At 68.9% G+C, this 392,316-nt stretch carries 355 protein-coding genes, 1 tRNA gene and 3 pseudogenes (1 of these 359 only partly in view); 216 read left to right on the top strand and 143 right to left on the bottom strand.

Annotated elements, in window-relative coordinates:
- Positions 1–316 precede the first annotated feature (316 nt).
- The 11 genes and pseudogenes from rpmH (at position 317) to ABRP18_RS18320 (ending at position 9,248) form a co-directional block, all read left to right on the top strand.
- Positions 317–454, top strand: a complete 138-nt coding sequence (gene rpmH / locus ABRP18_RS18370) for a 50S ribosomal protein L34 (protein ID WP_013584598.1) — start codon at positions 317–319, stop codon at positions 452–454.
- Between the two features lie 6 nt (positions 455–460).
- Complete coding sequence (gene rnpA / locus ABRP18_RS18365; RefSeq protein ID WP_349885209.1) at positions 461–817, top strand: ribonuclease P protein component; 357 nt, start codon at positions 461–463, stop codon at positions 815–817.
- Positions 814–1,164 carry a membrane protein insertion efficiency factor YidD gene (yidD, locus tag ABRP18_RS18360; RefSeq protein ID WP_046747966.1) on the top strand — a complete coding sequence of 117 codons (351 nt, stop codon included), beginning with the start codon at positions 814–816 and terminating at the stop codon, positions 1,162–1,164. The genes rnpA and yidD overlap by 4 nt, the downstream gene beginning before the upstream one ends.
- A 3-nt stretch (positions 1,165–1,167) precedes the next feature.
- On the top strand, positions 1,168–2,238 hold the full coding sequence (yidC, locus tag ABRP18_RS18355; RefSeq protein ID WP_058630955.1) for a membrane protein insertase YidC: 1,071 nt from the start codon (positions 1,168–1,170) through the stop codon (positions 2,236–2,238).
- Entirely contained in the window at positions 2,235–2,726 is a 492-nt protein-coding gene (locus ABRP18_RS18350) for a R3H domain-containing nucleic acid-binding protein (protein ID WP_113680663.1), read from the top strand. Before yidC ends, ABRP18_RS18350 begins: the two co-directional genes overlap by 4 nt.
- Positions 2,692–3,386 (top strand): annotated as a pseudogene (rsmG, locus tag ABRP18_RS18345) (16S rRNA (guanine(527)-N(7))-methyltransferase RsmG). Before ABRP18_RS18350 ends, rsmG begins: the two are co-directional and overlap by 35 nt.
- 1,629 nt (positions 3,387–5,015) lie before the next feature.
- Positions 5,016–5,891, top strand: a complete 876-nt coding sequence (locus ABRP18_RS18340; RefSeq protein WP_227751222.1) for a ParA family protein — start codon at positions 5,016–5,018, stop codon at positions 5,889–5,891.
- Positions 5,891–6,862 (top strand): ParB/RepB/Spo0J family partition protein, encoded by a 972-nt coding sequence (locus tag ABRP18_RS18335; protein ID WP_174799742.1) that lies wholly within the window; start codon positions 5,891–5,893, stop codon positions 6,860–6,862. The genes ABRP18_RS18340 and ABRP18_RS18335 overlap by 1 nt, the downstream gene beginning before the upstream one ends.
- 60 nt (positions 6,863–6,922) lie before the next feature.
- Entirely contained in the window at positions 6,923–8,371 is a 1,449-nt protein-coding gene (locus ABRP18_RS18330) for a sugar porter family MFS transporter (protein WP_349885208.1), read from the top strand.
- Between the two features lie 9 nt (positions 8,372–8,380).
- Positions 8,381–8,716: a hypothetical protein gene (locus tag ABRP18_RS18325; RefSeq protein WP_046747959.1), complete on the top strand. Its 336-nt coding sequence runs from the start codon at positions 8,381–8,383 to the stop codon at positions 8,714–8,716.
- Between the two features lies 1 nt (position 8,717).
- On the top strand, positions 8,718–9,248 hold the full coding sequence (locus ABRP18_RS18320) for a GrpB family protein (protein WP_374168955.1): 531 nt from the start codon (positions 8,718–8,720) through the stop codon (positions 9,246–9,248).
- An 85-nt stretch (positions 9,249–9,333) separates the two neighbouring features.
- On the opposite strand, the gene trxA is transcribed toward ABRP18_RS18320, so the two are convergent.
- The 4 genes from trxA to ABRP18_RS18300 all read right to left on the bottom strand — a co-directional run bounded on the left by trxA (position 9,334) and on the right by ABRP18_RS18300 (position 14,654).
- Positions 9,334–9,657, bottom strand: coding sequence for a thioredoxin (trxA, locus tag ABRP18_RS18315; RefSeq protein WP_021201395.1), 324 nt, complete (start codon positions 9,655–9,657; stop codon positions 9,334–9,336).
- A gap of 65 nt (positions 9,658–9,722) precedes the next feature.
- Positions 9,723–10,703: a thioredoxin-disulfide reductase gene (trxB, locus tag ABRP18_RS18310; protein ID WP_349885206.1), complete on the bottom strand. Its 981-nt coding sequence runs from the start codon at positions 10,701–10,703 to the stop codon at positions 9,723–9,725.
- A gap of 119 nt (positions 10,704–10,822) precedes the next feature.
- Positions 10,823–12,439, bottom strand: coding sequence for a murein biosynthesis integral membrane protein MurJ (murJ, locus tag ABRP18_RS18305; RefSeq protein WP_046747957.1), 1,617 nt, complete (start codon positions 12,437–12,439; stop codon positions 10,823–10,825).
- Complete coding sequence (locus tag ABRP18_RS18300; protein ID WP_349885205.1) at positions 12,432–14,654, bottom strand: DUF6049 family protein; 2,223 nt, start codon at positions 14,652–14,654, stop codon at positions 12,432–12,434. The genes murJ and ABRP18_RS18300 overlap by 8 nt, the downstream gene beginning before the upstream one ends.
- Positions 14,655–14,751: 97 nt before the next feature.
- Between ABRP18_RS18300 and ABRP18_RS18295 the strand changes: the two genes are divergently transcribed.
- The 5 genes from ABRP18_RS18295 to ABRP18_RS18275 all read left to right on the top strand — a co-directional run bounded on the left by ABRP18_RS18295 (position 14,752) and on the right by ABRP18_RS18275 (position 20,564).
- A complete protein-coding gene (locus tag ABRP18_RS18295; protein WP_349885204.1) occupies positions 14,752–16,263 on the top strand; it encodes a methyltransferase in 1,512 nt (503 codons plus the stop codon).
- A 28-nt stretch (positions 16,264–16,291) separates the two neighbouring features.
- Positions 16,292–17,347, top strand: a complete 1,056-nt coding sequence (locus ABRP18_RS18290) for an LLM class flavin-dependent oxidoreductase (protein WP_046747955.1) — start codon at positions 16,292–16,294, stop codon at positions 17,345–17,347.
- A gap of 111 nt (positions 17,348–17,458) precedes the next feature.
- Positions 17,459–18,109, top strand: coding sequence for a dihydrofolate reductase family protein (locus ABRP18_RS18285; RefSeq protein WP_349885203.1), 651 nt, complete (start codon positions 17,459–17,461; stop codon positions 18,107–18,109).
- A 35-nt stretch (positions 18,110–18,144) separates the two neighbouring features.
- Entirely contained in the window at positions 18,145–18,567 is a 423-nt protein-coding gene (locus ABRP18_RS18280) for a GNAT family acetyltransferase (RefSeq protein WP_349885202.1), read from the top strand.
- 50 nt (positions 18,568–18,617) lie between these two features.
- Positions 18,618–20,564: a carboxypeptidase regulatory-like domain-containing protein gene (locus ABRP18_RS18275; RefSeq protein ID WP_349885201.1), complete on the top strand. Its 1,947-nt coding sequence runs from the start codon at positions 18,618–18,620 to the stop codon at positions 20,562–20,564.
- Between the two features lie 20 nt (positions 20,565–20,584).
- On the opposite strand, the gene ABRP18_RS18270 is transcribed toward ABRP18_RS18275, so the two are convergent.
- From ABRP18_RS18270 to ABRP18_RS18225, 10 genes are all read right to left on the bottom strand, one after another.
- Positions 20,585–22,351 (bottom strand): alkaline phosphatase family protein, encoded by a 1,767-nt coding sequence (locus tag ABRP18_RS18270; protein ID WP_349885200.1) that lies wholly within the window; start codon positions 22,349–22,351, stop codon positions 20,585–20,587.
- A 41-nt stretch (positions 22,352–22,392) separates the two neighbouring features.
- On the bottom strand, positions 22,393–23,436 hold the full coding sequence (locus ABRP18_RS18265; protein WP_349885199.1) for an ABC transporter ATP-binding protein: 1,044 nt from the start codon (positions 23,434–23,436) through the stop codon (positions 22,393–22,395).
- Complete coding sequence (locus ABRP18_RS18260) at positions 23,436–24,236, bottom strand: ABC transporter permease (protein ID WP_218867878.1); 801 nt, start codon at positions 24,234–24,236, stop codon at positions 23,436–23,438. The genes ABRP18_RS18265 and ABRP18_RS18260 overlap by 1 nt, the downstream gene beginning before the upstream one ends.
- Before the next feature lie 2 nt (positions 24,237–24,238).
- Positions 24,239–25,066 (bottom strand): ABC transporter permease, encoded by an 828-nt coding sequence (locus tag ABRP18_RS18255; RefSeq protein WP_046748493.1) that lies wholly within the window; start codon positions 25,064–25,066, stop codon positions 24,239–24,241.
- A complete protein-coding gene (locus tag ABRP18_RS18250; protein ID WP_349885198.1) occupies positions 25,063–26,145 on the bottom strand; it encodes an extracellular solute-binding protein in 1,083 nt (360 codons plus the stop codon). The genes ABRP18_RS18255 and ABRP18_RS18250 overlap by 4 nt, the downstream gene beginning before the upstream one ends.
- A 41-nt stretch (positions 26,146–26,186) precedes the next feature.
- Positions 26,187–26,657, bottom strand: coding sequence for a DUF3830 family protein (locus ABRP18_RS18245; protein WP_017829890.1), 471 nt, complete (start codon positions 26,655–26,657; stop codon positions 26,187–26,189).
- Positions 26,654–27,412: a gamma-glutamyl-gamma-aminobutyrate hydrolase family protein gene (locus tag ABRP18_RS18240; RefSeq protein ID WP_058630969.1), complete on the bottom strand. Its 759-nt coding sequence runs from the start codon at positions 27,410–27,412 to the stop codon at positions 26,654–26,656. The genes ABRP18_RS18245 and ABRP18_RS18240 overlap by 4 nt, the downstream gene beginning before the upstream one ends.
- Positions 27,409–28,899, bottom strand: a complete 1,491-nt coding sequence (locus tag ABRP18_RS18235) for an aldehyde dehydrogenase family protein (RefSeq protein ID WP_349885197.1) — start codon at positions 28,897–28,899, stop codon at positions 27,409–27,411. Before ABRP18_RS18235 ends, ABRP18_RS18240 begins: the two co-directional genes overlap by 4 nt.
- A gap of 115 nt (positions 28,900–29,014) precedes the next feature.
- Positions 29,015–30,040, bottom strand: coding sequence for an Lrp/AsnC family transcriptional regulator (locus ABRP18_RS18230; protein ID WP_046748496.1), 1,026 nt, complete (start codon positions 30,038–30,040; stop codon positions 29,015–29,017).
- 239 nt (positions 30,041–30,279) lie between these two features.
- Positions 30,280–32,862 carry a fibronectin type III domain-containing protein gene (locus ABRP18_RS18225; RefSeq protein WP_349885196.1) on the bottom strand — a complete coding sequence of 861 codons (2,583 nt, stop codon included), beginning with the start codon at positions 32,860–32,862 and terminating at the stop codon, positions 30,280–30,282.
- A gap of 261 nt (positions 32,863–33,123) precedes the next feature.
- Here ABRP18_RS18225 and ABRP18_RS18220 point away from each other — a divergent pair, with 261 nt between their 5' ends.
- Complete coding sequence (locus ABRP18_RS18220) at positions 33,124–34,551, top strand: CCA tRNA nucleotidyltransferase (protein WP_113680724.1); 1,428 nt, start codon at positions 33,124–33,126, stop codon at positions 34,549–34,551.
- A gap of 81 nt (positions 34,552–34,632) precedes the next feature.
- Here the strand turns inward: ABRP18_RS18220 and treZ are convergent, their stop codons facing one another.
- The 5 genes from treZ to ABRP18_RS18195 form a co-directional block, all read right to left on the bottom strand.
- Positions 34,633–36,384, bottom strand: a complete 1,752-nt coding sequence (gene treZ / locus ABRP18_RS18215) for a malto-oligosyltrehalose trehalohydrolase (RefSeq protein ID WP_349885195.1) — start codon at positions 36,382–36,384, stop codon at positions 34,633–34,635.
- A gap of 78 nt (positions 36,385–36,462) precedes the next feature.
- Positions 36,463–38,811, bottom strand: coding sequence for a malto-oligosyltrehalose synthase (gene treY, locus ABRP18_RS18210; RefSeq protein ID WP_349885194.1), 2,349 nt, complete (start codon positions 38,809–38,811; stop codon positions 36,463–36,465).
- Complete coding sequence (gene glgX, locus ABRP18_RS18205) at positions 38,808–40,982, bottom strand: glycogen debranching protein GlgX (protein ID WP_141368149.1); 2,175 nt, start codon at positions 40,980–40,982, stop codon at positions 38,808–38,810. The genes treY and glgX overlap by 4 nt, the downstream gene beginning before the upstream one ends.
- Entirely contained in the window at positions 40,979–41,281 is a 303-nt protein-coding gene (locus ABRP18_RS18200) for a hypothetical protein (RefSeq protein ID WP_046748502.1), read from the bottom strand. Before ABRP18_RS18200 ends, glgX begins: the two co-directional genes overlap by 4 nt.
- A gap of 135 nt (positions 41,282–41,416) precedes the next feature.
- Entirely contained in the window at positions 41,417–41,989 is a 573-nt protein-coding gene (locus tag ABRP18_RS18195) for a dihydrofolate reductase family protein (protein ID WP_058631916.1), read from the bottom strand.
- Positions 41,990–42,059: 70 nt separating this feature from the next.
- Between ABRP18_RS18195 and ABRP18_RS18190 the strand changes: the two genes are divergently transcribed.
- From ABRP18_RS18190 to ABRP18_RS18175, 4 genes are all read left to right on the top strand, one after another.
- Entirely contained in the window at positions 42,060–42,626 is a 567-nt protein-coding gene (locus tag ABRP18_RS18190) for a TetR/AcrR family transcriptional regulator (protein WP_349885193.1), read from the top strand.
- Between the two features lie 76 nt (positions 42,627–42,702).
- The gene (locus ABRP18_RS18185; protein ID WP_113680730.1) at positions 42,703–44,031 is read left to right on the top strand and encodes a transcriptional regulator; all 1,329 of its coding nucleotides are present in this window, start codon (positions 42,703–42,705) and stop codon (positions 44,029–44,031) included.
- A gap of 110 nt (positions 44,032–44,141) precedes the next feature.
- Positions 44,142–45,707 (top strand): aldehyde dehydrogenase family protein, encoded by a 1,566-nt coding sequence (locus ABRP18_RS18180; protein WP_061017535.1) that lies wholly within the window; start codon positions 44,142–44,144, stop codon positions 45,705–45,707.
- A gap of 62 nt (positions 45,708–45,769) precedes the next feature.
- Positions 45,770–46,126 carry a DUF779 domain-containing protein gene (locus ABRP18_RS18175; protein WP_231728823.1) on the top strand — a complete coding sequence of 119 codons (357 nt, stop codon included), beginning with the start codon at positions 45,770–45,772 and terminating at the stop codon, positions 46,124–46,126.
- A gap of 68 nt (positions 46,127–46,194) precedes the next feature.
- Here the strand turns inward: ABRP18_RS18175 and ABRP18_RS18170 are convergent, their stop codons facing one another.
- From ABRP18_RS18170 to ABRP18_RS18145, 6 genes are read right to left on the bottom strand one after another with little or no spacing between them, the layout of a single operon-like run.
- A complete protein-coding gene (locus tag ABRP18_RS18170; RefSeq protein ID WP_349885192.1) occupies positions 46,195–46,950 on the bottom strand; it encodes an ABC transporter ATP-binding protein in 756 nt (251 codons plus the stop codon).
- Positions 46,947–47,744, bottom strand: coding sequence for an ABC transporter ATP-binding protein (locus ABRP18_RS18165; protein ID WP_349885191.1), 798 nt, complete (start codon positions 47,742–47,744; stop codon positions 46,947–46,949). Before ABRP18_RS18165 ends, ABRP18_RS18170 begins: the two co-directional genes overlap by 4 nt.
- On the bottom strand, positions 47,741–48,601 hold the full coding sequence (locus ABRP18_RS18160; RefSeq protein ID WP_058631921.1) for an ABC transporter permease: 861 nt from the start codon (positions 48,599–48,601) through the stop codon (positions 47,741–47,743). The genes ABRP18_RS18165 and ABRP18_RS18160 overlap by 4 nt, the downstream gene beginning before the upstream one ends.
- Entirely contained in the window at positions 48,598–49,560 is a 963-nt protein-coding gene (locus ABRP18_RS18155) for an ABC transporter permease (protein ID WP_046748510.1), read from the bottom strand. Before ABRP18_RS18155 ends, ABRP18_RS18160 begins: the two co-directional genes overlap by 4 nt.
- Before the next feature lie 52 nt (positions 49,561–49,612).
- Positions 49,613–51,109 carry an ABC transporter substrate-binding protein gene (locus ABRP18_RS18150; RefSeq protein ID WP_349885190.1) on the bottom strand — a complete coding sequence of 499 codons (1,497 nt, stop codon included), beginning with the start codon at positions 51,107–51,109 and terminating at the stop codon, positions 49,613–49,615.
- A 28-nt stretch (positions 51,110–51,137) separates the two neighbouring features.
- Positions 51,138–51,833: a DUF1684 domain-containing protein gene (locus ABRP18_RS18145; RefSeq protein ID WP_349885189.1), complete on the bottom strand. Its 696-nt coding sequence runs from the start codon at positions 51,831–51,833 to the stop codon at positions 51,138–51,140.
- Between the two features lie 115 nt (positions 51,834–51,948).
- Here ABRP18_RS18145 and ABRP18_RS18140 point away from each other — a divergent pair, with 115 nt between their 5' ends.
- Entirely contained in the window at positions 51,949–52,233 is a 285-nt protein-coding gene (locus tag ABRP18_RS18140) for a DUF1778 domain-containing protein (protein WP_113680745.1), read from the top strand.
- Positions 52,226–52,729, top strand: coding sequence for a GNAT family N-acetyltransferase (locus ABRP18_RS18135; RefSeq protein ID WP_374168954.1), 504 nt, complete (start codon positions 52,226–52,228; stop codon positions 52,727–52,729). The genes ABRP18_RS18140 and ABRP18_RS18135 overlap by 8 nt, the downstream gene beginning before the upstream one ends.
- 16 nt (positions 52,730–52,745) lie before the next feature.
- On the opposite strand, the gene ABRP18_RS18130 is transcribed toward ABRP18_RS18135, so the two are convergent.
- Together ABRP18_RS18130 and ABRP18_RS18125 are read right to left on the bottom strand one after the other, a co-directional pair.
- Complete coding sequence (locus ABRP18_RS18130; protein WP_193762083.1) at positions 52,746–53,027, bottom strand: DUF1905 domain-containing protein; 282 nt, start codon at positions 53,025–53,027, stop codon at positions 52,746–52,748.
- Positions 53,028–53,044: 17 nt separating this feature from the next.
- The gene (locus ABRP18_RS18125; RefSeq protein ID WP_193762082.1) at positions 53,045–53,425 is read right to left on the bottom strand and encodes a DUF1761 family protein; all 381 of its coding nucleotides are present in this window, start codon (positions 53,423–53,425) and stop codon (positions 53,045–53,047) included.
- A gap of 75 nt (positions 53,426–53,500) precedes the next feature.
- On the opposite strand from ABRP18_RS18125, the gene ABRP18_RS18120 reads away from it, so the two are divergent.
- On the top strand, positions 53,501–54,118 hold the full coding sequence (locus tag ABRP18_RS18120) for a TetR/AcrR family transcriptional regulator (protein ID WP_349885187.1): 618 nt from the start codon (positions 53,501–53,503) through the stop codon (positions 54,116–54,118).
- A gap of 243 nt (positions 54,119–54,361) precedes the next feature.
- Here ABRP18_RS18120 and ABRP18_RS18115 read toward each other — a convergent pair whose 3' ends face one another.
- Both ABRP18_RS18115 and ABRP18_RS18110 read right to left on the bottom strand, forming a co-directional pair.
- Entirely contained in the window at positions 54,362–55,441 is a 1,080-nt protein-coding gene (locus ABRP18_RS18115; protein ID WP_349885186.1) for a hypothetical protein, read from the bottom strand.
- Positions 55,442–55,451: 10 nt separating this feature from the next.
- On the bottom strand, positions 55,452–56,420 hold the full coding sequence (locus tag ABRP18_RS18110; protein ID WP_349885185.1) for a hypothetical protein: 969 nt from the start codon (positions 56,418–56,420) through the stop codon (positions 55,452–55,454).
- 135 nt (positions 56,421–56,555) lie between these two features.
- Here ABRP18_RS18110 and ABRP18_RS18105 point away from each other — a divergent pair, with 135 nt between their 5' ends.
- Both ABRP18_RS18105 and ABRP18_RS18100 read left to right on the top strand, forming a co-directional pair.
- A complete protein-coding gene (locus tag ABRP18_RS18105) occupies positions 56,556–57,569 on the top strand; it encodes a hypothetical protein (RefSeq protein WP_193762078.1) in 1,014 nt (337 codons plus the stop codon).
- Positions 57,566–58,153: a GNAT family N-acetyltransferase gene (locus ABRP18_RS18100; RefSeq protein ID WP_193762076.1), complete on the top strand. Its 588-nt coding sequence runs from the start codon at positions 57,566–57,568 to the stop codon at positions 58,151–58,153. Before ABRP18_RS18105 ends, ABRP18_RS18100 begins: the two co-directional genes overlap by 4 nt.
- 50 nt (positions 58,154–58,203) lie before the next feature.
- Here the strand turns inward: ABRP18_RS18100 and ABRP18_RS18095 are convergent, their stop codons facing one another.
- Positions 58,204–60,555: an arylsulfatase gene (locus tag ABRP18_RS18095; RefSeq protein WP_349885184.1), complete on the bottom strand. Its 2,352-nt coding sequence runs from the start codon at positions 60,553–60,555 to the stop codon at positions 58,204–58,206.
- A 128-nt stretch (positions 60,556–60,683) separates the two neighbouring features.
- Between ABRP18_RS18095 and ABRP18_RS18090 the strand changes: the two genes are divergently transcribed.
- Positions 60,684–61,040 (top strand): hypothetical protein, encoded by a 357-nt coding sequence (locus ABRP18_RS18090; protein ID WP_349885183.1) that lies wholly within the window; start codon positions 60,684–60,686, stop codon positions 61,038–61,040.
- Between the two features lie 25 nt (positions 61,041–61,065).
- On the opposite strand, the gene ABRP18_RS18085 is transcribed toward ABRP18_RS18090, so the two are convergent.
- Entirely contained in the window at positions 61,066–61,656 is a 591-nt protein-coding gene (locus ABRP18_RS18085) for an Lrp/AsnC family transcriptional regulator (RefSeq protein WP_257022274.1), read from the bottom strand.
- Between the two features lie 150 nt (positions 61,657–61,806).
- Here ABRP18_RS18085 and ABRP18_RS18080 point away from each other — a divergent pair, with 150 nt between their 5' ends.
- From ABRP18_RS18080 to ABRP18_RS18060, 5 genes are read left to right on the top strand one after another with little or no spacing between them, the layout of a single operon-like run.
- The gene (locus ABRP18_RS18080; protein WP_046748521.1) at positions 61,807–63,390 is read left to right on the top strand and encodes an ABC transporter substrate-binding protein; all 1,584 of its coding nucleotides are present in this window, start codon (positions 61,807–61,809) and stop codon (positions 63,388–63,390) included.
- Positions 63,391–63,401: 11 nt separating this feature from the next.
- Positions 63,402–64,463, top strand: coding sequence for an ABC transporter permease (locus tag ABRP18_RS18075; protein ID WP_058631931.1), 1,062 nt, complete (start codon positions 63,402–63,404; stop codon positions 64,461–64,463).
- Positions 64,460–65,371, top strand: coding sequence for an ABC transporter permease (locus tag ABRP18_RS18070; protein ID WP_017203805.1), 912 nt, complete (start codon positions 64,460–64,462; stop codon positions 65,369–65,371). The genes ABRP18_RS18075 and ABRP18_RS18070 overlap by 4 nt, the downstream gene beginning before the upstream one ends.
- A complete protein-coding gene (locus ABRP18_RS18065; RefSeq protein WP_193762074.1) occupies positions 65,368–66,189 on the top strand; it encodes an ABC transporter ATP-binding protein in 822 nt (273 codons plus the stop codon). Before ABRP18_RS18070 ends, ABRP18_RS18065 begins: the two co-directional genes overlap by 4 nt.
- On the top strand, positions 66,182–67,021 hold the full coding sequence (locus ABRP18_RS18060; RefSeq protein WP_058631932.1) for an ABC transporter ATP-binding protein: 840 nt from the start codon (positions 66,182–66,184) through the stop codon (positions 67,019–67,021). Before ABRP18_RS18065 ends, ABRP18_RS18060 begins: the two co-directional genes overlap by 8 nt.
- A gap of 145 nt (positions 67,022–67,166) precedes the next feature.
- Here the strand turns inward: ABRP18_RS18060 and ABRP18_RS18055 are convergent, their stop codons facing one another.
- Positions 67,167–67,871 carry a hypothetical protein gene (locus ABRP18_RS18055; RefSeq protein ID WP_227751218.1) on the bottom strand — a complete coding sequence of 235 codons (705 nt, stop codon included), beginning with the start codon at positions 67,869–67,871 and terminating at the stop codon, positions 67,167–67,169.
- A 255-nt stretch (positions 67,872–68,126) separates the two neighbouring features.
- Between ABRP18_RS18055 and rpsF the strand changes: the two genes are divergently transcribed.
- The 4 genes from rpsF (at position 68,127) to rplI (ending at position 69,809) form a co-directional block, all read left to right on the top strand.
- Entirely contained in the window at positions 68,127–68,495 is a 369-nt protein-coding gene (gene rpsF, locus ABRP18_RS18050; RefSeq protein WP_021201450.1) for a 30S ribosomal protein S6, read from the top strand.
- A 5-nt stretch (positions 68,496–68,500) separates the two neighbouring features.
- Entirely contained in the window at positions 68,501–69,013 is a 513-nt protein-coding gene (locus ABRP18_RS18045) for a single-stranded DNA-binding protein (protein WP_045262453.1), read from the top strand.
- 77 nt (positions 69,014–69,090) lie between these two features.
- Complete coding sequence (gene rpsR, locus ABRP18_RS18040) at positions 69,091–69,345, top strand: 30S ribosomal protein S18 (protein ID WP_017829850.1); 255 nt, start codon at positions 69,091–69,093, stop codon at positions 69,343–69,345.
- 11 nt (positions 69,346–69,356) lie between these two features.
- A complete protein-coding gene (gene rplI, locus ABRP18_RS18035; protein ID WP_045262454.1) occupies positions 69,357–69,809 on the top strand; it encodes a 50S ribosomal protein L9 in 453 nt (150 codons plus the stop codon).
- A 71-nt stretch (positions 69,810–69,880) separates the two neighbouring features.
- Here rplI and ABRP18_RS18030 read toward each other — a convergent pair whose 3' ends face one another.
- The gene (locus tag ABRP18_RS18030; RefSeq protein WP_349885182.1) at positions 69,881–70,579 is read right to left on the bottom strand and encodes a WYL domain-containing protein; all 699 of its coding nucleotides are present in this window, start codon (positions 70,577–70,579) and stop codon (positions 69,881–69,883) included.
- A 73-nt stretch (positions 70,580–70,652) separates the two neighbouring features.
- On the opposite strand from ABRP18_RS18030, the gene ABRP18_RS18025 reads away from it, so the two are divergent.
- Entirely contained in the window at positions 70,653–71,393 is a 741-nt protein-coding gene (locus tag ABRP18_RS18025) for an alpha/beta fold hydrolase (RefSeq protein ID WP_349885181.1), read from the top strand.
- 13 nt (positions 71,394–71,406) lie between these two features.
- Here ABRP18_RS18025 and ABRP18_RS18020 read toward each other — a convergent pair whose 3' ends face one another.
- Entirely contained in the window at positions 71,407–75,090 is a 3,684-nt protein-coding gene (locus ABRP18_RS18020) for an efflux RND transporter permease subunit (RefSeq protein WP_349885180.1), read from the bottom strand.
- A 370-nt stretch (positions 75,091–75,460) separates the two neighbouring features.
- Between ABRP18_RS18020 and ABRP18_RS18015 the strand changes: the two genes are divergently transcribed.
- Together ABRP18_RS18015 and ABRP18_RS18010 are read left to right on the top strand one after the other, a co-directional pair.
- Positions 75,461–77,596: a CapA family protein gene (locus tag ABRP18_RS18015; RefSeq protein WP_349885179.1), complete on the top strand. Its 2,136-nt coding sequence runs from the start codon at positions 75,461–75,463 to the stop codon at positions 77,594–77,596.
- A gap of 177 nt (positions 77,597–77,773) precedes the next feature.
- Positions 77,774–78,181 (top strand): hypothetical protein, encoded by a 408-nt coding sequence (locus tag ABRP18_RS18010; protein WP_058631937.1) that lies wholly within the window; start codon positions 77,774–77,776, stop codon positions 78,179–78,181.
- A gap of 252 nt (positions 78,182–78,433) precedes the next feature.
- Here ABRP18_RS18010 and ABRP18_RS18005 read toward each other — a convergent pair whose 3' ends face one another.
- Both ABRP18_RS18005 and ABRP18_RS18000 read right to left on the bottom strand, forming a co-directional pair.
- On the bottom strand, positions 78,434–79,993 hold the full coding sequence (locus ABRP18_RS18005; protein WP_349885178.1) for a hypothetical protein: 1,560 nt from the start codon (positions 79,991–79,993) through the stop codon (positions 78,434–78,436).
- A 104-nt stretch (positions 79,994–80,097) separates the two neighbouring features.
- Positions 80,098–81,114 (bottom strand): hypothetical protein, encoded by a 1,017-nt coding sequence (locus ABRP18_RS18000; protein WP_349885177.1) that lies wholly within the window; start codon positions 81,112–81,114, stop codon positions 80,098–80,100.
- A gap of 557 nt (positions 81,115–81,671) precedes the next feature.
- On the opposite strand from ABRP18_RS18000, the gene dnaB reads away from it, so the two are divergent.
- Positions 81,672–83,063, top strand: coding sequence for a replicative DNA helicase (gene dnaB, locus ABRP18_RS17995; RefSeq protein ID WP_374168953.1), 1,392 nt, complete (start codon positions 81,672–81,674; stop codon positions 83,061–83,063).
- 70 nt (positions 83,064–83,133) lie between these two features.
- Complete coding sequence (locus ABRP18_RS17990; RefSeq protein WP_292860559.1) at positions 83,134–86,718, top strand: P-loop NTPase fold protein; 3,585 nt, start codon at positions 83,134–83,136, stop codon at positions 86,716–86,718.
- Between the two features lies 1 nt (position 86,719).
- Here the strand turns inward: ABRP18_RS17990 and ABRP18_RS17985 are convergent, their stop codons facing one another.
- Positions 86,720–87,037 carry a hypothetical protein gene (locus ABRP18_RS17985; protein ID WP_215486953.1) on the bottom strand — a complete coding sequence of 106 codons (318 nt, stop codon included), beginning with the start codon at positions 87,035–87,037 and terminating at the stop codon, positions 86,720–86,722.
- A 263-nt stretch (positions 87,038–87,300) separates the two neighbouring features.
- On the opposite strand from ABRP18_RS17985, the gene ABRP18_RS17980 reads away from it, so the two are divergent.
- From ABRP18_RS17980 to ABRP18_RS17955, 6 genes are read left to right on the top strand one after another with little or no spacing between them, the layout of a single operon-like run.
- Positions 87,301–88,059 carry a TnsA-like heteromeric transposase endonuclease subunit gene (locus tag ABRP18_RS17980; protein ID WP_215486952.1) on the top strand — a complete coding sequence of 253 codons (759 nt, stop codon included), beginning with the start codon at positions 87,301–87,303 and terminating at the stop codon, positions 88,057–88,059.
- Positions 88,060–88,093: 34 nt separating this feature from the next.
- Positions 88,094–90,244, top strand: a complete 2,151-nt coding sequence (locus ABRP18_RS17975; RefSeq protein WP_349885175.1) for an integrase — start codon at positions 88,094–88,096, stop codon at positions 90,242–90,244.
- Positions 90,241–91,419 (top strand): AAA family ATPase, encoded by a 1,179-nt coding sequence (locus ABRP18_RS17970; RefSeq protein ID WP_101305227.1) that lies wholly within the window; start codon positions 90,241–90,243, stop codon positions 91,417–91,419. Before ABRP18_RS17975 ends, ABRP18_RS17970 begins: the two co-directional genes overlap by 4 nt.
- Positions 91,419–93,836 carry a TniQ family protein gene (locus ABRP18_RS17965; protein ID WP_349885174.1) on the top strand — a complete coding sequence of 806 codons (2,418 nt, stop codon included), beginning with the start codon at positions 91,419–91,421 and terminating at the stop codon, positions 93,834–93,836. Before ABRP18_RS17970 ends, ABRP18_RS17965 begins: the two co-directional genes overlap by 1 nt.
- Complete coding sequence (locus tag ABRP18_RS17960) at positions 93,833–94,027, top strand: hypothetical protein (protein WP_101305229.1); 195 nt, start codon at positions 93,833–93,835, stop codon at positions 94,025–94,027. The genes ABRP18_RS17965 and ABRP18_RS17960 overlap by 4 nt, the downstream gene beginning before the upstream one ends.
- Positions 94,024–94,479: a hypothetical protein gene (locus ABRP18_RS17955; protein WP_147251391.1), complete on the top strand. Its 456-nt coding sequence runs from the start codon at positions 94,024–94,026 to the stop codon at positions 94,477–94,479. The genes ABRP18_RS17960 and ABRP18_RS17955 overlap by 4 nt, the downstream gene beginning before the upstream one ends.
- On the opposite strand, the gene ABRP18_RS17950 is transcribed toward ABRP18_RS17955, so the two are convergent.
- The 4 genes from ABRP18_RS17950 to ABRP18_RS17935 form a co-directional block, all read right to left on the bottom strand.
- Complete coding sequence (locus ABRP18_RS17950) at positions 94,424–95,209, bottom strand: hypothetical protein (protein WP_101305230.1); 786 nt, start codon at positions 95,207–95,209, stop codon at positions 94,424–94,426. The genes ABRP18_RS17955 and ABRP18_RS17950 overlap by 56 nt on opposite strands.
- Positions 95,210–95,286: 77 nt before the next feature.
- Entirely contained in the window at positions 95,287–95,727 is a 441-nt protein-coding gene (locus tag ABRP18_RS17945; RefSeq protein ID WP_336633376.1) for a zinc ABC transporter ATPase, read from the bottom strand.
- 105 nt (positions 95,728–95,832) lie between these two features.
- Positions 95,833–95,919 carry a hypothetical protein gene (locus ABRP18_RS17940; protein WP_349885370.1) on the bottom strand — a complete coding sequence of 29 codons (87 nt, stop codon included), beginning with the start codon at positions 95,917–95,919 and terminating at the stop codon, positions 95,833–95,835.
- Positions 95,916–96,233 carry a LuxR C-terminal-related transcriptional regulator gene (locus tag ABRP18_RS17935; protein WP_336633377.1) on the bottom strand — a complete coding sequence of 106 codons (318 nt, stop codon included), beginning with the start codon at positions 96,231–96,233 and terminating at the stop codon, positions 95,916–95,918. Before ABRP18_RS17935 ends, ABRP18_RS17940 begins: the two co-directional genes overlap by 4 nt.
- A gap of 26 nt (positions 96,234–96,259) precedes the next feature.
- Between ABRP18_RS17935 and ABRP18_RS17930 the strand changes: the two genes are divergently transcribed.
- From ABRP18_RS17930 to ABRP18_RS17920, 3 genes are all read left to right on the top strand, one after another.
- Positions 96,260–96,586, top strand: coding sequence for a tyrosine-type recombinase/integrase (locus ABRP18_RS17930; RefSeq protein ID WP_275587390.1), 327 nt, complete (start codon positions 96,260–96,262; stop codon positions 96,584–96,586).
- Positions 96,576–96,911 (top strand): helix-turn-helix transcriptional regulator, encoded by a 336-nt coding sequence (locus ABRP18_RS17925; protein WP_349885173.1) that lies wholly within the window; start codon positions 96,576–96,578, stop codon positions 96,909–96,911. Before ABRP18_RS17930 ends, ABRP18_RS17925 begins: the two co-directional genes overlap by 11 nt.
- A gap of 732 nt (positions 96,912–97,643) precedes the next feature.
- Positions 97,644–98,873 (top strand): hypothetical protein, encoded by a 1,230-nt coding sequence (locus tag ABRP18_RS17920; RefSeq protein WP_349885369.1) that lies wholly within the window; start codon positions 97,644–97,646, stop codon positions 98,871–98,873.
- A gap of 74 nt (positions 98,874–98,947) precedes the next feature.
- Here ABRP18_RS17920 and ABRP18_RS17915 read toward each other — a convergent pair whose 3' ends face one another.
- Complete coding sequence (locus tag ABRP18_RS17915) at positions 98,948–99,337, bottom strand: heavy metal-responsive transcriptional regulator (RefSeq protein ID WP_017828519.1); 390 nt, start codon at positions 99,335–99,337, stop codon at positions 98,948–98,950.
- 115 nt (positions 99,338–99,452) lie between these two features.
- Between ABRP18_RS17915 and merA the strand changes: the two genes are divergently transcribed.
- Entirely contained in the window at positions 99,453–100,877 is a 1,425-nt protein-coding gene (gene merA, locus ABRP18_RS17910; RefSeq protein WP_349885172.1) for a mercury(II) reductase, read from the top strand.
- Positions 100,787–101,284, top strand: a complete 498-nt coding sequence (gene merB / locus ABRP18_RS17905) for an organomercurial lyase (RefSeq protein ID WP_082829205.1) — start codon at positions 100,787–100,789, stop codon at positions 101,282–101,284. Before merA ends, merB begins: the two co-directional genes overlap by 91 nt.
- 503 nt (positions 101,285–101,787) lie before the next feature.
- On the opposite strand, the gene ABRP18_RS17900 is transcribed toward merB, so the two are convergent.
- From ABRP18_RS17900 to ABRP18_RS17880, 5 genes and pseudogenes are all read right to left on the bottom strand, one after another.
- Positions 101,788–103,701 carry a cation-translocating P-type ATPase gene (locus tag ABRP18_RS17900; protein ID WP_349885171.1) on the bottom strand — a complete coding sequence of 638 codons (1,914 nt, stop codon included), beginning with the start codon at positions 103,699–103,701 and terminating at the stop codon, positions 101,788–101,790.
- Positions 103,698–104,057, bottom strand: coding sequence for a helix-turn-helix transcriptional regulator (locus ABRP18_RS17895; RefSeq protein WP_060960787.1), 360 nt, complete (start codon positions 104,055–104,057; stop codon positions 103,698–103,700). The genes ABRP18_RS17900 and ABRP18_RS17895 overlap by 4 nt, the downstream gene beginning before the upstream one ends.
- A gap of 77 nt (positions 104,058–104,134) precedes the next feature.
- A pseudogene (locus ABRP18_RS17890) lies at positions 104,135–104,626 on the bottom strand (type II glyceraldehyde-3-phosphate dehydrogenase); the annotation flags it as partial.
- A gap of 39 nt (positions 104,627–104,665) precedes the next feature.
- Complete coding sequence (locus ABRP18_RS17885; protein ID WP_349885170.1) at positions 104,666–106,321, bottom strand: AarF/ABC1/UbiB kinase family protein; 1,656 nt, start codon at positions 106,319–106,321, stop codon at positions 104,666–104,668.
- Positions 106,321–106,908: an ATP-binding protein gene (locus ABRP18_RS17880; protein WP_349885169.1), complete on the bottom strand. Its 588-nt coding sequence runs from the start codon at positions 106,906–106,908 to the stop codon at positions 106,321–106,323. Before ABRP18_RS17880 ends, ABRP18_RS17885 begins: the two co-directional genes overlap by 1 nt.
- Before the next feature lie 60 nt (positions 106,909–106,968).
- Between ABRP18_RS17880 and ABRP18_RS17875 the strand changes: the two genes are divergently transcribed.
- The 6 genes from ABRP18_RS17875 to ABRP18_RS17850 all read left to right on the top strand — a co-directional run bounded on the left by ABRP18_RS17875 (position 106,969) and on the right by ABRP18_RS17850 (position 111,780).
- The gene (locus ABRP18_RS17875) at positions 106,969–107,253 is read left to right on the top strand and encodes a metal-sensitive transcriptional regulator (protein WP_005049572.1); all 285 of its coding nucleotides are present in this window, start codon (positions 106,969–106,971) and stop codon (positions 107,251–107,253) included.
- Between the two features lie 46 nt (positions 107,254–107,299).
- On the top strand, positions 107,300–107,659 hold the full coding sequence (locus ABRP18_RS17870; RefSeq protein ID WP_051498747.1) for a heavy-metal-associated domain-containing protein: 360 nt from the start codon (positions 107,300–107,302) through the stop codon (positions 107,657–107,659).
- Positions 107,656–109,935, top strand: a complete 2,280-nt coding sequence (locus ABRP18_RS17865) for a cation-translocating P-type ATPase (protein ID WP_067165091.1) — start codon at positions 107,656–107,658, stop codon at positions 109,933–109,935. Before ABRP18_RS17870 ends, ABRP18_RS17865 begins: the two co-directional genes overlap by 4 nt.
- Before the next feature lie 25 nt (positions 109,936–109,960).
- Entirely contained in the window at positions 109,961–110,239 is a 279-nt protein-coding gene (locus ABRP18_RS17860; RefSeq protein WP_005049577.1) for a YHS domain-containing protein, read from the top strand.
- 30 nt (positions 110,240–110,269) lie between these two features.
- Positions 110,270–110,887: a hypothetical protein gene (locus tag ABRP18_RS17855; protein ID WP_067165095.1), complete on the top strand. Its 618-nt coding sequence runs from the start codon at positions 110,270–110,272 to the stop codon at positions 110,885–110,887.
- 272 nt (positions 110,888–111,159) lie between these two features.
- Positions 111,160–111,780, top strand: a complete 621-nt coding sequence (locus ABRP18_RS17850; RefSeq protein ID WP_349885168.1) for an alpha/beta hydrolase — start codon at positions 111,160–111,162, stop codon at positions 111,778–111,780.
- A 28-nt stretch (positions 111,781–111,808) separates the two neighbouring features.
- On the opposite strand, the gene lnt is transcribed toward ABRP18_RS17850, so the two are convergent.
- From lnt to ABRP18_RS17835, 3 genes are all read right to left on the bottom strand, one after another.
- Positions 111,809–113,416 (bottom strand): apolipoprotein N-acyltransferase, encoded by a 1,608-nt coding sequence (lnt, locus tag ABRP18_RS17845; protein WP_157532490.1) that lies wholly within the window; start codon positions 113,414–113,416, stop codon positions 111,809–111,811.
- Positions 113,413–114,432: an NAD(P)-binding domain-containing protein gene (locus tag ABRP18_RS17840; protein WP_349885167.1), complete on the bottom strand. Its 1,020-nt coding sequence runs from the start codon at positions 114,430–114,432 to the stop codon at positions 113,413–113,415. Before ABRP18_RS17840 ends, lnt begins: the two co-directional genes overlap by 4 nt.
- Before the next feature lie 268 nt (positions 114,433–114,700).
- Positions 114,701–115,147, bottom strand: coding sequence for a hypothetical protein (locus ABRP18_RS17835; RefSeq protein ID WP_349885166.1), 447 nt, complete (start codon positions 115,145–115,147; stop codon positions 114,701–114,703).
- Positions 115,148–115,571: 424 nt separating this feature from the next.
- On the opposite strand from ABRP18_RS17835, the gene ABRP18_RS17830 reads away from it, so the two are divergent.
- Positions 115,572–117,485 carry a DUF4396 domain-containing protein gene (locus ABRP18_RS17830; protein ID WP_349885165.1) on the top strand — a complete coding sequence of 638 codons (1,914 nt, stop codon included), beginning with the start codon at positions 115,572–115,574 and terminating at the stop codon, positions 117,483–117,485.
- Positions 117,486–117,668: 183 nt separating this feature from the next.
- On the opposite strand, the gene ABRP18_RS17825 is transcribed toward ABRP18_RS17830, so the two are convergent.
- The 9 genes from ABRP18_RS17825 to ABRP18_RS17785 all read right to left on the bottom strand — a co-directional run bounded on the left by ABRP18_RS17825 (position 117,669) and on the right by ABRP18_RS17785 (position 125,968).
- A complete protein-coding gene (locus ABRP18_RS17825; protein ID WP_349885164.1) occupies positions 117,669–118,952 on the bottom strand; it encodes a hypothetical protein in 1,284 nt (427 codons plus the stop codon).
- Positions 118,953–119,278: 326 nt separating this feature from the next.
- Positions 119,279–120,007, bottom strand: coding sequence for a cytochrome c biogenesis CcdA family protein (locus tag ABRP18_RS17820; RefSeq protein ID WP_045245724.1), 729 nt, complete (start codon positions 120,005–120,007; stop codon positions 119,279–119,281).
- On the bottom strand, positions 120,007–120,636 hold the full coding sequence (locus ABRP18_RS17815; RefSeq protein WP_067165107.1) for a TlpA disulfide reductase family protein: 630 nt from the start codon (positions 120,634–120,636) through the stop codon (positions 120,007–120,009). The genes ABRP18_RS17820 and ABRP18_RS17815 overlap by 1 nt, the downstream gene beginning before the upstream one ends.
- Positions 120,637–120,656: 20 nt before the next feature.
- The gene (locus ABRP18_RS17810; protein WP_067165110.1) at positions 120,657–120,932 is read right to left on the bottom strand and encodes a hypothetical protein; all 276 of its coding nucleotides are present in this window, start codon (positions 120,930–120,932) and stop codon (positions 120,657–120,659) included.
- Between the two features lie 27 nt (positions 120,933–120,959).
- A complete protein-coding gene (gene ccsB / locus ABRP18_RS17805) occupies positions 120,960–121,955 on the bottom strand; it encodes a c-type cytochrome biogenesis protein CcsB (protein ID WP_349885163.1) in 996 nt (331 codons plus the stop codon).
- The gene (locus ABRP18_RS17800) at positions 121,939–123,585 is read right to left on the bottom strand and encodes a cytochrome c biogenesis protein ResB (protein WP_349885162.1); all 1,647 of its coding nucleotides are present in this window, start codon (positions 123,583–123,585) and stop codon (positions 121,939–121,941) included. Before ABRP18_RS17800 ends, ccsB begins: the two co-directional genes overlap by 17 nt.
- A complete protein-coding gene (lgt, locus tag ABRP18_RS17795) occupies positions 123,563–124,447 on the bottom strand; it encodes a prolipoprotein diacylglyceryl transferase (RefSeq protein ID WP_067165969.1) in 885 nt (294 codons plus the stop codon). The genes ABRP18_RS17800 and lgt overlap by 23 nt, the downstream gene beginning before the upstream one ends.
- A complete protein-coding gene (locus ABRP18_RS17790; protein ID WP_349885161.1) occupies positions 124,447–125,289 on the bottom strand; it encodes a M23 family metallopeptidase in 843 nt (280 codons plus the stop codon). Before ABRP18_RS17790 ends, lgt begins: the two co-directional genes overlap by 1 nt.
- Positions 125,290–125,512: 223 nt before the next feature.
- The gene (locus tag ABRP18_RS17785) at positions 125,513–125,968 is read right to left on the bottom strand and encodes a DUF6153 family protein (RefSeq protein ID WP_056207388.1); all 456 of its coding nucleotides are present in this window, start codon (positions 125,966–125,968) and stop codon (positions 125,513–125,515) included.
- 164 nt (positions 125,969–126,132) lie between these two features.
- Between ABRP18_RS17785 and ABRP18_RS17780 the strand changes: the two genes are divergently transcribed.
- The 10 genes from ABRP18_RS17780 (at position 126,133) to ABRP18_RS17735 (ending at position 139,754) form a co-directional block, all read left to right on the top strand.
- Positions 126,133–126,603 (top strand): DUF6153 family protein, encoded by a 471-nt coding sequence (locus ABRP18_RS17780; RefSeq protein ID WP_349885160.1) that lies wholly within the window; start codon positions 126,133–126,135, stop codon positions 126,601–126,603.
- Between the two features lie 100 nt (positions 126,604–126,703).
- On the top strand, positions 126,704–127,318 hold the full coding sequence (locus ABRP18_RS17775) for a DUF305 domain-containing protein (RefSeq protein WP_056207384.1): 615 nt from the start codon (positions 126,704–126,706) through the stop codon (positions 127,316–127,318).
- A gap of 117 nt (positions 127,319–127,435) precedes the next feature.
- The gene (locus tag ABRP18_RS17770) at positions 127,436–128,296 is read left to right on the top strand and encodes a F510_1955 family glycosylhydrolase (protein ID WP_060959933.1); all 861 of its coding nucleotides are present in this window, start codon (positions 127,436–127,438) and stop codon (positions 128,294–128,296) included.
- A 58-nt stretch (positions 128,297–128,354) separates the two neighbouring features.
- Positions 128,355–130,808 carry a phosphoketolase gene (locus ABRP18_RS17765; protein ID WP_191009304.1) on the top strand — a complete coding sequence of 818 codons (2,454 nt, stop codon included), beginning with the start codon at positions 128,355–128,357 and terminating at the stop codon, positions 130,806–130,808.
- Positions 130,805–133,426 (top strand): heavy metal translocating P-type ATPase, encoded by a 2,622-nt coding sequence (locus ABRP18_RS17760; RefSeq protein WP_067165129.1) that lies wholly within the window; start codon positions 130,805–130,807, stop codon positions 133,424–133,426. The genes ABRP18_RS17765 and ABRP18_RS17760 overlap by 4 nt, the downstream gene beginning before the upstream one ends.
- Positions 133,419–134,948: a multicopper oxidase family protein gene (locus ABRP18_RS17755; protein ID WP_151487482.1), complete on the top strand. Its 1,530-nt coding sequence runs from the start codon at positions 133,419–133,421 to the stop codon at positions 134,946–134,948. The genes ABRP18_RS17760 and ABRP18_RS17755 overlap by 8 nt, the downstream gene beginning before the upstream one ends.
- A gap of 271 nt (positions 134,949–135,219) precedes the next feature.
- Positions 135,220–137,004, top strand: coding sequence for a P-loop NTPase fold protein (locus tag ABRP18_RS17750; protein WP_218867875.1), 1,785 nt, complete (start codon positions 135,220–135,222; stop codon positions 137,002–137,004).
- A complete protein-coding gene (locus tag ABRP18_RS17745) occupies positions 137,004–137,759 on the top strand; it encodes a hypothetical protein (protein ID WP_113680077.1) in 756 nt (251 codons plus the stop codon). The genes ABRP18_RS17750 and ABRP18_RS17745 overlap by 1 nt, the downstream gene beginning before the upstream one ends.
- A complete protein-coding gene (locus tag ABRP18_RS17740; RefSeq protein WP_113680078.1) occupies positions 137,756–139,021 on the top strand; it encodes a queuosine biosynthesis protein queC in 1,266 nt (421 codons plus the stop codon). Before ABRP18_RS17745 ends, ABRP18_RS17740 begins: the two co-directional genes overlap by 4 nt.
- Entirely contained in the window at positions 138,999–139,754 is a 756-nt protein-coding gene (locus ABRP18_RS17735) for a TatD family hydrolase (protein ID WP_113680079.1), read from the top strand. Before ABRP18_RS17740 ends, ABRP18_RS17735 begins: the two co-directional genes overlap by 23 nt.
- Positions 139,755–139,793: 39 nt before the next feature.
- Here the strand turns inward: ABRP18_RS17735 and ABRP18_RS17730 are convergent, their stop codons facing one another.
- Positions 139,794–140,237, bottom strand: a complete 444-nt coding sequence (locus ABRP18_RS17730) for a helix-turn-helix transcriptional regulator (RefSeq protein WP_258546182.1) — start codon at positions 140,235–140,237, stop codon at positions 139,794–139,796.
- Between the two features lie 74 nt (positions 140,238–140,311).
- Here ABRP18_RS17730 and ABRP18_RS17725 point away from each other — a divergent pair, with 74 nt between their 5' ends.
- The 5 genes from ABRP18_RS17725 (at position 140,312) to ABRP18_RS17705 (ending at position 145,196) form a co-directional block, all read left to right on the top strand.
- A complete protein-coding gene (locus tag ABRP18_RS17725) occupies positions 140,312–140,734 on the top strand; it encodes a hypothetical protein (RefSeq protein ID WP_113680080.1) in 423 nt (140 codons plus the stop codon).
- A gap of 1,649 nt (positions 140,735–142,383) precedes the next feature.
- Entirely contained in the window at positions 142,384–142,833 is a 450-nt protein-coding gene (locus ABRP18_RS17720; protein WP_147251141.1) for a hypothetical protein, read from the top strand.
- Positions 142,830–143,867, top strand: a complete 1,038-nt coding sequence (locus ABRP18_RS17715; RefSeq protein ID WP_218867966.1) for a hypothetical protein — start codon at positions 142,830–142,832, stop codon at positions 143,865–143,867. The genes ABRP18_RS17720 and ABRP18_RS17715 overlap by 4 nt, the downstream gene beginning before the upstream one ends.
- Before the next feature lie 388 nt (positions 143,868–144,255).
- Positions 144,256–144,714 carry a VanZ family protein gene (locus tag ABRP18_RS17710; protein ID WP_349885159.1) on the top strand — a complete coding sequence of 153 codons (459 nt, stop codon included), beginning with the start codon at positions 144,256–144,258 and terminating at the stop codon, positions 144,712–144,714.
- A gap of 182 nt (positions 144,715–144,896) precedes the next feature.
- Entirely contained in the window at positions 144,897–145,196 is a 300-nt protein-coding gene (locus tag ABRP18_RS17705; RefSeq protein ID WP_046748534.1) for a DUF1330 domain-containing protein, read from the top strand.
- A gap of 62 nt (positions 145,197–145,258) precedes the next feature.
- Here ABRP18_RS17705 and ABRP18_RS17700 read toward each other — a convergent pair whose 3' ends face one another.
- The 4 genes from ABRP18_RS17700 to ABRP18_RS17685 form a co-directional block, all read right to left on the bottom strand.
- Complete coding sequence (locus tag ABRP18_RS17700; protein WP_058631943.1) at positions 145,259–146,380, bottom strand: hypothetical protein; 1,122 nt, start codon at positions 146,378–146,380, stop codon at positions 145,259–145,261.
- Positions 146,367–146,990, bottom strand: coding sequence for an RNA polymerase sigma factor (locus tag ABRP18_RS17695; RefSeq protein WP_170224083.1), 624 nt, complete (start codon positions 146,988–146,990; stop codon positions 146,367–146,369). Before ABRP18_RS17695 ends, ABRP18_RS17700 begins: the two co-directional genes overlap by 14 nt.
- A gap of 66 nt (positions 146,991–147,056) precedes the next feature.
- Positions 147,057–148,256, bottom strand: a complete 1,200-nt coding sequence (locus ABRP18_RS17690; protein ID WP_113680566.1) for an MFS transporter — start codon at positions 148,254–148,256, stop codon at positions 147,057–147,059.
- Complete coding sequence (locus tag ABRP18_RS17685) at positions 148,253–148,789, bottom strand: Chromate resistance protein ChrB (protein ID WP_258546275.1); 537 nt, start codon at positions 148,787–148,789, stop codon at positions 148,253–148,255. Before ABRP18_RS17685 ends, ABRP18_RS17690 begins: the two co-directional genes overlap by 4 nt.
- Positions 148,790–148,875: 86 nt before the next feature.
- On the opposite strand from ABRP18_RS17685, the gene ABRP18_RS17680 reads away from it, so the two are divergent.
- On the top strand, positions 148,876–149,490 hold the full coding sequence (locus ABRP18_RS17680) for a trans-aconitate 2-methyltransferase (RefSeq protein WP_113680564.1): 615 nt from the start codon (positions 148,876–148,878) through the stop codon (positions 149,488–149,490).
- A gap of 25 nt (positions 149,491–149,515) precedes the next feature.
- Here the strand turns inward: ABRP18_RS17680 and ABRP18_RS17675 are convergent, their stop codons facing one another.
- Positions 149,516–150,652 carry an epoxide hydrolase family protein gene (locus ABRP18_RS17675; protein WP_349885158.1) on the bottom strand — a complete coding sequence of 379 codons (1,137 nt, stop codon included), beginning with the start codon at positions 150,650–150,652 and terminating at the stop codon, positions 149,516–149,518.
- 61 nt (positions 150,653–150,713) lie between these two features.
- Here ABRP18_RS17675 and ABRP18_RS17670 point away from each other — a divergent pair, with 61 nt between their 5' ends.
- Positions 150,714–151,424 carry a YafY family protein gene (locus ABRP18_RS17670; protein WP_208644282.1) on the top strand — a complete coding sequence of 237 codons (711 nt, stop codon included), beginning with the start codon at positions 150,714–150,716 and terminating at the stop codon, positions 151,422–151,424.
- Here the strand turns inward: ABRP18_RS17670 and uxaC are convergent.
- Together uxaC and ABRP18_RS17660 are read right to left on the bottom strand one after the other, a co-directional pair.
- Complete coding sequence (gene uxaC / locus ABRP18_RS17665; RefSeq protein WP_179515691.1) at positions 151,419–152,846, bottom strand: glucuronate isomerase; 1,428 nt, start codon at positions 152,844–152,846, stop codon at positions 151,419–151,421. The genes ABRP18_RS17670 and uxaC overlap by 6 nt on opposite strands.
- Positions 152,843–153,889: a LacI family DNA-binding transcriptional regulator gene (locus tag ABRP18_RS17660; protein ID WP_349885157.1), complete on the bottom strand. Its 1,047-nt coding sequence runs from the start codon at positions 153,887–153,889 to the stop codon at positions 152,843–152,845. Before ABRP18_RS17660 ends, uxaC begins: the two co-directional genes overlap by 4 nt.
- Before the next feature lie 116 nt (positions 153,890–154,005).
- On the opposite strand from ABRP18_RS17660, the gene ABRP18_RS17655 reads away from it, so the two are divergent.
- From ABRP18_RS17655 to ABRP18_RS17615, 9 genes are read left to right on the top strand one after another with little or no spacing between them, the layout of a single operon-like run.
- Positions 154,006–155,364 carry an extracellular solute-binding protein gene (locus ABRP18_RS17655; protein ID WP_113680563.1) on the top strand — a complete coding sequence of 453 codons (1,359 nt, stop codon included), beginning with the start codon at positions 154,006–154,008 and terminating at the stop codon, positions 155,362–155,364.
- An 18-nt stretch (positions 155,365–155,382) separates the two neighbouring features.
- A complete protein-coding gene (locus ABRP18_RS17650; protein ID WP_046748543.1) occupies positions 155,383–156,312 on the top strand; it encodes a carbohydrate ABC transporter permease in 930 nt (309 codons plus the stop codon).
- The gene (locus ABRP18_RS17645; RefSeq protein WP_113680562.1) at positions 156,309–157,220 is read left to right on the top strand and encodes a carbohydrate ABC transporter permease; all 912 of its coding nucleotides are present in this window, start codon (positions 156,309–156,311) and stop codon (positions 157,218–157,220) included. The genes ABRP18_RS17650 and ABRP18_RS17645 overlap by 4 nt, the downstream gene beginning before the upstream one ends.
- Entirely contained in the window at positions 157,217–158,050 is an 834-nt protein-coding gene (locus tag ABRP18_RS17640) for a TIM barrel protein (RefSeq protein WP_349885154.1), read from the top strand. Before ABRP18_RS17645 ends, ABRP18_RS17640 begins: the two co-directional genes overlap by 4 nt.
- Positions 158,047–159,165 carry a Gfo/Idh/MocA family oxidoreductase gene (locus tag ABRP18_RS17635; RefSeq protein ID WP_349885153.1) on the top strand — a complete coding sequence of 373 codons (1,119 nt, stop codon included), beginning with the start codon at positions 158,047–158,049 and terminating at the stop codon, positions 159,163–159,165. Before ABRP18_RS17640 ends, ABRP18_RS17635 begins: the two co-directional genes overlap by 4 nt.
- The gene (locus tag ABRP18_RS17630; RefSeq protein ID WP_349885151.1) at positions 159,162–160,022 is read left to right on the top strand and encodes a sugar phosphate isomerase/epimerase family protein; all 861 of its coding nucleotides are present in this window, start codon (positions 159,162–159,164) and stop codon (positions 160,020–160,022) included. Before ABRP18_RS17635 ends, ABRP18_RS17630 begins: the two co-directional genes overlap by 4 nt.
- Positions 160,019–161,245, top strand: a complete 1,227-nt coding sequence (locus ABRP18_RS17625) for a mannitol dehydrogenase family protein (RefSeq protein ID WP_349885149.1) — start codon at positions 160,019–160,021, stop codon at positions 161,243–161,245. Before ABRP18_RS17630 ends, ABRP18_RS17625 begins: the two co-directional genes overlap by 4 nt.
- On the top strand, positions 161,242–162,480 hold the full coding sequence (gene manD / locus ABRP18_RS17620) for a D-mannonate dehydratase ManD (protein ID WP_349885148.1): 1,239 nt from the start codon (positions 161,242–161,244) through the stop codon (positions 162,478–162,480). The genes ABRP18_RS17625 and manD overlap by 4 nt, the downstream gene beginning before the upstream one ends.
- Positions 162,477–162,971: a gluconokinase gene (locus tag ABRP18_RS17615; protein WP_349885146.1), complete on the top strand. Its 495-nt coding sequence runs from the start codon at positions 162,477–162,479 to the stop codon at positions 162,969–162,971. The genes manD and ABRP18_RS17615 overlap by 4 nt, the downstream gene beginning before the upstream one ends.
- A 26-nt stretch (positions 162,972–162,997) precedes the next feature.
- Here the strand turns inward: ABRP18_RS17615 and ABRP18_RS17610 are convergent, their stop codons facing one another.
- Positions 162,998–163,453 carry an Lrp/AsnC family transcriptional regulator gene (locus ABRP18_RS17610; RefSeq protein ID WP_061018488.1) on the bottom strand — a complete coding sequence of 152 codons (456 nt, stop codon included), beginning with the start codon at positions 163,451–163,453 and terminating at the stop codon, positions 162,998–163,000.
- 98 nt (positions 163,454–163,551) lie between these two features.
- Between ABRP18_RS17610 and ABRP18_RS17605 the strand changes: the two genes are divergently transcribed.
- Positions 163,552–164,175 carry a LysE family translocator gene (locus tag ABRP18_RS17605; protein ID WP_349885144.1) on the top strand — a complete coding sequence of 208 codons (624 nt, stop codon included), beginning with the start codon at positions 163,552–163,554 and terminating at the stop codon, positions 164,173–164,175.
- Between the two features lie 133 nt (positions 164,176–164,308).
- Complete coding sequence (locus tag ABRP18_RS17600; RefSeq protein WP_349885143.1) at positions 164,309–164,776, top strand: hypothetical protein; 468 nt, start codon at positions 164,309–164,311, stop codon at positions 164,774–164,776.
- A gap of 363 nt (positions 164,777–165,139) precedes the next feature.
- Here the strand turns inward: ABRP18_RS17600 and ABRP18_RS17595 are convergent, their stop codons facing one another.
- The 6 genes from ABRP18_RS17595 to ABRP18_RS17570 all read right to left on the bottom strand — a co-directional run bounded on the left by ABRP18_RS17595 (position 165,140) and on the right by ABRP18_RS17570 (position 169,499).
- Positions 165,140–165,367, bottom strand: a complete 228-nt coding sequence (locus ABRP18_RS17595) for an RNA-binding S4 domain-containing protein (protein WP_017829834.1) — start codon at positions 165,365–165,367, stop codon at positions 165,140–165,142.
- A 138-nt stretch (positions 165,368–165,505) separates the two neighbouring features.
- Complete coding sequence (locus tag ABRP18_RS17590; RefSeq protein WP_349885142.1) at positions 165,506–166,363, bottom strand: hypothetical protein; 858 nt, start codon at positions 166,361–166,363, stop codon at positions 165,506–165,508.
- A gap of 71 nt (positions 166,364–166,434) precedes the next feature.
- Positions 166,435–167,751 (bottom strand): HAMP domain-containing sensor histidine kinase, encoded by a 1,317-nt coding sequence (locus ABRP18_RS17585; RefSeq protein WP_349885141.1) that lies wholly within the window; start codon positions 167,749–167,751, stop codon positions 166,435–166,437.
- Entirely contained in the window at positions 167,744–168,421 is a 678-nt protein-coding gene (locus ABRP18_RS17580) for a response regulator transcription factor (RefSeq protein ID WP_141368180.1), read from the bottom strand. The genes ABRP18_RS17585 and ABRP18_RS17580 overlap by 8 nt, the downstream gene beginning before the upstream one ends.
- Positions 168,422–168,471: 50 nt before the next feature.
- Complete coding sequence (locus ABRP18_RS17575; RefSeq protein ID WP_349885140.1) at positions 168,472–169,035, bottom strand: putative immunity protein; 564 nt, start codon at positions 169,033–169,035, stop codon at positions 168,472–168,474.
- 5 nt (positions 169,036–169,040) lie between these two features.
- Positions 169,041–169,499: a DUF6194 family protein gene (locus ABRP18_RS17570; protein WP_113680810.1), complete on the bottom strand. Its 459-nt coding sequence runs from the start codon at positions 169,497–169,499 to the stop codon at positions 169,041–169,043.
- 85 nt (positions 169,500–169,584) lie between these two features.
- On the opposite strand from ABRP18_RS17570, the gene ABRP18_RS17565 reads away from it, so the two are divergent.
- Together ABRP18_RS17565 and ABRP18_RS17560 are read left to right on the top strand one after the other, a co-directional pair.
- A complete protein-coding gene (locus ABRP18_RS17565) occupies positions 169,585–170,316 on the top strand; it encodes a MerR family transcriptional regulator (RefSeq protein ID WP_349885139.1) in 732 nt (243 codons plus the stop codon).
- A 1,543-nt stretch (positions 170,317–171,859) separates the two neighbouring features.
- Positions 171,860–172,642, top strand: a complete 783-nt coding sequence (locus ABRP18_RS17560; RefSeq protein ID WP_349885138.1) for a MerR family transcriptional regulator — start codon at positions 171,860–171,862, stop codon at positions 172,640–172,642.
- Here the strand turns inward: ABRP18_RS17560 and ABRP18_RS17555 are convergent.
- Positions 172,575–173,324, bottom strand: coding sequence for a DeoR/GlpR family DNA-binding transcription regulator (locus ABRP18_RS17555; RefSeq protein ID WP_349885137.1), 750 nt, complete (start codon positions 173,322–173,324; stop codon positions 172,575–172,577). The two genes, ABRP18_RS17560 and ABRP18_RS17555, sit on opposite strands and share 68 nt — an antisense overlap.
- Positions 173,325–173,378: 54 nt before the next feature.
- Between ABRP18_RS17555 and ABRP18_RS17550 the strand changes: the two genes are divergently transcribed.
- On the top strand, positions 173,379–173,744 hold the full coding sequence (locus tag ABRP18_RS17550; protein WP_046748559.1) for an NUDIX hydrolase: 366 nt from the start codon (positions 173,379–173,381) through the stop codon (positions 173,742–173,744).
- A 9-nt stretch (positions 173,745–173,753) separates the two neighbouring features.
- A complete protein-coding gene (locus tag ABRP18_RS17545) occupies positions 173,754–173,930 on the top strand; it encodes a hypothetical protein (RefSeq protein WP_046748560.1) in 177 nt (58 codons plus the stop codon).
- A gap of 7 nt (positions 173,931–173,937) precedes the next feature.
- On the opposite strand, the gene ABRP18_RS17540 is transcribed toward ABRP18_RS17545, so the two are convergent.
- The gene (locus ABRP18_RS17540) at positions 173,938–174,879 is read right to left on the bottom strand and encodes an SDR family oxidoreductase (protein ID WP_349885136.1); all 942 of its coding nucleotides are present in this window, start codon (positions 174,877–174,879) and stop codon (positions 173,938–173,940) included.
- 121 nt (positions 174,880–175,000) lie between these two features.
- Here ABRP18_RS17540 and ABRP18_RS17535 point away from each other — a divergent pair, with 121 nt between their 5' ends.
- Complete coding sequence (locus ABRP18_RS17535; protein WP_349885135.1) at positions 175,001–175,843, top strand: helix-turn-helix transcriptional regulator; 843 nt, start codon at positions 175,001–175,003, stop codon at positions 175,841–175,843.
- Between the two features lie 74 nt (positions 175,844–175,917).
- On the opposite strand, the gene ABRP18_RS17530 is transcribed toward ABRP18_RS17535, so the two are convergent.
- Positions 175,918–177,300 (bottom strand): LLM class flavin-dependent oxidoreductase, encoded by a 1,383-nt coding sequence (locus ABRP18_RS17530; RefSeq protein ID WP_349885134.1) that lies wholly within the window; start codon positions 177,298–177,300, stop codon positions 175,918–175,920.
- A gap of 121 nt (positions 177,301–177,421) precedes the next feature.
- On the opposite strand from ABRP18_RS17530, the gene ABRP18_RS17525 reads away from it, so the two are divergent.
- The 7 genes from ABRP18_RS17525 to ABRP18_RS17495 all read left to right on the top strand — a co-directional run bounded on the left by ABRP18_RS17525 (position 177,422) and on the right by ABRP18_RS17495 (position 184,614).
- Entirely contained in the window at positions 177,422–178,879 is a 1,458-nt protein-coding gene (locus ABRP18_RS17525; RefSeq protein WP_349885133.1) for an adenosylhomocysteinase, read from the top strand.
- A complete protein-coding gene (locus tag ABRP18_RS17520) occupies positions 178,876–180,171 on the top strand; it encodes an amidohydrolase family protein (protein ID WP_058631959.1) in 1,296 nt (431 codons plus the stop codon). Before ABRP18_RS17525 ends, ABRP18_RS17520 begins: the two co-directional genes overlap by 4 nt.
- Positions 180,168–180,596 (top strand): cupin domain-containing protein, encoded by a 429-nt coding sequence (locus tag ABRP18_RS17515; RefSeq protein ID WP_046748566.1) that lies wholly within the window; start codon positions 180,168–180,170, stop codon positions 180,594–180,596. Before ABRP18_RS17520 ends, ABRP18_RS17515 begins: the two co-directional genes overlap by 4 nt.
- Before the next feature lie 79 nt (positions 180,597–180,675).
- Positions 180,676–181,527 (top strand): ABC transporter substrate-binding protein, encoded by an 852-nt coding sequence (locus tag ABRP18_RS17510; RefSeq protein WP_349885132.1) that lies wholly within the window; start codon positions 180,676–180,678, stop codon positions 181,525–181,527.
- On the top strand, positions 181,524–182,390 hold the full coding sequence (locus ABRP18_RS17505; RefSeq protein WP_282846813.1) for an amino acid ABC transporter permease: 867 nt from the start codon (positions 181,524–181,526) through the stop codon (positions 182,388–182,390). The genes ABRP18_RS17510 and ABRP18_RS17505 overlap by 4 nt, the downstream gene beginning before the upstream one ends.
- Positions 182,387–183,124, top strand: a complete 738-nt coding sequence (locus ABRP18_RS17500) for an amino acid ABC transporter ATP-binding protein (RefSeq protein WP_349885131.1) — start codon at positions 182,387–182,389, stop codon at positions 183,122–183,124. The genes ABRP18_RS17505 and ABRP18_RS17500 overlap by 4 nt, the downstream gene beginning before the upstream one ends.
- 251 nt (positions 183,125–183,375) lie before the next feature.
- A complete protein-coding gene (locus ABRP18_RS17495) occupies positions 183,376–184,614 on the top strand; it encodes a heparan-alpha-glucosaminide N-acetyltransferase domain-containing protein (RefSeq protein ID WP_349885130.1) in 1,239 nt (412 codons plus the stop codon).
- Between the two features lie 60 nt (positions 184,615–184,674).
- On the opposite strand, the gene pnuC is transcribed toward ABRP18_RS17495, so the two are convergent.
- Both pnuC and ABRP18_RS17485 read right to left on the bottom strand, forming a co-directional pair.
- Positions 184,675–185,388: a nicotinamide riboside transporter PnuC gene (gene pnuC, locus ABRP18_RS17490; RefSeq protein ID WP_349885129.1), complete on the bottom strand. Its 714-nt coding sequence runs from the start codon at positions 185,386–185,388 to the stop codon at positions 184,675–184,677.
- 2 nt (positions 185,389–185,390) lie between these two features.
- Positions 185,391–185,942, bottom strand: a complete 552-nt coding sequence (locus tag ABRP18_RS17485; protein ID WP_349885128.1) for an N-acetyltransferase family protein — start codon at positions 185,940–185,942, stop codon at positions 185,391–185,393.
- 561 nt (positions 185,943–186,503) lie between these two features.
- Here ABRP18_RS17485 and ABRP18_RS17480 point away from each other — a divergent pair.
- Together ABRP18_RS17480 and ABRP18_RS17475 are read left to right on the top strand one after the other, a co-directional pair.
- Positions 186,504–187,442 (top strand): hypothetical protein, encoded by a 939-nt coding sequence (locus ABRP18_RS17480; RefSeq protein WP_349885127.1) that lies wholly within the window; start codon positions 186,504–186,506, stop codon positions 187,440–187,442.
- Positions 187,439–189,382 carry an ATP-binding cassette domain-containing protein gene (locus tag ABRP18_RS17475; RefSeq protein WP_349885126.1) on the top strand — a complete coding sequence of 648 codons (1,944 nt, stop codon included), beginning with the start codon at positions 187,439–187,441 and terminating at the stop codon, positions 189,380–189,382. The genes ABRP18_RS17480 and ABRP18_RS17475 overlap by 4 nt, the downstream gene beginning before the upstream one ends.
- Positions 189,383–189,424: 42 nt before the next feature.
- Here ABRP18_RS17475 and ABRP18_RS17470 read toward each other — a convergent pair whose 3' ends face one another.
- Complete coding sequence (locus ABRP18_RS17470) at positions 189,425–190,639, bottom strand: hypothetical protein (RefSeq protein ID WP_046748576.1); 1,215 nt, start codon at positions 190,637–190,639, stop codon at positions 189,425–189,427.
- Positions 190,640–190,720: 81 nt separating this feature from the next.
- Here ABRP18_RS17470 and ABRP18_RS17465 point away from each other — a divergent pair, with 81 nt between their 5' ends.
- Complete coding sequence (locus tag ABRP18_RS17465; protein WP_349885125.1) at positions 190,721–192,070, top strand: DUF222 domain-containing protein; 1,350 nt, start codon at positions 190,721–190,723, stop codon at positions 192,068–192,070.
- Between the two features lie 131 nt (positions 192,071–192,201).
- On the opposite strand, the gene ABRP18_RS17460 is transcribed toward ABRP18_RS17465, so the two are convergent.
- Both ABRP18_RS17460 and ABRP18_RS17455 read right to left on the bottom strand, forming a co-directional pair.
- Positions 192,202–193,119: a DUF808 domain-containing protein gene (locus tag ABRP18_RS17460; RefSeq protein ID WP_113681313.1), complete on the bottom strand. Its 918-nt coding sequence runs from the start codon at positions 193,117–193,119 to the stop codon at positions 192,202–192,204.
- Between the two features lie 36 nt (positions 193,120–193,155).
- Positions 193,156–194,103, bottom strand: coding sequence for an AraC family transcriptional regulator (locus ABRP18_RS17455; protein WP_349885124.1), 948 nt, complete (start codon positions 194,101–194,103; stop codon positions 193,156–193,158).
- 96 nt (positions 194,104–194,199) lie between these two features.
- Here ABRP18_RS17455 and ABRP18_RS17450 point away from each other — a divergent pair, with 96 nt between their 5' ends.
- From ABRP18_RS17450 to ABRP18_RS17370, 17 genes are all read left to right on the top strand, one after another.
- Positions 194,200–195,300, top strand: a complete 1,101-nt coding sequence (locus ABRP18_RS17450) for an iron ABC transporter permease (protein WP_349885123.1) — start codon at positions 194,200–194,202, stop codon at positions 195,298–195,300.
- Positions 195,297–196,382, top strand: coding sequence for an iron ABC transporter permease (locus ABRP18_RS17445; RefSeq protein WP_349885122.1), 1,086 nt, complete (start codon positions 195,297–195,299; stop codon positions 196,380–196,382). The genes ABRP18_RS17450 and ABRP18_RS17445 overlap by 4 nt, the downstream gene beginning before the upstream one ends.
- The gene (locus ABRP18_RS17440; protein WP_058631971.1) at positions 196,382–197,218 is read left to right on the top strand and encodes an ABC transporter ATP-binding protein; all 837 of its coding nucleotides are present in this window, start codon (positions 196,382–196,384) and stop codon (positions 197,216–197,218) included. The genes ABRP18_RS17445 and ABRP18_RS17440 overlap by 1 nt, the downstream gene beginning before the upstream one ends.
- Positions 197,219–197,294: 76 nt before the next feature.
- On the top strand, positions 197,295–198,314 hold the full coding sequence (locus tag ABRP18_RS17435; protein ID WP_349885121.1) for an ABC transporter substrate-binding protein: 1,020 nt from the start codon (positions 197,295–197,297) through the stop codon (positions 198,312–198,314).
- Position 198,315: 1 nt separating this feature from the next.
- Positions 198,316–198,972, top strand: coding sequence for an isochorismatase family protein (locus ABRP18_RS17430; RefSeq protein WP_141385682.1), 657 nt, complete (start codon positions 198,316–198,318; stop codon positions 198,970–198,972).
- Positions 198,969–199,706, top strand: coding sequence for an SDR family oxidoreductase (locus tag ABRP18_RS17425; protein WP_349885120.1), 738 nt, complete (start codon positions 198,969–198,971; stop codon positions 199,704–199,706). The genes ABRP18_RS17430 and ABRP18_RS17425 overlap by 4 nt, the downstream gene beginning before the upstream one ends.
- A 59-nt stretch (positions 199,707–199,765) precedes the next feature.
- A complete protein-coding gene (locus ABRP18_RS17420; protein ID WP_193761106.1) occupies positions 199,766–200,935 on the top strand; it encodes an isochorismate synthase MenF in 1,170 nt (389 codons plus the stop codon).
- Positions 200,932–202,578 (top strand): (2,3-dihydroxybenzoyl)adenylate synthase, encoded by a 1,647-nt coding sequence (locus ABRP18_RS17415; protein ID WP_179515700.1) that lies wholly within the window; start codon positions 200,932–200,934, stop codon positions 202,576–202,578. The genes ABRP18_RS17420 and ABRP18_RS17415 overlap by 4 nt, the downstream gene beginning before the upstream one ends.
- The gene (locus ABRP18_RS17410; protein WP_058631977.1) at positions 202,575–203,939 is read left to right on the top strand and encodes a lysine N(6)-hydroxylase/L-ornithine N(5)-oxygenase family protein; all 1,365 of its coding nucleotides are present in this window, start codon (positions 202,575–202,577) and stop codon (positions 203,937–203,939) included. The genes ABRP18_RS17415 and ABRP18_RS17410 overlap by 4 nt, the downstream gene beginning before the upstream one ends.
- Positions 203,926–204,183 (top strand): phosphopantetheine-binding protein, encoded by a 258-nt coding sequence (locus ABRP18_RS17405; protein WP_113681471.1) that lies wholly within the window; start codon positions 203,926–203,928, stop codon positions 204,181–204,183. Before ABRP18_RS17410 ends, ABRP18_RS17405 begins: the two co-directional genes overlap by 14 nt.
- Positions 204,180–204,404 carry an MbtH family protein gene (locus ABRP18_RS17400; protein ID WP_058631979.1) on the top strand — a complete coding sequence of 75 codons (225 nt, stop codon included), beginning with the start codon at positions 204,180–204,182 and terminating at the stop codon, positions 204,402–204,404. Before ABRP18_RS17405 ends, ABRP18_RS17400 begins: the two co-directional genes overlap by 4 nt.
- Positions 204,401–205,240: a siderophore-interacting protein gene (locus ABRP18_RS17395; protein ID WP_141385686.1), complete on the top strand. Its 840-nt coding sequence runs from the start codon at positions 204,401–204,403 to the stop codon at positions 205,238–205,240. The genes ABRP18_RS17400 and ABRP18_RS17395 overlap by 4 nt, the downstream gene beginning before the upstream one ends.
- 72 nt (positions 205,241–205,312) lie before the next feature.
- Positions 205,313–216,214, top strand: a complete 10,902-nt coding sequence (locus ABRP18_RS17390; protein WP_349885119.1) for an amino acid adenylation domain-containing protein — start codon at positions 205,313–205,315, stop codon at positions 216,212–216,214.
- Entirely contained in the window at positions 216,211–223,620 is a 7,410-nt protein-coding gene (locus ABRP18_RS17385; protein ID WP_349885117.1) for an amino acid adenylation domain-containing protein, read from the top strand. Before ABRP18_RS17390 ends, ABRP18_RS17385 begins: the two co-directional genes overlap by 4 nt.
- Entirely contained in the window at positions 223,617–225,269 is a 1,653-nt protein-coding gene (locus ABRP18_RS17380; RefSeq protein ID WP_349885116.1) for an ABC transporter ATP-binding protein, read from the top strand. The genes ABRP18_RS17385 and ABRP18_RS17380 overlap by 4 nt, the downstream gene beginning before the upstream one ends.
- A complete protein-coding gene (locus ABRP18_RS17375) occupies positions 225,266–227,101 on the top strand; it encodes an ABC transporter ATP-binding protein (protein ID WP_349885115.1) in 1,836 nt (611 codons plus the stop codon). The genes ABRP18_RS17380 and ABRP18_RS17375 overlap by 4 nt, the downstream gene beginning before the upstream one ends.
- Positions 227,098–227,895, top strand: coding sequence for a 4'-phosphopantetheinyl transferase superfamily protein (locus ABRP18_RS17370; protein ID WP_113680635.1), 798 nt, complete (start codon positions 227,098–227,100; stop codon positions 227,893–227,895). Before ABRP18_RS17375 ends, ABRP18_RS17370 begins: the two co-directional genes overlap by 4 nt.
- On the opposite strand, the gene ABRP18_RS17365 is transcribed toward ABRP18_RS17370, so the two are convergent.
- Positions 227,886–228,611 carry a FadR/GntR family transcriptional regulator gene (locus tag ABRP18_RS17365; protein WP_046748580.1) on the bottom strand — a complete coding sequence of 242 codons (726 nt, stop codon included), beginning with the start codon at positions 228,609–228,611 and terminating at the stop codon, positions 227,886–227,888. The genes ABRP18_RS17370 and ABRP18_RS17365 overlap by 10 nt on opposite strands.
- Positions 228,612–228,740: 129 nt before the next feature.
- On the opposite strand from ABRP18_RS17365, the gene ABRP18_RS17360 reads away from it, so the two are divergent.
- From ABRP18_RS17360 to msrA, 11 genes are all read left to right on the top strand, one after another.
- On the top strand, positions 228,741–230,339 hold the full coding sequence (locus tag ABRP18_RS17360) for an ABC transporter substrate-binding protein (RefSeq protein ID WP_193761112.1): 1,599 nt from the start codon (positions 228,741–228,743) through the stop codon (positions 230,337–230,339).
- Positions 230,340–230,429: 90 nt separating this feature from the next.
- Positions 230,430–231,386, top strand: a complete 957-nt coding sequence (locus ABRP18_RS17355; RefSeq protein WP_045262486.1) for an ABC transporter permease — start codon at positions 230,430–230,432, stop codon at positions 231,384–231,386.
- A 1-nt stretch (position 231,387) separates the two neighbouring features.
- Positions 231,388–233,439, top strand: a complete 2,052-nt coding sequence (locus ABRP18_RS17350) for a dipeptide/oligopeptide/nickel ABC transporter permease/ATP-binding protein (RefSeq protein WP_349885114.1) — start codon at positions 231,388–231,390, stop codon at positions 233,437–233,439.
- Complete coding sequence (locus ABRP18_RS17345) at positions 233,436–234,236, top strand: ABC transporter ATP-binding protein (RefSeq protein ID WP_046748582.1); 801 nt, start codon at positions 233,436–233,438, stop codon at positions 234,234–234,236. The genes ABRP18_RS17350 and ABRP18_RS17345 overlap by 4 nt, the downstream gene beginning before the upstream one ends.
- 16 nt (positions 234,237–234,252) lie before the next feature.
- A complete protein-coding gene (locus tag ABRP18_RS17340) occupies positions 234,253–235,200 on the top strand; it encodes a dihydrodipicolinate synthase family protein (protein WP_349885113.1) in 948 nt (315 codons plus the stop codon).
- Complete coding sequence (locus ABRP18_RS17335) at positions 235,200–236,135, top strand: ROK family protein (protein ID WP_349885112.1); 936 nt, start codon at positions 235,200–235,202, stop codon at positions 236,133–236,135. Before ABRP18_RS17340 ends, ABRP18_RS17335 begins: the two co-directional genes overlap by 1 nt.
- Complete coding sequence (locus ABRP18_RS17330) at positions 236,132–236,818, top strand: N-acetylmannosamine-6-phosphate 2-epimerase (protein ID WP_046748585.1); 687 nt, start codon at positions 236,132–236,134, stop codon at positions 236,816–236,818. Before ABRP18_RS17335 ends, ABRP18_RS17330 begins: the two co-directional genes overlap by 4 nt.
- Complete coding sequence (locus ABRP18_RS17325; RefSeq protein WP_349885111.1) at positions 236,815–237,744, top strand: DUF4862 family protein; 930 nt, start codon at positions 236,815–236,817, stop codon at positions 237,742–237,744. Before ABRP18_RS17330 ends, ABRP18_RS17325 begins: the two co-directional genes overlap by 4 nt.
- Before the next feature lie 69 nt (positions 237,745–237,813).
- Entirely contained in the window at positions 237,814–240,768 is a 2,955-nt protein-coding gene (locus ABRP18_RS17320; RefSeq protein WP_349885110.1) for an exo-alpha-sialidase, read from the top strand.
- A 140-nt stretch (positions 240,769–240,908) separates the two neighbouring features.
- The gene (msrB, locus tag ABRP18_RS17315) at positions 240,909–241,397 is read left to right on the top strand and encodes a peptide-methionine (R)-S-oxide reductase MsrB (RefSeq protein WP_046748587.1); all 489 of its coding nucleotides are present in this window, start codon (positions 240,909–240,911) and stop codon (positions 241,395–241,397) included.
- Positions 241,394–241,939 (top strand): peptide-methionine (S)-S-oxide reductase MsrA, encoded by a 546-nt coding sequence (gene msrA / locus ABRP18_RS17310; RefSeq protein ID WP_058632294.1) that lies wholly within the window; start codon positions 241,394–241,396, stop codon positions 241,937–241,939. The genes msrB and msrA overlap by 4 nt, the downstream gene beginning before the upstream one ends.
- An 84-nt stretch (positions 241,940–242,023) precedes the next feature.
- Here the strand turns inward: msrA and ABRP18_RS17305 are convergent, their stop codons facing one another.
- From ABRP18_RS17305 to ABRP18_RS17295, 3 genes are all read right to left on the bottom strand, one after another.
- Complete coding sequence (locus tag ABRP18_RS17305; protein WP_171011042.1) at positions 242,024–242,824, bottom strand: alpha/beta fold hydrolase; 801 nt, start codon at positions 242,822–242,824, stop codon at positions 242,024–242,026.
- A 156-nt stretch (positions 242,825–242,980) separates the two neighbouring features.
- Positions 242,981–244,432: a catalase gene (locus ABRP18_RS17300; protein ID WP_046748589.1), complete on the bottom strand. Its 1,452-nt coding sequence runs from the start codon at positions 244,430–244,432 to the stop codon at positions 242,981–242,983.
- Between the two features lie 67 nt (positions 244,433–244,499).
- Complete coding sequence (locus ABRP18_RS17295) at positions 244,500–244,922, bottom strand: Fur family transcriptional regulator (protein WP_058632292.1); 423 nt, start codon at positions 244,920–244,922, stop codon at positions 244,500–244,502.
- A 200-nt stretch (positions 244,923–245,122) separates the two neighbouring features.
- Here ABRP18_RS17295 and ABRP18_RS17290 point away from each other — a divergent pair, with 200 nt between their 5' ends.
- The gene (locus tag ABRP18_RS17290) at positions 245,123–248,677 is read left to right on the top strand and encodes a GEVED domain-containing protein (protein ID WP_349885109.1); all 3,555 of its coding nucleotides are present in this window, start codon (positions 245,123–245,125) and stop codon (positions 248,675–248,677) included.
- A 24-nt stretch (positions 248,678–248,701) separates the two neighbouring features.
- Here ABRP18_RS17290 and ABRP18_RS17285 read toward each other — a convergent pair whose 3' ends face one another.
- From ABRP18_RS17285 to ABRP18_RS17240, 10 genes are all read right to left on the bottom strand, one after another.
- Complete coding sequence (locus ABRP18_RS17285) at positions 248,702–249,667, bottom strand: squalene cyclase (RefSeq protein WP_113680089.1); 966 nt, start codon at positions 249,665–249,667, stop codon at positions 248,702–248,704.
- A gap of 42 nt (positions 249,668–249,709) precedes the next feature.
- Entirely contained in the window at positions 249,710–251,746 is a 2,037-nt protein-coding gene (locus ABRP18_RS17280; RefSeq protein WP_349885107.1) for a hypothetical protein, read from the bottom strand.
- 4 nt (positions 251,747–251,750) lie between these two features.
- Positions 251,751–252,734 (bottom strand): glycoside hydrolase family 130 protein, encoded by a 984-nt coding sequence (locus ABRP18_RS17275; RefSeq protein WP_349885105.1) that lies wholly within the window; start codon positions 252,732–252,734, stop codon positions 251,751–251,753.
- Between the two features lie 29 nt (positions 252,735–252,763).
- Positions 252,764–253,606 (bottom strand): carbohydrate ABC transporter permease, encoded by an 843-nt coding sequence (locus ABRP18_RS17270; protein WP_141368207.1) that lies wholly within the window; start codon positions 253,604–253,606, stop codon positions 252,764–252,766.
- Positions 253,603–254,499 (bottom strand): carbohydrate ABC transporter permease, encoded by an 897-nt coding sequence (locus ABRP18_RS17265; RefSeq protein WP_141368208.1) that lies wholly within the window; start codon positions 254,497–254,499, stop codon positions 253,603–253,605. The genes ABRP18_RS17270 and ABRP18_RS17265 overlap by 4 nt, the downstream gene beginning before the upstream one ends.
- A gap of 4 nt (positions 254,500–254,503) precedes the next feature.
- Positions 254,504–255,763: an extracellular solute-binding protein gene (locus ABRP18_RS17260; RefSeq protein WP_349885104.1), complete on the bottom strand. Its 1,260-nt coding sequence runs from the start codon at positions 255,761–255,763 to the stop codon at positions 254,504–254,506.
- A 67-nt stretch (positions 255,764–255,830) separates the two neighbouring features.
- Positions 255,831–256,820 (bottom strand): LacI family DNA-binding transcriptional regulator, encoded by a 990-nt coding sequence (locus tag ABRP18_RS17255; protein ID WP_179515709.1) that lies wholly within the window; start codon positions 256,818–256,820, stop codon positions 255,831–255,833.
- Positions 256,821–256,950: 130 nt separating this feature from the next.
- Positions 256,951–257,892: a J domain-containing protein gene (locus ABRP18_RS17250; protein ID WP_349885103.1), complete on the bottom strand. Its 942-nt coding sequence runs from the start codon at positions 257,890–257,892 to the stop codon at positions 256,951–256,953.
- A 70-nt stretch (positions 257,893–257,962) separates the two neighbouring features.
- A complete protein-coding gene (locus tag ABRP18_RS17245; protein ID WP_349885102.1) occupies positions 257,963–258,616 on the bottom strand; it encodes a YigZ family protein in 654 nt (217 codons plus the stop codon).
- Between the two features lie 30 nt (positions 258,617–258,646).
- Positions 258,647–259,633 (bottom strand): aldo/keto reductase, encoded by a 987-nt coding sequence (locus ABRP18_RS17240; RefSeq protein ID WP_349885101.1) that lies wholly within the window; start codon positions 259,631–259,633, stop codon positions 258,647–258,649.
- A gap of 203 nt (positions 259,634–259,836) precedes the next feature.
- Between ABRP18_RS17240 and ABRP18_RS17235 the strand changes: the two genes are divergently transcribed.
- The 4 genes from ABRP18_RS17235 (at position 259,837) to ABRP18_RS17220 (ending at position 264,449) form a co-directional block, all read left to right on the top strand.
- A complete protein-coding gene (locus ABRP18_RS17235; protein ID WP_349885100.1) occupies positions 259,837–261,960 on the top strand; it encodes an MMPL family transporter in 2,124 nt (707 codons plus the stop codon).
- Positions 261,961–262,033: 73 nt separating this feature from the next.
- The gene (locus tag ABRP18_RS17230) at positions 262,034–263,257 is read left to right on the top strand and encodes a sensor histidine kinase (RefSeq protein ID WP_349885099.1); all 1,224 of its coding nucleotides are present in this window, start codon (positions 262,034–262,036) and stop codon (positions 263,255–263,257) included.
- Positions 263,254–263,877, top strand: coding sequence for a response regulator transcription factor (locus ABRP18_RS17225; RefSeq protein ID WP_046748595.1), 624 nt, complete (start codon positions 263,254–263,256; stop codon positions 263,875–263,877). The genes ABRP18_RS17230 and ABRP18_RS17225 overlap by 4 nt, the downstream gene beginning before the upstream one ends.
- Positions 263,878–264,023: 146 nt before the next feature.
- A complete protein-coding gene (locus ABRP18_RS17220; RefSeq protein WP_349885098.1) occupies positions 264,024–264,449 on the top strand; it encodes a DUF2871 domain-containing protein in 426 nt (141 codons plus the stop codon).
- A gap of 17 nt (positions 264,450–264,466) precedes the next feature.
- On the opposite strand, the gene cycA is transcribed toward ABRP18_RS17220, so the two are convergent.
- The gene (gene cycA, locus ABRP18_RS17215) at positions 264,467–265,936 is read right to left on the bottom strand and encodes a D-serine/D-alanine/glycine transporter (RefSeq protein ID WP_349885097.1); all 1,470 of its coding nucleotides are present in this window, start codon (positions 265,934–265,936) and stop codon (positions 264,467–264,469) included.
- A gap of 154 nt (positions 265,937–266,090) precedes the next feature.
- Between cycA and ABRP18_RS17210 the strand changes: the two genes are divergently transcribed.
- A complete protein-coding gene (locus ABRP18_RS17210; protein WP_349885096.1) occupies positions 266,091–267,563 on the top strand; it encodes an MATE family efflux transporter in 1,473 nt (490 codons plus the stop codon).
- Between the two features lie 134 nt (positions 267,564–267,697).
- On the top strand, positions 267,698–268,120 hold the full coding sequence (locus tag ABRP18_RS17205; RefSeq protein ID WP_349885095.1) for a hypothetical protein: 423 nt from the start codon (positions 267,698–267,700) through the stop codon (positions 268,118–268,120).
- A 4-nt stretch (positions 268,121–268,124) separates the two neighbouring features.
- Here the strand turns inward: ABRP18_RS17205 and ABRP18_RS17200 are convergent, their stop codons facing one another.
- On the bottom strand, positions 268,125–269,834 hold the full coding sequence (locus ABRP18_RS17200; RefSeq protein ID WP_061015885.1) for an AMP-binding protein: 1,710 nt from the start codon (positions 269,832–269,834) through the stop codon (positions 268,125–268,127).
- An 83-nt stretch (positions 269,835–269,917) separates the two neighbouring features.
- A complete protein-coding gene (locus tag ABRP18_RS17195; RefSeq protein ID WP_052748772.1) occupies positions 269,918–270,385 on the bottom strand; it encodes an Lrp/AsnC family transcriptional regulator in 468 nt (155 codons plus the stop codon).
- Positions 270,386–270,497: 112 nt separating this feature from the next.
- Here ABRP18_RS17195 and ABRP18_RS17190 point away from each other — a divergent pair, with 112 nt between their 5' ends.
- Positions 270,498–271,748, top strand: coding sequence for a PLP-dependent aspartate aminotransferase family protein (locus ABRP18_RS17190; protein ID WP_061015883.1), 1,251 nt, complete (start codon positions 270,498–270,500; stop codon positions 271,746–271,748).
- Between the two features lie 54 nt (positions 271,749–271,802).
- Here ABRP18_RS17190 and ABRP18_RS17185 read toward each other — a convergent pair whose 3' ends face one another.
- Positions 271,803–272,276 carry a hotdog domain-containing protein gene (locus ABRP18_RS17185; RefSeq protein ID WP_349885093.1) on the bottom strand — a complete coding sequence of 158 codons (474 nt, stop codon included), beginning with the start codon at positions 272,274–272,276 and terminating at the stop codon, positions 271,803–271,805.
- Positions 272,277–272,491: 215 nt separating this feature from the next.
- Between ABRP18_RS17185 and ABRP18_RS17180 the strand changes: the two genes are divergently transcribed.
- The 3 genes from ABRP18_RS17180 (at position 272,492) to ABRP18_RS17170 (ending at position 275,283) form a co-directional block, all read left to right on the top strand.
- The gene (locus ABRP18_RS17180) at positions 272,492–273,919 is read left to right on the top strand and encodes a hypothetical protein (RefSeq protein ID WP_349885092.1); all 1,428 of its coding nucleotides are present in this window, start codon (positions 272,492–272,494) and stop codon (positions 273,917–273,919) included.
- Positions 273,920–274,081: 162 nt separating this feature from the next.
- Positions 274,082–274,696 carry a ClpP family protease gene (locus tag ABRP18_RS17175; RefSeq protein WP_046748605.1) on the top strand — a complete coding sequence of 205 codons (615 nt, stop codon included), beginning with the start codon at positions 274,082–274,084 and terminating at the stop codon, positions 274,694–274,696.
- The gene (locus ABRP18_RS17170; RefSeq protein ID WP_046748606.1) at positions 274,693–275,283 is read left to right on the top strand and encodes a ClpP family protease; all 591 of its coding nucleotides are present in this window, start codon (positions 274,693–274,695) and stop codon (positions 275,281–275,283) included. The genes ABRP18_RS17175 and ABRP18_RS17170 overlap by 4 nt, the downstream gene beginning before the upstream one ends.
- A gap of 104 nt (positions 275,284–275,387) precedes the next feature.
- Here ABRP18_RS17170 and ABRP18_RS17165 read toward each other — a convergent pair whose 3' ends face one another.
- From ABRP18_RS17165 to ribA, 4 genes are all read right to left on the bottom strand, one after another.
- Entirely contained in the window at positions 275,388–275,717 is a 330-nt protein-coding gene (locus ABRP18_RS17165) for a helix-turn-helix transcriptional regulator (protein ID WP_349885091.1), read from the bottom strand.
- A gap of 66 nt (positions 275,718–275,783) precedes the next feature.
- On the bottom strand, positions 275,784–276,701 hold the full coding sequence (locus ABRP18_RS17160) for a helix-turn-helix transcriptional regulator (RefSeq protein ID WP_349885090.1): 918 nt from the start codon (positions 276,699–276,701) through the stop codon (positions 275,784–275,786).
- A gap of 69 nt (positions 276,702–276,770) precedes the next feature.
- The gene (locus ABRP18_RS17155; protein ID WP_349885089.1) at positions 276,771–277,259 is read right to left on the bottom strand and encodes a MarR family transcriptional regulator; all 489 of its coding nucleotides are present in this window, start codon (positions 277,257–277,259) and stop codon (positions 276,771–276,773) included.
- Between the two features lie 29 nt (positions 277,260–277,288).
- On the bottom strand, positions 277,289–277,948 hold the full coding sequence (gene ribA, locus ABRP18_RS17150) for a GTP cyclohydrolase II (RefSeq protein WP_349885088.1): 660 nt from the start codon (positions 277,946–277,948) through the stop codon (positions 277,289–277,291).
- A gap of 128 nt (positions 277,949–278,076) precedes the next feature.
- On the opposite strand from ribA, the gene ABRP18_RS17145 reads away from it, so the two are divergent.
- Positions 278,077–279,096, top strand: coding sequence for a zinc-dependent alcohol dehydrogenase family protein (locus tag ABRP18_RS17145; protein WP_349885087.1), 1,020 nt, complete (start codon positions 278,077–278,079; stop codon positions 279,094–279,096).
- On the opposite strand, the gene ABRP18_RS17140 is transcribed toward ABRP18_RS17145, so the two are convergent.
- On the bottom strand, positions 279,086–280,009 hold the full coding sequence (locus tag ABRP18_RS17140; protein ID WP_349885086.1) for a DMT family transporter: 924 nt from the start codon (positions 280,007–280,009) through the stop codon (positions 279,086–279,088). The genes ABRP18_RS17145 and ABRP18_RS17140 overlap by 11 nt on opposite strands.
- Positions 280,010–280,179: 170 nt before the next feature.
- Here ABRP18_RS17140 and ABRP18_RS17135 point away from each other — a divergent pair, with 170 nt between their 5' ends.
- Complete coding sequence (locus ABRP18_RS17135) at positions 280,180–281,019, top strand: sulfurtransferase (RefSeq protein ID WP_058632828.1); 840 nt, start codon at positions 280,180–280,182, stop codon at positions 281,017–281,019.
- Here the strand turns inward: ABRP18_RS17135 and ABRP18_RS17130 are convergent.
- On the bottom strand, positions 281,007–281,930 hold the full coding sequence (locus ABRP18_RS17130; protein ID WP_193761130.1) for a hypothetical protein: 924 nt from the start codon (positions 281,928–281,930) through the stop codon (positions 281,007–281,009). The genes ABRP18_RS17135 and ABRP18_RS17130 overlap by 13 nt on opposite strands.
- 305 nt (positions 281,931–282,235) lie before the next feature.
- On the opposite strand from ABRP18_RS17130, the gene ABRP18_RS17125 reads away from it, so the two are divergent.
- The 4 genes from ABRP18_RS17125 (at position 282,236) to ABRP18_RS17110 (ending at position 288,170) form a co-directional block, all read left to right on the top strand.
- Positions 282,236–282,886, top strand: coding sequence for an acyl-CoA synthetase (locus ABRP18_RS17125; RefSeq protein ID WP_349885085.1), 651 nt, complete (start codon positions 282,236–282,238; stop codon positions 282,884–282,886).
- Positions 282,883–283,239, top strand: a complete 357-nt coding sequence (locus tag ABRP18_RS17120) for a hypothetical protein (protein ID WP_046748615.1) — start codon at positions 282,883–282,885, stop codon at positions 283,237–283,239. The genes ABRP18_RS17125 and ABRP18_RS17120 overlap by 4 nt, the downstream gene beginning before the upstream one ends.
- 227 nt (positions 283,240–283,466) lie before the next feature.
- Positions 283,467–286,670 (top strand): glycoside hydrolase N-terminal domain-containing protein, encoded by a 3,204-nt coding sequence (locus ABRP18_RS17115; RefSeq protein WP_349885084.1) that lies wholly within the window; start codon positions 283,467–283,469, stop codon positions 286,668–286,670.
- A 66-nt stretch (positions 286,671–286,736) separates the two neighbouring features.
- Positions 286,737–288,170 (top strand): MFS transporter, encoded by a 1,434-nt coding sequence (locus ABRP18_RS17110; RefSeq protein WP_058632831.1) that lies wholly within the window; start codon positions 286,737–286,739, stop codon positions 288,168–288,170.
- Between the two features lie 12 nt (positions 288,171–288,182).
- Here ABRP18_RS17110 and purB read toward each other — a convergent pair whose 3' ends face one another.
- Together purB and ABRP18_RS17100 are read right to left on the bottom strand one after the other, a co-directional pair.
- Positions 288,183–289,565: an adenylosuccinate lyase gene (gene purB, locus ABRP18_RS17105; protein ID WP_113680382.1), complete on the bottom strand. Its 1,383-nt coding sequence runs from the start codon at positions 289,563–289,565 to the stop codon at positions 288,183–288,185.
- Between the two features lie 23 nt (positions 289,566–289,588).
- Positions 289,589–290,038, bottom strand: coding sequence for a low molecular weight protein-tyrosine-phosphatase (locus ABRP18_RS17100; protein ID WP_230977858.1), 450 nt, complete (start codon positions 290,036–290,038; stop codon positions 289,589–289,591).
- A gap of 235 nt (positions 290,039–290,273) precedes the next feature.
- Between ABRP18_RS17100 and ABRP18_RS17095 the strand changes: the two genes are divergently transcribed.
- Entirely contained in the window at positions 290,274–290,510 is a 237-nt protein-coding gene (locus ABRP18_RS17095; RefSeq protein ID WP_349885083.1) for a hypothetical protein, read from the top strand.
- Positions 290,507–291,853 (top strand): hypothetical protein, encoded by a 1,347-nt coding sequence (locus ABRP18_RS17090; protein ID WP_349885082.1) that lies wholly within the window; start codon positions 290,507–290,509, stop codon positions 291,851–291,853. The genes ABRP18_RS17095 and ABRP18_RS17090 overlap by 4 nt, the downstream gene beginning before the upstream one ends.
- Before the next feature lie 57 nt (positions 291,854–291,910).
- On the opposite strand, the gene ABRP18_RS17085 is transcribed toward ABRP18_RS17090, so the two are convergent.
- Genes ABRP18_RS17085 through ABRP18_RS17075 form a run of 3 tightly spaced genes read right to left on the bottom strand, consistent with a single transcriptional unit; the run spans position 291,911 to position 292,935 of the window.
- Complete coding sequence (locus ABRP18_RS17085; RefSeq protein WP_046748621.1) at positions 291,911–292,312, bottom strand: phage holin family protein; 402 nt, start codon at positions 292,310–292,312, stop codon at positions 291,911–291,913.
- A gap of 57 nt (positions 292,313–292,369) precedes the next feature.
- Positions 292,370–292,732 carry a type II toxin-antitoxin system death-on-curing family toxin gene (locus ABRP18_RS17080; protein ID WP_061016345.1) on the bottom strand — a complete coding sequence of 121 codons (363 nt, stop codon included), beginning with the start codon at positions 292,730–292,732 and terminating at the stop codon, positions 292,370–292,372.
- Positions 292,729–292,935 carry a ribbon-helix-helix protein, CopG family gene (locus tag ABRP18_RS17075; RefSeq protein ID WP_061016347.1) on the bottom strand — a complete coding sequence of 69 codons (207 nt, stop codon included), beginning with the start codon at positions 292,933–292,935 and terminating at the stop codon, positions 292,729–292,731. Before ABRP18_RS17075 ends, ABRP18_RS17080 begins: the two co-directional genes overlap by 4 nt.
- A gap of 99 nt (positions 292,936–293,034) precedes the next feature.
- On the opposite strand from ABRP18_RS17075, the gene ABRP18_RS17070 reads away from it, so the two are divergent.
- The 4 genes from ABRP18_RS17070 (at position 293,035) to ABRP18_RS17055 (ending at position 297,688) form a co-directional block, all read left to right on the top strand.
- A complete protein-coding gene (locus ABRP18_RS17070) occupies positions 293,035–294,102 on the top strand; it encodes a histidinol-phosphate transaminase (RefSeq protein WP_061016369.1) in 1,068 nt (355 codons plus the stop codon).
- Positions 294,103–294,208: 106 nt separating this feature from the next.
- Positions 294,209–295,336, top strand: coding sequence for a pyruvate dehydrogenase (acetyl-transferring) E1 component subunit alpha (gene pdhA, locus ABRP18_RS17065; RefSeq protein WP_046748623.1), 1,128 nt, complete (start codon positions 294,209–294,211; stop codon positions 295,334–295,336).
- A gap of 11 nt (positions 295,337–295,347) precedes the next feature.
- Positions 295,348–296,313: an alpha-ketoacid dehydrogenase subunit beta gene (locus ABRP18_RS17060; RefSeq protein WP_058633009.1), complete on the top strand. Its 966-nt coding sequence runs from the start codon at positions 295,348–295,350 to the stop codon at positions 296,311–296,313.
- 28 nt (positions 296,314–296,341) lie between these two features.
- Entirely contained in the window at positions 296,342–297,688 is a 1,347-nt protein-coding gene (locus ABRP18_RS17055; protein WP_058632980.1) for a dihydrolipoamide acetyltransferase family protein, read from the top strand.
- Positions 297,689–297,714: 26 nt separating this feature from the next.
- On the opposite strand, the gene ABRP18_RS17050 is transcribed toward ABRP18_RS17055, so the two are convergent.
- Positions 297,715–298,935, bottom strand: coding sequence for an ROK family protein (locus ABRP18_RS17050; protein WP_046748625.1), 1,221 nt, complete (start codon positions 298,933–298,935; stop codon positions 297,715–297,717).
- Positions 298,936–299,035: 100 nt separating this feature from the next.
- On the opposite strand from ABRP18_RS17050, the gene ABRP18_RS17045 reads away from it, so the two are divergent.
- The 17 genes from ABRP18_RS17045 (at position 299,036) to ABRP18_RS16965 (ending at position 315,401) form a co-directional block, all read left to right on the top strand.
- On the top strand, positions 299,036–300,355 hold the full coding sequence (locus tag ABRP18_RS17045) for an ABC transporter substrate-binding protein (protein ID WP_046748626.1): 1,320 nt from the start codon (positions 299,036–299,038) through the stop codon (positions 300,353–300,355).
- Positions 300,352–301,290, top strand: coding sequence for a sugar ABC transporter permease (locus ABRP18_RS17040; protein WP_349885081.1), 939 nt, complete (start codon positions 300,352–300,354; stop codon positions 301,288–301,290). The genes ABRP18_RS17045 and ABRP18_RS17040 overlap by 4 nt, the downstream gene beginning before the upstream one ends.
- Positions 301,290–302,168, top strand: a complete 879-nt coding sequence (locus ABRP18_RS17035; protein ID WP_046748628.1) for a carbohydrate ABC transporter permease — start codon at positions 301,290–301,292, stop codon at positions 302,166–302,168. The genes ABRP18_RS17040 and ABRP18_RS17035 overlap by 1 nt, the downstream gene beginning before the upstream one ends.
- A gap of 40 nt (positions 302,169–302,208) precedes the next feature.
- A complete protein-coding gene (locus ABRP18_RS17030; protein WP_141368232.1) occupies positions 302,209–303,897 on the top strand; it encodes a glycoside hydrolase family 13 protein in 1,689 nt (562 codons plus the stop codon).
- Positions 303,898–304,057: 160 nt separating this feature from the next.
- Positions 304,058–305,068 carry a metal ABC transporter solute-binding protein, Zn/Mn family gene (locus tag ABRP18_RS17025; protein WP_349885080.1) on the top strand — a complete coding sequence of 337 codons (1,011 nt, stop codon included), beginning with the start codon at positions 304,058–304,060 and terminating at the stop codon, positions 305,066–305,068.
- Entirely contained in the window at positions 305,065–305,898 is an 834-nt protein-coding gene (locus ABRP18_RS17020; RefSeq protein WP_058632986.1) for a metal ABC transporter ATP-binding protein, read from the top strand. Before ABRP18_RS17025 ends, ABRP18_RS17020 begins: the two co-directional genes overlap by 4 nt.
- Positions 305,895–306,773, top strand: coding sequence for a metal ABC transporter permease (locus tag ABRP18_RS17015; RefSeq protein WP_371861830.1), 879 nt, complete (start codon positions 305,895–305,897; stop codon positions 306,771–306,773). The genes ABRP18_RS17020 and ABRP18_RS17015 overlap by 4 nt, the downstream gene beginning before the upstream one ends.
- Before the next feature lie 46 nt (positions 306,774–306,819).
- Positions 306,820–307,236 (top strand): Fur family transcriptional regulator, encoded by a 417-nt coding sequence (locus ABRP18_RS17010; protein WP_045263847.1) that lies wholly within the window; start codon positions 306,820–306,822, stop codon positions 307,234–307,236.
- Positions 307,233–308,273 carry a permease gene (locus ABRP18_RS17005; protein ID WP_349885079.1) on the top strand — a complete coding sequence of 347 codons (1,041 nt, stop codon included), beginning with the start codon at positions 307,233–307,235 and terminating at the stop codon, positions 308,271–308,273. Before ABRP18_RS17010 ends, ABRP18_RS17005 begins: the two co-directional genes overlap by 4 nt.
- 4 nt (positions 308,274–308,277) lie before the next feature.
- Entirely contained in the window at positions 308,278–309,168 is an 891-nt protein-coding gene (locus ABRP18_RS17000; RefSeq protein WP_308472266.1) for a DUF1980 domain-containing protein, read from the top strand.
- Positions 309,158–311,047: a hypothetical protein gene (locus tag ABRP18_RS16995; protein ID WP_349885078.1), complete on the top strand. Its 1,890-nt coding sequence runs from the start codon at positions 309,158–309,160 to the stop codon at positions 311,045–311,047. Before ABRP18_RS17000 ends, ABRP18_RS16995 begins: the two co-directional genes overlap by 11 nt.
- A gap of 1 nt (position 311,048) precedes the next feature.
- Positions 311,049–311,807 (top strand): DNA-3-methyladenine glycosylase, encoded by a 759-nt coding sequence (locus ABRP18_RS16990; protein ID WP_141368235.1) that lies wholly within the window; start codon positions 311,049–311,051, stop codon positions 311,805–311,807.
- 190 nt (positions 311,808–311,997) lie between these two features.
- Positions 311,998–312,234: a 50S ribosomal protein L28 gene (rpmB, locus tag ABRP18_RS16985; RefSeq protein ID WP_017203559.1), complete on the top strand. Its 237-nt coding sequence runs from the start codon at positions 311,998–312,000 to the stop codon at positions 312,232–312,234.
- Positions 312,234–312,404 (top strand): 50S ribosomal protein L33, encoded by a 171-nt coding sequence (rpmG, locus tag ABRP18_RS16980; protein ID WP_017203558.1) that lies wholly within the window; start codon positions 312,234–312,236, stop codon positions 312,402–312,404. Before rpmB ends, rpmG begins: the two co-directional genes overlap by 1 nt.
- A gap of 3 nt (positions 312,405–312,407) precedes the next feature.
- Positions 312,408–312,713 (top strand): 30S ribosomal protein S14, encoded by a 306-nt coding sequence (gene rpsN, locus ABRP18_RS16975; protein ID WP_017203557.1) that lies wholly within the window; start codon positions 312,408–312,410, stop codon positions 312,711–312,713.
- Positions 312,714–313,024: 311 nt separating this feature from the next.
- Positions 313,025–313,312 carry an HU family DNA-binding protein gene (locus ABRP18_RS16970; RefSeq protein ID WP_017203554.1) on the top strand — a complete coding sequence of 96 codons (288 nt, stop codon included), beginning with the start codon at positions 313,025–313,027 and terminating at the stop codon, positions 313,310–313,312.
- A gap of 88 nt (positions 313,313–313,400) precedes the next feature.
- The gene (locus ABRP18_RS16965) at positions 313,401–315,401 is read left to right on the top strand and encodes a cytochrome c oxidase assembly protein (protein ID WP_349885077.1); all 2,001 of its coding nucleotides are present in this window, start codon (positions 313,401–313,403) and stop codon (positions 315,399–315,401) included.
- Positions 315,402–315,419: 18 nt separating this feature from the next.
- Here the strand turns inward: ABRP18_RS16965 and ABRP18_RS16960 are convergent, their stop codons facing one another.
- Positions 315,420–316,490 (bottom strand): hypothetical protein, encoded by a 1,071-nt coding sequence (locus ABRP18_RS16960; RefSeq protein WP_046748633.1) that lies wholly within the window; start codon positions 316,488–316,490, stop codon positions 315,420–315,422.
- 113 nt (positions 316,491–316,603) lie between these two features.
- Between ABRP18_RS16960 and ABRP18_RS16955 the strand changes: the two genes are divergently transcribed.
- Positions 316,604–317,998 carry an ATP-dependent RecD-like DNA helicase gene (locus ABRP18_RS16955; RefSeq protein WP_179516076.1) on the top strand — a complete coding sequence of 465 codons (1,395 nt, stop codon included), beginning with the start codon at positions 316,604–316,606 and terminating at the stop codon, positions 317,996–317,998.
- Between the two features lie 7 nt (positions 317,999–318,005).
- On the opposite strand, the gene ABRP18_RS16950 is transcribed toward ABRP18_RS16955, so the two are convergent.
- Together ABRP18_RS16950 and ABRP18_RS16945 are read right to left on the bottom strand one after the other, a co-directional pair.
- The gene (locus tag ABRP18_RS16950) at positions 318,006–318,653 is read right to left on the bottom strand and encodes a heme oxygenase (biliverdin-producing) (RefSeq protein ID WP_046748635.1); all 648 of its coding nucleotides are present in this window, start codon (positions 318,651–318,653) and stop codon (positions 318,006–318,008) included.
- 62 nt (positions 318,654–318,715) lie between these two features.
- Positions 318,716–319,030, bottom strand: a complete 315-nt coding sequence (locus ABRP18_RS16945) for a DUF2470 domain-containing protein (protein WP_113680122.1) — start codon at positions 319,028–319,030, stop codon at positions 318,716–318,718.
- 96 nt (positions 319,031–319,126) lie between these two features.
- On the opposite strand from ABRP18_RS16945, the gene ABRP18_RS16940 reads away from it, so the two are divergent.
- From ABRP18_RS16940 to ABRP18_RS16930, 3 genes are all read left to right on the top strand, one after another.
- Entirely contained in the window at positions 319,127–320,419 is a 1,293-nt protein-coding gene (locus ABRP18_RS16940) for a serine hydrolase (protein ID WP_058632990.1), read from the top strand.
- 35 nt (positions 320,420–320,454) lie between these two features.
- A complete protein-coding gene (gene corA / locus ABRP18_RS16935; RefSeq protein ID WP_113680123.1) occupies positions 320,455–321,471 on the top strand; it encodes a magnesium/cobalt transporter CorA in 1,017 nt (338 codons plus the stop codon).
- Positions 321,472–321,564: 93 nt separating this feature from the next.
- Complete coding sequence (locus tag ABRP18_RS16930) at positions 321,565–322,158, top strand: isochorismatase family protein (RefSeq protein ID WP_061015135.1); 594 nt, start codon at positions 321,565–321,567, stop codon at positions 322,156–322,158.
- A gap of 16 nt (positions 322,159–322,174) precedes the next feature.
- On the opposite strand, the gene ABRP18_RS16925 is transcribed toward ABRP18_RS16930, so the two are convergent.
- Both ABRP18_RS16925 and ABRP18_RS16920 read right to left on the bottom strand, forming a co-directional pair.
- Positions 322,175–322,390, bottom strand: coding sequence for a hypothetical protein (locus ABRP18_RS16925; protein WP_058632992.1), 216 nt, complete (start codon positions 322,388–322,390; stop codon positions 322,175–322,177).
- Positions 322,377–323,763: pseudogene (locus ABRP18_RS16920) on the bottom strand (APC family permease). Before ABRP18_RS16920 ends, ABRP18_RS16925 begins: the two are co-directional and overlap by 14 nt.
- A gap of 240 nt (positions 323,764–324,003) precedes the next feature.
- On the opposite strand from ABRP18_RS16920, the gene ABRP18_RS16915 reads away from it, so the two are divergent.
- A complete protein-coding gene (locus ABRP18_RS16915) occupies positions 324,004–324,654 on the top strand; it encodes an MIP/aquaporin family protein (RefSeq protein ID WP_046748641.1) in 651 nt (216 codons plus the stop codon).
- A gap of 76 nt (positions 324,655–324,730) precedes the next feature.
- Here the strand turns inward: ABRP18_RS16915 and ABRP18_RS16910 are convergent, their stop codons facing one another.
- On the bottom strand, positions 324,731–325,741 hold the full coding sequence (locus ABRP18_RS16910) for an NADP-dependent oxidoreductase (RefSeq protein ID WP_349885076.1): 1,011 nt from the start codon (positions 325,739–325,741) through the stop codon (positions 324,731–324,733).
- 38 nt (positions 325,742–325,779) lie between these two features.
- Entirely contained in the window at positions 325,780–326,976 is a 1,197-nt protein-coding gene (locus ABRP18_RS16905) for an MFS transporter (protein WP_061015131.1), read from the bottom strand.
- Positions 326,977–327,091: 115 nt separating this feature from the next.
- Between ABRP18_RS16905 and ABRP18_RS16900 the strand changes: the two genes are divergently transcribed.
- The 9 genes from ABRP18_RS16900 to ABRP18_RS16860 all read left to right on the top strand — a co-directional run bounded on the left by ABRP18_RS16900 (position 327,092) and on the right by ABRP18_RS16860 (position 331,732).
- Positions 327,092–327,553: a MarR family winged helix-turn-helix transcriptional regulator gene (locus ABRP18_RS16900; protein ID WP_046748644.1), complete on the top strand. Its 462-nt coding sequence runs from the start codon at positions 327,092–327,094 to the stop codon at positions 327,551–327,553.
- 10 nt (positions 327,554–327,563) lie between these two features.
- Complete coding sequence (locus ABRP18_RS16895) at positions 327,564–328,379, top strand: sugar nucleotide-binding protein (protein WP_058632998.1); 816 nt, start codon at positions 327,564–327,566, stop codon at positions 328,377–328,379.
- A 44-nt stretch (positions 328,380–328,423) separates the two neighbouring features.
- On the top strand, positions 328,424–329,059 hold the full coding sequence (locus ABRP18_RS16890) for a DUF1684 domain-containing protein (RefSeq protein ID WP_349885075.1): 636 nt from the start codon (positions 328,424–328,426) through the stop codon (positions 329,057–329,059).
- A gap of 153 nt (positions 329,060–329,212) precedes the next feature.
- The gene (locus ABRP18_RS16885) at positions 329,213–329,731 is read left to right on the top strand and encodes an Asp23/Gls24 family envelope stress response protein (RefSeq protein WP_046748647.1); all 519 of its coding nucleotides are present in this window, start codon (positions 329,213–329,215) and stop codon (positions 329,729–329,731) included.
- The gene (locus ABRP18_RS16880; protein ID WP_046748648.1) at positions 329,728–329,916 is read left to right on the top strand and encodes a DUF2273 domain-containing protein; all 189 of its coding nucleotides are present in this window, start codon (positions 329,728–329,730) and stop codon (positions 329,914–329,916) included. The genes ABRP18_RS16885 and ABRP18_RS16880 overlap by 4 nt, the downstream gene beginning before the upstream one ends.
- Positions 329,916–330,308 carry a hypothetical protein gene (locus tag ABRP18_RS16875; RefSeq protein ID WP_058632999.1) on the top strand — a complete coding sequence of 131 codons (393 nt, stop codon included), beginning with the start codon at positions 329,916–329,918 and terminating at the stop codon, positions 330,306–330,308. The genes ABRP18_RS16880 and ABRP18_RS16875 overlap by 1 nt, the downstream gene beginning before the upstream one ends.
- Positions 330,305–330,889, top strand: coding sequence for a DUF6286 domain-containing protein (locus ABRP18_RS16870; protein ID WP_058633000.1), 585 nt, complete (start codon positions 330,305–330,307; stop codon positions 330,887–330,889). The genes ABRP18_RS16875 and ABRP18_RS16870 overlap by 4 nt, the downstream gene beginning before the upstream one ends.
- Entirely contained in the window at positions 330,886–331,500 is a 615-nt protein-coding gene (locus tag ABRP18_RS16865; protein ID WP_046748651.1) for a hypothetical protein, read from the top strand. The genes ABRP18_RS16870 and ABRP18_RS16865 overlap by 4 nt, the downstream gene beginning before the upstream one ends.
- Before the next feature lie 37 nt (positions 331,501–331,537).
- Positions 331,538–331,732 carry a hypothetical protein gene (locus tag ABRP18_RS16860; protein WP_349885074.1) on the top strand — a complete coding sequence of 65 codons (195 nt, stop codon included), beginning with the start codon at positions 331,538–331,540 and terminating at the stop codon, positions 331,730–331,732.
- A gap of 43 nt (positions 331,733–331,775) precedes the next feature.
- On the opposite strand, the gene ABRP18_RS16855 is transcribed toward ABRP18_RS16860, so the two are convergent.
- Positions 331,776–332,780 carry a LacI family DNA-binding transcriptional regulator gene (locus ABRP18_RS16855; RefSeq protein WP_046748653.1) on the bottom strand — a complete coding sequence of 335 codons (1,005 nt, stop codon included), beginning with the start codon at positions 332,778–332,780 and terminating at the stop codon, positions 331,776–331,778.
- 162 nt (positions 332,781–332,942) lie between these two features.
- Between ABRP18_RS16855 and ABRP18_RS16850 the strand changes: the two genes are divergently transcribed.
- Genes ABRP18_RS16850 through rhaI form a run of 6 tightly spaced genes read left to right on the top strand, consistent with a single transcriptional unit; the run spans position 332,943 to position 339,196 of the window.
- Positions 332,943–334,469 carry a sugar ABC transporter ATP-binding protein gene (locus ABRP18_RS16850; protein WP_046748654.1) on the top strand — a complete coding sequence of 509 codons (1,527 nt, stop codon included), beginning with the start codon at positions 332,943–332,945 and terminating at the stop codon, positions 334,467–334,469.
- 23 nt (positions 334,470–334,492) lie between these two features.
- Positions 334,493–335,485, top strand: a complete 993-nt coding sequence (locus tag ABRP18_RS16845) for an ABC transporter permease (protein WP_113680124.1) — start codon at positions 334,493–334,495, stop codon at positions 335,483–335,485.
- Entirely contained in the window at positions 335,482–336,534 is a 1,053-nt protein-coding gene (locus ABRP18_RS16840; RefSeq protein WP_046748656.1) for an ABC transporter permease, read from the top strand. Before ABRP18_RS16845 ends, ABRP18_RS16840 begins: the two co-directional genes overlap by 4 nt.
- 46 nt (positions 336,535–336,580) lie before the next feature.
- Positions 336,581–337,612, top strand: a complete 1,032-nt coding sequence (gene rhaS / locus ABRP18_RS16835; RefSeq protein ID WP_046748657.1) for a rhamnose ABC transporter substrate-binding protein — start codon at positions 336,581–336,583, stop codon at positions 337,610–337,612.
- A gap of 58 nt (positions 337,613–337,670) precedes the next feature.
- Positions 337,671–338,033, top strand: a complete 363-nt coding sequence (locus tag ABRP18_RS16830) for an L-rhamnose mutarotase (RefSeq protein ID WP_058633004.1) — start codon at positions 337,671–337,673, stop codon at positions 338,031–338,033.
- On the top strand, positions 338,030–339,196 hold the full coding sequence (rhaI, locus tag ABRP18_RS16825) for an L-rhamnose isomerase (RefSeq protein WP_061015125.1): 1,167 nt from the start codon (positions 338,030–338,032) through the stop codon (positions 339,194–339,196). The genes ABRP18_RS16830 and rhaI overlap by 4 nt, the downstream gene beginning before the upstream one ends.
- 2 nt (positions 339,197–339,198) lie before the next feature.
- Here rhaI and xylB read toward each other — a convergent pair whose 3' ends face one another.
- From xylB to ABRP18_RS16800, 5 genes are all read right to left on the bottom strand, one after another.
- Positions 339,199–340,596 (bottom strand): xylulokinase, encoded by a 1,398-nt coding sequence (xylB, locus tag ABRP18_RS16820; RefSeq protein ID WP_061015124.1) that lies wholly within the window; start codon positions 340,594–340,596, stop codon positions 339,199–339,201.
- 88 nt (positions 340,597–340,684) lie between these two features.
- On the bottom strand, positions 340,685–341,701 hold the full coding sequence (locus tag ABRP18_RS16815; RefSeq protein ID WP_171011038.1) for a substrate-binding domain-containing protein: 1,017 nt from the start codon (positions 341,699–341,701) through the stop codon (positions 340,685–340,687).
- Between the two features lie 125 nt (positions 341,702–341,826).
- Positions 341,827–342,834, bottom strand: coding sequence for an ABC transporter permease (locus tag ABRP18_RS16810; RefSeq protein ID WP_349885073.1), 1,008 nt, complete (start codon positions 342,832–342,834; stop codon positions 341,827–341,829).
- Positions 342,831–344,423 carry a sugar ABC transporter ATP-binding protein gene (locus ABRP18_RS16805; protein ID WP_179515723.1) on the bottom strand — a complete coding sequence of 531 codons (1,593 nt, stop codon included), beginning with the start codon at positions 344,421–344,423 and terminating at the stop codon, positions 342,831–342,833. Before ABRP18_RS16805 ends, ABRP18_RS16810 begins: the two co-directional genes overlap by 4 nt.
- The gene (locus tag ABRP18_RS16800; RefSeq protein ID WP_179515724.1) at positions 344,420–345,466 is read right to left on the bottom strand and encodes an NAD(P)-dependent alcohol dehydrogenase; all 1,047 of its coding nucleotides are present in this window, start codon (positions 345,464–345,466) and stop codon (positions 344,420–344,422) included. Before ABRP18_RS16800 ends, ABRP18_RS16805 begins: the two co-directional genes overlap by 4 nt.
- A gap of 156 nt (positions 345,467–345,622) precedes the next feature.
- Here ABRP18_RS16800 and ABRP18_RS16795 point away from each other — a divergent pair, with 156 nt between their 5' ends.
- Positions 345,623–346,555 (top strand): sugar-binding transcriptional regulator, encoded by a 933-nt coding sequence (locus ABRP18_RS16795; protein WP_046748663.1) that lies wholly within the window; start codon positions 345,623–345,625, stop codon positions 346,553–346,555.
- A 19-nt stretch (positions 346,556–346,574) separates the two neighbouring features.
- On the opposite strand, the gene ABRP18_RS16790 is transcribed toward ABRP18_RS16795, so the two are convergent.
- Together ABRP18_RS16790 and ABRP18_RS16785 are read right to left on the bottom strand one after the other, a co-directional pair.
- Positions 346,575–348,023 (bottom strand): rhamnulokinase family protein, encoded by a 1,449-nt coding sequence (locus ABRP18_RS16790; protein ID WP_193761151.1) that lies wholly within the window; start codon positions 348,021–348,023, stop codon positions 346,575–346,577.
- A 53-nt stretch (positions 348,024–348,076) separates the two neighbouring features.
- Complete coding sequence (locus tag ABRP18_RS16785; RefSeq protein ID WP_349885072.1) at positions 348,077–348,862, bottom strand: SDR family oxidoreductase; 786 nt, start codon at positions 348,860–348,862, stop codon at positions 348,077–348,079.
- Positions 348,863–348,979: 117 nt separating this feature from the next.
- On the opposite strand from ABRP18_RS16785, the gene ABRP18_RS16780 reads away from it, so the two are divergent.
- From ABRP18_RS16780 to ABRP18_RS16770, 3 genes are all read left to right on the top strand, one after another.
- Positions 348,980–349,741, top strand: coding sequence for a DeoR/GlpR family DNA-binding transcription regulator (locus ABRP18_RS16780; RefSeq protein WP_349885071.1), 762 nt, complete (start codon positions 348,980–348,982; stop codon positions 349,739–349,741).
- A gap of 102 nt (positions 349,742–349,843) precedes the next feature.
- Positions 349,844–351,880, top strand: a complete 2,037-nt coding sequence (locus ABRP18_RS16775; protein WP_349885070.1) for a bifunctional aldolase/short-chain dehydrogenase — start codon at positions 349,844–349,846, stop codon at positions 351,878–351,880.
- A complete protein-coding gene (locus ABRP18_RS16770) occupies positions 351,877–353,286 on the top strand; it encodes a rhamnulokinase family protein (protein WP_179515727.1) in 1,410 nt (469 codons plus the stop codon). The genes ABRP18_RS16775 and ABRP18_RS16770 overlap by 4 nt, the downstream gene beginning before the upstream one ends.
- A gap of 75 nt (positions 353,287–353,361) precedes the next feature.
- Here the strand turns inward: ABRP18_RS16770 and ABRP18_RS16765 are convergent, their stop codons facing one another.
- The 3 genes from ABRP18_RS16765 to ABRP18_RS16755 form a co-directional block, all read right to left on the bottom strand.
- Positions 353,362–354,903, bottom strand: a complete 1,542-nt coding sequence (locus ABRP18_RS16765) for a serine hydrolase domain-containing protein (RefSeq protein WP_349885069.1) — start codon at positions 354,901–354,903, stop codon at positions 353,362–353,364.
- 163 nt (positions 354,904–355,066) lie between these two features.
- Positions 355,067–355,990 (bottom strand): DUF1295 domain-containing protein, encoded by a 924-nt coding sequence (locus ABRP18_RS16760; protein WP_061017700.1) that lies wholly within the window; start codon positions 355,988–355,990, stop codon positions 355,067–355,069.
- Between the two features lie 17 nt (positions 355,991–356,007).
- Positions 356,008–357,846 (bottom strand): AMP-dependent synthetase/ligase, encoded by a 1,839-nt coding sequence (locus tag ABRP18_RS16755; RefSeq protein WP_349885068.1) that lies wholly within the window; start codon positions 357,844–357,846, stop codon positions 356,008–356,010.
- A 150-nt stretch (positions 357,847–357,996) separates the two neighbouring features.
- On the opposite strand from ABRP18_RS16755, the gene ABRP18_RS16750 reads away from it, so the two are divergent.
- A complete protein-coding gene (locus tag ABRP18_RS16750) occupies positions 357,997–358,677 on the top strand; it encodes a hypothetical protein (protein WP_349885067.1) in 681 nt (226 codons plus the stop codon).
- A gap of 50 nt (positions 358,678–358,727) precedes the next feature.
- On the opposite strand, the gene ABRP18_RS16745 is transcribed toward ABRP18_RS16750, so the two are convergent.
- A tRNA-Gly gene (locus tag ABRP18_RS16745) sits at positions 358,728–358,801 on the bottom strand.
- Positions 358,802–358,903: 102 nt separating this feature from the next.
- On the opposite strand from ABRP18_RS16745, the gene dcd reads away from it, so the two are divergent.
- Both dcd and ABRP18_RS16735 read left to right on the top strand, forming a co-directional pair.
- Positions 358,904–359,509: a dCTP deaminase gene (dcd, locus tag ABRP18_RS16740; protein ID WP_045263886.1), complete on the top strand. Its 606-nt coding sequence runs from the start codon at positions 358,904–358,906 to the stop codon at positions 359,507–359,509.
- 1 nt (position 359,510) lies between these two features.
- Positions 359,511–360,020, top strand: a complete 510-nt coding sequence (locus ABRP18_RS16735) for a hypothetical protein (RefSeq protein WP_179515729.1) — start codon at positions 359,511–359,513, stop codon at positions 360,018–360,020.
- Between the two features lie 10 nt (positions 360,021–360,030).
- On the opposite strand, the gene ABRP18_RS16730 is transcribed toward ABRP18_RS16735, so the two are convergent.
- Positions 360,031–361,062 carry an FUSC family protein gene (locus ABRP18_RS16730; RefSeq protein WP_058630803.1) on the bottom strand — a complete coding sequence of 344 codons (1,032 nt, stop codon included), beginning with the start codon at positions 361,060–361,062 and terminating at the stop codon, positions 360,031–360,033.
- 43 nt (positions 361,063–361,105) lie between these two features.
- Positions 361,106–361,510: a hypothetical protein gene (locus ABRP18_RS16725; RefSeq protein ID WP_113681502.1), complete on the bottom strand. Its 405-nt coding sequence runs from the start codon at positions 361,508–361,510 to the stop codon at positions 361,106–361,108.
- 70 nt (positions 361,511–361,580) lie between these two features.
- Here ABRP18_RS16725 and ABRP18_RS16720 point away from each other — a divergent pair, with 70 nt between their 5' ends.
- A complete protein-coding gene (locus ABRP18_RS16720) occupies positions 361,581–362,003 on the top strand; it encodes a MarR family winged helix-turn-helix transcriptional regulator (protein ID WP_046748676.1) in 423 nt (140 codons plus the stop codon).
- Positions 362,004–362,018: 15 nt separating this feature from the next.
- On the opposite strand, the gene ABRP18_RS16715 is transcribed toward ABRP18_RS16720, so the two are convergent.
- Both ABRP18_RS16715 and ABRP18_RS16710 read right to left on the bottom strand, forming a co-directional pair.
- Entirely contained in the window at positions 362,019–362,789 is a 771-nt protein-coding gene (locus ABRP18_RS16715; protein ID WP_349885066.1) for a hypothetical protein, read from the bottom strand.
- 59 nt (positions 362,790–362,848) lie between these two features.
- The gene (locus ABRP18_RS16710) at positions 362,849–363,757 is read right to left on the bottom strand and encodes an Lrp/AsnC family transcriptional regulator (RefSeq protein ID WP_227750885.1); all 909 of its coding nucleotides are present in this window, start codon (positions 363,755–363,757) and stop codon (positions 362,849–362,851) included.
- 210 nt (positions 363,758–363,967) lie between these two features.
- Between ABRP18_RS16710 and ABRP18_RS16705 the strand changes: the two genes are divergently transcribed.
- Genes ABRP18_RS16705 through speB form a run of 4 tightly spaced genes read left to right on the top strand, consistent with a single transcriptional unit; the run spans position 363,968 to position 369,634 of the window.
- A complete protein-coding gene (locus ABRP18_RS16705) occupies positions 363,968–365,305 on the top strand; it encodes an MFS transporter (RefSeq protein WP_058630812.1) in 1,338 nt (445 codons plus the stop codon).
- 52 nt (positions 365,306–365,357) lie between these two features.
- Positions 365,358–367,025: an amidohydrolase gene (locus ABRP18_RS16700; protein ID WP_349885065.1), complete on the top strand. Its 1,668-nt coding sequence runs from the start codon at positions 365,358–365,360 to the stop codon at positions 367,023–367,025.
- Between the two features lie 10 nt (positions 367,026–367,035).
- Entirely contained in the window at positions 367,036–368,652 is a 1,617-nt protein-coding gene (locus tag ABRP18_RS16695) for a thiamine pyrophosphate-binding protein (RefSeq protein WP_179515734.1), read from the top strand.
- Positions 368,653–368,686: 34 nt separating this feature from the next.
- Complete coding sequence (speB, locus tag ABRP18_RS16690) at positions 368,687–369,634, top strand: agmatinase (protein WP_113681039.1); 948 nt, start codon at positions 368,687–368,689, stop codon at positions 369,632–369,634.
- 106 nt (positions 369,635–369,740) lie between these two features.
- Here the strand turns inward: speB and ABRP18_RS16685 are convergent, their stop codons facing one another.
- Positions 369,741–370,637, bottom strand: a complete 897-nt coding sequence (locus tag ABRP18_RS16685; RefSeq protein ID WP_113681040.1) for a serine protein kinase RIO — start codon at positions 370,635–370,637, stop codon at positions 369,741–369,743.
- Between the two features lie 189 nt (positions 370,638–370,826).
- On the bottom strand, positions 370,827–371,954 hold the full coding sequence (locus tag ABRP18_RS16680) for a hypothetical protein (RefSeq protein WP_349885064.1): 1,128 nt from the start codon (positions 371,952–371,954) through the stop codon (positions 370,827–370,829).
- A gap of 134 nt (positions 371,955–372,088) precedes the next feature.
- On the opposite strand from ABRP18_RS16680, the gene ABRP18_RS16675 reads away from it, so the two are divergent.
- Entirely contained in the window at positions 372,089–373,285 is a 1,197-nt protein-coding gene (locus ABRP18_RS16675) for an MFS transporter (protein WP_058632341.1), read from the top strand.
- A gap of 13 nt (positions 373,286–373,298) precedes the next feature.
- Here the strand turns inward: ABRP18_RS16675 and ABRP18_RS16670 are convergent, their stop codons facing one another.
- Positions 373,299–374,231 carry a helix-turn-helix domain-containing protein gene (locus ABRP18_RS16670; RefSeq protein WP_058632340.1) on the bottom strand — a complete coding sequence of 311 codons (933 nt, stop codon included), beginning with the start codon at positions 374,229–374,231 and terminating at the stop codon, positions 373,299–373,301.
- A 169-nt stretch (positions 374,232–374,400) separates the two neighbouring features.
- Between ABRP18_RS16670 and ABRP18_RS16665 the strand changes: the two genes are divergently transcribed.
- Complete coding sequence (locus ABRP18_RS16665) at positions 374,401–374,862, top strand: DUF3817 domain-containing protein (RefSeq protein ID WP_349885063.1); 462 nt, start codon at positions 374,401–374,403, stop codon at positions 374,860–374,862.
- A gap of 25 nt (positions 374,863–374,887) precedes the next feature.
- On the opposite strand, the gene ABRP18_RS16660 is transcribed toward ABRP18_RS16665, so the two are convergent.
- The 3 genes from ABRP18_RS16660 to ABRP18_RS16650 form a co-directional block, all read right to left on the bottom strand.
- Positions 374,888–375,547 (bottom strand): hypothetical protein, encoded by a 660-nt coding sequence (locus ABRP18_RS16660; RefSeq protein WP_058632338.1) that lies wholly within the window; start codon positions 375,545–375,547, stop codon positions 374,888–374,890.
- 48 nt (positions 375,548–375,595) lie between these two features.
- Entirely contained in the window at positions 375,596–376,546 is a 951-nt protein-coding gene (locus ABRP18_RS16655; RefSeq protein ID WP_227750886.1) for an NAD(P)/FAD-dependent oxidoreductase, read from the bottom strand.
- A 129-nt stretch (positions 376,547–376,675) separates the two neighbouring features.
- Positions 376,676–377,476, bottom strand: a complete 801-nt coding sequence (locus tag ABRP18_RS16650) for a MerR family transcriptional regulator (RefSeq protein ID WP_058632336.1) — start codon at positions 377,474–377,476, stop codon at positions 376,676–376,678.
- Between the two features lie 158 nt (positions 377,477–377,634).
- Between ABRP18_RS16650 and ABRP18_RS16645 the strand changes: the two genes are divergently transcribed.
- From ABRP18_RS16645 to ABRP18_RS16620, 6 genes are all read left to right on the top strand, one after another.
- Positions 377,635–378,342 carry a phosphotransferase gene (locus ABRP18_RS16645; RefSeq protein ID WP_349885062.1) on the top strand — a complete coding sequence of 236 codons (708 nt, stop codon included), beginning with the start codon at positions 377,635–377,637 and terminating at the stop codon, positions 378,340–378,342.
- 109 nt (positions 378,343–378,451) lie between these two features.
- A complete protein-coding gene (locus ABRP18_RS16640; protein ID WP_349885061.1) occupies positions 378,452–379,789 on the top strand; it encodes a DUF222 domain-containing protein in 1,338 nt (445 codons plus the stop codon).
- A 162-nt stretch (positions 379,790–379,951) separates the two neighbouring features.
- Positions 379,952–381,817, top strand: coding sequence for a molecular chaperone DnaK (gene dnaK, locus ABRP18_RS16635; protein WP_045263917.1), 1,866 nt, complete (start codon positions 379,952–379,954; stop codon positions 381,815–381,817).
- Positions 381,818–381,819: 2 nt separating this feature from the next.
- Complete coding sequence (locus ABRP18_RS16630) at positions 381,820–382,476, top strand: nucleotide exchange factor GrpE (RefSeq protein WP_349885060.1); 657 nt, start codon at positions 381,820–381,822, stop codon at positions 382,474–382,476.
- A 7-nt stretch (positions 382,477–382,483) separates the two neighbouring features.
- A complete protein-coding gene (locus ABRP18_RS16625) occupies positions 382,484–383,467 on the top strand; it encodes a DnaJ C-terminal domain-containing protein (RefSeq protein WP_046748699.1) in 984 nt (327 codons plus the stop codon).
- A gap of 142 nt (positions 383,468–383,609) precedes the next feature.
- A complete protein-coding gene (locus tag ABRP18_RS16620; RefSeq protein WP_046748771.1) occupies positions 383,610–384,023 on the top strand; it encodes a heat shock protein transcriptional repressor HspR in 414 nt (137 codons plus the stop codon).
- Positions 384,024–384,037: 14 nt separating this feature from the next.
- Here the strand turns inward: ABRP18_RS16620 and ABRP18_RS16615 are convergent, their stop codons facing one another.
- The gene (locus ABRP18_RS16615) at positions 384,038–384,970 is read right to left on the bottom strand and encodes a hypothetical protein (RefSeq protein WP_233437342.1); all 933 of its coding nucleotides are present in this window, start codon (positions 384,968–384,970) and stop codon (positions 384,038–384,040) included.
- Positions 384,971–385,038: 68 nt separating this feature from the next.
- Here ABRP18_RS16615 and ABRP18_RS16610 point away from each other — a divergent pair, with 68 nt between their 5' ends.
- The 6 genes from ABRP18_RS16610 to ABRP18_RS16585 all read left to right on the top strand — a co-directional run bounded on the left by ABRP18_RS16610 (position 385,039) and on the right by ABRP18_RS16585 (position 391,321).
- On the top strand, positions 385,039–386,199 hold the full coding sequence (locus tag ABRP18_RS16610; protein ID WP_113681046.1) for a DUF4185 domain-containing protein: 1,161 nt from the start codon (positions 385,039–385,041) through the stop codon (positions 386,197–386,199).
- Positions 386,200–386,354: 155 nt separating this feature from the next.
- A complete protein-coding gene (locus tag ABRP18_RS16605) occupies positions 386,355–387,722 on the top strand; it encodes an ABC transporter substrate-binding protein (RefSeq protein ID WP_046748702.1) in 1,368 nt (455 codons plus the stop codon).
- A gap of 71 nt (positions 387,723–387,793) precedes the next feature.
- Entirely contained in the window at positions 387,794–388,720 is a 927-nt protein-coding gene (locus tag ABRP18_RS16600) for a carbohydrate ABC transporter permease (protein WP_046748703.1), read from the top strand.
- The gene (locus ABRP18_RS16595; RefSeq protein WP_046748704.1) at positions 388,720–389,613 is read left to right on the top strand and encodes a carbohydrate ABC transporter permease; all 894 of its coding nucleotides are present in this window, start codon (positions 388,720–388,722) and stop codon (positions 389,611–389,613) included. The genes ABRP18_RS16600 and ABRP18_RS16595 overlap by 1 nt, the downstream gene beginning before the upstream one ends.
- A 57-nt stretch (positions 389,614–389,670) precedes the next feature.
- Positions 389,671–390,771, top strand: a complete 1,101-nt coding sequence (locus ABRP18_RS16590) for a DUF4185 domain-containing protein (RefSeq protein WP_058632329.1) — start codon at positions 389,671–389,673, stop codon at positions 390,769–390,771.
- Positions 390,772–390,880: 109 nt separating this feature from the next.
- A complete protein-coding gene (locus ABRP18_RS16585) occupies positions 390,881–391,321 on the top strand; it encodes a DoxX family protein (RefSeq protein WP_058632328.1) in 441 nt (146 codons plus the stop codon).
- A 12-nt stretch (positions 391,322–391,333) separates the two neighbouring features.
- Here the strand turns inward: ABRP18_RS16585 and ABRP18_RS16580 are convergent, their stop codons facing one another.
- A protein-coding gene (locus ABRP18_RS16580) for a glycoside hydrolase family 172 protein (RefSeq protein WP_046748706.1) crosses the window boundary here: on the bottom strand, positions 391,334–392,316 show its 3' portion. 151 nt of this gene lie beyond the right edge of the window; the window shows 983 of its 1,134 coding nt (coding positions 152–1,134); its start codon lies off the right edge, out of view; the stop codon is at positions 391,334–391,336.

Here is a 392,316-nt window from a genome sequence, read left to right as displayed (position 1 = left end):
GACGCTCCGGACGGGTGATCGAGGCGGGGTCTACGTGCCGTGTCCCCTGTGGATAACTTAGGATGCCACGGTAGTCATCCCGGCTGTGAACGGCAACCTGCCCTTGGAATCACGCGGGCGTGTTGCGTCGACGCGAGGTCCGGAGGTTGTGGATAATGGCTGTGCACCCGGTACCGCGCGACGGCTCTGTGAGAGCCCAGATTTGCTCTGTGCGCCGGTAAGACGTACCCTTACTTGGTTGACTTATGCCATTTTTGGCAGTACCCCATGTCTCCGGTCGAAGTGAACCCGGTGGCAGCATTCCCGGAGTGATTCCATGAGCAAGCGCACCTTCCAGCCCAACAACCGTCGTCGCGCCAAGAAGCACGGCTTCCGCGCCCGCATGCGTACGCGTGCCGGCCGTGGCATCCTCGCCGCCCGCCGCGCGAAGGGCCGCACCGAGCTCTCTGCGTAGTCCGCTGTGCTCGCCCGCCCGTATCGGCTGACTCGCGGGAGCGACTATCGTCTGGTCGTTCGTCGCGGATCCCGTTGTGGCGGGGCGCGTGTCATCACCTCGGTGTTGACCACGGGCGAGAACAGAGCCGCGAGGTTCGGATTCATCATCAGCAAGCAGGTGGGCACCGCAGTGGTGCGCAACTCCGTGCGTCGTCGGCTCAAGGCCGTGTGCGCGGAGGCGCTTCCACGGGTTCCTGAGGGCACGGATGTCGTCATCCGTGCCCTTCCTGCGTCTGCGACCGCCTCTTACGCGGAGCTCCGAGCCGATGTCGATCGGTGCCTCCGCCGCCTGGATCCGGCGGCTTCCGCGGTGTCGGCATGACCGCCCTTCCGGCGTCGTCCGTCGGGACCGCACATCTGCATGCGCAGGACCTGGTGCGGAGCATTCCGGTGATCCCGCGGAATCTCGTGCTGGGGTTCCTCACCGCCTACCGCAAGGTCATCTCGCCGATGTATGGAGATGTCTGTGCGTACTACCCCAGCTGTTCCGCCTACGCTGTAGGTGCGGTGCAGCAGCACGGCGCAGTGAAGGGGGCGGCGCTCTCCGCATGGCGCATCCTCCGCTGCAACCCCTGGACCACCGGCGGCGTCGATGACGTCCGTCCGCACGAACACTTCCGTTACGACCTGACCGCACACGGTTTCGTCGTCCCTTCCCGAAAGGACTGATCGGTGGGTCTTGACCTTCTGCTCGCCAGCGCGACTCCCAGCCCTCAACCGGCGGGGGGTGGCTTCGATCTGATCGGCACCATCCTGTGGCCGCTCAAGTGGGTGGTCGAGCTGATCCTCGTTGCCTGGCACTGGCTGCTGACGGCTGTCGGTCTGCCCGCGGCCTCCGGCATCACCTGGGTGCTGTCGATCGTCGGGCTCGTGATCGTCGTCCGTGCTGCTCTCATCCCGCTGTTCGTCAAGCAGATCAAGAGCCAGCGCAAGATGATGGAAATCGCTCCTGAACTGCGAAAAGTTCAGGAGAAGTACCGCGGCAAGAAGGATCAGCTCTCTCGTGAGGCCATGAGCCGCGAGACCATGGCGCTGTACAAGAAGCACGGTACGACACCGATGTCGAGCTGTCTGCCGCTTCTGGTGCAGATGCCGATCTTCTTCTCGCTCTACAGCGTGCTGAGCGATGTCAGCAAGCACGCTCGAGACAACATCGGTGGTGTCGGTCTCCTCAGCCCGGAGCTGACGAAGGAGTTCTACGACGCGAAGCTGTTCGGTGTGGCGTCGCTGCACGAGACGCTGGGTAACGCGATCGATGCGCAGAACACGACGGCCATCATCATCCTGGTCACGCTCGTGGTGCTCATGATCGGGTCGCAGTTCTTCACGCAGCTGCAGATCATCTCCAAGAACCTGTCGCCCGAGGCCAAGACCGGCCAGGCGTACCAGATGCAGAAGATCATGCTGTACGTGTTGCCGCTGGGCTTCATCTTCTCGGGTGTCTTCTTCCCGCTCGGCGTCGTCGTGTACTGGTTCATCTCGAACCTCTGGACCATGGGTCAGCAGTTCCTCGTCATCCGCGAGATGCCCACTCCCGGTTCCGAAGCTGCCAAGGCACGCGAGGAGCGTCTTGCACGCAAGGGCAAGGCGATCGATTCCTCCGGCAAGGTCGTTCCGATGGCTGCCTACGAGGCTGAGCAGCAGCGTCTGCTCGAAGAGGCCGAGAAGGCGAAGGCAGAAGCACCGAAGCGTCAGCAGCCGGTCGGAAAGAAGCGTGCGAAGAAGAAGGGGAGCGGTTCATGAGCGAGACCATGACCGACAACACCGAGCCGACTGTGGCCCAGCTCGAGAACGAGGGAGACGTCGCGGCGGACTACCTCGAGGAGCTTCTCGACATCGCGGACATCGATGGTGATCTGAACCTGGATGTGCGGCAGGGTCGGGCATACGTCTCCGTCGAGGCTGAGGGCGATGCGCTGGCGTTGCTCTCCGCTCCGGACACCGTACAGGCTCTGCAGGAGCTGACTCGTCTCGCGGTGCAGAGCAAGACCGGTTCCTTCTCAAGACTGATCCTCGACATCGCAGGCTCGCGCGACACGCGTCGTCGCCAGCTGGAGACCCTGGTCGACGCCGCGGCCGCCAAACTCGACGAGGGTTCCTCCCAGGCATCTCTGCCCTCGATGTCGAGCTATGAGCGCAAGCTCGTCCATGACATCGCCGCCGAGCGGGGCCTGGTCTCCGAGTCCTACGGCGAGGGTGCTGACCGTCACACGGTCCTGCGCCGACGCTGACGTTTCACGTGAAACATCGGTCGAACGGGGACGCTCATGAGTGATCTCGAGCAGGAGCCCTCCTCCGCTGCCAGCCTCTTCGGGGATCGTATCGACGTGGCGCGTGCCTTCACGGCTGCTCTTTCCCGCGAGGGGGAGGAGCGCGGCCTCATCGGTCCCCTCGAGCTCCCGCGCCTGTGGACGAGACACATCCTCAACAGTGCGATCGCCGCTCCGCTGTTCCACGGTTCGGTGGCGGATATCGGTTCGGGGGCGGGCCTACCGGGGCTCGTGCTCGCGATCGCGCGTCCTGATGTGCAGTGGACGCTGATCGAGCCGATGGAACGACGGGTCATCTGGCTCAACGAGCAGGTGGAGGCGCTGGATCTGTCCAACGTCGTGGTGCTGCGAGCTCGCGCGGAGGACGTACGTCCTCCGGAGGGCTTCGATGTGGTCACTGCTCGTGCGGTGAGTGCGCTCCGTACCTTGATTCCGCTGACCGCACCGCTGGTTCGTGACGGTGGCGAGCTCACTCTGCTCAAAGGCATGAATGCAGCGAACGAGATCGATGCCGCACAGAAGCAGATCAAGAAGTTCCGCCTCTCGGACGTTCGCGTCGAGGTGCTGGGTGAGGGAGTCATCCCCGAGACGACTCGGGTGATTCGCGCGCGCGTCCGCTAGTCACGTCTTCATCGAAGGCGGATGTTTCACGTGAAACATCCCCCTTTGTGTTCATCGGCAGGGTCTCATCGCTCGGGCATCACCGTCTCCGTGCTTTGGCGCCCGTAATGCCTGCGACCAACCAGGGCTATCACGACTTCGACGAGACCGACTGCCCATCTGAAAGCGGATTCGCGCGCCGCACGCAGCGCGATGTTCGCCGGGAGAGGAGGCCCTATCGCCGCAGCTCCCCAGTTAGGACACCTCACCATCGCCATCGCCATCGGCATCATGTCGCTCGAATGGTTCTGCATCGCTGGGAGAAGCTCGGAATCGTTGTGCACTACGTCTCGTGAGCACCACTAGCCAGGCATCCTCGTGCGCTGCGTCGTGATGGCTCTGGTGCCGTCCGCGTACGCGGTGTTTCACGTGAAACGGGAACGCCAAAGAGGTGGCGTTCCGGGCGCGTGCCGATCTGGGAGGAGGGTTGTCGACTCGGACATCCGGCGTATAGCCCCGTGACATCCGTGGCGCGACATTCGAGGTACAACACCCCTGACGTGAAGCTCTGGCATAGACCCGGGGCGTTCGTGTTGCGCCAGCCCCGCATGATGGGGCGGTCCACCGTGAGAGATCGGTGGCCGGGAATCGTCCTGCCTAGGTTCAAGCGACTCTCGACATCGAAGGGTGGCGGCTTCATAATGTTGCTCTTCTACCGTGTTTCACGTGAAACATGCAGATCGGACCGCTGATGAAGCCCTCTCCGTCGAGGAGGGGGCTTGCTCTGCGCGGTAGAGAACAGATCTGTCGCGCGCCCAAGTCCCTGAGACTAGACGGAGTGTCGCAGGCAGCCGGCGGTGAGAAGCTCCTGGTGGCTGCTCGGTGGATGGCCTACGACGGCTTCATGGTCTTGCCTCTCGACGGTGTTTCACGTGAAACATCCAGACCAGACCGCGTGTGACGGCCCTTTGGTCGAAGAGAGTGGGCTGAGTCATCCTCTGTGCGGTAGAGAACAGATCTCGACGTGCGCCGGAAGCGCCTGAGGATAGACGGAGTGTCACAGGCACCCGGGGGATAGAAGTTGTTGGTGCTGCGAGTCGGACGGCGCCCGCCGGCTCTGCTGACACAGGGACGTCTGAAACCACATGCGTGGCGCAGCGCAGGGGGGAGTTCCTCGCCGTGGCCGGCCAGAGGCGTGAGGACCACCCCCGTCTGGGTCAGTGGGTGGTGACACCGAAACATGACCGGCGTGGCGGTGCCGAGCGCAGCGAAGCTCGTCACTCTGTCGGCGATTCCATCTGACGGCCCCGGCACACTCCGTCTACTGTGGAGACTCCTGCAAGTGGGGTGCGCTGTACCCGCCAGCACCGGGAGAGGGCAGCCCGGCAGGCTAGCTGTCGTCATCATCGCCACAGTGCGCACTGTTTCACGTGAAACATCCGCCAAGCGATGCGGGGAGCGGAGCGCGAGAAGCCGGTCTGGCGGAGACTGGCCGCGGGAACGAGGACCCCGACGTGCTTCGCTCGAGCTGCGACAGTGCTCTCGTCATCGAACGTCTCTGCTTGCGATTAGAGTGGAACGCGGCCCCGAAAGGAGTGGATGTTTCACGTGAAACCATCCGAGAAGACATCCTCGAGCGAATCGTTCGGGATGGACACGCCGCTTGCGCGGGAACTCGCTGACCTCTCCGCCCGCAGGCGCGCACTCGAAGGGGTTGCCGTGGAGTTCACCGGCGAAACCCGCGTTCTCACGGTGTCGAACCAGAAGGGTGGCGTGGGAAAGACCACCACCGCCGTGAACATCGCTTCCGCACTGGCGGGGATGGGCGGGAAGGTGCTGGTCATCGACCTCGACCCGCAGGGAAACGCATCCACAGCCCTGGGAGTACCCCACAGTGCTGAGGTCTCCAGTGTCTACGACGTGCTGATCGACGAGCTTCCGCTGGCAGACATCGTGCAGCAGAGCCCGGAGGATCCCAACCTCTTCTGCGCACCGAGCACGATCCACCTCGCGGGGGCGGAGATCGAGCTGGTCGCGCAGGTCGCTCGAGAGCATCGTCTTCGTCGCGCGCTCGACGTGTACCTCGCAGAGCACCCGATGGACTTCGTCATCATCGACTGCCCACCCTCCCTGGGCCTGCTCACGATCAACGCCTTCACCGCCGCGACAGAGGTTTTCATCCCCATCCAGTGCGAGTACTACGCACTGGAAGGATTGAGCCAACTGCTCGGCAGCATTCAGATGATCCAGAAGCACCTGAACCCGGTGCTCCACCTCTCGACGATCCTGCTGACGATGTTTGATGGGCGTACCCGTCTGGCACAACAGGTCGCGGAGGAAGTGCGGACGCATTTCCCCGAGCAGGTGCTGGAGACCGTGATCCCTCGATCCGTACGGGTATCCGAGGCCCCGAGTTTCGGCCAGACCGTGATCGCCTACGACGCCCAATCCGCCGGCGCGATCGCATACCGTGAGGCCGCTGTTGAGATCGCGTCGCGCAGAGCGACGCAGAGCAAGGAGAAATGATGGCGAAGCGCACTGGACTGGGCCGGGGCATCGGTGCCCTCATCCCCACGGCGGATCAGTCGGAACGTCCCGTCGATGTCTTCTTCCCGGGCGCGAGCCTGCGACAGACGAGCACCGAGGCGGCTCCCGTGGCCGATGCCGAGGCGCCGGAGCTCGAGAATGTCCCCGGCATTCATCTGGTCCAGGTCGACCCGAACAGCATCGTCGCGAATCCGCGTCAGCCTCGGACGCACTTCGACCCCGAGGATCTCGCAGAGCTGGTGCACAGCGTCCGCGAGTTCGGGGTGCTGCAGCCCGTCGTGGTTCGAAAGAACGCCGATGGCGAGTACGAGCTCATCATGGGGGAGCGCCGCACGCGCGCCGCGCGCGAGGCCGGCCTCGACGTCATCCCCGCGATCGTCCGTGACACCGCAGACGAGGATCTGCTGCGCGACGCCCTGCTGGAGAACCTCCACCGTTCAGAGCTGAACCCGCTCGAAGAGGCCTCTGCATACCAGCAGCTGCTCGACGACTTCGGAATCACCCAGGAGGAACTGGCCACGCGCATCGGCCGTTCCCGCCCGCAGATCAGCAACACGATTCGACTGCTGAAGCTCCCCGTCCCGGTGCAGCAGCGGGTGGCTGCCGGAGTGCTCACTGCCGGGCACGCGCGAGCGATCCTGAGTCTCGAGACACCGGAGTCGATGCAGCGCCTTGCGGACAAGGTCGTGAATGAAGACCTCTCGGTGCGCGCGACGGAGGAAGCGGCGAAGGCACAGCCCCGTGCCGGGTCGTCCGCGAAGCCGACCCCGGGTGCGCGACGCGCGTATCTGGATGAGGTGGCCGGCAAGCTCGGCGACCGTCTCAACACGCGTGTGAAGATCGCACTGGGAGCGCGAAAAGGGCAGGTCACTATCGATTTCGCTTCCATCCAGGATCTCAATCGGATTCTCGAGGAGCTCGGAGAAGGCGGTTACGGCTCGTCGAAGTGAGGTCCCGCCAGCGGCAGCGCTAGCCTAGACTCGCGTCATCGTGACGACGAGGGGGATGTCATGTCAAGAACAGCCGGTCCAGCAGCCATCAAACGCCGTGTGATCGCGGTCAGCATCGCCGCCGCGTTAGGTGGATTCCTCTTCGGATTCGACACGGCTGTGATCAACGGCGCGGTCGACGCGCTCGCGGGCGATGTGTCCGGATTCGACCTCGGTACTGCGCTCAAGGGCTTCGCCGTGTCGTCAGCCCTCATCGGATGTGCCGTGGGCGCCTGGTTCGCCGGCCCCGTCTCCAACAAGTACGGACGCATCCCCGTGATGGTGGTCGCAGCCACCATGTTCTTCATCTCGGCGATCGGATCCGGTCTCGCCTTCAGCGTCGTCGACCTCATCATCTGGCGGGTGATCGGGGGACTGGGTGTCGGAGCCGCCTCCGTGATCGCGCCGGCGTACATCGCCGAGGTGTCACCCGCAGCGATCAGAGGTCGCCTGGGCTCGCTGCAGCAGCTGGCGATCGTCACCGGTATCTTCGCCGCGCTGCTCTCCGATGCGCTGCTCGCAGGCATCGCCGGCGCGGCGGACCAGCCGCTGTGGGGACTCACCGCCTGGCGCTGGATGTTCATGGTCGCCGCGATCCCTGCGCTGGTCTACGGACTGGTCTCGCTGCGACTCCCGGAATCTCCGCGCTATCTGGTGCGCAAGGGCGAGCTGAAACGGGCGGCAGACGTGCTGGAGACCGTCACCGGCACGGTCGATGTCCAGGGCAAGATCGAGGAGATCACCGGCACGATCAACACGGAGCGCTCGGAATCGTTGCGTGATCTGCGTGGTAATCGCCTTGGGCTGAAGCCCATCGTCTGGATCGGCATCCTGCTGTCCGTTTTCCAGCAGTTCGTCGGTATCAACGTCATCTTCTACTACTCGACGACGCTCTGGCAGTCGGTGGGCTTCGATGAGTCCAGTGCTCTCCTGACCTCCGTCATCACCTCGGTCACGAACATCGTGGTCACGATCGTGGCGATCCTGCTCGTCGACAAGGTCGGTCGCCGGATCATGCTGCTGGTGGGCTCGGTCGGCATGACCGTGACGCTCGTCCTCATGGCAGTGGCCTTCTCGTTCGGCACACTGGATGCGCAGGGGACGGCGACGCTCCCCGACCCGTGGGCCACGATCGCCCTGGTCTGTGCGAACGGATTCGTGGTGTTCTTCGGTGCGAGCTGGGGGCCGCTGGTCTGGGTTCTGCTCGGCGAGATCTTCCCGAACTCCATCAGAGCCGGAGCCCTCGCGGTGGCCGCAGCGGCACAGTGGGTCGCCAACTTCTTCATCTCCACCACCTTCCCGGCCTTCGCCGAGATCGGCCTCACGTTCGCCTACGGGTTCTACGCGTTCTTCGCGCTCCTGTCGTTCTTCTTCGTGTTCTTCAAGGTGCCGGAGACCAAGGGCAAGGAGCTCGAGGACATGACGGAGAACATGAAGGTGGAGCGCCGGCGGGGTCCGCAGCCGACGTAGGCTGGGAGTATGACCGAGTCCGTACAGCGCCGCGCCAGCCTGGAAGTGTTGCGCGCCGAAGCATCGGACGAACTCGCGGTCCTCATCCAGGAGCGGCTTCTCGGCGGAGAGGATCCGTGGGAGTTCATGGAGGAGCTCCCGAGCGTCGACGAACTCGTCGTCTACCTGCTGCGCGCCGACAACATCAATGCGAACGACGGTGTGCGCCCCAACGCGGCCAGGCACTACCGGGTGCTGCGGCAGATCGCCCTGGAGTACCCGGAGCTGACCTCGGCCGTCTGGGGCCTCCTCGACGAGAAGCAGCGCCATCGCCGCTGGGACCCGACCGTCGCCGACGCCTCCTGACGTGGAGGTCGTGCTCGTTCCGCATGACCCGACGTGGTCGGAGACCTTCGCACGTGTCGCGGCGGAACTGCGCAGGCATGGGAATCCGGACTGGCGCGTCGAACACGTCGGATCCACGGCGATCCCCGGGATGAGCGCCAAGCCGATCATCGACGTCGCGGTGCGCATCGCCGATGACGAAGACCTCGAGCTGCATCGACCTGGGCTCGAGGCCGCAGGATGGGCGGTCGGGAGCAGTGTGCGAAGCCATCGGGTGATGATCATCGAAGAGAACGGTGTACGCACGCGAATCGCCCACTTCTTCGAAGCCGCCGATTGGGATCAGGTGAACCAGCGCATCCTTCGCGACTGGCTGTTGCAGAATCCGGAGGATGCCCGGCTCTACGAGCGGGCGAAGCACGCTGCGGTTGACGCCTCGCGCAGGGGAGACGAGTCGTACAACGTGGGAAAGACCGCGGTGGTTCAGCTCCTCGTCGACCGTGCACGTGCTGCTCGCGGGCTGCCGTCGGTCTCCGTGTACGACAAAGACTGACCAGAGCGGTCCGCGGGACGACTCGGGGCGGACACGAGAAAGGGCCGCACCTCCCCGGGAGGTGCGGCCCTTCGTCTCGGGGGACTCAGCCGATGAACGCGGCCAGGTCCTTCTCCAGCGCGAACTTGGGCTTCGCGCCGATGATGGTCGTCTTGACCTCACCGCCGTGGAAGACCTTCATCGCCGGGATCGACGTGATCTGGTACTTCATCGCCAGCTCAGGGTTCTCGTCGACGTTGAGCTTGAGGATGGTGATCTTGTCGGGGTTGTCCGCCTGGATCTCGTCCAGGACCGGTGCGACCATACGACACGGACCACACCACTCGGCCCAGAAGTCCACCAGCACGGGACCGTCGGCCTGCAGAACGTCCTGCTCCCAGGTCGCCTGGCTCGTAGCCTTTGCACTCATCAGAGTTCTCCTTGATTCGAGGTTCGCCTGCTACAACAGCGGGCGAGGGAAAAGTGTTCCCGCCCCTACGCGGTGGCGGTGAGGATCTCCGCGGCCTCGGCGGCCGGAACCTCCACGGAAGGGTCTTCGAGGTCGGCCAGGAAGTGCTCCGCGTCGAGAGCAGCGACCGTGCCGGAGCCGGCCGCCGTGATGGCCTGACGGTAGGTGGGGTCGATCACGTCACCGGCAGCGAAGACTCCCGGAACCGACGTCTTCGACGAGCGGCCGTCGACCCAGATGGTGCCTTCCGGCGTGAGCTCGAGCTTGTCGTGCACGAGGTGCGTGCGCGGGTCGTTGCCGATCGCGATGAAGAGCCCGTCGAGCGGGAGGTCGCTGAGCGTGCCGTCGACCGTGGAACGCAGCTGCACACCGGTCACGGAGTCGCCTCCGAGGACCTCGGCGACCTCGCTGTTCCACACGAACTCGATCTTCTCGTTCGCGAAGGCGCGCTCCTGCATGATCTTCGAGGCCCGCAGGGTGTCCTTGCGGTGGATCACGTAGACCTTGTCTGCGAAGCGGGTGAGGAACGTGGCCTCTTCCATGGCGGAGTCGCCACCGCCGACGACGGCGATCGTCTTCTCGCGGAAGAAGAATCCGTCGCACGTGGCGCACCAGGAGACGCCGTAGCCGGAGAGGCGCTCTTCGCCGGCGATGTCGAGCTTGCGGTACGCCGAGCCGGTCGCGTAGATGAGGGACTGCGTCTCGTGCTCCGTACCGCTGCCGAGGATGACCTTCTTGACGGGCCCCTCGAGCTGGAGTTCGGTGACATCGTCGTAGACGACCTCGGTGCCGAACTTCTCCGCCTGCTCCTGGAACTTGGCCATGAGCTCAGGTCCCTGAATCCCCTCGGGGAAGCCGGGGTAGTTCTCGACCTCGGTGGTGTTCATCAGCTCTCCGCCGACCTCGACGGAGCTCGCGATGAGCAGCGGCTTGAGGTTCGCCCTGGCCGCGTAGATGGCAGCCGTGAATCCGGCGGGGCCGGAGCCGATGATGATGACCTGACGCATGTGATCTCCGTCTTAGAAACTGCAGTCGAATGACCTTCGAATGCTTCAACCCATGGTAACCGCGAGGCATTCCCTGCGCAGTGTGGGGCGCAGGCCGCGGAGCGGGCTGGGTGGGTGGATCAGCGCCCGGGGAGGAACCGGCGGACGAGAGCAGTGCCGGCCTTGAGCTCGGGGGCGCGCATCACGGCGAGGATCGCGACGTAGACGACCACCACGACGAGGCCGATGATCGCGGTACCTACGGCGCCCTGGATCTTGTCGACCATCATCCATCCTGAGGTACCGCCGAGCAGGACGAATGCTCCCCAGCCGGCCAGCCCCGCCGGGATGCCGGCGATCGCGAACCGGCCGATGGCCGACATCCAGGAAGCCACCTGAAGGCCACCGATCTTTCGATGCAGCAACCAGGTGGCGAGGATCGTCTGCAGGATGCTCGCGATCGACTGTCCGAGCGCGACCGCAGCGGCGAGCGACGTCAGAGGGATGATCCCCGCCTCTCGCATGCCGAGGGCGACGAGAGCGGTGACGACGATGAGGACGCACTGGATGATCGTGAACCAGAACGGGGTCCGGGTGTCGTCGTAGGCGTAGAAGGTTCGCTGCACGATGAAGAGGATCGTGAGGGGGATGAGTCCGACGAGGTAGGCGATGAGCACCAGAGCAGCCGCCTGAGCGTCGTCGGCGGAGTCAGTGAATACACGGGATGCGGGGATGGCGGCAGCGGCGACGGCGGCGGCCGCTGCCACGATGAAGAACAACAGGGTTCGAATGCTTCGTGCGATGTCGGCCCGGACCTCATCATCGCGTCCGGCGGCGGCGTGGCCGCTGATCTGGGTGAAGTACGGAGTCCCGATCGACAGCACGATCACCGAGTACGGCAGCATGAAGATCAGCCAGGCGTTCGCTGTCACCGTGGCGGAGGCGCCGAGACCGGCCACCTCACTGACGATGTACCCCTGAAGAACCCCGGCGGAGAGGCTCGCGAAGGCCATGAGGAACGTCCAGCCCGCCAGGCGACCGACGTTGCCGAGCCCCACCCCCCGCCAGTGGAAGTCGGGTTTCAGCGCGAGGCCGGTGCGACGCCAGAAGACGAGGAGGACGACCGCCTGGAGCGCGATGCCGAGGGTGGCAGTGGCGCCGAGCAGGGTGATCATCTCCGGCGTCCAGTCGGAGGCCTTCGTGGACACGGGACCGAACAGTGCTCCGAGCGCGAGGAAGCCTGCGATGGACACGATGTTGTTGACGACAGGAGCCCAGGTGAACGGACCGAAGATCTTTCGTGCGTTGAGTGCCTCGCCCAACATGGCGTAGAGGCCGTAGAGGAGGATCTGCGGCAGGCACCAGTAGGCGAGTGCCGTGGCGAGGGCGAGAGTGGACTCGTTCGCCTTGCCGGCGACCAGATGCACCAGCCATGGAGCTGCTGCCGTCGCGAGTCCCGTCACCACGACCAGAACGACCGTGCCCAGGGTGAACAACTTGGAGATGAAGGCGTTGCCGCCGTCGGCGTCCGCCGTCGCCTTGACGATCTGCGGGACGATCACGGCCGTGAGGATCCCCACGGAAATCAGGGAGAACACGCTGTTCGGAAGCTGGTTCGCGTAGGTGAACGCGTCGGCCGCTTCGGATGCGACAGATCCGAGCACACCGACGAGGACGATGCTGCGCAGGAGCCCGGTGACGCGTGAGACGAGGGTGCCGGCGCCGATGATGGCGCTCGCCCGGCCGAGGCTACTCATTCGTATCCGGGGTCGAGGACGTGTCGTGGGCCGATGACGTGCCGTTGCTCGGTGTCCCATCCGGTCGGGCGTTCACGGCGTCCTCTTCCAATGACTCGATCTCTGCTTCCACAGCCGCCTCCTCGGCGGCCTCGCGGCGCTTGCGTCGGACGGTGCGGATCACGCCGAGCACGATGAGGAGTGCGGCGAGGCCCCCGAAGACGATGAGGCCGATGGTCTCCCACTCCGCTCGTACAGCCACCCTGATCTTCTGCTGATCCTGGATCTGCACGCCGGTGGGGCTGTAGAGGCTGAGGCGCAGGTCGACCTCGCCGCTGCCGACCCGTGCGGACACCGGGACCTTGACGCGCTTGGTGGAGTTCGCCTCGACGACCGTCTCCGTCACCGGCTTCACCTCGAGTCGAGGGTCGGTGGGGGAGACGAACAACTGCACCGTCACCGGCCACGGCAGGTCGTTGCGCACGGCGATCGGCAGATCAGCGTTGGCGGTGAGCAGTTGGATCGTGCTCGACGGGGGGATGCTCACGGCGGCGAGCGTCTCCGAGGTGCGCTTCTGGTGCTCCTCGACCTTCTTCGCGAAAGCCTTCGCCGACGATCCGACGGACAGCGTCCGGAGGATCCTGATGCGTTCAGGGCTCAGCAGTACCTGCGGGTCAGCGAGGATCGACGAGAAGGCGGTGAGCGTTCCTTCGTCGGCCAGGAGGGTCGTCACCGCTGCCGCACGCGCGGGATCGGCTTCCGATGTGAGCGCGGCCGATGCGGGCGGGGTGGCGCGCAGTGCCGAGAGTTCGAATCCGATCGAATCGGCCGTCGAGATCGCGTCGCGCAGCGCGTCCGCATTGCGGTTCTCGTCGCGGTCGAGCCCGATCAGCAACGGGGCACCCGCGACGCGGCTCTCAGCCAGTGTCAGGAGCGCGGCGGCTTCGGCTAAGAGCCGTTGACGATCGACGGAGTCGGCCTCCGCGGCGACCTGGGAAAGAGTCTGCGACAGGCCGCTGTCGGTGACCAGGAGGTCGTGCCCGCCGACGGTGGCGTGCGCGGCGCTCTGTCCGCCCAGCGCTGCGGAGGAGACGATGGTGCTCGTCCCCTCACCCAGGTAGCTCGCGAAGGTGTCGAGATCCTCTTCTCGCAGCTCGTCGTCCGGCCACAGGATCTGAGGGAGCGCGCCATCGATCGCCGTGAGCTCCGCGTCGTCGGGCAGCTGAGGAGTGCCGGTCGGGCTGGGCGTCGGGCCCGGTGTCGCGGTCGAGTCCGCCGTCGGCGACGACGTGGCAGACGTCTGCGGAAAGTCGGCGGGGTTCAGGAACGTCGCCAACGTCGTCGGCTGCAGCAGAGCGGGTAGACCCGCCTGCGCTTGCGCCGTCGCATCCGCATCGCCGAACTGCAGCGCGAACCGCGTGTTCGGCAGAGCTTCGAGTCGGTCGAGCCACTCCCGGGCGGTCTCCGGAGCCGCGGAACCGAGAGCGCGGATCGCGGCGAGAATGGCGGGATCGACGGCGAGCACCGCAGTGGTGCCGGCCACACCGTCGAGCTGAGCGGTCAGGGCCCCCTCGGGTCCGGTGAGAGTACTGAGTTCCTCCGCGCTCAACAGCACGCCGTTGTCGGGGGTCGCCGTGAGCGGAACCATCACGCCGACCTGAGCGGTCTGGGAATCGGCGACGACGAGCACGCTGGTCGCCGTGGCCTCGACCGTCGCCGTACGATCCTCAGGTGTGTTCACCGTCTTGGCACCCGTGAGCTCCGCCCGCAGCGGGTAGACACCGGGGGCGAGGGCGCCGAGGGTCTCGGCAGGGACGAAGACCGTGGTCATGCCGGAGGCACCGGCATCGAGCGCGGCCGTCGTGTCTGAGCCGATCGTGTCGAAATCGCCCGGTGCCTCGCCCTCATCGAGCCAGTTCGTGACGGAGGCTTCGTCCGTCAGGGGAGTTCTGCTGAGCTCCACCTGCACCTGACCGCTCGACAGCTTCGATTCCGTCTCGTTCTGCACCGTGAGCATCGCCGTGGTGGAGGAGCCGGGGGCGACGAGGCCGCGCAGACCTGCGGAGACATGGAAGGCGACGCTCGCTTCCTCGTCGGAAGCGGACCCGCCGGCGGCGACGGCCGTGCTCGGTGCGACGGCCGCGCAGGCGCCCAGCACGATAGCGAGGACGGCGGTCCTGCCTGCGAGCCTTCGCAGGCGCGCACGGAGGCCGTGCTCGGGGGTGATGGCGGTCATGAGGGTCTTCCTCGAACGCCCGGAACGGGGCTGCTCGTGAGTACTGACCTCCTGATTCTAGGAGGCACAGGGAAGGAGAACCCTGAAGACGCGTAGAGTGACGGCCGTGTCCGACACCCCCGCACCTCACCCAGACCCTCTTCGCACCTCCGCGCTGGCCGCTGATCTCGATGCCGCCGACTTCCGGTCCGCACCTCTCCGTCGCCTGTGGGGCGAGGAGGCGGACGACGCCCTCGCCAGGGGGATGCGCGAGCCGATCCTGCGGGCCATCGCCGAGGACTCCGGAGTCCTGGCCACCCTCGGCCGTCTGCTGGTACTCGGCATGAGTCAGCCGCGTGCGGCGGTCGCCGCCGCGCTGCCGAACCTCGGAGTGGACGGACTCCAGGCGCTCGGACTCGCCACCGCGGATGCCGAGACGGTGACCCCGACGGCCCTGTTGCGTCCGCAGTCCTTCGTGGATGCCGAGGGTGTCGGCGAGTGGTGGATCGCCAGCGACCTCGACGAGGTCGCCCTCGACGGCCCTCTCCCCGCCGATCATGTGCTCGGCGTCGGTGGAGCCTCGCGCACCCTCGCCGAGACGATCGTGCCCATCCAGGTCGATCGCGCTCTCGACCTCGGCACCGGGTGCGGGATCCAGGCGCTCCTCGTCGCCCGTCGTGCCGGCACGGTGGTCGCGACCGACATCTCGGTCAGGGCACTGGCGTTCGCCGAGCTCAACGCGCGGGTCAACGGGGTGACCAACATCGAGTTCCGTCACGGCAGCATGTTCGACCCCGTCGCGGGCGAAGCGTTCGATCTGATCGTCTCCAATCCGCCGTTCGTCATCACACCGCGGGTGGAGGGCGTCCCCGCGTATGAGTACCGCGACGGCGGACTGGTGGGCGATGCCCTCGTCGAGCAGTTCGTGCGGAGCGCTCCGGCGCATCTGACGCGGAACGGAATCGCGCAGCTGCTCGGCAACTGGGAGTCGCGGGCAGGGGTCACCGGTCTCGCCCGTCTGGAGGCCTGGGTGCCGAGCGAGCTCGACCTCTGGGTCGTCGAACGGGAGGAGCTGTCGCCGTTGGGGTATGCCGAGCTGTGGATCCGCGACGGGGGCACCACCCCGCGTGACCCGGCATTCACTCCGTTGCTGACCGCCTGGCTCGATGATTTCGCCGCCCGCGGCGTGACCTCGATCGGCTTCGGCTACGTGCTGATGCGTCGAGGTCTGTCGTCCCCTCCACTCCGGCGCACGGAGCGGCTCTCCCAGCAGGTGTCGAACGTCGGTGCCGCGCTCGGAACCGGGCTTGTCGCGCATGACGCGCTCGCCGAGGGGATCCCCTCGACACTGCTGACGGCGCCCGATGTCACCGAGGCCCGCCACCTGCTGCCGGGCAACGACGACCCCAGCGTCATCGAACTGCGACAGGGTGGCGGTTTCGCGCGCACCGTGAACGTGGACCCTGCGCTCGCCGGGTTCGTCGGGGCCTGCGACGGCGACCTCACCGTGGTGCAGATCGTCTCGGCCCTGGCCGACCTCTTCGAGGTTCCCCTCGCAGACCTGTGGGCCGAACTCGAGCCCCGCATCAGATCGCTCGTGCTGGACGGCATCCTCGTACCGGGGGAATAGCTGAGGGATACATGCGTTGGAATAGATCATGAAGGCTTTCGGATTCCTCTCCTTCGGGCACTATGCAGACGTGCCCGGCTCAGCCACCCGCACCGCGGGCGACATGCTGAAGCAGACCATCGAGATCGCCGAGGGCGCAGACGAGATCGGTGTGAACGGCGCCTACGTGCGCGTGCACCACTGGGCGCGTCAGGCCGCCTCGCCGATGCCCCTGCTGAGCGCCATGGCCGCGCGCACGAAGCGCATCGAGGTCGGGACGGGCGTGATCGACATGCGCTACGAGAACCCGTTCCAGTTCGCCGAGGAGGCCGCCGCCCTCGACCTGATCTCCGACGGCCGCATCGCCCTGGGCGTGAGCCGCGGTTCACCCGAGACGGCTCTGCGCGGCTATGAGACCTTCGGATACGTCGACGAGGAGGACACCGAGCGGGGCAGCGTGATCGCTCGGGAGAAGTTCGACCTGTTCCTCCGTGCGATCGACGGCGAAGGCATCGCCCCCGGAGATCCCCGCATGGTGGGTGCCGGCCGCTACCTCGCGATCGAGCCGCAATCCCCGACCCTGCGCGACCACATCTGGTGGGGATCAGGTTCGCGTCCGACGGCGATCGAGACCGGCCGCAAGGGACTCAACATGATGAGTTCGACCCTGGTGACCGAGGCCACAGGGCAGCCTTTCCACGAGTTGCAGCGCGAGCAGATCGACCTCTTCCGCTCGGCCTACAAGGAAGCAGGGCACACGGGCACGCCGCGCGTCTCCGTCAGCCGCAGCGTGTTCCCCCTGGTGTCCGACATGGACCGCGCCTACTTCGGACTTCGCAGCGAGGAGAACGCCGATCAGATCGGCATCATCGACGGATTCCGTTCCACGTTCGGCAAGACCTACGCGGCAGAACCCGACGTGCTGATCGAGCAGCTCCGACAGGACGAGGCGGTGATGGCGGCCGACACGCTGATGCTGACCATCCCGAACCAGCTCGGACCCGAGTACAACCTGCACGTGCTGGAGTCGTTCGCGAAGCATGTGGCTCCGGCGCTCGGGTGGAAGCCGAACACGGAGGGTCCCGTCCAGGGCGATCCGGTCTGAGCGGGATCGCCGCTCTTGACACGAGTTGCTTGACACGGAGCGTTGGAGCACCGACGCTGGGGAGGCTGCGCCGATCGACGCAGCCTCCCTTCATGCCTTCGGAGGCAGACCATGACCCGTGTTCGCGTCGATCTCAACATCTCGCTCGACGGCTTCGCCACGACGACGGACCAGACCCCCGAGAACCCCTTCGGTGAGGACTGGGGCCGGCTGACGGCGGCGTACACGGCCACGCGCACGTTCCACGAGCGTGTCTTCCTCGACACCAGCGGGACGGGAACGACAGGCGTCGACGAGAAGTACGCCGCGCACTACTTCGAGAACATCGGCGCCGAGATCATGGGCGCCGGGATGTTCGGGCTCCACGCCAACCCGCACGACCCGGACTGGCGCGGCTGGTGGGGCGAGGAGCCGCCGTTCCACGCCCCGGTGTTCGTGCTGACCCACACCCCGCGGCCTTCGATCGAGTTCGCCAACGGCACGAGCTTCCACTTCCTCTCTGCTTCTCCCGAGGAGGCGCTGCAGAAAGCGGTCGAGGCGGCCGCCGGAGCGGACGTGCGGATCGGTGGAGGACCCACGACCGTGCGCGAGTATCTGCGCGCGGGGCTGGTCGACGACCTGCACGTCGGCATCACCCCGATCCTCATCGGCAGCGGAATCCGACTCTGGGACGACTTGCGCGGACTCGAGTCCGGTTACCGCGTCACCTCGGAGGTCGCAGAATCGGGCGTCACGCACATCACCTTCTCCCGAGAGGATTGACGCTCGCGGCAGGGCGGATCTGGGAGGCTGGACCAGTGCGCATCCGACCCTTCCACCCTGAAGACACCGATGCCGTCATCGCCCTGTGGGAGGCGGCGGGGCTCACGCGGCCGTGGAACGATCCTCGGAAGGACATCGCCCGGAAGCTGACGGTGCAGCCCGAGCTGTTCGTCGTGGCGGAGGACGAGACGGGGCGCATCCTCGGCTCGGTCATGGCGGGCTACGACGGGCATCGCGGGTGGATGAACTACCTCGCCACGCAGCTCGACGCGCGAGGACTCGGAGTGGGCAGGGAGCTCGTGGCCCACGTCGAGGCCCGTCTGCGCGACCTGGGATGCCCGAAGGTGAACCTGCAGGTGCGTTCCGGCAACGCGCAGGTGGTCGACTTCTACCGCAGGCTCGGCTACGAGATCGATGACACGGTCGACCTGGGCAAGAGGCTCATCCCCGACGTGTGATCGCGGAGAATTCCCTTCTCGACGATCCGGTATACCAGTACTCTGACCGCATGCGTCTGCGTCGTAGGGGGATCATCGCCGGAGTCATCGGGCTCGTCGCCGTGCTCGTCGGCGCCATCCCCGCTGTTGCCGCCACCACGTCATGGGCCACTTGGCAACCGCTCGCGGGCACTGGAGGTGCCTTCACGACAACAGTCCAGGTGGCACCCCACCCTGCACTCACCGCCACCATGACCAGCGATTCGCGCGCAGGCCAGGTCGGCGTGATCACCGGTGCATCCACGTGGCTGGCCGAAGGGACCCCCATCGGAGCCGAGTACGGATCCAGCAGGGATCAGCCGTACCTGAACTTGCGGCCCAGGGCCGACAACGCCACGAGCCCGTCGACGACGACCTATTCGTTCGCCGCGCCGACCCCGACGTCGGGCTGGGCCTTCGCGTTGGGTGACATCGACTCCGACAGCGTGCGGATCCATGCGGTCGCTCCTGACGGGCACGTGCTCACAGCGGCGGAGATCGGCCTCAGGGACCTCTTCAACTACTGCGCTCCCGGGGTCGTGGGAAAGCCCGCGTGCACCGGCGCGGTCGGCGACGTGCCGACATGGGATGCCGCGACCCTCACCCTCACCGGGAACGCGGCAGCTGCCGACACCAACGGATCCGCGGCGTGGTTCGAGCCGTCGACTCCGATCCGCTCCCTCAGCTTCATCTTCACCCGGCGATCCGGTCTTCCCGTCTACCAGACGTGGTTCGTCTCGGCTGCGAATGACATCCGAGGATCGGTCGTCGACGTGGACACCGGGGCGCTGGGCGGTGTCGCCCTCGCACTCACCGACGGCAACGGCACGATCGTGGGCAGGACGACCACCGCGCCGGACGGCACCTACTCGTTCCCCGGGTTCATCGCCACGGACGGCTACCGGGTGAGTGTGACGGCACCGCAGGGCAAGATCGCGGTCGGTGAGACGACGACGTCGGTGAACCTCAGCAGCGGCAATGCGGAAGATGTCGACTTCACGGTGCGCGACATCGTGCCGTCCCCCGTCACCGGGCGCGTGGTGGACACGGAGGGAAACCCCATCGCCGGCGTCGTCGTGACGATCGACGCACAGACCAGGACCACCGACGCCGACGGCAGATATTTGTTCGACATGGTCCTCGATGGGCTGCAGGAGGTGACCATCGCCGTTCCAGCCGGGTACGCCGTCGACACGGCGCCGCCGGGCTTCGTGGTCCCGGCGGACAACGAGGATCTGATCACACTCACCGACTTCGTCCTCGAGGCGAACCCGAGCCTGAGCGGGGTCGTCCGATGGAACGGCGGCGGTGTGCCAGGCGTCACAGTCACGGCCGTGCAGCAAGGGGGCGGCACCCTCACCACGGTGACAGGCGCGGATGGAGGCTACACGTTCCCCCGCCTTCCGGCCGGCAACTACACGGTCACGATGACGACGCCCGATGGCTACGCCGCGACATCTCCGCTCAGCCGCACAGCACCGGTCGCGGAGATGGACGTCACAGGCGTGGACTTCGACCTCGCCCGGCTGGGGGCGCTCGACGGCACGGTGCGCACCGACGGCGGTGAACCCGTCGGAGGTGTGGTGATCGATGTCTCCGGTCCCGTCTCGGCACAGCTCACGACGGGTGCCGACGGCACCTACAGTCTCGGCAGCCTCCCTCCGGGCAACTATGAGCTGATCGTGCGCGCGCCCGAGGGCACCACGATCGTCGGGGCGGGAACCCGCAGCGTCATGATCTCCGATGTCGGCGAGTCCGTCGAAGGACAGGACTTCACCCTCGCCGCGGCCGTCGTCCCACCGTCACCGTCGCCGTCACCCGAGCCGTCGACCGGGAGCTCGAACAGCAACGGCAGTGGTCGCCTTCCGGCGACCGGCCTCGGTGCCGAGACGTTCGCCTGGGCGGCAGGTGGTGCCGCGGTGATCCTGCTCGGGGCGACTCTTCTGGTCGTCGCCCGCCGTCGCGCCGGCCGGAAGTAACGCGGCGCCCGCTTTCGTGGTCAACTGCCCTCGGGCGGTCCGAACAGCTCTTCGCCGTGCTCGTGGAGGAGCTTGTAGGCGTCGGCGAAGGTCTCCGGTTCCGGCTCACCAGGTTTCCCGTAGCGCGCGAGGAGCAGGCCGAGCAGTCCGCGTGCGGGCGGAGTGAGCGGCTTCAGCTGATCCTTCTCACCGGGCTGGGGTGCCGTGTCCTCCGGATTCGGAGCCGTGTACGCGGGCGTGGTCACCGGCCAGTCGGACGGGTGCCGGGGTTTGTCGAGATTCACGACGTTCAGGAGCGTGTTCGCCGACGCGTCGCGGTCGTTGAGCGGCTTGAGTCCGTGCAGGCGCGAGAGGGTGGCGGTCACCGAGCCGTGATGCATCTCGTCGTGGATGATGCTGCCCCGCTTCGTGTAGGCCGACACCGCGATGGCCGGGACACGGCAGCCCAGTCGATCGAACGTGAAGCCCATCTCGCCCGGCCCGGTATCGGGGGTGGGCTTCGTCACGGCGGGCGGCGGCACGTGGTCGTAGCAGCCGCCGTGCTCGTCGAACGTGATGAGCAGCAGAGTGTTGACGGCGTTCGACCCCTTCGGCGAGGCACTCGTGCGCACCGCCTCGTAGATGTCGTGGATGAGCCTGTCGCCCGCCCGCACATCCGAGATCGCGCTGTCGAACACGGGCTCGCCGTCGACCTCGCTCTCACGCGGCGACCCGAAGGGCGGATGGAAGTCGTTGTGGTCGTAGACCATCCGCGGCTCGATGAAGGCGTAGGCGGGGAGGGTGCCGGCCTTCGCCTCGGCGTAGAAGTCCTCCATCGTGCCGAAATGGTCGGTACGCCAGTACTTCTCCAGCACCGCGGCATGCAGCATCCCCGTGAACGAGACGAGCTGGAGCTTGTCGATGTAGATCTTCCAGCTCACCTTCTCGTCCTCGAGCCGGTTGAACACCGTCGGCGCGGCCGGTGCATCCAGCCATTTCCGGTAGCCGCCGCCGGCCTGATTGGTCACGAAGCCGTGAGACGTGGAGGCGTGGAAGAACGAGCGGTTGCAGAACGTCTGCGATGGCACTCCGGCATACCAGTGGTCGAACACCGCGAACTCCGCGGCAAGCGTGGACAGGACGGGCAGCATCTCGGGCGAGAACGAGCCCATGATGTGCGCCGCCTCTTCGGGCTTTGGGTCGACGCCCTTGCGTAGTCGCCGGAAGTTGATGATGTAGTCCTCGAGAAACCCCGACATCGTCGCCTTCTCGCCGTGGGTTGGGGCGTTGAAGGGGGCGGTCATCTCGTCGACGAAGAGGTCGGCGTTGGTCTTCGGGTCGACCGTGCCGAAGATCTGCGTGTTGACGTGCGGATACTCCTCGCCCGGATCCGGGTCGGGGAGGCTCATGATCCGGTCGGTGTCACCGGTGTACACGTGTGCATCGACGACCGTGCCATCGGACGAGGTGTTGCTGTACGAGCCGAAGTCGAGCCCCTCGAACGTCTCACCCTGCGGCAGGGTCTGCTTCGAGTAGAGGTAGCCGAGCAGGTTGTCGAACGAGCGGTTCTCGCCCATCACGACCACGAGATGGTCGAACCCCGGCTCGCTGCGCGGAGTGAGGGCGGCGAAGGGGTCGGCGTCGGCCGCGAAGCCGTCACGTGCATTGCCGGCGATCGACGCGCCGATCGCTGCCCCACCCACGCCGCCGACGACCGCGCCCGCGAGAGCTGCTCCGCCGACCTTGAAGAATCCCCGGCGGGAAGCATCGCGGGGAGCATCGGGGGAGGGGGACTCTTCTTCGGCCATGTCGCGATCCTACGACCGCGGGACGGTTGCCGTAGGGAGGACTAGGCGGCGGCGATCCAGAGCACGGCGCCGTCGCGCCAGCCCAGACCGGCCCTACCCTCAGGGATCGGCTCCTCGTGCCGCGGGCGGACGACGCGCATCCGCTTACCCGCAAGCTCCACGATGTAGACGATGTCGGCGCCGCGGTAGACGTGCGCGACGACCTCGACGCTCACCGGGGCATCCGCACCCACGACGGGGGAGAGGCGCAGGTCCTCCTGGCGGAGCACCACTTCTCCCGCTCCATCGGGACCGGCGCCGGCCATCGGCACCTGGATCGTGGTGCCGTCGAGGGTGGCCACCGCTCCGGAACGGGTCGCCGGAAGCAGGTTCGCCGCGCCGATGAAGTCCGCGGCGAAGGGGGTGCGGGGAGCACCGTAGAGCTCGGCGGGTGCGCCCTCCTGCTCGATCACGCCCGCGTTCATGAGCACGATGCGGTCGGAGAGGCTCATCGCCTCCTCCTGGTCGTGCGTGACGAACACGGTCGTGAGCCCGAGCGTGCGGTGCAGTTCCTTCAGCTCGACCTGCATGTCCTCACGCAGACGGGCGTCGAGGTTCGACAGCGGCTCGTCGAGCAGCAGTACGCGGGGCTCGAACGCGATGGCACGGGCCAGAGCCACGCGCTGCTGCTGTCCGCCCGAGAGCCGCGCAGGCATCCGATCGGCGAGGTGGCCCATCTGCACGCGCTCCAGCGCCCGCACGGCGAGCTCCTTCTGCTCGGCCTTCGACTTCTCGCCGGACATCCGCAGGCCGAAGCGCACGTTCTCGGCGACGCTCATGTGCGGGAAGAGCGCATAGCTCTGGAACATCATGCCGAGGTGCCGCTTCTCGGGCGGGAGCTTGGTCACATCCTGCCCCGCGATCTCGATCGTGCCGCTCGTCGGCGACTCGAGGCCCGCGATGCAACGCAGCAGCGTCGTCTTCCCGCACCCCGAGGGGCCGAGCAGGGAAACGAACTCTCCGGACTGCATGGAGAGATCGATGCCCTTGAGCACCGAGGTCCCCTTGAAGTCCTTGGTGAGTGAGGTGATGGTGAGTGTTGTCATCAGACGAACAACCTTCCCAGGCCGATGATGCGTTCGAGCACGATCATGAGGACGACGGTGAGCAGGACCATCAGGGTCGAGACGGCCGCCACGGTGGGCGACGTGCTGAACTCCAGCTGGCCGTAGATGGCGATGGGCAGCGTCTCCAGCTGCGGGGTGCGCAGGAAGAGGGCGATGACCGCATCGTCGAACGAGATGTTGAAGGCGAAGAAGGCGCCGGCCGCGATACCGGGACGGGCGATGGGGAGCACGACCAGGCGATAGCGATTCCAGGTGCTGGCGCCGAGGGTGCGCGCCGCCTCTTCCGTGAAGTGGTCGGCGCGGGTCATCACCCCGGTCACGGTGCGCATGACGTAGGGGATGGCGATCACCACATGGATCGCGATCAGCACACCCACGTTCGGCGCCCCGATCGTGAGGGACGAGATGGACAGCGCCCCGATCGCGAGGATGATCGTGGGGATCGTCAGCGGCGACATCAGCAGACCCTGGATGGCGGCACCGCCGGGAACCTTGAAGCGCGTGAGCGCGAGCGCAGCCGCGGTGCCGATGGAGGCGGCGACGATCGCGACCGTGACGCCGACCAGCAGGCTCAATCGGAACGGCTCGAGGTAGGTGTCGGAGGTGAGCGCCTCGACGTACCAGTCGAGGGTGAAGCCCTGACCGGGGAATGTCAGGAAGCGGTTCTCTCCGATGGAGGCACCGGCGACCACCATGAGCGGCACGAGCATGTAGAGCGTCACGACGACGCCGAGGATGATGGCGAGGACCCTGCCGAGGATCGGAACGGAACGGACCATGGTCACACCTTCTGCTTCCCGAGTCGGGACGTGGCCGCGAGCACGAGCATGACCCCGGCGAACAGCAGCACGGCCTGCGCGGCCGCGAACGACCAGTCGAGGTTGGTGGTCGCATCGATGTAGATCGTCTGGGCGAACACCGGGATCTGCGCTCCGCCGATGAAGCGCGGGGTGATGAACGAGCTCACCGAGAGGACGAACACGAGCGAGGCGCCGGCCACGATGCCGGGGATCGCGAGGGGGAGGACGACGTGCCACAGCGTGCGCCAGAACCCGGCGCCGAGGGTGCGTGCGGCTTCTTCGAGCTGCGGGCGGATACCCGAGATCACGCCGAGGATGCTGAGCACCGCGAACGGCAGGAGCACCTGGACCATCGCGATCACGACGCCGGTCTCGGTGCCGAGGAAGCCCTGTGTGCCCCCCACGAGGAACTCGGCCCCGGGGATCTTCATCAGCAGCCCTGACGGGCCCATCAGGACCACCCAGCCGAACGTGCGGACCACGACGCTGGTCATGAGGGGCAGGATGACGACGATCAGCAGGAAGGAGCGCACCTTCGAGCCGGCGCGTGCCATGACGTAGGACAGCGGGATGGCGATGATCAGCGTGATCACCGTCTGGATCACCCCCAGGCGGAGCGAACGGAGCGCCGCCTGGAGGTGATATTCACTCGTGAACAACCGGGTGAAGTTGTCGAGGGTGAACCCGCCTGCCGACGACTGCACGCTCATGAGGAGCATGCCGGCCACCGGGGTGACGAAGGCGAGCGCGAGCAGCACGATCGCCGGCAGGAGCAGGAGCCAGGGCTCCCTACGGGTTCGCACACTCATTTGGTGATCAGCGCATTCCACTCATCGGTCCAGGCCGGTCGCGAAGCCGCGACGTCGCCGGGAGCGTAGACGACGACCGTCTCGAGCTCGTCGCCCGTCAGCACGTCGTCAGCGGCTTCGTCGGAGAGCTCGGTCTTGGTGTTGACCGGCGAGTACCGCATGTTCTCCGCGAAGACGGCCTGCGCTTCGGGGCGCAGTTCGAAATCGATGAAGAGCTTCGCGAGGTCGGGGTTGTCCCGGCCTTCGACCACGTTCGCCGTGATGAGAGAGGCGGTGACGCCCTCTTCCGGGACGATGAACTCCACCGGAAGGCCCGCGTCCTGCAGCGTGCCGGCGTAGTCCATCGCGTACGGTGCGAGCCACGTGTCGCGCTGTGCGAACGCGGTCTGCAGATCGGGCGAGGTCGGGACGACGATCGCGTCACCCGACGACGCCAGCGCACCCAGGTCGGTGATCGCCTGCGAGGTGTCGTCGATCCCGCCGCCGAGGGCGTCCGCGACACGGAGCATCGAGAGCACGCCGTACGTGTTCGAGAAGTCCGTGAGTGCGACGTGACCGGCGTAGGCCTCGTCGAACAGGTCGAGCCACGAGGTGGGCGCAGGAGCGTCGGCCTCGGTGTTGTAGACGAGTCCGATCGGTGCGAGCTGGATGACCGGGCCTTCACCGCGCTCGAGCCCGGCGGTCGCCAGGTCGATCAGGTCGCCGGTCTCGGAGAGGTCATCCGCGGCGATCGGGGCGATGAGCCCCTGCTCCGCAGCGGTGAATTCCTGCCCGCCGGAGAAGTGCACGACATCGATCTGCGGGCTCGCCTTCTGGGCGGTGACCTGCGCGAGGGCGTCGGCGCTGTACAGCGTGATCAGCTCGACCTTGGCGTCGGTCTCCTCCTCGAAGGGATCGACGACGGCCTCGATGAAGGCCTTCTCCCAGTCGCCGCCGAACGACGTGACCACGATCGTCTCGCCGGCGAACTCCTTGTCGCCGCCTGACGCTGCGGTGTCGTCACCGGTCGAGCATCCGGCGAGGACGAGGGCACCGGTGGCGACGAGCGCTCCGGCGGTGAGGATTCTTCGGGTATTCATGCACTGCTCCTTCGGGATGGGTCCAGCACTGAGTGAAAGCCTTAGACCAGGCGTCCGATGGTGAGCTGCTTCGCTCCGTCGATGCGGATGGCCGCGCTCTCCTTGGCGAACTCGGCGAGTCCTTCGGTGATGCCGCCCCAGATGTTGACGGGTGTCCATCCGAGCGGGCCGAGAGTACGGGCACCACGATCGTAGAAGACGCCGATCTCGTACCACTCGAACGGCAGGCCGCCCATCTGCATGGGACGCTGCCAGTACCACTGCAGGTCACCCGGCGCCGGCACGACCTGCTGGTTCTCGAACGGTACCTTCTCGGGGTCGAAGTTCTGCGCCTCCTCGGGAAGGCCGACCATGACCTCGGGGCCCGCGTACATGGCGTGCATCGCCTGCATGGTGACCGGCTTCTCCAGCGCACCCCACATGGCCTCGCACGTGCGAGGGGCGAGGTCCTCGAACAGGGTGGCGACGGCGCGGACGCCGTTCTCGTACTCGAGGAAGACCTGCTTGGTCATCGTGTTCCTTTCTCTGCCGCGGGGTGTTCCGCTGCTCTTTCACGGGCGGCCGAGACGAACGCCGCGAACAGCGGCATCTCCTCTGCGGCCTCATCGGGGGCGATCATCTTCTCGGGGTGCCACTGCACAGCCCAGAACGGCCAGTCGCCGTCGGCCTCCACTGCTTCGACGATCCCGTCCGGTGCCCAGGCGACCGGGCGGAGGCCGGGTGCGGGGGCGTCGATCGACTGGTGGTGGATGGTGTTCACGGTCCGCTGTCGGGTGCCGTAGAGCGAGGCGAGGCGACTGTCCTCGGCGAGGAGGACCGGGTGCCGCGCCGCGAGCTGCTGGTCGGCGCCGCGCACCGGCTCGTGGTGCTCGGTGGCCGGGATGTCGACGAGGAGTGTGCCCCCGAAGGCGATGTTGCTCACCTGGAGCCCGCGGCAGATCGCCAGGACGGGGATCCCCCGGCGCCGAGCACCGAGTGCGAGCGCGATCTCATAGCCGTCGCGGGAGGGGTCGTAGTTCTTCCCCTCCTGCGGCTCGGCACCGTAGCGGGAGGGGTGCACGTCCTCGCCGCCGGAGAGCACGAGCCCGTCGAGGCGGTCGAGCACCTCGTCGACCCCCGCCGTGGGAGGCAGCAGCACGACCGCACCGCCGGCCGCCTCGACGGGAGAGGCGTACTCGGTGCCGAGGGTGTGCGCCGGGCGACCGCTGCCCAGGTCGGTGTCGATGGAACGGCGCCAGGTGGTGATGCCGATGAACGGGCGGGTCACGAGAGCTCGATCCACGTGGTCTTCAGGTCGGTGAACTTCTCGAGGGCGTGCAGGCTCTTGTCCCGTCCGAAGCCCGACCCCTTGACGCCGCCGAAGGGGATCGTCATGTCGCCCTCCTCGAAGCAGTTGACCCAGACCACGCCAGCCCGGAGCCGCCGAGAGAGGGTGTGGACGGCGTTCAGATCGTTGCTCCAGAGCGCCGCGGCGAGGCCGTACTCGGTGCCGTTGGCGATGGCGAGCGCGTCTTCCACGTCGTCGTAGGCGATGACCGAGAGCACGGGTCCGAAGACCTCGCGCCGGGCCACCTCGTGCGCGGGCGTGACGCCGAGCACGACGGGGGCGAAGTAGCTGCCGCCGTCGACGGCCTGGAATCGCTCGGCGCTGCCGGCGGCCAGCTCCGCGCCCTCGGCCTGGGCGCGCTCGACGAAGCCCGCGATGCCCGCGAGCTGCTTCTCGCTCACGATCGCCCCCATCGAGGTGGACACGTCGAACGGGTCGGCGGGAAGGCTCGTGCGGGCGACCTCGGCGGCGATCTCCAGGGCGCGGTCGCGCTGGGAACGCGGTACGAGCAGCCGAGAGGATGCCGTGCACATCTGGCCCTGGTTGTAGAAGCAGCCGTCCGCGGTGGCGCGGACAGCACGCTCGAGATCGGCGTCCGGCAGCACCAGGCTCGCGGTCTTGCCGCCGAGCTCGGGCCAGACGCGCTTGCCGTTCGACGCGGCCGAGTAGCCGAGGAACATGCGGCCGACCTCGGGCGAGCCGGTGAAGGTGACGACGTCGACGTCGTGGTGCTCGCCGAGTGCGCGACCGGCGACCTGCCCGGTGCCCGGTGTGACGTTGAGCACACCGGCGGGGATGCCGGCCTCGTGGGCGAGCTCGGCCAACCGGAGTGCGGAGAAGGTCGTGTGCTCCGCAGGCTTGAGCACCACGCTGTTGCCGACCGCGAGTGCCGGGGCGAGCTTCCAGGCTGTCATGGTCAGGGGGAAGTTCCATGGCACGACGGCCGCGACGACGCCGGCCGGTTCGCGGGTGACGAGCGCGAGGCTGTTCGGGGCGGTGACGGGCAGCTCGTCGAGCACCTTGTCTGCCGCCTCGCCGTACCAGCGGAAGCAGTTGACGACGGCGCGGAGCTCGGTCTGCAGCGCCTCGCGCACGGGCTTGCCCATCTCGAGGGAGATCGTGAGGGCGAGTTCTTCGGCGTTGTCGTGGATCTTCTGCGCGAAGGCGATCAGCAGCTGGCCACGCTCCCTGGGGGCGATGCGCGACCAGGCGCCCGAGTCGAAGGCCGTGCGAGCCGACCGGACGGCGCGGTCGACGTCGGCGACGGATGCGGTGCTGATCGGCGGAAGGGCACGACCGTCACGGGGGCTCACCGGGATGAGGGGTGCAGCCGAGCCCTCCTCCCACACGCCGTCGATGAACATGCGCGTGCGCAGGGGCAGGGTCGCGACGCGATCCGCCCAATCGTCTCCAGTAGCCGTGAACACGGTGATCCTCTCCAGGGGTGATGGCCCTGGAGAGGATACTTGCTCTATTTCGCCACTAGGTCAAGCTGTTAAGAACGATCTCGCCATTTCGTTACATGTCAGTAACAGAATCAGACTACAAGCGGATCGCGCCGGTCGGCATATCGTTGGCCAGCGCCTCGGGTGCCTCATCGACGATCAGCGATCCGCGCAGCACCGGAGTGATGACCACCAGCGACTCCACGACTTCGAGGCCCTCGTGACCGGCCACCGCCGGGCCCGTGAGGAAGTCGTAGAACTCATCGGCGTCCTTCACGAGCACGTTCGCGAGCAGCTGTGAAGTGCCCGTGGTGGCGGCGATGAACTTGACCTCGGGCGCGGCCGCCAGAGCCGTGCCGACCTTCTCGAGGCGCGCCATCGGCACCCGAAGCCACACGAGCGCCTCGAGGCCCAGTCCGAACAGACTCGGCACGACCTCGGTGCGCGGATGCATGAGGCCTCGACGGCTCAAGGACTCCATGCGACGCCGCGTGGTCGTCACGTTCAGACCCAGGGAGCGGGCGAGCTGAGCCACCGGCATCCGCCCGTCCTTGAGCAGCAGTCGGATGAGGGCCTCCTCGTCCTCACTCAGGGAGTCGGCGGGATCGACCTCGGAGCCGGAGGACTCGTCGAGCATGCGGGCCTGCTCGTCGCTGAGAACCCCTGCACGCCAGTCGTGCCCCGACCGGAAGAACTTCAGCACCGTCGTGACATTGATCGAGTCGATGCCCTCGAGCTCGGGGAAGTCGGTGAACAGCAGCTCGCGGATCGAGGCGTCATCGTGAGGGAGCAGCATCCCGGCGATGTCGCTGCTGCCCTCGAGCACCGAGACCGAGGAGGCATCCGCGCGCCGGGCCAGGGTGCGCGCGACCTGCCACAGCGCGTGGGGTTCCGTCGTGATGCGGAAGAGCACTGCGCGGGCATGGAGCACTCGGGCGGGATCGACGTATGTGGAGACCCGCACCAGTCCGCGGTCGAGCAGCCGTTGCCCTCGCCGGGCGACCGTGCGCTCGGGCAGGTCGACCACGCGGGCGATCTCACCCCACGACGCGCGGCCGTTCACCTGCAGAGCCGCGGCGACGATCCGATCGGTCTCGTCGGCCATCACATCGTTCGCGGGCACGTGCTCTCCTTCACCGGGGACTCGGTGGAAGGTTATCTCAGTCGGCGGTGCTGTCGCGTGGCGGGGAGGGCTGGGTGGCTGGGGCGGCTGGGGCGGAAACGGAGACGATCCGAGCAGCGCAGGGCGTGTCGCGGAGCGACGCGCCGGGTGCAAGCCCATGGATCTGGGTTCTCGCCGGCTTCAGCGGCTGGGAGAGGGGCGCCGCCCGGGCTCGAGGCCCGGGCGACGCCCCTCTCGGACTACTCCGCCTCGGTCGTGTCTACCGTGGCGTGCCGGCGACGGCGGCGCATCGCGAACAGGCCGAGGCCCGCCGCGAGGAGCACGACGGCAGCGGCGATGTAGGGAAGGCTGTCGGCTCCCGTGGTGGCGAGGTCGCCGCCTGCGGAGCCGCCGTTGCCCGCGGAACCGCCGTTACCTGCGGAGCCGCCGTTGCCCGGTGTCGTCGCTCCGCCACCGGACGCGGCCGTGACGCTCAGAGCTGCAGTGACCTCGGTGCCGTCGGGCTGGATCACGGCGAGCGTGTGCGCACCGGCCGGAGTGTTCGCCGGGACGGTCACCGTGCGCTGGAACGAGCCGTCCGCATCGGCGGTGGCCGTGCCCAGCTGCACCGGGTCGGAACGCAGCTCGAGCCGCAGCTGAGCGCCCTCTGCGAAGCCGCTGCCCGTCACCGTGACCGTGCCACCGGCCTGCACGGATGCCGCGCCGAGTTCGACCTTCGCCGGAGCCTCGGGCTCGGGGGTGACCGGAGGTGTGACGCCGGCCTCGGTCACCCACTTCTCGCCCGCATCCGACTTGGTCACCGTGAACGTGTCGTAGACGGCACCGACGGGGAGGTCCGTCGTGGCGTCCGGCTGCTTCTCGGCCAGGTACGACCGGTAGACCAGCTGATTCTTCGAGACGTCGATCACCTGGTAGGTCGTCACGCCCTGACCGCGCAGCACCTGGGTGGCGCCGTTGTTGGTCCAGACGTTCTTCTCCGGCGTCTCCAGGTCGTAGTGCTTCGCGCCCGAGTTCGAGACGACGTAGACCGGGCCCGTGGTGAGGCCGGGGGTCTCGGTCGCGTCGGTGTTCACGTATCCGCGGGCGTACGTGTGGTCGTGTCCCATGAGAACCAGGTCGATGTCGTTGCGCTGGAAGACCGGCAGCCACTCGGCGCGGAGGATGGGCTCATCGCGCCCGGCCGAGGCCGAGAACACGGGCTGGTGGAACGTGACGACGTTCCACTTCGACGGGCTGTTCTGCAGCAGCAGGTCGAGCCATGCACCCTGGAAGCGCGTCCACAGGGTGCCGATCTGCGACGAGGGGCACTCCGCCCCCGTGCACGACGGGAGGCCGGCCGGGGTGAGGAACGTCGTGTCGCGAGTGGCGTTCAGGGTGATGAAACGCACGCCCTGGTAGTCGGTGTAGTACGCGGTCTCTGCGGCGAACGAGCTCCAGTGGTCGAAGAACGCGCGGTACTGCTGCGCGACCTCGGAGTCGCCCTTCGCCAGGTTCGCCAGTTCGCCGATGGAGCTGGTCGACGGGTTGTTGCGCGGGTACTCGAACGCCGCCTTCCACGCCGTGAGCAGCTTGTCGCCGGAGTACTCGTGGTTGCCGGGGGCGGCCATCACGTTCGTACGGACGGCCGAATCCTTCATGCCCTTGAACCAGTTGACCCACTCGTTCTCGTTGCTCGACGTGTTGATCAGGTCACCCGCGTGCACGGAGCCGATCGAGCGGGGAGCCTGCGCCTCGGCCTGCTTCACGACGCTCGGCCACGTGGTGTCCAGACCGATCTGGGCGTCGCCGTAGTAGATGAACTGGAAGTCGGTCGCGGACGGATCCGCGGTGCGGAAGGTGAACCAGTCGCTCCAGCTTCCGGGCAGGCCGACGCGGTAGCGGTACTCGATGGCAGCGGTGAGACCCGTCACCGTCGCCGAGAAGTGCTTGTTCGGGTTGCCGTTCACGACACCAGCGTCGTACGCGTCGACCGTGCGGGTCTCTCCGCCGGCGGACGGGGCGATCTCGACCTGTCCGACCGTGTGCGAGGCGTCGCCTGCGAGCCAGGAGAACGACTGCGAGACGGCCGGCTGTTCGGTCGGGGTGAGGATGACGCGCGTCGGCGGCGCGACGACGGGGGTGCCCGGTGCGGAGGCCTTCACGAGGGTCAACGCGGACATGTCGAAGAAGATGTCGGAGCTGGTCGCGCGGTCCTGGAACAGCGACACCGCGATCGTGTTGGTGCCGTCGTGCAGCAGGGTTCCCTCGGCGCTGAACGTGCTCGTGAGCGGGTCGCCGTTGCCATCGCCCGCGTACTCGACGTTGGTGGTGTCGGTGATCCTGCCGTCGACGTAGCGGGCCACCTCCTGGCCGTTGAGCCAGACGATGAGGGCGTCGTCGTAGGTGACGGTGCTCTGCAGGGCGGCGACCTGCTCCGCGACACCGGCCTCCAGCTCGAACGTCGTGCGGAAGAAGTAGGTCGGCACGGTCGGGGCCGCCGTGCCATCGAGGTAGTGGTTCAGCAGGGTCTTGGGCGTCTGAGGCCCGACCGGGGCGAGCTTCCCGCCCTTGGCGCCGAACGAGCCCGGAGCCGTCTTCCACGCGCTGTCGTCGTAGGCGGGCAGTGTCCAGTCGCGGAGCGCTGCGGGTGCGGGAGACGGGTCGGATCCGTCGTCGAGGTAGTGCCAGGCGGTGTCGCCGGTGATCAGCGAGCCCGTCGGCACTTCGGGGTCGGGGGCGGCGAGGGCCGCGGGGGCGACGACGGCGCCGCCGAGCAGGGCGAGGAGCGCGACGGATGTCAGTCCGCGGCGCCGCCACCGCACCGCAGGGGTGGGGGAGGTCATGTCAGTCCTTCGAGGTGGGGTTTCCGTGCTCAGCCGCACGGGGCGCCTCCACCCCATCGAAGCGGGATGACCGGGCGCTGACCTCCTGGCGACAGCAAGGTGAACTCCGTTCACGATGTCGCCCGGCCGAAACGGAGACCAACTGTGCGGGGAGCGGCGTGTCGAGGGGCGGCGCGCCGGCGCGCGGGCGGTTGGTCTGGGTTTTGGCCGGGGCGGTTGGCAGCCCCGGCACGGACGGCTCGCCCCGGTACGCTGGAACCCATGCTCAACATGGCTGACGGCCTCGCTCGTCTCGGTGCGCTCGCCGAGAATCCGGTCGTCCGCACCCTCGCGACGGCGTTCGAGGAGGCGGGCTTCGACCTCGCGGTCGTCGGCGGTCCGGTGCGTGATGCCCTGCTCGGCCGTGACACGCACGATCTCGATTTCACGACGAACGCGTCCCCCGACGACATCCTGGCCATCGTCACGCCCATCTCCACCGCGCAGTGGGACATCGGTCGCGCGTTCGGCACGATCGGCGCGCGCGTGCAGCGTGAACAGGTCGAGATCACGACCTATCGCGCGGACAGCTACGACGGCGTGACCCGCAAGCCCACCGTGGAGTTCGGCGACACCATCGACGGCGACCTCGTGCGCCGCGACTTCACCGTGAACGCCATGGCGCTGCAGGTGCCGTCCGTGAAGCTCGTCGACCCGACCGGCGGGGTGGAAGACCTCATCGCCGGCGTCCTGCGCACGCCGGCGGATCCTCGGGTGTCGTTCGGCGACGACCCGCTCCGGATGCTGCGCGCCGCTCGCTTCAGCGCCCAGCTCGGCTTCCAGGTCGAGGAGGCGACGGCCGCGGCGATCACCGAGCTGCGCGAGACGCTGAAGATCGTCAGCCCCGAGCGCGTCCAGTCCGAGCTGGTGCGCCTCATGCAGACCGACGACCCGGTGCGCGGCATCCGCGTGCTGGTGGACACCGGGCTGATCGACGAGTTCCTCCCCGAAGTGACCGAGCTGCGCCTCGAAGTCGACGAGCACCACCACCACAAGGATGTCTACGAGCACTCGCTGACCGTGCTCGCCCAGGCCATCGAGCTCGAGCACTCCCGTCATCCCGGAGCCGTACCGGATGTGCCGCTGCGCATCGCTGCGCTGCTGCACGACATCGGCAAGCCGCGCACGCGCAAGCTCGAGGCCGGGGGCGTCGTCACGTTCCACCACCACGACGTCGTGGGTGCGCGGATGGCGCGCAAGCGGCTGCAGGCGTTGCGTTTCGACACCGAGACCACGAACGCCGTCGCCACGCTCATCGAGCTGCACCTGCGCTTCTTCGGCTACGCCGAGGGGGCGTGGACGGACGCAGCCGTGCGCCGCTACGTGCGCGACGCCGGCGACCTGCTGGAACGCCTGCACATCCTCACCCGTGCCGACGTGACCACACGGAACAAGCGCAAGGCCGGCCGTCTCGCGAGCGCGTACGACGACATCGAGTCGCGCATCGCCGCGCTCCGCGAGCAGGAGGAGCTCGACGCCATCCGCCCGGAGCTCGACGGCAACCGCATCCAGCAGGTGCTCGGGATCGGACCGGGCCGCGAGGTCGGTGAGGCCTATCGGTTCCTGCTCGACCTGCGCCTGGACGAGGGTGTGCTCGGTGCGGACGTCGCCGAGCAGCGACTGCGCGAGTGGTGGGCTGCGCGGGACTGACCGCGCACAGTGACCACGCACAGTGACCGCGCTCGGTGGCCGCACTCGGTGGCCGCGCTGTGGTGGCCGAACTGTGGCGGCTCAGACCAGGGGCGAGGTCACGATCGCTGCACTGTCGGGCGGCAGCGTCACGAGCGAGTCCTCCCGACGGAACCCCGACGTGGAAAGCAGCACCCTGGTGCGGGCTCCCACGTCGAACGCCTGCGACGTCGATGCGAGGTTGACCACCACGGAGAGGTCTCCACGGTCGATGCGGTAGACCCGCCGTTCGGGCGTGCCGTCGGTCTCTCGGACCTCCACCGCGGTGTGCGTGGAGTCGGGGTCGGTGAGGGCGGGCCACTCCCTTCGCAGCGTCACGAGGTCGCGGTACAGGGTGAGCATCCGCGCGTGCTCCGGATCGTCGAGCTCGCTCCAGTCGAGGTGGGAGCGGGCGAACGTGTCGGGGTCCTGTGGGTCGGGCACCGCATCCGGATCCCACCCCATGCGGGCGAACTCGGCGGTCCGCCCCTCGGCGACGGCGCGGCCGAGCTCGGGTTCGGGGTGCGAGGTGAAGAACTGCCAGGGGGTGGATGCACCCCACTCCTCGCCCATGAAGAGCATCGGAGTGCCGGGGGCGGTGAGGGTCAGGACCGCAGCGACGGCCAGGCGATCCGGAGAGAGGGTGGCGGAGAGGCGGTCGCCTGCCGCGCGGTTGCCCACCTGATCGTGGTCCTGCGCGAAGGTCACGAGTCGCCACGTCGGCACTTCGGGTGGGATCGGCGCGCCGTGGGGACGTCCGCGGAAGGACGAGAACGTGCCGTCATGGAAGAACCCGTGCTCGGTCACCTTCGCCAGGCCATTCTCCGCGGCGAAGTCGGCGTAGTAGCCGCCGGTCTCCCCCGTGAGGGCCACATGGACGGCGTGGTGCCAGTCGTCTGACCACTGCGCGGTCAGGCCGTAGCCACCGGCCTCACGGGGCAGGATGAGCGTCGGATCGTTGAGGTCGGACTCGGCGATCAGGGCGAGCGGACGATCGAGCTGCACCGACAGCGCGTCGACGCGTTCGGCGAGTTCGCGGAGGATGTGCACAGGGCTCTGATCGTGCAGAGCATGCACCGCATCGAGACGCAGCCCGTCGACATGGAAGTCCTGCAACCACATCAGGGCGTTGTCGATGATGTAGTCGCGCACGGCCGGTTCGTCGAGGTTGACCGAGTCGCCCCACGCCGTGCTCTCGCCCTCGCGCAGGTAGGGGCCGAACAGGGGCAGGTAGTTGCCGCTCGGACCGAGGTGGTTGTAGACCACGTCCTGCACCACGGCGAGCCCGTGCCCGTGCGCGGCATCCACGAACCGCTGGTACGCGGCAGGGCCCCCGTACGCCTCGTGCACCGCGTACCAGAGCACTCCGTCGTAGCCCCAGTTCCAGCGCCCGTTGAAGGCGTTGACCGGAAGCAGCTCGACGTGCGTCACCCCCAGCTGCACCAGGTGAGGCAGGCGCGTGATCGCGGCGTCGAGCGTCCCCTCCGGCGTGAACGTGCCGAGGTGCAGTTCGTAGACCAGGCCTCCGGCGAGCTGCCGTCCCGCCCATCCCGCATCGCTCCAGGCGAAGTCGCCGACGTCGAACGCCGCGGATGCCGCGTGCACACCGTCGGGCTGTCGGCGAGAGCGCGGATCCGGCCGCAGCTCGGGATCGTCGTCGAGGAGGAATCCGTAGCGCTCGCCGGTTTCGAGCTCGTCGCCGGCTCGCCACCATCCGCCTGACGCCGGATCGAGATCGGTCTGCGTCGTGCTGCCGTGTCGAGAGGTTCGTCTCAGCCGCACCCTGCTCGCCTTCGGTGCCCAGACCTCGATCATCGATACCCCGCCGTCATCGACACCCCGCCGTCATCGATACCCGCCGTCACCGTCGTGCCGTCATCGAGCACACGGATTTCATCGGGCGAGCTCGAGCAGAGCCACCGGATACGTGTCCAGCAGCTCGGCCAGCCGGACCGGCCCCGGTCCGATGCGTCGGCCGGTCAGCAGATCGGTGGCGGGGAGGTCGGGGCGCATCATGACAGTGTCGCCCCATCCTCCGCGGCGCGCCAGCCCCATCGGAAGACGGGTGGCCACGACGGTGATCCCTCCGCGATGAGCCGCGACAGCGTGGTCGGCTGCCGCGCCCTCGACGACAGCGGGACGGTAGAACCGGAACAGCTCGGGGTTGTCTCGACGGGCGCGCAGTGCTCGCGACGTGACGAGCAGCTTCGCCCGCGCAGAGTCGTCGACGGCGGGGAGGATGCCCCGCGCGACCTCCGCGTCGAGCTCCGCGAGCATCCGCCTCCGCAGCTCGAAGTCGACCGGTCGACGGTTGTCGGGGTCGACGAGGGAGAGGTCCCACAGCTCCGTGCCCTGATACACGTCGGGGACGCCGGGCGCGGTGAGCTGCAGCAGCTTCGCGGAGAGCGAGTTGGAGCGGCCGGCCGCCAGGATCTCGTCCACGAAGCGTTCCAGGATCGGGGCGGCTTTGCCCTCGAGCGCCTGCGCGATCGTCGCGAGGCCCTCCTCGAACCGCGCATCCGGATGCTGCCAGGTCGTGGCCTCCGCGGCCTCGCGTGCCGCCTTGGTCGCATAGGCGAGGAAACGCTCGGAGGAGAGGGGCCACGCACCGACCGCCGCCTGCCAGAGGAGGGCATCCAGCGGACCGTGGCCGGTGGTCGCGATGGTGCGGAGCTCACCCAGCACCTCGGCCCAGCGCTCGGGGATCTCGGAGAGGACCGACAGTCGGGCGCGCACATCCTCCGAGCGCTTCGTGTCGTGCGTCGACAGCGTGGTCATCGAGTGGGGCCAGGCGCCGAGCCTGGCGTTCTGCCGCCGATGGAAGTCGTCGACCGTCACGGCGGGGATCGCGGGGTCGGCGCCCACCTCAGTGAGCGTTCCCAGTCGGGTCAAGCGGTAGAACGCGGTGTCCTCGACGCCCTTCGCCATCACCGCTCCAGTTACCTGAGGGAAGCGCTGCGCGACCTCGAGTCGGGGGTCGGACAGCAGCGGCTCGAGCTCGGCGAAGGCCGCCGAGAGGTCGGGGCGGCGTCGACGGGCCTCGGTGAACGCGACGCGCAGATGCTCGCGCCCCTCGGGGAGGTACGAGCGATAGACCGGGAAGCACGCCACGAGTTCAGCCAGGGCGTCATCGGCGTGCACGATCCCGTGGGGCAGAGTGCGCACGAGCCGGCGCACCTCCGCCTGCAGCAGCCCGTCGGCGATCATGCGCTTGGTGTCGTGGATCAGGTCAGGCCACGCGGGGGCGGCCGGGAGCCCGGTCTCCGCACGCACCCTCTCGTCGAGACTGCCGAGAGCGTCGACTCCCGCACGGTCGACGAAGAGCCGATCGATGTCGGCGAGAGCGTCGTATCCGGTCGTTCCATCGGTGCGCCACCACGCGGGCAGGGCTTCGCCCGGTTCGAGGATCTTCTCGACCAGCGTGTACGCCCGCCCCGTCGCGTCAGCCAGGCGCTCCAGATATCCGGTCGGATCGACGAGCCCGTCGGGGTGATCGACACGCAATCCGTCCGCGAGCCCGCTGCGGATCCATCGGATGATCTCGCGATGCGACTCCGCGAAGACGTCCGGCAGCTCGACTCGGAGGCCGGCGAGCTCGGAGACGGCGAAGAACCGTCTGTAGTTGAGATCGGTGTTCTGCTCCTCCCAGTAGCGGAGGTCGTAATGCTGGGCGGCGAGCAGTGCGGGAAGGTCATCGGCCAACTGCGCCGTGCCGGGGGCGAGCGGCAGCACGTGCTCGAAGTACGTCAGCATCCCGTCGGGCGCGTCGGGTGCCGGGGTCGTGTCGACGGCGAAGAGGCGCTCGGTGATCGCCTGTTCCGGTGATGAGCCCAGGATCGGCAGGATCAGACGCCCACCGCCGGCCGCCCAGTCGATGTCGAAGGCCGCCGCGACACGGGTCTCCCTCCCCAGACGCAGCACCTCCCACCACCAGGCGTTCTGGCGTGGGGCACCGACTCCCATGTGGTTGGGCACGATGTCGGCGAGGATCCCGAGCCCTGCGGCCCGAGCGGCGGCGGCGAAGCGCTCGAGTCCTTCCTCGCCTCCGCGCTCGGGGTCGACGCGTCCGTGGTCGACCACGTCGTAACCGTGGTTCGAGCCGCTGACCGCCGCGAGCACGGGGGAGAGGTACGCCCAGGAGACGCCGAGGTCGGCGAGGTAATCGGTCACCCCTGCCGCGGAGTCGAGGGGGAAATCGGCGGTGATCTGCAATCGGTAGGTGGAGAGCGGACGCAGGGTCACGACGCCGCCTGCCCGCTCTGGGCGCGGAGGGAGGCGTCGACCGAGTCGTCGGCGGCCTCCGGCACTCCGTCGATCTCCTGCAGCACCAGGGTCGCCTTGCCGTCGAGCGGGATGCCGTCCCCGGGCTCCAGCGCGCGATCCGCGGCCAGTTCGCCTGCGGTGTCGACGACGATCCGCCATTGCGCACCGTGGCGCTCGTCGGGGATGACGAGGTCGATCGGCTCGTCGCCGCTGTTGAAGTAGACGAGGAAGTTCACGTCGGTGACGGGGCGCCCTCGCGAATCGTTCTCGCGGATGCCCTGTCCGTTGAGGAACATCCCCACGGAGCGCCCGAATCCGGAATCCCAGTCCTCCGGGGCCATCGGTCGGCCATCGGGGCGCAGCCAGACGACGTCGGGGATGCGGTCGTCGTCGGACCGGCCGGGGCGACCGTCGAAGAAGCGGCTGCGGCGGAAGGTGGGATGCTCACGGCGGAGTCGGGCCACGGCGGCGGTGAACTCGACGAGGGGCAGGTCGGCCGCCTCCCAGTCGATCCAGGTGAGCTCGTTGTCCTGCGCGTAGCCGTTGTTGTTGCCGTGCTGCGTGCGGCCGAGCTCGTCGCCGTGGGAGATCATCGGCACGCCCTGCGAGAGCAGCAGCGTGGCGAGGAAGTTCCGCTGCTGACGCGCGCGGCGCCGGTTGATGTCGATGTCGTCGGTCGGTCCCTCCGCGCCCATGTTGTCGGAGCGGTTGTGGGATTCGCCGTCGTTGTTGTCCTCGCCGTTCGCCTCGTTGTGCTTCTCGTTGTACGAGACGAGGTCGCGCAGGGTGAAGCCGTCGTGCGCAGTGACGAAGTTGATCGAGGCGACGGGTCGTCGGCCGGAGTGCTCGTACAGGTCGGCGGACCCGGTGAGGCGGGAGGCGAACTCGCCGAGTGCCTGCGGCTCACCGCGCCAGAAATCGCGCACGGTGTCTCGGTACTTGCCGTTCCACTCCGTCCACTGCGGCGGGAAGTTGCCCACCTGGTAGCCCCCGGGGCCGATGTCCCACGGCTCGGCGATGAGCTTCACCTGCGAGACGATCGGGTCCTGCTGCACGAGCTCGAAGAACGCCGCGAGGCGGTCGACGTCGTAGAACTCGCGGGCGAGGGTCGCCGCGAGGTCGAAGCGGAACCCGTCGACGTGCATCTCGGTCACCCAGTAGCGCAGCGAGTCCATCAGCAGCTGCAGGGCATGCGGGTTGCCCGCGTTCAGACTGTTGCCCGTGCCGGTGTAGTCCGTGTAGTAGCGCTTGTCCTCTTCGAGTCGGTAGTACGCCTCGTTGTCGATACCGCGCATCGAGAGCGTCGGGCCGAGGTGGTTGCCCTCCGCGGTGTGGTTGTAGACCACGTCGAGGATGACCTCGATCCCGGCCTCGTGCAGGGTGCGCACCATCGCCCGGAACTCCTGCACCTGCTGGCCGTGCTCGCCCGTCGCGGAGTAGGTGTTGTGCGGGGCGAAGAACCCCAGGGTGTTGTAGCCCCAGTAGTTCGACAGCCCCTTCTCCTCGAGCACGGAGTCGTCGACGAACTGGTGCACGGGCATGAGCTCCAGCGCCGTGATGCCGAGGCGCTGAAGGTGCTCGACCACGGCGGGGTGGGCGATGCCGGCGTAGGTGCCTCGGAGCTCTTCGGGGATGTCGGGATGCCGCTGGGTGAGCCCCTTCACGTGCGCCTCGTAGATCACGGTCTCGGCATAGGGGGTCTTCAGCGGTCGATCACCCGCCCATTCGAAGAAGGGATTGACCACGACGCTCTTGACCATCGCGGCCGCGGAGTCGTCGTCGTTGCGCGAGTCGGGATCGCCGAAGTCGTAGCCAAAGAGGGGCTGGCCCCAGTCCATCCGCCCGGCGACGGCCTTGGCGTACGGGTCGAGCAGCAGCTTGTTCGCGTTGAAGCGCTGCCCCTGGGCGGGGTCGTACGGTCCGTGCACGCGGTAGCCGTAGAGCTGCCCCGGCTGCACCGTGGGAAGGTAGCCGTGCCAGACGAACGCGTCCACCTCGGTGAGGGGCACGCGGGTCTCCGTGCCGTCCTCATCGAACAGGCACAGCTCGACGCGCTCGGCGCCTTCGCTGAAGAGGGCGAAGTTCGTCCCCTGACCGTCGAAGGTCGCCCCGAGCGGATATGCGGTTCCGGGCCAGATCTCGCCGCTCATCCGGCGACGGTGTGGTTGCGGGTGCCGGCTGCCATGGCATCGACGATACTCACTGCACGCTCGAAATCGTAGACCTGCGCGACCTCCACCGAGCGGGGATACGGGTGGCCCAGATAGCAGACGAAAAGCGGTGGCACGACGTCGATGTAGCCGACGGGACGATCGTGGCTGACGACGTAGCGGTCGAAGCCGACGCGCTCGCACACGGCTTCGACCGCGGGCCGGTGAGCCGGGCTGTCGGCGGGGTGCGCGGAGGCGTGGCGGGCAGAGCCAGTGGGGGTGGGGGTTCGGACGTTCATGGCGCCTCCTGACTCGTGGGGTGCTCCCACGCTAGGAACCAGACCGCCCTTCGGGAACACCGTTGCCAGGGCGGCGAGGAGGAGGTATGGCGCGTCGTCCTCCTCGCCGTCCGGGCGTCAGGTCTCGTCGGGATGTCAGCTCTCGTGGGGGCGGCGTTGCAGTTCCGTGACGACGACGCCCGAGTCGTAGGCGACCGTCTGCACCGCATCGAACCGCTCGGGACGGTAAGAGCGCTCACGGAAGAGCGGGATGCCCGCCCCGAAGAGCAGCGGCTGCCGCTTCAGCACGAGTCGATCGATCTCGTCTGCGAGGGTTGCCGCGAGTGCGCCGCCGCCGCACAGCCAGATCGCTGCTCCCTCCTCCTGCTTCAGGCGTCGCACCACCGACACCGGGTGCTCCGCTGTCACTTCGAGGTTCTCGCCGTCCGCTGTCCTCGTACTGCTGAACACGATCTGGCGGAGGTGTCGATAGGGACTCGACAGCCCGCCCACGGCGTAGGTGTTCCACCCCATGAGGACGGTGTCGAACATCTCGCGCCGCTGCGGAACCCCGAGGGCTTCGGCGGCGACGGTCGGCAGCGTGTCGGCGAAGCGGGCATTGATGCCGTCCATGTGGTCGCCCTCGATGAGGAACGCGTCGAATTCACCGTTCGGACCGGCGATGTACCCGTCGAGGCTGACGGCGGCGTAGTACACGAGCTCTCGCATGGTTCTCCAATCACTACATCTGTAGCGGTTACAGTACAACAGGCGTAGTGATTGCGCTAGGGTTCCTTCCATGGTGAAGAACGACTCGCGACGACGGGCCATCGCGGATGCGGGACTCGCCGTGCTCGCACGCGAAGGATCACGGGGGCTCACGCACCGAGCCGTCGACGTCGCCGCTCAGGTCCCGATCGGCACGACGTCGAACTACTTCCGCAGCAGGGACGCCCTGATCGAAGGACTGGTCGAGCGGATCGGGGAGCGTCTCGCACCGAGCGCCGATGATCTCGAACGCCGGTCGAAGGCTGCCCCGGGACCCGCGCTCTTCGCCGACTACCTCCGCGACATCGTGCGACGCCTGACCGACGATCGGGACGTGACGCTCGCGCTGTTCGAGCTGCGGCTCGAGGGCGGTCGGCGGCCCGAGGTCGCAGCCGTCCTCGGTGCGTGGCAGCGCGCCGGGTTCGACGCCGACGTGGCTTTCAACACCGCGGCGGGACTCCCGGGAGGACGCCGCGAGATCGCCCTGTTCCACTATGCGATCGATGGACTCCTGCTCGACAGGCTCACGACGCCCATCGATCAGGAGACCTCCACCGACGACGTCATCGACGACCTGGTCGCCGGGCTCATCCGCTGACCCGGCGGGGTGTTCCCTCGGGGGCGCGCTGCTCGTACACTGAGGCAACGCACGCTCTCGACGATCGGAGACCGCTGTGTCTGCGCCGTGGCAGGTATCCCGCGAGTCGCTTCCCCCGACATCGCGACTTCTCATCGAGCGTGCGCACGAGGAGCTGCTCGCCGGGAACCTCGAAGACCGGCGTCTTCAGGAGGTGCGGCCACTCGTCCGGGAGTCGTGGGAGCGGGCATGGCGCAGTCGCGTCGGCCCCGAGGGCGCTCCTCCTCTCGATCTCGTGAGCGACGAGCTGGACGCCTATCGGCTGGCGCATCCGCTCGCCTCCGTCATGGACATGATCCGTGCCCTCCTGCTGCCCGGCGAGGCCCAGGATGCCGGCGTCGTCATCGCCGTCGGCGACCAGGCGGGCCGTCTGCTGTGGATCGAGGGCGACAGGCAGCTGCGGTCGCTCACCGACGACATGGGCTTCGTCGCGGGAGCGAACTGGTCGGAGGATGCCGTCGGCACCAGCGCACCCGGAACCGCTCTGGTGCTCGGACAGTCCGTGCAGATCCGCGGCGCGGAGCACTACAACCGTCTCGTGCACCCCTGGTCCTGCACCGCGGCTCCCGTCCGCGACCCGGAGACGCACCGCGTGCTCGGGGTCATCGACATCACCGGGGGAGCGGAGGTCGTCTCGCTGCAGGCACGGCTGCTCGTGGATGCGACAGCCCGCGCCGTGGAGTCGGAGCTGATGGTGGCGCGTCTGCGGGCGCGCAGTGAGGCGCACCGGCCTCGTGCGTCGGCTGCGAAGTCCCGAGTGCCGGCAACGGCGCGGGCGACACTTCACGTGCTCGGACGCGATCGGGCCCGATTGGAGACGGAGTCGGACCACGAAGAGTCCGTGATCGAGCTCAGCGCCCGTCATGCCGCGATCCTGCTGATGCTCGGCGTGCACCGACAGGGACTCTCGGCCGAGCGCCTGTGCGAGCTCGTGTACGGACCGGGCGTCTCGCCCGACACGCTCCGCCCCGAGATGGTCCGGCTGCGGAAGGTGCTCGAGCGCACGGCTCCCGACCTCGTGCCGGAGTCGCGACCGTACCGCCTTCCCGTCACCCTCGACACCGATGCGCACGACGTTCTGTCGCTGCTGGACCGAGGTGCCCACAGGGTGGCGCTCACCGCCTACCGAGGACCGGTGCTGCCCGAGTCGACGTCGCCGGGTGTGGAGGAATTCCGCGAGTCGGTGCGCGCGGCGCTGCGGGAGGCGATGCTGTCCGAGGCGAGTCTCGACGTGCTGCTCTCCTATGCGGAGATCCCCGAGGGCCAGGGTGACGCCGAAGCCCTCCGCCTCGCGCTGGAGATGCTCCCCGCCCGGTCGCCGAAGCGCGCGGGACTGGTCGCGCGGATCGAGCGTCTCGAGGCCTGAGCCTCTGCAACCGGTCGCAACGTTGCGCATCGGGTCGCAACGTCGGTCGACCTAGCTTCGGGGAAGAGCCGCAGCACCGAAGCGCGGCGCACCCGTCGAAGGAGACCCCCATGACCATCGTCGAAGAAGACGTGTCCGTCGCCCCATCGTCCACCGCATACGCCGCCCCCGGGCAGCCCGGAGCCGTCGCGAACTATCGGGCGCGCTACGGCCACTACATCGGTGGCGAGTTCGTGGAACCCGTCAAGGGCCAGTACTTCGAGAACGTCAGCCCCGTCAACGGCAAGCCCTTCACCGAGGTCGGGCGCGGCACCAGCGAAGACATCGACCGGGCGGTCGAGGTCGCCTGGCAGGCATTCGCCGGCTGGGGCAAGACGAGCCCAGCCGAGCGGTCGGTGATCCTCAACCGCATCGCCGACCGCATCGAGCAGCACCTGGAGGAGATCGCGGTCGCCGAGACGTGGGAGAACGGCAAGCCCGTGCGGGAGACGCTCGCGGCCGACATCCCTCTCGCGGTCGATCACTTCCGCTACTTCGCCGGAGTGCTTCGGGCTCAGGAGGGCGGCATCAGCCAGCTCGACGAGAACACCGTGGCGTACCACTTCCATGAGCCGCTCGGCGTGGTCGGACAGATCATCCCGTGGAACTTCCCGATCCTGATGGCGGTGTGGAAGCTGGCGCCCGCGCTCGCCGCAGGCAACTGCGTGGTGATCAAGCCGGCCGAACAGACCCCGGCCTCACTGCTGTTCCTGTTCGACATCATCGGCGACCTTCTGCCCGCCGGCGTCGTCAACATCGTCAACGGGTTCGGCATCGAGGCGGGCGCTCCGCTCGCGCAGCACAAGCGCATCCGCAAGGTCGCCTTCACCGGAGAGACGACGACCGGGCGACTGATCATGCAGTACGCATCGCAGAACCTCATCCCGGTGACGCTCGAACTCGGAGGCAAGAGCCCGAACGTGTTCTTCGAAGATGTCGCCCGCTCGACGAAAGACCCGTTCTACGACAAGGCGCTCGAGGGGTTCACGATGTTCGCGCTCAATCAGGGCGAGGTCTGCACCTGCCCGTCTCGCGCCCTCATCCAGCGCTCGATCTACGACGGCTTCCTCGCCGACGGCCTGGAGCGGGTGGGCAAGGTCGTGCAGGGCAACCCGCTCGACCCCGCCACCATGATCGGAGCTCAGGCGTCGAACGACCAGCTGGAGAAGATCCTCAGCTACATCGACATCGGGAAGCAGGGCGGTGCGCGGCTGCTGACCGGTGGCGAGCGCGTCGACCTCGGCGGCGATCTCAGCGAGGGCTACTACGTGGCTCCGACCGTGTTCGAGGGCACGAACGACATGCGCATCTTCCAGGAGGAGATCTTCGGCCCGGTGCTGTCGGTCACCTCGTTCGACGGCTTCGACGACGCGATCTCGATCGCCAACGACACCCTGTACGGACTGGGCGCCGGGGTGTGGAGCCGCAGCGGCGACACGGCCTACCGCGCGGGACGGGCGATCGAGGCCGGACGGGTGTGGACCAACACGTATCACCAGTACCCGGCGCATGCGGCATTCGGCGGATACAAGCAGTCCGGCGTCGGACGGGAGAACCACAAGATGATGCTCGACCACTACCAGCAGACGAAGAACCTCCTGGTCTCGTACGCCGAAGGCCCGATGGGCTTCTTCTGAGTCACCTCTCCGGGCGGGCGCACGAGCGTCCGCCCGGACATATTCTCTGAAGGGAATGAACCGTGATCGGCGACGAGACCGTGGAACGCGTGGCCGTGACGGAAGCAGCGGCATCGCTCGTGCGCGACCTCACGGCCCAGCATGGACCCCTCATGTTCCACCAGTCCGGCGGCTGCTGCGACGGCTCATCACCCATGTGCTACCCGGTCGGCATGTTCATCACCGGGCAGGGCGACGTACTTCTCGGGGCGCTCGACGTCGGCCTGGACCGGCCCGTCGAGGTGTACATGTCGGAATCGCAGTTCGAGTACTGGAAGTACACGCACCTGACGATCGACGTCGTGCCCGGCCGCGGTGCGGGTTTCAGCGTCGAGGGCCCCACCGGCATGCGATTCCTGATCCGCTCCCGGATGCTCTGACCTACTCCGGTCGCGATATGACAGCCGAATCGGCGAATCCAGCTGTCATATCGCGACGGGAGCGGCACTCAGCGCGGCAGCCGCGGAACAGCGTCGACGAGCGCCCGCGTGTAGGGGTCCTGTGGAGCGTGCAGCACGTCGGACGTGGCGCCCTGCTCCACCACGCGGCCGTCCTTCAAGACCACCGTCCGGTCGCAGGCCGAGGCGATCGCGGTGAGGTCGTGCGACACCATCACGAGCGAGAGGCCGTTCTCGCGGCGCAGTCGATCGAGCAGTTCGAGCACCTGCACGCGAGTGGTCACATCGAGCGCGCTGACCGGTTCGTCGGCGAGCAGTACCCGGGGGCGGGAGACCACGGCTCGGGCGATCGCGATGCGCTGACGCTGTCCACCGGAGAACTCATGCGGGTATCGGCGTGCGGTGTCGGCAGGAAGCCCGACCGCGTCGAGGGCCTCAGTGATGCGGCGCTGGGCATCCGCACCGGACGCCAGCCCCAGCGACCGCAGCGGTTCGCCGACGATGCGGTCGATGCGCTGTCGGGGGTCGAGCGAGGAGTACGGGTCCTGGAAGATCGGTTGCACGCTCGCGCGGAAGCGACGCACCTGGGCGCGGTCGCGCGGGCTCAGGGCGGTGCCCTCGAACAGCACCTGCCCGCCGAGCGGGGTGGCGAGCCCGAGCAGCAGTCGTAGGATCGTGGACTTTCCCGCACCCGACTCACCGACCAGGCCGAGCGAGTCGCCTTCATCGATGCTCAGAGAGACGTCGTCGAGCACGCGACGGGATCCGTAGGCGAAGCCGGCGCCGTGCAGTTCGAGGAGCGTCATCGTCCGCCCTCCTTGGCGTCGAGGAATGCGTCCAGAGCCCGGGCGCTGTCGACCAGCATCCGCGTGTACGGCTCGGCCGGCTCGTGCAGTACCTGCGCGACCGTACCCGATTCGACCACGAGGCCGTCGCGCAGCACGACGATGCGTTCGACCATGCGCGACACCACGGCCAGATCGTGGCTGATGAAAAGCAGCGCCATGCCGCGCTCGTCGACGAGGCGTTCGAGCAGCGTGAGCACGCCGTCCTGCACGGTCACATCCAGCGCGGTGGTCGGCTCGTCGGCGATGAGCAGCTGCGGGCGCGCGGCCAGGGCGATGGCGATGGCCACACGCTGACGCTGACCGCCGGAGAGCTCGTGCGGGTAGGAGCGGGCGATGCGGGTGTCGGTCAGGGCGACCTCGCCGAGCGCGGTGGCGACGGCCTTCGCGAGCTCACCGCCACGCAGCCCGAGATGGCGTCGCAGGGGCTCCGCGATCTGACGCCCCACCTGCATCAGCGGATCGAGCGCGGTGAGGGGCTCCTGGAACACGATCTGAGCGACGGGACCGCGCAGCGGACGCAGCTCCGCATCCCGCGCGCCGACGACCTGGTGCCCGCCGAGCAGCACCGAGCCCGATGCGCTGAGGGCGTCAGGGAGCAGGCCGGTCACCGCGAGCGAGGTCAGCGACTTGCCCGAGCCGGACTCGCCGATCAGCCCCAGGCGCTCACCCGCCGCGAGGGAGAACGAGACATCGCGCACCAGCGGCCCGGAAGCAGCGCGGACTGTGAGGCCCGTGACGTCGAGAATGCTCATCGGCTCCTCCGGCGGGTCGGGTCGGCGAGGTCGCGCAGACCGTCGGCGAGGAAGTTCACACCGAGCACCAGCGCGATGATCGCGATACCGGGAGCGATGGCACCCACCGGGGCGACGAGGACGGTGCCCTGCGCTTCTTGCAGCATCCGTCCCCACGATGCGTTGGGCGGCGGGGCACCGAGGCCCAGGTACGACAGGCTCGCCTCGGCGAGCACCGCGGCGCCGAACTGCAGCGCGAGACTCACGGCGAGGGTGGGGGCGATGTTCGGCAGCACGTGCTGGAACACGATGCCGAGCACCCCGGTACCGCTCGTGCGCGCGGCGGTGATGTACTGCTCCTGCAGCACGCGGCGCGCCAGGATGCGGGTGAGGCGGGCGACGACCGCCGACATCGCGAGTCCGATCGCGAGCACCGCCGACCACAGCGACGCGCCCTGCACGGCGACGACCAGCATCGCGAGCAGCAGCACGGGGAAGGCGATCACGACGTCGAGTCCCGCCGAGAGCGTGTCGTCGACCCAGGGGCGGGCGAAGGCGGCGATCAGCCCGATGATCGTGCCGAGGAGTGCGGCGATCGCGACGGCACAGGTGCCGACGATGAGGGCGATGCGTGCGCCCCACATCAGCTGCGAGAACAGGTCGCGTCCGAGCCGGTCGGTGCCGAGCAGGTGCAGCGCGCTGGGCCCTTCGAGGCGGCCGCCACTGGTGTCGGCGAGCGGATAGGGCAGCCAGAACAGCGACACCAGAGCGATCAGCACGATGAGACCCGTGAGCACGATGCCGATCAGCAGCGTCGCCTTCGGACGTCGCCGCACGGGTACGGATGCGGTGACCAGCTGTTCGGCGACGCGGCTCATCGGTTCCCCGAGACGCTCGTGCGCAGGCGCGGGTCGATCAGGCGCTGCAGGATGTCGGCGGCGAACCCGACCAGCAGCACGAAGAGGGTGCTGACGACGAGGACACCCTGGATCACCTGGAAGTCATGCTGCTCGATGGCCGACAGCAGCAGGCTTCCGAGTCCGGGCAGCGTGAAGACGCTCTCGACGACCACCGCGCCCAGCAGGGTGGTGGACAGCTCGATGCCGAGCACCGCGACGACCGGCACCGCGCCGTTGCGCACGCCGTGACGCAGCAGCGCCTCGCCCATGCCGGAACCTCCGGCTCGGGCGGTGCGCAGGTAGTCGCTGCCGAGCACATCGAGGGTGGCCGAGCGCACGTAGCGGCTGAGGGATGCACTCATGACGATCACGATCGTGATCACCGGCAGCGCGAGTGAGCGCAACGCGTCGGCCGGGTCCTCCCAGTCCTTGCGGGGAAAGCCGCCGGAGGGCAGCACGCCCAGTCCGAGCGCGAACACCCAGACCAGCACCACGCCGACCCAGAACACCGGAACCGCGACGCCGAGCTGCGCGAACCCCGACAGCACGATGCCGTACCAGCGGTCGGACTTCACCGCGGCGGTGATGCCGATCACGAGCGAGACGAGCAGTGCGATCGCGAAGGCGATGAGCGTGAGCGGAAGGGTCACGGCAAGGCGATCGGCGATGTCCGGTCCGACCGGACGCGAGCTGAGGAAGGACTCGCCGAGATCGAAGCGCAGCAGTTGGCCCGCCCACGTCGTGAACTGCTGGAGCAGCGGCTGGTCGGAGCCGACCTGGGCTCGCGCGGCCGCGATCTGTTCGGGGGTCGCATTGACCGAGAGCAGGGCATTCGCAGGGTCACCGGGGAGCAGGCGCAGCAACACGAAGATCGCGATCATCGCGACGACGAGCGAGATCGCGAGGAACGCGAGGCGGCGCAGCAGATAGGCGAGCATGGCTTCTCAGGATGACGTGGGGGATGCCGACGCGCGGCATCCCCCACGCACGTCAGGACTTGACGATGTCGTAGGCGAAGAACTGCGAGTTCAGGCCGTTGACGGGGTAGCCGCTGAGGTCGCTGGAGGCGACCACGATCTGCGGGTACAGGTACAACCATACGCTCGCGGCATCAGCGGCGATCTTCTCGTTGACCTGCTTGAGCAGGGCGGTCTGCTCATCGGTCGTGGCTGCCTGCTCGGCGTCGGCGACCCACTTCTGCACGTCGGCGTCGTTGTAGCCCCAGTAGAAGTCGGGGTTGCCGTACCAGACCACATCGCGGTCGTTCACGTGCTCCTGCAGCGTCGCCTGGAAGTCCTGCTCCTTGAAGACCTTCGTGTACCACTCGTCGGCGCTGATCGTGTTGATCTCGACCGTGATGCCGACCTCGGCGAGCTGCGACTGCAGGAACTCCGCGACGGCGGAGTGCGGGTCGTAGCTCGGGGTGTCGAGGGTGAAGGTGAACCCGTCGGCGTAGCCCGCCTCCGCGAGGAGCTTCTTCGAGAGGTCGACGTCGTACGGGTTGACCTGCGTGAGGTCCTCGTACCAGGGGTCGGTGGGCGGCACCATCGAGCCGATCAGCGTGCCGTAGTCGCCCCAGATCGACTCGAGGAGCTTCTTCGTGTCGATCGCGGAGTAGATGGCCTTGCGCACGAGAGTGTTGTCGAAGGGAGCGACGCGGTCGTTGAAGGCGAGCAGCTCCTTGGTCGTGGACGTGCCCTCGCTGACGACGTAGTCGTCGGAGTCGAACTGCGTGAGCGAATCGGGACTCTGCACGCTGGTGATGACGTCGATCTCGCCGGTGACGAGGGCGTTGTTCTCGGCCGTCGCGTCGGTGAAGTACGTGTAGACGACCTCCGCGTTCTTGGCCGGGTCGCCCCAGTAGTCGTCCCAGCGCTCGAGCGTGAGGGTCGAACCCTTCTTCCACTCGTCGAGCGTGTAGGGGCCGGTGCCGTCTTCGGTGCTCGTGATGTCGCCGGCCTCGTCGTTCACGATCCAGACGTAGCTGAGGTTGTACAGGAACGAGATCGATCGCTGCGAGAGCGTGAACACGACCGTCTTGTCATCGGGGGTCGTGATGTCGGAGATCGTCTTGAAGCTCGACTTGCGGGCGGAGACCGAGTCCTCGGCGGTGACGGCCTCGATGCTCGACTTCACGTCTGCGGAGGTGAGCGGGTCGCCGGAGTGGAAGGTCACGTCGTCGCGCAGCGTGATCGTGTACGTCAGGCCGTCGTCGGACACCTGGGCATCTTCGGCGAGGAGCGGCTCGACCTCGCCGTCGTCGGTCAGCCGGTACAGGCCTTCGTAGACGTTTCCGGTCAGCGCTTCGGTCACACCCTGGCCGCCGCCCTGGGTGTTGCTGAGGTTGGTGGGCTCGTACAGCGAACCGATGAAGATCGTGGCGTCTTCGCTCGCGGTGCCGTCGTCGTTCGCGCCGGACGCGCAGCCGGCCACGAGGGCGAGCGTGGCGACGGCGCCGAGCGCGCCGAGGATGCGGGTTCTTCTCATGAGTACTCCAGGGTGAGCGGGTGCGGCGTCACGCCGCGTAGATGTCGAAGCCGTCGCGGAAAACGACGTTCTTCTCGCCTGCTCGGATAGGCAGGGGGAAGCGGTTGGATGCCGGCGGGAGCGGGCAGTTGTACTGGGCGCTGAAGCCGCAGGGAGGCACGAAAGCGCGGTTGAAGTCGAGGACGACGGAGCCTTCGTCGTCACGCAGCTCGACGAACAGGAAGCGCCCGGATCCGTAGGTCTCCGATCCGTTCGTCTGGTCGCCGAACACGAGCAGCAGCGTGCCGCCGTCGTCGAAGGCGGCGAGGGTGTACTCGTGGCCGTCGAGCTCGAGGCGGATGTCGCCGGGGACGACCAGGTCGCGCGTGCCGCCGTTGTCGCGGATGTGCTCGAACGACACCCTGCGTTCGTCGGAGACCGGGGTGAAGTGTCCTTCGAGCACCCATGCCGGGTCGTACTCGTAGGTGTCGATGCGGTCGAAGGCGCGGATGGCGGGGGATTCGGCGTCCCAGACGCGCAGACCGTGCTCGGCCGCGCCGGTCTCGATGTTCGTGCGCTCGATCGGCGTCACGGTGACCGTGTCGGCCGCGGCGCGCTGTTCGGCGTCGAAGTCGGGGCGCTCCCCGGTCCAACGGGTCTCGACCAGGGCGAGGTTGCCGGTCGCGGACGTGACGGCGGTGCGGCGCTCGGCCTGCCAGTGGGTGTGATCTTCGCGTTCAGACATCACTTTCAATTCTCTTGCATGCAGAACGCGGTGGGGTCGGGCGCGTCACTCGGGGTAACGCGGGTGTGGTCGCGGGAGATGACCAGTGTACGGAGATCTGCCGTACACTGATCCCATGACCGCATCTGCATCTCCGCTCAAGAGCGCCCGGCTGGAATTCCGCGTCACGGCGGATCAGAAAGCGGCGATCGAGGAAGCGGCCGCGATCGAGGGTCGCACGGTGACGGACTTCTCCGCGTCTGCGCTCGTGGAGCGCGCGCAGGAGGTCATCGAGCGCGAACGCCGATCGCAGGTCGACGCTGTACGGTTCGAGGCCTTCATCGAAGTCATGGAGCGTCCTGCGCGTTCCATCGATGGTCTGCGCGAACTGCTGCGACGCGAAACCGTCTTCGTTGACTGACTTCCTGACTCCGCGACCGCTCGCTGCCGGTGACCGGCTGTCGGAATTCCGTAGCGGCGAGGAGAGCCTCGATATCTGGCTGCGGGGCCGGGCGCGCTCGAACGAGAAGCGCGGGGCATCGCGCACAATGGTCTCCGCCACGCGGGAAGGGAGAGTGGCTGGCTACTACTGCCTGTCTTCCAGTGCCATCCACCGCGCAGACGGACCGCCGCCACTCGCCGCAGGTATGCCCGCGTCGATCCCCATCGTGCTGCTCGGGCGTCTGGCGGTAGACCTCGAGTATGCGGGCCGCGGGCTCGGCTCCTCGCTTCTGCAACACGCGACCATGCGGGCGCTCGAGGCCGCGGAGGCGATCGGCGTCCGGGCGATCCTCGTGCACGCGATCAACGACGAGATCGTGCCGTTCTACGAGAGATTCGGCTTCACGACATTCCCGGAGGCCCGGCGCACGCTCTTCCTCCTTGTCAAGGACGCGCGCGCGACCCTCGCCATCTGAGGCGAGTGGAGAGACCTCACCCGTTGAGGCGCTCGGTGAGATGCACCGTCACCTCGTCGCCGTCGCTCTTGCCGATGCGCTTGCGGATCGCGGCCGCGATCGGGAGCTTGTGCGTCCCGTCGCCGAGCGCCATGAAAGCTCCCCGGAAAGGCTCGCCGTCGACGGTGCCGGCGACCTTCACGAGTCCGCGCGTGCCAAAGATCGTCGCGGAGTCGCCGAGTTGCACGCAGGTCCAGGTATCGCCTTCGCGCACCTTTCCGAGGGTGGCGGTGAACGTGATGTCGAGTGGCGTGAGCATGGCAGTCTCCTTCTGGATCAGAGGAACGATCCGACGATCGCCCCGATGATGACGAGTTTGAGGGTCCAATCGAGCAGGTGGATGCCCGCCGCAGAGGGTGCGGTGCCCTCGTGTACGACACCGCCCATGAGCAGGGTGAGGGGGAGCGCGCTCAAAGCCAGCCCGAGGAGGGCCCCGGTGCCGATGCCGTGCCACCCGGCCGCGAGCATCAGACCGGCCACGAGGCACGAGGCGATGAGGCTGCAAAGCACGACGGATGCCATCTGCGCGACGACCGGAAGGCCCGGTCGGGGTGTGCTCGTCCGTGAGATGACGGCCGAGACCGGGGGCAAGGCGTACAGCGCGGCGCTCGCGATGAACGATGCCAGCGTGGCGAGGGCGACGGCCAGAATGATCATGTCGACTCCTTTAGTACTTGCTGGTACTCAAAGTAGATCCGCAGCGCGGAACTGTCAAGTACTAAACTCTCAGGCGTGACTACGACGCCTCGAACCCCAGGGCGCCCCGCCGGTCTCACCGGTGATGCCCTGCTCGACACCGCCCGCGATGTCTTCCTCGAATTCGGGTACGCCGGGGCGTCCATGGACGAGGTGGCGAGGCGAGCGCGCATCTCGAAGGCGTCGCTGTACCGGGAGCACGACTCGAAGTCCGCTCTGTACGCGGCTGTCGTACGACACTGGGCGCTCGCGGGGCGAGACGCCATGCGACCCGCTCTCGAAGCGCTGAAGGCGAACCCCGACATCCGGGCGGGGCTCGTGACGCTCGGTGAGACCATGCGCGCCGGAATGCTGAGCGCTCCGGTCATGGCGATGCGTCGCCTCGTGGTCGCTGAGGCCGCCGCTCATCCCGAGGTCGCGCGAGATTACCTGGCGCAGAGCTGGGACACCAACATCCGCAATCTCGCTGAGGCGATGACCGAACTCTCCGATACGCACGGACTGGTCGTCGACGATGCGGAAGCCCTCGCGAGCGAGTTCACCTGGCTGGTCGTCGGTGCGCCGCTGAACGCCGGGCTTCTCGGTGGGGAGGGCGCTGCGCAGCCGGTGACCAGGGCCGTCGACCTGTTCTTGACCGCCTACGATCGTCGCTAGCTCGGAGCCAGGTACGTCGAGTCTCAGTCGCAACATATTGCAACCTCTGCCGGTATACCATTTGGGCATACGCCCAGCAGCGTCAGTCCCCAGCTGACCGTGGGCGGGGCGGCTCAGCCGTCATGCGGAGGGAGAGCGGATCTCTTTTCGATCCCGAGGGGGGATGGGGTGGGAGCTCGGTCCCCAGCCGGCACCCACCCCCACACTCGGGCTCTCCGCCACCGCCGCTCCGGCGCGATCAGCTCAGTTCAGTCTGCTCAGGATCCAGAACCCGACGATCGCGAACAGGACGATGACAGGTATCCACGTCCCACCCCGCTTCAGGCGACGACCCTGCGGTGCGACGCCCGGTGGTGGGATGAGCATGCCCGCGGGTGGGGCGAACGGGAGTGCGGGCGTCGACGGCAGCGCCGTGGCCGCTGTCTCGGCCGCGAGGCGTTCGTCGCGCCACCGCGCCCACTGATCGAACTTCGTCAGCAGTGCTCCGACGGTGCCGAACAACCAGGCCCAGGTGGCGGGGTCGAGGGTCGCGACCTTGCGCTGCGTGTACAGGAACAGCCAGTCGTCGACGATCTCCACGTCGAGCTCTGCGGCGTTGTCGATGAACCGCGCCATGATGTCGGGCGTGAACAGGTACAGCGCATCGCGTTCGTATCCGCGGGGGCAGTAGAGCGTGAAGTGCTCGTCGAAGTCGCCTTCGAGCGACAGCCGTTGGCTCTTCTGGAACGACGCCGGCAGATTCGATCCGAATCCGTTGTTGCCCTTGGCGTCGAGCACGATGTTGGGCAGCGGCACATCGAGCTTCACGGCCACGTACCCCCAGCGATAGGTCGTGGAGTTCTTCCCCGACTGCACCGTGTACTGGTAGTTGCCGAACTCGACGAATCGCGGCCTGGCGCCCCTGATCAGATCGGTCGCCTGCCGTGCGCGCCCCAGGTGGAAGATCATGCCGGGCAGTGGCGGGTCGGCGACCTTCGGCTCATAGGTCATGCCGTTCGCCTCGGCGAAGCCGTGCAGCCGGTACCGCCGCACCCGCGCGTTGCGGACGCTCATCCAGATCATCACCCCGACCGCGGCCAGGAGCAGCGCGATCAGCACGAGGGGGATCGCCGCGGCGGCGGGAGACTCGCCGAACGACGCCAGGCTCAGCACCACGCCAACGAGGGTCGGGATCAGGACGACCGCGGCGATCGCGATGGCGACGATCCCGATGATCGTGGAGGCCGAGGGTCCCCCGGTGGGCCGTGAACGGAGCTCGGCCGCGAAGGCACGCACCTTCGCGGGATCGACGGGGTCGGTGAGGGGGCGGGCGTCGAAGCTCATCGGCGGGCGCTCAGCTGTTCACCGTGTCGGCGCCCCAGGTGAGGTCGGCGCCTTCCGGGATGGGGAGGGCTTCCAGCCGCTCGTCTGCGCAGAGCGCCTCGACCAGTGCGGGGGAGCCGGCCACGATCGTGGAGTCGAAGTCGACCTCGCTGACCATGACCCAGGAGCGGTCCTCCGGCCACAGCAGGCTCGGGCTCTGCGCCGAGGGCGGGAACCCGTGCTCCTCGGCAGGGCGATCACGCCACGGCACCTGCAGCACCCACTCCGGATCGGCGAAAGCGCGAGGGGGTGCGGAGAACAGCACGTGGTCGCGGCCGGGCAGTGCGAACCTCGGGCCTTCGGAGATCTCCCTCGACAGGATGCCCTCCTGCCAGGTGGGCCTGCGGAAGACGTTGTTGAACGGGTCGCGTGCGCTGCGGTCGAGCATCGCCTGATGGTTCGGGTCGTCCGAGAACGCCAGGAAGGATCGTGAGGGGGTGATCCCGAAGAAACCGAGCAGTCCCCCTCGTCCCTCCCACAGCGCGGCGAACCCGGAGTCGGGGGTCTTGGTGTGGTCCACGAGGTGAGCGGCGATGGTCGCCAGGAGGTGCGGATCGAGTTCTCCCTCCATCGGGGCCGTGAACTCGCGACCGTCGGGAGCGATCCGCGCGCCCCAATCCTCCTCGGGCGGGGTGCGCACGATCCGCTGCCACTGCGCGAGCGGATGCAGGACCGTGCCGAAGACCGCGGCGGTCTGCGCCCAGGAGACCGGCTCGTCGACGAACTCAGCCATGAGTGCGCGCTGCGCGGGCTCGGGCATGCGCACCAGCTCGTCGGCCGTCGGGATCGTCCGACCGCGCAGCGACCGGGCGATGGCCGGATGGAAGATGCGTGCGTACGCGGGGAATCCGCGGGGCACCGTCCCGTGCATGGTCTCGTAGTCTGCGTCGAGCCGCTCGCGCAGCCACGCTCCCGCCGAGGGATTGGACATCCACTCCATGCCCCCACGCTACCCGCCACATCGTTCTACGCGCGGTCGGCGGACGCTGCGCAGATCTGACGCTGTGCTCTCCAGGGCCGGGCACTACGGTAGGAACCGCGTCACGCGAGCCGACGGTGGTGGGGGAGGGTCCGAATGCTGAATCAGGCCGAAGCGGTGCCCGGTGAGCGGGTCTTCCATCGGAATCCGCTCCGCTCGGCAGTGGGAGCGGTCGTGCTCTCGGCAGTGCTCTCCGCGGCGACGCTCTTCCTGCTCCCGAGGTTCCTGCCGGGCACCATGAAGATCTCGACCCGCGGCGTCGTGGTGCTCGTGGTCGCGATCGCGCTGACCGTGGCCGTGTTCGCCGGATTCTTCTGGTTCCGCAACATCCGGATCGTGGTGCGCCCCCATGAGGTCGAGATCGGCAAGCCCGGCAGCCGTGAGACGTTCGCGAGGGCGACGACGGCCTTCCGCTCGAAGATCACAGAGCACCGCACGAACGGACTGCCCAGCGGAACGACGCGTGCCCTGGTCGTGCACACCGGTGACCGCGAGATCACGATCGAGCTGCCCGGCTACACGCGGCCGCTTTTCAACGAGCTGATGGCGACGCTCAACCCGATCGCGCAGCCGGTGTTCGATGACCCTGTCGCGGCCGCGAGGGCCGGAGCGCAGCTTCCGACGCAGTTCACGGTCGACGCCACGGGGGAGCGGCGCCTGGCTTCGCGCATCACGATCGCCGCGGTCGTGTTCCTCGTCATCGCCGTCGGCGTCGGACTGCTCGTGCTGGTGCCGGGCTTCGTCGAGGGCGAGCTCTCGGCGCTGATCCTGCTCGCACCGTTCGCCGCGGTCGCGGCCATCGCATTCGGAATCGGGGCTGTGCAGCGCCGACGCCTCGTGCGGTCGATCCCCGCCCTCGTGTCGATCGACACCCACGGCATCCGCATCGATGGCGTGGACAACCCGTACACGCAGCTCAGCCGCATCTGGCTGACCCCGCCGGCCTATCCGGTCAAGCGCCTGCGACTCGCACGCGCCGGAGGCAAGACGACCACCCACCTGCTCGCCTCCTCTCGTGTGGGGATCACACCCGACTACGGCGACCTCCTGCTCGCCGTACGTGCGAGGACGGCGCACCTGCCGGGCCTCCTCTCCCTGGATCTCGAATGACAAGGCAGGGAGGGCACGACCCCGAGTACCCGATCGGCACGGAACGACTGCTCCTGCGTCCGATCGCCGCCTCCGATGCCGTCGCGATGCACCTCTACAAGTCGGATCCGGATGCCGTGCGGTACGTGCCGTATGCACCGTTGACGCTCGCCGATGTCGAGCAGCGCATCGCGACGACCTGGTCGAACACGCACTTCGCGAAGGAGGGCGACGCCGTGTCCCTCGCCGTCGAAGAGCGCGGGTCCGGTGCCCTGGTCGGCGACGTCGTGCTGTTCTGGCGCAGCGAGACCGACCGATCCGGCGAGGTCGGGTACATCTTCGACCCGCGGGTCGGCGGCCGTGGTTATGCGACGGAGGCCGTCGAGGCACTGCTCGCGCTCGGATTCGACGGACTGGGTCTGCACCGGATCGTCGCGCGAATCGACGAGCGCAACACGTCATCGGCTCGCGTCGCCGAGAGGCTCGGCTTCCGGCGTGAGGCGCGGCTGGTCGAGAGCGAGTGGTTCAAGGACGAATGGACGACGCTGCTGGTCTATGCGCTCCTCGAGGACGAGTGGCGCTCGCGCAGCGCACCCCTGAGGTGATCGAGGGCGGCGGGGATCGGTGATCGCACGCCGCCCTGGATCAGGTTCGGCTACTGCTTGAGCATCGCCACGGCGAGCTTGTGCTTGTCGTCGATCAGGTGGGAGTGGTCGTCGTCTCCGAGGTCGATGCGCACCCAGTGCAGGGTTCCGGTGAAAGCGTTGCCCACCGCCTGGTAGTCGGGCGATACCGGTGAAGCCAGGTCGCAGCCGACGTCGACGGTCTCGTCGAAGGTGAATTGGAACGGGATCGTCTTGTGCACGCGACCCTCGCCGATCTTGTCGTCGCCGACGTAGAGCGAGACCGTGCCGCCCTTGGCGAGACCACCGCCGTCGTAAGCGAAGTGGGCCCGTACCTCCTGCTCACCGACCGGAATCTCGGTGTCGGAGCGAATGATGTCGACGTCGATGCCGAGCAGGTTGTAGGCGAACGCGAGGCGTCCGTCCTTCGTGTAGAACGACCAGCCGCCGTACGCCCCTCCCTGCGCGATGAGCACGCCGTCCACACCGGAATCGGGCACCGACACCTGTGCGGTCACCGTCCAGGACTTGTTCTTGATGTTGATGGTGGTGTTCTCGCTGAGTCGCTTCATGCCGGGGTAGAACTTCTGGGTGCTGCTGAGCGAGACGACCGGCCGGCCAGCGAGGTCGGGGTTGAACCGCTCGGCGGTGCGGATGTCGAGGGGAAGCACGTTGAACCGGGCTGCCTGGATGAGGAACAGCTGTTGCAGGTGGGCGAGCTTCTCCGGCTCCTGCTCGGCGAGGTCGTGGGACTGGGTCCAATCCTCGTCGACGTTGTAGAGCTCCCAGCGATCGTCGTCGAGACCGTGGTCGGAGCCGAGCCAGGGATCCTTGTGCTTCGCGACCGCCGTCCAGCCCTTGTGATAGATCGCGCGATTTCCGACCATCTCGAAGTACTGCGTCACGTGGCGTTCCTCTGCCGTGGCATCCGTGAAGGTGTAGTTCATCGCCGTGCCCTCGTAGGGGCGCTGGGTCACCCCGTTGACGCTCGTCGGCTCGGGGATGCCGGCGGCCTCGAGCACGGTCGGTGCGACATCGATGACGTGCGAGAACTGATTGCGGATGCCGCCCTTCTCCACACCTCCGTTCGGCCAACTGACGATAGTGCCGTTGCGGGTGCCGCCCCAGTGGCTCGCGACCTGCTTGGTCCACTGGTACGGCGTGTCCATGGCGTGCGCCCAACCCACCGCGTAGTGGTTGTACGAGCTCGGGGTGCCGATGTCGTCGATGTGGTCGGCCACGTACTGCTCGGTCTCGACGTCGTTCATGTGGTTGATCGTGAAGCCCTCGTTCGTCGTGCCGTGCATCGACCCCTCGGCACTCGCGCCGTTGTCGCCGATGATCACGTAGACGAGGGTGTCGTCGAGGATGCCGAGCTCTTCGTAGGCGTCGAGCAGACGGCCGACATGGTGGTCGGCGTAGGCGAGGAACCCGGCGTAGACCTCCATCTGACGTGCGAGAGCGGGCTTGATGAGGTCGCTCATCTCGTCCCATGAGGGGATGCCGGGGCTCCGCTCGGTGAGCACGGCATCGGGCGGGATCACGCCGAGCTCGAGCTGGCGGGCGAAGGTCTCCTTGCGGATCTCGTCCCATCCCTGGTCGAACTGCCCCTTGTACTTGTCCGCCCACTCGGCGGGCACATGGTGCGGGGCGTGCGTCGCGCCCGGTGCGAAGTAGGTGAAGGCGGGCACGTCGGGGGCGAGCATCTTCTGCTCCCGCGTCCAGGCGATCGCCTTGTCGGTCATGTCACCCATGAAGTGATAGCCCTGCTCGGGTGTGCCCCACGGCTCGACGGGTGTCGTGTTCTCGTAGATCGCCGGGTACCACTGGTTGGTCTCGCCGCCGATGAAACCGTAGAAGTACTCGAAGCCGTTGCCGGGGGTGGGCCATCCGTCGAACGGACCGATCGCGCTCGCCTGCCACACCGGGACCTCGTGGCACTTGCCGAACTGGGCGGTGTTGTAACCGTTGAGCTTGAGCGTCTCGGCGAGCGGAGCGCAGCTGTTCGGACGCAGCGAGTTGTACCCGGGGGCCGACGTCGCGATCTCGGTGATGCCGCCCATGCCGACCGTGTGGTGGTTGCGTCCGCTGAGCAGAGCTGCACGGGTCGGCGAGCACAGGGCCGTGGTGTGGAAGCGGGTGTACTTCAGCCCTGCAGCCGCCACGCGCTCGAAGTTCGGGGTGTGGATCGGGCCGCCGAAAGCGCTGGATGCGCCGAAGCCGACGTCGTCGATCAGCACGACGAGCACGTTCGGGGCATCTTTCGGCGGGCGCACGGGCGTGATCGGCGGGAAGGACGTGTCCGGGTCGGTCGCGTCGTAGGTGACCGTGCCCGTGTAGGCCAGATCGGGGATCGGAAGACTGGAACGCTGGGGCTCGGACATGCTCACTCCTACGGCTCTCAGCGAGCAGAGCAGCCCGCTTCGCGCTCAGCCTAAGCAGGGCGGTGCGGGGTGTCACCACCCGGGGCGGGTGACTTTGCGGGTGAGTTCCGACGGGCATAATCGAGGATGTGACTGCGACTGCAACCCTTCCCTCCCTCGACGGCCGCCGATTCCGGATGGTGTCGTCCACGACCTCGGCGGTCGACCCGGAATCCCCGAGCATCTTCGAGTACTTCGAACGCGACGGCGCGATCTGGGGCGGGTACGAGGGCGACACGGTCACCTTCGGCAAGTTCGTCGGCACCCGCACGGGCGACACGATCTGGGTGTCGTTCGTCCATGTGCTCAAGAGCGACGGCACGGTCGTGACCGGCGACGGCGAGAGCGAACTGGAGCTGACCGACGACGGCGGCATCCGTCTCGTGGAGCACTATGAGATGCACGGACTCCCGCAGCTCAGCGTGTGCGAGGAGCTCTCCGCCTGAGGAGATCCGGCGACCGATACGAAGCTCAGCGCGGCGGTAGTGCGTCGCGACCAGGGGAAGCCGGCGTCCACCGTGTCATCCCGAGCGGTGCGGTGACGCTGCTCCGTTCCGGAAGGTCGCCCGGCAGCAGGTAGGGGCGGCGGATCACCTCGTCGAGCACGACGACGCTGACCACCGTACGCACCTCGGGCAGCTGGGCGATCACCCCGGTGGAGAACTCGTGCACGCCGCTGACATCGACGGCCCGGATGAGGAGCATCGCATCGTGCTCGCCCGTCGTGATGGCGCACCATTCGACGTCCGGCATCTCCGTCACGCGTTCGCGGAACGACGCCCAGGCCTGCGGCATCACCGTGACGAACACGAGCGCCCCGATCGACAGCCCGGCCTTCGCCTGATCCACGCGGGCACTGAAGCCGGTGATCACCCCGTCGTGCACGAGCGACTCGACGCGGGTGTAGGCGTTCGCGCGAGAGATGCCGACCTTGTCGGCGAGGGCGGCGATCGAGACACGACCGTTATCACGGAGCACTTCGAGGATTCTGTACGCCGTCTCGTCCAAGGGCGCGGCACTTCGTCCAGAATGCTTCGACTCTTCCGCATTCTTGCTGGACATATTGTTACCCACAATCGAGGTTCTGGACAGAGCGTGCCGAGGTGACCCGCTCTTGCTGGACACATCGTCGCATATGATGCGAATCTGATCCACGGTCGTCCACATCGGTGGCGGCTCACCCGAATGTACTCCTCGCCCTTGGAGGCCCTCATGTCGTCACGCCGTATCACGCCGGTCATCGCGCTCGGAGCCGTCGCGCTCCTCGCGCTCGCAGGTTGCTCGGGAGGGAACTCGGCGAACAACGGCGGGTCTTCCGGGAGCTCCGACTCCCTCGTCATCGACACCGCGTTCTCGATCGAGACGACCGACCCGGGTCACACCTACGACCCGACCGGCAACATGATCGCCAAGGCGCTCTACGAGACCCTCGTCGACTTCGAGGGCTCCGACGTCTCCACCCCGGTTCCGGGCCTCGCGTCGTGGGAGCAGAACGACGAGGCGACCGAGTTCACCTTCACCCTCGAAGGTGACCGCGTCTTCTCCGACGGCTCGCCCATCGAGGCGAAGGACGTCGTGTTCTCGCTGCAGCGCATCCAGGGCATGGAAGACGCCAAGCCCAACTTCCTCCTCGGCGGCCTGACCATCACCGAGGTCGACGACAAGACGATCCAGTTCACGTCCGAGACCCCGCTGCTGCAGCTGCCCGCGATCCTCGCGAACCCGGCACTCGGCATCGTCAACTCCGATGTCGTGATCGAGAACGGCGGCGCGACCGACGGCACCGACTCGGCGCAGAAGTTCCTCGACGGCGCATCCGCCGGCTCCGGACCGTTCGTGCTCGACACCCTCGACCTCAGCTCGCAGGTCGTGCTCACCAAGAACGACGAGTACAACGGCGACGAGGCGACGGACTACAAGCGCGTCGTCGTGCGCAACGTCTCCGAGAGCGCGACGCAGCTCGCCAACCTCAAGGGCGGCGACTCGATGGTCGCTATGGACCTGAACGGCGACCAGGTCGCCGGTCTCGGCGACGACATCACCGTCGACTCGGTTCCTTCCGGTCAGACCATCTTCCTGCTGCTGAACCAGGGTGCCGCCGGCGGCGACCTGGCGAACGTCAAGATCGCCGAGGCGATCCGCTACGCACTCGACTACGACGCACTGCTGGAGCTGGCCGGTGCCGGCTCCGTCCAGGCGACCGGCGTCATCCCTCCCGGGTTCGAGGGCGCGCTCGACAGCGGTGTGAAGCAGGACCTCACCAAGGCCAAGGCCGCACTCGCCGAGGCCGGATACACGGGGCAGACGCTCAAGCTGCAGTTCCCGAACGACTACCCGGTCGGCGGCGTGGAGTTCACCCCCCTCGCCGAGCGCGTGCAGGCCCAGCTCGAAGACGCCGGCATCACGGTCGACCTCGCCCCCGCGCCGTTCGCGACCGAGCTCGACGCCTACGTCAACGGCACCGAGGGCTTCGGCCTGTGGTTCTGGGGCCCGGACTACGCCGACTCGGCGAACTTCCTGCCCTTCGCTCCGGGTCTGAAGGTCGGCCTCCGTGCCGGCTGGGCGGCCGAGGCCAACCCGGAGATCGCGGGCATCGCCGCCGGTGCTGCCGCAGCGACCGACTCCGAGCAGCGCACGTCCGCGTTCACCGCGTTCGCCGAGGCGATGCAGGCCGAGGGTCCCTTCGTCCCGCTCATCGTCCCCGGTCGCAACATCTCGTCTGCCGACAGCGTGAAGGGCGCCGTGTACAACTCCGTGTGGGAGATGGACATCGCCGAGATCACGCCCGCCGGCTGATCGGACGACTCATGACGACAGTGGCCGTGCAGAGGCAGGCGCAGCGGCGCCGCTCGCCTCTCGTCGGGTACCTGCTGCGGCGGGCCGGCACCTCCCTGCTCCTGCTGGTGGGCGTGACGATCGTCACCTTCGCGCTCACCAACCTGGTGCCGGGAGACCCGGTCTCGGCAGCGCTCGGTGAGGGCGCGTCGCAGAACCCCGCGACGCGCGAGGCGTTCATCAAGGCGAACGGACTCGACCAGCCACTGTTCGTGCAGTACTTCATCTATATGGGGAACCTCCTGCGCGGAGACCTCGGCACGTCGCTGGTGACCGGACGCCCGGTCACCAGCGACCTCGCCACCGCCGTTCCCGCGACGATCGAGATCGCGATCGGGGCGATCATCGTCAGCCTCGCGGTCAGCATCGTGCTCGGCACGCTTGCGGCCTACCGCCGCGGACTCGTCACCGACCAGGTCATCCGCGTCGTGACGCTCGTCGGCCTGAGCGTGCCGACCTTCTGGCTGGCACTGGTCAGCTTCTATGTGTTCTTCCTCGAGCTGCGCATCGCGCCGGGCTCCGGCCGCATCTCGCCGTCGATCACGCCACCCCCGCGCGTGACCGGGCTCTACACCGTCGACTACCTCTTGAACGGCGACGCGGTCGGCTTCTTCGACGCTCTCGCGCACCTCGCCCTCCCGGTCATGGTGCTCTCACTCGTGACCATCGGCCTGCTGACCCGCTTCATCCGCACCTCGGTGCTCGAGGTGCTCGGCAGCGACTACGTGCGAGCCGCCCGCGCCAAGGGACTCCCGGCCATGCGCGTCATCCTCGACTACGTGCTGCGCGGAGCCTCGCTGCCGATCCTCACGGTGGTCGGCGTCGCATTCGGTGCCCTGCTCTCCGGCACGGTGCTCGTCGAGTCGGTCTTCGCGTGGCCGGGTCTGGGAACCTACGCCTACAACTCCGCCGCGAACCTCGACCTGCCCGGCATCATGGGCGTCGGTCTCGTGGTCGGCGTCATCTACCTCCTCATCAACTTCATCGTCGACCTGCTCTACGGCGTGCTCGACCCGAGAGTGAGGATCGCATGAGCCGCATCGCCGCAGCGACCCCTGCCGGACGCTTCCGTTTCCGCTGGCCGCGTGCCTGGCGCACCCCGCTCGGCATCATCGGCACCGTGATCGCCGGTGCGTGGATCATCGTCGCCTTCACCGCGCAGTGGTGGGTGCCGTACCCGCCGAACGCGCAGGTGCTCCCTCGACTACAGGCGCCGGGCATCGACACGCTCCTCGGCACCGACGGCAACGGCCGCGACATCTTCTCGCGTCTGATGACCGGCGCCACCGTGAGCCTTCCGCTCGCGCTCATGCTCGTGATCGCGGCCATGATCATCGGCACGCTCATCGGCGCGCTCGCCGGATACTTCGGCGGCTGGGTCGACGAGACCCTCATGCGCATCACCGATCTGTTCATGGCGTTCCCGACCGTGATCCTCGCGATGGTGGTGGCCGCCTCCCTCGGGCCGTCGCTGTTCAACGCCGTGATCGCGGCGATCGTGGTGTCGTGGCCGCAGTACTCCCGCGTCACCCGCAGCATCGTGCTGGGCCTGCGCGGGCAGAACTACGTGATCGCCGGTCGCCTGCTCGGCCACTCGCCGGCTCGCACGCTGTTCGTCGACATCCTCCCGAACATCGCCGGTCCGGTTCTGGTGCTCGCGACGCTCGACATCGGTGCGGCGATCCTGCTCCTCTCGGGACTCTCCTTCCTGGGCCTCGGCGCCCAGCCGCCGACGGCCGAATGGGGCTCGATGATCTCCGGAGCGATGCAGAACTTCGACGCCTGGTGGCTCGGAGTCTTCCCCGGTCTCGCGATCCTCACGGTGGTGCTGGCGTTCAACTTCCTCGGAGATGCGATGCGCGACGTGCTCGACCCGACCGCCGAGATCACGCACGAGAAGGCGGCGGAGCACAAGGCGTCGGCGACGGGAGTGGCCGCATGACCTCGGCGCAGGGAAACTCGTCCCTCAGCATCCGTGATCTGACCATCGACATCGGGCGCCCGCTCGTGAAGGGCGTCTCGCTCGAGCTCGAGGCCGGCCGCATCCACGGCCTCGCCGGGGAGTCCGGTTCCGGCAAGACCCTCACCTCGCTCGCCGTGCTCGGGCTGCTGCCGCGTCAGGCGCGCGTCGGGGGATCGATCCTGCTCGCGGGGGAGGAGCTGGTGGGCCTGAAGCGCCGCTCCCTCAACACGGTGCGTGGCAAGCGGATCGCCATGGTGTTTCAGGATCCGTCGGCGTCGCTGCACCCCCAGCTGCCCGTCGGTCGTCAACTCACCGACCACATGCGCGTGCATCTCGGGCTCAAGGGTGCGGCGGCGCGGGCACGCGCCGTCGAACTGCTCGAGACCGTGCAGGTGCCCAATCCGACGGAGGCGCTGAAGCGGTATCCGCACCAGTTCTCCGGCGGCCAGCGTCAGCGCATCGCGATCGCCTGCGCCCTCGCCTGTGACCCCGAGGTGCTGCTGGCGGATGAGCCCACCACCGCGCTCGACGTGACCGTGCAGGCGGGGATCCTCCAGCTGCTGCGAGACCTCGCCGTGGAGCGGAACCTGGCAGTGCTCCTCGTGACGCACGACCTCGGCGTGATGAGCGCGATCGCCGACAGGGTGGCCGTGATGAAGGACGGCCGGATCGTGGAGCTCGCCGATCGCGAGACCCTGTTCCGCGATCCGCAGCACGAGTACACGCGCATGCTGCTCGCGGCCCTCCCGGGTTCGCGCATCGATGAGGCACCGGAAGGGCAGGCCGCAGATGAGTGAGGTCGCAGTCCTCGACGCGCAGGACGTGGTCGTGCGCTACCCGGGCAACCCGCCGGTGATCGCCGTGAACGGCGTGTCGATCCGGGTGGCTGCGGGGGAGACCGTCGCCCTCGTCGGTGAGTCCGGCAGCGGCAAGTCCAGCCTCGCCCGTGCCGTGGTCGGCATCGAGAAGATCGCCGCGGGGACCGTGCTCTTCCGGGATGCTCCGGTCGCCCCGCTCGGCATCCGGCGGCGGGGGCTCGCGCTCACCGGCATCCAGATGGTGTTCCAGGACCCGGCGACCTCGCTGAACCCCCGGCGCCGGGTCGGTGACCAGATCGCCGACGGGATCGCCACCGCCAAGGCGCGGGGTGCCGAAGGGTCCACGGTCGAGGAGTGGCTCGAGCGCGTCGGGCTGCCGACGAATGTGAGCACCCGCTTCCCGCACCAGTTCTCGGGCGGGCAGAAGCAGCGCATCGCGATCGCGAGGGCGCTGGCGGCTCGGCCTTCGCTGCTCGTGGCCGATGAGCCGATCTCGGCGCTCGACGCGTCGACCCAGACGAGTGTCGCCGGCCTGATGCGCGACCTGGTGGCCGAGTCCGGCGCGGGCATGCTGTTCATCTCGCACGACCTCGCCGTGGTGCGCCGCATCGCCGACCGCACGTTCGTGATGTTCGGCGGTCGCGTGCTCGAGTCGGGTCCGACGGATCAGCTCTGGGCCGCGCCGAGGCATCCTTATACGCAGGCGCTCCTGGCGGCGATCCCCGAGCCCGACGGCGCCGGGCGCATCCCCGCCGCCCCCACGGTCGACGACCGCACCGTGTGGGCGGAGGTTCCCCCGGTCGCGTACTGACCCGCGGTGCCTCCTGCGAAAACGGAGACGACCCCTCCCTTGGGCGGAGTGTCGAGGTGCGACACTCCGCGCTGAGAAGGGATCGTCTCCGTTTTCGCCGGCGGCCCTGCGGATGCAGCTCCTGCGGATGCAGAGCGCGCGGATGTCAGAGTGGTGCGACGATGTCCTGCTTCACGTCCCACTCGGTGACTTCCTGGATGCTCTCGATCTTCTGGCCCTCGACCTCGGTGGAGGCGTTGGCGGCGAGCACCGCGTAATCGCTCGTGACCTCGAAGACCATCGCGACGCTGGTGCCCTGCGCCTCCGAGGTGCCGGTGAGGAGGAACACGTCCTGGCCCAGACGCGTGCCTTTACCGGTGACGGTGTACTCGCCGGACAGCGTGTCGGCCACGCCCATCGGGTCGGACGCGTCGACGGCCTTCGCGGCCGTGCTGAGCGTGCTGATCTCCTGGTCGGTCGAGTTCTCGTCGGCGACCTGCCACTCGCCCGTCGCGGACTTGACCCACGCGTCATCGCCGATCACGATGACCGACCCGAACGTGGTGGTGGTCTCGACCGCGTCGTCGGCCGGGTTGTAGCGCGTGGTCGACTCCATGCCCAGGGTCGTCATCTTCGCGGAGAAGCCGGCGGTGTCGGTCATGGCGGCCGTGACGCACTCCGCGAGGGTGGCACCGTCGATGGTCGTGCCCTCCTTCAACTCGGGGCAGTCCGCCTGCGGTGCTTCCGCCTCCTGCGAGGCTCCGGCACTGGGCTTCTTCTCGGCGGTCGAGTCCGATCCGCTTCCGGTGCATCCGGTGAGCAGCACGGCGGCGGCGAGCACGACGCCGACCCCCCATTTGTTGACGCGCATCGCGTCCCCCCTCTGGTCGAACGCCCGATGACCGTCATCGGGCACTCTTTCCAGCATGCCAAACACCCCAGGAGTTCCCGTCACCACCGACCGCTGTGTCGGGGTCTTGTTCGCGCCCGCACCGCTCTTCCGCTAGACTGTCGAGGTTGTCTGCCTTGCGGCGTCCATTCGGGATTCCAGAGGCGGGCACGTGCACACACCCTCCTGCTCCCGGGAAATTCCCGAGAGCCGTTCTAGTCCGAAGGAGGTGGGTAAGTGACGCACCAGTACGAACTCATGGTCATTCTGACCCCCGAGATCGACGAGCGCCAGGTCGCACCTACGCTCGACAAGTTCCTGAAGGTCATCACCAACGATGGTGGCTCTATCGAGAACGTCGACATCTGGGGCAAGCGCCGTCTCGCCTACGAGATCCAGAAGAAGACCGAGGGCATCTACGCCGTCGTCAACTTCACCGCGACCAGCGCCGCCACGCAGGAGCTCGACCGTCAGCTGAAGCTGAACGAGCAGATCATGCGCACCAAGGTGCTCCGCGCTGAAGAGGCTCAGGCGATGATCGCTTCCGAGGCCAAGCGCTCCGAAGAGAAGGCTGCCCGCAAGGCCGCCAAGGCTGCGAAGGCCTAAGTCTCATGGCCGGCGAAACCGTCATCACCGTGGTGGGAAACCTCACGGCCGACCCCGAGCTGCGCTACACGCAGAACGGGCTGCCGGTGGCGAACTTCACCATCGCATCGACGCCTCGGAACTTCGACCGTGCCGCGAATGAGTGGAAGGACGGCGACGCGCTGTTCCTCCGTGCATCCGTCTGGCGCGAGTTCGCCGAGCACGTGGCAGGTTCGCTGACGAAGGGCATGCGCGTCATCGCGCAGGGCCGTCTGCGTCAGCGCTCCTACCAGGACCGCGAGGGCAACCAGCGCACCGCGATCGAGCTGGAGGTCGACGAGATCGGCCCCTCGCTCCGGTACGCGACCGCGCAGGTCACCCGTGCGGCCTCGACCGGCGGTGCCGGCGGCGGTGGCGGTGGACAGTCTCGCCCCGCGCAGCAGCAGGTGTCGGAGGAGCCGTGGTCCACGCCCGGCTCGTCGACCAGTGCCGATGCCTGGAGCACTCCGGGCAGCTTCGGCGACGACACCCCGTTCTGAAAACACTTCTCTGGCCCTGAGCTGGACCCCTGGGTCCCTGAGCTCGTCGAAGGGCCGCTCATCACTAAGGAAAAACTATGGCTGGAAAGTCGAGCGGCGACCGCCGCAAGCCGCGGAAGGGTGGCAAGCCCACCGCTCCCGCGAAGTCCATCCGGGTCGGTGTCATCGATTACAAGGATGTCGCCACCCTCCGCAAGTTCGTCTCGGAGCGCGGCAAGATCCGCGCCCGTCGTATCACCGGTGTCTCGGTGCAGGAGCAGCGTCTGATCGCCACGGCGATCAAGAACGCGCGCGAAATGGCGCTCCTGCCCTACGCTGGCGCCGGCCGGTAAGGGGTATCGAGATGGCAAAGCTGATTCTCACGAACGAGGTCGCCGGGCTCGGTAGCGCCGGTGACGTGGTCGAGGTCAAGAACGGGTACGCCCGTAACTTCCTCATCCCGCAGGGCTTCGCTACGGCGTGGACCCGCGGTGGCGAAAAGCAGGTCGCTTCGATCCAGGCCGCGCGTCAGGCACGCGCGATCCACGATCGTGACGACGCTGTCGCACTGAAGAACGCTCTCGAGGGCACCAAGGTGCGCCTCACGGTCAAGGCCGGCAAGGAGGGTCGTCTCTTCGGCTCCGTCAAGACCGACCACGTCGCGGATGCTGTCGCAGCCGCGGGCCTGGGTTCGATCGACAAGCGCAAGGTGCACATCCCGTCGCCCATCAAGGTGACCGGTGAGCACGAGGCCACCGTGCGTCTGCACGACGATGTCACCGCAGTCATCACGCTGCAGGTCATCGCCGCCAAGTAAGCACACGCGGCAAAGCCCCCTGTTCTTCGGGACGGGGGGCTTTCTGCATCCTCGGATGAGGGAACGTCGCCTCAGAGGTCGCGGCCGTGCACGGGTCTGGCGTTCGCCGGGGGATCTCCGACCTCGTCGACGGTGTGGCCGGTGCAGGCCGCCGCTGTCACGCTGGCTCGTTCGACGCGCGAGACGGCGAACCACCGGATGGCATCGCGCAGTCGACACCAGCCGACCAGGTACCACTGCCCACCTGTGGAGGCGAACAACACGGGTTCGACGTCTCGGGTGGTCGCGACGCCGTCTCCCGAGGTGTAGCGGATGCGCACGACGCGCTGCTCCGACATAGCCTCCTCCAGCGCCGACCGGACCGCGCGCGACGGCGACGGGGGTGCGTCGACCCAGACGCGGCGGGCGAGCTCGTCCGCACCGGCGCGGGTGCGCGGGTCGAGGACGTCGATGATGTTGCTCACGGCGGCTGCGGCCAGATCGCCGTACGGGGCATCCGGGCTCGCCGACACGGCCGCCATCAGGGCTACGGCCTGCGCGGGCGAGAGCGTCACGGGTGGCAGGGATGCGCCCGCCGCCAGCCCGTAGCCCCCACCCGGGCCGGGGCGTGACCACAGCGGCGCGCCGCTGCGCCCGAGAGCGGCCAGGTCGCGCTTGACGGTGCGCACGGAGACCTCGAACTCGCGCGCCAGACGCTCGGCCGACACGCCCCGCGAACCGCTGCGGCGCAGCATCTCCGACAGGGCATGCAGTCGCTCCGCACGTTTCACGGGCGGACCATCACGGAATTCATGACATAGATAGTGACACACACCTGTCTGCCGTGCAGCGCAGGCTGGTGGCATGACACACACGAAGAGCAGCCCGACCATCCTTCTCATCGCCGGACATTGGCTGGGGGCGTGGGCGTGGGACGAGGTCCTCCCGCACCTGGACGATGACGGCACTCGCGCGTCCGCGATGACGCTGCCCGGCCTCGACGCGGACGACCCCGACCGCGCCGCGAGGACCCTCGACGACCAGACGGAGGGTATCCGCGAAGAGCTCGTCCGACTCGGGGCTTCGGCGGAACGGCGCGCAGTGATCGTCGCGCACAGCGGTGCGAATGCTCCGGTCAGCCTGATCCTCGATCGGCACCCTGAGCTGGTGGCACGCGTCGTCTGGGTCGATTCGGGACCGGTCGCATCCGGGAGTGTGTTCGCGCCCGACCTGCCGCACGACGTGGACGAGCTTCCCCTTCCGCCCTTCGACGTGCTCGGGCAGCAGGCGAGCCTGGAAGGCCTGAGCCCAGAGATGCTCGCGCGCTTCCGTGAACAGGCCGTCCCCGAGCCGGGCCCCGTGCTGCGCCAGTCCGTCGAGCTCGTGAACGACGACCGTCGTGCCGTGCCCACCACCCTGGTGTGCTGCTCGATCCGGAGCGGGCAGGTGCGGGAGCTGGCGCAAGCGGGTCATCCGATGTTCGCGGAGGTCGCCCATCTGATGGACGTCGACATGATCGACCTCCCCACGGGGCACTGGCCCATGTGGAGCCGGCCGGGCGACCTCGCCGAGCTGGTCCGGGCGGCGGCCGCCCGGACCAGCTGATCGAGTCGGAGCGCTACTCGCGCTCGCCTGCGACCTCGAAGATGTCGGTCGGGATCTCGGCTGCCGCGGCACGCCGTTCCTCGCGCCGTGCGCGTCGCTCCGCGCGCTTCGCGATGCGGCGGTCCCGCCGGCGCTCCACCAGTGTGTAGAGGATCGGCACGAGCACGAGCGTGAGCAGCGTCGAGGACACGAGCCCGCCGATCACCACGATCGCGAGGGGCTTCGAGATGAACACGCCGCCACCGGTCAGCCCGAGGGACATCGGGATCAGGGCGAACACCGTGGCGGCCGCCGTCATCAGGATCGGACGGAGTCGCAGACGCGTGCCGTGCTCCACGGCGTCGTCGAGACTCGCGCCCGCCTCGCGGAGGCGGTTCACCAGGTCCATGAGCACGATCGCGTTCGTCACGACGATGCCGATCAGCATCAGCAGTCCGATCAGCGCGGGCAGGCCCATCGGAGTACCGGTGAGGAGCAGCCCGAGGATCGCCCCGGTCGCCGCGAACGGGATCGAGACGAGCAGCACGAGCGGACCACGGAAGTTGCGGAACGTCGCCACCATCACCAGCAGCACGAGCACGATGGCGCCGAGCATCGCCAGACCGAGCTGGCTGAACGCCTCGTCCTGCTGCGCCGAGGCGCCGCCCTGTTCGAAGGTGACCCCTGCCGGCAGGTCGGTCTCGGCGATGGCCTTGTCGATGGCCAGTCCGGCGGCGGACAGTCCGCCCTTCTCCGGCGTCACCGTGAGCGTGACCTGGCGCTCACCATCGGCGCGTGTGATGGTCGGAGCAGTGAGCTCCTCCTCGACCGTGGCGATCGCGGCGAGCGGGATCGCGGTGCCGGTGACCTCGGCGGCCGCCTTCTGCTCGGCCTCGGCTGCCTCGGCCTCGGCCTGCTGGGCGGCGGCGTCGGAGCGGCTCTGACGCAGGGCCTTGATCTGCTCGTCGGCGGCCGTGATCCCGGACTGCGCGCCGTCGATCGCACTCTGGAGTGCGGCGAGCTGTTCCGCACGCTCCGTCTGGGCCTTGAGCATGGCCTCGTCGTCGGGGCTCAGCGGGTCCGCCGGAACGATGGGTGCTGCCGACAGCTCGGCCAGTTGACGGTTGAGGGCACCGATCTGACCGGCCATCTCCGCGCGCTGCTTCGTGGCCGTGTTGATCTGCGAGTTGAGTTCGTTCTCCGCCTTGACCTTGGCCTCGTTCGCCTTCGCATCGGCCTTGGCCTGGAGGGCGTCCGCTGCCGCCTTCTGCGCTTCGGCGGTCTGCTGGGGCGTGACCGGAAGCATGATCTCACCGAGCTTGTCGGCCGTGCGTGCCGATCCCGGCGTGCGCACGACGATGTCGCGCTCCTGGCCCTCGTACATGAGGGTGCCGACCGTGGTTCCGGACAGCGCCTCCTGAACGGCCTTGGCGATCATGGAGCGGTCGAATCCGAGGCGCGTGGCCAGAGGCTCGTCGACCTTCACGCGCAGCACCGGCTGTTCACCGGACAGCTCGCTCTTCACGGAGCGCACTCCGTCGGCGTCGGCCAGCTGCTTCTCGAGCAGGTCGCTCGCCGTCCGCAGCGCGGTGGGGTCGTTGCCCTGGATCTGGAGGGCGATGCCGTCACTCGCCCCCGCCAGGGAGGCGTCCTGCGCGGCGAGCTCGATCTCTCCGCTGTCGGGCAGCCCGTCGAGGGCCTTCTGCACCTGTGCTTCGACATCCGCGACCTCGGCGCTGTCCTCCACGCGGAGGTCGTACGTGATCGAGGTGGGTGTGCCGGGGGTCGGCACCGGGATCGACGTGGTGATGTCGGCGATCCCGTCGATCTTCCCGAGCGTCTTCTCGACGGGTTCCGCCGCGGCGACCAGATCGGCCGTGGCCTCCTTCGGCGGGGTCTGCACGACCTGGAGGCTCGCCTGGCCGGACGACCCCAGGAAGTCCGTCTGGATGAACGGGGTCATGCCGAGGGTCACGACCAGCAGCAGCGCGGAGGCCACGAGTGTGATCACCGGGTGCCGACGGGTCGCGTTGAGGGCCGGCATGAACGTGCGCTGCAGGCGGTCCGGAGCGGAGTGGATCTCGTCGAGCTCCGACGGGATGTCGCTCTCGCGGGCGGGTTCGGCGGAGGCGGACGCCGTCCCGAGCGCTGCCGTCGCCGCTGTCGTCGTCGCCGCGGCGGCAGTACTCCCATCCTCGACCGACTCCTCCGACGAGGGCTGCGCCTCCTCGGGGGTCGACGTCCGGTGTCGGGGTGCCTTGTTCAAGAACCACGAGGCGAGCACGGGCACGATGGTGAGCGACACCACGAGCGACGCGAGCAGGGCGATCGAGACGGTCACAGCGAACGGGCGGAACAGCTGACCGGCGATACCGGAGACGAACGCGATCGGAAGGAACACCGCGACGGTGGTGAGCGTCGATGCGGTGATGGCGCCGGCGACCTGCCGCACGGATGCGACGATGCCGTCGATCGTGAGCGGACCATCGCCGCGTCGCCGCGAGATGTTCTCGATCACGACGATCGAGTCGTCGACCACGCGTCCGATCGCGATCGTGAGCGCGCCGAGGGTCAGGATGTTGAGAGTGTTGCCGCTCCACCACAGGCCCACGAGAGTGATGAGCAGCGACAGCGGGATCGAGACCGCCGCGATGATCGTCGAGCGCCATGAGCGCAGGAAGGCGAGGATCACGAGCACCGCGAAGAGCAGGCCGAGACCGCCTTCCACGGAGAGGTCGTGGATCGACTGCTCGATGTAGGGCGCCTGGTCGAAGATGGTGACGAACTCGGCGTCCAGGATCGGTGCGAGCCGGTCGAGCTCGGCGTTCACGCCGTGCGAGATGTCGACGACGTTGGCGCCCTGAGAGGGGATGACCTGGAGCGTGAGGGAGGGCTTGCCGTTGACGCGCGAGATGGTCTGCGCCGGAACCGTCTCGATCGAGACGTCGGCGAAGTCGGCCACCGCGACCGCGCCGTCGGGGGTGGGGACGGAGAGGGTCTGGATGTCCTCCAGGGTCGCCAGCCGGGATCCGACCGTGATCGAGAGGGGGCCCTCGGCCGAATCCGCCTGACCGGCGGGGAGCGCCGCTCCGTGGGCCTCCAGGAGCGGTCCGAGTGTGGAGGGCTCGACCTTGAGGCGCGTGACGTCTGCGGAGCGGAGGTCGATCGTGATGCGCTGCGTCTCCTGACCGGCGAGCGTGACGTCGCGAACACCTGAGACGGTCTTCAGCGCCGGGACGACCGTCTGCTGCAGGGCGTCCCCGAAGGCCTCCTGGTCGCCGCTGGTCCCCGCGCTCAGCACCATCGCGGGCAGGTCTCCCGCGCCCCCCGAGGCCACGTTCACCTCGGTGCCGGAGGGGAAGCCGGGCTTCAGGGACTCCGCCGCGCTGCGGATGGTGCGCAACGTCTCCTCGTCGTCTTCGCCGAAGGTCCACTCGACGAGGACCTGCGCGTCGCCGGTCGCCGTCGTCGAGGTGACGCTGGTCACGCCGGGTACGGCGCGGACCGCCTGCTCCAGCGGCTCGGTGATGGTGCTCGCCATCTCCTCGGGGGCAAGACCCTGCGACTGCGCCGAGATGAAAGCCATGGGCGCCTGCAGCGACGGCATCAGCTCCTGCTTGAGCGAGTTCATCGATATCAGCCCGAGGGCGACGATCGCGAGCGTCGCGAGCGAGAGGATGAGGCGGTTCTTGAGACTGCTGCGGGTGAGGAACGACATGGCGCGGTGGCGTGCTTTCGTGTGAGGCGCGACGGACGGACAGGCGGACGCGCGGCGGGTGCGGCCGGCGGGCAGCCGCCAGTCGTCGGGCCGTACCGGTTCCCGCCCGGTTCCTGCACAGATCGATGAGAGGCGACTGCGCAGCGGCGACACGGTCGATGCTTCGAGCCTGCCGGTTCGGCCGCACCGGGACATCCCCCCGAGGGCTGATACCGGTCATCCCGCGGGACGATGATCGGCCGGGAAGAGCACGGTTGCGGGAACGTATGCGGTTCTGCATACACTCCCGCAACATCGGCTGCGCTTGGCTCGAAGGCATGAGTGCTCTCCTGGTGAACCCCACGTCTCGTCGCCGAACCGGCCTCCGCGCGTGACCGTGGTCTCGTCGCCACCCCGGGCGGCGTGGGGAGATGCCGCGAAGGGGCTGCTGATCGTCCTGGTGGTCTTCTGGCACGTCGTGCTGAAGACGTACCTGCAGGTCGATTGGCGCATCGGCATCCCGATCCCCGGTGTCTGGGGACTCGCCAGCGATCTCATCTGGCCGTTCCTGATGCCGTTGTTCCTGCTCGTCTCCGGCTACTTCGCCGCCGGTGCACTGGCGCGGCCGTGGGCTGCCGTGTGGCGACCTCGGGTCGTGCGCTTCCTCTACCTCTATCTGGTGTGGACCCTCATCCACATGCTCGCGATGTGGGCGTTCCCCGACTTCCCCACGTTCGTTCCCCGCAGCGTGTCCGAGTTCGTCGAAGGGGTGACGATCAGCCCGCCGAACACCTGGTACCTCTACGCGCTCGCGCTGTACTTCCTCGTGGCCAAGGGGCTGCAGCGTCTTCCGCGCTGGACGCTCCTGGTCGCCGCATCGGCGCTGTCTGTCACAGTCGCCGCCGGCGTGGTCGACGTGGTGAGCAATCGAGGCTCGCTCCTCTACAACCTGCTGTTCTTCCTGGTCGGGGCCTATCTCGCGCCGCGGATCGGTCGTTTCACGGCACGGCCGCGGCGTCTCGCGGCAGGGGTGCTCCTGCTCGCCTACCTTGCCGCCTACGCCGTGATGCGAGTGACGGGCGCGGAGCAGGTGCCCGGCGTCTGGCCGATCGTGTCGTTCGTCGGAGTGACGATGGGTCTCGCCGTCGCGACCCTGCTCCCGGGGGTGCCGTTGCTGGGGAGAGGGCTGACATGGCTGGGGGCACGCACCCTGCCGGTCTACCTCCTCCACATGCCGCTCCTGGTGCTCGCGGATGCCGCACTGGTGGGTCCCCTGTCCGACGCGGGGAGCGCCGCACAGCTCGTGGGCGCGCTGGTGCTCCCGCCGTTGCTGACGGGTGCACTCGTGGCGGCCTGCGTCCTCCTCGCGCGGCTCACGGAGCGCGATGGGCTGTCCTGGCTCTGGGATCTTCCCCGGTTGCGGGCCGACCGGAAGAGTGGTGCCGCTCGCCCGCGCATCCCCTGGCGCACTCCGGTGGCGTTGCTGGTGCTGGTCGCCATCGCCGTCGGGCTGAGCGCGGCGGCGGCGTTCCCGGCGCGCACGTCAGAGGCGCGCGCTTCGTCTGCGACGCGCTCGGGGGAGGTGAGCATCGGAGCGGTCGGGGACGTCCTCCTCTACGACGTGCAGCACGCCGTGCCGGATGATCGCGGCCGGGCATACTTCGACGATGTCCGGCCGTGGTTCACGGAGGACATCGTCACGGGGAACCTCGAACAGGCGATCAGCGCGGAGACCGGGTACGACAAGTGCGGCCGCAGCGCGAGCTGCCTGGCGTTCCGGAGCGATCCCGATGCCGCCGCCCACCTGCAGGGCTTCGACCTGCTCAACCAGGCCAACAACCACAGCCACGACTACGGGAGGACGGGTTTCGACGAGACGAGGACGCTCCTGCGTGCGGTGGGGATCGACGCCGTGGGGGAGCGCGACGAGATCGTCGTCACCCGCGTCGGGAGCACCTCGGTGGCGATGGTCGGATTCGCGCCTTACAGCGGCTTCAACCGCATCACCGACCTGCGGCACGTGCGGCAGCTGGTGCGCGCTGCTGCGGCGCAGGCCGACATCGTGGTCGTGCATGCGCACATGGGGGCGGAGGGCCCCGGCGCCGACGCGGTGACACCGGGCACCGAGTTCATGTACGGCGAGAACAGGGGAGACCCGATCGCGTTCGCGCACGCAGCGGTCGACGCGGGCGCCGATCTGGTGATCGGACACGGCCCGCATGTGCTCCGCGGGGCGGAGTTCTACCGCGGGTGTCTGATCGCCTACAGCCTGGGCAACTTCGGGGGCGGAGGAGTGTTCGGCGCCGAGGAGGAGACACGCTACGGCGCCTATCTCTCCGTCCGGCTGCGAGCGGACGGCAGCCTCGTGGCCGGGCGGGTGCGACCCGTGCGGTTCGAGTTCGACGGTGGCGCGCCGCATCCCGACTCGACCGGTCGGGTGACCGACCTGATGAACGAGCGGAGTCGGCGTGACTTCCCCGACACGGCGGCGCTCATCGACGAGGGCGGTGTGCTCCAGGTGCCATAGCGCGCGTCGGGGCTGGTCGAAGGTCGTCGAAGACTGGACGAAAGTCTCCCCGGTTCGGCGTAATGATCCGACCTCCCGTTCCATCTCTCAGGTGTGAGGGTTGCTCGGTCGAAAGGGGGCCGGGCATTGCGAGGGGTGAGGGAAATCGTGAGTGGTCGAAGCCCAGCGGATCGGCTTATGGATGAGTTGGAGGTCGAGTGCGGGGCGAGCGTGCAATGCGTCACGGATCGGGTCTCCGCCATGATGGGGATCGATATCGAAGTGCAGGTTCTCGGTGAGGCGGAATGGCAGGCGACGCCCAGGCACGTGTTGGTGGAGGGTGATCGCGCCAGGATCCCCGTCCGGGCTTCCGACCCGCGCTGGTACCGGTTGCATGTGGTCGTCCACGAACTCGCGCATCTGCTGAGCGGAGACTCCCGCTGCACCGCCCTTCCGATGTCGTTCGATCAGCTCCGGCGCCCCGCCCAGGCGCGAGTGCTCATGCATGCGGGTATCAGCGGCTTCGAGCCGGACGAACCGGGTGCAGACGAGATCGCCGAGCAGCAGGCCGATGTCCTCGCTCGTCGCCTGGGCGCCTTGCTCTGAACCATCGCGCGGGAGCGCATGAACCGCCCGGGCATCCGTCCGCACTCCCGGCCGGCACGCCGATAACCCGCTTCCGGGCGCGACGGATGCCCCGTGGGTGGGGTTCCCACGGGGCATCCGCCCTTCTGCGCCGGCGTCGAACGACGGTGTGAGCTGGGGGCTACGACTCCGTCGACGTATGGGGTGGACGCAGCGGCGCACCGGCGGTGCGGGTCTCCTCCCCCGAGGACGAGCGCACCGCCGGCGTCATCGCTACGCCGTCAGCCGGCGGCGTCGCAGCAGTCCAGCGCCTCCGAGGAGAAGCAGGATCGCGGCGAGGGAGATCAGTCCTTCAGCGGGCGCTCCACCCGTCATCGCGAGTCCGTGGGCCTGGCCGGTGGTCGCTGCGCCCGAGGCGAAAGCGGCTCCGGACGTGCCGGGGGTCGAGCTGGCGGGGTTCGTGCCCGGGATGATGCCGGGGTCGGTGCCCGGGTTGGTGCCGGGATCCGTTCCCGGGTCCGTTCCGGGATCCGTGCCTGGGTCCGTTCCTGGGTCCGTACCGGGGTTGGTTCCCGTGCCGGGATCGGTCACCGTGGCCTCGCCGATCACGGAGATGGCGTTGCCGCCGAGCGTGATCGGCGCGTTGACCGGCAGCGCCACCTGGGTGCCGCCGAGGATGCCGTCGGTTCCGGTGGTGGTGTTGCCTCCGGTGGCCGGGGCGGGAGTGGTGGTCCCGCCGCTTCCGGTGCGGGTGACGGTGGCGTCATCGAGGAGGGAGATCGCGTTGCCGGTCACGCCGATCGGGGCGGTGATGGGTGCGGTGATCTGGGTGCCGCCGAGGACGCTGTCGGTTCCGGTGGTGGTGTTGCCTCCGGTCGCGGGAGCGGGGGATGCGGTCGCAGCCGCTCCGCTGCCCGTGGACGAGGTGTCGCCGAGCAGGGAGATCGCGTTGCCCGACACCGTGACGGGTGCCGTGACGGGCGCGGTCGCCTGCGTGCCGCCGAGGATCGCGTCGTCGCCCGAGGTGCCCGCCGACGTGGCCGGAGCGGACGAGCCAGACGGACCGGCGGTGCCGGCGCCCGTCGAGCTCGTGTCGCCGAGCAGGGAGATCGCGTTGCCCGACACCGTGACGGGTGCCGTGACGGGCGCGATGACCTGTGTGCCACTGCCGACGCCGTCCTCACCGGACGTCGTCGATCCGGTCGGGGTGGAGGGCGCCGGTGCTGCGGCTCCCTGCCCGGTCGGAGCCGTGCTCTCGGTGTCGCCGAGAACCGACACGGCGTTGCCCGTCACGGTGATCGGCGCGTTGACCGCGAGCAGTGCCTGGCTGCCCGAGAGCACTCCGTCCAGGCCGTTCGTGGTCACGAGAGGCGCCCCGGCCGATGGGTCGGTCTGGGGAGCCGAGCTCTGGGGAGTCCCGGCCGGGGCGCTGGTCGTCGACGTGTCGGTCACGCTCACGGCGTTGTTCGACACGGTCACGGGAAGGTTGACGGTGACGGCGGCCTGAGTACCGGACGCCGTCCCCGACTCGCCGCTCGTCTCGGCAGGTGCTGGTGCTGGTGCGGGTGCCGGAGCAGGTGCCGGAGCGGGCGCAGGTGCCGGGGCGGGCGCCGGCGCGGGGGCTGGCGAGCTCGACACGACGGCGTCGCTCACCACGGAGATGGCGTTGTTCACGACGGAGACCGGGGCGGTGATCGCCGTCTCCGCCTGGGTTCCGGAGAGCAGTCCGTCGTCTCCGGTCGTCTCGGCCGCGTTCGCGACCGTCGCGCCGAAGAGCGTGATGCCCCCGGCGATGAGCGTGCCCCAGAGGGCCCGCTTCAAGGAAGTACGCATGATGGTTCTCCTGACTGGGTGGATCGTCTGATGGGTGCACGCGATCGGAGTGCGCGTGCAGCACGGCATCTGTCGTTCCTCGGAAGGAACGACGTGACGATCCGTCAGTCAGGAGAGACGTCGGTGTCGGCGACCGGCGAGGAGGGTACCTCGTCGTCGGAAGCGCCGGAGGTCCGCTCGCCAGCACGGAGCGGAGAAGCGTTCGCGTCGCTGAGACGCGCGGGGGACGTGCCGCTTCCGCCGCCGGAACCGGCAGAGGAAGACGCGGGAACCGCGGTGCCGAGCGGGCCTCCGGGCGGAGACCCCGCGGGCACAGGAGTGGTGTGGTCGAGGGCAGCGGTGGTGCTCTCGATCGCTGAGCGCAGGGTCGATGGAGGTGCCACGGGGGCGGACCCCGAGGTCGGTGTCCCTGATGGTGTCGCTGCGGCAGGCTGCGTCGCGAGGACGGCGGCCGCCACGACCGCGGGTTCGGCGATGACGCCGGAGACCTCTCCTGGTTCCTGGATCGGTTCCTGGGTCGTCGGAGGATTCGTCGGGTCGATGGCTTCCAGTACGGGAGGGACGATCTCGTTCGTCACGTTCCCGAGGAGGGCCGTGGTGCCGTCGACGACATCGACCACGTCGCCGACCGCCGAGATCAGGCCGAGGTCGGAGGCGAGTCCGCCGACGACGGGGATGCCGGACACGGCCTCGAGAACCGGGTCGGTGATCTGCGAGACCGGTGCTCCGGTGAGGGTATCGGTGACCGGGGCGACGACGGTGGCCGCCGTCTCGGTCACGGCGTTCACGACGGGTGCCACTGTCGGCCCGACGACCGGTGCACTCGTGACCGGCTGCGTGACGGCGGCGACCACGGCGGGGGCGGCCTGCTGCACGGGGGCGACCACCTGAGTGACCACGGGAGCGACCACCTGCGTGACCACCGGAGCCACGGGGGTCGTGACGGTGGACACCGTCTCGCTGACCAGTGTGGTGAGTCCGTCGAGGGGGCCGTCTTCCTGTTCGTCCGCGTGCGCGGACCCGCCCGCGAAGAGCACGGCGAGCGTCGTCAACGCGAGCACGCCGATGCCACCCCAGAAGACGCCGGCAGATATGCCGCGTCGGGTGGCTCGAGCGTCCACGTAAACCTCCCCCTCAGAAGGCCAAGCACGTGTGCCTCCCCCTCAGAAGGCAACGCCTGTCGACGCAGGTGCGTCGATTGCGGGTGACGATACTCGCGCGAAGGTGATCTGTCTAGGGGGTTATCCGCGAGTTTCTGCGGATGTCAGCGCGTGACGCGCCCGAGGAAATCCCGGCTTGACTTTCCCCAGGTTCTACACATCCCGAACGCGCAGAGGGCAACCTTCAACGCCCGATTTAAACTGATTTTCATCCACAGCCTGGGGAATCGATAAAAGCCTGTTCAAAGGCGATAAAAAAGTTTGGATACGCGCTCCTCCACGGGGTTATCCACACCCGTTGTGCACAGACACTCCAGGCTTGTTCGCACGCTCTCCACAGAGTTATCCACAGGCCGTCTTGCATGGGGAAACAGTCGCTCGTAGCGTGGGCGAGCGACCGAATGTCGGAAGCCTCTGTTCTGCTGTTCAGGACGGCGTGAGCGCCGAGACCCGAGGGGCCCGCCCCCGGACGTCGCACCACGACATCGCATCGGAAACGTCGCATCGAAGGGAAGACTGTGTCGATCGCCGACATCTCAGAGGAGCGCATGGGCGCGAAGCGCGCGCCGGAGCGCACGCCTCCCCACGATCTCCTCGCCGAGCAGAGCGCCCTGGGCGGAATGCTCCTGTCGAAGGACGCGGTCGCGGATGTCATCGAGACCCTCAAGGGCGCCGACTTCTACATCCCGAAGCACGAGCTGATCTTCGAAGCGATCCTGTCGCTGTATTCGCACGGCGAGCCCACCGACGTCGTCGCCGTCACCGATGAGCTCATCAAGACCGGCGAGCTCGGTCGCGCCGGCGGCGCCGACTACCTGCACACGCTGACGTCGATCGTCCCCACGGCCGCGAACGCCGGCTACTACGCCGGTATCGTCTCGGAGCGCGCCATCCTGCGCCGCCTCGTCGACGCCGGCACCCGCATCGTGCAGCTCGGCTACGCCGGTGAGGGCGATGCGACCGACATCGTCAACAACGCGCAGGCCGAGATCTACTCGATCACCGGATCCGAGACAGCCGAAGACTACGTGCCGCTGCAGATCGCCGTCGATGCCGCGCTCGAAGAGATCGAGGCTGCCAGCGGTCGCGACGGGTCGATGACCGGGGTGCCGACCGGCTTCAAGGAGCTCGACGAGCTCACCAACGGCCTGCACGGTGGTCAGATGATCGTCGTCGCCGCTCGACCCGCCATGGGTAAGTCCACGCTCGCGCTCGACTTCGCGCGGGCGGCGTCCATCGGTCACAACCTCCCCTCCGTCTTCTTCTCGCTCGAGATGGGCAAGAGCGAGATCGCCATGCGTCTGCTCAGCGCCGAAGGTGCCATCCCCTTGCAGAACATGCGAAAGGGAAATCTCGACCCGCGCGACTGGACCACGGTCGCCGCCACGCGAGGACGCATCAACGACGCTCCGCTCTACATCGACGACAGCCCCAACATGACGCTCGTCGAGATCCGCGCCAAGTGCCGTCGCCTCAAGCAGCGCGAGGGCCTGCGCATGGTCATCATCGATTATCTGCAGCTCATGACCTCGGGCAAGCGCGTCGAGTCGCGTCAGCAGGAGGTCTCGGAGTTCTCGCGAAGCCTCAAGCTCATCGCCAAGGAGCTGCAGGTTCCGGTCATCGCCCTGTCTCAACTGAACCGTGGTCCGGAGCAGCGCACCGACAAGAAGCCCGCCATCAGCGACCTGCGAGAGTCCGGCTCGATCGAGCAGGACGCCGACATGGTCATCCTGCTGCACCGCGACTCGGTCTACGACAAGGACGTGCGTCCCGGTGAAGCCGACCTGATCGTCGCCAAGCACCGTAACGGTCCGACCGCGACGATCACGGTCGCGTTCCAGGGGCACTACTCGCGCTTCGCCGACATGGCTCCCGGCGGCGACTTCAATGTAGGTTCCACGCCGAAATGACATATTCCACGGGTAGTTGGCAGGCACTTGGCATCCCTGCCATTTGCTGTGGACGATTGAGGGGTTCGGTGTGACTGATGCCAGCGAGACGGTGACCAGTCCACTGAGGCTCGAGTCGCTCGTTCCACGGTTCGTGAGCGACCAGCACGGCACTTATCGCGACGAGCTCGTCGACCTGCTCACCGACGACGATCGACGCGCGCGCGTATGGAATATCGCGTTGACCGGGGGGTACGGCAGCGGGAAGAGTAGCGTGCTCGCGGGCGTGCGAGACCAGCTCGGCAAGCGCGTGGTTGAGATCTCACTGTCGTCGCTCAGCGACGTCGGTGTTGAGCGTGGTGACGACCTCAACAACTACATCCAGAAGGAGATCGTCAAGCAGCTGCTCTATCGTGAGCGCCCCAGCCGCGTCCCGGGATCGAGGTTCAAGAGGATCAGCAGGCTGCCAGTAGGGCGAACGCTGGTTGCATCCGCGCTGGTCGCTGTCCTCATAGCACTCACCTTATGGATCACAGGTTGGGGAGCACCGTTCCAACTCGCCCCCGCCAACGAGGGCATGCGAGTCCCATTGCTGCTTTCTGCAGCGTTGATCGCCGGCGTGATCGCGTACGTGGTTATGGCGCTCCTGCACAACCGGATCCGAATCGACAAACTGGGAACCTCAGCGACGTCGGTGAGCCTGACCGCGGAGTCCGACGGTGGCAGCTACTTCGATGAGTACCTCGACGAGATCGTCTACTTCTTTGAAAAGACTCGTCGCGACATCGTGATCATTGAGGACCTGGACCGGTTCGAGGACCCGACAATCTACGCGTCTCTGCGTGAGCTCAACACCGTGCTCAACACGTCGCGACAACTTCGAAAGCGTCCGGTCCACTTCGTTTACGCTGTCCGGGACAGCATCTTCGAAGACCTTGAGGTGCCGCGCGATACGCCGGATGGCCCGGACGCAGCACCGGGCGTGTGGCAGGCCGACCGCGGACTGTCGGATGCGGCGACGCAGCGAACCAAGTTCTTCGAGCTCGTTGTCCCGATCGTGCCGTTCATCACACACCGCTCGTCTGCCGACCTCCTGTTCGATCTGGCCGCCGAGGTTGACTCGGCGATCTCCTTCGAGGCGGTCCGCGTGGTGGCGAAGCACGTGACAGATATGCGGCTTCTGCGCAACATCCTGAACGAGTTTCGGGTCTTCCACGCTCGTGTGCTGGCGGGCGGAAAGCTCGGCGGGCTCACCTCAAGCGGGTTGTTCGCGCTTGTTGCTTACAAGAACACCCATATGAAGCAGTTCGAGCTGATCCGGGTCGGATCAAGTGAGCTGGACGTGCTGTACCGACGCTCGCGAGAAATCATCGCGAGTGGGATGGATACTGCGTCGGCGACGCTCGCTGCGCTGCGTGAGCAGGGTACGCAGATTGCAGCGACTGATGCGCGCGCTGAGCAACTTGGCGCTGCGCTCCAAGATCTTGTCGAACGCTGGCTTCCACGGGTACATAGGCGTGGACACACTGCGACCTATCGAATTGGCGGAGCCGATTGGGCACCCGCCGCGCTCAGTACTGCCCGCTTCTGGGAAGCGGCAATCGACTCCGGCCACGCTCTGCAGGTCGTCGTGAATGGAGAGGTTCTTTTCGAGCTCACCGCTGACGAGATCGCTGCGGATCTGGGCGTGCCCGTCCCGGCGCGTTGGAGCGACCAAGTCGTCGCCGATACCGCGGCGGCTTCTGAGGATGCGCGCGCTGAGCTGCAGTGGTACCGCACGGCCGACTTCCAACAGTTGCTGATGCGACAGACGAGTGACTCTTCCTCGAGACTTATCCGCGGCACCGTCGACCCGCTTCTGCACGACCTCCTCGCAGAAGGGCTGATCGATAGGAACTTCGCACTCTACGCTTCCGAGTTTTACGGCGTCATTGCCTCTGCAGCCGCGATGACCTACGTGATCCAACACCTGCAAGCAGACACCCCGGATCACGACTACCCACTCGACGAGAAGGACGTCGACGCGGTGCTCGAGCTCGGCGGCCCGCGCGCGTTCGAATCGACCGGGCTGTTCAACATCGCGATCTACGACCAGCTGCTGGCGCGAGAAGACGGTCGGTTGGCGAAGAACATCGCCGCTCTCGCCGTTGCTGACCCCGCCGCCGTCGGCTTCATGCGCAGCTATTTGCAGCGTGGTCGGCTCCCAGCGACGCTCATCAGTCGCGTCGCAGCGCAGTGGGACGGGGTCTTCAAGTTCATCGATACTGAAGGACCCGCCGTCGCGGCGGATCAGCTCGATCTCGTCGTCGCCGCCTTCGAGTCCTTGAATCCAGAGCTGGAGTACGAGGTACCCGACGACGTCAAGCGACTTCTCGCTGAGAACCCAGGGCGCCTCACGGAACTGAGTGCTGACGGTACGCCCCAGCGAGCGACTGCTGCGCTTACCCAACTCGGCGTCAGTCTCGCAGATATCCGAGCGCTCCCACCGGCCGCGCAGCGGTCTGTCGTGGTCGCGCGCCGTTACGAGGTAAATGCGCCGAACCTCGAGGTGGCAGTCGGCGGGGGTGACATCGCGCTCGATGCAATCATGCAACTCGAGGATCCGACGTTCGACCACGTTCTCGGGCACTTCGAGGCGTACCTGTCAAGCATCGACGCATCCCACCGCCCGAGTATCACCGACGTTGACATGGCAGTGGATGTGATGGAGGCCGCGGAGCTTTCAAGGGCCGGCGCGGCAAGCGAGATCGCGCGGCGGATGCCCGCGGAGATGCTCATCCGAGACATCAATGCAGTGCCGGCGACGCTGCTTCCCGTTCTTGCTGAATCACACCGATTCCCCCTCACCTTCGCGAACGTCACGAACTACATCGCCGTACGCTCCCTGGACGCTCCTCTGATCGAGTACCTCGCTGCTTCGCCCACTCTCGCCGTCCCGCCAGAGACCGACGTGACCGCGCGCATCACTCTCGCCGCGCGCCTCGTCTCTGAGGATGAGCTCGATGTCGCCGCTCGTGTCACGCTTGCCGGACAGCTCGTAGACACGGTCCCAGCATCACGATCGATGGGGGATGAGGCGGATCTTGTCACGGCACTCATGAACGCAGGATTGCTCGACGACAGCGCTAGCACCTTCCAAGCTCTCGCCACCGCGCACGCACAGGAAGCATTTGTCGTGGAGTCTCAGACGGCGCCAGACTGGATCGTTTCGTCGAACGCGTCGGCGACATTGGTGGCGTCGCTCCTTCGCAATCCCGATGTCTCACCCCGGGTCAAGACTCTGCTTGCTGATGCGATTCCTCGAAACGCCGCTTGGGGATCAACCGATGTGCTTGAGGCGCTCGGCGCCTGGGCGGAGGTGACCCGCGAGCCCCTACCAGCCGAAACTCTACAGTTGATGCAGATGTCGGGAGCGTCGACCAGCTCAAAGGTCGCTGCGCTCAGCGCATCCGTGGCGACCGTGCCCGGCCTCGTACCGCAATACGTGGCCCAACTCGGCGGTGCGTACGCCGAGGTTCTTCAGCCCGCAAACACTTATGTCGATCTTCCGCTCGTCCCAGATCCGACACCGTTCCTGGAGTTGCTCAAGGACTCGGACACCGCCGTCTCATCCTTCAATGAAGTCGACGGCGTCATGCGTGTATACCGACACCGCCCGAGACCCAACGGTGACTAACCTACGATGCGGAGCGCTCGGTAGCGCGATCCTCTTCGACGTACTGGCTCGCCGCATTCCACCAGGGATTCTCGCGGACCCGATACAGAATGGTCCGCTCTCCAGGCACGCGCTCCACGAACTCGATGAAGTTCGCGCGGCGGAGCTTCTGGATCAGCGGATGCACGATTCCAGGAGAGAGTCTCGTCGCGTCGGTGATCGTCTTCGATGAGAACTTCCCGCCGCGCAGGCCCGCGATCTCGACCATGACGCTGTACATGTAGCTGTTGCCGAAGACGAGCCGGGATTCCTCCGGCGCGATGGGCTCCAACATCGTCATGTCCTTGAGTGTCGCACACGCGGCCGACGTGGGGTTCAGGCGGGCCTGCGCGCGTTGATTTCGTGGTCCCTATATTTGTATCCCTGACGGTGACTGTTGTGTATATGACATCGACTACAGTGAATGTCACATTCATTGGTATTCGTAAATCGCATATACCGAAGTAGCCCAGGAAATCAAGAGCGCGATCCTGAATCGTAATTCGCGAATCTATGGCAGAAGCGTGCATTCTCCCGGACCGATTCGACCCTCACGCTGGCTTCATGACGGCGCGCGAGCAACTCGAGACGCGGGGCGGAACGCGCCAGGCGGATGTCGGGCTGATGGTTCGCAAAATGGGTGGCGAGGTGGACGTTGTTCCGCTGCAGTCAGCTCGATTGAGCGTCTTCGACGCCGCCGTCCCGTGGCGTGAGTTCCGCTGGTACCGGGGGCAGCGGCACTTCTCGGGCAGCTACTGGTCGGCGACCATGCAAGCGCATGTCGGGTACGAGTCGCGACTCGAGTACGCGAACCTGCTGCTGGCCGACTTCGACCCTCGCGTCGACTGGATTCTCTCTCAGCCGTTCCTCCTCGAGGGGGAGGACAAGGGCGCACGCCGTCGCCACATTCCCGACTATCTGATGGTCCACGCGGACCACACCGTCTGCGTGGTGGATGTGAAGCCCGCCGCGAAGCTCACCGTCCCGAAGGTGCGTGACTCGCTGAGCTGGTCGCGGCGCGTGATCGAACCGCACGGGTGGGAGTACCGCGTCCAATCCGAGCCCGATGAAGTGTTGCTGCGCAACGTCCAGTTCCTTGCCGGCTACCGCCGGTCGTTCCAGTTCGCCGGCGGCGACGTCACCGCCGCGCTCGGCGAGCTGAGATCGCCCATGGCGTTCGGCGAGGCAGTGCGCGCGATCGTGCCCGTCACCGGCGGGCTTCTCGCAGCACGCGCGCTCGTCCTGCACCTGCTGTGGGCTCGCCGGCTGAGCACCGACCTGACTCGACTTCTGAGCGCCACGAGCATCGTGACGCGGGCCTGAGATACCACCACCTCAACACTTGAAGGAGATAGCGATGAGCAGCACGTGGACCCTGAAACCAGGCGTGGATATCGTCTACGACGGCGACGCCTGCACTGTTGCGGAGATCTGCGATGGCGCGGTCGTCGTCCGCACTCGAACTGGGCAGGTTCGGCGCCTGCGGATGATCGACCTCCTGCGCCCCCGCGCTGAGGGAGGTACGACACGCATCCCCGGAAACAGTCGCGATGAGGACGCGGCTCCACTGGGTGTCGTCTGGGCCGATGCCAGCGACGCGGCCCGCGCGGTGTCCGCCGAGCGCGCTGATCATGTGCGAGAGGTCCTCACCGGCTACCGGTCGGGGGCGGCCGAGATCGCACGTGAGGGCGAACCGAAGCTCGCCTACCATCCGGAGCGTCGCATCGAGGAGCGGATCGCGGCGAAGGCGCTCGAGCTCGGTAAGGGTCGCCGGACCGTCGCGAGGTGGGTGGCGCGGTATAAGGATGCCGGCGAGATCGGACTGATCGATCACCGCAAGGCGCAGCCGGGCAATCTGCTCGTCAACTTCGACGACCGCTGGGTCACGGCGGCACGTGAGGTCATCGATGAGCAGACGCCGGAGTCGAAGGTCGCGAAAAGCATCATCATCGCGAGAGTCAACGCCCGAGCCGACCGCACCCACGGGCCAGGTATCGTCGCCGCCCCTTCTCGAAGCGCCGCATACAAGATCCTCGACGAGCTCTCCCGTGGCCGCGCGACCTTCTCCGGGAGCACCAAGCGCAAGCGCTCCAACGCGAACCGGCCGCCCGCTCCGTACGGACGCCTGCACGCCACCGCGCCCGGCCAATACGTTCTCCTCGATACGACGCCGCTCAACGTCTTCGCCGTGGCCCCGGTGACGGGCAAGTGGGTCGCCGCAGACCTCACGGTCGCGATCGACCTCTACTCCCGCTGCATTCTCGGCATGCGGCTGACGCCCGGCTCAACGAAATCCATCGACGTATCCGGCGTGCTCATGGAAGCGTGCCAACCCTTCGACACTCCCGCGGAGTGGGGCACGAGCGCACGCTGGCCCTTCCACGGTGTCGCCGGTTCCGTGCTCGTCGACCCGACGCGCATCCGCGTCCCGCGGTTCGTCCGTGCGGGGATCCTGCCCGACACGATCATCGTCGACCATGGCGCACCGTACCTCTCGGAGCACGTGACCAGCGCGTGCGCACGCCTGGGCATATCCATCCAGCCGGCCCGCGTCTACCAGCCCACCGACAAGAGCCCTGTCGAGAGGTTCTTCCGCACCCTCGACACGTTCCTCCAGGAACTCCCTGGCTACAAGGGCGCGGACGTCGGCGGCCGCGGCGACGACGTCGAAGCCGACGCGGTCTACACGGTCCCGCAGCTGGAGCAGATCATCCGCGAATGGGTCGCGACGGTCTACCACCTCCGACCCCACGACTCCCTCGAGGATCCCCGCCTCCCCGGCGTCAAGCTCAGCCCCGCCGAGAGATACGACCCGGGGCTCGCCGTTGCCGGGCAACTGCGGATGCCGATCGACCGGAGCGTTCTCCTCGAGCTGCTGCCGGTGGTGAAACGGCAGTTCAATCACTACGGCGTCGAGATCCACAAGCTGCGCTACACCGGAGACTCGGTCGCGAAGTACCGCAACCGCGCCCGGTCGATCCACCGAGACAAGGGCACGGAGTGGCCGTTCGTGGTCAACCCCGACGACTTGACGCAGATCTACTTCCACGACCCCGAGGACGGCACCTGGCACACCCTCGAGTGGGAGCACAAGGGAGCCTTCGACACACCGTTCAGCCTCGACGCGCTGGAGTACGCGAAGAAGATCGCGATCCGCCAGGGTCGCCCCTCTCAGGTCGACGACGTCGCCGCGCAGCTGCTCGAGGACTGGGGCGCGGGACGCGCGCTCACCCCATCGGAGAGGCGGATGAGTTCCCGCATGGCCGCGCAGCTCAACGAGAAGGATCCCGCGGCTGACGGGGTGTGGTCGCTGCGCACCGTGCAGCGGATGCTCGAGGCCGAACTGAACCCCACCACAGATCTCGGACGGGAGCTCACCGGCGAGGTCCGCGACCCACGCAAGCGCGTCGACATTCCCGAAACGGGCGATGACGACGACGAGGACGACATCGACGAGCCCACGATCCGATCCGACTACCACTTCGAGCCGATGGAGATGATCCAATGACCGCCACAGTCCCGGGCGAGCACGACGCGCCTCGCCGGCAGCGGAGCCTGTCGACCTACGAGGGATGGAAGGACTTCGCCGAACGTCCCCCGCGCGATAAGCCCGCGTTGCTAACGACCGAGCAGCTCGGATCGCTCGGCCCGGACGAGTTCGCGCGGTACAACGCGGACCGGCGGGCGTGGCACGCGAACATCCTGCTGCGCACCCGGCAGGTGCACGGGGTGCACCTGCAACTGGGCGACATCCTGGACAGCAACCTGCAGGACTCCGACCGGGTCAAATCCGCCGCCGCCCTCGACGCCCCACCGGCCCTCGGGAAGTCGACGGTGGTCAACACGTTCGGGCGCGACTTCCACCGTCAGCGGATCGCGGAAGTGGGCGAGTACCTCGACGAGGATCGCGACATCCTCCACCTCCCGGTCTGCCACATCACCGTCCCAGGGCGCCTCACGATCAAGGGCCTGCACATGATGATCCTCGGGTTCTACGCCCACCCCGCGACCGCGGGCATCCTGCACCGTTCGATGGCCGGCCGAGATCTGGCGCGGGCGGCCGCGGACTGCATCGAACGGCACGACACCCGCCTCGTGATCATCGACGATCTGCACTTCATCCAGATGCGCACCCGCGACGGTGTCGAGGTCGCGAACCAGCTGAAGTGGCTGTCCAACGAGTACAGCGCCACCTTCCTGTTCGCCGGCGTCGCGCTCCGCGAACGCGGCCTCGTCGGCGAGGGCGCGACCGGGAAGGAAGCGGCGATGGCGCAGACGTTCCGCCGCTGGACCGTGCTCAGCCTCGACCCGTACAGCCTGCGCACCAAGCAGACCCGCCAGGAGTGGGACAGCCTGCTCTGGCACATCGAACAGGCCCTCGTGCTCGCGGACGCGCACGAAGGGATGCTCGTCGACATGTCGCGGTACCTGTTTGCCCGCACCACCGGCAACATCGGCTCGCTCATGGACCTCATCCGCCGCGGCGCGTCCCGCGCCATCCGCACCGGCGCCGAGCGGATCGACCGGAAGCTCCTCGACGACATCCGCATCGACGAGGGAGCAGAAACGGAGCGCACCGAGCTGCAGGCCAAGCACGACCAAGAGGATCGGGCACGCCGTGAGCGGCGCCGACGCCGACTGAAGAGCGACGGCGCCGAAGAGACCGGCGAGGAGGCCGCCTGATGAGCGAGACGGCCGGTGCCGTGCGCGTCCTTCCGTTCCGGGTCCGCCCCTTGCCGGATGAGCCGTTCGACTCCTGGCTGGAGGCCTCGGCGGCCGCGAACCGCGCGACTGTCGCGGAGATGGCGTGCGCGCTCGGCCTGGTGGAGCAGGAGGGCGGCAGGGCGGTGTCAGCGACATCGTGGATGGCCGCGCAGTGGGCGACCGAGCTCACCGATGAGCAGGCGTCCCGGCTGGAGCGGTCGACGGGGATCCCGGCGGCGCAGTTCCAGGAGATGACGCGGATGCGGTTCGCACGCCACGCGATCCGCTACACCCGGCAGGGACGGATCAGCTTCCGCTGCCCCGTCGGCGGGATGGCGGGACGGTACTGCCCCGAATGCCTGGCGGACTCCGGAGGCAGGTGGCGGATGTCGTGGCAGTTCCCATTCACCTTCGCGTGCGTCAGACACCGCCGCATCCTCGCCGACAACTGCCCGGTGTGCCACAAGCCACCGCGTCACACCGGGCACCCGCTCGCCGGGATCCCACATCCCGGGCACTGCCACAATCCCGTCGCCGGTGCCGGGACGGGCCCGATCGCGAGCCGCTGCCGCGGCGACCTCACCGCGCATCCCGAACGCATCGCCGCACCCGACCCGGCGCTCCACGCACAGCGCCGAATGATGCAGATCCTCTCCACCGGCGAGGGCCGGTTCGGGATCTATGCGGACGCCCCGCAACCCGCGATCACCGTCCTCGAAGACATCCGTCTCCTCACCCGCGCCGCAGGAGTTACGCTCTGCGATGGCGGCGACCTCGACATGCCAGAGCTGGAAACGGACCTCCTCGCGGCGGTGCCTCGAGACAAGCATGAGTGGACGTGGGCGGGACCGCCCACAGCGGCCGGCGGCGCGGTCGGTACGACGATCGCGATCGCCGCACTCGAAGACCCCGACCGTGCGGTTCGGCTGCTGGCTGGGCGCCTCGCGGTGAGCACGTCGTACACCGGTCAGACGCCGCAGCTGCAGCGACTGATCGCCGCGTCCCTCGGACGCACCCGACGACCGACGCTGTTCCTACAAGCTGCGCCAGCCTCGGACGTAAACCCGGAAGAGCGGGCACGGAAGGTGCCCGCACAACTCTGGGATGAATGGACGAACGCGCTCACCCCACGCCGCATCAACGGCGACGTCGCCGCCTCTGCGCTGGCCGCGGCCGTCGTGTTCACCGGCACACGGCTGACCCACTCCGCTGCCCTCGCCCTCCTGGACTCGACGGCGCCCATTCGTCAGGTCACTCATGTGATGCGCGAGTTCGGGAGGCCGGGCGCGGAGACGCCCGCCCTCGCGGCGATCCTCAACCTCGCCGCCTACCTCGACAGCCACGAGACACCGATCGACTACGCACGCCGCCGCAGACTCGACTGCACTGAACTCCTTCCCGAAGAGGAATGGCAGCAGCTGTGCGCCCGACTGAATGTCCACCCCGGCTCCGGCGCCCGACACCGCCATGCGCGCGCCCACCTCTACCGGGCCATCACCGGCAACTCGATGCGACGCGCACCGGAAGCATGGGACGCGGCCGGGATATCTCCGCGGACGGTCACGACGTTCACGAAGACGCTGCCGGACACCGTGCGCCGCGAGCTGAACGATATCGGCCGCGCCTTCCTGCTCCGCCGAGGGATCGACGAGCCACTCAGCTGGGCGCCCCCGCTGTCGACGCACATCGAACCCGCCGTCCGCAGCGACCCCGTCGGTGAGTGGGCGACGGCCAGACCCGTCCGTGGCGCACTCGACACACCATCTCGCAGCCGCGAACTCATCGCCCAATACGGTGAGGGCGCGACCACCTATGAGCTCGCACGGCGGACGGGAGTATCGCGGCAGACGGTGTCGCGTGTGCTCGCCGACGGCAACAGCACCCTCCGCCGCGGACGGCCCACCACGTTCGTCATCGACGAGGCTTGGCTGCGCGAGCGGTACGAGAAGGAAGGGATGACGCTGCGACAGATCGCGGCGCTCGTCGGCTGCAGCGCTCCCACGATCGCGCACCGCATCCAAGCGGCAGGCATCACGATGCGACCCGGCCCACACGACCGCACCCCTCACCCACTGGCCGGCCGGTCACGGCTCCTCCAGCGCGCCCTCGTCGGCCGCCACCCCATCGAACGCGCGCGCCGATTCCTCATCGCCACACAGCACGACAACGTGCGCGCCGCCGCGGCGACCATCCGCACGACCCAAAGCTCACTGAGCGCCCAGCTCGCAAGCCTCGGCGCCGACGTCGGCGGGGGCCTGTTCGTTGCCGCGGCACGCAACAGGCCGATGCGCCTCACCCCACTCGGCGAACGGCTCGCTCGCGAGCTCCATCGCGCCCTCGCCGCCGACCCCCATACCCAGACCACATCACCTACCGAAGAGAAGAAGGCATCATGACCGAGAAGAAGCGGACCTCCAGTCGTCTGCAACGGGCAGCACGGGAGCGCATGAAGGTGACAGGGGAGAAGTACACCGCGGCGCTGATGGCCGTGACGGAGGACGCCGGGTCACAGACTGAGCTCAGCTCCCCGCCGACCACGCCCGCTGGTTCACTGCGCGCGTCCGTCGACCCCGAGGCGCGGCGGTGAGCCCCGGCTCTACCGAGGATGGCGAGCCGGTCCTCCAGCCCGACACGATGCAGTGGAACAACTCCGGGTGGACCGAAAAGCCGTGGTCGGCACCTCACCTGGCGCCGCTGTTCACCGAGCTCACGTCAGCGAAGAGCGCGCCGAGCTGGGCGCGTCGCGCTGTGAAGATCATCCACCGGTACACCCGCGAGCACGGCGAACCGCCGACGTTCCGCGAGCTGTTCACCGAGCTCGCCGCACAAGACCCCGACTACGCCGACCACGAGGAGGCGTGGTCGTCACGCGCAGTCCGGAGCCTCGTGATGGTGCATTGGCGAAGGCAGGGATGGGTGCGCTACCGGACCGAGACGCGCACTCTCCGATCCGGCCCCACCGCGAACGGCGACCTGTTCCCGGCTACCCGTCCGCCTCGTCGGGAGGGAGCGCGGCGAGAAGCTCCTCGAGAACGATGACGAGCTCGTTGTATCCCTGTGTGTAGAACAGCGCGTCCGAGCCCGGGGTTTCGCCGCCGACGATATCGGCGAGCACGGTGCGCGCTTCCCGAGTTGCGGCCTGCAGTCGTGTCTCGATGTCCGGCAGGCTGCGGATCCATTCGTCGATGACGGTGAAGCGGATGGGCGTGAAGTCGTGGGCGTCGACGCCGACGTGGAACTCGTGCCCGTGGGGGCCGTGATCGCGGGCATGCGTGTGACCGTGCAGCAGCGGAACGCCCTCGTCGCCGCGTGGGCGGTGCGTCGTATGCCGGTCGGTGCCGTGCGAGTCGCCGCTGTAGGGATAGTGGGATGCCAGGATCCGGTACCCGCGGCGGGTGCCCTCGATGACCTCGGGGAGTATGCTCCACCCGGCCGCCTCGTACAGCGGGGCGAATCGTTCGATCGCGCGCCTTGACTGTGTTGCCGGCGAAACTCGGTCGTGGTTGCCGGGCACGAGAAATCGTCGCCCGTTCAGGTGCTCGGTCAGCCCGACAGATTCCTCGATCGGTCCGAGCGCGAGGTCACCGAGATGAAGGACGATGTCGTCCGGTCCCACGACCTCGTTCCACCGTCGCACCAGCTCCGCGTTCATCTCTTCCACGGTCGCGAACGGGCGGTCGGCGAGTTCGCTGATCCGTGCGTGGCTGAAGTGCTGGTCCGAGGTGACGAAGTCCACCTGGTCGAAGTCAAACCACGGATACTGGCTCACACCGGCCTCCTTCGATGAGCGTGGCCCTCGAGAAATCTAGGGATATCTATCGTTTCGCTAGACGGGTGTAGATGTTCCTAGAGATCATCGAGGTCGACCCCGAAGCGCGCCGCCAGATCCTCGAGCGGTTCACCGCTCATGCCATCCCGCTCACGCACCACCCGCTCGACCTCGCGGTCGTCGATTGCTTCGACCAGCTCCTCGAGTACTCGGTCGATGTCGCCGCCGTTCGCGGCGGCGACTCGCGCCACTTCCCTTGCCGCGTCAGCGAGCGTGTAGAGACGCTCCCAGGGGTGGTCTCCGTGACGGGCGATCGCGACGGTCTCACGAGTGTAGGAGCGGTCGTCCCCGGCGACGAGCCAGCGTTCCTCGCCCTCAGCGGTGATGAAGAAATCGACCACACACTCACCGCACGGCATCTTGTAGACGCCCGGTTCGGTGGGCGCCGCCTCGGTCGCACGCGTGATCATCTCGCGGATGACGCCTTCCCAATCGACCGCCGGTTCATCGTCGCCCATGGTGACCTCCCGAAGTAGAACAGAGAAGTGTCTCACTTCGGCACCGCGGCGTCTAGGGCTCAGCCCCGTCGCGTTCGCGCATCAGTTCGCTTGACCACCGATGGTCTACCCGAGCTGGTGGGCAAGAATCACAGCCTGCACGCGGTCGCGGACGCCGAGCTTGGCGAAGATTCGGTTGATATGCGTCTTCACCGTTGCGGGTGATGCAGTGCCTGGCTGATCTCGCCGTTGGAGAGGCCGAGCGCGATCGCGTTGAAAACGTCGCGTTCTCGGGGGGACAGAACCGAGAGGCCCTGTCCGCCCGGGACGGGCTGGTCGCGGCCGGTGTAGGCGTCGATGAGCTGCCGTGTGATGCGGGGCGTCACGATGGCATCGCCTCGAGCGACGACGCGTACGGCGTCCACGAGTTCTTGGTGTGTCGCAGTTTTGACGAGGAACGCACTCGCCCCCGCGCGGAGTGCCCCGAAGGCGTACTCGTCCAAGTCGAACGTCGTGAGTACGATCACGCGGCTCCGCAGCCCGCCGTCGACAATTGCGCGGGTGGCGTGGATACCGTCTTGACGCGCTGTGGGTGACGGAACGCCGCACCCGACTGTCGGCCGGCTATCTCGACCGGCGGTTCGCGGAGCTGCGGGACGAGGCCGGCTTGTCAAAGGCCCTGACTCTGCACAGCCTCCGGCATTCGTACGTGACGCACCTGCTCGAGTTCGGCTACGCCGACCGATTCGTCCAGGAGCAGGTCGGGCACATGCATGCTTCGACGACCTCGATCTACGCCTCCGTCAGCTCGGACTTCAAGAACCGGGTACTCGCGGACGCATTGAAGGCCCTCATCGAAGGAGAAGCAGATGACCGTTGAGCTCGAGACCGCATGGAGCCTCCGCAGCGTGATGGCCTCGCGCGGGATCTTCCAGACCTCCAAGCTGAAGCCGTTGCTCGAGGAGCGGGGCGTCGACCTGTCCCGGGAACAGGTGTACCGACTGGTGACGCAAGCACCGCAGCGGGTTCGCATCGACGTGCTCGCCGCGCTGTGCGACGCGTTGGAGTGCTCGCTCGACGACCTCGTGCAGGTCACCCGCCGGGAGGCTGCGGCCCCGGTCGCGGTGGGTGAAGAGGCGACGCGGGGTGCGATCGGCGATCTGCGGCCCGTGCGGGCCACGATCCGTCGCCCGAGCTCGAAGTAGGCCGCGGTGGCGAAGCCTCCGCAGGAGCCCAGGGTTGCTGAGGTCGCCGGGCTCGTCCACGCGATCGCGCCGGAGATCCCGGTGGAGCGCCTTGTTGAGATCGTGGCTGAAGTCGCACCCGTGCCGCTCACCCAACGGCGTCTCGAACTCGCACTCCTCAAACAACCTGGAGTCCTCGAAGGGCGACACCGGAACGTACCGGTGACGGTGCAGGATCTGGCCCACGCTCTCGTGAACGAGGGTGCCGGGCGGGTCGTCTTGCCTACATGCGATTCCTGTGGACGTGCCGTTCGGATGCCTCACAAGACGCAGACCGGCGGTCGCCACTGCTCGCGCTGTGAACGGAATGCCCGATCGGTCGCGTGTGCCAGATGCGGACGAGTTCAGCCCGTGCAGCGCACCGTCGATGGGCAACGGTTCTGCCGGGACTGCTGGCGAGCCGATCCGCGGTCGTTCGGCGACTGCTCGCGATGCGGGCAGAACGCCACGATTATCGTCCGTCGCCCCGCGCTCGTCTGTCTCGCGTGCTACACCGCGCCGGTCAAGATGTGCGAGCTCTGCGGGGAGCCGGGCCGCGTAGCGACGCACCTGGACGGCCGACGGGTCTGCGCCCGCTGCTACTACGCGATGCGACGCCCCCAGCCGTGCCCGGAGTGCGGGCGGAAGGTGTTCCTCACTGGCTTCATGAATGGGCACAAGGTCTGCGCCGAGTGCGCAGGAGCTCCCGTGACGATGGCATGCCCGGGATGCGGGACGATCGAAGAGGTGCGCAAGCACCGGCTATGCGTAGAGTGCCGGCGACCTATCGCCATCCAGCAACTGCTTGCTGACGACAGCGGAGAGATCCGCCCCGAGCTGCACCCGCTCGCGGAGTATCTGGTGACGCACCACGGCAGTGCGATCTCCCTCGAGCGGTGGCTGTACAAGAGCCGCTGTGCGGTCGTCCTCCGTGAGCTCGCCGATGGCACGCTGCCCCTCACCGCGGACGCGATCATGACCAGAGCGCACGCCGGCCAGTCCGTGGCATTCCTGCTCTCGCTCCTCATCCGCTCAGGCGTGCTGCCCGATTTCGACATCCAAGCGGCGAGGTTCGAGCACTGGTTCCAACGGTGGCTTCCGACCGTCCCCCATCCCGAGGACCGGCTCCTCCTACGGCGGTACTGCACCTGGGAGCTGCTGCCGTCGGGCAGATCACTCAGGGGCAGACCAGCTACGGCCGTCCGATCCGGCTCCACCTATCAGAAGGTGCGTGCGGCGCTGAAGCGGTGCGCGGCCCTCCTGCAGCAGATCCGCGCGAGCGGCGAAACGCTGACGACATACCCGCAGCGATCTCTCGACGGCTTCCTCACCGGTTCGCCCTCACAACGGGATGCCCTCGCGCCGTTCACCCGGTGGCTGCGACGGCACCGCCTGAGCCGCCTCCGGGTCGAGTTCCGCAGCCATCGCCTCGAAGGGCGCGACTACGCCGCCGACCATCGGTGGACGATGGCACGCGCGTTCATCACGCGAGACGACATGGATCCCGTGACGCGAGTCAGCGGATTGCTCGTCCTGTTCTACGGGCTCCACCTGACCCGCATCGCAGCGATCACCCGCGCACAAGTCGATACGACCGCGCGCCCCATGACGCTGACGGTCGGAACTGAACCGATCGAGCTGCCCGAAGTCCTCGCCGAAGCAATGGTCCAGCTGCTCGACGGCAACCGCTCCGACACTTGGCTCTTCCCGGGCAGGAACCCGGGCCGACCGATCACCCCCGGGCCGCTCAGCCGTCGACTCCGTCAAGAAGGACTCCTCGCCGGCAGCACTCGTGTCACCGCGCTGATGGACCTCACCCGACAACTGCATCCTCGAATCGTGTCCGACCTGCTCGGCATCACGGCGTCATCAGCTGCCGCCTGGGCACGCCTCTCCGGGGGCGAATGGTCCGACTATCCCGCGCTGCGCTCAACCTCGACCTGAGCACCAATGGCCTCCCGCTACGCTTGCGCCTCCAGTGGGACTGCCTGAATTATCGGACAGACCCCCGGGCTTGGCTACAGATAGCGGCAGACCTGATCCGAGCTGCACGTGTCGGGCTCGACGTGCTCGGCCTGGTCGCGGAGCCCGGCGAGGGTGTCGCGCAGGTCGTGGAGCTGCCTGAGCTGCTGGTCGATATCGGTGAGGCGTGCGTCGAGGAGGTCGCGGACGTGGCTGCAGGGCGCTTGGCCGTGGTCGCGGATGTGGAGGATCTGCTGGATCTGGGCGAGGGTGAGTCCAGCGGCTTGGCCGCGGTGGATGAAGTCGATTCGGGCGATGGTCTCGGCGGTGTAGTTGCGGTAGCCGCTGGGCGTGCGCCCGGCCGGCGGCAGGAGCCCCTGGTCCTCGTAGAACCGCAACGTCTTCGCCGTGGTGCCGGCCGCGTCGGCGAGCTCTCCGATCCGCATTCCCCGCCCCCCCTTTTCGCTGGTCGCAAATTTCGTGCTTGACCTTCCCCTGTGGTGGAAGGTTCATGATGAGTGTATCAGCGGGATGTTCCAAGATGTCCAGGGAGGAATAAGGATGCCATCGAGGTTTGATCTGGCCGTGATTGGGTCGGGTGGCGCGGCATTCGCCGCGGCGATCCGCGCCACCACACTGGGAAAGTCGGTGGTGATGATCGAGCGCGGCACGTTGGGCGGCACGTGCGTGAACACGGGGTGCGTTCCGTCCAAGGCGCTGCTCGCGGCCGCCGAGGCCCGCCACGTGGCCGCGGATGCGGGCTCCCGGTTCCCGGGGATCGCCGCCACCGCTGGCCCGGTAGACATGCACGGGCTGGTGGGTGGCAAGCAGGACCTGGTCGAGGCGATGCGGAGTGAGAAGTACATCGACGTGGCAGAAGCCTACGGCTGGCCGGTCCGCCAGGGCGAGGCGGCGTTCGCCGGCACGCCGGATGCGTCGGTCCTCGAGGTCACCGCCGCGGACGGCACCGTCGAAACCATCGAGGCCGCCCAGTACCTCATCGCCACAGGCTCCCGCCCGTGGGCTCCTGCCATCGAGGGGCTGGACGGCGTCGACTTTCTCACCTCGACGTCGGCGATGGAGCTGTCCGAGGTGCCTGACTCGCTGCTGGTGCTCGGCGGGGGCTATGTGGCGCTGGAGATGGCACAGTTGTTCGCCCGGCTCGGCTCGAAGGTGACTCTGCTGGTGAGGTCCCGGCTGGCGTCGAAGGAGGAGCCGGAAGTCTCCAAGGCGTTGCAGGAAATCTTCGCCGACGAGGGCATCCGAGTGGTCCGCCGCGCCATCCCCACCCGCGTCACCCGCGACCCGGGCACCGGCCAGATCGTCGCCGCGGCCGAGGTCTCGGGCGGCGTGCAGGAGTTCCGTGCCGACGAGATCCTCGTCGCGCTCGGCCGCGCCCCGGTCACCGACGGGCTCAACCTCGAGACCGTGCAAGTGAAGACCGGCGCGGCCGGAGAGGTCGTGGTCACCGACCAGTTGCAGTCCTCCAACCCTCGCGTCTGGGCGGCTGGGGATGTCACCGGGCACCCCGAGTTCGTCTACGTCGCAGCCCGGCACGGCACGTTGGTCGCCGAGAACGCCTTCACTGACGCCAGCACGTCGGTCGACTACACGCGGATGCCGCGGGTCACATTCACGAGCCCTGCCGTCGGCGCGGTCGGGATGACCGAGAAGGAGGTCATCGCGGCCGGGATCCGCTGCGACTGCCGTGTCCTGCCACTGGAGTACGTGCCCCGCGCGCTGGTGAACCGGGACACCCGCGGGTTCATCAAGATGGTCGCCAACGCGGACACCGGCGAGATCCTCGGCCTGACCGCGGTCGCCAAGGACGCCGGCGAACTCGCCGCCGCAGGTGTCCACATCCTCGGCAAGACCATCACCGAGGTCGCCGACGCGTGGGCCCCGTACCTGACCACGGCCGAAGGCATCCGGATCGTCGCCAAGGCCTTCACCACCGATGTGTCGATGCTGTCCTGCTGCGCCTGACCGCGCGCCAGACAGCGGATCCACCCCATCAGAAACTGGAGCCTCGCCCGCTCCTCGATCGGCCCGCCCGGGTCGAATCGATCTCCCCGGCCAGCGGCGACACGATCCGCGTCACCGTCGACTCGACCGCCGGTGTCACTAGCGTGGAACCGGCGACCGCGGTGGTGTCCTTGGTCAGCCCCGAGGCCATGCACTCGATTCGCTCCTCGTTCTGCAACCAGGTCCACTACTTCGCTTCCCGCGAGGACGCCGCCGGATGGCTCACGGAACACCCGATGGCCCAAATCCTCACGGTCGCCGATGCCTTCGAGGTTGGCAGCACCCTGATCACCGAGATGCTCGAGCGCCCCCGGACCGGTGCCGACGAACTGTCTGGAAGCTGCTGCGGTCCCGAGACCTGCTGCTGAGACGGCACCACGAGAGGACAGAACACCAATGCCTCCCAACCAGGACGACCAGCGAGGCGGCCGTGGCCTGCTCCTTGAGGCCGTCGCCGCACTGCTCGTGGTCGGCTGCTGCGCCCTCCTTCCACTTCTCGTCGTCGGAGGCACGATCACAGGGATCGGCACCCTCCTCCGCAACCCGTGGGTGATCACGGGCGGTGCCGCACTCCTGATCCTCGCGGTGGTTGCAAGCATCGTGATGACAGCGCGTGCCAGGCGACACCGCCGCGAAAACGACCCCGACTGCTGCCCGCCCCTTCGCCCGACCATAACGAAGACAGACCCGAGGCGAAGGGAAACCGGAACCAAATGATCATGGCCATTAGACCCCGGCATACGGCCCGCCCGATAGGCCCCTAGCCAGCAGGCAAGTCGCCGATCAACGCGCGCGAACTCTGATGTGAAATCTAAAGGTCATCCGCATGGTCCCGGATCAAGCCGTCACGCGGCGGCGACGTCCTGCGCGGTCACGTGCTTGCCTTCCGCGTCGACGCGACGCGCAGGCCGTTGAGGATCACGATCACCTCGGCGATCTCGTGCACCAGCACCACTGCCGCAAGCCCCAGGACGCCAAAGAGGGCGAGCGGGAGCAGGGCGGTGATGATCAGCAGCGACAGGATGATGTTCTGGTTGATGATGTGCCGCCCCCGACGGGCATGGGCGAACGCGCGCGGGAGAAGCCGCAGATCGTGACCGGTGAAGGCCACGTCGGCCGACTCGATCGCGGCGTCGGAGCCCGTCGCGCCCATCGCGATCCCGATGTCCGCGGCGGCCAGCGCAGGGGCGTCGTTGATGCCGTCGCCGATCATCGCGACCGGCCCCTTCGCACCGAGCTCTGCGATCGCGGCGGCCTTGTCTTCGGGGCGCAGCTCGGCGCGGACGTCATCGATCCCTGCATGCGCAGCGAGGGCGCGGGCGGTGCGGGCGTTGTCGCCGGTGAGCATGGTCACCCCGATGCCCTGGGTCGCGAGGGTGCGGACCACTTCAGGGACCTCGGGGCGCAGCTCGTCGCGGACGCCGATCGCGGCGACCGGGACGCCGCCGCGGTGGACGATCACGACTGTCATGCCCTGCTCCTCCAGCCCCGCGACCCGGTCGCCGAGGGTCCCGGCGTCGAGCCAGCGCGGGCTGCCGACGGTGATCCGCGCGCCGGCGAGCTCGCCCTCGATGCCGTGCCCGGCCTGCTCGGTCACGCCCTCCGCCGCAGGGGCATCCGGCGCTGCGGCGGTGATCGCGGCGGCGAGGGGGTGGGTGCTGTGCTGCTCCAGAGCGGCCGCCCACGCCAGCGCCTCCGCCTCGCTCACACCGTCCACGGTGAGGACGGCGGTGACGGCGGGCTCGTTGCGGGTGAGGGTGCCGGTCTTGTCGACGGCGACGTGGCGGATCACGCCGAACCGCTCGAACGCGGCACCGGACTTGATGATCACGCCGAACTTGCTCGCCGAGCCGATCGCCGCGACCACGGTCAGCGGCACGGAGATCGCCAGTGCGCAGGGCGATGCCGCGACCAGCACGACCAGGGCGCGGGTGATCCACAGCTCCGGGTCGCCGAGCAGCGAGCCGATGATCGCGACCAGGGCGGCGAGGATCAGCACGCCCGGGACGAGAGGGCGGGCGATGCGGTCGGCGAGGCGGGCGCGGTCGCCCTTCTCCGCCTGAGCCTTCTCCACGAGGTCGACGATCGTGGTCAGTGAGTTGTCGGTGCCTGCCGCGGTCGTTTCGACCTCCAGTGCCCCGGCGGTGTTGATTGCGCCGGCGGAGACGGCATCGCCGGGTTCGACCTCGACCGGGATCGACTCCCCGGTGATCGCGGACGTGTCCAGGCTGGAACGTCCCGTGCGGACGACGCCGTCGGTCGCGATCCGCTCACCCGGCCGCACCAACATCAGCTGCCCGACAGCCAGATCCTTCGCGGCGACCTCGACCGAGACGCCGTCGCGGCGGATGGTGGCGGTCTCCGGGACGAGCTTGAGCAGTGCCCGCAGCCCGCCGCGGGCACGGTCCATCGCCTTGTCCTCCAGCGCCTCGGCGATCGAGTACAGGAATGCCAGCGCTGCGGCCTCCTCGACGTAGCCGAGGATCACCGCGCCGACCGCGCTGATGGTCATCAGCAGCCCGATGCCGAGCTTGCCCTTGAAGAGGTTCCGGATCGCGCCCGGCGTGAACGTCGACGCGCCCAGCAGCAGGCCGATCCAGAACAGCACCAGCGCAGGGATCTCCATCCCGGACCACTCCAGCGCCAGACCGGTGAGGAACGCCACACCGGAGAAGACCGGGACCATGATCCCGCGGTCCCGCCACCAGGGGCGCTCCGCCTCCTCGGCCTCTTCGCCGACTGCGGTCTCAGGCTCGTCGTGCTCGCAGCCGCACGCCGCGCTCACGCGCCCGCTCCCGTCCCGCAGCAGCCCGGCACCGTGCACGAAGCGTCCATGCAGGGCGCGTGCTCGTCCACCGCGAGCGTCACGTCCACCAGCGCGGTCAGCGCCGCCGCGAGGTGCGGGTCCGCGATCTCGTAGCGCGTCTGCCGCCCTTCCGGCTCGGCGACCACGATGCCGCAGTCGCGCAGGCAGGTCAGGTGGTTCGAGACGTTCGAGCGGGTCAGCTCCAGCTCACGCGAGAGCACCGCCGGGTAGCTGGGGCCGTCGAGCAGGGTCATCAGTATCCGGGAGCGCGTCGGGTCCGCCATGGCCCGGCCGAGCCGGTTCATGACGTCGAGACGTGGAGCAATGGTCAGCATGCACTGATCATACAGTGTTGACTGAACTAATCCCAGGATGAATAGTGCACCCTGCGACATTCGGCCCTACCAGTAACCCCGCGGGCGCGCAGCAGCAGCCCGGCGTTTTCGAGCGCGCCGAGGACGCGGACGATGCTGGTGGTGTTGCAGGACACCACCCGGGTCAGGTCCCGACCGAGCGCGGTGGCGTAGTTGGCCTGGGCGACGAAGGAGTGCCCGGTGGTCGAGTGCGCTTCCCCGCCCTGCACGATCACCTTTACTCCCGCCGCCTGGTAGCGGGGCAGGTTTCCGGCGGCGACGTGCTTGGGGGTCGTATCGACGATCACGTCGCTCTGCGCGAGGAGATCGTCGAGGGTTCCCTCGGGGCGGATGCCGGTGTCCACCATGCCGCTGTGCGCGTCGGGGGTGGCGGCGAATACGGGCAGCCGCGGGACGGCGGATTGTATTCGCCAGTCGGTGACGATGTCCGCGACGCCCACCAGGTGCATGTCGGGTTGGGCGTGGACGGCGTCGGCGACCCTCTTGCCGATCACTCCGTACCCGTTGACGCCGACTCTGATCCTGTCCATCTTCGTCTCCTTTCGTGGTGTTCTTGAGCCGTGCGCGGGTCAGGGGCGGGGTCGGCGGCGCCGCAGCGTCCACAGCAGATAGCTGCCGAGGGCGCCGATCGTGCCGGTCCCGGCGCCGATCAGGACGCCTTCCCGGGAGCGCCATTTCGTGTTCCCGCCGACGAGGGTGCCGATCCCGCTGATCAGCGCGGCGGCGATCATTCCCGCGACGACACGGTTGCCGACGCGTTCGGCGCGCCCGACGAGAGGTTCCAGCTCCGTCGCGCGCAGGTGCACCTCGAACCCGCCGTCTTCGAGGAGATGCCGGAGCCGGCTCAGGGTGGCGGGCAGCTCGGTGAGCAGTGCCCCGGTGTCGGCTCCCGCGCGCGCCCATCGCCGGGCCAGAGCCGGCAGGGACAGCTGGGCGCGGGTGAGCTGCTCAGCGTAGGGCTGCAGGGCGTCGAGCATCTGGAAGTCCGGATCCAGCCGCGCCGCGGTCCCTTCGGCCATCATCAGCACTTTGAACAGCAGCGCCGTCTCCTGCGGAAGGTGCAGCTGGTGCTGCTGCAGGATGCCGAGCAGCTGCTGGAGCATGATTGCGAGGGTGATCTCCGACAGCGAACGGCCCCGGTAGCGGGCCGTGAACGCGGTGATCGCCTGCCGCAGCCCTGCCCGGTCGACGACGTCGGCGGTCCGGGAGAGTTCTATCAGGGCGGTGGTGAGGGTGTCCGGGTCGTCGCGGGTGAAGGCGAGCACGATGCCGGCGAGGCCGTCCGTGGTCTGTTCGGTGAGCTCCCCGACCATCCCGAAGTCGATCAGCGCGAGCGCGCCGTCGGGCTGCACGAACATGTTCCCGGGATGGGGGTCGGCATGGAAGAACCGGTTGTCGAACACCATCGTGAGCACGATGTCGGCACCCAGCCGCGCGAGTGCGACCCGGTCGATGCCGGCGGCGTCCAGGCCCTCCAGGTCGTCGATCCGCACCCCGCTCATCCGCTCCAGGGTCAGCACGCGCGAGGTCGTGGTCTCCCCGTGCACGCGGGGAATCCGCACCCGCGCCGCGTGGGCGAACTCCTGCGCGAACCGTTCGGCGTTGCGGGCCTCCTGCAGGTAGTCCAGCTCGGCACGCAGCGTGCGGGAGAACTCCTCCACCAGCCCGGGCAGGTCGTACTGCCGGATGGCATCCCAGCGCCGGTCGGCGCGGTCGGCGAGGTTGCGGAGAATGTCCAGGTCTTCATGCACCTGCGCGACCACGCCGGGCCGGCGCACCTTCACGACGACCTCGGTGCCGTCGTGAAGAGTTGCCGCGTACGCCTGCCCGATGGACGCCGCCGCCAGCGGCACCGGGTCGAACTGGGCGAACACGTGCTCTGGGTCGGCGCCGAGCTCTTCACGGAGCACGTCCCGAATGCCCTCCCACCGTGCCGCGGCGACGTCGTCCTGCAGTTTGGCGAACTCGGCGACCCATGCCGCGGGGAGCAGATCGTGCCGGGTGGAGAGGATCTGGCCCAGTTTCACGAACGTCGGCCCGAGCTCCTCCAACGCGACCCGCACATGCTCGGGGTTCGTGTAGGGGTCCTCCTGCCGGGCGTGTCCGAGGGCGCCGCGGTGGAACGGCACCAAGCCGCCCAGGCCCAGCACGCCGGCCAGGACGCCGAGTCCGTGCCGGCGCAGCACGGCCCCGATCTGCCGGTACCGGCTACTCCCCGCGCCCATCAGCTCACGCCCCTCTCGGCTGGAGTGCCGGCCGATGCTCGTTCGAGGATGAAGTCGACGCGCGCGTCGGGGGCGAGTGCGGGGACGGTGACGACGGGAAAGCCCAGCTCCTGGTACACCAGCCCGAGCAGGTCGTGGATGCGCCGCTGCGCGGCGGGGTCCTCGGTGCGCGCGTAGTCGGACGCCAGCGGGAGCAGGTCAAGCAGGAACACCGTCGCGTACCGGGCGCCGGCCAGCGCGCCCAGCAGGGCGGTGCCGGGGGCGAGGCCGAGGAAGCGGTAGTAGGCGAGCGAGTCCGGCGGAGCACGGTCCAGGAACACGGTCTGTTGCGGGTCGAGGGAGCGTTCCTGCTCGATCTGCATGTCGACGACGGCGCGCTGGAACTCGCTCTGCCGTGCCCGCACCTCCGCGGTGCTGCGCCCGGTGATCCGTTGCAGGTCGATGTAGTGGCGGGCGTGCTCGATTGTGGTCGTGTACCCGCGGCCCCGCAGCAGGTTGACCGTGGTGGTCTTGCCCGAGCTGGGACCGCCCGTCACGACGTGCCAACGGGTGGTCTGTGCGGGCCGCGGCTCCTGGATGCCGGTCATGACCTCACCCTACACCCTGTACCCCTACAGGGTATGGTAGATTGTGGGTGGAGGTGCGAGATGGCACACGGGTATGTGGACAACAAGCCGGCGCTGCTGGCGCGGCTGAGCCGCGCGGAGGGTCAGGTGCGCGGGATCGCGCGGATGATCGACGAGGACGTGTACTGCATCGACGTGCTGACCCAGGTGTCGGCGGCGACGAAGGCGCTGGAGTCCGTCGCGCTGTCGCTGCTGGAAGACCACCTCGCGCATTGCGTCGCGCAGGCGACCGCCGAAGGCGGCCCGCTCGCGGAGGAGAAGCTCCGCGAGGCGAACGCCGCGATCGCGCGCCTCGTGCGCTCCTAACGTCGTCCCCACTCACATCGTTCAACGCTCTTGAAGGGAGCACATCATGACCGGACAGGGATTCCAGGACCTCGGCCTGCAGGCGACCAGCACCGGCGGTGGCTGCGCCTGTTGCAGCCCCACCTCCCACGCCACGGCAGCCACCGACACCGGCGCGCCGGCGCAGCAGACGGCGGCGGGCGAGACCGTGTCGGCGCAGTTCCTGGTGGAGGGGATGACCTGCGCGCACTGCGTGCGTAGCGTCACCGAGGAGGTCTCCGCGATCGACGGTGTCTCCGACGTCGCGGTCGATCTGCACGCCGGTGGCGTGTCCACGGTGACGGTGTCCAGCGCGACGCCGGTGGATGCGGAGCGGGTGCGGGCGGCGGTGGAGGAGGCCGGGTACAGCCTCGCCGCAGCCTCATGAGCACGCTGGACGTCGATCTCGACATCACCGGGATGACCTGCGCGTCGTGCGCGACGCGGGTCGAGCGGAAGCTGAACAAGCTGCCCGGAGTGGAGGCGACGGTCAACTTCGCCACCGAGAAGGCCCGCGTGCACTCGGAGGCCCCGGTGCCGGTGGAGGAGCTGATCGCGGCGGTCGAGCAGGCGGGGTACGGAGCGAGCCTCCCAGCCCCGCCTGTGCCCGACACGGCTGAGCAGACCATCCCGCGGGACGATGAGCTGGCGTCGCTGCGGCAGCGGCTGATCGTCTCGGCGGTGCTGGCGGTGCCGGTCGCGGTGCTGTCGATGATCCCCGCCCTGCAGTTCACCTACTGGCAGTGGCTCACGCTCACCCTGGCCGCGCCGGTGGTGGTGTGGGGGGCGTGGCCGTTCCACCGCGCCGCGGCGATCAATGCCCGGCACGGGGCGGCGACGATGGACACTCTGATCAGCGTCGGGGTGCTGGCCGCGTTCGGCTGGTCGCTGTACGCGCTGTTCTTCGGCGGTGCGGGGATGCCGGGAATGCGGATGAGCGTCACCTTCGTCGGCACCCCGCAGGCCGGTGGCCACGAGGTGTACCTGGAGGTCGCCGCGCTGGTGACCGTGTTCATCCTCCTCGGCCGCTACCTCGAGGTTCGTGCCAAGCGGCAGTCCGGCGAGGCCCTGCGCGCCCTGCTGGAGCTCGGCGCCAAGGACGCAGTGATCCTCCGCGAAGGCACTGAGCAGCGCGTCCCCGTCGCACAGCTCGTTCCGGGTGATGTCGTGGTGGTGCGGCCGGGTGAGAAGATCCCCGCCGACGGCCTCGTCACCGAGGGAATGTCCGCGGTGGACGAGTCGATGCTGACCGGCGAGTCCGTGCCGGTCGAAGTCGCCCCCGGCTCCCGCGTGGTCGGCGCGACTGTGAACACCGGCGGGCGCCTGCTCGTGCAGATCACCCGCGTCGGCGCCGACACCGAGCTGGCCCGGATGGCGCGGCTGGTCGAGGAGGCGCAGACCGGCAAGGCCCAGGTGCAGCGCCTCGCCGACCGGGTGTCGGCCGTCTTCGTCCCCATCGTCATCGTCCTCGCCCTGGCCGCGTTCGCCGGGTGGCTGATCGCGGGGGCGCCCTTGGAGGTCGCCTTCACCGCCGCGGTGACCACCCTGATCATCGCCTGCCCGTGCGCGCTGGGGCTGGCGACGCCGACCGCTCTGCTGGTCGGCACCGGCCGCGGCGCCCAGCTGGGCATCCTCATCCGCGGACCCCAGGTGCTCGAGCAGACCCGCCGCATCGACACCGTCGTGCTCGACAAGACCGGCACCATCACCGCCGGCACCATGACCGTCACCGGCATCCACCCCGCTCCCGGCACCGATGAGGCGGAGCTGATCCGGTTCGCCGCGGCGCTCGAGCACGGCTCCGAGCACCCCATCGGCCGCGCCATCACCGCCGCAGCCGACGGCCCGACGGATGCCGTGGAGTCATTCGCCGCCGAGGCCGGTCAAGGCGTGCAGGGCATCGTCGACGGCCGCCTGGTCGCCGCCGGCCGCGCCTCCTGGATCACCACCCAATGGGCGCTCCCCATCCCCTCAGGCCTCGCCGCGACCATCGCGGCGGACGAGGCGGCGGGGGCGACGGTGACGGTGGTGGCGTGGGACGGGCAGGTGCGCGGGGCGATCAGCGTCGCCGACACCATCAAACCCACCAGCCGTGAGGCGGTCGCACGGCTCCGGGAGCTCGGGTTGACCCCGATCCTGCTCACCGGCGACAACCCCGGCGCCGCCCGCGCGATCGCCAACCAGGCCGGGATCGAGGACGTCCGCGCCGGGGTCACCCCGCAGGGCAAGCTCGACACCATCCGCGACCTGCAGGCCGCGGGCCGGGTGGTCGCGATGGTCGGCGACGGCGTCAACGACGCCGCAGCCCTCGCCGCCGCCGACCTCGGGATCGCGATGGGCACCGGCACCGACGCGGCCATCACCGCCGCGGACCTGACCATCGTCTCCGGCGACCTGATGCTGGTCCCGGACGCGATCCGGCTGGCCCGCCGCACCCTGGGCACGATCAAGGGGAACCTGTTCTGGGCGTTCGCGTACAACGTCGCCGCGATCCCGGTCGCGATGCTCGCCCTGCTCAACCCCATCCTCGCCGCCGCGGCAATGGCGTTCAGCAGCGTGTTCGTCGTCACCAACAGCCTCCGCCTGCGCCGCTTCCGCCCCCTGCCCACCCCGACCCGTGCCGGCGCCCCCGCCACCCGAGAGCCCGCGCCCGTCCAGGCCTAACCATCGCTCGAGAAGGAGACACACCATGTCCCACGACCACGACCACTCCGGGCACGACCACACGCACGGGCACGACCATGGAGGACACGAGCATGGTGCGCACGAGCATCACCATCACGAGCCGCCGGCGGGGGCGACGAACCTGGTGACCTGTCCGGTGATGCCCGGCAACCAGGTCGACCCGGCCTGGGCCGAGCAGCGCGGCCTGTTCCGCGACTACCAGGGCAGCCGGTACTGGTTCTGCTGCGCCGAGTGCGGGCCGCTGTTCGACGCCGACCCGGCCCGCTACGCGCACGCCGCCTGACCGGCCAGATAACCCGGTCGGAGATAGAGGGTGGACACGGCGGTCGCGCTGGTGCAGGCGTACCTGCGGGTCAACGGCTACTTCACCGTCGCCGAATACCCCGTGCTGGACGCCACCGGTCCCGGCGGTCCCCGCACCATCACCGACCTGGACATCCTCGCCGTACGGCTGCACCGCGCACCGGGAGCGTCCGGGACCGTCGACGCACCGCTGGACCCGGCCCTGGGTGCCGGGGGCGGAGCGGACATGATCGTCGGCGAGGTCAAGGAAGGCCGCCCGCACCCCAACCCGGCGATGCGGGACCCGGCCGTGCTGGAAGCCGCGTTCACCCGGTTCGGGTGCTGCGCCCCGACCGATGCCGCCCGGCTGGTCGCCGAACTGCTGGGAACGGGACGGACGGTGGCGCCGGAAGGGCGCACGATCCGCACGGTCGTGTTCGGCAACCCCACCTCCCCGCCCGGGGCGGGGGCGCCGTGGCACACCGTCCCGTTCGCCCGGGTGCTGCGCTATCTCGAAGACCACCTGAGCGCGCACTGGGGCATCCTCGGCCGCACCCAGATCAAGGACGACACCCTCGCCCTGCTGGCCCTGCGGGAGAAGGCCCACCGCGCCGCGACCGGCGCCTCCCGCCAGGGCACGGACCGGTAGGGCGGGTCATGGCGGGGGAGCGTGTGCACACGCAGGGGGAGCCGGTGTGGGTGCGCACCCGTGGCGGGCGCGCACCCTATGCGATGGTGCTGCCGGGCCCCGCCGGGGCCCCGGGTGCCGACGGTGGTGTTCGAGGCGGGATCGGCGGCGACCCGCTCCACCTGGGCGTCGGTGCAGACCCGGGTCGCCGCGTTCACGCGGGCCGTGGTGTATGACCGGGCGGGGCTGGGTCGGTCCGTCCCGGATAGTGCACAGGGCGCACCCTGGACCGGATGGCCGACGACCTGAACGATCTGCTGGACGGCCTCGAGCCGAGCAGCGGGTTCGTGCAGGTGGGGCATTCCGCGGGCGGCCCGGTGGTGCGGCTGGCCGCGTCCCGCCGCCCGGACCGGGTGGCCGGGCTGGTGCTGGTGGATCCGACCGATGAGGCAGCGGACCTCCTGTTCGGTATGCGGTTCCGGGTCGGGGAGAAGATCGTGATCGCCGTGGAGTGGGTGCTGGCCCGGGTGGGGATGCTGGAGCGGTTCTTCCGGTTCCTCGGGGAGGGGATGCCCGAGGATGTGCGGGCCGATCTTCACCGGGAGGCGTTCCGGCCCGCGGTGGTGGTCACCCAGGGTCGGCAAGCGCGCACCTTCCTCACCGAGCTGCACGCCTGGCAGGGCGACCCGCCGGCGCTGCCCGATGTCCCGGTCACCGTCATCTCCGGCAGTCTCGCGGACGGGATGCCGCGACGGGTCCGGGATGCCGCGACCGCCGCCGGGCGGTATCGGGCCGCACAGTCCCGGCAGGGCCGGCACGTGGTCGCTGCCCGCTCCGGCCACTACATCCCCGCCACAGAACCAGATCTGATCGCTGCGGAGATCCGCCGCCTCGTCCTCCCACCCGCAGGATAACCCCGGGTTGTCTGGCGGGCATGCCTAGTCAGGCCACAGCAGGGGTGCGCCGCCGCCAGGCGATCGCGCCGGTGAGGGCGAGACCACCCAGTCCACCCCACAAGGTGACAGCGGAGACGCCTTGCCCGATGAGGACGGCGGGGGTGATGCCGGTGCGCAGGTCGGTGTCGGCGATCAGCGCCCCGGCCTGTCCGGCGGGCAGACCGGTGAGGGTGCTGCCGTCGGGGCGGATGATCTGGCTGGTGCCGACGGTGGAGACGTTCACCACGGTACGGCCGGTCTCCACCGCGCGGATTCTGGCGACCGCGAGCTGCTGCAGGTTCTCGTCCGTGCCGCGGAAGTCGGCGTTGTTGGTCTGGAACACCAGCAGCTCCGCACCGGCGGTGATGCTCTCGGCGATGACCTCGTCGTAGATCACGTCGAAGCAGATCGCCAACCCCACCGGCACACCGCCGACGGTGACCAGCGGCACGTCCGTGCCGTGCGCGTAGTCGCGTTGCAGCAGCCCGACCAGGTCGGGGGCGAGCAGGGTGTAGAACGCCCGGTCGGGCACGTACTCGCCGAACGGCACCGGGTGGCGTTTCGCGTGCGTCTGCACCTGCTCCCGCTGCGGCGTGGCACCGGTGGTGGCCGGGTCCCACAGGAACGACGTGTTGTAGATGTTGCCGCCCGCCGTGGTGGCCGCGTTCGCCAGCAGCGGGGCACCTGCCCGGGTGCTGATGCCGGTGAGATACTCGGCCAGCCACGGGGTCTGGAACGGGTCAGCATCCAGCCCTTCCGGCCACACCACCAGATCCACATCCGCGTCGAGCACCGGGCCGGTCGCGTCCCCCTGCGCCCGGGCGATCGCCCCCACGGTGCGCTGGTCGAAGTACCCGGACGGGCCGTTGCCTTGCACCGCCCCGACCCGCATCGTCCCGGCCGGTGTGGTGGGAAACGCCGGGACCAGGACCAGCATCAGGGTGGTGACGGCGGGTACGGCGGCGGGGAACGGGCGACGCCACCGGCCGGTCCGGATGGCTTCGATCGCGGCGGCGACGGTGAAGACCATCAGGAAGGTGAGCCCGCTCACCCCGACCCAGGACACCGTCTGAACGAGGGGGCTGTCGGCTTGGGTGATCCCGAGCCGCGCCCACGGCAGCCCCCCGTACGGCCAGGCGCCCAGCAGCACCTCCCGGCCCGTCCACAACGCGGCCACCAGGCCCGGCAGCAGGAGCAGGCGTCCGACCGGGCCGGGGGCGGCGCGCGGCACCCACCGGTAGGCGAGTGCCAGCGGGATGATCCCGACCGCGGTCAGGGTCCCTTCCACCACGGTCAGTGCCGCCCACGGCACCGGCCCGAGATACCGGGTCGTCCAGGACACCAGCAGCCCGAAGAACAGCAACCCGAACACCGCCCCGACCGCCACCGCCCCCCACACGCTCCGGCCGATCAGGGCGAGAAGCAGCAGCCCGGTCGCGGCGAACGCGGCCGGCCAGAATCCCACCTCCGGGTAGGCGAGATCCATCAGCACCGCCGCGGCTGCCGCGACCGGCAACGCCATCGCCAATGGCATCACCGCCCGGGCGCGGCGGTTCGGCGGGGTGGGTTGGGGGCGTCCGTGCGGGTCCTGGAGGGTCGTCGGGGTGGCGGTCATGGCCGGTCCGCGATGGTGCGGGCGATTACGGCGGCGTCCCGGGACACCCCGGCGAGGGTGTCCGCTCCGGGGCGGCTGTGGGCGGGGATCCCGGCGACGAACAAGCCCGGCAGCCCGGTCATCGCCGGGCGGGACCGGGCTGCGGTCGCCTCGGCGGGGAGCCAGTCCTCGCCGGGGTCGTACCCGGTGGCGAGGATTACCGAGTCCGGGGCGAGGGTGCTGCCATCGGCGAACGTGACCTGCCCGCCGTCCGCGCCGGTCACCGCCGGGGCGACCGCCACACCCGCGTGACGCAGCGCATGGTAGCTGTCGCCGAACACCGGCTGCACGGCGGGTGGGTGACCCAGCCAGGACGAGCCTGCCCGGGCGTGGACGGGGAAGGTACGGGCGGGTCGGTGCGGGCGCCGGGTGCGGACCGCGAGGGTGACCTCGTGGGAGGTGGATAGCTCTCGCGCCAGCTGCACGCCGCTGTTTCCGCCGCCGACGATCAGCACCCGCCCGGTGGGCACCTGCCGGGGGAATTGGTAGTGGGCGCTGTGCAGCACCACCCCGGGCACCCGCAGCTGCTGCGCCCACGCAGGGATGCGGGGGTGGGTGGCGGCGCCGGTCGCGCACACCACGTTGCGGGTCTGCACGTCGCCCTCTGCGGTCTGCAGCTGCAGCACCGACCCGTGACCGACGCGTTCCACCCCGACCACACGCAACCCCCAGAACGGGTCCACCCCCAGGGTGTGCTGCACCTGGTCCAGGTAGTTCGCGATCTCATCCGCCCGCGGGTGCTCGTGCGGGTCCACCGGTAGAGGCCGGACTGGCAGCGTGCTGTGGCGGGCGTCGGATAGCAGCCGCATCGAATGCCACCGGGACGCCCAACTGCGTTGCCGGTCCGTGGCGGCGTCGACGACCACGAACTCCTGCTGCGGCCGGAACCCCAACCCGATCAGCGCGGCGGCCACCGCGAGCCCGGCCTGCCCGGCCCCGACGATGATCGCCCGCCGATGCGTCAACCCCGACCGCATCACCACCCCCTCCCCGCAGAAGAGGGCCGGGGCGGGAACGGACGGAGGATGATCGCGCCGGCGCCGCGGCGGGACGGGGCCGGACGGGGCCGAGCGGGGCCGGGTGGGCGGCGGTGACCGGCCGCAGCCGTCGGCACCGGACCGGCGAAGGGGGCCGCCGTGATACGGGTCGTCAAGACATTCTCCAAACCTAGAAATCGGCATCACACAGCGCCCGCACACGGGCGGGCGGGAAGACGCCGCCCATGGGTGGGCGGCATGCCGGATCTCAGGTTCGGGAAATCGACAACAGCAGCAGTGAGGGCGCGGCCGGACGCCGCGACACGGGCACCGGCACCAGCAGCGGCGCGCGCACCGGACGGGATACCCGCAGTATCCGCAGCCGGCCCTGGAGCCGGGAAGCCGTCACGGCCGCCAGTACCAGCAGCGTGCACACCACCCCGATCAGGCACCCCCACGCCCCGGACGCATCGACGGACACCCCCGCAGAGGGCGACGCCGTCCGGCCCTCCACCGGTGCCCCCGAGTCTGGGGTAGAGCCGGTCGCGACGGGGGAGCCCGCACTGGTGTCGGCGTGCGCGTCAGCCGTGGTGTGGGAGGTGGTCCAGCCGCCGATGATGAGCACAAGTGCCAGGCCCAGGATGGTCAGCAGCCGCCCCGACCACCACCCCGCCGCGATGACCCGGTCGGGCCGGGATCGGGGGTCGCGGGGCATAGTCCCTCACTGTACCAATCCGACCTTTGCGTCTCCCGGATCTCGCCCGGCCGCAGGCCTTCCACGCCTTCGCCGACAGAGCAGCCACATCGCGTCCACCGGCACGTCGTTCTCGATTATCGGCGAACGACGTCCGTCTCCTGAGCGGAAGGATCAGTGCCCTCGGGGTGCCGTGGTGTCGGTCAAGGCGGGCAGCAGGATCGCCGTGACGCCGTCGGGGTCGAGTCTGCCGGTGCGGACTTCTTCGGCGGCGCCGTTGAGGACGGCACGGGTCGCTGAACTCCGCCGCGATCGTCTCGGCTGCGTCAGGTTCGCCCCACCGGGCACGTGCACCCGTCGGCACCCGAGGCGGCGCCGATTGAAAGAATACCTATAGGGGGTATAAGGTGTGGGGGAGTCGTGTGCGAGGGAGAGGCGGGCGAGGTTGATTCAACCGATCGACTATTTCCTGGTCGCCTGGTTCGTGCTGGTCGCGATCAGCACGATCTGGGTCGGGGTGGACCAGTTCCGTCACAACCCGGAGCCGGCGGTGATGAAGTGGGGCTTCATCCTGGTCACCCTCTACCTGGGGCCGATCGGGGCGCTGCTGTATGTGCTCGCGGACAAGGAGCCACGGCCGGGAGAGCATGAGGAGTTCACCCGGCCGCTGTGGAAGCAGGGCATCGGCTCGACCATCCACTGCGTCGCGGGCGATGCCACCGGCATCATCGTCGCCGCCGTCGTCGTCGCGTCGCTGGGCCTGCCGATGTGGCTGGATCTGATCATCGAGTACGCCGCCGGGTTCGCGTTCGGGTTGTTCGTGTTCCAGGCCCTGTTCATGAAGAACATGATGGGCGGCAGCTACTGGCAGAACGTGCGCCGCTCGTTCCTGCCCGAGTTCATCAGCATGAACTTGATGATGGCGGGCATGGCGCCGGTGATGTCGCTGCTGATGATGGGCCGCGACATGCGGGCCATGCTGCCCACCGAGTTGCTGTTCTGGGCGGTGATGAGTTTCGGGATCGCGGTCGGGTTCGTGCTCGCTTACCCCGTGAACGTGTGGATGGTGAAGAAGGGCCTCAAGCACGGTCTGATGACCGTCCGCCCCCAGCCCGCCACCCACCCCCAGGAGCATGACGCGCACGCGCAGCACAGCCCGCGGCCGGAGGCGCACGCCGGCCACGACCAGGCGGCGGGCGGTGCGTCGTCGCCGGGGTCGGGGCATGAGGCTCACCAGCCTTCTGGCGCCGGAGCGGTGACCGTGCCGCAGCTGACCGTGGTCGGCGCGTTCTCCGCGATCGCGCTCGTGGTCGGGATGGTCGCCCCCGCGAACGCCGTCAACATGACTCTCAGCGCGCACGACGTCGGTGGGCTGATCATGCCGCCCGGGATGATCATGACCCGTGACACCCCCGCCGAGGCGATGCGGGACATGGCCGCCGTCGACCCGCGGGCCGCGACCGCCGCGTACGACGTGGACACCCGCGGTGATGAGGTGCTGGAACCTGCCCGCGTCGAGGACGGGGTGAGGGTGTTCGAGCTGACCGTGTCGCAGATCCGCTGGGAGATCCTCCCCGGCGTCACCGTCGACGCGTACGCGTACAACGGGCAGATCCCGGGGCCTCGGCTGCAGGTCACCCAGGGCGACCGGATCCGCATCGACGTGACCAACGAGCTCGACGAGTCCACGACCGTGCACTGGCACGGCCTGGACGTGCCCAACGAGATGGACGGGCCCGCCGGGATCACCCAGGATCCCATCCAACCCGGCGACACCTACCGGTACGAGTACACGGTGAAGCAGTGGGGCACGTTCTTCTACCACTCCCACGATCACGCCGACCGGCAGCAGGCCCTCGGCCTGTACGGGGCGCTGATCATCGACCCCGCCGACCCTGGCCTGCGGCCGCCTGCCGATCGCGAGTACACGATCCAGCTGCAGGAGTGGCTGTCCCGGGAGGGGCTGACCTATCCGGCGATGCCGATGGAAGGGGGCATGCCGAACTACTTCACCATCAACGGGAAGGCGTACCCGGCCACCGAGACCATCGACATGAAGGTGGGCGAGACCCTCCGGGTGCGGTTCATCGGCTCGAACACCAACGACATCCACCCGATGCACATCCACGGCGGCCCGTTCACCGTCGTCGCCCGCGACGGGGCGGCCCTCACCACGGCGCAGCAGTTCCAGGCCGACACGATCAACGTCGGGCCGGGACAACGCTACGACGTGCTCTGGAACGCGCTCGAGCCCGGCCAGTGGCTCATCCACTGCCACATCAACCACCACACCACCAACAACAACGTCGAAACCGACGGCGCTGGCGGCCTGACCATGATCATCAACGTCACCGAATAACCCCACGAACCGAAGAACCGCCGCCGTTGTGGTCGCCGTTGCCGCGTCGAGTCACGTCCGCGCCCTCCGGCAGCACAGCAGGCGGATGCCAGGGGTGCCCAGCTCATCGTGCCCGACCGTTTCGGTTGCCGGAGGCCGAGATCGCCCGCCCGCCCGCAACGGGGCGCGGTGACCTCGCCGTGGTCAGGTGGTCGCGGGAGGGAGGACGCGTCGGCGGCGGGCGACGGTGACGGCCGCGGCGACCGTGAGCGCCGCCGAGACGGCGAGGAGCACGGCGCCGAGGAGGATCTGCCCCGGTGGCGGGGTGGCGGCAGTGACGGGCTGGTAGAGGTTGCGCTGCTGGCTCTGCGGGCCGGTGAGTTGCTGACCGACCGGCACCCACACCTCGAGGGTGCGTTCGCCGGTGGCGAACTGGGCGTACACGAACCACAGCCCCGGTGACGGCAGCGCCAGTTCCCCGGTGAAGGTGCCGGGAGGCGGGGTGCCGGGTTGCGCGCGCAGCGGCGCGGTGAGGTCCTCTCCGGCGCGGCGGGCGACCAACCGGGTCGGGGTGAGGTCGGTGTCGTCGGTGAGGCGGATGCCGGTGATGGTGACGGTCAGCTGCCCGGTGCCGTCGCCGGTGACTGTCATCTGTGCGGTGCCGTAGGCGGTGCCCTGGCCGGGGTCGTGCGCCTGCGCGGGTGGCGGCGGGGCGAGGGCGACCAGCAGAAGGGTGAGGGCCGCGGCCGCGGCCCCGGATCGGAGTCGAGTCCCCGGCCGCACGGTGAGGGCGATCATGCTGACGATGATCACCGTGGTGGTGCCGACGGCGGACCAGGCGACGGGGGTGGGTGGGACGCTGCTGATCCCGGTCCCGGAGGCCAGCAGTTGCAGGGTGGTCACGGCGAGGGCGGCCACCGGCCACCGCCACAGGGGGACGGGCAAGGCCAGCAGGAAGAGCCCGGCCACCGCGACCGGCAGGTCGGGGGCGAGCCACCCCGCGCTGGTGAGCAGCACCCACAGCACCACCCGGAACACCAGGTACCCGGCGACGACGAGGACGATGCGGGTGCGGCCGGGGACCAGGGCGGTGATCACCCATGCCGCGCCGGGCGTGGTCGCCAGCAGCAGCGGCAGGTACAGGGTCTCGGTGAACTGGGGCACGTCGGTGTCGTATTCCATCACGATGATCAGTGCCGCCCCCAGCACGCCTGCGGCCAGGGCGATCCGCGGCGGAGCGGGCACGAGCCGGTCGGTGCCGGTGAGCAGGCCGATCAGCACGCACAGGGTGCCGATCACCGATAGCAGGTGCGGGGGCGACCAGAGCACCGCGTCACGCCCGAACGCGGTGTGCCAGAACGCGTCGGCGGGCGCGGCCGCCGCGGTCGCGCCCGCCGCGGCGACCGCGAGGGCGAACCCGGGAGTGCGGAACACGGCGGCCACGGAGGGGGTGGCGGCCAGCCGCCGCCACCCCCACCCGGCGATCAAGACCCCGACGGTGAGGATCGACGCATACAGCAGCAGGTGCGGGGGGATGAAGGTGCTGTCCCGGCCGAGGGTGGTGTGCCAGGAGTCGTCCCAGTACGCCGACCCGACCCCGGCGGCCGCGGCGGCGGCAGCGACTCAGACGCCCCCTCCCCCCAGCGCCGGGGAGCCGCGGGCCGGGTCCGGCTCGGACGGGATGGGGGCGCGGTCACGGGTGCCGTGCGGTCGCATGGTCTGTCCTTTCTCTGATGCGGAGGGAGCCGGTCGCTGCGGTCGGCGTTGCCGGGCGGCGTGCCCGCCCGGGGTGCCCGTCCTGGCGGTCGGTCGTGTTAGAGGGGGAGCACGGTGGCTCCGATGAGGTTCTGGATGCTGGAGATGAGGAGTGACCAGGCTCCGCTGATCATCGCGATGCCGGTGGCGATCATGAGGACCCCGCCGGTGATGTTGATGGTGCGGATGTGGCGGCGCAGGAACGCGATGCTTCCGGTAGCCCAGTTCAGGCCGGCCGCAGCGGCGATGAAGGGCAGCCCCAGACCGAGGCAGTAGGTGACGGCGAGGAGGGCGCCGCGGGCGGGGTTGCCGGTGGTGAGGCTGAGGGCGGAGATCGCGGCGAGGGTGGGGCCCAGGCACGGGGTCCAGCCGAGCCCGAACGCGATGCCGAGCAGGGGAGCTCCGGCCAGCCCGCTGGGTGGGTGGATGGCGGGTTTCGCGGTGCGTTGGAAGAGCCGGAACACGCCGAGGAACACGAGCCCCATCAGCAGGACCACGATCCCGAGGATGCGGGTGAGGAGATCTTGCCAGCGGATGAGCCAGGCCCCCAGGGCGCCGAACGCGGCCCCGTAGCCGATGAACAGGACGGAGAAGCCGAGGGTGAACAGCCCGGTCCCGGCCAGCGCCCGCCACCGGGAGACCCCCGCGGTGGTGGTGGTGCCGGTGAGGTAGCCGAGGTAGCCGGGCACGAGGGGGAGCACGCAGGGGGAGGCGAAGGACACCAGCCCGGCGAGGAGGGCTAGGGGGAGGGCGGCCCAGATGCTGCCGGCGGTGATGATCTCCCCCATCAGGGGCTCGTCTCGGCGAGGACGGTGTCGATGAGGGCGGCGAGGGTGGTGCGGGTGGGGAGTTGCCCGATGATGCGGGCGGCCATCCGACCGGTGCGGTCCAGGACGATGGTGGTGGGCACGGCGCCGGGGGCGGCTTTCCCGGCGAACGCTGCTTGCACGGTGCCGGTGGTGGCGTCCAGGATCGACGGGTAGGTGATGCCGAACTGGTTCTCGAACGCGGCGGCGGTGTCGGCGCTGTCGCGCACGTTGACGCCGATGAACACGACACCGTCGGGCTGGTAGGTCTGGGCGAGGGCTTCCAGGTCCGGCGCTTCGGCACGGCAGGGCGGGCAGGCGGCGTACCAGAAGTTCACCACGACGACCGAGCCCGCCCACGCGGTGGAATCCGCCTGCTCCCCGGTGTCGGTGGTGCCGGTGAAGGCGACCGGGTCGTCACGCCGGTCGGCGGGGATCTCCCGCACGGTCTCGTCCGCGGACAGATACCCCGGGGACGGGGAGGAAGACAACAGGCCGGGCGTCTGGGCGGTGCACCCGGCCAGGAGCAGGGCGAGCACGCCGAGCACGGCGACCGCGGCGGCGGTGACGGCGCGGCGGGGTGGGCGTGTCAGGGCGGTGGGGGTGCGCATGCGGGGATCACTCCGGTCGGTCAGGTGTTCGTGCTCTTGCTGCTGGGGCGGCGGCGGCCGGCGAGGATCGCGCCGGTGATCAGCAGCAGCGCCCCGGTCGGGTACCCGGCGACCAGGTCGAGCCAGCCGGGGGGCTGGCCGGGGCCGAACACTTCCAGGTGCGCGAGCCAGTGGATGATCGCGACGATCGCGCCGGCGGCCATCAGGGCCTGGCCGACCCGGACGAGCAGTCGGTGTCGCCGCCAGGCGCGTTGCGGGTCCTCAGCCGGGGCGGGTCGGGGGGTGGTGCGGGTCATGAGCGGGGTCCTTTCGCAGGGGGCGGGTCACAGTCCGGAGTAGGAGTGCAGGCCGGTGAAGAAGACGTTGACGACGCCGAAGTTGAACAGCACGGCGGCGAAGCCGACGATGCACAGCCAGGCCGCGCGGGTGCCGGCCCAGCCGCGGGTGGCGGTGGCGTGCAGGTATCCGGCGTAAAGCACCCAGATGATGAACGTCCACACCTCTTTCACGTCCCACCCCCAGAACCTGCCCCAGGCGCGGCCGGCCCAGATCGCCCCGGCGATCAGGGTGAAGGTCCACAGGATGAACCCGACGATCGTCAGCCGGTATGCGAGCCGGTCCAGATCCTCCGGCCCGGGCAGACTGTCACGCAGCCGGGTGAGCCGGGAGGGGCGACCCCGGCGGCGGGTGGTGAGCAGGTAGGTGAGGGAGACGAGGAACGCGAGCCCGAAGAACGCGGTCGCCAGCAGCGCGACCAGCACGTGGATGACCAGCCACCCGGATTGCAGGGCGGGCATCAGGGGGACGACGGGGACGTAGAAGCTGACCGTCGCGACGCCGAGCAGCAGCACGGTCAGCCCGAGCACGGCGCTGCCCAGGTACGCCAACCGCACCCGCAGCGACACGGCCAGGAAAGTGGCGATGATCAGCGCGGTGCCGGTGAGGGAGAACTCGAACATGTTCGCCCACGGCACCCGGTCCGCGGCGACCCCGCGCAGCACCACCCCGGCAAGATGGAACACCCAGCCCAGCACGGTCAACGCGAACCCGACCCGCGCCGCGTTCCCCGCACCCCGTCCGCCACCCGGGACAGCGGCGGTGGGTGTGGTGTCGGGGGCGGGGGTGGGGGGTGTGCCTGCCAGGTTCGGGTCGGTGGTGCGGGTGGCGCCGGCGGTGACCGGCACCCGGGCGGTGACCGGGACGGCAGGGGTGCTGGCGCGGCGGGCGAGGTGAACGGTGTAGGCGACGAACGCGGCGGCGTAGATCGCGATCGCGGAGTACACCAGCATCAGGGACAGGGCGTCAAGGAACGGGGTCATCAGAGCCTCCTCGAGGGGGTGTGGGGGTCGGGGTGAGGCGGGTGGCGAGGGTGTCGACGGTGGGTTGCAGGCGGGGGTCGTCGCCGCGGGCGAGCCCGGCGACCTCCAGCACCGTGCCGCCGCGGCGGCCGGTGGCTGTGCGGACCCAGAGGCGGCGGCGGGGCACGAACAGGGACAGGGCCAGCCCGGCCATCGCGGCGACCGCGGCGATCAGGGTGGGGGTCTGGGTGGGGTCGGCGGCGATCTCCAGCGACGCGAACCGGGGGATCGGGCCGAGCTCGATCGTGCCCAGCCCGTCCGGCAGCGGAACCGGGGTGCCGGGGACCAGCTGCAGGGCGGGGGTGGGGGTGCCGCGCCCGGCGATCTGGGTGAGGGTGCTGGTATCCAGTGCGTACACCGACACCGGGACCCCGGTGTTCAGGCCCAGGTCGCCGACGTACACGTTGAAGGTGACGACCGGGTCCAGCAGGTCCGGGTAGCTGGACGCGAACGCCCCAGAGGCGGTGGTCGCGCGGGTGGGGTACAGCATCCCGACCAGGCCGACCTGCTCGGTCAGCCCGTCGGGAACCTTCACGATCCCCAGGCTGGTCAGATTCGCGTCCTGCGGCAGGAACGGGACCGTGTCACTGAACACGATCTTCCCGGCCGGGTTTCGGACGGTGAGGCTGGGGGCGTACCCGTTGCCGAGCAGGTAGATGTCGGTGCCGGCCACCGGCAGCGGCTCGTTGACCCGGATGCTGGAGGCCTGCCGGGTGCCGCCTGTGGTGGTGGTGACCTGCGCGTCGAAGCTCTTCGGCATGCCGAGCGCGTTGACGTTGTCCAGGACGTAGTCGACGCGGAACCGGTCCAGGGTGAGGGAGAACGTCGGGATCTGCGTGTCGGTGATGAACCGGCCGGCGGTGAACGAGTCGTACGCGATCCGGGTGGACGCGAACGTCTGCCCCTCCACCAGCACCCGCTGCCCGGTGAACCGGAACCCGCCGCCGACGCCGACCACGACCAGCACCGCCAGCAGCGCCACGTGGAACAGCAGGTTCCCGGTCTCCCGCAGGTAGCCGCGTTCGGCTGCGACCGAGTCTCGTCCGTCGTCGCCGCGGACCCGGCGGGTGCGGTACCGCTGCCGACGCAGCGCCTTCTCGGCCGCGTCCAGGACCGCACCGGGGGGCGTGTCGGGGAGGAGGCGGCGGGTGTGGGCGGGCAGGCGGGACAGGTTGCGGGGGGTGGCCGGGGGCGGGGCGAGCAGCGCGGTCAGGTGGTGGCGGATGCGGGGGATGACGCAGCCGATCAGCGACGCGAACAGCAGCAGGTAGATTGCGGAGAACCACACCGACCCGAACACGTCGTGCAGCTGCAGCAGGTCCACCGCCCACATCCAGCCCGGGTTGGTCTTGTCGAACTGGATCACCCCGTTCGGGTCGGAGGAGCGTTGTGGGACCAACGACCCGGGGATCGCGGCCACCGCGAGCAGCAGCAACAACACCAGGGCGGTGCGCATGCTGGTCAGCTGCCGCCACGCCCACCGCGCCCACCCCGAAACGCTCAGGCGCAGATTCGTGGGCTCGTCCACCGGCCGGTCGACGTGATCGGCGGGCAGCTGCGGGGCCTGCTCACTGCGGATCGACACGCGCATCCTCCCTCTCCCGGACGGGTGTGCGGCGGCGGGAGCGCCAGGAGGCGTGGGCGAGCAGCCCGACCCCCAGTGCGGCGGCCACCAGGGCGGTGAGCACGTTCGCTTTCAGCCCGCCGGCGAGCAACTCGGTGGGATCCAGCCGGATGGACTCCAGCGCCGCCCGCCCTGCCCCGTACCACAGCAGGTACACGCCCAGACTCCGCCCGGCGCCCAACGTAATCCGGCCGTGCCGGCGGCGGTGATGCTCGAGCAGCACGATCACGGCGGCACCGGCCAGGTTCCACAGCAGCTCGTACAGGAACAGCGGATGAAACAGGGTCCCCGCCGGGGTCCCCGGCGGGATCGCGGGAGCTGAGGGGTCGATCTGCAACCCCCACGGCAAGGTGGTGGGTCGGCCGAACAGTTCCTGGTTGAAGTAGTTCCCCAGCCGCCCCACCGCCTGGGCGACCAGCATCCCCGGGGCGAGCGCGTCCAGGAACAGCAGCACCGGGATCCCGGCGCGACGGGTGGCGATCACGATCCCGACCAGCCCGCCCAGGATCGCGCCGAAGATCGCGATCCCGCCCTCCCAGATGTAGAGCACCCGCCACAGGTCCGCGCCAGGGAAGAAGTAGTCGCCCGGATGGGTGAGCACATGGTAGATCCGGGCGCCGAGGATCCCGAACGGCACCGCCCACATCGCCACATCCACCACGACCCCGGCCGGATGCCCGACCGCCCGCAGCCGACGGCCGGTGATCAGCACCGCCAGCACGATCCCGGCCAGGATCGCCAGCGCGTAGAACCGAATCTGGAACGGCCCGACCTGCACGAAGCTGATCCCCGGGCTCGGGATCAGCGCCGGAACCACGATGGCGCGCATCAGGGTCTCCTGTCCGCGGGGATCCACACCAGCGGATCGACCGGCTCCCCGCCGACGCGCACCTCGAAATGCAAGTGCGCACCGGTGCTGCGTCCACTGTTCCCGACCCGGCCGACCAGTTGCCCCACCCGCACGATCTGCCCCGGGGTCAGGGCGAGGGACCCTTCCCGCATGTGCGCGTAGACGCTCTCCACGACTTGCCCATCGATCTCGTGTCGGATCACCACATACACCCCGTACGCGCCGCCCTGCTCCGTCGCAGTGGTGACCACCCCGTCGGCCATCGCCTGGATCGGAGTGCCGATGCCCGGGGTCATATCCAGGCCGGCATGATCGCTGGAACACGACGGGCACGGTCGGGTGCGATAGCCGAACGTGCTGCTGATCGGCACCCCCACCGTGAACGGCCACTGCACCGCCGACGCCGGGTCATTGGTGAACGTGTCCGCGGTGTGCGCGTACGACTCGGTCCCGACGGGGGCGGTCACCGCCACCGTGTAGTCCCCGCGCACCATCACCGTCCCGGTGACGGTGTCGGGGGTGGTGAACGACTGGGCGCGCACCGGGGTGCGGGTCGCCTCGACGGCGAACACCGGCTCCGGCGTCAACGGGATCAGCAACGGCAGTCCGGCGATCGACGCGACCGGGAGCATCACCGCGCCGGCGAGCATCCGGGATCGGGTGAGCGTGCGGCGCGGCGCGTGTCGAGGTGTCCGGGCGGCACGGGTGGGCCGACGGCGTCGATCGCGTCGCGTCTGGACGGGTGGGGAAGACAGGGCGGCTCTCGCCGCACGGCGCGTTCCGGTACCGGGAGTCGGGGTGGAGGGGGCGGGTTCGGGCATACAAGACTTTCCTGGATGAGGGGGACGATGAAGGTGCGCACGGTCGCCGTCACACGGTCCAACCGGGAGCCGCGGCCCGGAGTGCACGGCGAGAATCCGGGATCGGATCACCCATGGCGCTGCCGCAGACGGGTCGCGCTCGCCTGCGGGCCGCACATCGTGGACCGTCGGCGACATCACGCGCCGGCGGCGGCTCAGGCGGCGGGCGCGGGCGGGGTGCTGATCAGGTGCGGCTGATCGACAGCACGATCAGGGAGGGCCGCAGAAGAGGCGACCCGGACGTGAACGAGCTCGACCTGCCGGGGAGGGATCGCAGCCACGCCAGCAGCGACATCCACCCGTCCCGGGCCGGGAGCACCAGGATGAGCAGGGTCAGCAACGCGAGCAGACACGTCACGGCAGCGAAAGCATGAGACGTCCCGCAGACCGTCTCATCGCACGAGGGCGTCACCACCCCGCTGACCAGGACATCAGCGGCGGCATCGGGGGCCGCAACGACTGCGGAGGCGGACACGACAGTGCCCGCCTGGTCCTCTTCCAGACTCAGCGAATGCATCGCAAGCAGCCCCGCGATGATCGCGGTCACCGCGGCCAGGTAGAACCACAGGGCACGCCGGGACCCGAGTGCCCGCCGTCGCGCCACCACCTGGTTCACCGTCGACGCCCCTTCCTCGATCACGCCCAGCATACCCCGGGCGGGTAGCCATCCCCGAAGCGATACCCATCCTGGATACCCCGGATGGGTATATGCTGAGTGGTAGGGGGCACCCGCTCCCGTGCGTGGTGTTCTGACCGTGTCGCGGAGGCAAGGCACCGCTACCCTGGACGGGAAGGAGGTCGGTCGTGAACGTGATTCGCTCGCACGCGCGTCTGACCCCCGGGGTGCGACGGCTCCTGCTGGCCGCTCCGATCGCCCTGGCGATCATCACCGGGCTGCTGTCCATGCACGTCCTGACCGGTTCCCACCAGCCCGCCCTGGCATCAGAGACCAGCGCGATGAGCACGCACAGCCAGGTCGGCTCCGCACCAGCCGCCGCCGACGATACGCCGATGACCGCAGCTGCGGCGGAGGGCGCTGGAGGGCATTGCCAGGACGGGTGCGGCAGCCCTGCGGGGATGCCGGATCACTCGATGCTGATGATGGTGTGCGTGCTGGCGCTGCTGGCCGCGGTGATCGTCCTGCTCGCCCCGACGTTCCGTGCCCTTCTCACATACGCCGTAGCCCGCTCGCGCTCCCATACCCGGACTCTGCTGGTCGGATTGCCGCATCCCCGCCCGCCTTCACTGCTTGTCCTGTCCATCAGTCGCACCTGATTCCGCCTGAACCCCGGCGACCCTTGCCGGGGATGCTGCACCCTGCCCTCCCGGGCACTGAATCAGACCCTCACCGACTGAATAGACAAGGACACCCCTGATGCGTTTTCGTACTCTCACGCTGACCGCCGGCGCCCTGGCCACCGTGCTCGTGCTCGCCGGCTGCGCCCCCACCGACGGCACCATGCCCGGCATGGACCACGGACCCGGGGGGATGACCAGCACCGCCCCCTCCCAGTCCGCCGCCGCGTTCAACGCCGCGGACGAGATGTTCGTGACCATGATGATCCCGCACCACCAGCAGGCCATCGAGATGGCCGATCAGATCCTCGCGAAAGACGGCATCGACGAGCGAGTCGTCTCCCTCGCCGAGCAGATCAAGGCCGCACAGGACCCGGAGATCCAGACCATGAAGGGCTGGCTGGAGGAGTGGGGCGTCCCGTACGACGACTCCATGTCCGGGATGGACGGCATGGACATGGGCGGCGGGATGATGTCGGAGGACGACATGGCCGCTCTGGATGCCGCGACCGGGGTCGAGGCGACCCGCCTGTTCCTGAACGGCATGATCGCTCACCACCAGGGCGCCGTGACGATGGCGCAGTCGGTGCTCACCGACGGACAGAACCCGGACGTGGCCGCCCTCGCGCAGCAGATCATCGACGGGCAGACCGCCGAGATCACCACGATGCAGGACATCCTCGCCAGCCTCTGACCCGGTACCCCTCGGACGGGACCCGCGCTCCCGATGCCGGTCCCGTCCGAGGCCCCACCCTCGACCCCTGTGCGGTCACCGGTATCCGGCGTACCCGCACGGAAAGGACCTCCGTTCATGATCTCTCCCACCACCCGCAGACTGGCGATCACGGCCACCGTCACCGTCGCGCTGCTGCTCACGGGCTGCAGCACCACCCCTGCGGAGCCCGATGCCCCCGCGGGCACCGCGGCCGGGTTCGGGCATGTGCACGGCATCGTCGACGCCGGTGACAGCACCGTGCTGCTGGGCACCCACACCGGCCTGTACACGCTGGGCGAGGACGGCACCGTCACCGGCCCGGTCGGTGGCATCGACCTGGACGCGATGGGACTGACCGCTACCGGTGACACCCTCTACGCGTCCGGGCACCCCGGCCCGTCCACCCCGGCGGAGCTCGGCGCCCCCAACCTCGGCATCATCCGCAGCCTCGACGCCGGCGCCTCGTGGGAACCGGTCGCGTTCACCGGGGAAGAGGACTTCCACGTCCTCACCGTCACCGGCGACGGCACCCTGTACGGGATCGGATCCTCCCGGCTGCTGCTGCGCACCAGCAGCGACGGCGGGCAGAGTTGGGCGGACGGTGCCGAGCTGCCCGCCGTCGACCTGGCCGCCGCGACCGACGGCACCCTGTACGCCGCCACCCAGGACGGGCTGCAGCACAGCACCGACGGTGGCGCCACCTTCACCCCGGCGCCGGACGCGCCAGTGCTGTACCTGGTGGAGACCGACCCAACCGGTGGGGTGGTCGGAGTGGACACCGACGGGACGTTGCGACGCCTAGTCGGCACCGGCTGGGAGAACGTCGGCACCACCACGGGAACCGTCCAAGCCCTCGGGGTCACCGGGGACGGTGCGATCGTCCTGGTCGATGACCGCGGCGTGGTCTGGATCCGCGACACCACCGCCACCGTTCTCATCCCGGCGGCAACACCATGACCACCGTCATTCGCACCTGGCGCGACCCGAGCGGTCGCGGATCGGAAGGAGACCGACCATGACCCCCACACCGGCACCCCCCGCGTGGGCGCACCGCACCACTGATGCCACCGCCGAGCAGTTGGCGGCGGTGGATGCGTGGTGGCGGGCGGCGAACTATCTGAGCATCGGGCAGATCTACCTGCAGGGTAACCCGCTGCTGCGCCACCGCCTCAGCCGGGACGACATCAAGCCGCGGCTGCTGGGGCATTGGGGCACCACCCCGGGCCTGAACTTCCTCTACGCCCACCTGAACCGCGCCATCCGCGACCGCGACCTGAACACCCTGTACGTGACCGGGCCCGGGCACGGCGGACCCGGCATGGTCGCCAACGCCTACCTGGACGGCACCTACACCGAACGCTACCCGGGCATCGACCGCACCGAAGAGGGGCTGCGGGCGCTGTTCCGGCAGTTCTCCTTCCCGGGCGGGATCCCCTCGCACGCGTCCCCGGAAACGCCCGGGTCGATCAACGAGGGCGGGGAGCTGGGCTACTCCCTCGTGCACGCCTACGGGGCCGCGTTCGACAACCCCGACCTGCTGGTCGCCTGCGTGATCGGTGACGGGGAGGCGGAGACCGGGCCGCTGGCGACCGCGTGGCACGGCAACAAGTTCCTCAACCCCGCCCATGACGGGGTGGTGCTGCCGATCCTGCATCTGAACGGGTACAAGATCGCCAACCCGACCGTGCTGTCCCGCATCCCCGAGGAAGAGCTGGTCGCGCTGCTGCGCGGCTACGGCCATCACCCCCACGTCGTCACGGTCGGCTTCGATGGCGAGACCCCGCAGGAGTCCCACGCGACGTTCGCGGCGGTCCTGGATGCGGTGCTGGATGAGATCGCGGACATCAAGGCCGCCGCGGCGGCCGGGACGCTGGAGGGGCGGCCGGCGTGGCCGGCGATCGTGCTGCGCAGCCCGAAGGGGTGGACCTGCCCGAAGATCATCGACGGTCTGCCGGTGGAGGGCACCTGGCGGGCACACCAGGTGCCGCTCGCCGAGGTCCGCGACAATCCCGAGCACCTGCGGATCCTCGAGGACTGGCTGGCGTCCTACCGCCCGCACGAGCTGTTCGACGTGACCGGCGCCCCCCGCCCGGCCACGGTCGCGATCGCCCCGGACGGGGATCGGCGGATGAGCGCGAACCCGGCCGGCAACGGCGGACAACTCACCGTCCCGCTGCGGCTCCCGGACTTCCACAAGCACGCGCAGCCGGTCGACCCGGCCGAGCGGGGTGCGGGAACCGGGGAAGCGACCCGCGTGCTGGGCGAGTGGCTGGCGGGGGTGATCCGGGACAACCCGGACAACTTCCGCATCTTCGGCCCGGACGAGACCGCCTCCAACCGGCTCGCCCCACCCGTCTACCAGGCCACCGGCAAGCAGTGGAACGCGGCCGTGGAGCCCGTCGACGAGCACCTGGCCCCGACTGGGCGGGTGATGGAGGTGCTCAGCGAGCACCAGTGCCAGGGCTGGCTCGAGGGCTACGTCCTTACCGGCCGGCATGGGCTGTTCAACTGCTACGAGGCGTTCACCCACATCGTCGACTCGATGTTCAACCAGCACGCCAAATGGCTCGAAGCGGCCCGGGAGGTGTCGTGGCGGGACCCGATCCCGAGCTTCAACTACCTGCTCTCCAGCCACGTCTGGCGGCAGGACCACAACGGGTTCTCTCACCAGGACCCCGGGTTCATCGACCTCGCCCTGAACAAGAGCCCCGACATCGTCCGCGTCTACCTGCCGTTCGACGCGAACACGCTGCTGTCCACCTACGACCACTGCCTGCGCTCGGCCGGGTACATCAACGTCGTCGTCGCCGGGAAGCAGCCCGCCCCGCAGTGGCTGACGATGGACGAGGCGATCGAGCACTGCACCCGCGGGCTCGGGATCCTGCCGTGGGCGGGCACCGAAACCGAAGGCACCGAGCCGGATGTGGTGCTCGCCGCCGCCGGCGACGTCCCCACCCTCGAGACCCTCGCCGCGGCGGCGCTGCTGCGCGAGCACATCCCCGACCTGAGAGTGCGGGTGGTGAACGTGGTCGACCTGACCCGGCTGCAATCCGAGGACCAGCACCCGCACGGTCTCCCGGACCGGGAGTTCGATGCGATCTTCACTCCCGACAAGCCGGTGATCTTCGCCTACCACGGCTACCCGTGGCTGATCCACCGACTCACCTACAAGCGCGCCGGGCACCAGAACCTGCACGTGCACGGCTTCCAGGAGCGCGGCACCACCACGACCCCGTTCGACATGGTCATGCTCAACGACCTCGACCGGTACCGGCTCGCGATCGACGTCCTCGACCACGTCCCGGGCCTCGCCGCCCGCCACGCCGGCCTGCGGCAGGAGCTGCAGGACGCCCGCCTGCACGCCCGCGCCCACACCCGCGAGCACGGCACCGACATCCCCGCCGTCGCCGACTGGCAATGGCCCCACCCCGACACCACCGACCCCACCCTCGGGAAGGAACCGAAATGAGCGACACCAGAACCGTGACCCTGCAGGTCAGCGGCATGATCCGCGCGACCTCCAAGAACGTCACCGAAGCCCACCTGAGCCGCCAACCCGGGGTGATCGCCGTGGACGCGAACCCGGTCTCGCAGACCGCGACCGTCACCTACGACCCCGAGACCACCTCGGTCGCGCACCTGCAGCAGTGGGTCATCGACTGCGGGTATCACTGCGCCGGCCAGTCCGTCCCCGACCATATCTGCGACCCCGCGCACGACCCGCACGACGAGGGTGCGCACGACCACAGCGCCCACCACGGCCCCGCAGCTGAGGGCGCACAAGAACCGCACGCGAGTCACGACGCGCACGAGGGCCACACGGATGCCACGGGTCACGCCAGCCACGCGGGCCATAAGGGTCCTGCGGGCTATCACGACGACCCCGTCCACGATCACGCCGCTGGCCACGACCACACGCACGCCCCGTCGGCGACGGCGGATGACGGTGAGCATGCCGGTCACCACGTCGAGCACGCCGGTCACACCGCGGCCGCGGGTGGGCACGATCATGGTGCAGCGTCGGGTCACAGTGCGCAGGAGATGATGGGCCACGGTGGGCATCACGGCGGGATGTCGATGGACGCGATGATCCGCGACATGCGCAACCGGTTCCTGGTCGCGCTGATCCTGTCGATCCCGATCACCCTGTGGTCTCCGATCGGGCGGGAGGTGATCGGATTCGAGGTGCCGGCACCGTTCGGGCTGCGCGATGACGTGTTCATGCTGATCCTGTCGCTGCCGGTGATCTTCTACTCGGCGTGGATCTTCTTCGACGGCGCCTACCGGGCGCTGCGCGCGAAGACCCTCGACATGATGGTGCTCGTCGCGGTCGGTGTCGGCGCCGGCTGGCTGTACTCCCTCGCGGTCACCCTCACCGGCGGCGGTGAAGTGTTCTACGAAGCCGCCACGGTGCTTGCCACCTTCGTGCTGCTGGGGCATTGGGTGGAGATGCGCGCCCGCGGCGGCGCGAACGACGCCATCCGCACCCTCCTGGAGCTCGCACCCTCGCAGGCGGTCGTGATCCGTGACGGGCAGGAGGTCGAGATCCCCACCAGCGAGGTCGTCCCGGGGGATCTGATGCTGGTGCGGCCGGGGGCCAAGATCCCCACCGACGGTGTCGTGGAATCCGGAGAGTCCGAGGTGGACGAGTCGATGGTCACCGGCGAGTCCATGCCGGTGGACAAAGCGCCCGGGTCGGAGGTGATCGGAGCGACCGTGAACACCGTCGGCACCCTCCGCGTCACAGCCACCAAAGTCGGCTCGGACACGGCGTTGGCGCAGATCGTGAAGCTCGTGCAAGAGGCGCAGAACTCCAAAGCCCCCGGGCAGCGCCTCGCCGACCGGGCAGCGTTCTGGCTCGTCCTGGTCGCCCTGATCGGCGGCACCCTCACCTTCCTGGTGTGGCTGCTCGCCGGCGCTGCAATCCCGATGGCGATCCTGTTCGCTATCACCGTCGTCGTCATCACCTGCCCCGACGCGCTCGGCCTCGCCACCCCGACGGCGATCATGGTCGGCACCGGGCTCGGCGCGAAACGGGGCGTGTTGTTCAAGAACGCCTCCGGGATCGAAACCGCCGCCCACATCGACACGGTCGTGTTCGACAAGACCGGCACCCTCACCAAGGGGGAGCCGGAGGTCACCGACTACATCCCCGTCGGCGGCGACGACCTCGAGACTCTCTCCCTCGCGGTCGCGTTGGAGCGGGAATCCGAGCATCCTCTGGCGAAAGCGATCGTGAATTACGCCGACGCCCGCGACGTCCCCCGTCGCACCGCGACCGCGTTCCGAAACGTCACCGGGCAGGGCGCGATCGCCACCGTCGACGGTCGACAGGTCGTCCTCGGCAACCCGCGCCTTCTCACCGGGGAGGGGATCGACATCAGCGGGGTGCAGGCCGCTCAGCAGGACCTGGCTGGGTCCGGCCGCACCGCGATCCTGTTCGCCGTGGACGGGCAAGTCGCCGGGATCATCGGTCTCGCCGACGCACCCCGGGACACCGCAAAGACCGCGATCGACGCTCTCCACGAGCAGGGCGTCGAGGTCGCAATGCTCACCGGGGACAACAAGCCCACCGCCGACCGGATCGCCGCTCTCCTCGGCATCGACACCGTGATCGCGGATGTGCTCCCCGAGGACAAGTCCGCGAAGGTCGCTGAGCTGCAGAAGACGGGCAAGAAGGTCGCGATGGTCGGCGACGGCGTCAACGACGCCCCCGCCCTCGCCCAGGCCGACCTCGGCATCGCGATCGGCGCCGGCACCGACGTCGCCATCGAGACCGCCGACGTGGTCCTGATGCGCTCGGACCCGCTCGATGTTGCGATCGCACTCAAGATCGGCAAGGGCACACTGCGAAAGATGCGGCAGAACCTGGGCTGGGCCATCGGATACAACGCCGCCGCCCTCCCCATCGCCGCTGGCGTGTTCTACCCGGCGTTCGGGATCATGCTGTCCCCGGAGATCGCCGCCCTGTCGATGTCCGGTTCCTCCGTGATCGTCGCCGTCAACGCCCTCCTCCTCAAGCGGCTCCGCCTGCCCGCCCAGGCGCCCGCTGCGACGACCATGCAGAAGGAGCCCGAACATGCCTGACCGTCCGCTCTCTCCCACACCGTCCTCCCCGATGCTGCTGACCCGACGAGGTGTGCTCGGACTCGGACTGGGCGCCGTCGCGGCAGCCGTGCTCGCCTCCTGCACCCCCGCGCCGCAATGGGTGACACCCACCGGCGCAGCGGTGTCCGGCACGGAGAAGAACCGCGGCGGCACCGGCCGAGTCACCACCGTCGACCTCACCGCCGCCCCCACCACGCTCGACCTGGCCGGTACCGCCGCCGCCACCTGGGCGTTCGGAGGTATCCCCGCCCCGGTAATCCGGCTCACCGCAGGCGACACGCTGAAAGCGACCGTCCGCAACCAGCTCGACGCGGACACCTCCGTGCACTGGCACGGACTTGCCCTCCGCAACGACATGGATGGGGTCCCTCCGGTAACCCAAGCCCCCATCGCCCCGGGCGGACAGTTCGCATACGAGTTCGTCACCCCGCATCCGGGCACCTACTGGTTCCACCCCCACGTCGGCCCGCAACTGGACCACGGCCTCTACGGTGCGCTCATCATCGACGACCCGGACGAGAAGGTGACGTGGGACGACGAATGGGTGCTGATCCTCGACGACTGGCTCGACGGCGTCACCGCCACCCCGGACCAGGTCCTCACCGACCTCTCGAAGGGCATGGGAGACATGGGCGGGATGGGCGACATGTTCATGCGGATGGGGAACCTGCTGATGGGCGCCACCTCCGACCTGCTCGGCGGCGACGCCGGCGACGTCTACTACCCGCACTACCTCATCAACGGCAAACCCAAAGCCGACCCCGCCCAATTCACCGGCACTCCTGGTGCCCGGGTGCGGATCCGTGTCATCAACGCCGGCAGCGACACCGCGTTCCGGTTCGCTATCGGCGGCCACACCCTGACGATCACCCACACCGACGGGTTCCCGGTGGATCCTGTCGAGGTCGACAGTGTCCTGATCGGGATGGGCGAACGCTACGACCTGCAGGTCACCCTGGACGATGGGGTGTTCCCTGTCGTCGCCGACGCGGAAGGCAAGCAGGATCGCGCGTTCGCGCTCGTTCGCACCGCCGCTGGCACGGCTCCGGCCAGCGACGTCCCCGTCGCCGAGCTCGGCACCGGCAGGGTCGGCACCGCTGCCGGACTGAGCGCGACCGCCTCCGTCACCCTGCACCAGGCATCCCCCGACCGGGTCGTGCACCTCGCGCTGACCGGGGGGATGGAGGCGTACGACTGGGGGATCAATGGGCGCCGGTTCGACATGAACGACCCGTTGCGGGACGCGCACGCGATCAGTAGGGGGGAGCGGGTGCAGTTGCGGATCCGCAATGACACCGAGATGTGGCATCCGTTCCACCTGCACGGCCACACCTACCAGCACGCGAACGGCGGCCCCCGGAAGGACACCTCCATCATCCTCCCGGGCCAGACCCTGACGGTCGACTTCGATGCCGACAACCCCGGCCAGTGGGTCGCGCACTGCCACAACATCTACCACGCCGAGACCGGCATGACCACGGTGCTCGGATACCAGTCATGAACCGCGCGTTCACCCCCAGCACGGGAGGATGATCGCGCGGGCGATCGGACGGCGGCGGCGGACGTCAAGTCTAAGTGGACTTCCTACTCTTATGTAGGGATCTGCCATTTCGCGCGGAATCCTGCTGACGAAACTGCTGCCAATTAGCGTGGAATCCCCGAGTTCTCCGCCACCTTGACCGGGAACCTACATTCAACTGAGTGTAGGTTCCGCGGGGACTTAGCAAGATCCGCCGTAAGTTGGCGGTTGACTGGCATTGTTGCCACGTGTGTTGGATGACGTAGCGGTACTGGCGCCAAAGGGGGCGATGATGGGAGCTTCGCGGTATCTGTTCGATGACAATCCGGCGACGCAGGATCTCACCGGGCTGCGGGCGGTCGCGGTGGCGATCTCGAACGTTGTGGTCGATCGGCGGTTCGATACCGTCACGGTCGGGCTCAACTCGCCGTGGGGCGGAGGGAAGAGCACGGCGCTCAACCTGATCGAGACCGAGCTTCGGCGGCGCGATGACGTGATCGTGGTCGTAATCGATCCGTGGGAGTTTGTGGATTCGGGCGACCCGCGAGGCACCTTGATCAGTCGGGTGCTGGAGGGAATCTCGATCGAACTGAGTCGTCGCCGCGAGGAGGAGGCGCCCGGGGAGACCACGAAAGCGAAACTGGCGAGTGCCGCGGTGGATCTCATCTCCACGCTGGACGCTCTGCGTAGGCGGGTTTCGTGGAGCAAGGTGGCGCAGGTTGCGATCAAGTCGGCGGTGACTCTTACCCCCGATGTTGGAGGGCTCGTTGATGCGCTCATGCCCGAACCGGCAAAGGAACCTGCCGCGAAGGGGATGCGTGGGTTTCGGGAAGATTTTGGTGAGCTTCTGACACGGATGAGCGATTGCCGGGTGGTGGTGCTGATAGACGACCTGGACCGATCGCTCCCGGACGATGTGCTCGGGGCTCTGGAGGCCATCAAGCTTTTCCTTAGCGTGAAGGGCATGGCTTTCGTCATCGCGGCGGACGATGACTTCATCCGGGAGAGTCTTCGCGGGGCGCTGGACCGTCACGGAGGCGGTCGGGGGCGTTTCGCTGATCGGTACACCGAGAAGATCGTGCAGCTCCCGTTCACTCTGCCTCGCTTGTCGTCGGCGGACGCGGTCGCGTATCTCGCTGCGCTCTTCGTTCAGGCGGAGGCGGGGCGCGAGCATGCGGTCGCGGTCGCTGAGCGCGCATCAGCGCGGCGGGTCAAGGGTGAGGTTCCGTACGTGGCCGCGAACATGCATGAGACCATGCCGACGGATGAACACATCAGGCTCGCGAATCAGATCGTGCGCGGTATGAGTAGTTCGCGGCGTGAGACTCCCCGACAGTTGAAACGCTTCCTGAATAGCTTCGCCGTCCGCGCGGAGATGCTGGGGGCGCAGTTCGAGGGTTTCCCCGTCGATATCCTCATGAAGCTGTGGTTGCTCGAGCAGAATTATCCGCACCATTTCCGTGATCTTGTCGGGGTGAGCGAAGAGCAGCGCGGTCAGCTTCTGTCTGAATGGGAGGCCGGGGCGGGGGCGGTGCCTGCGGAGATCGCCGCGTGGGCGAGCGAACCACCCCGGGCCTCCGACGTCGTGGTGTGGGTCGACCGGTATGTGTCATTTGCGACGGCAACGGTGGCGACGCTCCAGTCGGCGGCGGTGCTGGACGACGGGCAGAGTCTGCATCTCGCGCAACTCACTGACACGAGCAGCCTGGTTCGCGCAGAGGCTATCGAGCGCATGGTGAGCATGCCGTCGACGGGCGACGAAGATGTCGCCCGTCACCTTGCGACGGCGATCGTGGGGGATCGGTCGGAGGCGGCGTTGGAGAGTCTGCAATCGCTCGCGCTGAAGCGCCCCGACCTGAAGCCCGCGATGAGCGAGGCGCTCCTCGATAACTTCGTCCTCCACGCACTCTCGGCCCAACACATCCCATGGCTCGCGGGGTCGTTCCCGGAAGTGCTGACCACCGTTCGGGGCCGGCAAGGGATCAGTAGCGAGCTCCTGGCCGCCATCGACGAGGAATCCTTGGGGGTGATTCTCTGATGGGCACCTCAAGCGCCTTCGGAGGCTCGGGAGCCTGGTCGGACACGGTCGACTCGCTCTACGACGCAGCGGACGGTATCAACAGCGGCGGGACTGAGCTGCCGGCCGCGGTCATGTCGGCCCTGGGGAAAGCCTTGGGGCGGGGAGACAGGCGAGGAAAGTCCTACAACGTTCGAGACCTGCTCCCGTCGCGCAGCGGCTCGGGGTCATCCGCATCGGGTGATGGACGCGATTCGGGCGGTGCGCCCTTCAGCCGTCAGGCGGCACGGGGTTCGCTGGTCCTGGAAGCGCTCGCTTCCATCGAAGTCGGCGAAGTTCCTCATCTCGTCGAGTACGGACTGGACTTCTCTTCGTTGGAGGGCCTCAGCGGCATCCGACTCTTCACCGAGCTAATCGGACTGATCCTCGGACCCGCCGCGCACCCGGACGATGCCGCATTGCGCCAGGCGCTACTGGCCACCATGCGCTCAGACGCGCAGGGCGCGGGCGGCCCACTCGCGGACACCATTGGCCGATTTGTCACAGAACTGGCGTGGAGGACCACCGTCGTCCAGCTGACAACGAGCGAACGTCGAGCATCGGTCGCAGGCAACGCGCTCGTTCAGCTGGAGCAGCGGGTAAAGACATACATCGGCGGCAAAGTCCGCCAGATCGCTGGCCAGCTGATGGCCGCCACGCCGCAGGCGGTCGCTGACTTCGCGTCGAATCTGGCAGCGAAAGCATGCCGCGTGTTCGGGAAAGGTGACCCGCAATGACCGTGCATCAGATCGAGGTTCTTCCGGCGGGAGGGCGATCGAGTCGTGTCGGTGTGCAGATGGAGTGGCCGCGCACCGGTTCACCCGCGACGACGATCGCCTCGACACTCATGTGGGATCTCGAAGAGTTCGCAGCAGCACCGCCGGCTGCACGGGACCTGTTCCGTATCACGGCCGCCGCGTATCTGGCAGACACCGCGACGCCGAAACCCGCCGTCTCTCTGCACCGCAACCTCGACTTGGTCGTCCACGTCGAGGACCCGGAGCCGTGGACGCACGGCGGTCTCACCGCCGTTGCCGACATCCTTCACTGGCTGACGGGGGATTCCTGGGCCCTCGGCCTGAAAGCCGCTCACGCAACACTGCCTCTTGCCATCGCTGAGCCCGCTGCACGCATCCAGCTTCTCTCGGGAGGTTTGGATTCTCTGTGCGGCGCCGTGATCGGTCTGCGTGACACGGGCGTCGATGTCCGGTTCGTGGGCCACCGGGATGCGTCCCGAGCCGTCCGGCACGCGCAGAACACGATTGCTGAAGCGATCGGGGATTCCCCGTACGACAGGCACGAGCTGTTCCTCCGAGACGCGGGGCAGCGAAAGAATCACGGCCCGCGCTCCCGCTCCCTGATGTTCATGACGCTCGGCGTAATGACCGCAGCCGCGCATTCTGCCGGTGAGATGTGGGTGCCGGAGAACGGGTTCACGAGCATCAATCCACCACTCGACCCCGGTCGCGGTGGCACCCTGACGACCCGGTCCACACACCCATACACATTCCACCTGGTGGGAGAGCTGCTGCGGTCGCTGGGCGTCGACGTGGTGATGCGCAACCCGTTCGAAGGCCTCACCAAGGGCGAACTCGTCGCGGCGGCGATCCCGGAGCTTCTGGATACCAGGTTCCTGCGCGCGACGGCGACATCGTTCTCCTGCGCAAAAGGAGGAACACAGTTCTACCACGGGGACTCCAATCACAACTGTGGGCTGTGTGTAGCCTGCGCGGTACGCCGCGGCGCCTTCCTCGGGGCAGGAGTCACCGATCCCACACCCTATGACTGTGAGGTGCTGAGCGGAGACGACCTGACCGCACTGGTGCATCATCGACGCCGCGATGTGATCACGCTGCGCGACGCCTCTGCTACCGGCATCTCAGATGACGCGATCCTGGGTTCGGCGATGTGGCCCCCGGGCACGAATTTTGACGAGGTGCTGAGTTTGGTCCAGCGCGGACTGGCAGAGTTGAGTCGTGTTCCCCTTCCCGCCCCTTGACTGTCACGCGCACATCGCTCCAGACGTGACGGCGGCCCAGGTCCGCACGCTCAACGGCGCACAAGTATTCGCCATGACTCGAACCCTGGGCGAGTTCGACGCTGCACGCACCAACCCTCAGACGGGCCTCCTCTGGGGCGTCGGAGTGCACCCCGGTGTTCCCCGAGCTCTCACGCAATGGTCAGAAAGGAGGTTCTCCGTGGCCGCGAAGGATGCCGTCCTGATCGGCGAGGTCGGACTCGATCGTCGAGGCGACAGCGCCACGCAGCAGACCATCTTCGAGACCATTCTCCGCACGGCACCGGCAACGTTGATCTCCGTGCACTCCACGGGAAAAGCGCGAAAGGTCGTGGAAGCGATGGAGAAGAACCCTCGCCCGGGCGTGATTCTGCACTGGTTCACGGGGACGCCCGAGGATGCCCAGCGGGCGGCGGCCGCCGGCTGCTATTTCTCCATCAACGCCGCGATGACTGATCAGCAGATGACGGCACTCCCGCTCGACCGAGTGCTCCCGGAGACAGATTTCCCCGCCTCACGGTCCCGCACCGGAGCTCGCGTACCTGGTGACATCGCCGCATTGGAGAAACGAGTGGCCACCCTCACCCACCAGTCTCTGGGCGAGGTGCGCCGGCGGTGGTACCGCAACCTTGCCACGCTGGCGGAGCGCGCGGACGTCCACCACCGATTGCCACCGGACCTTCAACACTTGATGTCGATCGCCCGCACCGACTGATCACCGCGGCGGGTCATCCATAACCCGACGCAACGATGGTCAGCGGGCGCGAATGTCGGGCGGGCTGTCCGGGATCAGCTCGTGCACGGAGACAGCGAGAACTTGCGCGATCGCGATCAGAGTGCGGAGCGTCGGATTCGCGGGACTACCCGGCCGGGACTCGCCCTTCTCATACTTCTGATACGTGTATCGCGTCAGGCCAGAGCGGTACGCGACGTCTTCTCGACTCAGCCCGCTACGCTCTCGGAGGGTGCGAAGCGTCGAGCGATCTCCGCATTTCGAGGGGCTGCCGCGACGGAGTGGCGGAGGCGGGACATGATCGCGTGGGATGCGGGGGTGATGTGGAGCCTCCGCGTGGGCGCACCTTTCGGGAGCAATCCCGCAAGTGGCGATGTTCGCACCGCGACGCGTCGGGGGCTGTTGTGGGAGGTACGTCGATGCAGCAGTCGTCGAGGGATGTGAGGAGGCCGAGTGGATAGCCACTATCCGAGTGCCGTGCACAGTGTCCTCGAGGGGATTGACCCGGGATGGCCTCGCGTGGTGGATGTGGGTGTCGGGTGGTGCTCGTCGAGGGGCGTACCGGGGAGGACGCCGCGTTGGCGCAGACCTTCCGCCGATGGACGGTGCTCGGGATGGACAGTTTCTCGTTGCAGACCCATGCCGATCAACGCGAATGGGCGCGATTGATGAGTTCGCTGAATAAGGCGATCGTTCTCGGTGAGGGCCATGAGCGGATGATCCAGAACCCGTCGACGTACATCTTCGTCCCCACCGGAGGCAACATCGGGTCTCTGATGGATCTGGTTCGCCGGGGGACGAGCCGAGCGATACGAACAGATCGTGAGTTCCTCGACCCGGAGTTGCTGGACACCATTCGATTGGACGAAGGAGCGGAGTCCGGTCGGGCAGATCGCGAGCGAAAATACCGGCGGATGCTCGAGCGTGAACGGGTCGACGACGAGCCGGGAGGCGACTGGTGAGCGGGGCAAGCTTCCACCGACAGTGACGTGCACCGGTTCTCGCGCACGGCGCCACTTCCCGTTCTCGCAGCTCTGCGTGCTGCAGGCGCTGATTTCCTCCAGCGGGTCGGGGTGCACGAGCCTGTCACGTGGTGCCCACCGTTCGAAATGGTGGCTGTCGAATCGCTCGCGGTCGCTTCGACGACGATTGAGGGACGACAGCAGTGGAAGCCTCGTCGCCCGACTCGAGGCGCTCCCGACGGGGAGCAGGCCATCTCGGTCCGGGAGCCCAACGCAGGAGGGGTGTCGAACAGGGCAGCCGCCCGAATGCTGGGCCCATCCCGACGGAGCATCGCCCGCACGCTTGCCGCGGATGGAGCCCTCGCGGAGCCCGGGAGGCCCGTGCAGTTTCGCATCGACCCGGACTGGTTGACCGAGCAGCATGGCGATCGCGGACGTAGCGTGGCCGATCTCGCGCGGGAGGTCGGGTGCAGGTGCCACGACGATCCGTCGACACCTCAGCTCGTGACACCACATGGCTGACCCGAATCCCCGGAAATATAGCTAGCCGAGACCAGTGCGAGTCGAGCACGAGGCGATCGTTCTGAGGGGACGCCGACGGAAGCTCACGACGTTCGCCCTGGCGGTGCTGTGCCGTACGTGACGGACAAGATGATCACCGGAGTGTCAGCGAGGGGGCGCATCCGGCCGTGAACGGAGATTTCACCCGCGGCTCAACCCTGGCTGGAAACTACCGTGGAAGGATGACAACAGCACGTAGCTCCTCCTCTCCCAGTGCGGGTTCGGCCTGGCTCAGGGCGGACTCTTCTCAAGCGCGGGTATACCCCCGGACCGATGCCGGAAGCAGTCTTCCGTGACGGGGCGCAGCAACGGGTCGCTCTGATATGCACTGGGCCCCTCGGTGTCAGATGGGCTCACGCCGGGGTCACCTCGCAGCTGCGTCCGCGCTAGCATGACGAAATGCGGAACCACTTGGGGACTGCGGCACTCGGTGTCGCCACGGCGCTTATTGTGTGGGCACTCACTGAGTGGCTCAACCTCCTCCCGTTGCCGTGGCCAGTCGCTTCGGGGATCGTCGCGGGTGTACTTGTTGCTGGCGTGGCGTTCCTGATCCTTCGTCGACGTGACCCTGCGAGTCACCGCGTAGCATCCGGGATTCGCGCTGGCGGAAGCGTCCGGATTGAAGATGTGACATCTACGACCCGTGGAAGCGCAACGGAATCATCCGAGGTCGCATCCGATGTTCGCTCCAAAGCCGATGTTGACATCTCAAAGGTTCGGGACGAGCGCAGTTGAGCGTGACTCACCTCAATTGGTCCTCGGAGTTGGATGCTGTCGTTGGGTTTCTTGACGGTCCAGGGGGTGTGCTTCACGTTCGGGGTGGCGTGGAGTGCATGCCCTCCGCGTTCGTTGGTGCGCTGACTGCTCACGCACAAGCCGCACCGCGGGGCCTGCTCACGGTGGTGATCGATCCCCACAATCAGTTGACAGGGAGTCCGCTCGCGGCGTTCCGTACGATCCTCCGCTCGGTCGGCCGGGATCGGCCGCTTCGGCCACCCAACAACGCGATTTCAGTGTCCGTAGCTAGCGACGTTCGTTCGCTGTTCGGCGACGTAAATATAAGCAACGTGACTGTCAACGTTGGCAGCATGAGCGAGTCCGAGGAGTTCGCGACGCTCTTAGAGTTGACGCAGGCTGAGATTGACGGCGGTCGCCGTTTTGCTGATCTCGTCGTGGTGTTCACCAACTGCCACGACATGGATTACTCGCTCCGCAAGGTTTTCTACTTCAGCTTGTGGGAGCCGATCCTGCGTCAGATGTCCGAGCTCGGAGCGAAGATGATCTTCCAGTACTCGCCATCGATGATGAAGACAGACACGCAGTCGCTGCCCCCAATCGCGAGTGACTCGGTCCTCCTTCCGGCCACTCTGGACGATGTCACGGATGAGTTCGCAGAGCTGGCTGTAAGTCTCGGGTGGGAAGAGAACCTCCACGATGGCGAAGTGCTGGCGCGCGGGGTGCTTGAGACAAGCACGGACGTAAGTCAGGTGTACTCTGCAATGGCACGGCTCGCCTTCCGGACGAGGGGTGACAGGTGATGTCCGCTACCGAGATCGAATCTAAGCCTGAGCTCATCGTTCTCGCAGCTGCGAGTTCCCAGACGGACGCGTTCGCACAGCGGGCTCTTCAGGCATTCGGGTTTTCGACCGATGTGCTTCTGCCGCTCACGATGTTCGGGTTTATCTCGCGCGCGGCGCATGAGTGGCAAATCGAGCCCGGGTTGCGGCGACGTGTTCTCGAGAAGGCTCCGCAATACCCAGAGCTCTGGCGGGCGGTGAACCGTCACTATCTTGAGTTGGCTGGTTCAGCGATGGAGGGGCTACCCGCATATCTCGCGACAGGGCCTGGGTTCGCGTACCACTCGACCGAGCTCGATCCGTCTGAGGGAGTCCATCGCTATCGGGAGGTGGCGGAGCTCGATGTCCTCGCGGCTAACGTGCAGGGCCTTCGTCTTGCCGATGAACAGGCCGAGCGTGGTCTCATTGAGGCGGATTCCCCGGACTTATTGTTCCTCCGAGCTATGACCTATTACCGGTCGCACCGACAGGCCGAGGGCATTGAGCTTCTTCGGGCTTTCATGGGCAACGACGATGGCTCGCGTGAGGTTGCGATTGCCCAGCACCTCGTGGCGCATTGGGATTGTCAGCGCGGAGACTTGAATGCCCAACAGGCTTCGAGAGTCCTTTTCAAGAAGAGTCTGAACAACGCCGTGAAGCGCGGGGATAAGTGGCATCAGGCGCAGGTCACGCATTCGATGGCGCTGTGCATAGCGAAACAACGACCAAAGTCAGCCTTGCAGGCCGCTAGCTTGTTGGAGTCGAGCCTTCAACTCTTGTCGGAAGCGGGCGACCAGTGGGGTCGCGCCAAGGTGCTTCATTCACTCGGCCAGGTACTCACCGACCAGCCAGCCGAGCATGCCCGCGCGCTCAAGTATCTCAATGAAAGCCGTGCAATCGGGTTGGCTCTGGGCTACCAGGGACATGTTCGGCTAGTCGACGAATCTCTAGCGGAGTGGCGAAGCCGTCGGCCGAGCGAGTCGACCCGACGCCGGCGCGCGAGAAAAAAGAAGTGATTCTGCCGAGCGCTCGTTATGTGGATTACACCGTGGTGATACGGCTGCCGAGAGCATCTCTTACTGGCATCAGCCACTGAGACCTGAGGCTTCCCGCAGAGCCGCAGCGCGCGGCGACCGCGCCATGGCACGATCTCGGGGGGTGAGCAGTCGCGTAGGCCGATACATAGACCAGCTGGTCGACCGCAGGTCTAGGGATCCGCCATTTCGCGCGGAAATTATTACCGACAATCACCGCCAACTGCCTGGGAAAAGCGGGCATTCTTTGCCATCTCGTCCGCGAACCTACACTGACCCGGGGATTCCGGCGCTGATCGCGTTCCACCTCTGAAGGTTGCCGACCGAAACGCATACGCTCACGCAACATCGGATGCGGTGGGGTGGACGTATGAACCCCTCTGCTCGCCCTCGCGCATCCTCCGGTCCCCGGCTGCTCGTCGCGGGTCTCGCAGCGTTGGCGGTCGTCGCCGTCACACTGACACCGCGCCGATTCGCGGGTCCTGCCCGCGCGCTCTTCATGGACTTCGCCCACGTCTTCGCCGCGCCGCTGGTCGAACCGATGAGCTATCTCCAGCTGGAGAGCATTCTCAATGCTCTGCTCTTCGTGCCGCTCGGAGCCGCAGTGGCGCTCGCGCTCAGCAGGCGCCTCTGGATACTCGCGCCCGTGCTGGTGTTCGGTACGTCGTTCGCGATCGAACACGTACAGGCCTCGATACCCGGTCGCGTTCCCGATGTGCAGGACATCGTCTGGAACACGGTGGGCGGCGTCGTGGGAGCAGTCGTGGTGGGGATCGTCCGAAGAGTTCTCCGGCCGATCCGCCGATCGCGCGCTGGCGACGGAGAGTAGTCGTTGATGCTGCTCCGGTAGCGGTCAGCCCGGTCCTGGCCCGCACGAACACCGAGTCGGCGCCGAGCCCGCGTTCGAGCGGAATCGGCAGGATCGAGTCGATCGTCGGCGGTTCTCGGCCTGGTCGGACATACGCCGGTCGCTCAGGATGGATTCTCCGAGATCGACGGGAGAGCATCACGGTGACTGTCTATTGGGTGAACACGTTCACGAGCATTCGAGATCACGAGACGCTTGCGCGGTACGTCGAGCGCGCAGGTCCCGCGATGCGGGCCGGGGGCGGCAGGTTCCTCGCGCGGGGTGCGCCTCTCGCAGTGCTGGAAGGCGAGTCGGCGTTGCGCACGACGATCATCGAGTTCCCGGATCTCGAGGCTGCGGTGGCGGCGTACCATTCCGAGGCCTATCAGGAGGCGCTGCGCATCCTCGGTGATGCCGCGACGAGGGAGATCCGGGTGATCGCGGCGGTGCCGGCGGCGGACTGAGCCCGGCGACACTGCGCCTCCGCACCCGAGAGGATGCGGAGGCGCACTGCGGAGTGCCGGGCTCAGCCCACCGGTTCCGTCGTGAAGGTCACCGCGAAATCCGGAATCTCCTTCGGGAGGAAGGATGCGGAGCCGACCTCGACGGGAGTGGTGTCTTCGATGGACACGTTCCCGGGACCGGGGGGAACCCGGAGCAGGAACTTCTCGATCCGGAGGATGGAGCCGGTCGGGGGATTGACCGTCAGGCGGAAGCGGGCGTCGTCGGTCTCGTACACCAGGATCTTGTCGGCGGAGGCGTCGTTCTCAACGGCCATCCCGTCTGCCAGGGCGAGTGCCTCCAGGAACGTCGCGCGATACTCCGGGGAGGCGGAGAGGATGGGCACTGAATGTCCGAGTTCGTTGAGCATATGCTCCGCGGCGGGGATGTCGAGCCGTTCCTCGATGCTCGCGTACAGTCCGTTCGACTCCGGTTCGCCGTCCATGGGCATCCTCGCCGCTTCTGCTTTGGCAGCGATCAGTTGATCCTCCATGCCGGTCGTCCATGCGGCGAGGAAGGCCGCGGGGTCCGACGGGAAGTCGGTGGTCGACACCGGGAGTTCCCCGATGGGAGGGGCGTCGACGTCGACATCGCGCACCGTGAGGGGCTCCGCGCCGATGGGGAAGGATGACCCGTAGTACGAAGTCCAGGCGCGGTGGACGGCCGTGGCGTCGCCGTAGGTCTCGGTGGCGTGCAACTCGGTGTGCGACGTCTGCGACGAGCTTCCGTCCGCCGCATGGAGATACGTCACAGCCGATTCGGTGACGACGGCACCCGTGGCATCCGTCCTGAAGCTGCCGAACGGAGGGGACTGCTCATTCCGACCACCGACGAGGCGCAGGTGTCTGGTCGCCATGGTCACCTGGACCGGCTGCGCGGCAGCCGATCGGATGGAGGCCGCGGTCTCGTTGAGATAGGTCGATGCCGAGGCGGCCGGCGGTTGGCCGACGACTCCCGGCGGGATGAGTACGGAGGCGGCGACGGCGACCGCGGCGACCGCCGTGCCCGCGAGGGAGATCCCGATGATCCGTCCGAGTGGGCGGCGACGTCGCGACTGCGCGATCGCCTGGTGGAGGGCGCGGCGAGGCGCCTGCGGCGATGTGGGGTAGGTGGGCTTCATCTCCCGCACCGTGTCAAGGATGTCCATGGATGGTCTCTTTCTCGGCAAGTCGAATGTGGGTGGTCGCCGCGCGCGGCCGGTGAGGTGGAGCCGGCGACGGCGGGGGAGGAGCGGCGAGCTTCGCCCGGATGCGGCTGAGGCGTGAACGCACGGTACCGACCGGGATCGCGAGCGCCGCGGCGATCTGCTCGTATGTAAGATCGCCCCAGGCGTGCAGGAAGAGCACCTCGCGGTCACGGGCCGTCAGCGCGGCGATGCGGGGGTAGAGGCGCTCGATCTCGCCTGCTGCATCGAGCTGCGAGGAGGAGCGGTCGTGATCGTCGGCAGCCACCTGGTCGTGCTGACCGACGGACGCCTGCAGCGCGCGCCAGTGTTGCGCCTGGGCCCTTCGGTGCTGTCCGAGGACATTCGTCGCGATGCCCATCAGCCAGGGCAGCGCGGAACTCCGCGTCAAGTCGTAGCGCCTCCGCTTGCGGAACGCGATCAGGAACGTCTCGCTCACGATGTCATCGCTCGCAGCCGGTCCGACGCGGCGGGCGACGTAGGCCGAGACGGCGCCGATATGTCGCTCGAAGATCTCGGAGAACCGTTCCGCGGCCTCGAGCGATTCGCGGATGATGTCGTTGTCGTTGCTCACACTAGGTATTCGTCCGGCACGGAGATCCGGTTCCATCGGGCGGCCTGCGTCGGCGACGAAAGTGCATCAGGTGTCGCTCTCAGCCCGCTCTCCTCCCGGTGATCGCGGCAGGACCCGGGTGGTCGCTCCCGAAGCGGCGACCACGACCGCGAGTGCCGCGAGACCCCAGGGAAGCGTCGCCGCCACCGCGACGGCTCCGACCAGCAGCGGCCCACCGGCATCGCCGAGCTCGCGGCCGAGTTCGGCCGTGCCCATCGTGCGCCCCATCCGTTCGGGTGGTGTCGTCTCGGCGAGATGCGCGAAGGCGAAAGGCGTCGAGACGCCGATCCCGATGCCGAGCAGGGCGGCGGCGACGTAGAGACACGGGAGCACGGGGACGAACGCGGCGACCAGGATGCCGGCCGTGATCACCGCGAGGCCGAGTGTCATCGCGGTCCGATCGCTCAAGCGGCCGCTGTCGCGGAGCCTGCCCGCCCAGGGCTGGGTGAGTGCCGAGCTCAGCGCCAGAACCGAGGCGATCGCGATGCTCGCGAAGAGGGGAGCACCTTCACTGCTGGCGAGAGCGGGGAGGAAGCCGATCGCCGCACCGAGCGCGCCGGTGGACGCGGCGAGCACGAGCGTCGGGATGAGGAAGCCCCGCTCCGTCGTCTGACGGACCAGGTCGGCGACCGTGTACCGGGGTCGAGGCAGCGGCTCGAGTCGGGGCAGGGAGATCGCCACCCAGATCGCGGTGAGGACGGCGAGCGCGCTCAGGCACGTGAAGAGGAGGGGGAAGCCGCCCAGGAAGATCAGTGCGGCGCCTAGGAGAGGACCCAGTGTGTAGCCGAGGCCCTTCCAGGATCCGTATCTGCCGAAGTATCGCCCCTTCGCGCCCGGGGCCGCGAGCCGTGCGACCGTCGCCGAGGAAGCGGGCGAGAACGCTGAGGCTGCGGCGCCCTGCCCGAGACGTGCGATCGCGAGGGCTGCCGTGCTCGACGACCACACCCCGACGAGCGATGCGACGCCGAAGGCCAGAAGCCCGAACACGATCACCGGCTTGGCGCCGATCCGGTCGGACAGCGAGCCGAAGACGGGTTTGAGGAACACCTCGGCGAGGTCGTAGATCGCCAGAAGCGCCCCCAGACGCAGGAGGTCGAGACCGATGTCCCCGCCGGTCGCCCCGATGCCTGCGGCGATGCTGTGGGCGCCGAACGCCGTCACGAAGCCGGCTGCATACAGCGGTGCGACCTGGCGGGTCGCCGGTGCGGCGGCGGTCGGCAGGCTCACGCGTGGACGGCCTGGTAGACGAGGTCGGCGAACCGGGCGAGATCCTGAACGCACGCGGCCAACTCGCGGTCGGCGTCCTTGGACGAGGCGGAGTCGAACACGTCGCGGGCGCGGATCGTGCGGTGCCAGCGCTGCAGTCGGTCGAGGCTCTGCTCCTCCTCTTCGAGCTCGGCCAGCGTGAACTTCTTCTTCTCGATCTCACGCGCGATCTCGGCGCGGTACTTCGCGCAGTCGGCGACGAACTCCGCCCAGTCGTCTGCTCTCGCGGCGTCGAAGAGCTTCCGAAGTGCGGCGGTGTCACCGCCGTCGGCCTGGGTGCGTAGCACGAGGATGTCGCCGTTGCCGCGCTGTGCGAGCGCCAGCGCCCGGTCGACCCCCTCGACGCACGCAGGCACATCTGGCGTGACCCAGGTACCCTGCCCTGCGGGTACCGCACCGAAATGACGCAGCTCGCGCCAGACCGCGACGCGATGCCGCGAGGGTGATGCGGGTACCTGCACCAGGAGCACGAGCCAGCCATCCGATTTCGTCACACACGAAACTGTAACAGGTGTTACATCCATCTGCGGGCGAGACCTCGATAGCGTGGAGTCCGATCATCGCGAGAGCGGGGAGGGCCATGGCTCAGCAGGAGACGGAGGATGCGCGCGTGCGCGACGGGTATGCGGCGCGTGCGGTCGAGTACACGGAGTTGTTCGGCGACATCGCGCAGATGGATGACGTCGACCGGGAGCGCATCGGTCGCTGGGCGGACGGCGTCGACGGACGCATCCTCGACGTGGGGTGTGGTCCTGGACACTGGACGGCGTTCCTCGTCGAGCGCGGTGCCGATGCCGAGGGCATCGACCTGGTGCCGGACTTCATCGCCGGCGCCTCGGCGCGATTCCCCCACATCTCGTATCGGACGGCGTCTCTGGCCGATACCGACATCCCGCTCGGTTCCTTGGGCGGCGTGCTGGCTTGGTACTCGCTGATCCACGCGACTCCGGATGGGCTTCCGCATCTGCTCGAGGCCGCTCGCCGCGGGACCCGTGAGGGCGGACATCTGCTGGTCGGCTTCTTCGACGGGGCGGACGGGCAGCCTTTCCCGCACGCCGTCACGACGGCGCACTACTGGTCGGTGCAGGGTATGTCGAACCAGCTCGAGCGCGCCGGCTTCTCGGTGCTCGACAGCGAGACCAGGGTGCAGGAGAGAAGGCGCCCGCACGCATCGATCAGCGCGGTCGCGATCTGATCGATGCGCACGGTGCCTGAGCGGATCAGGCGAGACCGCGGAAGAACCTGCGGATGTCGTCGGCCAGCAGCTCCGGCTCCTCCATCGCCGGGAAGTGCCCACCCTCGGCGAACTCGCTCCAGTGGTCGATCGCACCGGCGGGATCCATCGTGCGCCGGATCAGGGGATGCGCGTCGAAGACGGCCCAGCCGGCGCGCACCCCGGAGGGCATGACGAAGTCCAGCTGGGCGTGCTCCGACTCGTAGAAGAACTGCGCGACTGAAGCACCGCTGCGGGTGAACCAGTAGAGACTCACGTTCGTCAGGAGCTGGTCGCGGTCGACATCCGGCGCCCCGTACCCGCCGTCGATCCTGCGCTTGAACTTCTCCACGATCCACGCGAGCTGGCCGACGGGCGAGTCGGTGAGGGCCGGTCCGACCGTGTCGGGTCGATGGTTGTGCATGCCGATGTAGCCGCGTTCCGCAGCGCTCGCAGCATGTGCGGCCTCGAGCTGGGCGAGCTCTTCCTCGGACAGACCATCGGGGGCGGGGAACATGGTGCCGACCAGTCCGAGCCACACGCGGTCGCTGGCGAAGTGCGTGCCGATGACGTGCTCCGGGTGCAGCGCGGCCAGTCTGCCGATGATGCCGGTGCCGACGTCCGTGCCGTGCGCCGCGAACCGGTCGTAGCCGAAGCGCGTCATGATCTCGGTGTAGGCGTCGGCGGTTCGAGCCAGATCCCACCCGGTGCCGGAGAGCGGGTTCGAGAACCCCAGTCCGGGCAGGGACGGGATGACCACGTGGAAGTCGTCCGTCAGCAGCGGGATCAGTCGCTGGTACTCGATGAACGACGCCGGCCAGCTGTCGCTGAGAAGCAGAGGCGTGGCTGCCGGGTTCGCCGAGCGCACATGGAGCACATGGAACGTCTGACCGTCGACGACCGTCGTGAACTGCTCATGCGCGTTGAGGGCCCTCTCCTGCGCCCGCCAGTCGAATCCATCGCGCCAGTGATCCGCGAGCTCCTGCAGGTAAGGAAGCGGGATCCCGCGGCTGAAGTCGGTGCGATCGTCACGTCCGGGAACGGGGAGCGGCCAGCGCGTGCGGGTCAGACGATCGTGCAGGTCATCGATGGCATCCTGCGGGATGTCGATGCGGAAAGGGCTGAGGGAGGTGTTCTGTGTCATGCTGTTGACGCTCTCAGGCAATGCGGAAGACCAGCTTCCGCATTTGCTGAGAGGATCAGACATGCTCGAGACCTCGGCCCGTCTGCTGGAACTGCTGTCATTGCTTCAGCTCAGACGCGACTGGACGAGTTCCGCACTCGCCGACCGACTGGGTGTGAGCACGAGGACCGTGCGCGCCGACATCGGCAAGCTCCGCTCGCTCGGTTATCCGGTGGATGCGCGCCCCGGCGTCGCGGGCGGATACCGCCTGGCCGCCGGAACCGCGATGCCTCCGTTGCTGCTCGACGACGACGAGGCGGTCGCGGTCGCCGTCGGGCTGGGGGTGGCCGCCACCTGGCGGCTCGGCGTCGAAGAGACCTCGCTCACCGCCCTCGCGAAACTCGAGCAGGTCATGCCCTCGCGACTGCGCCGTCGCGTCGACGCGATCCGTGAGGCGACGAGTGTGGTTCCTGGGGCCGAACCCCCGCTCGACCTCGCGGCGCTCAGCACGGTCGCCGCGGCCGTCCGTGCCCATGAACGGCTTCGCTTCGGCTACACGAAACCCGGCGGAGACGAAGAGAAGCGGCACACCGAACCGCAGCGCCTGGTGAGCTGGGGGTCGGTCTGGTACCTGCTCGCGTGGGATCTCGATCGTGACGACTGGCGCATCTTCCGCGTCGATCGCATGGTTCCACGGGCGTCGACCGGTGTGCGCTTCCGGCCCCGCGCGATCCCGGAGGGCGACGTCGTCGAGTACGTCGTCCGCAGGGTGACGAAGGCGTCCACGTCATGAAGCTGAGGCGGTACCCCCGGGCAGGCGGAACGTCGTCCTCGGGATGTCGTCCACGAAACGGTGCGCCAATGCGAAGGCCTGTTCTTCGGTGAGCCGGTGCTCGGAGACGAGTGCCGCCAGGTAGCCGGCGTCGAGTCGTCGGGACATGTCGTGGCGCGCGGGGATCGAGCAGAAGGCCCTGGTGTCGTCGACGAATCCGCTGGTCTTGGTGAACCCGGCACTGTCGGTCACCGATCGCCGGTAGCGCGAAATGGCGTCGGGGGTGTCGAGGAACCACCACGGCGCACCGGCGTAGACGGACGGATAGAAGCCCGCGAGTGGTCCGATCTCACGGCTGAACGCTGTCTCGTCGACCGTGAACAGCACCATCCGGAACGTCTCGTTCGTGCCGAAGTCGTTGAGGATCGGGGTGAGCGGCCGCGTGAAGGCGGCGACGTCCGGCAGATCGTGCCCGCTGTCTGGGCCGAACCGCGCGAGCGTGTCACGGTGGTGGTTGCGGATGACGCCGGGGTGCAGCTGCATCACGAGTCCGTCTTCGGACGACATCTCGGCCAGCCGGTAGAGCATGTTGCGGCGGTACGCCGTCGCGTCTTCCGCCGTGACTTCGCTCCGGAGCCCCGCGGCATGGATGCGCTCCGCATCGGCACTCGTGAGCGGCTGCGATCCGGCATCGAGCACCCCGGTGTCGGTCGCTGTGCCGCCCGCTGCCCGGAACGCGGCGCGGCGGCGGCGCAGGGCCTCGAGCAGCCCGGCGTAGTTCCCGGCATCGGTGCCGGCAGCTTCCGACAGCTCCGCGATCGCGATCGTCCAGCCCGCAGCCGATGGGTCCATGTAACGGTCGGCACGGAATGTCGGGAGCACATGCCCGTGGAAGGACGGATCGTCGCGCAGTCGTGCGTGAGCTGCGAGGTCGTCGGCGGGGTCGTCGGTCGTGGCGAGCACCGCGATGCGGAAGCGCTCGAACAACGCACGTGGGTGGAACTCGGCGGTGCGCAGCTGCGAGTCGATGTGCGCGTAGAGCTCGTCGGCGTTGCCCGCACTCGGCTGCTCCGTCACCCCGAACACCTCGGACAGCGAGGTCTCGAACCAGTAGCGCACCGGGGTTCCGAGGAAGACGTCCCAGTTCGCGCAGAACGCCCGCCATACCTCCTGCGGATCAGCGGGCGCGGCTCCCCGGCCCAGCGCGTCGAGGGGCACGCCGACTGCGTGGAGCAGACGCAGCACGTAGTGGTCGGGCGTGATCAGCAGTGTCGCAGGGTCTGGGAAGGGCTTGTCGTCGGCGAGCAATGCAGCATCGACATGGCCGTGCGGGGAGAGGATCGGCGCCGCGGCGACGGCGTCGTACAGCCTCCTGGCGAGCTCTCGCACGCCGGGATCGGCGGGGAGGAGTCGGTCGACGTGCGGGCTGAGTTCTCTGCTCATGATTCTCCTCCAGGGGTACGGCGCGGTGCGGAGCCGGTCGACTCCCGCACGGTCAGATGGGTCGGCAGCGCCGCGATGTGGCGGCGGGTGAGTGCGCTCGCGCCGATGCGCTCGCTCTGCAGTCGATCGAGCAGCATCGATACCGACAGCCGTGCGGCCTGTTCGACCGGAGCGGTGAGGGTGGTCAGCGGCGGGTTGCAGAAGTCGGCGCCGAAGATGTCGTCGCAGCCGACGATGCTCATGTCCTCCGGAACACGCACGCCTCGTTCCTTGAGCCGGATGAGCATGCCGATCGCGAGGAGGTCGTTGAAAGCCACGCACGCGGTGGCGCCGGTGTTCAGCGCAGCATCCGCCGCGGCCGCGCCCGCCTTCGTGCGCGGCTGGTACGGGCCCACCTTCGTGTGCTCGATCCCGAGGCGCTCGCACGCGGCCGCCACGGCACGCCAGCGGAGGTTGCTCGCCCAGCTGGTGGGGGGACCGGCCACGTAGCAAATGCGTCGATGGCCGAGCGAGGCGAGGTGCTCGACCGCCTGGTCGAACCCGAGCGGTGTGTCGATGAACACCGACGGCACCCCTGGTACCGCCCGGTTCAGCGCGACCAGAGGAAGCTCGGCGCTGAGCTCGGCGAGCCGCTCGTCGGACAGGCGGGACGCGGTGAGGATCGCCCCGTCGTAAGAGCTGCGCAGCTCTTCGAGCGTGCTCTCCTCCATCTCGGGCGACTCCTCGGTATGCACGAGGATCTGCGAGTAGCCCGCCACCCGCAGGGCCTGCTGGGTGCCGCGGATGATGCCGAAGTAGAACGGGTTGGTGACGTCGGATACGAGCACGGCGACCATGCGGGTCGATGGTGTCGCCGAGGCGTTCGACGCGGTGACGGGGGTGTAACCGAGGTCCTTCGCGATGCGGATGATGCGCTCGCGGGTGTCGGGGTTCCCGCGACCGGGGACGGCGAGTGCGCGCGAGGCCGTGGAGATCGCGACGCCGGCGGCATCGGCCACATCGGCGAGCGTCGGCCGATGCGGAGGGGGTGTGGGAGACGACATGCGGCAACAGAATCACAGGATGGCAATTACTGGCAATGGATTGCTAACAATTGCCATGCTTGCCTACCTTGGCGAAGACGCAGTCACGTCCACTCACTGTCTCGAAGGAGAGTTCAATGAAGTCTCGACCCCTGATCGCCCTCGGGGCGATGGCCGCAGCAGCGATCGCACTGACCGCATGCTCGGGATCCGGCGCTGGTACGGATGACGGCGGCACCGGTGGCGCTGTCGATGGGACAGGCCAGACGCTCACCGTGATGATGGCCGCGAACGGCCTCTACCCCGAGCAGCAGAAGGAATGGTTCGGGAAGGTCTCCGATGCATTCGAGGAGAAGACCGGAGCCACCGTCGAGTTCGAGACCTTCGCCAGCGCCAACGACGAGCTCACGAAGATCCAGACCTCCGTGCTCTCCGGACAGGGCCCCGACGTCTACGGTCTCGGCACCACCTTCACACCGACCGCCTACGCCACGGGAGCCTTCGTGAAGCTCACCGATGCCGACTGGGACAAGGTCGGGGGCCGTGACCGCTTCGTGCCATCCACCCTGGGTATCTCCGGCCCGAGCGAGGACGACGAGATCGCCATCCCGTTCGTGAGTCGTCCCTTCGTGATGGCCTACAACACCGAGCTGCTTGCCGCCGCCGGCATCGAGGAGCCGCCGACGACCTGGGATGAGCTGACGGCTGCGGCCGCGAAGATCGAATCAGGGGATGTGCACGGTCTCGCGATCGGCTACGCCGACAGCTTTGACCCCTGGAAGTTCGTCTGGGGTATGAGTGTGCAGGCGGGCAACCCGCTGATCGACGTCGACGCCAAGAAGGCGGAGATCGACGACCCGGCCGTGGTTGCCGCCTACGACACCTACTTCGGCTGGTACCAGGACGGGCTCGTCGACCCGGCATCGGTCGGGTGGAAGAACGCGCAGGCCGTCGCCGCCTTCGCCGACGGAAAGGCCGGCTTCCTGCCGATGACCTCCGCCAACTCCAAGCCCACGTTCGCGGGCTCGCCCGTCGCGGACTCCTACTCTTACGCGCTCCTGCCGACCATCCCGCCGGGGGAGACCGAACTTCCGAAGGGCGGCAAGGAGGCAGCCAGCATCCTCTCCGGCGACAACCTCGTCGTCGCCCAGTACTCGCCGAACCAGGACCTCGCCTTCGCGTTCATCGAGATGCTCACCAGCACCGAGTCGCAGCTCGACTACTTCGACACCTTCGGAGAGCTGCCCACCGGCGTGGAAGCTGCCGCGCAGGTCGAGAAGGACAACCCCGATCTGAGCGCCAACGTGCAGGCCGCCTCGCAGTCGGTGGCCACCCCGTTCACGGGCGCCTGGGGGGACACGCAGCTCGCCCTGACCAACGTGGTCGTCCAATCGCTGCCCGCCCTGCAGGGGGGATCGCTCAGCCAGAGCGCGATCGCCGCATCGATCGCCGAGGCTCAGGCGAGCGCGCAGTCGGCGCTCGACAAGTCCAAGTAGCGACGCGAGGACACGCACATGGCGATCGCCACCGACACGCGTCGGAAACGGACCGACGACACCCCGCCGAGCGAGCGGCCCCGCCCGCTGTGGATGCTGCTGCCCGGCGGGGTGCTGATGACACTGCTGATCCTGGTGCCGCTGCTGCTGGCCTTCTGGATCTCGATGCTCGACCTGGACCAGTACACGATCCGGCAGTGGCTGCAGGCGCCGTTCGTCGGATTGGGCAACTTCGTCGAGGCGTTCTCCTCCTCGCCGCTGCTGCGCGGGATCGGGCTGAGCGTCAGCTATGCGCTGATCGTGTCGGTGGCGGCGATCCCGATCGGAGTCACGGCGGCGCTGGCCACGCAGAACGCCTTCCGCGGTCGCGGGCTGGTGCGCTCCGTCTACCTGATCCCGTACATCCTCCCCGCCTTCGTGGTGGCCACGGTCTTTCGGGCGATGTTCCAGCCCGAAGGAGTGGTCGACGAGGCATTCGGCGTGTTCGGGGTCGACCCGGGGCTGTGGCTCAACGGGCCGCAGAGCTATTGGACCCTGGTCATCGCGCAGCTCTGGGTGAGCTGGCCGTTCGTGTACCTGTTGACGCTGGCCGGACTGCAGGCGGTGGATGCGGAGGTGCACGAGGCCGCGGCGCTCGACGGCGCGGGGTGGGGCATCAAGCTGCGCAAGGTCATCCTCCCGTATCTGCGCGGATCGATCCTGCTGGCATTCATCCTCACCTTCCTGCACAGCATCAACGCCTTCACGATGCCGTTCGTGCTCTTCGGGATACCGGCGCCGGTCGATGTCGAGGTGCTGCCGGTCCTCACCTACGTCACGGCGTTCCAGAGCTTCCGGTTCGGCCTCTCGGCGGCCATGGCGGTGGCCTCGCTCGCGATCGTCGCGATCCCCCTGTTCATCTACCTGCGCGCCGTGCGCCTGGACACCGGAGAGGACGCGAAGCGATGAGCGCCACCACCACGATCGCGCAGGTCAACCCGCGCCGGAGCCGCCCCGGCGGTCACAGCCAGGTGGATCGGCTGCTGCCGCGCCCGCTTCTGGCTGCCGCGAACATCGTCCTGTGCCTGCTCGTGTTCGGGCCTGTCTCGTACATGCTGTTCGCCTCGATCAATGCGGATGTCGCGGTCGCGGGCGGCGCATACTGGCCGACCGAGCTGCGCCTCGACAACTACATCAAGGTCTGGCGCAGCGTCGATCTCGCAGGGGGCCTCGCCAACAGCCTCCTGATCTGCGGGGCTGTCGCCGTCGTCTGCGCGGCCGTCGCCGTCTCGATGGCGTGGGTGCTGGTGCGGTTCACCTTCATCGGACGCGTCACCATCCTTCGGGGGCTGCTCGGTCTGCAGTCGGTTCCGGGCACGCTCATGCTGCTGCCGGTGTTCGTGATGTTCTCCACCCTGTCGTCGGTGCTGCGCATCCCCACCATCGGCACGCACTGGTCGGTGTTCGTCACCTACCTCACCTTCGCGCTGCCGTTCTCGACCTGGGTGATGGTGACGTACATCCGCGGGCTTCCGCGCGAGCTCGAAGAGGCGGCCCGCATGGACGGCGCCTCCAACTTCCGTGTCCTCACACGCATCGTGCTGCCGCTGAGCTGGCCGGGGATCGTGGTCTCCGCGATCTTCGCGTTCCTGCAGGGATGGAACGACGTGCTGTTCGCCTCGGTCATGACCAACCGCGACAGCCGTACCGCCGCGGTGGCACTGCAGATCTTCGGTGCGACTCAGGAGACAGGGGCGGTGCCCTTGTACGGGCAGATGATGGCGGCCTCGCTCATCTGCGCCATTCCCGTCGTCGTGCTGTACCTCGTGTTCCAGCGTTATCTCGTAGGCGGTCTCACCGCAGGAGGAGTGAAATGACCCCGTGGAAGCTCTCAGGATTCGGTGACGAGATCGATCCGGACCCGGCCGTGCAGATCGCCGTGCTCCAGGCGCTCGGCGCGCGGCACATCGAGGTGCGCAGCGCGTGGGGGGTGAACGTCGTCGATCTCGACGAGTCGCAGCTCGCGCAGCTCGCGGCCGTGGTGCGCGAGCGCGGCATGGCGGTCTCGGCCGTCGCCTCGCCGGTCGGAAAAGTCGATGTGTCCCTGCCCGTCGAGCACGAGGTCGGTCGGCTGCAACGGGCGATCCGGGCGGCCGAGGTGCTGGAGGCCCCCTACATCCGCATCTTCTCGTTCTTCCGAGCCGAGCACCTCTCGGCGGACGACATCCGCGACGAGGTGCTCGTGCGGATGGCGGCGCTCGCCCGTACCGCCGAAGCGGCCGGGGTCACCCTCGTGCACGAGAACGAGAAGGACATCTACGGCGACATCCCCTCGCGCGTGCTCGATGTGATCGAGTCGGTCGGCTCCGACCGGCTGCGCGTCGCCTGGGACAACGCCAACTTCGTCCAGGTCGGCGTCCGGCCGTTCACCGACGGCTACGCCAAGCTGCGGCCGCACCTCGAGTATCTGCAGCTGAAGGACGCTCTCGCCGCGACGGGTGAGGTCGTCCCGGTGGGTGACGGCGACGGCGAACTTCGCGAGACCCTCACGGCCCTGCGCGACGACGGCTATGCGGGGTTCGCCTCGCTCGAACCCCACCTCACCGACGTCAACGCGCTCGGCGGCTTCTCGGGGCCTGAGGCCTTCGGTCGTGCCGGCCGAGCCCTGCGCACACTCACAGACGAGATCGGAGTCACCCTCTCATGACCGACGGAATCCTCGACGTCGCCATCGTCGGATGCGGCATCATCGGCGTCAACCACGCCAGAGCGATCGCGGCCACCCCTGGCCTGCGCATCGTCGCGGTCGTCGACGAAGTGCCGACCGCGACCGATCGGCTGGCCGACCTCATCGTCGAAGAACTGGGCGGAGAGCGCCCATCCACGCACGCCGATATCGAGTCGATCCCCGACGACATCGATGTGGTCGTCATCTGCACCCCGAGCGGTTCCCATGTCGAACTCGCCGAGCGGGCGGTCGCGCGGGGGATGCACGTCGTGCTCGAGAAGCCCCTCGACGTGTCGATGGAACGTGGTCGCCGGCTGGCCTCGATCGCACGGGACGCCGAGGCGCGCGGCATCCGGATCTCGGTGATCAGTCAGCACCGCTTCGACCCGGGCGCGGTGGCCGTCGCTGAGGCCGCCCACACCGGACGCCTGGGGCGGATCACGAGTGCGGTGGCCTCTGTGCCCTGGTGGCGCTCGCAGGAGTACTACGACTCCGGCGCCTGGCGGGGCACCTGGGAGCTCGACGGCGGAGGCGCCGTGATGAACCAGGGTGTGCACACCGTCGACCTGCTGCTGTGGTTCCTCGGCACACCCGTCGACGTGTTCGCCCACACCGCGTTGCTCGCGCATGAGCGGGTCGAGGTCGAAGACGTGGCGGTCGTCACGGTGCGCTTCGAGTCGGGCGCGCTCGCTGTGCTGCACGCCACGACGGCCGCCTTCCCCGAGCAGCCGGTGCGGCTGGCCGTGCACGGCGCGCAGGGGACCGGCATCATCGAGAACGACCAGCTCGCGCGGTTGTGGGTGGACGGCGACACCGCCGACCGCAGCGTCGACTGGGTGCCGGAGGGGCATCGACTGGGCGACGACCGTGACCCGCAGGCGTTCGCCGAGGGGCACGCCCGCCAGTACGCCGACATCGTCGAGAGCATCCGTGAGGGGAGAGCCTCGCGCGTCGGCGTACCCGAGGCGCTGCTGGCGCTCGCCGTGGTGCGCGGCATCTACGTGTCGGCGACCACCGGCTCCGCGGTACGCGTCGCCGACCTGATCGACGGCACCGTCGACGATGCCGACGTACGGACGGGAGGCATCGCATGAAGTTCTCGGTGTTCACCGCGGCGACCCCCGACTGGGAGCCGGCAGAGGCGGCTCGCCGCATCGCCGCGATCGGCTACGACGGCATCGAGTGGCGCATCACCGACCAGGACGAGGCCGACCCGCCCGGATTCTGGGCCGGGAATCGCGCGACCTGGCCGCTCACCGGGCTCGAGGGGTCGGTCGCCGAGATCGCCCGCATCACCCGCGAGGCCGGGTTGGAGTTCAGCGGCATCGGCGGCTATGCGCTCGCGCCCGACCGCGACGATGTGCTGCGGACGCTCAGGGCCACCGCAGAACTCGGTGCGCGTCAGGTGCGCGTGCGCATCCCCTTCAACGACACCCAGGACTATCGCACGGTGTTCGCGCAGACCAGGGACGACCTCGAATGGGCTTCCCGCGAGGCGGGGGCGCTCGGCGTGAAGGTGCTCGTCGAGCTGCACCATCAGACGATCTCGGCGTCGGCGTCGGCTGCCCTCCGCCTGGTCGACGGCATCGACCCGCGCACCATCGGTGTGATCCACGACCTCGGCAACCTCGTGATCGAAGGGCAGGAGGACACTCGCGCCGGCCTGCAGCTGCTGGGGGAGTACCTCGCGCACGTGCATGTGAAGAACGCGGTCTGGCAGCGCACCGGGCAGACCGGTCTCGACGGCGACGTGCGCTGGGAGTCGGCATGGGCTCCGCTTCGCGAGGGCATCGCGAGTGTGCCGGACTACTTCCGCGCTCTGGCCGAGGTCGGCTACGACGGCTGGGTGACGCTGGAGGACTTCTCGACGGATGCTCCGCTGGCGGAACGCCTGACCGACGACCTCGCCTTCCTCCGCGCGTCTGCCGGCGCCGCCGGCATCGGATCGTGACCGGGCCTGCGCGCACGCAGCATCCCCCGCTCCGTGCCGCTCATCTGGGTCTCGGTGCCTTCCATCGGGCTCACCAGGCCTGGTACACCCAGCAGGCGAACGAGCGTGCAGCCGCAGACGACGGCTGGGGCATCGCCGCTTTCACCGGGCGTGCCCCGGAGGCCGCAGAGCTGCTGTCGCGCAACGACGGCGTGTACACGGTGCTGGAGCGTTCCGCCGAGGGAGACCGGGCGACGACCGTGCAGTCGATCGTGCGGGCGGTACCCGGATCGGATGAGCGGGCCTGGCTCGACACTCTCGCCGATCCTCGGGTCGCGGTTCTGACCGTGACGGTCACCGAGGCGGGGTACTCGGCCGGTTCCGGGGTTCCGCGGCGCATCGCCGAAGGTCTCGTCGCTCGGGCGGATGCCGGTGCAGGACCCATCGCGGTCGTGAGCTGCGACAACCTGGCGCAGAACGGCCGGGTGCTGAGCGACGCGGTGCGCAAGGCCGCCGGCTCCCAGGCTGCGCGAATCTCGGACATCGCGTCGTTCGTCGACACGGTGGTGGACCGGATCACCCCTGCCGTGACGCCTGCCGACATCGACGCCGTGCGGAAGCTCACCGGCCTCGACGATCCGTCCGCGGTGGTCACCGAACCGTTCGCGGAATGGATCCTCGCGGGCGAGTTCCCCGGGGGTTCTCCGGACTGGGCGCGGGCCGGCGCGCGATTCGTCGCCGATGTCGGGCCGTACGAAGCGCGCAAGCTCTATCTGCTCAACGCCGGGCACACCTTCCTCGCCGCGGCAGGGCGGTTGCGGGGCTACGACACGATCGCAGAGGCGTTCGGCGATGCCGACCTGCGCGCCGACACCGAGGCGCTGTGGGCTGCGCAGCGCACCGCGGTCGACCTGCCGGTCGCGGAGCTCGACGGATGGCTCGACGATCTGCGCCTCCGCTTCTCGAATCCGCGCATCGCCCATCGGCTCGACCAGATCCGTCGGGACAGTCCGATCAAGGTGGCGCTGCGCCTCGTCGCTCCCCTGCGGAGACGCCGAGAGGCCGGCGATGCCGCCGACGACGCGCAGTTGCATGCCGTGGAGAGCTGGATCCGCTCCCTCGTCGAACTCGACCCGACCGACCCCGCGACGGCCGTGATCGCCCGCACCATCTCCGCCGTGCCCGCGGCTGACCGCGCACGCACCGTCATCGACCACCTCACTCCCGAAGGGACCCTCGCATGAGCATCGACAAGGCTGAGGTCATCGTCACCAGCCCGGACCGGAACTTCGTCACCCTCAAGCTCACGACGGCCGACGGCCTCTCCGGTCTCGGTGACGCCACCCTCAATGGGCGCGAGCTCGCGGTCGTCGCGTATCTCACCGAGCACGTCGTCCCGCTGCTGATCGGTGCCGACGAGGATCGCATCGAAGACACCTGGCAGTTCCTCTACCGGAGCGCGTACTGGCGCAGGGGACCCGTCACGATGGCCGCCGTCGCCGCGGTCGACATGGCGCTGTGGGACATCAAGGGCAAGAAGGCGGGGATGCCGGTCTACCAGCTGCTGGGCGGGGCATCGCGCTCCGGCCTCCTCGCCTACGGTCACGCGTCGGGCAAGGAGCTGCCGGAACTGTTCGACTCCGTGCGCGCGCACCTCGACCAGGGGTATCGGGCGATCCGGATCCAGACCGGTGTTCCCGGGCTCAAGGCCATCTACGGCATCGCCTCTCAGGCCGCGGACACCGGAGGAGGCGAGGCCCGTTACGACCACGAGCCCGCCCGCCGAGGCGCGAAGCCCGTCGAAGAGGACTGGGATACCCGCGCCTACCTGAACCACCTGCCGGGCGTCTTCGAGGCGGTGCGCAACGAGTTCGGCCCCGATATCCCGCTGCTGCACGACGGCCACCACCGGATGACGCCGATCCAGGCGGCGAAGCTCGGCAAGGCGCTCGAGCCGTACGACCTGTTCTGGCTCGAGGACTGCACCCCCGCCGAGAACCAGGAGGCGCTGCGACTCGTGCGCCAGCACACGACCACGCCCCTCGCGATCGGCGAGATCTTCAACACCGTCTGGGATTTCAAGGACATCATCCGCGACCAGCTCATCGACTACGTGCGCGGGGCCGTGACCCACATGGGCGGTATCAGCCCCTTGAAGAAGACGCTCGACTACGCCGCGATGCACCAGATCAAATCCGGCATGCACGGGCCCACGGACATCTCGCCGGTCGGCATGGCGGCGGCGATGCACCTCGGCCTCTCGATCCACAACTTCGGCATCCAGGAGTACATGCAGCACGGCTCGCGTACCGACCAGGTGTTCCGGCAGTCCTTCACCTGGCATGGCGGACTGCTGCACCCCGGCGACAAGCCGGGCCTGGGCGTCGAGCTCGACGTCGACGCGGCCGGCAAGTACCCGTATGAGCGCGCCTATCTGCCGTACAACCGGCTGGCGGATGGAACGGTGCACGACTGGTGAGCACCGAGCCTCGGTCGATCGTCGTCATGGGGGTTTCCGGGGTGGGCAAGACCACGGTCGGTCAGGAGCTCGCCCGCCGGATCGGTGTCGCGTTCATCGATGCGGATGACCTGCACGGGCCGGCGAACATCGCGAAGATGGCAGCCGGGGTCCCGCTCGACGACGATGACCGGTGGCCGTGGCTCGACCGGGTCGGGGTGGCGCTCGCCGCGGACCCCGGGGTCGTCATCGCGTGCTCGGCGTTGAAGCGGAGATACCGCGATCGGCTGCGCGCATCGGCCCCTGACACGGTGTTCGTGCACCTCGACGCACCGAAGGAGCGGGTCACGGAGCAGGCGACTGCGCGCCGCGGTCACTTCATGCCACCCGCGCTGCTGGCGTCGCAGTTGCAGACGTTGGAGCCGCTCGGGGCGGACGAGGACGGGATCACGGTGACGGTGGATGGCACGGCCGGAGAGCTCGTGGAGCGCATCCGTCAGCATCTCCTCTGAGAACGTCCGGCACCTTCGAGCCGCGCTCAGGGGATCGGCACTGCGCGGTCCGCGCCGAGTCGCTTCATCACCATCGTCGACGTCAATCGCTGCACGCCCGGCAGGGCTCCGAGGGTGTTGTCGTAGAGCTCCTGGTACGAACCCATGTCACGCGTGAGGATGCGCAGCATGTAGTCGGGGTCGCCGAACAGGCGCTGCGCCTCGACGACGGCGGGGATCGAGACGACGGCTTCCTCGAACGCGACGATCGTGTCCTTGTCGGTACGCCCGATCGTCACGAAGACGATGGCTTCGAAGGTGAGGCCGACGGCTGCCGGGGCGACCACCGCCCGGTAGCGTTCGATCGCTCCGGACTGCTCCAGCTCTTTGAGTCGGCGATGGCAGGCGGAGAGGCTCAACCCGACCTGCGCGGCGAGATTCGTGGCACTCATCCGACCGTCGTCCTGCAGTAGCGAGAGGATCTCCCGGTCAAGTGCGTCCATGGTGACAATTCTTGCAGGTGAAGCCGTCAGTCGCCCGAAGAATCGAAGCACCTTTCGCATGATCCTTCGTAGTCTCTTCCTCGAATCGAGGAGAACCGATGGATATCGCGCTGGTCATGCAGTTCTGGGTGGTCGCCGTCATGCTCGCGCTGACGCCGGGCGCTGATTGGGCCTATGCGATCTCCGCCGGCCCGCGTGCTCGCTCGATCGCGCCATCGATCCTCGGGATGATCGCGGGTTACACCGTCGTGATCGTCGCCGTCGCGCTCGGCCTCGGCGCGCTGGTCACCACGTATCCCGTCACCCTCACGACGCTGACGGTGGTCGGCGCGCTCTACCTGATCTTCCTCGGGGCGACGACGCTCGCCAGCCGCCCGGCGCCGATCGCCGAGAGCGGCGAGCCGATCGCCACGGGCGGATGGGCGCAGTTCCTGCGCGGCTCCGGCGTGAGCGGCATCAACCCGAAGGGCCTCCTGCTCCTGCTCGCCCTGCTGCCGCAGTTCACGAGCCCCGACGGCTGGCCGTCAACGACGCAGATGCTCGCGCTCGGTGGCCTGCATCTGCTCAACATCGCGGTCGTGTACACGACCGTCGGGCTGCTCGCTCGCCGACTGCTGCGGACGAGGCCCCGCGCGAGCTCCGTCGTCACCCGGATCGCCGGCATCGCGATGACGGTCATCGGCGTCGGCATCCTGATCGAGCAGGTGATCGAGTGGCTGTGACGGCAGAGGTCTCTCACCAGGGCACAGGTCGTCACCAGCGCACAGGGCTTTTCCCCGGTGGATGCTGACCTCTCCCGGACAGCGCGGAGGTAGCGTCGAGGGGCGCCATCGACCGGCGAGACAGGAGGACCACGTGACGACGACGGGACGGACGACCACGGCCCTGCTGCTGCTGCTGCCCGCGTTCCTGCTCGGCGCGATCATCGCGATCTCGTTCCTCGAGGCGCCGTTGAAGTTCCTCGCCCCGGGGGTCACGATCCCGATCGGACTCGGTATCGGACGACTCGTCTTCACCGCGTTGAATGTGCTCGCCGGCATCGTGCTCCTGGTGCTCACGTTCGTGAGCGTGCGAGCACGGGCGGGACGCGGGCCCCTCATGATCCTGGGCGGGATCTGGCTGGTCTTCGTCGTCGAGGTCGCACTCATCCGTCCCGTGCTGAACCGGCGCAGCGACCTCGTGATCGCGGGATCGGAGGCGCCGGGCACCAACGGGGCGCACTACGCGTACATCGCGGCCGACCTCACGATCGTCGCCCTCCTCGTGGTGCTGATCATCGTCACCGCGCGAAAAGTGCTCCCTCCACCCGGCACCGTATCCTGACCGAAGCCCGTCGCGCGTAATGGTCCCGCGCATCCAACGTCTTCTCTGCGGAGGCAGCGCACCTCCACCGGTCATCTGATCGGGACGCCGCGACGACGGACCTCAGACCTCGTCGGTCGGCGAACGGCAGTGTGTTCGACCCGTGCCCTCCTCGGCGCGGTGCAACCGCCGGCCGGCGCACGAGGGCACGGCTGGGGAGTCGTGGCCCTCGGGGCGGGGTGTCCCGTTCGTTCCCTCGCGGACCGCACACCCCGCCCACTCGACCTCCCCGGAGGAATGGTCGCGAACGGCGGGGTGATGTTCCTCCGCTACCGGACCGCCTGAACTGCGGCCGCGGACCGGTCGGCGATCAGCGGGCCGAGGTCACGGTCGGACGCGGACGGTGCGTCCCTCGAACGACACGAGGTCGCCGTCGCGCAGCTGTCGTCCGCGGCGTCGATCGATCTCGCCGTTCACGGTCACGTACCCGTCGATGATGACCTCTTTGGCGTCGCCGCCCGAGTCGAGCAGGCCGGCGAACTTGAGGAACTGTCCGAGGCGGATCACCTCACCGCCGATGGAGATGTCGTCGATCGGGTCGGAGTTCGTCATCCTTGAATGCTAATCGGACTTGCGTGCTGATCGGCTTCGCCACCGCAGGACGCGATGGTGCCGCCGCCCCGGTGGGAGCGGCGGCACCATCATGCCGGGCGTCTCGGGTCCGCCCGACAGGACGCGGCCCGCACCGACTCAGTCGATGTCGGTACCGACGACCGCGAAGTCGGCGTCGAACTCGATGTCGATCGATCGGCTGTCCGCAGTGAGCACCGAGGCGTCGTAGGGGCTCACGTCGTCGCCGTCGACATCGAGGTCGGTGATCATGCCCTCGGCCTCGGCGAGTGCGGCGGCGACCAGTGCGCGGATCGTCTCGTCGTCGAGGGTGAGCGTCGGGCCGGTGTCGTCGCCGTCTGCCGCGTCGGTGGAGGCGACGGTCGCCGCGAGCTCCTTGTCGACGCGGATCTCGGTCTCATCTCCCGCCGCTGTGCTCAGCTGCACCTCCCAGGTGCCGTCACGCTTCGCGTCGATCGAGGTGACGCCGCCGTCGGCCGCGCCGCGTGCGGCATCCGCGATCGCGATCAGCTCGTCGGCGGAGGCGGAACCGATGCCCGTCACCGGGCCACGACCGTTCGAGGGGGTGTCGCCGCGGTCGTCGCCCCTGGGGCCGTCACCGGGACGACCGTGATCTTCGCTGTCGTCCTGGCGGGGGCCGTCCGACACCGAGGAGCGGTCGTCGTCGTCAAACTCGTCGCCGATCGCCGCGCCGATGGCGATGCCGCCGCCCGCGAGGACCACGGCTGCCGCGATGCCGCCCCCGATGAGGAGCGCGCGCTTGCGGCCGGCCGTCGGGGATGATGCCGTGGCACCGGGGGTCGGCTCGGCCGCCGGGAACGTCGGGTGCTCGCCGGCGCCGGGCGCGGGTGCCGTCCCGGCCGGGGGTGCAGGGGCCGTCGGCGCCGCTGCGGCATCGGGAGTCGGGGCCACCGGCACGGTCGGCGCGTCCGGCGTGCTCTCGGGCGTCTGGTCGGGAGAGGGTGTCTTGTCGTCCATGACTCGATGCTCTCCCGCGGGCGCTGAAGCCTCCCTGAAGCGTCCTGAAGGACTCTTCAGGAACCCGTCGCTCAGGCGCCGCGGGGGAGGGTGAGGACGAACCGCGCGCCGCCCCATCGGGAGTCGTCGACCGTGAGAGACCCGCCGGATGAGGCGGCGATTCCGCGCGCGATCGCGAGCCCGAGGCCGCTGCCGCCCGCGTCGCGGCTGCGCGCCTCGTCGAGGCGCACGAATCGCTCGAAGATGCGCTCCCGTTCCTCGGCGGGTACCCCGGCGCCGTCGTCTTCCACCGTGACGAACACGTATCCGTCCGAGGGGATCACCGCGATCGCCACCCGACCTCGACTGTGGCGGGCGGCATTGTCTGCGAGGTTGCGCACCAGCTGGCCGAGCAGGCGCGGGTCGCCGTGCACCCGTGCGGCGCTGATGCCGGTACCGTCGACGTCGAGCCCGGCCGCGCGGAGTCGGCGCACCTCGCCGAGCGCGATGTCGTCGAGGTCGACCGCCTCGTCGAGCGTGCTCGCACCCTCGTCGAGGCGGGCGAGAAGCAGCAGCGATTCGACGATGCCCTGCAGTCGGAGCCCCTCTTCCGAGACGACCTCTGCGAGCTCGCCGATGCTGGTGACCTCGGGGTGGGCCTGGGCGAGCTCTGCGTGCTGACGGATGGTCGCAAGGGGAGAGCGCAGCTCGTGCGAGGCATCCGATACGAATCGGCGTTGCGCGGTGGCAGATGCATCGAGCCGGTCGAGCATGCCGTTCATGGTGGTCGCGAGTGCGGCGATCTCGTCTGCTGTCTCGGGTACGGGAACGCGCTGGTGAAGGCGCTCGGCGGTGATGCCGTCCACTTCCTCACGGATGCGCTCCACCGGTCGGAGCGCGCGGCCCACGACGAGCCAGGTGGTCACGGCCACGAGCAGCAGCAGCAACGGGACCGCGATGGCGAGCAGCGTCGCGACCGTCGCTAGGGTCTCTGCGTCGTCGTCCATCGAGACCGCGAGCACGAGCGTCTGATCGCCGTCGATGTCTTCCGAGACCACCAGGACGGTGTCGCCGTCGACGGTGGTCGTCTGCGGGTCGTCGTCTGCGGGGAGCGGCGTCGACCCCAGCTTGTCGCGAGCCTCCTCGCTCGCGGCGCGTACCGACCCATCCGGACCGAGGATCTGCAGGATCTCGTCGTCGAGAGCGTCCACCCCCTTGCCGCCCGGCCCGCCGGCACGTTCGGCGAGCTCGCTGAGCCGCTGTTCCGCAGCGCGCTCGGTGCTGCCGTGGATGCTCGCGCTCAGCACACCGTAGAACGAGAAGGCGCCGATCAACAGTGCGACGGCGACGACGACGGTGGCGCCGAGTGTGGTCCTGCCGCGCACCGTGCGCCAGCTGCGGTTAGCCACCGTCGGCCGCCAGTCGATAGCCCGCACCGCGGATGGTCTCGATGGCCTCACGACCGAACGGCTTGTCGAGTTTGCGGCGGAGGTGCCCGACGTAGACCTCGACGATGTTGGGGTCGCCGTCGAAGTCGTCGTCCCAGACGCCGTCGATGAGGGCGCGCTTCGATAGCACCTGCCCGCGATGACGCATGAGGTACTCGAGCACGGAGAACTCCCGAGCGGTGAGGCTCACCGGGGTCTCGCCGCGCCAGACCCGATGTGCGGCAGGGTCGAGCCGCAGATCGCCCGCCTCCAGGATCGCCGGGCGGGCGACGGCTCCACGGCGCACGAGGGCGCGGAGCCGTGCGACGAGGATCGCGAACGAGAACGGCTTGGTGACGTAGTCGTCGGCCCCGGTCTCGAGTGCCTCGACCTGGTCCCACTCGCCGTCCTTCGCGGTGAGCATCAGCACGGGCGTCCAGTTCTCCTCGGCGCGCAGTGCTTCGCAGACCTTCCATCCGCTCATGCCCGGCATCATCAGGTCGAGCACGATCGCGTCGTACCGCGTCTCGCGTGCACGCCAGAGTCCGTCGACGCCGTTGTGCGCGACGTCGACCGCGAAGCCCTCGGCCTCGAGCCCGCGGCGCACGCCTTCGGCCAGGCGCACCTCGTCGTCAACCACCAGGATCCGCATTCCTCCAGTGTGGTCGGTCGACGCTGAATCCGGGCTGAAGCGGTCGAGGATCAGGCGGAGAGGTGTGCCTGGATCTCGAGGATCACTTCGCCGAGGGCTCCGGAGGAGAGGAGCCCGGGCCCGAGGGGTCCGGCTGTATCGGTGCCGAGCGGTGGGAGGGTGCGCAGGGCTGCAGCGGCTTCGGGAGAGAGGTGTGCGAGTTGCCATCGCACCTCTGCGGCACGGGCGTCGGATGCACGGGCGTCGGTGGCGTCCGGGTGTGCCCGCTCGACGGCCCGCGCGGCGTAGGCGGCTGCCCCGAGAGCATGCGCACCCATGTGCGCGACCCCTGCGGCCTGTGCCGCGGAGCGGGCGGCGGCGGTGCCGGCAGGGGTCACGGCGCTGCGAGCAGCCCTGCCCGCGACGAAGCGACGACGGATCTCGCCCGCAGCCGTGAGCTCGCCCCGCGCGAAGGCGCGCGTCCTGGCGATGGCATCGCGCGCACGGTCGTCGTCCGGGGCCTCGGTCTCGAACAGCGGCAGCACGCGCTCGGCGCAGTCGGCCGCCCACACCGCGACGATCCGACGGTCGGTCTCGGTCATGCCCTGAAGAGTCATGCCCTGCGGAGTCGACATGGGGTTCACCTCGTCCGTCGTCCGGTGCGAGCGCGCGCGGCCTCGTGCGCCTCGCGGAGAAGGGCGAGCACGGCACCCTCCGTCGCCGCTGCGGGGTTGATCACGCACACCCAGCCGGCGGTGCCGTACAACGGGTGAGGCCGGAAGACGTCGACCGCCGTCGGGTCGGTGTCGCCGCCCGTGAGAGACCCCGCCGCGATGATCGACTCCGCGCGCTCGCGTCCGACGTGGATGTTCACCCGGAAGCGCCCTGGAGCGTCCAGCGCGGAGGACGTGTCGTCGGGATAGTCCTTCGTGATGATCGTCCCGTACGGCTGCGTGCGCTCCGGCATCCGGCCGTCGGGCGCGTGGTAGAAGTATGCGTCTCCCCATGACAGTTCGGGGAAGTCGCTGCCTGCCTCCGGGGCGACGACGAGCACGCCGTCGAACGAGCGGACCTCTTCGATGATCTCCTGCATTTCCATCCTTCAATGTTGAGGCTGATGTGCTTATGTGGGCTCAAGGGCCGGAAAGACAAGGAGGCACGTGTAGAACCCTCAAGAGCAGGTGATGACCACTGCGGCGCTCGGACGGCTGGTCGGCTACTCGACGCAGCAGGTGCGCGACCTCGAGCGACTCGGTGTGCTCCCCGCCGCGGAGCGCGGTGCGAACGGGTACCGGCGGTATCGGATGCCGCATGTCCTGGCGCTGCACGCCTATCGGGCGTTGGCGACGGCGCTCGGTCCGGTGCCCGCGCGTCGACTGATGCCCGCTCTCATCGGCGGATCGGTCGAGCAGGCGGCGGAGCGGATCGACACCCTGCACGCGGATCTCGCCCTCGAACGCTCACGGGTGCGCGCGGCCCTGCGCGGACTCGAGGACGCGGTGGCGGAGGCCGACGACCCGTTCGTCGAGGACGATGCCATGGCCATCGGCGAACTCGCCCAGGCGCTCGGCGTCCGCTCCTCCGCACTGCGGCACTGGGAGCGAGAAGGGCTCGTGCGCCCCCTTCGGCGTGCAGGATCGGTCCGCTCCTACGACTCCGCTGGGATCACCGAGGCGCGGATCGCCGCCGCCCTGCGTTCGGGCGGCTACGGCATCCCCGCCGTTTCGCGGATCATCGACGAGGTGCGCGCGCACGGTGACACCGCGCAGGTGCAGCGCATCCTCACGGAGCGGTTGGCGGACCTCACGCGCCGCAGCGTCACGCTCCTCGCGGCGGCAGGAGACGTGCACGCCCTACTGACGGAACACCTCGCGGGGGCCGGATCGGACGGACCATCCTTCACGTCCGAGCGCTGATGTCAGATTAGCCAGCGGCCACGGGCTCGCGACATGATCACGCGCGTGGCTGACTGCTCCCATCGACACCGTGATCGCGGACTCACTCCAGTCGGACGCTGCGGGGTCGGACGAAGTCAGTGTGCCGAGTGCATCAGGCTGGCTTCGATCGATGGACGGAGCAGCCAAGAGACCTTAGTCGGTTGGCAGGGCTTTGTCTGTCGGCCGAACGTCCTACAGACACGGAGCTTGCGGGTGGGCGAAGCTATAGCTTCCAGTTACTCAGGGAGATAGCTCATGACGAAGAAGTTCTTGACAGTATCGTCACGCGGGGCGAAGGCGCTGATAGCCGAGGACGGCCACCAGGTCGAAAGTGATACATTTCATTTATGATGGTGTGGATCGTGTACTTGGAAGAAACTCCTGGTTTCATCGGCGTCTTTGACGTCGAAAGCGACGCGTACGAATTCCAGGAAAAGTATGCGGCTGATAGCGGACTCTCAGTTCTGCTTACCCCCGTCTCTGTGCCTTATCGGGTCGCGGGAACAGATGGGCCTCTTTATTCGCAGTAGACGCTACGACTCCCCTACCGCGCGTCAAGCGGCTCGAGTGTCTAGCGGAAGTTTTAGTTGACTAGAAATAGGTATTCAAAGATGAGACACCGTCACCACCACAAGTTCGGTTTTATTTTCGCTGGATCATTGATCCTCGGGATCGTAGCAGCCGGCGGCAGCCCGGCTTACGCGGCATCATCAGGGAACGACGCGCCCGACCTCCCGCCACTCACAGCGGTGAGCTCGGCGGACGTTCCCGACGAGTACCTCGTCTACCCGGATGGAACACCGCTTCCTGCCGATGCGGTGGTGATGACGGACGCGGAGATGGATGCACTTGGGTCGGACACGAGCATCGGCGCTCCTGAATCGACGCCAGGTGCGACCACGAGAGCGACGGTAGTAGGAAATTGTCATTTTGCGGTGGGACAAATGTGGAAGAGATCATCCGGACAAGGGTTCCCCTCCGGTTCAGTGGGCGCGAAGCCAGCAATCTCTAGTTGTTGGGGAGCCGTCACCAAGACGTACATCAGGTCAATCGTTTTCATGCATAACGGGTGGCTCTGGGTTCCCGTTACTGAAGCCTTCGAGAGTTTTGGCACGTGGAACATGGTGCAAAAAAGTGTCCAGTACAAATGCAATGGGACCGGGCAGCACACGTTCCGCGTTGTCTCGTATTTCAAAGCCTCTGGGGCCAAGGATGTCACCGCTGCGTCAGCTCAGCTCAGCTCCGGCGATTACAAGCTCCAGTGCGGCTAAAGAACTGTCTGATCTCATGACGCGGTGAGCAATCGCTGCACTGAACCGCGAGCTGGCCCGTCACCCTCGAACCCGTCACCGTCATCTCGGACTACGAACGACGACTGCTCTCGAACAAGACGCTCGTCCACGCACTCGAGTCCGCATCGGTGGAAGTCGAGCGAGGCAATTCGTTTCGGCTGAACGTCGACACGTCGCCGCTGACCAGCAATACGAACAAGGACCACGTTCGCACGTGGTCCTTCTTCGTATTGCTGAGCGATCCAACGCTGCGAACAAGCGAGATCGGCTACTCGACGCAGCAGGTGCGCGACCTCGAGCGACTCGGTGTGCTCCCCGCCGCGGAGCGCGGTGCGAACGGGTACCGGCGGTATCGGATGCCGCATGTCCTGGCGCTGCACGCCTATCGGGCGTTGGCGACGGCGCTCGGTCCGGTGCCCGCGCGTCGACTGATGCCCGCTCTCATCGGCGGATCGGTCGAGCAGGCGGCGGAGCGGATCGACACCCTGCACGCGGATCTCGCCCTCGAACGCTCACGGGTGCGCGCGGCCCTGCGCGGACTCGAGGACGCGGTGGCGGAGGCCGACGACCCGTTCGTCGAGGACGATGCCATGGCCATCGGCGAACTCGCCCAGGCGCTCGGCGTCCGCTCCTCCGCACTGCGGCACTGGGAGCGAGAAGGGCTCGTGCGCCCCCTTCGGCGTGCAGGATCGGTCCGCTCCTACGACTCCGCTGGGATCACCGAGGCGCGGATCGCCGCCGCCCTGCGTTCGGGCGGCTACGGCATCCCCGCCGTTTCGCGGATCATCGACGAGGTGCGCGCGCACGGTGACACCGCGCAGGTGCAGCGCATCCTCACGGAGCGGTTGGCGGACCTCACGCGCCGCAGCGTCACGCTCCTCGCGGCGGCAGGAGACGTGCACGCCCTACTGACGGAACACCTCGCGGAGGAGGAGGGGTCGTCGCTCACGTCCGCGCCGGGATCTGCGCCAGGACCTCGGGGATCAGCGGATTCTCGTCGAGGGGGTCGGTGATGACCGCGGCGATCGCCTCGAACGGCAGTACCGGGTAGCGCGAGGCGGCGCCGATCTTCTCGTCGCTGGCCAGCACGATGGTCGCGGCGCATCGGGAGGCGATCGCCCGCTTGGTGACGGCATCGTCGAGTTCGCCCGTCGTGAGACCGTGTCGGGGGTCGACGCCCGTGACGCCGACGAAGAACACGTCGGCAGCGAGGTGCTGGATCGCCTCCATCGCGAGTCCTCCGCCGGCGACGAGAGAGTGTCGGGCGAGCTCGCCGCCGATCATGATCACGCGCGCATCCGAGTGCTCGGCGACGGCCAGGGCGACGGCAGGACTCGGGGTGATGACCGTGATGTCGGTGCCGGAGGGAAGCAGTCGCGCCATCGCGAGCGTGGTGGTGCCGGCATCCAGCACGATCGTCGATCCGGGGAGGATGGTCGTGACCGCCTGGCGGGCGACCCGCTCCTTGCTCTGGGTCGCCAGATCGTGGCGCTCGCGCACCGGGCGATCGGCCGCGGCGATGGGCAGCGCGCCGCCATACACGCGCTGGAGCCTTCCCTCCTCGGCGAGCTCGCGGAGGTCGCGACGGATGGCGTCTTCCGATACTCCGAGTTCATCGGCCGCAGCCTTCGCCACGACCCGTCCTTCGCGGGTGAGCACGTCGAGCAGGTGGTCCTTGCGCTGAGCAGCGAGCATACGTTTCCTCACGAAGTTGCACGTTTATGCATGATTCAGACTACAGTCATCTCCATGATGAAGCCACTCCTGATCCTGATCGCCGGCCCCTACCGTTCCGGCACGAACGGCGACCCCGCCCTGATCGCTCGCAATCTCGCGCGCCTGGAGGAGGCGTCCGGTCCGATCTTCCGCCTCGGCCACGTGCCGATGATCGGGGAGTGGGTCGCATTGCCGGTCCTGCGCACCCTCGAGCCGGGCGACTCCGGCGAGGGCGACGTCATGTACGAGACCGCCCGCCGACTGCTCCTGCACTGCGACGCGGTGCTGCGGCTGCCGGGGGAGTCGTCCGGCGCCGACAAGGACGTCGAGATCGCCCACGAGCTCGGGCTGCCCGTGTACCGGTCGCTCGACGAGATTCCTGCAGCTTCGACTCCGTAGGCTGGAGGCATGACCAAGAACCTCTGGACCATCCTCGGCGTCATCCTCGCCGTCGTGATCGCGTGGTGGATCGTGAGCGCGCTGTTCTCGGTCCTCGCGTTCATCTTCAAGCTCGGGATCGTCGCGGTCGTGGCCGTGGTGGTCTTCCTCGTGCTGCGCGGGATCTTCAGCCGCAGCGACGACTGACCAGACGTCACCGCGGGTAGGTCACGCCGCTCAGCCGCTCCGAGAGGTCCCAGCTGCGCGCGGCATCCGCCGTGCTCCGCAGCGGACGGTACAGGGCCTGCTCGGCCGGAGCGCCGCCCATGTGGCCAGGACCGCGCGGGCCGTACAGGCGGCCGGGCAGAGCGGACGACGACGCTGCCGCGAACAGGGCGGGCAACGCGGCGCTCTCGGCCGTGCCGACGATCAGCCCGCGCTGGGACGCCCACCGGATCACCCTCACCTCGACGGTGTCGTCGGCGCGACCGAGTTCCGGACGGGCGGCGAGCAGGCTCGTGGGGGCGACTCCGGGGTGGGACAGGTTCGACGTGATGCCCCAGCCGAGCGCTCGGCTGCGCCGGTCGAGTTCGAGCCCGAAGAGTCCGAACGCGATCTTCGACTGCCGGTAGGCCCGCATCCCGTCGTACGACTGCTCCCCGTTCGGATCCTGCCAGTCGATCGTTCCGCGGGCCGCGGCCACGCTCACCTGGGAGGTCACGCGCGCCTGCCCCGCGCTGAGCACGGGAAGAAGGTGTGCGACCAGGGCGAAGTGCCCGAGATGATTCGTCCCGTACTGCACCTCGAACCCGTCGGCCGTGGTCTGCCGGTCAGGCGGCGACATCACCCCGGCGTTGTTGATGAGCAGATGCACGGGGCTGCCGTCCCTCCGCATCGCCTCGCCGAACTCCGCCACGGAGTCGAGCGATGAGAGGTCGAGCGGCGCGGTCTGCACCTGCGCACCCGCCGCGGCGTCCCTGATGGTCGCGGCGGCGGCATCCCCCTTCCGCGGATTGCGCACGGGGAGCACGATCTCGGCTCCGGCACGGGCGAGACGCGTGGCGATGTGCAGGCCGATGCCGTCGCTCCCTCCCGTCACCATCGCACGGCGGCCGGCGAGAGAGGGGATGCGGATGTCGGGGATGCGCGGGCTCATGATGTGCTCCTTCGGGTCTTCCTCCAGCGTGCGTGCTGGGCGTCGCCGCAACCAGGACTCCCCATGCAGTGGATACCGGCACGGACGGATGCGAGGATCGGGGCGTCGGGAGGAGGCCCGGATGGTCATCGACAGGACGGCGCTCGCGGGGTTCCTGCGACTGCGGCGAGACAGTCTGCAACCGGAGGACGTGGGTTTGGCGCGGGGGGCGCGACGGCGCACCGAGGGGCTCCGTCGCGAGGAAGTGGCCGCGCTCAGCCACATGTCGGCCGACTACTACGCGCGACTCGAACGGGGTGACGGGCCGCTGCCCTCGGAGCAGATGCTCGCCGCGATCGCCCAGGGGCTGCACCTCACGATCGACGAGCGCGACCACCTGTTCCGCCTCGCCGGACATCAACCGCCCGCGCGGGGCGGAGTCGGCGACCACATCGGACCGGGGATGCTGCGGATCCTCGACCGGCTGCAGGACACTCCGGCCGAGATCGTGAGCGAACTCGGAGAGACCCTGCGGCAGACGCCCCTCGGCGTAGCGCTCACCGGCGACACGGCACACCTCACCGGCATGGAGCGGAGCCTCGGTTATCGCTGGTTCCGCGAGCCGTCCACGCGGGACCTGTACGACCCCGCCGAGCACGAGTTCCTGTCGCGGCTGTGGGTGTCTGGTCTGCGGGAGGTCATCGCCCGGCGGGGCCCCTCATCGCGAGCTGCCCGCATGGCCGACGCGCTGCAGGAGCACAGCGCGGAGTTCCGCGAGATCTGGGAGCGTCACGAGGTCGGGCTCCGGCCCCGCGAGACGAAGCGCTTCGTGCACCCCGGCCTCGGGCCGCTCGAGCTGACGTGTCAGAGCCTCGTCGATCCCGAGCAGTCGCAGTTCCTTCTCGTCTACACCGCGATCCCGGGGTCGGAGAGCTATGAGAAGCTCGCTCTGCTGTCGACCCTGGCTCCCCGGGTCTTCGTGTAGGGGACTTTCGAATCGCGCAAATGGTGGGAAACGGCGTCCGCAGCACCCGTTTGCGCGATTCGAAGGCGAGAGGGCTACGCCTTCGCGAAGGAGCCGACGCGGTACTTCGCGGCGCGGTGCGTGTCCTGCACGCGGTCGCCGCGGCCGTGGAGCTTGTTGCGGAGCGTTCCCGGTGCGTACTCCTCGGGGTAGACGCCGCGTTCGCGGAGCACCGGGATGACGTGCTCGATGATGTCCTGCCAGGTGCCGGGGGTGACCGCATAGGCGAGGTTGAAGCCGTCGATGTCGGTCTCCTCCACCCACGACTGCAGCTCGTCGGCGATCTCGACGCCCGAGCCGACGATCGTGGGGCCGAGGCCGCCGATCGCGTTGTGGCGCCCGAAGTCGCCGACCGTCCACTCGCGACCGAGGTCGGCCTCTTCCTTGAGGTGCTGCAGCACCGACTGGATCGCGTTCGACTCGACGTTCCCGACCGGCTCGTCCTCGGCGTACTGCGAGAGATCGACGCCCATCCACCCCGACATGAAGGTGAGTGCGCCCTCCGGGCTGGCGTAGGAGAGGTACTCGGCGTGCTTCGCGGTCGCCTCTTCGCTCGTCGCTGCGGTGATCACGGTGAGCAGCGTGTAGATGCGGGCGTCGTACCGGTCGCGACCTGCGGCCTCGAGCGCGTCGCGGATGCGCTTGACAGTGCCGGCGAGCACCTCTTTCGAGGGGGCGGCGACGAAGATGGCCTCGGCGTTCTCGGCGGCGAACTTCACCCCGCGCGGGCTCGCGCCGGCCTGGTAGATCACCGGTGTGCGCTGTGGTGACGGCTCGGAGATGTGGATGCCGGGAACGCTGAAGTGCTTCCCCTCATGCCCGATCGGGTGCACCTTGCCGGGGTCGGTGAAGATGCCGCGCTCGCGGTCCTCCACCACCGCGTCGTCCTCCCACGATCCCTCCCAGAGCTTGTAGAGCACCTCGACGTACTCGTCCGCGTGGTCGTAGCGGTCGTCGTGGGCGAGCTGGTCCTCCTGGCCCATGTTCCGTGCGGCGCTGGGCAGGTAACCGGTCACGACGTTCCAGCCGACGCGGCCCTGCGTGAGGTGGTCGAGTGTGCTGAGTCGTCGAGCGAACGGGTAGGGATGCTCGAACGCGGTGCCGGCCGTGATGCCGAAGCCGAGGTTCTCGGTCACCGCGGCCATCGCGCTGACCAGGAGGATCGGGTCGTTCACCGGCACCTGGGCGCCGTTGCGGATGGCGGCCTCGTTCGTGCCGCCGTACACGTCGTAGGTGCCGAGCACGTCGGCGATGAAGATGCCGTCGAAGGTCGCGCTCTCCAGCAGCTTCGCCAGATCCGTCCAGTACGAGATGGTGTTGTACTGCCGCGACCGGTCGTCGGGGTGGCGCCACAGGCCGGACGACTGGTGGGCGACGCAGTTCATGTCGAAGGCGTTGAAGCGGATCTGACGGGTCATGGGCTCCATGAAAGGCGAACCGCGCCGGGGAATCCAGGGTCGCCGACACGCGCCGACACATTCGGGCGCGACAGCCTCCGCTCTGGCAGTCGGCACACCCGGCGGGCTCTACCCTTGACTGGTGACCGACGAGACCGCGACAGCCCAGCGTCTGGTGCGGCGCTTCGCCCGCGAGACCAACCTGCTCGTGGCCGGTCGCGACTTCTCCGTCGTGGGAACGGATGCCGTGGCCGACGAGCTGCGTCGACTGCTGCCCGCGTTCGGTGCGCATCTCGGAAGCACCGGCACGGTCGGCCACGGAGTCGTCCTCGCACCGGGTGCGACGCCCGAGATCCTGCTCGACGGCAAGGCTCTCCCAGTGCGTGAGACGGCTCACGACCGTGTCGATGCGGCCGGACGTCACATGCCCGTCGCCACCGATCGCGCGCGACGCCTGCGCGAGGCCGGCACGGTGAAGGGTGTGCGGATCGGCATCGCGATGGTGCTGGAGCCGAAGACCGCCCAGCTCGCCCTGCTGCTGCGGGATGCCGGAGCGACGGTCGCCGTCTACGCCCACCCGGATGAGATCGACGTCGAGGTCGCCCAGGTGCTGCGATCCCGCGGAATCCCCGTCGACGGTGACCCGGCCCTGTCGGCAGCTGCGGAGCGCGCCGCCGCCGTGGCCTTCCTGCGCCGCGGCTTCGACCTGCTGCTCGACGACGGCTCCCACCTGATCCGTCTCGCGCACGAGGAGGGTCTCGCAGCCGCGCTGCGTGGGGCGGCGGAGGAGACCACGAGTGGACTCACGCCCCTGCGGCTCATGGAGCGCGAAGGAGTGCTCGAGATCCCGGTCATCGCGGTGAACGACGCCCAGACCAAGACCTCTTTCGACAACCGCTACGGCACCGGGCAGTCCTGCGTGTTCGCGATCGCCGACGCCCTGGACGCCGCCGGCATCGACCTTCGCGACCAGCCGGCCGTGGTCGTGGGCTACGGGCCCGTAGGAGAGGGCGTCGCCGCCCACCTGCGGGCGCTGGGCGTGCAGGTCGGCGTCACCGAGACCGACCCGGTGCGCGCACTTCGCGCCACGCACGACGGCTACCGCATCGGGCGTCTGCACGACCTCGCCCCCGGAGCGCTCGTCGTCTCGGCCACCGGTGCGCCGCACACGGTCGATGCCGAGGTGCTGCTCACGGCGGCGATCGTCGCGGTCGCCGGCGGTGTTCCGCACGAGGTCGACCTCGATGTGTCGACGCTGCAGTCGTACGCAGGAGCGGACGGGCAGAGATCGCCGTTCGTCGAGCGTGCGGGAGACGGCGCGCTCGTGATCGCGAGGGCCGGATGCGTGAACCTCGCAGCCGGCGAGGGCAACCCGATCGAGATCATGGATCTGTCGTTCGCCGTGCAGTTGTACGCCGTCGAGCACCTGCTCTCGCTCGCGCTGCCCGTCGGAGTGCATGCCCTTCCCGCCGAGGCCGACACCGCCATCGGCACGGCCGCTCTCGCCCTGCGCGGAGAGCGCATCGACCAGCGCAGCGCCGCCCAGATCGACGCGCTGCGCGAATGGCGCTCGCCGCGTTTCCGAGGAGAGTCCGCATGACCGCCGTGACCGTCTACTCCGCGGGGCTCGTCGTGCCGATCACCGCCCCGCCGATCGTCGACGGTGCGGTCGCCGTGCGCGACGGACGGATCATGCACGTGGGCGAACGCGAGTGGGTGCTGCGGTCGCTCTCGGAACGCGGGATCGAGGCGGAGGAGGTGCACTGGCACGGCGTGCTCACCCCCGGTCTCGTGAACGCGCACACCCACCTGCAGTACACGGGCATGGCCTCGGTCGGGCGCGGGCAGTACGACGGCTTCGACGACTGGGTGCGCGCGTTCGATCCGGTCTACGAAGGTGGGCGCGACTGGGCGGTGGACGCGGCCGACGGTGCCGCACAGGCACTGCGTTTCGGCACGACGGCCGTTGCGGATGTCGTGACCGACAGGGCGGCAGCGACCGCATTGCACGACGCCCGCCTGCACGGCATCACCTACTGGGAGGTGATGAGCTGGACCAACGCCGACTGGGCTCGCACCGGGCGCGAGCAGGTGGAGCAGGCGCTCGACGCGCTGCCGACGCCGCCGGGGACGGGCCTCTCACCCCACGCTCCCTACTCGCTCGACATCGAGCCGCTGCTGGAGATCCCCGACATCGTGCGCGAGCGCGGCGGACGCATCCACATCCACCTCGGCGAGGCTGCTTTCGAGAGCGAGTTCGCGCACGAGCACCCGCAGGCCTGGCACACGGCAGGGCTCGCGAGCTTCCAGGAGCTGCGCAAGGCCGGATTCGGCACCAGCGCCACCGAGTTCGTCGATCAGCTCGGCGTGCTCGGACCGGACTGCCACATCGCGCACGGGGTGTACATGAGCGCCAGGGACCGTGCCATCCTCCGGGAGCGCCGCACCACCGTGGCGCTGTGCCCGCGATCGAACGCCGTCATCGGGCTCGAGGAACCCCCGATCGCCGCGTACCTGCGCGAGGGCAGCCCGATCGCCGTCGGCACCGACTCGTTGTCGTCGAGCCCCTCGCTCGATGTGCTGGCCGATGTGGCCGAGCTCGCGCGCATCGCCCGCTCGCAGGGGTACACCGACCGCGACCTGCACGCCCGCCTGCTGGGTGCGGCCACCCTCGGAGGGGCGCACGCCATGGGCATCGACGTCGGTCCCGACCGCACCGGGTACCTCGCGGTGGGGGCACTCGCCGACCTCACGTTCTTCGACGTCCCGTCCGGCCCCGATGCCGTGGTCGAACTCGTCGAGCACGGGGCGGGCCGCACGGCCGCCACCATCATCTCCGGCGAGGTCCGCTACGCCGTCGACTCCTTCCCCGAAACCGGAGCACCCGCATGACACAGCGCCCCGCGACCGCCGAACGGCTCGACCTCGCGCCGCACCCCGAGGGCGGCTGGTTCCGTCGCACCTGGACGAGCCCGCTTCCCGTCGAGACGCCGAACGGTCCGCGCCCGGCGGCCACCTGCATCCACTACCTGCTGCTGCCGTCGGAACGGAGTGAGTGGCACGTCGTGACCAGCGACGAGCTGTGGCTGTGGCACGGCCCGGGGCGGCTCGAACTGAGTCTCGGTGGCGACGGCGCGGAGCCGGGGGTGGCGACCCCGGTGGTGCTCGGACCCGACGACGCGGCACAGGTGCTCGTGCCCGCCGGTGTCTGGCAGGCCGCGCGGCCGCTCGACGCCGACGAGGTGCTGGTGTCGTGCTTCGTGTCGCCAGGTTTCGACTTCGCCGATTGGCGACTCGCCGCATCGCCTACTCTGTAGAGGCAGACCCGCCTCGACACCTGGCGGACCCGCCCTGCCCCGCGCTCTCCTCCCTACCCTTCTTCGCCCTGGAGTCATCGTGCCCTTCGCCCTCTCCCTCCGCCGCGCAGCCGCCGTCACCGCTGCGGCCGCCGCCATCGCGCTCACTCTCTCCGCGTGCACCTCGCCGTCCTCCGACTCCGGCAGCGGTGACGGGTCGGGCCTCTCGACCGTGACCGAGGGCAAGCTCACGATCGCCACCGGCGAGCCCAACTACGAGCCGTGGTTCGTCGACGACGACCCCTCCAACGGCGAGGGCTTCGAGGGCGCGGTCGCGAACGCGGTCGCCGAGCAGCTCGGGTACGCGGCCGACGACATCGTCTGGGTGCGCACCACCTTCGACGGCGCCATCGCTCCCGGTCCCAAGGACTGGGACATCAATCTGCAGCAGTTCTCCATCACCGACGACCGCAAGAAGGCCGTCGACTTCTCGTCGCCGTACTACACGACCACCCAGGCCGTCGTGGCGGTGGGCGATTCGCCCGCCGCATCCGCGACCACCATCGACGAGCTCAAGGCCACCAAGGTCGGCGTCGCCAGCGGCACCACGAGCTACACGGTCGCGAAGGCTCAGCTCGGCGAAGGCAACCTCAGCGTCTTCAACTCGGTCGACGACGTCGTGCTCGCGCTCAAGGGCGGTCAGATCGACGCCATGATCACCGACCTCCCCGGTGCCTTCTACGTCGTCGGCGCTCAGCTCGACGACGGCGTGGTCACCGGACAGTTCGCCGACGCGAACGGCGGAGACGACTTCGGCATCGTGCTGCCCAAGGGCTCAGCCCTCACGGCCGACGTCACCAAGGCGGTCGACGCCCTGCGCGACAACGGCACGCTCGACGAGCTGCAGCAGAAGTGGCTCAGCGACGCGGTCGACGTCCCCGTCCTGAAATGACCTCGACGTCCGTCGACGCGGAGTGGCAGCCGAGCGAGCTCGAGCTGTCACGCCGCGCTCTGCGGCGCCGGGCCACCACGCGCTCGGTCCTGATCGCCTTCGGCAGCAGCCTCGCGCTCGCCGTGGTGCTGATCGTCGTCGTCGTCAACACCCCCGGTTGGGCGATCGTCAGCCAGACGTTCTTCGACCCCCAGGTGGCGCTCGAGAGCATCGGTCCGATCTTCCAGGGGCTGCTCGTCAACCTGCTCGTGCTCGTCATCGCGGTGGTCTGCGTCGCGATCCTCGGCACGCTCCTAGCCACCCTGCGCTCTTTGCGTGGCCCCGTGTTCTTCCCGCTGCGTGCGCTCGCTGCGGCGTACACCGACTTCTTCCGCGGCATCCCGCTGCTGATCGTGCTGTACCTGGTGGGCTTCGGCATCCCCGCGCTCGGGATCTTCCCGCGCATGCCCGCGATGTTCTGGGGCACGATCGCGCTGGTCCTCACCTACTCCGCGTACGTCGCCGAGGTGCTCAGGGCCGGCATGGAGGCGGTGCACCCCTCGCAGCGCATCGCCGCGCGCTCGCTCGGACTCACGCACGGGCAGACGCTGCGGATCGTCGTGATCCCGCAGGGCGTCCGCAAGGTCGTGCCCGCACTCATGAACGACTTCGTGTCGATGCAGAAGGACGTGGGTCTGATCTCCGTCCTCGGTGCGGTCGATGCCGTCAGGGCCGCGCAGCTGATGGTCGCCGAGACCTACAACTTCACCCCCTACGTCGTCGCTGGCCTCATGTTCATCGTGCTCAGCTGGCCGATGATCCGCCTGACCGACGTCGTCACGGCACGTCTGAACAAGCGCGAGCAGGCCGGAGGAGTCGTATGAGCGTGCCGGTGATCGAAGCCAAGGGCGTGCGCAAGCGCTTCGGCGACCACGACGTGCTGCGCGGCATCGACCTCTCGGTCGGCACGCACGAGGTGGTCGTGCTGATAGGCGCATCGGGTTCGGGCAAGTCGACGCTGCTCAAGACCATGAACCTCATCGAGGGGGTCGACGACGGGCAGATCTTCCTCTCGGGGGAGGACATCACCGACCCGCGGGTGGATGCCGACGCCGTACGGGGGCGGACCGGGGTCGTGTTCCAGCACTTCAACCTGTTCCCGCATCTCACCGTGCTCGACAACGTCACGCTCGCCGCGGTCCGCGTGCACGGGATGCGCAAGGCCGAGGCGCGGGCGAAGGCGCGCGCGCTGCTCGAGACGCTCGGGCTCGGCGCCAAGGCGGGCGAGTACCCCGACCGGCTCTCGGGCGGACAGCAGCAGCGGGTGGCGATCGTGCGGGCGGTGCTCACACAGCCCGAGGTGCTGCTGCTCGACGAGATCACGAGTGCGCTCGACCCGCAGCTGGTCGGCGAGGTGCTCGACCTGGTGCGCGAGCTGAAGGTCCAGGGCGCCACGATCGTGATGGCCACGCACGAGATGTCGTTCGCCCGCGAGGTCGCCGACCGCATCGTGTTCCTCGAGCACGGCGTGGTCGTCGAGCAGGGTCCGCCCTCGCAGGTGTTCGACGCCCCGCAGCAGCCGGCCACGGCGGAGTTCCTGGCCCGCGTGCGGCACTGACACCCGCTAGGACCCGCACGCGCCGACTTCATTCGCTCGACGGAGAGAAGCGGTACTGAGGGTGGATGTGTGCCCTCGGGCGTTCGTGTTGAGCTTGAGGTCTCTGCTGAATCCTCGAGAGGTCTCCTTTGAGCACGCCCCACAATATCCCGTCATTCCCTGCGCCGACGGAGGACTCTTCTGTCGCAGACTCCGGCGGCCGTCCGCGACGCGGAGGAGCCACCTCCACGGGTAGGCGCCGTATCGTCGGCGTGGATGTCGCGCGTGGACTCGCGCTGGTCGGGATGTTCGGCGCCCACCTGATGGTCGCAAGCGGTCCTGACTTCACTCTCTCGGATCCGTCGACGTGGCTGGACATCGTCAACGGGCGCTCCTCGATCCTGTTCGCCCTGCTGGCGGGGGTATCTCTCGCGCTGATGACCGGCGGTGCGCAGAACGCGACTGCGGACGAGCTGCGGAAGATCCGGTTGCGCCTGGTCGGTCGAGGAGCGGCGATCTTCGCGATCGGGCTGCTGGTCGAGCTGCTGGGCTCCGGCATCGCCGTGATCCTCACGCTGTACGGCGTGCTGTACATCCTGGCGGCGTTCACGGTGCACCTGCGCACCAGGGTGCTGGTGATCGCGGGGGCGGCGCTCGGTATCCTCGGTCCTCCGCTGCTCGCTCTGATCGGCACGCTCTCGCCGGATCTGGGTGGCCCTGGGCTGTCGCTGGTGCTGTTCGGCACCTACCCGATCACGGTGTGGGCGGCGCTGCTCTGCGCAGGTCTGGTCATCGGCCGCCTCGATCTGACCCGCGTGAAGACGGCTGTGGTCATGCTCGTCTGCGGTGGGCTGGTGGCGATCGGCGGATACACGCTGGGCGGGCTGCTCACGCCGCCGCAGCAGGATGTCACGACGTCGAGCTCCGCCTCCGGTTCGGGTTCGGGCTCGGGTTCGGGCTCGATGAGCATGGTCCCGGGTGACGAGGTCGACATCTCCGGGCTGACGTGCCAGACGAGCGACGGCATCGTCGCCTGCTTCGCGCCGGAGAAGGCCTTGCTGTTCGGTGGCGACGGCGGTGGCGACGTCGACGGCCAGTCGTACTTCGACCGGGTGGCGTCGCAGGACCCGCCCGCGAAGATGCTCGAGGCCGTCACCAATTTCTCCGCCCACTCCGGCGGGGTGCTCGAGATCCTCGCATCCGGCGGATTCGCGGTGGCGATCCTCGGGCTGTGCCTGATCGTCACCCGCTACGCGAGGTGGGCGATGGCACCACTGGCCGCCTATGGTGCGGTGCCCCTCACCGGCTACGTCATCCAGGCGATCCTCATCCTGGCGGGTGCGGCGACCTGGCTCCCGAACCCGGTGCTTCCCTGGATCGCGTTGTCGCTGCTGATGATGGCCGGCGCACTCGTCTGGACGCGCACGGTCGGCAAGGGTCCGCTCGAACGGCTCACGGCGCGTGCGGCCGATGTCATGGCGCTGACCGTGAAGGGGAAGAGCCGGGCCTGAGGACTGCCTCGTTTCGAGGAGGGGCGACAGCGAGGCGGAAGGGCCGGGGGAGGGCGGAGCTCAGGCGAGCTCTTCCTCCTCCGGCCGTCGGGGGCTCGGGTCGGGCGGCAGGATCTCGATCGGATGCGCGGCGGTGCGCTGTGCCCGCCACCAGATCACGAACCCGATCGCGGTGAAGACGCCGTAGAAGACGTACATGAAGCCGGTTGCGTAGTAGCCGGAGCTGAACAGCAGCGGCACGCCGACCACGTCGACGGCGATCCAGATCAGCCAGAACTCGGTCCAGCCCTTGGCCATGCCGTAGGTCGCGAGCAAGGATCCGACGAACGTCCAGGCATCGGCCCACACCGGCTCCCACGATCCGAGCAGACGGAACAGCGGGGTCAGGGCGACCGTGCCGAAGATCATCACGAGCACCATGCCGATGCGTGCGCTCGTCGGGGCCCAGCGGGGAACCACTCGCCCGCCGTCGAGATTCCGCCAGCGGATCCAGCCGTAGATGGCCACGGCGATGAACATGATCTGCCGACCGGCCTGCCCGAGCAGGTGCGGCAGCGACGGGTCGGGGCTCAGCGCTGAGCCCAGGAAGACCGTGAGAAGCAGCAGGTTGCCGATGATGCCGACCGGCCACGCCCACACCTTGCGGCGCATCCCGCCGAGGGCGCTCGCGAGGCCGAACGCGTTGCCCACGACCTCACGCACGAGGAGGGTCTGCCCGCCCGGCAGGATCCACTGCGAGTTGAAGGCTTCGACGAACCACTGCAGCAGGTCCATCGTCAGGATCCGGTGCGGGGTTCGGTGCGGGGTTCGGTGCCGGGTTCGGCGCGATCGTCGAGCATGAGTTGCAGCATGCTCAGATCGAGCCAGCGTCCGAACTTCGCGCCGACCTGCGGCATGCGCCCGACCTCGACGAAGCCCAGTCGCTCGTGCAGGGCGATGGAGGCCGCGTTGCCGCTCTCGACCCCCGCGATCATCACGTGCATCCCGGCGTCCCGCGCGCGATCGACGAGCGCGGCCATCAGCGCCGTGCCGATGCCGCGTCCGTGCTGGCCGCCGAGGACGTAGACCGAGTGCTCCACCGTGAGCCGATAGCCGCTGTGCGGTCGCCACTGCGCGTACGACGCGTAGCCCAGCACGCCGGAATCGTCGAACGCGACGATGACCGGGCAACCGCGAGCGGTGCGATCGGCGAGCCAGGCGACGCGGTCGGCGAGGTCCACCGCCTGCTCGTTCCAGATCGCGGTGGTGTGCAGCACGGCATGGTTGTGGATCTCGGTGATTGTCTCGAGATCGGCAGTCTCGGCATCCCTGATTCGCACGGCTGTCATCGGCGGGCGGTCTCTCTTCTTCTGCGCTTCGGGTGCGCATCGCCGACGCTAGCAGGAGGAGCGCTGTTCGGGCGCGCTGCGACCGAACAGTTACGAGAGGCAGAGTGCGGGTGTCGCTCTTGTCCCCCCGAACGGCCTACAGACGCGCGCAAAGATCATGTCTACCGTGTAGAACGTATTGTTTTAGTTGGCGGGTGCATCGGAGGATCTCATGTCTTTGGAACACGCGCGTCGCGCAACCTGGCGCACAAGAGCGGCCAGCGCGCTGATCGCACTCGTCCTGTCCGGGGTGGGAGTTCTCGCCTTGGCGGGCCCTGCCGCAGCCGCGCCGAGTGATTGCCCATCCGGGTACTTCAACAACGGGCGCTCCCAGAACTCCTACCTCTACAAAGGACAGAACCATACAGGAGGGAAGGGCCTCCTTATCCTCCGGGGGCAGGGCTTCGGCAATGTGGGTAGCTACAACGACGAGATCGAGTCGGGATACTTCAGCGGCACCCTCAGTAGCGTTGGTTCGGCTCTATGCCGGTGACGTCTCCGCGCGTAGGTGGCCGCCTGGTCATGGCGACCGTCCTTGCGGTCACGGTTGCCGGGGGTCTGGTGGGGTGTACCGCGTCCGACAGTGAGACGGATGCGGGGGTGAGGAATCAAGCGGCTTGGAAGATGCCTCTTGATGAGTTCGTCGTGTATTCCCCGGACCTGGACAACTATGCGGAGCAGTTGTTGATCTCGGATTGTCTGGGTGCGCAGGGGTATGAGTGGCCGGTGCCGTGGCAGGATACCGACTTCCCCCGTGCGGAAGACTTCAACCGGGTAGGTCTGCGGCTGTTCAATCTGGAACTGGCAAAGAAGTGGGGTTACCATTTCGCGCGGCTGGATGATCCGGAGAGCGCTGAGCTGTGGTTTACATACACAGAGACAGTGGATTCGTACTTTCCGAATCAGGAACTGGATGACGCGCTCGTGGCCTGCACTGACAAGATCCGCGCGAAAGACAAGGACTTCGCATCCACCGCCGACGGGCTGAACTACAACGCTGAGCTATCCGCCCAGGCTTGGGACATCGTGGAGCAGGATCCGGATGTGGTCAAGGCGGTGAAGGCCTGGCGGGAGTGTCTGACCCCACGGGTGGATTACGCGGTGACTCAGGAGCAACCTTGGGAAGGAGCTCCTTATGAGGTGGCAGAGGTGTGGGGTGCGGTGACCGGGTCGTCGTCCGCGCCTTCGGCGGAGGAGCTTGCTGCGGCTGTTGCTGATGCGGAGTGCCAGGAGTCGAGTGGGTGGGCCTCGCTCTGGTATGAGCGGAATTGGGAGGAGCAGGAGAAGCTCGTCGCGGAGAACAGGGACAAGCTCGACTGTTCTGACAAAGCAGCAGGCGGACGGAACGCTCATCGAGGTGCCGGTCGCGGTTCTGGGCACACTGCAGGGCGAGGTCGCCGTCGAGCCGCTCGACGAAGGTGCCCTGAAGGCCGGCGACCTGGTTCGAGTCGGTTGACGTGACGCTGATTCAGTTACGGGGAGTGCGTCGGACGTACTCGTCGGCAGGTCGGCCCGATGTCGATGCACTGCGCGGTATCGACCTGGAGATCGACCAGGGGGAGTTCGTTGCGATCGTTGGGCCATCGGGCGGTGGCAAGACGACACTGATGAACATTCTGGGGCTCCTCGACGACCCGACGGCGGGTAGCTATGTTCTGGACGGAGAGGAGGCTCGTGCCGGCGACGGCCGCCGTGCGGCGAGCGTGCGGGCACGGACGATCGGATTCGTGTTCCAGGCCTTCCATCTTCTCGAGGCCAGACCAGCCGTCGACAGCGTCGAGCTGAACCTGCTCTACCGGGGCGTGCCGCGTGTCGAGCGGCGTGAGAGGGTCATCCGCGCCATCGACTCTGTCGGGCTCGCGGAACGCGCGTTCCAGAGCACCTCGACGCTGTCGGGCGGGCAGCGTCAACGTATCGCGATCGCCCGGGCGATCGCCGGGGGCGCGAAACTGATCCTCGCCGACGAGCCGACCGGAAACCTCGACTCGGTCAACGCCGCTCGTGTTCTGGACGAGCTTGGACGCATCAATCGCGACGGGGCGACGGTCGTCGTCGTCACTCATTCGGCTGAGGTCGCGGCGCGGGCGCGTCGTGTGGTCCACATCGCCGACGGGGCGATCGTGTCCGACGAGCGACAGCCCGACACCGGAGCGGATCCGGCACCGAAAGAGTCCGGGGATAGGCCGCTGGCTTCTGCAGTCGACGAGGGGCCCTTCCCTGTGCCGGGCGACGACGAGCAGGCGCAGCTCACCGGGCGCATCCGACTCGCCGACATACTGCGCGACGCCTGGGCGTCGGTGATGTCGAGAAAGTACCAATCGATCGGACAGGGGCTCGCCGTCGCCATTGCCGTGGCATTGACGATCACCACCCTCGGGCTTTCGGCATCGGCACGGGCCCAAGTGTCCGCCACGTTCGATGCTCACCTGAACCGCGAGGTCTCGGCGACGTGGTCGACGGGAGCCAAGCACTCGCTTCCGCCCGAGGAGGTTCCGCAGGCGATCGAGCGACTCAGCGGAGTGGATGCGGCCGCGGTCGTCATCGATCTCAATGTCAGCACGGTCTCGACGTTCGCGGAGGCACGCCAGATCCGGCCGCACGTCGCCATCGGAGACATTGTCGGCGCTGCGCGTCTCACCGTCGATGAGGCACCGTGGCATGAGGGACCTCTGGCTGCCGGTGAGGCCTACGTCGGAGATCTTCTCGCGAAGGACATGCAACTCAGCAGCATCGACGGCGCCCTCACGATCTCGGTTGATGGCATCACCTATGTCGTCGCCGGCATCATCACCACGTCCTCGCGCCTCCCCCTGCTCCGCGGTGAAGTGGTCGTCGGACCCCGCGACGACATCACGGCGAAAGGGGCCGTCGATGTGACGATGTTGGCCGTGACTTCCTCCGGCGCAGCGCAGCAGGTCGCCAAGCAGTTGCCTTCGGCACTGAACCCGTACGAGCCGGACCGGATCGTCGTCGCTGCGCCGACCGATTCTGCACAGTTGAGAGGACAGGTCGAACAAGGGGTGCAGGCCACCCTCACCGCGTTCACGCTGCTCGCGCTGATCGTCGCGATCGCCGCACTCATGAACGCCACGTTCCTCGCTGTCAACGCACGCCGGGGTGAGATCGGCATGCGCAAAGCGCTCGGAGCCCGAGACCGACAGATCGGGGAACTCATCACCCTCGAATCCGCAATCGTCGGTGTCGTCGGAGGGGCCGCAGGTCTCGTGCTCGGCATGGCGGCAATCCTCGTCGTCACAGTGAGCCAACGATGGGCGCCCGTGTTCGATATCGTGCTGCTTCCCATCGCCATTGCCGTCGGCCTGATCGTCGGTGCCGGAGGAGGTGGATTGGCCTCCATCCGCGCCGCGCGTCTGCGCCCCGCCGAGAATCTCCGCAGCTGACATCCCTGCTGGACGTCGTGCGGGCGCGCTGCGGCCGAACAGTTACGAGGAGCGGCGCGCCGGTGTCGTGCTGACGGCCTCGCGCACGAGGATCGCTCGCCGCATGTCGGCCATGATCGGGTCGAAGAACCGCTCCCGGTAGCGTGCCTCGCTCACAGCGGAGAACACGAAGGGGAGGGCGGCGATCACGGCGAGCAGAGTGGCGGCCTTGAGCAGGTTGACGGTGAGCGGCAGCTTCGCCCCGAAGAACTCCAGGGGCTGCACCGCGAGCGGCTGGGCGGCGCTGCCGGGACCGAGCCAGATGCCGACGACGCCCTGGGGGATCGCGATGCCTCCGATCACGATCAGCAGCGCCGCGAGGAGCCCGGCGAAGAACAGCGCCTGCACGAGTTGCGCGACGGTCATCGCGAGCAGGATGTTGATGCGCTGCGGAGCGTGCAGGCGCCCCGGCCGCCCGGGTGCGGGACGCCCCTCCGCCGGGGTGCCGACGAGCAGGGCGGCTCGCTGCTCCGCGGTCGGCGCGTGCGCGTGGTCATCGATCTCCGACGCGCTGACGCGCAGCACGACGATGCCGGCGAGCACCGCGACGACGAGGCCGACGAGGGCGATCGATCCCCATGACAGCGCGGAGGCCATCTGCCAGACCTCGGCAGAGAAGAACGAGAAAACCACCAGCATGAGGATCACGGGCAGCGCGATCGACGCCATGTGCCCGATCGCCGACGCATTGCGCACCGCCAGGCGCGAGGCCCAGGAGATCATGGCACCGCCGCCCATGCCGGTCACCAGGATGCAGAGGGCGAGCACGAGCGCCGTGCGGAGGACCGGCCCCACGGTTGAATTCGGGTGGGTGCTGTAGTCGTAGACGATCGTGAAGGCGAGGCTGACGGCGATCAGGACGAGGGCGACCGCCGTGCCGATCCCCGCAGGGAGACGCCGCAGCAGGGCTCGGACGAGGAAGTAGGCGGCCCAGGCGAGGCCCACCGCCAGCAGGAAGATCGTGAGGGCGAGGGGGACGATCAGGAGCTCCCACCCGATCGAGTCGTCGTCGAGGGCGAAGTCGAACACGACCTCGATCCCGTCCTGGAAGAGGTAGGCGGCCACCGCGACCCAGGCGATGAGGGGGGCGACGCGACGGGGGAGGTCGGTGAACCAGCGCCGCAACGGCACGAAGGTCGGAAGCCCCTGCTCGCGGAACCAGCGGTCGGCGTCGCGCTTCGTGCTGCGGGACTTCGGCGACGGCGAGGTGGCGGACATGGCGATGAGACTACGGCACGGCGGCGCATCGACTTATCCACACCCCTCCAATATATCGAAGATATGTTCTAAACTGAGGGCATGACGAACCCGCATCTGAGCCCCCTCCTCGAGGCCGTGGAGTGCCTCGAAGACGTGTGGGCGGATGCGTCGAACGCGGCCGAGCTGACCAGAGCACAGCTGCTCGAGGCGCATCGCACGATGGGGCTGGTGCAGCGTCGACTCGACGGCATCCACGCCGAGATCGCGGCGAGCATCGCGCGGGAGTCGCGCCCCGAGCTGGGAGCGGCGAGCCTGGCGAAGGAGCAGGGGTTCCGCAGCCCTGCGACCATGATCGCGGCGACGACCGGCGGATCGACGGGAGATGCGTTGCGCCTGGTGAAGGTGGGGGAGGCCACGGCTCCCCGGGCGAACCTCCTCGGCGAACCGCTGCCGCCGCGTTATCCCGCGGTGCAACAGGCGATCGGCGCGGGCGCGCTGAGCGCCGCAGCAGCAGCGTCGATCGTGACCCTGCTCGATCGGGCCCGGCTGAAGGTCGGTCTGGAGCGGATCATCGAGGCCGAGCGACTGCTCGTCGAACGCGCCGCGGAGCTGTCGCTCGACGACGTGCGCAAGCTGGTCGTGCACGCCGAGGCCTGGCTCGATCCCGACGGTGTGGCTCCGCGCGAAGACGAGGCTCGTTCACGGCGCTCGCTGACGATGTTCGAGCGCGACGGGTCGCTGCACCTGACGCTGCAGACCGATGTCGCCTCCGGCGCGCCGGTGAAAGCGGCGATCCAGGCCTACGTCACTGCGACGTTCCAGGCCAGGGCGCACGTGCTCGATCCCGAGGCGCCCGATGCCGATCGACGCACGGTCGCGATGCTCCAGGCCGATGCGTTCGTCGAGATCTGCGCACACGCGAGCGGATGCGACAACGGCGGTCTCCCCGTGTCCGGAGCGACGGTCGTCGTGCGGGTGGGGCTCGACGAGCTGACCGGCGGCACCGGGTTCGCGACGGTCGACGGCCTCGGTGAGCCCGTCAGCATCGCCGCCTGTCGCCGGATGGCGGCGGGCGGTGGCATCATCCCCGTCGTGCTCGGAGGTGGAGGCGAGATCCTCGACTGGGGTCGTGAGAAGCGGCTGTTCACCCGTGCTCAGCGGCTCGCGCTGGTGGAGCGTGACGGCGGCTGTGTGATGTGCGGGCTCGCGCCGCAGCTGACCAGGGCGCATCACCTGCGTTGGTGGCAGCGGGATGCCGGGCCGACCGACCTCGACAACGGGGTGCTGCTCTGCGAGAGCTGTCACCACCGCATCCACGACAACGACTGGGAGATCAGGATCGAGGGGGTCGGGGTCGCGGCACGGGTGTGGCTCATCCCACCGCCCAACGTCGATCCGGAACGCAGACCGAGACTCGGGGGTCGAGCGCGCTACGACATCGCAGCGTGACTGCGTGCCGCGCGGGTGTGTGCGTGGAGTGAGGCGCGGGCGTGCGGGTTCGACTAGGACGAGGGTGCGGCTCGAGAGCGGCACGTCGCATCCCCCGCACGGCGGATAGTCGCGAGACGGCCGACTCGGAATCAGACGTGCACGTCGGCGGGGGAGGTCTCGCCCTCGTGGAAGCTGGGGGTCTTGCCGAAGAGCCGTGCGATGCCGAGCACGATCACGACGATCAGCAGCCCCAGTGCGAGGCCCGCGATCGCCGACACGAGCGTCTCGACCAGCCAGACCACGAATCCGCCGGCCGGCTCCAGGGCGTGCTCGATCCCGTGCAGCAGGTCGGTGGTGAAGTGCAGCCCCACCTCGCCCAGGTTCACGAGCACCAGGTGGCCGCCGACCCAGAGCATCGCGACCGTGCCGAGGATGCTGATGAAGCGGAACACCGCCGGCATCGAGCGCACGATCCTGGTGCCGGTGTGGCGCACGCGCTGCACCGGATTCTTCGCCATCTTCAGGCCGATGTCGTCGATCTTCACGAGCAGCGCGACCGCACCGTAGACGACGCCCGTCATGAGGAGGGCGATCACGGCGAGGATGGCCAGCGTCGCCCAGATGTCGAGCCCCTTCTCGAGGCTCGCGAGCGAGATGAGCATGATCTCGGTGGAGAGGATCAGGTCGGTGCGCACGGCGCCCAGCACGAGCTTCCTCTCGTCGCGCGCGCCCTCGTCGGCGTGGCCGTGCTGCACGCCGAACCACTCCAGCACCTTCTCCGCGCCCTCGAAGCAGAGGTAGGCCCCACCGAGAATCAGCAGATAAGGCAGCACCCACGGCGCGAACGCGGTGAGCAGCAACGCCACCGGGATGATGATCAGGAACTTGTTCGCAAGCGAGCCCAGGGCGATCTTGCCGACGACGGGCAGCTCCCTCGCCGGAGTGAGTCCCTGCACGTACTGCGGGGTCACCGCGGCATCGTCGATCACGACGCCCGCCGCCTTCGCCGACGCCTTCATCGCGGCGCTCAGGATGTCGTCGACGACGGCCAGAAGTCCAACGGACATGCGTGGGTTCCCCTCGTGAAGTGCCGGATGATCACACTACCGACTTCGAGGTGCCCCGCCCGCGCCAGACGGCTTCATGTCGCGGGTCTGATGCCGTCTCATCGCGCTCGGCCGGCAGCCGTAGCCACGATGGAACGCGGCGAGCAGACCGTTGTGGGTGAGCCCGACGGCCCTGGCGGCATTCGCCACCGGGTACCCCCGACGTAGAAGCGCAGCGGCCGCCTCGAGGCGGACCGCTGTGCGCCACGTCGTGTAACTCGTGCCGAGCTCCGTCACGAAGGCGCGACGGATGCTCGTCGTGCTGGTGTGCAGGCGTCGCGCCCATCCATCCAGAGTGCGATCATCCGCAGGATCGGCGCGGAGTGCGGCACCGATCGCGGAGGTCAGGGGGCCGCGCAGCTCCGCGTGCGCGATGCGGGCGACCTCCGACCGCATGCGTGCCCGCTCCGCAGCGGCATCGCTTCTCCGCGGAGCGGGCGCACCAACCGGCGAAACGGCGACCGCGTCGACGTGAGCAGGATCCCCCACTCCGCGGACCGAACGACGTCGACTGCTCCTGCGCAGTGCGGCGCACAGCAGGGGAGAGGCGTCCGCTCCGGAGATCGCGGTCGCCAGCAGCCGGTTGCGCAGCTCCACGGATACGGCGACAGCGCACGGTGCCGAGACGACGCCGGTGGGAGCACCCGTGCGGTGCACGAACGGTGCGAACCCGGGATGGAACCGCGCGGAATGCGGCACGCCGGCCGGGATCCAGATCCCCTCGGTCTGGTCGACCGTGAACGGCTCGCCATCCACCTCGATCACGGCACTGCCGCTCAACGCGACGATGAACTGGTCATCGTCGTGGCGGTGCCTCCCATGACCCCAGGGGCCGAAGTCCTCGTCGTCCGGACCCTCCTCGTCACCTCTCTCGCTTCCGGTCCCTATGTCCTCCGGGGCATCGACACGGGCCTCTTCGGGGATGGGGGGACGTGAACGGAACATGGGACTCCTGGAACGCTGAGTGGGAAATAGTTAGGTTAGCCTAACCTCGGCCATCGCGGGAGATCGCGATCGGGATTGAGGGGAGCAGGGCACGAGGTGAGTACGACCCAGACGGCGGATGCCTCTGAGCGGAAGGTCGCTGAGGAGATCGCCACGGACCCTCGTGCCGTCCTCGGACCCGTCCGCTCGAGCATGCGCCGGAGGCTGATCGGTCTCACCGCACTCCTCCTCTTCCTCGCGGTCGCCGCGCTGCTCTCGCTCGCTATCGGGGCCCGGGACATCGCCCCCGATGTCGTGGTCCGAGCGCTGGCCGCTGCTTTCCGCGGTACCCCGGACGGCGACTTCGAGGCCACGGTCGTGATCACCGAGCGACTGCCGAGGACCATCCTCGGCCTCCTCGTCGGGGCCTGCCTCGGCGGCGCCGGCGTGCTCATGCAGGGGCTCACCCGCAACCCACTGGTCGACGGGGGCATCCTCGGCGTCGAGATGGGTGCGGCGTGCGCGGTCGTGGCGGGGATCGTGCTGATGGGCCTCACCGGCGTGGGTGCCACGTTCTGGTTCGCCCTCGCAGGCGCGGGGATCGCCGCTGCCCTGGTCTTCTCGATCTCGCGGCTCTCCCGCGCAGCGTCCACAGCGATGAGCCTGGTGGTGGCGGGAGCGGCGACCGCCGCGATGCTCGCCGCCGTGATCAACCTCCTGATCGTCCGGGACAACACGGCATTCTCGCGCTACCGGTTCTGGTCGGTGGGGCAGCTCGCTGGGCGCGGGGAGACCATTCCGGAGCTCTGGCACTTCGCCGTCGCCGGGATCGTCCTCGCCCTCCTCTGCGGCGCCACGCTGAACGCCCTCGCACTGGGCGAGTCGACGGCAGCTGCCCTCGGCGTCCGCGTGCGTCGAGCGCAGCTGGGGGTGGCGTTCGTGGCCGTCCTGCTCTGCGCCGCCGCCGTCGCCGCGGCGGGACCGATCGGCTTCATCGGTCTGATCGGAGCACACCTCGGGCGTCTCATCGTCGGCGCCGATCAACGGCTGCTCGTCCCGTTCGGCATGGTCTGCGGGGCCGCTGTGCTGCTGGCAGCCGACGTTGCGGGGCGCATCACTCCCGGCAACGGGGAGATCGCCGTCGGCATCATGACCGCCGTGGTCGGCACCCCGGTCTTCGTCGTTCTGGCGCGCACCAGGAAGCTGGTCGAGGCATGAGCGGGACCGGCACCGTGGCATCCACGGTCGGCATGCACGTCCGACGCCCGAAGGAGGCGGAAGGCGCCGTCGTCGGGCTTCTGAGGGATGTGCGACGGCGCACGTGGCTTCGGGTCTCCGCAGTCTTCGCGGCTCTCGTCGTCATCGTCTTCGCCGCCTTCTCGGTCGAGCTCCTGGTCGGCGGGAGTGCGGAGCTCTCGCCCGGTGCGGTGCTCGATGCGCTCTTCGGCGAGGGAACGGTCGTCGGTCGACTCGTGGTGTGGGAGTCCCGGCTGCCCCGCGCGCTCACCGCCGTGCTCGTCGGCGCGCTGTTCGGCATGGCGGGTGTCGTGTACCAGCGTCTCATCGGCAACGTGCTGGCCACGCCCGACATCATCGGCGTCTCCAGCGGGGCGAGTGCCGGGGCGGTCGCTGTGCTGGTGGGGCTCGGCGGGACCGGCATCGCCGTCCAGGGCGGGGCTGTCGTCGGGGCCGTCCTCGCCGTGCTGGTGATCTTCGGTCTGAGCTGGAAGCGCGAATCGTCCACCTACCGGCTGGTGCTCGTGGGTATCGGGGTGGGGGCGTGCTTCGCCGCCGTGACGAGCTACCTGCTGACGTTCGCCGACACGATGACGTCGACGCGCGCGATGCGCTGGATGATCGGGTCGCTGGCCGGCACCCAATGGTCCGATGTCGCGCTCCTGGCCGCAGCCCTCTCCGTCGGGATCGGCGCCGTCGCCCTCATCGACCCCTCGCTGGACGCGATCCGGCTCGGCGATCCGCTCGCCAGAGGTCTGGGTACGCGAGTCGGACTCATTCGTGTCGCCGCGCTGCTTCTCGGAGCTCTGCTGGCCGCGATCGCCACGAGCGTCGTCGGTCCGATCGCGTTCCTCGCGCTGGTGTCCGGACCCATCGCCTCCCGGCTGGTCCGTCAGGGCGGGCCGTTCCCCGCCGCGCTGGTCGGCGCCGCCCTGCTCCTGCTCTCCGACATGGTCGCGCAGTCCGCGCCGTTCGTGAGTCCGGTGCCGACCGGAGTCGTGACCGGACTCATCGGCGCCCCCGTGCTCATCTTCCTGCTCCTGACCCGGAAGGCGGATGCCTGATGACCGTGCTCGATGAGGCTTCGTCCGTTCCCCCCGACGTGGGCAGCGCGGAGCAGCCGATACTGGCCGCGCACGGCGTGCACGCCGGCTATGCCGCGAAGACGATAGTGAGCGACCTCGATCTACTCATCGCCCGAGGAGGGATCACCGCGCTCATCGGGCCCAACGCCTCCGGCAAGTCGACGCTGCTCGGAGCCCTCTCGCGTCTCGTGCCCCTGCAGGCCGGATCGGTGCTCCTCGACGGCGCGGACATCCATGCGCTGCCCACGCGGGAGGTCGCCCGTCGGCTGGGGATCCTCCCGCAGAGCCCGGTGGCACCCGAGGGCATCACGGTCGCCGAGCTCGTGCGGCGTGGTCGTCACCCGCATCGCCGGTTCGGGAGCGCGCGGGCCTCCGACGATCTGATCGTCGCCAGGGCGCTCCTGCGCACCGGCGTGGCCGACCTCGTTGATCGTCCGGTGGACACGCTCTCGGGCGGGCAGCGTCAACGTGCCTGGATCGCGATGGCGCTCGCGCAGGAGACGCCGCTCCTCCTGCTCGATGAGCCGACGAGCGCGCTCGACATCGCCCACCAGGTCGAGGTGCTCGATCTGCTGGTCGATCTCGTGGCCGAGGGGACGACCGTGGTCGTGGTGCTGCACGATCTCGCGCACGCCGCCCGCTACGCCTCGACCGTCGTGGCCCTGCGCGACGGCACCATCGTCGCCTCCGGCCCGCCCACCGAGGTCATCACCGCCGAGCTCGTCGAGCAGGTGTTCGGGGTGCAGGCCCGCGTCATCGCCGACCCCGACACCGGAGCGCCGCTCGTGCTGCCGCGCGGACGCCATGGGATGTGACGCGAGTCGCCCTCGCACTCTGAAGTCGCCCTCGCACTCTGAAGCCCTCCTCTCACCCCGAAGAAAGAAGAGACACATGACCCGCTCCGTGCTCCGCCGCCTGACCGCGGCAGCCGCCGCACTCGTCGTCAGCACCGCGCTGCTCGCCGGATGCGGCGCCTCCGCAGCCACTCCGGCATCGTCTGCCGGCGGGGGCGAGGGCTATCCCATGACGCTCACGAGTCCGTACGGGGAGACGACGCTCCAGAGCAAGCCCGAACGCGTCGCCGTGGTCTCCTCGGTGGACCTCGACATCGCGTTGGCTCTCGGCATCGTCCCGGTGATCAGCCCGCAGTACGGCGACGCCGAACTCGATCCCTGGGAGATCGACGCCCTGAAGGGACTGGGTGAGAAGAAGCTCACGACCTACGACTCCACCGACGGCGTGGACTACGAGGCGATCGCGGTGGCCGAGCCCGGCGTGATCCTCGCCACCAGCGGCTGGACCCTCGACGCCGACTACGAGCAGCTGTCGAAGATCGCCCCGATCGTCTCCTACACGGGAGCTGACGGGCTGAGCACGATGACCTGGGAGCAGCGCACAGAGTCGGCTGCCACCGCCCTCGGCCGCAGCGATCAGGCGAAGGAGGTCATCGACAGCATCGCCGCCGACTTCGACGCCGCCGCTGCCGCGCATCCCGAGTTCGCCGGAACGACCTTCACCTATGCGGTCATCCACCCCGAGCAGATCACCTACATCTCGTACGAGGGCAGCGACGTCACGTTCTTCACGAAGCTCGGACTCGCACTTCCGGAGCGCGCCACCGACTTCAGCGCCACCTCGGCCGCGGTGAGCCGCGAGAACCTCGATCTGCTCGACGCGGACATCCTGCTGATGGGCTATCCGTTCGGCGACGAAGGCCTGCTGACGCAATCCGACCTGGAGCAGGACGCGCTGTTCCGCCAGATCCCCGCGGTCGAGGGCGGTCACTACGCCGTGATCGACGACGCCTTCGCCTCGCCCCTGGCCTACCCGACACCGCTCACCGAGTCCTGGCTGCTGGAACGGCTCGTCCCGGTGCTCGCCGACGCCGTGGCCGGAAACGGAGGGAAGTGACATGGGGCTTCCCCGCATCGCGACCTACGACGTGCCGGGCGCACACGAGCATCCGACGGGACGCGTCGACTGGACCGTCGACCCGAACCGCAGCGCGATCCTCGTGCACGACATGCAGCAGTACTTCGTCGACGCCTTCGCGGAGGCGGACGGTCCGGTCGGGCTGGCCATTGGCCACATCTCCCGCCTGCTCGATGCGGCGCGCGCGGCAGGCGTCCCGGTGATCTACACCGCGCAGCCGGCCGCGCAGGCTCCCGACGACCGCGGCCTGCTGTCCGAGTTCTGGGGCCCCGGCCTGCAGGACCAGGAGAGCGCCGCGATCGTGGCAGAGCTGCGCCCCGCTCCCGGAGACACGATCCTCACGAAGTGGCGCTACAACGCCTTCATCCGCACGCCGCTGCGGGAGACGCTCGCGGCCCAGCATCGGGACCAGCTCGTCATCGTCGGGGTCTACGCGCACATCGGGTGCCTGCTGACGGCGGCCGATGCGTTCATGAACGACATCCGGCCGTTCCTCGTCGCCGATGCCGTCGCGGACTTCTCCCGCGAAGATCACCTCTTCGCGCTGGACTACGCCGCCAAGCGATGCGCTCGTGTGCTCGACACCGACACGGTGCTCGCCGCCTTCTCCTCCGACGCGCCAGGAGCGTCCCGATGAGCACGGTGGCCCTCGTCACCGGCGCAGCGGGAGGCATCGGCGCCGCGGTGGTCGAGCGACTGCGGCGCGACGGCCGCACCGTCATCGGCCTCGACCGCGATCCGGGGACGGACGTCGTCGTCGATGTCACCGATCGTGCTGCGGTCGAGGGCGTGGTCGCCGAGATCGAGAAGACGGGAGCGAGCATCGATGTGCTCGTCAACGCGGCGGGGATCCTACGTACCGGCTCCGCGTTCGAAGCGGATCCCGATGACCTCGCCGAGATGCTCGCGGTGAACGTGCTCGGCGTGGCGACGGTGTCGAGGGCGGTGGGCACGCGGATGGCGAGGCGGCGGCACGGGTCGATCGTGACGGTCTCGTCGAACGCCGCCGCGACCGCCAGGGCGGACATGGTCGGCTACGGCGCCTCCAAGGCGGCGGTCGCCCAGTACACGATCGGACTGGGTCTCGAGCTCGCTGCCGACGGAGTGCGATGCAACGTGGTCGCTCCCGGCAGTACGCGCACGGCCATGCTCGTCGCCGCCGGGGTCCGCTCCGACGGCGACGACCGCGCGGCGCAGGCGGTGGCGGCAGCGATCGCCGGCGACGCCGGTCGCTTCCGCAACGGCATCCCGCTGGGGCGCGTCGCCGAACCAGAGGACATCGCCGCCGCCGTCGCCTTCCTGATCTCGGACGACGCCCGGCACATCACCATGCAGACGCTGACCGTCGACGGCGGGGCGACGGCGTGCTGAGCGGGAACCCGGAGATCCCGGCTTCCCGGACCCACCCGCAGGCAGTGTGAGGAGAGAACATGTACGGATCGGATGACGTCATCTTTCATGGGCGTCGACGGTGGCACGGCACCGGGCGACGCGCGGTGCTCCCGCGGGAGCTGTCCGCGGGACCGGGTCTGGCCGATGCCGTGCTCTCGATGCTGCGGCGGACGGAGGCGGAGGACGGCGTCCCCCGGATCGCCCTGGGGGCCATCCCGTTCGACCCGTCCCTTCCCGCGCACATCATCGTGCCGGAGCATGTGGTCGAGGTCTCGGCCCAGGACGAAGAGGCGGCCGACGGCGTGGCAGGACCGATCGTCGGCGCATCGTCCGAACCGGCGCAACGTGCCGCGGCCGTCATCCCGCCGGACGACCCGGGCTATCGCATCGCGGTCGGTGCTGCGCTGCGTGCGATCCAGGCCGGCATCGTCACCAAGGTGGTCCTGGCGCGCACGATGGACCTGGAGGCCGGCGATCCGATCGACACCGCCGCGCTGTTCCGGGCCTTCGCGGGGCAGAACCCCTCCGCTTACGCGTATCACGTGCCGGATGACGCGGGCGGAGTGCTCGTCGGAGCCTCCCCGGAACTGGTCGCCGCGGTCGAGGGCGCGCGCCTTCGTTCCCTCCCGCTCGCCGGGACGGCCGCTCGCCACGACGACCCCCGCGCCGACGATGTCGCACGGGTGGCCTTGGGGTCGTCCGCCAAGGATCGCCACGAACACGCGGTGCTGGTCTCCGAGCTCGCCGCGCGGCTGCGCCCGTTCACCGAGACCCTCTCCGTCCCCCGCGAACCCGAGATCGTCGAGACGCCGCGCCTCTGGCATCTCGGTACGCCGATCGAAGGACGCCTGCGTCCGGGGACCACCGTGCTCGACGTCGCGGGGGCCGTGCATCCGACTCCGGCCGTGTGCGGCATGCCGACCATGGCCGCGCACGACCTCATCCGCATCCTCGAGCCGCAGGACCGCGGGCTCTACGCCGGGCTGGTGGGCTGGATGGACTCCTCGGGCGACGGCGAATGGGCACTCGCACTGCGGGGGATCCACGTCTCGGGTTCGACCGCGCGTCTGCATGCCGGCGCAGGGATCGTGTCGGGCTCCGACCCGGTCGCCGAGCACGCCGAGACCGCGGCCAAGCTCGGCTCCGCTCTGCGTGCGCTCGCCGCCGTCACCCCGGTGCGTCGCCGCACGCTGGTGGGTGCCGCATGAGCGCCGTGGAGCCGCTGAGCGTGGAACCGCTGACAGTGGAGGGCGTCGTGCCCTATCCCGAGGAGTTCGCGGAGCGCTACCGGCGGGCGGGACATTGGATCGGTGCGACCTTCGACGCGCTGCTGCGCGAGGCGGTCGCGGCGGCACCGAACAGCGTCGCGATCGTGGACAGCGACCGGTCATGGACCTACCGCGACCTCGACGGACGCGTCGGCCGGTTGGCGACGGCGCTCATCGCCGACCAGGGGATCCGTCGCGGTGACCGGGTCGTCGTGCAGCTTCCGAACATCGCCGAGTTCGTCGTCGTGGTGTTCGCCCTGTTCCGAGCGGGGGCGGTCCCGCTGTTCGCGCTGCCGGCGCATCGACGTTCCGAGCTGCTGCACTTCTGCCGGACATCCGAGGCCGTCCTGATCGTCACGGCGGAGTACATCGGCGGGTTCGACCACGCCGCACTCGCCACCGAGGTCGCCGACCTCGTGCCGAGCGTCCGCGGAGTGCTCTTCGCGAGCGCCGTCGAAGCCGTGTCCGACGGGAGGACGCAGGCGCAGACCGTCCCCGTTCGGCCGGAGGACATCGCCTTCCTGCAGCTGTCCGGGGGGACGACCGGCACGCCCAAGCTCATCGCCCGCACCCACGACGACTACCTCTACTCGGTGCGCGAGAGCGCGCGCATCTGCGGGCTGCACGCGCACAGCCGCATGCTCGTGGCGATGCCCGTGGCGCACAATTTCACGATGTCCTCTCCGGGCATCCTCGGCATCATCGCGGCGCACGGCACCATCGTCCTTACCACCGACCCGGACCCCGACACGGTGCTGGCTCTCATCGAGCGGCACGGCGTGACGATCGTCCCCGCCGTGCCTCCGCTCGTCCTCTCCTGGCTCAACGCCCCGCAGCGGCAGTCGCACGATCTGCGCAGTCTGGAGGTCGTGCAGGTGGGCGGGGCCAAGCTCAGCCGCAGCGTCGCCGAGCGGATCGAGCCGGCATTCGGATGTCGTCTGCAGCAGGTGTTCGGCATGGCGGAGGGGCTCGTGAACTACACCCGGCTCGATGACGACCTCGAGACCGTGATCTCGACCCAGGGCCTGCGCATCAGCGAGGACGACGAGGTGCGCGTCGTGGACGAAGCCGACCGTCCGGTGCCGCCCGGCTCGCCCGGGGCCCTGCTGACGCGCGGCCCGTACACGATCCGCGGCTACTTCCGCGCGCCGGAGCACGATGCACGATCGTTCACCGACGACGGCTTCTACCGCACCGGCGACATCGTGATCGAGCGGGAAGACGGCTATCTCACGGTCGTCGGCAGATCGAAGGACCAGATCAACCGCGGCGGCGAGAAGATCGTGCCGGAGGAGATCGAGAACGCGCTCCTCACGCATCCGGACGTGCACGACGCGGCGGTCGTCGGGGTGCCGGACGACGCGATGGGGGAGCGGGTGCACGCCTCCGTCGTGCTGCGCCCCGGCCCCGAGGGGGTTCTCCCGCCGGTGCGACCCGTCGACCTGCGTCGTCATCTCGCCGCCGTGGGACTGGCGGTATACAAGGTGCCCGACGTCTTCGCCCTCGTGCCTGAGCTCCCCGCGACCGGCGTCGGCAAGGTCGACCGTCGAGGGGTCGCCGCACACGAGGGGAGCCGTTCGTGAACGCGGCAGCTCTGGATGAGGGGAAGGACGTCCCCGAGACCGTCGATGTCGTCGGCGTCGGATTCGGGCCGGCGAATCTGGCCATCGCGATCGCTCTGCGCGAGCACGCGGAGGAGGGCAGACCGCTCGAAGCGGTGTTCTTCGAAGCGCAGGAGGAGCCCACGTGGCACCCGGGAATGCTGCTCGAGGACGCGAGCATGCAGATCTCGTTCCTCAAGGATCTGGTCACCTTCCGCAACCCGGTCTCCCCCTACTCGTTCGTTGCGTTCCTCCATCAACGTCAGCGTCTCGTCGACTTCACGAACCGCGGGTGCGCCGAGCCCCTGCGGATCGAGTTCGCCGCCTACCTGCGGTGGGTGGCCGAGGCGTTCGTCGACGTGGTCCGCTACGGATCCCGCGTCGAACGGGTCACCCCCGTCCGCATCGAGGGTGAGGTCGAGGCCTTCGACGTGCTGGTGGCGTCTGCAGACGGCGTGCGCACGGTGCGCGCCCGCAGCGTCATCGTCGCGGCGGGACTGCGGCCGCGATTCCCGGCCGGCATCGCCCCCGGCACGCGCGTGTGGCATTCGGCCGACCATGTGCACCGCGTGGGGCAGCTGCGCGCTCCGCGTCGTCTCGCGGTCGTCGGCACCGGGCAGAGCGCGATGGAAGTCGCCCTCGACCTGTCCGATCGGTTCCCCGAGGCCACGGTCCATGTGATCTCCTCCCAGTTCGGCGTCGCGCCGAGCGACCAGGGGCCCCTGGTGAACAGGATCTTCGACCCGGCGTCGGTAGACCTGCTCTTCGATGCCACCGATGCGGTGCGCGCCAGACTCGACGTGCTCCACCGGAACGCCAACAACGGCGTCGCCAGCTCCTCGGTGATCCGCGCCTTCTTCGACCGGATGTACCGCGATGCCTGGCTCGACCGCGAGCGCCTGGTGCTGCACCGCGTCAGTCGCGTCGTCGCCCTGGAGGAGGCCCCGTCCGTTGTGGAGCTGCGGGTCCAGTCGGACCTCGACGGTGATGTGACCTCCCTCCATGTCGACGCCGTCGTGTTCGGCACCGGCTACCGGCCCTTCGACACCGCGGAGCTGCTGCAGGACGACGTCGACCTCCTCCGCCGCGACGACGCCGGTCGGCCGGTGCTCCGCCGCGATCACTCGGCCACGCTCACCGAGCCGGGCTCGGCGCGACTGGTGCTCGTGGGACAGAGCGAGCACCAGCACGGTCTGACGTCGACGCTCCTGTCGACGACGGCCGTGCGCGCGGGGGAGATCGCCGACGCCCTGGTGGCCGAAGCCGCAGAGAACCAGCACTCGCACGACAGGTCGGCCGGAGCGCACACCGCCGACAGGAAAGGAACCCATGTCACCGTCTGAAGCCCTCGAGCGCGCCCGTGCGCTCGCCGCCGCCGTCGTGCCGGACGATCTCGCCGATGTCCAGGGGGACGAGGACCTCCGGGACTACGGGCTCGACTCGGTCCGCGTGATCGGACTCCTCACCGCCGTGCGCGATGCGGGCGGCGCGATCGAGTACGCCGATCTCGTCGGCGGACCCACCCTCGACATCCTCGCCGGGGCACTCGCCGCGGCGCACCCCGCACCCCAGGAAGGCGAATCATGAGCACCAACCCCTTCGACGACGAGGACGGCGTCTTCCTCGCACTCGTGAATGACGAGGAGCAGTACTCCCTGTGGCCCGAGTTCGCCGAGGTCCCCTCCGGCTGGCGGATCGTGTTCGGTCCGGCGAACCGGGCGGCGACGCTCGAGTTCATCGAGAAGACCTGGACCGACCTGCGCCCGCGTTCCCTGCGCGAGGCGATGGCCGCGGAGGAGGCGCGATGACCGCGGTCGCCCCTGCTCCGGTCGAGTACGTCGACTTCCCCGTGCGCATCCGAGAGGTCGAGGTCGTGCGCACCACCCGGCTCTCCGACACCATGATCAGACTCACCTTCGGCGGCTCGGGTGCAGAAGGGTTCGAGAGCGCGATCTTCGACGAGCACGTGAAGCTCATCTTTCCCGAGCCCGACACAGGCGAGTTGCGGCTGCCCCGCCCCGACGGCGACGAACTCATCTGGCCTCGTCCGATCCCGACCAGCCGCGAGTACACGATCCGCGCGCACCGACCCGATCTGCGGGAGATCGACATCGACTTCGTCGTGCACGCGAGCGGGCTCGCGTCGGACTGGGCGCGTGATGCGCGGCCGGGAGACAGGGTGCACGTCGCCGGCCCTCCCGGGGGATATCGCGTCAGCGACGACTACGACTTCTACGTGCTCGTCGCCGACGAGACCGCGCTTCCGGCGGTCGCCCGCTGGCTGGAGGAGAGTCCGCGCTCGCGAACGGGGGCTGTCGTGATCGAGGTCGAAGGGCCGGGATCGGAGCAGCCGCTGGAGACGCCGGAGGGCGTGTCGGTGACCTGGCTGCACGGCGGTGGGGCGGCGACCGACAACCTCATCCGCGGCGCTCTCGCCGTCGACATCCCCGATGGTGCGCGGGTTTTCGTCTGGCTCGCGGGAGAGGCCGGCGCCATCAAGCCCCTCCGACGCTGGGTGCGAGACGACCTGGGTCTGACCAAGCACCACTCGTCGATCACCGGGTACTGGAAGCGCGGCATCGCCGACACGCACGAGCACCTCGACGATGACGATGACGACGAGGACGAGGACGACGAGGACTGACCTCGCCCCGCCCGCCAGCCCGCACCGGGATCCGCTCCTGATCTGGACCCCTCCCACGAAGAGAAGACCGCGATGACCACGACCTCCCCCGTCCCCCCGTCCGACGACCGGCTGCTGAGCGCCGCCGAGCGCAGCATCGTCGACGCGCAGCTGCTGGACCCGGACTCCGACGTCTTCGTCGTCGCCGACCGGGTGGACATCGCCGGCGATGTCTCGACGGCGATGCTGGCCGAGGCGATCCGCGCCACGATCGCCGAGGCGGACACGCTGGGAGACCGGATCGTGATCGGGGACGATGGTGCCCCGTGCCGGGTGCGCAGCGATGCACCCGTGCGGATCGAGGTGCATGACGTCGCGGACCGACCCGATCCGGAGGCCGCAGCGGAGGCGCTGTTCGCCCGCGAGCTGGCACGCGGGCGCGGGGGGCTGGACGCGGATTCGCTGGTCGGACAGGTGATCGTGCGCACCGCAGCGGATCACGTGGTGTGGCTGCTGCGCTCGCACCATGCTCTCCTCGACGGCTACTCGATCTCGCTCATCGCGCATCGGGTGGCCGAGCGGTATCGCGTGCTCGTCGGCGCAGGCCCTCTGGGCGTCGGGTTCGCGCGCTCCTCCTCATTGCGCGACGAAGAACGTGCCTATGCGGAATCGGCCGTTGCGGACTCCGATCGGGCATCGGTGCGGAGCCTGCTCGACGCGGCCGTGGTCGTGGAGGATGCGGATGTCCCTACGCTCTCCGGAGGTGTTGCTCCGGCTGTGCGGCGAGCCCATACGGTCGACGTGCCCGTCTCGGCGCAGACGGCCGCCGACCTCGGGGCCGTCGCAGGATCCGACCGGCGTCTCACCTGGGCGGACGTGCACGTCGCCGCCTTCGCCGCGTTCGCGGGAAGGGCTGCCGGCGTGCCCCGTCTCGTGCTCGGCGTGCCCTTTGCCGCACGCGCGACCGGTGTCGCGGCCCGCACGCCGTCCATGTCGGTGAGTGTGCTCCCCCTCCCGGTGCGGGTCGATCCCGCCGACTCCCTGCTCGCCGTGGCCCTGCGCGTGAGCTCCGACCTCGGGGTGCTCCGGCGTGCTCAACGGACCAGAGGAGAAGAGATCTCTCAGGAACGCGGCATGCCCTCACTGCTGCGCGGACCGGGCGTGAACATCAAGCCGTACACCCCGGTGCTCGACTTCGCCGCGGCGGTGGGAACCGTCAGCACCGTCGCCGCAGGTCCCGTCGACGACGTCGACCTCACGATCATTCCCGCGGCGGACGGCGGTGTGCGTCTGCGACTGGAGGTCAACCCCGACGTGTACTCGCCGACGGAGGCGGACCGGATCGCCGGACGGTATGCGGGATTCCTCGCCCGGATCGCCGCCGAGCCCACGCGACCGCTCGGCCGCGCGGCCGCACTCGCGGACGGTGACAGCGGTGCGTCGGGTTCGGAGCCCCTACCGGACGGCGGGTATCCGCTCGTCGACATCTCCGAGGCGCTCGCGCGTGCCGTCGCGGCCGATCCGGAAGCGGTCGCGATCCGTGCGGGAGATGATGCGGTGACCTTCGCACAGCTGCAGGCGCGGGTGCGTGCGCTCGCCGCCGTGCTCGTCTCCCGGGGCATCGGCACCGACGACGTCGTCGCGATCGCTCTGCCGCGCGGCATCGATCTGGTCGTCACGATCTTCGCGGTGCTCGAAGCCGGCGCCGCCGTCGCACCGGTCGATCTCGCCTACCCGGACGAGCGGATCGCCTTCGTGCTCCGGCATGCGGACCCGCGACTCGTGGTCGCACTCGACGGATCGCCCGCCGCCGCACACCCGCGTGCGCTCGTGCTCGGCGAGGACGGAACGGCGGAGCTGCCGGCCGCTCGGGTCGATGCCGTCTTCCCGGTGCCGGCATCCGGGGCTCTCGCCTCGGTCACCTACACTTCGGGATCGACCGGCACCCCGAAGGGTGTCGGCGTCGGCCGCGGTTCGCTCGCGTTCTTCCTCGCGCATCACGCGGACACGCTCTTCCGGCCCATCGCTGCCCATGCCGGACGGAGGCTCCGCGCCGCGCACACCGCATCGTTCGCCTTCGACTCCTCCTGGGAGCAGCTGCTCTGGCTCCTGCTGGGCCACGAGCTGGTCGTGTTCGACGAAGAGGACCGCCGCGATGCCCGCGAGATCGTGGAGGCGGTCGATCGCCTGCAGATCGATGCTCTCGACGTGACCCCGACCTTCGCCTCCGCCCTCGTGGACTCCGGTCTGCTGGAGACCGCGCACACGCCGGCCCTCCTGCTCATCGGCGGCGAGGCCGCATCCCCCGAGCTGTGGCGGCGGCTGGCCGACGGGCCCGTCCATGCCCACAACTTCTACGGCCCCACCGAGGCCACGGTCGACGCCCTCGGCGCCGTCGTCGAGGGACCGGAGCCGCGCATCGGTCGGGCGCTCGCCGGCACCGACGCACTCGTGCTCGACTCCGCGCTCCACCCCGTTCCCGTCGGGGTCTCGGGCGAGCTCGCGCTCGCAGGACCGCACCTCGCGCGCGGCTACCTCGGGATGCCGGGACTCACCGCCTCCCGTTTCGTGGCTGACCCCCGCGGAGGCGGTGGCCGCATCTACCTCACCGGCGATGTCGTGCGCGTCGAGGAGGACGGGCTGCTCTCCACCCGAGGTCGCCGCGACGATCAGGTGAAGGTCCGCGGACACCGCGTGGAACTCGGCGAAGTGCGCTCCGCCCTCGCCTCCCTCCCGCACGTGGCCCGCGCCGAGGCCATCGTCCGCGGGACCGGGGCGTCGGCGCGACTCCTCGCGTACGCCGTCCCCGTCGGATCGACGGACGCCGCGGACGCCCTCGACACCGTAGTTCTCGACCCCGAAGCCCTGCTCTCCGCCCTGCGAAACCTGCTGCCCGATCATCTCGTGCCGCACGGCGTCGTCGTGCTGGACGGACTGCCGCAGACGGCGCACGGCAAGCTCGACGTCGCCGCCCTCCCGGATCCCGTGCGGAGCGCCATCACCGGGATCGCGCCCTCGAACGACCGGGAGCGCACGGTGTGCCGCGCAATCGCCGACGTGCTCGGGCTCGAGGAGGTGCCGGCCGACGCCGACGTCATCATGCTCGGTGGTGACAGCATCTCGGTGATCGCGATCACGGCCGCGCTCCGGCGCGCCGGGTGGATCGTCCGACCGCGCGAGGTGTTCGCCGCCCGCACCGCGCAGGGGCTCGCCCCGCTTCTGCGTCCGCTCGATGCCGATGCCGGCGCGCACTCCCTGACCGTCGTCGCCGCGACCGGCCCCGTGCCCCTGCCGCCGGTGGTGCGCGCGCTGCAGGCGCTCGCCCCGTCGCTCGAGGACGTGCGCGACTATGCGCAGAGTGTCGAGATCCGCGTGCCGGGTGTCGACACCGCGGGGGTGACGGCCGCACTCGCCGGCCTCGTCGCGCGGCATCCGGTGCTCTCCCTCGTCGTCCGGGAGGACTCGGGCGGAGACTGGCACGCCGAGATACCCGTCGCCCCCACGCCCATCCCGCTGTTCGAGGGCACCGACGTGGCCGATCTGCTGCCCCGCATGCGTGGGGCACTGGCTCCGACCGAGGGGCGGATGGTGTCAGCCGGGTTCCTGCCGGCCGATGGGGTGCTCGTCCTCGTGGCGCACCATCTCGTGATCGACGGCATCTCCTGGCGCATCCTCGTCGACGAACTCGCTCGTCTACTCGACGGGCGCGTTCTCCCGACGGCACCGGAGTCGGCCTGGCGCCGTCGGGCGCTGGCCCTGGAGGAACGCCGCCTCGATCCGGTCGAGGAATCCCATTGGCGTCGTGTCGCCGACCGCTCGTGCGCGGTCTTCCCGCATCCGATCCCCGGCCCCGAGTCCTCGACGGCGCTCCGTCTCTGGCGGGTGGGGGATGCCCGGATCGCGGCGGCCGTGCTCGACCGGATCCCGGCGGGTCTGGAGGCACGCCCGGATGCGGTCCTCGTCGCCGCGCTCGCCGTGGCCCTGCAGGACTGGGCGGAGGCCGAGGGCACGCTGCTCGTGGAGTGGGAGACCCATGGTCGCGAACCCCTGGACGACGGGGAGGAGCTCGCCGACGGCATCGGCTGGTTCACGACCGAGTTCCCCGTGGCGGTCGACCTGCCCGCGCGCGGGCTCGCAGCGGCCGAGCGTCTGACCTGCGCCATCCGCGCCGTGCGTCACGCCAGGGCGGAGGTGCCGCATGACGGCTACGGTGCGGGCGCGGTGGCGGATGCGGCCGTGCCGGGTGTGCTGCTCAACTACCTGGGACGCTTCGGCGAGGCGACGCGCTCCGCCGAGGGGGAGCGGCCCACGGTGGGCCTGCGCGGAGAGCGCCCGTTCACCGTGCATCACCCGGATCGGCTCAGGATCGGCCACGCGATCGAGGTCGCGGTGTTCGTCGCGCCGGACGATCGTGGGCTCGAGGTCGAATGGACCGTGGCGCCGGCGCTGGCCGAGCGGCTTCCGGTGCTGCTCGCGGCGTGGGACCGTGCCCTCGAAGGGCTGGTCGATCTCGCCGATCAGCTGGCCGCGCCCGGAGCGGGACCCGCGGCGACCCTCATCCCTGCCGAGGCCGCGCTCCCCGGCCTCGACCTCGGGACGATCGAGCGGATCGAGGCGGACAGAGGCCCGCTTCGCGACATCGCTCCGCTCACAGCGCTGCAGGAGGGGCTGCTGTTCCACGCGCTCCGCGACGGCACGGACGACGTCTACTCGACCGTCACGACCATCCCGCTGACGAACCCGCGCGCCGATGCCACGGAACCGCTGGCGTTGGAGACGATCGCCGAGGCCGTGCGCTCGGTGGTGCGGGCGCACCCCCAGCTCGGCGCCGCGTTCGTCGCGGATCTCACCGACCGTCCCGTGCAGCTGGTCCCTCGGGAGCCCGAGGTCGACGTCATGATCCACGAGGACGACCACACGGGGGACGACTCCGTGCTCGCCGCCCGCGCCGAGACGCGGGTCGCCGACCTCGTCGCCGCGGAACTCGCACGCACGAGCGATGTATCCCGCCCTCCGCTCCTGCATGCCCATGTGGTTCGCAGCGGGCGCTCCAGCGCCGTGCTCGTGCTCGGGGCGCATCATCTCGTGATCGACGGGTGGTCCACGCCGCTGCTCATCGAACGCGTCGTCGCCGCCGCGGCAGGGCAGAGCGTGGCGGACGGGTGGGGAGATCTCCGTCGCACCCTCGTCGCCCAGCAGGCGGAGGACCAGGCACCGGCGCGCGACGCATGGGCCGCGCACCTCGCCGGCCTCGACGGCCCCACGCTCGTCGCTCCCGCGACGCCGAAAGACGATGACACGACGGCGATGTCCACCCCACGGTCCGCGACGCGCACCATCCCGGTTCCGTTGGATCCCCTGGTCGGCGAGCGGCTGCTGGCGGCCGCACGGAGCGCGGGGCTCACGGCCGGCACCGTCGTGGTCGGCGCCTGGGCGCACGTCGCCGGCCGCGCCGCGGGGCGCACCGACGTGGTCGTCGGCATGACGACCGCCGGACGCGCCACGGCCGTCGAGGGTGTGGATCGCGTGGTCGGGCTCCTCTCGGTGACGGTCCCGGTCCGACTCCGCCTGCGTCCGGGCATCGCGTTCTCGGCTCAGCTCGCCGAGCTGCAGCAGGAGCGCGCCGGTCTGCAGGATCACGAGGCGCTGCCGCTGTCCGACATCGAGTCCCTCACGGGGGTCGGAACCCTCTTCGACTCGTTGGTGGTGGTCGAGAACTACCCCTCGCCGGTCGCGACCGGCCAGGACCGCCTCCGGGTCGGCGAGGTGCAGGCCGCCGGAGCGACGCACTACGCGGTCGGGATCACCGTGCTCCCGGGAGAGGGGCTCCGGATCGCGCTCGAGCACGATCCGGTTCGCATCTCCGATGAGCGTGCCGCCGCTCTCGCCGCGGAGTTCGCGCTGATCCTGCACAGGCTCTCCGAGGACCTGGGCATCGCACCTGCGGAGCTGCCCGTCGCGAGCGGCGAAGGGGCGCTCATCGGGCCGGACCCGGAGCGTGCGCCGCGTGCGGACGACGGCGCCCCCGCCGTGCTCGCCTCGTTCCGCGCCGCCGCGGCGAACGCTCCGGATGCCACCGCCCTGCGCTTCCGCGATCGGGTCGTCAGCGCGGGCGAGCTCGCCGACGTGGCCGGCGGGTTCCAGGCGGCTCTGGAGCGCGCGGGAGTCGGACCGGAGCACATCGTCGCCCTCGCGGTACCCCGCGGTGTCGAGGCGGTCGCCGGGATCATCGGCACCCTGGCTGCCGGTTCCGCATACCTCCCGATCGACGAGTCCTCCCCACGCGAGCGCGTGCGCGAGGTGTTCGCCGAAGCATGCCCGACTCTCGTGCTCGCCCCGCGGGGGAGCACGGCGGCGGAGCTCGCCGCGGAAGCGGACATCGCTGTCGTCGACCCGGCGGACATCTTGCCGGTGACGCTCGCGCCGCGGTCGGTACCGGGCGCCGCGGCGGCCTACGTGATCTTCACCTCAGGGTCCACCGGACGACCGAAGGGCGTGGTGCTGACCAGAGACGCCCTCGACACCCACTTCGAGGGTCTGCGTTCGGGGCGTCATGCCGAACTCGTCGCGCGGATGACGGCTGAGGAGGGGAGGGACCGGATCGTCGCGGTGCACTCCGCATCCTTCGCATTCGACACCTCGCTCATCCAGCTCCACTGGCTGTTCGCCGGGCACGAGCTGATCCTCCTCGACGACGAGGAGCGTCGGGACCCCGCCCTGTTCACCGCCCGAGCGTGCGCGGCGGACGTCATCGACGTCGCTCCCGTGCTGGCGGAGCAGCTGGTCGAGGAGGGGCTGTTCGACGGAGCTCGGCCGCTTCCTGAAGTGCTGCTGGGCGGCGAGGCGGTCAGCACTGCGCTCTGGTCGGCGCTGCGTGAGCGGTCGGCCACGACCAGGACCCTCAACCTCTACGGACCCACCGAGGCGACGGTCGATGCGCTCGGCGCCGTCGTGGCGGAGAGCACGGAACCGCTGATCGGCACGCCGGTGCCCGGCGCGCGAGCCGTGGTGCGGGATGCCTGGCTGCGTCCCGTCGCCCCGGGCACCAGGGGAGAGCTGTACCTCGAGGGAGGACAGCTCGCCAGGGGCTACCTGGGGCGACCCGGCCTCACGGCGTCGCGCTTCGTCGCCGCGCCCGATGGCTCCCGCCGCTACCGGACGGGCGATCTCGTGCGCGTGGACGGTGCGGGACGCGTCGAGTACCACGGGCGGCTCGACGATCAGGTGAAGGTCGCAGGCAATCGGATCGAGCTCGGCGAGGTCGAGGCTGCGCTCCGGAGCCTGGACGGAGTGTCGCAGGCCGCGGTGGCCCTCGACGCCGACGGCCCGGTGGGCGCGCGCCTCCTCGCCGCCGTCACCGCCGCCGCCGTCACGACTGTCGAAGGCGCTGCTCCGACGAGCATGCGGCTGCGGACGGAACTGGCGGCTCTCCTGCCAGCTGCGGCGGTGCCTGCCCGCATCGTCGTGGTCGATGCGCTCCCGGTCTCCGTGAGCGGGAAGATCGACCGGGTGGCGGTCCGCGCTCTCGCGCTCGCCGCCCCCGGCGAGGACCCGACCAGGGACGTCGTGGCAGCGACCACGCCTGCGGAGCACGCTCTGGTCGCCGCCGTGCTCTCCGTGATCGGCGGGCCCGAGATCTCGGTCGACGACGACTTCTTCGCGCTGGGCGGTCACTCCCTGACCGCGCTGCGCGTGCTCGGGGCGATGCGTCGCACCGGCTACCTGCTCAGCGTGCGCGACGTCCTGGAGGAGCGCGTGCTCCATCGGATCGCGGCGCGTGCAAGGGAAGCGACGATCGACACCGCGCCACCGTCGTCGCCGGAACCCATCGACGCGGGGATGATCCCGGTCTCGGCAGCGCAGCGGAGGCTGCTGTTCCTCGCGGAGCTGGAGGGCCCGAGCGCGACCTACACGGTACCGGTGTCGTACGACGTGCCGGTGGGCACGAACGCGGATGACCTGCAGCGGGCCTGGGATGCGCTCGTCGTCCACCACCCTGTGCTGCGCACGGTCTATCGCCGGGCGGACGGCCGCTTCCGGGCCGAGGTGCTCGCCGATCCCCCTCCCTCGTTCGCAGTGGTCGACGTCGACGGACCCCGTGACGTGGCCGTCGCGGCGGAGGAGGGACGCGTCTTCGACGTGTTCGCCGCCCCGCCTGTTCGCTCCGCGCTGCTGCGCCATCCCGAGGGGGACGTATTCGTGATCGCCGCGCACCACATCGCGGTGGACGAGACCTCGTTCCGGGTGATCCGCGAGGACCTCTCGGCGCTGCTCGCCGATCGTGCGCCCGCGGCCTCGGTGCCCTTCGGTGCGTTCGCCATCGTCGAGTCGGCCGCCGAGACCGCAGCGGTGGGGCGCTGGCGCGAGCGTCTGCGGGGCATCCCCGTCGAGCTCGACCTGCCGACGGACCGCCCCCGTCCGGAGCAGGCCGGATACCGCGCGGAGACCGTCGAGACCGCTGTCCCCCCGGCGACCGTCGCGGCGCTCGACGCCTTCGCGACCGCACACGGCGCGACCCGTCTCATGGTGCTGCATGCCGCCGTCGCGACCCTGTTCCGGGCCCTGGGGGCGGGTACCGACATCGTGCTCGGCACCCCTGCCACGACGCGCGACGCGCGGTTCGAGCGGACGGTCGGCTACCTGGTCAACACGCTGCCGCTGCGGATCGACGTCTCCGGCGATGCGGCGTTCCCCAAGATGGTCGACCGTGCGCGCGATTCCCTGCTCGACGCTCTCGACGACGTCGGGGTGCCGTTCGAGGAGATCGTGGATGCCTGTGCGCCGCGGCGCTCCCTCGCCCGGCATCCGCTGTTCCAGACCATGGTCGCCGTCGAGGAACGGGATCAAGGTGCTCTCCAGCTGCCGGCGGGACCGGCCGTCGAGCGCAGCGGGCTCGTCGACGCCGCGCGGTTCGACCTCGCGATCCGGTACCGGGATCCCGGTGAGGGGCACGGACCGGACGATTCCGACGGTGCTCTCACGCTCGTCGCCGCTGCCGACCTGTTCGACAGGTCGAGCGTCGAGCGTCTGGCCCGGCGTCTCGTGCTGTGGATCGGTCGGCTGCTCGATCAGCCGACGGCACCCGTCTGCACGATCGACTCCCGTCTGCCCGATGAGCCGGTGCGCGTCCCCGAGGAGCGGGAGACGTACCGCTTCACGCCGGTCCTCGACGCGCTCGCTGCTCGAGCACTGGAGGCGCCATCGGCCGTCGCCGTGCGGGGAGACGCGGAGACGTGGGACTATGCCGCCCTGCTCGCGCACGCCGCAGGAATCGCCGGCGAGCTCCGTGCGCGCGGGATCGGGCCGGAGGACCGCGTGGCCGTCGCGGTGGGGCGGACCCCGGCGCTCCTGTCCGCCCTCATCGGCGTTCTCGCCGCGGGTGCCGCCTACGTCCCGCTGGACGTGGACTACCCCGATGCCCGACTGCGATTGATGCTCGACGACGCCGACCCGGCGCTCGTGCTCGTCGACGAGAGCACACGGGGTGCGGGCAGAGGACGGGACGAGCTGTCCGTCCGGTCCGTCGCCCCCGTGTCCGGTGGCGTGTACGCCGCGGCTGCGGTCGTGCGCGGCACGCCGGTGTTGCCGGAGAGCGCCGCATACGTGATCTACACGTCGGGATCGACCGGACGCCCCAAGGGGGTGGTCGTCCCGCGCGCGGCTCTCGATGCCTTCCTCTCCCACGAACGATCCGTTCTCGCCCTGACCTCGGCGGACCGCCTGCTCGCGGTCACGACGGTGTCGTTCGACATCGCAGCCCTCGAGCTGTTCGTTCCACTGATCAGCGGCGCGGCGGTCGTGATCGCGAGTCGGAGCGATGTCCGCGACCCACAGCGTCTGGCGGCGCTCGCGACGGGCGAGGCGTGCACCCTGGTGCAGGCGACGCCGTCGCTGTGGCGGCCGCTGCTGGAGGAGCAGCCGGATGCCTGGCGTGCGGTGACCGCGCTGGTCGGAGGCGAAGCCGTTCCGGCGGACCTGGCGCGTGGGCTGCGTGCGTCGTGTCGCGCGGCACGTGTCGTCTACGGTCCCACCGAGGCGACCGTGTGGGCTCTGGGTGCGAGGCTGCAAGCGGCGGACGAGGAAGCGGCGACGGTGCCGATCGGCCGACCGTTCGCGGGAGTGGGCGCGCTCGTCCTCGACGACGCGCTGCGACCCGTGCCGTTCGGCGTCGCGGGAGAGCTCTACCTCGCCGGCCCTCAGCTCGCCCGCGGGTATCGGGACCGTCCCGATCTCACGGCCGACCGCTTCGTCGCCGACCCCTCGGGCGAACCGGGGTCGAGGATGTACCGCACCGGCGACCTCGTCCGCAGAGAACCCTCGGGTGCTCTGCGCTTCCTCCGCCGCGTCGACGACCAGGTGAAGGTCGACGGTCACCGCCTCGAACTCGGCGAGATCGAAGCCGCGTTGCGCGGCGTCGACGGCGTGCACCGGGCGGCGGCCGTCGTCCGCCCGGATCAGACCGGCCGCGCTCGGCTGCTCGGATACGTGGCGCCAGAGGAGGGTGTGGACCTCGACGGAGCCGCCGTGCGCGATGCCGTCGCTGCCACGTCCCCGGCCGCATCCGTGCCCCGCATCGTCACCGTGCTGGATGCCATCCCGCTCACCCTGAACGGGAAGATCGATCGCGGAGCACTCCCCGATCCGGTGGCGGTGGTCGCGACGGGCCGCGCTGCGGAGAACGACGCGGAGCGCGCGGTCGTCGATGCGGTCGCCGAGGTTCTCGGCCTCTCCCGCGTCTCGCCCGATGAGGCCTTCTTCGAGCTCGGCGGCGACAGCATCTCCTCGATCCGCCTGGTCGCGCTGGTCCGCGCCCGGGGCTTCACGATCACCCCGGGTCAGGTGTTCGCGCACGAGAGGCTGGCCGGCCTCGCCGCCGCCGCCGTGCCTTCGGCAGACGCCGAGTCGCCCGCACCCCGTGCCGTCAGACGGACTCGCGCCCGCCTGGCCCCGCGTGACCTCAGCAGCATCGAACGACTCCTGGAGGAGACCCCGTGAGCACGACCGCTTCCCCCTCGACCGCTTCCCCGTCGACCGTTTCCGCATCGACGGCCGCTGTCCTCGACGTCTGGCCGCTCACCCCGCTCCAGCACGGTCTGCTCTTCCACTCGCTGTGGGAGCGGGAGACCGGGGCGTCTCCCACGTACCTGCTGCAGGCCGCCGTCGAGGTCGAGGGTGAGCTCTCGCCCCAAGCGGTGCGGTCGGCCGTCGCGGAGGTCCTCGCCGCGCACGAGAACCTCCGGGTCGGCTTCTTCGCGGGTTCCGACGGCGATCCGGTGCAGTTCGTGCCGGAGCGCGTCGAACCCGATGTCACCGTCGTCGATCTGCCGGAGGCCGCAGGATCTGCGCGCGGACAGGCGTCGATCACCGCGCCGGTGCAGGCGTTCGCCGCAACCGAATGGGAGCGCGGCTTCGATCCGCAGCGGCCGCCGCTGATCCGGGTCGCCCTGCTGCGTGTGACAGCGGCTCGCGCGGTGCTGCTCGTGACCGCGCACCACCTGCTGCTCGACGGCTGGTCGATCCCCCTGCTGCTCGAGGAGATCCTGAGTCGGGCGACCGGCGAGACCCCGCCAGAGTCGGAGGCGCACTTCGTCGACTACCTCGATGTGGTCGCCCCGGAGGAGCCCGACCCGACCGACGGCGCGCTCGTCACCGGACTGCTGGACGGCGTCACGGAGGCGACGATCGTCTCGGATGGAGGCGCCTCGGAAGGAGCCGTTTCGGGCGTCGATGATTCCCCCGTGCGGAAGGTGCGGCACCGACACGACGGTGAGGCGCTGCGTTCCAGGGCCCGCTCCCTCGGCGTCTCGCCGGCTGCCGTGGTGAGCGCCGCCTGGGGCATCGTCCTCGGTCACATCGTCGACCGTGATGACGTGGTCTTCGGCTTCACCGTGTCCGGTCGCGGCGTGGGCATCCCCGGAGCGGAGCGGATCATCGGCCTGCTCGGCAACACGTTGCCGTTCCGGGTGCGTGTGCGACCCGGCGACCTCGCGTCGGAGGTCGTCCAGCGCGCCCACCGTACGCAGGGCGTGCTCGCCGCGGCCCCCAGCGCCGATCTCCGCACGGTGCAGTCGTCTCAGGGGATCGTCCCGCTCTTCGACAGCCTGCTCGTCGTCGAGAACTATCCGGATGCGGTCTCGGACTGGGTGAGCGCGAGCGGCGGTCTGCGGGTGGCGGGCATGTGGGCACGTGACGAGGTGCACTACCCGCTCGCCCTCCTGGTCGAGATCGGCGACACGGTCCGGTTGGAGGTCGCCACCCGGACGGGCGCGCGATGCGGCGGGGAGACCGTGCTCGATCTGGTCGATGCCGTGCTCGATGCCGTCATCGCGGAACCCTCGGTGCGTGTGGCGAGGATCCCGCTGCCGACGCAGAGCGGTGCCGAAGACGCCGGCGACGAGCTGGACGGCGGACCGGTTCCGGATGCGGACCTGGACGCGCTCCTCGACGCGGCCCGGGACGCTCAGGGCGATCGCATCGCGCTCGTGGCGGGGAAGCAGCGCATCACGACAGCGGCGCTGCACGCGGCTGCCGACCAGCTCGCGCGCGTCTTCGGTGCGGGAGTCGGTCCTGTCGCCCTGCTCGCGCCGCGGTCGTCCGCTCTCGTCATCGGCGTGCTCGCGGCGCTCCGCGCAGCACGCCCGTTCGTCGCACTGGACCCAGAGCTTCCTGTGGAGGGCCGACGTGTCGCTCTCGCCGATTCCGGAGCGACGACACTGTACATCGCGCCGGGGATGGAGCCCCTCGCGGAAGAGCTGGGAGCCACGGGGGCTTCCTCCGCCCCGGTGACGGACGCCGCGCTCGGCGCCGGTTCCGTGCGCGAGCTGCGCGTGGCTGCGGCAGCTGGATCCACACTCGCTGCATCCACAGCGCCTGAATCGACAGCAGCAGACGCGGCTGCGCGTCGCCGTTCCGACGCGCCGGCGTACCTCGTCTTCACCTCCGGAACGACGGGACGCCCGAAGGGATGCGTGAACACCCGAGGGGGGCTCGCCGTGCGGCTCGCGTGGATGCGCGATCGCTATCGGATCGACGAGGGCGATGTGATCCTGCACAAGACGCCGCTCTCCTTCGACGTCTCCGTCTGGGAGCTGGTCCTGCCTCTCGTCACCGGAGCCCGGCTGGTGCTCGCTCCTCCTGCCGCACACCGCGATCCCGAGGCGCTGGATGCCCTCATCGCGGCCGAGGCGATCACGACCCTGCATTTCGTGCCCTCGATGCTGTCCGCCTACCTCGACCTGGTGCCTCGGCCGGAGTGGTCGAGCATCACCCGCATCCTCTGCAGCGGCGAGTCCCTGCCGTCTGCCCTCGCGGAAAGGGCCGCGGCGCTCGCCGAAGCCCCCGTGCACAATCTCTACGGTCCGGCGGAGGCGGCGATCGACGTCACCGCCGGGGATCATGCCGAGGGAGCGACGGGGTCGAGCGCCCCGATCGGACGAGCGACTCCCGGCACGCGGCTGCGCGTGCTGGACCGGCTCCTGCGTCCGGTGGAGCCCGGCGGGGTGGGTGAGCTCTACCTCAGCGGCGCACAGCTCGCGCTCGGGTACCTCGGTCGCCTGGCTGTGACGGCCGAGCGCTTCATCGCCGACCCGAGTGGTTCCGGGGAGCGGCTCTATCGCACAGGAGACCTCGTCGAACGCACGCCCGCAGGGCTCGTGCACCGGGGGCGCGTCGACGATCAGGTGAAGATCCGCGGCATGCGGGTGGAGCCCGGTGAGACGCAGGCGGTGCTCGAGGCGCTTCCCGGCGTGGCGGCGGCGGCCGTCGTGCTGGACGAGGATCCGAGTCCGGCTCTCGTCGCCCTCGTCCGTGCGAAGCCGAGCGAGGGACGACCGCCCCGCGCCGATGATCTTCTCGCCGCCGCTGCCGCCCTCCTGCCGGAGGCGCAGCGGCCGGTCGCGGTCGTCGTCGTGGAGGAGCTCCCGACCACCGTGAACGGCAAGCTCGACCGGGCAGAGGCGCTGCGGATGATCCGTTCGACGAGGTCGGCTCCGGCGGCCGGGACCGACACGTCCGGCACCGACACATCCGGCACCGACACATCCGGCACCGGCACATCCGGCGCGGAATCACCCGTCGGGGACACCGGGGTCGGCCCTCGCCTGCTCGCCGCGGCGCGCGAGATCCTCGGGGCGGAGGTGGGTGCCGCGGACGACCTCTTCGCCGCGGGACTCGACAGCATCTCGGCGATCCGGTTCGTCGCGCTCGCGCGGCGGACGGGGGCGATCGTCACGCTCGGCGCCGTCTTCGACGCCCGCACCGTCTCGGCGCTCGTCGCACGCGCGACCGATGCCGGCCGTCCGGCCGTGGATGCGGAGGACGACCGGAGCAGCGCAGGGCAGGCCGGCGCGGTCGTGCTCGACGAGCAGGAGCGTGCCGACCTCGATCGCCGCTTCCCCGGGTGGGAGGCCGTGCTGCCTCTGGGGCCGTTGCAGGAGGGACTCTATGTGCACACGCGTCTGGGCGCGGCAGCGGACGGTGTCGACGTGTACGTCGTCCAGCACAAGATCACGCTCCGGTCAGAGGTCGACGCCGACGCGCTGCGCCGAGCCGGCGATGCCCTGCTCCGCCGCCACGCGAGCCTGCGCGCGGGGTTCGTCGACGACGGGAGCGGGAACCCGATCTCGGTGATCGTCCCTCCGACCGCGATGCCCTTCGCGGAACTCGACCTGCGGGGTCGGTCGGACACGGAGCAGCAGGGGGAGCTGGAGCGTCTCACGCAAGCCCAGGTCGACGAGGGGTTCGATCTGGCCGCGCCCCCGCTCATCCGACTCGTCCTGGTGCGGCTCGGTCCCGCGCACGCGATGGTGAGCCTCGTGCATCACCACATCCTCACCGACGGCTGGTCGCAGACCCTGCTCCTGGAAGACCTGTTCGAGCTCTACGACCGCGCGCTCGCCGTCCCGGGGCCCGTCTCGGACGAGGGACTGCCGCCGACAGCCGACTACTCCGCGTACCTCGACTGGGTCGGCGAGCAGGACCGGGCCGCCGGGATCGACGCCTGGAGATCGGCCCTCGCCGGACTCCCCGGTCCGACCCTCGTCGAACCCCGGTCGATCGCCGCACCCCCGGTGCTCTCCGAGTCGGTCACGGCCGTGCTCGACGCCGCGCTCTCCCGCGGGCTCTCGGCGCTGGCCAGGCGCTCATCCGTCACCCTCTCCACCGTCCTCGGCTACGCCTGGGCGCACGTGCTCCGCGGTATCACGGGACAGGATGACGTGGTGTTCGGGACGACGGTCTCGGGCAGACCGGCAGAGGTCGCGCACGTGGACCGGATGGTCGGCCTGCTGATGAACACGGTTCCGGTGCGGGTGCGCATCCATCCCGGGCGTCAGCTGACGGAAGAGCTGCGATCGCACATGGCCGCGCAGTCCGAGGTGATGCACGCCCACCACGTCGGCCTGAGCTACGTGCAGCAGGCGTCCGGTCAGGCCGTCCTCTTCGACACCCTCTACGTCTTCCGCAATCTCCCCGTCGACGAGGCCGTGCAGTCCGAGACGTTCCTCCGGCACGGCATATCCGAGGCGGAGGCCCACGACGGCACGCACTACAGCCTCGCGATGACGGTCAATCCCGGCGAGCGCCTCGAGGTGGCGCTCGCCTACCGTCCCGATGTGGTGGACGTCGGTCGCGCGGAGCGCTATCTCGATCGGTACCTCGCCGTGCTCGGCGCTCTCGCCGCCGATACGGGCGCTCCTGTCGCACGGATCCCCATCGCGGTGCCGGATGACCGCCCGGCGATCGAACGGGTCAATGCCGAGGCGACCACCGTGGCACCGACCGCCAGACACGGTGCCGATCACGACACGGTCGCCGATCTGCTCGCCACCGCAGCAGCCCGTCACCCCGACCGGACGGCACTGGTCGGGCGGGACGCGCGCGGCTCCGCGGCCTCCTGGACGTTCGCGCGTCTGCAGCGGGAGGTCGACCGGATCGCCGCACTCGTCGTTGACGGCACTCGCGGCCCTGGGTCGGTGGTCGCGCTGGAGCTGCCACGCACGATCGAGCACGTCGCGGCGATCTTCGGCGTGCTCCGGGCAGGCCGGGCGTACCTGCCGTTGGATCTCGCCCACCCCGTCGAGCGTCGACGTCGTCTCGCCGACCGTGCGGGAGCGGAGCTCGTGGTCGTCTCCCCGGGGGCCGCCGACACGGCGGACGAGGGGCCCGCCGGCATACCGCGACGGGAGCTCCCCGGCGCTTCTGACGCCGTGCACGAAGGGACGGAGGCCCGCTTCACCCCGCCGCGGCTCACACCGAACCACGCCGCATACACGATCTTCACCTCGGGCTCGACGGGCGAGCCGAAGGGTGTGGTCGTGCCGCACCGCGGGCTCATGACGATGTACGACAACCACCTCGAGGCGATCTTCCGGCCGACCATCGCCCGTGCAGGGCGCTCGCCGCTGCGGATCGCGCACACCGTGTCGTTCTCGTTCGACATGTCGTGGGAGGAGCTGTTCTGGCTGCTGGACGGTCACGAGGTGCACATCGTCGACGAGGAGAGCCGTCTCGACGTCGAGACCCTCGTGGCGCACTACGGGCGAGTGGGCATCGACGTCGTGAACGTCACGCCCTCCTTCGCGCGGGAACTGCTGCGCGCGGGGCTTCTCGACGGGCGGCCGCCGGCGCTGGTCCTGCTCGGTGGGGAAGCCGTACCAGCCGAGCTGTGGACGACCCTCCGCGACCATCCGCACACGGCGGGGTACGACCTCTACGGTCCGACGGAGTTCACGATCAACGCGCTCGGCGCCGACCTGGCTTCGAGTGCCGAGCCCTGCCTGGGGCGGCCCATCCTCGGAGCGCGCGCCTACGTGCTCGACTCGGGGCTGCGCGAGGTGCCGCCGGGAGGGACGGGGGAGCTGTACCTCTCGGGCGACGGCCTCGCTCGCGGCTACGACCGGCAGACGGCACTGACCGCCGCACGCTTCGTCGCCGATCCCTTCGGTGCACCGGGCGACCGTCTCTATCGGACGGGCGATCGGGTGCACCGCAGACAGGACGGCGGGATCGAGTATCGCGGACGCGACGACGGTCAGGTAAAGGTCCGCGGCTACCGCATCGAGCTCGCCGAGATCGAGAAGGCGGCGGAGAGCCACCCCGACATCGTGCAGGCCGCCGCGTCGGTCGGCGGCGCCACGGGCGGCGTTCTCCGGGTGCATGTGGTCGTCGCACCCGGCGCGCACCTCTCGCCCGACGCCGGCGATCCCGGTGAAGCGGAACAGGCGTTCATCGACGGGCTGCGGGCGCACCTGTCCGGCATCCTGCCTCCCTACGCCATGCCGTCCCTGTTCGCCGTCGTCCCGGTGATCCCACTCACGGTCAACGGCAAGGTGGACAGGGACGCCCTTCCCGCACCGCGTGGCTCTGGCGGCGGCGAACCTCCGCAGGGGCGGGCGGAACGGCTCGTCGCCGCCGTCTTCACGAGAGTCCTCGGCGTGGCCGTCGGGCACCGGGACGAGGGCTTCTTCGACCTCGGCGGCCACTCCCTCCTGGCGATGCGGGTCGTGGCCCAGCTGGGCGAGGAGCTGGGAGTGCGGGTTCCGGTCGGGACCGTGATGGCCGCACCGACCGTGCGTGCTCTGGCCGCCGCGATCGGCGATCCTGCGAGGGATGCCGGTCTCGCGCCGGTGCTCGCGCTCCGCGAGCCGACGACGGACGCGCCACCGCTGTTCTGCGTGCATCCTGCCGGTGGCTTCGCCTGGCAGTTCGCGCCGCTGGTCCGCTTCCTCCCCGCCGGTACGGGCGTGATCGGGCTCCAGGCTCCGCTGCTCTCCGGTCGCGAGAGTGGGGCGCGCGACGTGGACGAGCTCGCGCTGGAGTACCTCGCGCGCATCAGGGAGATCGCACCGCACGGTCCGTATCGGCTGGTGGGGTACTCCTTCGGCGGCAACGTCGCCCACGCGATCGCCGCTCGGCTGGTCGCCGAGGGGGAGGAGGTCGACCTGCTCGCCCTCCTCGACCCGGCGCCGTTGTCCGGGGAGCAGGGAGCTTCCTTCTCTGCCGAGGTGTTCGGCTCGGACGACGAGGCCGCGGTGCGCGCCGAGCAGACCGCCTTCTTCGCGGAGCTTCGGGACGGGACCGGAGACTATCCGCACCTCAAGGAGGCGATCCGCGCCTCGCGCGGTGTGCTCGGGCTCGACGACCGTGCCACGGTCGATGCGATCGTCGCCAGCCACGCGTGGGCCTCAGGACTCATGGCCGCGTCCGTCTCGCCCGTCACCGACGTGCCGACGCTCCTGTTCGTCGCGGGACGGGAAGAGCCCGCGTCGACGGGCTGGGGTGTGCGACTCGGAGAGCGCGCGGAATGCTCCGTGCTGGACGTGGACCATGCCGGGATCGTCGCTCCCGTCGCGTGGGAGCGGATCGGACCGGCCATCTCGCGCCGTCTGGAGAGGGGCAGATGAGTCGTCGACCCGCGGGCGGCACCCAGGCCCATCCGGTCCGGTCGGCCGAACGGGGGCGACTGCTCCGCAGGGCGGCGTGGAGCGTGCGTGGACCGCTCGCGCTGTCGATGGCCGGTGCCGTCGTTCGTCAGGCCGGCTTCCTGGCTGCGCCCTTCGTGCTCCGGTTCGCGATCGACGACGGTGTGATCGGGGGAGACCTCGGTGCAGCGGCATGGTGGGCAGCGGTCGTGCTCGCAGCCGGGGTCGCGCAGTTCCTCGGGATGTGCGTGTGGGACCATTTCGCCAACCTCGCCGATGCGAGGACAGGGGTGCTCCTGCGTACACGCCTGCGCACGTGCGCGATCGCCGACTCGGGGCGCGCATCGGGCGGCACCGGCGATCTGGTGATCCGCGCGGGACGGGATGTCGATCTGGTCCGGGTCTGGGTGCACGGCCTCCCCACCTGGGTCGTGATCGCGGTCACGGTCGGGGTGCTCGTGCCGGGGCTCGCGTCGCTGGACCCCTGGCTCCTGGTGGTCGCGGGCGCCACGGTGCCGTGTCTGATCGTGCTCGCGGTCGTGTACCCCCGGCGATTCGAACGCGCGTCGATGCATGCCGCCGAGGCCCACGGCCGGCGGGCGGATGCGGTCGATCATCTGCTGCGCAGCGCCGTCACCGTGCGCGGGGCGGGGATGGAGAACACGGTGGTCGAGCGCCATGCACGACTTTCGGCCGACCTCTCCGAACGCACCGTGCGGGCCGGGGGCATCCTCGCCCGATGGACGGCCCTGGGCGAGGGGATCCCCGCCGTGGCCACCGCGGTCGGCGTGGTCGTCGCCGTGTTCGCGGTTCTCGACGGACGCCTCACGGTCGGTGGTCTCGTGACGTTCAGCGGGTGGATGGCGACCGTCGGGATCGCGGTGCAGGTCGGGCTCCAGCGGTGGACGCAGAGCGCGGACGCGCGTGTGGGCGCGGCACGGCTGCAGCCGGTCCTGGACGCCCAGACGGCCGTAGCGGGTGGGACCTCGGCTCGGCGTATCGTGCTGGACGAGCTCCGGATCTTCCCTGAGGGGGAGCCGATCGCGCTCACGCTCGAGCCGGGTCGTCTGATCGGCCTCAGCGGGCCGACCGGAAGCGGCAAGTCGACCCTGCTGCGGGTGATGGCCGGGATCGAAGCCCCCCACGCGGGCCGCGTGCTCGTGGACGGTGCCCCGCCGACGGGACCCGTCGGCGGGGTGCATCTCGTCCCCCAGCGCCCCCTCGTGCTGAACGGGACCGTGCGGGAGAACCTCGCGCTCGGTGCGGCCACGGAAGACGGCGATGCCGACGACGCGCGCTACCGGCGTGCGCTCGCGACGGTCGGCCTCGACACCGAACTCGCCTCGCGATCGGTCGACGCGCTGGACGCCTCGGTCGGTGAGGGCGGAGGAGAGCTCTCGGGAGGACAGGTGCAGCGGCTCGCCCTCGCCAGGGCGCTCGTGGTCGAGCCCGCCGTGCTGCTCCTCGATGACGTCACCTCCGCTGTCGATGCGACGACGGGTGCCCGCATCATCGCGGCGATCACGGCGGTGGCGAGAGAGCGGATCGTGGTGGTGGCCGGGCATGGCGCGATCCTCGACGCGGCGGACGCGGTGCTGCGTCTTCCCGCGCGCACCGAGGTGTCGGCATGAACCGCGCAGCAGCAACGGCAACAGCGGCAGCGACGGCGGCAGCGACGGCGGCAGCGACAGATGCCACCGGCGGGCGGGTTCGGGCAGCGAACCCCGATCGGCTCGTCGCCACGCCTCCGCGGCGCGGGGTCGTGCGTGCAGCGTTGCGGTTCGCGCGCCCGCACGGCTTCCTGCTCGTCAGCGCGATCGTCTTCGGTGTCGGAGCGAGCCTCGCCGCCACGCTGGCCCCGGTGGTGGTCGGCCGGGTGACCGACGCGCTGCTGCGCGGTGAGCGTGCGGCGGCCCTGGCCTTCGCGGGGATCGGCGTGGGGCTCGCTCTGCTCCAGCTCGTGCTCTCGGCGGTGGGCAGGAGTCGACTGGCCCGCGGCGGGGAGTTCCTCGTGCGCGATGTGCGGGATCAAATCGCGGCGCAGCTGACCACCGTGGCCTTGCGATTCGTCGAACGGCATCGACACGGCGAGCTGCTCCAACGTGGCACGGCCGAGATCGCCGCGCTCTCCGCCTTCGTGCGCGAGTCGTCGACCGCGCTTCTCGTGACTGGGTCGACCGTCGTCCTGCTGGTGACCGTGCTCGCATTCCAGTCCTGGGTGCTGACGCTCGTCCTCGTCGTCGTCTTCCTCCCCCCGGCGCTGTTCGTGATGCACCGGTTCCGTTCCGGGGCCGCTCACGCCTACGGTGCGGAGGCGGCGGCTGAGGCGGACGTCGTGGCGGAGCTCGCGGAGAGCGTGCGGGCGCGGACGCTGATCGCCGATGCTCCGCCGGTCACGCGGCGCCGATTGGACGAGCGCTCGGCCGAGGTCAACGCCGCTGCCGTCCATGCCCAGATGCGCACGGTGGTCCTCGGCCGCTGGATCAGCGCGATGTCGCTCATCGAGGGCGTGACGCTCGCGGCACTCATCGTCGTCGGGGTGCCGATGGTGGGCGCGGGTGCGGTCTCCGTGGGGGTCGTGGTCACGTTCCTGCTGGCGAGCGTGACCCTGTTCTCCGGTTTCGCCGACCTGGTCGCCCTCGTCGGGGCAGTGGAGGAGGCGGCGACGGGTGCGGCGCGCGCGCACGACCTCCTCCGCGCGACCGGCTCGGACACTCCCGTCGGCGTGGGCGGTCGCGATGCTCGCCACGGTGACACCGCACCTGCTGACGCGGCGGGATCCGACGGGGGGATCGAGATGCGCGACGTCTGGTTCGACTACGGCGGCGAGCCCGTGCTGCGCGGGGTCAGTCTGCACCTGGAGAGCGGCCTGCGCTACGGTCTGGCCGGCCGCTCCGGAGCGGGCAAGTCGACGCTGGCACTGGTCATCGCCGGGCTGTACGCCCCGATCAGGGGCACGGTGCGCTGCGGCGATGCCGATCTCGTAGCGCTCGCCCCCGCGGAGCGCGCGCTCCGCGTCGCCTTCGTGCCGCAGGAGGTGCAGCTCGGCACCGGCACCATCGCCGAGGAGCTGCGTCTCGCGGCACCCTCCGCGAATGACGCGGACCTGCGGGGGGCGTTCGCCACCCTCGGCCTGTCCCGGTGGGTCGACGCGCTTCCGGAGGGACTCGATACGGCCGTCGGAGCGGACGGATCTCTCTCCGCCGGTCAGCGGCAGTTGGTCGGGCTCGCCAGGATCGCCCTGCTGGAGAGCCGCGTGATCGTGCTGGACGAGGCGACGTCCGACGTGGATCCGGAGACCGCCGGACTCGTCGAGGCTGCGCTCGATCGACTCGCGCAGGGCAGGACCGTCGTCGTCGTCGCCCATCGGGAGTCCACTCTCGCCCGGCTCGACCGCGTGCTGGAGGTTCGCGAGGGCACCGTCACGGACATCACCTCCGTCGTGCGCGAGGCGACGGGATGACCTCGTCCCCCCTCCTCGACATCCCGCCTCTCGACATCCCGTTCCTCGTGCCCGGCGATGCCCGCGTCCCCGGCGATGCGCGGACCGAAGCCCCGCCCCGCCGCCTGGTGGCCGAGGTCGAGCTCGTCGATCGGCTGGAGGATGCGGATCCGCCGTCCTGGCTCCCGCTCACGCACGACGACCGTGTCCGCCTCGCCGCGTTCCGGCGTGAGGGCGATGCCCGCCGTTTCGTCACGGGGCGGGTCATGGTGCACCGTCGACTTCGGGAAGTGCGGGGAGTCCCGCTGGGCGCCGCCCGCTTCACGCGGCGGTTCACGGCGGCGGGGGAGTGGAAGCCGGTCCTGTCCGGGGAGCCGGGGCGCGGATTCGAGGGCACGCAATGGCCCGACGTGTCGATCTCGCACAGCGGGACGTTCGTGGCCGTCGCCTTCTGCGAGGGGGCGGAGGTGGGGATCGATGTCGAGCAGCACTCCGCCTTCGTGGACGGCGACGACGTGCTGTCCATGGCTCTCACCCCGCAGGAGCGGGCACGCGTGGCGTCGATCGCCGACGCCGCACGCGTCTTCACCGCCAAGGAGGCCGTGCTCAAGGCCGTGGGCTTCGGCCTGGCGATCGATCCGCTCCTGGTCGAGGTCCTCGACGGTGCGGTGCGGCGCTTCGATCACCCGGAGCGTCGCCCCGTGGTGCTGGCGCCCGTCCCGGTCCCCGACCGCCTCTCGGGCCTCGTGTCGGCGACGGTCGCGATCGCACCCGTCTCCTCCCCGGGCAGTGGGAGTCGCACCGATCAGCCCTGAGCGTCGCCCGCGGCACTCGCGAGCACGCGCTGCAACGGCTCGTAGTGCTCGACGACAGCCCGGCGATACCGGTCGACGTCGCCGGAGCGCGCCGCTTCGAGCATGTCGCCGTGCGCCTTCGCCGTCTTGTGGATGTCATCGGGCTGCGGGATCCCCAGCTGGGGGAGCACCGCCGTGTGGACATCCCAGAAGGCGCCGACGAGCTGCCCGACCAGGCGGTTCCCGATCGTGCCGAACAGGCGGGTGTGGAAGGCGCGGTCCTCCTCGAGGAAATGCTCGCCGCGCTCGGCCTTGTCGACCATGTCGGCGACCAGCGCGTCGAGCTCGGGGTCATCATCCGCCTTGGCCGCCTCCACGATGCGTTCGGCCATCGAGAGGTCCAGCGCCAGGCGCACCTCGACGACCTCGCGCAGCGCCTGCAGCGACCCCTCCGGCGACAGCACCCCGCGGAAGACGAGGGCCTCCACCATCGGATCCAGCGACATCGGTCCGACGTACGTGCCGTGGCCGTGACGCACGTCGACGATGTCGAGGGTCGAGAGGGTGCGGATGGCCTCACGCACGGAGGATCGCGAGACGTCGAGCTCGTCGCAGAGCTCCGCCTCCGTAGGCAGCGGGTCGCCCGGGGTGAGCCCGCGCGTCAGGATGAGCTGCTTGATCTGATCCGCCGTGGTCGAGCGCCGCATGCGTGACGCCCTACTCGTGGTGGACTTCATGGGGCTCCCTCTCGTGCCTGGCAGAAACGCTCCGATCATCTCACTCTTGTGATCTGATCGAACCTGTGTTTAGAGTACATCAGACATCAGATGTCCTCAAAATGTTCCCCCCACCACCCTGGAGCACACATGAACCGACACTTCACCCGCCGTCGCGCGGGTCGATTCGCGATGGCGGTCGCCGGCACAGTCGCCGCATCCGTCGCCCTCGCGGGCTGCGGCGCCGGCACCACCGCCACCCCCGACGAGAGCGCGGCCGCGAGCGAGATCGACCCGGACGCCATCATCGAGGCGGGGATCTCGTACACGCTGAACGGCAGCTTCGACCCGATGGTCGCCTCCGGCGCCGTCACGGTCTCGGCGAACTGGCATGTCTTCGAAGGTCTCGTCGACCTCGACCCGGTCACACAGAAGCCGGCCCCTGCGCTCGCCGCCGACCTCCCGACGAAGATCGACGACACGACCTACGAGATCGACATCCGCGAAGGCGCGACCTTCCAGAACGGCGACCCGGTCACGGCGGACGACGTCGTCTTCAGCTACGACCGCGTGCTCAATCCGGACAACAACTCGCTCTTCCTGTCGTTCGTCGACTTCATCGACACCGTCACCGCGGTCGACGAAGACACCGTGCGCATCACGACGGACTACCCCTTCTCGCTGATCAACGACCGCCTCGGCGTCGTCAAGATCGTCCCGAAGGCGGTCGTCGAGGCCGACCCCGAGGACTTCGCCGCCAACCCGGTCGGTTCCGGCCCGTACTCGCTGGTCTCCGCGGTCCCCGAGGACAAGCTCGTCTTCGAGCGCTACGACGACTACAACGGCCCGCGCCCCGCGCTCGCCGCCGGCATGAACTGGAACCTGCTCGCCGACGCCTCGGCCCGCGTCACCGCGATGTCCACCGGCACCGTGCAGGCGATCGAAGACGTGCCATACATCGACGTCGACACCCTCGCCTCGTCGGCCGACGTCGAGAGCGTGCAGTCGTTCGGCCTGCTGTTCATGATGTTCAACACCAAGGCGGCGCCGTTCGACGACGTGCGCGTGCGGCAGGCACTGCACTACGCCCTCGACATGGACAAGATCATCGGCACGGGCATGCTCGGCAACGCCACGCCTGCGACCTCGTTCCTGCCCGAGACGTACCCGAACTACCACGAGGCCTCGACGGTCTACACCTACGACCCCGAGAAGGCGAAGGAGCTGCTGGCGGATGCCGGCGTCTCCGACCTGTCGATCACGCTGCTGACGACCGACACCGGATGGGTCAAGGAGGTCGCCCCGCTGATCAAGGAGTCGCTCGACGCGATCGGCATCGACACCACGCTCGACATCGGACAGTCCGCGTCGATGTACGAGAAGGTCGACTCCGGCGACTACACGGTGGCCGTCGCCCCCGGTGACCCCTCGGTCTTCGGCGTCGACCCCGACCTGCTCATGAACTGGTGGTACGGCGAGAACGTCTGGACCCAGACCCGCACCAACTGGGCTGACTCTCCCGAGTACGCCGAGCTGCGCACGCTCCTCGACACCGCCGTCCAGCAGGAAGGCGACGAGCAGCAGAAGACCTGGGACCAGGCGTTCGACCTGCTCTCCGATCAGGCCGTGCTCTACCCGCTGTTCCACCGCAAGCTGCCGACCGCCTGGAGCAGCCAGGAGCTCGTCGGGTTCCAGCCCGTCCCCACCACCGGACTGTCGTTCCTCGACGTCGGCGTGGCCGCGAAGTAGCACCCGCACAGAAGCAGCACCCGAACAGGGGGCGCGCTCACCCGACGAGCGCGCCCCCTGCACCTCCCTCACCCTCGGAAGGAGCGGCACGTGTCCCACACGCTCCGCCTCATCGGCCGGCGACTGCTGCAGTTGCCGCTGATGATCCTCGGCATCACGTTCCTCGTGTTCTTCGTGATGTCCTTCTCGCCCGTCGACCCGGCCCGCACGGCGCTCGGCGAGACGGCGTCGCCCGCAGCCCTCGAGGCCTACCGTGAGGACCACGGCCTCAACCTCCCCCTGCTCGTCCGCTACGTGAACTTCCTGTTCGGACTCGTGCAGGGCGACCTCGGCACCTACTCCGCGCGCAGCCTTCCCGTGATCGATGAGGTCGCCCGTGCCTTCCCGGTCACCCTGGCGCTCACCTTCCTCGGGCTCATCATCGCCGTGATCGTGGCCTTCGTGATCGGCGTCCTCGCCGCCGTCTACCGCGACCGCTGGCCCGACCAGGTGATCCGCGTCTTCGGCGTCGCGGCGCTCTCCACCCCGTCGTTCTGGCTCGCCATCCTGCTCATCCAGGTCTTCACCCTCGGGCTCGGACTGCTCCCCGCCTCCGGCCCGCTCCCCGACTTCTGGACCGACCCCTCCGGATGGCTCGCCCGGATGACCCTCCCTGCGATCGCGCTCGCGGTGCCGGTGATCGGTCAGCTGTCGCGCGTCGTGCGCACCTCGATGGTCGAGGAGCTCGACCGCGACTACGTGCGCACCGCCCTCGGCGCCGGCATCCCGCGGGTGATCGTCGTCGGCCGCAACGTGCTGCGCAACGCACTCATCACCCCCGTCACGGTGCTGGGACTGCGCATCGGCTACCTGCTCGGCGGCGCCGTGGTGATCGAGATCATCTTCGCCATCCCCGGGATGGGAACCCTCATCCTCAACGGCGTCACCAACAACGAACCCAACCTCGTGCAGGGAGTGACGCTCGCGGTGGCGCTCGCCTTCGTCGTGATCAACATCATCGTCGACCTCCTGTACGTGCTCATCAATCCTCGAATCCGGGCGGTGTGACATGCGACGCAAACTCACGGAACGGCTTTCCGTCCCGGGCCTCCGCTGGGGCCGCCTGTCCCTCGGGTCGATCATCTGCATCGCTGTGCTGGCGATCATCGCCCTGGCCGCGATCTTCGCGCCTCTCATCGCGCCGTTCGACCCGCTGGCCTCCGGGACTCCCGTGCAGCCGCCGGGAGCGGAGCACTGGTTCGGCACCGACCGTCAGGGCCGCGACATCTTCTCGCGCCTCGTCTACGGCGCCCGCTACTCGCTCGTGATCGGTATCGGGGCGACCCTCGTCGCCCTGGTCGCCGCATGCGTGCTCGGCACGATCGCCGCCACCGCCCCGAAGTGGATCTCCGAGACCCTCATGCGCGTCATGGACGTCGTGATGTCGTTCCCCGGCATCGCGCTCGCCGCGGTGTTCGTGGCGGTGTTCGGCAAGTCGCTGCCCGTGCTGGTGCTGACCATCGCGTTCCTCTACGTGCCGCAGCTCACCCGCATCGTCCGTGCGAACATCCTCGACCAGTACGGGGAGGACTACGTCTCGGCCGTGCGTGTGATGGGAGCGGGCACCCCGCGCATCATCGTGCGCCACGTGGCGCGCAACGCGATGGCACCGGTCCTCGTCTTCGCGACCGTGCTCGTCGCCGACGCGATCGTGTTCGAGGCCTCGCTGTCGTTCCTGCAGGCCGGCGTGCCCGATCCCGAGCCGTCGTGGGGCAACGTCATCGCCGCGGGCCGCAACCTGCTCATGAGCGGAGCGTGGTGGGCGACCTTCTTCCCCGGCATCCTCATCATGATCACGGTGCTGTGCCTCAACATCCTCTCCGAGGGGATGACCGACGCCATGGTGTCGCCGCGGGCGCGCAAGATCACGGCCGACGCCGCGAACACCGAGGAGTCCACGCACGAGCTCGAGGTCGCAGCGATCCCGGACGACACGCACGTGATCCCCACCGTCGACACCGCGGTGAACCTCTCCGTGCCGAGCGGCGTCCCCGACACCCTGGTGCCGCGCGCGGAAGTCGTCCCCCTCGCCGAACGACTCGCCGAGCTGCGACGGCGCGAACTCTCCCGCACGGATCGCCTCGAGTACACGGGCGACGAGAAGCCGCTGCTCGAGGTGCAGGACCTGTGCATCTCGTTCCCCCGGCACGGCGACGTCGACGTGGTCGACCACGTCAGCTTCACGGTGCGCCCCGGCGAGACCATGTCGCTGGTGGGAGAGTCCGGATGCGGCAAGTCGATCACCTCGCTCGCGATCATGGGCCTGCTCGACCCGAAGGCCGACATCCGCGGACGCATCCTGTTCGACGGCAAGGACCTGCTGCAGATGGCGCCGAAGGAGCGCAACGCGCTGCGCGGACACGACATCGCGATGATCTATCAGGACGCGCTGAGCTCGCTCAACCCGGCGATGCTCATCCGCTCGCAGATGAAGCAGCTCACCTCGCGCGGCGGCACCCGCACTGCCGAGGAGCTGCTGACGCTCGTCGGTCTCGATCCGAAGCGCACACTCTCCTCGTATCCGCACGAGCTCTCGGGAGGGCAGCGGCAGCGCGTGCTCATCGCGATGGCCCTGACCCGGGATCCGCGGCTGGTGATCGCCGACGAGCCGACCACCGCGCTCGATGTCACGGTGCAGGCCCAGGTCGTGGAGCTGCTCATGCGGCTGCAGCAGGAGCTCGGCTTCGCGCTCCTGTTCGTCTCGCACGACCTCGCCCTGGTGGCCGAGCTCACCCACCGGATCACGGTGATGTACGCGGGCCAGGTCGTGGAGCAGGGCACCACCCGCGAGGTGCTCACCCAACCTGTGCACGAGTACACCCAGGGCCTCCTGGGCGCGGTGCTCTCGATCGAGGCCGGCTCCGACCGTCTGCATCAGGTCTCGGGAGTCGTGCCCTCACCGCGCGACTTCCCGGCGGGCGACCGCTTCGCCCCGCGGTCCAGCGACCCCTCGCGGTATGCCGGCACCACCCCGGTGCGCCGACACATCGAGGGGACAGAGCACTACTACTCCGCGCATCCGGACGATGCGCCCGTCGAGGCGATCGGAGCAGGACGATGAGCGAATCCGTCATCGAGCTGAAGGACGTGCACGTCCGCTACAAGACCCGTGCGTCCTCACTCTTCCGTCCCGAGTACGTCGATGCGCTCGCGGGCGTCTCGCTCACGGTGAAGCGCGGGCAGACCCTCGGCATCGTCGGCGAGTCCGGTTCGGGCAAGTCGACCTCGGCCAAGGTGCTGATCGGCCTCGAGAAGCCCACGAGCGGGCAGGTCGTGTTCGGCGGCGAGCCGGTGCGATCGTTCACGCCCGCCGTGCGCAAGCGGCTCGGGCGCATCCTGTCCGTCGTCTTCCAGGACCCGGCGACCGCGCTGAACGCCCGGATGACGGTGCGCGATGCGCTCCTCGATCCGCTGCAGGTGCACCGCCTCGGCAGCGCGGCGACCCGGAGCCGCAAGGTGCGCGACCTGGTGGGTCTCGTCGGGCTGCCGCCCTCGGCCCTGGACGCGCTGCCCAGCCAGCTCTCCGGAGGGCAGCGCCAACGTGTCGCCATCGCCAGGGCGCTCGTGCTCGACCCGCAGGTGATCGTCGCCGACGAGCCCACCTCGGCGCTCGACGTCTCGGTGCGGGCGCAGATCCTGAACCTGCTGACCGACCTGAAGGAGCAGCTCGGCCTCGGCATGGTCTTCATCTCCCACGACATCCAGACCGTCCGCTACCTCTCCGACGAGATCGCCGTGATGAACAAGGGGCGGGTCGTCGAGTTCGGCGACGCGGCCCGTGTGTTCGACGCTCCCTCCGACGACTACACCAGAACGCTGCTGGGCGCTGCGCCCTCGCTGCTCGAATCCCACCACTGAAACGACCGGAACACACATGTCTGCTGCCCCCTCCGCCCCCGTCTTCGCGGGCGTCGTCCCGCCCGTCGCCACCCCGTTGCTCGAGGACGGCTCGATCGACCACGCCTCACTCTCCCGTCTCGTCGACCGTCTCGTCGACGAAGGTGTCTCCGGACTCTTCGCCCTCGGCTCCACGGGCGAGACCGCGTACTTCACCGACGACCAGCGCGTGGAGCTGCTCCGCACGATCGTCGCGGCGAATGCCGGCCGGGTGCCGATCATCGCCGGCGCGATCGAGCTCACGGCTCCCCGCATCATCGAGACCGCCCGCCGTCTGGTCGACGCCGGCGCGCAGGCGATCGTCACGACGGCTCCGCTGTACACGCTGAACTCCGCCGCCGAGGTCGCCGACCACTTCCGCACCATCGCCGCGGCCATCGACGCCCCGCTGTGGGCCTACGACGTCCCGGTCCGCGTGCACTCCAAGCTCGGCATCGATCTGCTCGTGCAGCTCGGCAGCGAGGGCGTGATCCAGGGCGTGAAGGACTCCTCGGGCGACGATGTCTCGTTCCGGCGTCTGATCGCGGCGAACCGGGCGGCGGGGAGTCCGCTGCAGCTGCTCACCGGTCACGAGGTCGTCGTCGACGCCATGGCGCTCGCGGGTGCCGACGGCGTGGTCCCCGGACTCGCGAATGTGGAGGCCGCGGGATACGTGCGGCTGTGGGAGGCGGCCAAGAGCGGCGACTGGGTGATCGCCCGGGCCGAACAGGAACGCATCAACCGTCTGTTCGACATCGTGTTCCAGCCGCAGGGGCTGTCGGGGGATGCGACCGGTGTCGGCGCGTTCAAGGCCGCCATGCACGCCCGCGGCATCATCGATCACGCCACCATGGCTCGCACCGTGCAGGCGCTCGACGACGATGCGGTCTCCAAGATCCGCGACATCCTCGACGAGCTGCACCTGCTCCCTGTCGCCGTCGCCTGATGGGCGAGGTCGTCCTCGCCGTCGACATCGGCGGCACCAAGACGGCCGCAGCGCTCGCCGACCGCCACGACACGCTGCTGCGCACCGAGGTGGCCACGACTCCCGCCGCGGAGGGGCCGACGGCCGTCGTGGCCACCGTCGTCGCCCTCGCCGAGCGGCTGCTCTCCGGCACCGGGCTGCGCCTGTCGGGAGTCGGCATCGGCACCGCCGGGGTCGTCGATGCCGGGAGCGGGACGATCATCTCGGCCACCGACACCTTCGCGGACTGGCCGGGCACCCCTCTTGCCGCCCTCGTGCGCGCCGGGCTGGGGGCGCACCTGATCACGGATGCTCCCGTGCGGGTGCAGAACGACGTCGATGCGCACGCGGCGGGGGAGTACCGGCACGGGGCGGCGGCCGGGGCGGCGAGTGCGCTCATCGTCGCGGTCGGCACCGGTGTCGGCGCCGGACTGATCCTGGGCGACGATGCCGTGCGCGGAGCGCATCACGTCGCGGGGGAGATCGCGCACCTCCCGGTGCCGGGAGCCGCACACCTGCGCTGCCCCTGCGGCAGACCCGGACACCTCGAGGCGATCGGCTCCGGCATCGGCATGCACCGGCACTTCCTCTCGCTCGGAGGAGACCCCGGGATCACCGATGCCCGGGGGATCGCGGCGGAATCCGTTGCCGGTGACCCCATCGCCCGCCGCGCCATCGGCGAGTCAGCCGCAGCGGTCGGACGCGCCATCGCGGGAGCGGCCACGATCCTCGATCCCGAGCGCATCGTGGTCACCGGCGGCGTGCCGAACATCGGTGAGGACTGGTGGCGCCCGATGCGCGACGCCTTCCACGCGGAGGCGATCGATGCGCTGCAGAGCACGCCCATCCTGCCGGGTACTCTCGGCGACGACGCCCCGCTGCGGGGAGCTGCGGCATCCGTCTGGAGGAACCCATGAGACTCGCCGACCCCCTCGAGCAGCTGCGTGGCGGCCTGATCGTCTCGTGCCAGGCCTACCCCGGTGAGGCGATGCGCGACCCGCGGACGATGGCCCAGGTGGCCGCGGCTGCCCTCGTCGGGGGTGCCGCGGGCATCCGGGTGCAGGGAATCGGCGACATCCGTGCGACGGCCCACCTCCCCGTGCCCGTCGTGGGTCTGTGGAAGGACGGCGATCGCGACGTGTTCATCACTCCGACGCTCGACCATGCCAGGGCCGTCGCCGACGCGGGAGCCGACATCATCGCGGTCGACGGCACCCGTCGCGATCGTCCGGACGGGTTGACTCTCGGGGAGACGATCCAGGGTCTTCGCACGCACACCGACGCCCTGATCATGGCCGATTGCGGTTCGCTCGACGATGCGCTCGCCGCAGAAGAGGCGGGCGCCGACATCCTCGGCACCACCCTGTCCGGCTACACGGGCGAGCGCCCGAAGACCACCGGCCCCGATCTCGAGCTCATCGAGCTGATGGCGGCCCGCTGCCGTCGTCCGATCGTCGCCGAGGGGCGCATCCACACGCCGGCGCAGGCCGCGGACGCGATCGCCGCCGGTGCCTTCGCCGTCTGTGTCGGCACCGCCATCACGCATCCCTCGACGATCACGACGTGGTTCGCCGATGCGGTCGCGCGAGCCCGCGCATGACTGCGCCCGTCCTCGTCAGCGCCTATCCGGCCTCTCCGGCGCACGCGCGCTGGGACCCGGAGCTCGAAGGGGAGCTGCTGCCCGCGCTGTGTGCGCTTCCCGGGGTCGCCGGGCTCGAAGTGCCGTGGATGGGAGGCATCCACCCGCACGACGAGGCCTGGTTCCTCGCGAACGTGCCCGCCGTGCCGCTCGCCGTGACGCCGATCCCCTTCGTGATGGGGCGCCTGGGGAGCGACTCACGATACGGTCTGGCGTCGACCGATGAAGCGGGTCGCACGGCAGCCGTCGACGACCTGCGCCGCGTCGCCTCCGACATCGCGCGCATCGACCGCGAGAGCGGCGCGACCGTTGCCGTGGTGACCCTGCACACCGCCCCGCGGGTGGCAGGAGCCGCGGAACCATTCGTGCGTTCGCTGCAGGAAGCCGCCGCCCTCGACTGGTCGGGAGCGCGCCTGGTCGTCGAGCACTGCGATGCGTCGGTGCCAGGGCAGATCCCGGAGAAGGGCTTCCTCTCCCTCGACGATGAGATCGCGGCGATCCGGGCGGCCGGGGCATCGGTCGGGCTCTGGCTCAACTGGGGTCGCTCGGCGATCGAGCTGCGCGATGCGGACGCCGTGACCGCGCAGATCACCGCAGCCGCAGCCTCCGGGTTCCTCGTCGGCCTCGCCTTCTCCGGCGCTGCGGCCGTGCAGAGTCCGTACGGTCCTCCGTGGGTGGATGCGCATCTGCCGATCGCCTCGACGCATCCGGAATCGGCCTCGCTCCTCGATGATGCACACGTCGCTGCGGCACTCGCGGCAGCGGGCGACGTCGCCTGGCTGGGGCTGAAGACGGCCCGACGCCCTGACGACGCCAGTGCCCGGGACGCCCTGCGCACCGTCGCGCGGAACCTCGAGGTGCTGCGCCGACCCTTGTTCGACGTCTGACCTCTCGCTAGAGTGACTTGAAATCAGACATCAGACGTCTGATTTCCGCACGAACAGAAAGGTCTGTCCATGCACGTTCCTCTCCCGCCCGCCTCTCGGAATGGCCGTGGCCGCCGTCGCCCGCTGCTGCGATACGGCACGATCGCGGCGCTCGTCCTCGCCCTCACCCTCCCCGTCACCGCAGCTTCGGCGGCCCCCGCCCCCGGGTACCTGACCGATCCGAACGCCGATCCGGGCGACTACCTCGAGCTGAACATCGGTGCCGACCGTACCGCCTCGAACTACTTCTACCGCATCCCCGCGCTCGCCCACCTCGGCGACGGCGTGGTCCTCGCGTCGTGGGATGCCCGACCGGGGAGCGCGGCCGACGCCCCCAACCCGAACTCGATCATCCAGCGCCGTTCGACCGACAACGGTCGCACCTGGGGCCCGCTGCAGATCATCGCGGCAGGGAAGACCGGAAGCGGCCAGTACGGCTACTCCGACCCGAGCTACGTCGTCGACCGGGAGAGCGGCCGCGTCTTCGCGTTCTTCGTGCACTCCAAGGACCAGGGATTCCAGGGGAGCGCCTACGGAGACGACGACGCGAACCGGCAGGTCATGGGCGCCGCGGTGATCCACTCGGACGACGGCGGTGCGACATGGAGCGCCCCGCGGCTGATCACCGACGTCGCCAAGACCTCGAACGGCACCACGAGCGCAGGCGTGTACACGCCCGTGGCGGGGGACGTGAAGGGCACGTTCGCGACGTCGGGCGAGGGCATCCAGCTGCGTTACGGCGCCCACGCGGGCCGACTCATCCAGCAGTACGCCGGCACGGTGCGGCAGTCGAACGGATCGACAGCGATCCAGGCGTACTCGGTGTACTCCGACGACGGCGGTGTCACCTGGGAGCGCGGCGAGTATGTCGGCACCGGCATGGACGAGAACAAGGTCGTCGAGCTCTCCGACGGCCGCGTCATGCTCAACTCGCGCGACAGCTCCAACGGCCGTCTGCGCAAGGTGGCGATCTCGACGGACGGCGGCCACAGCTACGGGCCGGTCACCCGTGATGCCGAGCTGCCCGACCCCACGAACAACGCCTCGATCACGCGCCTGCACCCGGACGCCCCTGCGGCGAGCGTCGACGCGAGGAAACTGGTCTTCACGAACGCCAACAACGGCGCCGACGGCAACCGCGTGAACGGGGCGGTGCGGCTCTCGTGCGACGACGGCGAGACCTGGCCGGGCCTGCGCACGCTCGAGACCGGCACGTTCGCCTACTCCAGCGCCACGGCGATCGACGACGGCAGGGTGGGGGTGCTGTGGGAGGCCGGATACACGAACACCATGCAGTTCTCCTCGTTCGACGAGGTGTGGATGAACGCGGTGTGCGCCCCGCTGTCGGTGCCGCAGACCGCTCTCACCCCCGGTGCGGCCACCACGGTTCCGGTCACCGTCACGAACCAGGAATCGACAGCGCTCAGCGGTGCCGTCACCTTCCACACTCCGACCGGCTGGACGGCGACCACGGCGCAGGTCACCGGCCTCGCACCGGGCGCGAGCGCCACCGTGAACGTGCAGGTCACCGCACCGCAGGGAGCCGCCGGCGCCCAGCGTCTGCAGGCCGCCTTCACCGCGGCCGACGGACGGCTGAGCCAGACGACCGCGACGCTCACGCTGCCGCAGTCGTCGGTGCTCGGCGCGACGCTCACAGCGACCAACACGTCGGCGGCGCGGAACGTCGTGACGAATCCGTACACCGTCGGCGAGCAGCTGAGCTTCCAGGTGCGGGTCGTGAGCACGGCGGGCATGAACACGGTCGTGACCCCGGCGGCGAACACCTTCACCACCGGCTTCGCCCCCACCGCGTGCCGGTGGCTGAACCTGCCGGCGTACGACGCCTACAACTGCAGCACCCCGCGGCGTACGCTCACGCAGGCCGACATCGACCGCGGCTGGTACACGCCGGAGTTCAGCTTCACCGTCGCGCCGGTCGACGGCTCGGCCCCCGCTGTCACCGTGACCCACGTGGCCGCGCCCGTGGTGCTGCGCGACGGCGTGCTCGCGGCGACGATCACGGGAGCGCGGGCGGATGCCGGGCGAGACCTGGCGGCGACCCCCTACGCGGTGGGTGAACAGGTGCCCTACGGCTTCCGGGTCGACAACCGCAGTCCGGTCACGGTCTCGGTGGTTCCCGCATCCGGTGACTTCTCGCCCTTCCTCCCGCCGGGGGCAGGAAACTGTCGGTATCGGGACCTGCCGGTCGGCGCGGGGTACGACTGCGGGACCGCGCGCCACACGGTGACCCAGGCCGACATCGACCGCGGCTTCTTCGTCGCCGACACGACGTGGACGGTCGAGGCGGCAGGGCAGTCGACGAAACGCATCGCCGTGGCGGGCGGCGAGGTCGATGTGATCGCGCGCACCCCCGGGGTGTCCGGCGCAGCAGTGGGTGAGTGGGCGGACGGGAACGGGAACGGCGTGGCCGATGCCTCCGACACCGTGACGTGGACCCGCACCGTCGAGAACATCGGCAACGTCGCGCTCGATGCCGTGACCGCTGCCGGAGCGGACGTGGGGGTGCTCGCCCCCGGTGAGAGGACGACCCTCGATCCGATCGTCGTCCGGCTCACGACCGACGACATCGCGCGCGGGTCGATCGATTCGGCCCCCTTCGATGCGGCGGCGGTGAACGGGGCGCTCGAGGTCTCCGCTTCGATCGACGCCTCGCCGCTCGTGCTTCCCATCGCCGCCGCATGGAGCACCAGGACCGTGTATGCCGAGGGGCAGCTCGTCTCGCTCGACGGGCGCCTGTGGCAGGCGTCGTGGTGGACGCGCGACCAGCGCCCAGGCGACCCCGTCGGTCCGTGGCAGGAGCTCGTATCCGACGCGGAGGGAGCGACCGTGTGGACGGCCACCCGCGTCTTCACCGCCGGCGATGCTGTCGTGCACGACGGCATGCGTTTCGAGGCGAAGTGGTGGACCCGCAACCAGCAGCCGGAAGCTGCGACGACCGGCGGCCCGTGGCGGACGCTCGACTGACGCTCCTCCGCAGAGGGGGGCAGCCGACGAGCGTCCTGAAAACTCACAGCCCGTTCCCAGGGCTGCGGGACCAAATCGGGCCGCTCGTCGGTTCTTCTCTGAGACGGCGCAGCCAGCGACGTCGGAGAAGGAGCCAGATCATGTCGAACGACTACGGCAAGACCCCCGAGGCCGTCAGCGGCCTCACCCACCTGCAGTACGAGGTGACGCAGCAGGACGCCACAGAGCCGCCGTTCCGCAACGCCTACTGGAACAACCACGACGACGGCATCTACGTCGATGTCGTGTCCGGCGAGCCCCTGTTCTCGTCGACCGACAAGTTCGACAGCGGTACCGGCTGGCCGAGCTTCACGAAGCCCATCGACGCCGACGCGGTGACCACGCGCACCGACCGGTCGCTGTGGATGAAGCGCACCGAGGCCCGTTCCGCCGGTGCGGACAGCCATCTCGGACACGTCTTCGACGACGGACCCCGCGCCGAGGGCGGTCTGCGCTACTGCATGAACTCCGCGGCCCTCCGCTTCATCCCGGCGGACAGCCTGGAGGAAGAGGGGTACGGTCGCTACAGCGCCCTCTTCGCACGCCCCACCACCACCGACACCCCCGACACCGCTGAGGAGCAGTCATGACCGACGACGGAAACATCACCCGCACCCCTGGAACTGAGACGGCCGTGCTCGCCGGCGGCTGTTTCTGGGGCATGGAAGACCTGATCCGCCGTCAGCCCGGCGTGCTCGACACCCGCGTCGGCTACACCGGCGGCTCGAACGACCACGCGACCTATCGCAACCACCCCGGCCATGCCGAGGCGGTCGAGATCGTGTTCGACCCGACGAAGACGACGTACCGCGACATCCTCGCGTTCTTCTTCCAGATCCATGACCCGTCGACCAAGGACCGTCAGGGCAACGACATCGGATCGAGCTATCGTTCCGCGATCTTCCCGCTCACACCGGAGCAGGAGACGGTCGCGCGCGACACGATCGCCGACGTCGACGCGTCCGGTCTCTGGCCCGCGAAGGCCGTCACCACGATCGAGCCGGCCGGTCCCTTCTGGCAGGCCGAGGAGGAGCACCAGGACTACCTGATCAAGTACCCGAACGGCTACACCTGCCACTTCCCGCGTGCGGGATGGGTGCTGCCGAAGCGCGACGAGGCCGCCGCCGTCTGAGCGCATCCCGACGTGTGGCCCGGTCGCCTGTCGACCGGGCCACACGTGTGTCGGATGGGTCTCTGCGGGCGAGGACTCGGCGGGCTAGGACTCTGCGAGGAAGGCCACGGCCGCTTCCTTGAAGTCGCGGGAACCGGGGGCATTGAAGTGGTTCCGGTTCGGGATCTCGAAGAACCGACCGTCGGGGGCGGCCGCGGCCAGAGCCCGCGAGCCCTCGATGATCGCGTCCTTCGACCCGGTGGCGAAGAGGATCGGTCGAGTCGGCGCATCCGAGGGGTCGGGGTCGATCATGCCCGATGCCCGCATGCCCTCGGCGAGTGCGACGAGCGCCTGCAGGTCGTTGCCGGGCACCCGCTCGGTCAGCGCGATGTAGTTCTGTGTCGTCCGGTCGGCCACCGGCGTGCCGTCGGCGATGTAGGCCCGCACCTGATCGAGGTCGAGCCGCGCGAGAGGGATGCCGTCCGGCACGCCTCCGAGCACCGCCCGTCCGATGCGATGCGGCAGCTCGCGGACGACCTCCCAGCCCACCCGCGCGCCGAGGGAGTACCCGACGTAGAACGCGTCGTCGACGAGGTACGTGTCCATCACGGTTTCGACGTCGGTGACCAGGGTGCGGATGCGATAGCCGTCGGGGTCGTGCGGCTTCTCGCTGAGGCCGTGCCCCCGCTGGTCGAGCGCCAGCACCCGATAGCCCGCACGCGTGAGCTCACGCACCCAGCCCGTGAGCACCCAGTTGTCGCGCGCGTTCGATGCGAAGCCGTGCACGATGACCACGACCGGGGCGTCGAGCTCACCCCATGTGTAGGTCGCCAGCCGGGTGCCGTCGGCGGCGTACACGTGTTGGGGTGCGGGCATGCTGGTCAGGTCGGAGAGAGGGACGGCCACCTCTCCATCTTGGCCCTGTTCGCGGACGCGGGGCTCAGACGCCTTCGCGGGTCTGGGCGATGGGGCGGGCATCACCGGGCCACGGGGCACTGCGAGAAACGGCCCCCGGGGACCGAAATCCCCGGGGGCCGTTTCTCGTTCCGACGATCGCGAGGGTCAGACCCGATCGCGCAGGGCGGCACCGAGCTCGGCGTCGACGTTCGTCCAGTACTGGAAGAAGCGCTCGCGGATGGCGTCGACCGTGATCGAACGCCCCTGACCGGTCAGGGTCTCCAGGAAGCGCGCGCGCTGCTCACCGTCGAACACGTCGCGGTAGAGCGTGCCCGGCTGGCCGAAGTCGTCGTCCTCGGCGTGCAGGGTCGCGGCGGAGCGCTGGATCTCGCCGTCGGCTTCCCAGTTCACCTCGATGCCCTTCGACGGGTCGGCCTCCGGTCCGCCTGCCGCTCCGTAGGAGTTCGGCTGGTAGGTGCGGTGCGCGGCATCGTTGAACTGGTAGCGCATCGAGCCCTCGTGCTGGTAGTTGCGCGCCTCGCTCGCGTGCGGCTGGTTCACCGGCAGCTGGTTGTAGTTCGGGCCGATGCGGTGACGCTGGGCATCCGGGTAGGCGAAGATACGCCCCATCAGCATCTTGTCCGGGGAGATGCCGGTACCGGGCACCTGATTCCCTGGCGAGAAGGCGGCCTGCTCGATCTGCGCGAAGAAGTTCTCCGGGTTGCGGTTCAGGGTCAGGGTGCCGACCTTGATGCGCGGGTAGTCCTTCTTGGAGATGGTCTTAGTGAGGTCGAACGGGTTGAACCGGTAGTCCTTGGCCTCGTCGTACGGCATGATCTGCACGTAGAGGTCCCACTTCGGGAACTCGCCGTCGGCGATCGAGCGGAACAGGTCGCGACGGTAGTGGTCGGCGTCCGACCCGGCGAGCTGCTCGGCCTCTTCGTTGCTCATCGCCTCGACGCCCTGCTGCGAGATGAAGTGGTACTTCACCCAGAAGACCTCGCCCGCGGCGTTGATCCACGAGTAGGTGTGCGAGCCGTAGCCGTTCATGTGGCGCCAGCTGAGGGGGAGACCGCGGTCTCCCATGAGATACGTGACCTGGTGAGCGCTCTCCGGCGACAGGGTCCAGAAGTCCCACTGCATGTCGGGGTCGCGCAGGCCCGAGTCGGCCAGTCGCTTCTGCGAGTGGATGAAGTCCGGGAACTTGATCGCGTCGCGCAGGAAGAACGTCGGAGTGTTGTTGCCGACGATGTCGAGGTTGCCCTCCTCGGAGTACATGCGGAGCGAGAAGCCGCGCACATCGCGCCAGGTGTCGGGCGAACCCTGCTCGCCGGCGACCGAGGAGAAGCGGATCAGGGTCTCGCTCGTCGCTCCCGGCTGGAAGACGGCTGCCCGCGTGTAGGCGGACACGTCTTCGGTGACGACGAACTCGCCGAACGCGCCGCCGCCCTTCGCGTGCGGGTTGCGCTCCGGCACCCGCTCGCGGTTGAAGGCCGCGATCTTCTCGACCAGGTAGTGGTCGTGCAGGACGGTGGGGCCGTCGGCACCGACGGTGAGCGAATGCGTGTCGCTCGCGATCGGGGCTCCGGCCTGCGTGGTGGTGGCAGGTTTCGTCATGGTGTTCTCCTTCTCCGCGTGGGCGCGACGATCACCCCCATCCGGGGACGGGCGATCGGCGGCCCTGCTACTGCGCGGCGTTCTGGCAACTGGGGCACAGGCCCCAGAAGGTGACTTCGGCTGTCTGGACGGTGAATCCCCCCGTCGAGGACGGGGTGAGACACGGAGCTTCACCGACGACGCAGTCCACATCGCCGATCGCACCGCAGGAGGTGCAGACGACGTGGTGGTGGTTGTCATCGATGCGCCGCTCGTAGAGCGCTGCGGAACCTGCCGGTTCGATCCGGCGGATGAGACCCGCCGTCGTCAGGTCCGCGAGGATGTTGTGCACCGACTGGATCGACGTGGTCGGCAGCACTTCGGACACGGCGCGGTAGACCCGCTCCGCATCCGTATGGGCCATGGAGTCGAGAGCCTCGAGAACGGCGACGCGGCCCGCGGTCGCCCGAAGCCCAGCGCCGCGAAGCGCCGAGTCGAGTTCTGTCTCCATCCCCCGAGGCTACCTTGTTTTTTGAATAACTCAAAAGAAAGAATTCCGGCATGCCGCGTCCGGCTGCGGGGAGAACCGGAGATCTAACCCAGGTGAGGTCCCAAAAAAGTCCTGGGAATCCGGCGAGCCCTCCGTTACTCTGGGCAAAATCACAGCTTGGGCGGCGTGGTGGTCGCGCGAGCGGAGCCGAGGGAGCCTCGATGCCGTCTCAGACCAGTCAGCCCGGTGTCCTGTCGTCTGCGCGAGAAAAGCAGCGCAGATGGTTTCTGGCTCGTCTTCGTGTCTCGCGTGCGCGTCGCAAGCCTTTCGCCGTCGTCGCACTGCTGACTCTCGTGCTGGCAGGGCTCGTCGTCCCTGCGACGACGGCGAGCGCCGCCCCCGGTGACGCCGCACAGCTGTACCTGGGCCCGTCCTACGAGGACCCGATCGTCGGATCGGACAAGGATCTGACGGCACCGACCGAGTGTCCGTCGAACTCCGTCCTCACCGGGGTGCAGACCGAGAACCGTCAGCAGACCTCTCCGGTCAGCCCCAATGCGAACTCGATCCTGGTGCGCTTCGCTCTTCAGTGCTCGACGATCACGGTGAGCAATGCCGGCGTCGTCACGGGCACCGTGAACCCCACCTGGATCAACGGACCGGTCTACGACCAGAGCCGTGGAAACCTGCAGACCGGCACCTGCCCGGCCAACACGTTCGTGCACCGCATCACGGGCACGACCTATGTCGGCGACAACGGGGCGCGCTGGCCGTCGTCGGTGCAGATCACCTGCCGACCGATGATCCTCACTGGGGCGGGGCAGCTCCGCGTCGACCTCGCCGCCACCCCGACGGTCCTGACCATCGGGCAGGACTTCAACACCAACGGCGGACTCCAGACACCGACCCCGCGCTGCGGCCCCGGAGACACGACCGGCACCAGCGACATCCTGGTCCGCGGCTACCGCGCGCAGAGCGGCGGGGAGGGCATCGACGGGTTCAACCCCTCGTGCGCCACGGTCCCCGACGACTTCGGCGACGCGCCAGCCAGCTACGGTTCCGTCTCCCACGAGCTGAACGCCGCGACCTACCTCGGCTGGTCGGCCGATGCCGAGACCGCGATGCAGTACAGCGCGAACGCCACCGGCGACAACCAGGTGGGCGGCACGGCCCCGAACCAGTTCATCAACGACGAGAACGGCGTCTCCACGTTCGGCCCCATCACGGCAGGCATCACCGGCAGCTACTCGGTCTCGGTGCTGGTCGCGAACAAGGCGCCCGGCACGACCGCCACTCTCGTCGGCTGGGTCGACTTCAACCGGAACGGCGTCTTCGACGCGAACGAAGGGGTCTCGGCGCCCGTGCCGGCGGGAACCCCGGACGGCTCGTCCGTGACGCTCACCTGGCCGGGGATCATCTCCCAGACGGTCGCGGGCCCCACTTTCGCCCGGTTCCGGATCGCGAGCGGCACCGACCTGACCACGTCTACGCCCACGGGTACCGGAGGCCCCGGTGAGGTGGAGGACTATGCCCTCACCATCGCTGCGGCGAACCCCGGAATCTCGCTGTTCAAGTCCGCGTCGCCGTCCGGTCCGGATGACTTCACGGTCGGACAGGTCATCGACTACACGTTCGTGGTCACGAACACGGGCGATGTGCCCCTCACCGACATCAGCGTCGACGAGACCGCCTTCACCGGCTCCGGCACTATGTCGACCCCGGTCTGCCCGACGACGCCTCTGGCGCCTGGGGCACAGGCGACCTGTACTGCGAGCTATACGCTCACACAGGCCGACATCGACAGCGGTTCCCTCTCCAACACCGCGACCGCGACGGGCGTCCCGCCGGGCATCCTCGTTCCCCCGGTCTCCCCACCCTCGACCGTGAACGTGCCGGCGACATCCACGGCCGCGCTCACCCTCGTGAAGAGCGCTGACACCGCAGAGATCACCGCAGCGGGGCAGGCCATCGCCTACTCGTTCCAGGTGACCAACTCCGGCAACGTGACGCTCACGAACGTCACCGTGGATGAGACGGCGTTCTCCGGCACCGGAACGCCCCCGGTGATCACCTGCCCGGCGGGAGCCGCCTCGATGATCCCTGGCGCGCAGATCACGTGCACGGCGACCTATACGACGACCGTCGCCGACTACAACTCCGACTCCCTCGACAACACGGCCACCGCGACCGGCACCCCGCCCTCGGGCACGCCGCCGGTGTCGCCGCCGTCGAGCGTCGAGATCCCCGTCGCCTCGGCACCGGGGCTGACCGTGGCGAAGACGGCCGATCGCACGCAGCTCACGGCGGCGGGCGAGACGATCAACTATTCGTTCCTGGTGACGAACACCGGCAACGTCACGCTCACGGGCGTGACGGTGAACGAGACGGCGTTCTCCGGGACGGGGACGCCTCCGGTGGTCACGTGTCCCGCCGGCGCGGCGTCGCTCGCGGCAGGGGCGACCGTGACCTGCACGGCGTCGTACGTCGTGACACAGGCCGACATCGACTCGGGCGGCGTGACGAACACGGCGACGACCACCGGTACCCCGCCCACGGGTGAGCCTCCGGTGTCTCCGCCGTCGACCGTCGTCGTTCCCCCTAACCCCGTGCCCGGCATCAGCGTCGTCAAGTCGGCGAGCCCGAACACCCCTGACGCCTATCAGGTGGGACAGGAGATCACCTACTCGTTCGTCGTGACCAACACCGGCAACGTCACTCTCACCAACGTGACCGTGAACGACGAGGACTTCTCCGGTTCGGGAACGCTTTCTCCGATCCAATGCCCGGCAGGCGCGGCTTCCCTCGCTCCGAGCGTTCAGATCGTCTGCACCGCCACGTACGTGCTGACCCAGGCGGATGTGAATGCGGGGCAGGTCACGAACAGCGCGACCGCGACAGGGGTTCCGCCCGGTGGTCTCGTTCCTCCGGTCTCGCCGCCTTCTGAGACCGAAGTCCCCATCGTCCCGGCTCCTGCGATCAGCATCGTGAAGTCGGCGACTCCTGCGACGATGACGGCCGTGGGCCAGACGCTCGCGTACTCGTTCGTGGTGACCAACACCGGAAACGTCACCCTCACCGACGTGACGGTCGACGAGACGGCGTTCTCCGGCTCCGGTTCACTGTCCGCGATCGTGTGCCCGGCGGAGGCTGCGAGCATGCTGCCCGGTCAGATCGTCACGTGCACGGCGGAGTATCAGACGACGCAGGCCGACGTGGACTCGGGTCTCCTGACGAACACCGCCATCGCCACGGGCACCCCGCCGTCGGGGCAGCCACCGGTCTCGCCGCCTTCGACGGTCGAGGTCCCGTTCGACGGGACCAACTCGCTCGCCCTCGAGAAGCGAGCGAACCCGGTCGACGTCAACGGCAACGGTGTCATAGACCCCGGCGACCGTATCGAGTGGACGATCATCGTCACGAACACCGGCGCGCAGACCATCGACGACATCGTCGTCAGCGACCCCACGGCTGGTCCGGTCACCTGTCCCGCCACGAGCCTCGGTTCGGGAGCGCAGATGACCTGCACGGTGCCTCCACACACCGTCACCACCGCCGACGTCGGTCGCGACCAGGTGCGCAACGTCGCCACCGCGACGGGTGTCCCGCCCGGCGGCGGAACGATCGTGCCGCCGCCGTCGGAGACGACCACGCGGGTGTTCCCGCCGCCGCCGCCCACGCTGGCGGTCACGGGAGGCACCCTCTCGGCCGCTCTCATGGTCGGGGGACTGATGCTCTTCCTCGGGGCCGCTCTCCTGCGACGTCGGCGCACGACGTGACGTCGGCTCGTCGGTGCGGACGGTTCAGCGGCCGTCTGCACCGTCGAGCACGCGCGTGCCGATGAGGGTGAGCCATCGCGACGGCGCTCCCTCCTCGGCATCGACCGGGAACCAGGTGCGCCCGGGGAGCGCAGCGCCCTGCAGCCAGGTGCCGTCGTCCTGACGCGACCGCCTCACGAGATCGAGCGCATCGGTGATCCGCGGATCGGACGCGCCTCCCTCGTGCAAGCGGGCGTCGCGGAAGTGGTCGAGAGCGGTCAGCGCGCTGTACTGGTGCCGACTCGGGTAGACGAAGTGCGAGACGAACGGGCCCACGAGCTTGCCCGTCGACTCGCGGTACAGCAGTCGGCGGCGCAGCAGGTACTCCTCGCCCCGGTGCCTCGCCTCGCGCAGGGAATCGTCGCCGGTGAGACGTTCATACGACAGCATGCCGCGCAACGCATTGAGGGTCGAGTGGAACGAGGAGCGCACGGAATCGCCCTCCTCCGCCTCGCAGTTCCATCCGCCGTCGTCGAGCTGGTGCGCCGGGAACCAGCGGGCGAGTTCGGAGACATCGACTCCCAACCAGGCGCCGTTCGCCAGCGTGAAGGCGTTGATGCACACGTCGACCTCACCGCCCCAGAACGGCAGATCCTCGTACTCCCATCGGCAGTTGCGCGCAAGGCGCTCGGCGGTGTCTCCGAGCGCCGCGGCCTCGACGCCCCATTCCCGAAGCTGATTCAACGACCAGCTCGTGGCCGTCCAGGGCTGTATCGGCTGACGCGCCTCCTCGGTCTCGAAGTAGCCGCCGGGGAAGTGCGCTCCGCCGGCCCACTGCCCGTCGGCGTCCTGATGCGCGAGCAGTGCCGCACCCAGTCCCTCGGTCGCCACGCGTCGCCGGGTCGCCTGCCACACCCGTTCCGGTTCTCCCAGGAGGTCGCGTTCCACCTGCCAGCGCAGCGCCGGATCGGAATCGAGCAGCCAGTCCTTGGTCCGAGCCGTGATCGCCATGGGGGCACGCTACCCGTCGACCTGCGCCCCCCGGAAGGGGGTCTAGCTGCGCGTGACAGTGAACCCGGCTCCGCGCACGCGCACCCTTCCCCCACCGACAGCCTGCCCGCGCTGCGAGCCATCGGCCTCGTAGGCGCGTCCCGACCCCGCAGCCAGGGGAGCGACGCGCTGGTCCCGCCCCGTTCCGTCGGCGTAGAGCACGGCGGTCCCGCTCGTGGTCGCGTACACGGCGGAAGCGACGGCAGGTTGGATCACGAGTGCGTCGAGACGCACGTCTCCGCGGCTCGTGCAGCGCACGGTCACGGCCTCGCCCGGCAGATCTCCTCCCAGTCGCTGAGGCACGAGCATCCCGTCGGCCTCGGTCAACCCTCGCTCTCCTGTGCCGCCGGCGGGCGTGGTCGAGCGCCACAGCCGCTTCCGGCCACTGAACACCTCCCACACCGCGTCGCCGACCTCGGCGGACTGCCGCCAGATCAGGCCGTGCAGGATCCCGCCCGCCTCGGTCACGTCGAACTCGACCCACTCGCCGCGAGGGATGCGCACGTATGCGCCGCCGGAGAGGTTGCCTTCACCGATCCAGGCGCCGCCCTCCGGCTGCTCGACCGTTGAGCCGGGCGAGAGTCGTGCGGTCTCCGCCTCCAGCACCCGCAACCCCGAGAACGACCGCAGGCCGGTGATCGATGTCGCGAGGTCGGCCGCATCCCGGTTCGCGTCGAGCAGCTGCATGGTCAGCAGCCCGTGGATCGTCGACTCGGCACCCGAGTTGCGGTTCACCCGCCCGTCGGTCTCGACACCATCGAAGGTGACCCCGGTCGCTGTGTCGTACACCGGAACGCCTGCCGTGTTCGCGCCGAAGAACCATCCGGCGGCGAGTCCTGCGAGCACGCGGAGTCCTTCCCCTCCGACCGCGGACGCCTGGAGCGCGCCGGCCACGCGACCGTGCGCGCCGTAGGCGATCTGCGCCTCGGCCGGAAGCGGTGCCCACGCATTGTGCGGCCCGCCCGATGCGAGCACCTGCGGGGTGAAGCGTCCGGCATCGGACAACGCAGCATCCGACCAGGCTCGTCGACGCAGCAGCGCCCCTCCTCGGGCCAGAGCCTCGGGGGCTGCGGCACCCCACGCGTGCCAGAACCCGAGCGATCCGGCCCACGGCAGAACGGCGCCGAACGGCCAGCCCTGCGAAGGGTCGCTCGCCATCGCCGCGACACCGTCGCCGTAGGTCTGCAACGCAGCGCGGCTGCGTGAGTCACCGGCCTCGGTCGCGGCGACCAGACCGAGCATGGCCTCGGCCGTGGCATCCGCTCCTCCGGCGATCAGCCACCCCGGCAGCCGGCGTCCGTCGCTGTGCACCCACTGCCCGGCGCGCGAGAGCGACTCCCGACCGAGCGCGTCGAGGCACAGGTGCAGGCGGGCGAGGAGGAATGCTGCGAACTCCGGATCGTCGCGACGGAAGGCCGCGTAGCCCTCGCCGAAGGCCCAGACCGAACGGGCGAGCCAGTACGACTCCGCCGAGTCGGAGGGGTCGGGCAGCTCGACAGGGACGGCACTGGGGGTCAGGGTGCCGTCCTCCTGCTGCCACAGCACCACGCGCCCGGCATTCGGACCGGAGGCGGTCTGCAGGAAGGCGAGTGAGCGGAGCACGTCGCGGGCCTCGTCACGGCTCTGCGCGTCGCCCGCTGCCTTCCATTCGCGCAGGAACACGATGGCTGCGCGGGCGATGTCGTCGGCGTTGTACGCGCCCTGCGACCAGTGTCCCGTCACCGCATCCCGTGTGCCACCGCCGACCGGGCGATAGCCGCCTGCGCCGTCGGTGTCGGCGTAGGTCCAGGGCGCGCGGACCGCCGGTTGCGCCTCGATTCCGAACGTGGTGTGGGTCGCGCTCGCGACGACGGGAACATCGGCGAGGAGGAATCGCAGGTGGGCGAGGTTCGTCAGCCGTGGTCGACGCGCAGCCTCGGACGGCAGCACTGCGGTGCCGGTCGCAGTGTTCGTCGCGCCCCTGGCGGCGTCGACGGGGAGGAGGGCGAGCGCGGAGGCCGCCGCCGTGAACGCCAGGAAGGTGCGTCGAGAGGCGTCCATGTCCTCACGCCTCTCCGCCGTCGCGCAGCGCGCGACCCCACGACTCGGCCGGATCGTGGATCGCGACCGCCAGAGTCGTGTCGGACTGCCCGTAGTACGCGAACCACTTTCCGTGGAACTTCACGAGCCCCTCCACGAAGGTCACGTTCGAGACGAGCCCGTGCATGTCCTCGAAGGTCTGCGGGCGCAGCCACGGCTCCTGCAGGCGGGCGATGACCTTCGTCGGCTCGTCCGGGTCGATGGCGATCTGCCCGCAGCGGTAGTCGACGTCGACGGTGCCGTCGTCGTGCACCACGCGGGTGGCACCGTTCGTGAGGAACAGCAGCAGCCCGTTGTCGGTGACCACAGGGGAGGTGCCGATCTCGACCAGCGCCTCGTCCCAGGTGCCGGGCGTCGGCGAGTACATCGGCTCGGTGTCGGCGGTGCCGGGAGTCCAGTGGATCAGGTCGTCGCTGGTCGCCCAGTAGATCGCGCCCTCGCCGAAGTACATCCACCACTTGCCGTGCATCCGCTGCGGAACGATGACCCCGGCCTTGGACCAGTTGAAGCCGCGCGGGTCCATGGTCTTGAAGGTGTCGAAGTCGTCGAAGAGCGGGCCGTGCTTGGTCCAGGTGCGCAGGTCGGTCGAGGTCGCCAGGCACAGTTGTGCACTCCGGCGGTCCCAGCCCGTGTAGGTGAGGTAGTACGTGCCGTCGATCAGCGCGATGCGCGGGTCTTCGCACCCGTAGGTCTCGTAGTCCTCGGAGGGGGAGAGGATCGGCGCATCCTCTCGGGTGAACGTCACCCCGTCCGTCGATCGGGCGATGCCGATGTGGGAGACGATGTCGTCGGCGTGCGCCCGGTAGAGCAGCACGATCTCGTCGCCGTCGACGATGGCCGCCGGGTTGTAGAGGTTGGCCGACTCCCAGCTGTCTCCGCGCGGACGCAGGATCGGGTTGCCCTCGTAGGGCGTGAACGGACCGAGGGGGAAGGAGGCTCCGGAGAACATGGGGGCCCTTTCTTGCTGGGGGATGGAGGCTAGCCTTTGACGGCCGCGCCGAGATCGGTGGCCTTGAAGAAGCGCTGGAAGACGACGAACAGGATGACGACGGGGAACGCGAGCGCCGTGGCGCCGGCGAGGATCGCACCGTTCGGGTTGGCCGTGGACTGCGCCACGTTGGAGATGTAGTTCGCCAGTGACACGGCCAGCGGCTGCAGGCTCGCATCCTTCGTGATGAGGAAGGGCCAGAGGAACTCGTTCCAGGGGCCGATGAAGGTGACCAGCACGACCGTGACCAGCACGGGGCGGATGAGCGGGATCGCGACGGATGTCAGCAGACGGATCTCGCCCGCACCGTCGATCCGCGCCGCTTCGAAGATCTCCACCGGCAGCGCCTTGAAGAACTGCACGAAGATGAACACCGCCGTGGTGTTGATCAGGAACGGCAGGATCATGCCCATGTACGAGTCGCCGAGGCCGTAGTTGCGCGTGATCTGCACGTAGAGCGGGATCATCAGCAGCTGGAACGGCACCATCTGCACGAGCAGCATCAGCACCCAGATCACGCCGCGCCCACGGAAGTCGAGACGGGCGATCGCGTAGCCGGCGAGCAGGCCGAACACGACGGTCCCCAGCAGCACGCCGGCTGTGAAGATCAGCGAGTTCAGCAGCGAGCCGACCAGGTCGATGCGCGAGTCGATCGCGACGAAGTTGTCGACCGTCCACCCGCTCGTCGGGAACAGCTCGCTGGGGGAGTTCGTCGGACTCTCCTGGAACGCCCCCACGATCATGAAGTAGAACGGGAAGGCGAAGCCGATGGCCGCGATCGTGAGCAGGACGATGCTCAGGATGCGGGGGACTGAACGCGTGCGCTTCATCATCGCTCCCTGGTCGCGCGGTTGGCCGCCAGCGAGAGCATGCCGACGAGGATCACGAGGATCATGCCGATGGCCGCTGCGGTGTCGGGGTTCTGCTGCTGGATGCCCAGCTGATAGATCAACAGCACCGGTGTGGTCGACGCGCCGTCGGGCCCGCCCCCGTTGGTGAGCAGATACGGCTCGGTGAAGAGGTTGGCTCCGGTGATGATCGACAGGATCAGCACGAGCGTCGTGGCGCTGCGCACTCCGGGGATCGTGACGTGCCGGAAGCGCGAGAACACCCCGGCACCGTCGGTCTCCGCCGACTCGTACAGCTCCTTCGGCACGTTCTGCAGCGCCGCCAGATACAGCAGGATGTAGAAGCCGAGCTGCTTCCAGGTCACGTAGAACGCGATCATCGGCATCGCGAGTCCGCTGTTGACGAGCCACGACGGGTCGGGAGCGAGCGGGCCGAGGATCGTGTTGATCAGCCCGTTGCCCGAGAACAGCAGCATCCACACGCCGACCAGCGAGACGCTCGCCGTGAGATACGGCACATAGAACGCGACTCGGTACGCCGCGACCCACCGGATGCCGGTGTTCAGGGCCGCGGCGAGCACCAGGGCGAGCACGGCCGTGAGGGGCACGTTGATGACCAGGAAGATCAGGGTGTTGCGGAACGAGCCGAGCACCCGCGGGTCGGTGAGCACCGTGACGAAGTTGTCGAAGCCCACGAACGGGCGGTCGACCTCGGTGCCGGGAGCGGTGAAGAAGTAGTCGTGGAAGGCGATGTAGACCGCGAACGCGAGGGGGTAGGCGAAGATCGCGATCACGAACACGAAGTACGGCAGCGCGAACAGTCCGCCGATCGGTTGCGCACCCAGCCATCGGGTGCGCAACCTCTTCTTGTCGGTCACGGCGTCACTCGGCGACGAGCGCGTCGATCTTCTTCGCCGCGTTCCCGAGGAAGTCGTCGATCGACTCCTTGTCGAAGATCACGGCCGAAGAGTACTCGTCGCGGAATGCCTGCCACGCCTCGACGGAGTTCGGGATGCTGGGCACGTCGGCGGTCTTCTCTGCCTGCTCGGCGAACGCCACGTAGTTCGGGTTCGCGGCGAAGTAGTCGCCGTAGGTGTCGGTGAGGCCGGTGCGCATCGGCATCTGCCCCGTGGCCTCGAGCAGCTGGCCGTCGCTGTCCTCGCTGGTGGAGAACTTCAGGAACTCCCACGCCGTGCCCTGGTTCTTGCACGCCGTGAACATCGACACGCTCTTCGAGTCGGCGAACGTCGTGGGGGCCTCGCGGCCGTCGCTGGTCGGCACCGGCATGAAGCCTACGTCGACCGTGTCGGCGTAGGAGGGGATCGCCCAGGGGCCGGCGAGCTGCATGGCGGTGGTGCCGGCCGACATCGCGTCGTCGGTCGACGCCTCGTTCGGCGACAGCTTCTCGTCGTAGAAGGTCTTCCAGAACTCCGAGACGGTGCGCCCGGCATCGGAGTCGAACGTGGACTTGCCGTCTTCGACGAGCATCGTGCCGTCGGTCTCGGCCAGGTACAGGGGATAGAAGTCGAACCACGGCTGGTAGAACTCACTCGTCGGCGCCGGCCAGATCGCACTCTGCACGCCCGAGGCGACGATCGCGCGCGACCCCTCGAGGAACGCGTCGTACGTGTTCATCTGCGGGTTCTCGGGGTCGATCCCCGCGGCCTGGAAGAGTGCCTTGTTGTACATGACCATCACGGGGTTCGACTTCCACGGGAGCTGGTAGAAGCTGCCATCGCTCGCGTAGGCGTCGACCTCTCCGCCGCGCTCGGTGATGTAGTCGCTGCCGCCGTCGATCTTGCTGAGGTCGACGAGTCCGCCCTGCTTGACCCAGCCCGAGACCGCGGCCGGCGCCACGTTGTAGACGAGGCAGGGAGCCGTGCCCGCGGTGATCGCGGCGGTGATCGCCTCTTCCGACGACGAGCCGGCGGGGATCTCCTGCGCCTTGACCTTCTCGTCGGGGTGCTCGGCGTTCCATGCCTCGACCACTGCGGTGCCCCAGGCGAGTTCCTGTTCGTTGTTGGAGAGCCAGATGCTGATGGGCCCGGTGCCGTCGGCGGATCCTTCGCCCCCTCCGGCCGAGCATCCGGTGGCGATGAGAGCGGTGGCGCCGATCAGGGCGATTGCGCGGAGCTTCTTCATGGTGTCCTCCTTGACACTGCGGGTGATGACGCTGCGGGTGGTGATGCTGTGGTGATGCGGATATCGACTAGCTCGTGCTCTCCCGGAAGTGCACGACGTTGCAGTCGACGATCTCGGTGCGCGGCTGCGCCCCGAGGATGTCTGCCCGCAGGAGGCGGGCGGCGGCGCGGCCCCGGGCCGCGGGGTCGGACGAGACGCTGGTCAGCGCCGGAGACAGGTGGGCGGAGAGGTGGTCGTCATCGAAGCCCGAGATCGCGAGGTCCTGCGGGATCGAGAGGCCCTGGGAGCGCGCGTAGGAGAGGCCGGCGATGGCCATGGTGTCGTTCGAGTAGAGGACCGCGGTCGGGCGGTCGGGCAGGGCGAGGAGCTCGGCGGTGCGGGTGCGCCCGCTCGCGGCGGTGAAATCGCCCTCGCGGAGCAGCTCGTCGTCGCCGATCGCCGCGACGTACGCGTCGGCGCGCGCCTTCGAGTGCACGTAGTCGAGCGGACCCGAGACGTGGGCGATGCGCTCGTGCCCGGCGGCCCGGAGGTGCGCGATGATCTCGCGGACCGGGGCGGTGTCGTCGGTGCGCACGCACGAGAACCCGGTCGGCTGGTCGTAGGCGCCCACCAGCACGGTGGGCAGTCCGAGGTCGTCGAGGAAGGGCACGCGCCAGTCGTCGGTGCGCAGGTCGAGCAGGAGGGCACCGTCGGCCCTGCCGTGGGTGAGCGTGCGGTAGGCGCGCTCTTCGGCATCGCGGCCGGAGACGACCTGGAGCAGGAGTGCCGTCTCGGTCTCGGCGAGCACCGACTCGACGCCGGCGATGAACGCGGGGAAGAAGGAGTCGTTCGCGATGACCTGGGGATCGCGAGCGAGCACCACGGCGACGGCGTTGGCCCGACGGGTGGCGAGGGCTCGCGCGCTCTGGCTCGGTGCCCAGTTCAGCTTCTCGGCCGCAGCGAGCACCTTCGCCTTCGTCTCGTCGGAGATCGGGCGGTTGCCGCTGAGGGCGTGCGAGACCGTGGCCTTCGTGACGCCTGCTTCGCGAGCGACATCGGCGATGGTCGTGCGGCTCATGCCACCTCCTCGTGGATTCCGGACGCTCCGATGCGCTCATCGGTGAACCGGTTTGACGAGTGTAAACCGGTTTGATCGCGGAAGTCAACGATGCCATCCGATTCCTCCGGAGGTATGGCGAGAGGCGGGATCAGACGAAGCGGACGGTCTGCTGCAGCCGCGTGCGCACGTCGAACAGCTCGTTGCCGCCGATCGCCCGCGCCTGCGGGACGCCCTGGCGCAGCACCATGGCGAGGGCGCTGCGTCGTACCACGACGACCGGAACTCCGCGGCTCGTGCCCAGCGGCGTGACGGCCTGGGCGAGGTCGTCATCGGGCAGCACGATGATCACGCCGCCGAAGCGCACGCGCGCAGCCTTGGCGATCGTGCGCATCCTGCTGAGCGCGGCGGTGACGGGCGCGCGGGTTCCCAGGCTCGGGCCGGTGATCTCTCCGCGACGGAAGCCGACCACTCCGCCGAAGTCCTCCGACATCACGCCGTACAGTCCTGAAGGCCCCAGCACCACGTGATCGAGCTTGTCGTCGGCATCCGCTCCCACCGCGACGTCGTGCCACACCGTGAAGCCCATGCCGAGGTCGGACACCGTGCGGGCCGTGGCCTCTTCTGCCAGGGCGTCGGCGAGGAGTCGACGCAGATCGCGCGGAGCCGAGCGCACGAGGGCGGGGTCGTAGGGATCGGGGACCTCGACGCCGCGGCCGGCCCATTCGCGGATGAGTGCGAGGTAGCGCTCACGACGCCATCCGCCGGGGTGGCCGTAGGAGCGGGCGCGGGGGCGGGTGTCGGTGCGGGCTGCGGGCGGGCGCCATCCGCTCCACTCCGCCGCGGGGTCGGCTGCTGCGCCGGGCGTCGTGGTCGGTACGCCGGTGCGGCGGTCGTAGGCGGCGCGGCTCTCGACGGTGCCGACCAGCTCCCACGCGCGCTGCACCTGGATGAAGACCGCGGCGTCGCCGCCGGTGTCCGGATGCGTCTGGCGCAACCTCAGACGATAGGCACGGCGCAGCTCGACGTCATCGACGGTGGGGTCGACTTCGAGGATCTCGTAGGCCGAAGCCGAGAGCGGACTGTCGAACATCGCTCTCCCTCCGCGACCGCGGCATCCAGGATATCCGCCGCTCCTTGTGGGTTGGCCGATCCGACAAGCCTCAGGCGGGCACGTCGACGATGCGCTCCACCCCGAGGACCGGGGTGATCGAGCCGGCGGATGCCGCGGCCAGGTCATCGGCCAGGCGGGGGAGCTCTTCTTCGGGCGCCCACAGTTCGAGCGTGGCCATCGCCGCGTATGCGGGGTCGCCGAGCGTCGCGCCGTGATGCGTCGCCCACTCGCGCAGCAGATTGTCGTAGCGCCCCGCCTCGGCGTGCGGCACCTCGAGCGTGACCTGGCGGAGGGCCGCTCGCCGCACGAGCGAGGCCAGATCGAGCGCCTCGGACACGGCGGAGGAGTAGGCACGCACCAGGCCGCCCGCGCCGAGTTTCACGCCGCCGAAGTAGCGGGTCACCACTGCGACCACATCGGTCAGGTCGCGCCGCCGCAGCACTTCGAGCATCGGGATGCCCGCGGTCCCCGACGGCTCACCGTCATCAGAGGACCGCGCCTGATCGCCGAGCAGTCCGGTCACCATCGCGGTGCAGTTGTGGTTGGCGTCCCACGCCCGCTTGCGGATGCCGGCGATCACGGCCTCGGCCTGCTCGACAGAAGCCACGGGCTCGATGCGGGTCAGGAAGCGCGACTTGCGGATGACGATCTCGTGCTCGACAGCGGTCGCGATGGTCGCGGGGTAGCTGCGGGCCGAGGTCACCCGCTTCACGATACCGAGGCCGCACGTCGGTCAACGGTCGACGAACGCCATCTGCTGCGGGTTGTAGCGGTCGCCACTCACCCCGATGCGCGTCGCGAGGGTCGAGAGGTCGGCGACCTCGTCGGCCGAGAGCGCGACGGCCGTGCTCCCGGCGTTCTCCGCGATACGCGCGGTGCGCCTTGTGCCGGGGATCGGCACGATCCACGGCTGCTGGGCGAGCAGCCAGGCCAGCGCGATCTGCCCGGGGGCGGCCTCCTTCGCCGCGGCCAGCTCGGCGACGTGCGCGACGAGCGCCTGGTTCGCCGTCCTGTTCTCGGCCGTGAACCGCGGGATCGTGGCGCGGATGTCCCCGGCGGCGAAGTCGGCCGCGGTGTCGACGGTGCCGGTCAGGAATCCCTTGCCGAGCGGGCTGAAGGGTACGAAACCGATGCCCAGTTCGGCGAGCACCGGCAGGATCTCGGCCTCGGGGTCACGGGTCCACAGCGAATATTCGCTCTGCAGTGCGGTCACGGGGTGCACGGCGTGGGCGCGGCGGATGGTGTCCGCCGACGCCTCGGAGAGCCCGAAGTGGCGCACCTTGCCTTCCGCGATCAGCTCGCCGACGGTCCCGGCCACGTCCTCGATCGGCACCTCGGGGTCGACGCGGTGCTGGTAGAACAGATCGATCACATCGGTGCGCAGACTCCGCAGCGAGGCCTCGGCCACCCGCCGTATCTGCTCAGGGCGGCTGTTCAGCCCCACGCTCCTGCCGTCCACGATGTCCCACCCGAACTTGGTCGCGAGCACGACCCGGTCGCGGAGGGGTTCGAGAGCCTCGCCGACGAGCTCCTCGTTCACGTACGGGCCGTACACCTCGGCCGTATCGAAGAAGTCGACGCCGTGATCGAGTGCCGACCGCAGCACGGCGATCATGTCGTCGCGGCTGCCCGGGTTGGGTCCGTAGCTCTGCGACATGCCCATGCAGCCGAGGCCGACCGCCGAGACCTGCAGGCCCTGTCCGAGAGTGCGTGTGTGCATGGGGTGGTCCTTTCCTCGTGGTCGCAGACGGATCGGCGGCGCTGGATCCGACGTTACGCGCGGGCACGATCGCGAGGGAGTCCCTGACAGAACCCCGCTGACCGGAACCCCCTTCCAGGTGTGGGCGGATCCATCGAACGGTGGAGAGGGGTGTCAGCCCCCTGTCCGATCCCCGCGACGGGGGCGGCGGCTGGACTGGATGCATGCTCCGCACCCTCCGTTCCCTTCCCCTGTGGCTCACCTCGCGGCGCGGCGGGTGGATCTCCCTGCTCGTCGCGCTCGTCGCGTTCACCGCTCTGCTCGGCGCGCTGGGTCGGGCATCGCTCCCCGCGGGAAACGATGTGGCTCCGCCGGACTCCGAATCCGCGCGGGCGGCCGTGCTCGCCGCGGGCTTCGAAGATGCGGACGAGGGCACCGTGCTCCTGGTCGCGACCAGAGACGACGGTGCGCAGCTCGGCGATGCCGACCTCGACGCCCTCTCCGATCTCGCGGCGGACGTCCGAGCCGAGACCGGGCGCGAGCCGCACGGACCGATCGTCAGCGACGACGGAGAGGCCGCGGCGATCCAGGCGACGCTGACCCTGGAAGACGACGATGCCGCCGCGGACGCCGTGCGCGATCTGCGCGGCACCGTGACGCAGCATCCGATCGACGGGGTGAGCGTACAGGTCACCGGCGGACCGGCGTTCGGTGTGGACGTCGCCTCGGCGTTCGACGGAGCCGACTTCACGCTGTTGATGGTGACCCTCGGGATCGTGGCGCTGCTGCTCATCGTCACGTACCGCTCGCCTGTGCTGTGGATGGTCCCCCTGGTGGTGGTCGCGCTCGCCGATCAGCTCGCGAACAAGGCGACGGCGGCGATCGGGGCGGGTCTCGGACTGCAGTTCGACTCCGGCATCGTGAGTGTTCTCGTCTTCGGCGCCGGCACGAACTACGCCCTCCTGCTGATCTCGCGCTATCGCGAGGAGCTCGCGCGCGAGACCGACCACCGCCGTGCCCTCGTGGGCGCATGGCGGGCCACTGCACCGGCGATCGTCGCCTCGAACGTGACCGTGGTCCTCGCTCTGTCGACCCTGACCCTTGCGGTGATCCCCGGTACACGCGGGCTCGGTATCGCGTCGGCCGTGGGACTCCTGATCGCGCTCGCCGCCGTGCTGCTGGTGCTGCCACCCGCGCTCGCCGTATGCGGGCGGCGCCTCTTCTGGCCGTTCGCGCCGCGGGTGGGCGACGCCGCCGTGACGGGTCGTGTGTGGGGTGCGGTGGCGCAGCGCGTCTCCCTGCGCCCGTGGGTGCCCCTGGTCGGTGCGCTCGCGTTGCTCGGCGTCTTCGCGGGTGGTCTCGCGGGGGCCTCGGTCGGGCTCACGCAAGTCGAGAAGTTCCGTGTCGCTTCCGAGTCGGCGGCGGGTCTCACAGCGCTCGGCGAGCACTTCCCCGCGGGAGAGGCCCAGCCGATGATCGTGATCGGCGATGTGGCGGACACCGATGCGCTGACCGCGGCGATCGGCGATGTGCCCGGGGTGCTCCGGGTGTCGACGACGGGGGAGAGCACCGACGGCGCGCTCGTCCGGCTGCTCGTCGTGGGACATCCCGCGCCGGGAACGCCCGAGAGCCTCGACCTGGTCGGGGCAGTGCGAGAGGCCGCGCACGCCGTGCCCGGTGACGCCGTGGTCGGTGGCCCGGTGGCGGCCGACCTCGACGCCCGCGAGGGCAACCAGCACGACCTGCTCCTGATCGTTCCCCTCGTGCTCGCGGTCAGTCTGCTCGTGCTCATCGTGCTCCTGCGCTCCCTGGTGGCACCCGTGTTGCTGCTCGCGGTGAACATCCTCAGCGCGGTCGCCGCGATCGGTGCGGGCACCTGGCTGAGCCGAGTCTTGTTCGGATGGGAGGCGCTGGACCTGCAGGTGCCGCTGCTCTCGTTCCTGTTCCTCGTGGCGCTGGGGATCGACTACACGATCTTCCTCGTCCACAGGACTCGCGTGGAGGCACGGACCGTCGGCACCCGTCAGGGGATGGTGCGCGCACTCACGGCGACGGGTGGCGTCATCACCAGTGCGGGTGTCGTGCTCGCCGCGGTGTTCGCCGCGCTCGGATTGCTGCCCCTGGTCACGCTCGGGCAGATCGGGCTCATCGTCGGCATCGGAGTGCTGGTCGACACCTTCGTGGTGCGCACACTGGTGGTTCCGGCGATCTTCGCGATCGTCGGCGAGCGGATGTGGTGGCCGGGAACCGCAGGGCGGAGAAGATCCCGGGCGGATCGAGGCGGAGAACGGCCGGACGGGGGAGAATACGAGCATGCCGCCGTCCCCAGCACCCGAGATGCGAGCTGAGTCGTCGCGGCCGGAGTCGTCGCGGCCGGAGCGTGCGGCAGGCTTTCGCGCTCCGCGCACGTGGGCGAGCCTGGTGGGGTCTATCCGGATCGGCCAGGCCGTCATCACCGTGGTGCTGCTCGTGGTCGGAGTCTGGCGCGCGGCGGCGGACGGCGTCCCGCTGCCGTGGGTGCTCGCCCTCTCGCTCGTCTTCCTCGGCTGGTACGGAGGAGGGTTGCTGCTCAGCGAGCGCACCTCCGACCGCCGTCTGGCGACGTGGTGGCTGCTCGGACTCACACTCATCTGGCTCGGCGCGGTCGTGGTGTCGCCGGAGTTCGTCTGGCTCGCGTTCCCCCTGTGGTTGCTCGCCGGGTTCGTGATGCGCCTGCGCTGGGCGCTGCTGCTCAGCGCGGCCGTCCTCGTCGTCGTGGTGACCGCTCCGCTGCTGCACACCGGCACCACGACCTATGCGAACGTGATCGGGCCTCTCGTCGGCGGAGTCTTCGCTCTAGGGATCTCCCGCGGATACCTCGAGCTCGTCCGCGATGGACGGGAGCGACGCCGACTGATCGCCTCGCTCGTGGCCACCCAGGAGGAGATGGCCGCGCTGCAGGACGAGCTGGCTCGCACCCAGCGCGAGTCGGGGGCGAGCGAGGAGCGCACCAGGGTGTCGCGCGACATCCACGACACCGTGGCGCAGAGCCTGTCGTCGATCGGGATGCTCACACGGTCCGCCCTGGAGGCGGACGACCCGGCGCAGCGTACCCGTGCCCTCGAACAGATCGGTGCGCTCGCTGCGGAGGGGATGGCCGATGCGCGGCGCATCGTGAACGCCCTGATGCCGGCCGAGCTCGAATCCACCGCGCTCGGCGACGCCCTGGCCCGCATGCTCGAGCGCCTCGCCGAGGAGACCGGGATCGAGGCGACGCTGCACGCCGACGACGACCTGCCGTCGCTCGGCATCGACGCCGAGGTCGCCCTGTTGCGCACGGCGCAGTCGGCCCTCGCGAACGTCCGCTCCCACGCATCCGCGACCAGGGTCGTCGTCACCCTCGCGGACGCCGGCGACGCGGTGCGGCTCGACATCGTCGATGACGGGATCGGTTTCGACGCGCGGCAGTGGGACCGGCAGCGGGACGCGCAGGGTGGCGTCGGCAGCACGGGTGGTGGCTACGGTTTGCGTTCGATGCGCGCGCGCCTGCGGGAACTCGGCGGAGGGCTCGACGTGGAGAGCGCCCCGGGAGACGGCACCGCGCTCTCGGCGCACATCCCCCTCGGCGGCACCGCTCAGGGGCGACGGAACGGAGGGGAGGGATGACCGCGGTGCGCGTGCTGCTCGTCGACGACCACCCCATCGTCCGGGCCGGGGTGCGCTCGCTGTTCGACCATCGCGATGACGTCGAGGTGGTGGGGGAAGCGGCATCCGGTGAGGAGGCCGTGGCCCTTGCGCGGCACCTGCATCCGGACGTCGTGCTGTGCGACCTGCGGCTCGGCGAGGGCATGGACGGCGTGCAGACGACCGCCGCCCTCCGCGCGCAGGAACCGGCACCCGCGGTGCTGATCCTGACGACGTTCGACCGCGACGCCGAGATCCTGGGAGCCATCGAGGCGGGAGCCGCGGGCTACCTCCTCAAGGATGTGGCGCCGGACGACATCGCGCGCGCGATCCGCCAGGCGGCGTCGGGGGCGCTTGTGCTCACCCCCGAGCTCAGCGAGAGGGTGGTGCGGGTGATGCGTGCGCCGAGGGTGCGCCTGACCGACCGGGAGCTCGAGGTGCTGCGTCTGCTCGACACCGGAGCATCCAACCGCGAGATCGCGAAGACCCTGTTCGTCACGGAGGCCACCGTGAAGACCCACCTCGTGCACGTGTTCGAGAAGCTCGGCGCCGACAGCCGTGCACGCGCCATCGCCATCGCGCACGACACCGGTCTGCTCTGAGCCGTCTGTCTGCTCTGAGCGGCTGGGTCCTCTGAGCGGCTGGGTCTTTCGAACGGCTGCGCCCTCGACGGGCCCGTTCTCAACCGTTCGATGGATCCCCGGAACGGTCACCCCGGCGAGGCTGGGATCAGACCGAAAGGATTCCGATGCGCCGCCTCTTCTCCGCCGCGTTCGCCTACATGCTCGTGGGCGTCGCCTCCGGACTCTTCTACCGAGAGTTCACCAAGATCAACGACTTCCCCGAGGGCGAGCCGACGCAGCTCGGCCTGGTGCACACGCACCTGCTCGTGCTCGGCTTCGTCGTCCTGCTGATCGTCCTGCTCCTCGAGAAAGCGTTCACGCTGTCCGAGAGCCGCCTGTTCGGCTGGTTCTTCTGGCTGTACAACGCGGGCCTCGTGCTCACGACGGCCATGATGATCTGGCACGGCAGCCTCACGGTGCTCGGCCAGGAGTCGAGCGGCATGATCGCCGGCATCGCAGGCCTCGGCCACATCCTCCTCAGCGCCGGCATGATCCTGCTGTTCCTCGCCCTCCGCAAGCGCCTGTTCGTCCCGAAGCCGGCCGTCGCCTGATTCGAAACGGGGAACCGTCAGTCCGCCTCCACCGAGTCGTCGCGCAGGTGGGCGATGTGTGCCGCATGCCGCGCCAGGTGGTTCGGTGAGCGGCGCACGAACAGCCACGCCACGAACAGCACCACGAACCAGATCGGTGTCACGAGCAGCGCGGTCAACGTATCGGGCTGGGTCGTGAGCGCCCACAGGATGAACACGAAGAACGCCAGCACGACGTAGACCATGAACACGCCGCCGGGCAGTCGGAACGTCGATGCGGCGACCTTGTCCTTGCGCGTGCGCCGGTACACGAGGTAGCTGCACAGGAAGATCGTCCACACGAACATGAAGCACAGCGCCGAGACCGTCGTCACCATGTCGAAGGCCGTGCCGATGTCCTTGCCCGCATACAGCAGCACCACACCGGAGAGCAGCAGGATGCACGACAGGAACAGCGCGTTCTGCGGCACGCGGCGGCGGGAGAGGCGGGCGAACATGCGCGGGGCGTCGCCGTCCTGTGCGAGTCCGAACACCATGCGCGAGGTCGAGTAGATGCCGGAGTTGGCGCTCGACATGGCCGAGGTCAGCACCACGAGGTTCACGACGGTCGCGGCGATGCCCAGACCCGCGAGGGCGAACATCGCGATGAAGGGGCTCTCGCCTGCCACGTACTCGGTCCACGGGGTGACCGCCATCAGCACGATGAGCGCGCCCACGTAGAACAGCAGCACGCGGATCGGGATCGCGTTGATCGCCTTGGGGAGGTTGCGCTTCGGGTCCTTGGTCTCGGCCGCGGCGGTTCCCACGAGTTCGATGCCGACGAAGGCGAAAACGGCGATCTGGAACCCGGCGACGAAGCCCATGAATCCGTGCGGGAACATGCCGCCCTTGTCCCACAGGTTCGAGAAGCTCGCGGTGCCGGCGTCGTGCTGGAACCCGGTGAAGATCATCACGAGTCCGGTGACGATGAGCGCGACGATCGCGACGATCTTGATCAGCGCGAACCAGAACTCCATCTCGCCGAACGCGGCGACGGTGGGCAGGTTCAGGGCGAGCAGGATCACGATCACGAGGATGCCGGGGATCCACAGCGGGATTCCGGGGATGAGTGCGTCCGTGTAACCGGCGATCGCGATCACGTCGGCGACTCCGGTGACCACCCAGCAGAACCAGTAGGTCCAGCCGGTGAAGAACCCCGCCCACGGGCCGAGCAGATCGCTCGCGAAGTCGCTGAACGACTTGTACTTCAGGTTCGACAGCAGCAGTTCGCCCATCGCCCGCATGACGAAGAAGAGCATGAAGCCGATGATCATGTAGACGAAGATCACGGATGGACCCGCGACCGAGATGGTCTTGCCGCTGCCCATGAACAGTCCGGTGCCGATGGCGCCGCCGATCGCGAGCAGTTGGATGTGGCGGTTGCTCAGTGCGCGCCGCAGGTGCTGTTCCTCTCCGTCCGCGACGACATCGCGCTCGCGTCCGGTTTCCCCCGTGTACTGCTCGGTCACTTTCTTCCTCCGGTCGTCGTCGACTGCGTCGATCCGAAGGTACCCGTCGACCGCGCGATGCTCGGAATCGAGATCCGGTATTCCGTCGCGCCGAATCGATTCGATAGGCTTGTCGCACCCCCGATCACCCCCCAGTTCTGCGAGCCGCTCCTTCATGGCCACCTCTCTCACCACGGGCCGCCCGTGGCGCGTCATCCTTGCCTTCTCCATCCCCCTTCTGCTCGGGAACGTGGTGCAGCAGCTGTACCAGTTCGCCGATGCCATCGTCGTCGGTCGGCACCTCGGCGTCACCTCCCTCGCGGCGGTCGGCGCGACCGGCAGCCTGCTGTTCCTGCTGCTCGGGTTCGCCTGGGGACTGACGAGCGGTTTCGCGATCCCGATCGCCCAGGCCTTCGGCGCGAGGGATGACGCCGCCGTGCGCCGTTCGGTCGCGACCGGTGTTCTGCTGAGCGCCATCACGAGTGTGATCCTGACGATCGGAGCGCCCCTCCTCGCCGGTCCGATCCTCGCGCTGCTGCAGACGCCGCCCGAGTTGATGGCCGAGGCCACGATCTTCACCCAGATCAGCTTCCTCGGCGCGAGCGCGACGATGTTCTTCAACTATCTCTCCGCGATCATCCGTGCGATCGGAGATTCCAAGACCCCGCTGGTGTTCCTCACCGTGTCGTGCGCCCTGAACGTCGGGCTCGTCGTCCTGATGGTCGGGCCGCTGGAGTGGGGTGTGGGCGGAGCCGCGCTCGCGACCGTGGTCGCCCAGGCGGTCTCGGTCGCCCTGTGCCTCGAGTTCGTGCGTCGTCGGCTGCCCATGCTCCACCTGCGCCGTGCGGACTGGCGGATCACCAGCGGTGACGTCGCTGAGCACCTGCGCCTCGGTCTGCCCATGGGATTCCAGGCGTCGATCATCGCGCTCGGCACGCTGACCGTACAGGTCGCGCTCAACACCCTGGGGGCGGATGCGGTCGCGGCCTACACGACCGGATCCCGCGTCGACAGTCTCGCGGTGGCCCTGCTGTCATCGCTCGGACTCGCTGTCTCGATGTACGCCGCGCAGAACCACGGGGGTCGGCGTCCCGACCGCATCCGTCGCGGTGTGGTCGAGGCGACCTGGATGGCCGTCGTCGCCGGCTTGGTACTCGGTGGACTGCTCATCGCCTTCGGTGCGCCGATGGTGCGTCTGTTCATCGGCGAGGGGTCGGACGACGTCGTCGACGAGGCGCATCGGATGCTCATCATCAACGGATGCGGGTACTGGGCGCTGGGCATGCTGTTCGTCCTGCGGGGAGCCCTGCAGGGACTCGGTCACACGCTCGTCCCCACGGTCACCGGCGTGATCGAGCTCGTGATGCGCGTGGGAGCGGCCATCGTGCTGGGCGCGTGGATCGGATTCGACGGAGTCGCCCTCAGCAACCCGCTCGCCTGGCTCGGCGCTATCGTCCTGCTCGTCCCCGCGTACGTCCGCGCGCACCGCGCCCTCGGTCGGCTGCCCATCGACCCGGCGGAGGCCACCGAGACCTCGGCCATCGCGATCGTCGGGCCGACCGACGGGTCGATGGTCGTGGACGCCGTCGTCACCCAGCCTGTCCGCGTCCTCCGCGCGCGCCGCCTGCGCTGGCCGCGCCGTCGCTGACGATCTCGTCGCTTTGTCCGCAGTGCACGGATATCCCTCTCCAGGATGATGCGGATCGCACTTGAGACGGATGCCCTCCCCGGGAGACACTTCTAATGTCGAATGAGTGGAGTAACCACTGACGGGGGGTCGTCATGACGACATTGAGAGTGGCCAGCGATCTGGCTGCGGTGATGGTGCCGATCGGTTACGTGGGTGCGGCGCTCGCCGCCATCTTCGCGATCGTCGCGGCGGTCGCCATCGTCCGGGGAGCCGGTGGGCTCGCCGGGGGCGCGGTGGGACTGTGGATCGTGGGAGCGCTGATGAGCTTCGCGGCGTCGTTCGCGCGCGACTGGACGCCGCCGATCCTGGCGGGCGGATCGCTCGTGGCGATGCTGATCGTCGGGAGCATCGTGCGTGCCATCGTCGACGCGGGCGGTGTCGGGCGCACCGACCGCACGGTCGAGGAGGCACTGCCGACCGCGATCCCGGCCTCGAAGGCTCCCCCCGCTCCGACGTCGAAGCCGGTGCTCACCAAGACCGGACCGGCGACGGCCTCGATCGCCATCGTCCGCTGAGCGCTCAGCGGTAGTCGCGGTCGCGGTGCTGTCCGCTCTCGTCGCCCGACTGCACCCGCTCCGCTTCGCGCGCCCTCAGCTCCACACGGCGGATCTTGCCCGAGATCGTCTTCGGCAGCTCGGGCACGAACTCGATGATCCGCACCCACAGATGCGATGACAGGCGCTCGTGCGCGTACGCGAAGATCGCACGCGCCGCCTCGGTCTCGGTGTTCGTGGAGTCCGGAGTAAGGCAGACGTAGGCCTTCGGCACGGCCAGGCGCGTGGGATCGGGGCTCGGGATCACGGCCGCCTCGACCACGAGCTCATGCTCGAGCAGCACCGACTCGAGCTCGAAGGGCGAGATCTTGTAGTCCGAGGCCTTGAACACGTCGTCGGAGCGACCCACGTAGGTGAGGTACCCCTCGTCGTCGCGCACGGCGATGTCGCCGGTGTGGTGGTAGCCGCCCGCCCGGGACTCCGCGGTCTTCTCAGGGTCGTCGTAGTACCCGGCCATGAGCCCGAGCGGCGGGTGCGCCAGGTCGAGCGCGATCTCGCCCTCTCCGTCGACGACCTCTCTTGTGACGGGGTCCAGCAGCACGACCGGGTACCCGGGCAGAGGTCGTCCCATGGACCCGACCTTGACGGTCTGCCCGGGAGAGTTCCCGATGCAGGCCGTCATCTCGGTCTGTCCGAAACCGTCGCGGATCGTTCCGCCCCAGGCTTCCCGCACCCTGTCGATGACTTCGGGGTTCAGGGGTTCTCCCGCGCCCACGAGCTCGCGTGGCGGGTGCGTCAGGCGGGCGAGGTCGGCCTGGATCAGCATGCGCCACACCGTCGGCGGCGCGCAGAAGGTCGACACGTGATGGGTGTCCATCACCTGCATGAGGGTGTTCGCGTCGAAGCGGGCGTAGTTGTAGACGAAGACGGTCGCCTCGGCGAGGAACGGCGAGTAGAAGCTCGACCAGGCATGCTTGGCCCACCCCGGCGACGAGATGTTCAGGTGCACGTCGTCGGGGCGCACGCCGAGCCACCACATGGTCGACAGGTGTCCGATCGGGTACGAGGCGTGCGTGTGCTGCACGAGCTTGGGCCGGTTGGTGGTGCCGGAGGTGAAGTAGAGCAGTGCCGTGTCGGATGACGGGGTGGGGCCGTCGGGTTCGAAGCTCGTGGGCGCCGCTGCGGCGTCGTCGAAGGGCGCCCATCCGGACGGCAGGTCAGCGCCCACGCCGATGCGCAGGATGCCGGGGTCGATGCCGGTGAGGCGGTCGGCGAGCGTTCCGAGCGTGACGACAGCTCGTGCGCGCCCGTGATCGACGCGGTAGGCGAGATCCGCCGCGGACAGGAGCGTGGATGTCGGGATCGAGACGGCTCCGACCTTCGTGATCGCCAGCATCACCTCCCACAGCTCGATCGTGTTGTTCAGCATGACGATCACGTGGTCGCCGCGGCGGATACCGATGCGGGTGAGCCAGGCGGCCACCTGGTCGGAGCGCGTCGAGAGCTCTCCGTAAGTCCAGGAGTGCAGGCTCAGATCGGCCTCCACGATCTGCACGGCCGGTCGGTCGGGCTTCTCGCCGGCGATGACGTCGAACCACTCGAGCGCGAAGTTGAACTCGTCGACCTCGGGCCAGACGAATCCCTCTCGCGCCGCGGCGTAGTCGGTCGCGTTCGTGAAGAGGAAGTCCCGCATCTCCCGGATGGTGTGCGTGGCGGCGGTGGCGCTGCGGCTCATGGTGCTCCCTTGCTCCTTGCTGGCGTGCACTCCATCCTGGCCCATGGGTCGGTGCCAGGAGAACGGTCAGCCAAGGAGAGCGGTCAGGGGGAGAGGACCCCCGGTCCGTCGCGGAGCTCGAAGACGAGCTGGGTCTCGGTGCCGCGGACGACGGGGTGGATCGTGATGTGCTCGAGCACGATGTCGCGCAGTGCCGTCGCGTCCTGCACGGCGACGTGCACCAGGAAGTCGTCGACACCGGCGACGTGGAACACCTGCAGGACACGAGGGATGCCGGCGAGCGCGTCGAAGAGCGCTGTGACCTTGGCTCCGGTGTGGTTGGCGAGGCGCACCTTGATGATCGCCTGCAGGGGGAAGCCGAGAGCCGCCCCGTCGACGCGGATACGGGTGTCGCGGATCACACCGCGCTCGCGCAGTGCCCGCACCCGATGCGCGCACGTGGATTCGGCGAGACCGAGCCGATGCGCGAGCGCCTTGTTGGTGGTCTCGGCGTCGCGGGTCAGCACCGCGAGCAGCTCGAGGTCGATCTCGTCGAGTTGTGCTTTCGCCAACGTGAGGCCTCCTCGCCTGCGGGACATTGCACACAATAGCGTTCCGGTTCCTCGATTCGGCGTGCTCTGTCGAATTCCTGCGCTTCTGCCGTGATTCCGGCAACGTGGAGTCATGACTGCACCGCTGCATCCCGATACCGTCGCCGTCCACAGCGGGCGCTCCGATCTGGAGGGTCTCGGGGTGCATGCGCTGCCGATCGACCTGTCGACGACCAATCCGCTGCCCGACATCGAGCGCGGTGGCGACTCGTACGAGGCCATGGCGACGGGCGGTCGTCCCCCGGCCGACGGCAGCATGGTCTACGCGCGGCTGTGGAACCCGACGGTGGCTCGGTTCGAAGAGGCGCTCGCCGAGCTCGAGCGCGCCGACGCCTCCGTGGCCTTCGCCTCTGGCATGGCCGCGATGACGGCGGTGATCCTCGCTCACACCGGAGCCACCGGCGCGCGGCACGTCGTCGCGGTGCGTCCGCTCTACGGCGGCACCGACCATCTGCTCGGCTCCGGGCTGCTCGGTGTCGAGGCCACCTATTGCCACCCCGACGAAGTGGCGGCGACCATGCGCCCCGACACCGGCCTGGTCGTGGTGGAGACGCCGGCGAACCCCACCCTCGACATCGCCGACATCGCCGACGTGGTGCGGCAGGCGGGCGCGGTCCCGGTCGTGGTCGACAACACGTTCGCGACCCCTGTGCTGCAGAACCCCATCGATCTGGGGGCCGCGATGTCACTGCACAGCGCCACGAAGTACCTCGGCGGCCACGGCGATGTGATCGCCGGCGTGGTCGCCTGCAGCGAGGAGACCGCGGAGGCGCTGCGCCGCGTGCGGGCCGTGACCGGCGGGCTGCTGCATCCGCTCGGGGCCTATCTGCTGCACCGGGGTCTCACCACGCTGCCGGTGCGGGTGCGGCACCAGCAGGAGAGCGCGCGTCGGATCGTGCAGTGGCTGAGCGACCGGCCCGAGGTGGCGGAGGTGTTCTATCCGGGACTCGACGGCGACCCGCGCGGCATCCTGCAGCGGCAGATGCGTGGCACCGGCGCGATGATCGCGATGCGCATGCGTGGCGGGTTCGCCGCGGCCTCCGCCGTCACGACGGCGACCGCATTGTTCACGCACGCGGTCTCGCTCGGCGGTGTGGACTCGCTGATCCAGCATCCGGCGGCGCTCACCCATCGGCCGGTGCCGCCCGAGGCCCGTCCGGCAGCCGACGTGCTCCGGCTGTCGATCGGGTTGGAGGACGTCGACGACCTGATCTCCGATCTCGCCCAGGCCTTTGCGGCCGTACCGGCCTTCGATGATGAAGCGCCGCTCACCGACCGGGTCACCTCCTCGCGCGACGCACACCGGGGGGCAGTGCGCGCCTGAGGGGGTGACTCAGCGCCCGCGAACCCGTCGGCTCGGCGCCGCATCGGCCGTGACTCACGGCGAGGGGAGGCGGATCGTGGCGGTCGCGAGGCGCTCCGTCGGCATCCGGTCGCGGTCGTAGGTGATCTCGTCGTACCCGTGCGGGGTCGGCACTCCGTCGTCGTCGAGGCTCACGAACACGATCTTGTCGATCGTGAGGATGCGCTTGCGCGTGATCATGTTTCTCGCCACCGCGCGCATGGTCAGCGACGTGGTGCCGAAATGCGTCGCCTGCAGGCCGATCTCGATCAGGTCGCCCTGCACGGCCGAGGCCTCGAAGTTGATCTCCGAGATGTGCTTGGTGACGGCGCGATAGTTGCCCAGCTGCACGATCGCGTAGATCGCCGCTTCCTCGTCTATCCACTTCAACAGACTCCCGCCGAACAGGGAGCCGTTCGCGTTCAGGTCCTCGGGGCGCACCCATTTGCGGGTGCGGAAGTTGAGTCCGTCCTCCGACCACTGCCACGCCGGTGCCTTCTTCTTCGCCATGCGCACGAGGCTAGGCGGCGCGTGAGTCGGAGATGTTACGGCCCGTTTTCGCGGAGGACACGGCCGTCGGCCACGTCCCTTTGTGCATACCTCACAAGAAACTCAGTGTCATGAGCGCTGGAACTTGGTTTCGAGCGGCAAATCCGTCACTCGCGCCTCGGCGCAGCCATACAGTCACCGGTGGCAACGACGCCACTGACCCCCGGGAGTCCTCGATGACGAGTACCACGCCCCATTCGCACGGAATCGGCATGCGCATCGCCGTCATCGTGCTCAGCCTGCTGCTGGCCGCCATGGTGGTCCTGTTCTTGGTGACCACCGGCAAGATCGCCGCCGGTGCCTCCGAACTCGCCGACGGCACGACATCGGCCAAGGATGGTTCGGCCGACCTGGCAGCCGGCGCTGCAGACCTCTCCACGGGCGCATCCCGCCTGGCCGAGGGCACCCAGGAGCTCGCAGCGGGAGCCGCCAGCGCGCAGGAAGGATCGCAGAAGCTGAGCGACGGTGCCACGACCGCAGCGACCGGCGCGACGACCCTGGCCGAGGGGACGAACAGCCTCGCCGCCGGCGCATCGACCGCCGTGGTCGGTGCGGGCAAGGTCAGCGGAGGTGCGCAGACGGCGCTCGCCGGAGCGCAGGAGCTCGCGACGAAGATGGCGCAGGCGGATGCCGGTGCGCAGACCCTCTCTTCCGGGATGTCCACCCTCGCCGCCGGTGTGAACGGCGCGCACGCGTATGCGAACGGCGTGCTCGTCGGCGCGACGCAGCTCAGCGACACCCTCGGAACCAAGGTGAACGCCGACGTGGTGGCTCTCGCGCAGCCGGGAGCGAAGACGCTTCTCCAGGGCGTCGCGGCCACGGCGCCCGGCCACTCGCAGCAGCTCGCCGACGCCCTCGCGGGGATGCTCGCCGCCGACCCGGAGAACCCGCAGCTGAAGGCTCTCGCCGCTCTCGCCGCCGGAGTCGACCAGGAGGTCGATGCGATGGCTCCCGTCGCGGCCAAGGGCTCCGACCTCGCGCAGGGACTCGTCGCGGCCGCTGCCGGATCGGCTCAGGTGACGGGTGGCGTGAATGCGCTCATCAGCGGTGACGCCGCCCGCCAGTGGCCAGGCACCGCAGCACTCGTCGCTCCCCAGGGGGTGCCCGCTCTGGTCGCCGGCGCGCAGGCTCTGCACTCCGGCACGACGCAGCTCTCGGCAGGCGCATCGAGGCTCGCCGCGGGCCTGCAGACCCTCTCGACCGGGGCATCCGCCCTCTACTCGGGAACGGCGAACCTCAGCGCAGGCGCGACTCGCCTGAACGACGGCGCGACGACGCTCGCCACCGGCGTCGGGACGCTGCAGACCGGCGCGGGCGACCTGAACGTCGGGATCGAGAAGCTCTCCGCTGGCGCCACCACCGTCGCGGACGGCTCGGGCGAGCTCGCGGCCGGCGGCGACAAGCTCGAGGCCGGTGCTGCCGACCTCGCCGCGGGCAACGGCCTGATCGCGGACGGGTCCGGCACGCTCGCCACCGCGACGGCCGGGGCTGCCCCGTCCATGACGCCGTGGGGCCTCGGTATCGCCCTCGCCGGGCTGATCGCGATCGGCTTCTGGGTCGGTCACCGCGTCTCCCATCGACGCGCGCTGGCCCTGGCGGTCTGACTCCCCGACCCCGCCCGACGCCACCCCGCCCGGCCCCACCCCCGCCCCGCCCGGCCCACCCCAGCGCCCTGAGCGGATGTCTCCCACCGGCATCCGCTCAGGGCAGAGCCGCTCAGGGCGGATTCGCGCCGTCCGCGATGTGCTGCGGCCGATGCTGGGGGCATGAGCGAAGACAACCCCATCCCGCAGTTCGGTCCCGAAGCCCGGCGCGCGCTGTTCCATGAGCGGGTGCTCGTGCTCGACGGCGCCCTCGATGACGACAACGGCACGCTGTTGATGACGCAGCTGCTCGCGCTGTCCGCCGAGGACCCCACGGCAGACATCGCCTTGTGGATACACTCGCCCGGCGGGTCCGTGCCCTCGATGCTCGCGATCCGCGACATCATGCGGCTGATCCCCAACGACGTCGCGACCCTGGCTCTCGGCCTCGCGTGCAGCGCCGGGCAGTTCCTGCTCTCCGCCGGCACCCCGGGCAAACGCCGGGCGCTTCCGCACGCTCGGATCCTCATGCATCAGGGGTCCGCGGGCATCGGCGGCTCCGCGGGAGAGCTCGAGACGCAGGCCGACGACCTGCGGCACATGCGCGACACCGTGCTCGGACTGATCGCCGACGACACCGGTCAGCCCGTCGCGCGCATCTTCGAGGACTCGCTGCACGACCGCTGGTACACCGCGACGCAGGCGCAGGACTACGGCTTCATCGACGCGATCGTGGTCTCGATCGGCGACGTGATGCCGCGACGACGCGCGCGCGTCGGTCTGGGGGTGGACGCATGAGCACCTACTCGATCCCCAACGTCATCGCGCAGCATCCCCGAGGCGAGCGCATCATGGACGTGTACTCGCATCTGCTCGCGGAGCGCGTCATCTACCTCGGCACCGGCATCGATGCGGGGGTCGCGAACGCCCTCATCGCGCAGCTGCTGCACCTCGACGCGGACAGCCCGGAATCCGGCATCCAGTTCTACATCAACAGCGAGGGCGGCGATCCAGGGGCCGCGCTGGCGATCTACGACACCATGCAGCACATCCGTCCGCGCATCGCGACGACCTGCGTCGGCCAGGCCATCGGCCCCGCGGCGCTCCTGGTCGCTGCAGGAGACGTGGGGGAGCGGGCGGCCCTCGCCCACGCGCGCATCGTTCTGCATCAGCCCGCAGGGCAGTCGCGCGGTGCGATCCCCGACCTCATCCTTGCCGCCGACGAAGTGGTGCGGGTGCGTTCCGACATGGAGGAGATCCTGGCCAGGCACAGCGGTCGCACGGTCGCCGAACTCCGAGCCGACACAGACCGTGATCGGGTGTTCACGGCACCCGCCGCGCTCGACTACGGACTGATCGACACCGTGCTCGGCGCGCGGAGCTGAGGCGGCGTCCGGGCTGCCGGACGGATGCATGAGCGACGGGCGGCTGCATGACCGACGCGGGACCTGTGGTCATGCATCCGTCCGTCGCTCATGCAGATGACGGGTCAGGCGGCGAGGGCGAACGCGCCGCGCGAGGGGGCCGTCGATCGCAGACTGTTGGCCACGTCGCTGGTGAGCTCGATCAGACTCGTGTCGAGCGCACCGGCGATCGCGGCGATCATCTCGCTCGACGGCTCCTTCAACCCGCGTTCCACCTCGGAGAGGTACTGCGGCGAGACGCCGGCCTTCTCGGCGGTCTCGGTGAGCGTCTCCTCGCGGTCGTGGCGTCGACGACGCAGCTGGTCGCCGAGGAGGTGACGCCACAGCGGCTCGGGGTCGTTCGACTTCGGGCGGTCGGAGCGAGGAGTGTGCGGGAACGAGATCAGGTCGGCCATGCCTCACGATAGGCCGGGGTGTCCGGACGGTTCGAGCTGTTCTGCTCAGAGCAGAACAGCGGGTGCTCAGGCGTCCGCGTGATCAGGGGCGGAGTCCGTGGAAGCCGAGGAGCCGGCGCCTTCGGTCGAGGGGGATGCGGCGGCATCCGTCGCCGCCCAGCTGGCGAGCATCCTCAATTTGTCGGCCGATGCCGTCCCTGGCTCCGCGGTGTAGGTCGAGAGGTGCAGCCCGGGATCGGCCGGGAGTTCGAAGGCCTCGTAGGAGAGCTCGATCTCCCCGACCACGGGATGCGCGATGCGCTTGACCCCGGTGCGGTGGAAGCGCACGTTGTGGGCGGCCCACAGCGTGCGAAACCGCTCGCTCCGCGTCGAGAGCTCGCCCACCAGGTCGGTGAGCTTCCGGTCGAACGGATTGCGTCCGGCCTCCCCGCGCATCGCGGCCACGAGCTCCTGCGTGTTCCGATCCCATTCGGGGTAGAACTCCTGCGCGGCCGGATCGAGGAAGGTGAAGCGCGCGCTGTTCGGCTGCGGCTGCGCGAACACGGGCGCGTAGAGGGCGCGACCCAGGGCGTTCGCCGCCAGGTAGTCGAAGTAGTTGTTGCGCACGATCGCCGGAGCTTCGGTCATGGCGTCGAGGAGGCGCAGGATGCTCGGACGCAGCTCTGTCGTCTTCTTCCGTGGTGCGCGCGCGACCGGCGAGGTGTTCGCGGCGCGGGCGAGGTCGAACAGGTGCGCGGTCTCGGCCTCATCCAGCTGGAGCGCACGGGACAGCGCATCGAGCACGCTGTCCGATGCCCCGGACAGGTCTCCGCGTTCGAGACGCGTGTAGTAGTCGACGCTGACCCCCGCGAGCAGCGAGACCTCCTCGCGGCGCAGTCCGGGAACGCGGCGGTTGCCGCCGAATGCCGGGAGTCCGGCCTGATCGGGGGTGATGCGTGCGCGCCTCGTGGAGAGGAACTCGCGCACCTCGCTGCGGGTGTCCATGCATCCGACGCTACGCGCTCGACGACCGGACAGGGAGGTACTGGCGGTACCGGTGACCCGGGCCGTACGTCAGAGGGCCGCGGTCACGCCGGGGAGCAGCTTTCCGAGGATCGCCCTCAGCTGCTCGCGCTCCTCGCCCGTGAGGGGGTCGAGCACGAGTTCCCGCACCTGCTCGACGTGCACGGGGGCCGCCGTGCGGAGCATCTCCCGTCCGGCCGGCGTCAGCGTGGCCGAGAGGGTGCGCTTGTCGGAGCCGCAGGAGGTGCGCTCGACCCAGCCGCGCTCCTCGAGCGAGTCCAGCGCGTGGCTCAGACGCGACCGGCTGAGGCCGGCGATGCGGGCGAGCTCGGTCATGGTCACGGCGCTCTCACCCCGGCCGGCCAGGGTGATGAGGATGGCGTAGCGGGCGTGGTTGAGACCGACCTCTTCCTTCAGCGTGCGGTCGAGCACCTGAGGGAGCAGCTGCACGAAGCGGATGACCGGCAGCCAGGTATCCATCTCGGTGTCGTCGAGCCGACGCGGATTCTGCTCCGCCGTCCCGTCCGCCTCCGAGGTCATGATGCCCTCCCGTGCTGTCGCGCCTGCCGTCATGCCGCGGACAGGTCGAGTGTGTGCGCCGTGTGGTCGCGCTTGGCCTGCAGGTAGCGGGAGTTCGACTCCGACAGGTGCACCTGGGTGGGTACGCGCTCGGTCACGCGGACCCCGAGGGCTTCGAGCTGCACCGCCTTGTCGGGGTTGTTGCTCAGCAGGCGGATGCCGTCGACGCCGAGCGCGTGCAGCATCTGCGCCGCCACCGTGTAGTCGCGCTCGTCCTCACCCCGGCCCAGGGCGACGTTCGCCTCGTACGTGTCGAGGCCGGCATCCTGCAGGGCGTACGCGTCGAGCTTGGCGTACAGGCCGATGCCGCGCCCCTCCTGGCGCAGGTAGAGCAGGAAGCCGCCCTCCTCCGCGATGCGCTCCACGGCCTCGCGCAGCTGAGGGCCGCAGTCACAGCGTTCCGACCCGAACACGTCGCCCGTCAGGCACTCGCTGTGCGGGCGCACGAGCGGGGCCTCGTCGCCGTCCTCCGCGCGATCGATCGCCGCCCGCCAGTCGCCCAGCCCGAGTAGCAGGTGCTCGCGGCCGTCGGCCAGCCCGTCGAAGGTGACCACGTCGGCGGTCGTGGAGAAGCCGTCGCCGAATCGCAGCGGGACGCGGACGCGGGTGCGTTCCGTCGCGACCGGAGCGACGGTTGAACTTTCAATCATGCCGGGTGCAACGCGGCCTGCTGCGGAGTATTCCCCGTGGAGCGGATTCCGAGGGGTTCCCTCAGTACCTCCCATCCGCCGTGGAATCGGAGTTGACTGGGGGTCACGCGACAGAAGGAGCATCACGAATGCGCGGAGTAGTCATGCACGCCCCAGGCGACGTCCGGGTCGAGGACAGGGAGAAGCCCACCATCACGCGGCCGACCGATGCCGTGATCCGTATCGCCGCGACCTGCATCTGCGGGTCCGACCTCTGGCCGTATCGCGGTGCGAACCCCGTGGACCACGATCCGATGGGACACGAGTACGTCGGCGTGGTCGAGGCCATCGGTGACGAGGTGCAGACGCTGGAGGTCGGCGACTTCGTGGTCGGCTCCTTCATGGCATCAGACAACACGTGCGAGATCTGCCGAGCGGGATACCAGTCCCGTTGCGTGCACGTCGTCCCGATGGGCAGGTACGGCACGCAGGCCGAGTACGCGCTCATCCCGCACGCCGACGGCACCCTGGTCGTCACTCCAGGACAGCCGGACGCCGACCTCATCCCGTCTCTGCTCGCCGCATCCGACGTCCTGGGAACCGGATGGTTCGCCGCGGTCGCCGCCGAGGCGGGGCCGGGCAAGACCGTCGCGGTCGTCGGCGACGGCGCGGTGGGTCTGCTGGGCGTCCTGGCCGCACGCGAGCTCGGCGCGGAGCGCATCATCGCGATGAGTCGCCATGCCGATCGGCAGGCTCTGGCGCGCGAGTTCGGTGCCACCGACATCGTCGAGGAGCGGGGGGACGAGGGGGTCGCCCGCATCAAGGAGCTCACGGACGGACTCGGCGCGCACTCCGTGATCGAGGCGGTCGGCACGCAGGAGTCGATGATGCAGGCGATCCGCTCCACCCGTCCCGGCGGCCACGTCGGCTATGTCGGTGTCTCCCACGATGTCGCCCTCCCCGGCGAAGAGCTCTTCTTCTCCGGAGTGCATCTGCACGGCGGCCCTGCTCCCGTGCGGCGCTTCCTCCCCGAGCTCATCCAGCTGATCTGGGACCGGAAGATCGATCCGGGCAAGGTGTTCGACCTCACGCTGCCGCTCGAGGACGCGGCGGAGGGCTACCGCGCCATGGACGAGCGACGCGCCACGAAGGTGCTGCTCACGGTCTGATGTGCGGAGGCGTGGGCTCCTGCGGGCGTCGTCGCTGTCGCTGTCGCACGAGCTTCACCTCGCTCGCGAGGATCCCGAGCACGACGAATGCGCCGCCGATGAGCGCGGTCGCGGGCAGGCGCTCGCCGGCGAGGCGTCCGATGACCCCCGCCCACACCGGCTCTCCCGCGTAGATGATGGTCGCGCGTGTGGGGGAGACCGACTTCTGCGCCCAGTTCATCGTCAGCTGGATCAGACAGCTCGCCGCCCCCAGTCCCACCGCGCAGCCGACCCAGATCCAGGAGAACTCGGGAACCCCCTCACCGACCACCGGCATGGTGAGCAGTCCCAGCAGGCCGGCCGTGAGCAGCTGCACGATCGTGATGCGTCCGAGGTCGATCTTCCCGGCGAACAGGCTGATCAGGATGATCTCGGCCGCGATCGGCAGGGTGCTGATCATGGTCGCGATCTCACCGGTGCCGAGCGTCAGGGCCAAGGCATCCGGCCCCGCGATGAACAGCAGCCCCACGAACGCCAGTCCCGCACCCGCGAACGCCATGGCCGGGGGACGCTTGCGGAACACGGCCCACTGGGCCAGCGGCACCATCGGCACGTACATCGCGGTGATGAACGCCGAGGTGCTGCTGTCGATGGTCTGCAACCCCAGCGTCTGCAGGCCGTAGCCGAGGTAGATCATGACGCCGATCGCGACGCCGGCGCCGATGTCGCGCCAGCGGATGCCGCGCAGAGCGCGTCGGAAGATCACGACGCTGATGAGTCCGGCGATGAGGAAGCGGATGCCGACGAAGAACCATGGCCCGGAGTGCTCCATGGCCCAGTGCACGAGCAGGAAGGTGCCGCCCCAGACCGCGGTGATCGCGATGAGCGCGGCTTCCTGCGGACGCAGACGCATCCACCGGAGACGAGAGGGCATCGTTGCCCCTTTCTCGACGTTGCCGGATAGAGCCTAACGGGCCGCAGTCGTCGTTCGAATCGCGCGGATGGTGCCGAACAGCCGTCGGATCGAGTCAGTTACGCGATGCGAAAGTGACGGGAGAAGACGGCCGGGCGCCGATGCCGCTGCGGACTCGGTAGCCTCGCAGCATGAGCGACTTCGTGAGTGCCGTCGAACTGAACGACCTGCTGACCGGGGGTGCGCCGGTGCGTGTGATCGACGTGCGCTGGCGCCTCGATCGTCCCGACGCCGGACACGACGACTACCTCTCGGGCCACATCCCCGGCGCGGTGTTCGCCGCTCTCGACACCGAGCTCGCCACGCACGGCGAGGCCGCGGAGGGGCGCCACCCGCTCCCGTCCACGGCCACGCTCCAGGACGCGGCCCGTCGCTGGGGGGTGCGATCCGGCGACACGGTCGTCGCCTACGACGACTTCAAAGGCATCGCCGCAGCCCGCGCCTGGTGGCTCCTGCGGCAGGCCGGCGTCGACGTGCGCGTGCTCGACGGCGGCATCAGGGCATGGCGGGCTGAGGGGTTCGACATCGCGACGGACGACGTGAGCCCGGAGCCCGGCGATGTCGTGCTCGACCCGATCGGAGACGATGCGTTGTCGATCGACGAGGCCGCGGCCTTCCCGGCGTCCGGGGTGCTGATCGACGCGCGGGCCGCGGATCGGTACCGAGGCGACTCGGAACCGTTCGATCCCGTGGGTGGTCACATCCCCGGTGCGCGCAATCTTCCCGAACCCGTGCACTTCGACGCGGACGGGAAGATCCTCGACAGGGAGACGATCCTGGCGACCTTCGCCGAGGTCGGCGTGACGCCGGGAACGCCCGTTGCCGCGTACTGCGGTTCGGGTGTGACGGCTGCCCACACCGCACTTGTACTGCACGAGGTCGGCATCGAGGCCAAGGTCTTCCCCGGTTCGTGGAGCCAGTGGTCGAACACCCCGGGGCGTCCGGTCGCGGTCGGCGATCAGCCCGGTTGATCCTCGCGGGGGCCGTACCCCCACTGCAGGCCCAGCGCGCCAGGCCCGAAAGCCCGACGCACCAGGTGGACCGAGTTCCCGCGAGGCGGCGGGAGGGGGGTGATCGTGACCCCGTCCGGCGTCTCGATGTGCTCCTCGCACCAGTCCGGGATCGCGTCGGGGTGGAAGCGCGTCCACACCAGCAGCTCCCTGGCCTTCTGCGCCAGCGCGTGGCCGGTGTCGTGGGTCTCCGGGTAGTCGGGCGGGTACTCGACCGACCACTCGACCATCGCGGTCTCCGGCGCTGTCAGGGGGACGTCGAGTTCGAACAGCACACCGTGCACCTCGCCGTCCGGGTGGGAGTAGCGCGCCGCGATCCTCCCCCCTGACACGGCCTTGAGCAACGGCGCCGGCGTGCGGACGCCCGGGGTGATCTCCAGGAACGGTATCGCCGTGATCGTGCCCACCGTCGACTGCACGATGCTGCGCGTGATGCTGTACGCGACGTTGCCGTCGGCCCCGACATCCGTCACCGAATGGGTGGTGAGCTCGCGGGAGGTGTCGGGGTAGGCCGCCCCCAGCGCTCGGAAGGCCTCGATCACGGCCACCTCGAGCTCCTCCTCGTCGATCGGGAACTGGTTCGGCCCGAGGGGGCCCGTGCGATTGGTCGAGCGGAGCATCCTGCTCAGCGCGCCGACGCGGAGTCCGAGGAGCTCCTCGATGTCGGCGAGGGCTGCCAGCGACTGAGCGCCCTCCGGTCGCCTTGCGCCCGACCGCCAGTAGCTCAGGGTCGCCATCGACACGCGGTTACCCCGCGCCTTGAGCTGCCGCTGCAGCCAGGACAGGGTCACCGGTTTGGCGTTTATCGCGTCGCGCAGGGCGCTCGCGAAATCACCGTGCTCGGCTCTGCGCGCGTCATCTTCGAGATTCATCACAGATCCCCTCCGGTATGTGAAGATCAGCGCTTTAGAGTGAGCATACGACCGCACGCGCGTACCTCAGGGGACCGGGTGGGCATGTGGGGTCACTTGGCCGTCTTCGCGGGCAGGGTGCCCGTGCCTGCGAACGACCGGCCTGACGCAGTGATGCCCCCCTTGCTGCGTATGTCGTGAAGCCCGGCAATCGATCTGGGGAGATCCGCCGGGCTTCACGAATCCTCCCCCGCACGGCTCCCGGCGTCGCGGCCACGCAGCCTTGCGTAGACTGGGAGCAACACCCCGGAGGACTCAGGACCGTCATGTCTGCCCCTGCTCGCGCATTCACCATGCGCCACGTGCAATTGCTGCGCGCGCTGTTCGCCGCCGTCGCCGCGCTCATGATCACGTTCTCGTCTGATCACTCCGCACCCGTCGGTCTGTCCGTCTTCAGCGGTTTCGTGTTCCTCACGGCGCTCGTGCACGTGCTCGCCGCCTGGCTGGTGCTGCCGGCCGGATCGCGCTGGCCGTCCGTGCTGCTCGCCGCCGTCGGGGTGGTCGCCGGCCTCGTGAGCGGCATCCCCGTCTGGCGGTCTGACGATCTGTTCTTCGTCGTCGTCTCCTCCTGGGCGATCGTCAGCGGCGGCATCGAGCTGCTCGCAGGCATCCGCTCCCGTCGTGCCGGCGGCATGCTGTCCCGCGACGCGATCTCCGTGGGGGCGCTGGGCGTGCTGCTCGGTATCGCTCTGCTGCTGATCCCGTTCGGCTTCCTCCAGGAGTACACGATCGACGAGGCCGGCACGTTCGTGCTCTCCGGCATCATCCTGGGCGTCGGCATGTTCGGCGGCTACGCGGCGATCGTCGCGGTGTTCCTCGGCATCGCCGGCCTCACACCGAAGCAGGCCGACGCGGTCACGACGGCGTCCGATTCGAACGACAGCACCGCTCCTGCGGAGCACGGAGGAGAGCGATGAGCGACGAGAAGCCCACCCGCCGGGACATTCTGCGGCCCCTGCACCTGCTCCTCATCGCACTCGGCTGCGGTGTGTTCGCCATGGTCGTCACGCTGGTCTCCACCGGTGCCTTCACCGCGCGGGTGAACGCCTCCATCGCCAACGGCACCTACGAGGGGCTGACCCCGATCGCCCTCGGACTCGTCGTGGGCGGCGGCGCGTTCATCGTGACGCTGCTGATCCTCGCGATGCTGATCCTCGCCGTCGATCCCGCCGACGTGACGAAGACGATCGATCGTCCCGTGCTGTACGACCCGGAGCCCGAGGGTGAGAACCCCGATTCCGCGGCGCCCGGTCGCTCCGCCTCCTCCTGATCCGATAGCCCCTCGAGCAGGTTCACCCACTCGACCCCCGGCGGAACATCGGGTTAAAGCGCTCAGAAGAACGCGCTGAAGCCGACACTTTCGGCATACCTTCTGGACAATCGTCGCTATACATCCGATGTTTCATGGCGCACACTGGCTCCGACGCCTCGCATCCACGATCGGCTGCGAGGCCGCACGGCCCCAGTAGATCAACGATGCTCCGGAGGATTGCTGTGATGAAGGACCCCATTTCCCGTCGCCAGGCACTGCAGGTGGGCGGTCTCGCCCTTCTCGCCCCGCTCGTCCCCCAGTTCCTCGCCGCCCGCCCCGCCGCGGCGAGCACGTTCTCGGCGCAGGCTCCTCTCCGCGCCGTGCCGGCGGGGGCGATCCCGCGCCCACAGCTGTCGCCGTACGCGCTCTGGTACGCGACGCCGGCGACGGACTGGGAGACCCAGGCTCTCCCGATCGGCAACGCCCGTCTCGGCGCGAAGCTGTTCGGCAACCCGGACGCCGAGGTGATCCACTTCAGCGAGCAGAGCCTGTGGGGCGGGGTCAACGACTACGACAACGCTCTCGCCGGTCAGCCCGACGGTGCGTACGACACCAGCGTGACCGGCTTCGGATCCTTCCGCGACTTCGGCGAGGTGACGGTGGCGTTCGGTGCGCGCACGACCGTCAGCTCTCCCGGCGGCCCGTACCAGGTGTCCGGCGGCGAGAGCGTCGAGAAGACGTTCGACGGCAATCCCGCCACGAAATGGTGCCTGATCGCGCCGCCCGCAGAGGTGACGTGGCAGGCCGATCTCGCCGCCCCCGCCGTCGTCTCGTCGTATGTGCTCACGAGTGCCAACGACGTCCCTGCGCGGGACCCGCAGGACTGGCGCCTGGAAGGCTCGTCCGACGGAGCGGCGTGGGTCGTGCTCGACGTCCGCTCCGAGGCGCCGTTCCCCCAGCGACTCCAGTCCAAGAGCTTCTCGGTCGCCAACACCACCGCGTACGCCCACTATCGCTTCGTCTTCGCCCCGAAGGCGGGAGTCAGCCACTTCCAGGTGGGGGAGATCGCGCTCGGCGGCGTCGAACTGGCGCAGGGAAGCGCCGTCTACGTGTCATCGCCCAGCGGTCACGCGGACTCCCTCGTCGGCAGCATCGATACCGATCCCGCGACCGTCTGGGCTGTTCCCGCGACGGGCGGTGGCGCGGTGTGGCAGGTCGAGCTCTCCTCGAAGAACACCCTGAACGGCTACGTGCTCACCAGCGCACCGGACACGCCGGAGCAGGATCCACGCGACTGGATCGTCGCCGGCTCGGATGACGGGCTGACCTGGAAGACCCTCGACACCCGAGTAGGGGAGACGTTCCCCGAGCGCGGCGTGGGGCGGACGTTCACGTACGCGAACACCACCGCGTTCGCGATGTACCGCATCTCGTTCTCCGCGCCGGGTGCCATCCGTCTCGGCGGCATCGCCTTCACCGGCGGCGGTTTCAGCACGGCGGGCGCCAAGGCGGTCGTGGACTACCGGCGTGCACTCGACATCGCGGACGGCACCCACAGCACTCACTTCGCGACCGCACAGGGGACGGTGTTGCGCGAGGCCTTCGCGAGCCGGGAGGCCGACATCATCGCGGTGCGGTTCACCGCCGATCGGCCCGGTGCGCTGACGGCGCTGCTCACTCTGACGTCCAAGCAGGACGGCGTCGCCACCGTGGCCGACGCGGGCGGACGTCGGCTGAGTTTCGCCGGGACGATGGCCAACGACCTCACGCACGCGGCCGTCGTCCGCATCGCCGAGACCGACGGCCGGGTCGTCGCCGCCGAGGGCGGGCTGCGCGTCTCGGAGGCGTCGAGCATCACACTGCTGCTCGACGCGCGCACCGACTATCGTCTGAGCGCGGCGCACGGCTGGCGAGGCGCCGCACCGCAGCCCGCGATCGAGAAGGCGCTGAACGCCGCCGCCTCCCGGTCGTGGCAGAGTCTCCGCTCTGCGCACACCGCACAGGTCTCCGAGCTGATGCAGCGCGCGAAGGTGGAGTGGGGAGCGACCGACGGCACCGTGACGGTCATGCCCACGGATCGCCGGCTGCTCCGCTACGGGAAGGGGGAGGCGGACCCCACGCTCGAGCAGACGCTCTACGCGTACGGCCGGTATCTGCTCCTCAGCTCGTCGAAGCCCGGGGGGCTGCCGGCCAACCTGCAGGGGCTGTGGAACAACAGCAACCAGCCGGCGTGGGCCAGCGACTACCACACCAACATCAACGTGCAGATGAACTACTGGGGCGCGGAGACCGCCGACCTCCCGGAGTCCCATGAGGCGCTCGCGACGTTCATCCGCGAGGTGGCGGTCCCCAGCCGGGTGGCGACGCGCAACGCCTTCGGCGCCGACGTGCGCGGGTGGACCGCCCGCACCTCGCAGAGCATCTTCGGCGGCAACTCGTGGGAGTGGAACACGATCGCGAGCGCCTGGTACGCCCAGCACCTCTACGAGCACTGGGCGTTCACGCAGGACAAGAAGTACCTGCGCGACCTCGCCTACCCGCTGATCAAGGAGATCTGCCAGTTCTGGGAGGACCAGCTCAAAGAGCTTCCCGACGGCACGCTGGTCGCGCCGATGGGCTGGTCTCCGGAGCACGGTCCGCGCGAGGACGGCGTCATGCACGACCAGCAGATCATCTGGGATCTGTTCCAGAACTACCTCGAGTGCGCCGAGGCCCTCGGCGCCGACAAGACCTACCGGAAGACCGTCGCCGACATGCAGTCCCGTCTGGCTCCCAACAAGATCGGCCGCTGGGGGCAGTTGCAGGAGTGGCAGACCGACCGTGACGACCCGAACGACATCCACCGGCATACGTCGCACCTGTTCGCCGTGTACCCGGGGCGGCAGATCACCCCCGACACCCCGGAGCTCTCCGCGGCGGCCCTGGTCTCGCTGAAGGCCCGCTGCGGGGAGAAGGAGGGTGTGCCGTTCACCGCCGCCACGGTCTCGGGAGACAGTCGTCGTTCGTGGACCTGGCCGTGGCGGGCCGGTCTCTTCGCGCGCCTGGGTGATGCCGAGCGGGCGGGGATCATGGTGCGAGGACTGCTCACCTACAACATCCTGCAGAACCTCTGGGCGAACCATCCGCCGTTCCAGCTCGACGGCAACTACGGCATCGTCGGAGCGATCGCGGAGATGCTGGTGCAGAGCCATGGTGGGGTGATCCGTCTGCTCCCCGCCGTGCCGGCGGACTGGGCGGTGAGCGGATCGTTCGCCGGTCTCCGCGCGCGGGGCGGGTATCGCGTGGACTGCACCTGGCGGGACGGGAAGGTCGTGTCCTACGACGTGGTCGCCGACCGCGCGCCGAACATGAGCAACGTGATCGTGGTCGTCAACGGGGAACGTCGCAAGGTGAAGCCGGGCAACCCGAAGAACGGCAAGCCCATGCGCGACCTCGGTCCGGCGCACTGATCGGGGGCGGCGAGAGGGACGGCGACGATCCGGAATACCGGTGGGGTGGATCGGCTTGTCCCTGAGGTGACTGCCTCCGTCGACCGCGCCTCCATCGGACTCCGGTCGGAGCGCGGACCCATCCTCGGCGCGCTCATGCTCGCCACCGGGCTCATCGCGATCGACGCCACGATCCTCGCGACCGCCGTCCCGAGCATCGTGCGCGACCTCGGCAGCTACCAGCAGTTCCCCTGGCTGTTCTCCGTGTACCTCCTGGCGCAGGCCGTGAGCGTGCCCATCTACTCCCGCTTCGCGGACACCGTGGGCCGCAAGCCGATCATCCTGCTCGGCATCGCCCTGTTCCTGCTCGGGTCCATCCTCTGCGGGTTCGCCTGGAGCATGCCGGCGCTGATCGTGTTCCGCATCGTCCAGGGCATCGGAGCCGGTGCCGTCGCACCGATGTCGATGACCATCGTCGGTGACATCTACACGGTCGCCGAACGTGCCAAGGTGCAGGGATACGTCGCGAGCGTGTGGGCCATCTCCTCGGTGGTGGGTCCCGCGCTCGGCGGCATCTTCGCCCAGCTCGACGCCTGGCGATGGATCTTCTGGATCAACGTGCCCCTGTGTCTGATCGCCGGGTGGATGCTGCTGCGCAACTACAAGGAGCAGAAGCAGACCCAGAAGCACAGCATCGACTACGGGGGAGCGGTGCTGCTCACCATCGGGCTCACGGCGCTCATCCTCGGCATGCTGGAGGGAGGAAACGCCTGGGCGTGGCTGTCCGTGCAGAGCGTCCTCTGCTTCGGGATCGGCGTGGTCGCGCTGCTGGCCTTCGGGGTCGTGGAGCGCCGTGTCGCCGAGCCGATCGTCGACCTGCGGCTGGTGACGCGTCGGCTCATCCTCACGACCACGTTGGTCTCGCTCGGCATCGGCGCGCTCATGCTCGGTGTGACGAGCTTCGCCCCCGCCTACCTCGAGGGATCCATCGGCATCGCTCCCCTGCTGTCGGGTCTCGCGGTGGCAGCTCTGACCCTCGGCTGGCCGCTCGCCGCCGCGAACGCCGGACGGCTGTACCTGCGCATCGGCTTCCGTCGCACCACGCTCATCGGCATGAGCATCACGACGCTCGCCGCCATCATGCTCGCTGCCGTCGCCTCCTGGCCGAACCCGTTCGTCATCGCCGGCATCGCGTTCCTCCTGGGCTTCGGGCTCGGGTGGAGTGCGGCCCCGACGCTGATCGCCGCCCAGGCCTCGGTCGGCTGGGGCGAGCGCGGCGCGGTGACGGGGATGAACGCCTTCGCGCGGTCGGCGGGAAGCGCTGTGGGCGTCGCCGTGTTCGGCGCGATCTCGAATGCGGCCATCGCGCAGGGTGCGGGCGCGGACGACCCCGACACGATCATCCACGCGTCGGTGTGGGTGTTCGTCGCCGTCGCGGTGACCGCGGTTCTCACTCTCCTGGCGGCGTCGTTCATGCCGAAGGACAGCGTCGAGGAGCACTCCGGCGAGTCGGGCTCCTAGCTCCTCCCGGGTTCAGCGCGCGAGGCGCGCCGCGATGCCCGTGTAGGTCGCCGGGGTCAGCGCGAGCAGGCGCTGCTTTGCGGCATCGCCGATCTCGAGGCCCTGCACGAACTCGGCGAGGTCGGCGGCACCGACCCGGTGACCACGGGTGAGCTCCTTGAGGAGCGCGTACGGGTCGGTGATCGAGGAGCGGCCTGCCACGACCTCGGCGCGGATGACCGTCTGGATCGCCTCGGCGAGCACCTCCCAGTTCACGTCGAGGTCGGCGAGCAGCACGTCGCGCGACAGCGATATCGCGTTCAGGCCGCGGCGCAGGTTGTCGAGCGCGAGCAGTGAGTGCCCGAACGCGACGCCGATGTTGCGCTGCGTGGTGGAATCGGTGAGGTCACGCTGCAGGCGGCTCGTGACGAGCGTCTGGCCGAGCGATGCGAGCAGGGCTCCCGAGATCTCGAGGTTGGCCTCGGCGTTCTCGAAGCGGATCGGGTTGATCTTGTGCGGCATCGTCGACGAGCCGGTGGCACCCGCGACCGGGATCTGCGCGAAGTAGCCGAGCGAGATGTAGGTCCAGATGTCGGTGGCGAGGTTGTGCAGGATACCGCCCGCGTGACGCACGCGGTCGTACAGCTCGACCTGCCAGTCGTGCGACTCGATCTGCGTCGTGAGGATGTTGAAGCCCAGGCCCAGTCCCTCGATGTACTCGCGGGCGATGGTCGGCCAGTCGGCGTCCGGATCTGCCGCGAGGTGGGCGGACCAGGTGCCGGTCGCGCCGGAGAACTTCGCGAGATACTCGGAACCGGCGATCTGGCTGCGCACGCGCTCCAGGCGCCAGGCGAAGACCGCGAGCTCCTTGCCCATCGTCGAGGGCGTTGCGGGCTGGCCGTGCGTGCGCGAGAGCATCGCGGCGTCCGCGTGCTCGACCGCGAGCTCGCGCAGCTTCGCGATCACGGTGTCGAGGGCCGGGAGCCAGACCTCCTCGACCGCGCGCTTGACGGTGAGGGCGTAGGACGCGGAGTTGATGTCCTCGCTCGTCGCGGCGAAGTGCGTGAGCTCGGAGATGCGGTCGAGGCCGAGCGTCGAGAGCCGGTCGCGCACGAGGTACTCGATCGCCTTCACGTCGTGCTGGGTGACGGCTTCCTTCTCGGCGAGCCAGTCGATCTCGGCCTGACCGAAGTCGCGGTAGAGCGAACGCAGGCGCTCCTTGTCCTCGTCCGAAAGCGGGCTCGTCTCGAACAGCGAACGGTCGGTGAGCGCGATCAGCCACTCGACCTCGACCTCGACGCGTGCCCGGTTCAGGCCCGCCTCGGACAGGAAGTCGGCGAGACCGGTGACGGCGCCACGGTAGCGGCCGTCGAGGGGGCTCAGGGGCTGGGGCGGGAGCGAAGGCTGGAAAGTCAGGGGAGTCCTCCTGATCGGGCCCCTCAGAGGCGGGGCGTGCGGGGGAGACGCAGAGCGGGTTCGAGCTGGCGGAACAGGCCCCGAGTCGCCGCCTCAATCATACCGAGCACGGAATCGAACATCTCCGCGCCCGCGTAGTACGGGTCGGGCACGTCGTGGGTGGTCGCCGTCGGGTCGAAGGCCAGCAGCAGGGTGACCTTCCCCTCCTCGTCCTCGTCGTGGGCCCATTCCCGCAGGATGCGCTCGTGCGTGCGGTCGAGCGCGACGACGAGATCGTTGTCGGCGAAGGCGGCCGCGGTGAACTGACGGGCGCGGTGCTGGGAGCCGTCGTAGCCGCGACGCGCCAGCGAGTCGATCGTACGGTGATCGGCACGCTCGCCCAGATGCCAGTCGCCTGTTCCGGCGCTGCGCGAGACGATGCGCGGGCCGAGTCCCTGCCGCTCGGCGAGGTCGCGGAAGACGACTTCGGCCATGGGAGAGCGGCAGATGTTCCCCGTGCAGACGAAGATCACGCGGAAGGGATCCGGGGATGTCACAGATACATTCTGCCCGCCCATGGCCGTCCTGCACAGCGCGAACCTGCTCGCGCGGCCCCTGCACACCACGGGCGGGCGACCACCTGTCCACGGGTTGCGTATTCCGGGCGACCCGCGTGGAGCGCGATCCCGAATGCTGGAGCCATGTACTCGTTCGTACCCGAGCAGTCCGGTGGATCCGCGCAGTCGTGATGGCATCACCGATCCCTTCGCGCACCGGGGGATCGGTGATGCCATCACGACGCTGGAGGAGGCGGGAGCGGTGCTGGTCTCGCTCGTCGACGCGACGGACTGGAGCTCGGAGGGGTTCCGCGCGCTCCACGAACTCCTCGCGCGGGTACGCGATGACACCGGAACGCAGCTCGGGAGTCTTCGGATCCGGCAGTGGGAGCTGGAGGGATCGGAATGATGGGGGCCGCACGCGCGCACGACGCCTCCGTTGCCGGCGGCCTGGAGATCGACCACGGCGGCGCGATCGCGATCGACACCGAGCAGTTGCGCGAGGTCGGCGCGCACCTGCGGACGGTCGCGGCGCGATACGAAGAGGCTCGGGATTCGGTGGCCACCGCTGCGGAGGCGATCTCGTCATCCGATGCTCCCGCGCTGCGCGTCGACATCGGCGCTCTGCGACTCAGCGGCGAGCGGATCGGTGCACTCGCTGCGGAGATCGAGAACGCCTGCACGGGAACGCTGTTGATGGCCGACGCATTCGAGCTGGTGGAACTGCGGGCACAGGCCGAGGCGCTCGCCCTCACCGACGCCGCGGCGGCGAACGACGTGCGCGCACGGGCCGACGAGATGATCGCCGACGACGAGCGCGTGGGGCGGATGGCGGACTGGCTGGTCGCCGGCTGGGAGCGACGGAGGTTCGAAGGGCTCGGAGATCAGTACGACCTGGGTGGGATGCTGCCGCCGATGTTCCTGGTCGGGGCGCTGGTCGGGCTCGCCTCGGGGTATGGGAAGGTGCGGCCGGGGGTGGCGGGATCCGAGGTGCCGGGCGTGAAGGCTCCGACCTCCGTGCCGGTGGATCCGGTGCAGGTGACACCGGTGAAGACGTCGACTCCGCGCGCGCCGGACGACCTCGCCGGAGCGTTCAGGAGGATCCCGGGCGGGGGAGCCCAGGTCGCCGTGGAGAAGTACACGATGGTCGGCGGCGCGACCCGCTATGTGGCCTACGTGGCCGGTACCCAGAATTCGCTGCTGTCCCTGAAGAAAGGCGCGGAGCCGTGGGACATGACCTCGAACATCGAGCTCTATCAGGGCGCTACGTCGGCGTCGTACCAGGCGACTCTCGATGCTCTGGCGGCCGCCGGTGTCGAACCGGGCGATCGCGTCGACGTGGTCGCGCACTCGCAGGGCGGGATGATCGCCACGCGACTCGCCGTGGAGAGCGAGTACGAGGTGTCGATGCAGATCACGGCGGGGAGCCCCACCGAACCGACACTCCGGGAGGAGCAGACGCTGATCCAGCTCCGTCACACCGACGATGTCGTATCGGCGCTCGCCGCGGGCGGGTCGGCAGAGGGGACGGGGTCGCCCGACAGCTTCACCGCCTCGCGGGTCGGTGATCCGGGGGACGGCGTCGAGGACCTGCGGTTGAAGACCCACGGTCTCGAGACGTACATCGAGACCGCCGAGATGGTGGATGCGTCGACCGACCCTCGCGCGGTGGCTCTCGACGGGTACTGGGATGAGCTCGGCTGGGCCGTCGAGGTCGAGCGCACCGAGTACCGCGCGGAGCGGAGCGGGTGACCGTGGTGGCTGTCGCCGGTGGCTGTCACCGGTGGCTGTCACCGCGGTGTCAGCGGGTCAGTCGCGACGGCTCTTGCTCTGCGGGCGCAGGATGAATCCGAAGATGCCGTTGATCACCGAGATGATCAGTGCTGCGAGCACGCCCCACCAGAAGTCGCCGACCGTGAGACCCCAGCCGAATCCGCTCGTGATCCAGGCGGTCAGCCACAGCAGGAACCCGTTGATCAGGAAGCCGATCAGGCCGAAGGTGATGATGTAGAGCGGGAACGCGACGATCTTCACGACCGTTCCGATGATCGTGTTCACGAGTGCGAAGATCGCGGCCACCGCGAGCAGGGTCAGCACCAGCTGCAGCGTCTCGCCGGGCGGGAAGGCCCTGATGGTCACCTGCAGGGCAGGGATCAGCGTGACGACCCAGAGGGCGAAGGCGTTGACGACGACGCGGATGATGAAGCGCATAGTCCGACCAGTGTCCCACGGACTCTCGTGCGTGTCAGTGCGAAGTCCGTCGGGTGCTCAGCGGAAGTGAGCGCGCAGAAGCGCGGCGACCTCGTCCAGGGAGGACTTGCTCTGCGCCGTCCGGAGGATGAGGTCGAAGGCAACCTCCGTCTCCATGTCGATGATGACGTTGTTCATCTCGAGGAACGTCAGGGTGAGGACCCAGGAGAAGCGCTTGTTGCCATCAAACAGAGGGTGATTCTGGCTCAGGGACGACAGGAGAGCTGCTGCCTTGACTTCGAGATCCGGGTAGGCCTCGACTCCGAACATCGAACTCGACGGTCGGGCGAGCGCGGAGGAGAGAAGCCCGATGTCTCGGATGTGGAGCCCGAGCTCCTCTGTGATGCCTACTGCGTGCGGAAGCTCGACATATCGAGTCACGCGTCTTCGAGTTTCTTGAGGAGATCTGCGTATCGGTCAGCCACCCCGCGGGCGATCGACACGGCCTGCTCGGTCGTGACCTCCTCGCGGAGAAAGCGGTCCGTAGCCTCGATGAGCAGTGCGTGCTTGGACGTGTGTCGCCTCGATGCCAGCTCGCCGAGCTGGGCATCGAGTTCTTCCGGGAGTCGCACCGTCATCGCCATACCAGAATGGTACCACCGGGCATCGAGCCGCGACAGGGGGCGAACGAGCGCGATCCGTCCCCTCGGGCTGTGCTCGCCCGCCCTCGTAGACTCGACCTCGTGACCGAGCCGATCCTGCCCCGCATCCGTCCCGCCATCGCCGCTCTCGCTCCGTATCGCCAGGGAAAGCAGGCCGGCCCCGATGCGTTCAAGCTGTCGAGCAACGAGAACCCGTTCGACCCGCTGCCGTCAGTGCTCGACGCGCTGCAGAGCACCACTCCCATCAACCGCTACCCGGATGCCACCGCCGGTCGCCTGCGCGCGCGTCTCGGTGCGCGCTACGGGGTCGAGCCCGACCAGGTGCACGTGGCCTCGGGCAGCGTGTCGATCCTGCATCAGCTGATCCTGGCCACCGCCTCGGTCGGCGACGAGGTCATCTACGCGTGGCGCTCCTTCGAGGCGTACCCGAGCCTTCCGCTCGTCGCCGGAGCGACCGGTGTGCAGGTGCCGCTCACCGCCGACTCCCGCCATGACCTCGAAGCGATGGCGGATGCGGTGACCGAGCGCACCCGCGCGATCATCCTGTGCACGCCCAACAACCCGACCGGTCCGATCATCACCTCGGCCGAGTTCGCCGCCTTCGTCGCGCGGGTGCCCGGCGACATCCTGATCATCCTCGACGAGGCCTACGCCGAGTTCGTCACGGCGCCGGGTGCGGTCGACGGTCTGGCGGAGCGCGTGTTCGAGCAGCACCCGAACGTGGTGGTGCTGCGCACCTTCTCGAAGGCCTACGGTCTCGCCGGGCTGCGCGTCGGCTATGCGATCGGGCACGAGAAGGTGCTCGACGCCGCCCGCACGACCGGCATCCCGCTCTCGGTCACCTCCGCTGCCGAGAACGCCGCGATCGCCAGCCTCGACGCCGAATCGGAGCTCCTGGAGCGCGTCGCCGTCATCGTCGAACGCCGCGGCCGTCTCGTGGAGGGGCTTCGTGCACAGGGGTGGGAGGTGCCGGACTCCCAGTCGAACTTCGTCTGGCTGCCCGCGGGCGAACGCACCGACGAGGTGGCTGCCGCATTCGTCGAGAACGACCTCATCGTGCGTCCGTTCTCCGGCGACGGCATCCGCATCTCGGTGGGCGAGGAGGACTCCATCGCCCGCGTGCTCGAGGTCGCCGGCTCCCTCCGCTGAGTCGCCGCATTCCGCGCGTTCTCGCGGATTTCTCCGGTTTCCAGGCATTTACGAGGGCGTCCTAGGTATGCGTGACCTGGCATGCGGGCGCGGGTAGCGTGAGAGCGTGACCACCTCCGAGACACCCCTTGTGAGCGTTCTGGACGAGACCGGACGGTACGCTCCGTCCGCCGCCGCAGAACGGTACCTTCCTCTGATCGACGCGATCGGCGATGCGGAACTCGAGCAGTTCTACCGGGACATGGTCGTCATCCGCGCGATCGATACCCAGGCGACGAACCTGCAGCGTCAGGGCCAGCTCGCGCTGTGGCCGCCGAGTCGTGGACAGGAGGCGGCGCAGGTCGGATCCGGGCGCGCGCTCCGCGCCCAGGACACCGTCTTCCCCTCCTACCGCGAGCACGCCGTGACCCGCATCCGCGGCGTCGATCCGGTCGACATCATCAAGCTCATGCGGGGCGTCTCGCACGGCGGGTGGGACCCGACCGACCCCGAGAACGGCAACACCCGGCTGTACACGCTGGTGCTCGGATCGCAGGTGCTGCACGCCGCGGGCTACGGCATGGGCCTCGCCTTCGACGGACGCACCGGCTCCGGTGATCTCGACCGCGACGAGGCGGTCATCGTCTACTACGGCGACGGCGCATCCAGCCAGGGCGACGTGCACGAGGCGATGGTCTTCGCCGCGAGCTACCAGGCTCCGACGGTGTTCTTCCTGCAGAACAACCACTGGGCCATCTCGGTGCCCGTCTCCACCCAGTCGCGCGTGCCGCTCGTGCAGCGCAGCGCGGGCTACGGCATCCCGAGCGTCCGTGTCGACGGCAACGACGTGCTCGCCAGCTACGCCGTCTCCCGTGTCGCGCTGGACGAGGCCCGCGAGGGCAAGGGGCCGCAGGCCATCGAGGCCGTGACATACCGGCTCGGCGCCCACACGACGAGCGACGACCCGACCAAGTACCGGGGCAGCGACGAGGAGCAGTACTGGGCCGGTCGCGATCCCATCGTGCGGATGCGGGCCTTCCTCGAAGCGCGCGGAGCGTCGGAGCAGCTGTTCGCCGATGTCGAGGCCGAGGCGGCCGATGCCGCAGAGGATCTGCGCGCCCGCACGGTCGAGCTCGGGCCGCCCAGCGCCGACAAGATGTTCGACCACGTGTACAGCGAGCCGCATCCGCTGATCGACCAGCAGAAGGCCTGGCATGCGCAGTACGAGGCGTCCTTCGAAGGGGGAGCCCAGTGACTCTGGAGACGATGCCGCTCAGCAAGGCGCTGAATGCGGGTATGCGCAAGGCGATGGAGAACGACCCGAAGGTCCTGCTCATGGGCGAGGACATCGGCAAGCTCGGCGGCGTCTTCCGGGTGACGGAGCATCTGCAGCGCGACTTCGGCGACCGCCGGGTGCTCGACACCCCGCTGGCCGAGTCCGGGATCGTCGGCACGGCGATCGGCATGGCGATGGTCGGGTACCGCCCGGTGATCGAGATCCAGTTCGACGGATTCGTGTTCCCCGCGTTCGACCAGATAACCACGCAGCTGGCGAAGCTGACCAACCGGCATGAGGGCGCGATCAGCATGCCGATCGTGATCCGCATCCCGTACGGCGGACACATCGGCGCGGTCGAGCACCACCAGGAGAGCCCGGAGGCGTACTTCGCGCACACCCCCGGCCTGCGTGTGGTGTCGCCGTCGACGCCGAACGATGCGTACTGGATGATCCAGGAGGCGATCGCGTCGAACGACCCGGTGATCTTCATGGAGCCGAAGAGCCGGTACTGGCAGAAGGGCGAGGTCGAGCTCGACGCCTCGGCCGTTCCACTGCACTCCTCGCGCGTCGTGCGCACGGGCAGCGACGTGACTCTGGTCGGACACGGTGCGATGGTCACCACTCTCCTGCAGGCCGCCGCGCTCGCCGAGGCCGAGGGCACGAGCTGCGAGGTCGTCGACGTGCGCTCGATCTCGCCGGTCGACTACGAACCCCTCCTCGACTCGGTGCGCAAGACCGGGCGCATGGTCTATGCGCAGGAGGCCCAGGGCTTCGGCAGCATCGGCGGTGAGATCGCCGCGACCGTCATGGAGCGCGCGTTCTATGCGCTCGAGGCTCCGGTGCTGCGCGTCTCCGGCTACGACACCCCGTTCCCGCCCGCGAAGCTCGAAGGCGCATACCTCCCGGATGCCGACCGCATCCTCGAGGCCGTCGACCGCTCGCTGGCATACTGACACTTCCGCTCGGCCGAAAGGACTCGTCATGAGCACGCAGAACTTCACCCTTCCGGACGTCGGAGAAGGCCTGACCGAGGCCGAGATCGTGGCCTGGAAGGTCGCTCCTGGCGACACCGTCGCGATCAACGACGTGGTGTGCGAGATCGAGACGGCCAAGTCGCTCGTCGAGCTGCCGTCGCCGTACGCGGGCGTGGTGGGCGAGCTCCTCGCTGCCGAGGGCACGACCGTCGAGGTCGGCACCCCCATCATCACGTTCCTGACCGAGCCGGCGGCCGGCACTGCGGCCGCTCCGGCTCCTGCAGCGCCGGCGGCGGAAGAGGGCGGCGGCTCCGTGCTGGTGGGCTACGGCACGGGAGGCGGAGCCACCTCGCGGCGCAAGCGTCCGGCCGAGCGACCCGTCCGCTCCTCGGTGGGGGTGATCGCGAAGCCGCCGATCCGCAAGCTCGCGCGCGACCTCGGCGTCGACCTCACCGCGGTCGCCGCGACCGGTGCCGACGGCGAGGTCACGCGCGACGACGTGATGAAGCACGCCTCGCAGGCGAGCGTCTTCCGCAACATCGAGACCCCCGAGTGGGGGACCGTGCGCGAGGAGACGGTGCCCGCCCCGCAGGCCGCGCCGGCAGGACTCGCTCGCGGCCTCACCGCAACGCGTCCGTCGGCTGCAGGTGACGACCGCACCGAGTCGATCCCGGTCAAGGGTGTGCGCAAGGCCACGTCGTCGGCGATGGTGCAGAGCGCGTACTCGGCCCCGCACGTGACGGTGTGGAAGGAGATCGACGCCACCCGCACGATGGATCTCGTCAAGCGCCTCAAGGCCTCGCCCGACTACGCCGACATCAAGGTCTCGCCGCTGCTCATCATGGCCCGCGCCGTGATCTGGGCCGCCCGTCGCACCCCGATGGTCAACGCCGCCTGGATCGAGACCGAGTCCGGAGCCGAGATCGCCGTCCGCCACTACGTGAACCTCGGTATCGCCGCCGCCACCCCGCGCGGCCTGCTCGTGCCCAACATCAAGGACGCGCAGGACCTGAGCATGAAGGAGCTGGCGCGGGCGCTGAACCGTCTCACGCTCACGGCCCGCGACGGCAAGACCCCGCCGGCCGATCAGCAGGGCGGCACGATCACGATCACGAACATCGGCGTCTTCGGGATGGATGCCGGCACCCCGATCATCAACCCCGGTGAGGCCGGCATCGTGGCGATGGGCACCATCAGTCAGAAGCCGTGGGTCGTCGACGGCGAGGTGCGCCCCCGTTGGGTGACCACGGTGGCCGGATCCTTCGACCACCGCGTGATCGACGGCGACGGCATGAGCCGCTTCATCGCCGACGTCGCCTCGATCCTCGAGGAGCCCGCACTGCTCGTGGACTGACCCGCGTCACGCGCTAGAGCGCCCGATCAGGCGCTCTGGCGCAGGCGCTCCTCCGCCAACCGCGGCACCGCGTGCTCCCTGGCCGCGCGTCGGGCGGTCGCCACGGCCCCGCGTGAGACGACCTCGGCACCCAGTGTCGACGCGAGGATCTCCGGAGCGGGCAGGTGCAGCTCCTGGGGGAGGATGCGGCGGGCCGCGGTCAGTACGGGCTCGATGCTCTCGGCGACCGCTCCGCACACGATGACGCGCGCCGGGTCGTACATGCTGCCGAGCACACCGACGACGCGGGCCACGGTGGCCCCGACGCGGGAGGTGATCAGCACCGCGTCCCGGTCGCCCGACGCGGCGAGGGTCAGCACGAGTCGAGGGTCGATGCGACGTGTGCCGACGAGGCGTCCGACGGCGCTGTCGTGCGAGATCTCACCGGAGTCGACTGCCGCGCGCACCTGGTCCTGCACGGCATAGCGCAGGCCGAACGCCGAGCCGACACCCACGATGTGGTCGAACACGACGCCCTCGCCGACACCGCCGTGCGCGCCGTGCAGCACGTGCCCGTCGACCACCACGCCGCCGCCGAAGCGCTCGCTCGCGAGCAGGGCGACGTAGTCGCGACATCCGATCGCGGCTCCCTCGGCCCCTTCGGCGATCGCGGCGAGCTGGGCGTCGTTCTTGATCTGCACGACGGGTGCCCAGTCCTCCAGTGCCTCGGCGAGCCCGGGGTTCGTGCGCTCCCAGAAGCCTTCCGGGTGCGGGGGCGAGATGCCGTCGCGGTTCACCGGTGCCGCGACCCCGACGCACACGGCGAGCACCTGCTCGCGCGCGACCCCGGCTTCGGTGAGCGCATCGCCGAGGCGCCCGAGGATCGTCGCGCGCCGCTCGGAGACCGTCTGCGTCGGATCGAACTCCACCCGGTGGTGCACGAGCGTCTCGTCGAGCAGGTCGGCCACGGTCACGGCGAGGTGGGTGTCGCCCGCATCGACGCCGATCACGACGCCCAGGTCGGCGGGCAGCACGAAGCGGCGAGAGGGTCGCCCTGCGCGGTAGGTGCCGGCGGCGCGGGCGTTGGGGAGTTCACGGAGGATCTCCGCGCCGACCAGGGTGTCGATCGCGTCGATGGCGGTCGAGCGGGTCAGCGAGGTGCCGGCCATGGCCTCGGACGCGGTGAACTCGCCAGCCGTCCAGGCGAAGTCGAGCACGGCGCTCACGCTCGCTCGACCGGTGCCCAAGCCTGCGGAGACATCTGCCACGGCGCTTGACCTTCCTCTCGTCCAATGAGAGAGTACCGTTCGACAGAGTAAATTCGCTCACTAGATTTAGTGCACGGATCTACAGGATGGAAGGACGACGGTGTCTGGCACACGAACACGCGCGGCGCGAGCGGTGGCCGCGGCCCTGGGGGTCACCCTGGTCGGCACGGCGCTCGCGGGATGCGCCCCCGGCTCGGGAGCGGAGACCATCCGCTTCACCTTCAGCAAGCGCGAGGCGATCGAGTTCATGACCGCCCTCGTCGCCGAGTACAACTCCTCGCAGAGCGACGTGAAGGTCGAGATCGACACCTCGGGCGTCGACGTCGTCTCGGCGAGCTTCGTGCGGGGCAACCCGCCCGACGTCATGCTCGCCAACTACAACTACGAGATCGCCCGTTTCGTGCAGCGGTGCGCGCTCACCGATCTCTCCGAGACCGACGCCGCTGCGGGCATCCGCGATGACCTGCAGCCGCTCATGGACCAGTACGGCTCCTGCGAGGGCCGCACCAGCGCCCTGCCGTACTCGGTGATGGCCGCCTCCGTCATCTACAACAAGGAGATCTTCGACGCTCAGGGCCTCGAGGTGCCGACGACGTGGGACGAGCTGCTTGCGGTGTGCGAGCAGCTGAAGGCGGCGGGCATCGACCCGTTCTACGGCACGTTCAAGGACGACTGGACCGTGGGCCAGGGCTGGTACGACTACACCGCGGGCGGCTCGGTCGACGTGATCGACTTCTTCGATGCGCTCGCGGACGAGGGTGCCGACGTCGGTCCCGACTCCGAGGTCTCGTTCTCGAAGGACTTCGCCGAGCCGATGGACAGGATGCTGCAGCTCGCGAACGACTACACCAACGCGGATGCCCCGAGCCGTGGCTACGGCGACGGCAACCTGGCCTTCGGCAAGGGCGAGGCCGCGATGTACCTGCAGGGTCCGTGGGCGTTCAGCGAGATCGCGAAGACCGCACCCGACCTGCGGCTGGGCACCTTCCCGCTGCCGATGACGAACGACCCGGCCGACCTCGGGGTGCGCGTGAACATGGACCTCGCCGCGATGATCCCCGAGGGGTCGCGCCATCAGGAGGCCGCCCGCGACTTCCTCGAGTTCCTCTACGAGCCGCAGAACATCGAGGAGTACAACGCCTCGCAGCTCGGCTTCACGCCTACGAAGGGCGCTTCCGCCCCCGACGACCCCCGGGTCGAGGGGATGGTCGAGTACTACGACAACGGGCAGATCTATCAGGGCCCGTCCGTGCTCGTGCCCAAGACGCTTCCGATGATGAACTACGCGCAGGCGATGGTACTCGGGGCTTCTCCGACCTCGATCCTGCGCACCATGGACGCCGACTGGGCACGCATCGCCTTCCGGGCGCCGATCCCGTCGACCCAGGACAACGCCGCCGGCGAGGAGGGCGCATCATGAGCACCACGACAACTCCCTCTGCTTCCGACAGCACGACCGTCATCGTCACGGGTGGCGACCGGAAGCTCCGGCGGCACATGCGTCGCGTCGAGCCGATCTACTACCTGTTCCTGCTTCCGACGCTCGTGATCTTCACCCTCGCGATCACGGTTCCGGGCGTCATCGGCATCTTCTTCAGCTTCACCGACTCGATCGGCATCGGAGAGTGGAGCTTCAACGGGCTGACGAACTACATCGCCCTGTTCAGTGATCCGTCGATCCTGCAGAGCTACCTGTTCACGTTCGGTTTCTCGATCGCCACGGTGATCGTCGTGAACGTGATCGCCTTCCTGCTCGCGGTCGGACTCACCTCGCGCATCCGCTTCAAGACGGGCCTGCGCACCATCTTCGTGATCCCGATGGTGATCTCGGGCATCATCATCGCCTACGTCTTCAACTTCCTGTTCTCCAACTCGATCCCGGCGGCGGGAGCAGCAGCGGGCATCCCGTGGCTCGAGACCAGCCTGCTGGCCAACCCCGACCTCGCCTGGATCGCGATCGTCATCGTCACCGCTTGGCAGGCCGTGCCCGGCACCCTGCTCATCTACATCGCCGGCCTGCTCTCTGTCCCCGGTGAGGTGTACGAGGCGGCGAGCATCGACGGCGCCAGCAAGACGCAGCAGCTCACCCGCATCACGTTGCCGCTCGTCGCGGGATACGTGGTGATCAACGTGATCCTCGGGTTCAAGGGCTTCCTGAACGCCTACGACATCATCGTCGGTCTCACCAACGGCGGGCCGGGCACATCGACCCGCAGCGTCGCGATGACGATCATCGCGGGCTTCAACGGCGGCGACTACGCCTACCAGATGGCCAACGCGACCATCTTCTTCATCGTCGCCGTGCTCATCTCCCTCCTCCAGCTGTCGCTGACGCGCGGAAGGAACGCACTCTGATGTCGACGCAGACACTCACCACGATCCCCACCTCAGGGAAGAAGCCGCGCATCCGCATGGAGCGCGTGAACTGGTCGGGCACGATCATCCTGATCCTGTGCGCCGTCACCGTGCTCCTTCCGCTGTACGTGACCATCTCGATGGCGTTCAAGACCACAGGACAGGCGGTCGACGGCAACGCCTTCTCTCTCCCGGCGCCGTTCAGCATCGACGGCTTCGTCGAAGCCTGGACGCTCACGAAGTTCCCGGTCGGCGCGGGCATCTCCCTGCTCGTCACGGCGGGCACCGTGATCGCGACCATCGTGCTGGCGGCCTTCGCCTCCTACGCCATCGTGCGCAACTGGGACCGACGGCTGTTCCGCTACTCGTTCTTCTACCTGCTCGCGGCGATGTTCATCCCGTTCCCGGTCGTGGCCCTGCCGCAGATCCAGCTCACCGGACGCGTCGGACTCGACAACCCGTTCGGCGTGATCATCCTCGCCACCATGTTCCAGCTGAGCTTCAGCGTGCTGCTGTTCACGGCGTTCCTGCGGTCGATCCCGATCGAGCTGGAGGAGAGCGCGCGCATCGACGGAGCGACCACCTGGCAGACCTTCTGGAAGCTGATCTTCCCGCTGCTCGCCCCGATGAGCGCGACCGTCGGCATCTTCGCGTTCCTGTACGCCTGGAACGACTTCATGATGCCGTCGCTCATCATCGCCGACCCCGCGCTGCAGACGCTCCCCGTTCGGCAGAACCTCTTCCAGAACCAGTTCAGCAACAACTACAACGTCGCCTTCGCCTCGTACCTGATGGCGATGGCCCCCGCGATCGTGGCCTACCTGTTCACGCAGCGGTGGGTCATGGAGGGCGTCACGCAGGGCGCCGTCAAGGGCTGACACCGCACGACCACCGCAAGAGAGAAGGAGTTCTCCCCTCATGACCGACGCGCTTCTCGTCGAGACCCGCACCGCCGAAGACGCCGCCTGGTGGCGTCAGGCCGCCGTCTACCAGATCTACCCGCGCAGCTTCGCCGACGCGAACGGCGACGGCATCGGCGACATCCCCGGCATCGTCTCCCGGGCCGACTACCTCCAGGGCCTCGGCATCGATGCGGTATGGCTCAGCCCGTTCTACCCGTCCGCACTCGCCGACGGCGGATACGACGTGGCCGACTACCGCGACGTCGACCCGCGGCTCGGCACGCTCGACGACTTCGACGACATGGTCGAGGCGCTGCACTCCCGCGGCATCCGCGTGATCGTCGACATCGTCCCGAACCACTCCTCCGACCAGCACGAGTGGTTCCAGGAGGCGCTCGCCGCCGGACGCGGGTCGGCCGCGCGCGAGCGCTACATCTTCCGTGAGGGCACCGGTCCCGACGGCTCCGAGCCGCCGACCGACTGGGAATCCGTGTTCGGCGGCAGCGCGTGGGAGCGCGTGGCGGACGGGCAGTGGTACCTGCACAACTTCGCCGTGGAGCAGCCCGACCTGAACTGGGACCACCCCGAGGTGCGCGCCGACTTCCTGAAGACCCTGCGCTTCTGGTCGGACCGCGGCGTGGACGGGTTCCGCATCGACGTCGCCCACATGCTCACGAAGGACCTCAGCGAGCCGCTTCCCTCGCGCGCCGAGCTCGACGCGATGGACCGCACCTCGGGCACGCACCCGATGGTCGACCGCGACGACGTGCACGAGATCTATGCCGAGTGGCGCTCGGTCTTCAACGAGTACGACCCGCCGCGCACGGCCGTGGCCGAGGCGTGGGTGGACACCCCGGAGCGCCGTGCGAAGTACGCCTCGGCGGAAGGACTCGGCCAGGCGTTCAACTTCGACCTGCTCGTGGCCGACTTCGACGCACGGCAGTTCCGGAGCATCATCGCCGACAACCTGCAGCAGGCGCAGGAGACCGGATCGTCGACCACCTGGGTGCTGTCGAACCACGACGTCACCCGTCATGCCACGCGATACGGCCTCCCGGCCCTGAACGGACGACCGGTCAAGCAGGGCACGGAGTGGGTCAAGGCCGGCGGTCCGGCGGACGGCCTCGACCGCGAGGGCGGACTCCGCAGGGCACACGCCGCGACCCTGCTGCTGCTCGGCCTTCCCGGCAGCACGTACCTCTATCAGGGTGAAGAACTCGGCCTGCACGAAGTGGCGCAGATCACGCCGGAACAGCGTCAGGACCCCGGGTTCTTCCGCGGTGCGGAGTTCGACGGGCTCGGCCGTGACGGATGCCGTGTGCCCCTTCCCTGGACGGCGGCCGGCTCCTCGTACGGCTTCGGCGCCGAGGGCGCGCACCTGCCGCAGCCCGAGTGGTTCGCGGAGTACGCGGTCGACGTGGAGGCCGCCGATCCGGCGTCGACGCTGTCGCTGTACCGCGAGGCCCTGCGCCTCCGACACCTGCTGCAGACCGGGGAGACCCTGGAGTGGATCGACACCGGACGTGCCGACGTGCTGCGCTTCACCCGGCCGAACGGATGGCAGGTCGTGTCGAACTTCGGCACGGAGCCGTTCGACCTCGGGGATGCGGCCGCGGATGTCGTGCTCGCGAGCGCCCCGCTCGACGGCTCTGCACTCCCCGGGGAGGCCACGGCCTGGATCGCACCGGCCGGTCTGCTCGGCTGAGCTTCCGCCCCTTTGCCGAAACGGAGATGATCCGCGCCCCGCGCGGGGTGTCGAGCACTGACACGCCGCGCGGACGTCGGGTCGTCTCCGTTTCGGCCGTGGGTGACCGAGCGGCCGAGGCGATTTGATAATGGTTCTCATTAGCGTTTAGAGTGAGAACATGAAGAAGCCCGTCGTCGCCCTCGCCCTCGCATCCGTCGCCGCACTCACGCTGGCCGGATGCTCCACCCCCTCGGCGGGAGAGGGCGACGACGGCACCATCACGGTCGTGGCGAGCACGAACGTCTACGGAGACATCGCGTCGATCATCGGCGGGGACCGCGTCGAGGTGCAGTCGATCATCACCTCGGCGTCGCAGGATCCCCATGCGTACGAGACGACCGCCCGCGACCGGCTGACGGTGCAGAAAGCCGACCTCGTGATCGAGAACGGTGGCGGCTATGACCCCTTCATCGACACGCTGCTGCAGGATGCGAAGGACGCGCACGTGGTGACGGCCGTCGAGTACTCGCACGACTTCCCCGGCAACGAGGGGCATGACGACGAGGCGGACGCAGCGGCCTCCGACGAGAGCGCTGCCCCCGAGGAAGACGCGCACGACCACGCCGACGCTGAGGACGGCCACGAGGGGCACGACCACATCGAGGGCTTCAACGAGCACGTGTGGTTCGACCCGCACACGATGATCCATGTCGTCGAGGCCATCGCCGATGATCTGAGTGAGCTCGACCCTGACGGGGCGAAGGAGTTCGCCGCCAACGCGGCAACCCTCACCGCAGAGCTCGAGGGCTTCGAGACCGAGCTCGCGACCCTCAAGGCGGAGGCGCCGAACGTCAACGTCTTCATCACAGAACCGCTGCCCGGCTACCTCGCGGCCGCCGCCGGATTCACCGACGTCACCCCGGAGGGCTTCGCCGAGTCGGTCGAAGAGGGCACTGACGTCGCGCCCGCCGTGCTGCTCGAGGCGCTGAACGTGATCGACAGCGGACAGGTCACCGCGCTGCTGACGAACGCCCAGACCGGGGGGTCCGAGACCCAGCGCGTCGAGACCGCGGCGAAGGACGCCGGGGTTCCGGTCGTCGCCTTCACGGAGCTGCTCGAGGACGGATCGTCGTACTCTGAGTGGATGAGTGACGCGATCAAGAGCCTCGCCGCCGCCGTCCAGCCGTGAGCGGCGCCCTTCAGCGCGAGAAGCCGGTACTCCAGATATCCGACGCGTCCCTGCACCGTGGGGATCGCGAGCTGTGGTCCGGCCTCGATCTCACGGTCGAACCGGGGGAGTTCATCGCCGTGCTCGGTCCTTCCGGATCGGGCAAGACCACGCTCCTGCGCAGCATCCTCGGCCTGCAGCCGCTGTCATCCGGCACGATCCGCGTGGCGGGTGAACCCGTCCATCGGGGCAACTCCCGCATCGGGTACATCCCCCAGCAGCGGAATCTCGCCCCCGACACGAGCATGCGGGCCCGCGACCTGGTCGCCCTCGGGGTGCAGGGCAGCCGCTTCGGCTTTCCCATCCCGCACCGCGGCGACCGGGCGAAGGTCGACCGACTGCTCGACGCGGTCGGTGCCTCCCACTTCGCGGATCGCCGCGTCGGACTGCTCTCGGGCGGCGAACAGCAGCGGCTCCGGGTCGGCCAGGCCCTCGCCGACGAGCCCGCACTCCTGCTGTGCGACGAGCCGCTGTCGAACCTCGACCTCGCCAACCAGGTCGCCGTGACCGACATCATCGACCGTCAGCGCCGTGAGCGCGAGGCGGCGGTGCTGTTCGTCACCCACGACATCAACCCGATCCTGGGCCGGGTCGACCGCATCCTCTACATCGCCGGCGGGCGGTTCCTGCTGGGAACCCCCGACGAGGTGCTGCAGACCCGCGTGCTCACCGACCTCTACGGCACCCCGGTGTTCGTGCTCCGCGCCGGAGATCGTCTGGTCGTCGTGGGCGTGCCGGACGCCGAGCCTCACCACGATCACGGTGATCACGCGCACGGGGGAGCGGCATGAACGCGGCGGCAGCCATCGCGCCCATGGTCGGCTGGGATGACATCTTCTCCTTCCAGGACTACGGCGAGCTCGTCGCCCTGCTCGCGAACTCGATCATCGCGGGAGCCGTGCTCGGGATCGTGGGCGGCCTGATCGGCGTCTTCGTGATGCAGCGCGACCTGGCCTTCGCCGTGCACGGCGTGAGCGAGCTCTCCTTCGCGGGGGCGGCGGCGGCCCTGCTCTTCGGCGGCAGCGTGGTGGCCGGATCCCTCGGCGGTGCCCTCGTCGCCGCGATCCTGATCGGCGTGCTCGGGGCCAAGGCCAGGGACCGCAACTCGATCGTCGGTGTGCTCATGCCGTTCGGTCTCGGTCTCGGAATCCTGTTCCTGTCGCTCTACGACGGCCGCAGCGCCAACCGCTTCAGCCTGTTGACGGGGCAGATCGTCTCGGTCTCGAGCCCCGACCTCGGGTGGCTGATCGGCATCAGCATGGTCGTGCTCATCGGGCTGCTGGTGATGTGGAACCCGTTGCGCTTCGACTCGCTCGACCCGGAATCGGCTGCCGCCCGCGGGGTGCCGACCCGCGCCGTGAGTCTGCTGTTCATGGTGCTGCTCGGCCTGATCGTCGCCGTGAGCGTGCACATCATCGGCGCGCTCCTCGTGATGGCACTGCTGGTCACGCCGGCCGCCGCCGCGATGCGCGTCACGGCCGGCCCCATCGCGGTGCCGTTGCTGGCTGCGCTGTTCGGGTTCGTCTCCGCGGTCGGCGGCATCCTGCTCGCCCTCGCCGGAACGCTGCCCGTGAGTCCCTACATCACCACGCTGTCGTTCACGATCTACGTGATCTGCTGGATCGTGCAGCGCTCGCGTGCCAGGGTTCGCCGGGTCCAGGCCTGAGATCCACTCCCAGCCCCCGCTGATCGCCGCGGCCTAGACTCTTCTTATGGCTCAGCGGAACACCTGGCAGCGCGAACGCGTGCGCGAAGCACTCGCCGACGCGCGCGGATTCGTGAGCGCGCAGAGCCTGCACGCCTCGCTGCGCGATGACAACACCGGCATCGGCCTGGCCACGGTCTATCGCGCCCTCGCCGGGCTCGCCGCCTCCGGAGACGCCGACTCGCTGCAGAGCCCCGAGGGTGAGGCGCTCTACCGGGCATGCACCACGCAGGGCCACCACCACCACCTGATCTGCCGGTCCTGCGGTCTGACCGTCGAGATCGAGGCCAAGGACGTCGAGCAGTGGGCGCACCGCACGGCTGCCCTGCACGGATTCACCGAGGCCGCGCACGTGGTCGACATCTTCGGACTGTGCACTCCGTGCGCGAACAAGCGCGATGCCGAGAGGGCCGCGTCCGCGTGAGCTTCTCGGCAGCAACGGCGACCCGTCACGGCCACTCCCATCGCCCGTCACCCTCGCCACGATCGGCATGGATCGGCGTCGGCCTCGGCGCGGCCATCATCGCCGCCCTGTTCCTGATCGATGCCTTCCTGCCGAAGCTGTTCCCCGCCTCACTGCCCACCCGCGCGCAGGACGGCCTCACGCTCGCGCTGAGCGTGCTCATCGAAGCCCTGCCGTTCGTGATCCTCGGTGTGCTGCTGTCGATCGTGGTGCAGGTCTGGCTTCCTGCCGACGTCATCCACCGCTGGCTGCCGAAACGCGCGTGGGCCCGTCGTGCGGTGCTGTCGCTGCTCGGCATGCTGATCCCGGTGTGCGAGTGCGGCAACGTTCCTTTCGCCCGTGGACTCATGATGCGCGGCCTCGCGCCGGCGGAGGCGATGACATTCCTCATCGCCGCACCGATCGTGAACCCGATCGTGATCCTCACCACGCACGCGGCGTTCGGCTGGGACGGCGGCATCCTCGTCGCCCGCCTGGTCGGCGGCTACCTGATCGCCAACCTGATCGGCTGGATCTACAGCCGCCACCCCGACCCCGACGGCATGCTCACGCAGCGTTTCGTCGACACCTGCGACCGGGTGACCCACGAACCGGGCACCCCTGTGCGCCGCAGCCTCACGCAGTTCCTCGTCGAGCTGCGCGCCGTGATGCCCGCGCTCGTGATCGGCTCGGCGCTCGCCGGAGCCGTGCAGGTGCTCATCCCGCGGGAGTGGCTGCTGGCGATCGGCTCCAACCCGGTGCTGTCGATCGTCGCGATGATGGCCCTCGCGATGACGGTGGCCATCTGCTCGAATGTCGACGCCTTCTTCGCGCTGTCGTTCGCGTCGACGTTCTCGTCCGGCGCGATCGTGGCCTTCCTGCTCGTCGGGCCGCTCGTCGACATCAAGATGCTCGCGCTCATGCGCACGACCTTCACGGGCCGCACGCTCGTCGGGATCGTCGGCATCGTGCTCGCCGCGGCCTTCGCCATCGGGATCGGGGTGAACGTCCTTGTCTGAGCACGTGGCACTGTCTGAGCGCGTGGCGCTGTCTTCGCCCACCGCAGCGCGCGTTCGCGCTCTCGGCACCCGCTGGCTGGGTGTGGGGCTGGCCGCCGTGATCTCGGTCGTCACCCTCGGTCTCGGTCTCACCGGACGCCTCACCCTCTACATCAGCCCCGAGTCGGTGTGGTTCGCGTGCACAGCCGCCGTCGTCACCCTGGCCGGTGCGATCTGGTCGTGCACCCTCCCGCTCGGCGAGGAGAGCGACCACGGTCACGATCACGGGCATGCCCCTGCGCCCACACGCCGCAAGTCACGCGCGGAGAGCGCCGCCCGGGATCAGGCCGACCTGGAGCACGCCGACCCGGAGGACGGCGACGGGCGCCCAGCCACTGCGCCCTCGTCGCGCCGCACGCTTGCCGGGGTCGCCGCCGTCACGGGTGGTGTCATCGCCTCCGGGGTGGTGGTGGCCGGCCTCGTGCTGCCGCCCGCCTCGCTGTCCGTCGAGCTCGCGATGTCGCGCGCGGGAGAGCAGAGTGCGTTGTTCGCCGGTGCCGACACGGTGGCCCTCGGCGTCGCCGACACCTCGACGTTCGGCGTCGGCGACTGGGCGAGCGTGTTCGCCGCAGCGACGAACACTGCCGCGTATGACGGTGCGCCGGTGAAGCTCACGGGGTTCGTGACCCCGGACGATGCCGACGACGGCGTCAATCTCACCCGCCTGGTCATCACGCACTGCGTGATCGACGCGCAGACCGCCATCCTCCCCGTCGACGTGAAGCCCGACGACTACGCGACCGGCCAATGGGTCGAGATCACCGGAACAGTGCGTGCGGATGCCGATGGGAAGCTCCGCATCGAACCGACCGACGTCGTCGCGATCGACGAGCCGGGGGACCCCTATGAGTACTGACGACGAGCGCCCAGAGGTGCCCGCCGTCCCGCGCACACGCGCGGAGATGCGTGCGGCGCGAGAAGCCGCCGAGGCAGCGGAGGCGGAGCGGATCGACCGCGTGATCGCCTCCGCCGAACACGTCGCCGCGGCGCCGGACCACGCTCCGCACACCGCGGATCCATCGTCTGCCGCTACGGCGTCCGCGGATCCCTCGTCTGCCGACCAGCCGGATGCCGTCGCAGACGAGGCAGTCCTCCGTGAAGCTGCCGTCCGTGAAGCTGCGGTGCGTGAGGCGGGCGACCGTGAGGTCGCCGAGCAGGAGGCCGCAGCCCGGAAGATGGCAGCCTTCGAGGCTTCAGCCCGAGAAGACGCGGAGGCGACCACCCTTCCGCCCGTCCCGCTCGCGACTGAGCCCGTGTTCGTCGGCGCGGCCCCGGACGTCGAGAGGGAGCGCGCAGAGGCCGCGGAGCCGAACACGCCTCCGACCCCTCGCGTCGCGGCAGAGCCGGAGCCCGTGCAGACTCCGGGGAGCCGTCGTCGCTTCGTCGTCACGCTCGCCGCCGTGCTGGGTGTCCTCGTCATCGTCGGAACGGGGCTGGGTGTCGCGAGCCTGCTCCAAGGACCGCGCATCAGCGACGTGCAGGTGAACGCCGCGCAGGCGATCGAGTCCTCAGGCAGCCGCGTCATCCTCACCGCGAACCAGGCGCTCGCCGACATCGACCCCGCGCAGGTGACGGTCGAGCCGGCGGTGCCGTTCACCGTCGATGCCTCCGGTCGCGGCGTGGGGGTGCGATTCACCGTCCCGCTCGACGATTCGACCGAGTACACGATCCGCGTGGCCGATGTCGTCGGTGCCGGAGGCGGCCCGATGACGACGCTGACCACGAGCTTCACGACGCCGCCGTCGAACATCTTCCTGCTACGCCGCGACGTCGAGGGCAAGGACAAGATCTTCCTCACCGACCTCAGCGGAGAGAAGGCCGTCGCGGTGTTCGAGCACGACAAGATCAACGACTTCCGTGCGACATCGACGCAGCTCGTGGTCTCGGTCGAGGAGGACGACGGATCCCGCCTGCTCGTGATGGACCGCGACGGCAAGAACCAGCGTGAGCTGAAGCTCCCCGGTGACGGCTACGTGGGGGCGATCCAGGTCTCCGAGCGCGGCGGCCTCGTCGGCTACAGCTACTCGGACAAGGAGCTCAGCGATACCGAAGGGCGCGCGAGCGTCCTCGTCACGCAGTCGCTGAGCGGCGACGACGACCCGCAGATCATCGAGGTCGCCGGTGCCGAGGCGAGCGTCTTCGTGTGGCAGTTCGTTCCCGACAGCGCGGCCGTGCTGTTCATCGACTTCGACGGAGCGCTCTCGCTCGTCGACCGCTCGACCGATGCCGGCGTGCAGTCGCTCGGTCTCGCGGCCACCATCCAGGGGATCTCCCGAGGCACGTACACCGCGATCGTGGAGCGGCTCGACGGAGCCGTGGTCGAACTCGATCTGGCCGACGGCTCGGAGCAGCCCCTCGCCGCTTCGGACCCCGACTACGGCACGGCGAGCTCCATCACGCCGTTCCCCGGCGGCACACTGCGTCACGTCGTCGCGCGTGACGAAGAGGGCCTCCCGATCGGGCAGGTGGTCGTGCGGGTGGACGACGACGGTGCGGCGACCCCGCTGGTCGAGGTCGGGTCGACGGACTCGATCCTCCAGGCCTGTGCATCGCCGAGCGGTCAGTATGCCGCCGTCGTCGTCGCGCCCGACCTGGCGAACAACGCCTACGACGGGATGCTGCTGCCGCTTCCCGAGAACGTCGAGACGCACCTGATCGACATGGACTCGGGCAAGGAGCTCGTGGCCCTCACCGGCTTCGACGCCTCGTGGTGCCAGACGGCCCCGAGATTCTGAGATGACCGGCGGCCCCGACCCCGTGCGCGGTGCAGAGCCGCAGGAGGCTCTGCGCCGCGCCGTCCGCACCGACCTGAGCGGCTCCGCCGTCGACGTCGCTCCGCGCCTGCTGGGTGGAGAGCTGCGCACGTTCATCTCCACAGCGACGGAGGCGGACCCGGTCGAGGTGCGGCTGCGCATCACCGAGGTCGAGGCCTATCACGGGCAGGGCACGGGGGAGATCCCCGACCCCGGCTCGCACGCCCGCATGGGACGGACGGCGCGCAATTCGACCATGTGGGGTGAGCCGGGGCGTCTCTACGTGTACCTGAGCCACGGCATCCACTCCTGCGTCAACGTCGTGTGCGGACCGGAGGGACAGGGCGACGGCGTGCTGCTCCGCGCCGGTGAGGTCGTGGCAGGGGTGGAGGCTGCAGCCCTGCGTCGTGGCGTCGCCCTTCCGCTCGGGCGCATCGCGCTGCGGGACCTCGCCCGCGGGCCGGGCCGCCTCGGGCAGGCTGTGGGCCTGCGACATCCGCTGCACGACGGGATCGACGCCGTCACGGCAGGCCAGCAGCACGGGGCACGGGCGGAACTCTGGCTGGGGCCGCAGCGCGACGACGTGGTGAGCGGCCCTCGGGTCGGAGTGGCAGGCGTCGCGGGGACCGCGGCATTCCCGTGGCGCTTCTGGATCGAAGCGGATCCCACGGTTTCCCCGTTCCGATGGGGACGCGGTGCGGCCGAGGCGTCGAGTCGCGCGAACGGCTCGATGTCGGCCTGAGCTGGTGCCGTGTGCGCGATGCGAACCGCGGCGCCGGCCGTGCTAAACTGACTCTTTGTCTGCGCACACTCCTGTGCGCAGTTCGCATGCTTCCCCTTCTGCGGCCGAGAGATCGGCGGGTCGTGGTCGTGTGCAGACAAGGGATCTTGGGTGGGGCCGTCCGGCCTCACGGTATAGAAGGAGTCACATCATGGCAGCAGTGTGCCAGGTGACCGGAGCTGTTCCCGGCTTCGGACACAATGTCTCGCACTCGCACCGCCGGACGAAGCGCCGCTTCGACCCGAACGTGCAGAAGAAGACGTATTTCGTTCCCTCGCTCGGTCGTAAGATCACGCTCAACGTGTCCGCCAAGGGCATCAAGGTGATCGACGTCCGCGGCATCGAGAACGTGGTCAAGGACCTCCAGGCGAAGGGTGTGAAGCTCTAATGGCCAAGAAGGCTCAGGACGTCCGTCCGATCATCAAGCTGCGTTCGACGGCAGGTACGGGTTACACGTACGTGACGAAGAAGAACCGCCGCAACACCCCCGACCGCCTCGTGCTCAAGAAGTACGACCCGGTCATCCGTCAGCACGTCGAATTCCGAGAGGAGCGTTGATCAATGGCTAAGAAGAGCAAGATCGCTCGCAACGAGCAGCGCAAGGTCATCGTCGAGCGTTACGCCGAGCGTCGCGCCGAGCTGAAGAAGACCCTGATCGACCCGAACGCCACCGACGAGGCCCGCGAGGCCGCACGCGTCGGCCTGCAGAAGCTGCCGCGCAACGCGTCGCCGGCTCGCGTGCGTTCGCGCGACGTCATCGACGGCCGCCCCCGCGGTGTCCTCACGAAGTTCGGCATCTCGCGTGTCCGCTTCCGTGACATGGCACACCGTGGCGAGCTGCCCGGTGTCACCAAGTCGAGCTGGTAAGTCTCAGCAGACAGTCGAAAGGGGCGAGGATCTTCGGATCCTCGCCCCTTTCGCGTCCCTGCACCGCGAGCCGGGTCAGGTGATCACGCCGGATCAGGCCGTTTCCTGGACCTGCTCTCCCGCCCGCCGAGGCCCCCGAACATGTGACTGGAGTGACAAAAGTGACGCGACACGCCCAGTAATTGCCCAAAACCCGCGAAATGACGCGGAAATGAGGGTGGTCGTTGGTACATTCAAGGCGGTCGACAGACCAGGAGCATCCGCTCCGACACCCCACAACGATGCGACGGTCTTCGTCGCTGGAGGATGACATGGCTGACAAGTCCATCACCAAGACCGAGCTCGTCGCGAGCATCGCTTCCGCCACCGGCCAGAGCCAGGCCACCGTCTCCGGTGTCCTCGACTCGCTGTTCGCCACGGTCTCCGACGCTGTTGCCAAGGGCAGCAAGGTCTCCATCCCGGGCTGGATCTCCTTCGAGCAGGTCGACACCGCTGCTCGCACGGGCCGCAACCCGCAGACCGGTGCCGAGATCAAGATCCCGGCCGGCAAGCGCGTCAAGGTGACCGCTGGTTCCAAGCTCAAGGCTGCCGTCAAGTAATTCGACCGCACCTCTTCGAAGGCCGCTCCCGTTCCGACGGGAGCGGCCTTCGTGCTTTCTCATCGCCGGGCGCGCCTAGGCTGGAGGGGTGAGTTCCCGCAGCGAGTCGACGAGTCGGATTTCGGCGTATCGCGTCTCCGGCGTCGCCATCCTCCTCGTCGCCGCCCTCGTGGCCCTGGTGCTGGCGCTCCTCGTGGGCGGCGGGGCCAAGCCGCCCCTGCTGCAGGACCCCGGTCCGTTCGTGCTCTGGGGCACGCCCGTGGCCAAGCTCGTCATGAACGTCTCCGGTGCCGTCATGCTCGGCTCGCTCGTGCTCGCGCTCTTCGGTCTGCGCGCGGGGGAGCGGTCGTTCGATGCGGCTCTGAACATCGCCTCGGTCGGTGCCGCCGTGTTCACGGTGTCCGCGGGCCTCGCCGGGTTCCTGGCCTTCATGGCCGCCTTCAACCCGAAGCTCAGCATCGAGCGCGAGTTCGGCTCTCAGCTCGGCCGCTTCCTGCTGGAGCTGCCGCTGGGTCAGTCCTGGCTCATCACCACCATCTTCGGTGCCATCATCACGGTGCTGGCGTTCGCCTGGCGCTCGTGGACGCCCACGCTCATCACAGCGCTGCTCGCCGCGGCGTCCTTCCTCCCCCTCGCGACGCAGGGGCACGCCGGAGACCTCGCCGGGCACAACATGGCGGTGAACTCGATCCTGCTCCACACGATCGGCGCCGCGGTCTGGCTCGGTGGCCTCCTGCTGCTCGTGCTGCTGCGGGGGCGGACCGACGTCGACCCCGTGCGCCTCGTCGGCCGCTACTCCTCCCTGGCGATCGCCGCGTTCGCCGTGGTGGCGTTCTCGGGGGTCACGCGGTCGGTCGTCGCGATCGGGAGCTGGGAGGCCCTGTGGGCGACTCCGTACGGCTGGATCGTGCTCGCCAAGATCGCCCTCCTCGGGGGCATGGGACTGCTGGGCGCCTGGTACCGGGCCCGCCTCATCCCCAAGCTGACGGGTCAGCGCGCTGCGGGCTGGTTCTGGCTCCTGGTGCTGTGCGAGGTCGCGCTGATGGGCCTCGCCTCGGGTGCGGCAGCCGCTCTCGCACGCACGCCTCCGCCCACCGGTGAGGTCGCTGCCTTCGCCCAGACCCCCGCACAGATCCTCACCGGCTCGACGCTGCCTCCGGAGTTGACGCTGGAGCGCTGGTTCACCGCCTGGGACTTTGACGTGCTCTGGCTCGTCGCTGCCGGCTTCGGCCTGTTCCTGTACCTCGCCGGCGTGCGACGCCTGCGGCTGCGCGGCGACCGGTGGCCGATCCATCGCACCGTGTTCTGGGTGCTCGGCATGCTGTTGCTGGTCTGGGTGACCAGCGGCCCGCTCAACGCGTACCAGGAGTACCTGTTCAGCATCCACATGATGGGCCACATGATGCTGTCGATGGCCATCCCGCTGCTGATGGTCTCCGGCGCCCCCATCACGCTCGCCCTCCGCGCGATCCACAAGCGCGACGACGGCACGCGCGGTGGTCGCGAATGGATCATGTGGGCCGTGCACTCTCCGTTCGCGCGCGTCGTGACCCACCCGTTCGTCGCTGCCGCGATCTTCATCCTGTCGCTGTGGGCCTTCTACTTCACCGATCTGGTGCGGTGGTCGATGTACGAGCACCTCGGCCACGAGTGGATGGTGATCCACTTCCTGATCTCGGGCTATCTGTTCGTGATGAGCCTGATCGGCGTCGACCCCGTCCCGTACCGTCTGCCGTACCCTGGCCGTCTGATCACCCTGATCGCTGTGATGGCGATGCACGCCTTCTTCGGCATCGCCATCATGATGCAGGAAGGCCTCATGGTCGCCGACTGGTTCGGCTCGATGGGGCGCGACTGGGGTGTCGACCCGATGATGGACCAGTACGTGGGGGGCGGCATCGCATGGTCGATCGGCGAGATCCCCACCCTGATCCTCGCGATCACCGTCGCGATCCAGTGGAGCCGAAGCGACACGAAGCTGCAGAAGCGCCGCGACCGGCATGCCGACCGCACCGGGGACGCGGAGCTCGAGGAGTACAACGCCAAGCTGGCGGCCCTCGCCGAGCGCGACAGCCGCGAGGGGCGCTGACGCCGAAGCGGGGTCCGGTCAGTCGACCGGGGCTTCGCTGGGGGAGCCGACCCTGATCGATGCCGTGCCGTCCGGCAGGATCGTGATCGTCCCGTTGAGCTGGAACGGCACGTCTTCGGACAGCGGCTGGACCTTGCCGTCGAACAGCGACCTGATGTCGACGTCGACGTGGGCGACCGCGTCCGTCGACGGAATCTGCCACTGTCCGCCGTCGGGTGCGACCGTGACCCGGGGCTGGGTGGCGATCGACCACTTCGGAGCGGACGCGAGACGATTCGTGACCCGCAGGCCGAACGGGCAGGCGGTCGGCTGGAGGACCTCCTGCGTCGTGCACTCGGCGAGGAAGGACTCGACGCGCTCCTGGACCACGTCGATGAACGCCTCCGTCGGCTCGGTCTGCACATCGAGCGGCGTGATGGCCAGCGGTGTGTCCGCGAGAACCCCGTGGCCCGAGGCGGTCGAGATCGGGGTGTCGACCGTCACCGCATACAGTCCCGGTGTGAAGACGAGCAGGGGCAGCGGGTCGAGCGAGGCGGCGTCGACCCCGTCGACCGAGATCTGGCGCCTGTCGACCTCGAACCCGTTCACGGCGAACCGGTCTGCGCCACGCAGCGTCAGATCCACCACGGCCAGCGGGCTGGTGGTGAAGCGCCAGTTCGGGGTGACGCCCGCCCATCCGTCCTGCTCGATCAGGAAGGTGCTGGTTCCCGGATGGCCGCTCGCCCGGTAATCGACGGTGACGGCCGTACCGCCTTCCGCCGGCTCCTCGGAGGTGACCTTCACATCGGTCAGGGGGGCGAGCGCGGCGTGACGGAGCATGGCCTCGGACGCGGCGGGATCGATGCCGGCGGCGTCGAGGGTCTCGCGGTCGACCGCGACACCCGGCACGCGCAGCGCGTCGGCGGCGCGGCCGGAGGAGAGCAGGTCGAGGTAGCGCACCACGAATGCCGACGGTCCGTAGAACTGCTGGTAGAGCGTGGCTCCGCCTGCCCCGAGAGCGGCGACGAGCACGAGGCCGACGACGGCGAGCATCGCCAGGTCGACCCCCAGGCGCGCGCGCCGGGGCGCGCTCGCACGTGCCCGGTCCATGGCGTCAGTCTAGGAGGGCGTCCTGGGGGGACGCCGAGCGTCGGCGGCCGTGCACGGATGCCGGGACGTAGCATGGACGAGCGCCCTGTCCGTCCGCTGCCCCTGTGAGAACCGTGTCCCTTCCCGCCCTGTCCGAGGAGCAGCAAGAGCTGTTCCGGCTCATCGAGGACACCGGTGAACACGTCTTCATCACCGGACGAGCCGGGACGGGCAAATCGACCCTCCTTCAGCACTTCGCCTGGAACACGAAGAAGCAGATCGCGATCTGCGCGCCGACCGGCGTCGCGGCGCTCAACGTCGAGGGGCAGACGATCCATTCGCTGTTCCGACTTCCGATCGGCCTGATCGGAGATGCGGACATCGATCAGAACGATGCGACCCGCCGCATCCTGAATGCGATCGAGACGCTCGTGATCGACGAGATCTCCATGGTCAATGCAGACCTGATGGACGCCATCGACCGCTCGCTGCGGCAGGCACGGGGCCGCAGGGGTGAGCCGTTCGGCGGCGTGCAGGTGGTCATGTTCGGCGACCCGTATCAGCTCGCTCCCGTGCCGCCGCGCGGCGACGAGGCCCGCTACGTGCAGGACCACTACCGCTCGTTCTGGTTCTTCGATGCGAAGGTGTGGGCGGGAGGCGGCGGTGGGGCCGGCGAGTCGGATCAGGACGGCCTGTTCGCTGTCGACACGCGTGCCGAGCTGCACGTGCGCGAGCTCGTGCAGATCCATCGCCAGTCCGACGACGGGTTCAAGGCCATGCTGAACGCCGTCCGCTACGGGCGCGTCACCGCCGAGATCGCCGGGGTGCTCAACACCCAGGGCGCGCGGACGCCGCCCGATCCCGAGCCGGGTGAAGTGCCGATGATCACGCTCGCCACGCGCAACGACATCGTGAACAGCATCAACAGCCGACACCTGGCTGCACTGCCGGGTAAGGAGCAGACCGCGCGCGCAGAGGTGAGCGGAGACTTCGGGAGGGGCGAGGCCGCGCTCCCCGCCGAGTCGGAGCTGAAGCTCAAGGTCGGCGCGCAGGTCATGTTCCTGCGCAACGACACCGCGATGTCTGGCGAGCCGCCGCGCTGGGTCAACGGCACGATCGGGACGGTGGTGCGCATCCTCGGAAGTGCCGTGCGGGTCGACATCGACGGCGAGGAAGTCGACGTCGAGCCCGCCGTATGGGAACGGTTCCGCTACGCGTACGACCAGAACACCAAGAAGCTCACCCGCGACGTGGTGGCCGAGTTCACGCAGTTCCCGCTGCGGCTGGCGTGGGCGGTCACGATCCACAAGTCGCAGGGCAAGACCTACGAGCGCGCGATCATCGACCTCGGCTCCGGAGCGTTCGCACCGGGACAGACGTACGTGGCTCTCAGCCGACTGACCTCGCTCGAGGGGCTCTACCTGTCGCGTCCGCTGCGCCCCCGCGACATCCGCGTGGACGAGGACGTGCGTCGGTTCATGCGCGACGCCTGGCTGGCCGCATCGACGCCGGAGCTGCCGAAGAGCTGAGCGCGGGTCAGGCGGCGGCGCGTGCGCGGTCGAGGTCTTCGAACAGCTCGGTGTTGAAGCGGTAGGCGAGCAGCACCTCGTCGATCACGCGCTCGCGCTCGGCATCGTCCCACGGCGCGGCGTCGAGCTGCTCGCGGTACACGTCCTTGAACGCGGCGGGGTCGGCGATGTCGTCGAACAGGTAGAAGCCGATGCCGTTGGTCTCGAAGCCGAAGCGGCGAGCCATCACGCGTCCGATGAAGATCCCGCCGGACAGGTCGCCGAGGTAGCGGGTGTAGTGGTGCGCGACGAAGCCGCCGGCCCAGGTGGCGCCGACCTGCCGGATGCGGTCGACGTAGCGCTGCGTCGTCGGCAGGGCGACGATCCGCTCGCGCCAGTCGGCTCCGAGCAGAAACTCGAGGTCGGCTTCGAGCGCCGGGAGCCGGGTGAGCTTGTCGGTGATGAAGACGGAGGCCACGGGATCCTGGCGCATGCGGTCACCTGCGGATTCGAGCGCCTCGTAGATGAAGTAGTGCTGAGCGACGAGCGAGATGTAGTCCTCGCGAGACCCTTCGCCCTTCAGGAGGTCGGACATGAAGCCGGCGGTCTCGCTGCGGGAGTGCGATCCGGACGAACGCTCGCGCAGGGCGGCGGAGAAGGAGAGGATCTCGGGCATGAGGCAAGTGTAAGGCTTGCCTTACCTCAGGGGAAGTCCGAGTCGGCAGGCGTGCGCAGTCGTCAGGCGTGCGGTCGGGGCTCGACGCCCAGGCGCGCGCACGCGGCGTCGTAGAGTGCCACGACCTCCCGGCGCACGGACGGGCGGTCGGCGATCGGACCGCCGGGCCACGGCACGCGCAGCTCGGTCACGATGCCGTCGCGGGTGATGTCCCATGTCCCCGCCTCGCCGTCGAATCCGGTCATGACGGAGTCCGTGATGTGCGCGTCCGAGGTGTCGGCGAAGGCTCGTGCGATGAGCAGGTTGTCGTCGGTGTGGTCGCCGTTCATGTGGCGGAGGACGGCGGTGATCACGTCTGCATCGAAGGTGTGGGGCACGCTCCCCACCCTATGTCGACCTCCGACCCCGTCGCGGGGCCGACTTTCAGCATCGGCGCTCTAGACTCGGGAGACACGTCTTCGGGGGTTCTATCCATGCAGCTTCTCTCGTCGCGCCGGTGGCGCGCCGCAACGGCGACGGCGGCCGTGCTCGCTCTCGTCCTCACCGGATGCTCTTCCGAGGAGTCCTTCTCCTACACGCCTCCCGCTCAGGTAGACGGTTCGCTCCCTGACGACACCGTCGCCGCGATGCAGGCGGCCGTCGAGAACGCGATCACCGCGTCCGGCGCGTCGGGCGCCATCGTCGGCGTCTGGGCGCCCTGGAGCGGAAGCTGGGTGGCGGGCATCGGCACTCAGGATCGCGAGGGTGGAGCCGAGCTGTCGACAGACATGTCCTTCCGCATCGCGGACGTGACCCGTCTGATGACCTGCGACGTCCTCTACGCCCTCGCCGACCGGAAGGTGGTCGAGCTGGACGCGAACGTCGCCGACTACGTCTCCGGTGTCGCTGACATGCGCGAGGAGGGTATCACCCTCCTCGACCTCTGCAACGGGACCAGCGGTGCCGGGTCCTCCGAGGAGACCGTGAAGTCGGCCTGGCTGAACACCCCCGACCGGGTGTGGTCCCCGCTGGAGCTTGCGGGCTTCGGCCTGGCACGCGACCGGGTCGCACCGCACACGACGTTCCGCGACTCCGACGCCGGCTACCTGCTGCTCGGCCTTGCTCTCGAACGCGCCTCGGGCATGACGGCCTCCGAACTGATCGCGGAGTACGTCACAGAGCCGCTCGGACTCTCGGACACCTCGCTGCCGGGACCGACCCCAGGGAAGCCGGGAAGCGGGGAGTCCCTGAACGGACACTTCCTGAACGCCGTCGAGGGCGGATACGACTGCGCGGCACCCGTCGACATCAGCACGCTGTCGTCGAGCACGGGCTTCACCGATTCGGGCGTCGTGTCGACCATCACCGATCTCGGCCGGTATGCGCAGGCCGAAGCCCAGCAGGCGCTGCGCACGAAGGACAAGCCTGACCGCTTCGGCGACCCGTTGCCGGCCAGAGACGGCGCACCGTCTTGGTACCAGGCCACCGGTGGCGCCTACCTGGTCGGTTCGATGATCGGCCAGCACGGGTGGACCCCGGGTTACGCCACCGCGGCATACTCCGACCCGGCGACCGGATTCACCGTGGCCGTCGTGCTCAACGACTCCACGGGTGGAGCGCTGTTCGCCCAGCAGCTCTCGTGGGAGCTCGCCGCCATCGCGTCGAAGGCCCCGGCAGCGGCCGGTCAGACGGCACCGGAGTTCGGGCTGCCGTTCACGGCGGAGCAGTACCACCAGGGCACGGCCGAGGCCGCGCTCCCGTGCGTGGCCCCGCCCGCCGCCGAGTGAGCCGCTCCGACTGACAGTCGCGCGAAGGGGTGACGATGGCGATCATCGACAATGCGATCTACGTGGATGGCGTCCGCACCGAGAACCCGGTGACGCTCAGCGAGACCTTCGAGCGCATGCGCGAGCGCGGCGGCATGGGCTGGATCGGCCTCTACCGGCCGAGCGAGGAGGAGATCCGCGCGGTCGCCGACGAGTTTGGCATCCATGCGCTCGTCGTGGAGGATGCCCTCTCCGGTCATCAGCGCGCCAAGCTCGAGCGCTACGGTGACGTGCTGTTCATGGTGCTGCGGCCCGCCCGATACCTCGATGACGTCGAAGAGGTCGAGTTCGGCGAGGTGCACGTCCTCGTCGGGCCGGACTTCGTCGTGACGATCCGGCACGCGGAAGCCCCCGATCTCGGTCGTGTCCGACGGCGCCTCGAAGCCGACACCGCGCTCCTCTCCCACGGTCCGGAGGCCGTGCTCTACGCCATCCTCGACGAGGTCGTCGACGAGTACACGCCAGTGCTCGCCGGCCTCGAGAACGACATCGACGAGATCGAGAGCCAGCTGTTCGAGGAAGACACCGACGCCACGCAGCGCATCTACGACCTGGGCAGGGAGGTCATCGACTTCCAGCGTGCAACGCAGCCGCTCTCGGGAATGCTCGAGGCGCTCCTGCGCGGGTCCGACAAGTACGAGGTGGGCGAGGAGCTGCGTCGCTACCTTCGCGACGTGCTGGATCACACTCTGCGCGTGAGCGACCGCGCGACCACGTTCCGCACCGTGCTCGACAACGCGCTCACGGTGGAGTCGACCATCGTCGCGCGTCGCCAGAACGAGGAGATGCGGCGGATGACGGAGCTCAGCATCCGTCAGAACGACGAGGTCAAGAAGATCTCGGGGTGGGCGGCCATCCTGTTCGCCCCGACGCTCGTCGGCACGATCTACGGCATGAACTTCGACCACATGCCCGAACTGCACTGGCTGCTCGGCTACCCCATGGCGATCGCGATGATGGTCGCGCTGGGCTTCGGCCTCTACGCCGCGTTCAAGCGCAAGGGCTGGCTCTAGGCGCCGTCGCGGTGGCCGGAGCTGTCCGGAATCGTATGCTCGGCGACGGTTCCTCTCCTTGCCGACGAACCAGGCACCGGCGACGATGAGCGGATGAACGCTCACTCCGACACCGCCCTGCTCGTCGTCGATGCGCAGGAGTCGTTCCGTCAGCGCGCCGATGACTGGGCGACCACCGCGAACCCCGCCGTGCTCGAGAACATCGCACTCCTCGTCGCGCATGCCCGTCGCGTGGGGGACGAGGTCGTCTGGATCACCCACTCCGAGCCCGGGTCCGGCGGCGTGTTCGACCCGGTCAACGGGTTCGTGCGCGTGATCGACGCTCTCGAGCCTCTCGCCTCGGAGCCGGCGCTGACGAAGACCACCATCAACGCCTTCGCGTCGACCGACCTCGAGGAGAGGCTGCGCCGCGACGGCATCCGCCGGCTGGTGGTGTGCGGCATCCGCACCGAGCAGTGCTGCGAGACGACGACTCGGGTGGCGGCCGACCTCGGCTTCGAGGTCGAGTTCATCACGGACGCCACCACGACGTCGTCGATCCCGGCGGCGGGTGCTCTGGCGGCGGTGTCGGGGGAGGACATCATGCGACGCACCGAGAGCATCCTCGCCGCCCGCGGCTTCGCCACGATCGGGAGCACGCGGGAGCGGGTGGGCGCATCCGTGGATGAGGCGCCCGCCGCGCCGTGACCCTGAGCAGGGGGACTCAGTCCTCGGGGTCGGCCTCTGGCATGCCGGGCCCCGGGCCCGGACGCACCGGCGCCTCGGGGGCGATGTCGATGCGGGTGTTGCCGTCGTGCTCGGTGACCTCGACGCGGGGGGCGGCGTCGGCCTCGGTGGCGTCGGGGGCTGACGTCAGCTGATCGTGTCGCTTCTCCGCGCTCGTCATCTCGTCGTCCGACGTGTGTTCAGGCGTGCTCATGGTTCTCCTTCTGGTCGCCGGCGGGCTCTCCGCCGGAGGGGGCGTTCTTCTTCTCCGCTTGTCTTCTGCTCCAGCGCGCCAGCGCGTAGAGCATGCCGCCGACCGCGAGCAGGATCGCCCCGAAGAGCCACACCGCAGGTCGCTGCTGGGTGAGCAGCAGGATGCAGGAGGCGATCCCGAGCACGGGCACGAAGGTCCAGACACGGAAGTGGTCGTGCTCGACGCGGTCGCGACGCAGCACCAGCACGGAGACGTTGACGCTCAGGAAGACGACGAGGAGCAGCAGCACCACGGTCTCGGCGAGGGTGGCCAGATCGCCGACGAGTGTCAGGCCCATCGCCACGAGGGTGGTGGTGAGGATCGCGACCCATGGGGTCTTGCGCTTCGGGAGCACGCGTCCGAGAGCGGAGGGAAGCAGCCCCTGCTCCGCCATGCCGTAGGTGAGACGGCTGACCATGATCATCGTGAGCAGGGCGCCGTTGGCCACGGCGACGAGCGCGATCAGGCTGAACAGCCACGACGGGATGCCTGCTCCCGTCGCCTCGACCACGGCCAGCAGCGGGCCGCTCGACTCCTGCAGCTCGGCGGGCGACAGGGCGATCGAGCTCGCGAGACCCACCAGGATGTAGACGGCGCCGGCGGTGATGAGGGCTCCGAACAGGGCGCGGGGATACGTGCGACGCGGGTTCTTCACCTCTTCGATCATGTTGGCGGAGGTCTCGAAACCCACGAAGGAGTAGTAGGCGATGACCGCTCCGGACAGCACGGCGATGGCGACGCCGGTCCCCTCAGGGCCCTCGACGGTGCGGGAGGCATCGCCGCCGCCGCCGAAGAAGAAGACCGCCACCACGGCGATCACGATCACCAGGCCGCTGAGCTCGATCGCGGTCATCACGAGGTTGGCGCCCATGGATTCGCGGATTCCGCGGGCGTTGAGGAGGGCGACGAGTGCGAGGAAGGCGATCGCGACAGGGATGGTGGGCAGGTCGAGGAAGGTGCCAAGGTAGTCGCCGGCGAACGCGATGGCGAGTCCGGCCGCGCTGGTCACGCCCGCCGCGAGCATGCTGAACCCCACCAGGAACGAGACGAGGGGGCTGTGGAACGCGCGCTCCGCGAACACGGCAGCGCCCCCAGCGCGAGGGTACTTGGTCACGAGCTCGGCATACGATCCGGCCGTGAGCATGGCGAGCAGCAATGCCAGGAGCAGCGGGGCCCACAGCATCCCCCCGACCTTCTCGGAGAGCACACCCATCAGCGCGTAGATGCCCGCACCCCAGCACATCGCCGAGGATGAACGCGAACAGGAGGGGGCCGGTGATCGCTCTCCGCAGGCGGGTCGGGGATTCGGCCTGCGGCGCGGTCTCGGTGGTCATGCGAGCAGGCTAAACGGGCGCTCAACGGTCCGACCACGGGGTTGACATGGCCGGACCGGACCACGAGGCAGGCGGCCGTCTTCCGTGCCTCCGCCCCGGAGTACTCAGCGGATTCACAGAAAGTCCGCGCGGCTCCCGGAATCGCGGCCGGCGCGGCGATATCCTCGGTGCCGCACGAGGGGCGGACCGGCCGGATGCGCGGGCTTCCTCTCTCGAACTCCCAAGACAAGGGGCTCTCTCATGACCGGTACCGCACGCAAGGCGCTCGCAGAAGCGATCGCCACCTTCCTCTTCGTCCTCGCGATCATCGCGGCAGTGAACAGCGACAGCCCGCTGACTCCGCTCGCGATCGGTTTCACCCTGATGGTGCTCGTGTTCTCGACGGGCCACATCTCCGGTGCTCACCTCAACCCGGCCGTCTCGGTCGGTGTCTTCCTGCGCGGCGGCCTCAGCGTCGTCGACTTCATCAGCTACCTCATCGCCCAGTTCGTCGGTGGTGCGGTCGCTGCGCTCGTCAGCATGTCCGTGTGGCCGGCGGGCGAGAAGGCCATGGTCATCGAGGTCGGCCCGGCGTTCCTGGTCGAGGCGCTCTTCACGCTGATCCTGGTGTGGGTCGTGCTCAACACGGCCACGTCGAAGGACACCGCCGGCAACTCGTTCTACGGGCTCGCGATCGGTGCGACCGTGTTCGTCGGTGCGGCGACCGTCGGATCGATCTCCGGTGGTGGCTTCAACCCCGCCGTCGCACTCGGCCTCTCGGTGAGCGGCCACTTCGCGTGGAGCTCGCTGTGGCTCTACATCGTCGCCCCGGTCGTCGGTGCCGTGATCGCGGCGATCCTGTTCCGCGTGCTCAACACGGACGACGCCAAGAAGATCGCCGCCGCGGAGTAACCACCGCTGCATGCACGAAGCGCCGCATCCTCTCCGGGGGTGCGGCGCTTCTGCGTGGGGCGGCAAGCATCCGTCGTCAGAGTCCGCCGTGCGGGGGATGCTCGTGGGGGCGACGGCTCGTAGCGGTGGTGAGCACGATCTTCCCGGATGCGCGTCCGGCGATGGACCTCGTGTATGCCGCTCTGACCTCCTCGAGCGGGTGCACGGAGTCGATCGGCATCTCGACGCGACCGTCGGCGATCAGCTGCGCGATGATCCCGAGCTCTTCGGTGCCGGCAGCCGACCCTCCGACGCCCCGGACCGGATGCCGCGCGCGGGCGTCGTAGTCGGCGATCGTGTTGATGCGGTCGGCGGGAACGCCGAGTGCGAGAGCCAGCTCGACCGAGCCGTGGCCGACCGTGTCGAGGACGGCGGTGATGCCCTCCGGCGCGGCGGCGCGGAGCAGATCCGCGAGAGCAGGCCCGTAGGGGAAAGGCTCGATGCCGAGGCGGCGCAGCAGGGGGTGATTCCTCGGGCTGGCCGTTCCGAGCACGCGGGCCCCGCGCAGCACGCAGAGCTGGGCGGTGAGGATGCCGACACCACCGGCTGCACCGCTGACGAGGACGACATCACCCGCGGTGATCCCCAGTGACCGCACACTGGCGACGGCTGTGCGGCCGGTGACGTTGAGGGCGCCTGCTTCGACGAGACCGAGACCTGCGGGAACCTCGACCAGCACGGCGGGGTCGATCACGAGGTGGTCCGCCTGCGCGTGGTAGCGGAGCCCACCGAACACCGCATCGCCGATCCGCCAACCGCGCGCGTCGTGAGCCCGGGCTTCGCCCGCCCCATCGCCGAGCGCCTGGATCGTGCCGGAGAAGTCGTAGCCGTTGCCTGAAGGGAGGCTGCGCTCGTAGGGATCGTGCATCGGCCGTCCGCTGAACAGCTTCCAGTCCACCGGGTTCACTCCGGCGGCCGCTATGCGGACGAGCACTTCGCCGCGGGCCGGGCGCGGTACCGCTCGACGTTCGAGTTCGAGCACCTCGGGGCCGCCGAAACGGCGGAACACGACGCGTCGTGATGTCGTGTCCGCCGGTTCGGATGCCATGAGGCCAGCCTAGGAGCCGGTGAGGGTCCGGGCGCGGCTCAGTCGACGGGCACGGGTGTGGTCGCGGTGGGGGTCGCCTCGCGGGTCGCGGTGCTCCGCGCACGCGCGGCGGCGGCGACCATCACGATCAGGGCGATGGCGGTGAGGATCGCGCCCAGCCAGATCGGGGAGGTGTAGCCGAGTCCTGCGGAGATGCCGAGTCCGCCCGCCCAGGCGCCGAGTGCGTTGCCGACGTTGAACGCGCCGATGTTGGCCCCGGAGGCGAGGGTCGGAGCGCCTCCGGCGTACTTCATGACACGGCTCTGCAGCCCGGGAACGGTGCCGAATCCGAAGCCGCCCATCAGGAACAGGGCGATGATCGTCGCGATGCCGGACTGCGCTGACATCGCGAACACGGCGAGGACGACGACGAGTGCGGCGATGAAGATCAGGAGAGTACGGTCGATCGCGCGGTCGGCGAGACGCCCGCCCAGCCAGTTGCCGAGCACGAGGCCGGCGCCGAAGAGCACCAGCAGCCACGGCACGGCGGACGACGCGAATCCGCTCACCTCGGTCAGCGTGTAGGCGATGTAGGTGAAGGCGCCGAACATCCCGCCGAACGCGAGGATCGTGATGACGAGCGAGAACCAGACCTGTCCCGAACGGAACGCCGCCAGCTCCCCGCGGAGGCTCACCTGTTCGGTGGGGCGGGGGAGGCGCGGCACGAGCAGGGCGATACCGATGAACGCCAGCACGCCGATGCCCGAGATCGCCCAGAAGGTCGAGCGCCATCCCAGCTCCTGGCCGAGGAAGGTGCCGAACGGCACTCCGAAGACGTTCGCGGCAGTGAGGCCGGTGAACATGATCGCGATCGCGCCGGCCTTCTTCTCGGGGGCGACCAGGCCGGCGGCGACCACGGAGCCGATGCCGAAGAACGCGCCGTGACAGAGGGCGGCGACGATGCGGCCGACCATCGCTGTGCCGTAGTCGTCCGCGAGCGCGGTGAGCACGTTGCCGATGATGAAGAGCACGATCAGACCGAGCAGCACGGGCTTCCGGGGCAACCGCGTGGCCGCTGCGGTGAGCACGAGTGCACCGACGACGACGGCGAGTGCGTAACCGGAGATGAGCCAGCCGGCAGCCGACTCGGTGACCCCGAAGTCTCGGGCGACGTCGGGGAGCAGGCCCATGATCACGAATTCGGTGAGCCCGATGCCGAACGCCCCGATGGCGAGGGCGATCAGTCCTAGAGGCATGACGACTCTCCTGATAGATTGGAGGGAATGTTTGCAGGCGCGGCATATTGCGCGTCGAAGGACAATGATTGCACACGCAAGTATATGGCGCAAGCAACTATCGCGGAGGGTGGCCATGGGAATCGGTGACGACGCCGTCGAGGTGCGCGCACAGGGGTGGCGCACGCTCGCCGCGCTGCACGGGCTGATCGAGACTGCTCTCGAGCGGCGCCTGGGTGAGACGGTCGAGCTCTCCGTGGTCGAGTACACCGTGCTCGATGCCCTCGATCGCCAGGACGGGTGGCACATGCGCATGCAGCAGCTCGCCCGTGCGGCAGCCCTGAGCCCCAGCGCCACCACGCGGCTGGTGAACCGGTTGGAGGATCGAGGCCTCCTCACGCGCATCCTCTGCGCCGACGACCGTCGCGGCATCTACACCGAACTCACTCCCGCCGGCCGCGAGCTGTACGAACGCGCGCACCCCATCCACGATGCGGCGCTCGAGCAGGTGCTGGAGGAAGCAGCGGCGCAGCCCGAGCTCGCTCCCGTAGTCGATGCGCTGCACGGCGTCGCACTCCCTGTGCTGACCGCCGGCTGAGCGGAGCTCCGTGAGCGCTCTCGATCCGGCACCCCGCCGCACCCTCCTCGTCGGCTACGGCAAGCTCGCCGCCCGCCTCGCGCCGCTGCTTCTCGCCCGCGGCGAGGAGGTGATCGCGCTCCGACGCACCGAGGGAGCACTTCCCGACGGGGTCCGGGGCATCGCCGCCGACCTGGCGCACCCGTTGCCGACTTCTCTCGAGCGGGTCGACGCGGTGCTCGTCACGCTGCCGCCCGGCGATACCGAGACCTCTTACCGCACTGCTCTGGGGCACCTCGCGTGCGCCCTCCCGGATCCTCCCGCCCGGACGGTCTTCGTCTCCTCGACAGGGGTGTTCGAGGGGGCGGATCCCGATCATCCTCTGACGGAGGAGGACGAGCCGACGCCGACGACACCGCGATCGCGCGGACTCGTCGACGGCGAGAGGGCCGCGGTGGAGCTCTTCGACGCCGTCGTCGTGCGCCCGGCTGGCATCTACGGGCCGGGGCGGGATTTCCTGGTGCGGAAGGTGCGCGAGGGCGCGGCCGTCGATCATTCCCGCCGCACGAACCGCATCCACGAGAGCGACCTCGTGCGCACCCTCGACCTGCTGCTGCGGATGGACGACCCGCCTCGCGTGCTGCATGCCGTCGACCAGGGCCCCGCTCCACTCGGAGACGTCGTGCGGTTCCTCGCCGCACGGCTGAATGCGCAGGTGCCGCCGGATTCGGGGCCGGCCGGACCGCGCGGCGTCGTGTACGACGGGACTCTGTTGCTCTCCCTCCTCGGTGGCCTGGAACACCCGACGTACGAGTCGGGCTACGCGCGGATGGTCGACACCGCCTGACGGGGGCCGCACCGGATCTCCGCGACGGCGTCTAGCCTGAGGGCATGACCAGCGCACCTGCACGCACCGCCCTCGAGGTCGTCGACTGGCGACGTCGGGTGTTCGCCCTGTACGACGCCGTGCGCGGCGCCGACTCCGCGGAGGAAGCGCACGAGCTCTGGCGGATCGAGCGCGACGATCTGATGCTCCACCACCCGGCGACGCCGCTGCTGCCCGAGGACCGAGCGCTGTTCGAGGGGCTGCCGATCGCCTCGTACGACGCGCAGTGGCGCTTCGAGCTGCCGATCCTCCCCGCCGACCCCGGGGGATTCGACTTCGCGACCGGCACCGACGGCATCGTGCCCTTCGAGCGGATCGGGCGCGTGGAGGTGCCGGATGCGGGGTCGCTCGATGTCTGGCGACTGACCACTTACGGCGGCGGGCTCTTCGTGCCCGTGCGCGATGCGCTCGCCGGTGGCGTCGGCGGGACCTACGGCGGCGGACGCTATCTCGTCGACACGATCAAGGGCGCCGATCTCGGGGCCGATGCGGCGCGTGGCACGATCGTGCTCGACTTCAACTTCGCCTACAACCCCTCGTGCGCGTATGACCCGGCTTGGGCGTGCCCGCTCGCGCAACCGGGCAATGTGCTCTCCGTTCCGGTCCCCGTCGGCGAGATGTACGGCGGCGCGGGCGTCTGAGTGCCCCGTCGGCGGGCGCTCCCGGGCGATGCGGAAACGACTTTGTGACGAATCCGCCGGCACATCCGTCCTATCTCCGAGCGAGCGTTTCGCTCCCGGCGGGAGTTCCACACGGGACCCACGGCCGGTCTTCAGATCGAGATGGGACACCTCATGGCAAATCAGGACCAGACCACCCCCGCTCCGGCCGAGAAGGAGCTCGCACAGGCCGCTCCGAAGGCCGCCGGCGCTTCCGCGTCGCGCGTCGACCGGTCGAGCGGATTCTCCTCTTCGCGCGTCCCCGCCGACGAGAACGCCGCGGGCAAGACCACCATCGCCGACGGTGTCGTGGCCAAGGTCGCCGGCATCGCCGCGCGTGAGGTCGCCGGCGTCTACGCACTCGGTGGCGGAGGCGCACGCGCCTTCGGCGCCATCCGCGACGTGATCAACGCGACCGACCTCGCGCAGGGCGTGAAGGTCGAGGTCGGCGACACGCAGGCAGCGGCCGACCTGACCATCGTCGTCGAGTACCCGGCGCCCATCCAGGACGTCGCCAACAACGTCCGTGCCGCTGTCGCCGGTGCGATCAGCCGTCTGGTCGGTCTCGAGGTCGTCGAGGTCAACGTCGAGGTCAACGACGTGCACGTGCCCGGTGACGACAGCGACGACAACGAGGAGTCGCGCGTCTCATGAGCGCCACAACGGTCGGCGCCCTGATCGGCGCACTGCTGGCCCTCGCCGCCCTGCTGTTCGGGTTCTGGGGATTCCTCCTCATGGCTCTCTTCGCGGGCATCGGGGCGCTCGTCGGCCGGATCGCCTCCGGCAAGCTCGACGTCCGCGGACTCGCCGACGTCTTCACGGGGCGGCGAACCTCCTGATGGGTGCCGACCAGCACATCGCCGGCGGCGCGCTCTCCGGAGCCGCCGCCGGCGGGGCCGCCGTCCGCGGTCGCGTCGAGGTGAAGGACCGCGTCTACCGCACCGTCACCGAGAAGGCGTCCGCGACGTTGATCGGGGTGCCTCGCAGCGACGTGAAGGTCGATGTCGCGGAGCACCCGCGCGGGGTCACCGTGCGCATCGCCACGCCCCTTCCCGTCCCGAGCCTGGACGACACGGCAGCGATCGCTCGGGCCGTGCCCGTCCTGGAGCGGGCACGTGAACTGCAGGAACAGCTGCAGCAGAACCTGAGCACGATCCTCGGGCGCAACGTCATCCGCATCAACCTCACCGTCACCGGTGCCGTCATCCCGGAAAGGAGACGAGTGCAATGAGCACCCCGGTCCTGCGCCGCGTCATCCGACGCGAGACGCACTCGCCGCGAACCGTCGCGATGTTCGTCGCGGTCGTCCTGCTCATCCTCGCCCTCGCGTACATCGGACTCGAGATCGTGCTGAGCCTCGCCGCGCAGCCCGCCCTCCTGGTCGGTCCTGCCGCAGCGGCGGGCTGGTTGATCGGTTTGCCCACGGCACAGCCCGCCGGTCTCGTGATCGCCGGCAGTGTCGTGCTCGCCCTCATCGGACTGGTCTTCATCGTGCTCGCCGTCACACCGGGACGACTGTCGAGGCATGTCCTCGATGCGGGTGGACGCGCGGTCGTCGTCGACAACGGCGTGATCGCCAGCGCCCTGGCCCAGCACCTCGCCGAGGAGACGGGTCTCGCCCGCGACAGCATCACCGTCGGTGTCGGACACCGCACCGTCGACGTGACCGTGCGGCCCGGCATCGGAGTGCCGCTGGACAAGGCCGACGTGCAGGCGGCGGCCGAAGCGGAGCTGCAGACGTACCGGCTGACCGACAAGGTGCGCACCCGCGTGCGCATCGAGCGTCCCACCGAGAAGGAAGACGAGCTGTGAACAACACGAATCGTGCGTTGAACCGCATCCTGCTGCTGATCATCGGGCTGCTGTTCCTCGCCCTCGGTGCGGTGGGCATCGCCATCATGAGCTGGCCCACCCTGTCGGACATCTGGACCGCGGCGGGCAAGGACGCCCGGTCCTGGCTCGACCAGGCCATCGCCGCGACCGCGATCGCCGGTGGCGGCCTGTCGTGGATCGGCATCGGCGCGGTCGCAGCGATCGTGGTCGTGATCGTGCTGCTGATCCTCGCGCTCACGAGCATCGCGGGGCGTCGGTCGAAGACGGTGCTGCGTTCCAGCGGAGCGCAGAACCCGCTGGGTCGGGTGACCGTGAACGAGTCGTTCGTCTCCGACGCCGTGAAGAACTCCCTCACCACCCGCGATGAGGTTCTGTCCGCGCAGGTCACCGCCAATGACATCCGTCGCCGTCCTGTGCTGCACGTGGCTGTGACGCCGCGTCAGAACACCGATCCGCGAGAGCTCGTCGACCACGTCGATCGCCTCCTCGCCAACCTCGCCGTACTGACGGGGCGCGACACCGACACCTTCGTCTCGGTGCACACGAGCCTGCGGGCTCGCCTCGCCCACGACCAGCGTCGGCTCTCCTGACCCGACGCTCCTCCGCAGCCCCCAGAAAGCAGGCATCATGCGCAACAAGATCCTCCTCATCGTCGGCGTCGCCTTCGTCGCGTACGTGTTCGGGAGCAGGGCGGCGACGGTGCAGATCAACAAGGGTGAGTCGGTGAGGCATCAGCTGGTGCGGATGTGGAACGACCCGAAGGCCAGGAAGCAGCGCCGGAAGACGGCGGAGAGAGCGGCGAAGAAGGCGCTCAAGCGCTGAAGCCCTCGAGCGCTGAAAGCCCGACGCGGCGACCGGCTCGCTCTCAGGCCGGTCGCGCGGTCGACTCCCGCACGACGAGCTCGGGCTGGAACACCACGCGTTCCCGCCCGGCGTGACCGCCGGCTTCTCGCAGCATCAGATCGACGGCCGTGTATCCGATGAGTTCGGCGGGCTGGCGGATCGACGAGAGCGGGACCACGGCGGCGGCCGCGAAGTCGATGTCGTCGTAGCCGATGAGGGCGATCTCGTCCGGGACCCGGATGCTGCTGCGCATCATGAGTGCTTGCAGTACCCCCATCGCGAGGAGGTCGTTCGCGGCGAAGACGGCATCGGGTCGATCTTCGGGTGCGCGTGCGCTGAGGGTCTCGCCGGCGGCACGGCCCGAGAGCACGCTCAGCGAATCGGTCAGGATCACTTCGAGGGAGATGCCGGCCTCGTTCGCGGCTCTGCTGGCTCCCTCCAGGCGGTCGACCACCTGTCGGATGCCCATCGGACCCCCGACGAAGGCGATGCGTCGTCGTCCCTGCGCCGCGAGATGCTGCACGGCGAGGTAGCCACCGCCGACGTCGTCGACCGATACCGAGGAGAAGCTCTCGTCGGCGACTTCCCGGTCGACGAGCACCACGGTGGTGCCGCGATCGCGCAGACGTCGCAATCGCGGGAGGTCGTCGGCGAGCGGAGAGATGAGCAGACCGGCGATGCGCTGCTCCTCGAAGAGGTCGATGTAGGCGCGCTCGCGTTCGACCTTCTCGTCGCTGTTGCCGAGTGTGACCGTCATCCGCGCCTCGGCGGCCCGTTCCTCGGCGCCACGGGCGATGTCGGTGAAGAACGGGTTGCGCACGTCGAGCACGACCAGGCCTATCGAGCGACTGTGTCCTGCGCGCAGCTGCCTGGCGGCGTCGTTGCGCACGAAGCCGAGCTTCTCGATCGCCGCTGTGACGCGTTCGACGGTGGCGGGAGACACCTTGTCCGGGTGGTTCAGGACGTTCGAGACGGTCCCGACCGAGACGGATGCGGCGAGTGCGACATCTCGAACACTGACGACCACGGCGTGATTCCTTTCCGCGCCATCCGCGAAACCTGTCCCTGAAACGTACCACCGACCAAACCGTGACTTGACAGGAAGCCAGCGAGAGTCATAAATTTCAGATGCTCCGCTCTTTAAAACGATTCAATCCGCAGGGATGATCCTGCAGCTTAGGTCCGATCGATGACGATTCCCTCTGATACCTCCGGTGCTCCGCCGGCGCTCGAACTCCGCGACATCCGCAAGTCGTTCGGCGCGGTGGTCGCCCTCCGTTCCGGGACGCTGTCGGTCGACGGCGGGTCCATCCACGCCCTGGTCGGCGAGAACGGCGCGGGCAAATCCACCCTCGTGAAGATCGTCGCCGGTCTCTACCAGCGCGACGACGGGGTGTTCCGGTTCCATGGAGAGGACGTGGACTTCTCCTCCACCGCGCAGTCCAAGAGCGCGGGCGTCGCGGTGATCTATCAGGAGCCGACGCTGTTCCCCGATCTGTCCGTCACCGAGAACATCTTCATGGGCCGACAGCCGACCGGGCGCTTCGGCCGTATCGACCGCAGGGGGATGCGCCACGAGGTCGAGCGCCTCTTCACCCGGCTCGGGGTCACCATCGATCCCGACCGTCCGGCGGAGGGTCTGTCCATCGCCGATCAGCAGGTCATCGAGATCGCGAAGGCCGTCTCGCTCGACGCGAGTCTGCTCGTCATGGACGAGCCGACGGCCGCGCTCTCCGGCGTCGAGGTCGAGCGGCTCTTCACGATCGCGCGGAGTCTGCGCGACGAGGGTCGTGCGCTCATCTTCATCTCGCACCGCTTCGACGAGGTGTTTTCACTCTGCGACACCGTCACGGTCATGCGGGACGGTGCGTACATCGCCACCAGCGCGATCGCCGACACCTCGGTCGAGGAGATCGTGCACCAGATGGTCGGTCGCGAGGTGACCGAGCTGTTCCCCAAGCAGCAGACGACCGTCGGCGCGCCGCTGCTGGTGGTCGAGAACCTCACCAGTCCCGGCGTCTTCCACGACATCTCCTTCACCGTGTGCGCGGGCGAGATCGTCGGTCTCGCCGGCCTCGTCGGAGCCGGACGCAGCGAAGTGGTGCGTGCCGTCTTCGGCGTCGACCCGTACCGCGAGGGCTCCGTCACGATGCAGGGCGCACGCATCCCCCGCAGCCGACCCACCGAGGCCATGCGTGCGGGCCTCGCCCTCGTGCCCGAGGACCGCCGCAAGCAGGGGCTCGTGATCGAATCGGGCGTCGGCGGCAACATCACCCTCTCCATCCGCCGCCAGCTCGCGAAGCTGGGGTTCCTCACCACCGGCATCGAGAACCGCGCTGCCCGGGAATGGGCGACCAGGCTCGAGGTCAAGACGCACGCCCTCGACACGGTCGCGGCGACACTCTCCGGTGGGAACCAGCAGAAGGTCGTCCTCGCCAAGTGGCTCGCCACGAAGCCGAAGGTGCTCATCATCGACGAACCGACCAGAGGGATCGACGTCGGCACCAAGTCGGAGGTGCACCGACTGCTCTCCGAGCTCGCGGGGCAGGGGATGGGGATCCTCATGATCTCATCCGAGCTGCCGGAGGTGCTCGGCATGGCTGACCGCGTCCTCGTCATGCGCGAAGGGCGCATCACCGCGGAGATCGCCCGCGCGGAGGCGACTTCCGAGAACGTCATGTACGCCGCCACGCACGCATCGGAGCTCTCCTCGTGACCACCGCCATCCCCGTCTCGTCGATGACGAAGAAGCTCTCCGCGCTCGGTCGGGCGCGCGAATTCGGCATCCTCCTCGCCCTGGCACTCGTGATCGTCGCCGCCACGACGAACAACTCCAACTTCCTGTTCAGCCCCGACGGCTGGCGCGACCTGCTGCTCACGCCCTCGATCCTCGTGCTGGTCGCTGTCGGGCAGGCCATCGTGCTCATCACCCGCAACGTCGACCTCTCGGTCGGCTCGGTCATGGGGCTCACCGCCTACCTCACCGGCCGCCTGTTCATCGACGTGCCCGGCATCCCCATCGTGATCGTGGTCGTGGCCGCCGTCGTCTTCGGTGCCCTCCTCGGACTCGTCAACGGGGCACTGGTCGCCTTCGCCAAGGTGCCGGCCATGGTGATCACGCTCGGTACGCTCTACGCCTACCGCGGCATCAACGTGCTGTGGACCGGCAGCGACCGGGTGAACGCGTCCGACATGCCGAAGGACTTCCTGGCCCTCGGCACCGGGCAGCTCGTGGGCATCCCGATCCTCACGATCGTCGCCCTCATCGTGCTCGCCGCGGCCGCCTGGTACATGAAGAACACGCGCGGTGGTCGGGAGTACTACGCCATCGGATCCGATCCGGCGGCTGCGGAGCTCTACGGCCTGCGCGTCACCCGTCGCGTGCTGACCGCCTTCGTCGTCTCCGGGGCGCTCGCCGGCCTCGCCGGAGTGTTCTACGCGGCCCGCTACGGCACCATCAACTCGCAGGCCGGAGCCGGGTGGGAGCTCGACGCGGTGGGTGCCGCCGTGATCGGCGGCGTCGCCATCACCGGCGGAATCGGCTCCGTGTGGGGCGCGGCGATCGGTGCGGTGCTGCTGCTCACGATCAACCGGGCGCTCCCCATCCTCGGCATCCCCGACTTCTGGCAGCGTGCCGTCGTCGGCCTGCTGATCATCGGCGCGATCGTGCTCGACCGCGTGCTCGCCGTCCGCCAGAAACGACGGCTCATCGAAGCGAGGGACAAGTCATGACCGCCGCGACCACGACCGCGACCACCCGGGTCATCCGCGACTTCGACAAGCCGCTCTGGCGCCGCGTGCTCCTCACCAGGGAGATGGCGATCGTCGCCCTGCTGATCGTCGTCATCATCGTCTCCGCGAGCACCGTACGCGGGTTCGGGCAGCCGATCACGCTGACGTACCTGCTCCTCGACATCGCGCCGATCCTCCTGATCGCCCTGCCCATGACGCTGGTGATGATCACGGGCGAGATCGACCTGTCGGTCGGCAGCATGGTGGGCCTCTCCAGCGTCGTCACGGGGGCTCTCGTGCAGGGCGGGATCCCCTTCGAGGTCGCGGCTCTCGCGGCGCTGCTCGTCGGTCTGGTCGGCGGCGCCTTCAACGGATTCCTCGTGACCGTCGTCGGTCTGCCGTCGCTCGCCGTGACCATCGGAACGCTCGCGCTGTTTCGCGGCCTCGCGGTCGGCCTGCTCGGAACGACGGCGGTCACCGAGTTCCCGGAGTTCTGGACCGATCTCGCCAAGGCAAAGCTCGCCGGCACCACGATCCCCGTCATCATGATCCCGTTCCTGCTCCTCCTGGTCGCGTTCATCCTGCTGCTGCACTACACACCGTTCGGTCGTGGCGTGTACGCGATCGGCCTCTCGAAGGACGCCGCACGGTTCTCGGGCGTGCACGTGGAGCGCACGAAGTTCATCCTCTTCGTGCTCTCCGGAGTGGTCGCCGCGTTCGCCGGGATCTTCTACACCCTCCGCTACGGCAGCGCGCGGGGCGACAACGCCACCGGCCTCGAACTGCAGGTGATCGCGGCGGTCGTGCTCGGCGGCGTCTCGGTCTTCGGCGGCCGGGGCAAGATCTACGGGGTCGTCGCGGCGGCGCTGCTCATCGGCTCGCTCGCCAGCGCACTGCGTCTGATGAACGTGACCTCCGACGTGATCAACATCATCACCGGCGCCCTCCTGGTCATCTCGGTGGTGGCCGCGAGCTTCCTCGCCTGGCTGCAGAAGGCTCGTCGCAGACCGGGACGATCGACCACCGGCGCCGCACCCACAGCTTCATGACGCCGACGCCGCGGTTGCGGCACACCCTCACGAAAGGAACAGAACAATGATGTTTGCACGTAAACGCGTGACCGCTGTCGCTGCGCTCGCGGTCGCCGCCGCGGTCGCCCTGTCCGGATGCACGAGCACCGGTGGCGACGGTGGCGGAGGCGACGGCGGTGACGGCAACCTCGCCGTCACCTTCCTGCCCAAGAACCTCGGAAACCCCTACTTCGACACCTCCAGCAAGGGCGGCAAGGCCGCCGTCGAGGAGTTCGGCGGCACGTTCGCCGAGGTCGGGCCGGCCGAGGCGACTCCCGACGCCCAGGTCAGCTACATCAACACCGCGACGCAGCAGGGCGTCGGGGCACTCGTCGTCTCGGCGAACGACCCGAAGGCCATCTGCGACGCGTTGAACGAGGCCCGCGACGCGGGAGTGAAGGTCGTCACCTTCGACTCCGACACCAACCCGGAGTGCCGCGACGTCTTCGTCAACCAGGCGGATTCGGAGGGCATCGCGAAGGCGCAGGTCGACCAGATCGCCGAGCAGATCGGCGGTGCGGGAGAGATCGCCGTCCTCTCGGCCTCGGCGAACGCGACCAACCAGAACGCCTGGATCGACCTGATGAAGGACTACCTCGCCAGCGACTACCCCGACATCACCCTGGTCGAGACGGTCTACGGCGATGACGACGACCAGACGTCGTTCGACAAGACCGCGGCCCTGCTGCAGACCCACCCGAACCTGAAGGGCATCATCTCGCCCACGACGGTCGGCATCGCCGCAGCCGCCCGCTACCTGTCCACCTCGGACTACAAGGGCAAGGTCGCGCTGACGGGCCTCGGCACGCCGAACCAGATGCGCGAATACGTCGAGGACGGCACGGTCACGTCGTTCGCCCTGTGGAACCCGGAGGACCTCGGCTACCTGGCGGCCTTCGCGGCGCAGGCGCTGATCGAGGGCGACATCACCGGCGAGAAGGGCGACACCTTCACCGCCGGCGACCTCGGTGAGTACACGGTCGGGGAGGACGGCGTCGTGGTGCTCGGCGATCCGTTCGTGTTCAACGCCGACAACATCGGCGAGTTCGACTTCTGATCACCTTCGGGCGTCCGGCCGGCACGAGTGTCGGCCGGACGCTCCCGGAAAGGTCCCCATGATCCGCGTATGCGTGAAGCTCCAGGTGCGTCCGGAGCTTCTGGACGAGTACCGCGAGCGTCACGCGCCGGTGTGGCCGGAGATGCTCGCCGAGATCGCCGCGGCCGGTCGCCGCAACTACTCGCTGTTCCTCGCTCCCGACGGTGAGCTCATCGGCTACTACGAGACCGACGACGATGTCGCGGCGCAGGCATACCTGGCCGCGTCGCCGGTCGCCGCCCGCTGGGAAGCCGAGATGGCCCGCTTCTTCGTCGGCCTCGACGGCCGCCCTGACCAGGCGGCACCCACACTTCCCGAGGTGTTCCACCTCGAAGACCAGCTCTCCACCTCCGGTCTCCCCAACGAAAGCAGCGCATCGTGAGCATCCTCAGTCCCTCGAACCTCGCCATCCTCGCCCAGCAGGGCATCGAGCTTCCCAGCTGGGCCTTCGGCAACTCCGGCACGCGTTTCAAGGTGTTCGGCACTCCCGGCACCCCGCGGGACCCGTGGGAGAAGATCTCCGACGCCGCACAGGTGAACCGCTACACGGCACTCGCGCCGGCGGTGGCGCTGCACATCCCGTGGGACGTGGTGGATTCGTACTCCGACCTGCGCAAGCACGCCGAAGACCACGGGGTGACCCTCGGCACCGTGAACTCCAACACGTTCCAGGACGACGACTACAAGTTCGGTGCCCTCACGCACGAGGACGCGGCCATCCGGCAGAAGGCGATCGACCACCACCTCGCCTGCATCGACGTGATGGATGCGACCGGCAGCCGCGACCTCAAGATCTGGCTGGCCGAGGGGTCGAACTATCCCGGGCAGGCCGACATGCGGGGGCGTCAGGATCGACTGCAGGACTCGCTGCAGAGGATCTACGACCGCCTCGGCGACGACCAGCGCCTGGTGCTCGAGTACAAGTTCTTCGAGCCGGCGTTCTATCACACCGACGTTCCGGACTGGGGAACCTCCTACGCGCAGGTCAGCTCCCTCGGTGACAAGGCGATGGTCTGCCTCGACACGGGCCACCACGCGCCAGGCACGAACATCGAGTTCATCGTGATGCAGCTGCTGCGCCTCGGCAAGCTCGGCTCGTTCGACTTCAACTCGCGTTTCTACGCCGATGACGACCTGATCGTCGGAGCCGCCGACCCGTTCCAGCTGTTCCGCATCCTGTTCGAGGTCATCCGCGGCGGCGGGCTGAACAACCCCGACGTCGCGTTCATGCTCGACCAGTGCCACAACGTCGAGGACAAGATCCCCGGCCAGATCCGCTCGGTGCTGAACGTGCAGGAGATGACCGCCCGAGCGTTGCTCGTCGACCGCGACGCCCTCACCGCCGCGCAGAAGTCGGGGGACGTGCTCGGAGCGAACGCCGTCTTCATGGATGCGTTCTACACCGACGTGCGTCCGGCCCTCGCCGAGTGGCGCGAGACGCGCGGTCTTCCCGCAGATCCCATGGCCGCGTACCTCGCATCCGGATACCAGGAGAAGATCGCCGCCGAGCGTGTGGGCGGTGTGCAGGCCGGCTGGGGCGCCTGAGCTCAGCTCCGCGCGGCGTACTGCTCGCGGATGATCGGCCGATGGTCGACCGCGAATGCACGTGCCTCGCCGTCGTGCCACGACGGACGCTCGCCGGTGAGCGCCCACGCCGCCTGCACGGCAGCACCGCGGGCGACCGCCTCGTCGATTCCCGGCACCACGATCGGCACGTCGAAGACCTGCGCCGCGATCCGCGAGACCGCCGGGTTGCGTGCGGCGCCACCGATGAGCAGGATGCGCGAGGCCGGCACCCCGCACCGGCGGATGGCGTCGAGGCCGTCGGCGAGCCCGCACAGCAGTCCTTCCACCGCGGCACGCGCCAGCGTCTCCCTGCGCGTGGAGGCGAGCGACATGCCGAACAGCGTGGCCGTGGCATCCGGACGATTCGGGGTGCGCTCTCCCTCGAAGTAGGGCTGCAGCACCAGTCCGCCCGCACCCGGCTCTGACTCCAGCGCCAGGCGTGCGAGTTCGGCGTGGTCGACGCCGAGCAGACCCGCGACGGCATCGAGCACCCGCGCCGCGTTGAGCGTGGCGACGAGGGGAAGATGGTTCCCGCTCCCGTCAGCGAAGCCGGCGACCGCTCCGGTGGCGTCGGCGATCGGGTGTTCGGACACGGCGAAGACCGTGCCGCTCGTGCCGATCGAGATCACGGCGTCGCCCGGTCGGGCATCGAGTCCGAGCGCGCCCCCGGCGTTGTCCCCCAGACCCGCGCCGACCACCGTGCCCGTGCGGGTGACGCCCATCCTCTCGGCAGGTCCGAGCACCTTGGGGAGGCGCGGGACGCGACCGAACGCCCGCGCGAGCAGATCGAGATCGTAGGCACCGGTCGAGGCGCTCCAGTACGCAGTGCCGCTGGCATCGGAGCGGTCCGTCGCGAGCGCCTCGAGGTCGGGGCCGAGGTCGCTGGCGCCCGTCGGCCCGAAGCCGCGCAGCCGCCAGGAGAGCCAGTCGTGGGGCAGGGCGACGGCAGCGACCCTGGCCGCATTGGCCGGCTCGTGCTCGCGCAACCACCGCAGCTTCGCGCCCGTGAACGACGCCACAGGCACGACTCCGACCCGGCGCGCGTATTCCTCGGCACCGACTTCGGTCACGAGCGCCGCCGCGGCCTCGGCGCTGCGGACGTCGTTCCAGAGCAGGGCGTCACGCACCACGCGCCCCTGCACGTCGAGCGCCACGAGCCCGTGCTGCTGGGCGGCGACCGAGATCGCGGCGACGTCGTGCAGTCCGCCGGCATCGACGATCGCGCTCTGGAGTGCCGACCACCAGGCCTCGGGGTCCACCTCCGTGCCGGACGGATGCGCCGCCCGGCCGGAGCGCACGATCTCTCCCGTCTCCAGGTCGTGCACACTCACCTTGCAGCTCTGCGTGGACGAATCCACCCCGGCGACGTATGTCGGCATCCGCTTCTCCCTCATCCGTGAACGACCAGTCCGTGAAACACCAGGGCCGCGAAGACACCGAAGCATCTCCGCGGCCCTGGCGCTGCTGTCACTCGGACTGGCCGGTGAGACCCTCGTAGGCGATGTTGCCGCTCTTGAGGTTCTTGTTGGTCATCTCGCTCAGGTTCTTCAGGAACGCGTCGCGCTCCGTGACCACGTGACCGATCGCCTCGTCGACGTTGTCCTTGGTGATCGCTGGCATCAGGTAGACGGGGTTCTCCTTGACGTCCTCGCCCCGCACGATGGCGGCGGCGTAGGCGACACCGGCCGACAGCTCGACCGTGCCGTTCTGCAGCGAGGTTCCGATGAAGTCACCGTTCTTGACGGCCTCGAGGCCGTCGGCGATCCCGTCGATGCCCACGATCGGCACGTCGGTCATGCCGGCTTCCTTGAGCGCCTGCAGTGCACCGAGGCCCATGTCGTCGTTCTGGGCGATCACGCCGTCGATGTCATCCCCGAAGGCCGAGATCCAGTTGCTGACCTTGTTGACGGCCTCATCGCGCTTCCAGTTCGCGGTGTCCTTGGCGAGCACCTTCACGTCGGGGTTCTCGGCGAGCACGTTGTCGATGCCCTTTCCGCGGTTGATCTCGCCCGAGCCTCCGAGCGGTCCCTGCAGGATGATGACGTTGCCCTTCCCGTCGAGGGCGTCCATCATCATCTGCGCCTCCTGCTCACCCGCGGCCACGTCATCGGGCTGTACCGAGCCGGTGAGGTCTTCGCTGTTGAGCGAGGCGTTGACGTCGAAGAAGGGGATGTCGGCGGCCTTCGCGGCGGCGATCTGCGGCTGCAGTGAGTCGGCCTGCACGGGGATGACGACGATCGCGTCGACACCGGCCGTCACGTACTGGTCGACCTGGCTGGCCTGGGTGTTGACGTCGAGGCCCGCGGAGTTCCACAGGATCTCGATGTTGTTCTCGTCGGCGTAGCGCTCGATGCCCTCTTTGCCCTCCGTGACGAAGGACGACATGTCGTAGACGCTCACGCCGATGGTGATGCGCTCCTGACCGCTGTCGTCTGCGCCGCCGGCGTTCGCGTTCGGGTCGCCGGCGCCGCACCCGGCGAGCATCAGTGCTGCGACGGAGGTGACGGCGAAAGCCGCGGCGATGCGGCTCTTCTTGGTGAACATGGGATTCCTCTCGTTGGGTGGTGCGATGAAGCAGGGTCTTCTTCGTCGGGGTGGTCGTCGGTGTGCTAGCGGCTTCGTCGTCGGGTCGCCCACACGTCGACGGCCACCGCCGCGACGATGAGCACGCCCTTGATGACCTTCTGCCAGTACGCGGGCACGGTCAGGATGTCGAGACCGTTGTTGAGCGTCTGGATGAGGAGCAGGCCGAGGGCGGTTCCCCAGATCGAGCCGCGACCGCCGAGCAGGCTCGCCCCGCCGATCACGACGGCAGCGATCGCGTCGAGCTCGTACCCGACGCCGAGGTTCGGTGCGCCGAGGGTGACGCGGCTGGCGAGCATGACGCCGGAGATCCCCGCGAGCATGCCGGAGATGGCGTACACGCTGAAGATGGTGCGGCCCACGTTGATGCCGGCGATGCCCGCGGCGATCGGGTTGCCGCCGATCGCGTACACGCGCATGCCCCACGTGGTGCGGCGCATGATGCTCGCGAGTCCCAGGATGCCGACGATCATCAGGATCACCGGGAGCGTGAGCCCGCCGAACTGCGCGTTGGCGATGCGGGAGAAGTCGGCGGGCAGCCCGGTGATGGGGGCGCCGTTGCCCGCGACATAGGCGACGCCGGATGCGAGAGTGAGCATCCCGAGCGTCGCGATGAAGGGTGGCACTTTGATCACCGAGACCACGAAGCCGTTGATCGCGCCGGCGATGAAGCCGACGACGACACCGGCGACGATCGCGAGCCAGATCTGGTCGGGGAAGGCCTTCGCGGTGAGGCTGCCGAAGACGGCGGATGCGGCGATGACACTGCCGACCGACAGGTCGATGCCGCCGGTGAGGATCACGAGCGTCTGTCCGAGGGCGATCAGGGCGAACGGTGCCGCGGCGACGAGGATCGTCTGCAGGTTGTCGACCGTGCCGAAGCGCGCGCTGCGGTAGAGGAAGAAGGCGATGATGAGCACCATCACGATCACCATCGCGTAGCGGATGGCGAGGTCGCCGAACCAGGTGGGGCTGAAGCGCTTCACTTCCGACTCGGGCACGAAGGTCTGCGCGGCGGTGCGGGTGTCGGTCATCGGTCGTCCTTTGCGGAGGGGGCGGTGCTGCTGGCGGGGGCCTCGGAGATGTCGAGTCCACTCGCGAGGCGGAAGATGCGGTCCTGCACGTCGGGCTGCTGGAGGGCGGCCCGGTCGAGCTCGGCGACCACGCCCCCGTCCTTGAGCACGAGAGCGCGATGCGACAGCGCGAGGATCTCCGGCATATCGCTCGAGGCCATGACCACGGCCATGCCGGAGGCGGCGAGGTCGGTGATGATGCGGTAGATCTCGCTGCGGGCGCCGATGTCGACGCCGCGGGTCGGCTCGTCGAGCAGGAGGACCTTGACCTCGCCGGTGAGCCAACGCGCGAGCACGACCTTCTGCTGGTTGCCGCCGGACAGCGTCTCCATGAGCTGCCCGAGGCCGCGGCTGCGCAGCCTCACCGAACTCATGACCTCGGAGACCGCGTCGACGCGGCTGCGGCCCTTGAGCCATCCCGCGACGGAGAACTGATCCATGCGCGGCAGGGTGGCGTTCGCCAGGATGTCCATGCTGAGCACGGCGCCAGCGCCCTTCCGGTCCTCCGGGACCAGCGCCATGCCTGCGGTGATCGCGTCGGCAGGGCGTCCGCGGCGGACGCGACGGCCCCCGACGGCGATCTCGCCGGCGGTCGAGGAGCGCACTCCGAACAGCGCCTCGATGAGCTCGGTGCGTCCGGCGCCGACGAGCCCTGCGAGTCCGACGATCTCGCCGCGGCGCACCTGCAGGTCGACCGGCTGCGGAGCCGGCGTGTAGTCGAGGCCGCGCACCGAGAGGGCGATGTCGTCGGACGCGGGCGGCAGGTCGGGGAAGAGGTCTTCGAGCTCGCGGCCGATCATCGCGGTCACGATGTCGTCGTCGCTGAGTTCCGAGAGCGGCGCGTCCGCCACGAGGCCGCCGTCGCGGAGGACCACGACCCGATCGGCGATCGCGCGGATCTCCTCCATCTTGTGCGTGGTGAAGAGGATCGCGACGCCGCGGTCGCGCAGCATCCGCATGTTCTCGATCAGACGGGCCACCTCGCGTTCGGCGATCGCGCTGGTCGGCTCGTCCAGCAGCAGCACGCGAGCGCCGGTGCTGGTCGCCTTGACGATCTCGACGATCTGGCGCAGGCCCACCGGCAGGGACCCCATCCGCGTGGATGGGTCGATGTCGACGCCGAACTCCGCGAGCATCTCCTTGGCCTCTCTGGCCATGCGACGACGATCCACGAGCCCGAGGCGCCCCCGCAGCTCCCGTCCGACGAAGATGTTCTCGTACACCGTGGTGTCGAGGATCGAGGCGAGCTCCTGAGGCACGATGGCGATGCCGCGCTGGTGGGCGTCACGTGCCGATCCCGCGGCCAGCTCCTCGCCCCGGACCAGCACCTGACCGGCGTCCGCCTTCATCTGGCCGGAGGCGATCTTCATGAGCGTCGACTTGCCTGCGCCGTTCTCGCCCGCGAGCGCGGTCACGGTGCCCGGCTCGAGATGCAGCCCGACACCCTTGAGCACTGGTACCCCGCCGAACGCCTTGCGGATTTCGATGCACGCGAGCATGTCGGGCTGCTCGTCGAGGGTGATGCTTCCCGTGCGCTCGAGGTCGGTCATGCGTCCCCCGCGTGCTCGCGGCCGGGGCGCACGATGCTCTTCAGCGTCGAGGGCTGCGCGGCGGAATCGAGTGCCTCCCGGACCTCGGCGATACCGAACGTGCCGGTCACGAGGGCGTCGAGGTCGACGGCGCCGGAAGAGACGAGCTCGATCGCGGTCGGCCAGGTGTTCGCGTAGCGGAAGATGCCGGTGACGACCAGCTCGCGGTTCTGGATGGTGGAGACGGGGAGGGCGATCTCGTCGGCACCCATGCCGACGAGTACGGCCACGCCGCCGGGCTTCAGCGCGGAGATGCCCTGCTTCACGGCGACAGGGGAGCCCGAGGCGTCGACGAAGGAGTCGTATCCCGAGCCGAGGGGACCTGCGGCGGGGTCGACCGCCTCTGTCGCGCCGAAGCGCAGGGCGACCTCTCGGCGTTCCGCCATCGGATCGCTGATCACGATCTCGGTGGCGCCGAAGGCCCGTGCGGTCTGCGCGGTGACGATGCCGATGGGGCCGGCCCCGGTGATCAGCACCCGGCTGCCCGGGCGCACCCCCGCCTTCTGCACGGCGGCGATGGCGACGGACAACGGCTCCATGAGCGCCGCGGCGTCGTCGCTCACGGAGTCGGGCACGGCGTAGGCGAAGTCGCCCTGGATCGCGACGTACTCGGCGAAGGCGCCATCGATGGGTGGGGTGGCGTAGAACTCGATCTGCGGGCAGAGGTTGTAACGGCCGCTCCGGCAGAACTCGCACACACGGCACGGGCGCTGCGGTTCGATGGAGACGCGCTCGCCGAGGCGGGAGTCGTCGATGTCGGCGCCGACCGCGACGATGGTGCCGCCGGCTTCGTGGCCGAGGACGAGCGGCTCCTCCACGACGAAATCGCCGATGCGTCCCTCGTGGAAGTAGTGGACGTCGGAGCCGCAGATGCCGACCGCGTTCACCCGGACGATCACCTGATCGGGGGCGGGGGCCGGCACGGGGCGGGTCTCGATCGTCAGCTCGCCGGCTCGGACCAGCACGCTCGCACGCATGGTCGTCGGCAGTTCAGTGCGCTTCATCGGGCTCCTCGTGGTGCGTGTGCAGTCGCGCGGTCGTGATTGCTCGACCGACATTAGCCATGCGTGACGGATGAGACAACCAGGTGCTCAGATGAGCGCAAGCGGTCGGATCCGGATATGCTGATCGGACTTGGCGGCGTGAGAGGAAGAGGCGACATGGGACCCGATGAGCTGGTGCGGATCTCGCACGTCGCACGCCGGCATTACCTCGAAGGGCGGACGAAGATCGAGATCGCGGAAGAGCTCGGTCTCTCGCGCTTCAAGATCGCCCGGATGCTGGAGGATGCGCTCGAGCAGGGGCTGGTCAAGATCACAATCGAGGCGCCGGACTCGCTCGATCTCGACCTGTCGATGCAGCTGCGCGCTCGGTTCGGCCTCACGCGCGCTCTCGCGGTGATCACCCCGGGGACGACGCCCGAGCTGATCCAGGACCGATTGGGTCGTGCCGCCGCCGACCTGCTCAGCGAGATCGTCACCGACGGCGACGTGCTCGGGCTCACGGCCGGTCGCACCCTGACCGCGATGGCCGGGCACCTGCGCACCCTGGCGACGTGCGAGGTCGTCCAGCTCGCCGGGGTCGCCGCGCCGACGCCCGAGAACGGCGTCGAGGTGATCCGCCAGGTGAGTCGGATCTCGGGCGGTCGCTCCCGCGCCATCTTCGCGCCCCTGCTCGTGGAGACCGCAGCGACCGCCTCCGCCCTGCGGCGCGAACCCGGCATCATGGAGACCTTCCGCCGGTTCGACTCGGTGACCAAGGCCGTCGTCGCGGTCGGATCGTGGAGTCCGCCCGACTCTCAGCTCTACGACAATGCGGGGAGGGCGGGCGCGCTCGACGAGTTGCTCGCCGCCGGCGTCAAGGCGGAGATCTGCGCGACGCTCATCGACGAGAACGGAGCCGTGGTGGGGTCGGTGGCCGAGCGGTCGCTCGCGGTGTCCACCGAGCAGCTGCGGCACATCCCCGAGGTGATCGCGGTGGCCGGCGGCCCGTCGAAGACAGGTGCCGTCATCGCCGCGCTGCGTTCCGGGATCGTCGACTCCCTGGTGACGGACGCGGCTCTCGCCCGACGGCTGCTCGAGTCGCCGGTCTGAGCGCGACCTGCGCACCGCATCAGCGCGGGGCGGGTTCGTAGTTCCGCAGCTCGGTGGAGGCGCGCACCATGCGGCGCAGGTCGGCGAGGCCTCCGTGCACTGCGCCGTGCGCACGGGCCTGCACCAGGAGGTTCCCCATCGATGTGGCCTCCGATGGCCCGGCCGTCACCGTCCGGCCGGAGCGATCCGCGACCGCCTGGGCGAGGATCGACGACTCGGAGCCGCCCCCGACCAGATGGATCACCCGCACGTCCACGCCCGAGAGCGTCGCCGCTTCCTCGACCTGCCGGGCGACGAAGGCGCCGAGGCTCTCCAGCACCAGCCGCACCACTCCGGCGCGGTCGGTCGGCATGCGTCCGCCGGACTCGGCCACGAGTTCGGCGATGCGCGCGGTCATCTGCCCCGGTCGCAGCAGGCGGGGGTCGCCGGTGTCGACCAGCACTCCGGCGCTCGGGGCGGCGTCCGCACGGGCCAGCAGGTCGCGGCGGGCGGCTGTGCTGCGCGCCCCCCAGCCGTCGAGCCCCCATTCCCGCATGCATTCGTTGACGATCCAGAGTCCCGCGGCTATGCGCAGGAACCGTACGGTGCCGTCGAGGCCGAGCTCGTTCGTGAAACCCGCTTCGCGGGCCTGGTCGCTGGTGATGAGGTGATCGACCTCGACGCCGGTGAGGATCCAGGTGCCGCACGAGACGTACGCGAAATCCTGATCGCGGGCTGGCACGGCGATCACCGCGCTCGCGGTGTCGTGTGAGGCCACGGCGGTGATGTCGGTCGCGTCCCCGGGGGCGAGGATCCCCTCGGAGACACGGCCGGTCACCGTGCCGGGGAAGACGACGTCGGGGAAGATCCTCGACGGCAGGCCCAGAGCCTCGATCCGGCTGACATCCCAGCCGCCGCCGCGGGGGAGTGCGAGGCCGGTGCTGGAGACGTTCGTGGCCTCGGCGACGTCCGCGGCGCCGAGCCAGCGTCCGAGCAGATCGGGCATCAGCAGCATCTGCTGCACGGTGTCGAGTCGTCCGGCCTCCCGGTCGGCCGCCAGCTGATAGATCGTCATGATGGGGAGCGCGGTGACCCCGGTCGTGCGGAAGGCCTCGGCGGCGGGCAAGATCTCCTCGACGATCGGGAAGCTGCGCTCGGTGCGGGCGTCGCGCTGATGGAAGGGAGCATCGAGGAGACCGTCGTAGCCGAGCAGGCCGTAGTCGCCCGACCACGCGTCGACGCCGATGCTGGTGAAGGCCGGCCCCTCCCTGCGCAGCCGGGTGAGGCCGACGAGTGCATCTCGATACAGCCGTTGCGCGTCCCACCGCAGGCCGAGCTCATCCGTGAACGCACGGTTGCGGAACCGGTGCACCCCGTCGATCCGCAACCGCTCGCCGTCGACGGTCGCGCTCACGACACGACCGCTGGACCCGCCGAGATCGACGGCGGCAGCTCGGAAGGTCGCCGAGCCGAGGGGCAGTTCGGGCATGCCACTCAGCCTATGGCCGGGCCTCTGGTTCGGGCCTATGGTCCGGTGAGCCCTCAGACGCTGGTGTATCCCCCGTCGATGAGGATGCTCTGCCCCACGACATAGCTCGAGCGCTCGCTCGCGAGATAGACCAGCAGGTCGCCGAGCTCTTCGGGTTGCCCCATGCGCCCCGCCGGGATGCGCCGTACCCACTCGTCGGCCATCTCGGGGTTCTCCGCCACGAAGTCCCTGGTCATGTCGCTGGCGAAGTATCCGGGGGCGATCGCGTTGACGCGGATGCCGAGAGGCCACCATTCGATCGCCGCGCTCTTCGTGAACATCGACACCGCGGCCTTCGAGGTGTTGTAGGCGGCCTGGGTCTGCGGGATGTTCACGGCGAACGCCGACATCGACGACACGTTGACGATGCTGGCCGGGTTGCCGCGGTCCGCCTCGACGTGCCGGCGTGCGAACTCACGGCTCGTGACGAAGGTGCCGGTGACGTTGACGTCGAGCACCCGCCGCCAGTCGTCCGTGCTGGTGTCGAGGAGGGGCGTGCCCGATGTGATGCCGGCGCTGTTGACGAGCACGTCTGCCGCGCCCAGCCGCTCGCCGATGATGTCGAAGGCGGCGGCGACGGATGCCTCAGAGACGACATCGACGCTGACGCCCAGGCAGCGTCGACCCGAAGCGGACTCCAGGGCATCGGCGGCTTCGGCGACGGTGTCGAGGCGGTCGAGGAGTGCGACCTCGGCGCCCCCGGAGGCGAGGGCCTCGGCCATGGCGTAGCCGAGGCCCCGCGCTCCGCCGGTGACGACGGCCACGCGGCCGAGGAGTGGTTCCGTGGTGTTTCCGAGCATGAGCAGAGCCTAGCGGGGGCGCTCAACCTGGAACACTCACCGCTCATATGAGCGCGCGCGATCGAGGTCGCTGGTCGCGCGATCCGTCTCATCGCGCGCACCGGATAGATTCCTCCCATGGCTCTTTCCGGCAATCTCGAGGCGCAACGACGCCGAGACGAACTCGTCGAACTCGCCAACGGCCCCCAGGGTGTGATGATCGAGGCTGCGGCCGAGCTCTTCGCGGTGTCGTCGATGACGATCCGTCGAGACCTGCTCGAACTCGAGGCGGAGGGTCGTGTGCGCCGCGTGCGTGGCGGGGCGACGGCGGCGCCGCGCGCCCGCCCCTTCGATGCGCGTCGGGCCATCAGGGCCAGCGCGAAGCGAGCGATCGCCGAGAAGACCCTGCGCCTCGTCCCCGCCCAGGGGAGTGTCGCCTTCGATGCCTCCTCGACGGTCAACATGCTCGCGTCGGCGATCGGGCCGCGCGCAGGGCTCACCGTCTACACGAACTCGTTCGAGTCGTTCCAGGTGCTGCAGCCGCTGGACGGCGTCACCGCGGTTATCTCCGGCGGCACGGCCGAGCCCACCACGGGCAGTCTCGTTGGGCCGATCGCCCGCCGGAGCATGCGCTCGGTCTACTTCGACGCGTTCTTCTCCTCGGCGGATGCGCTCGACGGCGCCGACGGCACGTCCGAGGTGTCGGTCGAAGAGGCCGAGCTGAAGCAGGCGATGGCCGCGAACGCCGGAACGACGGTCGTGTGCGTCGACTCCAGCAAGCTCGGCCGTCGCTCGGTGGCCCGCGCGCTCGACGGCGATGAGATCTCCGTGCTGATCACGGAGCTCGATCCCGCGGACGAGCGGCTCGATGCCTTCCGAGGGATCGCGGACATCCTCTGATCACCGGAACCCTTCTCCTTGACGTCGGTTCGTGTTATCTTTCACATGAAGTAACAGTACGAGTGTGCACGGTCGTGTGCACCGCCCCTGTCTTGGAGAGTCATGACCAACGCCACCGCCGCCGCTCTGATCGCCCGGTCGAACCGCCTCGGCGCCGACCCGAAGAACACCAACTACGCCGGCGGGAACACCTCCGCGAAGGGCACCGAGACCGATCCGGTGACGGGGCAGCCGGTCGAGCTGATGTGGGTCAAGGGTTCGGGTGGCGACCTGGGCACGCTGACCGAGCAGGGCCTCGCGGTGCTGCGCCTCGACCGCATGCGCGCTCTCGTCGACGTGTACCCCGGGCTCGACCGCGAGGACGAGATGGTCGCCGCGTTCGACTACTGCCTGCACGGCAAGGGCGGGGCTGCGCCGTCGATCGACACCGCCATGCACGGCCTGGTCGACGCCGCCCACGTCGACCACCTGCACCCCGACTCGGGCATCGCGATCGCCACCGCGGCCGACGGAGAAGCGCTGACCGCGAAGATCTTCGGTGAGAAGGTCGTCTGGGTGCCGTGGCGGCGGCCCGGCTTCCAGCTCGGACTCGACATCGCCGAGATCAAGAAGCAGAACCCGCAGGCGATCGGCTGCATCCTCGGCGGACACGGCATCACCGCCTGGGCCGACACCTCGGAGGAGGCGGAGGCGAACTCCCTCTGGATCATCGACACCGCAGCCGCCTACATCGCGGAGAACGGCAAGGCCGATCCGTTCGGCGGCGTCCGCTCGGGCTTCGAGGCCCTCCCGGCTGGGGATCGGCGTGGGCGCGCGGCGGCCCTCGCCGGCACGATCCGCGGCATCGCCTCGACCGACAAGCCGATGGTCGGGCACTTCACCGATGCCGACGTGGTGCTCGACTTCGTGGCCTCCGAGAAGGCGCCGACGCTCGCCGCCCTCGGTACCAGCTGCCCCGACCACTTCCTGCGCACCAAGGTCAAGCCGCTGATCCTCGACCTGCCGGCCACCGCATCCGTCGAGGAGCAGATCGCCCGCCTGCACGAGCTGCACGCGCAGTACCGCACCGACTACCAGGCCTACTACGACGCGCATGCCACGGCCGAGTCGCCCGCCATCCGCGGCGCCGACCCGCTCATCGTGCTGATCCCCGGCGTGGGCATGTTCTCGTACGGGGCCAACAAGCAGACCGCCCGCGTCGCCGGCGAGTTCTATGTGAACGCGATCAACGTGATGCGCGGCGCCGAAGCGCTCTCGACGTACGCTCCGATCTCGGATGCCGAGAAGTTCGACATCGAGTACTGGGCGCTGGAGGAGGCCAAGCTGCAGCGGATGCCGAAGCCGAAGTCGCACCAGGGACGCATCGCCTTCGTCACCGGTGCCGCCTCCGGCATCGGCAAGGCCATCGCCACCCGTCTCGCCGCCGAGGGTGCGTGCGTCGTGATCGCCGACCTCGACCTCAAGAAGGCGCAGGCGGCGGCCGCCGAGCTGGGGAACACCGATGTCGCGATCGGCATCGCCGCGAACGTGGCGGATGCCGACGCTGTCCAGGCCGCGTTGAACGAGGCTGTGCTCGCCTTCGGCGGCGTCGACCTCGTGGTCAACAACGCCGGGCTCTCGCTATCGAAGCCGCTGCTGGAGACCACGGAGAAGGACTGGGATCTGCAGCACGACGTGATGGCGAAGGGGTCGTTCCTGGTCTCGAAGGCCGCCGCTCGGGTGCTCATCGACCAGAAGCTCGGCGGCGACATCATCTACATCTCGTCGAAGAACTCGGTCTTCGCAGGACCCAACAACATCGCCTACTCCGCGACCAAGGCCGACCAGGCACACCAGGTGCGGCTGCTCGCGGTCGAGCTCGGCGAGTACGGTATCCGTGTGAACGGCATCAACCCCGACGGCGTGGTCCGCGGCTCGGGCATCTTCGCCTCCGGGTGGGGTGCGAACCGTGCCGCCACCTACGGGGTCAAGGAGGAAGACCTCGGTCAGTACTACGCCAACCGCACGATCCTCAAGCGCGAGGTCGTGCCCGAGAACGTGGCGGACGCGGTGTACGTGCTGACCGGTCCCGAGCTCAGCCGCACCACGGGCCTGCACATCCCGGTCGACTCCGGCGTCGCCGCGGCGTTCCTGCGATGAGCGTTCGCGCGGTCGCGGCCGTCGATCTCGGGGCGACCAGCGGCCGCGTGATGATCGGGCGGATCGGGGAGGGGCGGCTCGAGCTCGAACTCGTGTCCCGCTTCCCGAACGGTCCCGTGGAGCGGGAGGACGGACTGCACTGGGACTTCGACGCCCTGTATGCGCACGTCGTGGACGGGCTGGCGGAGGCGGTGCGGCGGGAGCCGACGATCGAGAGCATCGGGATCGACTCCTGGGCCGTCGACTACGGCCTGCTCGCGGACGGCGTTCTCCTCGCCGAGCCGTTTCACTACCGCGACTCCCGCACGGCTCAGGGCGTTGCCGAGGTGCACGCCATCGTGCCGTTCTCTGAGCTGTACGCTCGCAACGGCCTGCAGTTCCTGCCGTTCAACACCCTGTACCAGTACCGGGTGGACGAACGGATGACCGCGGCCGACACCGTGCTCCTCCTCCCCGATCTGGTCGCATTCCTCCTCACCGGTGCCAGCGTCGCCGAGCGCACGAACGCCTCCACGACGGGGCTGCTGAGCATCGACGACGGTGATTGGGACACCGACCTCGCGACGCGCATCGGCATCCCGCCGCGTCTCCTGCCTCCGTTGGTCGACCCCGGCGCGGTGATCGGGTCGCTGCAGCCCGAGCTCGCCGAACTCGTCGGCAAGGCTCTCCCCGTGATCGCCGTCGGGTCGCACGACACCGCCTCTGCCGTCGTCGCCGTCCCCATGACATCGCCCTCAGCCGCCTACATCTCGTGCGGCACGTGGGGCCTGGTGGGTCTGGAACTGGCGGAGCCCGTGCTGACGGATGCGGCGCGCGAGGCGAACTTCACGCACGAGCTCGGCGTAGACGGTCGATACCGCTTCCTGCACAACGTCACCGGCCTGTGGCTGCTGAGTGAGAGCGTGCGGGCGTGGGAGGCTCAGGACGGTGCACGCATCGACCTCACCGAGCTGCTCGCGGAGGCGGCCGCCGTATCGGACGACGTACCGCTGTTCGATGCGAACGATCCTTCGCTCAGTGCACCCGGCGACATGCCCAGCCGCATCGCGACGCTGGTCGAGGCGTCAGGAGCATCCGCTCCGACGGAGCGAGCCGTGTTCACGCGCAGCATCGTGGAGAGTATCGCCGCGGCGTTCGCCGAGACCGTGCGAGCGGCGTCCGACCTCTCCGGGCGTGAGGTCGACGTGATCCACCTCGTCGGCGGCGGATCCTTGAACGCGCTCCTCTGCCAGGCCATCGCCGATCGTTCGGCCCTGCCGGTGCTGGCCGGCCCCGTCGAGGCGACCGCGCTCGGCAACGTGCTCGTGCAGGCGCGTGCGCTGGGCGCAGCGGTCACCGACCTGGAGGGGCTGCGCGAGCTGGTCGCCGCCACGCATCCGGTCCGTCGGTTCGAGCCGCGCGGCTGACCGTTCCGCTGACCGCGCGGCTGACCGTGCGGCTGGTCGCGCCGCTGACTCGATGGCGCCCTGACGGGCGCGACGTCAGATGACGTGCGTGTTCGGCAGCGAGCTCACGGTCGGGCGGGCGTAGGCGCGGCGCCGGGCGGAGATGTCGGTCGGGCGGGCGGCGCGCGGAACGCTCCGATCGACCGCCACGACCTCGAACTCCTGGATCTGCGCCGGCCGCACCGGGGTGAGGTGGATCATGCAGATCAGCTCGCCGCGCTCGCCGGGGATCGACCAGGTGATGTCGGCCGGTGTCGCCGCGGAGACGACTTCTGGCGTGCCGAGGTCGTCGCGCAGCGGACCCACCAGGGCGATGAGCTCCTCGATCGCGGCCCGGCGCTGGAGGAGCGGGCGGTCGAAGTCGATGTTGTCGGCGAAGATCGCGGCAGCGGCGTCGTCATCCCAGGACCGGATCAGCGCGTCGGCCGCGGACATCAGCCGACGTGTCTCCGGCCACGGCTGCACGGTGCGGGCGGGGGCGTCGTGAAAGGCGAGTGCGCGGAACAGCGCCTCCTCCGAGAGGGCGACCGGGTTGCTCCGGTGGCTGTTCGTGAAGATGACGATGCCCATGCCGGACCCCGCGTGCCACACCATGTTCAGGATGAACCCCGGGAGGCCGCCGCTGTGCGTGACGATGCGTCCGCGGTGCAGGTCTTCGCGCACGAAGAGGCCGAGCGCGTAGCCGCCGGTGACGAACTTCCAGGAGCCGTCGGGGTGGGCCTGCAGCGAGGGGATGTCGAGCTGATGGATGCGCTGCAGCTCTCGTCGTGAAGCCCGGCTCACCACGGCATCGTCGCTGCCAGGCAGTGTCGATGCCGCGAGGAACCTGACCCAGACACTGAGGTCGTTGATGGTCGACTGCATGCCACCGGCCGCGGCCATGGCGTCGGACACTTCCGACGGGAAGCCCACCCAGTCGCCCGCGCTGTCCAGCGAGTAGCCGACCGCCCTCGCGAAGCCGCCCTCCGGAGCGCGGTTGTCGAACCACGTGCTGTTCATCCCCAGCGGGCGCAGGATCTCATCGGTGACCCAGTCCTCGACACGGCGGCCCACGGCTGTGCCCACCGCGAGGCCTGCCATCGTGAAGCCGATGTTGGAGTACTCGAAGGCGCTTCCGGGGTGGGTGCTGTAGTTGAAGCCGGGTCTGATCCGTTCGACCAGCTCCGCTTCGGAGAGGCCGAGGAACGGGTCGACCCAGGAGTTGTCCTCGGTGAGACCGCCGCCCATGCTGAGCAGCTGTCGCAGGGTCGGAGCGATCGCCGGTTCCTCGCCCACGGTCCCGTGCCATTCGGGGTAGAAGTCGGTGATGGGAGCCTCCAGGTCGAGGAGGCCGCGGTCGCGGGCGAGCAGGGCACCGAGCGCGACGAAGCTCTTGGTCATCGAGGCGATCGGGAAGACGGTGTCGGCGTCGGGAGACGTGCCTTCGTCGTCGGCGGTGCCGAACCCGCGCGTGTGCTCCAGGCCGTCGGGTCCGACGAGGCCGTACACCAGACCAGGCGACTGACCCGCGGCCGTGTACTGCCCGAAGAACGCGTCGAGCTGATCGACGAGCGGCACGACGAGGGTTTCGCTGGACATGGAGACTCCCTTGTTCTCGCGGTCGGCATTCGGCCGTCGCGCTGGTTCGTCTCCACACTCTCGTGTGCCGGGCTCGAAGTCATGTCCGCGGGCACCGAGTGTCGGCTCCTGCTTGTGCGAGGTGACGAAGAAGCGGCTCGGAGCGGGCTGGCCGGGACCCCGTCTACCCGGCAGTCTCCCGCATCGCGGGCCGGGTGAGCTTCGGGATCAGTACCGGAGTCTGTTCGCGGTAGGCGACGTAGTCGGCCCGGTCGCCCCACTTCTTCTCGGCGCGCGCTTCGAGCAGGGGGATGCCGCTGACGCGGGTGAGCAGCAGGATCACGAACAGGGGGGAGAGCAGCGCGACCCACTGCCATCCGACGAGCACGGGGGCAGCGGTGAGGAAGACGCCCACCCAGATGACGATCTCGCCGAAGTAGTTCGGGTGACGGGACCGCGACCATAGGCCGGTGCGGATGAACTCGTCCCGGTTGCGCGGGTCGGCGCGGAACGCCGACTTCTGGGCGTCGGCGACGATCTCGATCACCATGCCGAGGGCCCAGACGACGATGCCGACGACGGTCAGCCAGCCGATCGGCGCGCGGGAGGAGGCGTCCGCACTGATCGCGATCCAGGCGGCGGCCGCGGTCAGCGACACCCACGCACCCTGGATCACCCACACCTGCAGGAACCGCAGCGGCGACCCCTTGATCTGGTCGAAGCGCCCGTCGGATCCGGCCTTGTGCACGCGCACGGCCAGGAACGAGCCGAGGCGTGCGGCCCACAGCATGACCATCGCCGCGAGGATCCAGCTCCGCGCGTCGGGCATCGGCGTCGACAGGACGAGCGCTGCGGAAATCAGGAAGAACGTGAGGCTGCCCGTCAGGTCGAAGAACCGTTCGGTCTGCAGCAGCATCGCGGGGATGAACGCGATGACCTGGATCGCGAAGGCCGCAGCGACGGCGAGGGCGAACAGCGGCACGCCGCCGATGGTCGCACCGCCCTGGCTGCCGGCGATCGCGACGAGCGCGCCGACCACGAGGGCGACGACGATCGCGATGAGAGAGGAGCGCGAGGAGGTCGGACGGGTGGGGGTGGGGGAGGACATGGTGTGCTTTCCGATTCTCAGAGGTACAGGTCTTCGACGGCGACGGCGGCGCGATCCAGCACGACGCTCCGCTTCAGCTTCATGGTGGGGGTGACGAGTCCACGGTCGTCGAGGTCGGCGAAGACCACGCTGAACCGGCGGACCTGCTCGCTGCGCGCGACGAGCGCGTTGGCCTCGTCGACGGACCGCTGCAGGTGAGCGTGCAGGGCCGGGTCGTCCACCGTGCGGATGTCGGTCGGGCTGGTCGTGCTGGTCGAGGGGATGCGGCTGCCCTGCGCTTCGGCCCAGGCGCCGGCCTGCTCCGGATCGAGCACCAGCAGCGCGGAGAGATACGGCTTCCCCTCGCCGACCATGACCGCGTGCGAGACGAGCGGATTCGCCTCGACTGCGCTCTCCCAGCGGGTCGGCACGATGGTCTTGCCGTTCGAGGTGACGATCACGTCTTTGAGCCGTCCGTCGAGGATCAGCCTTCCCTGCTCGTCGAGCCGCCCGAGATCACCGGTGCGGAAGAAGCCGTCGATGAACGCACCGTCGTCGTGCGCGGGGTCCCGGTACCCGTCGAAGACGCCGATGCCGCGGGCGAGCACTTCGCCCTCGTCGCTGATGCGGACCGTGAGCCCTGGCAGCGGTGCGCCGACGGTTCCCGAGGCGATGCGCCCTGGCAGGTTGGCGGTGAGCGGTGCGGTCGTCTCGGTCAGTCCGTAGCCCTCGATGACGGGAACCCCGATGCCGCGGAAGAACAGCGAGAGGTCGGCGTCGAGGGCGGCGCCGCCCGACAGGATGTAGCCGACCCGCCCGCCCATCACCATGCGAAGGCGGCCGTAGAACAGTGCATCGAAGAGGCGGTGGCGCAGGCGCAGGCCGACGGTGCGTGCGGCGCCACGACCGGCATCGACTCGCTCGGCGCTGCGGCCCCACGCGATGGCCGTCGCCTCGGCATGCGCCCAGATCTTCGTGAGTCCCTTGTCGGCGGCCTTGCCCGCGGCGGCTGCCTGGATCTTCTGCAGTACCCGTGGCACGACCACCAGGAACGTCGGTCGGAGGGTGTCGAGCGTGGCGACGACGGTCGAAGGGTCGGACAGGTGCGCGATGCGCATGCCGCTGGCAAGGCAGATCAGCTGCAGGCCGCGCGCGAGTACGTGAGCGAGCGGGAGGAAGATGACCGTGTTGCCGGACTCGTTCACGATCTCGCGGTAGGCCGCGGCGATGTTCAGCACCTGACCGAGGAAGTTGCGATGCGTGAGCACGACGCCCTTGGGCTCGCCCGTCGTTCCCGAGGTGTAGACGATCGTCGCGGGGTCATCCTGCGTGGCTGCCGTCCTGCGGGCCTCGAGCTCTTCGTCGGTCACGTCGATGCCGCGGGCGGCCAGGTCGAGGAGGGTCCACGGCGAGGTCTCGGCGCTCATCACCCACGCCCCGAGGGTGACTCCGCCGGCGTGCGAGAGCGCCGACTCGAGCAGCGCCGCCTGTTCGGTCGTACCGCCGATGGCCAGGCGCACACCGGCATCCGCGACGATCGCGTCCACCTGTGACCCCGACGAGGTCTCGTAGATCGGCACGACGACAGCACCGGCGTACCAGGCCGCGAGGTCGGCGACGGCCCATTCGTAGCGGGTGGGCGCCATGATCGCGATGGGGTCGCCGACTCGGATGCCCTGGGCGATGAACCCCTTCGCCAGAGCGCACACCTCGTCCTCGAACGCTCGGGTGGTGATCGGCCGCCAGGAGCCCGTCGACGCGTCCTCGACCTCGAACGCCACATGGTCTGGTGCGGCGGCGGCCCGCGCAGCCAGCAGGTCGGTGACGTTGCGGTGGCCGTCGAGGGCGGCGAGCGGTGGTGTCGACGATTCGATCATCGGGGCTTCTCTCGGTCGTGCGGACGGCGCGGAGGGCGCACGAAATCGCCCTTCCTGTCTCTGTTCGGAACCGATGACGATTCGGATGGGATGCTTTTTCGCGGCCGTCCAGGCATCGAGAACGGGAAAGCGATCTGCCAGTATGGCGTCATGTCCGGCACGCAGAAGGTCGCCCCCGCGCTCGTCGTGATCGGTGTGACCGCCGCAGTGCTCGTCGGGTGCACCTCGCCGGTGGCAGTCCAGACGCCCAAGGCATCCGCTCCCGCGGTCGACCTCCGGACGGCGGCCGAGGCTGCCTCGACGCCGAAACCGACGGAACCGGAAAGATGCTCCGGTATGTCAGAGGTCTACAGCGACGGCGACGGTCTGTATTGGGAGCGCCACGGAACGCTCCGTGATCTCGGCGCGCGCGAGTTCGCGCGGGGCGAGGTGACAGTCGATGAGGACGGCACCCCGGTGACGTATACCGTCGAGCCCGGCGACGTCGAAGCCGTGGTCGCTGAACGGCTCTGCGCGTACCCGAACCTCGGCTCCATGAACCACCGGCGGGATATCCACCCTGGGCAGGTGCTCTGGCTCACGCCCGACCCCGATCTTCCCTGGGTGCCGTACTACAGCCCTCATGACGCCCCCGGTGGGTTTCAGCAGATTCCATATCAGCAGGCCATCGAGTCCGCGGGCGCGGCGGTCGATGCCGGTGACGTGGACACCGTGCGGGCGATCTGGAACGGCACGCTCAAGGGCATGTTCGCGACCCAGGAGACCATCGACGCCGTTCAGAAGGTGGTCGATTCCGGCGACCTCGAAGCGCTCCGCCAGCTCTTCTCCTGACGCCGCTCGGTCACGGACCCTTCGGCGGGGAGAGCTCGGTAAGCCACAGGTGGAGGGGCTGACGGGAATCGAACCCGCGCTGTCTGCTTGGGAAGCAGAAGTTCTACCATTGAACTACAGCCCCGTACCCGCATCCGAGGAGCGGGCGAACGCCAGCCTACCCGTCTGGTGCCCTTTGGCCAAAGCAGGCACGGCGTCGGAAGCCCGTGGCAACTAGGCTGGTGCCGTGCTTCTCAGCGACCGCGACATCAAGGCAGAACTCGCATCCGGCCGCATCGGCCTCGACCCGCGTGAAGACGGGATGATCCAGCCGTCGAGCATCGACGTGCGTCTGGACCGGTACTTCCGCCTGTTCGACAACCACAAGTACCCCTTCATCGATCCGTCGGTCGACCAGCCCGAGCTCACGCGGCTGATCGAGGTCGACCCCGACGAACCGTTCATCCTGCACCCCGGCGAGTTCGCACTCGGCGCGACGTTCGAGCAGGTCACGCTGCCCGACGACATCGCGGCACGTCTCGAGGGCAAGTCGTCGCTCGGACGCCTCGGACTCATCACGCACTCGACCGCGGGTTTCATCGATCCCGGCTTCACAGGGCACGTCACGCTCGAACTCGCGAACGTCGCGACCCTGCCGATCAAGCTGTGGCCGGGCATGAAGATCGGTCAGCTGTGCTTCTTCCGGCTCACCTCTCCCGCCGAGAACCCCTACGGATCCGGCCCCTACGGCAACCGCTACCAGGGTCAGCGCGGACCGACGGCCTCCCGGTCGTTCCAGAACTTCCATCGGACGGATGTCGGCACCACCGACGTCGGAGCAGTCGGAGGCTGAGATGACCGACGCGAGCGGCACGCAGCCCGAAGAGCCCGTCATCCCGGAGCAGACGCCCTCCCCGGAGGGCCCCGATCTGCCCGAAGGGCTCGATCTTCCGGACGAGTCGCTGATCCCGCCCGCCGACGTCGTGATCCCGCCGCCTCCGCCCGAGATCCCGATCCCGGACGGGCTGCTGACCCCGCCGCCGTCTGACCTCCCGTCCGCCGACGCGGTGATCCCGCCGCCTCCGCCCGCGACGCGGCGCGGCGACCGTGCCCGTCCGACTCCCGCCATCCTCGAGGGAGAGCCGCCCGCCGCGGTGGCCGATGACTGGGCGCTGCCGTCCGTCGCACCCGAGGTGCCGACGTCGGGTGGCTACCGCGTGCTCACCATCGTGATCTTCGCGTTCCTGTTCCTGCTCCTCGTCGCCGCGATCGTCGTGGGCGTGTACCTGCTGAACACCACCAGCTTCCCGTTCGCGGGCGCCGACGTCGCAGCGTCGTCGATCTCAGGCGTTCCGCTCCTGTGACCTGCTGAGCTCAGGAGCGTTTCGGGGCCGTCCTGCGTCGAAGTGCTGCCGAGGCGACGGCGACGATCGTGCCGACGGCCACCCCGATCACGGTCTCGATCGCGCGGTCCTGCAGCAGCATGTCGACGGGCGTGGGTGCGGCCAGGTGCACCATGAGCAGGGCAAGCGGGGTGATGAAGATCATCGCGATGCCGTAATTGCGGCCGACGAACAGCTCGGCGGCGGCCTGCAGCACGACCACGAGGGCGATCACGGCGAGTGGGGGCAGGTCGATGGCGAGGATCCCGGCGGCGACGAGCACTCCGAGCAACGTGCCGACAAGGCGCTGGATGCCGCGGATCACGCGGGCGTTGAGCTGAGGTCCGCTCACGGCGGCCACCGCGCCGACCGCCGCCCAGTACCAGTGCGAGTCCATGATCAGCAGCCCGGCGAAGCCCGCGCCCAGGATCGCGACTCCGACCGACGCGGCCATCTCGCCCGCGATCGGGCCGACGGGCTGCAGGGTCTTCGGCGGCACGTCGTCGGTGCTGCGGGTGAGGATGCCGATGAGGGCGGTGATGGCCAGGCCGAACAGCACGCTCGGTCCACCGACCAGCAGCACGTCCCCGAAGGAGGCGGCGGTGGCGGGGATCGTCGCGCAGGCTCCGACCGCGAACACCGGGAACAGCGGCCCCGGCGGGTGCCACCGCATCGTGTAGGCGAGCAGGGTGACGGCCGACGCGATGACCGCGACCACGAGGATGCTGGCCGGGGCCGGGGCGGCGAGGACCGACAGTGCCGTGCCGACGAGCATCGAGGCGAGGATCACGCCACCGGCGCTCGCCTGCATGCGGATGCGGTCGCGGAACACGTCGTGCCGCCCGTAGAGGGCGGCGAAGGCGCCGAAGCTGGCGTAGATGCTGAGGTCGAGGCGTCCCAGTGCCCAGAGCACGAGTAGGGGGACGGCCACGCTGACCGCGGCGCGCAACGCCACCCGGTGGTCGCCGCGGTGCGGCTCGACGCGCAGAACGCCGGTCCACACCCTTCCCCGCGAATCCGCCACTGATCCAGCCTACGTCCGACTCCCGACCGCCTCCGTCGTCGGGTCAGACTGCCGAGGCGCGTAGGAGCAGCCGGGTCTTCTCCAGGATGTGGTTCAGTGCTCGTGCGGCGGCGAGCGCGTCGTCGTGATCGACCTCGTCCCAGATGGGGCCGGCGACGCGCGCGATCTCGCGGCTGATCGCGGCCACCAGTGTCGTGCCCGTGGGGCTGAGGTGAGAACCCTCGACGAGTCCCCGCTCCTGGAGGGCGCGGAGGAAGAGCGCGGAGTCGGGGTCGTGTAGACGGTCAGCGACGAACCTGTCCACGCTGCCCTCTCCCTCGAACTGGGAGACGAGGCGCAGCGTCACCCATTCCCGTTCCGACAGGGCGTGGGGGGAGAGCAGGGTGAGCAGGAGGGCGTTCAGCGCCTTCTCCGTCTGGCCGATGAGCTGCGGGCCGAAAGGGATCATGAGGGCTCCATATCGTTGGTGCGGCCAACGGTAGCACATCATTGGTGATGCCAACGAGTAGCATCGGTTCATGGATCGACTCGAACACAGGGCGACGTGGTGGGTCAGTCGGGCGCACCTGCGCTCCCACGCGCTTCTGCAGGAACTCTTTGCCGACGTGGGCGCTCGCGCGTACCACTACCGGCTGCTCGCGGCAGTGGAAGAGGCGGGCCCGATCAGTCAGGCCGACCTCGGACGCGCGACCGAACTCGACCGCAGCGACGTCTCGGTGGCACTGGTCGTGCTGGAAGAGGGCGGGTTCGTCGCGCGTGCCCCTCATCCGTCCGACCGCCGCCGCAACGTCGTCAGCCTCACCGCAGCAGGCCGCGCCGAGCTCGCCCGGCTCGATGCGGTGGTCGATCAGGCCCAGGAGCAGTTCCTGGCGCCGCTGACCGCAGACGAGCGTGCCGTGTTCCTCGACCTCACCCGCCGGGTCGCTGTCGCGACCGATTGATCGCCCTCCGGCGGGTCACTCGTCTTCCGCCTCGTCGCGGTGGGGTCGCTCGTCGTTCAGCACCTCGAACAGGCTGGAGAACCCCTGGTCGCCGTGGCCGTCAGAGATCCGGCGATCCATCAGCCGCCTGATCTCCCGCATACGCACCGTGTCTATGCCGAGCGCTTCGCGATGGCTGACGAGGTCGTCCATGAGTGCTCTCTGCACGTGCAACGAACCCAGGTCGGGCCCGTACTGGCCTGCGGCCACGGCCTCGCCGAAGCTCTTCACCAGCGGCACATATCCCTCGACGGTCCCCGCGACGCGCTCCGCGAACCCCACGACATCGGCCCCCTCGGCCGTGATCAGTGCGAACGTATGCAGCAGTCCGATCAGGAACTCGTAGCCGACCGCCACCTGAGCGAGGAACTCGACGGCCGCGTGGCCCGCATCCTCTCCGTGGTATCCGACGGTGCCGAGGCCCTCCAGCGCCCCGCGGTGCGTGTCGAAGCCGACGCGATCTCCGCTGAAGGAGAGGAGCACCTCGGGCGACCCCACGGCGGCGGGGTCGCCCATGATCCCGCCGTCGACATATCGCGCGCCGTGCGTCTGCGCCCACTCCCCGGCGGCTCTGGCCTGGGCAGGAGAGCCACTGGCGGCCATGAGCTCATCCACCAGTTCCTGTCGCAGCGTGTCGGGGATCGACGGATCGCTCGCACGCCAGCGTCGCCCGTTCACGACGATGTGGTGCCCGTCCGCCGTGCGCTCGGGACCGGACTCCGTCGCGGAAGACTCCTCGCTGCTCATGCGGGCAGCCTGCCCCTGTCGGGCCGCGTCCTCCATCCCCTTGACGCAGGGGCCGCGCCTCAGTCCGTCCGCAGTGGACGCAGCGTGCGGGCGTAGTCCTCCTTCAGCACGGCGAGGTGCAGCCAGGCCTCGATGCGCGTCACTCCGGGCAGCGCACGCAGGCGTTCCAGGCTGGCGTAGAGCGCGCCGGCCGAAGGCTCGACCAGAGTGGCGACCGCGTCGAAGCGGCCGAGCGTGCGCGCGGCGAAGTCCACCCCACGGCCGCGACGCAGCTCGTCGATCACGGCGTCGTCGTCGTCTCCGAGGGTCATGCCCACCCCCATCGACAACTGCCGGTGCGCGAGTCCGCGCGCCTCGACCGCGCTGATCTTGATCACGCCGGCATCGATCAGCCGCTGCACCCTGGTCGCGACGGCCGAGGGGGAGAGGCGCACCTCTTCGCCGAGCGCGCGGAAGCTCTTGCGCCCGTCGGCCTGCAGCTGCTCGATCAGCGCCTCGTCGATCGCGTCGAGGGTGACGCCGCCGTGATACTCCGACACGAAGAAGCCCTTGATCACGGTCGAATAGATGATCGTGCTGATGTCGAGCACCCCGTCGATCGCTCGGATCAGGGCCAGCAGGTCGTGCAGCTCCGACATCGACCCCACGCGCACTTCGGTGACCACGTCGTGCGCGCCGCCGACCGCCGACACCAGCACGGTCTCGCTCATGTCGCGCAGGTGCTCCGCCACGAGCTCGACCGATCCATCGGTGCGGATCGAGACGTGGGCGAGGACGTGCTGGCCGAGGAACACGGGGTCGACAGCGGCGACGACACGCACGGTGCGGTCGGCGAGCATCGTGCGCAGTCGCGCGGCGACAGCGGCTCTGGACTGCCCGAGCCGCTCGGCGAGGGAGAGGATGCTCGCCCGGCCGTCTTCCTGCAGCGCGCGGATGAGTTCGGCGTCGAAATCCATGGTTCCGCCCATTTCGTCAGTTTCCTGCGATCGCACGCTTCGCCGTGCGCAAGTTCAGTGTAGGAGAGGTGATCGCCGTCGGGAAGGCGCGCATTGCACAGATGCGCGATCATATATCCAGTGAATCCCCGTTATCGCTGGAGTTCTGCCCTTGCCGACGGGCCCGCACCTCCGTAGCATCCTTCGCTATCCGACATCTTCCGCAAAGGAGCGGGCACCCCCATGACCACTACCCCCACCAGCGGCACCCACAGCCGGGCGCGCCGCGCCGGCATCGCCGCCTTCGTCGGTACCACCATCGAGTGGTACGACTTCTACGTCTACGCCACCGCCGCGGCGCTCGTCTTCGGTCCACTGTTCTTCCCGAGCGGGGACCGGCTGGCCGAGACCGCAGCCGCCTTCGCGACCTTCGCGGTCGCCTTCCTCGTCCGGCCCCTCGGTGGCATCATCTTCGGTCACATCGGCGACAAGCTCGGCCGACGCACGTCACTCGTCATCACGCTGGTGATGATGGGCGCGGCCACGGTGCTCGTGGGCTGCCTGCCCACCTACGAGAACATCGGCATCCTCGCCCCGATCCTCCTGATCCTGCTCCGTGCGGTGCAGGGCCTCGCGGTCGGCGGCGAGTGGGGTGGCGCGGTGCTCATGAGCGTCGAGCACGCCCCCGAGAAGTCGAAGACCTTCTACGGCGGCTTCACGCAGCTCGGCAACCCGGCCGGCGCGCTGCTGGCATCGGGCATCTTCGCGATCATGACCCGGATGGGCGACGACTTCATCATCAACGGTGGCTGGCGCATCCCGTTCCTGCTGTCGATCGTGCTGGTCGGCGTCGGCTTCTGGGTCCGTTATCGCGTCGAGGAGACCCCGGTCTTCGAGGCGAAGGTCGAGGGCCGCAAGCAGTCGATGCCGCTGGCCTTCGCGCTGCGCACCAACTGGCGCCCGATCCTGCTCGGCATCGGCATCCTGCCCATCTCGACCGGCGGTTACTACCTGGCCACCACCTTCGCCACGGCCTATGCCACCGGCGACACGGTCGCGATCAGCGAGCAGGTCATCCTCGATGCCATGACGATCGCCTCCTTCGTGGAGTTCGTCGTGACCCTCCCTGTCGCCTGGCTGGGCGACAAGTGGGGGCGGAAGAACGTCATGTACATCGGTCTGATCACCTCGGTGCTCACCTTCGTGCCGTTCCTGCTGATCCTGCCCGGACGCATCGAACCGCTCATCTTCCTGTTCGCCTCGCTGGTGCGCATCGCGATGAGCGCCACCTACGCACCGATCGCCGCCCTGCTCTCGCAGATGTTCCGCCCGCAGGCCCGCTACACCTCGATCGCCCTCTCCTACGGTGTCGGCGCAGCGGTCTGGGCCGGATTCTCGCCGTGGTTCGCGACGCAGCTGATCGCCTGGACGGGCAGCATCTGGTCGGTGATCGCGATGTTCATCGGCATGGCCCTCATCGCCGGAATCTGCACCCGCCTCGCGCCGCAGCACTCCGACGAGGCTCCCGTCACCGCCTCCTTCACCGCGCGTACGGACACCACGGCGAACCGGCTGCCCTGACCGGCGCCGCCACCTCCGCCTCCCGTACGCCACGACCGCGAACAGGTTCCCCATGAGAAAGCTCACCCCCTTCGACCGCTCGGCTCAGACGGCTCCCCTTCTCCTGACCGCGCACGCCATCCATACCGCGGATGACGACGCCACCACGGCGACGGCGATGTTGACCGATCGCGGGCGCATCCTCGCGATCGGTACCCCCGCCGAGTGCGAGGCGGCGGCGGAGGGGGTGGGCCTCTCGCCCGAGCGCATCGATCTCGGCGACGCCGTGATCGTCCCCGGCTTCGTCGACGCGCACGCGCATCCGCTCATGTTCGGGCAGATGATGAGCTGGGTCGACTGCGGCCCCGAGAAGGCGGGCAGCATCCCCGAGATCGTGGCGCTGCTGAAGGCGGCGGCCGCCGAGCTTCCCGAGGGGCGCCCGGTGCGCGGCTACGGCTACGAGCAGCGCAACCTCGCCGAGAAGCGCCACCCCACCCGGTTCGAGCTCGACGAGGTCGCCGCCGACCGCGAGGTCTACCTCATGAACGCCTCGGGTCACGGCGGTGTGGTGAACTCGTACACGCTCGCCATCAACGATGTCGACAGGGACACCCCGAACCCCGACGGCGGAGAGTTCTTCCGCGACGCGGACGGCGAGCTCACCGGGGAGCTGTCGGATGCGGCCTGCAACATCCTCACCGGCGTCCACGGGGTGAAGATCGGCCACCACGGTCCGAACTTCCACCTGGCGGACGAGCCGGAGGAGCACCTGCGCCAACTCGACGCGGCGACGCAGCGGTTCCTGGCCGGGGGAGTGACCTCGATCGGCGACGCCCAGGTCACCCGTCGCGAGTTCGACATGTACCTGCGCCTCGCCGAGGCCGGGCGCCTGGAACTGCGCGTGTCGATGTACCTGCTGTCGCACCTGCTCGACGAGGCGCTCGAGATGGGTCTCGTCGGACAGTTCGGCAACGCGCACCTCAGCTTCGCCGGCATCAAGTTCTACGCCGACGGCACGCTGGGCGGCTGGACCGCATACTTCCCTGACGGCTACGTGGGCGATCCCTGCCGCACTGGCCAGCTGTACCACGAGCCCGCCGAGTACGAGGGGCTCATCCGCAAAGCGCACGCCGCGGGGTTGCAGACCGCGACACACGCGCAGTCGCCCACCGCGATCGAGATGGTCGTGTCCGCGATCGAGGCCGCGCTCGCCGAGCACCCCGATCCCGACGCCCGTCACCGCATCGAGCACTGCGGCCTGCCGACTCCCGAGCAGATCGACCGGATGGCCGCCTCCGGCATCCGTCCGGTCAACCAGACCCAGCACTACTTCAACTGGGGCGAAGGTGTGGAGGAGGCCATCGGCACTCCGGGCGAGCGCTTCAACCCGCTGGGCGAGTTCGAGCGCGCGGGCGTGCCGTTCACGATCTCGTCCGATGCCCCGGTCGCCGAGCCCATCCCGCTCGAAGCCATCCAGACGGCCGTGACCCGAGTCACGCGCCGGGGGCACAAGCTCGGGCCGGACGACCTGCGCGTCTCGGCGCTTGCAGCTCTGCGCGCACACACGATCGAAGGTGCCGTGTCGATCGGCCGCGAAGACGATCTGGGGTCGCTCGAAGTCGGCAAGTACGCCGACTTCGCGGTGCTCTCCGGCGATCTGCTGGCCGTCCCCGCCGAGGAGATCTCGGCGATCACGGTGCGCGAGACCTGGGTCGACGGCGTGCGTCGTCACCGAGTGTGAGGATGATCCGATGAGCAGCGACACCACAGCGGCAGAGCAGTACGCCGACACCGCCGGGCGCGCCGTACTGGAGACGATCCGCGCGTACGGGGTCACCGCGATCTTCGGCATCCCCGGCACCCACAACCTCGAGCTCTACCGCCCGCTCGCCGACCTCGGCATCCGCGCGGTGACGAACCGTCACGAGCAGGGCTCCGGCTACGGTGCCGACGGGTGGGCCCAGCAGACCGGCCTCCCCGGAGTCGTGATCACGACCTCCGGTCCCGGACTGCAGAACGCCATGAGCGCGATCGGCACGGCCTTCTGCGAGTCGCGCCCGCTCATCGTCCTCTCGCCGGGAGTGCCGCTCGGTGCGGAGTTCGCCGACGTCGGCACACTGCACGAGACGAAGGATGCCACGGCCATGGTCGGCGCGATCGCAGAGTGGTCGCGCCGCGTGACGAGCGCCGCCGAAGCGGTCGAGGCCGTGCACGACGCGTTCACCCTGTTCCGCACCGGGCGTCCTCGTCCGGTGCACATCGAGATCCCGCTCGATGTGCTGGAGGCTCCGGCCGACGTCCCCGCCGAGGCGCGGCGGCCGCGTCCGGTCCCTGCGCGGGTCTCGGGTGAGTCGGCTGCGCTCGCCGAAGCGGCCCGGCTGTTGGCGGAGGCGAAGACCCCGGTGATCGTCGCCGGTGGGGGAGCCGTGGATGCCGCGCACGAGGTCACCCTCCTGGCCGAGCGTCTCGGAGCCCCGGTGCTGACCACGCTGAACGGCAAGGGCGTGGTCGACGAGCGGCATCCGCTCTCGCTCGGGTCGAACCTGCGACTCGCCGCCGCCCGTGCTGTCGCGGAGGCCGCCGACGTGCTGCTCGTGGTCGGCTCGAAGCTCGGTGAGGCCGAGCTGTGGGCGCCGCGGCTCGAAGCCCGCGGGGCCGTGATCCGCATCGACATCTCGCTCGCGCAGCGCGACAAGAACCTCGCCGCGACGGTCGGGATCACGGGGGATGCAGCTGCCGTTCTGGACGCGCTGTCGACTGCCCTCCCCGCCGGTGTGCGCCCGGCGCGTGACCTCACCGCCGAGCGCACCGCGATCGCCGCCGAGATGCGCGCGACCGCCCCCGACACGGTGGCACTGGCCGAGATCATCGTCGAGGCCCTGCCCGCCGATGCCATCGTCGCGGGCGACTCGTCGCAGATCGTCTACATGGCGCTCGGCAGCGTGCTGTCGTCGGCGCATCCGCACTCCCTGCTCTACACCCCGACCTACGCCACCCTCGGCTACGGTCTTCCGGCAGCGATCGGTGCCGGAGTCGCGCAGACCGAGCACCCGGTCGTGGCCGTGATCGGCGACGGCGCCCTGATGTTCTGCGTGAACGAGCTGGTGACGGCGGTCGAACAGCGCCTCGACATCACGATCGTGTGCGTCGACAACGGCGGGTATGCCGAGATCCGTCAGAACGAGGTCGACCGCGGCATGGAGCCGATCGGCGTCGACCTGGTACAGCCCGACTGGGCAGCGCTCGCCTCGGCCTTCGGCGCGACCGGGCGGCGGGTGGAACGCCGTGACGACATCGCATCGAGCATCCGCGCCGCGATCACCGACGGGGGAGTGCAGCTGGTGCACATCCCGCAGAGTGCGCTCTGAATCCCTCGACATCCCCGACGAACAGGAACGAGCAATGACCGACAACAGCGGCCCCATCGACGCCTCCGTGAACCCGCGGTACTCCGGCATCGCGACCTTCGCCCGGCTGCCGCGTATCGAAGACGTGCCGCGTGCGGACATCGCCGTCGTCGGCATCCCCTTCGACTCCGGTGTGAGCTACCGACCGGGCACGCGCTTCGGCCCGTCGCACGTGCGGGAGTCCTCGCGGCTGCTGCGCCCCTACAATCCCGCCCAGGACGTGTCGCCGTTCGCGATCGCGCAGGTGGTGGACGCCGGTGACATCCCGGTCAACCCGTTCGACCTCACCGAGGCCGTGGCCGAGGTCGAGCGCGCGGCGCTGGCGCTCGGCGAGCAGGTGCAGCGCATCGTCACGATCGGCGGCGACCACACGGTCGCTCTGCCACTGCTGCGTGCGGTGGCGGCGAAGCACGGGCCCGTGGCTGTGCTGCACTTCGATGCGCACCTCGACACCTGGGACACCTACTTCGGGGCCCCCATCACGCACGGCACTCCCTTCCGACGCGCGAGCGAGGAGGGACTGATCGACCTCACCGCGAGCTGCCATGTCGGCACCCGTGGCCCCCTGTACTCCAAGCAGGACCTGGAGGACGACGAGCGCCTCGGCTTCTCGATCGTGTCGAGCGAATACATCGAGGAGCACGGGGTCGAGGCCGCCATCGCCCGCATCCTGCAGCGCATCGGCGACAAGCCGCTGTACGTGTCGATCGACATCGACGTGCTCGACCCCGCCCACGCGCCCGGCACCGGCACCCCCGAGGCCGGCGGGCTGACGAGCCGCGAGCTGCTGCGGATCTTGCGGGCCCTGGCCTCGCAGAACATCGTCGGGGCGGATGTGGTCGAGGTGTCGCCCGCCTACGACCACGCGCAGATGACCGGCATCGCCGCGAGCCACGTGGTCTACGAGCTCGTGACCCTGCTGGCCGCCCGCCTCGCTGCCTGAGCCCCCCGGACCCCCGACCTCCCCGGCCCGCCGCCGGGCCGCCCCCGCCTCCTGAGTCGCCCCGCCTCTCGATTCAGCCTCCGGAGCAGGGCGGGCGGGGGGCGTGTCAGGTGTACGAGGCGGCGAGCAGCTCGGCGAACAGCTCCTCGGGGTCGCAGTCGACGCGTCGCCGGGTGAACCACTCGCAGATGTTCATGCAGTCGCGGTGCAGCAGGTCGAGGCCCTGTGGGTTGGCGATGATGTCGACGATCTGCGGCAGGTCGATCACGCGCACCCGCCCTTCGTGCACGAGCAGGTTGTATGCCGACAGGTCGCCGTGCGCGAAGCCGGCTGCGGCGAAGGTCCGCATCAGGTCGACCGTCTGCGCGTAGAAGTCCTGCAGCTCGGCGCGATCGCTGCGCACCTGGGCGAGGCGGGGCGCGGCCGTGCCGTCGGAGGTGCCGAGGAACTCCATCAGTACCTCGGTTCCGTTCACCTGCACCGGGTACGGCACGGGTGCGCCGAGCTCCCACATCCGGCAGAGCGCCTCGAACTCGGCGAACGACCACTGCGCTGCGGCCACCTCCCGGCCGTGGACCGACTTCCGTGCGAGCGCGCGCGTATCGCGGGTGTTCCGGGTGCTGCGGCCCTCCGTGTAGATCGACGAGCGGTGGAAGCTGCTGTGCTCGGCGCTGCGGTATCGCTTGGCGGCGAGCAGGCTGTGCTGCGTCGGGTCGCCAGGCACCGCGCGTTCGAGCAGGAACACGTCGGCTTCCTTGCCGGTCTTGAGGATGCCTCGCTCCGTGTCGAGCGCCCCGGCCGAGGTCACGACCCATGCGGGCCGGGGTTCAGGACCTCGCTCGGAAGGGGTGACCGCCGGCCACGTGGTCCAGCGCTGCCCCTCGCCGGGAACGACGTCGGCGAAGGTTAGTTCGGTCTCGAGGGCGTCGAAGGAAGAGGCGTCGAAAGAAGAGGATGGTGCGTCGAAGGACGCGGCTTCCGAGGAAGCGAAGAGATCAGACACGATGTGGCTCCGGGAGCAGGAGGCCACACCAGGATCAGGAGCGGGTGGCCTCGAGGGGAAGGTGGTCGGCGGAGAGCGCGACAAAGACGGTGTTCATGTCTTCGGCTCCTTCCGCTCGGGCTTCCCGGGATCCTCCCGGTGCGTCGTCGAGCCTAGGGTGTCGACGACACCGTGTCCAGAGGCGCGTGTCTAGAGGCGCGTGTCCAGAGGGGGCCTGAGCCGGACGAGTACTCCATCGCCTTCGCCGCCGGTTGCGACCACCCAGGAGTCGCCCGCCCAGACGGCGGCATTCGCGCCACAGAGGAACGGCGGCGGATGCTCTCCGGAGGCGTTGCCCAGACGGAGGGCGTCACCGGAGCGGAGCGTGCCGTCGCTCGGGATGTCGGTGCACCTCATCCGACGCTCGATCGCCGCTCGCGCGTCGGATGAGCCGCCGACGATCACGCCCTGCGCGTCGCTCGGTTGCGGTCGTCCGCCCCACCACAGGGCTGTGCCGTCCGGTGCGACCGCGACGAGCGGACGATCGGCGACCTGCGCCTCCCTGCTCAGCTCCGTACCGTCGGCGGCGAGCACGATCCGCGCGGACGGAGTGGCGAGGTACATGTGTCCGGCGTCGTCGACATCAAGGCTGATCGGCGGGACGCCGGGGCGAGCGCCCGGTGCGTCGTCGAGGTCGATCGGACCGCCGTGCAGCAGCGTCCGAGCGCCGCTGTCGACGTCGACGCGCAGCACCTCGTAGTCGAGGTAACCGTCGGATGGGCGCGGCTGGTACCGCACGACCAAGGCGTCTCCCTCGTGCACGGCGACATCCCCGAACTCGAAGTCCCCGAAGTCGAAGTCGCCTTCGTCGCCGACGGCATCTCCCGGCAGATCACGCACCGCCATGGTGGTGGTATCGAGCACCGAGAGCATCGGCATCACATGCAGCCGGTCGCCCTGCAGTAGGACCAGTTCGGTGGGCGAGAGCGCGGCGATCGCCCCGACATGCGAGAGCGGGTCTTCGGGCTCGGTGTTGAACCGGGTGAGCGTCTGGCCATTGGCCCCGACGTGCAGCCATGATCCGGACGAGACGGTCCAGAAGCCGCCGGCCCCGTCGTCGGACAACACACGCATCCCGTAGGCCAGATCGATCGGCTCGCCGGCCGGTGTGGCCTCCGGGCCCGCGCCGACGGAGGAGTTCTGGAACGGGATCGCCTCGAGTGTCCAGTCCTCAGGCCCGACCGCCTGCTGCGGGGTGCATCCGGCGGTGAGCATGATCGCCGCGATGACCGAGGCGCCGTGCAGCATCCGCTGCCGTGCCCCTCCGCGCTCCTGCATATCGATACTCTGCACGCTCCGGCTGGGAACTCCCCGCCTCTCCGCTGGCCCGCCGGAACCGGACCGGACGAATGGTCGGATGCGGCGGACGCCTGATCGGGCGTCGGCCTCCGCGGACTGCGAGTGTGGAGAACATGACCACGACTGCCCCCGTCCCCACCCTGCCGCCGTCCGCGGCTGTCCGCATCCGCTACGGCGGACTGATCGTCCTGATGCTGATGGGGTTCCTGCTGGTCACGGCCGAGTTCCTTCCCAACGGCGTCCTCACCGAGATGGCCGACGGGCTCGGGGTCACCCCGGGGCAGGCAGGGCAGACCGTCACCGTCACCGCGCTGGTGGGGCTCGTGGTCGCTCCGACCGTCGGACTCATGTTCCCGCGGCTCGACCGGCGGTCGCTGCTCGTATGGATGGCGCTCGCGGCCGCCGTGTCGAACCTCATCGTCGCGATCGCCCCGAACCTGATCATCGTGCTGCTGGCGCGCTTCCTGCTGGGCGCGGCGATCAGCGCGTTCTGGGCGATGTCGATCACGGTCGCGGCACGGCTCGCGGGACCGGAGAATCTCGGTCGCGGTGTCATGTTCACCTCGGCGGGGGTGTCGCTGGCGACGGTGGCGGGTGTGCCGCTGGGTGTCATGCTGAGCGAGCTCGTCGACTGGAGGATGGTCTTCGCCATCGCCGGTGTGCTGATGGTCGTCCTCGCCGTCGTCCTGCGTTTCGCGCTGCCCTCGGTTCCGGCCGAGAGGGCGTCGAGCCTGCGTCTGCTCGTGGACACGCTGCGCCGCCCGGGGATCGGTCTCGGCATGGTGGGCCACGTCCTGGTCGTGCTCGGACACTTCCTCGCCTACACCTATGTGCGTCTCGCGTTGGAGCGCATCCCCGAGGTGGACGCCTCGACCATCGTGGTGCTGCTGGCGCTGTTCGGCGTCGGCGGGCTCCTCGGCAACATCACGATCGGGCTCGTCATCGACCGCACCTTCGCGTTCTTCGCGGTGTTCGCACCGCTGGTGATCGCCGTGTCCGTGATCTCGATGATCCTGTTCTCCGGGTCGATCATCGGCGTCGGCATCGTCGTGCTGGTGTGGGGCTTCTTCTTCTCGTCCTGGTTGATCGTCGCCAACACCTGGGTCGGTCACCGCATGCCGGATCGTCTCGAAGCGGGAGGCAGCCTGGTGGTCGTCGGGTTCCAGGGAGCGATCACGCTGGCGGCGGGCATCGGCGGTCTCCTCGTCGACACCCTGAACGTCGAGCTCGTCTACGTGATCGGCGCGATCGCGCTGCTCGCCGGTGCGGTGCTCTTCGGCGTCTCCAACCGGGTCAGCAGCAGGGACTGAGCCGCGCGCGGCCTCAGGCCGAGACGGGGAGGCGGTGGGCGAGCCGCCACGACGAGGGGGTCAAGCCGGTGCGGCGTCGGAACGCACGGCTGAACCCCTCGTCGGAGGCGTATCCCAGCTCGCGCGAGATGTCGGAGACACTGCGTCCTGCCTCGAGCATGCGCTTCGCCGCGTCGACACGCACCTCGGTCACATAGTCCGCCGGTGAGCGGCCGACCGCGCTGCGGAACCTCTCCGCGAAGGTCGACCGCGACATGGCGCCGATGCCGGCCAGGCGCTCGACCGTCCAGTCGCGTCCTGGCTCCTCGCGGATGGCGTCGACGACGCGGTCGAGGAATGGATCGTTCGACAACGAGGGCCATCCCGTCGGCGCGCAGCCGTTCGCCGCCCATGCCCTGATCAGGGACAGCAGCACGGTGGTCGCCATCATGCGGCAGATGATGGGGTCGCCCTGGCGTGCGGGTGTCACCGTGTGATCGATGACCCCCATGTTGAGGGCGAGGGCTGCGGCGGCGGGCTCCACGGCGTCGAAACCGGTGACCGTGAGGAACGGGGGCAGCAGGGCGGGGAGCGGGGATGCCGCATCCGCGAGCTCGATGTCGGCGATCATCAGACTCGTGTCGTCCTGTGCTTCGAGGACGAAGGGCGAACGACCGAGCGTCAGGAACGCGTCCCCCGCCACGAGCATGTCTCGGCGGGCCTTCGGGTCGAGGGCGAGGGAGTCGAGCGAGAAGCGCTTCGAGTCGGTGTCGACGTCGAGTCGGCAGCCGTCGCCGAGCGGCGGGTGCCCGTTCACGCCTCCTGCGGCGACGTAGACCAGGGTGATGCTGTCGGCCGGGATGGGCAGCAGCGATCCCGCGGGCAGCGAGGCGCGTCGACCGATGCCGACACGGAGGTCGACGGAGCCGAGCACGTTCGAGAGCGCATCCGCATCCACTGTCACCATGCCTTCGGCAACGCCGTCGGGCCGTTCGCTATTCCGTCGCGCCGTCTGTGGTGGCCTTGCGATGATGCGCTGTGCGGTGTCGGCGCTCCGCTGACCGACCTCAACCATTCGGTTGATTCGGAGCCCTGAGCGTGCGGATACGGTGGAGGGACACCACCCGAGGAGTACCGTGTTCCGCACCCCCGACCGCCTGTTCCGAGTTCTCGCGATCGCCGAGGCGATCACCTGGACGATCCTGATCTCCGCGATCATCGCGCGCGCCGTCGGCGCTCCAGGAGTCGTGGTGACCGTGGGCGGTGGCATCCACGGGTTCGTGTTCCTGTCGTACGCGGCGACGGCGATCCTGGTCGCGCTGAACCAGCGCTGGCATCCCGGCGTCGGCGTGCTCGCGGTGGCCAGCGCCATCGTCCCCTATGCGACGATCCCCATGGAGATGTGGCTGCATCGCACCGGCCGACTCACCGGAGACTGGCGCCTCGAGGCGACGGACGATCCGCGCGATCGGCGCTGGTACGACCGGCTGATGCGGTGGTTCCTGCAGCGGCCGTGGGTGCTCGCGCTGCTGCTGGTCGTGGGCATCGTCGCGCTGTACGTCATCCTGCTGCTGATCGGCCCTCCCGGCGGGAAGTGAGCCGACGCGGGCCGTCCTCCGCCGTTCAGGGCGTGACCACGACCGCGTTCTCCTCGTTGATCTTCGCCATGGTCGCTTCGGCGTCCCCGGCGGTGCAGTCCACGATCACGGAGAGTCCCACCCCGGTCTGGGTGAAGGCGCGTGCGGCCATCAGCCAGGTGCGGCTGCCGTCCACTCCGACGACCTGACGCGTCTCGACGCCGCCGTTCCCTCCCGCCATGTAGCTGAACTCACCGGTGGTGGCGAGCGGCGTGATGTCTGCCGTCGGCATCTGCAGCAGCACGCCGAGGATCGCGTCGGACGACGCGCTGTCGTCACCGGGGACCACGGCCACGTCGGTCGTGTGACCCTGCCAGAACCGTGCCGTGCAGGTGCCGTCGACCGTGCCGTAGGTCCACCCGCCGTTGCCGTCGTCCGGCGCGACGATCTTCCACCCGTCGTCGACGACGAGACCGTCGCCCCACTCGATGTAGGTGTCGCTCGTGAGATCGAGCCCTTCCGCGAAGGTCAGGGTCGAACCGGAGGGGCCGTCGGCCGGTGCGTCGGTTTCCGTGCCCGCGGAGGGAGCGTCGGAGGGCGAGCCCGTCGGGATCTGCGCGTACAGACATCCGCTGAGGGACAGGACGGCCAGGGTGGCGACGGCCGCGGCGGTCAGGCGCAGGGAGATCGAGAAGGCGCGCGTCATGCCGGTCAGCCTAGTCCGGTCCCGTTGCGCTCTCACGCCGATGATCGTTCAGTGCGCGGTGGCCACGCCGATCGAGTCGTGCACCATGACCGCCGCGACCCGAGCGCCCGCACCTGCTGCGACGATCAGCTGCTGCGGTCCGGGAGCCGCCGCGTCGCCTGCAGCGTAAAGTCCGGGTACGTCCGTGCGCCCTGAGCGGTCGATGCGCAGATGCCCGGCGTCGTCCGTCGCCGGTGCGATCCCTTCGAGGAACGACAGCGTGCTGTGCCATTTGGGGCGTACGAATCCGCCGTCGATGGCGACCGTCGTGCCGTCAGCCAGGCGGATGCTCTCGATCTGACCTCGGTCGCCGACGAGCTCGACGATGGGTTCCCGGCGTAGCGCGATCCCGGCGGCGGCGAGTTCGACCTCCTCCTCCGCCGTGACCACATCCGCGCCGTGGGTGAACACCGTGAGGTTCTCGGTCAGGCGACCGATGAGGCGGGCACGTTCGGCGATGTCCGGTGCCTCACCGATGAGGGCGAGGCGACGACTCCGGAGCTCCCAGGCATCGCAGGCGGCGCAACTGAACAGACTCATGCCGTAGTAGCCACGGAGGTTCGGCACCTCGGGGAGCGTCTCGCGCAGGCCGGTGGCGAGCAGCACGGCGCGTGCCGTCACCGTCGTCTCCGCCTCGCGGCGCCCGATCTCGGCCGCGAACCCGCCGTCGCTCGGGCGAAGCGAGGTGACGCGGGTGCGCCGTCGCACCTCGACGTCCGGATATGCCGAGAGCTCCTCCCTCGCGAGCCGGCGCAGCTCCTGCGGCGGGATGCCGTCGCGGGTGAGGAAGCCGTGCGACCGCAGGGTCGCAGCATTGCGTGGACGATCGGCGTCGATCACCAGCACGCGCATGAGTGCGCGGCCGAGGTTGAGGGCGGCGGACAGACCGGCCGGCCCGCCGCCGACGATGAGCACGTCGTAATCGGTGCTCTCGCTCCCACCCATCGCCGCAGATCTCATCCGCACGGTCCTTCCGAGAAAGGGACGGATCCATGCCGCGGCGTCTGCCGGGCGACACCGCCGGGGCGGCCGGTAAGGCTCGCCTTACTCTCATCCTGCCACGGTTCGACGCCCGCGGCGCCGTGTGCCTCAGCCCCGCCGCACGGGCTGCTGCAGTTCCGTGACCCAGTCCGACTGGTCGTCGGAGACGGCGCGCACGTAGAGCTCGCGGCAGGGGCCGTCGTGCGTGAGGCCGCGGGCCACGATCTCGGTGTGGATCGCGTGCCAGCTCTCGGCGATGTGCTCCATCGAGCCGAGGTGGATGCCGCACACGGCCTCGTCGGCCGGAGGCAGCTCGATGATCTCGAGACCTTCCCGTGCGGGCCCGGCATAGATGTATCCGGCGATGACCTGCAGGGCGTCGTCGAGGGTCTCGTACTGGGCGATCGGGGTCGCCAGGGAGTGGTCGTCGCCGATGATGTCCGCCACAGTGTCGAACGCGGGACCGACGACACCTGCGACGGCGGGCTGGTCGGCCACGATGGTGCGGATCGCGGCCAGGCGGACGGCGGGGAGCGGCTTGTCGATGATCTCGATCTGGGACATGTGATTCTCTCTCTCGATGAGGTGGAGGCGCCTTTCCACGTCGACGAGTCTCTCTGCGGCGACGCGGTGCTCCTGCTCGACCTCGGTGCGACGGATCCGCAGCAGAGCGGCGATGCGCTCGGCATCGACGCCACGGTCGAGGATCGCGGAGATGTCATCGAGCCCGAACCCCAGCTGGCGCAGGGCGACGATCCGGTGCAGCCGTTCCAGCTGTGACGGATCGTAGGAGCGATAGCCGCTGAACTCGTCCACGTGGGCGGGCATGAGCAGGCCGGCGGCGTCCCAATGCCGGAGCATCCGGTGGGTCACCTGGCCGATCTGCGCGAACGCTCCGATGGACAACATGCCTCAGTTCTCCCGTCTGCCACTGTGTGAGGGTCAAATGAGTGTGAGGGTCAAATGGCTCTCGGGGTCAAGTATCGCGGTGGGACGGCGGGGGCATCGGCGCGCTAACGTCGACGCGTGGACGAAGAGGTGCTGGCCGGGGGAACGCGAGCGGGGCCGTGGTGCGCATCGGCGACACGGTGCGCAAGGCGTGGACGGCGGCCACTCCGAGCGTCGATCATTTCGTCGCGGCGATGCGGGTGGCGGGGGTCGATGCGCCGGAACCGCGTGGCCGCGACGGAAGGGGCCGGCACGTCGTGGAGTTCGTGCCGGGAACCCTGGCCATGGACGGTGAGCGGCTGACGGTGGCCGAGCTGAGGCGCGTCGGCTCGATGATCCGCGGGATCCACGACGCCAGTGCCCGCTACACGCCGCGGGCGGACGCGGTCTGGGAGACGGCGATCGTCGCGCCCGGTGCCGAGCTCATCTGCCACAACGATCTGGCGCCATGGAACCTCGTCGTCGGCGACCGCTGGGTGTTCATCGACTGGGATGCCGCCGCTCCGAGCACCCGGCTCTGGGACCTCGCCTACGCGGCACAGGCGTTCGCCCTGTCGGATGTCGGACGAGACCCGGTGGATGCGTCTCGGGATCTCGCTGCGCTGGTCGATGGATACCGGGCGGACGATGTCATGCGCCGTGATCTGCCTCGCGGCATGGAGGACCGGACGGCGGCGATGCTCGCGCTGCTCGAACGGTCTCACGCCGTCGGCGACGAGCCGTGGGCCTCGATGTACGTGGACGGGCACGGCGACCACTGGGCGGACGCGCTGCGGTACGTACGGGAGCATCGAGCGGTGTGGGCCGGAGCCCTCGGCGGGGGCTGAGCGGCTTTCCGGAGTGCTCTCGGGTGCAGCGACGACCGCATTCCGGCATATCGTTTTTCTGCTGTGATCTGGGGCTTCGAATGTCGGTGGCCCCTGATTCGCTGCAGGTATGACGGCACCGGCTGACGCGACGCTCGAGCAGGTGGGCGCGCTCGCCGCGCTCACCGAGATGCTCGTCGAGGTCGAGCGCACGATCAGCAGTCTGCAGGCCGCGCGCGACGGCATCCTGGCGTTGGGGTCACGGATCGCTCTCGAGGTCGCCGACCAGGCGGAGCATCCCGATCACGGCGACATGTCGGCGCGCACGGTGGCTGCCGAGTTCGCCGCCGCCCTGCGGGTGAGTGATCGGACGGTGCAGCGCCGGATGGCAGACGCGGCATGGATCGTGGAGCGCTTCCCACTGGTCTGGGAGGCGCAGGGCGCCGGTCGCATCAGTGCGGCGCACGCCCGGGTCATCTGCGAAGCCGGGGAACACCTCGATGAGGGGGCGACTCTTGATGCCTATGCGACGCAGGTGATCGCCTTCGCCGAGTCGGAGTCTCCGGGGCGAGTGGGCCGCATGGCTCGGCGGGTGGCTGAACGATTCCAGGCACGGTCGATCGAGGACCGGCACCTCGACGCACGGGAGAAGAGATCCGTGTGGGTGAAAGACGTCGGCGACGGGATGTCGCAGTTGGGCCTGCTCGGGCCGTCGACGCTCGTCCACGGCGTCTTCGACCGGCTGACGCAGATGGCCAAGATCGTGCAGGGAGCGGATGAACCTTCGGGTCCGGAATCGGCCGTTGCCACCACCGATCCGCCCACCACCGATCCGTGCACCTCTGATCCGTGCACCTCTGATCCGCGCACCGTCGCTCAGCTCCGTGCCGACCTCGCCCTCGACCTGCTCCTCGCGGGTGCTCCGATCGGGCACGACGCTCCCGAGGGGCTCCTCTCGGGTGTCCGTGGAGCGGTGTCGATCACCGTTCCCGTCACCACCCTGATCAGAGGCGGCGGGGCGTCGGCCGAGTTGAACGGTTGCACTCCCATCGACCTCGAGACCGCTCGCGCGCTCGCCGGAGCGGCCTCCGGATGGGATCGAGTGCTGACCCACCCGATCACCGGCGCGCTTCTCGCAGTCGACCGCTATCGTCCGGGGTCTGATCTGAAGCGACATCTGAGAGCGAGGGATCAGCGCTGCCGATTCCCCGCCTGCGGATATGCCTCCACTGATTGCGACATCGATCATCATCACGACGCCGCTCTCGGGGGAGCCACTCGCGAATCGAACCTCGGCCACCTCTGTCGGCGCCATCACATGCTCAAACACCACTCTCCGTGGATGGTCGAAGCTCTGGGTGCCGGTGTCTACGCCTGGACGAGTCCGACCGGCAGGGTCTACGTCGACCGGCCGCCCCTGCAGAACACCGTCACCTTCACCGAAGACCTCGCGGTGGCCCCGTTCTGAGCCCTTCCTCAAAGTTGAGCCAGTTCATATCAAGTTCATTTGACTCCTCGTCGACGCCGAAGTACACTTGAGTCATCGCGACTCAGGTTTTCCTGATCGCCGCAGATTTCTGAGACACAGAGAACTTCCCACGAAGAGAACTTCCAACAAAGGAGAGAACACATGGCACGTGCTGTCGGTATCGACCTCGGAACCACCAACTCCGTCGTCAGCGTCCTCGAGGGTGGCGAGCCCAAGGTCATCGCCAACGCAGAGGGCTTCCGCACGACCCCTTCGGTCGTGGCCTTCACCAAGGACGGGGAGGTGCTCGTCGGTGAGACCGCGAAGCGCCAGGCCGTCACCAACGTCGACCGGACGATCGCTTCCGTCAAGCGCCACATGGGCACCGACTGGACCTTCGACGTCGACGGCAAGAAGTGGACGCCGCAGGAGATCTCCGCGCGCATCCTGATGAAGCTGAAGCGCGACGCCGAGGCGTACCTGGGCGACACGGTGACCGACGCGGTCATCACGGTCCCCGCGTACTTCAACGACGCCGAGCGTCAGGCCACCAAGGAAGCCGGCGAGATCGCGGGCCTCAACGTCCTGCGCATCATCAACGAGCCGACCGCTGCCGCTCTGGCGTACGGCCTCGACAAGGGCAAGGAAGACGAGCTCATCCTGGTCTTCGACCTGGGTGGTGGAACGTTCGACGTCTCGCTGCTCGAGGTGGGCAAGGACGACGACTTCTCCACGATCCAGGTGCGCGCCACCGCCGGTGACAACCGCCTCGGTGGAGACGACTGGGACCAGCGCCTGGTCGACTACCTGATCAAGCAGTTCAAGGAGACCACGGGCGTCGACGTCTCGGGTGACAAGATCGCCCTGCAGCGTCTCAAGGAAGCTGCGGAGCAGGCGAAGAAGGAGCTGTCCTCCTCGACGTCGACCAGCATCAACCTGCCGTACCTGTCGCTGACCGACTCCGGCCCCGTGTCGCTGTCCGAGACCATCACCCGCGCGAAGTTCGAGGACCTCACGAAGGACCTGCTCGACCGCACCAAGAAGCCGTTCGAGGATGTCATCCGCGAAGCCGGCATCAAGGTGTCCGAGATCGACCACATCGTGCTCGTCGGTGGATCGACGCGTATGCCCGCGGTCGCCGAGCTCGTCAAGCGCGAGACCGGCAAGGACGCCAACAAGGGTGTCAACCCGGACGAGGTCGTCGCCGTCGGTGCCGCCCTCCAGGCCGGTGTCCTCAAGGGCGAGCGCAAGGACGTCCTGCTCATCGATGTCACCCCGCTGAGCCTCGGCATCGAGACCAAGGGCGGCATGATGACCAAGCTCATCGAGCGCAACACGGCCATCCCGACCAAGCGCAGCGAGACCTTCACCACGGCAGACGACAACCAGCCGTCCGTCGCGATCCAGGTCTTCCAGGGCGAGCGTGACTTCACGCGTGACAACAAGCCGCTCGGCACGTTCGAGCTGACGGGTATCGCCCCGGCTCCCCGTGGCATCCCGCAGATCGAGGTCACCTTCGACATCGACGCCAACGGCATCGTGCACGTGTCCGCCAAGGACAAGGGCACCGGCACCGAGAAGTCGATCGTCATCTCCGGCGGCTCGTCGCTGTCGAAGGAAGACATCGAGCGCATGGTGCGCGAGGCCGAGGAGCACGCGGCCGAGGACAAGGCGCGTCGCGAGGCCGCCGAGGTCCGCAACCAGGCCGAGACGCTCGCGTACTCGATCGACAAGCTGATCACCGAGAACGACGACAAGCTGCCCGAAGACGTGAAGACCGAGGTCAAGGCCGATGTCGACGCGCTCAAGACGGCTCTGGCCGGTGAGGATGACGACGCTGTGAAGACCGCGTTCGACAAGCTCAACCAGTCGCAGTCCAAGCTCGGCGAGGCCATCTACGCCTCCTCGCAGGCGGATGCCGCTGCCGGCGCTTCGGCTGACGGCGAGGCCCCGGCCGGTGACGCTCCCTCCTCCGACGAGGACGTCATCGACGCCGAGGTCGTCGACGACGAGGACGAGAAGAAGTAACCATGACCGACAAGAACTTCGACGAGAACCAGAATCCTGAGTCCGCCGAAGGTCGCAGCGAGGGGTCGGATGCTCAGGCATCCGGCCCCGCGCCGCACCACCAGGACTCCCGCGATGCGCAGGCCGCCGAGGGCTCGGACGAGACCCCGGCAGACGGCGCTCCCGGCGACCTGACGGTCGACGACATCCTCGGCGCGACCCAGACCGGCGAGGCCGCGGCGGAAGACGCCGTGCTCGCCGACCTCGAGTCCACTCTGCTGAACGACCTCAAGCGTCTGCAGGCCGAGTACGCCAATTACCGTCGCCGCACCGAAGAGCAGCGGCAGGTCGAGATCGAGCGGGCGAAGGGCGAGGCCGCCAAGGGCCTGGTCCCCGTGCTCGACGACCTCGATCGCGCGGCCCAGCACGGTGATCTGGTCGAGGGCACGCCCTTCGCCGTGATCGCCGAGAAGGTGCGCACGGTTGTGGAGCGTCTCGGAGTGGTCGCGTACGGCGAGAAGGGCGAGGAATTCGACCCGCAGCGTCACGAGGCGATCTTCCAGCAGCCGACGCCCGGCGCCGAGAAGACCACGATCCTCGAGGTCGTCGAGGTGGGCTACCGTCTCGGTGATGTCGAGCTGCGCCCTGCGAAGGTCGTCGTCGCTGTCCCGGAAGGGTAGGTGATCGATGGCCAGCCAGGATTGGTTCGACAAGGACTTCTACAAGACCCTCGGGGTGTCCAAGGACGTCAGCGATGCAGAACTGAAGAAGACGTACCGCAAGCTCGCGCGCAAGTATCACCCGGACTCCAATCAGGGTGATGCCAAGGCCGAGGCGAAGTTCAAGGAGATCAGCGAGGCCTACTCGGTGCTCTCCGATGCGGAACAGCGCAAGGAGTACGACGAGATCCGCGCCATGGGCTCCGGTGCCCGCTTCACGGCGGGCGGCCAGGGCGCAGGCGGCTTCGAAGACGTGTTCAGCCGTTTCGGCCAGCAGGGCCGAGGGCAGACGGCGGACTTCGAGGACATCTTCGCGATGTTCAACCAGGGCCAGGGTGCGAGCTTCGGCGGCGGACGCTTCGGCCAGCCGAGCGGCGGCTACCGCGGCTTCGGCGGGCCGCAGCGCGGTGCTGACGTGACCGCGCGCACCACGCTCGACTTCGTCACCGCCGTGCAGGGCGAGACCATCTCGCTGCAGGGCGAAGACGGCAAGCCGTTCAAGGTGAAGATCCCCGCCGGTGTCGCCGACGGTCAGAAGATCCGTCTGCGCGGCCGCGGCCGGCCCTCGCCCGATGGTGGGGAGAGCGGTGACATCGTGGTGCAGATCACGGTGCGCCCGCACCCTGTCTTCACGCGCGACGGTCTCAACCTGCGCGTCGTCGTGCCCGTGACCTTCACGGAGGCGACCCTGGGGGCGACCATCGAAGTCCCGACCCTCGGCGGCGACGTGGTCAAGCTCCGCGTCGCACCGGGCACCCCCTCAGGGCGGGTGCTGCGGGTCAAGGGTCGCGGAGTCGCGACGTCGAAGGGCACGGGTGATCTGCTCGCCGAGCTCCAGGTCGCGGTGCCGACGCACCTCGACGAGGCCGCACGCGCGGCGCTGGAGAAGTTCCAGGAGCTCGAGCCCGACGAGAACCCGCGAGCCGAGTTGATGGCGAAGGCCCGGCGATGAGCAGTCGTCGGGATCACATCGCCGGGACAGGCGTTCGCGCCGGATCAGGCCGTTCTGTGAAGAACGCGCCTGTTCCGGCGCCTCTGCCTGAGTCCGCGCGAACGACAAGAGACACGGGTAGGAGAGGAGAGGGGAATCGATGATGAACGCCGACACCCCGGTGTTCGCGATCGCGGCCGCCGCCGAGCTCTCCGGCCTTCACCCTCAGACGCTGCGGCAGTACGACCGCATCGGCCTCGTCGTCCCCGGCCGTACCTCGGGCGGCTCGCGCCGCTATTCGTCTCGCAACATCGAGCAGCTGCGCGAGGTCGCACAGCTCTCCTCCGAAGGGGTGAGCCTTCCCGCGATCGCTCGTCTGCTCGACCTCGAAGACGAGAACAGAGCGCTGCGCAACCGGATCGCCGTGCTCGAAGCCGCCCTGCGCACCGAGCGGGAGAATCGCCCCGGCGTGCGCGTGTTCGCCGCAGGTTCCGCAGGTGTCGTGCCCATGCCGACCGGTCGCCGTCTGCGCCGCTCGACCGAGGTCGTGCTCTGGGACCCTAGAGGCAGCGCCTAGAGGCAGCGCCTGGATCAGAGCGGCTCCACGGAGAACCGGAACGCCGCACCATTGCGGAACGGTTCGACGATCTCGAAGTTCTCGTACGCGGGACCCCCGGGGATCGGCGAAGAACTCGCCCAGTAGGACCAGCGGGCGTTGACCACTGCTTCGAGCGCCGGGTGCGGGTCATCCACGCGCCAGGTCTGCACGGCTCGACGACCGAGGAAGCGCCAGTGTTCCGCGGTATCAGCGGAGTACTCGACGGACCATGGCTCCTCCTCGTCGCCGGTGGCGCTCACCATCGCCGATTCCCCGTCGCGGGTCAGGTCGGCGAGCGGAAAGCGGCCGTGAGCGGTGAACGCGGTGCCCGAGAACTCCGGCCACAGCTCGGCAGGCGACACCACGCGGTCCGCCAGGTGCAGCAGCCGCAGTCGTGCCCAATTGCCCATCGTCGCGGTGAGGATCAGGTGTGAGAGCGGCACAGATGTCGCCCTCGTGAACCCCGCGACCTCCACCTCGTGCGGCCGGTCGGCGAAGAACCGTACCCTCACACTCACATCCGCACCGTTGGCGAAGCGTTCGACGCCGATCCAGACGGTGAGCGTCTCCACGCCCTCGACGGTACCGATCCGTCCACGGGCCGGGGCCGTCGACGGCATGGAGTTCGCACCTGCAGAATCGTCCGCCGACCAAAACCTCTTGCCCTGCTTGCCGGGATCCAGCGTGCTCGGCTCCATCTCTGAGAATCCCCGTTCTGTCGCGCCCTCCGGGACCGGCTCCACGGCGATGAAGTTCACCAGCCGCTCGTGGGGGTGGTCGAGGTAGGGGGTGAAGACGCGCAGGAGCCCGCGCGGCCCCGGTGTCGGCGGGATTCCGACCTGGAGCCCGCCGACAGGTCCCCACCGGGGCTCGGATGCGCCGTCACCAGAGGGCCGAAGCCAGTGGGGTGTCGCGAAGTCGAGCATGTCGATGACCCTAGTGTGTTGAAATCGATTTCGCTAGATTCGAGGAATCACGTCGATCGAGGAGGGTCATGTCCAGCCCTGTCGCCTTCCTTCCTGTCGCCTTCCGCCGCGTGGCCGTGGCGGTATCCCTCGTTCTGGCCGTCGCTGTTGTCGGGTGCAGTGGAGAGGGCGGTGTGATCGTCGATCCCGATCCTGACAAACCGTTCGTGCTCGATGGGGTGTCCGGCCTCACCGAGATCGCGCAGCTCACGGGGCCTGGCGCCACGAACGACACGGAGTCGGTCTCGGTCGCGGGCACCGACCTCGGATCGATGGTGAACGTCGGTGACAAGACCTTCTTCTTCTTCGGCGACACGTTCGGCGAACGCGAGCCCGGGTCGATCGGTGGGCAGGGCGGGTTCTGGCGCTCGAACGTGGCTGCGTGGACGACCGACGACGACCCGTCGGACGGCATCGAGTTCGAGGGGTGGCTGGAGGATGAGGTCGGCCTCGCCGCGCCCCTCATCGAAGGCGATCACGACGCGAACGGCGCCGGTGGCGAGGTCACGAAGATTCCGACCTACGGCTTCGCTGTCGGAGACGCGATCTACGTCTCGTACATGTCGGTGCGTTTCTGGGGCAGCCCTGGAGCCTGGGATTCCAACTACTCCGCCCTCGTCGTCTCGCGGGATCTCGGATCTACATGGCGCCCTGTCGAAGGCGTGGAGTGGCCGGGTGACTCGAACTTCGTGCAGTTCGCGACGGCCGAGGTGAGGGACGGCGACGCGGACTGGATCTATTTCTGGTCGATTCCGTCCGGCCGATTCGGTGGTGTTCAGCTGATGCGCGTCCCGGCCACCGAGGACGCCGTCGAAGACCAGTCGGAGTACTCGTACTTCGCAGGTCTCGAAGGAGGGACGCCGCAGTGGAGCGACGACCTGCGCGACGCCGAGACGATTCTGGAAGGCACGGTCGGAGAGCTCTCGGTGATGTGGTCGACGTATCTGGACCGCTGGATCATGACCTATTCGGATGCCGGTTCGGCATACATCCGTGAGGGTGTCACGCCGTGGGGCCCGTGGGGCGAGGCGATCGAACTCGTTCCCCGCGAGGACCATCCCGGGTTGTACTCGCCGTACCTGAATCCGCGATACGTGAGCGACGGCGGACGTCGGATCTACTTCACGCTGTCGCTCTGGGATCCGTACAACGTCTTCTGGTTCTCCGCAGACCTGGAGCGCGCAGAGTGATCGACGCACGGATCATGCCTTGCGTATGAAATCGATTTCGCCTACTCTGGCGCATACCCGATCACCGACGATCCAGGGATGCGACCAGGGCCCGTCGGCGGCAGCCGAGATCACCGCAGCGACTCGATGAGGAGTCCGTTCCTGAGGAGGAACCCATGAGAATCACAACTCGTACGCGCAGGGCCGCGATCGCCGCTCTGGGCGCGCTCACGGTCGGCGTCATGCTGGCCGCGTGCGGTTCCGGCACGCCGGGGGAGTCTGCCGGCGACGGAGGCGGAGAGGACGGCGTCACCACGGTGCAGTTCTGGCACCGGACGTTCACGCCTGTGGAGAACGAGTGGTACGCCGACATCGTGAAGAAGTTCAACGCCTCGCAGGACAAGATCAAGGTCGTCGATACCGAGGTGCCCGCCGACGCGTGGGACCAGAAGATGAAGGCGGCCCAGGCCGCCGGTAAGGCCCCGGACGTCTACACCAGCTCCGCCAACCTCTACGACCTCGTGAACGCCGGATCGGTGCACGAACTCGACTCCATCGTCCCGAAGGACGCCCTCGACGAGATCCTCGACAACGCGAAATCGATCTCCGAGATCGACGGCACTCACTATGCCTATCCACTTCTGCTCGAGCCTCAGACCGTGCTGTTCTGGAACAAGGACATGTTGGACGCCGCCGGTGTCGATTCAGGGAGCGCCCCGGCGACATGGGACGATCTCCTCGCCGCCTGCGCGAAAATCCAGCCGACGCTCTCCGACGGGCAGTACTGCATCTCGCCGGCGCAGGATGCGGTGACAATGGCGTGGTCGACCGTGGGGCAGCAGTACAACTTCGCCGGACACCTGGCGCTCACCGACGACTGGACCGCCCCTGACATCGACAACGAGGGCTACCGGAGCCTGATGGAGCAGTACCAGCAGCTGTGGGACAAGGGATACATGCCCAAGCAGCCTCTCGCGGCATACGTCGCAGGCGAGGACTTCGGTCAGCAGAAGGTCGCCTTCAAGGTGTCCGGTTCGTGGATGATGTCCGAGATCGGCTCGGACTACACCGACCTGCTCAGCAAGACCGGCGTCGGTGCCTTCCCGAGTTCGTCGGATGCGGACGGCCGCACAGCCACCACGATGGGCAACTTCACCTGGGTTGTCGACGCGAAGAGCAAGGCCCCCGAAGCCGCCGGCGAATTCCTCGCCTGGGCGATCGGCGGCGAGCCGCAGAACCTCGTCCCATTCTTCGTCGACACACAGTTCACCAAGGTGCCGGTGCGTCAGTCCGTGCAGGATGCCGTCGCGGCGAGCGAAGAGGCCGCTGACGCTCCGTGGTCGAGCATCATCGTCGACGACATCGCGCCGGACGCCATCCCCGGTTCCACCTACCCCTGGGATGTCAATCTCGCCGTCGGCACGGCGATGGAATCCGTGATGAAGGGCTCCGCCTCGGTGGATGACGCGATCAAGACCGCGAATGCGGCGATCCAGACCGTCATCGACCGCGACGGGCTGTCCGACAAGGCACCAAAGAACTGACGTCGCTCACTGTTCGGGGGTCGGCCCCGGCCCCCGAACAGTGAAGGACACGAGATCACGACGAGGTGGATATGGCCAATCAGGCTGTGCAGGAACGCCGGGCGATCCGGCAGCGGCAGAACCGTTACCGCTATCGCGACAACAGGACCGCATACTGGTTCCTGCTGCCGCTGGTGGTGCTGCTGGGGATCTTCGTGATCTGGCCGGCCATCTACGCCGGATACCTGTCATTCCAGGACTGGAGCTTCTATAAGGACCCGGAGTTCGTCGGCATCCGCAACTACGCCAACGTGCTCAAGGATCCGCTGTTCCTCGCGACCATCGGTCGCGGCTTCGCCTTCGTGCTCCTCACCGTGCCGATCATGCTCGTGCTGGCGTTCCTCTTCGCAAGCCTCGTCGTGACCGTGTCTCGACGGGCGGCCAGCCTCCTGAAGGTCAGCATCTACATCCCGACGATCATCTCCGCCGTGATCGCGTCGATCATCTTCGTGCTGATCTACAACTACTCCGGCGGACTTCTCAACGCTTTCCTCGGTACCTTCGGCATCGAGCCGATCGCCTGGATAGGTGATCCCAAGTGGGCGCTCCTCGCCATCGCGGTCCCGGCGATCTGGCTGGGCATGGGACTGACCTCGCTGATCATGGTCGCCGCGATGGTCGACATCCCGGCGGAGTACTACGAGGCGGCGGCGATGGAGGGGGCCAACTGGGGCCAGAAGACCGCGTACATCACCATCCCGCAGATGAAGAACGTGGTGCTGTACCTGCTCATCACCGGTTTCGTCGCCGCGATCCAGCAGTTCGAACTGCCCCTCGTCATGACCCAGGGCGGTCCGCTGGATTCCACGACCCTGCCGAACCTGTTCATCTTCAACCACTTCCGCAACGATGTGAACGTCGGCTACTCGATCGCCGCAGCGCTGTTGCTGTTCGTGGTGCTGGGTACGATCTCTGCCCTCGTCTTCAAGTTCGTCAACTCCGAGAGGCTGGTGGACTGATGGCCGTCATGCAGGAGACCACGCGCATCGTGCTCGCCGGCAGAGAACCTCGCTCGACCAGGCCGCCGCGCAGCGCCGGAGGCTGGCTCGTCGTCATCGGCAAGGTGATCCTGGGTGCGCTGTTCGTCATCGCGTCGCTGTTTCCGCTCGCCTGGATGGTGATCGCCGGCTTCAAGTCGAAGACCGAGGTCGTGGAGACCCCCTTCCAGTTCTTCCCCGAGGTGTGGCTCTGGCAGAACTACGCGCAGATCCTGGCCGATCCGACGTTCCTGCGCACTCTGTTGTGGACGTTCTTCGGTGCCGTGCTGTTCACCGTGGGCAGTCTCGCCGTGAACTCGCTCGCCGCCTACGCCTTCGCACGCCTCGACTTCCGGTTCAAGAAGACGATCTGGGCGATCGTGATCACGACGATGTTCATTCCCGGCATGACGATCCTGCTCACGAGCTTCATCGTGGTCACCCGCCTCTCCATGCTCGACACGCTGGCCGTGCTGGTGATCCCCGGGCTTGCGAGCGCCGGCATGGTGTTCTTCATCCGGCAGTTCTACCTGAACATCCCCAAGAGCTTGGAAGAGGCCGCGATGCTCGACGGCTGCGGTCGTTTCGGCATCTTCGTACGCATCTTCCTGCCGTTGTCGAAGCCGCCGTTCGTCGTGATGGGGATCACCGCGTTCCTCGCGTACTGGAATTCGTACGTCTGGCCGATCCTGACGATCACCTCGCCGGAGCGGTTCGTGCTCCAGCAGTACCTCGCAACCTTCCGGTCCGAGCGCAGCACCGAGCTCGGCCTCTTGATGGCCGGGTCCGTGCTCGCCGCAGCGCCGGTGATCATCCTGTTCCTCATCTTCCAGCGTCAGATCATCGGCAACATCAAGATGGCAGGCCTGAAATAGCAGCACTCTGCAGCACCACCGGCACCCGCCACCCGGCGGCAGCGAGAGGAGAGATCGATGGAGATCGAACAGAACCAGGAGTCATGGCTCAGCCGCAGGGGCGTCCTGCAGGGAGCGGTGGTAGCGGGAGCGGCGTTCCTGGCTGCGACCGGCCGGCCCGCTCCCGCGGCCGCCGCCGGACTGTCCGTGACGAGGGTCAAGGTGCTCGCCGGCACGCAGAGCCCCGTGCAGTACGGCATCGGGGCCACGGATCTCGGGATCCCCGCTCGCACACCGGATGGTCGGATGCTCTTCATGTTCGGCGACACGTGGGCCGATGGTGTCGGCGGCGCGAACTGGCGTTCCCCCGTCGCTCTCTACTCCTCGACGACGAACCTCGCCGCGGGAGTCGCGTTCAACGGGAGCGCGGGTGCCGGAGCGAACACGCAGGGCGTCGCTCCGCAGCTCTGGTATTACCCGCACGACGCCTACTTCACGACAGTGATCCCCTCCGATGTGATCACCGTCGGATCGCGAATGTATCTGCACGCGATCGTCAATGGCCCTCAGTTCGGAGCCGTGCGCTGGACGGAACTCTGGAAGTCGGACGACAACGGCGCGTCCTGGCAGCACACGGGGCTGCAGTTCCCCGCGGATATGGCGGGCGGCAAGTTCCAGTGCATCACGTGGGGCGAGGGCAACGACGGCTACGTGTACATCTACGGCACGGGCTTCCAGCGCGACAAGGGCATCGTGCTGTACCGGGTGCCGTCGAACAACATGACGACGCTCTCGGCCTATCAACCGTGGGGCTTCGCGAACGGTTCATGGGGGTGGGGCAAGCCCGTCACCGAGGTGCTCGGCGGCAAGTTCGGTGAGATGTGCCTGCGACCGCTCGGCGGGAAGTGGATTCTCACCTGGTTCAACTCCGGCGCGTATCGGATCGACGCGATGGTCCTGAACACGCCGACCGACAACCTCTACACGGCCACGAAGACCACTCTCCTCACCGGCACCGAGTGGAACACGGAAGATGCCTCGCACGTCGCGCAGCTCTACGGCGGCTACATCATCCCCGGGTCGACCCTGTCGGACCTGCACCTCAGCGTGAGCCAATGGAACACGGGCAACAACAGCGTGTACCACTCGGAGCAGTTCCGCGTGCAGGGGCTGGTGTAGGCGGGCGCGTCCAGGAGACCGAAAGCAACGCTTCCTAGCTTGGGGAGCAGGGAACGACCCTGCTCCGCGCCTGGCGCGCGGGTGTCCTGCCACGAAGGAAGAACTCCTCATGACGAACACCAAAGCCCCCTCTGCCGCCGCCTCGACCGGCCTCCTGGTCCTCCGGGTCGTCGTCGGCGCGATCTTCGCCGCCCACGGCGCGCAGAAGATCTTCGAGTTCACGCTGCCCGGGACCATCGGCAGCTTCGCCGGCATGGGAGTGCCGTTCGCCGAGATCGCCGCCCCGCTGGTGGCGTTCCTCGAGCTCGTCGGCGGCATTCTTCTGATCATCGGATTCCTCACGAGGCCGGTCGGCATCCTGCTCACCATCGACATGGCGGTGGCGCTTCTCCTCGTGCACCTCCCCGCCGGGCTGTGGGTCGGGGACGGGGGCTACGAGTTCGTCGCGGTCCTCGGTGTCGCCGCGCTCGCGCTGGCGCTCACGGGAGCCGGCCGTTTCTCCATCGACGGCGCCCTGCTTCGCGGTCGTGCCCCTGCCTGGCTCGCCTGAGAGTCGCCGCGCTCAGTCCTGAGGCTCGCGGGGCGGAGTGGCGCCGATGTCCGGCACCGGGGCTGTGCCTAGGTGCACCTCCAGGTCGTCGGCCGTCGGCGTCTTCGGGCGCCGCGCGGTCGGGCGGTCGAGGTAGAACAGTGCTGTGGAGGCGATGTCGTCGCGCAGCGGTAGGTACCGCCAGCCGCTGCGCCATCCGAGCGCCTGGATGTCGACCTTCGGGATACCGGTCGCGAAATGGATCGGGTCGAGCAGGTGCCAGCGGTACATGCCGAAGCGCTGCTGCGACACATACAGCCCGTCGGGACGGATCACCTGGGGCATGCCCAGATAGGGAGTCGAGAACTCCGTGTAGCCCTGGCCGGGGATGTCGAAGTTCCAGGCACCGCCGAAGTAGTCCTCTGTCCCCGTGCCGCAGATCGTCGGATAGTCGGTGTCGTCGTCGAGGTAGAACTTGATCTCGCCTTCGCCCCACCATCCGTTGGAGTTCACGCCCCAGGCGATGTACGTGCCGACGTACTGACCCTGCCCTTCGACGCCCTCCAGAATCACGTGCGGGGTGAGATCGGCCAGCGGGTTCGATCGACGCCACTGCGCGTGGAAGTACGCGTCGTTCGAGTGGTCGCCTCCGACCTCGTAGGTCACCTGGTAGTAGACACGCACGTCGACGACGGAGGTGTTCTCGAGGGTCAGTCTGGCGCCGTCCTTGAACGGCATCGGCCAGTAGGAGTTGAATCCGCCGTGCGGGTTCGCAGCGATCGTCTGCGAGTTCACCTGCGCGAAGACTCCCCAGGCGTTGCAGAAGAAGTCGCCGTACGGCACCTCGACGGCGGGTTCGTCGGCGCCGTCCCAATATGCGCGCAGCAGCAGGGTGCGCCAGTTGTCGGTATGGGTCGTGATCCAGAGGTGGGTGATCTTGCCCGCACCGGTGATGTTCGCGAGCTCGAGCGTCTCGCCGGCCTTTATGTCCATGCTGGGCGAGATCTTCCAACCGG

The organism is Microbacterium sp. WHRI 7836 (assembly GCF_040223885.2).
GTDB classification, from domain to species: domain Bacteria; phylum Actinomycetota; class Actinomycetes; order Actinomycetales; family Microbacteriaceae; genus Microbacterium; species Microbacterium oxydans.
This window is presented reverse-complemented; position numbering and strand designations above follow the sequence as displayed.

What these genes read in the sequence shown, in the direction of transcription:
- rpmH (WP_013584598.1), top strand. Translation starts at nt 317, where the DNA reads ATGAGCAAGCGCACCTTCCAGCCCAACAACCGTCGTCGCGCCAAGAAG.
- yidD (WP_046747966.1), top strand. Translation starts at nt 814, where the DNA reads ATGACCGCCCTTCCGGCGTCGTCCGTCGGGACCGCACATCTGCATGCG.
- ABRP18_RS18350 (WP_113680663.1), top strand. Translation starts at nt 2,235, where the DNA reads ATGAGCGAGACCATGACCGACAACACCGAGCCGACTGTGGCCCAGCTC.
- ABRP18_RS18340 (WP_227751222.1), top strand. Translation starts at nt 5,016, where the DNA reads ATGGACACGCCGCTTGCGCGGGAACTCGCTGACCTCTCCGCCCGCAGG.
- ABRP18_RS18335 (WP_174799742.1), top strand. Translation starts at nt 5,891, where the DNA reads ATGGCGAAGCGCACTGGACTGGGCCGGGGCATCGGTGCCCTCATCCCC.
- ABRP18_RS18330 (WP_349885208.1), top strand. Translation starts at nt 6,923, where the DNA reads ATGTCAAGAACAGCCGGTCCAGCAGCCATCAAACGCCGTGTGATCGCG.
- ABRP18_RS18325 (WP_046747959.1), top strand. Translation starts at nt 8,381, where the DNA reads ATGACCGAGTCCGTACAGCGCCGCGCCAGCCTGGAAGTGTTGCGCGCC.
- trxA (WP_021201395.1), bottom strand. Translation starts at nt 9,657, where the DNA reads ATGAGTGCAAAGGCTACGAGCCAGGCGACCTGGGAGCAGGACGTTCTG.
- trxB (WP_349885206.1), bottom strand. Translation starts at nt 10,703, where the DNA reads ATGCGTCAGGTCATCATCATCGGCTCCGGCCCCGCCGGATTCACGGCT.
- murJ (WP_046747957.1), bottom strand. Translation starts at nt 12,439, where the DNA reads ATGAGTAGCCTCGGCCGGGCGAGCGCCATCATCGGCGCCGGCACCCTC.
- ABRP18_RS18300 (WP_349885205.1), bottom strand. Translation starts at nt 14,654, where the DNA reads ATGACCGCCATCACCCCCGAGCACGGCCTCCGTGCGCGCCTGCGAAGG.
- ABRP18_RS18290 (WP_046747955.1), top strand. Translation starts at nt 16,292, where the DNA reads ATGAAGGCTTTCGGATTCCTCTCCTTCGGGCACTATGCAGACGTGCCC.
- ABRP18_RS18285 (WP_349885203.1), top strand. Translation starts at nt 17,459, where the DNA reads ATGACCCGTGTTCGCGTCGATCTCAACATCTCGCTCGACGGCTTCGCC.
- ABRP18_RS18275 (WP_349885201.1), top strand. Translation starts at nt 18,618, where the DNA reads ATGCGTCTGCGTCGTAGGGGGATCATCGCCGGAGTCATCGGGCTCGTC.
- ABRP18_RS18270 (WP_349885200.1), bottom strand. Translation starts at nt 22,351, where the DNA reads ATGGCCGAAGAAGAGTCCCCCTCCCCCGATGCTCCCCGCGATGCTTCC.
- ABRP18_RS18265 (WP_349885199.1), bottom strand. Translation starts at nt 23,436, where the DNA reads ATGACAACACTCACCATCACCTCACTCACCAAGGACTTCAAGGGGACC.
- ABRP18_RS18260 (WP_218867878.1), bottom strand. Translation starts at nt 24,236, where the DNA reads ATGGTCCGTTCCGTTCCGATCCTCGGCAGGGTCCTCGCCATCATCCTC.
- ABRP18_RS18255 (WP_046748493.1), bottom strand. Translation starts at nt 25,066, where the DNA reads ATGAGTGTGCGAACCCGTAGGGAGCCCTGGCTCCTGCTCCTGCCGGCG.
- ABRP18_RS18250 (WP_349885198.1), bottom strand. Translation starts at nt 26,145, where the DNA reads ATGAATACCCGAAGAATCCTCACCGCCGGAGCGCTCGTCGCCACCGGT.
- ABRP18_RS18245 (WP_017829890.1), bottom strand. Translation starts at nt 26,657, where the DNA reads ATGACCAAGCAGGTCTTCCTCGAGTACGAGAACGGCGTCCGCGCCGTC.
- ABRP18_RS18225 (WP_349885196.1), bottom strand. Translation starts at nt 32,862, where the DNA reads ATGACCTCCCCCACCCCTGCGGTGCGGTGGCGGCGCCGCGGACTGACA.
- ABRP18_RS18220 (WP_113680724.1), top strand. Translation starts at nt 33,124, where the DNA reads ATGCTCAACATGGCTGACGGCCTCGCTCGTCTCGGTGCGCTCGCCGAG.
- treZ (WP_349885195.1), bottom strand. Translation starts at nt 36,384, where the DNA reads ATGATCGAGGTCTGGGCACCGAAGGCGAGCAGGGTGCGGCTGAGACGA.
- glgX (WP_141368149.1), bottom strand. Translation starts at nt 40,982, where the DNA reads ATGAGCGGCGAGATCTGGCCCGGAACCGCATATCCGCTCGGGGCGACC.
- ABRP18_RS18200 (WP_046748502.1), bottom strand. Translation starts at nt 41,281, where the DNA reads ATGAACGTCCGAACCCCCACCCCCACTGGCTCTGCCCGCCACGCCTCC.
- ABRP18_RS18195 (WP_058631916.1), bottom strand. Translation starts at nt 41,989, where the DNA reads ATGCGAGAGCTCGTGTACTACGCCGCCGTCAGCCTCGACGGGTACATC.
- ABRP18_RS18190 (WP_349885193.1), top strand. Translation starts at nt 42,060, where the DNA reads ATGGTGAAGAACGACTCGCGACGACGGGCCATCGCGGATGCGGGACTC.
- ABRP18_RS18180 (WP_061017535.1), top strand. Translation starts at nt 44,142, where the DNA reads ATGACCATCGTCGAAGAAGACGTGTCCGTCGCCCCATCGTCCACCGCA.
- ABRP18_RS18170 (WP_349885192.1), bottom strand. Translation starts at nt 46,950, where the DNA reads ATGACGCTCCTCGAACTGCACGGCGCCGGCTTCGCCTACGGATCCCGT.
- ABRP18_RS18165 (WP_349885191.1), bottom strand. Translation starts at nt 47,744, where the DNA reads ATGAGCATTCTCGACGTCACGGGCCTCACAGTCCGCGCTGCTTCCGGG.
- ABRP18_RS18160 (WP_058631921.1), bottom strand. Translation starts at nt 48,601, where the DNA reads ATGAGCCGCGTCGCCGAACAGCTGGTCACCGCATCCGTACCCGTGCGG.
- ABRP18_RS18155 (WP_046748510.1), bottom strand. Translation starts at nt 49,560, where the DNA reads ATGCTCGCCTATCTGCTGCGCCGCCTCGCGTTCCTCGCGATCTCGCTC.
- ABRP18_RS18150 (WP_349885190.1), bottom strand. Translation starts at nt 51,109, where the DNA reads ATGAGAAGAACCCGCATCCTCGGCGCGCTCGGCGCCGTCGCCACGCTC.
- ABRP18_RS18145 (WP_349885189.1), bottom strand. Translation starts at nt 51,833, where the DNA reads ATGTCTGAACGCGAAGATCACACCCACTGGCAGGCCGAGCGCCGCACC.
- ABRP18_RS18140 (WP_113680745.1), top strand. Translation starts at nt 51,949, where the DNA reads ATGACCGCATCTGCATCTCCGCTCAAGAGCGCCCGGCTGGAATTCCGC.
- ABRP18_RS18130 (WP_193762083.1), bottom strand. Translation starts at nt 53,027, where the DNA reads ATGCTCACGCCACTCGACATCACGTTCACCGCCACCCTCGGAAAGGTG.
- ABRP18_RS18125 (WP_193762082.1), bottom strand. Translation starts at nt 53,425, where the DNA reads ATGATCATTCTGGCCGTCGCCCTCGCCACGCTGGCATCGTTCATCGCG.
- ABRP18_RS18115 (WP_349885186.1), bottom strand. Translation starts at nt 55,441, where the DNA reads ATGAGCTTCGACGCCCGCCCCCTCACCGACCCCGTCGATCCCGCGAAG.
- ABRP18_RS18110 (WP_349885185.1), bottom strand. Translation starts at nt 56,420, where the DNA reads ATGGAGTGGATGTCCAATCCCTCGGCGGGAGCGTGGCTGCGCGAGCGG.
- ABRP18_RS18105 (WP_193762078.1), top strand. Translation starts at nt 56,556, where the DNA reads ATGCTGAATCAGGCCGAAGCGGTGCCCGGTGAGCGGGTCTTCCATCGG.
- ABRP18_RS18100 (WP_193762076.1), top strand. Translation starts at nt 57,566, where the DNA reads ATGACAAGGCAGGGAGGGCACGACCCCGAGTACCCGATCGGCACGGAA.
- ABRP18_RS18095 (WP_349885184.1), bottom strand. Translation starts at nt 60,555, where the DNA reads ATGTCCGAGCCCCAGCGTTCCAGTCTTCCGATCCCCGATCTGGCCTAC.
- ABRP18_RS18085 (WP_257022274.1), bottom strand. Translation starts at nt 61,656, where the DNA reads ATGTCCAGCAAGAATGCGGAAGAGTCGAAGCATTCTGGACGAAGTGCC.
- ABRP18_RS18080 (WP_046748521.1), top strand. Translation starts at nt 61,807, where the DNA reads ATGTCGTCACGCCGTATCACGCCGGTCATCGCGCTCGGAGCCGTCGCG.
- ABRP18_RS18075 (WP_058631931.1), top strand. Translation starts at nt 63,402, where the DNA reads ATGACGACAGTGGCCGTGCAGAGGCAGGCGCAGCGGCGCCGCTCGCCT.
- ABRP18_RS18070 (WP_017203805.1), top strand. Translation starts at nt 64,460, where the DNA reads ATGAGCCGCATCGCCGCAGCGACCCCTGCCGGACGCTTCCGTTTCCGC.
- ABRP18_RS18065 (WP_193762074.1), top strand. Translation starts at nt 65,368, where the DNA reads ATGACCTCGGCGCAGGGAAACTCGTCCCTCAGCATCCGTGATCTGACC.
- ABRP18_RS18060 (WP_058631932.1), top strand. Translation starts at nt 66,182, where the DNA reads ATGAGTGAGGTCGCAGTCCTCGACGCGCAGGACGTGGTCGTGCGCTAC.
- ABRP18_RS18055 (WP_227751218.1), bottom strand. Translation starts at nt 67,871, where the DNA reads ATGCGCGTCAACAAATGGGGGGTCGGCGTCGTGCTCGCCGCCGCCGTG.
- ABRP18_RS18045 (WP_045262453.1), top strand. Translation starts at nt 68,501, where the DNA reads ATGGCCGGCGAAACCGTCATCACCGTGGTGGGAAACCTCACGGCCGAC.
- rpsR (WP_017829850.1), top strand. Translation starts at nt 69,091, where the DNA reads ATGGCTGGAAAGTCGAGCGGCGACCGCCGCAAGCCGCGGAAGGGTGGC.
- rplI (WP_045262454.1), top strand. Translation starts at nt 69,357, where the DNA reads ATGGCAAAGCTGATTCTCACGAACGAGGTCGCCGGGCTCGGTAGCGCC.
- ABRP18_RS18025 (WP_349885181.1), top strand. Translation starts at nt 70,653, where the DNA reads ATGACACACACGAAGAGCAGCCCGACCATCCTTCTCATCGCCGGACAT.
- ABRP18_RS18020 (WP_349885180.1), bottom strand. Translation starts at nt 75,090, where the DNA reads ATGTCGTTCCTCACCCGCAGCAGTCTCAAGAACCGCCTCATCCTCTCG.
- ABRP18_RS18010 (WP_058631937.1), top strand. Translation starts at nt 77,774, where the DNA reads ATGGATGAGTTGGAGGTCGAGTGCGGGGCGAGCGTGCAATGCGTCACG.
- ABRP18_RS18005 (WP_349885178.1), bottom strand. Translation starts at nt 79,993, where the DNA reads ATGCGTACTTCCTTGAAGCGGGCCCTCTGGGGCACGCTCATCGCCGGG.
- ABRP18_RS17985 (WP_215486953.1), bottom strand. Translation starts at nt 87,037, where the DNA reads ATGACGATGTTGGAGCCCATCGCGCCGGAGGAATCCCGGCTCGTCTTC.
- ABRP18_RS17980 (WP_215486952.1), top strand. Translation starts at nt 87,301, where the DNA reads ATGACGGCGCGCGAGCAACTCGAGACGCGGGGCGGAACGCGCCAGGCG.
- ABRP18_RS17975 (WP_349885175.1), top strand. Translation starts at nt 88,094, where the DNA reads ATGAGCAGCACGTGGACCCTGAAACCAGGCGTGGATATCGTCTACGAC.
- ABRP18_RS17970 (WP_101305227.1), top strand. Translation starts at nt 90,241, where the DNA reads ATGACCGCCACAGTCCCGGGCGAGCACGACGCGCCTCGCCGGCAGCGG.
- ABRP18_RS17965 (WP_349885174.1), top strand. Translation starts at nt 91,419, where the DNA reads ATGAGCGAGACGGCCGGTGCCGTGCGCGTCCTTCCGTTCCGGGTCCGC.
- ABRP18_RS17960 (WP_101305229.1), top strand. Translation starts at nt 93,833, where the DNA reads ATGACCGAGAAGAAGCGGACCTCCAGTCGTCTGCAACGGGCAGCACGG.
- ABRP18_RS17945 (WP_336633376.1), bottom strand. Translation starts at nt 95,727, where the DNA reads ATGGGCGACGATGAACCGGCGGTCGATTGGGAAGGCGTCATCCGCGAG.
- ABRP18_RS17925 (WP_349885173.1), top strand. Translation starts at nt 96,576, where the DNA reads ATGACCGTTGAGCTCGAGACCGCATGGAGCCTCCGCAGCGTGATGGCC.
- ABRP18_RS17920 (WP_349885369.1), top strand. Translation starts at nt 97,644, where the DNA reads ATGGCATGCCCGGGATGCGGGACGATCGAAGAGGTGCGCAAGCACCGG.
- ABRP18_RS17915 (WP_017828519.1), bottom strand. Translation starts at nt 99,337, where the DNA reads ATGCGGATCGGAGAGCTCGCCGACGCGGCCGGCACCACGGCGAAGACG.
- merA (WP_349885172.1), top strand. Translation starts at nt 99,453, where the DNA reads ATGCCATCGAGGTTTGATCTGGCCGTGATTGGGTCGGGTGGCGCGGCA.
- ABRP18_RS17895 (WP_060960787.1), bottom strand. Translation starts at nt 104,057, where the DNA reads ATGCTGACCATTGCTCCACGTCTCGACGTCATGAACCGGCTCGGCCGG.
- ABRP18_RS17885 (WP_349885170.1), bottom strand. Translation starts at nt 106,321, where the DNA reads ATGGGCGCGGGGAGTAGCCGGTACCGGCAGATCGGGGCCGTGCTGCGC.
- ABRP18_RS17880 (WP_349885169.1), bottom strand. Translation starts at nt 106,908, where the DNA reads ATGACCGGCATCCAGGAGCCGCGGCCCGCACAGACCACCCGTTGGCAC.
- ABRP18_RS17875 (WP_005049572.1), top strand. Translation starts at nt 106,969, where the DNA reads ATGGCACACGGGTATGTGGACAACAAGCCGGCGCTGCTGGCGCGGCTG.
- ABRP18_RS17870 (WP_051498747.1), top strand. Translation starts at nt 107,300, where the DNA reads ATGACCGGACAGGGATTCCAGGACCTCGGCCTGCAGGCGACCAGCACC.
- ABRP18_RS17865 (WP_067165091.1), top strand. Translation starts at nt 107,656, where the DNA reads ATGAGCACGCTGGACGTCGATCTCGACATCACCGGGATGACCTGCGCG.
- ABRP18_RS17860 (WP_005049577.1), top strand. Translation starts at nt 109,961, where the DNA reads ATGTCCCACGACCACGACCACTCCGGGCACGACCACACGCACGGGCAC.
- ABRP18_RS17850 (WP_349885168.1), top strand. Translation starts at nt 111,160, where the DNA reads ATGGCCGACGACCTGAACGATCTGCTGGACGGCCTCGAGCCGAGCAGC.
- lnt (WP_157532490.1), bottom strand. Translation starts at nt 113,416, where the DNA reads ATGACCGCCACCCCGACGACCCTCCAGGACCCGCACGGACGCCCCCAA.
- ABRP18_RS17840 (WP_349885167.1), bottom strand. Translation starts at nt 114,432, where the DNA reads ATGCGGTCGGGGTTGACGCATCGGCGGGCGATCATCGTCGGGGCCGGG.
- ABRP18_RS17835 (WP_349885166.1), bottom strand. Translation starts at nt 115,147, where the DNA reads ATGCCCCGCGACCCCCGATCCCGGCCCGACCGGGTCATCGCGGCGGGG.
- ABRP18_RS17820 (WP_045245724.1), bottom strand. Translation starts at nt 120,007, where the DNA reads ATGGGGGAGATCATCACCGCCGGCAGCATCTGGGCCGCCCTCCCCCTA.
- ABRP18_RS17815 (WP_067165107.1), bottom strand. Translation starts at nt 120,636, where the DNA reads ATGCGCACCCCCACCGCCCTGACACGCCCACCCCGCCGCGCCGTCACC.
- ABRP18_RS17810 (WP_067165110.1), bottom strand. Translation starts at nt 120,932, where the DNA reads ATGACCCGCACCACCCCCCGACCCGCCCCGGCTGAGGACCCGCAACGC.
- ccsB (WP_349885163.1), bottom strand. Translation starts at nt 121,955, where the DNA reads ATGACCCCGTTCCTTGACGCCCTGTCCCTGATGCTGGTGTACTCCGCG.
- ABRP18_RS17800 (WP_349885162.1), bottom strand. Translation starts at nt 123,585, where the DNA reads ATGCGCGTGTCGATCCGCAGTGAGCAGGCCCCGCAGCTGCCCGCCGAT.
- lgt (WP_067165969.1), bottom strand. Translation starts at nt 124,447, where the DNA reads ATGCGCGCCATCGTGGTTCCGGCGCTGATCCCGAGCCCGGGGATCAGC.
- ABRP18_RS17790 (WP_349885161.1), bottom strand. Translation starts at nt 125,289, where the DNA reads ATGCCCGAACCCGCCCCCTCCACCCCGACTCCCGGTACCGGAACGCGC.
- ABRP18_RS17775 (WP_056207384.1), top strand. Translation starts at nt 126,704, where the DNA reads ATGCGTTTTCGTACTCTCACGCTGACCGCCGGCGCCCTGGCCACCGTG.
- ABRP18_RS17770 (WP_060959933.1), top strand. Translation starts at nt 127,436, where the DNA reads ATGATCTCTCCCACCACCCGCAGACTGGCGATCACGGCCACCGTCACC.
- ABRP18_RS17765 (WP_191009304.1), top strand. Translation starts at nt 128,355, where the DNA reads ATGACCCCCACACCGGCACCCCCCGCGTGGGCGCACCGCACCACTGAT.
- ABRP18_RS17760 (WP_067165129.1), top strand. Translation starts at nt 130,805, where the DNA reads ATGAGCGACACCAGAACCGTGACCCTGCAGGTCAGCGGCATGATCCGC.
- ABRP18_RS17755 (WP_151487482.1), top strand. Translation starts at nt 133,419, where the DNA reads ATGCCTGACCGTCCGCTCTCTCCCACACCGTCCTCCCCGATGCTGCTG.
- ABRP18_RS17745 (WP_113680077.1), top strand. Translation starts at nt 137,004, where the DNA reads ATGGGCACCTCAAGCGCCTTCGGAGGCTCGGGAGCCTGGTCGGACACG.
- ABRP18_RS17740 (WP_113680078.1), top strand. Translation starts at nt 137,756, where the DNA reads ATGACCGTGCATCAGATCGAGGTTCTTCCGGCGGGAGGGCGATCGAGT.
- ABRP18_RS17720 (WP_147251141.1), top strand. Translation starts at nt 142,384, where the DNA reads ATGAGCGAGTCCGAGGAGTTCGCGACGCTCTTAGAGTTGACGCAGGCT.
- ABRP18_RS17710 (WP_349885159.1), top strand. Translation starts at nt 144,256, where the DNA reads ATGAACCCCTCTGCTCGCCCTCGCGCATCCTCCGGTCCCCGGCTGCTC.
- ABRP18_RS17700 (WP_058631943.1), bottom strand. Translation starts at nt 146,380, where the DNA reads ATGGACATCCTTGACACGGTGCGGGAGATGAAGCCCACCTACCCCACA.
- ABRP18_RS17680 (WP_113680564.1), top strand. Translation starts at nt 148,876, where the DNA reads ATGGCTCAGCAGGAGACGGAGGATGCGCGCGTGCGCGACGGGTATGCG.
- ABRP18_RS17675 (WP_349885158.1), bottom strand. Translation starts at nt 150,652, where the DNA reads ATGACACAGAACACCTCCCTCAGCCCTTTCCGCATCGACATCCCGCAG.
- ABRP18_RS17670 (WP_208644282.1), top strand. Translation starts at nt 150,714, where the DNA reads ATGCTCGAGACCTCGGCCCGTCTGCTGGAACTGCTGTCATTGCTTCAG.
- uxaC (WP_179515691.1), bottom strand. Translation starts at nt 152,846, where the DNA reads ATGAGCAGAGAACTCAGCCCGCACGTCGACCGACTCCTCCCCGCCGAT.
- ABRP18_RS17660 (WP_349885157.1), bottom strand. Translation starts at nt 153,889, where the DNA reads ATGTCGTCTCCCACACCCCCTCCGCATCGGCCGACGCTCGCCGATGTG.
- ABRP18_RS17655 (WP_113680563.1), top strand. Translation starts at nt 154,006, where the DNA reads ATGAAGTCTCGACCCCTGATCGCCCTCGGGGCGATGGCCGCAGCAGCG.
- ABRP18_RS17650 (WP_046748543.1), top strand. Translation starts at nt 155,383, where the DNA reads ATGGCGATCGCCACCGACACGCGTCGGAAACGGACCGACGACACCCCG.
- ABRP18_RS17645 (WP_113680562.1), top strand. Translation starts at nt 156,309, where the DNA reads ATGAGCGCCACCACCACGATCGCGCAGGTCAACCCGCGCCGGAGCCGC.
- ABRP18_RS17640 (WP_349885154.1), top strand. Translation starts at nt 157,217, where the DNA reads ATGACCCCGTGGAAGCTCTCAGGATTCGGTGACGAGATCGATCCGGAC.
- ABRP18_RS17635 (WP_349885153.1), top strand. Translation starts at nt 158,047, where the DNA reads ATGACCGACGGAATCCTCGACGTCGCCATCGTCGGATGCGGCATCATC.
- ABRP18_RS17630 (WP_349885151.1), top strand. Translation starts at nt 159,162, where the DNA reads ATGAAGTTCTCGGTGTTCACCGCGGCGACCCCCGACTGGGAGCCGGCA.
- manD (WP_349885148.1), top strand. Translation starts at nt 161,242, where the DNA reads ATGAGCATCGACAAGGCTGAGGTCATCGTCACCAGCCCGGACCGGAAC.
- ABRP18_RS17610 (WP_061018488.1), bottom strand. Translation starts at nt 163,453, where the DNA reads ATGGACGCACTTGACCGGGAGATCCTCTCGCTACTGCAGGACGACGGT.
- ABRP18_RS17605 (WP_349885144.1), top strand. Translation starts at nt 163,552, where the DNA reads ATGGATATCGCGCTGGTCATGCAGTTCTGGGTGGTCGCCGTCATGCTC.
- ABRP18_RS17595 (WP_017829834.1), bottom strand. Translation starts at nt 165,367, where the DNA reads ATGACGAACTCCGACCCGATCGACGACATCTCCATCGGCGGTGAGGTG.
- ABRP18_RS17590 (WP_349885142.1), bottom strand. Translation starts at nt 166,363, where the DNA reads ATGGACGACAAGACACCCTCTCCCGACCAGACGCCCGAGAGCACGCCG.
- ABRP18_RS17580 (WP_141368180.1), bottom strand. Translation starts at nt 168,421, where the DNA reads ATGCGGATCCTGGTGGTTGACGACGAGGTGCGCCTGGCCGAAGGCGTG.
- ABRP18_RS17575 (WP_349885140.1), bottom strand. Translation starts at nt 169,035, where the DNA reads ATGTCGACTCCGCAGGGCATGACTCTTCAGGGCATGACCGAGACCGAC.
- ABRP18_RS17570 (WP_113680810.1), bottom strand. Translation starts at nt 169,499, where the DNA reads ATGGAAATGCAGGAGATCATCGAAGAGGTCCGCTCGTTCGACGGCGTG.
- ABRP18_RS17565 (WP_349885139.1), top strand. Translation starts at nt 169,585, where the DNA reads ATGACCACTGCGGCGCTCGGACGGCTGGTCGGCTACTCGACGCAGCAG.
- ABRP18_RS17555 (WP_349885137.1), bottom strand. Translation starts at nt 173,324, where the DNA reads ATGCTCGCTGCTCAGCGCAAGGACCACCTGCTCGACGTGCTCACCCGC.
- ABRP18_RS17550 (WP_046748559.1), top strand. Translation starts at nt 173,379, where the DNA reads ATGATGAAGCCACTCCTGATCCTGATCGCCGGCCCCTACCGTTCCGGC.
- ABRP18_RS17545 (WP_046748560.1), top strand. Translation starts at nt 173,754, where the DNA reads ATGACCAAGAACCTCTGGACCATCCTCGGCGTCATCCTCGCCGTCGTG.
- ABRP18_RS17540 (WP_349885136.1), bottom strand. Translation starts at nt 174,879, where the DNA reads ATGAGCCCGCGCATCCCCGACATCCGCATCCCCTCTCTCGCCGGCCGC.
- ABRP18_RS17535 (WP_349885135.1), top strand. Translation starts at nt 175,001, where the DNA reads ATGGTCATCGACAGGACGGCGCTCGCGGGGTTCCTGCGACTGCGGCGA.
- ABRP18_RS17530 (WP_349885134.1), bottom strand. Translation starts at nt 177,300, where the DNA reads ATGACCCGTCAGATCCGCTTCAACGCCTTCGACATGAACTGCGTCGCC.
- ABRP18_RS17520 (WP_058631959.1), top strand. Translation starts at nt 178,876, where the DNA reads ATGACCGCCGTGACCGTCTACTCCGCGGGGCTCGTCGTGCCGATCACC.
- ABRP18_RS17515 (WP_046748566.1), top strand. Translation starts at nt 180,168, where the DNA reads ATGACACAGCGCCCCGCGACCGCCGAACGGCTCGACCTCGCGCCGCAC.
- ABRP18_RS17505 (WP_282846813.1), top strand. Translation starts at nt 181,524, where the DNA reads ATGACCTCGACGTCCGTCGACGCGGAGTGGCAGCCGAGCGAGCTCGAG.
- ABRP18_RS17500 (WP_349885131.1), top strand. Translation starts at nt 182,387, where the DNA reads ATGAGCGTGCCGGTGATCGAAGCCAAGGGCGTGCGCAAGCGCTTCGGC.
- pnuC (WP_349885129.1), bottom strand. Translation starts at nt 185,388, where the DNA reads ATGGACCTGCTGCAGTGGTTCGTCGAAGCCTTCAACTCGCAGTGGATC.
- ABRP18_RS17485 (WP_349885128.1), bottom strand. Translation starts at nt 185,942, where the DNA reads ATGACAGCCGTGCGAATCAGGGATGCCGAGACTGCCGATCTCGAGACA.
- ABRP18_RS17480 (WP_349885127.1), top strand. Translation starts at nt 186,504, where the DNA reads ATGGCGACCGTCCTTGCGGTCACGGTTGCCGGGGGTCTGGTGGGGTGT.
- ABRP18_RS17470 (WP_046748576.1), bottom strand. Translation starts at nt 190,639, where the DNA reads ATGTCCGCCACCTCGCCGTCGCCGAAGTCCCGCAGCACGAAGCGCGAC.
- ABRP18_RS17465 (WP_349885125.1), top strand. Translation starts at nt 190,721, where the DNA reads ATGACGAACCCGCATCTGAGCCCCCTCCTCGAGGCCGTGGAGTGCCTC.
- ABRP18_RS17460 (WP_113681313.1), bottom strand. Translation starts at nt 193,119, where the DNA reads ATGTCCGTTGGACTTCTGGCCGTCGTCGACGACATCCTGAGCGCCGCG.
- ABRP18_RS17455 (WP_349885124.1), bottom strand. Translation starts at nt 194,103, where the DNA reads ATGTTCCGTTCACGTCCCCCCATCCCCGAAGAGGCCCGTGTCGATGCC.
- ABRP18_RS17445 (WP_349885122.1), top strand. Translation starts at nt 195,297, where the DNA reads ATGAGCGGGACCGGCACCGTGGCATCCACGGTCGGCATGCACGTCCGA.
- ABRP18_RS17440 (WP_058631971.1), top strand. Translation starts at nt 196,382, where the DNA reads ATGACCGTGCTCGATGAGGCTTCGTCCGTTCCCCCCGACGTGGGCAGC.
- ABRP18_RS17435 (WP_349885121.1), top strand. Translation starts at nt 197,295, where the DNA reads ATGACCCGCTCCGTGCTCCGCCGCCTGACCGCGGCAGCCGCCGCACTC.
- ABRP18_RS17430 (WP_141385682.1), top strand. Translation starts at nt 198,316, where the DNA reads ATGGGGCTTCCCCGCATCGCGACCTACGACGTGCCGGGCGCACACGAG.
- ABRP18_RS17425 (WP_349885120.1), top strand. Translation starts at nt 198,969, where the DNA reads ATGAGCACGGTGGCCCTCGTCACCGGCGCAGCGGGAGGCATCGGCGCC.
- ABRP18_RS17420 (WP_193761106.1), top strand. Translation starts at nt 199,766, where the DNA reads ATGTACGGATCGGATGACGTCATCTTTCATGGGCGTCGACGGTGGCAC.
- ABRP18_RS17415 (WP_179515700.1), top strand. Translation starts at nt 200,932, where the DNA reads ATGAGCGCCGTGGAGCCGCTGAGCGTGGAACCGCTGACAGTGGAGGGC.
- ABRP18_RS17405 (WP_113681471.1), top strand. Translation starts at nt 203,926, where the DNA reads ATGTCACCGTCTGAAGCCCTCGAGCGCGCCCGTGCGCTCGCCGCCGCC.
- ABRP18_RS17400 (WP_058631979.1), top strand. Translation starts at nt 204,180, where the DNA reads ATGAGCACCAACCCCTTCGACGACGAGGACGGCGTCTTCCTCGCACTC.
- ABRP18_RS17395 (WP_141385686.1), top strand. Translation starts at nt 204,401, where the DNA reads ATGACCGCGGTCGCCCCTGCTCCGGTCGAGTACGTCGACTTCCCCGTG.
- ABRP18_RS17390 (WP_349885119.1), top strand. Translation starts at nt 205,313, where the DNA reads ATGACCACGACCTCCCCCGTCCCCCCGTCCGACGACCGGCTGCTGAGC.
- ABRP18_RS17380 (WP_349885116.1), top strand. Translation starts at nt 223,617, where the DNA reads ATGAGTCGTCGACCCGCGGGCGGCACCCAGGCCCATCCGGTCCGGTCG.
- ABRP18_RS17375 (WP_349885115.1), top strand. Translation starts at nt 225,266, where the DNA reads ATGAACCGCGCAGCAGCAACGGCAACAGCGGCAGCGACGGCGGCAGCG.
- ABRP18_RS17370 (WP_113680635.1), top strand. Translation starts at nt 227,098, where the DNA reads ATGACCTCGTCCCCCCTCCTCGACATCCCGCCTCTCGACATCCCGTTC.
- ABRP18_RS17365 (WP_046748580.1), bottom strand. Translation starts at nt 228,611, where the DNA reads ATGAAGTCCACCACGAGTAGGGCGTCACGCATGCGGCGCTCGACCACG.
- ABRP18_RS17360 (WP_193761112.1), top strand. Translation starts at nt 228,741, where the DNA reads ATGAACCGACACTTCACCCGCCGTCGCGCGGGTCGATTCGCGATGGCG.
- ABRP18_RS17350 (WP_349885114.1), top strand. Translation starts at nt 231,388, where the DNA reads ATGCGACGCAAACTCACGGAACGGCTTTCCGTCCCGGGCCTCCGCTGG.
- ABRP18_RS17345 (WP_046748582.1), top strand. Translation starts at nt 233,436, where the DNA reads ATGAGCGAATCCGTCATCGAGCTGAAGGACGTGCACGTCCGCTACAAG.
- ABRP18_RS17340 (WP_349885113.1), top strand. Translation starts at nt 234,253, where the DNA reads ATGTCTGCTGCCCCCTCCGCCCCCGTCTTCGCGGGCGTCGTCCCGCCC.
- ABRP18_RS17335 (WP_349885112.1), top strand. Translation starts at nt 235,200, where the DNA reads ATGGGCGAGGTCGTCCTCGCCGTCGACATCGGCGGCACCAAGACGGCC.
- ABRP18_RS17330 (WP_046748585.1), top strand. Translation starts at nt 236,132, where the DNA reads ATGAGACTCGCCGACCCCCTCGAGCAGCTGCGTGGCGGCCTGATCGTC.
- ABRP18_RS17325 (WP_349885111.1), top strand. Translation starts at nt 236,815, where the DNA reads ATGACTGCGCCCGTCCTCGTCAGCGCCTATCCGGCCTCTCCGGCGCAC.
- ABRP18_RS17320 (WP_349885110.1), top strand. Translation starts at nt 237,814, where the DNA reads ATGCACGTTCCTCTCCCGCCCGCCTCTCGGAATGGCCGTGGCCGCCGT.
- msrB (WP_046748587.1), top strand. Translation starts at nt 240,909, where the DNA reads ATGTCGAACGACTACGGCAAGACCCCCGAGGCCGTCAGCGGCCTCACC.
- msrA (WP_058632294.1), top strand. Translation starts at nt 241,394, where the DNA reads ATGACCGACGACGGAAACATCACCCGCACCCCTGGAACTGAGACGGCC.
- ABRP18_RS17300 (WP_046748589.1), bottom strand. Translation starts at nt 244,432, where the DNA reads ATGACGAAACCTGCCACCACCACGCAGGCCGGAGCCCCGATCGCGAGC.
- ABRP18_RS17295 (WP_058632292.1), bottom strand. Translation starts at nt 244,922, where the DNA reads ATGGAGACAGAACTCGACTCGGCGCTTCGCGGCGCTGGGCTTCGGGCG.
- ABRP18_RS17290 (WP_349885109.1), top strand. Translation starts at nt 245,123, where the DNA reads ATGCCGTCTCAGACCAGTCAGCCCGGTGTCCTGTCGTCTGCGCGAGAA.
- ABRP18_RS17285 (WP_113680089.1), bottom strand. Translation starts at nt 249,667, where the DNA reads ATGGCGATCACGGCTCGGACCAAGGACTGGCTGCTCGATTCCGATCCG.
- ABRP18_RS17280 (WP_349885107.1), bottom strand. Translation starts at nt 251,746, where the DNA reads ATGGACGCCTCTCGACGCACCTTCCTGGCGTTCACGGCGGCGGCCTCC.
- ABRP18_RS17275 (WP_349885105.1), bottom strand. Translation starts at nt 252,734, where the DNA reads ATGTTCTCCGGAGCCTCCTTCCCCCTCGGTCCGTTCACGCCCTACGAG.
- ABRP18_RS17270 (WP_141368207.1), bottom strand. Translation starts at nt 253,606, where the DNA reads ATGATGAAGCGCACGCGTTCAGTCCCCCGCATCCTGAGCATCGTCCTG.
- ABRP18_RS17260 (WP_349885104.1), bottom strand. Translation starts at nt 255,763, where the DNA reads ATGAAGAAGCTCCGCGCAATCGCCCTGATCGGCGCCACCGCTCTCATC.
- ABRP18_RS17255 (WP_179515709.1), bottom strand. Translation starts at nt 256,820, where the DNA reads ATGAGCCGCACGACCATCGCCGATGTCGCTCGCGAAGCAGGCGTCACG.
- ABRP18_RS17250 (WP_349885103.1), bottom strand. Translation starts at nt 257,892, where the DNA reads ATGTTCGACAGTCCGCTCTCGGCTTCGGCCTACGAGATCCTCGAAGTC.
- ABRP18_RS17240 (WP_349885101.1), bottom strand. Translation starts at nt 259,633, where the DNA reads ATGCACACACGCACTCTCGGACAGGGCCTGCAGGTCTCGGCGGTCGGC.
- ABRP18_RS17235 (WP_349885100.1), top strand. Translation starts at nt 259,837, where the DNA reads ATGCTCCGCACCCTCCGTTCCCTTCCCCTGTGGCTCACCTCGCGGCGC.
- ABRP18_RS17225 (WP_046748595.1), top strand. Translation starts at nt 263,254, where the DNA reads ATGACCGCGGTGCGCGTGCTGCTCGTCGACGACCACCCCATCGTCCGG.
- ABRP18_RS17220 (WP_349885098.1), top strand. Translation starts at nt 264,024, where the DNA reads ATGCGCCGCCTCTTCTCCGCCGCGTTCGCCTACATGCTCGTGGGCGTC.
- ABRP18_RS17210 (WP_349885096.1), top strand. Translation starts at nt 266,091, where the DNA reads ATGGCCACCTCTCTCACCACGGGCCGCCCGTGGCGCGTCATCCTTGCC.
- ABRP18_RS17205 (WP_349885095.1), top strand. Translation starts at nt 267,698, where the DNA reads ATGACGACATTGAGAGTGGCCAGCGATCTGGCTGCGGTGATGGTGCCG.
- ABRP18_RS17200 (WP_061015885.1), bottom strand. Translation starts at nt 269,834, where the DNA reads ATGAGCCGCAGCGCCACCGCCGCCACGCACACCATCCGGGAGATGCGG.
- ABRP18_RS17190 (WP_061015883.1), top strand. Translation starts at nt 270,498, where the DNA reads ATGACTGCACCGCTGCATCCCGATACCGTCGCCGTCCACAGCGGGCGC.
- ABRP18_RS17185 (WP_349885093.1), bottom strand. Translation starts at nt 272,276, where the DNA reads ATGGCGAAGAAGAAGGCACCGGCGTGGCAGTGGTCGGAGGACGGACTC.
- ABRP18_RS17180 (WP_349885092.1), top strand. Translation starts at nt 272,492, where the DNA reads ATGACGAGTACCACGCCCCATTCGCACGGAATCGGCATGCGCATCGCC.
- ABRP18_RS17175 (WP_046748605.1), top strand. Translation starts at nt 274,082, where the DNA reads ATGAGCGAAGACAACCCCATCCCGCAGTTCGGTCCCGAAGCCCGGCGC.
- ABRP18_RS17170 (WP_046748606.1), top strand. Translation starts at nt 274,693, where the DNA reads ATGAGCACCTACTCGATCCCCAACGTCATCGCGCAGCATCCCCGAGGC.
- ABRP18_RS17165 (WP_349885091.1), bottom strand. Translation starts at nt 275,717, where the DNA reads ATGGCCGACCTGATCTCGTTCCCGCACACTCCTCGCTCCGACCGCCCG.
- ABRP18_RS17160 (WP_349885090.1), bottom strand. Translation starts at nt 276,701, where the DNA reads ATGGACACCCGCAGCGAGGTGCGCGAGTTCCTCTCCACGAGGCGCGCA.
- ABRP18_RS17155 (WP_349885089.1), bottom strand. Translation starts at nt 277,259, where the DNA reads ATGACCTCGGAGGCGGACGGGACGGCGGAGCAGAATCCGCGTCGGCTC.
- ribA (WP_349885088.1), bottom strand. Translation starts at nt 277,948, where the DNA reads ATGATTGAAAGTTCAACCGTCGCTCCGGTCGCGACGGAACGCACCCGC.
- ABRP18_RS17145 (WP_349885087.1), top strand. Translation starts at nt 278,077, where the DNA reads ATGCGCGGAGTAGTCATGCACGCCCCAGGCGACGTCCGGGTCGAGGAC.
- ABRP18_RS17140 (WP_349885086.1), bottom strand. Translation starts at nt 280,009, where the DNA reads ATGCCCTCTCGTCTCCGGTGGATGCGTCTGCGTCCGCAGGAAGCCGCG.
- ABRP18_RS17135 (WP_058632828.1), top strand. Translation starts at nt 280,180, where the DNA reads ATGAGCGACTTCGTGAGTGCCGTCGAACTGAACGACCTGCTGACCGGG.
- ABRP18_RS17130 (WP_193761130.1), bottom strand. Translation starts at nt 281,930, where the DNA reads ATGAATCTCGAAGATGACGCGCGCAGAGCCGAGCACGGTGATTTCGCG.
- ABRP18_RS17125 (WP_349885085.1), top strand. Translation starts at nt 282,236, where the DNA reads ATGTCTGCCCCTGCTCGCGCATTCACCATGCGCCACGTGCAATTGCTG.
- ABRP18_RS17120 (WP_046748615.1), top strand. Translation starts at nt 282,883, where the DNA reads ATGAGCGACGAGAAGCCCACCCGCCGGGACATTCTGCGGCCCCTGCAC.
- ABRP18_RS17115 (WP_349885084.1), top strand. Translation starts at nt 283,467, where the DNA reads ATGAAGGACCCCATTTCCCGTCGCCAGGCACTGCAGGTGGGCGGTCTC.
- ABRP18_RS17100 (WP_230977858.1), bottom strand. Translation starts at nt 290,038, where the DNA reads ATGGCCGAAGTCGTCTTCCGCGACCTCGCCGAGCGGCAGGGACTCGGC.
- ABRP18_RS17090 (WP_349885082.1), top strand. Translation starts at nt 290,507, where the DNA reads ATGATGGGGGCCGCACGCGCGCACGACGCCTCCGTTGCCGGCGGCCTG.
- ABRP18_RS17085 (WP_046748621.1), bottom strand. Translation starts at nt 292,312, where the DNA reads ATGCGCTTCATCATCCGCGTCGTCGTCAACGCCTTCGCCCTCTGGGTC.
- ABRP18_RS17075 (WP_061016347.1), bottom strand. Translation starts at nt 292,935, where the DNA reads ATGGCGATGACGGTGCGACTCCCGGAAGAACTCGATGCCCAGCTCGGC.
- ABRP18_RS17060 (WP_058633009.1), top strand. Translation starts at nt 295,348, where the DNA reads ATGCCGCTCAGCAAGGCGCTGAATGCGGGTATGCGCAAGGCGATGGAG.
- ABRP18_RS17055 (WP_058632980.1), top strand. Translation starts at nt 296,342, where the DNA reads ATGAGCACGCAGAACTTCACCCTTCCGGACGTCGGAGAAGGCCTGACC.
- ABRP18_RS17040 (WP_349885081.1), top strand. Translation starts at nt 300,352, where the DNA reads ATGAGCACCACGACAACTCCCTCTGCTTCCGACAGCACGACCGTCATC.
- ABRP18_RS17035 (WP_046748628.1), top strand. Translation starts at nt 301,290, where the DNA reads ATGTCGACGCAGACACTCACCACGATCCCCACCTCAGGGAAGAAGCCG.
- ABRP18_RS17030 (WP_141368232.1), top strand. Translation starts at nt 302,209, where the DNA reads ATGACCGACGCGCTTCTCGTCGAGACCCGCACCGCCGAAGACGCCGCC.
- ABRP18_RS17025 (WP_349885080.1), top strand. Translation starts at nt 304,058, where the DNA reads ATGAAGAAGCCCGTCGTCGCCCTCGCCCTCGCATCCGTCGCCGCACTC.
- ABRP18_RS17015 (WP_371861830.1), top strand. Translation starts at nt 305,895, where the DNA reads ATGAACGCGGCGGCAGCCATCGCGCCCATGGTCGGCTGGGATGACATC.
- ABRP18_RS17010 (WP_045263847.1), top strand. Translation starts at nt 306,820, where the DNA reads ATGGCTCAGCGGAACACCTGGCAGCGCGAACGCGTGCGCGAAGCACTC.
- ABRP18_RS16995 (WP_349885078.1), top strand. Translation starts at nt 309,158, where the DNA reads ATGAGTACTGACGACGAGCGCCCAGAGGTGCCCGCCGTCCCGCGCACA.
- ABRP18_RS16990 (WP_141368235.1), top strand. Translation starts at nt 311,049, where the DNA reads ATGACCGGCGGCCCCGACCCCGTGCGCGGTGCAGAGCCGCAGGAGGCT.
- rpmB (WP_017203559.1), top strand. Translation starts at nt 311,998, where the DNA reads ATGGCAGCAGTGTGCCAGGTGACCGGAGCTGTTCCCGGCTTCGGACAC.
- rpmG (WP_017203558.1), top strand. Translation starts at nt 312,234, where the DNA reads ATGGCCAAGAAGGCTCAGGACGTCCGTCCGATCATCAAGCTGCGTTCG.
- rpsN (WP_017203557.1), top strand. Translation starts at nt 312,408, where the DNA reads ATGGCTAAGAAGAGCAAGATCGCTCGCAACGAGCAGCGCAAGGTCATC.
- ABRP18_RS16970 (WP_017203554.1), top strand. Translation starts at nt 313,025, where the DNA reads ATGGCTGACAAGTCCATCACCAAGACCGAGCTCGTCGCGAGCATCGCT.
- ABRP18_RS16960 (WP_046748633.1), bottom strand. Translation starts at nt 316,490, where the DNA reads ATGGACCGGGCACGTGCGAGCGCGCCCCGGCGCGCGCGCCTGGGGGTC.
- ABRP18_RS16950 (WP_046748635.1), bottom strand. Translation starts at nt 318,653, where the DNA reads ATGCCCGAGATCCTCTCCTTCTCCGCCGCCCTGCGCGAGCGTTCGTCC.
- ABRP18_RS16940 (WP_058632990.1), top strand. Translation starts at nt 319,127, where the DNA reads ATGCAGCTTCTCTCGTCGCGCCGGTGGCGCGCCGCAACGGCGACGGCG.
- corA (WP_113680123.1), top strand. Translation starts at nt 320,455, where the DNA reads ATGGCGATCATCGACAATGCGATCTACGTGGATGGCGTCCGCACCGAG.
- ABRP18_RS16930 (WP_061015135.1), top strand. Translation starts at nt 321,565, where the DNA reads ATGAACGCTCACTCCGACACCGCCCTGCTCGTCGTCGATGCGCAGGAG.
- ABRP18_RS16925 (WP_058632992.1), bottom strand. Translation starts at nt 322,390, where the DNA reads ATGAGCACGCCTGAACACACGTCGGACGACGAGATGACGAGCGCGGAG.
- ABRP18_RS16915 (WP_046748641.1), top strand. Translation starts at nt 324,004, where the DNA reads ATGACCGGTACCGCACGCAAGGCGCTCGCAGAAGCGATCGCCACCTTC.
- ABRP18_RS16910 (WP_349885076.1), bottom strand. Translation starts at nt 325,741, where the DNA reads ATGGCATCCGAACCGGCGGACACGACATCACGACGCGTCGTGTTCCGC.
- ABRP18_RS16905 (WP_061015131.1), bottom strand. Translation starts at nt 326,976, where the DNA reads ATGCCTCTAGGACTGATCGCCCTCGCCATCGGGGCGTTCGGCATCGGG.
- ABRP18_RS16900 (WP_046748644.1), top strand. Translation starts at nt 327,092, where the DNA reads ATGGGAATCGGTGACGACGCCGTCGAGGTGCGCGCACAGGGGTGGCGC.
- ABRP18_RS16890 (WP_349885075.1), top strand. Translation starts at nt 328,424, where the DNA reads ATGACCAGCGCACCTGCACGCACCGCCCTCGAGGTCGTCGACTGGCGA.
- ABRP18_RS16885 (WP_046748647.1), top strand. Translation starts at nt 329,213, where the DNA reads ATGGCAAATCAGGACCAGACCACCCCCGCTCCGGCCGAGAAGGAGCTC.
- ABRP18_RS16880 (WP_046748648.1), top strand. Translation starts at nt 329,728, where the DNA reads ATGAGCGCCACAACGGTCGGCGCCCTGATCGGCGCACTGCTGGCCCTC.
- ABRP18_RS16875 (WP_058632999.1), top strand. Translation starts at nt 329,916, where the DNA reads ATGGGTGCCGACCAGCACATCGCCGGCGGCGCGCTCTCCGGAGCCGCC.
- ABRP18_RS16870 (WP_058633000.1), top strand. Translation starts at nt 330,305, where the DNA reads ATGAGCACCCCGGTCCTGCGCCGCGTCATCCGACGCGAGACGCACTCG.
- ABRP18_RS16860 (WP_349885074.1), top strand. Translation starts at nt 331,538, where the DNA reads ATGCGCAACAAGATCCTCCTCATCGTCGGCGTCGCCTTCGTCGCGTAC.
- ABRP18_RS16850 (WP_046748654.1), top strand. Translation starts at nt 332,943, where the DNA reads ATGACGATTCCCTCTGATACCTCCGGTGCTCCGCCGGCGCTCGAACTC.
- ABRP18_RS16845 (WP_113680124.1), top strand. Translation starts at nt 334,493, where the DNA reads ATGACGAAGAAGCTCTCCGCGCTCGGTCGGGCGCGCGAATTCGGCATC.
- ABRP18_RS16840 (WP_046748656.1), top strand. Translation starts at nt 335,482, where the DNA reads ATGACCGCCGCGACCACGACCGCGACCACCCGGGTCATCCGCGACTTC.
- rhaS (WP_046748657.1), top strand. Translation starts at nt 336,581, where the DNA reads ATGATGTTTGCACGTAAACGCGTGACCGCTGTCGCTGCGCTCGCGGTC.
- ABRP18_RS16830 (WP_058633004.1), top strand. Translation starts at nt 337,671, where the DNA reads ATGATCCGCGTATGCGTGAAGCTCCAGGTGCGTCCGGAGCTTCTGGAC.
- xylB (WP_061015124.1), bottom strand. Translation starts at nt 340,596, where the DNA reads ATGCCGACATACGTCGCCGGGGTGGATTCGTCCACGCAGAGCTGCAAG.
- ABRP18_RS16815 (WP_171011038.1), bottom strand. Translation starts at nt 341,701, where the DNA reads ATGCTCGCCGGGTGCGGCGCCGGCGACCCGAACGCGAACGCCGGCGGC.
- ABRP18_RS16810 (WP_349885073.1), bottom strand. Translation starts at nt 342,834, where the DNA reads ATGACCGACACCCGCACCGCCGCGCAGACCTTCGTGCCCGAGTCGGAA.
- ABRP18_RS16805 (WP_179515723.1), bottom strand. Translation starts at nt 344,423, where the DNA reads ATGACCGACCTCGAGCGCACGGGAAGCATCACCCTCGACGAGCAGCCC.
- ABRP18_RS16800 (WP_179515724.1), bottom strand. Translation starts at nt 345,466, where the DNA reads ATGAAGCGCACTGAACTGCCGACGACCATGCGTGCGAGCGTGCTGGTC.
- ABRP18_RS16795 (WP_046748663.1), top strand. Translation starts at nt 345,623, where the DNA reads ATGGGACCCGATGAGCTGGTGCGGATCTCGCACGTCGCACGCCGGCAT.
- ABRP18_RS16790 (WP_193761151.1), bottom strand. Translation starts at nt 348,023, where the DNA reads ATGCCCGAACTGCCCCTCGGCTCGGCGACCTTCCGAGCTGCCGCCGTC.
- ABRP18_RS16785 (WP_349885072.1), bottom strand. Translation starts at nt 348,862, where the DNA reads ATGCTCGGAAACACCACGGAACCACTCCTCGGCCGCGTGGCCGTCGTC.
- ABRP18_RS16780 (WP_349885071.1), top strand. Translation starts at nt 348,980, where the DNA reads ATGGCTCTTTCCGGCAATCTCGAGGCGCAACGACGCCGAGACGAACTC.
- ABRP18_RS16775 (WP_349885070.1), top strand. Translation starts at nt 349,844, where the DNA reads ATGACCAACGCCACCGCCGCCGCTCTGATCGCCCGGTCGAACCGCCTC.
- ABRP18_RS16770 (WP_179515727.1), top strand. Translation starts at nt 351,877, where the DNA reads ATGAGCGTTCGCGCGGTCGCGGCCGTCGATCTCGGGGCGACCAGCGGC.
- ABRP18_RS16765 (WP_349885069.1), bottom strand. Translation starts at nt 354,903, where the DNA reads ATGTCCAGCGAAACCCTCGTCGTGCCGCTCGTCGATCAGCTCGACGCG.
- ABRP18_RS16760 (WP_061017700.1), bottom strand. Translation starts at nt 355,990, where the DNA reads ATGTCCTCCCCCACCCCCACCCGTCCGACCTCCTCGCGCTCCTCTCTC.
- ABRP18_RS16755 (WP_349885068.1), bottom strand. Translation starts at nt 357,846, where the DNA reads ATGATCGAATCGTCGACACCACCGCTCGCCGCCCTCGACGGCCACCGC.
- ABRP18_RS16750 (WP_349885067.1), top strand. Translation starts at nt 357,997, where the DNA reads ATGTCCGGCACGCAGAAGGTCGCCCCCGCGCTCGTCGTGATCGGTGTG.
- ABRP18_RS16735 (WP_179515729.1), top strand. Translation starts at nt 359,511, where the DNA reads ATGACCGACGCGAGCGGCACGCAGCCCGAAGAGCCCGTCATCCCGGAG.
- ABRP18_RS16725 (WP_113681502.1), bottom strand. Translation starts at nt 361,510, where the DNA reads ATGATCCCTTTCGGCCCGCAGCTCATCGGCCAGACGGAGAAGGCGCTG.
- ABRP18_RS16720 (WP_046748676.1), top strand. Translation starts at nt 361,581, where the DNA reads ATGGATCGACTCGAACACAGGGCGACGTGGTGGGTCAGTCGGGCGCAC.
- ABRP18_RS16715 (WP_349885066.1), bottom strand. Translation starts at nt 362,789, where the DNA reads ATGAGCAGCGAGGAGTCTTCCGCGACGGAGTCCGGTCCCGAGCGCACG.
- ABRP18_RS16710 (WP_227750885.1), bottom strand. Translation starts at nt 363,757, where the DNA reads ATGGGCGGAACCATGGATTTCGACGCCGAACTCATCCGCGCGCTGCAG.
- ABRP18_RS16705 (WP_058630812.1), top strand. Translation starts at nt 363,968, where the DNA reads ATGACCACTACCCCCACCAGCGGCACCCACAGCCGGGCGCGCCGCGCC.
- ABRP18_RS16700 (WP_349885065.1), top strand. Translation starts at nt 365,358, where the DNA reads ATGAGAAAGCTCACCCCCTTCGACCGCTCGGCTCAGACGGCTCCCCTT.
- ABRP18_RS16695 (WP_179515734.1), top strand. Translation starts at nt 367,036, where the DNA reads ATGAGCAGCGACACCACAGCGGCAGAGCAGTACGCCGACACCGCCGGG.
- speB (WP_113681039.1), top strand. Translation starts at nt 368,687, where the DNA reads ATGACCGACAACAGCGGCCCCATCGACGCCTCCGTGAACCCGCGGTAC.
- ABRP18_RS16680 (WP_349885064.1), bottom strand. Translation starts at nt 371,954, where the DNA reads ATGCAGGAGCGCGGAGGGGCACGGCAGCGGATGCTGCACGGCGCCTCG.
- ABRP18_RS16675 (WP_058632341.1), top strand. Translation starts at nt 372,089, where the DNA reads ATGACCACGACTGCCCCCGTCCCCACCCTGCCGCCGTCCGCGGCTGTC.
- ABRP18_RS16670 (WP_058632340.1), bottom strand. Translation starts at nt 374,231, where the DNA reads ATGGTGACAGTGGATGCGGATGCGCTCTCGAACGTGCTCGGCTCCGTC.
- ABRP18_RS16660 (WP_058632338.1), bottom strand. Translation starts at nt 375,547, where the DNA reads ATGACGCGCGCCTTCTCGATCTCCCTGCGCCTGACCGCCGCGGCCGTC.
- ABRP18_RS16655 (WP_227750886.1), bottom strand. Translation starts at nt 376,546, where the DNA reads ATGAGATCTGCGGCGATGGGTGGGAGCGAGAGCACCGATTACGACGTG.
- ABRP18_RS16650 (WP_058632336.1), bottom strand. Translation starts at nt 377,476, where the DNA reads ATGTTGTCCATCGGAGCGTTCGCGCAGATCGGCCAGGTGACCCACCGG.
- ABRP18_RS16640 (WP_349885061.1), top strand. Translation starts at nt 378,452, where the DNA reads ATGACGGCACCGGCTGACGCGACGCTCGAGCAGGTGGGCGCGCTCGCC.
- dnaK (WP_045263917.1), top strand. Translation starts at nt 379,952, where the DNA reads ATGGCACGTGCTGTCGGTATCGACCTCGGAACCACCAACTCCGTCGTC.
- ABRP18_RS16630 (WP_349885060.1), top strand. Translation starts at nt 381,820, where the DNA reads ATGACCGACAAGAACTTCGACGAGAACCAGAATCCTGAGTCCGCCGAA.
- ABRP18_RS16625 (WP_046748699.1), top strand. Translation starts at nt 382,484, where the DNA reads ATGGCCAGCCAGGATTGGTTCGACAAGGACTTCTACAAGACCCTCGGG.
- ABRP18_RS16620 (WP_046748771.1), top strand. Translation starts at nt 383,610, where the DNA reads ATGAACGCCGACACCCCGGTGTTCGCGATCGCGGCCGCCGCCGAGCTC.
- ABRP18_RS16615 (WP_233437342.1), bottom strand. Translation starts at nt 384,970, where the DNA reads ATGCTCGACTTCGCGACACCCCACTGGCTTCGGCCCTCTGGTGACGGC.
- ABRP18_RS16610 (WP_113681046.1), top strand. Translation starts at nt 385,039, where the DNA reads ATGTCCAGCCCTGTCGCCTTCCTTCCTGTCGCCTTCCGCCGCGTGGCC.
- ABRP18_RS16605 (WP_046748702.1), top strand. Translation starts at nt 386,355, where the DNA reads ATGAGAATCACAACTCGTACGCGCAGGGCCGCGATCGCCGCTCTGGGC.
- ABRP18_RS16600 (WP_046748703.1), top strand. Translation starts at nt 387,794, where the DNA reads ATGGCCAATCAGGCTGTGCAGGAACGCCGGGCGATCCGGCAGCGGCAG.
- ABRP18_RS16595 (WP_046748704.1), top strand. Translation starts at nt 388,720, where the DNA reads ATGGCCGTCATGCAGGAGACCACGCGCATCGTGCTCGCCGGCAGAGAA.
- ABRP18_RS16590 (WP_058632329.1), top strand. Translation starts at nt 389,671, where the DNA reads ATGGAGATCGAACAGAACCAGGAGTCATGGCTCAGCCGCAGGGGCGTC.
- ABRP18_RS16585 (WP_058632328.1), top strand. Translation starts at nt 390,881, where the DNA reads ATGACGAACACCAAAGCCCCCTCTGCCGCCGCCTCGACCGGCCTCCTG.